General features: G+C 56.4%; 371 protein-coding genes, 4 tRNA genes, 2 other RNA genes and 1 riboswitch (1 of these 378 running past the window's edge). Of the genes, 187 read left to right on the plus strand and 190 right to left on the minus strand.

Features of this window, described 5'->3' with window-relative positions:
• The 4 genes from prfB to xerD all read right to left on the minus strand — a co-directional run.
• Window positions 1-443 (minus strand): peptide chain release factor 2 gene (gene prfB, locus IM294_RS05130; RefSeq protein WP_100170824.1). Its coding sequence is split into 2 segments (ribosomal slippage): window positions 1-367 and window positions 369-443, totalling 1,098 coding nucleotides (it extends 656 nt beyond the left edge of the window); the frame shifts between segments, so codons are not numbered across the junction.
• Window positions 444-533: 90 nt separating this feature from the next.
• On the minus strand, window positions 534-2,267 hold the full coding sequence (gene recJ, locus IM294_RS05135) for a single-stranded-DNA-specific exonuclease RecJ (protein ID WP_048998789.1): 1,734 nt from the start codon (window positions 2,265-2,267) through the stop codon (window positions 534-536).
• A gap of 5 nt (window positions 2,268-2,272) precedes the next feature.
• The gene (dsbC, locus tag IM294_RS05140) at window positions 2,273-2,986 is read right to left on the minus strand and encodes a bifunctional protein-disulfide isomerase/oxidoreductase DsbC (RefSeq protein WP_028014319.1); all 714 of its coding nucleotides are present in this window, start codon (window positions 2,984-2,986) and stop codon (window positions 2,273-2,275) included.
• A gap of 28 nt (window positions 2,987-3,014) precedes the next feature.
• Complete coding sequence (gene xerD / locus IM294_RS05145) at window positions 3,015-3,911, minus strand: site-specific tyrosine recombinase XerD (RefSeq protein ID WP_028014320.1); 897 nt, start codon at window positions 3,909-3,911, stop codon at window positions 3,015-3,017.
• A 101-nt stretch (window positions 3,912-4,012) separates the two neighbouring features.
• Between xerD and fldB the strand changes: the two genes are divergently transcribed.
• On the plus strand, window positions 4,013-4,534 hold the full coding sequence (gene fldB / locus IM294_RS05150) for a flavodoxin FldB (protein WP_041908355.1): 522 nt from the start codon (window positions 4,013-4,015) through the stop codon (window positions 4,532-4,534).
• A 6-nt stretch (window positions 4,535-4,540) separates the two neighbouring features.
• Here the strand turns inward: fldB and IM294_RS05155 are convergent, their stop codons facing one another.
• On the minus strand, window positions 4,541-4,951 hold the full coding sequence (locus IM294_RS05155) for a protein YgfX (protein WP_028014322.1): 411 nt from the start codon (window positions 4,949-4,951) through the stop codon (window positions 4,541-4,543).
• The gene (sdhE, locus tag IM294_RS05160) at window positions 4,932-5,198 is read right to left on the minus strand and encodes an FAD assembly factor SdhE (protein ID WP_010435322.1); all 267 of its coding nucleotides are present in this window, start codon (window positions 5,196-5,198) and stop codon (window positions 4,932-4,934) included. The genes IM294_RS05155 and sdhE overlap by 20 nt, the downstream gene beginning before the upstream one ends.
• Window positions 5,199-5,492: 294 nt before the next feature.
• On the opposite strand from sdhE, the gene ygfZ reads away from it, so the two are divergent.
• Window positions 5,493-6,473, plus strand: a complete 981-nt coding sequence (gene ygfZ / locus IM294_RS05165) for a tRNA-modifying protein YgfZ (protein ID WP_126817217.1) — start codon at window positions 5,493-5,495, stop codon at window positions 6,471-6,473.
• A gap of 87 nt (window positions 6,474-6,560) precedes the next feature.
• Here ygfZ and IM294_RS05170 read toward each other — a convergent pair whose 3' ends face one another.
• Window positions 6,561-7,220: a hemolysin III family protein gene (locus IM294_RS05170; RefSeq protein ID WP_126817215.1), complete on the minus strand. Its 660-nt coding sequence runs from the start codon at window positions 7,218-7,220 to the stop codon at window positions 6,561-6,563.
• A gap of 265 nt (window positions 7,221-7,485) precedes the next feature.
• On the opposite strand from IM294_RS05170, the gene IM294_RS05175 reads away from it, so the two are divergent.
• Together IM294_RS05175 and bglA are read left to right on the plus strand one after the other, a co-directional pair.
• Window positions 7,486-8,217 (plus strand): MurR/RpiR family transcriptional regulator, encoded by a 732-nt coding sequence (locus IM294_RS05175; RefSeq protein WP_126817388.1) that lies wholly within the window; start codon window positions 7,486-7,488, stop codon window positions 8,215-8,217.
• A 116-nt stretch (window positions 8,218-8,333) separates the two neighbouring features.
• Window positions 8,334-9,767, plus strand: a complete 1,434-nt coding sequence (bglA, locus tag IM294_RS05180) for a 6-phospho-beta-glucosidase BglA (protein WP_126817213.1) — start codon at window positions 8,334-8,336, stop codon at window positions 9,765-9,767.
• Between the two features lie 51 nt (window positions 9,768-9,818).
• On the opposite strand, the gene IM294_RS05185 is transcribed toward bglA, so the two are convergent.
• The 8 genes from IM294_RS05185 to IM294_RS05220 all read right to left on the minus strand — a co-directional run bounded on the left by IM294_RS05185 (window position 9,819) and on the right by IM294_RS05220 (window position 19,841).
• Window positions 9,819-10,562 carry an SDR family oxidoreductase gene (locus IM294_RS05185; protein ID WP_028014327.1) on the minus strand — a complete coding sequence of 248 codons (744 nt, stop codon included), beginning with the start codon at window positions 10,560-10,562 and terminating at the stop codon, window positions 9,819-9,821.
• 68 nt (window positions 10,563-10,630) lie between these two features.
• Window positions 10,631-13,504, minus strand: a complete 2,874-nt coding sequence (gene gcvP / locus IM294_RS05190; RefSeq protein WP_193360308.1) for an aminomethyl-transferring glycine dehydrogenase — start codon at window positions 13,502-13,504, stop codon at window positions 10,631-10,633.
• Window positions 13,505-13,622: 118 nt separating this feature from the next.
• On the minus strand, window positions 13,623-14,012 hold the full coding sequence (gcvH, locus tag IM294_RS05195) for a glycine cleavage system protein GcvH (protein ID WP_008499718.1): 390 nt from the start codon (window positions 14,010-14,012) through the stop codon (window positions 13,623-13,625).
• 23 nt (window positions 14,013-14,035) lie between these two features.
• Entirely contained in the window at window positions 14,036-15,130 is a 1,095-nt protein-coding gene (gene gcvT / locus IM294_RS05200; RefSeq protein WP_126817209.1) for a glycine cleavage system aminomethyltransferase GcvT, read from the minus strand.
• A 397-nt stretch (window positions 15,131-15,527) separates the two neighbouring features.
• Window positions 15,528-16,730, minus strand: a complete 1,203-nt coding sequence (gene ubiI, locus IM294_RS05205; protein WP_126817207.1) for an FAD-dependent 2-octaprenylphenol hydroxylase — start codon at window positions 16,728-16,730, stop codon at window positions 15,528-15,530.
• Between the two features lie 12 nt (window positions 16,731-16,742).
• Entirely contained in the window at window positions 16,743-17,921 is a 1,179-nt protein-coding gene (ubiH, locus tag IM294_RS05210; RefSeq protein ID WP_041908350.1) for a 2-octaprenyl-6-methoxyphenyl hydroxylase, read from the minus strand.
• A complete protein-coding gene (gene pepP, locus IM294_RS05215; RefSeq protein ID WP_126817386.1) occupies window positions 17,918-19,231 on the minus strand; it encodes a Xaa-Pro aminopeptidase in 1,314 nt (437 codons plus the stop codon). Before pepP ends, ubiH begins: the two co-directional genes overlap by 4 nt.
• 31 nt (window positions 19,232-19,262) lie before the next feature.
• Window positions 19,263-19,841, minus strand: a complete 579-nt coding sequence (locus IM294_RS05220) for a YecA family protein (protein ID WP_028014333.1) — start codon at window positions 19,839-19,841, stop codon at window positions 19,263-19,265.
• 167 nt (window positions 19,842-20,008) lie between these two features.
• Here IM294_RS05220 and zapA point away from each other — a divergent pair, with 167 nt between their 5' ends.
• The 3 genes from zapA to IM294_RS05235 all read left to right on the plus strand — a co-directional run bounded on the left by zapA (window position 20,009) and on the right by IM294_RS05235 (window position 21,184).
• On the plus strand, window positions 20,009-20,338 hold the full coding sequence (gene zapA / locus IM294_RS05225; protein WP_006811891.1) for a cell division protein ZapA: 330 nt from the start codon (window positions 20,009-20,011) through the stop codon (window positions 20,336-20,338).
• Window positions 20,339-20,379: 41 nt separating this feature from the next.
• Window positions 20,380-20,563, plus strand: a non-coding RNA gene (gene ssrS, locus IM294_RS05230) — 6S RNA.
• 24 nt (window positions 20,564-20,587) lie between these two features.
• Entirely contained in the window at window positions 20,588-21,184 is a 597-nt protein-coding gene (locus IM294_RS05235; RefSeq protein ID WP_063155132.1) for a 5-formyltetrahydrofolate cyclo-ligase, read from the plus strand.
• 96 nt (window positions 21,185-21,280) lie between these two features.
• Here IM294_RS05235 and serA read toward each other — a convergent pair whose 3' ends face one another.
• Window positions 21,281-22,513: a phosphoglycerate dehydrogenase gene (gene serA / locus IM294_RS05240; RefSeq protein ID WP_041908347.1), complete on the minus strand. Its 1,233-nt coding sequence runs from the start codon at window positions 22,511-22,513 to the stop codon at window positions 21,281-21,283.
• A gap of 266 nt (window positions 22,514-22,779) precedes the next feature.
• Window positions 22,780-23,439 carry a ribose-5-phosphate isomerase RpiA gene (gene rpiA / locus IM294_RS05245; RefSeq protein WP_003860091.1) on the minus strand — a complete coding sequence of 220 codons (660 nt, stop codon included), beginning with the start codon at window positions 23,437-23,439 and terminating at the stop codon, window positions 22,780-22,782.
• Window positions 23,440-23,566: 127 nt separating this feature from the next.
• On the opposite strand from rpiA, the gene argP reads away from it, so the two are divergent.
• On the plus strand, window positions 23,567-24,460 hold the full coding sequence (gene argP, locus IM294_RS05250; RefSeq protein ID WP_003860089.1) for a DNA-binding transcriptional regulator ArgP: 894 nt from the start codon (window positions 23,567-23,569) through the stop codon (window positions 24,458-24,460).
• 43 nt (window positions 24,461-24,503) lie between these two features.
• Here argP and IM294_RS05255 read toward each other — a convergent pair whose 3' ends face one another.
• The 7 genes from IM294_RS05255 to tkt all read right to left on the minus strand — a co-directional run bounded on the left by IM294_RS05255 (window position 24,504) and on the right by tkt (window position 32,872).
• Complete coding sequence (locus IM294_RS05255) at window positions 24,504-25,235, minus strand: oxidative stress defense protein (RefSeq protein ID WP_028014336.1); 732 nt, start codon at window positions 25,233-25,235, stop codon at window positions 24,504-24,506.
• 92 nt (window positions 25,236-25,327) lie between these two features.
• Window positions 25,328-25,963 (minus strand): arginine exporter ArgO, encoded by a 636-nt coding sequence (gene argO, locus IM294_RS05260; protein WP_126817205.1) that lies wholly within the window; start codon window positions 25,961-25,963, stop codon window positions 25,328-25,330.
• A gap of 146 nt (window positions 25,964-26,109) precedes the next feature.
• On the minus strand, window positions 26,110-26,964 hold the full coding sequence (gene mscS / locus IM294_RS05265) for a small-conductance mechanosensitive channel MscS (RefSeq protein WP_003860082.1): 855 nt from the start codon (window positions 26,962-26,964) through the stop codon (window positions 26,110-26,112).
• A gap of 186 nt (window positions 26,965-27,150) precedes the next feature.
• On the minus strand, window positions 27,151-28,230 hold the full coding sequence (gene fbaA, locus IM294_RS05270) for a class II fructose-bisphosphate aldolase (RefSeq protein ID WP_008499731.1): 1,080 nt from the start codon (window positions 28,228-28,230) through the stop codon (window positions 27,151-27,153).
• A 92-nt stretch (window positions 28,231-28,322) separates the two neighbouring features.
• The gene (pgk, locus tag IM294_RS05275) at window positions 28,323-29,486 is read right to left on the minus strand and encodes a phosphoglycerate kinase (protein ID WP_028014337.1); all 1,164 of its coding nucleotides are present in this window, start codon (window positions 29,484-29,486) and stop codon (window positions 28,323-28,325) included.
• Between the two features lie 49 nt (window positions 29,487-29,535).
• Window positions 29,536-30,555 carry an erythrose-4-phosphate dehydrogenase gene (gene epd / locus IM294_RS05280; protein ID WP_047364520.1) on the minus strand — a complete coding sequence of 340 codons (1,020 nt, stop codon included), beginning with the start codon at window positions 30,553-30,555 and terminating at the stop codon, window positions 29,536-29,538.
• A 325-nt stretch (window positions 30,556-30,880) separates the two neighbouring features.
• On the minus strand, window positions 30,881-32,872 hold the full coding sequence (gene tkt, locus IM294_RS05285) for a transketolase (protein ID WP_126817203.1): 1,992 nt from the start codon (window positions 32,870-32,872) through the stop codon (window positions 30,881-30,883).
• A 271-nt stretch (window positions 32,873-33,143) separates the two neighbouring features.
• Between tkt and IM294_RS05290 the strand changes: the two genes are divergently transcribed.
• Together IM294_RS05290 and IM294_RS05295 are read left to right on the plus strand one after the other, a co-directional pair.
• On the plus strand, window positions 33,144-33,902 hold the full coding sequence (locus IM294_RS05290) for a M48 family metallopeptidase (RefSeq protein WP_028014340.1): 759 nt from the start codon (window positions 33,144-33,146) through the stop codon (window positions 33,900-33,902).
• 210 nt (window positions 33,903-34,112) lie between these two features.
• Entirely contained in the window at window positions 34,113-35,381 is a 1,269-nt protein-coding gene (locus IM294_RS05295) for an OprD family outer membrane porin (RefSeq protein ID WP_126817201.1), read from the plus strand.
• Window positions 35,382-35,459: 78 nt separating this feature from the next.
• Here the strand turns inward: IM294_RS05295 and IM294_RS05300 are convergent, their stop codons facing one another.
• The 14 genes from IM294_RS05300 to IM294_RS05365 all read right to left on the minus strand — a co-directional run bounded on the left by IM294_RS05300 (window position 35,460) and on the right by IM294_RS05365 (window position 48,154).
• Window positions 35,460-37,100: a thiamine pyrophosphate-binding protein gene (locus IM294_RS05300; protein ID WP_126817199.1), complete on the minus strand. Its 1,641-nt coding sequence runs from the start codon at window positions 37,098-37,100 to the stop codon at window positions 35,460-35,462.
• Window positions 37,101-37,113: 13 nt separating this feature from the next.
• Complete coding sequence (locus IM294_RS05305; RefSeq protein WP_126817197.1) at window positions 37,114-38,583, minus strand: aldehyde dehydrogenase; 1,470 nt, start codon at window positions 38,581-38,583, stop codon at window positions 37,114-37,116.
• A gap of 9 nt (window positions 38,584-38,592) precedes the next feature.
• The gene (locus IM294_RS05310; RefSeq protein ID WP_126817195.1) at window positions 38,593-39,363 is read right to left on the minus strand and encodes an aspartate dehydrogenase; all 771 of its coding nucleotides are present in this window, start codon (window positions 39,361-39,363) and stop codon (window positions 38,593-38,595) included.
• A gap of 9 nt (window positions 39,364-39,372) precedes the next feature.
• On the minus strand, window positions 39,373-40,167 hold the full coding sequence (locus IM294_RS05315; protein WP_126817193.1) for an SDR family oxidoreductase: 795 nt from the start codon (window positions 40,165-40,167) through the stop codon (window positions 39,373-39,375).
• Complete coding sequence (locus IM294_RS05320) at window positions 40,151-40,921, minus strand: alpha/beta fold hydrolase (protein WP_126817191.1); 771 nt, start codon at window positions 40,919-40,921, stop codon at window positions 40,151-40,153. Before IM294_RS05320 ends, IM294_RS05315 begins: the two co-directional genes overlap by 17 nt.
• A 9-nt stretch (window positions 40,922-40,930) precedes the next feature.
• Window positions 40,931-41,461 (minus strand): cupin domain-containing protein, encoded by a 531-nt coding sequence (locus IM294_RS05325; protein ID WP_017382915.1) that lies wholly within the window; start codon window positions 41,459-41,461, stop codon window positions 40,931-40,933.
• A 10-nt stretch (window positions 41,462-41,471) separates the two neighbouring features.
• Complete coding sequence (locus tag IM294_RS05330; RefSeq protein ID WP_126817189.1) at window positions 41,472-42,728, minus strand: MFS transporter; 1,257 nt, start codon at window positions 42,726-42,728, stop codon at window positions 41,472-41,474.
• 25 nt (window positions 42,729-42,753) lie between these two features.
• Window positions 42,754-43,941 carry an NAD(P)/FAD-dependent oxidoreductase gene (locus IM294_RS05335; RefSeq protein ID WP_126817187.1) on the minus strand — a complete coding sequence of 396 codons (1,188 nt, stop codon included), beginning with the start codon at window positions 43,939-43,941 and terminating at the stop codon, window positions 42,754-42,756.
• Window positions 43,938-44,864, minus strand: coding sequence for a VOC family protein (locus IM294_RS05340; RefSeq protein ID WP_126817185.1), 927 nt, complete (start codon window positions 44,862-44,864; stop codon window positions 43,938-43,940). The genes IM294_RS05335 and IM294_RS05340 overlap by 4 nt, the downstream gene beginning before the upstream one ends.
• Before the next feature lie 78 nt (window positions 44,865-44,942).
• Window positions 44,943-45,731, minus strand: coding sequence for an IclR family transcriptional regulator (locus IM294_RS05345; protein WP_028014350.1), 789 nt, complete (start codon window positions 45,729-45,731; stop codon window positions 44,943-44,945).
• A gap of 12 nt (window positions 45,732-45,743) precedes the next feature.
• The gene (locus tag IM294_RS05350) at window positions 45,744-46,493 is read right to left on the minus strand and encodes an SDR family oxidoreductase (protein WP_003860050.1); all 750 of its coding nucleotides are present in this window, start codon (window positions 46,491-46,493) and stop codon (window positions 45,744-45,746) included.
• Window positions 46,493-47,515, minus strand: a complete 1,023-nt coding sequence (locus tag IM294_RS05355) for an aromatic ring-hydroxylating dioxygenase subunit alpha (RefSeq protein ID WP_028014352.1) — start codon at window positions 47,513-47,515, stop codon at window positions 46,493-46,495. The genes IM294_RS05350 and IM294_RS05355 overlap by 1 nt, the downstream gene beginning before the upstream one ends.
• Before the next feature lie 10 nt (window positions 47,516-47,525).
• Window positions 47,526-47,834, minus strand: a complete 309-nt coding sequence (locus IM294_RS05360; RefSeq protein WP_028014353.1) for a recombinase-like helix-turn-helix domain-containing protein — start codon at window positions 47,832-47,834, stop codon at window positions 47,526-47,528.
• On the minus strand, window positions 47,831-48,154 hold the full coding sequence (locus tag IM294_RS05365; RefSeq protein ID WP_003860044.1) for a non-heme iron oxygenase ferredoxin subunit: 324 nt from the start codon (window positions 48,152-48,154) through the stop codon (window positions 47,831-47,833). The genes IM294_RS05360 and IM294_RS05365 overlap by 4 nt, the downstream gene beginning before the upstream one ends.
• 414 nt (window positions 48,155-48,568) lie before the next feature.
• On the opposite strand from IM294_RS05365, the gene IM294_RS05370 reads away from it, so the two are divergent.
• The gene (locus IM294_RS05370) at window positions 48,569-49,780 is read left to right on the plus strand and encodes an MFS transporter (RefSeq protein WP_126817183.1); all 1,212 of its coding nucleotides are present in this window, start codon (window positions 48,569-48,571) and stop codon (window positions 49,778-49,780) included.
• 3 nt (window positions 49,781-49,783) lie between these two features.
• Here IM294_RS05370 and speB read toward each other — a convergent pair whose 3' ends face one another.
• From speB to yqgB, 3 genes are all read right to left on the minus strand, one after another.
• Window positions 49,784-50,704, minus strand: a complete 921-nt coding sequence (speB, locus tag IM294_RS05375) for an agmatinase (protein WP_017382921.1) — start codon at window positions 50,702-50,704, stop codon at window positions 49,784-49,786.
• A gap of 210 nt (window positions 50,705-50,914) precedes the next feature.
• On the minus strand, window positions 50,915-52,891 hold the full coding sequence (gene speA, locus IM294_RS05380; RefSeq protein ID WP_028014361.1) for a biosynthetic arginine decarboxylase: 1,977 nt from the start codon (window positions 52,889-52,891) through the stop codon (window positions 50,915-50,917).
• Window positions 52,892-52,899: 8 nt separating this feature from the next.
• On the minus strand, window positions 52,900-53,031 hold the full coding sequence (gene yqgB, locus IM294_RS05385) for an acid stress response protein YqgB (protein ID WP_127312443.1): 132 nt from the start codon (window positions 53,029-53,031) through the stop codon (window positions 52,900-52,902).
• 189 nt (window positions 53,032-53,220) lie between these two features.
• Here yqgB and IM294_RS22165 point away from each other — a divergent pair, with 189 nt between their 5' ends.
• The 9 genes from IM294_RS22165 to ruvX all read left to right on the plus strand — a co-directional run bounded on the left by IM294_RS22165 (window position 53,221) and on the right by ruvX (window position 60,765).
• Window positions 53,221-53,508: a hypothetical protein gene (locus IM294_RS22165; RefSeq protein WP_045260764.1), complete on the plus strand. Its 288-nt coding sequence runs from the start codon at window positions 53,221-53,223 to the stop codon at window positions 53,506-53,508.
• A 186-nt stretch (window positions 53,509-53,694) separates the two neighbouring features.
• Window positions 53,695-54,849, plus strand: a complete 1,155-nt coding sequence (gene metK, locus IM294_RS05400; protein WP_041908329.1) for a methionine adenosyltransferase — start codon at window positions 53,695-53,697, stop codon at window positions 54,847-54,849.
• 359 nt (window positions 54,850-55,208) lie between these two features.
• Window positions 55,209-56,606: a galactose/proton symporter gene (gene galP, locus IM294_RS05405; protein WP_041908328.1), complete on the plus strand. Its 1,398-nt coding sequence runs from the start codon at window positions 55,209-55,211 to the stop codon at window positions 56,604-56,606.
• Window positions 56,607-56,664: 58 nt separating this feature from the next.
• Window positions 56,665-57,162 carry a SprT family zinc-dependent metalloprotease gene (locus IM294_RS05410; protein WP_028014364.1) on the plus strand — a complete coding sequence of 166 codons (498 nt, stop codon included), beginning with the start codon at window positions 56,665-56,667 and terminating at the stop codon, window positions 57,160-57,162.
• Window positions 57,163-57,256: 94 nt separating this feature from the next.
• A complete protein-coding gene (gene endA, locus IM294_RS05415; protein WP_028014365.1) occupies window positions 57,257-57,964 on the plus strand; it encodes a deoxyribonuclease I in 708 nt (235 codons plus the stop codon).
• Between the two features lie 51 nt (window positions 57,965-58,015).
• Window positions 58,016-58,747 carry a 16S rRNA (uracil(1498)-N(3))-methyltransferase gene (gene rsmE / locus IM294_RS05420; RefSeq protein ID WP_014833222.1) on the plus strand — a complete coding sequence of 244 codons (732 nt, stop codon included), beginning with the start codon at window positions 58,016-58,018 and terminating at the stop codon, window positions 58,745-58,747.
• Window positions 58,748-58,766: 19 nt separating this feature from the next.
• Window positions 58,767-59,714 (plus strand): glutathione synthase, encoded by a 948-nt coding sequence (gshB, locus tag IM294_RS05425; RefSeq protein WP_041908326.1) that lies wholly within the window; start codon window positions 58,767-58,769, stop codon window positions 59,712-59,714.
• A gap of 74 nt (window positions 59,715-59,788) precedes the next feature.
• On the plus strand, window positions 59,789-60,349 hold the full coding sequence (locus IM294_RS05430) for a YqgE/AlgH family protein (protein WP_028014368.1): 561 nt from the start codon (window positions 59,789-59,791) through the stop codon (window positions 60,347-60,349).
• A complete protein-coding gene (ruvX, locus tag IM294_RS05435) occupies window positions 60,349-60,765 on the plus strand; it encodes a Holliday junction resolvase RuvX (RefSeq protein ID WP_008499753.1) in 417 nt (138 codons plus the stop codon). The genes IM294_RS05430 and ruvX overlap by 1 nt, the downstream gene beginning before the upstream one ends.
• A 9-nt stretch (window positions 60,766-60,774) precedes the next feature.
• On the opposite strand, the gene IM294_RS05440 is transcribed toward ruvX, so the two are convergent.
• Window positions 60,775-61,755: a type IV pilus twitching motility protein PilT gene (locus IM294_RS05440; protein WP_126817180.1), complete on the minus strand. Its 981-nt coding sequence runs from the start codon at window positions 61,753-61,755 to the stop codon at window positions 60,775-60,777.
• Between the two features lie 17 nt (window positions 61,756-61,772).
• Here IM294_RS05440 and IM294_RS05445 point away from each other — a divergent pair, with 17 nt between their 5' ends.
• Genes IM294_RS05445 through hemW form a run of 5 tightly spaced genes read left to right on the plus strand, consistent with a single transcriptional unit; the run spans window position 61,773 to window position 65,087 of the window.
• Window positions 61,773-62,474: a YggS family pyridoxal phosphate-dependent enzyme gene (locus IM294_RS05445; protein WP_047367421.1), complete on the plus strand. Its 702-nt coding sequence runs from the start codon at window positions 61,773-61,775 to the stop codon at window positions 62,472-62,474.
• 21 nt (window positions 62,475-62,495) lie between these two features.
• A complete protein-coding gene (locus IM294_RS05450; RefSeq protein WP_045260768.1) occupies window positions 62,496-63,062 on the plus strand; it encodes a YggT family protein in 567 nt (188 codons plus the stop codon).
• Window positions 63,059-63,355: a DUF167 family protein YggU gene (gene yggU, locus IM294_RS05455; protein WP_014885193.1), complete on the plus strand. Its 297-nt coding sequence runs from the start codon at window positions 63,059-63,061 to the stop codon at window positions 63,353-63,355. Before IM294_RS05450 ends, yggU begins: the two co-directional genes overlap by 4 nt.
• A 3-nt stretch (window positions 63,356-63,358) precedes the next feature.
• Window positions 63,359-63,952 carry an XTP/dITP diphosphatase gene (locus tag IM294_RS05460; protein WP_010435473.1) on the plus strand — a complete coding sequence of 198 codons (594 nt, stop codon included), beginning with the start codon at window positions 63,359-63,361 and terminating at the stop codon, window positions 63,950-63,952.
• Window positions 63,945-65,087: a radical SAM family heme chaperone HemW gene (gene hemW, locus IM294_RS05465; RefSeq protein ID WP_059358294.1), complete on the plus strand. Its 1,143-nt coding sequence runs from the start codon at window positions 63,945-63,947 to the stop codon at window positions 65,085-65,087. The genes IM294_RS05460 and hemW overlap by 8 nt, the downstream gene beginning before the upstream one ends.
• Window positions 65,088-65,291: 204 nt before the next feature.
• Here the strand turns inward: hemW and IM294_RS05470 are convergent, their stop codons facing one another.
• The 3 genes from IM294_RS05470 to trmB are packed head-to-tail and all read right to left on the minus strand — an operon-like array spanning window position 65,292 to window position 67,111.
• Window positions 65,292-66,008 (minus strand): DUF2884 domain-containing protein, encoded by a 717-nt coding sequence (locus tag IM294_RS05470; protein ID WP_041908321.1) that lies wholly within the window; start codon window positions 66,006-66,008, stop codon window positions 65,292-65,294.
• 57 nt (window positions 66,009-66,065) lie between these two features.
• Window positions 66,066-66,392, minus strand: coding sequence for a YggL family protein (locus tag IM294_RS05475; protein ID WP_028014375.1), 327 nt, complete (start codon window positions 66,390-66,392; stop codon window positions 66,066-66,068).
• Complete coding sequence (gene trmB / locus IM294_RS05480; RefSeq protein ID WP_028014376.1) at window positions 66,392-67,111, minus strand: tRNA (guanosine(46)-N7)-methyltransferase TrmB; 720 nt, start codon at window positions 67,109-67,111, stop codon at window positions 66,392-66,394. Before trmB ends, IM294_RS05475 begins: the two co-directional genes overlap by 1 nt.
• Window positions 67,112-67,255: 144 nt before the next feature.
• Between trmB and mutY the strand changes: the two genes are divergently transcribed.
• The 4 genes from mutY to IM294_RS05500 all read left to right on the plus strand — a co-directional run bounded on the left by mutY (window position 67,256) and on the right by IM294_RS05500 (window position 71,265).
• Window positions 67,256-68,308 carry an A/G-specific adenine glycosylase gene (gene mutY, locus IM294_RS05485; RefSeq protein ID WP_185860332.1) on the plus strand — a complete coding sequence of 351 codons (1,053 nt, stop codon included), beginning with the start codon at window positions 67,256-67,258 and terminating at the stop codon, window positions 68,306-68,308.
• A 26-nt stretch (window positions 68,309-68,334) separates the two neighbouring features.
• Window positions 68,335-68,607 (plus strand): oxidative damage protection protein, encoded by a 273-nt coding sequence (locus tag IM294_RS05490; protein ID WP_023309138.1) that lies wholly within the window; start codon window positions 68,335-68,337, stop codon window positions 68,605-68,607.
• A gap of 56 nt (window positions 68,608-68,663) precedes the next feature.
• Entirely contained in the window at window positions 68,664-69,740 is a 1,077-nt protein-coding gene (gene mltC / locus IM294_RS05495; RefSeq protein WP_045260773.1) for a membrane-bound lytic murein transglycosylase MltC, read from the plus strand.
• Between the two features lie 268 nt (window positions 69,741-70,008).
• Window positions 70,009-71,265, plus strand: a complete 1,257-nt coding sequence (locus tag IM294_RS05500) for a nucleoside permease (RefSeq protein ID WP_041908317.1) — start codon at window positions 70,009-70,011, stop codon at window positions 71,263-71,265.
• 80 nt (window positions 71,266-71,345) lie between these two features.
• Here the strand turns inward: IM294_RS05500 and citG are convergent, their stop codons facing one another.
• From citG to IM294_RS05540, 8 genes are read right to left on the minus strand one after another with little or no spacing between them, the layout of a single operon-like run.
• On the minus strand, window positions 71,346-72,149 hold the full coding sequence (gene citG, locus IM294_RS05505; RefSeq protein WP_126817176.1) for a triphosphoribosyl-dephospho-CoA synthase CitG: 804 nt from the start codon (window positions 72,147-72,149) through the stop codon (window positions 71,346-71,348).
• A complete protein-coding gene (citX, locus tag IM294_RS05510; RefSeq protein WP_126817174.1) occupies window positions 72,127-72,666 on the minus strand; it encodes a citrate lyase holo-[acyl-carrier protein] synthase in 540 nt (179 codons plus the stop codon). Before citX ends, citG begins: the two co-directional genes overlap by 23 nt.
• The gene (gene citF, locus IM294_RS05515; RefSeq protein ID WP_126817172.1) at window positions 72,663-74,186 is read right to left on the minus strand and encodes a citrate lyase subunit alpha; all 1,524 of its coding nucleotides are present in this window, start codon (window positions 74,184-74,186) and stop codon (window positions 72,663-72,665) included. Before citF ends, citX begins: the two co-directional genes overlap by 4 nt.
• 10 nt (window positions 74,187-74,196) lie before the next feature.
• Window positions 74,197-75,072, minus strand: a complete 876-nt coding sequence (gene citE / locus IM294_RS05520; protein WP_126817170.1) for a citrate (pro-3S)-lyase subunit beta — start codon at window positions 75,070-75,072, stop codon at window positions 74,197-74,199.
• Window positions 75,069-75,362, minus strand: coding sequence for a citrate lyase acyl carrier protein (gene citD / locus IM294_RS05525; protein ID WP_028014384.1), 294 nt, complete (start codon window positions 75,360-75,362; stop codon window positions 75,069-75,071). Before citD ends, citE begins: the two co-directional genes overlap by 4 nt.
• A gap of 16 nt (window positions 75,363-75,378) precedes the next feature.
• The gene (gene citC, locus IM294_RS05530) at window positions 75,379-76,401 is read right to left on the minus strand and encodes a [citrate (pro-3S)-lyase] ligase (protein WP_126817168.1); all 1,023 of its coding nucleotides are present in this window, start codon (window positions 76,399-76,401) and stop codon (window positions 75,379-75,381) included.
• Between the two features lie 10 nt (window positions 76,402-76,411).
• Complete coding sequence (locus IM294_RS05535) at window positions 76,412-77,275, minus strand: fumarylacetoacetate hydrolase family protein (RefSeq protein ID WP_126817166.1); 864 nt, start codon at window positions 77,273-77,275, stop codon at window positions 76,412-76,414.
• Window positions 77,276-77,292: 17 nt separating this feature from the next.
• Complete coding sequence (locus IM294_RS05540) at window positions 77,293-78,654, minus strand: 2-hydroxycarboxylate transporter family protein (RefSeq protein WP_045630637.1); 1,362 nt, start codon at window positions 78,652-78,654, stop codon at window positions 77,293-77,295.
• A gap of 345 nt (window positions 78,655-78,999) precedes the next feature.
• On the opposite strand from IM294_RS05540, the gene IM294_RS05545 reads away from it, so the two are divergent.
• Both IM294_RS05545 and IM294_RS05550 read left to right on the plus strand, forming a co-directional pair.
• Window positions 79,000-80,625, plus strand: coding sequence for a sensor histidine kinase (locus IM294_RS05545; protein WP_041908310.1), 1,626 nt, complete (start codon window positions 79,000-79,002; stop codon window positions 80,623-80,625).
• Window positions 80,615-81,307, plus strand: coding sequence for a response regulator (locus IM294_RS05550; protein ID WP_047367414.1), 693 nt, complete (start codon window positions 80,615-80,617; stop codon window positions 81,305-81,307). The genes IM294_RS05545 and IM294_RS05550 overlap by 11 nt, the downstream gene beginning before the upstream one ends.
• Window positions 81,308-81,351: 44 nt before the next feature.
• On the opposite strand, the gene IM294_RS05555 is transcribed toward IM294_RS05550, so the two are convergent.
• Entirely contained in the window at window positions 81,352-83,490 is a 2,139-nt protein-coding gene (locus IM294_RS05555; protein WP_126817164.1) for an ornithine decarboxylase, read from the minus strand.
• Window positions 83,491-83,671: 181 nt separating this feature from the next.
• Between IM294_RS05555 and IM294_RS05560 the strand changes: the two genes are divergently transcribed.
• The 3 genes from IM294_RS05560 (at window position 83,672) to IM294_RS05570 (ending at window position 85,895) form a co-directional block, all read left to right on the plus strand.
• Window positions 83,672-84,385, plus strand: a complete 714-nt coding sequence (locus tag IM294_RS05560; protein ID WP_126817162.1) for a DUF554 domain-containing protein — start codon at window positions 83,672-83,674, stop codon at window positions 84,383-84,385.
• A gap of 95 nt (window positions 84,386-84,480) precedes the next feature.
• A tRNA-Phe gene (locus IM294_RS05565) sits at window positions 84,481-84,556 on the plus strand.
• Between the two features lie 520 nt (window positions 84,557-85,076).
• The gene (locus IM294_RS05570; protein ID WP_047364562.1) at window positions 85,077-85,895 is read left to right on the plus strand and encodes a DUF4225 domain-containing protein; all 819 of its coding nucleotides are present in this window, start codon (window positions 85,077-85,079) and stop codon (window positions 85,893-85,895) included.
• Here IM294_RS05570 and IM294_RS05575 read toward each other — a convergent pair.
• The 3 genes from IM294_RS05575 to IM294_RS05585 all read right to left on the minus strand — a co-directional run bounded on the left by IM294_RS05575 (window position 85,873) and on the right by IM294_RS05585 (window position 89,017).
• On the minus strand, window positions 85,873-86,199 hold the full coding sequence (locus IM294_RS05575; RefSeq protein ID WP_023298582.1) for a hypothetical protein: 327 nt from the start codon (window positions 86,197-86,199) through the stop codon (window positions 85,873-85,875). The genes IM294_RS05570 and IM294_RS05575 overlap by 23 nt on opposite strands.
• A 401-nt stretch (window positions 86,200-86,600) precedes the next feature.
• Window positions 86,601-88,388, minus strand: a complete 1,788-nt coding sequence (locus IM294_RS05580; RefSeq protein ID WP_047367408.1) for a hybrid sensor histidine kinase/response regulator — start codon at window positions 88,386-88,388, stop codon at window positions 86,601-86,603.
• On the minus strand, window positions 88,385-89,017 hold the full coding sequence (locus tag IM294_RS05585; protein ID WP_126817160.1) for a response regulator transcription factor: 633 nt from the start codon (window positions 89,015-89,017) through the stop codon (window positions 88,385-88,387). Before IM294_RS05585 ends, IM294_RS05580 begins: the two co-directional genes overlap by 4 nt.
• Window positions 89,018-89,192: 175 nt before the next feature.
• Between IM294_RS05585 and IM294_RS05590 the strand changes: the two genes are divergently transcribed.
• Complete coding sequence (locus tag IM294_RS05590) at window positions 89,193-89,507, plus strand: lipoprotein (protein ID WP_028014394.1); 315 nt, start codon at window positions 89,193-89,195, stop codon at window positions 89,505-89,507.
• 114 nt (window positions 89,508-89,621) lie between these two features.
• Complete coding sequence (locus IM294_RS05595) at window positions 89,622-92,654, plus strand: autotransporter domain-containing protein (protein ID WP_126817159.1); 3,033 nt, start codon at window positions 89,622-89,624, stop codon at window positions 92,652-92,654.
• 61 nt (window positions 92,655-92,715) lie between these two features.
• Here the strand turns inward: IM294_RS05595 and IM294_RS05600 are convergent, their stop codons facing one another.
• The gene (locus IM294_RS05600) at window positions 92,716-93,243 is read right to left on the minus strand and encodes a helix-turn-helix domain-containing protein (protein WP_048959537.1); all 528 of its coding nucleotides are present in this window, start codon (window positions 93,241-93,243) and stop codon (window positions 92,716-92,718) included.
• Window positions 93,244-93,916: 673 nt separating this feature from the next.
• Here IM294_RS05600 and pgaA point away from each other — a divergent pair.
• The 4 genes from pgaA to pgaD are packed head-to-tail and all read left to right on the plus strand — an operon-like array spanning window position 93,917 to window position 100,056.
• Complete coding sequence (pgaA, locus tag IM294_RS05605) at window positions 93,917-96,355, plus strand: poly-beta-1,6 N-acetyl-D-glucosamine export porin PgaA (protein WP_126817157.1); 2,439 nt, start codon at window positions 93,917-93,919, stop codon at window positions 96,353-96,355.
• Window positions 96,356-96,363: 8 nt separating this feature from the next.
• Window positions 96,364-98,301: a poly-beta-1,6-N-acetyl-D-glucosamine N-deacetylase PgaB gene (gene pgaB / locus IM294_RS05610; protein WP_193360309.1), complete on the plus strand. Its 1,938-nt coding sequence runs from the start codon at window positions 96,364-96,366 to the stop codon at window positions 98,299-98,301.
• A complete protein-coding gene (gene pgaC / locus IM294_RS05615; RefSeq protein ID WP_049000669.1) occupies window positions 98,294-99,625 on the plus strand; it encodes a poly-beta-1,6-N-acetyl-D-glucosamine synthase in 1,332 nt (443 codons plus the stop codon). The genes pgaB and pgaC overlap by 8 nt, the downstream gene beginning before the upstream one ends.
• Window positions 99,622-100,056 (plus strand): poly-beta-1,6-N-acetyl-D-glucosamine biosynthesis protein PgaD, encoded by a 435-nt coding sequence (gene pgaD, locus IM294_RS05620; RefSeq protein ID WP_126817152.1) that lies wholly within the window; start codon window positions 99,622-99,624, stop codon window positions 100,054-100,056. The genes pgaC and pgaD overlap by 4 nt, the downstream gene beginning before the upstream one ends.
• Window positions 100,057-100,110: 54 nt before the next feature.
• Here pgaD and gss read toward each other — a convergent pair whose 3' ends face one another.
• The 6 genes from gss to IM294_RS05650 all read right to left on the minus strand — a co-directional run bounded on the left by gss (window position 100,111) and on the right by IM294_RS05650 (window position 107,463).
• Window positions 100,111-101,973 carry a bifunctional glutathionylspermidine amidase/synthase gene (gene gss, locus IM294_RS05625; protein WP_048959534.1) on the minus strand — a complete coding sequence of 621 codons (1,863 nt, stop codon included), beginning with the start codon at window positions 101,971-101,973 and terminating at the stop codon, window positions 100,111-100,113.
• A 117-nt stretch (window positions 101,974-102,090) separates the two neighbouring features.
• Window positions 102,091-103,062: an ABC transporter ATP-binding protein gene (locus tag IM294_RS05630; RefSeq protein WP_100170861.1), complete on the minus strand. Its 972-nt coding sequence runs from the start codon at window positions 103,060-103,062 to the stop codon at window positions 102,091-102,093.
• A complete protein-coding gene (locus tag IM294_RS05635) occupies window positions 103,059-104,033 on the minus strand; it encodes an ABC transporter ATP-binding protein (protein WP_126817147.1) in 975 nt (324 codons plus the stop codon). Before IM294_RS05635 ends, IM294_RS05630 begins: the two co-directional genes overlap by 4 nt.
• Window positions 104,026-104,871 carry an ABC transporter permease gene (locus IM294_RS05640; RefSeq protein WP_126817145.1) on the minus strand — a complete coding sequence of 282 codons (846 nt, stop codon included), beginning with the start codon at window positions 104,869-104,871 and terminating at the stop codon, window positions 104,026-104,028. Before IM294_RS05640 ends, IM294_RS05635 begins: the two co-directional genes overlap by 8 nt.
• Window positions 104,872-104,875: 4 nt before the next feature.
• Window positions 104,876-105,829 carry an ABC transporter permease gene (locus IM294_RS05645; protein ID WP_126817143.1) on the minus strand — a complete coding sequence of 318 codons (954 nt, stop codon included), beginning with the start codon at window positions 105,827-105,829 and terminating at the stop codon, window positions 104,876-104,878.
• 44 nt (window positions 105,830-105,873) lie between these two features.
• The gene (locus IM294_RS05650; RefSeq protein WP_126817141.1) at window positions 105,874-107,463 is read right to left on the minus strand and encodes an ABC transporter substrate-binding protein; all 1,590 of its coding nucleotides are present in this window, start codon (window positions 107,461-107,463) and stop codon (window positions 105,874-105,876) included.
• Window positions 107,464-107,708: 245 nt separating this feature from the next.
• Here IM294_RS05650 and yghU point away from each other — a divergent pair, with 245 nt between their 5' ends.
• Complete coding sequence (gene yghU / locus IM294_RS05655; protein ID WP_028014407.1) at window positions 107,709-108,575, plus strand: glutathione-dependent disulfide-bond oxidoreductase; 867 nt, start codon at window positions 107,709-107,711, stop codon at window positions 108,573-108,575.
• Between the two features lie 158 nt (window positions 108,576-108,733).
• Window positions 108,734-109,066 (plus strand): glycine zipper domain-containing protein, encoded by a 333-nt coding sequence (locus IM294_RS05660; RefSeq protein WP_028014408.1) that lies wholly within the window; start codon window positions 108,734-108,736, stop codon window positions 109,064-109,066.
• Window positions 109,067-109,115: 49 nt separating this feature from the next.
• Here the strand turns inward: IM294_RS05660 and IM294_RS05665 are convergent, their stop codons facing one another.
• Window positions 109,116-110,663, minus strand: a complete 1,548-nt coding sequence (locus tag IM294_RS05665; protein WP_048957265.1) for a methyl-accepting chemotaxis protein — start codon at window positions 110,661-110,663, stop codon at window positions 109,116-109,118.
• A 219-nt stretch (window positions 110,664-110,882) separates the two neighbouring features.
• Between IM294_RS05665 and IM294_RS05670 the strand changes: the two genes are divergently transcribed.
• Entirely contained in the window at window positions 110,883-111,923 is a 1,041-nt protein-coding gene (locus IM294_RS05670) for an aldo/keto reductase (RefSeq protein WP_028014410.1), read from the plus strand.
• A 64-nt stretch (window positions 111,924-111,987) separates the two neighbouring features.
• Here the strand turns inward: IM294_RS05670 and IM294_RS05675 are convergent, their stop codons facing one another.
• Together IM294_RS05675 and IM294_RS05680 are read right to left on the minus strand one after the other, a co-directional pair.
• Window positions 111,988-112,476, minus strand: coding sequence for a TIGR00645 family protein (locus IM294_RS05675; RefSeq protein ID WP_003862473.1), 489 nt, complete (start codon window positions 112,474-112,476; stop codon window positions 111,988-111,990).
• 81 nt (window positions 112,477-112,557) lie between these two features.
• Entirely contained in the window at window positions 112,558-113,061 is a 504-nt protein-coding gene (locus tag IM294_RS05680; RefSeq protein ID WP_041908140.1) for an ESA_00282 family adhesion-associated protein, read from the minus strand.
• A gap of 103 nt (window positions 113,062-113,164) precedes the next feature.
• Here IM294_RS05680 and IM294_RS05685 point away from each other — a divergent pair, with 103 nt between their 5' ends.
• Together IM294_RS05685 and IM294_RS05690 are read left to right on the plus strand one after the other, a co-directional pair.
• Complete coding sequence (locus IM294_RS05685) at window positions 113,165-113,569, plus strand: hypothetical protein (protein WP_126817139.1); 405 nt, start codon at window positions 113,165-113,167, stop codon at window positions 113,567-113,569.
• 1 nt (window position 113,570) lies between these two features.
• A complete protein-coding gene (locus tag IM294_RS05690) occupies window positions 113,571-114,023 on the plus strand; it encodes a hypothetical protein (protein ID WP_048959530.1) in 453 nt (150 codons plus the stop codon).
• 42 nt (window positions 114,024-114,065) lie between these two features.
• Here the strand turns inward: IM294_RS05690 and exbD are convergent, their stop codons facing one another.
• Both exbD and exbB read right to left on the minus strand, forming a co-directional pair.
• Window positions 114,066-114,491, minus strand: a complete 426-nt coding sequence (gene exbD, locus IM294_RS05695) for a TonB system transport protein ExbD (protein WP_032643392.1) — start codon at window positions 114,489-114,491, stop codon at window positions 114,066-114,068.
• A gap of 4 nt (window positions 114,492-114,495) precedes the next feature.
• On the minus strand, window positions 114,496-115,227 hold the full coding sequence (exbB, locus tag IM294_RS05700; RefSeq protein ID WP_028014417.1) for a tol-pal system-associated acyl-CoA thioesterase: 732 nt from the start codon (window positions 115,225-115,227) through the stop codon (window positions 114,496-114,498).
• A 251-nt stretch (window positions 115,228-115,478) separates the two neighbouring features.
• Between exbB and metC the strand changes: the two genes are divergently transcribed.
• Both metC and yghB read left to right on the plus strand, forming a co-directional pair.
• Window positions 115,479-116,666: a cystathionine beta-lyase gene (metC, locus tag IM294_RS05705; RefSeq protein ID WP_126817137.1), complete on the plus strand. Its 1,188-nt coding sequence runs from the start codon at window positions 115,479-115,481 to the stop codon at window positions 116,664-116,666.
• A gap of 143 nt (window positions 116,667-116,809) precedes the next feature.
• Window positions 116,810-117,469 (plus strand): DedA family general envelope maintenance protein YghB, encoded by a 660-nt coding sequence (yghB, locus tag IM294_RS05710; protein ID WP_028014419.1) that lies wholly within the window; start codon window positions 116,810-116,812, stop codon window positions 117,467-117,469.
• 45 nt (window positions 117,470-117,514) lie between these two features.
• Here the strand turns inward: yghB and IM294_RS05715 are convergent, their stop codons facing one another.
• Window positions 117,515-118,414: an AraC family transcriptional regulator gene (locus IM294_RS05715; protein ID WP_126817136.1), complete on the minus strand. Its 900-nt coding sequence runs from the start codon at window positions 118,412-118,414 to the stop codon at window positions 117,515-117,517.
• Between the two features lie 195 nt (window positions 118,415-118,609).
• Between IM294_RS05715 and yqhD the strand changes: the two genes are divergently transcribed.
• Together yqhD and dkgA are read left to right on the plus strand one after the other, a co-directional pair.
• Window positions 118,610-119,773 (plus strand): alcohol dehydrogenase, encoded by a 1,164-nt coding sequence (gene yqhD, locus IM294_RS05720; RefSeq protein ID WP_041908132.1) that lies wholly within the window; start codon window positions 118,610-118,612, stop codon window positions 119,771-119,773.
• A 105-nt stretch (window positions 119,774-119,878) separates the two neighbouring features.
• Window positions 119,879-120,706 carry a 2,5-didehydrogluconate reductase DkgA gene (gene dkgA, locus IM294_RS05725; protein ID WP_021242117.1) on the plus strand — a complete coding sequence of 276 codons (828 nt, stop codon included), beginning with the start codon at window positions 119,879-119,881 and terminating at the stop codon, window positions 120,704-120,706.
• 73 nt (window positions 120,707-120,779) lie between these two features.
• Here the strand turns inward: dkgA and IM294_RS05730 are convergent, their stop codons facing one another.
• From IM294_RS05730 to IM294_RS05750, 5 genes are all read right to left on the minus strand, one after another.
• Window positions 120,780-122,951 (minus strand): YgiQ family radical SAM protein, encoded by a 2,172-nt coding sequence (locus tag IM294_RS05730; protein ID WP_048959528.1) that lies wholly within the window; start codon window positions 122,949-122,951, stop codon window positions 120,780-120,782.
• A gap of 131 nt (window positions 122,952-123,082) precedes the next feature.
• Window positions 123,083-124,495: a cell division protein FtsP gene (ftsP, locus tag IM294_RS05735; protein ID WP_028014423.1), complete on the minus strand. Its 1,413-nt coding sequence runs from the start codon at window positions 124,493-124,495 to the stop codon at window positions 123,083-123,085.
• A gap of 58 nt (window positions 124,496-124,553) precedes the next feature.
• Window positions 124,554-125,291 (minus strand): 1-acylglycerol-3-phosphate O-acyltransferase, encoded by a 738-nt coding sequence (gene plsC, locus IM294_RS05740; RefSeq protein WP_028014424.1) that lies wholly within the window; start codon window positions 125,289-125,291, stop codon window positions 124,554-124,556.
• 162 nt (window positions 125,292-125,453) lie between these two features.
• Entirely contained in the window at window positions 125,454-127,712 is a 2,259-nt protein-coding gene (gene parC, locus IM294_RS05745; protein ID WP_126817134.1) for a DNA topoisomerase IV subunit A, read from the minus strand.
• Window positions 127,713-127,830: 118 nt separating this feature from the next.
• A complete protein-coding gene (locus IM294_RS05750) occupies window positions 127,831-128,232 on the minus strand; it encodes a YgiW/YdeI family stress tolerance OB fold protein (protein ID WP_126817133.1) in 402 nt (133 codons plus the stop codon).
• A 139-nt stretch (window positions 128,233-128,371) separates the two neighbouring features.
• Here IM294_RS05750 and qseB point away from each other — a divergent pair, with 139 nt between their 5' ends.
• From qseB to lysM, 5 genes are all read left to right on the plus strand, one after another.
• Entirely contained in the window at window positions 128,372-129,031 is a 660-nt protein-coding gene (qseB, locus tag IM294_RS05755) for a quorum sensing response regulator transcription factor QseB (RefSeq protein ID WP_047364588.1), read from the plus strand.
• Complete coding sequence (gene qseC / locus IM294_RS05760; protein ID WP_126817132.1) at window positions 129,028-130,365, plus strand: quorum sensing histidine kinase QseC; 1,338 nt, start codon at window positions 129,028-129,030, stop codon at window positions 130,363-130,365. Before qseB ends, qseC begins: the two co-directional genes overlap by 4 nt.
• 105 nt (window positions 130,366-130,470) lie before the next feature.
• Window positions 130,471-131,052, plus strand: coding sequence for an NAD(P)H-dependent oxidoreductase (locus tag IM294_RS05765; RefSeq protein ID WP_041908121.1), 582 nt, complete (start codon window positions 130,471-130,473; stop codon window positions 131,050-131,052).
• A gap of 31 nt (window positions 131,053-131,083) precedes the next feature.
• A complete protein-coding gene (locus IM294_RS05770) occupies window positions 131,084-131,398 on the plus strand; it encodes a putative quinol monooxygenase (RefSeq protein ID WP_008502984.1) in 315 nt (104 codons plus the stop codon).
• Between the two features lie 85 nt (window positions 131,399-131,483).
• Window positions 131,484-131,924 (plus strand): peptidoglycan-binding protein LysM, encoded by a 441-nt coding sequence (gene lysM, locus IM294_RS05775; protein ID WP_028014428.1) that lies wholly within the window; start codon window positions 131,484-131,486, stop codon window positions 131,922-131,924.
• A gap of 32 nt (window positions 131,925-131,956) precedes the next feature.
• Here lysM and IM294_RS05780 read toward each other — a convergent pair whose 3' ends face one another.
• The 3 genes from IM294_RS05780 to IM294_RS05790 are packed head-to-tail and all read right to left on the minus strand — an operon-like array spanning window position 131,957 to window position 136,274.
• Window positions 131,957-133,144 carry a glycoside hydrolase family 88 protein gene (locus IM294_RS05780; protein WP_045261339.1) on the minus strand — a complete coding sequence of 396 codons (1,188 nt, stop codon included), beginning with the start codon at window positions 133,142-133,144 and terminating at the stop codon, window positions 131,957-131,959.
• A gap of 17 nt (window positions 133,145-133,161) precedes the next feature.
• Window positions 133,162-134,427 (minus strand): oligosaccharide MFS transporter, encoded by a 1,266-nt coding sequence (locus tag IM294_RS05785; RefSeq protein WP_126817131.1) that lies wholly within the window; start codon window positions 134,425-134,427, stop codon window positions 133,162-133,164.
• 32 nt (window positions 134,428-134,459) lie between these two features.
• Entirely contained in the window at window positions 134,460-136,274 is a 1,815-nt protein-coding gene (locus IM294_RS05790) for a DUF2264 domain-containing protein (RefSeq protein ID WP_126817129.1), read from the minus strand.
• A gap of 166 nt (window positions 136,275-136,440) precedes the next feature.
• On the opposite strand from IM294_RS05790, the gene IM294_RS05795 reads away from it, so the two are divergent.
• Window positions 136,441-137,280: an AraC family transcriptional regulator gene (locus IM294_RS05795; protein ID WP_126817127.1), complete on the plus strand. Its 840-nt coding sequence runs from the start codon at window positions 136,441-136,443 to the stop codon at window positions 137,278-137,280.
• Between the two features lie 42 nt (window positions 137,281-137,322).
• Here IM294_RS05795 and IM294_RS05800 read toward each other — a convergent pair whose 3' ends face one another.
• From IM294_RS05800 to IM294_RS05820, 5 genes are read right to left on the minus strand one after another with little or no spacing between them, the layout of a single operon-like run.
• On the minus strand, window positions 137,323-138,198 hold the full coding sequence (locus IM294_RS05800; protein ID WP_126817125.1) for a MurR/RpiR family transcriptional regulator: 876 nt from the start codon (window positions 138,196-138,198) through the stop codon (window positions 137,323-137,325).
• The gene (locus IM294_RS05805) at window positions 138,195-139,145 is read right to left on the minus strand and encodes an iron-siderophore ABC transporter substrate-binding protein (RefSeq protein WP_048959954.1); all 951 of its coding nucleotides are present in this window, start codon (window positions 139,143-139,145) and stop codon (window positions 138,195-138,197) included. The genes IM294_RS05800 and IM294_RS05805 overlap by 4 nt, the downstream gene beginning before the upstream one ends.
• A gap of 9 nt (window positions 139,146-139,154) precedes the next feature.
• On the minus strand, window positions 139,155-140,195 hold the full coding sequence (locus tag IM294_RS05810; protein ID WP_100170875.1) for an iron ABC transporter permease: 1,041 nt from the start codon (window positions 140,193-140,195) through the stop codon (window positions 139,155-139,157).
• Window positions 140,192-141,175 carry an iron ABC transporter permease gene (locus IM294_RS05815; RefSeq protein ID WP_126817123.1) on the minus strand — a complete coding sequence of 328 codons (984 nt, stop codon included), beginning with the start codon at window positions 141,173-141,175 and terminating at the stop codon, window positions 140,192-140,194. Before IM294_RS05815 ends, IM294_RS05810 begins: the two co-directional genes overlap by 4 nt.
• Window positions 141,172-141,984, minus strand: a complete 813-nt coding sequence (locus tag IM294_RS05820; protein WP_126817121.1) for an ABC transporter ATP-binding protein — start codon at window positions 141,982-141,984, stop codon at window positions 141,172-141,174. The genes IM294_RS05815 and IM294_RS05820 overlap by 4 nt, the downstream gene beginning before the upstream one ends.
• Window positions 141,985-142,368: 384 nt before the next feature.
• Between IM294_RS05820 and IM294_RS05825 the strand changes: the two genes are divergently transcribed.
• On the plus strand, window positions 142,369-144,507 hold the full coding sequence (locus tag IM294_RS05825; protein ID WP_047367385.1) for a TonB-dependent siderophore receptor: 2,139 nt from the start codon (window positions 142,369-142,371) through the stop codon (window positions 144,505-144,507).
• 83 nt (window positions 144,508-144,590) lie between these two features.
• Here the strand turns inward: IM294_RS05825 and parE are convergent, their stop codons facing one another.
• The 5 genes from parE to nudF are packed head-to-tail and all read right to left on the minus strand — an operon-like array spanning window position 144,591 to window position 148,999.
• The gene (gene parE / locus IM294_RS05830; protein WP_028014439.1) at window positions 144,591-146,483 is read right to left on the minus strand and encodes a DNA topoisomerase IV subunit B; all 1,893 of its coding nucleotides are present in this window, start codon (window positions 146,481-146,483) and stop codon (window positions 144,591-144,593) included.
• A gap of 28 nt (window positions 146,484-146,511) precedes the next feature.
• Window positions 146,512-147,093: an esterase YqiA gene (gene yqiA, locus IM294_RS05835; RefSeq protein ID WP_041908103.1), complete on the minus strand. Its 582-nt coding sequence runs from the start codon at window positions 147,091-147,093 to the stop codon at window positions 146,512-146,514.
• Window positions 147,093-147,920, minus strand: a complete 828-nt coding sequence (gene cpdA, locus IM294_RS05840; RefSeq protein WP_028014441.1) for a 3',5'-cyclic-AMP phosphodiesterase — start codon at window positions 147,918-147,920, stop codon at window positions 147,093-147,095. Before cpdA ends, yqiA begins: the two co-directional genes overlap by 1 nt.
• Window positions 147,921-147,947: 27 nt before the next feature.
• A complete protein-coding gene (locus IM294_RS05845) occupies window positions 147,948-148,370 on the minus strand; it encodes a DUF1249 family protein (RefSeq protein WP_003862516.1) in 423 nt (140 codons plus the stop codon).
• Entirely contained in the window at window positions 148,367-148,999 is a 633-nt protein-coding gene (nudF, locus tag IM294_RS05850) for an ADP-ribose diphosphatase (protein ID WP_028014443.1), read from the minus strand. The genes IM294_RS05845 and nudF overlap by 4 nt, the downstream gene beginning before the upstream one ends.
• Before the next feature lie 204 nt (window positions 149,000-149,203).
• Between nudF and tolC the strand changes: the two genes are divergently transcribed.
• From tolC to IM294_RS05865, 3 genes are all read left to right on the plus strand, one after another.
• Window positions 149,204-150,682 (plus strand): outer membrane channel protein TolC, encoded by a 1,479-nt coding sequence (gene tolC, locus IM294_RS05855; RefSeq protein ID WP_028014444.1) that lies wholly within the window; start codon window positions 149,204-149,206, stop codon window positions 150,680-150,682.
• A 161-nt stretch (window positions 150,683-150,843) separates the two neighbouring features.
• The gene (locus IM294_RS05860) at window positions 150,844-151,509 is read left to right on the plus strand and encodes a DUF1190 family protein (RefSeq protein ID WP_028014445.1); all 666 of its coding nucleotides are present in this window, start codon (window positions 150,844-150,846) and stop codon (window positions 151,507-151,509) included.
• Window positions 151,510-151,511: 2 nt separating this feature from the next.
• On the plus strand, window positions 151,512-152,672 hold the full coding sequence (locus tag IM294_RS05865; RefSeq protein WP_047364600.1) for a glutathionylspermidine synthase family protein: 1,161 nt from the start codon (window positions 151,512-151,514) through the stop codon (window positions 152,670-152,672).
• A 37-nt stretch (window positions 152,673-152,709) separates the two neighbouring features.
• On the opposite strand, the gene ygiD is transcribed toward IM294_RS05865, so the two are convergent.
• Window positions 152,710-153,498: a 4,5-DOPA dioxygenase extradiol gene (gene ygiD / locus IM294_RS05870; protein ID WP_126817119.1), complete on the minus strand. Its 789-nt coding sequence runs from the start codon at window positions 153,496-153,498 to the stop codon at window positions 152,710-152,712.
• Between the two features lie 130 nt (window positions 153,499-153,628).
• Between ygiD and zupT the strand changes: the two genes are divergently transcribed.
• From zupT to IM294_RS05895, 5 genes are all read left to right on the plus strand, one after another.
• The gene (zupT, locus tag IM294_RS05875; RefSeq protein ID WP_028014448.1) at window positions 153,629-154,402 is read left to right on the plus strand and encodes a zinc transporter ZupT; all 774 of its coding nucleotides are present in this window, start codon (window positions 153,629-153,631) and stop codon (window positions 154,400-154,402) included.
• Window positions 154,403-154,735: 333 nt separating this feature from the next.
• The gene (locus IM294_RS05880; RefSeq protein WP_045261131.1) at window positions 154,736-155,296 is read left to right on the plus strand and encodes a fimbrial protein; all 561 of its coding nucleotides are present in this window, start codon (window positions 154,736-154,738) and stop codon (window positions 155,294-155,296) included.
• 73 nt (window positions 155,297-155,369) lie between these two features.
• The gene (locus IM294_RS05885; protein WP_126817384.1) at window positions 155,370-157,808 is read left to right on the plus strand and encodes a fimbria/pilus outer membrane usher protein; all 2,439 of its coding nucleotides are present in this window, start codon (window positions 155,370-155,372) and stop codon (window positions 157,806-157,808) included.
• Between the two features lie 9 nt (window positions 157,809-157,817).
• Complete coding sequence (locus IM294_RS05890) at window positions 157,818-158,579, plus strand: molecular chaperone (RefSeq protein WP_126817382.1); 762 nt, start codon at window positions 157,818-157,820, stop codon at window positions 158,577-158,579.
• Entirely contained in the window at window positions 158,563-159,624 is a 1,062-nt protein-coding gene (locus IM294_RS05895) for a fimbrial protein (RefSeq protein ID WP_063438598.1), read from the plus strand. The genes IM294_RS05890 and IM294_RS05895 overlap by 17 nt, the downstream gene beginning before the upstream one ends.
• Before the next feature lie 46 nt (window positions 159,625-159,670).
• Here IM294_RS05895 and ribB read toward each other — a convergent pair whose 3' ends face one another.
• Window positions 159,671-160,324 (minus strand): 3,4-dihydroxy-2-butanone-4-phosphate synthase, encoded by a 654-nt coding sequence (ribB, locus tag IM294_RS05900; protein ID WP_126817117.1) that lies wholly within the window; start codon window positions 160,322-160,324, stop codon window positions 159,671-159,673.
• Window positions 160,325-160,430: 106 nt separating this feature from the next.
• Window positions 160,431-160,581, minus strand: a riboswitch (FMN riboswitch).
• A 121-nt stretch (window positions 160,582-160,702) separates the two neighbouring features.
• On the opposite strand from ribB, the gene ubiK reads away from it, so the two are divergent.
• Window positions 160,703-160,999, plus strand: a complete 297-nt coding sequence (ubiK, locus tag IM294_RS05905) for a ubiquinone biosynthesis accessory factor UbiK (protein WP_126817115.1) — start codon at window positions 160,703-160,705, stop codon at window positions 160,997-160,999.
• A 63-nt stretch (window positions 161,000-161,062) separates the two neighbouring features.
• Here the strand turns inward: ubiK and hldE are convergent, their stop codons facing one another.
• Genes hldE through IM294_RS05920 form a run of 3 tightly spaced genes read right to left on the minus strand, consistent with a single transcriptional unit; the run spans window position 161,063 to window position 166,712 of the window.
• Window positions 161,063-162,493, minus strand: a complete 1,431-nt coding sequence (hldE, locus tag IM294_RS05910; RefSeq protein ID WP_003862540.1) for a bifunctional D-glycero-beta-D-manno-heptose-7-phosphate kinase/D-glycero-beta-D-manno-heptose 1-phosphate adenylyltransferase HldE — start codon at window positions 162,491-162,493, stop codon at window positions 161,063-161,065.
• Window positions 162,494-162,533: 40 nt separating this feature from the next.
• Complete coding sequence (gene glnE / locus IM294_RS05915; protein WP_063943067.1) at window positions 162,534-165,389, minus strand: bifunctional [glutamate--ammonia ligase]-adenylyl-L-tyrosine phosphorylase/[glutamate--ammonia-ligase] adenylyltransferase; 2,856 nt, start codon at window positions 165,387-165,389, stop codon at window positions 162,534-162,536.
• Window positions 165,390-165,410: 21 nt separating this feature from the next.
• Window positions 165,411-166,712, minus strand: coding sequence for an inorganic triphosphatase (locus IM294_RS05920; protein ID WP_028014456.1), 1,302 nt, complete (start codon window positions 166,710-166,712; stop codon window positions 165,411-165,413).
• Window positions 166,713-166,941: 229 nt separating this feature from the next.
• Here IM294_RS05920 and IM294_RS05925 point away from each other — a divergent pair, with 229 nt between their 5' ends.
• Complete coding sequence (locus IM294_RS05925) at window positions 166,942-167,562, plus strand: TIGR04211 family SH3 domain-containing protein (RefSeq protein ID WP_028014457.1); 621 nt, start codon at window positions 166,942-166,944, stop codon at window positions 167,560-167,562.
• Window positions 167,563-167,622: 60 nt separating this feature from the next.
• Window positions 167,623-168,864 carry a multifunctional CCA addition/repair protein gene (locus tag IM294_RS05930; RefSeq protein WP_028014458.1) on the plus strand — a complete coding sequence of 414 codons (1,242 nt, stop codon included), beginning with the start codon at window positions 167,623-167,625 and terminating at the stop codon, window positions 168,862-168,864.
• 13 nt (window positions 168,865-168,877) lie between these two features.
• On the opposite strand, the gene bacA is transcribed toward IM294_RS05930, so the two are convergent.
• Together bacA and folB are read right to left on the minus strand one after the other, a co-directional pair.
• The gene (gene bacA, locus IM294_RS05935; RefSeq protein ID WP_028014459.1) at window positions 168,878-169,699 is read right to left on the minus strand and encodes an undecaprenyl-diphosphate phosphatase; all 822 of its coding nucleotides are present in this window, start codon (window positions 169,697-169,699) and stop codon (window positions 168,878-168,880) included.
• 108 nt (window positions 169,700-169,807) lie between these two features.
• Window positions 169,808-170,176 (minus strand): bifunctional dihydroneopterin aldolase/7,8-dihydroneopterin epimerase, encoded by a 369-nt coding sequence (gene folB / locus IM294_RS05940; protein ID WP_126817114.1) that lies wholly within the window; start codon window positions 170,174-170,176, stop codon window positions 169,808-169,810.
• Window positions 170,177-170,283: 107 nt separating this feature from the next.
• Between folB and plsY the strand changes: the two genes are divergently transcribed.
• The gene (plsY, locus tag IM294_RS05945) at window positions 170,284-170,898 is read left to right on the plus strand and encodes a glycerol-3-phosphate 1-O-acyltransferase PlsY (RefSeq protein ID WP_014833311.1); all 615 of its coding nucleotides are present in this window, start codon (window positions 170,284-170,286) and stop codon (window positions 170,896-170,898) included.
• A 92-nt stretch (window positions 170,899-170,990) separates the two neighbouring features.
• Window positions 170,991-172,457 (plus strand): MFS transporter, encoded by a 1,467-nt coding sequence (locus IM294_RS05950; RefSeq protein WP_126817113.1) that lies wholly within the window; start codon window positions 170,991-170,993, stop codon window positions 172,455-172,457.
• Window positions 172,458-172,498: 41 nt separating this feature from the next.
• Here the strand turns inward: IM294_RS05950 and IM294_RS05955 are convergent, their stop codons facing one another.
• Window positions 172,499-172,921, minus strand: a complete 423-nt coding sequence (locus IM294_RS05955; protein WP_126817111.1) for a MarR family winged helix-turn-helix transcriptional regulator — start codon at window positions 172,919-172,921, stop codon at window positions 172,499-172,501.
• A gap of 143 nt (window positions 172,922-173,064) precedes the next feature.
• Between IM294_RS05955 and IM294_RS05960 the strand changes: the two genes are divergently transcribed.
• From IM294_RS05960 to ureG, 9 genes are all read left to right on the plus strand, one after another.
• The gene (locus IM294_RS05960; protein WP_028014463.1) at window positions 173,065-174,078 is read left to right on the plus strand and encodes an alpha/beta hydrolase; all 1,014 of its coding nucleotides are present in this window, start codon (window positions 173,065-173,067) and stop codon (window positions 174,076-174,078) included.
• 137 nt (window positions 174,079-174,215) lie between these two features.
• Window positions 174,216-175,043, plus strand: a complete 828-nt coding sequence (locus IM294_RS05965) for an urease accessory protein UreD (RefSeq protein WP_126817109.1) — start codon at window positions 174,216-174,218, stop codon at window positions 175,041-175,043.
• Window positions 175,044-175,053: 10 nt separating this feature from the next.
• Window positions 175,054-175,356: an urease subunit gamma gene (locus IM294_RS05970; RefSeq protein WP_041908071.1), complete on the plus strand. Its 303-nt coding sequence runs from the start codon at window positions 175,054-175,056 to the stop codon at window positions 175,354-175,356.
• Window positions 175,357-175,366: 10 nt separating this feature from the next.
• Entirely contained in the window at window positions 175,367-175,681 is a 315-nt protein-coding gene (locus tag IM294_RS05975; protein WP_028014465.1) for an urease subunit beta, read from the plus strand.
• Window positions 175,674-177,377: an urease subunit alpha gene (ureC, locus tag IM294_RS05980; RefSeq protein WP_028014466.1), complete on the plus strand. Its 1,704-nt coding sequence runs from the start codon at window positions 175,674-175,676 to the stop codon at window positions 177,375-177,377. The genes IM294_RS05975 and ureC overlap by 8 nt, the downstream gene beginning before the upstream one ends.
• A gap of 9 nt (window positions 177,378-177,386) precedes the next feature.
• Complete coding sequence (gene ureE, locus IM294_RS05985; RefSeq protein ID WP_126817107.1) at window positions 177,387-177,845, plus strand: urease accessory protein UreE; 459 nt, start codon at window positions 177,387-177,389, stop codon at window positions 177,843-177,845.
• A 9-nt stretch (window positions 177,846-177,854) separates the two neighbouring features.
• Window positions 177,855-178,394 (plus strand): HupE/UreJ family protein, encoded by a 540-nt coding sequence (locus tag IM294_RS05990; RefSeq protein WP_049138365.1) that lies wholly within the window; start codon window positions 177,855-177,857, stop codon window positions 178,392-178,394.
• Window positions 178,394-179,068, plus strand: a complete 675-nt coding sequence (locus tag IM294_RS05995) for an urease accessory protein UreF (RefSeq protein ID WP_126817106.1) — start codon at window positions 178,394-178,396, stop codon at window positions 179,066-179,068. Before IM294_RS05990 ends, IM294_RS05995 begins: the two co-directional genes overlap by 1 nt.
• Window positions 179,069-179,077: 9 nt before the next feature.
• A complete protein-coding gene (ureG, locus tag IM294_RS06000) occupies window positions 179,078-179,695 on the plus strand; it encodes an urease accessory protein UreG (RefSeq protein ID WP_126817105.1) in 618 nt (205 codons plus the stop codon).
• Between the two features lie 46 nt (window positions 179,696-179,741).
• Here the strand turns inward: ureG and tsaD are convergent, their stop codons facing one another.
• Entirely contained in the window at window positions 179,742-180,755 is a 1,014-nt protein-coding gene (gene tsaD / locus IM294_RS06005) for a tRNA (adenosine(37)-N6)-threonylcarbamoyltransferase complex transferase subunit TsaD (RefSeq protein WP_047364618.1), read from the minus strand.
• 236 nt (window positions 180,756-180,991) lie between these two features.
• Between tsaD and rpsU the strand changes: the two genes are divergently transcribed.
• The 3 genes from rpsU to rpoD all read left to right on the plus strand — a co-directional run bounded on the left by rpsU (window position 180,992) and on the right by rpoD (window position 185,066).
• Window positions 180,992-181,207 (plus strand): 30S ribosomal protein S21, encoded by a 216-nt coding sequence (rpsU, locus tag IM294_RS06010; RefSeq protein WP_001144069.1) that lies wholly within the window; start codon window positions 180,992-180,994, stop codon window positions 181,205-181,207.
• 115 nt (window positions 181,208-181,322) lie between these two features.
• On the plus strand, window positions 181,323-183,068 hold the full coding sequence (gene dnaG, locus IM294_RS06015) for a DNA primase (RefSeq protein ID WP_028014472.1): 1,746 nt from the start codon (window positions 181,323-181,325) through the stop codon (window positions 183,066-183,068).
• 153 nt (window positions 183,069-183,221) lie between these two features.
• Window positions 183,222-185,066, plus strand: a complete 1,845-nt coding sequence (rpoD, locus tag IM294_RS06020; protein WP_028014473.1) for an RNA polymerase sigma factor RpoD — start codon at window positions 183,222-183,224, stop codon at window positions 185,064-185,066.
• Window positions 185,067-185,168: 102 nt separating this feature from the next.
• Here rpoD and mug read toward each other — a convergent pair whose 3' ends face one another.
• Window positions 185,169-185,675: a G/U mismatch-specific DNA glycosylase gene (gene mug, locus IM294_RS06025; RefSeq protein ID WP_008503183.1), complete on the minus strand. Its 507-nt coding sequence runs from the start codon at window positions 185,673-185,675 to the stop codon at window positions 185,169-185,171.
• Window positions 185,676-185,799: 124 nt separating this feature from the next.
• On the opposite strand from mug, the gene IM294_RS06030 reads away from it, so the two are divergent.
• Window positions 185,800-185,875, plus strand: a tRNA-Ile gene (locus IM294_RS06030).
• A 193-nt stretch (window positions 185,876-186,068) separates the two neighbouring features.
• On the opposite strand, the gene IM294_RS06035 is transcribed toward IM294_RS06030, so the two are convergent.
• Window positions 186,069-186,323, minus strand: a complete 255-nt coding sequence (locus IM294_RS06035; protein ID WP_047367099.1) for a hypothetical protein — start codon at window positions 186,321-186,323, stop codon at window positions 186,069-186,071.
• A gap of 855 nt (window positions 186,324-187,178) precedes the next feature.
• Here IM294_RS06035 and IM294_RS06040 point away from each other — a divergent pair.
• Complete coding sequence (locus tag IM294_RS06040) at window positions 187,179-188,348, plus strand: hypothetical protein (protein ID WP_063438515.1); 1,170 nt, start codon at window positions 187,179-187,181, stop codon at window positions 188,346-188,348.
• On the opposite strand, the gene IM294_RS06045 is transcribed toward IM294_RS06040, so the two are convergent.
• Window positions 188,349-189,113: a siderophore-interacting protein gene (locus IM294_RS06045; protein WP_126817061.1), complete on the minus strand. Its 765-nt coding sequence runs from the start codon at window positions 189,111-189,113 to the stop codon at window positions 188,349-188,351.
• Between the two features lie 147 nt (window positions 189,114-189,260).
• Between IM294_RS06045 and IM294_RS06050 the strand changes: the two genes are divergently transcribed.
• Window positions 189,261-189,755: a PadR family transcriptional regulator gene (locus tag IM294_RS06050; protein ID WP_041908013.1), complete on the plus strand. Its 495-nt coding sequence runs from the start codon at window positions 189,261-189,263 to the stop codon at window positions 189,753-189,755.
• On the opposite strand, the gene IM294_RS06055 is transcribed toward IM294_RS06050, so the two are convergent.
• Entirely contained in the window at window positions 189,752-191,311 is a 1,560-nt protein-coding gene (locus tag IM294_RS06055) for a methyl-accepting chemotaxis protein (RefSeq protein ID WP_126817059.1), read from the minus strand. The genes IM294_RS06050 and IM294_RS06055 overlap by 4 nt on opposite strands.
• Before the next feature lie 336 nt (window positions 191,312-191,647).
• On the minus strand, window positions 191,648-193,168 hold the full coding sequence (locus tag IM294_RS06060; RefSeq protein ID WP_126817057.1) for a PAS domain-containing methyl-accepting chemotaxis protein: 1,521 nt from the start codon (window positions 193,166-193,168) through the stop codon (window positions 191,648-191,650).
• A 435-nt stretch (window positions 193,169-193,603) separates the two neighbouring features.
• On the opposite strand from IM294_RS06060, the gene ygjG reads away from it, so the two are divergent.
• The 9 genes from ygjG to IM294_RS06105 all read left to right on the plus strand — a co-directional run bounded on the left by ygjG (window position 193,604) and on the right by IM294_RS06105 (window position 203,009).
• Window positions 193,604-194,983, plus strand: a complete 1,380-nt coding sequence (gene ygjG / locus IM294_RS06065; RefSeq protein ID WP_185860329.1) for a putrescine aminotransferase — start codon at window positions 193,604-193,606, stop codon at window positions 194,981-194,983.
• A gap of 484 nt (window positions 194,984-195,467) precedes the next feature.
• On the plus strand, window positions 195,468-196,010 hold the full coding sequence (locus IM294_RS06070; RefSeq protein ID WP_193360310.1) for a fimbrial protein BcfA: 543 nt from the start codon (window positions 195,468-195,470) through the stop codon (window positions 196,008-196,010).
• 153 nt (window positions 196,011-196,163) lie between these two features.
• Window positions 196,164-196,871 carry a fimbria/pilus periplasmic chaperone gene (locus IM294_RS06075; RefSeq protein WP_028014483.1) on the plus strand — a complete coding sequence of 236 codons (708 nt, stop codon included), beginning with the start codon at window positions 196,164-196,166 and terminating at the stop codon, window positions 196,869-196,871.
• A 49-nt stretch (window positions 196,872-196,920) separates the two neighbouring features.
• Window positions 196,921-199,539, plus strand: a complete 2,619-nt coding sequence (locus tag IM294_RS06080) for a fimbrial biogenesis usher protein (protein ID WP_126345820.1) — start codon at window positions 196,921-196,923, stop codon at window positions 199,537-199,539.
• Window positions 199,540-200,556, plus strand: coding sequence for a fimbrial protein (locus tag IM294_RS06085; RefSeq protein WP_193360311.1), 1,017 nt, complete (start codon window positions 199,540-199,542; stop codon window positions 200,554-200,556).
• Between the two features lie 9 nt (window positions 200,557-200,565).
• A complete protein-coding gene (locus IM294_RS06090) occupies window positions 200,566-201,108 on the plus strand; it encodes a fimbrial protein (protein WP_049137051.1) in 543 nt (180 codons plus the stop codon).
• Between the two features lie 9 nt (window positions 201,109-201,117).
• Window positions 201,118-201,648 (plus strand): fimbrial protein, encoded by a 531-nt coding sequence (locus IM294_RS06095; protein WP_028014487.1) that lies wholly within the window; start codon window positions 201,118-201,120, stop codon window positions 201,646-201,648.
• Entirely contained in the window at window positions 201,614-202,351 is a 738-nt protein-coding gene (locus IM294_RS06100) for a molecular chaperone (RefSeq protein WP_074171846.1), read from the plus strand. The genes IM294_RS06095 and IM294_RS06100 overlap by 35 nt, the downstream gene beginning before the upstream one ends.
• A 31-nt stretch (window positions 202,352-202,382) precedes the next feature.
• Entirely contained in the window at window positions 202,383-203,009 is a 627-nt protein-coding gene (locus IM294_RS06105) for a hypothetical protein (protein ID WP_126817055.1), read from the plus strand.
• Window positions 203,010-203,055: 46 nt separating this feature from the next.
• Here the strand turns inward: IM294_RS06105 and lsrG are convergent, their stop codons facing one another.
• From lsrG to lsrA, 6 genes are read right to left on the minus strand one after another with little or no spacing between them, the layout of a single operon-like run.
• Window positions 203,056-203,349: a (4S)-4-hydroxy-5-phosphonooxypentane-2,3-dione isomerase gene (gene lsrG / locus IM294_RS06110; protein ID WP_003862606.1), complete on the minus strand. Its 294-nt coding sequence runs from the start codon at window positions 203,347-203,349 to the stop codon at window positions 203,056-203,058.
• Window positions 203,346-204,233: a 3-hydroxy-5-phosphonooxypentane-2,4-dione thiolase gene (gene lsrF / locus IM294_RS06115; protein WP_126817053.1), complete on the minus strand. Its 888-nt coding sequence runs from the start codon at window positions 204,231-204,233 to the stop codon at window positions 203,346-203,348. Before lsrF ends, lsrG begins: the two co-directional genes overlap by 4 nt.
• Before the next feature lie 11 nt (window positions 204,234-204,244).
• Window positions 204,245-205,246 (minus strand): autoinducer 2 ABC transporter substrate-binding protein LsrB, encoded by a 1,002-nt coding sequence (gene lsrB / locus IM294_RS06120; RefSeq protein WP_126817051.1) that lies wholly within the window; start codon window positions 205,244-205,246, stop codon window positions 204,245-204,247.
• Window position 205,247: 1 nt separating this feature from the next.
• Window positions 205,248-206,225: an autoinducer 2 ABC transporter permease LsrD gene (lsrD, locus tag IM294_RS06125; RefSeq protein WP_126327101.1), complete on the minus strand. Its 978-nt coding sequence runs from the start codon at window positions 206,223-206,225 to the stop codon at window positions 205,248-205,250.
• Window positions 206,226-207,257, minus strand: coding sequence for an autoinducer 2 ABC transporter permease LsrC (gene lsrC, locus IM294_RS06130; protein WP_048958740.1), 1,032 nt, complete (start codon window positions 207,255-207,257; stop codon window positions 206,226-206,228). It lies immediately after the preceding gene.
• The gene (gene lsrA, locus IM294_RS06135) at window positions 207,254-208,741 is read right to left on the minus strand and encodes an autoinducer 2 ABC transporter ATP-binding protein LsrA (protein ID WP_047367086.1); all 1,488 of its coding nucleotides are present in this window, start codon (window positions 208,739-208,741) and stop codon (window positions 207,254-207,256) included. The genes lsrC and lsrA overlap by 4 nt, the downstream gene beginning before the upstream one ends.
• Before the next feature lie 215 nt (window positions 208,742-208,956).
• On the opposite strand from lsrA, the gene lsrR reads away from it, so the two are divergent.
• From lsrR to IM294_RS06150, 3 genes are all read left to right on the plus strand, one after another.
• Window positions 208,957-209,928, plus strand: coding sequence for a transcriptional regulator LsrR (lsrR, locus tag IM294_RS06140; protein WP_045260116.1), 972 nt, complete (start codon window positions 208,957-208,959; stop codon window positions 209,926-209,928).
• Window positions 209,929-209,960: 32 nt separating this feature from the next.
• A complete protein-coding gene (lsrK, locus tag IM294_RS06145) occupies window positions 209,961-211,541 on the plus strand; it encodes an autoinducer-2 kinase (protein ID WP_126817049.1) in 1,581 nt (526 codons plus the stop codon).
• Between the two features lie 185 nt (window positions 211,542-211,726).
• A complete protein-coding gene (locus tag IM294_RS06150; protein ID WP_126817047.1) occupies window positions 211,727-213,748 on the plus strand; it encodes an NADPH-dependent 2,4-dienoyl-CoA reductase in 2,022 nt (673 codons plus the stop codon).
• Here IM294_RS06150 and rlmG read toward each other — a convergent pair.
• The gene (rlmG, locus tag IM294_RS06155) at window positions 213,745-214,881 is read right to left on the minus strand and encodes a 23S rRNA (guanine(1835)-N(2))-methyltransferase RlmG (protein WP_028014499.1); all 1,137 of its coding nucleotides are present in this window, start codon (window positions 214,879-214,881) and stop codon (window positions 213,745-213,747) included. The genes IM294_RS06150 and rlmG overlap by 4 nt on opposite strands.
• An 83-nt stretch (window positions 214,882-214,964) precedes the next feature.
• On the opposite strand from rlmG, the gene IM294_RS06160 reads away from it, so the two are divergent.
• The 4 genes from IM294_RS06160 (at window position 214,965) to sstT (ending at window position 219,219) form a co-directional block, all read left to right on the plus strand.
• Window positions 214,965-215,468, plus strand: a complete 504-nt coding sequence (locus IM294_RS06160) for a YgjP-like metallopeptidase domain-containing protein (protein WP_126817045.1) — start codon at window positions 214,965-214,967, stop codon at window positions 215,466-215,468.
• Between the two features lie 70 nt (window positions 215,469-215,538).
• A complete protein-coding gene (locus tag IM294_RS06165; RefSeq protein ID WP_028014500.1) occupies window positions 215,539-216,537 on the plus strand; it encodes a Gfo/Idh/MocA family protein in 999 nt (332 codons plus the stop codon).
• Window positions 216,538-216,787: 250 nt separating this feature from the next.
• Window positions 216,788-217,756 carry a TerC family protein gene (locus IM294_RS06170; protein WP_047364670.1) on the plus strand — a complete coding sequence of 323 codons (969 nt, stop codon included), beginning with the start codon at window positions 216,788-216,790 and terminating at the stop codon, window positions 217,754-217,756.
• Window positions 217,757-217,977: 221 nt separating this feature from the next.
• Window positions 217,978-219,219, plus strand: a complete 1,242-nt coding sequence (gene sstT / locus IM294_RS06175; RefSeq protein ID WP_041907970.1) for a serine/threonine transporter SstT — start codon at window positions 217,978-217,980, stop codon at window positions 219,217-219,219.
• A gap of 140 nt (window positions 219,220-219,359) precedes the next feature.
• Here the strand turns inward: sstT and IM294_RS06180 are convergent, their stop codons facing one another.
• Together IM294_RS06180 and uxaC are read right to left on the minus strand one after the other, a co-directional pair.
• Window positions 219,360-220,847 (minus strand): UxaA family hydrolase, encoded by a 1,488-nt coding sequence (locus IM294_RS06180; RefSeq protein WP_126817043.1) that lies wholly within the window; start codon window positions 220,845-220,847, stop codon window positions 219,360-219,362.
• 17 nt (window positions 220,848-220,864) lie between these two features.
• A complete protein-coding gene (uxaC, locus tag IM294_RS06185) occupies window positions 220,865-222,277 on the minus strand; it encodes a glucuronate isomerase (RefSeq protein ID WP_028014504.1) in 1,413 nt (470 codons plus the stop codon).
• 476 nt (window positions 222,278-222,753) lie between these two features.
• On the opposite strand from uxaC, the gene IM294_RS06190 reads away from it, so the two are divergent.
• The 11 genes from IM294_RS06190 to IM294_RS06240 all read left to right on the plus strand — a co-directional run bounded on the left by IM294_RS06190 (window position 222,754) and on the right by IM294_RS06240 (window position 230,040).
• Complete coding sequence (locus IM294_RS06190; protein ID WP_126817041.1) at window positions 222,754-224,052, plus strand: MFS transporter; 1,299 nt, start codon at window positions 222,754-222,756, stop codon at window positions 224,050-224,052.
• Window positions 224,053-224,167: 115 nt separating this feature from the next.
• The gene (gene exuR / locus IM294_RS06195) at window positions 224,168-224,944 is read left to right on the plus strand and encodes a transcriptional regulator ExuR (RefSeq protein ID WP_028014506.1); all 777 of its coding nucleotides are present in this window, start codon (window positions 224,168-224,170) and stop codon (window positions 224,942-224,944) included.
• A 343-nt stretch (window positions 224,945-225,287) separates the two neighbouring features.
• Window positions 225,288-225,950, plus strand: a complete 663-nt coding sequence (gene yqjA / locus IM294_RS06200) for a DedA family general envelope maintenance protein YqjA (RefSeq protein WP_008503144.1) — start codon at window positions 225,288-225,290, stop codon at window positions 225,948-225,950.
• 2 nt (window positions 225,951-225,952) lie between these two features.
• Window positions 225,953-226,336, plus strand: a complete 384-nt coding sequence (gene mzrA / locus IM294_RS06205; RefSeq protein WP_028014507.1) for an EnvZ/OmpR regulon moderator MzrA — start codon at window positions 225,953-225,955, stop codon at window positions 226,334-226,336.
• Window positions 226,337-226,479: 143 nt separating this feature from the next.
• Window positions 226,480-226,848, plus strand: coding sequence for a DUF1090 domain-containing protein (locus IM294_RS06210; protein ID WP_028014508.1), 369 nt, complete (start codon window positions 226,480-226,482; stop codon window positions 226,846-226,848).
• Window positions 226,849-226,877: 29 nt separating this feature from the next.
• Window positions 226,878-227,183, plus strand: a complete 306-nt coding sequence (locus tag IM294_RS06215) for a YqjD family protein (RefSeq protein WP_008503141.1) — start codon at window positions 226,878-226,880, stop codon at window positions 227,181-227,183.
• A gap of 1 nt (window position 227,184) precedes the next feature.
• Window positions 227,185-227,583, plus strand: coding sequence for a phage holin family protein (locus IM294_RS06220; protein WP_041907961.1), 399 nt, complete (start codon window positions 227,185-227,187; stop codon window positions 227,581-227,583).
• Window positions 227,580-227,876: a YqjK-like family protein gene (locus IM294_RS06225; RefSeq protein ID WP_014885330.1), complete on the plus strand. Its 297-nt coding sequence runs from the start codon at window positions 227,580-227,582 to the stop codon at window positions 227,874-227,876. The genes IM294_RS06220 and IM294_RS06225 overlap by 4 nt, the downstream gene beginning before the upstream one ends.
• 241 nt (window positions 227,877-228,117) lie before the next feature.
• Entirely contained in the window at window positions 228,118-228,510 is a 393-nt protein-coding gene (locus IM294_RS06230) for a DoxX family protein (protein ID WP_042716298.1), read from the plus strand.
• Window positions 228,511-228,582: 72 nt separating this feature from the next.
• Window positions 228,583-229,569, plus strand: a complete 987-nt coding sequence (locus tag IM294_RS06235; RefSeq protein ID WP_126817039.1) for a glutathione S-transferase family protein — start codon at window positions 228,583-228,585, stop codon at window positions 229,567-229,569.
• A 105-nt stretch (window positions 229,570-229,674) separates the two neighbouring features.
• Window positions 229,675-230,040, plus strand: coding sequence for a DUF805 domain-containing protein (locus IM294_RS06240; protein ID WP_028014511.1), 366 nt, complete (start codon window positions 229,675-229,677; stop codon window positions 230,038-230,040).
• A 41-nt stretch (window positions 230,041-230,081) separates the two neighbouring features.
• Here IM294_RS06240 and yhaJ read toward each other — a convergent pair whose 3' ends face one another.
• Complete coding sequence (gene yhaJ, locus IM294_RS06245) at window positions 230,082-230,984, minus strand: DNA-binding transcriptional regulator YhaJ (RefSeq protein WP_041907956.1); 903 nt, start codon at window positions 230,982-230,984, stop codon at window positions 230,082-230,084.
• A gap of 104 nt (window positions 230,985-231,088) precedes the next feature.
• Here yhaJ and IM294_RS06250 point away from each other — a divergent pair, with 104 nt between their 5' ends.
• Window positions 231,089-231,790 carry a pirin family protein gene (locus IM294_RS06250; protein ID WP_028014512.1) on the plus strand — a complete coding sequence of 234 codons (702 nt, stop codon included), beginning with the start codon at window positions 231,089-231,091 and terminating at the stop codon, window positions 231,788-231,790.
• A 53-nt stretch (window positions 231,791-231,843) separates the two neighbouring features.
• Here the strand turns inward: IM294_RS06250 and IM294_RS06255 are convergent, their stop codons facing one another.
• The 10 genes from IM294_RS06255 to garL form a co-directional block, all read right to left on the minus strand.
• Window positions 231,844-233,145: a serine dehydratase subunit alpha family protein gene (locus IM294_RS06255; RefSeq protein ID WP_126817038.1), complete on the minus strand. Its 1,302-nt coding sequence runs from the start codon at window positions 233,143-233,145 to the stop codon at window positions 231,844-231,846.
• Window positions 233,146-233,165: 20 nt separating this feature from the next.
• Window positions 233,166-234,497 (minus strand): amino acid permease, encoded by a 1,332-nt coding sequence (locus tag IM294_RS06260; protein ID WP_063451085.1) that lies wholly within the window; start codon window positions 234,495-234,497, stop codon window positions 233,166-233,168.
• A 273-nt stretch (window positions 234,498-234,770) separates the two neighbouring features.
• Window positions 234,771-237,065 carry a formate C-acetyltransferase gene (gene pflB, locus IM294_RS06265; protein ID WP_126817036.1) on the minus strand — a complete coding sequence of 765 codons (2,295 nt, stop codon included), beginning with the start codon at window positions 237,063-237,065 and terminating at the stop codon, window positions 234,771-234,773.
• Window positions 237,066-237,080: 15 nt separating this feature from the next.
• On the minus strand, window positions 237,081-238,289 hold the full coding sequence (gene tdcD, locus IM294_RS06270; protein ID WP_126817034.1) for a propionate kinase: 1,209 nt from the start codon (window positions 238,287-238,289) through the stop codon (window positions 237,081-237,083).
• Window positions 238,290-238,318: 29 nt separating this feature from the next.
• Window positions 238,319-239,650 (minus strand): threonine/serine transporter TdcC, encoded by a 1,332-nt coding sequence (gene tdcC, locus IM294_RS06275; RefSeq protein WP_126817032.1) that lies wholly within the window; start codon window positions 239,648-239,650, stop codon window positions 238,319-238,321.
• Between the two features lie 9 nt (window positions 239,651-239,659).
• Window positions 239,660-240,649, minus strand: coding sequence for a bifunctional threonine ammonia-lyase/L-serine ammonia-lyase TdcB (tdcB, locus tag IM294_RS06280; RefSeq protein ID WP_047367120.1), 990 nt, complete (start codon window positions 240,647-240,649; stop codon window positions 239,660-239,662).
• 96 nt (window positions 240,650-240,745) lie between these two features.
• A complete protein-coding gene (gene tdcA, locus IM294_RS06285) occupies window positions 240,746-241,666 on the minus strand; it encodes a transcriptional regulator TdcA (protein ID WP_045260099.1) in 921 nt (306 codons plus the stop codon).
• A gap of 688 nt (window positions 241,667-242,354) precedes the next feature.
• Window positions 242,355-242,731: RNase P RNA component class A (rnpB, locus tag IM294_RS06290), an RNA gene on the minus strand.
• Between the two features lie 59 nt (window positions 242,732-242,790).
• Window positions 242,791-243,681: a 2-hydroxy-3-oxopropionate reductase gene (gene garR / locus IM294_RS06295; protein ID WP_126817030.1), complete on the minus strand. Its 891-nt coding sequence runs from the start codon at window positions 243,679-243,681 to the stop codon at window positions 242,791-242,793.
• Window positions 243,682-243,702: 21 nt separating this feature from the next.
• Window positions 243,703-244,473: a 2-dehydro-3-deoxyglucarate aldolase gene (gene garL, locus IM294_RS06300; protein ID WP_028014520.1), complete on the minus strand. Its 771-nt coding sequence runs from the start codon at window positions 244,471-244,473 to the stop codon at window positions 243,703-243,705.
• 358 nt (window positions 244,474-244,831) lie between these two features.
• Here garL and garD point away from each other — a divergent pair, with 358 nt between their 5' ends.
• The gene (garD, locus tag IM294_RS06305; protein WP_126817028.1) at window positions 244,832-246,403 is read left to right on the plus strand and encodes a galactarate dehydratase; all 1,572 of its coding nucleotides are present in this window, start codon (window positions 244,832-244,834) and stop codon (window positions 246,401-246,403) included.
• Between the two features lie 47 nt (window positions 246,404-246,450).
• On the opposite strand, the gene IM294_RS06310 is transcribed toward garD, so the two are convergent.
• Window positions 246,451-247,254, minus strand: coding sequence for a DeoR family transcriptional regulator (locus IM294_RS06310; protein ID WP_126817026.1), 804 nt, complete (start codon window positions 247,252-247,254; stop codon window positions 246,451-246,453).
• Window positions 247,255-247,493: 239 nt separating this feature from the next.
• On the opposite strand from IM294_RS06310, the gene kbaZ reads away from it, so the two are divergent.
• From kbaZ to IM294_RS06350, 8 genes are all read left to right on the plus strand, one after another.
• Window positions 247,494-248,801: a tagatose-bisphosphate aldolase subunit KbaZ gene (gene kbaZ, locus IM294_RS06315; RefSeq protein WP_126817024.1), complete on the plus strand. Its 1,308-nt coding sequence runs from the start codon at window positions 247,494-247,496 to the stop codon at window positions 248,799-248,801.
• A gap of 19 nt (window positions 248,802-248,820) precedes the next feature.
• Window positions 248,821-249,294 carry a PTS N-acetylgalactosamine transporter subunit IIB gene (agaV, locus tag IM294_RS06320; RefSeq protein ID WP_126817022.1) on the plus strand — a complete coding sequence of 158 codons (474 nt, stop codon included), beginning with the start codon at window positions 248,821-248,823 and terminating at the stop codon, window positions 249,292-249,294.
• Between the two features lie 10 nt (window positions 249,295-249,304).
• The gene (gene agaW / locus IM294_RS06325) at window positions 249,305-250,084 is read left to right on the plus strand and encodes a PTS N-acetylgalactosamine transporter subunit IIC (protein WP_028014525.1); all 780 of its coding nucleotides are present in this window, start codon (window positions 249,305-249,307) and stop codon (window positions 250,082-250,084) included.
• On the plus strand, window positions 250,074-250,952 hold the full coding sequence (gene agaE, locus IM294_RS06330) for a PTS N-acetylgalactosamine transporter subunit IID (RefSeq protein WP_047367066.1): 879 nt from the start codon (window positions 250,074-250,076) through the stop codon (window positions 250,950-250,952). Before agaW ends, agaE begins: the two co-directional genes overlap by 11 nt.
• A 16-nt stretch (window positions 250,953-250,968) precedes the next feature.
• The gene (gene agaF / locus IM294_RS06335) at window positions 250,969-251,403 is read left to right on the plus strand and encodes a PTS galactosamine/N-acetylgalactosamine transporter subunit IIA (RefSeq protein ID WP_126817020.1); all 435 of its coding nucleotides are present in this window, start codon (window positions 250,969-250,971) and stop codon (window positions 251,401-251,403) included.
• Window positions 251,404-251,679: 276 nt separating this feature from the next.
• On the plus strand, window positions 251,680-252,825 hold the full coding sequence (locus IM294_RS06340; protein WP_193360312.1) for an SIS domain-containing protein: 1,146 nt from the start codon (window positions 251,680-251,682) through the stop codon (window positions 252,823-252,825).
• 12 nt (window positions 252,826-252,837) lie between these two features.
• Window positions 252,838-253,710 (plus strand): tagatose-bisphosphate aldolase subunit KbaY, encoded by an 873-nt coding sequence (kbaY, locus tag IM294_RS06345; RefSeq protein WP_126817017.1) that lies wholly within the window; start codon window positions 252,838-252,840, stop codon window positions 253,708-253,710.
• 19 nt (window positions 253,711-253,729) lie between these two features.
• Window positions 253,730-255,619: an enterotoxin gene (locus IM294_RS06350; protein WP_126817016.1), complete on the plus strand. Its 1,890-nt coding sequence runs from the start codon at window positions 253,730-253,732 to the stop codon at window positions 255,617-255,619.
• A gap of 64 nt (window positions 255,620-255,683) precedes the next feature.
• Here IM294_RS06350 and rsmI read toward each other — a convergent pair whose 3' ends face one another.
• Window positions 255,684-256,547, minus strand: coding sequence for a 16S rRNA (cytidine(1402)-2'-O)-methyltransferase (gene rsmI, locus IM294_RS06355; protein ID WP_047364705.1), 864 nt, complete (start codon window positions 256,545-256,547; stop codon window positions 255,684-255,686).
• A gap of 62 nt (window positions 256,548-256,609) precedes the next feature.
• On the opposite strand from rsmI, the gene IM294_RS06360 reads away from it, so the two are divergent.
• From IM294_RS06360 to dolP, 4 genes are read left to right on the plus strand one after another with little or no spacing between them, the layout of a single operon-like run.
• Complete coding sequence (locus IM294_RS06360) at window positions 256,610-258,757, plus strand: penicillin-binding protein activator (protein WP_126817014.1); 2,148 nt, start codon at window positions 256,610-256,612, stop codon at window positions 258,755-258,757.
• Window positions 258,715-259,110 carry a YraN family protein gene (locus IM294_RS06365; RefSeq protein WP_028014533.1) on the plus strand — a complete coding sequence of 132 codons (396 nt, stop codon included), beginning with the start codon at window positions 258,715-258,717 and terminating at the stop codon, window positions 259,108-259,110. Before IM294_RS06360 ends, IM294_RS06365 begins: the two co-directional genes overlap by 43 nt.
• Before the next feature lie 21 nt (window positions 259,111-259,131).
• Window positions 259,132-259,722, plus strand: a complete 591-nt coding sequence (gene diaA, locus IM294_RS06370; RefSeq protein ID WP_003861754.1) for a DnaA initiator-associating protein DiaA — start codon at window positions 259,132-259,134, stop codon at window positions 259,720-259,722.
• Window positions 259,723-259,731: 9 nt separating this feature from the next.
• Window positions 259,732-260,307 carry a division/outer membrane stress-associated lipid-binding lipoprotein gene (dolP, locus tag IM294_RS06375; RefSeq protein ID WP_028014534.1) on the plus strand — a complete coding sequence of 192 codons (576 nt, stop codon included), beginning with the start codon at window positions 259,732-259,734 and terminating at the stop codon, window positions 260,305-260,307.
• 49 nt (window positions 260,308-260,356) lie between these two features.
• On the opposite strand, the gene IM294_RS06380 is transcribed toward dolP, so the two are convergent.
• Together IM294_RS06380 and IM294_RS06385 are read right to left on the minus strand one after the other, a co-directional pair.
• Window positions 260,357-261,394, minus strand: a complete 1,038-nt coding sequence (locus IM294_RS06380; RefSeq protein ID WP_028014535.1) for a permease — start codon at window positions 261,392-261,394, stop codon at window positions 260,357-260,359.
• Window positions 261,395-261,434: 40 nt separating this feature from the next.
• On the minus strand, window positions 261,435-262,079 hold the full coding sequence (locus tag IM294_RS06385) for an NAD(P)H-binding protein (RefSeq protein WP_032644919.1): 645 nt from the start codon (window positions 262,077-262,079) through the stop codon (window positions 261,435-261,437).
• A gap of 128 nt (window positions 262,080-262,207) precedes the next feature.
• On the opposite strand from IM294_RS06385, the gene IM294_RS06390 reads away from it, so the two are divergent.
• On the plus strand, window positions 262,208-262,726 hold the full coding sequence (locus IM294_RS06390; protein WP_028014537.1) for a type 1 glutamine amidotransferase domain-containing protein: 519 nt from the start codon (window positions 262,208-262,210) through the stop codon (window positions 262,724-262,726).
• Here IM294_RS06390 and IM294_RS06395 read toward each other — a convergent pair.
• Window positions 262,706-263,140 carry a YhbP family protein gene (locus tag IM294_RS06395; protein ID WP_063155276.1) on the minus strand — a complete coding sequence of 145 codons (435 nt, stop codon included), beginning with the start codon at window positions 263,138-263,140 and terminating at the stop codon, window positions 262,706-262,708. The two genes, IM294_RS06390 and IM294_RS06395, sit on opposite strands and share 21 nt — an antisense overlap.
• Before the next feature lie 14 nt (window positions 263,141-263,154).
• Here IM294_RS06395 and IM294_RS06400 point away from each other — a divergent pair, with 14 nt between their 5' ends.
• Window positions 263,155-263,484, plus strand: a complete 330-nt coding sequence (locus tag IM294_RS06400; protein WP_045260079.1) for a GIY-YIG nuclease family protein — start codon at window positions 263,155-263,157, stop codon at window positions 263,482-263,484.
• Here the strand turns inward: IM294_RS06400 and IM294_RS06405 are convergent.
• Both IM294_RS06405 and IM294_RS06410 read right to left on the minus strand, forming a co-directional pair.
• On the minus strand, window positions 263,471-263,974 hold the full coding sequence (locus IM294_RS06405; protein WP_028014540.1) for a GNAT family N-acetyltransferase: 504 nt from the start codon (window positions 263,972-263,974) through the stop codon (window positions 263,471-263,473). The two genes, IM294_RS06400 and IM294_RS06405, sit on opposite strands and share 14 nt — an antisense overlap.
• Window positions 263,968-264,492 carry an SCP2 domain-containing protein gene (locus tag IM294_RS06410; RefSeq protein ID WP_028014541.1) on the minus strand — a complete coding sequence of 175 codons (525 nt, stop codon included), beginning with the start codon at window positions 264,490-264,492 and terminating at the stop codon, window positions 263,968-263,970. Before IM294_RS06410 ends, IM294_RS06405 begins: the two co-directional genes overlap by 7 nt.
• A gap of 211 nt (window positions 264,493-264,703) precedes the next feature.
• On the opposite strand from IM294_RS06410, the gene IM294_RS06415 reads away from it, so the two are divergent.
• The 3 genes from IM294_RS06415 (at window position 264,704) to IM294_RS06425 (ending at window position 267,671) form a co-directional block, all read left to right on the plus strand.
• Window positions 264,704-265,699, plus strand: a complete 996-nt coding sequence (locus IM294_RS06415; protein WP_193360313.1) for a peptidase U32 family protein — start codon at window positions 264,704-264,706, stop codon at window positions 265,697-265,699.
• Between the two features lie 7 nt (window positions 265,700-265,706).
• Complete coding sequence (locus tag IM294_RS06420; RefSeq protein ID WP_041907896.1) at window positions 265,707-266,585, plus strand: U32 family peptidase; 879 nt, start codon at window positions 265,707-265,709, stop codon at window positions 266,583-266,585.
• A gap of 78 nt (window positions 266,586-266,663) precedes the next feature.
• A complete protein-coding gene (locus IM294_RS06425) occupies window positions 266,664-267,671 on the plus strand; it encodes an LLM class flavin-dependent oxidoreductase (RefSeq protein WP_047367057.1) in 1,008 nt (335 codons plus the stop codon).
• 84 nt (window positions 267,672-267,755) lie between these two features.
• Here the strand turns inward: IM294_RS06425 and mtr are convergent, their stop codons facing one another.
• From mtr to IM294_RS06485, 12 genes are all read right to left on the minus strand, one after another.
• Window positions 267,756-269,000, minus strand: coding sequence for a tryptophan permease (gene mtr / locus IM294_RS06430; protein ID WP_028014544.1), 1,245 nt, complete (start codon window positions 268,998-269,000; stop codon window positions 267,756-267,758).
• Between the two features lie 142 nt (window positions 269,001-269,142).
• On the minus strand, window positions 269,143-271,038 hold the full coding sequence (locus IM294_RS06435; RefSeq protein WP_041907893.1) for a DEAD/DEAH family ATP-dependent RNA helicase: 1,896 nt from the start codon (window positions 271,036-271,038) through the stop codon (window positions 269,143-269,145).
• On the minus strand, window positions 271,031-271,111 hold the full coding sequence (gene yrbN, locus IM294_RS22230; protein WP_100122156.1) for a protein YrbN: 81 nt from the start codon (window positions 271,109-271,111) through the stop codon (window positions 271,031-271,033). The genes IM294_RS06435 and yrbN overlap by 8 nt, the downstream gene beginning before the upstream one ends.
• Before the next feature lie 107 nt (window positions 271,112-271,218).
• Window positions 271,219-272,103, minus strand: a complete 885-nt coding sequence (gene nlpI, locus IM294_RS06445) for a lipoprotein NlpI (protein ID WP_028014546.1) — start codon at window positions 272,101-272,103, stop codon at window positions 271,219-271,221.
• Between the two features lie 108 nt (window positions 272,104-272,211).
• Window positions 272,212-274,350, minus strand: coding sequence for a polyribonucleotide nucleotidyltransferase (gene pnp, locus IM294_RS06450; RefSeq protein ID WP_028014547.1), 2,139 nt, complete (start codon window positions 274,348-274,350; stop codon window positions 272,212-272,214).
• A gap of 242 nt (window positions 274,351-274,592) precedes the next feature.
• On the minus strand, window positions 274,593-274,862 hold the full coding sequence (rpsO, locus tag IM294_RS06455; RefSeq protein WP_003861789.1) for a 30S ribosomal protein S15: 270 nt from the start codon (window positions 274,860-274,862) through the stop codon (window positions 274,593-274,595).
• Between the two features lie 154 nt (window positions 274,863-275,016).
• Complete coding sequence (gene truB, locus IM294_RS06460) at window positions 275,017-275,967, minus strand: tRNA pseudouridine(55) synthase TruB (protein ID WP_045260076.1); 951 nt, start codon at window positions 275,965-275,967, stop codon at window positions 275,017-275,019.
• Window positions 275,967-276,371, minus strand: coding sequence for a 30S ribosome-binding factor RbfA (rbfA, locus tag IM294_RS06465; RefSeq protein WP_041907887.1), 405 nt, complete (start codon window positions 276,369-276,371; stop codon window positions 275,967-275,969). Before rbfA ends, truB begins: the two co-directional genes overlap by 1 nt.
• 101 nt (window positions 276,372-276,472) lie before the next feature.
• Window positions 276,473-279,160 (minus strand): translation initiation factor IF-2, encoded by a 2,688-nt coding sequence (gene infB / locus IM294_RS06470; RefSeq protein WP_041907885.1) that lies wholly within the window; start codon window positions 279,158-279,160, stop codon window positions 276,473-276,475.
• 24 nt (window positions 279,161-279,184) lie between these two features.
• Window positions 279,185-280,687 (minus strand): transcription termination factor NusA, encoded by a 1,503-nt coding sequence (nusA, locus tag IM294_RS06475; RefSeq protein WP_014885374.1) that lies wholly within the window; start codon window positions 280,685-280,687, stop codon window positions 279,185-279,187.
• A gap of 28 nt (window positions 280,688-280,715) precedes the next feature.
• Complete coding sequence (gene rimP / locus IM294_RS06480) at window positions 280,716-281,168, minus strand: ribosome maturation factor RimP (RefSeq protein WP_014833432.1); 453 nt, start codon at window positions 281,166-281,168, stop codon at window positions 280,716-280,718.
• 207 nt (window positions 281,169-281,375) lie between these two features.
• A tRNA-Met gene (locus tag IM294_RS06485) sits at window positions 281,376-281,452 on the minus strand.
• Window positions 281,453-281,739: 287 nt separating this feature from the next.
• On the opposite strand from IM294_RS06485, the gene argG reads away from it, so the two are divergent.
• Window positions 281,740-283,086, plus strand: a complete 1,347-nt coding sequence (gene argG / locus IM294_RS06490; protein WP_193360314.1) for an argininosuccinate synthase — start codon at window positions 281,740-281,742, stop codon at window positions 283,084-283,086.
• Window positions 283,087-283,265: 179 nt separating this feature from the next.
• On the opposite strand, the gene IM294_RS06495 is transcribed toward argG, so the two are convergent.
• From IM294_RS06495 to rlmE, 6 genes are all read right to left on the minus strand, one after another.
• Window positions 283,266-283,352: transfer RNA gene (locus tag IM294_RS06495), tRNA-Leu, on the minus strand.
• A 9-nt stretch (window positions 283,353-283,361) separates the two neighbouring features.
• The gene (gene secG, locus IM294_RS06500; RefSeq protein WP_003861803.1) at window positions 283,362-283,694 is read right to left on the minus strand and encodes a preprotein translocase subunit SecG; all 333 of its coding nucleotides are present in this window, start codon (window positions 283,692-283,694) and stop codon (window positions 283,362-283,364) included.
• Window positions 283,695-283,917: 223 nt separating this feature from the next.
• A complete protein-coding gene (gene glmM / locus IM294_RS06505; RefSeq protein ID WP_028014552.1) occupies window positions 283,918-285,255 on the minus strand; it encodes a phosphoglucosamine mutase in 1,338 nt (445 codons plus the stop codon).
• Window positions 285,248-286,096 (minus strand): dihydropteroate synthase, encoded by an 849-nt coding sequence (gene folP, locus IM294_RS06510; protein WP_047367054.1) that lies wholly within the window; start codon window positions 286,094-286,096, stop codon window positions 285,248-285,250. The genes glmM and folP overlap by 8 nt, the downstream gene beginning before the upstream one ends.
• A 97-nt stretch (window positions 286,097-286,193) precedes the next feature.
• Window positions 286,194-288,128 (minus strand): ATP-dependent zinc metalloprotease FtsH, encoded by a 1,935-nt coding sequence (gene ftsH / locus IM294_RS06515; protein ID WP_013098921.1) that lies wholly within the window; start codon window positions 288,126-288,128, stop codon window positions 286,194-286,196.
• 102 nt (window positions 288,129-288,230) lie between these two features.
• The gene (gene rlmE / locus IM294_RS06520; RefSeq protein WP_003861812.1) at window positions 288,231-288,857 is read right to left on the minus strand and encodes a 23S rRNA (uridine(2552)-2'-O)-methyltransferase RlmE; all 627 of its coding nucleotides are present in this window, start codon (window positions 288,855-288,857) and stop codon (window positions 288,231-288,233) included.
• A gap of 127 nt (window positions 288,858-288,984) precedes the next feature.
• Between rlmE and yhbY the strand changes: the two genes are divergently transcribed.
• Window positions 288,985-289,278 carry a ribosome assembly RNA-binding protein YhbY gene (gene yhbY, locus IM294_RS06525; RefSeq protein WP_003861814.1) on the plus strand — a complete coding sequence of 98 codons (294 nt, stop codon included), beginning with the start codon at window positions 288,985-288,987 and terminating at the stop codon, window positions 289,276-289,278.
• Window positions 289,279-289,430: 152 nt separating this feature from the next.
• On the opposite strand, the gene greA is transcribed toward yhbY, so the two are convergent.
• A complete protein-coding gene (gene greA / locus IM294_RS06530; protein ID WP_006812122.1) occupies window positions 289,431-289,907 on the minus strand; it encodes a transcription elongation factor GreA in 477 nt (158 codons plus the stop codon).
• 228 nt (window positions 289,908-290,135) lie between these two features.
• On the opposite strand from greA, the gene dacB reads away from it, so the two are divergent.
• The 3 genes from dacB to pmrB are packed head-to-tail and all read left to right on the plus strand — an operon-like array spanning window position 290,136 to window position 293,274.
• Window positions 290,136-291,569, plus strand: a complete 1,434-nt coding sequence (dacB, locus tag IM294_RS06535; RefSeq protein ID WP_028014554.1) for a serine-type D-Ala-D-Ala carboxypeptidase — start codon at window positions 290,136-290,138, stop codon at window positions 291,567-291,569.
• 2 nt (window positions 291,570-291,571) lie between these two features.
• On the plus strand, window positions 291,572-292,234 hold the full coding sequence (pmrA, locus tag IM294_RS06540) for a two-component system response regulator PmrA (protein WP_028014555.1): 663 nt from the start codon (window positions 291,572-291,574) through the stop codon (window positions 292,232-292,234).
• The gene (gene pmrB / locus IM294_RS06545; protein ID WP_041907874.1) at window positions 292,231-293,274 is read left to right on the plus strand and encodes a two-component system sensor histidine kinase PmrB; all 1,044 of its coding nucleotides are present in this window, start codon (window positions 292,231-292,233) and stop codon (window positions 293,272-293,274) included. Before pmrA ends, pmrB begins: the two co-directional genes overlap by 4 nt.
• A 33-nt stretch (window positions 293,275-293,307) precedes the next feature.
• On the opposite strand, the gene cgtA is transcribed toward pmrB, so the two are convergent.
• From cgtA to rplU, 4 genes are all read right to left on the minus strand, one after another.
• A complete protein-coding gene (cgtA, locus tag IM294_RS06550) occupies window positions 293,308-294,480 on the minus strand; it encodes an Obg family GTPase CgtA (protein WP_014885381.1) in 1,173 nt (390 codons plus the stop codon).
• Window positions 294,481-294,495: 15 nt separating this feature from the next.
• Entirely contained in the window at window positions 294,496-295,461 is a 966-nt protein-coding gene (locus tag IM294_RS06555; protein WP_028014557.1) for a DMT family transporter, read from the minus strand.
• A gap of 95 nt (window positions 295,462-295,556) precedes the next feature.
• Window positions 295,557-295,814, minus strand: a complete 258-nt coding sequence (rpmA, locus tag IM294_RS06560) for a 50S ribosomal protein L27 (protein ID WP_004385076.1) — start codon at window positions 295,812-295,814, stop codon at window positions 295,557-295,559.
• 19 nt (window positions 295,815-295,833) lie between these two features.
• Window positions 295,834-296,145, minus strand: a complete 312-nt coding sequence (gene rplU / locus IM294_RS06565; RefSeq protein ID WP_003025032.1) for a 50S ribosomal protein L21 — start codon at window positions 296,143-296,145, stop codon at window positions 295,834-295,836.
• Window positions 296,146-296,402: 257 nt separating this feature from the next.
• On the opposite strand from rplU, the gene ispB reads away from it, so the two are divergent.
• Both ispB and sfsB read left to right on the plus strand, forming a co-directional pair.
• A complete protein-coding gene (gene ispB / locus IM294_RS06570; RefSeq protein WP_028014558.1) occupies window positions 296,403-297,374 on the plus strand; it encodes an octaprenyl diphosphate synthase in 972 nt (323 codons plus the stop codon).
• Window positions 297,375-297,604: 230 nt separating this feature from the next.
• Window positions 297,605-297,892, plus strand: coding sequence for a DNA-binding transcriptional regulator SfsB (sfsB, locus tag IM294_RS06575; RefSeq protein WP_028014559.1), 288 nt, complete (start codon window positions 297,605-297,607; stop codon window positions 297,890-297,892).
• 61 nt (window positions 297,893-297,953) lie between these two features.
• Here sfsB and murA read toward each other — a convergent pair whose 3' ends face one another.
• From murA to mlaF, 7 genes are all read right to left on the minus strand, one after another.
• The gene (gene murA, locus IM294_RS06580) at window positions 297,954-299,213 is read right to left on the minus strand and encodes a UDP-N-acetylglucosamine 1-carboxyvinyltransferase (protein WP_028014560.1); all 1,260 of its coding nucleotides are present in this window, start codon (window positions 299,211-299,213) and stop codon (window positions 297,954-297,956) included.
• Window positions 299,214-299,263: 50 nt separating this feature from the next.
• Entirely contained in the window at window positions 299,264-299,518 is a 255-nt protein-coding gene (gene ibaG, locus IM294_RS06585) for a BolA family iron metabolism protein IbaG (RefSeq protein WP_008501458.1), read from the minus strand.
• 126 nt (window positions 299,519-299,644) lie between these two features.
• A complete protein-coding gene (gene mlaB / locus IM294_RS06590) occupies window positions 299,645-299,938 on the minus strand; it encodes a lipid asymmetry maintenance protein MlaB (protein WP_126817010.1) in 294 nt (97 codons plus the stop codon).
• Window positions 299,938-300,573 (minus strand): phospholipid-binding protein MlaC, encoded by a 636-nt coding sequence (gene mlaC / locus IM294_RS06595; protein WP_028014562.1) that lies wholly within the window; start codon window positions 300,571-300,573, stop codon window positions 299,938-299,940. The genes mlaB and mlaC overlap by 1 nt, the downstream gene beginning before the upstream one ends.
• 17 nt (window positions 300,574-300,590) lie before the next feature.
• Window positions 300,591-301,139: an outer membrane lipid asymmetry maintenance protein MlaD gene (gene mlaD / locus IM294_RS06600; protein ID WP_041911946.1), complete on the minus strand. Its 549-nt coding sequence runs from the start codon at window positions 301,137-301,139 to the stop codon at window positions 300,591-300,593.
• A gap of 4 nt (window positions 301,140-301,143) precedes the next feature.
• Window positions 301,144-301,926 (minus strand): lipid asymmetry maintenance ABC transporter permease subunit MlaE, encoded by a 783-nt coding sequence (gene mlaE, locus IM294_RS06605; RefSeq protein ID WP_028014564.1) that lies wholly within the window; start codon window positions 301,924-301,926, stop codon window positions 301,144-301,146.
• A gap of 7 nt (window positions 301,927-301,933) precedes the next feature.
• Window positions 301,934-302,746, minus strand: coding sequence for a phospholipid ABC transporter ATP-binding protein MlaF (gene mlaF / locus IM294_RS06610; RefSeq protein WP_028014565.1), 813 nt, complete (start codon window positions 302,744-302,746; stop codon window positions 301,934-301,936).
• A gap of 227 nt (window positions 302,747-302,973) precedes the next feature.
• Between mlaF and IM294_RS06615 the strand changes: the two genes are divergently transcribed.
• The 11 genes from IM294_RS06615 (at window position 302,974) to npr (ending at window position 310,893) form a co-directional block, all read left to right on the plus strand.
• Window positions 302,974-303,951 carry a calcium/sodium antiporter gene (locus tag IM294_RS06615; RefSeq protein WP_028014566.1) on the plus strand — a complete coding sequence of 326 codons (978 nt, stop codon included), beginning with the start codon at window positions 302,974-302,976 and terminating at the stop codon, window positions 303,949-303,951.
• 13 nt (window positions 303,952-303,964) lie between these two features.
• Window positions 303,965-304,951, plus strand: a complete 987-nt coding sequence (gene kdsD / locus IM294_RS06620) for an arabinose-5-phosphate isomerase KdsD (protein WP_028014567.1) — start codon at window positions 303,965-303,967, stop codon at window positions 304,949-304,951.
• Between the two features lie 14 nt (window positions 304,952-304,965).
• Window positions 304,966-305,532 (plus strand): 3-deoxy-manno-octulosonate-8-phosphatase KdsC, encoded by a 567-nt coding sequence (kdsC, locus tag IM294_RS06625; RefSeq protein ID WP_025756695.1) that lies wholly within the window; start codon window positions 304,966-304,968, stop codon window positions 305,530-305,532.
• Window positions 305,529-306,104 carry an LPS export ABC transporter periplasmic protein LptC gene (lptC, locus tag IM294_RS06630; RefSeq protein WP_028014568.1) on the plus strand — a complete coding sequence of 192 codons (576 nt, stop codon included), beginning with the start codon at window positions 305,529-305,531 and terminating at the stop codon, window positions 306,102-306,104. The genes kdsC and lptC overlap by 4 nt, the downstream gene beginning before the upstream one ends.
• Window positions 306,073-306,627 (plus strand): lipopolysaccharide ABC transporter substrate-binding protein LptA, encoded by a 555-nt coding sequence (gene lptA / locus IM294_RS06635; RefSeq protein ID WP_028014569.1) that lies wholly within the window; start codon window positions 306,073-306,075, stop codon window positions 306,625-306,627. The genes lptC and lptA overlap by 32 nt, the downstream gene beginning before the upstream one ends.
• A gap of 6 nt (window positions 306,628-306,633) precedes the next feature.
• Window positions 306,634-307,359, plus strand: coding sequence for an LPS export ABC transporter ATP-binding protein (gene lptB / locus IM294_RS06640; RefSeq protein WP_028014570.1), 726 nt, complete (start codon window positions 306,634-306,636; stop codon window positions 307,357-307,359).
• Between the two features lie 47 nt (window positions 307,360-307,406).
• Window positions 307,407-308,840 (plus strand): RNA polymerase factor sigma-54, encoded by a 1,434-nt coding sequence (rpoN, locus tag IM294_RS06645; protein ID WP_028014571.1) that lies wholly within the window; start codon window positions 307,407-307,409, stop codon window positions 308,838-308,840.
• 22 nt (window positions 308,841-308,862) lie between these two features.
• On the plus strand, window positions 308,863-309,150 hold the full coding sequence (hpf, locus tag IM294_RS06650; protein WP_014171818.1) for a ribosome hibernation promoting factor: 288 nt from the start codon (window positions 308,863-308,865) through the stop codon (window positions 309,148-309,150).
• 82 nt (window positions 309,151-309,232) lie between these two features.
• Window positions 309,233-309,724 (plus strand): PTS IIA-like nitrogen regulatory protein PtsN, encoded by a 492-nt coding sequence (ptsN, locus tag IM294_RS06655; RefSeq protein WP_008501443.1) that lies wholly within the window; start codon window positions 309,233-309,235, stop codon window positions 309,722-309,724.
• A 45-nt stretch (window positions 309,725-309,769) separates the two neighbouring features.
• Window positions 309,770-310,624, plus strand: coding sequence for an RNase adapter RapZ (gene rapZ, locus IM294_RS06660; protein ID WP_014885397.1), 855 nt, complete (start codon window positions 309,770-309,772; stop codon window positions 310,622-310,624).
• On the plus strand, window positions 310,621-310,893 hold the full coding sequence (gene npr / locus IM294_RS06665; RefSeq protein WP_025756690.1) for a PTS phosphocarrier protein NPr: 273 nt from the start codon (window positions 310,621-310,623) through the stop codon (window positions 310,891-310,893). The genes rapZ and npr overlap by 4 nt, the downstream gene beginning before the upstream one ends.
• 38 nt (window positions 310,894-310,931) lie before the next feature.
• Here the strand turns inward: npr and mtgA are convergent, their stop codons facing one another.
• The 6 genes from mtgA to IM294_RS22235 all read right to left on the minus strand — a co-directional run bounded on the left by mtgA (window position 310,932) and on the right by IM294_RS22235 (window position 317,314).
• A complete protein-coding gene (gene mtgA, locus IM294_RS06670) occupies window positions 310,932-311,657 on the minus strand; it encodes a monofunctional biosynthetic peptidoglycan transglycosylase (RefSeq protein ID WP_126817009.1) in 726 nt (241 codons plus the stop codon).
• The gene (gene elbB / locus IM294_RS06675; RefSeq protein ID WP_048960849.1) at window positions 311,654-312,307 is read right to left on the minus strand and encodes an isoprenoid biosynthesis glyoxalase ElbB; all 654 of its coding nucleotides are present in this window, start codon (window positions 312,305-312,307) and stop codon (window positions 311,654-311,656) included. Before elbB ends, mtgA begins: the two co-directional genes overlap by 4 nt.
• 232 nt (window positions 312,308-312,539) lie before the next feature.
• Complete coding sequence (gene arcB / locus IM294_RS06680; RefSeq protein WP_126817008.1) at window positions 312,540-314,873, minus strand: aerobic respiration two-component sensor histidine kinase ArcB; 2,334 nt, start codon at window positions 314,871-314,873, stop codon at window positions 312,540-312,542.
• A gap of 135 nt (window positions 314,874-315,008) precedes the next feature.
• On the minus strand, window positions 315,009-316,091 hold the full coding sequence (gene lptG / locus IM294_RS06685; RefSeq protein WP_047367047.1) for an LPS export ABC transporter permease LptG: 1,083 nt from the start codon (window positions 316,089-316,091) through the stop codon (window positions 315,009-315,011).
• Window positions 316,091-317,191: an LPS export ABC transporter permease LptF gene (gene lptF / locus IM294_RS06690; RefSeq protein WP_028014576.1), complete on the minus strand. Its 1,101-nt coding sequence runs from the start codon at window positions 317,189-317,191 to the stop codon at window positions 316,091-316,093. The genes lptG and lptF overlap by 1 nt, the downstream gene beginning before the upstream one ends.
• Before the next feature lie 63 nt (window positions 317,192-317,254).
• Window positions 317,255-317,314 carry a hypothetical protein gene (locus tag IM294_RS22235; protein WP_213743486.1) on the minus strand — a complete coding sequence of 20 codons (60 nt, stop codon included), beginning with the start codon at window positions 317,312-317,314 and terminating at the stop codon, window positions 317,255-317,257.
• A 143-nt stretch (window positions 317,315-317,457) separates the two neighbouring features.
• On the opposite strand from IM294_RS22235, the gene pepA reads away from it, so the two are divergent.
• The 5 genes from pepA (at window position 317,458) to IM294_RS06715 (ending at window position 324,115) form a co-directional block, all read left to right on the plus strand.
• Window positions 317,458-318,969, plus strand: a complete 1,512-nt coding sequence (pepA, locus tag IM294_RS06695; protein ID WP_028014577.1) for a leucyl aminopeptidase — start codon at window positions 317,458-317,460, stop codon at window positions 318,967-318,969.
• Between the two features lie 117 nt (window positions 318,970-319,086).
• Window positions 319,087-319,530: a DNA polymerase III subunit chi gene (gene holC / locus IM294_RS06700; RefSeq protein ID WP_003861884.1), complete on the plus strand. Its 444-nt coding sequence runs from the start codon at window positions 319,087-319,089 to the stop codon at window positions 319,528-319,530.
• Window positions 319,530-322,385 (plus strand): valine--tRNA ligase, encoded by a 2,856-nt coding sequence (locus IM294_RS06705; protein ID WP_045630735.1) that lies wholly within the window; start codon window positions 319,530-319,532, stop codon window positions 322,383-322,385. Before holC ends, IM294_RS06705 begins: the two co-directional genes overlap by 1 nt.
• Window positions 322,386-322,508: 123 nt before the next feature.
• On the plus strand, window positions 322,509-323,012 hold the full coding sequence (locus IM294_RS06710) for a GNAT family N-acetyltransferase (RefSeq protein ID WP_045630736.1): 504 nt from the start codon (window positions 322,509-322,511) through the stop codon (window positions 323,010-323,012).
• A gap of 83 nt (window positions 323,013-323,095) precedes the next feature.
• Window positions 323,096-324,115, plus strand: a complete 1,020-nt coding sequence (locus IM294_RS06715; RefSeq protein ID WP_193360315.1) for an NAD(P)-dependent alcohol dehydrogenase — start codon at window positions 323,096-323,098, stop codon at window positions 324,113-324,115.
• A 46-nt stretch (window positions 324,116-324,161) separates the two neighbouring features.
• Here IM294_RS06715 and IM294_RS06720 read toward each other — a convergent pair whose 3' ends face one another.
• The gene (locus IM294_RS06720; protein ID WP_193360316.1) at window positions 324,162-325,799 is read right to left on the minus strand and encodes a dihydroxyacetone kinase subunit DhaK; all 1,638 of its coding nucleotides are present in this window, start codon (window positions 325,797-325,799) and stop codon (window positions 324,162-324,164) included.
• A 137-nt stretch (window positions 325,800-325,936) separates the two neighbouring features.
• On the opposite strand from IM294_RS06720, the gene IM294_RS06725 reads away from it, so the two are divergent.
• Window positions 325,937-327,439, plus strand: coding sequence for a helicase HerA-like C-terminal domain-containing protein (locus IM294_RS06725; RefSeq protein ID WP_126817003.1), 1,503 nt, complete (start codon window positions 325,937-325,939; stop codon window positions 327,437-327,439).
• Here the strand turns inward: IM294_RS06725 and IM294_RS06730 are convergent.
• Window positions 327,419-328,360 carry a TIGR01212 family radical SAM protein gene (locus IM294_RS06730; protein ID WP_126817377.1) on the minus strand — a complete coding sequence of 314 codons (942 nt, stop codon included), beginning with the start codon at window positions 328,358-328,360 and terminating at the stop codon, window positions 327,419-327,421. The two genes, IM294_RS06725 and IM294_RS06730, sit on opposite strands and share 21 nt — an antisense overlap.
• Window positions 328,361-329,047: 687 nt before the next feature.
• On the opposite strand from IM294_RS06730, the gene gltB reads away from it, so the two are divergent.
• The 4 genes from gltB to IM294_RS06750 all read left to right on the plus strand — a co-directional run bounded on the left by gltB (window position 329,048) and on the right by IM294_RS06750 (window position 337,645).
• Window positions 329,048-333,508 carry a glutamate synthase large subunit gene (gltB, locus tag IM294_RS06735; protein WP_047367043.1) on the plus strand — a complete coding sequence of 1,487 codons (4,461 nt, stop codon included), beginning with the start codon at window positions 329,048-329,050 and terminating at the stop codon, window positions 333,506-333,508.
• Between the two features lie 9 nt (window positions 333,509-333,517).
• Window positions 333,518-334,936, plus strand: a complete 1,419-nt coding sequence (gltD, locus tag IM294_RS06740; protein ID WP_041907852.1) for a glutamate synthase subunit GltD — start codon at window positions 333,518-333,520, stop codon at window positions 334,934-334,936.
• A 188-nt stretch (window positions 334,937-335,124) separates the two neighbouring features.
• Window positions 335,125-336,375, plus strand: a complete 1,251-nt coding sequence (codB, locus tag IM294_RS06745; protein ID WP_112791866.1) for a cytosine permease — start codon at window positions 335,125-335,127, stop codon at window positions 336,373-336,375.
• A complete protein-coding gene (locus IM294_RS06750) occupies window positions 336,365-337,645 on the plus strand; it encodes a cytosine deaminase (protein WP_126817001.1) in 1,281 nt (426 codons plus the stop codon). The genes codB and IM294_RS06750 overlap by 11 nt, the downstream gene beginning before the upstream one ends.
• 90 nt (window positions 337,646-337,735) lie before the next feature.
• On the opposite strand, the gene IM294_RS06755 is transcribed toward IM294_RS06750, so the two are convergent.
• From IM294_RS06755 to zapE, 8 genes are all read right to left on the minus strand, one after another.
• Complete coding sequence (locus IM294_RS06755) at window positions 337,736-339,226, minus strand: MFS transporter (RefSeq protein ID WP_126816999.1); 1,491 nt, start codon at window positions 339,224-339,226, stop codon at window positions 337,736-337,738.
• Window positions 339,227-339,291: 65 nt separating this feature from the next.
• On the minus strand, window positions 339,292-340,185 hold the full coding sequence (nanA, locus tag IM294_RS06760; RefSeq protein ID WP_126816997.1) for an N-acetylneuraminate lyase: 894 nt from the start codon (window positions 340,183-340,185) through the stop codon (window positions 339,292-339,294).
• A gap of 122 nt (window positions 340,186-340,307) precedes the next feature.
• Window positions 340,308-341,090: a transcriptional regulator NanR gene (gene nanR, locus IM294_RS06765; protein WP_126816995.1), complete on the minus strand. Its 783-nt coding sequence runs from the start codon at window positions 341,088-341,090 to the stop codon at window positions 340,308-340,310.
• Between the two features lie 102 nt (window positions 341,091-341,192).
• Complete coding sequence (gene sspB, locus IM294_RS06770) at window positions 341,193-341,693, minus strand: ClpXP protease specificity-enhancing factor (RefSeq protein WP_028014588.1); 501 nt, start codon at window positions 341,691-341,693, stop codon at window positions 341,193-341,195.
• Between the two features lie 5 nt (window positions 341,694-341,698).
• Window positions 341,699-342,337, minus strand: a complete 639-nt coding sequence (gene sspA / locus IM294_RS06775) for a stringent starvation protein SspA (RefSeq protein ID WP_028014589.1) — start codon at window positions 342,335-342,337, stop codon at window positions 341,699-341,701.
• 307 nt (window positions 342,338-342,644) lie between these two features.
• Window positions 342,645-343,037 (minus strand): 30S ribosomal protein S9, encoded by a 393-nt coding sequence (gene rpsI / locus IM294_RS06780; protein WP_003860436.1) that lies wholly within the window; start codon window positions 343,035-343,037, stop codon window positions 342,645-342,647.
• 15 nt (window positions 343,038-343,052) lie between these two features.
• A complete protein-coding gene (gene rplM, locus IM294_RS06785; protein ID WP_006178824.1) occupies window positions 343,053-343,481 on the minus strand; it encodes a 50S ribosomal protein L13 in 429 nt (142 codons plus the stop codon).
• Between the two features lie 292 nt (window positions 343,482-343,773).
• On the minus strand, window positions 343,774-344,898 hold the full coding sequence (gene zapE, locus IM294_RS06790; RefSeq protein ID WP_041907841.1) for a cell division protein ZapE: 1,125 nt from the start codon (window positions 344,896-344,898) through the stop codon (window positions 343,774-343,776).
• Between the two features lie 189 nt (window positions 344,899-345,087).
• On the opposite strand from zapE, the gene zapG reads away from it, so the two are divergent.
• The 3 genes from zapG (at window position 345,088) to degS (ending at window position 348,184) form a co-directional block, all read left to right on the plus strand.
• The gene (zapG, locus tag IM294_RS06795) at window positions 345,088-345,486 is read left to right on the plus strand and encodes a Z-ring associated protein ZapG (protein ID WP_010436126.1); all 399 of its coding nucleotides are present in this window, start codon (window positions 345,088-345,090) and stop codon (window positions 345,484-345,486) included.
• Between the two features lie 170 nt (window positions 345,487-345,656).
• Window positions 345,657-347,024: a serine endoprotease DegQ gene (degQ, locus tag IM294_RS06800; protein ID WP_041907839.1), complete on the plus strand. Its 1,368-nt coding sequence runs from the start codon at window positions 345,657-345,659 to the stop codon at window positions 347,022-347,024.
• Window positions 347,025-347,116: 92 nt separating this feature from the next.
• A complete protein-coding gene (gene degS, locus IM294_RS06805) occupies window positions 347,117-348,184 on the plus strand; it encodes an outer membrane-stress sensor serine endopeptidase DegS (RefSeq protein WP_028014593.1) in 1,068 nt (355 codons plus the stop codon).
• Window positions 348,185-348,271: 87 nt separating this feature from the next.
• Here the strand turns inward: degS and mdh are convergent, their stop codons facing one another.
• Complete coding sequence (mdh, locus tag IM294_RS06810; RefSeq protein ID WP_028014594.1) at window positions 348,272-349,210, minus strand: malate dehydrogenase; 939 nt, start codon at window positions 349,208-349,210, stop codon at window positions 348,272-348,274.
• A gap of 397 nt (window positions 349,211-349,607) precedes the next feature.
• Here mdh and argR point away from each other — a divergent pair, with 397 nt between their 5' ends.
• From argR to yhcN (IM294_RS06825), 3 genes are all read left to right on the plus strand, one after another.
• Window positions 349,608-350,078 carry a transcriptional regulator ArgR gene (gene argR, locus IM294_RS06815; RefSeq protein ID WP_008502836.1) on the plus strand — a complete coding sequence of 157 codons (471 nt, stop codon included), beginning with the start codon at window positions 349,608-349,610 and terminating at the stop codon, window positions 350,076-350,078.
• 374 nt (window positions 350,079-350,452) lie between these two features.
• The gene (gene yhcN, locus IM294_RS06820; RefSeq protein ID WP_014885423.1) at window positions 350,453-350,716 is read left to right on the plus strand and encodes a peroxide/acid stress response protein YhcN; all 264 of its coding nucleotides are present in this window, start codon (window positions 350,453-350,455) and stop codon (window positions 350,714-350,716) included.
• Between the two features lie 109 nt (window positions 350,717-350,825).
• A complete protein-coding gene (gene yhcN, locus IM294_RS06825; RefSeq protein WP_028014595.1) occupies window positions 350,826-351,092 on the plus strand; it encodes a peroxide/acid stress response protein YhcN in 267 nt (88 codons plus the stop codon).
• 61 nt (window positions 351,093-351,153) lie between these two features.
• Here yhcN (IM294_RS06825) and IM294_RS06830 read toward each other — a convergent pair whose 3' ends face one another.
• From IM294_RS06830 to aaeX, 5 genes are all read right to left on the minus strand, one after another.
• Complete coding sequence (locus IM294_RS06830) at window positions 351,154-351,426, minus strand: barstar family protein (protein ID WP_028014596.1); 273 nt, start codon at window positions 351,424-351,426, stop codon at window positions 351,154-351,156.
• Between the two features lie 45 nt (window positions 351,427-351,471).
• The gene (locus IM294_RS06835; protein WP_126816991.1) at window positions 351,472-352,926 is read right to left on the minus strand and encodes an NAD-dependent succinate-semialdehyde dehydrogenase; all 1,455 of its coding nucleotides are present in this window, start codon (window positions 352,924-352,926) and stop codon (window positions 351,472-351,474) included.
• 89 nt (window positions 352,927-353,015) lie between these two features.
• Window positions 353,016-354,983, minus strand: a complete 1,968-nt coding sequence (aaeB, locus tag IM294_RS06840; protein WP_047364742.1) for a p-hydroxybenzoic acid efflux pump subunit AaeB — start codon at window positions 354,981-354,983, stop codon at window positions 353,016-353,018.
• Window positions 354,984-354,988: 5 nt separating this feature from the next.
• Complete coding sequence (aaeA, locus tag IM294_RS06845; RefSeq protein WP_028014599.1) at window positions 354,989-355,921, minus strand: p-hydroxybenzoic acid efflux pump subunit AaeA; 933 nt, start codon at window positions 355,919-355,921, stop codon at window positions 354,989-354,991.
• Window positions 355,922-355,928: 7 nt separating this feature from the next.
• Window positions 355,929-356,132: a p-hydroxybenzoic acid efflux pump operon protein AaeX gene (gene aaeX, locus IM294_RS06850; protein ID WP_003860416.1), complete on the minus strand. Its 204-nt coding sequence runs from the start codon at window positions 356,130-356,132 to the stop codon at window positions 355,929-355,931.
• 179 nt (window positions 356,133-356,311) lie between these two features.
• Between aaeX and aaeR the strand changes: the two genes are divergently transcribed.
• Window positions 356,312-357,238, plus strand: a complete 927-nt coding sequence (gene aaeR / locus IM294_RS06855; protein WP_028014600.1) for an HTH-type transcriptional activator AaeR — start codon at window positions 356,312-356,314, stop codon at window positions 357,236-357,238.
• Between the two features lie 217 nt (window positions 357,239-357,455).
• The gene (locus IM294_RS06860) at window positions 357,456-358,070 is read left to right on the plus strand and encodes a YagU family protein (RefSeq protein ID WP_126816989.1); all 615 of its coding nucleotides are present in this window, start codon (window positions 357,456-357,458) and stop codon (window positions 358,068-358,070) included.
• A gap of 46 nt (window positions 358,071-358,116) precedes the next feature.
• On the opposite strand, the gene tldD is transcribed toward IM294_RS06860, so the two are convergent.
• The 8 genes from tldD to csrD form a co-directional block, all read right to left on the minus strand.
• On the minus strand, window positions 358,117-359,562 hold the full coding sequence (gene tldD, locus IM294_RS06865; protein WP_028014602.1) for a metalloprotease TldD: 1,446 nt from the start codon (window positions 359,560-359,562) through the stop codon (window positions 358,117-358,119).
• 84 nt (window positions 359,563-359,646) lie between these two features.
• Window positions 359,647-363,444: an AsmA2 domain-containing protein YhdP gene (yhdP, locus tag IM294_RS06870; RefSeq protein WP_126816987.1), complete on the minus strand. Its 3,798-nt coding sequence runs from the start codon at window positions 363,442-363,444 to the stop codon at window positions 359,647-359,649.
• 42 nt (window positions 363,445-363,486) lie between these two features.
• Window positions 363,487-364,956, minus strand: a complete 1,470-nt coding sequence (gene rng / locus IM294_RS06875; protein WP_008502847.1) for a ribonuclease G — start codon at window positions 364,954-364,956, stop codon at window positions 363,487-363,489.
• On the minus strand, window positions 364,946-365,539 hold the full coding sequence (locus tag IM294_RS06880; RefSeq protein ID WP_028014604.1) for a nucleoside triphosphate pyrophosphatase: 594 nt from the start codon (window positions 365,537-365,539) through the stop codon (window positions 364,946-364,948). The genes rng and IM294_RS06880 overlap by 11 nt, the downstream gene beginning before the upstream one ends.
• Window positions 365,540-365,548: 9 nt before the next feature.
• Window positions 365,549-366,037, minus strand: a complete 489-nt coding sequence (gene mreD, locus IM294_RS06885) for a rod shape-determining protein MreD (RefSeq protein ID WP_008502849.1) — start codon at window positions 366,035-366,037, stop codon at window positions 365,549-365,551.
• Window positions 366,037-367,053: a rod shape-determining protein MreC gene (gene mreC, locus IM294_RS06890; RefSeq protein ID WP_028014605.1), complete on the minus strand. Its 1,017-nt coding sequence runs from the start codon at window positions 367,051-367,053 to the stop codon at window positions 366,037-366,039. The genes mreD and mreC overlap by 1 nt, the downstream gene beginning before the upstream one ends.
• Before the next feature lie 61 nt (window positions 367,054-367,114).
• A complete protein-coding gene (gene mreB / locus IM294_RS06895; protein ID WP_000913396.1) occupies window positions 367,115-368,158 on the minus strand; it encodes a rod shape-determining protein MreB in 1,044 nt (347 codons plus the stop codon).
• A 282-nt stretch (window positions 368,159-368,440) separates the two neighbouring features.
• Complete coding sequence (csrD, locus tag IM294_RS06900; RefSeq protein ID WP_045630747.1) at window positions 368,441-370,381, minus strand: RNase E specificity factor CsrD; 1,941 nt, start codon at window positions 370,379-370,381, stop codon at window positions 368,441-368,443.
• Window positions 370,382-370,563: 182 nt separating this feature from the next.
• Between csrD and IM294_RS06905 the strand changes: the two genes are divergently transcribed.
• From IM294_RS06905 to IM294_RS06970, 14 genes are all read left to right on the plus strand, one after another.
• Window positions 370,564-371,538 (plus strand): MDR family oxidoreductase, encoded by a 975-nt coding sequence (locus IM294_RS06905; protein WP_126816985.1) that lies wholly within the window; start codon window positions 370,564-370,566, stop codon window positions 371,536-371,538.
• A 77-nt stretch (window positions 371,539-371,615) separates the two neighbouring features.
• On the plus strand, window positions 371,616-372,617 hold the full coding sequence (gene msrP, locus IM294_RS06910; protein ID WP_028014608.1) for a protein-methionine-sulfoxide reductase catalytic subunit MsrP: 1,002 nt from the start codon (window positions 371,616-371,618) through the stop codon (window positions 372,615-372,617).
• Entirely contained in the window at window positions 372,618-373,217 is a 600-nt protein-coding gene (gene msrQ / locus IM294_RS06915; protein WP_126816983.1) for a protein-methionine-sulfoxide reductase heme-binding subunit MsrQ, read from the plus strand. It begins immediately after the preceding gene.
• Window positions 373,218-373,451: 234 nt separating this feature from the next.
• Entirely contained in the window at window positions 373,452-373,904 is a 453-nt protein-coding gene (aroQ, locus tag IM294_RS06920) for a type II 3-dehydroquinate dehydratase (RefSeq protein ID WP_028014610.1), read from the plus strand.
• A 21-nt stretch (window positions 373,905-373,925) separates the two neighbouring features.
• Entirely contained in the window at window positions 373,926-374,390 is a 465-nt protein-coding gene (accB, locus tag IM294_RS06925) for an acetyl-CoA carboxylase biotin carboxyl carrier protein (protein WP_008502856.1), read from the plus strand.
• Window positions 374,391-374,400: 10 nt separating this feature from the next.
• Window positions 374,401-375,750: an acetyl-CoA carboxylase biotin carboxylase subunit gene (accC, locus tag IM294_RS06930; protein ID WP_003860388.1), complete on the plus strand. Its 1,350-nt coding sequence runs from the start codon at window positions 374,401-374,403 to the stop codon at window positions 375,748-375,750.
• A 109-nt stretch (window positions 375,751-375,859) separates the two neighbouring features.
• Entirely contained in the window at window positions 375,860-376,102 is a 243-nt protein-coding gene (locus IM294_RS06935) for a YhdT family protein (RefSeq protein WP_126816981.1), read from the plus strand.
• A complete protein-coding gene (gene panF, locus IM294_RS06940) occupies window positions 376,092-377,543 on the plus strand; it encodes a sodium/pantothenate symporter (RefSeq protein WP_126817375.1) in 1,452 nt (483 codons plus the stop codon). Before IM294_RS06935 ends, panF begins: the two co-directional genes overlap by 11 nt.
• Window positions 377,544-377,554: 11 nt before the next feature.
• Complete coding sequence (gene prmA / locus IM294_RS06945; protein ID WP_028014613.1) at window positions 377,555-378,436, plus strand: 50S ribosomal protein L11 methyltransferase; 882 nt, start codon at window positions 377,555-377,557, stop codon at window positions 378,434-378,436.
• 137 nt (window positions 378,437-378,573) lie between these two features.
• Window positions 378,574-379,314, plus strand: a complete 741-nt coding sequence (locus IM294_RS06950; protein ID WP_041907814.1) for a carbonic anhydrase — start codon at window positions 378,574-378,576, stop codon at window positions 379,312-379,314.
• 330 nt (window positions 379,315-379,644) lie between these two features.
• Window positions 379,645-380,610: a tRNA dihydrouridine synthase DusB gene (gene dusB / locus IM294_RS06955; protein ID WP_008502861.1), complete on the plus strand. Its 966-nt coding sequence runs from the start codon at window positions 379,645-379,647 to the stop codon at window positions 380,608-380,610.
• A 23-nt stretch (window positions 380,611-380,633) separates the two neighbouring features.
• Window positions 380,634-380,930 (plus strand): DNA-binding transcriptional regulator Fis, encoded by a 297-nt coding sequence (gene fis / locus IM294_RS06960; RefSeq protein ID WP_000462905.1) that lies wholly within the window; start codon window positions 380,634-380,636, stop codon window positions 380,928-380,930.
• A gap of 179 nt (window positions 380,931-381,109) precedes the next feature.
• The gene (locus tag IM294_RS06965; RefSeq protein ID WP_014885446.1) at window positions 381,110-381,274 is read left to right on the plus strand and encodes a DUF2556 family protein; all 165 of its coding nucleotides are present in this window, start codon (window positions 381,110-381,112) and stop codon (window positions 381,272-381,274) included.
• 138 nt (window positions 381,275-381,412) lie between these two features.
• A complete protein-coding gene (locus tag IM294_RS06970) occupies window positions 381,413-383,494 on the plus strand; it encodes a bifunctional diguanylate cyclase/phosphodiesterase (RefSeq protein WP_193360317.1) in 2,082 nt (693 codons plus the stop codon).
• Here the strand turns inward: IM294_RS06970 and envR are convergent.
• The gene (gene envR, locus IM294_RS06975) at window positions 383,410-384,126 is read right to left on the minus strand and encodes an acrEF/envCD operon transcriptional regulator (protein WP_063155260.1); all 717 of its coding nucleotides are present in this window, start codon (window positions 384,124-384,126) and stop codon (window positions 383,410-383,412) included. The two genes, IM294_RS06970 and envR, sit on opposite strands and share 85 nt — an antisense overlap.
• Before the next feature lie 384 nt (window positions 384,127-384,510).
• On the opposite strand from envR, the gene IM294_RS06980 reads away from it, so the two are divergent.
• The 7 genes from IM294_RS06980 (at window position 384,511) to IM294_RS07010 (ending at window position 393,900) form a co-directional block, all read left to right on the plus strand.
• The gene (locus IM294_RS06980) at window positions 384,511-385,650 is read left to right on the plus strand and encodes an efflux RND transporter periplasmic adaptor subunit (protein WP_126816977.1); all 1,140 of its coding nucleotides are present in this window, start codon (window positions 384,511-384,513) and stop codon (window positions 385,648-385,650) included.
• Between the two features lie 11 nt (window positions 385,651-385,661).
• Entirely contained in the window at window positions 385,662-388,775 is a 3,114-nt protein-coding gene (locus tag IM294_RS06985) for an efflux RND transporter permease subunit (protein WP_126816975.1), read from the plus strand.
• A 301-nt stretch (window positions 388,776-389,076) separates the two neighbouring features.
• A complete protein-coding gene (locus tag IM294_RS06990) occupies window positions 389,077-389,298 on the plus strand; it encodes a lipoprotein (protein WP_008502867.1) in 222 nt (73 codons plus the stop codon).
• 448 nt (window positions 389,299-389,746) lie between these two features.
• Window positions 389,747-390,772: an amino acid ABC transporter substrate-binding protein gene (locus IM294_RS06995; RefSeq protein ID WP_028014619.1), complete on the plus strand. Its 1,026-nt coding sequence runs from the start codon at window positions 389,747-389,749 to the stop codon at window positions 390,770-390,772.
• A gap of 67 nt (window positions 390,773-390,839) precedes the next feature.
• Window positions 390,840-392,021: an amino acid ABC transporter permease gene (locus tag IM294_RS07000; RefSeq protein ID WP_047367024.1), complete on the plus strand. Its 1,182-nt coding sequence runs from the start codon at window positions 390,840-390,842 to the stop codon at window positions 392,019-392,021.
• Between the two features lie 9 nt (window positions 392,022-392,030).
• Window positions 392,031-393,134 (plus strand): amino acid ABC transporter permease, encoded by a 1,104-nt coding sequence (locus tag IM294_RS07005; RefSeq protein WP_126817373.1) that lies wholly within the window; start codon window positions 392,031-392,033, stop codon window positions 393,132-393,134.
• A 7-nt stretch (window positions 393,135-393,141) separates the two neighbouring features.
• Window positions 393,142-393,900, plus strand: a complete 759-nt coding sequence (locus tag IM294_RS07010; protein WP_041907797.1) for an amino acid ABC transporter ATP-binding protein — start codon at window positions 393,142-393,144, stop codon at window positions 393,898-393,900.
• Window positions 393,901-394,083: the final 183 nt, after the last annotated feature.

The following is a 394,083-nucleotide window of genomic DNA, read 5'->3' on the forward strand; positions in this document are numbered from 1 at the left end:
GCATGCTGGCCCAGTCCTGCGCTTCGGTACCGCCAGAACCTGCCTGAATATCGAGATAGCAGTCAGCGCTGTCGTATTCGCCGGAGAACATGCGACGGAATTCCAGCTGTGCCAGCTTCTCTTCCAGCCCGTCGAGTTCTGCCACGGCTTCGTTAAAGGTTTCTTCGTCGTCGGCTTCGACGGCCAGCTCCAGCAAACCGGAAACATCTTCCAGCCCCTGGGCCATTTGATCCAACGTATCTACGATAGCTTCGAGAGAGGAACGCTCTTTACCCAGCGCCTGTGCGCGTTCAGGTTCGTTCCAGACGTCCGGCTGTTCCAGCTCGGCATTTACTTCTTCAAGACGCTCTTTCTTGGCATCGTAGTCAAAGATACCCCCTAAGAACGTCAGAGCGCTCCGTGAGGTCCTGAATACGGTTTTTTACCGGATTAATTTCAAACATGGTCTGTTTTCTTTTATGGACTTGTCAAAATGCGGTGATAAGAGCGGGATTGTACCGAATCCACGCCCTTTTTTATAGAGATTACTGCCGCTAAATTGGCCAGATATTGTCGATGATGATCTGAAGGGTGCGGTTACCGCGAAACTCGTTGATATCCAGTTTGTACGCCAGCTCGACCTCGCGCACGCCGTTGTCCGGCCAGATGGAGGTGTCAACGTTGAAGGCGATGCCGTCCAGCAGCGGTCCGCCGCCCACGGGCTCGACCATCACTTTCAGGTGGCGTTCGCCAACGATACGCTGCTGCAGCAGGCGGAATCGCCCGTCGAACAGCGGTTCCGGGAACATCTGCCCCCATGGACCGGCATCGCGCAGCATCTGCGCGACCTCCATCGTCATTTCGGAGACAGACAGCTCACCGTCAGAGACCACTTCGCCCTGCAGCAGCGCCGGGTCAATCCACTCGGTGACCAGCTCGCCAAACAGGCGCTGGAACTCGTCGAACTTTGCCTCTTCCAGCGACAAGCCTGCCGCCATCGCGTGGCCGCCGAACTTGATCATCAGACCCGGGTAAAGCGTATCCAGACGCTCCAGCGCATCGCGCATGTGCAGCCCCTGAATCGAACGGCCAGAGCCTTTCAGCGTGCCGTCACCCGCAGGCGCAAACGCGATCACCGGGCGGTGGAAGCGCTCTTTAATGCGCGACGCCAGAATGCCGACCACGCCCTGATGCCACTCGGGGTGGTACATTGCCAGCCCGCCCGGCAGCGTATCGCCGCTGCGCTCAAGTTTTTCGCACAGGGTCAGCGCTTCGGCCTGCATCCCCTGCTCAATCTCTTTACGGGTCTGGTTCAGGGCGTCCAGCTCGTTGGCCAGCACGCGCGCTTCACCGATGTTGTCGCACAGCAGCAGCGCCACGCCGACGGACATATCGTCCAGCCTTCCGGCAGCGTTCAGACGCGGCCCGAGGGCAAAGCCCAGGTCGCTTGCCGCCAGCTTAAGCGGATCGCGGTTGGCAATCTCCAGCAGCGCCTTAATTCCGGGACGGCACTTGCCCGCGCGAATACGGCTTAAGCCCTGCCAGGTCAAAATGCGGTTATTGGCATCAAGAGGTACCACGTCCGCCACGGTGCCCAGCGCCACCAGGTCGAGGTATTCGGCCAGGTTTGGAACGGCAATGCCGCGGGATTCGAACCAGCCCTTATCGCGTAAGAGAGTACGCAACGCCAGCATCAGATAAAACGCCACGCCCACGCCGGCGAGGGATTTCGACGGGAAATCGCAGTCGCGCAGGTTGGGGTTAATAATCGCTTCTGCTGCGGGGAGCGTATCGCCGGGCAGGTGATGATCGGTGACCAGCACCGGGATCCCCAAAGCGTGAGCATGCTCGACGCCCGCATGGGAGGAGATCCCGTTGTCTACTGTCATGATCATCTGCGCACCGCGGGCATGGGCCTGATCGACCACCTCCGGGCTGAGGCCATAGCCGTCTTCAAAGCGGTTCGGCACCAGATAGGTGACATTATCGCAGCCCAGCGCGCGCAGGCTGAGCACGCTCAGGGCGGTGCTGGTTGCGCCGTCGGCGTCGAAATCCCCTACCACCACAATGCGCGTTCCCTCACGCAGCGCGTTGTAGAGCATTTCGGTAGCTTTCTCGATACCGTTCAGCTGCTGCCAGGGCAGCATCCCTTTCACGCTGCGCTCAAGATCCTCTGCGCGGCGCACGCCGCGGCTGGCGTAGAGGCGCTTTAGCAGCGGCGGGAGATCGTCCGGTAAATCAACGTGTTCAACCGCCTCGCGGCGGCGCAATTTGATGGGGGCTTTCACGCGAATTATTTACCACCAAACTGTTTCTGGTGCGCGTCGAGAAACTCTTTCATCTCTTTCGGTCCCTGATAGCCCGGAACAACATAGCCGTTACTCAGGACAATCGCTGGCGTACCGCTCACGCCAAACTGCACGCCCAGCGCGTAGTGGTTAGCAATGTCGATGTCGCAGGAGGCAGGCTTAACGTCTTTACCGTTCATCGCGTCATCAAACGCTTTGTTGCGGTCTTTGGCACACCAGATCGCTTTCATGTCCTGCTCTGGCTTGCTCTGTACGCCTGCGCGCGGGAAGGCCAGGTAACGCACGGTAATGCCCAGCGCGTTATAGTCTTTCATCTGTTCATGCAGCTTGTGGCAGTAGCCACAGGTGATGTCGGTGAAGACGGTAATCACATGTTTTTCCTGCGCCGCTTTATAGACGATCATCTCTTTTTCGAGCGCGTTCAGGTTTTTCATCAGCAGCTGGTTGGTGACGTTCACCGGCTGCGCGCCGCTGACGTCGTACAGCGGTCCCTGAATAAAGTGTTTGCCATCTTCGGTGACGTACAGCACGCCGCTGTTGGTCAGTACGGTTTTCATACCGGCAACCGGCGCAGGCTGGATGTCGCTGCTGGTGACGCCAAGCTTAGCCAGAGACTGTTTGATGGCGGCGTCATCCGCATGGGCGAAGCCGGTAAATGAGGCTGCCAGCAGGGTGAACAGCACGAAAGACTTTTTCATAATTGATCCTGTTACAATTTGTCGGCACTCACGCACGAGGGTGGTGCTGTTGGTGTAGCTGCCGCAGGCGTTCCGTCGCGACATGGGTGTAAATTTGCGTCGTTGAAAGATCGCTGTGTCCCAGCAGCATCTGCACCACGCGTAAATCTGCGCCGTGGTTTAACAGATGCGTCGCGAAGGCGTGACGCAATACGTGCGGCGAAAGCTTTTCACTGTCGATACCCGCCAGTGTGGCGTAATGCTTGATGCGATGCCAGAACGTTTGTCGCGTCATCTGCTGCGCGCGCTGGCTCGGAAACAGGACGTCGATAGACGCGCCATTGAGCAGCCAGGGGCGGCCATGCTCAAGATACGTCTCCAGCCAGTAAACCGCCTCTTCTCCCAGCGGAACCAGCCTTTCCTTGTTTCCTTTACCGATGACGCGCACCACGCCCTGACGCAGGCTGATGTCGCTCATCGTCAGGCCAACCAGTTCCGAAACGCGCAAGCCGGTTGCATACAATAGCTCAAGCATGGCTTTATCGCGTAACTCCAGCGGCAGGTCAACAGCCGGTGACTGTAATAATCTCTCAACTTGTGCTTCGCTGAGATCTTTCGGTAGCCGCTGCGGGAGTTTCGGGGACGCCAGCAGCGCGCTGGGATCGTCTTCGCGAATCTTCTCCCGATAAAGATGCTGGAAAAGCCGACGCATTGCGCTAAGCAAGCGTGCAGAGCTGGTGGCTTTGTACCCCCCTTCTACGCGTTCAGCGAGCAGCGCCTGCAGGTCGTCGCTTTGCGCGCTCGCAAGCGATAGCTCCCGACGCGCCAGCCACTCCACCAGCATGGTGAGATCGCGCCGGTAGGCACTGAGGGTATTCTCGGCCAGATTTTTCTCCAGCCACAGCGCGTCGAGAAACTGTTCAACGAGTGCGAGATCCTTTTCCACATCAGCCCCTTTGATTTTGCAGTCAGGCCATTATGCCTGATTGCGACCGGTTTCTGGTACACTACGCGCAAAGTCATAGCAAGAATTGAGATAGTTACGCGATGAATATTGGTCTGTTCTATGGTTCCAGCACCTGCTACACCGAAATGGCGGCGGAGAAAATTCGCGACATCATTGGCCCGGAACTGGTGACGTTGCATAACCTGAAAGATGACTCGGTCGCCTTGATGGAGCAATACGATGTGCTGATTCTGGGCATCCCAACCTGGGACTTTGGTGAGATACAGGAAGACTGGGAAGCCATCTGGGATCAGCTCGATTCAGTCAATTTCGACGGTAAAATTATTGCGATGTACGGCATGGGTGACCAGTTAGGCTACGGCGAATGGTTCCTGGACGCACTCGGCATGCTGCACGATAAGCTGGCACCAAAAGGGGCGGCGTTTATCGGCTACTGGCCAACCGAAGGGTATGAATTCACCAGTAAAAAGCCGATTATTGCCGACGGCGAGCTGTTTGTCGGGCTCGCGCTGGATGAAACCAATCAGTACGATCTCAGCGACGAGCGCCTGCAGGCCTGGTGCGAGCAGATCCTCGGCGAAATGGCAGAAAAATTCAGCTAACGCGCGTTACTCCTGCGTCGGCTGTTGCAGCAACATCCGGCGCAGATCCCGCCATTCTGATGCGTCCATACTGTCCGCCGCCAGCCACAGGTGCTGGCAACGTCCGCCCCCCACTTTGCGTAACCGTAACATCATCCCGGCGTTAAGCATCCAGGGCACACCGAGAATATCCCACTCTTTTCCCTGCCAGCGCAGGCGGGAATCCATCAGCAGCTTAATCTCGCCCTGACGCGCGTTAATCCGACGCTGGCTGCGTACGCTGTCAAAAACAACAAACGAAAGTAATAGCAGCCACAGCGGCGTATAGCTGAGCGGCCACGGCATGAGTAAAACGATGGCCGCAACCAGGCCGTGGAGCAATAAAGACATCCACTGCGAGCGCCACGAGACGCGAAGATCAGATTGCCACAGGACCACGTTCCCGATTCCGTGTTTGAATTAATTGCACCATCCGTTGCAACTCGGTGTCGGCGGGTTTGCCGTGATTCATCAGCCAGTTGAATAAATCCGGATCGTCAGACTCAAGCAGGCGAACAAACAGACGCTTATCATCATCGCTTAAGCTGTCGTACTCATATTCGAAGAAAGGCATGATGGAAATATCAAGTTCACGCATTCCGCGACGGCATGCCCAGTGAATACGGGCCTTGTTGTTAATATCCATGTTCAGTTTCCTGCATTACGTTTGGCACAGTCGGTACCCCGTTTTCTGTTCTTAATTTCTCTACGGGGACACCAGCTAGTGTAACGTGTTTTTGACCGTTTCATTACTGGAATATTGCGTTTGACGAGCTGGCTTCCAGAATAATCCCTACATAGACAGCGGATTACACTATTTTGCGTAGCGCTACGCATAACCCGTTTATGGCACAAATGGTCTGCTGAAAGCGCTTGCAATGCCTGCAGGCTCTTTTACCATTAGGCATTATCAAAGCGTTAAGCAATTCAGGATACCGTTATGGCCTTTACACCATTTTCTCCTCGCCAGCCCGCCGCCTCTGCGCGTCTGCCGCTGACGCTTATTTCTCTTGATGACTGGGCGCTGGCAACCCTCTCCGGCGCCGACGCCGAAAAATACTTGCAGGGTCAGGTGACTGCGGATGTTGCGCAGTTGACTGAACACCAGCATCTGCTGGCTGCGCACTGCGATCCTAAGGGCAAAATGTGGAGCAACCTGCGTCTCTTCCGCCGTCAGGACGGTTTTGCCTTTATTGAGCGCCGCAGCCTGCGCGATGCGCAGCTCAAAGAACTGAAAAAATACGCGGTCTTTTCCAAAGTCACCATCGCCCCGGACGATGAACATGTTCTGCTGGGCGTGGCGGGCTTCCAGGCGGGTGCGGCGCTGAAAAACCTGTTTGCTGAACTGCCGGATGCAGAAAAACAGGTGGTCAGCGAGGGCGCGACTTCCATCCTGTGGTTTGAACACCCGGCAGAGCGCTTCCTGTTAGTCACGGATGCCGCAACAGCCGAACGCGTGACCGAGGCGCTGTGCGGCGAAGCGCAGCTCAACAACAGCCAGCAGTGGCTGGCGCTGAACATCGAAGCGGGTCTGCCGGTAATTGACGCAGCCAACAGCGCGCAGTTTATTCCTCAGGCAACTAACCTGCAGGCGCTGGGGGGCATCAGCTTTAAAAAAGGCTGCTACACCGGTCAGGAAATGGTCGCGCGTGCAAAATTCCGTGGGGCAAACAAACGCGCGTTGTGGACACTGGCAGGCCATGCCAGCCGCGTACCGGAAGCAGGTGAAGACTTAGAACTGAAGATGGGCGACAACTGGCGCCGCACCGGTACCGTGTTAGCCGCAGTCCAGCTGGACGATGGCCGTCTTTTGGTACAGGCTGTAATGAACAACGACATGGAAGCGGACAGCGTGTTCCGCGTGCGCGACGACGCGAATACGTTGAGTATTGAGCCGCTACCGTATTCACTGGAAGAGTGATGCTCTATCGCCCGGTGGCGCTGCGCTTACCGGGCCTACGGGTGCAAATCCAGGTCGGGTAAGGCGAAGCCGCCACCCGACAACAAACTAAACCTGCCCCACGTACAAATAAATCGCCAAAAAGTGGCACACGCTGCCGCCCAGCACAAAGCCGTGCCAGATGGCATGGTTGTATGGGATGCGCTTGCAGACGTAGAAAATAACGCCCAGCGAGTAGACCACACCGCCCACCGCCAGCAGCGTTACCCCGCCGACCGCCAGCTTAATCGCCAGCTGATACACCACAATCAGCGACAGCCAGCCCATCGTCAGATAGGTGACCAGCGACAACACTTTAAACCGGTGCGCAATGGTCAGCTTAAACAGGATCCCCAGCAGCGCCAGGCTCCAGATAACAATCATCAGGCCGCGCGACAGCGGTGAGTTTAGCCCCACCAGCAGGAAAGGCGTATAGGTACCCGCAATCAGCAGATAGATAGCGCAGTGGTCAAATTTCTTAAGCCATATTTTGGCCCGCTGATGCGGAATCGCGTGATAGAGCGTCGAGGCCAGGAACAGCAGGATCATACTTCCGCCATACAGGCTATAGCTGGTAATAGCCATCGCGCTGGCATTGGTTTCCACCGCCTGTACCAGCAATAACACTAAACCGACAATCCCAAACACCAGGCCAATGCCATGGCTGATGCTGTTGGCTACTTCCTCAGCCAGCGAATATCCCTGTGCGATTAATGGTCTGCTCGCCATACTAAACTCCGGGAAAACTAAAGATGATTATTCATCGCATGACTATGCTAACTGAGAATGATTCCAGTGAACACCTGTTAGCTAAAATAATTTTAAAGTAAATTTTTATAATAAAAATCAAAAACATAAATGAACAATTCACCTGACATTTGTTCACATAAAAATTTAAGCGTTACTAATCAATGGCATAAAATTGGCTCCTGCCGTCTGGCTGCATGATATGATGGATAAATGAGGTCTGAATGAGAGTTTTGCCACTGTGAGTATGTTCACCCACTCCGCCATTGCCAGTCTCAATAACCTGGAAATGATGGTCTACAACTATGTCATCAAAAACCGGGACAAAGTGATGTACATGACCATCCGCGAGCTGGCGGATGCGGCCGGCGTCTCAACCACCACTATCCTGCGCTTTTGCCGCAAGCTCAACTGCGAAGGGTATTCTGAATTTCGCGTGCGCTTTAAGCTCTATCTTGAGCAGAACGAGCCCCAGCAGGCGAATTTCGGCGTCAGCGAAATTATCAGCTTCTTTAAAAGCGTGAATAATGAAGAGTTCGACGCGCTATTAAATGACGCGGTAAATATCATTTTGTCTTCCGAGCGAATTATATTTGTCGGGGCGGGCACGTCAGGCTCACTGGCGAAATATGGCGCGCGTTTCTTTTCAAATATTGGTAAATTCAGTAATCATATTGATGACCCTTATTTCCCGGTTACCAATGATATGGCGAAAAATGCGCTGGCGATTGTGCTCTCCGTCTCGGGCGAAACCGAGGAGATCCTGCGCTTCGCCAGCCAGTTCAGCCTGCATCACTGCAAGGTGCTCTCTATCACCAGCCACGAGCACTCGCGCCTGGCAAAACTGGCGGACTTTAATCTCTCCTGGCACGTTCCCCAGACGCGAATTGGCGGCGTCTACGATATCACCACGCAAATTCCCGTCATTTATATTCTGGAATCTCTCGGACGCAAGCTGGCGAAAAAACTGACGGAATAAAACACCCTGTTTTTTCGATGTGACAAATCACAATTTTCGCAAATTGTTATATCGTGACATTCAATTTCGCTTTGCTAGACTCAATGCCAATAAGCCATTTATTGAGAATAGCAGCGATGAAAAAAATAACCTTACCGAAAGATTTTTTATGGGGCGGCGCGGTTGCCGCTCATCAGGTTGAAGGCGGCTGGAACAAAGGCGGCAAAGGGCCAAGCATTTGCGACGTGCTGACCGGCGGCGCACACGGCGTGCCGCGCGAAATCACGCAGGAGGTGGTGCCGGGTAAATACTACCCAAACCACGAAGCCATCGACTTCCACGGCCACTATAAAGAAGACATCAAGCTATTTGCCGAGATGGGCTTCAAGTGTTTCCGTACCTCTATCGCCTGGACGCGCATCTTCCCGAAAGGTGACGAAACGCAGCCAAACGAAGAAGGGCTGAAGTTTTACGACGACATGTTCGATGAGCTGCTGAAGTACAACATCGAACCGGTGATCACCCTCTCCCACTTCGAAATGCCGCTGCACCTGGTGCAGGAGTACGGTAGCTGGACCAACCGCAAAGTGGTCGATTTCTTCGTGCGCTTCGCGGAAGTGGTGTTTGAGCGCTACAAGCACAAGGTCAAATACTGGATGACCTTCAACGAAATCAACAACCAGCGCAACTGGCGCGCCCCGCTGTTCGGCTACTGCTGCTCGGGCGTGGTCTACACCGAACATGACAACCCGGAAGAGACCATGTACCAGGTGCTGCACCACCAGTTTATGGCCAGCGCCCTGGCGGTGAAAGCCGCGCGCCGCATCAACCCGGAGATGAAAGTCGGCTGCATGCTGGCGATGGTGGCGCTCTATCCGTTCTCCTGCAAGCCGGAAGACGTGATGTTCGCCCAGGAATCCATGCGCGAGCGCTATGTCTTTACCGACGTCCAACTGCGTGGTTACTACCCGTCCTACGTGCTGAACGAGTGGGAGCGCCGCGGCTTTTCCATCAAAATGGAGGCGGGCGACGAGCAGATCCTGCGTGAAGGTACCTGCGACTACTTAGGCTTCAGCTACTACATGACCAACGCGGTGAAGGCGGAAGGCGGTACAGGTGACGCCATTTCCGGCTTCGAAGGCAGCGTGCCGAACCCGCACGTGAAGGCGTCCGACTGGGGCTGGCAGATTGACCCGGTGGGCCTGCGCTATTCCCTGTGCGAACTTTACGAGCGTTACCAGAAGCCGCTGTTTATCGTTGAGAACGGGTTCGGTGCCTTCGACAAGGTGGAAGAAGACGGCAGCATCAACGATGACTATCGCATCGACTACCTGCGTGCCCACGTGGAAGAGATGATCAAAGCCGTCACGCATGATGGCGTGGATCTGATGGGCTATACGCCGTGGGGCTGCATCGACTGCGTGTCGTTCACCACCGGTCAGTACAGCAAGCGCTACGGCTTTATCTACGTCAACAAGCACGACGACGGCACGGGCGACATGTCGCGCTCCCGTAAGAAGAGCTTCGAGTGGTATAAAGGCGTGATTGCCAGCAACGGCGAGAAACTTTAACGCCGGGCGCCGTTCCCTCTCCCCTTTGGGGAGAGGGTTAGCATGAGGGGTTTACTTCCCGCCAGCCAGCTCGATAAAACTGCCCGTCACGTAAGACGCCTTCTCGCTCAGCAGCCAGACAATCGCCTGCGCCACCTCTTCCGGCTGGCCGCCGCGCTGCATCGGCAGTAACGATTTCACACGATCCACTCGCCCCGGCTCTCCGCCGGAAGCATGGATATCGGTATAAATCAGCCCAGGCCGCACGCAGTTCACGCGAATGCCCTGCGCCGCCACCTCCAGCGATAGCCCGGTTGTCAGCGAATCTACCGCGCCTTTGGAAGCAGCGTAATCGACATACTCACCCGGCGCGCCCAGACGAGACGCGGCGGAAGAGACATTCACAATCGCCCCGCCCTTGCCGCCATGCTTGATGGACATGCGTTTCACCGCTTCACGACAGCAGAGGAAGTAACCCGTGACGTTGGTCGCCAGCACGCGGTTAATGCGCTCTGCGGACAGATTCTCGATGGTGGATTGCTCAAACAGAATGCCTGCATTATTGACCAGCGCGCGAAGCGGCTCACCTTCACGATCGATGCTGTCAAACATCGCCAGCACCTGAGCTTCATCGCTGATGTCCGCACGCACGGCAAACGCTTTACCGCCGGCCTCAACGATCTGATTGATAACGTCCGTCGCGGCTTTAATGTTGTGGTGATAGTTCACCGCCACGGTGTAGCCTTCACGTGCCAGCTGCAGCGCGGTGGCTTTCCCAATGCCCCGGCTCGCGCCGGTGACCAGTGCAATTGCCATTCACAACCTCCAGATAAAAAAAAGCCGGGTGGCGCTTACGCTTACCCGGCCTACAGTATGGCAAATAATTACTGGTATTCGCTCATCGGCACGCAGGAGCAGAACAGATTACGGTCGCCGTAAACGTCATCAAGACGCTTCACGGTCGGCCAGTATTTGTTTGCCACGCCAGCCGGGAAGACGGCCAGCTCGCGGGAGTAACCGTGGTTCCACTCTGCCACCATCTCGTGCTGGGTATGCGGGGCGTTGACCAGCGGGTTATCTTCCAGCGTCCATTCGCCGTCCTGCACGCGGTCGATCTCCATGCGGATGGCCAGCATCGCGTCGATAAAGCGGTCCAGCTCGGCTTTGCTTTCAGACTCGGTCGGCTCCACCATCAGCGTCCCCGCAACCGGGAACGACATGGTTGGTGCGTGGAAGCCGTAGTCGATCAGACGCTTGGCGATATCCAGCTCGCTGATGCCGGTCTGCTCTTTCAGCGGACGAATATCCAGAATGCACTCATGCGCCACGCGACCGTCGCGGCCGGTATAGAGCACCGGGAAGGCGGACTTCAGGCGAGTCGCAATGTAGTTGGCGTTCAGAATAGCCACCTGGCTCGCCTGCTTCAGCCCTTCCGCGCCCATCATGCGGATGTACATCCAGCTGATTGGCAGGATTGATGCGCTACCGAACGGTGCCGCAGAGACCGCGCCCTGACGGGTCAGCATGCCTTCAATCTGCACCACGCTGTGGCCCGGCACAAACGGCGCCAGGTGCGCTTTCACGCCGATTGGTCCCATGCCCGGGCCGCCACCGCCGTGCGGAATGCAGAAGGTTTTATGCAGGTTCAGGTGCGACACGTCCGCGCCGATAAAGCCCGGAGAGGTAATGCCCACCTGAGCGTTCATGTTCGCGCCGTCGAGGTATACCTGACCGCCAAACTGGTGCACCACTTCGCACACTTCACGGATGGTCTCTTCGTACACGCCGTGGGTGGACGGGTAGGTCACCATGATGCAGGAGAGCTTGTCGCCCGCCTGCTCGGCTTTCGCACGCAGGTCGGCCAAATCGATGTTGCCGTTCTTATCGCACGCGACCACCACCACTTCCATGCCCGCCATCTGGGCTGAGGCCGGGTTGGTGCCGTGGGCGGAGCTTGGGATCAGGCAGATATCGCGGTGACCTTCGTTACGGCTTTCGTGATAGTGACGGATCGCCAGCAGGCCCGCGTATTCACCCTGTGCGCCGGAGTTCGGCTGCATGCAGAGCGCGTCGTAACCGGTCAGCTTCACCAGCCAGTCTGAAAGCTGGTTGATCATCATGTGATAGCCTTCCGCCTGTTCTGGCGGGCAGAACGGGTGCAGTTCGGAGAATTCAGGCCAGGTAATCGGGATCATCTCTGCCGCAGCGTTCAGCTTCATGGTGCAGGAGCCCAGCGGGATCATCGCCTGGTTCAGCGCCAGATCCTTGCGCTCCAGAGAGTGCATATAGCGCATCATCTCGGTTTCGCTGTGATAGCGATTGAACACCGGGTGAGTCAGGATCGCGTCATTGCGCAGCATGCTTTCCTGAATGGAGCGGCTGTCGAGCGCGACCTCTTTGTCGAGCGTATCAACGTCCAGACCGTGTGCGTCGCCCAGCAACACGCTGAACAGGCTCAGGATATCGTCGCGAGTGGTGCTTTCATCCAGCGTAATGCCGACCGCGTTGTGGATGTCGCTGCGCAGGTTGATTTCTGCTGCATTCGCGCGCGCCAGCACGGCGGCTTTGTCTGCCACTTCCACGCACAGGGTGTCGAAGTAGTGCGCGTGGCGCAGCTTGAGGCCCTTCTGCTGTAGGCCGCAGGCCAGAATATCGGCCAGGCGGTGAATGCGGCTGGCAATGCGCTTCAGGCCAGCCGGACCGTGGAATACCGCATACAGGCTGGCGATGTTTGCCAGCAGTACCTGGGAAGTACAGATGTTGGAGTTCGCTTTCTCGCGGCGGATATGCTGCTCGCGGGTCTGCATCGCCATGCGCAACGCGGTATTACCGGCAGCATCTTTTGACACGCCAATGATACGGCCTGGCATGGAGCGTTTGAATTCATCTTTCGCGCCGAAGAACGCCGCGTGCGGGCCGCCGTAGCCCATCGGCACGCCGAAGCGCTGCGCGGAGCCGAATACAATATCCGCGCCCTGTTTGCCCGGCGCCGTCAGCAGCACCAGCGCCATAAAATCGGCGGCAACGCTGACAACCACTTTGCGGGATTTCAGCTCGGCAATCAGCGCGCCGTAGTCGTGAACTTCGCCGGTGGTACCCACCTGCTGCAGCAGCACGCCGAAGACGTCCTGGTGATCCAGCACTTTGTCGGCGTCGTCGACGATCACCTCAAAACCGAAGGTTTCTGCACGGGTGCGCACCACGTCCAGCGTCTGGGGATGCACGTCCGCCGCCACGAAGAAGCGGTTAGCATTTTTCAGCTTGCTTACGCGTTTTGCCATCGCCATCGCTTCGGCAGCGGCGGTCGCTTCATCCAGCAGAGAGGCGGAAGCGATATCCATACCGGTCAGATCCAGCGTCACCTGCTGGAAGTTCAGCAGCGCTTCCAGACGCCCCTGGGAGACTTCTGGCTGATAAGGGGTGTAAGCGGTGTACCAGCCCGGGTTTTCCAGCATGTTGCGCAGGATAACCGGCGGTAACTGCACGTTGGTGTAGCCCATGCCAATGTAAGACTTATAGCGCTTGTTGAGGCCTGCAATAGCCTTCAGCTCCGCCAGCGCGGCGAACTCCGTGGTGGCATCCCCTATCTGAGGCGGCGTGGCAAGCTGGATGTCTTTTGGCACAATCTGGCCGATCAGTGCGTCTAATGAATCCGCGCCAACCGTCTTCAGCATCTCCTGCTGTTGCTGAGCATCCGGCCCAATGTGACGTTCAATGAAGGCGCCACGGTTTTCAAGCTGGCTTAAAGTCTGTGTCATGAGCGATGGTTCCTGATACGTGCAGTGAATCGTAGTTATCTGTAACGCTGTTGCCCGGTGGCGCTACCGCTTACCGGGCCCGGTAAGCCGGATAAGCGCAGCGCCATCCGGCACAACGTTATTCGTCTTCCAGTAGTGCTTCGTACGCGGTTGCATCCAGCAGCGCGGCAACTTGCGATTCGTCGCTGGCTTTGATCTTGAAGATCCAGCCGCCTTCATAAGGCTCGCTGTTGACCAGCTCTGGCGAATCGCTCAGCGCGTCGTTGACCGCAACAATCTCACCGCTTACCGGTGCGTAGATGTCAGACGCCGCTTTTACGGACTCCGCCACGGCGCAGTCGTCGCCCGCGCTAACGGTCGTGCCCACGTCAGGCAGGTCAACAAACACCATGTCGCCCAGCAGCTCCTGCGCGTGCTCGGTGATCCCGACGGTGTAAGTGCCGTCCGCCTCTTTGCGCAGCCACTCGTGTTCTTTGCTGTATTTCAGTTCTGCTGGCACATTGCTCATTGAAGTTCTCCTGATAAAAATAGTTAGGCGACCGGCTTACCGGCGCGAACAAAAATCGGTTTGGTCACGTTGACCGGCATTTCGCGGTTGCGGATTTGCACTACCGCCGTGTCGCCAATGCCTGCCGGCACGCGTGCCAGTGCAATACTGTAGCCCAGCGTCGGAGAGAAGGTTCCGCTGGTGATCACGCCTTCGCGATGATTGCCGTCAGCATCGGTAAAGCGCACCGGCAGCTCGCCGCGCAGCACGCCTTTTTCCTTCATCACCAGTCCCACCAGCTGTTCGGTGCCCTTCTCGCGCTGCATCTCCAGCGCTTCACGGCCAATAAAATCACGGTCAGCCGGTTCCCACGCGATGGTCCAGCCCATGTTGGCCGCCAGCGGAGAGACGCCTTCATCCATTTCCTGACCGTAGAGGTTCATGCCCGCTTCCAGACGCAGCGTATCGCGCGCGCCCAGGCCCGCAGGCTTCACGCCCGCTTCTACCAGCGCACGCCAGAAATCGGCAGCTTTCTCGTTCGGCATCGCAATTTCGTAGCCCGCTTCACCGGTATAGCCGGTGGTGGCGATAAACAGATCCCCCGCCTGCACGCCGAAGAACGGCTTCATGCCTTCGGTGGCGGTGCGCTGCTCGTCGTTAAAGAGAGAGGCGGCTTTTGCCTGCGCGTTTGGTCCCTGCACGGCGATCAGCGACAGATCGTCACGGACGGTGATGTCGATGGCATAAGGTTCGGCGTGTTGGGTGATCCAGGAGAGGTCTTTTTCGCGGGTGGCGGAGTTTACAACGAGGCGGAAGAAATCTTCGGTGAAGTAGTAGACGATAAGGTCATCAATCACGCCGCCCGAGGCATTCAGCATGCCGGTATAGAGCGCTTTACCCGGCGTCTTCAGTTTGGCGACGTCGTTTGCCAGCAGATAACGCAAAAACTCCCGGGTGCGGCTACCGCGCAGGTCGACAATCGTCATGTGGGACACGTCGAACATACCGGCATCGGTGCGCACCGCGTGGTGCTCATCAATCTGCGAGCCGTAGTGCAGCGGCATCATCCAGCCATGGAAGTCCACCATGCGGGCGCCGCATAACACGTGTTGTTCGTACAAAGGAGTCTGTTGAGCCATCTTGTCCTCGTTGAAAAATTCACCGTGAAACCCGGTATCGGCCTCGTTCCCGAATGCCGACGCAAACGTTCTCTTTTACCTGAACTTACCACCGAAACCGGCGGTTAACCATAAGGTAAAACGGGTCATCACATTAGCTTATGACCAAAAAACGCTGAAAAGCCTACAGAGTTATTCACTGGAAAAATGCGATTAACCCCGCACAAAATTAACAATGATCTAACAGGATTTAGCACATGGTGATATTTCGTGCGGAAAAACGGGCCGAATTTCCGTCACGTAAAAATCACGACATGAGAATAACTAATGCGAAAAATGGCGTGGAATTAGAATATTTCAAACGAGGGGATTTCCCCGGCGCAGAGGCCGGGAAAATAAAGTGTGACGGGGATCGAGATTAGCGTAACCAGTCGGGAAGATCGTTAAGACCCATTGCCTGACGAAGAAGTTGAGGTTTGACGCCGGGAAGGGTGTCGGCCAGCTTGAGGCCGATATCGCGCAGCAGTTTTTTCGCCGGATTTGCCCCGGCAAACAGCTCGCGGAAGCCCTGCATTCCTGCCAGCATCATCGCCGCACTGTGCTTGCGGCTGCGCTCGTAGCGACGCAGATACAGATGCTGGCCGATATCTTTACCTTCACGGTGCAGGCGACGCAGTTCTTCCACCAGTTCCGCCGCGTCCATAAAGCCGAGGTTAACGCCCTGCCCGGCCAGCGGATGAATGGTATGGGCCGCATCCCCCACCAGCGCCAGACGGTGCGCGGCGAACTGACGCGCGTACCGGCCGGTTAACGGGAAAACCAGCCGCTCGCTTTCAAGCGTGCACAGGCCAAGGCGGTTATCAAACGCCACGCACAGCGCCTGGTTAAAGGCCTCCGGCGTCGCATCCTGCATCTGCTGCGCTTTCTCCGGCACCAGGGACCAGACAATCGAGCACAGGTGCGGATCGGCAAGCGGCAGAAACGCCAGTATGCCGTCGTTGTGGAAAATCTGCCGCGCAACGCCGCCGTGCGGCTCTTCAGTACGGATCGTTGCCACCATCGCATGATGGCGGTAATCCCAGTACGTCAGCGGGATATCGGCCTTGTTGCGCAGCCAGGAGTTAGCGCCGTCGGCACCGACCACCAGACGCGCGGTCAGCATGTCGCCGCTTTGCAGGGTGATAAACGCCTCGTTTTCGCCCCATGCCACCTGCTGGATCTGCGCAGGCGCAACCAGCGTCACGTCGCTGCACTGCTCTGCTTTCTGCCACAGCGCGTGGTGGATCACCGCGTTTTCAACGATGTGCCCCAGATGGCTATAGCCCATGCTTTCATCATCAAAGGCAATATGGCCAAAGCTGTCTTTGTCCCACACTTCCATGCCGTGATAGCAGCTGGCGCGCTGGGCGACGATATCTGACCAGACGCCGAGACGCGTCAAAAGCTTTTCGCTGGCCGCGTTAATCGCCGACACGCGGAGTTCCGGCGGGGCATCTGATGCGACAGGCTGGGGCTGCTTTTGCTCCAGCACGGCCACGCGCAGGCCGCTGCCCTTTAATCCACAGGCCAGCGCCAGCCCAACCATTCCGCCGCCAACGATGGCAACATCAACATTTTGCACAGTGATAACTCCTTAACGCGCGACCCAACCCAGGGTCCGCTGCGCCAGCACGTCACGTGCCGGAATGAACAGTTCCATCGCCATCAGCCCGAGGTTGCGACCAACAACCAGCGGCGCCCAGCGATTGGCAAAGAGATGGACTAAACCATCGGTGACGCCAATTGTCGCCTCTTTATCGGCCTGACGTCGCGTCTGGTAATGGCTTAGCACCGGATAAGCGCCACAGTCTTTTTGTTCGCTCCACGCCTGCGAAAGCGTTTCGGCCAGGCTCATCACATCCCGCAGGCCAAGGTTAAAGCCCTGACCGGCGATGGGGTGGAGGGTTTGCGCCGCGTTGCCGACCAGCGCCACGCGGTGAGAAACAGACTGTGATGCCGTGGTTAACGACAGTGGATAGACCGCACGTTTCCCGGCATGGGTAATACGCCCCAGCCGCCAGCCAAAGGCTTTCTGCAGCTCGGTACAAAAACGTTCGTCGGACCAGGATTTAACCTCTTCGGCCTTTTCCTGCGGGTGGCACCAGACCAGCGAGCAGCGCCCGCCCGTCATCGGCAGCATCGCCAGCGGGCCGTGCTGGGTGAAGCGCTCAAACGCCCGGCCGTTGTGTTCTGCTGCGGTCGAGACGTTCGCGATGACCGCGACCTGCCCGTAAGGCTGCTGCCGCCACTCTACGCCGCACTGGGTGCCGAGCGCCGAGCGCGACCCGTCAGCCGCCACCAGAAGCTGTCCGTCAAGCACGGTGCCATTGTCCAGCGTTACGCTGACCGCGTCTTCACTGCGGGTGAAGCTGGCAACGCGTGCCGGGCAGTGCAACGTGACGCCCGGCGCGTCCTGTAACAGGCGGAACAGGCGCAGGCCAATATCGTGCAGTTCAACGACCTGACCCAGCGCGTCAATACGGTAATCATGGGCATCCAGCGTCACAAACCCGGCATGACCGCGATCGCTTACGTGCACGGTATTAATGGCGGTAGCGCAGTCGGCGATGGCCTGCCAGATGCCAATGCGGGATAGCTGCTGGCAGGTGCCCTGCGCCAGGGCAATGGCGCGGGAATCAAACCCAGGGTGATTCTTCGCCTGCGGCGCGACGGCTTCAACCAGATGCACCGGAAGCTGCCCCTTCGTCAAATGCGAGATGGCTAACGCCAGCGTGGCGCCAGTCATGCCGCCGCCAACGATAATCACGCTCATACGCGCGCCGCTGCCATCAGCGCCTCGATATCGTCCGCTTTTTTCACCACGCTCGCGGTCAGGTTTTCGTTGCCGGTTTCGGTGATGACGATGTCGTCTTCAATACGAATGCCAATTCCGCGGTATTCCTCTGGCACGTCGGCATCCGGCGCGATGTACAGGCCCGGCTCGACGGTCAGCACCATGCCCGGTTCAAGCACGCGCGAACGTTCAGGGCCGTACACGCCCACGTCGTGCACGTCTAGCCCCAGCCAGTGGCTCAGGCCGTGCATAAAGTACGGGCGGTGAGCATTCTCGGTAATCAGGGTGTCGACATCCCCTTTGAGGATCCCAAGCTTAACCAGCCCGGTAATCATGATGCGCACCACCTCGCCGGTCACTTCCTGAATGGAGGTGCCCGGGCGATACAGCGTCAGCGCCGTCTCGAGAGATTCGAGAACGATGTCATAAATCGCCCGCTGCGCTGGCGAAAACTTGCCGTTCACCGGGAAGGTACGCGTGATGTCGCCCGCGTAGCCCTGATATTCGCAACCGGCGTCAATCAGCACCAGATCGCCGTCGCGCAGCGCGCTTTCGTTTTCGGTGTAGTGCAGAATGCAGCCGTTTTCCCCGCCGCCAACGATGGTGTTGTAGGAGGGATAACGCGCGCCGTGGCGGTTAAATTCGTGGTGAATTTCGCCTTCCAGCTGGTATTCAAACATTCCGGGACGACATTTCTCCATCGCGCGGGCGTGCGCCAGGGCGCTGATTTCGCCCGCACGGCGCAGCACGTTCAGCTCTTCTTCAGATTTGAACAGACGCATCTCGTGCACCACCGGACGCCAGTCCGTGAGGGTGGCGGGCGCGGACAGGTTCTGCCGCGAGCCTTTACGCAGTTTTTCCAGCGCGTTGAAAACAATCTCATCGGCGTAGGCGTATTCGCCCTGCGCGTGGTAGAGCACGTCGAGGCCATTAAGCAGCTGATAGAGCTGCTGGTTGATTTCGCTAAACGCCAGCGCGCGGTCAACGCCCAGCTTTTCCGGGGCGGCCTCTTGCCCTAAGCGGCGGCCAAACCAGATCTCAGCGGTTAAGTCTCGTACGCGGTTGAAAATCACGCTGTGGTTGTGGGTGTCATTGCTCTTAATCAGCACCAGCACCGCTTCCGGCTCGTTGAAGCCGGTGAAGTACCAGAAATCGCTGCTCTGGCGATAGGGGTATTCGCTGTCGGCGCTGCGCGTCACTTCCGGCGCGGCAAAAATCAGCGCCGCGCTTCCCGGCTGCATATTTGCCAGCAGCGCCTGACGACGGCGCAAATACTCTTGTTGCGAGATAACCATGACACCCTCCTGTGCGTTATTTTTCTTAATGTAAGGTTGGCTTGCGAACTTCCGGCGCGGTCGGCTGCGAGCGCGTAAAGTTGTCGTGGCACAGCAGCGCCGCCACGCGCACGTACTCGATGATCTCTTCGAGAGACATTTCCAGCTCTTCCTGATCTTCCTCTTCATCGTAGCCAAGCTGGGCGATGTTGCGCAGATCGTCAATCGCTTCACCCGCTTCGCCGGTGACTTTATCAAGCTTAGGCTGGGTGACGCCCAGGCCAAGCAGATAGTGGTTTACCCACCCCGCGAGCGCATCGGCGCGATCGAAGACGCTGACATCGTCGCCTTCAGGCAGATAAAGCTGAAAAAGGAAGCCATCGTCTTCCAGCGAATCGCTGGTTGCCGCGTGCATTTTTCGCAGCGCTTCCGCCAGTTCGTGGCCAAACGCCAGCCCTTCGTTGGTGAGGTCGTGGATCAGCGGCTGCCATGAGCTGTCGCTGTTTCCGCCGCACAGTATGCCGCTGATCAGACCGTGCATTTCGGCAGGGGTAAGACCGACTCCCTGCTGGTTCAGTAACTGGTTTAAATCCTTGTAACCAGGCATTTCGTTCTGTATAGACATACGCATTCGTCATCAAAGGGAGGATATTCATGATATGCTACCACTTTGGACCCTGGTGATACCAGAAAAGGGCTTGTATCTTCACATCAGGGTAGCTATAGTGTCGCCCCTTCGCAGCCCCCGGGGCAGTAAGCGAAGGCAGCGCAGTCAATCAGCAGGAAGGTGGCATGTCTGCACAACCCGTCGATCTCCAGATTTTTGGCCGTTCACTGCGAGTGAATTGTCCGCCTGAACAAAGGGATGCTTTGAATCAGGCTGCGGACGATTTGAATCAGCGGTTGCAAGATCTAAAAGAACGCACTAGAGTCACAAATACTGAGCAGCTGGTTTTCATCGCCGCGTTGAACATCAGCTATGAACTGACTCAGGAAAAAGCGAAGACCCGCGATTACGCGGCCAGCATGGAGCAACGCATTAAAATGCTCCAGCAGACCATTGAACAGGCGTTGCTTGATCAAGGTCGCAATCCCGAAAGACCGGGACCAAAGTTTGAATAACACTTCGCAGTTGACTATGGTAGAGTAACTGTGAAGACAAAATTTCTCTGAGATGTTTGCAAGCGGGCCAGTCCCCTGAGCCGATATTTCATACCACAAGAATGTGGCGCTCCATGGTTGGTGAGCATGCTCGGTTCGTCCGAGAAGCCTTAAAACTATGACGACACATTCACCTTGAACCAAGGGTTCAAGGGTTACAGCCTGCGGCGGCATCTCGGAGATTCCCTCTCTCTTCTTCTACCGACTACCATGACTCAATTCCCTGAAGTTTCTGCTTCACGCCAGGACATCCGTCAGCTCATTCGCCAGCGTCGTCGCGCCCTGACGTCTGAACAACAAGCACACTTTGCGCAGCAGGCCGCTGCCCGCATGATGGCCTATCCGCCCGTGGTGATGGCAAACACCGTCGCGCTGTTTCTCTCGTTTGACGGCGAACTGGACACCCAGCCGCTGATCGACCAGCTCTGGCGCGCCGGGAAAAAAGTTTACCTGCCGGTACTGCATCCGTTCAGCCGGGGCAATCTGCTGTTTCTGCACTACCATCCGCACAGCGAGCTGGTGGTGAATCGTCTGAAAATCACCGAACCGAAACTCGACGTGCGCGACGTACTCCCGCTGTCACAGCTGGACGTGCTGATTACGCCGCTGGTGGCGTTTGATGAACAAGGACAGCGCTTAGGTATGGGCGGCGGTTTTTACGACAGGACGCTGCAAAACTGGCAGCAGTACGGGTTGCAGCCGGTGGGGTATGCGCATGATTGCCAGGCTGTAGAAGCCTTGCCGGTGGAGAAATGGGATATTCCGCTGCCTGCGGTGGTAACGCCAGGTAAAACGTGGCTTTGGTAGCATAAAGCCGGGTGGCGCTTACGCTTACCCGGCCTACAAAAGCTCAACGTAGGTCGGGTAAGGCGTAGCCGCCACCCGACACCACAGACCGCACCATCAATACAACAGACGCGCGCGAATCGTCCCCGGTATGGCCTTCATGCTCTGCAGCGCTTTCTCAGCAACATCTTCATCGGCTTCAATATCGATAACCACATAACCCATCTGCGAGTTGGTTTGCAGATACTGGGCGGCAATGTTAACGCTCTGCTCGGCAAAAATCTGGTTGATGGCGGTCAGCACGCCAGGACGGTTTTCGTGGATGTGCAGCAGACGACGACCGCCGTGCAGCGGCAGAGACACTTCCGGGAAGTTCACCGCAGAAAGCGTTGAACCGTTGTCGGAATATTTGCTCAGCTTACCCGCCACTTCCAGACCAATATTCTCCTGCGCTTCCTGAGTAGAACCGCCGATGTGCGGCGTCAGGATCACGTTGTCGAATTCGCACAGCGGAGAGTTAAACGGATCGCTGTTGGTGGCCGGTTCCGTCGGGAACACGTCGATGGCCGCCCCCGCCAGATGCTTACGCTTCAGCGCATCGCACAGCGCAGGGATATCGACCACCGTACCACGCGCGGCGTTGATCAACAGAGATCCCGGCTTCATCAGCGCCAGCTCTTCCGCGCCCATCATGTTTTTGGTGGAGGCGTTTTCCGGCACGTGCAGGCTGACCACGTCGCTCATGTTCAGCAGGTCAGACAGATGCTGTACCTGCGTCGCGTTACCCAGCGGCAGCTTGCTTTCGATATCGTAGAAGTAGACGTGCATCCCCAGCGATTCCGCCAGGATCCCCAGTTGGGTACCGATGTGGCCGTAGCCGATGATACCCAGCTTTTTACCACGGGCTTCGTATGAGCCCGCGGCCAGTTTGTTCCACACGCCACGGTGCGCTTTGGCGTTAGCTTCCGGGATACCGCGCAGCAGCAGCAGCAGCTCGCCAATTACCAGCTCCGCCACGGAACGGGTGTTAGAGAACGGGGCGTTAAAGACTGGGATACCGCGTTTTGCGGCAGCGTTCAGGTCGACCTGGTTGGTGCCGATGCAGAAACAGCCAATAGCAACCAGCTTTTCTGCCGCGGCAATCACGTCTTCAGTCAGGTGGGTACGGGATCGCAGGCCAATGAAGTGGGCATCACGGATGGCGGCTTTCAGCTCTTCCGTGTCCAGCGCGCCTTTGTGAAATTCGATGTTGGTGTAACCCGCCGCACGAAGGCTATCAAGCGCTTTCTGGTGCACGCCCTCGACCAGCAGGAATTTAATCTTGTCTTTCTCCAGTGATACCTTTGCCATTTCCCCGACCCTGTTTTTATCTGAACTGATGTTGTGCTGGATTGAAATCCGCTGTAGCCAACATATCAAAAAAAACTATTGCAGCAATATGAACGTTTGCGTCGGCACTCTGAAGAAAAGTCATACAGGGCAAAATGACAGAGTAAAATGCTGAGGAAATTTACAAACGTGGCAGGATCGGCAAAAGAGGCGGAAAAGCGTGACACAAGTCACCAAATTTAGCTTTTCAAAAATTTTTTAGCGGGGGGAGCACTCCCCCCGTCAGATCATTTTACGATGGTTTTCACACCGTCAGCCGTACCGATCAGCGCCACATCCGCGCCGCGGTTGGCAAATAACCCTACGGTGACGACGCCTGGAATGCCGTTGATGGCGTTTTCCAGCGCAATTGCGTCGAGAATCTCCAGACCGTGAACATCGAGGATGACGTTACCGTTGTCGGTGACCACGCCCTGACGGTATTCCGGACGGCCGCCCAGCTTAACCAGTTGACGGGCAACCGCACTGCGCGCCATCGGGATCACTTCAACCGGCAGCGGGAAATTACCCAGAATGTCGACCTGCTTGGAGGCATCCGCGATACAGATGAACTTGTCCGCCACGGAGGCGATGATCTTTTCACGGGTCAGCGCCGCGCCGCCGCCTTTGATCATCTGCATATGGCCGTTGATTTCATCCGCGCCATCAACGTAAATGCCCAGACGATCCACTTCGTTGAGATCGAAAACGGTAATGCCGAGGCTTTTCAGCTTTTCCGTGGACGCATCGGAGCTGGAAACCGCGCCCTCGATCTGCCCCTTCATCGTGCCCAGTGCATCGATAAAGTGCGCCGCCGTTGACCCCGTACCAACACCGACAATGGTCCCTGGCTGTACGTACTGGAGAGCGGCCCATCCTACTGCTTTTTTCAGTTCATCCTGCGTCATGATCGTTTTGCCTGTGGTGTGAAAACTCAGGGCGCATTATAGAACACGTCGAATGGATTTCGTCTGTCAGGAAGGGAAAATTGTGTCATAGTGCAGATTAAGCAAAATTTAGGAGCCAGCCAGAGCAATGAAACGTCCGGACTACAGAACACTACAGGCACTTGATGCAGTTATTCGTGAACGCGGCTTTGAGCGCGCAGCGCAAAAGCTGTGCATCACCCAGTCCGCCGTATCACAGCGTATCAAACAGCTTGAAAACATGTTCGGGCAGCCGCTGCTGGTGCGTACCGTACCGCCGCGCCCAACGGAGCAAGGGCAAAAGCTTCTCGCCCTGCTGCGCCAGGTTGAACTGCTGGAAGACGAGTGGCTGGGTGACGAACAAACGGGTTCCACGCCGCTGCTGCTCTCGCTGGCGGTGAACGCCGACAGTCTGGCGACCTGGCTGCTGCCGGCCCTTGCGCCGGTGCTGGCCGACTCCCCTATCCGCCTGAATCTTCAGGTCGAAGATGAAACCCGCACCCAGGAGCGCCTGCGTCGCGGCGAAGTGGTTGGGGCGGTCAGTATCCAGCCTCAGGCCCTGCCAAGCTGTCTTGTCGATCAGCTGGGCGCGCTCGACTACCTGTTTGTCGGTTCAAAAGCCTTTGCGGAGCGCTACTTCCCGAATGGCGTCACCCGCGCTGCGCTGCTGAAGGCGCCTGCCGTGGCGTTCGACCATCTGGACGATATGCACCAGGCGTTTTTGCAGCAAAACTTCGATCTGCCGCCGGGCAGCGTGCCGTGTCATATCGTTAACTCGTCCGAAGCTTTCGTGCAGCTGGCGCGTCAGGGCACCACCTGCTGCATGATCCCGCATTTACAGATTGAGAAAGAGTTGAAAAGCGGTGAGCTGATTGACCTGACGCCGGGGCTGTATCAGCGCCGGATGCTGTACTGGCACCGTTTTGCGCCAGAAAGCCGCATGATGCGCAACGTGACTGATGCGCTGCTGGCGTTTGGACATAAGGTGTTGAGACAGGATTAAAATGAAAAGCCGGGTGGCGGCTACGCCTTACCCGGCCTATTGATTATTGTGCAGGTTTCGGCTGTGCTGCAACGGGTTCCAGCTGGAACACCACATCAACCTGATCGTCGAACTGAATCGTTGGCTGCTCGTAGGTTTCCTGAGCAGAAACCGGCGCGGCGTCCGCCTTCATCATCCGAACCATCGGGCTTGGCTGGTAGTTTGAGACGTGGTAACGCACGCTGTATACCGGGCCAAGCTTGCTCTTGAAGCCAGACGCCAGCTGTTCCGCCTGATGAATGGCATCATCAATTGCAGCTTTACGCGCTTCGTCTTTGTATTTCTCCGGTTGCGCAACGCCCAGCGACACGGAACGGATTTCATTCAGGCCGGCCTTCAGCGCACCGTCCAGCAGAGAGTTCAGCTTGTCCAGCTGACGCACGGTCACTTCCACAGTGCGCACGGCGCGATAGCCTTTCAGGATACTTTTGCCGTTCTGGTAGTCGTAATCGGGCTGGGTACGCAGGTTCGCAGAGCTGATGTCTTTTTTAGCAACACCGTTCTGTTCCAGGAAAGAGAGATATTGCGCAACACGATCGTCTGCCTGTTTTTTGGCGGAAGCGGCATCTTTTGCCGCCACATTCACTTCAATTGCCAGGGTTGCAACATCCGGTACCGCGTCCACGCTTGCGGTGCCTGACGTGACGATGTGCGGGCCATCCGGCAGTTCACTTGCCTGCGCCGACACCGCACCGAAACTTACTAATGCCGCGAGGGCCATCACTTTAAACTTCACTGTCATTCCTCCATGTTGCGAAGAGTGCCCTAACAACAGGGCTCATGCCAGCAAGCTTAGCGGGTCTTGCTCAGTTGTCCATAAGACAAGGATTAGTTGAACAATTCCTGGACGTGGTGAATGCCCTCTTTTGCCAGCTGAAAAGCAATAAACCACATCACCAGCCCCACCAGGGTATTAATAATGCGCTGGGCTTTGGCAGTCCGCAGACGAGGCGCCAGCCATGCCGCCAGAATGGCGAGACCGAAGAACCAGAGGAAAGAGGCGCTGACCGTGCCGAGCGCAAACCAGCGTTTCGGCTCAACGTCCAGCTGTCCGCCCAGGCTGCCCAGCACTACGAAGGTATCGAGATAAACGTGCGGGTTAAGCCAGGTGACCGCCAGCATGGTGACGATAATCTTCCAGCGGCCCTGCTTCATCACTTCGGCACTTGCCAGCTCAATGTTGCTGGTCATCGCCGTTTTCAGGGCACCGAATCCGTACCAAAGCAGAAACGCCACGCCGCCCCAGGTCACCAGCGCCAGCAGCCAGGGCGACTGCATCAGCAGCGCGCTGCCGCCAAAAATGCCGGCGCAAATCAGCAGCAGATCGCTCACCGCGCACAGGAGGGCAATCATCAGATGATACTGGCGACGAATGCCCTGATTCATCACGAAGGCGTTTTGCGGGCCGAGGGGTAAAATCATGGCCGCACCTAAGGCAAGCCCTTGAAAATAATAAGATAGCATGACGATTTTTCTCGCAGTGTTGTTCTGGAGGCTGACTATACTGCGCGAATCACATTAGAGGAAATGGATAATATTAATTGGGTATTAGCGGAGCTTATGAAAGTAAAGCCCGGTGGCGCGAGCGCTTACCGGGCCTACGGGTGACGTTATTCTGCTTCTTTGACTTTTTTGACGTTTACGTCCATCTGCGGGTAAGGGAAGCTGATGCCGTTGGCGTCGAAATCGCGCTTGATGCGCTCCAGCACATCCCAGTAAACGTTTTGCAGATCGCTGCTTTTGCTCCAGATACGCACCACGAAGTTAATAGAGGAAGCACCCAGTTCGTTCAGGCGAACCGTCTGCTCGCGGTCCTTCAGAATGCGGTCGTCAGAGGCGATGATATTTGCGATCAGCGACTTCACCTGATCGATATCGGAATCGTACGCCACGCTGATGATGAGCTCGTTACGACGCACCGGCTCGCGGGAGAAGTTAATGATATTGCCCGCAATGATTTTCCCGTTCGGTACCACCACAATACGACCATCGACGGTTCGCAGGGTGGTAGAGAAAATCTGTACCTGCAACACGGTACCGGCGATGCCGCCAAGGTCAACATATTCACCGGAACGGAACGGACGGAAAGTCACCAGCAGTACGCCCGCCGCCAGGTTTGAAAGCGAGCCCTGCAGTGCCAGACCAATGGCCAGACCGGCGGCACCAAGAACGGCAATCACGGAGGCGGTTTGCACCCCAACACGGCCCAGCGCGGCAATCAGCGTGAAGGCGATAATGCCGTAGCGCACCAGTGCGGAGAGGAAGTCAGCCACCGTGGCGTCAATGTGTCGTGCGACCATCACACGGTTGACGGCGTTCGACACGATACGCGCCACGATCATCCCGACGATGATGATGGCAATCGCCGCGACAATGTTCACGGCATAGCTCAGCAGCAGGGCCTGGTTGCGCACCAGCCAGTTACCGGCGTTATTGATGCTGTCTACAACATCGAGTTGTTCCATTTATTCTTCCTTTTGTTAAACCAAAACACAAAATCCATCCCCCATGGAGACAGGCAGGTCAGTAAAGGGTAAACAAAAAGCACCGGCTTTGCCAAACAGATCACAAAAACAGGTATTGCAGGATATTGAAAAAGCATAAAAAAAGGCCCGCATTTGCGGGCCTTCTGATGCTGTCAGCAGCTCAAATTACAGAACGTCGATTGCGTTCAGTTCTTTGAAAGCCTGCTCCAGACGGGTCACCATGGACGTCTGAGCAGCGCGCAGCCATACGCGTGGATCGTAGTATTTCTTGTTCGGCTGGTCTTCGCCTTTCGGGTTGCCCAGCTGGCCCTGCAGGTAAGCTTCGTTCGCTTTGTAGTACTGCAGGATACCGTCCCAGGTTGCCCACTGGGTGTCGGTATCGATGTTCATTTTCACTACGCCGTAGCTTACGGAGTCTTTGATTTCCTGAGCAGAAGAACCGGAACCGCCGTGGAAGACGAAGTTCAGGCTGTTGTGCGGCAGGTTGTGTTTCTTAGACACGTATTCCTGAGAATCACGCAGGATGGTCGGGGTCAGAACCACGTTACCTGGCTTATAAACGCCGTGCACGTTACCGAAGGACGCTGCAATGGTGAAGCGTGGGCTGATTTTGCTCAGCTCGGTGTAAGCGTAATCAACGTCTTCTGGCTGGGTGTACAGGGCAGAAGCGTCCATGTGGCTGTTGTCCACGCCGTCTTCTTCACCACCGGTGCAACCCAGTTCGATTTCCAGGGTCATGTCCATTTTGGCCATGCGCGCCAGGTACTTAGAGCAGATTTCGATGTTTTCGTGCAGTGACTCTTCAGACAGGTCGATCATGTGAGAAGAGAACAGTGGCTTACCGGTTGCCGCGAAGTGTTTTTCACCCGCGTCCAGCAGACCGTCGATCCACGGCAGCAGTTTCTTCGCGCAGTGGTCAGTGTGCAGGATAACTGGAACACCGTAGTGTTCAGCCATCTGGTGAACGTGGTGCGCACCAGAGATAGCGCCCAGGATAGCAGCACCCTGAGGAATGTCAGTTTTCACGCCTTTACCTGCGATGAACGCAGCGCCGCCGTTAGAGAACTGAACGATAACCGGTGCTTTAACTTTTGCAGCGGTTTCCAGTACGGCGTTGATGGAGTCGGTACCTACGCAGTTAACTGCTGGCAGAGCGAAGTTGTTTTCTTTAGCTACCTGGAACACTTTCTGTACGTCATCACCAGTGATAACGCCAGGTTTTACGAAATCAAAAATTTTAGACATGTTGCTTAGTCCTGTATCTTCGGCCGTTAGAAAAGGTGCGAGCTCTTAAAAGCGCGCTGAAAATTGGGCAGGTTTCCCTGCCCTTGAATGGCTTACTTCTTAGCGCGCTCTTCGAGCATTGCTACTGCTGGCAGTACTTTGCCTTCCACGAATTCGAGGAATGCGCCGCCACCAGTGGAGATGTAGGAGATCTTGTCAGCGATACCGAACAGGTCGATTGCTGCCAGGGTGTCACCACCGCCTGCGATAGAGAACGCTTCGCTGTCTGCGATTGCGTTAGCCACGATTTCAGTCCCTTTGCGGAAGTTCGGGAATTCGAACACGCCAACAGGACCGTTCCACAGGATAGTTTTTGCGTTTTTCAGGATTTCAGCCAGTTTCTGTGCAGAAACGTCGCCCAGGTCCAGAATCTGCTCTTCGTCTTTGATGTCGTTTACTGATTTCAGGGTCGCGGTTGCGGTTTCGGAGAACTCGGTCGCCACGCGAACGTCAGTTGGAACCGGGATATCACAGGTACCCAGCAGACGTTTGGCTTCGTCAACCAGGTCTGCTTCGTACAGGGATTTACCGACATTGTGGCCCTGAGCGGCAACGAAGGTGTTCGCGATACCACCGCCCACGATCAGCTGGTCAGCGATTTTAGACAGGGAATCCAGAACGGTCAGTTTGGTAGACACTTTAGAACCACCAACGATAGCGACCATTGGGCGAGCAGGTTCTTTCAGTGCTTTACCCAGTGCTTCCAGTTCGTCAGCCAGCAGAGGACCCGCACACGCGACGTCTGCGAATTTACCGATACCGTGGGTAGATGCCTGCGCACGGTGCGCAGTACCGAATGCATCCATCACGAATACGTCGCACAGTGCAGCGTATTTTTTGGACAGGGTTTCGTCGTCTTTCTTCTCGCCTTTGTTGAAGCGAACGTTTTCCAGAACAACCAGCTCACCTTCGGCAACGTCTACGCCGTCCAGGTAATCTTTCACCAGGCGAACCGGGTTGGACAGTTTGTCTTTCAGGTAATTAACAACCGGCAGCAGAGAGAACTCTTCGTTGTACTCGCCTTCAGTTGGACGGCCCAGGTGGGAGGTGACCATCACTTTAGCGCCCTGCTTCAGAGCCAGTTCAATGGTTGGCAGAGATGCACGGATACGCGCGTCGCTGGTCACTTTGCCATCTTTAACCGGTACGTTCAGATCGGCACGGATGAAAACGCGTTTACCTGCCAGATCCAGATCGGTCATCTTAATTACAGACATGGTGAATCCTCTCGTTGATTCTTAAAGTTTTGCAAGCGCAAGGTGCGCTCTACCTGAAACCTTTTGCGGCCATGGCTAACGTGGTGTCGAGCATTCGGTTAGCAAAGCCCCATTCGTTATCACACCAGACCAGCGTCTTGATAAGGTGCGCACCACTGACTCGCGTCTGCGTGCCATCCACGATGGCGCTGTGCGGGTCGTGGTTAAAATCTACTGAGACCAACGGTAATTCCGTATAGTCAACTATACCATGAAATGCTCCCTGTGCCGCTTTTTGCAGCAACAGGTTGACTTCACAGGCTTTTACCGGTTTTTTCACCGTCACGCTGAGGTCGATTGCGGTGACGTTTATCGTCGGAACACGCACGGCAATCGCTTCGAAACGGTCATTAAACTGCGGGAAAATTCGGGTGATCCCTGCAGCCAGTTTCGTGTCCACCGGGATGATTGACTGGCTCGCCGCGCGAGTGCGTCGTAAATCCGGGTGATAGGCGTCGATAACCTGCTGATCGTGCATGGCGGAGTGAATCGTAGTTACGGTGCCGGATTCAATGCCATACGCATCGTCTAACAGTTTGATGACCGGAATAATGCAGTTGGTGGTGCAGGAGGCGTTGGAAACAATGCGGTGTTCGGCTTGCAGCTCATGCTGGTTGACGCCAAACACGACGGTCGCGTCGAGGTCGTTACTTCCGGGATGAGAAAACAGGACTTTTTTCGCGCCTGCTGCCAGATGCGCTTCGCCGTGTTCGCGGTTGCCATACACACCGGTACAGTCAAGCACGATATCCACACCCAGTTCACGCCAGGGTAGCCCGGAAATGCTGTTCTCATGCAGCACACGAATAGCGTCATCACCCACAAAAAGCTGATCTCTTTCCTGGCGCACATCCCAGGCGAAGCGTCCGTGGCTGGTGTCATACTTCAATAAATGCGCCATGCCAGCAGCATCTGCCAGTTCATTGATTGCCACCACGGTGATTTCCGCCCGACGTCCGGATTCATACAAAGCACGAACCACATTACGCCCGATGCGACCGAAGCCATTAATCGCTACGCGTACGGTCATAGATCTCCTGCAAAGCAATCCCTGAGTTTGAGGTGGCTGAAAGAGTAATCCAGCGACGCCCGAAGGGGAATCTTTGCTATCACAAACTGCGATTGATTGGTCAATTGTCGAACATTTAATCGACTGAAACGCTTCAGCAAGAATAAGCGAATCGGGGAATAAAAGGAATGTCTGTCCAGATGAATAAGCGAGCTATATGACTTGCGTCACATTTTCGTTGGAATAATGACGCAAAAAAAGCCGGGTAAGCGCTAGCGCTTACCCGGCCTACTTTTGAGCCATTTGTAGGCCCGGTCAGCGTAAGCGCCACCGGGCAAAACGGCGATTACAGCAATTCTTTCGCCTTCGCGACAACGTTCTCAACGGTGAAGCCGAACTCTTCGAACAGCTGTTCTGCCGGAGCAGACTCACCGAAGGTGGTCATACCGACGATAGCGCCATTCAGACCCACGTATTTGAACCAGTAGTCAGCAATACCCGCTTCCACCGCCACGCGAGCGGAAACCGCTTTAGGCAGTACGGATTCACGGTAAGCCGCATCCTGCTTGTCGAACGCATCGGTAGACGGCATGGAAACCACGCGCGCCTTCACGCCTTCGGCAGTCAGTTTTTCCCATGCAGCTACAGCCAGTTCAACTTCAGAACCGGTCGCGATGAAGATCAGCTCAGGCTGGCCCGCGCAATCTTTCAGCACGTAGCCACCGCGGGCGATGTTTGCCAGCTGCTCAGGGGTACGCTCCTGCTGCGCCAGGTTCTGACGGGAGAGGATCAGCGCGGTCGGGCCGTCCTGACGCTCAACGCCGTATTTCCAAGCCACCGCAGATTCAACCTGGTCACATGGACGCCATGTGCTCATGTTCGGGGTTACGCGCAGGGAAGCTACCTGCTCTACCGGCTGGTGAGTTGGACCGTCTTCGCCCAGACCGATGGAGTCATGGGTGTAGACCATCACCTGACGCTGTTTCATCAGCGCAGCCATACGCACAGCATTACGTGCATATTCCACGAACATCAGGAAGGTAGAGGTGTATGGCAGGAAACCACCGTGCAGAGCGATACCGTTCGCGATAGCGGTCATACCGAACTCACGTACACCGTAATGGATGTAGTTACCGGCAGTGTCTTCGTTGATTGACTTAGAACCAGACCACAGGGTCAGGTTAGAAGGCGCGAGGTCAGCGGAGCCGCCCAGGAATTCTGGAAGCAGCGGACCGAACGCTTCAATCGCATTCTGAGATGCTTTACGGCTGGCGATTTTAGACGGGTTCGCCTGCAGCTTCGCGATGAATTCGTTGGCTTTCGCGTCGAAGTCAGACGGCATATCGCCTTTCATACGACGGGTGAATTCAGCCGCTTCCTGTGGGAACGCCTTCGCATAGGCAGCGAATTTCTCGTTCCAGGCCGCTTCTTTCGCCTGGCCCACTTCTTTAGCATCCCACTGAGCATAGATCTCAGACGGGATTTCGAAGGCAGGGTGTTTCCAGCCCAGTGCTTCACGGGTCAGTGCGATTTCCGCGTCGCCCAGCGGTGCGCCGTGGGAGTCATGGGTGCCCGCTTTGTTCGGAGAACCGAAGCCGATGATGGTTTTGCACATCAGCAGGGACGGTTTGTCGGTGACTGCGCGAGCTTCTTCTACTGCACGTTTAATCGAGTCAGCATCGTGGCCATCAACACCACGCACAACGTGCCAGCCGTAGGCTTCGAAACGTGCGGCGGTGTCGTCGGTGAACCAGCCTTCAACGTGACCGTCGATGGAGATACCGTTGTCGTCGTAGAACGCCACCAGTTTGCCCAGCTTCAGGGTACCAGCCAGGGAGCACACTTCGTGAGAAATGCCTTCCATCATGCAGCCGTCGCCCAGGAAAGCGTAGGTGAAGTGGTCAACGATGTCATGGCCAGGACGGTTGAACTGCGCCGCCAGGGTCTTCTCGGCAATCGCCATACCCACAGCGTTAGCAATGCCCTGACCCAGCGGGCCGGTGGTGGTTTCTACGCCAGCGGTGTAGCCCACTTCCGGGTGACCTGGAGTTTTGGAGTGCAGCTGACGGAAGTTTTTCAGCTCTTCGATTGGCAAATCGTAGCCGGTGAGGTGCAGCAGGCTGTAGATCAGCATAGAGCCGTGGCCGTTAGACAGCACGAAACGGTCGCGGTCAGCCCATGCCGGGTTCTGCGGGTTGTGGTTAAGGAAATCACGCCACAGGACTTCGGCGATATCAGCCATACCCATAGGGGCACCCGGGTGGCCGGATTTGGCTTTCTGTACTGCGTCCATGCTCAGCGCACGAATAGCATTAGCAAGCTCTTTACGTGAGGACATTTTAACTCCAGATCGGACTGTTAAAGGCCATGCCCTTGACGACAGCGCGTTTTGGGCTACGCCGGAAAAAAGTGCCAACAATGTAACCCAAGCCGCAGGGCATGTACATGGACCATTCTTTTGCAGCTTAAGAAATCTCTGGATCATGCTCGCATGTTGCGCAATCTGCTCGCCCGCGCCTGTAGATATTCCTTATACTTATCCCGCCCCGGCTTCGTTGCGGGGGCACTTTTCGGATTTTATTCAGTTTAACGAGTACGGAAGCAACCTCATGAAAATGCGTGCAATAGTGCTGGCCCTGGGTACAACGCTCGTGCTGAGCGGCTGTCAGAATATGGACTCTAACGGTCTGATGACCTCAGGTGCAGAAGCCTTTCAGGCCTACTCCCTGAGCGACGCGCAGGTTAAAGCGCTGAGCGATCAGGCCTGTAAAGATATGGACGGAAAAGCCACGCTTGCGCCGGCTGACAGTACCTACACACAGCGTCTGAATAAGATTGCTTCCGCGCTCGGCGATAACATCAACGGCCAGCCGGTGAACTACAAGGTTTACATGGCGAAAGACGTCAACGCCTTCGCGATGGCTAACGGCTGTATCCGCGTCTACAGCGGGCTGATGGATATGATGACCGACAACGAAGTGGAAGCGGTTATCGGCCATGAAATGGGTCACGTTGCGCTCGGCCACGTGAAGAAAGGGATGCAGGTTGCCTTAGGCACCAACGCCATTCGCGCGGCGGCGGCCTCTGCGGGCGGCATCGTTGGCAGCCTGTCCCAGTCGCAGCTTGGTGACGTAGGTGAAAAACTGGTTAACTCCCAGTTCTCGCAGCGTCAGGAGTCCGAAGCGGACGACTACTCCTACGACCTGTTGCGCAAACGCGGTATTAATCCATCCGGTTTAGCCACCAGCTTCGAAAAGTTGGCAAAACTGGAAGCGGGTCGCCAGAGCTCCATGTTTGACGATCACCCGGCCTCAGAAGCGCGCGCGCAGCATATTCGCGACCGAATGGCCGCTGACGGAATTAAATAATTTTGGAAGGAGGCAATTTTGCCTCCTTTTTATTTCGCATGAATTGCTAACTAAATCGCACGTATCGGTAACACCTCTGAAAGCCCCGTCAAATCTACCCTTTCCGGCTGAAACGTCTGGTCACATATTTATTGCAATCGTTAATCTTTCCGGTAATTATCAAACGCGCAGTAATTCAATTTAATATATTAAGACAGAGACGTTCCCTCCGTGAAAAAAGAATTATCGTTAATTGCTTTAAATTTATTCGCCGCATTACCCGCCGCTGCAAGCCAGCAATCTGACAGCAAGGGTTTTATCGACGACAGCCATTTAGACCTGTTTTTACGCAATGCGTATATCAGCCGTGACTACCATCAGGGCCAGCAGGATAAAGCCGAATGGGGTCAGGGCATCATCGCCTCCTTTGAATCCGGCTATACCGAAGGGCTGGTGGGCTTTGGCGTGGACGGCATCGCGCAGTACGGCGTGCGCCTGGACGGCGGTCGCGGCAAGAGCGGCGCGGGCGGTATCGACTTCTTTAAACAGGAAGACGATGGCCGGGCCAAATCCGATTTAGCGAAATTTGGCGCTACCGCCAAAATGCGGATCTCGAATACCGTGCTGAGCTACGGTAACCAGCGTCCTGAACTGCCTATCGTTAATGCCGACAGCTCCCGCCTGCTGTTTGAAAGCTACACCGGTGCCATGCTGACCTCGAAAGAGATCGACGGCCTGGAAGTGAACGCCGGTTATTTCACCGACGAGCAGCGTAAAAGCGACGACCGCCACGACAGCGGCCTGAAAAGCCTGACTTTCGGTGGCGCAAGCTACCAGTTCAACGACCAGTTCAGCGGCGCGCTATACGCCTCTCATAACGAAGAGGTGATGAACAAACAGTACCTGGGGATGAATTTCAAACAACCGTTCAGCACCGGACAGCAGCTGGTGCTCGACTTTAACGGCTATAACTCGCGTCTGGATCAGGGCTACGCTGACAGCCTCGACACCGGCCGCAGCAACACCATCTGGAGCCTGGCGGCGAGCTACATCTGGGATATTCACACGTTCAAAGTGGCGTACCAGCAGAGCAGCGGCAGCACCGGCTACAACTACGGCGGATATCGCGACAAGGGCGGCGTGGGTGACGGCGGCAACACCATCTGGCTGGCGAACTCCTACTGGTCTGATTTTAACGGTGAAGACGAACGCTCATGGCAGGCCTCTTACGGCCTGGACTTCGGCGGACTCGGCCTGCCGGGCCTGAGCTGGACCACCGCCTACGTGCGCGGCGACAACATTAAGACCTCTGAAACCAGCAACGGCAAAGAGCACGAGTGGTTTAACCAGATCCAGTACCAGGTGCAGGATGGTCCGGCAAAAGATCTGAAGCTGAAACTGCGCTACTCCGTGCTGCGCGTCTCCAGCAACGCCAGCGACTATAACGTGGGCGGGGACGAGATCCGCGCCTACGTGGAATACCCGTTTAACGTGTTCTGATAAAACAAGCCGGGTGGCGGCTTCGCCTTACCCGAACTACTGTTTTCTCCCTCTCCCCGTGGGAGAGGGAGAAAACAGCTAGTAAAGCGTTTTCTGCGGCGGCCCGGCAAACTTCAGCGCGCCAATCTGACCCATCCGCACTTCCACTACCGACGGTCCCGGCATCGCCAGCGCCTCCGTCATCACGGCTTCAAAATCCTCTGCCCGCTCAACGCTCCACGCCTGCAGGCCAATTGCCTGTGCCAGCAGGGTAAAGTCCGGCGTATGCAGTTCGTTATAATACTGTCGCCCGCCGAAGTACTTATCCTGAATGCCGCGCATCACGCCGTAGCCCCCGTCGTTCATGATCAGCAGCGTCACGTTAGCTTTCTCCTGCGCCAGCGTCGCCAGCTCGCCTAAATTCAAGCTCAGGCCACCGTCGCCCACCAGCCCCACCACCTTACGCTGCGGGTTGGCAATCGCGGTACCAATCGCCATTGGCAGCCCCATGCCAATCGCCCCGGCAAGAGAGTGAATGTTCATCAGCGGACCGTTAGCGCGGAACAGACGACTGCCCCACAGGCTGCCGGAAACGGTGATATCGCGCACCAGCAGGCCGTCCTGCGGCAGGGCTTTTTCAATGGCGTCGTTGAGCTTCGCATAGGCGCCGCACTGCTCGCGCAGGCCCTGTTCAGCCTGCGAGACCACCTGCTGCACCTGCGCGTCCCACTGGGCGTTGCCCCACTCGCGGCCCTGCGCTTTTTCAGCCAGCGCGCCAAGCAGCGCTGAACAGTCGGCTATCAGCGTGTTGTCCATCAGATAGTTACGGCTCGCCGCCGCCGGGTCGATATCTATCTGCACGCGTGGAGACGGCAACTCCAGCGACCAGGAGCGGGTTTCGTTGCTGCGCAGGCGTGAACCGGCGACCAGCGTAAAATCACACTGCGCAATCAGCGCCTCTACCGACGGCGAGTTGTGGAACGCGCGCAGGCTGGCACGATGGCCGTCCGGCAGCACGCCGCGCGCGTGGGTGCTGGAGATCACCGTCACGCCCGCATCCGCCAGTTTTTTCACCGCGTCCGCGCTTCCCAGCGCCCCGCCGCCCAGCCACAGCAGCGGCTGTTTAGCCTGCCTGAGCTGCGCCCATAAAGCATCCACCATCGCGGGATCCACAGCTGCAACCGAAGCCGGTTTCACCGGTGCGGTCACCAGAGACAGCGGAATTTTAGCCCCCTGAATATCAATCGGGATTTCCACGGAGACCGGCCCGCACGGCGGCGTCTGCGCCTCCTGAATCGCTTTATGCAGGATGGCCATCGCCTGGCTGGCATTGCTGATGCGGTACGCCCGTTTTGAACTGGCCTTCAGGAAGGTCAGCTGGTCGCGGGTCTCGTGGATAAACCCGGTGTCGGCATCCAGCCAGGCCTTTTCAACCTGTCCGGTTAAATGCAGCAGCGGCGTGCAGGCGTTCATCGCCTCCACCAGCGCGCCTACCGCGTTCCCCGCCCCCGCGCCGGTGCTGGTCAGCGCCACGCCGAGGCCGGAAAACCGCCCGTGGGCGTCGGCCATGGTGACGGAACCCGCCTCGCCGCGCGCGGGCACGAAGCGGATTTTGCCCCGCTGCCCTACCGCGTCCGCGATCGGCAGGTTGTGAATGGAGATGACGCCGTAGAGGGCCTCAACCTGATACTGCTCCAGCGTTCTGGCGATGGCGTCGCCGACGGTTATCATTTCGCTCATTGCTCACCCTTTCTCAGTCGCACCAGTGGTTGACGCTGTTACCCGTCGCCAGATAAATGCTCTTTTGCTGCATCCAGGCTTTCAGCCCCTGAATGCCCTTTTCGCGGCCCAGACCGCTCTCTTTAAAGCCCCCGAACGGGGTCGAAATCGCAAAAACTTTGTAGGTGTTGATCCACACCGTACCGGCCTCCAGCTGCTCGCTCAGGCGCAGCGCCCGCCCGGTGTCGCGGGTCCAGATCCCTGCCGCCAGGCCGTAAACCGAGTCGTTCGCCTCGCGGATCAACGCCGCTTCATCGCGAAACGGCATCGCCACCAGCACCGGGCCGAAGATCTCCTCCTGGCAGGCGCGGGCGCCGTTCGTCAGCCCTTCGATAATGGTCGGCTGGAAGAAGCTGCCGTTTGCGAGGTCAGGATCCGCCGGGCTCTCCCCGCCGCACAGCACCCGGCCCCCCTCGCGCTTCGCCAGCTCGACGTATTCCTGCACGCTCTGGCGATGTTTCTCATTGATCAGCGGCCCAACGTGAACGCCGTCGGTGAAGGGGTGCCCTACGCGCAGCCCGCGAGTTAATTCCAGCAGCCGCGCCATCAGCGGCGCGTACAGGCTTTCGTGGATAAACAGCCGGGACCCGGCGATGCACGCCTGCCCTGCTGAGCTGAAAATGCCGTAGCAGATCCCGCGCGCGGCCTGCTCAACGTCGGCATCCTCCAGCACAATGGTCGGGGATTTTCCGCCCAGCTCCAGCGACGCCGGAATAAGCTTTTCCGCGGCCACGTGCGCCAGATGGCGGCCCGTGGCGGTGCCGCCGGTAAAGGAAATTTTTCGCACGCGGGGATGGCGCGCCAGCGCGTCGCCAATCACCGAGCCTTTGCCCGGCAGCACGCTCAGCAGCCCGGCGGGCAGCCCGGCCTGTTCAAAAATGCGCGCCAGCTCCAGCGCCATCAGCGGCGTGGCTTCGGCAGGCTTGAGGATCACCGCGTTCCCGGCGGCGATGGCCGGGGCGACCTTCTGCATCTCGCTGGCAATGGGCGAGTTCCACGGCGTGATGGCCGCCACCACGCCGAGCGGCTCATAGCGGCTTAGCGTCAGCAGATCCGGCTGGCGCGGCGTGGGCAGTTCCCCTTCCAGCAGCTCGCAGGCGGCGGCGAAGTAGCGGGCCGTTCCCGCCGCGCTCATCACCAGCCCGCGCGCCTCCGCCAGCGGCTTGCCGTTATCCCGGCTCTGCATCTGCGCCAGCTCGTCAGCGCGGGACTCAATCAGATCCGCCACCTTGTGCAGGATCTTCGCCCGCACGTGCGGCAGGCTGTTGCGCCAGACGGGATCGCGCCACGCGCACTCGCCGGCCTCGATCGCGTCGTGCAGATCGTCAAGGTTTGCCGCGTTCAGCGTCGCATTGAGCGACCCGTCAGCCGGGAAGTGGCTCTGCATCGGGTTGCCACCGCCGCGTCGCCACTGGCCGCCGATAAAAATCTTCAGATCGTCCATCGTCACTCCTCAGCTCAGGGCCAGCTCGCGGCAGGCGCGCACCGCGCTGAGTGCCGCCAGGGTGGAGGTTTTAGGGTTAGACGCCAGCGGCAGCCCGCTCAGCTCCAGATGGAATTCGCCAAACAGCCCTTCTACGTGCAGCGTGTGGGTGTTACGTTTCGTTGCCGGGTCAACCATCAGTTGCACGCGGGTTTCATCCATCCCGACGCCGCCGAGCGCCACGGTCGCCGCCACGTTGGCATTCGCCGGAAACAGCCTCGCCGCCTCGCGGGCGCTGCCTTCAAAAAAGACCTTCGCCTCTGAGACCGCGTTAAGATCGATAAGCTGCTCGGCGTAGCTGCCGCGCCAGCTGGCCGGGCTTTTACGCGACTGATAGGTGACGCGTTCAAGCCCGCCCTCCTTCGCCGCCGCCAGCCCGTCGATGCCGGCGACCGCCCCGGAAAGCAGGGTAAGTTTTCCGCCCGCCGCGAGCAGACGCTGCTCCAGCGCGCTGTCCGCCAGCGCGCCGGTGGAAATGACCGCCAGATGCCAGCCGCGACGCAGAATGCCTTCGCCGTACTGCGCAACCGCCTGCTGGCTGGCGCACTCCAGCACCAGATCGGGCGTTTGTGCGCACGCCATCGGCGAGGTCAGCGCCTCGACCGCATCGCCAAACTGGTCGCGAATGGCGGCATGGTGAGACGCGCGCGCCACGATCCAGCCGATAGCCACGCCGGCGGGCAGACGCTCAATCACCGCCTGCGCCATGGCGCCATAACCAATTAACATTACCTTTTTCATGATGTGTCCTTACAGATGGCGGCAAAAGCCGCCGGAAACGTCCAGCGCCGCGCCGGTGGTAAACGAGGCCAGCGGCGAGGCGAGAAACAGCAGCGCCTGCGCGGGCTCCTGCGGCTTGCCGAGACGCGCCATCGGAATGCCACGCTTGCGCGCGATCTCCGCCGTCCACTCCGGCCAGCTCTGGCTTTTATCCGCCCGGCTTTCAAAGCGGCGCTGCCACTGGCCGGACTCGACCATACCGAGCAGTATGGAATTGACGCGAATGCCTTTGCCTACCAGCTCTTTCGAGAGCGTCAGCGTCATGTTCAGCAGCGCGGCGCGAGCTGCCGACGTGGCGATCATGTGCTCTTCCGGCTGAAGCGCCAGCAGGGAGTTCACGCAGGTGATGGAGGCGATGTCGGACCGTTCCAGCAGCGGCTGAAACGCCTGCACCGGATTAATGACGCCAAACAGTTTAAGTTCGGCTTCGTGCAGCCACGCCTCGCGCGGCGTGTCGCTGAAGTGCGCCACGTAGCCCTGACCGGCGTTGTTGATCAGCATATCCGCCGCGCCAAAGCGCGCCTGCACCGCATCCGCGAAGGCCTGCACCTCGTCGGCGCTCAGCACGTCGCAGCGGTATGAGAAAATCTCCCCGTCGGGATAGTCGTTTTGCAGCGTCGCATGGGCGCTGGCGAGCCGGTCCGGGTCGCGCCCACAGAAGGCGACTTTCGCCCCTTCGCCCAGCAGCAGGCGCAGCGTTTCAAAGCCAATGCCGGACGAACCGCCGGTAACGACCGCTACGCGGCCGTCAATGTGTGCATTCATCGCGCACCTCTTCGTTAATGCGTAAAAGCTGTTGATTAAAAAACGCGTCGTTATCGAGATAGCTCGCGTGTCCGGCCTGCGGAATCGCGGTAAACGGCATGCCGTAGCGCAGCGCCAGCCCCTGTACCAGCTCGGGCTGCGTGATCGCGTCCTGCTCGCCGCACCAGACTTCAAATTGACCGGCGTAACGCTTAAGCCAGCCGTGAATGTCGTCATGCGCCAGCATCCACGCGGCAGCGAGGTAGCCTTCGGGGCGCAGCCTGCGCATGCCCGCCGCGACGGTGGCGATATCTTCTGCGCGCGCGCCGGGGCGCAGCAGCTTCGCGGCGCGGGTCTGCGCGAGGATGTCGCCGCCGAGCGCCATCTGCTGCTCGCGATTACGCCAGACCTGCTCTCGCTGCGCCGGCGCGGCATTGCCGTAACCCTGCGCGGCGTCCGCCAGCACCAGATGAATGACGCGTTCAGGGAACTTCGCCGCAAACGCGCTGGCCACCAGCGCCCCCAGGGAATGGCCCACCAGTACCGCCTGCCAGACGCCTGCGCGGTCGAGCATCGCCGCCAGCGCGTCGGCGTAATCTCCGGCGTTCGCCCGCTCAACCGCCAGCATCGGGCTTTCGCCGTAACCGGGCATGTCCCACGCCAGCACGCGAAAACCGTTCAGCGCCATCTGCTTGTGCCAGGACGCAGCGCCAGAGCTGATCCCGTGCAGCAGCATCAGCGGGATGCCGCTTCCCTGTTCACGAAAACCCGTCATGGCGCCCCCTTAGTTCCGCTTCACTTTTGAGAGCGGATGATCGGAGGGGTAGGTCGGGATTTCCGGCTTGTTGGTTCCCAGCATGACGCACATCAGCGCCTCTTCTTCCCCGTGGTTAAACAGGCCGCGATAGATGCCCGGCGGGACGGAGATCAGGTCACGCTCGCGCAGCACGGTTTCGGTGTAGTTGTCGCCGTCCTGGATCATCAGCGTGATCTGCCCTTTGAGCATGAAGAACACCTCCTCCACGTCGTCGTGCAGGTGCAGCGGCCCTTCGCACTTCGACGGCAGCACCATGGTGGAGAAGGTAAAATGGTCCGCCTGCACGGTATTGGTGTCGTTCGCCACGCCAGTTGCGCCGGTGCCGATGTAGCGCATCTGCGCCCGGCGGTATTTCGGGTCAAAATCGGCCTGGAACTTCAGCGCGTTCCAGTCGTATTTACGGCCTTCGAAGCGCGCGATGCGCGACTCGACCCACTCTTCCATCGTAAGGTGGTCAGGTTTGATGCCTGTTTTGTTGGTTACGGTTGAATCAGTCATGACACTCTCCTCAGTAACGTCTCAGCAGCGGCAGTAACAGGACGCAGCCCACCGCCGCCATCACCGCCAGAAAAATCAGCCCGGAATCCATGCTGTGGGTGAAGGCAATAAGCGCGCCCATCACCGCCGGCGACAGCGCGCCCGCAAAGTTTCCCAGCCCGTTGAAGATGCCGCCCGCCGTGGCGCTCACCCGGGGATGGGTGGCTTTCGCCAGCAGGGCGAAAATGTTGGGTGCGCCGGTGCCCCACATAAAGGTGCTGAAGCTCATCGCCGCGATGATGGCAAGCGGGGTATCAAGGTGCATCACCGCCGCCAGCCCGACGGCTGCCCCTGCCATCGAGATAAAGCAGGCCGCCGCGCGCTTATCGACCCGGTCAGAGAGCCACGCGCCAATCACCTCTCCCGCCAGCATGGCGATGAACGGCATCGACGACAGCCAGCCCGCGTGCTCCAGATGAATGCCTTTGCCCTTGATGAGATAGCCCGGCAGCCAGCCGTTGATGCCCCACAGGTAGGTCAGAAAAGCGATGTTAAAGATGCAGATGATCCAGAAGTGCGGGCTGACAAACAGCTCGCGCCGCGCCGCGCGCCGCTCGTCCTGAGACGCCTGCGAGGTGCAGGGTTTTGCTTCCAGACGGATCCCGCGCAGGCCAACGCGCACAAAAATAAACACCGGCACGGTCAGCATTGCCATGACAAAGAAGGTGCTCTGCCAGCCGAAGGTGTTCAGCAGCCAGAGGGAGAGCGGGAAGCCAATCGCCGCGCCAACCGGCGTGCCCAGCAGCCAGAGCATGGTGGCGCGCGCCTGTAAATGCTGCGGGAAGTTGTGGCGCACGATGGCGAAAGCCAGCGGGAACAGCGGTCCTTCCGCCACGCCCAGCAGGATGCGCAGGACGATCATTAGCGTGTAGTTATGGGTAAAGCCCATCGCCACCATCAGCGCGCACCACACCACCATCATCCCGGTGAGCAGGCGCAGCGGCGCGATTTTGTCGCCTAAACCGCTCAAAAATACCGACGAAAAGCCATAGCTCAGCAGGAAGGCGCTCATCAGAATGCCGAGGCGCGTGGTGTCAAAATCGATGCCCATCGCCTGTTGGAAATGGGTGTCGGAAAAGAGCGCCGCGATGCTGATTTTGTCGAAAAAGGCCAGCAGCACGCAGGCCAGCAGCGACAGCGGGATGGCCCAGCGCACCGCTTTTTCAGGCGTGCGGGCTCCCTCACCGCTCGCCTCGACGGGCGCGGTGTTGGTCTCTAATGTGGTCATGTCTCCCCCTACGGGTGCGGGTTAGCTATCGCAATGACATCAGTGAAAAAGCCGGGTCGGCGAGCGGTACGTCCGACAGGTCCCGCCCCGCCGCCATCCAGCGCTTCGCCAGCTTGACGGTGCGCGCATCGTTGAACGCCACCAGCTGCGTTAGCCGACCGTTGTCGTCCAGCGAGAAGTACAGCGCCTCTTCACGCACTATCGTTCGGCTGCCCGGCTGCGGAATGCCGAGGATCTGGATGTTGTGCTGATATTGATCCGACCACAGCCACGGCGCGTCGTCGTAGCCTGGCGCATCGGGGTTAAGCATGGCTTTCGCCGTCGCCACCGCCTGATTCTGGGCGAAGGCCCAGGACTGGATGCACAGGCCGTAGTGATGGTGCTGCGCCACGTCGCCTGCGGCAAAGATGAACGGATCGGACGTGCGTCCCTGGGCGTCCACCACGATCCCCCGCTCGGTGCGAAGTCCCGCATCGCGCGCCAGCTCCAGATTGAGATCGACGCCGATCCCCACCACCACCGCGTCAAAGGTTTCGCGCTGGCCGTCGCAGTGGATGACCGGCAGGCCGTTATCGTCCTCCAGCTCCAGCGCGCCGCAGCCGGTACGGATATCCACCCCCTGCTCGCGATGGATAGCTTCTAAGCGCTGCGACACCTCGCCGCTCACCGAGCGCATGCACAGCGCGGGCTGCTGCTCGAACAGCGTGACCGCTACGCCGCTTTTGCGTGCGGAAGCGGCAATCTCAAGGCCGATCCAGCCGCCGCCGACAATCGCCAGTTTTTTACTTTCCGCCAGACGCGCCTTCAGGCGCTGCGCGTCCTGCCAGTGGCGCAGAGTGTAGACCTGCGGATGCGCCGCCCACGCCTGTGAAGGCAGGCGCGCCCGCCCGCCGGTGGCCATTAAAAGAATGTTGTAACTAAGACGTTCGCCGTTGCTTAAACGCACGGTTTTCGCTTCACGATCGACTGATTCAGCACGCAGCGGGCGGTACCAGGTCAGGTTCAGCGCCTGCTGTGCTTCTTCGCTAAACAGCCGCGGGAGCGCCGCGTCCGGCTCCAGCAGAGACGCTTTCGACAGCGGCGGACGTTCGTAGAAATCCCACTCCTCTTCCGCCACCACGCAGATCTCGCCGTCGAAGCCCTCGTCGCGCAGGGTTTTCGCCGCCCAGCCGCCCGCCTGACCGCCGCCGATAATGACAATGCGCGACGTCATACCGCCTCCGGCTTTTTCTGCTGACGGCGGGTGTCGTGGTCAATCCCACCCTCCACCGCCCATTCGGTAAAGGAGACCAGGGAGTGCTCCAGCTCGCGCGGCTGCCAGTTTTCCGTCAGATAGTCGTCGTTGGTGTAATACTCAAACGCGCCGCCGGTCGGGCTATTGACGTACCAAAAATAGGCCGACGACACCGGATGGCGGCCCGGCCCGATAAAGGTGCTCCATTCATTTTTATTCATCGCGATACCGCCGCCGATCACCTCGTGGATGTCGCGCACGGTGAAGGCCACGTGGTTGAGGCCGCGCCTGCGGTTCGGCAGTTGCAGCAGGAACAGGTTGTGATGGCCGCCGCGCGCACCGCAGCGCAGGAACACGGCGCGGTTGATGTAGCGGTCCGAAACCTGGAAGCCGAGCACCTCGCGGTAGAATTTCTCCACCGCCGCCAACTCCTCCACGAAGAACACCACGTGCCCGACGTTGATCGGCTGCGCGCGATCGTAAACCGGGCTGGGCGTGTCGATACGGCGGGCGTCGCCCCACTGGTTGATCGGCTCAACGTTCAGCTCCACGTCGGTCTGCTGGCTGACCTGCACACGCAGGGTCATGCCGTTCGGATCGAGACATTCCAGCGCGTCGCCCACTTCGCGAAAGCCGGGCTGCTGCGCCAGCTTCGGGCGCAGCGCGTCGAGATCGGACTGTGCGGCAACCGCCCAGGTCATGCGGCGCAGGGTGTTGCCCGCTTCAAACGCCGGCGGCAGGTCGGGGCTGTCGATGGGGTTCAGCTCCACGCGCGCGCCGCTCAGGGTGGTAAAACGCTGGCCGCTGGCATCGCCCGTCAGGCCAAAATCACGCATAAATTTGGCGCAGTGCGTCAGGTCTTCCACGCCAAATTCCAGCTTTTCAATTCCGGTTACACTCATCGTTCGTTGCCTCATCTGGCCCAAATTGGGCGTAAAACATGCCCGACGCAGTCAAGCGCCTGACGTTAACTCACTGATTTAGCTGGCCTGTGACAAATAGCCTAAGAAGCCAGAAATTTTATCCGCCGCGAGGCGAACCTCGTTTTGCAGCCGCTCGCGGTCGGTCTGCGGGATCTCCTCCGACGGCACCAGAATGCTGACCACCGCCGCCACGCGTCCGCTTCGGTCATACACCGGGTAGACGATGGAGGAGATGCCGTGGCGGAAGAAGGATTCGCCGATGACAAACCCGCGGGCTTTGTCCTGCTGCACCATCTGCCACAGGGCCTCGCGGTCGTGAAGCTGCCCCGGCGTGTTGCCCGGCAGGCGCTCGTGCGGGAACAACTGTTCGAAATCGGCGCGGGAAATATCGGTCAGCAACATGCGGCCCAGCGAGGTGCAGTGCACCGGCAGGCGGGTGCCAATGCTGACCTGGTTGATGCGCGACCCGGCGGCGCTGACGCGGGCGATGTAGATAATGTCGCGCCCGTCGCGGATCGCCAGATGGCTGCTGCACTGGCTCACGTCGCGCAGCTGCTCGATCACCGGCTGGCCGACCTGCGCCACATCCAGCGAGGCGATGTACTCAAAGCCGAGACGCAGCACGTTCATGCCCAGCGAAAAGGTATTGGTGCGCGCGTTGCGCTCCAGAAAGCCCATGTACTCCAGCGTCTGCACCACGCGATAGGCGGTCGCCTTCGGCATATCCACCAGCCGGTGCAGCTCGGCAAAGGTCAGATCGCGATGCTGCTCGCCAAAGGCCAACAGCAGCTGTAAACCGCGCTCCAGCCCCGGCACCAGATACTTCACTTCCTGATCGTTTGCCATAATCGCCACACCTTAGTTAAAGACAAAACCGCCGTTGACCGGGATCAGCTGCCCGGTGATAAACCGCGACAGATCGCTTAACAGCCAGACCACGCTGCCGGTGACGTCTTCCGGCTGCTGCGCGCCGGTTAACGCGCGGCCATTCTCGTAGAGCTGATGGCGCTCGGCCGGAACATATTCGGTCGCCTCGACGCGGGTTAACCCCGGCGCGATGGCATTAATGCGTATACGCTTTTCACCCAGTTCGCGTGCCATTGAGCGGGTCATGGCAATCACGGCGCCCTTACTGGCGACGTAGGCCATCAGGCGCGGCGCGCCCCACAGCGCGGTGTCGGACGCAACGTTCACGATACCCGCGCCCTCGCGCAGCAGCGGCACCGCGGCGCGCGTCACCAGCCAGGTGCCTTTGACGTTGACGCTCATCACCCGATCCCAGAGATCCGGATCGTAATCGAGCATATTTTTGCCGCCGACGCCCGTCGCCATCGCCGCGTTGTTCACCAGGCCATCAATCTGACCCTGCTCGCCAATCGCGCTGAACACCTGCTCAATGGACTGTGGATCGGCCAGATCGATAACGTGCGGTTCGATCGCATAGCCCCGCTCGCTCAGGGCGTGGGCGCTTTCGGCCAGCTCACCCTTGAGGATGTCGCACATCACCACCGCTGCGCCCTGCTCCGCGCAGGCTTTGGCAAAGTGAAAGCCCAGCCCGCGCGCGGCGCCGGTTATGACGATGCGTTTGCCGCTCAGCAGCCCGTTCATCAGGCGGCTCCCTGCTGTTCTTCGCGCATCGCCAGCTGCTCTTTGGCGGCCTTTTGCATCATGCGGCGCAGGCGCGAGAGGCCGACGTCGTGCTGATACAGGTATTCATGGTCGCGGGCGTTTGGCGCCAGGCTTTCCAGCACCACGCGGTCCTGCTCCAGCACTTCCCAGTGCAGTTTTTCCAGACGGTTGCGGTACATGAAGCGCCACATGTCGCGCTGCCAGCCCTGCACCCGGCGAATGCGCCAGAAGAAGACGCGGCAGTTGTCGTTATCTTCCGGCACCACCATGCCGACGATAAAGAAGTGGCCGCCCGGCCCGAAGCGCTTCTTGTACGGAATGGAGAGGCGCATCCAGCAGGTGCCGCTGTTGCCCAGCTCCACCCAGTCAAAGTTGACGCCGCTCTGCCCTTTCTTCTCAAAAATAAAACCGGTTTTGGTCGGCTGGAGCACCATGTCGGCCTTGCGATCCCCTTCCGCCATTGAGTGCGACGAGGAGTGCAGATAGGTGCCGTGCATCGGGTCCATCACGTTTTCCAGCGCGTACTGGTAATTGCATTTCCACGCGGCGGTGCAGAGGAAATTGCTGAAGCTGTCCGTATCGGCGAGCTCGTCCGGGAAGGTCAGCTCGTCCGGCTGCTGGTCCGCGGTGACGCCAAACCACAGGAAGATTGCGCCGTGCGCCTCCTGCACGTTGTAGCTGCGCACGCACTGCTGGCCGACCAGCGGACATTTGTCCACGGCGGGCACGTCTTTCACCTCGCCGTTGCCCGCGACCTCCACGCCGTGATACCAGCAGGCAATGCGGTCCCCCAGGTTCCAGCCCATCGACAGGCGCGCGCCGCGGTGTGGACAGCGGTCCTCCAGCGCCTGCACCTGGCCGTCTTTGTTGCGCCAGACCACAATCTGTTCGCCCAGGCGGGTAATGCCCACCGGTGCAGACTGCACCTCCCAGCTCGCCAGCACCGGATACCAGAGGCCGCGCAGACCTTTATCGAGATAGTGTTGTACGGTCGTCGTCATCGCGTTGCCCTCAGTAGCCGTTAACCTGTAAGAATGCCTGGAAGCTGGCCTCGCTCCACGGCTCGCCCTGCTGATCGTGCATGCGCACCGCGTTCAGCCCGTTCACCAGCTCCGGTAAGGTTTCAACCCCCTGCTCGAAGAGATCTTCCAGCGTGGCGATGAGGTTCACTTCCCAGCTTTCCGGCTCGCGGCTGCGGGTCTGCCAGATCAGGTTCTGGTAATCACCCGGCTTATGGATCGCACCGTTACCGCCCTCAGCCGGTGGGGCAAACTGACGGCTTTCCGGCAGCGCCGGGTTGTAGTTCAGGGTGTCGCTCATGCCACGGTCTCCTCGACGAAGGTAATCTGAATCTGGTTTTCAAAAACCCGAACCGGGTAGCGGTTGAGGTTGCGCCCGCCGGGGCCGTGCAGGCACTGGCCGGTTTTGACGTCGAATACCGCCTCGTGCAGCGGGCATTCCACCTTGCCGTCCTCCACGAAGCCCTGGCTCAGCAGGGCATAGGCGTGGGGGCATACGTCTTCCAGCGCGTAATATTCACCGTCAATCAAATACACACCGATCTCTTTACCGTCGACGTTGCCGCTAAAAGGGAAATCTTCCTGTACTTGTTCTGCGTCACATACGCCTATCCAGCTCATCACGATCCTCCAGGCTTTTGTTTCATATATGAAACTCTGTTTCTTATTTAATACGGTCAATATAAAAGCGATGAATGTTTCGTCAAGCCGCAATGTGACGAATTTGTTAATCAAACGGCAATTAATTAACTAAGTGTGCAAAGGATCACGAAAAAATGCAGCGATATGAAATTTTCATTATTTCGGTGTGAAAGAATACGATTTATCGATGGCGTTAAATTTTAATAAACAGTGATTGACTTCTTTTCTTTTTGTTCCTTAAAAATAAAAGAAGTGAAAAACATGGTGTTTCACCGGTGAAACTTAATTTTATTTTTTCTTTAATAAACAATGAGTTTCACAGGTGAACCATTTTACCCACGTGACAATCACGCGCATAAAAATAGAAATAAGCGAAAACATAAGGCAGGCGTTATGACGGCAAGATGGCAAGGCACAGTGGCATTGTTATTACTGATTATTATTTCCTACGTTGACCGGGTGAATATTTCTGTAATGATTTTAAACCCGGAATTTGCTCAGCATTTTCAGCTAAATGAAAACAGAATGTTACAGGGAATGCTTATGACCTGTTTTCTGCTGGGTTATGGATTTTCAGCTTTATTATTAACTCCGGTTATTGAAAGCAAACTCCATTATCGACAGGGATTATTGAGCAGCATAGCGATGTGGGCAGCGGTATGCGCCATTTCCCCGCTGCTCGGATCGCTGATGGGCATGCTCGTCGCGCGCACGATCCTGGGGATCGCTGAGGGGCCGCTCTTTTCGCTGAAAACGCGCTTCATCAGCGATCACTTTAGCGCGCAGGAGATCGGCAAACCCAACGCCGTGACCGCGCTGGGCGTCTCGCTCGGGCTGGCCGTGGGCTTTCCGCTGGTAACGTGGCTGATGGCGCATCTCGGCTGGGCCGGATCGTTTTATGCCCTGGCGGCACTGAATCTGGTGCTGGGTGGCGGCCTTGTCTGGCGCTTCCTGCCCGCGCCGCGGGGTGCGGAGAAAATCAAAAAACCGGGCTTCGCAGAGACGTTTTCGCTTGCCTGGCAGACGCCGCTGCTCGGGTGGATCCTGCTGGTGGAGATTGCCACCCTGAGCTATCTCTGGGGGAGCAGCGCCTGGCTGCCCGCGTGGCTGCGCGACGAGCATCATTTCTCGCTGCACGCCACGGGCATGCTTGCGGCCATTCCCTTCCTGCTGAGTCTGGGCTCGAAGTTCCTCGGCGGGGTGCTGCTCGACAAAATGCGTCCGGAACAGGCGCCAATGCTGTTTGTGGTGGGCGGCGCGCTGACGGCGCTGTCCGTGGTCGCGCTGATGCTCAGCCATCAGCCTGCCTGGCTGGCGCTGTTTATGCTCTCGGCGAATATCTTCTGGGGGCTACAGGGGGCGGCTATTCCGGCGGTGATCCAGCATCACGCCGCGCGGGAAGCGGTGGGCAGCGCTTACGGCATTATCAACGGGATCGGCAATATCTGCGCGGCGTTTATTCCGCTGCTGATGGGGATGGTGATGAGGTCGGTAGGGTCGGTCAGCTCAGGCTTTTCGGTGCTGGTCGTCTCGCAGGTAATCACCCTGCTTGCCGGGGGAATGTTGCTGCTGCGCATGCGTCGCGCAGCAGCAATCAGCGCGTAAGGCTTATTCGCCTTTTTTCGCGGCCTGGATGTAGAGCATTTCCAGCGCCAGGGTCGCCGCGGCAAGCGCGGTGATCTCGGACTGGTCATAGGCTGGCGCCACTTCCACCACGTCCATTCCAACGATGTTCAGATCCTTCAGGCCACGCACCAGCTTGATGGCGCGGTCTGACGTCAGGCCGCCAATAACCGGCGTACCGGTACCCGGTGCAAACGCCGGATCCAGGCAGTCGATATCGAAGGTCAGGTATACAGGCATATCGCCGACGATCTGCTTAACCTGAGCCAGAATATCGTCCACGCCGCGATCGTTCACCTGGCCAGCGTCCAGCACGGTGAAACCGTTGTCTTTGTCGAACTCGGTACGGATGCCGATCTGCACGGAGTGGTTCGGATCGATCAGGCCTTCTTTCGGCGCGGTGTAGAACATGGTGCCGTGGTCGAACTCGCAGCCGTTCGCGTAGGTGTCGGTATGCGCATCGAAGTGCACCAGCGCCATTTTACCGAAGTGCTTCGCGTGGGCGCGCAGCAGCGGCAGAGTGACAAAGTGGTCACCGCCGAAGGAGAGCATGCGTTTGCCGGCCGCCAGCAGTTTCTCTGCGTGCGCCTGCAATTTTTCGCTCATTTCGCGCGCGTCGCCGAAGGCGTACACCAGGTCACCGCAGTCCACCACGTTCAGGCGCTCGCGCATGTCGAAGTTCCACGGGAAGCGGTTGTGCTCCCAGGCCAGGTTGGTGGAAACCTGACGGATTGCCGCCGGGCCGTGACGACCACCCGCACGACCGGAGGTTGCCATGTCGAACGGTACGCCGGTGATCACCCAGTCAGCGTCGCTGTCGTACGGCTGGAAGTTCATTGGAAGGCGTAAAAAACCAAACGCGTTAGATACCAGAGAGTTATCGTACTGATGACCTAAAGTGCTCATGTCCTGACCTCTTTTGACGTCGATACATTAAAAACAGATGAAAAAAAATCCCCTCCGCGTCGTTAAACCCGACGAGGAAGGGATTGATTCGTAAATCGCATATTGGGGCGAATTATCGCCGTTAATTCATACGGGTTCAAGTGAGTATAGGGCATTGTGCGGTCTGATGCCCTCACCTCAACCCTCTCCCACCGGGAGAGGGAGGTTTTACTACTCGTCTTCCAGGTAGGTGTACCCGTACAGACCCGCTTCAAACTCTTCCAGGAACTGCTGCTGCAAGGCATCGTCCAGACCGGTGTTTTTCACCTGGTCACGGAACTGGGTGAGCAGTTTTTTCGGATCCAGCTGCACGTATTCCAGCATATCCGCCACGGTGTCCCCTTCATCGGACAGCTCAACCTCGACGCTGCCGTCAGGGAAGACAAACACGTCAACCGCTTCGGTATCGCCGAACAGGTTGTGCATGTTGCCGAGGATCTCCTGATACGCACCCACCATAAAGAAGCCCAGCATTGGCGGGTTCTCCGGATCGTACTCCGGCATTGGCATCGTCGTTGCGATACCGTCACCGTCAACGTAGTGGTCAATCGCGCCGTCAGAGTCACAGGTGATGTCCAGCAGCACCGCGCGACGTTCCGGAGCGTGGTTCAGCCCTTCCAGCGGCAGAACCGGGAACAGCTGGTCGATACCCCAGGCATCCGGCATCGACTGGAACAGGGAGAAGTTGACGTACATTTTGTCCGCCATACGCTCCTGCAACTCGTCGATAATCGGACGATGCGCGCGGTTGCTCGGGTCGAGCTGTTTCTGCACTTCATGGCACATGTTCAGATAGAGCTGCTCCGCCCACGCGCGCTCCTGCAGGCTGAAGGTGCCTGACGAGTAGCCGACGTGGATATCGTGCAGGTCCATCTGGCTGTCGTGCAGCCATTCGCGCAGGGAACGGCGCGTGCCCGGCTCGTGCATCTCCTGCCAGGTTTCCCACATGCTTTGCAGGGAACGCGGGGCATCATCTTGCGGAGGCGTCGCTTCGGTGATTTCGCTGCGCTCGACGCCAATGATATTAGACACCAGCACCGTATGGTGCGCGGTAACCGCGCGGCCGGACTCGGTGATCACCGTCGGGTGCGGCAGGCCGTGCTCTTCACAGGCATCGCCAATCGCCCAGATGATGTTGTTGGCGTATTCGTTCAGGCCGTAGTTCACCGAGCAGTCGGACTGCGAGCGGGTCCCTTCGTAGTCCACGCCCAGGCCACCGCCCACGTCGAAGCACTGAATATTCACGCCAAGCTTGTGCAGCTCAACGTAGAAACGCGCGGACTCACGCACGCCGGTGGCGATGTCGCGAATATTGGCCATCTGCGAGCCGAGGTGGAAGTGCAGCAGCTGAATGCTGTCCAGACGACCGCGCTCGCGCAGGATCTCCACCAGCTGCAGCACCTGGTTCGCCGCGAGGCCGAACTTGGATTTTTCACCGCCGGAGGACTGCCATTTACCGGAACCCTGCGACGCCAGACGCGCACGCACGCCGAGGCGTGGGATCACATTCAGACGCTCGGCCTCTTCCAGCACGATCGCAATTTCGGTCATTTTCTCGATAACCAGATAGACCTTGTGGCCCATCTTCTCGCCAATCAGCGCCAGACGAATGTATTCGCGGTCTTTATAGCCGTTACAGACGATCACCGACCGGGTCATGCCCGCGTGCGCCAGAACCGCCATCAGCTCCGCTTTGGAGCCTGCTTCCAGTCCCAGCGGTTCGCCGGAGTGGATCAGGGATTCGATTACGCGGCGGTGCTGGTTCACCTTGATCGGGTAAACCAGGAAGTAGTCGCCGTTATAGCCGTAGGATTCACGCGCGCGCTTGAACGCGGCGTTAATGGAACGCAGGCGATGTTGCAGGATCTGCGGGAAGCAGAACAGTGCAGGCAAACGCTGGCCCTGCGCTTCACGGGCTTTCACCAGCTTAGCGAGATCCACGCGCGCTTCAGGGACGTCCGGATCCGGGCAGACGCTGATGTGGCCCAGCTCGTTGACGTCGTAGTAGTTATTGCCCCACCAGGCAATATTGTAAGTGCGCAGCATCTTGCTGGCTTCCTGGGAGCTCATCGCAACCTCCTGCATAGAACGTAGTACACCCTGTTCGCCCGCTGACGAAGGCGAAAAAGAAGACATGTCGTCAGACATAGCGAACCTCAACTCTTTGTATTAAGTGTAAAACAGTTGACTACTATCGCAGCGTTATACGGCGATAACAACCCATAAACGGCTCCGTTTCCCAGCAGAGTATGCTGAAATCCAGACCGTGCGACCGGTTTCTTATTCATATCATTGTAAAACACGTATCCGAACTCTGTATGACAAGGTTCGGCGAAACCACGAGAAAACTCTTGTATTAACAAGAGCGCCCTTGTTCAGTTTTCACAGAGCGTAACCGGCCCTTGAATCCTGAGAAGCGCCGAGATGGGTATAACATCGGCAGGTTTGCAGACTAGAAATGCGGGTTGCGGGAATCAATGGCGCGCCAGAACGGCAGCGCTGAATTAGCGGAAAACGATGGTTCATTATCTCGTATCACCTCCACGGCCGCCTCTGATGAAACGGACCCCAAGCCAAAGCTAAAAGTTCACTGCTTAACCCGGCTGGAAGTGGCGACACGATGTATTCATCGAGCGCTGATTTTATATGAGCCGCGCGCCGCGTTTTATACCGAGAAGGGGGCTAAAAAGCAAAACAAAAATACGCGTGTTGCCAGCAGCGTCAGGAAAAATTTCCAGCAACCATTTCAACGCAGTGAGAGATGAATCAAAAAAAACTGGAAATCGGGCGAAGAAGTGACCTAAAATAGCCATCCAGATGTTAATCCATCTATACTGATTAACACTCATACTGCCAGTGTCAAAAACCTGCAGGCCTTGGTAGAATTATCTCCTTTGGCTATTCCACACAGCAGCTTGAGCTAACCAAATTCCTCTTAGGTGAAATAAAACATGGCAAAACACCTGTTTACGTCCGAGTCCGTATCAGAAGGACATCCTGATAAAATTGCTGACCAAATCTCCGATGCGGTGCTGGATGCGATCCTGGCGCAGGATCCTAAAGCGCGCGTAGCGTGTGAAACCTATGTCAAAACCGGCATGGTTCTGGTTGGCGGTGAGATCACCACCAGCGCATGGGTTGATATCGAAGAGATCACCCGTAACACGGTGCGTGAGATCGGCTATGTACATTCTGATATGGGCTTTGATGCCAATTCCTGCGCGGTGCTGAGCGCGATTGGCAAACAGTCTCCGGACATCAACCAGGGCGTTGACCGTGCCGATCCGCTGGAACAAGGCGCGGGCGACCAGGGCCTGATGTTCGGTTATGCAACCAACGAAACCGACGTGCTGATGCCAGCGCCTGTGACCTACGCACACCGTCTGGTGCAGCGTCAGGCTGAAGTGCGTAAAAACGGCACCCTGCCGTGGCTGCGCCCGGATGCGAAAAGCCAGGTCACCTTCCAGTACGACGACGGCAAAATCGTCGGTATTGACGCGGTGGTGCTGTCTACCCAGCATGCCGAAGAGATCGATCAGAAATCCCTGCAGGAAGCAGTGATGGAAGAGATCATCAAGCCAGTTCTGCCAACCGAATGGCTGAGCTCAGCAACCAAATTCTTCATCAACCCAACCGGACGCTTTGTTATCGGCGGCCCAATGGGCGACTGCGGCCTGACCGGTCGTAAAATCATCGTTGATACCTACGGCGGCATGGCGCGTCACGGTGGCGGCGCGTTCTCCGGTAAAGATCCGTCTAAAGTTGACCGTTCTGCCGCGTACGCTGCGCGCTATGTAGCGAAAAACATCGTTGCTGCCGGCCTGGCCGACCGCTGTGAGATTCAGGTTTCCTACGCAATCGGCGTGGCTGAGCCAACCTCCATCATGGTGGAAACCTTCGGTACGGAGAAAGTGCCTTCAGAACAGCTGACCCTGCTGGTGCGCGAGTTCTTCGACCTGCGTCCATACGGCCTGATTCAGATGCTGGATCTGCTGCACCCAATCTACCAGGAAACCGCTGCATACGGTCACTTTGGTCGTGAACATTTCCCATGGGAAAAAACCGACAAAGCCGCTCTGCTGCGTGAGGCTGCCGGTCTGAAGTAATCGACAGCCGAGAGTATTAAACAGGCCAGCCTTTGTGCTGGCTTTTTTTATGTCGGGTGGCGGCTAAAGCCGCACAACTGAAAGCGATTACACCGCACCGGCACCACTCCGCTTTCAGAATAATCTCTTTGCATGTTCGCCTTTCTTCTGCTGTTACATTTCCTTTCAGTTAAGTCTGAAATTCAAACAAACGCGATGCGCATCACCTCGTTTACCTCTATATTTTCAAAGCTTTAATAATTTTTACGGTTGCACGTTAGTGTAACCGATTACACCATTGTGATTAATCTCACATATTTTTACGGGTCGCTCACCTACCCTTATCATCAATAAAACTGATAACCCAACTGGAGGGCATAATGCCTGACAATAAAAAACAGGGGCGTACGTCCAACAAGGCGATGACTTTCTTCGTCTGCTTCCTCGCCGCCCTGGCAGGATTACTCTTTGGCCTGGATATCGGCGTCATTGCCGGCGCTCTTCCCTTCATCGCAGACGAATTCCAGATTAACGCGCATACCCAGGAATGGGTGGTTAGCTCCATGATGTTCGGTGCGGCCGTTGGGGCCGTCGGCAGCGGCTGGCTCTCCTTCAAGCTCGGACGCAAAAAGAGCCTGATGATCGGTGCGATTCTCTTCGTCGCCGGTTCGCTCTTCTCCGCTGCCGCCCCTAACGTTGAAGTGCTTATTCTTTCCCGCGTGCTGCTGGGCCTTGCGGTGGGCGTGGCGTCTTACACCGCCCCGCTTTACCTCTCCGAAATTGCGCCGGAGAAAATCCGCGGCAGTATGATTTCCATGTACCAGCTGATGATCACCATCGGTATTCTCGGCGCTTACCTGTCCGATACCGCGTTCAGCTACAGCGGCGCATGGCGCTGGATGCTCGGCGTGATCATCATCCCGGCCATTCTGCTGCTGATTGGCGTCTTCTTCCTGCCGGACAGCCCGCGCTGGTTTGCCGCCAAACGCCGCTTCGTTGATGCCGAACGCGTGCTGCTCCGCCTGCGCGATACCAGCGCGGAAGCGAAAAACGAGCTGGAAGAGATCCGCGAAAGCCTGAAGGTAAAACAGTCCGGCTGGGCGCTGTTTAAAGAGAACAGCAACTTCCGTCGGGCGGTGTTCCTCGGCGTGCTGCTGCAGGTGATGCAGCAGTTCACCGGGATGAACGTCATCATGTACTACGCGCCAAAAATCTTTGAACTGGCGGGTTACACCAACACCACCGAGCAGATGTGGGGCACCGTTATTGTGGGCCTGACCAACGTGCTGGCGACCTTTATCGCCATCGGCCTGGTGGACCGCTGGGGTCGTAAGCCAACCCTGACCCTGGGCTTCCTGGTGATGGCGACGGGTATGGGCGTTCTCGGTACGATGATGCATGTGGGCATTCACTCCCCAACCGCCCAGTACTTCGCGGTGGGCATGCTGCTGATGTTTATCGTCGGGTTTGCGATGAGCGCCGGTCCGCTGATTTGGGTACTGTGCTCTGAAATCCAGCCGCTGAAAGGGCGTGATTTTGGTATCACCTGCTCTACCGCAACCAACTGGATTGCCAACATGATCGTCGGCGCAACGTTCCTGACCATGCTCAACACCCTGGGCAATGCCAACACCTTCTGGGTCTACGCCGGTCTGAATATCTTCTTTATTGTGCTGACCGTCTGGCTGGTTCCAGAAACCAAACATGTTTCTCTGGAACATATTGAACGTAACCTGATGAAAGGTCGTCCGCTGCGCGAAATCGGCGCCCACGACTAATCCTCTTGCGGGAGGCGCCTCTTGCGCCTCCCCGCTTCCCGCTTTATGCTCTGCCCCTATGAAAGCTCCCCGTCTCCCCATCGCCATTCAGCAAGCCGTTATGCGCAGCCTGCGGGAAAAACTTGCCCAGGCGAATCTGAAACTCGGCCGCAATTACCCTGAACCGAAGCTGGTCTATCAGCAGCGCGGCACCGCAGCCGGCACCGCCTGGCTGGAATCGTACGAGATCCGCCTGAACCCGGTGCTGATGATGGAAAACCAGCAGGCGTTTATTGAAGAAGTGGTGCCGCACGAGCTGGCGCACCTTCTGGTATGGAAGCATTTTGGCCGCGTCGCGCCGCATGGAAAAGAGTGGAAATGGATGATGGAGGCGGTGCTCGGCGTTCCGGCGCGCCGTACCCATCAGTTCGAGCTGGAATCGGTACGCCGCAATACCTTCCCCTATCGCTGCCAGTGTCAGCAGCACCAGCTTACCGTCCGCCGCCATAACCGCGTGGTGCGCGGCGAGGCGACCTACCGCTGCGTCAAATGCGGCGAACCGCTGATTGCGGAGTAATCACCTGAACTTTCAGGAACTTTCCTGATCTGACTGATTGCATACAGGAACAACATTCGTTACGTTGCGGGCTCGTTTTGACACGGAGTGTAAGATGTCCCGTAATGTTTCTCTCGCGGTCGCTTTTCTGGCGACGGCGCTTTCCGGTCAGGCCCTGGCCGACGGTATCAACAGTTTTTCCCAGGCCAAGGCAGCAGGCGTGAAGGTGAACGCCGATGTGCCGGGCGATTTCTACTGCGGCTGCAAAATTAACTGGCAGGGCAAAAAAGGGGTCGTTGACCTCGAATCCTGCGGCTATAAGGTGCGTAAAAACGAAAACCGCGCCAGCCGCATCGAGTGGGAGCATGTCGTTCCGGCCTGGCAGTTTGGTCACCAGCGCCAGTGCTGGCAGGACGGCGGACGTAAAAACTGCGCCAAAGATCCGGTTTATCGCCAGATGGAAAGCGACATGCATAACCTGCAGCCTGCGGTTGGTGAAGTGAACGGCGACCGCGGCAATTTCATGTACAGCCAGTGGAACGGTGGCGAAGGCCAGTACGGCCAGTGCGGTATGAAGGTAGATTTCAAAGAGAAAGTCGCCGAGCCCCCTGCCCGCGCGCGCGGCAGCATCGCCCGCACCTACTTCTACATGCGTGACCGTTATGACCTCAACCTTTCACGCCAGCAGACGCAGCTGTTCAATGCCTGGGATAAGCAGTATCCGGTGACGGAATGGGAATGCCAGCGCGACGAACGTATCGCCAGAGTCCAGGGGAATCATAACCCGTACGTCCAGCGGGCTTGCCAGGCGCAAAAGAGCTAACCTACACTACGGCAATTCGCTTATACCGCATGACATATGGAATTTTTGACTATGCGCATTCCCCGCATTTACCACCCTGAACTGATTACCGCAGGCCGCGAAATCGCCCTGTCTGACGACGCCGCCAACCACGTTGGCCGCGTGCTGCGCATGGGGGCTGGCCAGGCAATACAGCTGTTCGACGGCTCTAATCAGGTTTTCGACGCGGAAATCACGCGGGCGGATAAAAAAAGCGTGCATGTGAATGTCTTGCGCGGCGAAGTGGACGACCGTGAATCGCCGCTGCACATCCACCTTGGGCAGGTGATGTCGCGCGGAGAAAAGATGGAGTTCACCATTCAAAAATCCATTGAGCTGGGTGTAAGCCTCATTACGCCACTTTTTTCCGAGCGCTGTGGCGTTAAACTGGATGCGGAACGTCTGAACAAAAAGATCCAGCAGTGGCAGAAAATCGCCATTGCGGCCTGCGAACAGAGTGGTCGCAACCGTATTCCGGAGATCCGCCCGGCGATGGATCTGGAGGACTGGTGTGCAGAAGAGGAAAGCGGGCTGAAGCTCAATCTTCATCCGCGCGCCAGCGCCAGCATCAATACGCTGCCGCTGCCCGTTGAGCGCGTACGCCTGCTGATTGGCCCCGAAGGCGGCCTGTCGGCGGACGAAATTGCGATGACGGCGCGCTACCAGTTTACTGATATTCTGTTGGGACCTCGCGTTCTGCGCACTGAGACAACGGCACTCACGGCCATAACCGCGCTACAGGTACGGTTTGGCGATCTGGGTTGAAGTATTAACGGAGAAGAACATGATAAAGCTCGGCATCGTGATGGATCCCATCGCAAACATTAACATCAAGAAAGATTCCAGCTTCGCCATGCTGCTGGAAGCGCAGCGTCGTGGCTATGAGCTCCACTATATGGAGATGAACGATCTTTATCTGATCAACGGTGAAGCCCGCGCACGCACCCGCATCGTTAACGTCGAGCAGAACTACGACAAATGGTACGAATTCGGCACCGAGCAGGACATTGCCCTGGCCGACCTCAACGTCATCCTGATGCGTAAAGATCCGCCGTTTGACACCGAATACATCTATAGCACCTACATCCTTGAGCGTGCCGAAGAGAAAGGGACGCTGATCGTCAACAAGCCGCAGAGCCTGCGCGACTGCAACGAGAAGCTTTACACCGCCTGGTTCTCTGACCTGACGCCGGAAACGCTGGTCACCCGCAGCAAAACGCAGCTGAAAGAATTCTGGCAGAAGCACGGCGACATCATCATGAAGCCGCTGGACGGCATGGGCGGCGCGTCTATTTTCCGCGTGAAGGAAGGCGACCCGAACATTGGCGTGATTGCCGAAACGCTGACCGAGCTGGGCACGCGTTACTGCATGGCGCAAAACTATATTCCAGCGATCAAAGATGGCGATAAGCGCGTGCTGGTCGTGGACGGTGAGCCGGTGCCTTACTGCCTGGCGCGTATCCCACAGGGTGGCGAAACCCGCGGTAACCTGGCGGCAGGTGGCCGCGGCGAGCCGCGCCCGCTAACCGAAAGCGACTGGGAAATTGCCCGCCGCGTTGGCCCAACGCTGAAAGCCAAAGGCCTGATCTTCGTTGGCCTGGATATCATCGGCGATCGCCTGACTGAAGTTAACGTCACCAGCCCAACCTGCATTCGCGAAATCGAAGCGGAGTTCCCGATCTCGATCACCGGAATGCTGATGGACGCTATCGAAAAACGTTTACAGAAATAAACTGTGACAGCGCCTGGGTTTATCCCCATACTGGGCGCTGTCGCTTTTTAAACCAGGAAACAGTACCTCTGACAATGAATTTACAGCATCACTTTCTTATTGCCATGCCTGCTCTCCAGGATCCGATTTTTCGCCGCGCCGTGGTTTATATTTGTGAATACAATGAAGACGGCGCGATGGGTATTATCATCAACAAACCGCTGGAAAACCTGCAGGTTGAAGGGATTCTGGACAAGCTGAAAATCTCGGCTGAAGCGCGCCTGCCGGAAATCCGGCTTGATAAACCGGTGATGCTGGGTGGACCTCTTGCCGAAGATCGCGGCTTTATCCTGCATACCCCGCCGGTATTCTCTTCCAGCATTCGCATCTCCGATAACACCGTGATCACCACCTCGCGCGACGTGCTTGAAACGCTGGGCACCGCTGAGCAGCCTTCCGAAGTGCTGGTGGCGCTGGGCTATTCGTCGTGGGAGAAAGGCCAGCTTGAGCAAGAGATCCTCGATAACGCCTGGCTTACTGCACCTGCGGACATGAATATTCTGTTTAAAACCCCTATTGCCGATCGCTGGCGTGATGCGGCAAAGCTGATTGGCATTGATATTCTGACCATGCCTGGCGTAGCGGGGCACGCGTAATGAGCGGCACCCTTCTCGCCTTCGACTTCGGCACCAAAAGCATCGGCGTCGCCGTGGGTCAACGGATCACCGGCACCGCCCGCCCGCTCGCGGCGCTGAAAGCTAACGACGGCACGCCGGACTGGAACCTGATTGAGCGCCTGCTCAAAGAGTGGCAGCCGGACGACGTGATTGTCGGCCTGCCGCTGAACATGGACGGCACCGAGCAACCGCTTACCGCCCGCGCGCGTAAATTCGCCAATAAAATCCATGGCCGCTTTGGCGTCTCCGTGAAGCTTCACGACGAGCGTCTCAGCACCGTCGAAGCGCGTGCAGGCCTGTTTGAACACGGTGGCTTCCGGGCGCTCAACAAAGGCAGCGTAGACTCCGCTTCAGCCGTTATCATCCTCGAAAGCTACTTCGAACAGGGCTTTTAACGCAGGGGCCTACAGCCGCCCCTGTGCCCGTCTCTCCGCCAGGCTCTGGTCAAAGTTCTGCATTCCCGCCTGCTGGCCGGTTTGAATGATGCCGGGCAGCTGCCACGTCTTCCCCTCACGAATCAGATTCGCCGCCGCCGCGGTGTTTACCAGCAGCTCGTACAGCGCGACGCGCCCGCCCTGAAGATCGGGAAGCAGCTTTTGCGCCAGCACTGCCCGCAGGCTGCCAGCCAGCTGGTTACGCACCGGATCTTTCTCCTGCGCCGGGAACGTATCGACCAGCCGTTCAATCGCCTGTGCTCCCCCGCGCGTGTGCAGCGTCGCCAGCACCAGATGCCCGGTCTCCGCCGCCGTCAGCGCCAGGCGGATCGTTTCGCTGTCGCGCAGCTCCCCCAGCAAAATAACGTCCGGGTCCTCGCGTAACGCACTGCGCAGCGCCTCTGCAAATGACGGGCTGTGCTGGCCTATCTCCCGCTGCTGAATCAGGCAACGTTCACTCTGGTACATAAACTCCACCGGATCTTCAAGCGTGAGGATATGGCCGTCAGTATGGCGGTTGAGGAAGTCGACCATTGCGGCCAGCGTGGTGGATTTACCGCTGCCGGTCGCTCCCGTTACCAGAATCAACCCGTTGTCGCTGGACAACAGTTCGGGAATAGCGCGCGGCACCCCAAGCGAAGGGAGCTGCGGACAGGAACGCGGCAACAGCCGCAGGGTAACGGAGATGCCCTTCATCTGCTTAAACGCACTGCCGCGCAGACGCTGGTCTCCTGCGACCGTCACGGCAAAATCGACCTGCCCGTTTGCCCACCATGCGCCCTGCTGTTCGTCGTTGAGCCACGCCTTTAGCAACGCCCCGACATCGGGCGGCGGAAACGGGGCCGGCTCAAGGCGGCCCAATCTGCGCCAGCGCGGTGGTGAATCACTGCACAGGTGTAGATCGGAGACGTTATGCTTTACACTAAGGGCCACAATTTCTTCCACATCCATAGACTACTCCTCGGAAAATGAACGACATTGCGCATAACCTGGCACAGGTCCGGGACAAAATCTCAGCCGCTGCAACGCGTTGCGGCCGTGCTTCAGAAGAAATTACGCTACTTGCAGTCAGCAAAACCAAGCCTGCGAGCGCCATCGCAGAAGCGATTGCTGCAGGTCACCGGGCGTTTGGCGAAAACTACGTGCAGGAAGGTGTGGATAAAATTCGCTACTTCCAGGAGCAGGAGACGTCCGATCTGCAATGGCACTTTATTGGTCCCCTGCAGTCGAACAAAAGCCGTCTGGTGGCAGAGCACTTTGACTGGTGCCATACCATCGACCGTCTGCGTATTGCTTCCCGTCTGAACGACCAGCGCCCGGCGGAGATGCCTGCGCTTAACGTGCTGATTCAAATCAACATCAGTGATGAAAACAGCAAGTCCGGCATTGCGCTGAGCGAGCTGGATGCGCTGGCCGCAGAGGTGGCCGCCCTGCCGCGCTTAACCCTGCGCGGGCTGATGGCCATTCCGGCACCTGAGTCAAGTTATGAAAGGCAGTTTGCCGTGGCACAGCAAATGGCTGTAGCATTTGAGGCGCTTAAAGCGCGCTATGAAACGGTAGACACGCTTTCACTGGGCATGTCGGATGATATGGAAGCCGCCATCGCGGCAGGCAGCACTATGGTGCGCATCGGCACAGCCATTTTCGGTGCGCGCGACTACACCAAATAATAAGGAAACCTGAGGAACGCCATGAAGACGTTGACTTTCCTGCTCTCAACGGTCATTGAGCTGTACACGATGGCGCTTTTGCTGCGCGTCTGGATGCAGTGGGCCCGCTGTGACTTTTACAATCCGTTCTCCCAGTTTGTCGTGAAAATCACGCAACCTGTTGTCGGACCGCTGCGCCGTATTATCCCGGCCATGGGCCCCATCGACAGCGCTTCGCTGCTGGTGGCGTTTATTCTGAGCGTGCTCAAAGCCATCGTGCTGTTTATGGTCATCACCTTCCAGCCGATTATCTGGATTGCCGCCGTTCTGATTCTGATCAAAACCGTCGGTTTGCTGATCTTCTGGGTACTGCTGGTGATGGCGATCATGAGCTGGGTAAGCCAGGGACGTAGCCCGGTAGAGTACGCCTTGATTCAGCTGGCCGAGCCGCTGCTGCGTCCAATCCGTAACCTGCTTCCGTCCATGGGCGGCATCGACTTCTCCCCGATGATCCTGGTGCTGCTGCTCTATGTGATCAACATGGGGATCGCCGAACTGCTCCAGTCTACGGGCGATATGCTGCTGCCGGGGCTGTGGATGGCGCTATGAGTGCAGTAAGCACCTGCGCCGACGGGCTGGTTTTACGGCTGTATATTCAGCCGAAAGCCAGCCGTGACAGTATTGTTGGGCTGCATGGCGACGAGCTAAAGGTCGCCATCACCGCCCCACCGGTCGATGGCCAGGCGAACGCGCATCTGACCAAATATCTGGCAAAACAGTTTCGCGTCGCCAAAAGCCAGGTCATCATTGAAAAAGGTGAACTTGGGCGGCATAAACAGGTAAAAATCCTTAATCCGCAATCTATCCCGACGGAAGTCGCGGCTCTGACAGAACAGGACTAAACCATGCAGAAAGTTGTTCTCGCGACCGGTAACGCCGGTAAAGTGCGCGAGCTGGCCTCGCTATTAAATGATTTTGGGTTGGACGTGGTGGCTCAGACCGAGCTGGGCGTGGAGTCCGCCGAAGAGACGGGCCTGACGTTTATCGAAAACGCCATTCTGAAAGCACGCCATGCGGCGCAGGTAACCGGCCTGCCCGCGATTGCCGACGACTCCGGTCTGGCCGTGGATTTCCTCGGCGGCGCGCCGGGAATTTACTCCGCGCGCTATTCCGGGGTGGACGCCACCGACCAGCAGAATCTGGAAAAGCTGCTCGTGGCCCTGAAGGACGTTCCCGACGAACAGCGTACCGCGCAGTTCCACTGCGTGCTGGTCTACATGCGTCATGCGGAAGACCCGACGCCGATTGTCTGTCACGGCAGCTGGCCGGGCGTGATTACCCGTGAAGCGGCGGGCAACGGCGGCTTTGGCTACGACCCGATTTTCTTTGTCCCGACCGAGGGCAAAACCGCTGCGGAACTGACCCGCGAAGAGAAAAGCGCGATTTCCCACCGTGGACGCGCGCTGAAACTGTTACTGGAAGCACTGCGTAATGGCTAATTTGCCGCCTCTGAGTCTTTATATTCATATCCCGTGGTGCGTGCAGAAATGCCCGTACTGCGATTTCAATTCGCACGCGCTGAAGGGCGAAGTGCCGCACGATGACTACGTCGCGCATCTGCTGGCCGACCTGGACGCCGATGTGCCGTACGCACAGGGACGTGAAGTTAAGACCATTTTCATTGGTGGCGGTACGCCGAGCCTGCTGTCAGGCCCGGCAATGCAGACGCTGCTGGACGGCGTGCGTGCGCGCCTGAACCTGGCGGCGGATGCGGAAATTACGATGGAAGCCAACCCCGGCACCGTTGAGGCCGACCGTTTTGTCGAGTATCAGCGCGCGGGCGTGAACCGTATCTCCATCGGCGTGCAGAGCTTTAGCGAGCCGAAGCTGAAGCGTCTGGGTCGCATTCACGGCCCGGAAGAGGCGAAGCGCGCGGCGAACCTGGCAACGGGGCTTGGGCTGCGCAGCTTTAACCTCGATTTGATGCATGGCCTGCCGGATCAGTCGCTGGAGGAGGCGCTGGACGATCTGCGCCAGGCAATTGAACTGAACCCGCCGCATTTGTCGTGGTATCAGCTCACCATCGAGCCAAACACGCTGTTCGGCTCCCGCCCGCCGGTGCTGCCGGATGACGACGCGCTGTGGGATATCTTCGAGCAGGGCCACAAGCTTTTGACCGCTGCCGGGTATCAGCAGTATGAAACGTCCGCCTACGCGAAGCCGGGCTTCCAGTGTCAGCACAACCTGAACTACTGGCGTTTTGGTGATTATCTGGGGATTGGCTGCGGCGCCCACGGCAAGGTGACCTTCCCGGATGGTCGCATCCTTCGCACCGCCAAAACCCGCCACCCGCGCGGGTATATGGAAGGCCGCTACCTGGAGCGTCAGCACGACGTTGAGGCGGCGGATAAGCCGTTTGAGTTCTTTATGAACCGTTTCCGCCTGCTGGAAGCCGCGCCGCGCGCGGAGTTTTCGCTGTACACTGGCCTGGCGGAATCGGTGATTCGTCCGCAGATTGACGAAGCGCTGGCAAAGGGGTATCTCACCGAGAGTGAGGAATGCTGGCAGATCACCGAGCACGGCAAGCTGTTCTTAAACTCCCTTCTTGAGCTGTTCCTCGCCGAAGATTCCTGAAGGCTGATTCAGGATTTCGCATCCCGTTCTGCCGGCTAAGGGAAAGGCTGGCAGAGTATGGGGATGGAAATTATTCGTTTTCTGGAACAACGAACTCTGGGATACGAAGAGGTGGTGTTAGAGAGGATCTTTGAGACGCTGCAAATGCTGCAACTCTCACTCCTGCCCTCTCCCTGAAAGGGAGAGGGATAGGGTGAGGGGAACTTACTTCAGCGTCCCCACCAGCGCCTTCCGGCTGTCTTCCAGCGACACCACGCGTTTACACACGTCTTTGCCGAACTGCTGGAAATCATCTTCCTGGTTCTTCCACTCGTTCTGAATGGAAGTCTGCAAGCCGCCCAGACTGCCCAGCACGCCCTGCAGCGGGTTACCGCCGCCTTTCAGCACGGCTTTGGCGCCCATCTCGTTGATGCTGTCCTGCAGGATGCCGCCCATCGCCTGGTTCACCAGCTGCTGGCCGTCAGCGCGGACCTGATCGATCGCCTTATAGTGGAACGTCAGGCCATCAGAGCGCGTCTCGATAATGCGGTTCATCTGCTCTTTGAGCTGCTTGTCGAGCTTCGTAAGGCGGGAGCGCATATTACTGCTCTCCCCCACCTCTTTAGTGATGATTTTGTCCAGCGCGACGCGGCTCTTTTCGACGCGCGTCAGGGCGCCTTCATTAATCCATGGCAGCGCGGTACGCAAATCGGCCTGATAATCTTTCGCCTGCTCACGCTGTGCGGCAGTCAGGTTGTACTGTTTGCCGTTAAAGGTGACGTTCCCTTCCGGCGTAATCACCAGATTGCCGTTCTCGCCTTTGACCTGCACGGTTTGCGGGCTTAACACCACGTCATCACGCGGGGTGACGCTACATTGATAATCCGCATGGGCGGTGAATCCGGTTGCCATCAAAGCAACAGCCAGCAACGTTTTGCGCATCTTAAACACTCCCTCAGACAAAATGGGCCAGCTAATGCTGGCCCGCTTACTGCTTTATTAGTCCCACCAAACGTCGAAAAGTTCGCTCACGCGGACATCTTCCAGCTTGTGCTCTTCGAGCCATTTGCGAACCAGGGCCTGATGTTCTTCGGTGCATTTGCCCACTTCCTGGGTGCAGATCAGACCTTCCCATGCCAGGTAGCCGCTACCGTCGAAGGCCAGCTTGTTAGGCTCGATTACCTCGTTGATGAACGCATCAACGTCCTGGTCGATCTGCTCAACGCTGGTGCCTTCCGGGAAACGCCAGGCAACGGAGAAGCCCACTTCCTGAAATTCTTCGATGTGCATCTTTTTACGCAGACGACGGCTACGATTCTTTGCCATTATTTCACCCTCTCGAACATTAAGTCCCATACGCCGTGACCAAGACGATGGCCACGCTGTTCAAATTTTGTCACCGGACGCGATTCCGGACGCGGTACGTAGTCGTTGCTCTCGGACTGATTTTTGTACCCGTCCAGAGACGACATCACTTCCAGCATGTGTTCCGCATAAGGTTCCCAGTCGGTCGCCATGTGGAAAACGCCGCCCAGCTTGAGCTTGCTTTTCACCAGCTCGGCAAACGGTGCCTGAACGATACGGCGTTTATTATGACGCGCTTTGTGCCATGGGTCAGGGAAAAAGAGCTGAACCATGTTCAAAGAATTGTCAGGAATCATTTTGTGCAGCACTTCCACCGCGTCGTGACACATCACGCGCAGGTTCTCAACGCCCTCTTCGTGGGCCGTTGCCAGGCACGCGCCGACGCCCGGCGAGTGTACTTCAATGCCGAGGAAGTTCTGCTCCGGGCGCGCTTTCGCCATAGTGACCAGCGAGGTGCCCATACCAAACCCGATCTCCAGCGTGACGGGCGCGTCGCGGCCAAACAGCTCGGTAAAGTCGAGTGGCTGCTCGCTGAACTCAACGCCCATCACCGGCCAGTAGTTGTCCAGCGCGTGTTGCTGCCCTTTGGTCAGGCGGCCCTGACGGCGGACAAAGCTGCGAATACGGCGCAGCGGGCGACCGTTTTCATCAAATTCCGGTGAAATGACGTCGTTTTTCATAAAAGAGTTGTCTGCTTGTGAGAATGTTCGGGAAACGGGCATTATCCAAAGTTAAGGCTTCTATGCAAGCATGGGAAAGATCCGGTTTACAGCAGATTGACGCTGTGCTGCAATCTGCGTCCCTGATTATGCGAATCGATGACCATGCAAGCCTCTCAATTTTCAGCCCAGGTGCTGGACTGGTACGACAAATACGGGCGTAAAACCCTGCCCTGGCAAATTGAAAAAACGCCCTACAAAGTATGGCTCTCCGAGGTGATGTTGCAACAAACGCAGGTCGCCACCGTGATCCCTTACTTCGAGCGTTTTATGGCACGCTTCCCGACGGTCACCGACCTGGCAAACGCGCCGTTGGACGAAGTGCTGCACCTGTGGACCGGGCTGGGCTATTACGCCCGCGCGCGCAACCTGCACAAGGCCGCGCAGCAGGTCGCCACCCGCCACAACGGTAAATTCCCGGAAACCTTCGACGAGGTGGCCGATTTGCCCGGCGTCGGACGTTCAACCGCAGGCGCGATCCTCTCCCTTTCATTAGGCAAGCATTTCCCGATCCTCGACGGCAACGTGAAGCGCGTGCTCGCACGCTGCTACGCCGTTGACGGCTGGCCGGGTAAGAAAGACGTTGAAAAACGCCTGTGGGAGATCGCTGAAGCGGTCACCCCGGCGAAGGGCGTAGAGCGTTTTAACCAGGCGATGATGGATCTTGGCGCGATGGTCTGCACGCGCTCAAAACCGAAGTGCGAACTCTGCCCGGTGAACAACCTCTGCGTGGCGTATGCCAACCAGTCATGGGCGCAGTATCCGGGTAAGAAACCCAAACAGACGCTGCCGGAGCGCACCGGCTATATGCTGCTGATGCAGCACGGTGACGACGTCTTCCTCGCCCAGCGTCCGCCGAGCGGTCTGTGGGGTGGTCTATACTGCTTCCCACAGTTTGAAGATGAAAACTTGCTGCGTGAATGGCTTAAACAGCGCGGCATTGCGGCAGATACCCTGACGCAGCTGACCGCGTTTCGCCACACCTTCAGCCATTTCCATCTGGATATAGTACCGATGTGGCTTCCCGTGTCCTCATTCACCTCCTGCATGGATGAAGGCACCGCTCTCTGGTATAACTTAGCGCAACCGCCATCAGTCGGGCTGGCGGCTCCCGTGGAGCGCCTGTTACAGCAATTACGTGCCGGTGCAATGGTTTAGCATCGGCAACACAAAGAGGAATACGTATGGCCAGAACCATTTTTTGTACTTTCCTGCAGCGCGACGCTGAAGGCCAGGATTTCCAGCTCTACCCGGGCGACCTGGGCAAGCGCATCTATAACGAGATCTCCAAAGAAGCCTGGGGACAGTGGCAGAAAAAACAGACCATGCTGATCAACGAGAAAAAGCTCAGCATGATGAACCCGGAGCACCGCAAGCTGCTGGAGCAGGAGATGGTGAGCTTCCTGTTCGAGGGCAAAGACGTCCACATCGAAGGCTATACGCCGCCGGAAAAATAACAGCGTGCGGGTGAAACCCCGCCGTTAAAGCAAACACAACACGCACTCCCGGAATGATGAAAAAACTTTTAGCGCTAGCCCTTGTTGCGCCGTTGCTGGTCTCGTGCTCGTCCAAAAAAGGCGATGATTACAACGAAGCCTGGGTCAAGGACACCAACGGTTTTGACATTTTGATGGGGCAGTTTGCCCATAACATCGAGAACATATGGGGATTTAACGAAGTTCTTATTGCCGGACCGAAGGACTACGTTAAGTACACCGACGCCTATCTGACCCGTAGCCACATCAACTTTGATGAGGGTACGATCACCATTGAGACCATCGCAGGCACCGACCCTGCGGCACGGCTGCGTCAGGCGATCGTCAAAACCCTGCTGATGGGTGACGATCCGGGATCTATCGATCTCTACTCCGATGCGGACGACATCACCATTTCGAAAGAGCCGTTCCTGTACGGTCAGGTTGTCGACCAGACCGGACAGCCGATCCGCTGGGAAGGTCGCGCCACGAAGTTTGCCGACTACCTGCTGCAGACGCGCCTGAAGAGCCGCTCTAACGGCCTGAAGATTATCTACAGCGTTACCATTAACCTTGTCCCGAACCACCTCGACAAGCGTGCGCATAAGTATCTGGGCATGGTGCGTCAGGCGTCGCGTAAGTATGGCGTGGACGAGTCGCTGATCCTGGCGATTATGCAGACCGAATCCTCGTTCAACCCGTACGCGGTGAGCCGTTCCGACGCGCTGGGGCTGATGCAGGTTGTCCAGCACAGCGCCGGTAAAGACGTCTTCCGCTCGCAGGGGAAATCCGGCACGCCGAGCCGCAGCTACCTGTTCGATCCGCAAAGCAATATTGATACCGGCACGGCCTATCTGGCGATGCTGAACAATGTCTATCTCGGCGGAATTGATAACCCGACGTCGCGTCGCTACGCGGTAATCACCGCCTATAACGGCGGCGCGGGCAGCGTGCTGCGCGTCTTCTCGAATGACAAAGTGCAGGCTGCGAACATCATCAACAGCATGGCGCCGGGGGATGTTTACTCCACCCTCACCACCCGCCACCCGTCTGCGGAATCCCGCCGGTACCTGTATAAGGTGAATACGGCGCAGAAAAACTATCGTCGTCGATAATCAACACACCTTCTCCAGCAAGGAGAAGGTGTTCTGCTTCCCCTCTCCCTGTGGGAGAGGGTCAGGGTGAGGGCATCAGGCCGCACCTATCCTCCACCCATACGAAAATGTTATTTGCATCACAATCCAAACTGCAAATTAATGTGGATTGCATTTTTTTGCGGGAGGTAACAAAACATATCGTTGCCAACTGATAGAATTGCATCAAATAACAACCCTGAATGTTCCTATAACAACATATCTCCCGCTCACTTGTGAGGAAAGTAACATGAACCTTAAGCTGCAGCTTAAAATCTTGTCGTTTCTGCAGTTCTGCCTGTGGGGTAGCTGGCTGACTACACTCGGCTCCTATATGTTTGTGACGCTCAAGTTTGATGGTGCGTCAATCGGTGCCGTCTACAGCTCGCTGGGTATTGCGGCTGTTTTCATGCCAACGCTGCTCGGTATCGTGGCGGATAAATGGTTAAGTGCGAAATGGCTGTATATGCTTTGCCATCTGGTGGGTGCGGGGACGCTGTTTATGGCGGCCGAAGTGACCACGCCGGGGGCGATGTTTATGGTGATCCTGCTTAACTCGCTGGCGTATATGCCAACGCTTGGGCTGATCAACTCCATCTCCTACTACCGCCTGAAATCTGCCGGCCTGGATATCGTCACCGACTTCCCGCCAATCCGTATCTGGGGCACCATCGGCTTTATCATGGCGATGTGGGGCGTGAGCTTCGCGGGCTTCGAGCTGAGCCACATGCAGCTGTATATTGGTGCTGCGCTCTCCGTACTGCTGGCGCTGTTCACCCTGACGCTGCCAACCATTCCGGTATCTAACCAGCAGAAAAACCAGAGCTGGAGCACCATGCTTGGCCTGGACGCCTTCGCGCTGTTCAAAAACAAGCGCATGGCGATCTTCTTTATCTTCTCCATGCTGCTGGGCGCGGAGCTGCAAATCACCAACATGTTCGGCAACACCTTCCTGCACAGCTTCGATAACGATCCGCTGTTTGCCGGGAGCTTTATCGTTGAGCACGCGTCGGTGATGATGTCCATCTCGCAGATCTCCGAGACGCTGTTCATCCTGACCATCCCGTTCTTCCTGAGCCGCTACGGCATCAAAAACGTCATGCTGATCAGTATCGCCGCGTGGATGCTGCGCTTCGGCCTGTTCGCCTACGGCGACCCGAGCGCGTTCGGCACCGTGCTGCTGGTGCTGTCGATGATTGTTTACGGCTGCGCCTTCGACTTCTTCAACATTTCCGGTTCGGTGTTTGTGGAAAAAGAGGTGAAGCCTGAAATCCGCGCCAGCGCGCAGGGCATGTTCCTGATGATGACTAACGGCTTCGGCTGTATTCTGGGCGGCGTGGTGAGCGGTAAAGTGGTTGAGATGTACACCACCAACGGTATCACCGACTGGCAGCCCGTGTGGCTGATCTTCGCGGCGTATTCGCTGGTGCTGTTCTTCGCGTTCCTCGCGCTGTTCAAGTACAAGCACGTTCGCACAGCGCACGGTACGCAGCCGATTGCGCATTAATTGTTGTGCCCGGTGGCGCTTCGCTTACCGGGCCTACAAAAGCACGGAGAGTAGGCCGGGTAAGCGTTAGCGCCACCCGGCTATTTTATTGCAGAGAGCACCCACCCCACCGACAGCAAATCCGCGCTGCCGCCCGGACTCAGGTTTCGTTCAATCAGTGCCTTATCCATCTTAAGCAACGCGTCGCGATCCCAGCCGTTAGCCAGCAGTTTCCGCGCATAGCCCTGAACGTAGCGCAGCCCCTGAATGCCGCCGCGTGACACGAGATTACTGTCCTGATTGACCGCCATCAGGTGCAACAGCAGGCCGTGAAGCGACTGTCCATTCCACTGCCCCAGCGCCTTACGCACCGTCGCAAAGCCGCTCTCCGCCTCGCCTCGCGCCCCGGTTAAGCCGTACTGCTGAAACTGCCGCTCGCCCGCCGTCGCCTGCCCGCTACGCGCTGCCAGTTCCCGCGACACCAGCCCGCGGCAGATGTTACTCACCTCACAACAGAGGCTCTCTGCGGAGAGCTTTTTCACACGCCCGGCGGCAAAGCACAGTAAACCCAGGGCAAAAATCCCACCCTTGTGGGTGTTCACCCCGTTCGTCGCGGCGTACATCGCCTGCTCGCAGGCCAGCCCCATCGGGCGGAGAAGCCGTAGCTGTTCGCCAGCCGGTTTATCCGCATGCGCGCTGCCCAGCTCGGCAAAGCGCGAAAACCACGGCGTAATTGCCGTGATGCTGCGGACAAACAGCGCGTGGTCCATATCGCGATGGGAACCGTTGTTGAGCTTGTCCACAAGCCCCGGCTTGGGCGTCAGCTCCAGCTCCTGCCACAGCGCCGCTTCGGCAAGCGCGGGCACATCAATCGGGCGCGGTTTAGTCGCGAGCAAACCAGTCATCGATCGTCTTCTCCACGCGGGAAACAACCTGCTCAACGGGGTGATTGCGCGAACGGGAGCAGGCATGCGCGGGCTCGTCGCAGATCAGACAGCGCCTGAGGTTTGCCCCCAGCGACTGACGCCCGACGTGGCCGTGCCGAGGGCAGATCACGTCCAGATCCCACAGCCTGCCGAGCGGGTGCGTCTGCTCCAGTTCCGCGCAGTGCGCTTTGATTTCCGCCGCCGCATGGGCGACGCACCACAAGGCTTCCGGTCCGGTGGGCAACCACAGCACCTGGCGGTCCAGCACCTGCCAGCGGTTCTCCCACAGCAGCTGGTCGCACATCTGGAGCGCCACGCCCATGGTGTTGCGATAGCGCAGGCTGTCCTTAATTTCCCCTGGCGTAACCAGCGTGAGGGAGATCACCGGCTGTTTATAGTGCTCAAGCATGTCAGCCTGACGGGCTGCGCGACGCTCTTTCGCCGCCAGCAGTTCCTCCAGGCTGACTCCCGCCCGCACGGGTGTCGCTAAAATCATACTGACTCCTTCACCTGTCGTACGGTGTCGATCACGGTGCCGTCGCGGTAACGGATCACCCCGACGATTTTGTCGGTAAATTCAATCGGTTTCGGTACGCCGGTCAGGGAAATCGCCCGCTCATAGAGCGCGCTGATGTCCACTACATTCAGCCCGGCCTCCAGCAGCCGCTCGCGGATCTCCGGACGCGCCGGGTTGACTGCAATACCGTGGTCGGTGACCAGCACGTCGATGCTCTCCCCCGGCGTGAGGCGCGTGGTGACGCGCTTGACCACCGTCGGAATGCGGCTGCGCAGCAGCGGCGCGACGACGATGGTCAGGTTGGCTGCCGCCGCCACGTCGCAGTGCCCGCCGGATGCGCCACGCATCACGCCGTCGGAGCCGGTGATGACGTTGACGTTGAAATCAACGTCAATTTCCAGGGCGCTGAGGATCACCACGTCGAGCTGGTCGCAGCTTGCCGCCTTGCTGCCGGGGTTGGCGTAGACGTTGGTGGAGATCTCTACGTGGTTCGGGTTGCGCGCCAGCGAAGCCGCCGCCTGGCCGTCAAAGCACTGGGTGTCGAGCAGCTTTTCGATAAGCCCCTTCTCGTGCAGATCTACCAGGCTGCCGGTGATACCGCCGAGCGCAAAGCGCGCCTTTACGCCGCTGCGCTCCATCTTCTCTTCCATAAAGCGGGTGCAGGCGGTGGCCGCCGCGCCGGAGCCGGTCTGCATCGAGAAGCCCGGCTTGAAGTAGCCGGAATGCTCGATCACGTCCGCCGCATAGCGGGCGATCATCAGCTCGCGCGGGTTGCTGGTGACGCGCGCCGCGCCGACGCTGATTTTCGCCGGATCGCCCACGCTCTCCACCTGCACGATGTAGTCCACCTGGTCCTGCACCAGGCTGGCGGGCATATTCGGGAACGGCACTAGCTCTTCGGTCAGCAGCACCACCTTACGGGCAAAGTGCGCGTCCACCATCGCGTAGCCGAGCGAGCCGCAGCACGATTTACCGTGCGTGCCGTTAGCGTTGCCAAACGCATCGCTGCACGGCACGCCGAGAAACGCCACGTCGATATTCAGCTCGCCGTCCTGGAGCAGCTTCACGCGCCCGCCGTGGGAGTGAATGTGTACCGGCTCGTCCATCAGCCCGTGGGAGATGGCGTCCGCCAGCCTGCCGCGCATGCCCGAGGTGTAAATCCGGGTGATGACGCCGCTTTCAATATGCTCGATCAGAGCGTCGTTGCAGGTCATCAGCGAGCTTGAGGCCAGAGTCAAATTTTTAAATCCCATCCGCGCCAGCAGCGCCACAACGGTGTTGATCACCCGGTCGCCTTCGCGAAAGGCATGGTGGAAGGAGATGGTCATCCCGTCCTGCAGGCCGCTGCGCGCTACGGCTTCTTCAAGGGAGGCACAGAGCTTGCGGTTGTGCTTCGCGTCACTATCCGCCAGCCAGGGCGTCGCGCTGTGGGCAGTATCAAAGGGTTTCAGGTCCCGCAGATGGGGGAAGTTTACGTGGAGAAGTTCTGTTTGATTCATTTTGTCATCCTTACCGACGCACGCCGGAGGCCGCCGCGCGCTCCAGCACCACCTGCGCGTGGTTAATAATCGGTGCATCCACCATTTTGCCGTTGAGCGACACCACGCCCAGGCCGTTACGCTCGCCCTCTTCTGCCGCCTCAATCACCCTTTTGGCGTGATCCACCTCTTCCTGCGTCGGGGCGTAGGCGTTGTGCAGCAGGTCAATCTGGCGCGGGTTAATCAGCGATTTGCCGTTAAAGCCCATCTTGCGGATCAGATCGACCTCGCGAAGGAACCCGGCCTCGTCGTTAACGTCTGACCACACCACATCGAAGGCGTCGATGCCCGCGGCGCGAGCGGCGTGCAGCACGGCGCAGCGGGCATAGAACAGCTCGGTGCCGTCGCCGCGCTCGGTCTGCATGTCCATCACGTAGTCAAAGGCGGCCAGCGCGATGCCGATGAGGCGCGGGGAGCTGCGGGCAATCGCCACGGCATTGATGACGCCAATGGCCGACTCAATCGCCGCCATCACGCGGGTGGAGCCGACCTCGCGGCCGCACTCGCGTTCAATGCGCTCAAGATGGCCTTCCAGCTCGTAGACGTCGTCCGGGGTGTCGGTTTTTGGCAGGCGGATCACGTCCACACCCGCGCGCACGGCGGCTTCCAGATCCAGCAGGCCAAACGGCGTGCTGAGCGGGTTAATGCGCACCACGGTTTCGATATCCCGATACATCGGGTGCTGTAGCGCGTGGAATACCAGCAGGCGCGCGGTGTCCTTCTCACGCAGGGCGACGGCGTCCTCAAGGTCAAACATGATGGAGTCGGGGCGGTAGATAAACGCGGTGGAAAGCATGGCGGCGTTGGCGCCCGGCAGGAACAGCATGCTGCGGCGGAGTTTGCTCATTTCAGCGCCTCCCAGTTGATGGCCTGTTCATCGGCGGCACGCATCAGCGCGCTTTGCAGGCGGGCGCGAATAACACAGTCCAGCGCCCCTTTGTCTTCAATAATGATGAGCCCCTGGCGCACGTTCATGGCGCGCAGCGTGTCGTTGACCACCTGGCGAATTTGCTCGCCAAACTGCTTAATCACTTCACTGTGGATGACAATCTCCAGCTCGCCGTGAGCGGGGGCGATTTTCACCATCAGGTCGCTGGACTCCTGCGTTCCGGCCAGCGCCTCCCTTACAATATTCATGATAAATTCCTGATAGTTATGCGACTTCCGCACTCGCACGATAGTGTGTTTCGAGATGCGCGAAGGTGGAGTCCGGGACGATCTCCCGGATCCGGGAAAACTGCTGTGTCTTGAGTAAACGGCGTACTTCGGACGCCGAAATGGCGTTGCCGGTGGCCTTGATGCGCGGCATTTCCACCACCTCGATATGCGAAGCCAGCAGATCGTGCAGCGTCTGGTTGTACTGGCGGGTGATGTCGCAAAACGGCTCCGAGCCGATGAAGCGGTGCGTGATGCCGAGCGCCGGGGCGATGAAGTCCCGGAAGATCAGCACGTCGATCTCGCTCCACGCCTGCTGCACTTTGCCGGTCTCCTTCAGGAAGTAGGCCGGGAAGGTGGCGCGGGAGATGATGTACTGCGAGCCTTCATGCACCACCACGTTTGGCAGATAGGCTACGCCCGCGCGCACCATCTCGAGACGCGCGCTGAACGGGAAGAACGACGCGTCTTCACGCACCACGAACAGATGCAGGGCATCGCACCGCTGCGCCGCCTGCTCCACCAGATGGCGGTGGCCGAGGGTGAACGGATTGGCGTTCATCACTATCGCGCCAGTTTTCTCCCCGCCCTTTCGCATCCGGCTTAAGGTACGGCAGTAGCGCGCGATCCCCTGCGGGGTGTTCTCCATCAGCACCGCGTTGTTCCCGCTCTGGGCAATCGGCCAGAAGCCGCTGCGGGCAAAGCGCTCCCGGTTGCACGGACGGGTGCAGAGGAAGAGGTGAAAATGGCCGCGCTCCAGCGCCGCATTTTCCACCTCTGCCAGCAGCCGCGCGCTGAGGTTTTCCCCACGAAGCTGCTCGTTGACCGCCACGCATTTGATGACGTTGCCGGCAAGTCCTGCGCAACCCACCAGCTGCGCGCCGGACCAGGCTTCGACAAACAGCGTGATGTCGTTGTCCAGGCCAAGGCCGCTGTCTGCCAGCAGGTAGCGGATCTGGCTTAAGCGTTCCGGGTGTTTCGCCACCAGCGTCTGGCGAAAATCGATGGGTTGACTGTTCATGCCGCCTTTCTCAGTGTGCCGCCGCAAGCCCGACGGCTGGCGCTTCAACAATCACGTTGCTCAGATGACCGATATGCTCGATCTCCACCTCAATGCGATCCCCCTCTTTCATAAACAGCGGCGGGTTACGCTTTTTACCCACGCCGCCCGGGGAGCCGGTGATGATCACGTCGCCCGGGCTTAAGCGGGTAAAGGTGCTGATGTACTCGATGAGCTCCGCGACCTTGTGGATCATGCTGCTGGTGTTGTCCTCCTGCACCATGCGGCCGTTAAGCCAGGTGCGGATCGCCAGGCTGTGCGGGTCCGGGATCTCATCCGCCGTCGCCATCCAGGGGCCAAACGCCCCGGTCTGACGCCAGTTTTTACCGGCGGTGAACCAGGTGTGCTGCCAGTCGCGGGCGGAGCCGTCCATGTAGCAGCTGTAGCCCGCCACGTGGCGCAGGGCGTCATCGCGGCTGATGTTCTCCCCAACCTTACCGATGATCACCGCCAGCTCGCCTTCGTAGTCGAATTCGCTGGAGTGGCGCGGCTTCAGTACCGGCTCGTTGTGGCCGGTCTGTGAGTCCGGGAAGCGGACAAACAGCGTCGGGGCCGGGTTGTGCTGGTCAAACTCCTTGCGCTTGTCGGCGTAGTTCATGCCCACGCAGAGGATTTTTTCCGGCTGCACGATCACCGGTAAGAAGGTGATGGCGCTCAGCGGTACATCCACCGCGTCGTTCAGGTAACGGGTGGCCAACGCCAGCCCGTTGCCCTGCAGCAGCGCTTTAAGGTCGCCGTAGCGGTCGCCGAGACGGCGGCCTAAATCAATCACGCCCTCGGCCTGAACGATGCCGTAGCTGCGTTTTCCCTGGTATAAAAAGCTTGCGAGTTTCATTGTTTTTTCCTGAATACTTAGACGAGGAAGTTGCCCAGAATCAGCAGTGAGACAGAGACGTTAATCGCCCCGCCGATACGGGTAGCAATCTGGGCGAACGGCATCAGGCTCATGCGGTTGCCTGCGGTCAGTATCGCCACGTCGCCGGTACCGCCCTGTCCGCTCTGACAGCAGGAGACGATGGCGACATCAATCGGGTGCATACCAATCTTTTTACCGACGAAGAACCCGGTCGCCACCAGCGCAGAAACGGTGCTGATAATCACCAGCAGGTTGGTCAGCGTGAAGGCGGCCACCAGTTCATGCCACGGGGTGATGGCCACGCCGACGGCGAAGAGGATCGGGTAGGTCACGGAAGTCTGGAAGAATTTGTACACCACCTGCGAGCCCTCCAGCAGGCGCGGAGAAGCGCCGTTGCAGAGCTTCACCAGCACCGCCATAAACAGCATGCCAACGGGCGCAGGCAGGCCAATCAGCTTGTGGCCGAGCATGCCCAGCATATAGAGCAGCACCGCCAGCAGCGCGCCGGAGGCGATAGTCGTCACGTCCGCTTTACCGGAGAACGCAGGCTGAGAGACGGTGGCATCGGCATTCGCGCGGTTAGGCATCAGCTGGCCTTCACCGGTCAGGTGCGGGTAGCGTTTACCGAGCTGGTTCAGGCAGCCGGAGATGATGATTGCCGTCAGCCCGCCGAGCATGACCATCGGCAGCACGCGGCCGAGCGCTACGCCCTGGTCCATATGCAGCAGGGTGGCATAGCCGATGGAAAGCGGAATCGCCCCTTCCCCGACGCCGCCCGCCATGATCGGCAGAATGATAAAGAAGAAGATCTGGAACGGCTCCAGGCCCAGCGCCAGCCCCACGCCCATGCCAACAATCATGCCGACGATTTCACCGCACAGCATCGGGAAGAAGATGCGCAGGAAGCCCTGAATCAGCACCGTGCGGTTCATGCTCATGATGCTGCCGACGATAATGCAGCAGATATAGAGGTAGAGAATGTTGGTGGATTTGTAGAATTTGGTCGTGGATTCCACCACCACGTCCGGCAGCAAACCGTAGTAGACCAGCGCGGAAGGGATAAAGGTGGCGCAAATCGCCGCCGCACCAAGCTTGCCGACAATCGGCAGGCGTTTGCCGAACTCACCGCAGGCAAAGCCGAAGAAGGCCAGCGTCGCCACCATCACCACGATATCGCTCGGCAGCTTTCCGCCCAGGCAATCAATCGCGATCAGCGCACCCGCCAGAACGAACAGCGGCAGAGGAATAATTCCGATTTTCCAGGTATCCATAATATGCCACCACCGCTCCTTGAGGGATGGCCGCTGAATTTCAATCGGGTCGTGGGTAACAGAGAAAGAATCGTCAGTTGTGCTCATAATAAGCCCCTTAGTTATTTTGTGCGTTCAGCTTAGAGTCACAAAGGCCTACTTTATGTGAGGAATGGCATATTAAAAGCGAAGTTTTAATGGCAGCTATGGTTTTTATGGTTTCTTTTATTTAATGTGATTTATGCCTTATTTATTATCGTGGTTTTTATGGTTTCTTTTCTGAATTGAACGACCAAATAACATTTAACTTAGCAGCATGAAGATCTTAAGCCTTCTGGATAAATCATTTACAGCCCTTGCTGTGCAAGGGATCACAAGTTTCCCGCAAAGCGGACATCCGCATGAAAAAAGATGATATATTGACGATCTTTGCCGCTACTTTGCGTGATAGTTATGAAAGTGTCTTTCCAGATTAAGCTGTTTATTTCGCTCGTTGCCTTTTTCTCAGTGCTTTTTGTGCTGCTGGGCGGATATTATTATGCCGATGTCGGAAAACAGCTTTATCAGGAAATGAGTGCGCGCGCTAAAATACAGGCGGAAGAGATTGCGCTTATTCCGTCATTGCGTACTGAAGTTGAACAAAAAGATATCAACGCCATTCATGATTTCATGCAGAAAATGGCCGCGCACAGCGACGCCAGCTTTATTGTCATTGGCGATAATACGGGACGGCATCTTTTTCACTCCGTCTTTGCCGACAGGGTGGGCACGACGCTGGTCGGCGGCGACAATGAAGCCGTATTGCAGGGGAAAAGCACGACAACCATACGTAAAGGCGGGTTGGGCATTTCACTGCGCAGTAAAGCGCCCATTTTCAACGACGCCGGGCAGGTGGTCGGCATTGTTTCAGTTGGCTATCTCACCAGCTACCTGGACACCATTACCGTCAGTAAAGTGGTCAATATCCTGATTGCCGCCGTGCTGCTGCTGATCGCCCTCTTTGTCTTCTCCTGGTTCTTTACCCGTAGTATTAAGAAGCAGATCTTCTCCCTGGAGCCACGAGAGATCGGCCTGCTGGTGCGCCAGCAAAAGGCGATGATGGAGTCCATCTACGAAGGCGTGATCGCCATTGATAACGAACGGCGCATAGAGGTGATCAACCAGGCGGCGCGCAAGCTGCTGGGCCTGAGCCAGCCGGCCCGGGAACTGCGCGGGCAGCTGATAAGCCAGGTGATCGATCCGGTCCCGTTCTTCGACACGCAGACGATGCTGGCGAAAGATACCCATGACGAGATTTGCCGCTTTAACGATCTCACGGTGATTGCCAGCCGGGTACACATCATGCTTGAGGGGTCGCTGCAGGGCTGGGTGATCACCTTCCGCGATCGCAACGAGATCGACTCTCTCAGCAGCCAGCTCAGCCAGGTTAAACGCTACGTCGATAACCTGCGCATTATGCGTCATGAGCAGCTGAACCGGATGACCACCCTCTCCGGCCTGCTGCATATGGGCCGCTATGAAGAGGCCATTCGCTACATTCAGGCGCAGTCGGAGCATGCTCAGGAGCTGCTGGATTTTATCTCCTCCCGCTTTAGTTCCCCGACACTTTGCGGGCTGCTGCTGGGAAAAGCCGCCCGCGCGCGTGAGAAAGGCGTGGAGCTGAGTTTCGACCCGGCCTGTCGGCTGGACAAACCGTTCCTGCCGCTGGGAGAGCAAGAGCTGATTTCGATTATTGGCAACCTGCTGGATAACGCCATCGAAGCGACGCAGCGATCGCCGCTCCCGCATGCGCCGGTGGAAGTGCTGATAAAACTCAGCGAGCAGGAGCTGATTATTGAAGTGGCCGACCAGGGCGTTGGCATTACCCCGGCGATCCGTGACCGGATATTTGAACGCGGCATCACCACCAAAACGCGGGGCGATCACGGGATTGGCCTGTATCTGATCGAAAGCTACGTCACGCAGGCTGGCGGCACAATAGAAGTTGCCGATAACATGCCGCACGGGACCATTTTCTCACTGTTTATCCCGGCCTCGGGAACCGTCCGGCAACTGGAAGATACCGACTATGCAACATGAACTTATCGACGTACTGATTGTTGAAGACGAGAACGAACTGGCACAGCTGCACGCGGAGCTTATCGGTAAACATCCGCGCCTGAGGCTGGTGGGGATAGCCGCGTCGTTGGCCGACGCGCAGCGACAGCTGGAGAGCAAACAGCCGAAGCTGATGCTGCTGGATAACTACCTGCCGGACGGCAAAGGCATCACCCTTATCAGCAACCCGATGCTGGCCCGCGCCAACTGCTCGGTGATTTTCATCACCGCCGCCAGCGATATGGACACCTGTAGCCAGGCCATTCGAAACGGCGCGTTTGACTATATCCTTAAGCCAGTCTCCTGGAAGCGGCTCAGCCAGTCGCTGGAGCGTTTTGTGCAGTTTGCCGAACAGCAGCGGGTCTGGAAGATTGTCGACCAGCAGAACGTGGATTCACTCTATCAGTTACAGGCGAAAAACTATCGTCTGGACAACGGCAGCAAGGGAATAGAGGAGAACACGCTGGCGCGGGTGCAAACGCTGTTTAACAGCAAGGCGGCGCACTGCTTTACGGTGGATGAGGTGGTGAGCGAGACGGGACTGAGTAAAACCACCACCCGACGCTATCTGGAACACTGCGTGGAGGTGGGTTTTCTGACGGTGGAGATGCTGTACGGGAAAATTGGGCATCCGAGGAGGATGTACCGCCGCGCAGAAGCCTGACGAAGTATTCCAGGCCCGGTAAGCTTGTGCCACCGGGCCTACGTTCAGACATTCAATACGTACCCATACAGCCGCTTAATCCCGTCCGCATCCTTCTCGCTGTAAACGCCCTGCAACTCCGGTGAGAAGCCCGGCAGCATATTAATGCCCTCTTCCAGCGCCAGGAAGTAACGCTGTACCGCCCCGCCCCAGACTTCTCCCGGCACCACGCACAGCACGCCTGGCGGGTACGGCAGCGCGCCTTCGGCGGCAATGCGCCCTTCAGCGTCACGAATACGCACCAGCTCCACGTTCCCGCGAATGTACTCCTGGTTGGCATCCTGCGGGTTCATCACTACGGCGGGCAGGCTCTCCCGGCGGAACATCGCCTTCTGTAGATCCTTCACGTTAAAGCTGACGTAGAGATCGTGCATCTCCTGGCACAGTTGACGGATCGTGTAGTCGCGGTAACGCACCGGGTATTTTTGGTAGATGGTCGGCAGCACGTCGGCGAGCGGCGTGTCGTCTTCAATATGCTGCTCAAACTGCCCCAGCATCGCCACCAGCTGCGCCAGCTTCTCGCTGCTTTCGGCAGGCGTCAGCAGGAACAGGATCGAGTTAAGGTCGCACTTCTCCGGCACGATGCCGTTTTCGCGCAGGTAGTGGGCGAGAATGGTCGCCGGAATGCCGAAATCGGTATAGTGACCTGTTTCTGCATCAATGCCCGGCGTGGTCAGCAGCAGCTTGCACGGGTCGACGAAATACTGCTCGCTCGCATAGCCCTCAAATCCGTGCCATTTGGCCCCCGGCTCGAAGCTGAAGAAGCGACGCTCGCTCGCGATGACCTGCGTGGGGTGATCCTGCCATGGCCGCCCCGCCACTACCGGCGGGATAAACGGTTTGATCATATGGCAGTTGGCGATGATGGCCTTGCGCGCCTCAATGCCCAGCTCGACGCACTCCGCCCACAGCCTGCGCCCGCTCTCGCCCTCGTGAATTTTGGCGTTCACGTCCAGCGCCGCAAACAGCGGATAAAACGGGCTGGTGGAGGCGTGCAGCATAAACGCGTTGTTCAGCCGCTTGTGCGGACAGAAGCGCGCCTGACCGCGGATGTGGTTATCCTTTTTATGGATCTGCGACGTTTGCGAGAACCCGGCCTGCTGCTTGTGCACCGACTGGGTCACGAAAATACCCGGATCGTTCTCGTTAAGCTCCAGCAAGAGCGGAGACGTTTCCGTCATCATCGGAATAAACTGCTCGTAGCCCACCCACGCGGAGTCAAAAAGGATGTAGTCACACAGATGGCCGATCTTGTCGATCACCTGGCGGGCGTTGTAGATCGTCCCGTCGTAGGTGCCAAGCTGAATGATCGCCAGGCGGAACGGGCGAGCCTCGTCGGCCTTTTCCGGCGCCGCTTCGCGGATCAGATCCCGCAGATACGCGTCATCAAAGCAGTGCTCGTCGATCCCGCCGATAAAGCCAAACGGATTGCGCGCCGCCTCAAGATACACCGGCGTGGCGCCCGCCTGGATCAGTGCGCCGTGGTGATTAGATTTATGGTTGTTGCGGTCGAACAGCACCAGGTCGCCGCGGGTCAGCAGCGCGTTGGTCACCACCTTGTTGGCCGCCGACGTGCCGTTCAGCACAAAGTAGGTTTTGTCCGCGTTGAATACTTTCGCCGCGAACTTTTGCGCGTGCTTGGCGGAGCCTTCGTGGATCAGCAGATCGCCCAGCTTAACGTCGGCGTTGCACATGTCGGCACGAAACACGTTCTCACCGAAGAAATCATAGAACTGTCGCCCTGCCGGGTGTTTTTTGAAAAAAGCCCCGTGCTGGTGGCCCGGACAGGCGAAGGTGCTGTTGCCCATCTCTACATACTGGCTCAGGGTATCGAAAAAAGGCGGCAGCAATTCCTCTTCGTAACGGCAGGCGGCGCTCTCCAGTTCCAGGAACTCCTGAGCTTTACCCGAGATAATCGCCGTGACGCCATCAGGCACCTCTCCAGGCTCTTGCGAGAACATAAACACCGGTAGCTGAAAGCCCGTACGCTTCAGCAACGCGAGAATGCCGCTGTAGCTTTCAACAACGCTAATGACGACTGCCGCCACATCGGTGAAATCGGTGTTATCCAGCGTCACCTTTTCACGGTGCGTAGAAACTTTGGATACCAGCTCATGGCTGACGGCAATTTTCATGGTTTTCATAAGCGCAAATACCCTCACCGAGCGGTGAGACAGGGAGGAGAAAATTCGCGCAATCATGTCACTTTTTATTTTCACGCGCAAGAAGGAATCAGTATGCACGAAACCACCCAAAGCTAAGGCTCGCGCAGCCCTGACGTGCCATAATAATGCAATATCAATGAGTAAATAACAGGAGTTAACTGTGGTTATCGGGCCATTTATTAACGCCGGAGCCGTATTGCTGGGCGGCGTACTGGGCGCAGTGTTGAGTCAGCGGCTGCCGGAGCGTATCCGTTCATCCATGCCCTCTATATTCGGCCTGGCATCCTTAGGCATCGGCATCCTTTTAGTGATCAAATGCGCCAACCTGCCCGTCATGGTGCTGGCTACACTGCTCGGCGCACTGATTGGCGAGTTTTGCTATCTGGAAAAAGGCATCAATAGCGCGGTGGGCAAAGCCAAAAACCTGATTGCCCGACCGGGCAAGGCGAAGCACGGCACGCACGAGACGTTTATTCAGAACTACGTCGCCATCATTATTCTGTTTTGCGCAAGCGGCACCGGGATTTTCGGCTCGATGCAGGAAGGGATGACGGGCGACCCAAGCATATTGATTGCAAAAGCGTTTCTCGATTTCTTCACCGCCACCATTTTCGCCACCACGCTCGGCGTTGCCGTTGCGGCGATTTGCGTCCCGATGCTGCTAATCCAGCTGGCGCTTGCCACCTGCGCCACCTTGATTCTCCCGCTGACCACGCCAGCGATGATGGCGGACTTCACCGCCGTCGGCGGCCTGCTGCTGCTGGCGACGGGCCTACGTATTTGCGGGATCAAAATGTTTGCCGTGGTGAATATGCTGCCCGCATTACTGCTCGCCATGCCGCTCTCTGCGCTCTGGACTCACTTTTTCGCTTAAGATTGCGGCGAAATGGCGAGAGATTGCGCAGTCTGTAACGAAAACAACATTTTTCGTTGACGGCAACGGGCAGATCGGGTTTAATGCGCCCCGTTGCCCGGATAGCTCAGTCGGTAGAGCAGGGGATTGAAAATCCCCGTGTCCTTGGTTCGATTCCGAGTCCGGGCACCACTTATTTATAACCCTCGCTTCGGCGGGGGTTTTTGCTTTCTGAGTCAGCAACTCGTTGTTTGAACAGTAGTTACCGTCCTTATCTCTCCTCCGGCCCCGCTTCCCGGTGGTACAACTGGCGTGTTTATCGCCTTTACCGCCACACAGAAGCAGAAAAACCTGACCTTCACCGATCTATTTGAGCATTACAAATGCATATTTCAATTGGACAGAGCCCGACAGAGCGGCATCACATATCCGTGATTACACCCCATCGGCTAACTGTTTTATTAGATTGATTGGTGGTAAATCCATCCGGGACATCCTGAAAAGTGACCTGTTGGCGTTTCGTACACTGCTGGAACAGGCCCTGGCTAACCGCAGTAAAGTAGGCCGAGGAACGAAGCTGTAAAAAGCGACTTCTACTTCAGACACCGTAACCACATTGCTACTATATTGTGTGTGCGTTGGCACGCATGGCTGTCAGGGGGGCGTTTATCAGTCTAAGCAGAGGCCGGTAAAGCAATTGAGAGGAACTACAATGGATGCAGCATTACTTAACATGATGCGCTCAGGTGGAAGAAATAAAGCCTGGGCGGAAACGATGGTGAATATGGAAGCCAGGAAACTGGTAAATACAGCCAACACTCTGTCGGCTTTTCATCTCAGCGATAGTTTGACTCGAATGAAGTTTGTTCAGGAAATTCGGGACCTCATAGAACATCAGTTTACGTTAGCTCGTCGGGCTAAATCAGATGAAGAATGCATGGAATGCGTTAAAATTCTCAGAGAAGAAAACAGTAACCTGCTGGAACAAGCGCGTTTATTAAGAACGAAGGCAGCGAAGCTTTACGCTAAAGTCGAGTTTATCCGAGAGAATAACAAAATTGTTGGGTATGTGATCTCGGCTGTTAGTGTTGTCCTGGCCGGTGCTGAAATAGCCGCAGGATTTACCCTCATAGGCACTATGACCCCTCTCGGGGTTCTTGCTGGTGCGATTCTGGTTACTGACGGGGCAAACAGCATCAGTAAAGAAGTGGCTCGCTACGCAACTAACAACACTACCAGTGAAGGGCTGGTAGCGAATGCCGCGATGTCTACAGCTGAGTTTATGGGCTTTAGTCGTGAGAATGGGTTAGGTGTCTACAAATCAATTTCACTGGCCGCTAATGCGTACACCATTTTTGGCTTGTTACGGCGACCTGGTACCTGGCGACTGTTTCGTTATCTCCCTGCTGACTATTACCGAAAGGTGAGCACACTGAGCCGCCCGCAGCTTACAATGAAAATAGCGGGTTATGGCGTGAAAGCTAAGATTATTTTTGATCTGTTGTCCGTCAGCGACCCGTCCCAGAATTAGTCAGCATTTTACGATAACGCCAGGATTTGTAGCCAAGTTTTGCTGGCGTTATATACCAGATGAAAGGTAGTACAATCAATAACGTGAGTGCAAGTGTCAAGCTTGTATCCTTGGATGCAAGTAAAAGAGTTAAAGCCAGTATGATGAAGGCAATAATAGTTATCCACTTCATAGCCTTAAAACGATTGGCCAGATCATGAGTTACGCTATCAAACGAACCACCGTAATTTTCAATATTGTTTTTTAGCTTTTGAAGATCTCGTTTGCTAAAACCTGATTTTAAAAGTGCCTCTTCGCTGGTCATTCTGTTATCCGTCCCATAACTCACTGAAACCTGTGACGAAGTTTAACTTAATTTGGCGGATAAATCGCTACCTGACGATATTCGTCAAATTTATATATATCAACGAGTTGAAGATATCTTAGAGTATACGCTCGAAAACTGACATTATTGCCCACTGCGGAACTTCGCTGGTAGCAACTCTAATGACTCCTTCGGGGCCGTTTCCAACATCTCCCGCCCTGCCCTGTAGAAGCAACATGCAGATCACCACAGGAGGCTGAATCATGCACGATGAAATCATTAATCAGGCCCGCGAAATCCTCCCTCAGCGGCTCAACCATACCGACACATTGGCATCACAGCAGGACACCGCGAACTATCTGGCCCTACAGTGAAGCGCAATGCTGCTATTATCTATTCCCCTATCCACGACACCCTGACCACTGCGTCAGCAGCGCATGCAGTTTAGCCGGCTCCAGAGGCTTGCGCAGCACCAGATACCCTTCCTGCTCCGCCTCCAGCAGAACAGGCGAATTAAATTCGCCGCTGACCATCGCGCCGCTCATGTCCGGCAGACGTTCAAAAAGCGCTTTCAGGATGTCGAAGCCGCTTTCGCCGGATCGCAGGCGCTGGTCGCACAGCACGGCGAACGGGGTGAAGCCGTCGTCGATGATGGCGAACGCTTCTTCAGCGGAGGCCGCGCAGCGCACGTTGATTCCCCAAACGCTCATCAGGCTCTCCCAGGCTGACGTCACCAGCGGGTCGTCATCGACGACCAGGCAAGAACCGCGCAGCGGCGCATAGCGTACCGGCGCAGAGGCGTTGTTATCGGCGGGCGGGATGTCCGTCGCGATCTCTTCGCCAGCATATTGAGTGAAGCGCATCCAGAAGCGTGAGCCTTTACCTTCTATGGATTGCATCCCGTACTTCACCTTCATCAGCCTGGCACAGCGGGCAACCACGGCGAGGCCCAGCCCGTGTCCGGCGCTGTCGATCTTCCAGGCCAGTTCGGGGCGGTAATAAGGGGAGAAGATTTTACCTTTCTCGTCATCAGCGATACCGACACCCGTGTCCCACACCTCCACCAGGCACTCGTCACCGCGCGGTCGGATGGCAACCAGCACGCCGCCCTGCTGCGTGTAGCGAAGGGCGTTTTGAATCAGGTTAATCAGCGATTGTCGCACCAGCAGCGGGTCGCCCATCACGTGGATGCGGCGTTTGGGTCGACGGGTGGACAGCCTAAGTGCACGGCTGTTGGCCTCTTCGCGAAACAGCGTGATCACAGAGTCGAGCAGAGCGCCGATGTCCACTTTGGTAGGGGCAGTGAGCACTTTCCCGGATTCAATCTTGCTGAGGTCGAGCAGAGAATTGAACATCAAATGCACCGAGCGAACGCTCTGCTGCAGGTCAAGCAGCTGGGGCGTCAGGCTGTCGTCCCGGTTTCGGTGGATAATCGCTTCAATCAGAAAGCCCATGGCGTGTACCGGCTGACGCAGGTCGTGGCTGGCTGTCGTCAGGAACTGATTTTTATCCAGCAGCGCCTGCTCCGCTTCCTCTTTGGCCTGGCGAAACTGTTCTGCCAGGCGTGAGCTTTTTTCCTCAAGCAGCGCTTGCTGAATAAAGTACGCGTGCGACGTTAACGCATGGCGGTAAATGGCGAAGCCGTACAGCAGGTTCAGCATCAGCACAATGAATATCAGCTCGTCCAGCCGCCAGATGATGCCGATATTCAATACTCCCCAGGAGGCGAAGAAAAAGCACGTAAAAGTGCTGATGACCGGCGTCAGATGCGTTGCATTGGCGGCGACGATGGCGGCAATACTGATATTAAGGAGCAGGAAAAAGTCAAAGTTCTGCGTCTGCGGAGTAATTAAATAGAGAGATGAAATCCCCAGCCCGTGAATAAAAGCGATCTTATTTATGCGCGGAAGCCAGCGGCGCAGGACGTCCTCTTCATCATGCTCTTTCACTTCGCGCTGGTAGCGTCGGTGCAATATGCGGATTGCCACGGCACATAGCAGGTAAATAATTATCCAGATAATAGTTGGGCCAAGTTCATCGCCCAGCAAATAGATCCAGATGGCAAAAGGAATACCGACAAATGGCACCGCGCTAAAGCTGAACACCAGCCGCAAAAAAGTGTTGTTTAGCAAACGGATCTGCGCGGGAGATGAGATACCATCTTTCTGTAAACTCTGGAAAAACCTCATTCTGATGATTCCCGCTTGCCATGCAGAAGCGTGATGGCTTCGACCCGGCTGTTAACGCCTATCTTTTTCAATATATTGCTGATGTGTTCTTTGACCGTGGGCTCAGAAATTGAAAGCTGCGCGGCGATTCGTTTATTTGGCAGGCCGCGCATAATCATATTTAAAACGTCTAATTGTCGCGGCGTTAAGTTAAATTTACTTAACTTCTCATTATTCGATTCAACGGGAAAATCGTTTCTCTCAGGAAACCAGGTCAGATTATCAAGGAGTGCACAAACGGCCCGTGAGAACATTTCAGGCGGTTCGCTTTTCAATACAAATCCGTGTCCCCCGGCGGCGTGAACTTTCTGCCAGATGTCATTATTGTCGTCCCCGCTGACCACCAGGAACCGTACCTGTGGGTAATGTTGTTTTACTTCTTTGAGTAATTTCAGTGCCGTTCCGGACGAAAGCCAAAAATCGATGACCAGCAAACGCGGCGGGCCATTATCCCTAATTTGACGGTAGCAATCTTCCTCATTCGTCACCACGCTCGCCTGTTTAAACTGGCAATGTGAAATCAGAAAATTAGCGATGCCGCTTGCTACCAATGGATGGTCATCAACGACCAACGCATAATTCTGCCCCAAAGGATCCTCCTTTTACCTTCGCATATCTGAGTGTACAGATGAATTATTATCTACCCACCCTACTTTAGGAGGGTTTTTTCGATTAGGAAAGGGAAATATATTATTCGCTGATTTGGGTAATTGAAAACATAAATACAATCAGTGAAATTAACTGATTGGATATCAAGGATAATTTATGAAAAAACCACTCATCTTTTTAAGCGTTACGTTGATGCTCGCCGGTTGTTCCACGCTAAAAACCGATCAGGCTATTCCACTCCTGCAGGCAGAGACCGCTAAAATGCTGGGGTTGGGCTCATCGGATGAAATAACCGTGACCAATGTTAATGGCGCCCAGCCGGACGCACTGGGAGGGCAAAAACTGTCTTATCGCGCTACGACGGAAAAAGGGCGTATTTTCGATTGCTCATCAATGATGATGCCGGGGATTTTAGGATCCGCCCCGACGCTCAGCGCACCAACCTGTACCCCTGTTGTCACGCATAAATAATTAACGGCAAATGAAAAGGCGTACATAAATAACGCCTTTTATATTTTCTGACATATCTGAGTTTTCATAAAAACGATTTTCCAGACATCACGCTAATGAGTACGGAGATAGCCCGTGAATAACTCTACATCGCATGCTTTAGCGGTTAAGACGCCGCTTTCCAGACTTTACCTCGCTCTATTTTCCGCGCCGCTGTTACTGCTTTCACCTGCCGATTTCGCGCGTGCAGCCGATGCCATCTTTGATGGCGACGCGCGTATAACCGAAACGCTGGGTTACACCGGCGATGTTTACGTTGGACGTAATCAACCCGGAAACCTGCTGATTGATAATGGCAAAATCACCGCCTATAACATCAACATCGGTCGGTTGTTCGACGGCCAAATTTATGAAAGCGTGGTCACGGTCCGTGGGCCAAACGCTGAGCTTAACGCAGTGAACGATCAGTACGTCCTGCGCGGCGACCTGAATCTTGGCCTCGGCACCCTGCGAGTCGAAGAAGGCGCGCTGGCCAGCGCAAAAGAAATTGTTGTCGGCACCACCCGCGGCTACGACAGCCACCTTATCGCCACTGGCGCCGGCTCTCGCGTGACCAGTAATTTTCTCAGCGTAGGTACCGATCTGGGGGCACGCTCCACGCTGGCGATTGAAGACGGCGCGGCGCTCAGCACCGCCTACGATGCGCGCATCGGCAACGGTACCGGGCCGGGTGAAACCGACACGCTAAGCCCGAAAGCCACCGTCACGGGGAGCGGCTCACAGTGGAACGTTGGCCGTACGTTGACGCTTTATGGCGACCTGGACGTGCTGAACGGCGGTGCGGTTAACGTTGGCGGCGTGCAGGTGGCGGGCGTCTCCGGGGCAGGTAAAACCGCCGAGCTGGTTATTGCGGGCAAAGACTCGCGCTTTACCAGCGGCAGCAGCGTGAGCGTGGGCGATTATGGCAATGGCGTGCTGTCGGTGATTGACGGCGGTTCATTTTCCGCTGGCAGCAATACGCTGATCGTGGGGACCTCGGGTTCCGGCTCGAACCGGGGTGCGCTCATTGTCGGCAGCCGCGGCAATATGGACACCGGCACGGGTTTAACTGAGCCAACGCTTGGCACAGCGGGCGGCGCGGGTACTCTCGATGCGAATACGGCAATCAGCCTGCGCGGCGGGCTGTTCGGCAGCTATGTCTACTTCAACCATACCGATGAAAATTACGTCTTCAGCAACAAGATGAGCGGCGAAGGTGAGGTGATCAATACTTCCGGGCAGACAACGCTGAATGGCGATCTTTCAGACCTGCAGGCGAACGTGACCGCGCGCGGTGGCAAAGTCATTATCGCCAGCAACATCAACACCCAGCCAGAAGACGATATTTTTGATATTCAGACGCTTAGCGCCGAGAACGGCGGGACGCTGATCCTCAACGCGACGGCTGGATCCGACGTTAGCAACGGGCTGGGCTACAGCAGCGCCGCCTCAATCAAGGCCGGCGGAACGCTGGGAGGGAACGGCACGCTGGGCCAGACCGAGATCCTTTCCGGCGGGCATATCTCGCCAGGGGATGGCGATATCGGCACGCTGACGCTGAAACGTTATCTGAATTTTGTGGGTGACTCTTTCTATGATGTCGATATCGCCGGTGATGGCCGCAGCGACCAGCTGCTGGTCGCAGGCAAAACGACCATCAGCGATCGGGCTCAGGTACAGGTCACTGCGCTGGATCCGCAAACCAGCTACAAAACGGGCCAAAGCTACCGCATTTTAACCTCCGACGGGGGAATTGACGGTCAGTTCGCGGGGGCGGTGTCTAAATCCGCCTTCCTGGACGTGGCGCTCAACCAGAGCACCAACGCCGTCGATCTGACTATCGCGCAGAAAGAGACCGGCGGCGAGAATCCGGGAGGCGAAAACCCGGGAGGTGAAAATCCAGGAGGAGGAAACCCAGGCGGTGAGAACCCGGGCGGAGAAAACCCGGGCGGAGAAAACCCGGGCGGAGAAAACCCTGGCAGTGAGAATCCGGGCAGCGGCAAGCCGGGGATTTTCCAGACCGTCGCCAAAAGCAGCAACCAGTGGAATACCGCCGGCGCGCTCTCCACCCTGACACAAAGCGGCCCGTCACTGGCGCTGTATAACTCGCTGCTGGTACTCAGCGCGCCGGAAGCGCGCGAGGCGTTCAACCAGCTGTCCGGTGAAGTTTATCCGTCAATGCAGTCCAACCTGATCGCTGGCAGCACGCAGGTGTTTAACGTCTTAAACCAGCGTATGCAGCGCGCGTTTGATAACGACAGCCTGCCGATACCACCGTTAGCGATGTCGCTGGTGCAGCAGCCGGAGCCACAAAACAATGGCGTCTGGGGCCAGACCTTCAGCTCCTGGAGCCGAAACGACGGCGACGGTAACGTGGGCAAGCTGGACGGCAACACCACCGGCTTCCTGCTGGGAGCAGATCGCAAGCTGGCGGATCATAACGTGCGTGTCGGTGGCTACTTCGGCTACAGCCGCGGTGATTACGACGTCGACAGCCGTCGTTCCTCAACGGATACCGATAACTACCACCTTGGCCTGTATGCGGCGGGTCAACAGGATGCGTTCTCCCTTCGCGGCGCGCTGGGTTACACCTGGCACAAGATCGAAGGCGAGCGCAGCGTTGATTTCAGCGGCTTCTCGGATCGGCTGAAGTCGGATTACGACGCCAACTCGCTGCTGGCATTCACCGAAGCGGGCTACCGCTTCGGCCAGCCTGATATGAATATCGAGCCGTTCGTCAATTTATCGTACATTCGACTGCATACCGACAGCTTCAGGGAAGACGGCGGTGCCGCCGCGCTGAGCGTAAGTAACGAAACGATGAACACCTTCTACTCCACCCTCGGGGTGCGCGGTGTGACCGAGCTGCCAAAGAACGTGAACCTCTACGGTTCGTTGGGCTGGCAGCACGCCTATGGCGATAAGAATACCTCTTCGCGCATGGCGTTTGCGGGCAGCGACGCGTTCATTACTCAGGGGCAGGCCGTGGATGAGGACGTTATGGTGGGTGATATCGGCGTGAGCGTACAGCTGTCGCGTGCTGCGACGCTGGATGTGGGTTATCAGGGGCAATATGGTGCGGATACCCGCGTCAACTCGGTTAACGCTAATCTGCGCTGGTCGTTCTGAATTATTTCCAGTAAAAGAACCCGCCCTTGTGGCGGGTTTTTGCTTTTAGGCTCTGAGGAATTCAGGGATCGTTCCCAACCACATCCAGCAGTTTGTTTTTAAAGATAAACAAACACGCCTCGTTGAAGTTCTCCGCCCCCAGGCGTTCCGACAGCGCTGTCCGTTTGCGATAGAGGCTCTTCACCGACGTGTTCAGTTCATCGGCAATCGCTTCCATCGACATCCCTGCCCTCAACAACCGCAGCATGATCGCTTCGTGCGTGCCAAGCCGTAAGTTAAGCAGCCACTTGGTGGTCAGACGCCTGCCCTTCATATTGAGCACCAGGTTAAATAACGATGCCATATCCGGCGCCGTAAGCGACGTGTTCATAAACAACTTCATACTGAGTAGATTCTCCTCGCGATGTCGCATATCCAGCATAACGCAGCAGATCGTTTTTTTTGTTCTGGCCGGATGGCGTATCAGGTAATCATATAAACGGAGCGGAGAACGGCTATCAATCAACACAGAATATTCATCTGCACCGTTATCAAATATGTTTCTGTCAATCGAGTCGAGCAGGATAATATCCGGGAAAAATAGCCTCATCCCCCTGACAAGATAGCGATCCTGGGTCACTAACACTATTGAAGTTGCCACTAACCATCCCTTTTAGATTAAAGCAAGAACGCACCTTCAGAAAGAAGGCCGCCTTCGTTTTATAGCGCTGTAATATTAACGACAATATGTATTCTGGCGTTGAACATCCCTCAATACAGACATTGATGAGTAAGACTTCCTGTAGACTTTCATTCAATGGCTGGCGTTAATTATAAATAAAAAACAATCGCAGAAAAGTCACTTCGCTGAACATTAAGACTTTTTGTCATGAAACTTCCCAAACATGCACCAGAAAGTACTTTAATTGCTACAATAAAACCTCGCCGGGAATATAAGCAAACTCAAAAAGACATAAATAAAACACATTAATATCAAATAGTTACAAATACATATTCAATTCAAAATAATCACAAAAGACATCTCATTCCAGAATTATCCCAAAACTACCCCTCTGCTTTTCACCATATTTATCCGGCAACATATCAGGTGTACATTACCTTCCACCCAGTTCCCAAAGAGGAGGTTCCATAATTACCTTAAAGTAAGTACCCCATAACGTTACTGCATTCAGATTTAATGTTCTCATTTATGGCCTTTAACGCAGAGTTAAAAGGCGGCCGTGTTATGCAATGGATTCATGATAAACAAATGGCAAATAGATATGGAAAGATCGCTTCGCTTCAATACGTTATTCTTTTATCGCGCCCCAGGATTATTGTTTCTGCTATTTCTGTTTCCTGTTCTCGTTCAGGCAACGGAATCCGTTTATGAGCAACAGATTCAACAGGCACGTAACGGTAATTACACGCCGTTTCTCAATTATCTTCAGCGGTATCAGCAACAGCATGCTCTGACGCCCGAGCAAGTGGCGGACTGGTTACAGGTGGCTGCATGGGCAGGTCGTCATGACGAGGTGATTCAGCTCTGGCAGCGCTATGGCATTTATATGCCGCTGCCCGCTCGCGGCGTTGCGGCTGTCGCGCAGGCCAGGAGAGATCAAAAAGCGTGGCAGCCTGCCTTATCACTGTGGAAAGAGGCGCTTAGCCTTGCGCCACATAATGACGATTATCGTATCGGCTATATCAAAACCCTGGCCGATGCCCGCATGGATACGCTCGCTCTGCAGGAAGCCCGCCAGCTGGTGACGGAGGATCCCTCTCCGGCGCATCTTCAGACGCTTTCGTACGTCTGGTTACGCCAGGGAAAAAGCTGGGATCGGCTTTTAGCGGACACGCGCGCGCTGACCCTTGCGCCGGAGAATAACGCGCTCCTTAGCGAGTTGATTGACGCGCTAACGGATAACCGGGTGAGTACTCCCGCGCTGATGCTGTCACAAAGGGTAACGCTGACCCCCGCGCAGCGCCGCCGTCTGGAGCTTAATGCCGCCGCAGAATGGGTTCGCCTTGCCGACGTGCCTGGCAGAACGGAAAAGGAGCGCCTGCAGCTGGCGCAAACGGCACTGAATCGTTACGACGCCCTGCTCTCACGCTGGCAACACGAACCGCAGGCAGCGGAAGACATCATCCTCGCCCGTATCGACAGGCTGGGTGCGCTGTACGCGCATGGCGATTACCCGCAGGTCATCCGTGAATATCAGGCGCTGACGGAGGCGCAGCATCCGGTGCCGGGCTGGGCCATCGGCTGGGCGATCTCCGCGTATCTGCAGGAGAAAAACGCCACTGCCGCCTTCTCGCTGCTGCAACGCTATCCGCAATACGCCGCCGATCCGCAGGACGAGGAGCATGCGCTTTTCTACGCCTGGCTGGACACGGGGCAGTATCAGGCCGCTCGCCAGTACGTAGAGCGCCAGACCCGCAGCGTTCCGTGGATCCGCTACGATTTCGGCTCGCCCACTCCGCAGCCCAACGATCGGTGGCTTACCGGGCAGTCGCTCAAATTTAACTATTTGCTCTCAACCAACGCCCTGCCGGATGCGGATAAGCTGGCGCACCGTCTGGCCACAACGGCGCCGGGCAATCAGGGGCTGCAGATTGACTATGCCACCCTGCTTCAGGCGCGGGGCCAGCCGCGCGCGGCCGAGCAAACGTTAAAAAGGGCGGAGGCGCTGGAGCCATCTAATCTGGAGCTGGAACAGCAGCAGGCTTACGTCGCCATGGATCTGCAGGAGTGGCGCCAGATGGATTTACTGGCCGACGACGTGCTTGCCCGCGCGCCCGTTGCTCGCAGCGCCAGGCGTCTGAACAGGCTCAGAACGGTGCATCACATGTCCGAGCTGCGCCTTAACGCGAGCAAGGGCTTGCACTCCGATAACCCCATCAGCGGGACGCACGACCTGAACGGGGATGCCACGCTCTATGGTCCACCGGTAGCGGATAGCTGGCGGCTGTTTGCGGGTACCCGCTATGCGCAGGGTAATTTCGATGAAGGCAAAGGCACCAGCCGTCACCTCCTGGGCGGCATCGAGTGGCGTCCTCGCGACCTTCAGCTCGAAGCCGAGGTATCCAGCAACCGCTATCACGGTGAAAACAAGCCGGGTGCTCGCCTCTCAACCACGTACTTTCTCAATGATAACTGGCAGTTCAGCGGCAGCCTTGAACGCTTATCCCGCACCGCGCCGCTACGGGCATTACGCAACGGGATTAGCGCCAACCGGGGTGAAGGCGGGATCCGCTGGTATCAAAACGAGCGCCGTGAGTACCAGTTCAGCGCCGCCGTCAGCCGCTTCTCAGACCATAATCGCCGACAGGAATACACCCTTACGGGTAAGGAGCGTCTCTGGCAGACCCCGACCCTGACGCTGGATCTTGAACCGGGGATCGCCGCCAGTAAAAACAGCCTGCGGGACACGCTCTATTACAACCCGGCGCGGGATCTGTCCGTGACGGCCGCCCTGTCCGTGGACCATGAGATGTACCGCCATTACGACACCCTCTGGAGCCAGCAGTTGGTGGCGGGAGGCGGCAGCTACTGGCAGAAAAACCAGTCCGTTGGCGCCATCGCCCTGCTGGGCTACGGGCAACGCGTCCAGTGGAATAACGTCATTGATACCGGCGTGATGCTGAACTGGGATAAACGCCCTTACGACGGCAAACGCGAGAGCAACCTCTCCGTCACGCTTGACGCGACTTTACGCTTTTAAGGATGAATATGCTGAACACACGTTTTTCCGTGAGCCTGATCCTCATCGGCTGGCTCTGCCTCAGCGCGAGCGTCTGGGCGCAGGCGATCTCGTTCGTTGCGCCCAGCGAGCGGCCGCAGCCGGAGGCGAGCAAACCCTGGCCGCAGAACCAGTTTCTGGTGCTGGCCTACCACGACGTCGAAGACGATGCCGCCGATCAGCGCTACCTCTCCGTGCGCACCAGCGCGCTAAACGAGCAGATTAGCTGGCTTCTGCACAACGGCTATCACGCCATCAGCGTGCAGGACATTCTGGACGCGCATGACGGCAAAAAATCGCTGCCGCCGAAAGCCGTTCTGCTCAGCTTTGACGACGGCTACAGCAGCTTCTACACCCGCGTCTGGCCGCTGCTTAAGGCCTGGAACGTGCCTGCGCTCTGGGCGCCGGTGGGCAGCTGGGTGGATACGCCAGCAAACCAGAAGGTGAACTTTGGCGGCCTGATGACGCCCCGGGATCGCTTCGCGACCTGGGACATGGTGCGCGAGCTCAGCCAGTCTCCGCTGGTTGAGATCGGATCGCATACCTGGGCCTCGCATTACGGCATCGTCGCCAACCCGCAGGGCAGCCGCGAACCGGCCATCGCCAACCGCTTTTATGATAAAGCGACAGGGCGCTATGAAACTGACCAGCAGTTCAGCCAGCGGATCGGCGATGACGTCCGCAAGGTGACGGAGAAAATCGCGCAGGTGACGGGCAAAGCGCCGCGCGCCTGGGTCTGGCCTTACGGTGCCGCCAGCGGTACGTCGCTCGCCATCGCCAGGCAGCAGGGCTACCGGCTCGCCTTTACTCTGGAGGACGGGCTGGGTGACGTGCGCAATCTCGGTAGCATTCCCCGTTTGCTGATCGCCGGCAACCCCTCGCTCAAAGCGTTTGCCAGTTCGGTCAGCCGGGTTCAGGAGCACGATCCCGTGCGCGTGATGCACGTCGATCTCGACTACGTCTACGATCCCGATCCGGCTCAGCAGACCCAAAACATCAACAGGCTGATCCAGCGGGTCTACGACATGAAAATCAGCCACGTCTTCCTGCAGGCGTTTGCCGACCCGCAGGGCGATGGCAGGATCAGGGCGCTCTATTTCCCCAACCGCCGGCTTCCGGTCCGGGCCGATCTCTTTAACTTCGTATCCTGGCAGCTGCAAACCCGCGCGGGGGTGAAGGTCTACGCGTGGATGCCGGTGCTCTCGTTCGATCTCGATCCTGCCCTGCCGCGCGTGCAGCGCCGGGACGATCGAACCGGCCAGCTGCGCGAGGCCAATGAGCCCTACATCAGGCTTTCACCGTGGGACCCGCAGGTTCGCCTGCAGGTGACGGAAATCTATGAAGATCTGGCCCGCCATGCCAGCTTCAACGGGATCCTGTTCCATGACGATGCGGTACTGACGGACGTTGACGCTGCCGGGCAGGACACGACGCGCCAGAAAAGCCGGAGGCTTATCGATTTTACCCTCGCTCTGAGCCAGGCGGTGAAGCACATCCGCGGCCCGCAGATAAAAACCGCGCGCAATATGTTCGTCCTTCCCATTCTGCAGCCCGAAAGCGAAGCGTGGTTTGCGCAAAAACTCGATGATTTTCTGGCGGCCTATGACTGGACGGTGCCCATGGCAATGCCGCTGATGGAGTCCGTTCCGGCGAACGAGAGCAATGCCTGGCTGACGCGTTTGATCAAGGCCGTCGCCGCGCGGCCCGGCGCGCTGGATAAAACCATTTTCGAGCTGCAGGCCAGAGACTGGGAGCAGAAGCCGCAGCGCGCCGTCTCCGACAGTCAGCTTGCGGCGTGGATGCGCGTCCTCCAGCTGAACGGCATCAAAAACTACGGCTACTACCCTGACGATTTCATCAATAACCAGCCTGATATCTCGCGCATCAGGCCCGTCTTTTCTTCCTACTGGTACCCTGACAATGACTGATCGCATAATCGCCTTTTCAATTTTGTGTCTGGTATTCGGGCTGCCGTTAGGTGTGGCCGCCCTCTTTACCGGCGAGCTGATTCTGGATTTTGTCTTTTTCTGGCCGCTGTTTATGTCCGTGCTCTGGGTCACCGGCGGCCTCTATTTCTGGTTTCAGCTTGAACGCCGCTGGTCGTGGGATAAAGACACGCCCGCCCCGACGCTCGCCGGCGAGCCGCTCATCTCAATTCTAATCCCCTGCTTCAATGAGGAAAGAAACGCCAGAGAGACCATCAGCGCCGCGCTGGCTCAGCGATACGAGAATATTGAAGTGATCGCCATCAACGACGGCTCGTCTGATAACACCGCGCAGGTGCTGCAGCAGCTGGCGCTGGAGCAGCCGCGTCTGCGGGTGATTAACCTCGCGGAGAACCAGGGAAAAGCGGTGGCGCTCAAAGCCGGGGCGGCGGCGGCCCGGGGCGATCTGCTGGTCTGCATTGACGGCGACGCCCTGCTCGACCGCGACACCGCGGCCTATCTGGTCGCGCCGCTGATTCAGTATCCCCACGTCGGGGCGGTTACCGGGAACCCGCGCATTCGCACGCGCTCCACGCTGATTGGCCGCATTCAGGTTGGCGAGTTTTCGTCCATCATTGGGCTCATCAAGCGGACGCAGCGGATCTATGGCCGGGTCTTTACCGTCTCCGGCGTCATCGCCGCCTTTCGTCGGCAGGCGCTGGCGGACGTCGGGTACTGGAGCCCGGACATGATCACCGAAGACATCGACATCAGCTGGAAGCTCCAGCTGCGCCACTGGGATATCTTTTTCGAGCCGCGGGCGCTGTGCTGGATCCTGATGCCGGAGACGCTGAAGGGCCTGTGGAAGCAGCGTCTGCGCTGGGCACAGGGCGGCGCGGAGGTATTTCTGGTCAACCTGCGCAAGATGGCGCGCTGGGAGCATCACCGCATGTGGCCCCTGTTTCTGGAGTACGCGCTGTCAACGCTGTGGGCCTTCGCGTATGCGATAACGGTGCTGCTGTACATCATCAGCCACGTCGCGCCCATTCCCGCCAGGCTGACCGTTGAAACCCTGTTTCCCCCGGCGTTTACCGGGCTGCTGCTGGGCGTGATGTGCCTGCTGCAGTTCCTGGTCAGCTTGTACATCGAGCGGCGCTATGAGCGCAAGGTGGCAAGCTCGCTTTTCTGGGTGATTTGGTTCCCAATGGTCTACTGGATGATTGGTCTGTTCACCACCCTCGTCGCATTTCCAAAAGTCATGCTTAAACGTCAGCGCGCCCGCGCGCGCTGGATCAGTCCGGACCGGGGAAAAGGAAGCCTTCAATGAACGAAAATACCTTAATTTTGACTGAACATCGGTTGCTGCCACGACTTTTTGATGCCGCGTTAACCGTGGTGGCGTGGGGCGGGTTTCTGTTTTTCCTGTATGCCAGGCTGTGGATGCAGTTAACCGAGGAGAGCGACCACCGGTGGAGCGTGATTATTGCCTCCTTTAATACGGTGTTGATCTATTTGCTGTTCGCCGCGCTCAACGGCTGGCTGCTGATTTTGTGGTATCAGTACAACCGCTGCCGCGCGAACGTAAGACGACGTCAGCCGGGCTTGTTGCATCATGACGAACTTGCCCGCAGCTTTAACGTCTCACCGCAGCTCATCTCGGAGATGAGCCAGCACAACCTGCTGACGGTTTATCATGACCAGATTGGACGCATCATCGAATTGAAAACCAGCGCGCAGCAGGACGAGGAAGCGCAGTAACTAAAAGCCCCCACAGAGAATACCCTGCGGGGGCTTTTTTAGCGCAGATGCTCGTTACTTATCCTTGAGTACAATCAGCGGCTCGATATCGCTCTCTTTTTTCACCACCAGCGAGTCATCACCGCGCAGGCAGGTCCCGCCGTAATTTCCGCCCACGGTAAAGGTACAGACCTGAATGTACTTGCCGTCCACGTTTGGCAGGCACCACAGCTGCTGGTAGATATTTTTGCGGTCAACAAACTTGCCGCTGGATTTATCCAGCAGCTCGTCCTGGGCGCTGATGAGATCGATATTGCTGCCGCAGCGTCCGGCAATCGGCTTGACGGCGTATCCGGTCTGCTTCAGTAGGTCGTTCACTTCAAAATCGGTGTCGAGCAGGTAACGGTGGTTCGGGAACAGCTGCCACAGGACCGGAAGAATCGCCTTGTTGCCGGGAATAACGGTCCACAGCGGTTCAAAGACCAGCACTTCCGGGCGCAGCAGAACATCAATCAGGCGTACCTCGCCCGCAGGATGCCCGGTGCGGATCGGCACGGCGGCGTATTCGGTTTCGCTGACCTCGCGGATCTGCTCTATCGCCGTCTCCCACGCCCAGGTTTTCCACACGCAGTTGACGTGGCGACCTTCGTCGTCAATCAGCTGCCCGGCAGCATCCCAGCTCAGGGCGCCAAGCCCGTGCAGAATTTTGGTTTCAAACCCGGCCTGCATCAGCGAGCGCTGGATAAAGAGCGCGTGATAGTCCTCTTCGACATCGTTGTCCTGCATGATGTGAACGAACGGCCGCGCGTGGCTGTGCTTCCATGCGCCGGTCAGCTCTTCCAGCAGCCCTTCCGCCGGGTTGTGCCCGTTGCCGCGATAGCCGTTTTTGACCCACTCTTCGAGGATCAACCCGCCTTCTGTGTGACAAGACGCGGAGTCGGCATTGTACTCGTAGACCTTAATCCCGCGCTCATCCATGCAGAAATCCATACGACCGGTGATCATATGGTGGCGGCGCCACTGCCAGGAGAGGCGCAGGCGCGGCCAGAGGATTTTCGGGATGTCGAAAAGCGCCAGCAGATTGTCGTCTTTCAGCACCTTGTCCGTCGCGTGCAGGTACATCAGGTGCAGTTCGTTGGTGGCCTTGATCAGCTCCTGCTCGGCGCTTTCGGTGATGGTGAAATACTGGCAGGGATCTTTGTTGATCACATGGCCGTTGGCGCGGATATATGCCTGCTGCAGCGCGTCATTTTCGTTCAGCCATTTTCCGTCGAACTGACGTTTGTTTTTCAGCCGCGCACCGCGGATTTTCAGCAGTTCACCGTCCGGTTCAGGCTGGGGAATGCTGTGCTCCGTGTCGTCCGTCTGGATCATCCAGCCGAGAATTTCGGTATCGCTGAAGGTGTCATGAAGGGTATAGCAGCCATTCTCCACGGTCATGCGCAGCTCGCGCGTCCACTGCTGCCCGAGCGGCAGCGGGGAGTGAATCACGTTCTGCTCCGCAATACGCACCTTATCGTCGAGAAGCTGGGTGATCACCGCCACGTGGCCGGTCTCGTGAAACTCGCCGCCTTTTTGCCAGATCAGCAACGCCCCGGCGCGCGGTGCGCGCTTCGAGCCGTTGGCAAAAGCCTGAAGGGGCAGAATGTTATCGTTCACCACCTGGCGCAAAAAGCGCAGGGAGAAGATTTCCCACGCCATGCCGACGTCGGTAAACACGAAGCCATAGTTGAGGAACAGGAAACGGCGGGCAAACTCAACGCACTGCCACTTGTGGCCCATGTATTCGTTGCCAATATAGCTGCGAAAGTCCGCGTCTTCCGGGTAGTTACGCGGGTCCAGACTGCCGTAATTTGAAGAGTAAATCGCCACGCCACCGGGCGCATAGCCTAACAACGTCCCGAATGGCGCATCACTGCTTAACTTTCCTTTACGCATGTATCCAACCTAAAACAGGCAGGCGGCAATTTTTTGAAGGGTTGTCGTCGTCTGCACGTTGTAATTAACCTGACAGAGGAGCGTTTATCATACACCTGCGCGACGCGTGAATAACATTTAAAACAGCCAGCATGCCGCGAAATGCCCTGGCGCAATCTCCTGCATCGCAGGCTCCTGCGTCTGGCAAACCGGCATGGCGTGCGGGCAGCGGCTGCAGAACTTACAGCCCGGCAGCGCGGACGTGGGGCCTGGAATGTCGCCGCGCAGGGTGGCGTCTTCGAGATTGCGGATGCGCGGATCGGGCTGGGGAACCGCCGCCAGCAGCGCGCGGGTGTAAGGGTGTGCCGGGCGCTGATACAGTTCATTCGCCGGGGCCACCTCTACCAGTTTGCCGAGATACATCACCCCAATGCGGCTGGAGATATGGCGCACCATGGAGAGATCGTGGGCGATAAACAGATAGGTTAGCCCCAACTCCTGCTGCAGGTCCTGCAAAATATTCACCACCTGCGCCTGCACCGATACGTCCAGCGCCGAGAGCGGCTCATCGCACAGCACAAATTCAGGATGCACGGACAACGCGCGGGCAATACTGATGCGCTGACGCTGCCCGCCGCTGAACTCATGCGGGAACCGTTCAAGGTGTTCGTGCTTCAGCCCCACTTTGTAGAGCAGCGTTTCCGTACGTTCTCGCTGTTCTTCGCGGCTGTAGCCGTGGATCTGCATCGGTTCGGCCACCAGCTGTCGCACCGTCATACCGGGGTTGAGCGAGGAGTAAGGATCCTGAAAAATTGCCTGCATCCGCTTACGCAGCGGCTTGAGCTCTCTTTCGCGGGCGTGGGCGATTGCCTGTCCGGCAAAGTGGATCTCGCCCGCGGTGATATCGAAAAGGCGCAGTATGGCGCGCCCGAGGGTGGATTTTCCGCAGCCGGACTCCCCCACCAGGCCAAACGTCTCGCCGGACTGGATATCAAAGCTCACGCCATCAACCGCCTTCACGGCCACGCCTTTACGCAGCAAACCGCCGTTGAGCGGATAGTGCTTGCGCAGATCGCGCACGCTCACTAATGGCGCCTGTTGTTCACTCATGCCTGAATCTCCTCGGCCCATAGCCAGCAGGCGGCGCGATGGCCCTCTCCGGCGGTGTAAAATGCGGGTTGCCGTTCACACTGGGGCATGCGCTTCGGGCAGCGTTCCGCAAATGGACAGCCCGGCGGCGGGTTAAGCAGGCCAGGCGGCGAACCTTCAATGGGCGATAAACGTTGATTCACCTCATCCGGGCGCGGCAGCGAGGCCAGCAGACCCTGGGTGTAAGGATGCGCAGGGTGATAAAAAATGTCCTCCACGCTCCCCTCCTCCATCACCAGCCCGCCGTACATCACCACCACGCGGCTGCAGACCTGCGCCACCACGCCGAGATCGTGGGTGATCAGCAAAATCGCGGTCCGGGTCTGCTGTTGCAGACTTTTCAGCAGGCGCAGGATCTGCGCCTGAATGGTCACGTCCAGCGCGGTGGTCGGCTCATCGGCAATAAGAAGCTTCGGATTGCAGGAGAGCGCAATAGCGATCATCACGCGCTGGCGCATTCCACCGCTGAACTCGTGGGGATACTGGTCGTATCGGCGTTCCGCTTCAGCAATGCCCACCTGATCCAGCATGGCTATTGCTGCCGCTTTGGCCGCTTTTTTCGACAGTTTTTTATTTCGCACCAGGATCTCAGACATCTGCTTGCCGATAGTGAGCACCGGGTTCAGGGCGGTCATCGGATCCTGAAAAATCATCGCGATCTCGTTGCCGCGAATGGCACGCATCTGCGCGGGCGTTTTCTGCGCCAGGTCCTCATTCTGGAAGCGAATGCTGCCGCCGGTTATCCGTCCGTTGCTCCCCAGAAGCTGGATAATCGACTTACAGGTGACGCTTTTCCCGCAGCCCGACTCGCCGACGATACCGACGAGTTCCCCCGGCTGAACCTGAAAGCTCACGCCACGCACCGCCTGAACCTCGCCCTCGCGGGTGCGGAACGTGGTTTGCAGGTTCTCAAGCGCTAATAAGTTACTCATCGCGATTTGCTCCCGGCTCAAAGGCGGTACGGAACACATCGCCCAGCACGTTAAAGCTGAACACCGTCAGCAGGATCAGAATGCCGGGGAACATCGCCAGCCACGACGCTTCGCCAATATAAGACTGGGCGTTGTTAAGCATGCTTCCCCATGATGCCGCCGGTGCCTGCACGCCCAGCCCTAAGAAGCTGAGCGTTGACTCCATCAGAATGGCCGAGGCGATATTCAGCGTGGCCGCCACGATAATGGTCGGCAGCACGCCGGGAATGATGTGGCGCCCGATAATACGCAGCGGATGCGCTCCCGACGCGCGGGCATAAAGCACGTACTCGCGCTCTTTCACCGATAGGGTTTCAGCACGCACCAGACGCGACATGTTCATCCACGTCAGCAGGCTGATAATCAGAATGATGTTATCCACGCCCGGCTTGAGGTAAGCATTCACCACCAGCAGCAGGAAGAAGGCCGGAATGGCCATCAGGATATCCACGGCGCGCATCATCAGGTTATCCAGCCAGCCGCCAAAATAGCCGCTCACCGTTCCTACCACCGTGCCGATAAGCGTGGAAAAGAGCATGGCAAGAAAACCGACCATCAGGGAGATCTGGCCGCCATACAGCGCTCGGGTAAAGTAGTCGCGCCCGTACTCGTCGGTGCCGAACCAGTGCGCGGCATCCGGCGGCAACGTGCGCGCGCCGAGCGCCATCCGATCTGGATCGTACGGACTTAACCCCGCACAGAGCGCGGCGACAACGAAAATAAAAAGCACAAACAGGGAGAACTGCGCCGGACGGTTGCGGCGCAGCTGGTGACGAACCTGCTGCCAGCGTCTGCTCATCCGGTTACCTCAGCGTACGAATGCGGGGATCGGCGAAGCGATAAAGCACGTCGGCGATCAGGTTACCGACGATCAGCATTATCGACGAGAGCATGATGATCGCCATAATCAGCGGGTAGTCCAGCGAGGCGATCGACTGGATCCCGAGCAGCCCCATCCCCGGCCAGGAGAAGACGCTCTCGGTCACATAAGCTCCTACAATCAGCTCACCGAACGACAGGCCGAACAGGGTAATCACCGGCAGCAAGACGTTTTTCAGCACGTGGCGTAACAGAATACTGAAACGCGTGGCGCCGTAGGCAAGCTGGGTCTGTACGTAGTCGGCGGAGAGCTGCGAGATGGTGTTAGAGCGGATGTAGCGCACGTAGCTGGAGAGGTTATAGAACGTGAGCGCAATACACGGCAGCACGCCGTGGCGCAGCAGATCCAGCCCGTTATCCTCCATGCCGATGGTGCGCATCCCCATGCTGGGGAACCAGTTAAGCTGCACGGCAAAAACGGTGATGAGCAAAATGCCGAACCAGAAAATCGGTACCGAGATGCCGATATAGGCAAACAGGTTCAGCAGGTGATCCAGCCAGCGGTGCTTAAATGCCCCCGCCAGCAGCCCCAGCGGGATCGCCAGCACGATAGCCATCAGCAGCGACGCCCCCATCAGCCCCAGCGTGGCCGGAATGCGTTCGCCGATCATCTCCAGCACCGGGCGGTGGTAAATCAACGAATAGCCGAGATCGCCCTGCAGGACGCTTTTCAGCCACAGGACGTACTGCGTGACCAGCGGCTTATCCAGCCCCAGGCTCTGGCGAATGCGCTCAATATCTTCCGGCGCCATACGCGGCGTGATGTACGCGGCCACGGGGTCGCCGGGCGCGAGCTTGACCAGCAAAAACGCCACCAGCGAAATAAAGAAAAGCATCGGCAGCAGCTGCAGCAGCCGACGCGTGAGGAGTGTGTTCACGACGTGCCCTTAAAAGGCCCCGATCTTACGACCGGGGCAACAGCCTATTTTTGATAAATTTTTGACAGATCCTGGAACAGATAAACCGGCTTCGGCTCCGCTTCCTTCGTGCCGCCGAAGCGTTTATCCACGGCGACGGTCGCATTGGTGTAGGCGATCGGGTAGTAGGTCATCTCGTTCGCCACGGTCTGCTGAATTTGCTTGTAGATATCGGCACGTTTCGCGGCGTCGGTTTCCACCGCACCTTTATCCCACAGGGCATCAAACTGCGGATTTTTGTAGTGCGCGTAGTTATAGGCTTCGTTGCTCAAGAACAGCGATTTGTAACCGTCCGGCTCTGATCCCATAATGTAGCCGCCCAGGTTCAGTTCCCACGCGGTGTTGTTCATATCAAGACTGCGCTGAGACATGGCGTTGGAGTCCAGCGGCATCAGCTCCACGTTCACCCCAATGCCCTTCAGCGCCTGCTGAATGTAGAGCGCCATGCTCTCCTGGGTTTTGTTGGTGTTCACATACGCCAGGCGCAGCTTGAGGTTGTCCGGCGCGCCGGACGTCTTGAGCAGGTCTTTGGCTTTTTGCAGATCGAATTTGTACTGTTCAACGTCATCCGTCTTATAAAGCGTATCTGGCGTCAGAAACGACGTCGCCGGTTTAGCGTAGTCCAGCGAGGTAAACGCGGTCTGGGTTAGCTCGTCTTTGTTGATGGCGTACGCGATGGCCTGACGCAGCGCTTTGCTCTTCATCACCGCCACGTTCTGGTTGAACGTCATATAGGCCAGACGGCCTTCCGGATAGACCACGAAGTCAAATTTCCCGGTATTTTTCAGGCGGTTCACATCCTGCGGGTCAACCATCTTGAGGTTGATTTCACCGTTTTGCAGCGCCAGGTTGGCGGCGTTGCTGTCTTTGGCGAAACGGTAGGTGACGGAATCGAGCTTCGGTTTGCCGTTCCAGTAATCGTCGAAGCGCGTAAGGGCGTAATACTGACCGGCGCGATACTCTTTAAATTTGAACGGCCCGGAACCGACCGGCGCATCGTTTTTGGTGCTCTTTTCCAGGTCGCCTTCACCGGCGAACACGTGCTGCGGGATCGGGTAGATCTGCACCAGGGTGCCGGTAAAGGCCGCGCTGACCTGCGGTAAGGTGAACTTAACGGTGCGCTCATCAACCTTGCTCACTTCAACAGGCTTGCCGCCGTAGGTAAACATGCTGCGGAAGAAGCTGTGCTGTTTGGCATCCAGCAGCTTATTGAAGGTGAAGACCACGTCGTCCGCCGTCAGCGGCTGGCCGTCCTGCCATTTCAGGTTCGGTTTTAACGTCAGAGTGTAGCTCAGGTTGTCGGCAGAAGGCGTCAAGCTTTCCGCCAGGCCCCACTCAATGTTGCCGTTATTAAAGCTGTACAGCGGGGCATAAAGCGCCTGCATGATGGTTAACGTTGTGCGGTCGCTGGCGTAGAGCGGATTAACGGCTAACGGGTCGCCGGAGGTAATCCCGATAATGAGCGAACCGCCCTCTTTTGGCGCGTCGCTTTTTGCCGCCGCGGCCGAATTTGTCTCTTTATTTTTCGCATCATCACAGCCCGCCAGGCCTAACGCGAGCGAAACGACCACTGCAGATAACAGAAGCTTGCGCATCTCACTAACTCCTTGCCTTATAAAGTGTTTATTACTGCATCTTTTATTTATGTTGAAGCATCATATTCAGCTTTAGTGGTTTACGCATTAATTATGAAAATGCGATTTTCGATTAAGCTTATGCCGGATTTGATATATATAAGCAGCAGAAGGAATAGCGGTTAATTGCTTGCGCTCACAACGTTAAACGCTTCACAAATCTCCTGCTACACTGCCTCAACACATCACTAAAAAGGCAGGCCAACATGTCAGACAACACGTATCAGCCACCAAAAGTATGGGAATGGAAAAAGAACGGCGGCGGCGCGTTCGCCAACATCAACCGTCCAATTTCCGGCGCAACGCATGAGAAAGATCTTCCTGTCGGCTCTCACCCGCTGCAGCTCTACTCGCTGGGCACACCGAACGGCCAGAAGGTGACGATCATGCTCGAAGAGCTGCTGGCGCTGGGCGTGACGGGCGCGGAATACGATGCGTGGTTGATCCGCATCGGCGAGGGCGACCAGTTCTCCAGCGGGTTTGTCGACGTGAACCCGAACTCGAAAATACCGGCGCTGCGTGACCACTCCACGAACCCGCCAACGCGCGTATTTGAATCCGGCAATATCCTGCTCTATCTGGCGGAGAAATTCGGCCACTTCCTGCCGAAAGATCCGGCGGGACGCACCGAGACGCTGAACTGGCTGTTTTGGCTCCAGGGCGCGGCACCGTTCCTCGGCGGCGGCTTTGGCCACTTCTACAACTATGCGCCGGTAAAAATCGAGTACGCGATTGACCGCTTCACCATGGAAGCTAAGCGCCTGTTCGACGTGCTGGATAAACAGCTGGCGCGCGGGCGCTACGTGGCGGGTGAGGAGTACACCATCGCGGATATGGCGATCTGGCCGTGGTTCGGCTGCGTGGCACTGGGCAGCGTCTATAACGCCGCCGAGTTCCTGGACGCGGAGAAGTACACCAACGTCCAGCGCTGGGCGAAGGACGTGGCGAACCGCCATGCGGTTAAGCGCGGTCGCATCGTTAACCGCACCAGCGGCGAGCTGAACGAGCAGCTCCACGAACGCCACGCGGCGAGCGACTTCGATACCAATACGGAAGACAAGCGTCAGGCGTAACGTTCCGCCGGGCGGCTCCCCGCCCGGCAGCCGCGATCCTTGCCCAGGGCATGATTAACCTAAAGGTTGAGTGGCTATTGCTGGCACTATCTGGACGTTTTTCTCACCTCAGAATGAGAAACGCCGTATCAACTGACAGCAGTCACAAAGGATCTGTTATGAGACTTATTAAAACAACGCTGGTTATCAGCGCCCTCATTTTTTCCACCTCGGGAATGGCCATCGACAAAACCGCCGCCGGCGCGGTAGCAGGTGCTGCTATTGGCGCAGCCACGGGCAAAGATCTGAAATCAACCGTGGGTGGTGCCGTGGTTGGCGCAGGCACGGGTGCAATGTTCAAAAACGGCGAAAAAGGCAAAGACGCACGTAAGGGCGGTGCCGTGGGTGCCGTCGTTGGCGCGGGCGCGGCTGCGGTGACGGGCAATAGCGTGCTGAAAGGCGCGGCCGTGGGTGCCGGCACGGGCGCGCTGATTGGTGAAGCGACGCACTAACAGCATCGGGAAAAGAAAGAAGTAAGGCCGCATCAGGCGGCCTGTTGTGTTATGCCGTCAGGCGGAACTTCTGCACCGAGCGTTGAAGCTCTTCGGTCTGGCGTTCCAGCGCCGCGGCTGCCGCGGAAACCTCTTCGACCAGCGAGGCGTTCTGCTGGGTGACGCCGTCCATCTGCGTAATGGCAATCCCGACCTGCGAAATGCCCTTACTTTGCTCCTCAGAAGCCGACGCGATTTGCTTCATAATGGTCGTCACCTCCGTCACGTCGCGCAAAATCGCATCCATGGTGGTGCCGGTGTCACTCACCAGCTGCGCACCCTGCTCGACGCGGGTCACGGAATCGGTAATCAGACCCTCAATTTCTTTTGCCGCATTGGCGCTGCGGCTTGCCAGGTTGCGGACTTCACCCGCGACCACGGCGAACCCACGCCCCTGCTCGCCCGCGCGCGCCGCTTCTACGGCCGCATTGAGCGCCAGAATATTGGTCTGGAAGGCAATGCTGTTGATGACGTTGGTGATTTCAGCAATTTTCTTCGAGCTTTCCGAAATACCGCTCATGGTGGTGACCACCTCTTCCACCAGCGAGCCGCCGCGGCTGGCGGTGGTTGAGGCCACATCGGCAAGCTGGCTGGCCTGACGCGCGCTTTCGGCGTTCAGCTTCACGGTAGCGGTCAGCTGTTCCATGCTGGCCGCCGTCTCTTCCAGCGCGGCAGCCTGCTCTTCGGTACGGGAAGAGAGATCGTTGTTGCCGCTGGAGATCTCCGTCGCGCCGCGCCAGATATTCTCACTGCCGGAGCGAATGGTACTGACCGCTTCACGCAGGCTGTCCTGCATGGCGCTCAGCAGCGGCACCAGCTGTCCCACGCAGTTGCGGCCGAAAGGCGCAATGGGCTGGCTGAGATCGCCCTGGGCAATCTGGCGGAACTGCTGGCGAATGCGCTCCAGCGGTTTGACCAGCATCGCCACCAGGTAGCGGTCGGTAAAGAGCAGGATCAGCAGGCCGATAATGGTGGCGACGATAATAACCGTGCGGGTCATGCTGGTCAGGCCGTCGACCACCATGCGGGTGCTGTCGAGCGTCTTCGCGGCGGCATTATTGAACTTCTCGGCGGCGGCACCAAACGCACGACTCAGCGGCGGCGTAACGTTGTTGGCCTGCTGGCGGTAGCCGTCCAGGGTCGCCTGCTTCGCCTGCTCCATTTGCGGCGTCACGCCCTGTTCAAGCAGCGCCTGCCAGGTACCGATCACCTGCGCAGAGACCTGCTCATCCATTGGGCCAGGCGAGATCGCCTTCATTTCGGCCAGTTTCTTACCCATGTTGTCCAGCGCCTGTTGGGCAGAGGACAAATCCGGCGTGCCGCCAGCGGCTTTGACCTCCATGGCGCGGCTCAGACGGGTCACAAAGCGGAAATACTGATCGTTGCCCTGGCTGAGCACCATCATCTGTTTAACCAGTTGGCGATCGACTTCATTGCCGTCTGATACCCGTGACAGGGACCAGGTGCTGTACAGCCCGACGCCCGCCCACATTAAACAAAAAATCCCGAGGATCGTCAGCATGACGAAACGGATCGTGAAATTACGAAGCATATTCATAAGTCTTCCTTGCCGTGAGGGTGAATTCGCCCAGAGGCGAGTGCTACTCTCGTTATCGGCAGGGTGCAGGGAAATTATAACCTTTTGTGATTATTTTTAGTTAGCGTGGCTTCACAGGTCGCACAGCCACCGTTAACCCTTATCTTCGCACGACATGATGTGATAAGTTCAGAATGAAAACGACGTTTCAAAAAATCATCTATAAGAAAAGGAGACATCATGTCCTGGTACCCTGACGCTACCCGCTACGAGAATATGCAGTACCGCTACTGTGGCAAGAGCGGCCTGCGCCTGCCCGCGCTGTCGCTGGGCCTGTGGCATAGCTTCGGCCACGTTCAGCCCCTTGATTCCCAGCGCGCGCTGCTGCGTAAAGCCTTCGATCTCGGTATTACCCATTTCGATCTTGCCAACAACTACGGCCCGCCTGCGGGAAGCGCGGAAGAGAACTTTGGCCGCCTGCTGCGTGAGGACTTTGCCCGGTATCGCGACGAGCTGATTATCTCCACTAAAGCCGGTTACGACATGTGGCCAGGCCCGTACGGTTCAGGCGGCTCACGCAAGTATCTGCTCGCCAGTCTCGACCAGAGCCTGAAACGTATGGGCGTCGAATACGTGGATATTTTCTATTCCCACCGCGTGGATGAAAATACGCCAATGGAAGAGACGGCCTCCGCGCTGGCTCATGCTGTTCAGAGTGGGAAAGCGCTGTACGTGGGGATTTCCTCCTACTCTACCGAGCGCACACAAAAAATGGCCGCGCTGCTGCACGAGTGGAAGATCCCGCTGCTGATCCACCAGCCGTCCTATAACCTGCTTAACCGCTGGGTCGATAAGACCGGCTTGCTGGATACGCTGGAAGCAAACGGCACGGGGTGTATTGCCTTTACCCCGCTGGCGCAGGGTCTGCTGACCGGAAAATACCTGAACGGTATTCCGGAAGGTTCTCGTATGCAGCGCGAGGGGAACAAAGTGCGCGGCCTGACGCAGAAAATGCTGACGGAAGCTAACCTGAACAGTCTTCGTCTGCTTAATGAGATGGCGCAGGCGCGCGGGCAGACAATGGCGCAGATGGCGCTGAGCTGGCTGCTGAAAGATGCTCGCGTGACGTCAGTACTGATTGGCGCGAGCCGCCCGGAACAGCTGGAGGAGAACGTTCAGGCGCTGGGTAATCTGCGCTTTACGGAAGATGAACTGACGCGGATTGACCAGCACGTGGCGGACGGGGAACTGAATTTGTGGCAGGCGTCGTCGGATAAATAGTGTGGTTCGATGCTTTCTCCCCTCACCCTCTCCCGGGGGAAGGGTGAGGGGAGAAATGTGTACCTTATTTCTTACTGATCTTATCCAGATACCCCATCACAAACGCCGACAGCACAAACGTCAGGTGGATAATCACATACCACATCAGCTTATTATCCGGGACGTTTTTCGCGTCCATAAACACGCGTAACAGGTGGATAGAGGAGATTGCCACTATTGATGCCGCAACTTTGTTCTTCAGCGACGAGGCGTCCATTTTCCCCAGCCAGCTGAGCTTTTCTTTATGCTCGGCGATATCAAGCTGAGAGACGAAGTTCTCATAACCGGAGAACATCACCATCACCAGTAAGCCGCCCACCAGCGTCATATCCACCAGCGACAGCAGAACCAGAATTAAATCGGCTTCCGCCACGGAGAAAATGTTAGGCAATACGTGGAAAATCTCCTGGAAGAACTTGATCGTCAGGGCGACCAGCGCCAGGGAAAGACCGAAATAGACGGGTGCGAGCAGCCAGCGAGAGGCATACATTGCGTTTTCAAAGAAGCGTTCCATAAAATCCTGTCTGCAAACGAAACCAGCGCTCAGTATATCTCAACGGCGCTGACTGTTTGCAAGAACTAACCAGTACGCCACTCAGACGTCGTCCGGGTTAACCTCAGGACGCGCATACTCCGGCCAGACCAGCACCACCAGCTCCGGGTAGGCTTCCAGGCTAAACTCGCGAAAACACTGGCGAAGGTTTAATACGTCCAGGTCGGAATACGAGACCTTCTCACCGTTAAGACAGCGCTTTTTGATGTTGTCGTAATATTTATAAACCGCTGAATTCAGATCGCTACAGCGACGCTGCGCCTCAAACAGACCGGGCGTGTCATTAATTTCCGACATTTTCATGCGCTTAATTGTCGCGTGTAAGAAGTCGATATATTCATGATTCACCCGCCAGTACCAGACAGGCGTAACGGAGTTCATCAAAACAGAGAAATGATCTTCTCCTTCCTCTTTTGTCATCAGTTCAGGTTGTGGCGGTTCACTGGTGTCTTTCGACACTTTCGTTTTATTGAACTCCTGCATCAATAAAAGCACACCAGCGGTCAGTAATAGTAATGTGATGACCGTAAAAAAGATGCTGTTCATGGGTTGGCTCCATTTTTTTTGATTTTAAAATTGCCTCATGATATTGTCAACGAATCTCACGCCTTTACCAACCCCACCCTGTTGAAATTAAAGGAAATTAAAAATGCTGCCCGACTATCTCGTCCCGGCTAAGTACCACATTACGCCTGTGGAACAGCAACCGACGGAAGAAGAAAAAAAGGCCAGTTTCACTCAGGGGAAAAGAAAGCTCTCTGATTTCGAGCCTGATATATTAATTGGCGTCTCTCACACTGGCAAATCCCGTAATATGCTGCTGGAAGAGCACGATCGCCATATAAAAGACCGCTTATTTCGCGCTATAAAAATTGAAGCCTTCGTCCACCTGCTGAATGACCTGCAGGCAGAAGGCGAAATAGATGCCCAGAAACTAAGTCAAATAATGGCTGAAAAAACGAAAGAAATAAATGAGGCCGGCAATGAAATTTGGCTTAATCTAATTACGCGACAAAAAAACAACCCTATTTTTTATACCCTGGGGGAAGATTAACGTGAAAGAAGTTAAAGACAATAACGTTTATTTGACTTTAGATGATAAAAAAAGTGATGAATTTATCTTAAAGCAAAATATCGAGGCGCTAAGAAATGCAAAAAATGCCGAGATGACGCGTATTACACAAGACCTGGTATCGATCCCGGCAACGCTGGTGCGTCTGAAATGGCAGAATCGCCGCGAGATTTATCCGTTACAGGTCAAAGAAGAAATTTACGGCGCCGTGATGAACGCCATCATCGAACAGTTTCCAGAACTGAAAGAGAAACTGCTGGGACGTCTTGAGGCCAACTATCAGTATCTGCTTGCCAGAGAAGTCGCCACCCTGCGCCTGACGCGCAAACTGTCAGCCGGTGAGTACCGTACGTCAAACGTCACCTGCGTTGCGCTCGATGAGGACGCGCTGACCACCACCTCCTCTACCGCACCGACGGACAACAAAAACGCATAAACCAACAGGCATAAAAAAAGCCGGCTTTCGCCAGCTTCTTTATCACTTCGAGGCCGCTTTCTCTTCCCCGACCAGCCCAATCTTCAGATAACCCGCCTGATGCAGCGTGTCCATTACCTTCATCATGGTTTCGTAGTCGACGGTTTTGTCCGCCCGGAAGAAGACGGTGGTGTCCTTCTTGCCGCCGGTCAGCTGGTCCAGCGCCGGAATAACGGAGGCATCCGTCACAGGGTCGTTCCCCAGGAACATGGATTTATCCGCTTTCACCGACAAATAAATTGGCTTTTCCGGACGCGGCTGCGGCTGGCTGGAGGAGGCAGGCAGATTCACCTTCACGTCGACCGTCGCCAGGGGTGCTGCCACCATGAAGATAATCAGCAGCACCAGCATGACGTCGATAAACGGCGTCACGTTGATTTCGTGCATTTCGCCGTTATCGTCCAGATTTTCGTTTAGACGCATTGCCATACAATCAACCTACGCGCAGTTTAGACGCCGCATGCACCGGCTTCACGGCGCTGGCATTCAGGTCGAGATCGCGGCTTTGCAGCAGCAGAACCTGAGCGGCAACGTCGCCGAGCGTGGCTTTGTAGTTGCCGATCATACGCGCGAAAATGTTGTAGATAACCACCGCCGGAATTGCCGCGACCAGACCGATTGCCGTCGCCAGCAGCGCTTCCGCGATACCCGGGGCCACTACCGCCAGGTTGGTGGTTTGGGTCTGGGCAATGCCGATAAAGCTGTTCATGATGCCCCAGACCGTACCGAAAAGACCGATGAACGGTGAAATCGCGCCGATGGTCGCCAGATACCCATTGCCGCGTCCCATGTGTCGGCCAACGGCCGCAACGCGACGCTCCAGACGGAAACCGGTACGCTCTTTAATACCTTCGTTATCTTCACTGCCGGCGGAGAGTTCCAGCTCGTTCTGAGCTTCATTCACTAACAGGGTGGTCAGGCTTTTCGGGTGGAAGGATGAGGTCATCTCAGAAGCCTGATCCAGAGAGCGGGCTTCTGCCAGCTGCTGCTGTTCCCGCTTGAGGCGACGCTTCTGCGAAAGCAGCTCGGCGCTTTTGCTGAAGAAGATAGCCCAGGTGACAACGGACGCCAGAATCAGGCCGATCATCACAATCTTAACCACGATGTCAGCATGATGATACATGCCCCAAACGGAGAGATCCGTCTGCATCAAATTATTACCCACTCTGTATCTCCAGGACGCAAATCACAAAATCTGAACGTAATAATATCAAAAAGCCGTCGAATTGATAGTCGTTCTCATTAGTATTTACATGGTGCCGTAATTTTCGCTCAGTTTCCTTGCGCTTACGCAGTAAAAATTTCTTATGCGCTTTTTTGCTACTATTTTCTGCTTATTCGATAAGCATGCGGGTGCAGTTTTTTACAATCGTGGTAGTCTGGACGTCCAGACGTATAAAAACAGGGTTAGCGAACATGACGAAGAAGCATCTTGATACCACGCTGGTGCAGGCGGGACGCAGCAAAAAATACACTCAGGGATCGGTTAACAGCGTGATTCAACGCGCCTCCTCGCTGGTGTTTGATACCGTTGAGGAGAAAAAAATCGCCACGCGTAACCGCGCGAAAGGTGGGCTGTTCTACGGTCGCCGCGGCACGCTAACCCATTTTTCGCTGCAGGAAGCGATGTGCGAGCTGGAGGGGGGCGCGGGCTGCGCGTTGTTCCCGTGCGGTGCGGCGGCGGTCGCCAACACCATTCTGGCGTTTGTGGAACAGGGCGACCATATCCTGATGACCAACACCGCCTATGAACCCAGCCAGGATTTCTGCACCAAAATTCTCAGCAAGCTCGGCGTGACCACCAGCTGGTTTGACCCGCTGATTGGTGAAGGCATTGCTGAACTTATCCAGCCAAACACGCGCATTGTGTTCCTGGAATCTCCTGGCTCCATCACCATGGAAGTGCACGACGTTCCGGCTATCGTGAAGGCCGTGCGCAGCAAAGCGCCAGAGGCGATTATCATGATCGACAACACCTGGGCGGCAGGTGTGCTGTTTAAGGCGCTGGAATTCGATATTGATATCTCGATTCAGGCGGCAACGAAATACCTGATTGGACACTCTGACGGGATGATTGGCACCGCGGTTTCCAACGCGCGCTGCTGGGACCAGCTGCGGGAAAATGCCTACCTGATGGGCCAGATGGTGGATGCAGACACGGCATACATGACCAGCCGGGGCATTCGTACGCTCGGCGTGCGTATGCGTCAGCATCATGAAAGTAGCCTGAAAATCGCTGAATGGCTGGCGCAGCATCCGCAGGTTGAGAGCGTGAACCATCCGGCGCTGCCGGGTAGTAAAGGCCATGAGTTCTGGCAACGTGACTTTACGGGCAGCAGCGGGCTGTTCTCGTTTGTGCTTAAAAAACGGCTAAGTAATGACGAGCTGGCAAGCTATCTGGATAATTTTACCCTCTTCAGCATGGCCTACTCCTGGGGCGGTTTTGAATCTCTGATCCTGCCGAATCAGCCGGAGCAGATCGCGGCCCTGCGCCCCGGCGGAGAAGTGGACTTCAGCGGCACCCTCATTAGATTGCATATCGGTTTAGAAAATGTGGACGATTTAATTGCGGATTTATCTGCAGGCTTTGAACGTATCGTGTAGAGTGCGGGCTGAAAATGTACTCCCCGGACGCTTTTGTGAACACTGCATGCAGAAAAGTCTGCATGAGTTGCGCCTGCGATCAATCCCGACAGGTGAAATTGGGAGTACAATAGCGTTATCTCTGCTGTTCCACAGGAAAGTCCATGGCTGTTATTCAAGATATTATCGCGGCGCTCTGGCAACATGATTTTGCCGCCCTGGCGGATCCCCACGTTGTAGGCGTCGTCTATTTCGTGATGTTCGCGACGCTGTTTCTGGAAAATGGATTACTGCCAGCCTCGTTTTTACCCGGTGACAGTTTGCTTTTGCTTGCCGGGGCGTTGATCGGCAAAGGCGTCATGGACTTTACGCCAACGATGGTTATCCTTACCTCCGCCGCGAGCCTGGGCTGCTGGCTGAGCTATCTGCAGGGCCGCTGGCTGGGGAACACGCGCGTGGTGAAGGGCTGGCTGGCGCAGTTACCGCATAAATACCATCAGCGTGCGACCTGCATGTTTGACCGCCACGGCCTGCTGGCGCTGCTCGCCGGGCGTTTCCTGGCGTTTGTGCGCACCCTTCTGCCCACCATGGCGGGTATTTCCGGGCTGTCTAACCGCCGCTTCCAGTTCTTCAACTGGCTGAGCGCCCTGCTGTGGGTTGGCGTGGTCACCACCCTCGGCTACGCGCTGAACATGATCCCCTTTGTGAAGCACCATGAAGATCAGGTGATGACCTTCCTGATGATCCTGCCGATATTCCTGCTGGTTGCTGGGCTGGTGGGTACCATTGCGGTGGTTATTAAGAAAAAGTATTGCAGTGCATAAACAAAAGCCGGGTGGAGCTACTGCTTTCCCGGCCTACGTTTCCCCTCAGGCGCCCTGCATCGTTCTTATACGTGACGCATCCTCTCCCGGCGTGACGCCGAAATAGCGCTTAAACTCCCGACTGAACTGCGAGGCACTTTCATAGCCGACGCGCATGGCCGCCGCGCTGGCCTTCATGCCGTCGTGGATCATCAACATCCGTGCCTTATGCAAACGGTAGGTTTTGAGGTACTGCAGCGGCGAGGTACTGGTCACCGACTTAAAGTTGTGGTGAAACGCCGAAACGCTCATGTTCGCTTCCGCCGCCAGTTGGTCAACGCTGAGGTTCTCCGTGTACTGGCTTTCAATACGCTTGAGCACGCGGCTGATCAGGCTGAAGTGGGTCTGTCGGCTCACCAGCGCGAGTAACGCCCCGCCGCCCGGCCCCAGCAGCACGTGATAAAGAATTTCGCGGATAATCTGCTTGCCGAGAATACGCGCGTCCAGCGGCCTTTCCATGACGTCCAGCAGGCGCTCAATGGCGCAGAGGATCTCTTCCGACAGCGTCGCCGAGTTAATCCCGCTGGAGGCCATCGACGGCTGGAAAAGCTCGTCTTCGCCAATCTCCATCAGCAGCTCCTGCAGCTGAAGAATATCGACGTTGACGCGAATACCCGCCAGCGGGACCGCCTCCGTCGCGAAGGTTTCACATTCGAAGGGTAAAGGTACCGTCAGGAGCAGATATTCATTGGTGTCGTAGCGGAACACCCGCTCGTTGATATAGCCAATCTTATGGCCTGAAAAGAGAAAAACGATGCCCGGCAGGTACATCACCGGCGTGCGCGTCCCGGGCTGCGTGCCGTAGAGCAGGCGAATGTCCGGCAGCAGGTCGCCAACATTATTTTCTTTATCTATCAGCCTTTTAATCTGCGAGGTAAGCTGAAGGCAGATCGCATCACGGTTCATTTTACGTTACTCCGGGTACGGTTTCCGACCCTCACAGTCTGCGCATTTTTACGAAGTTTCTCCAGCGCTCTGTAGAAATGGGCAAGACATCGGCAGGAATGTGCATTGAGAGCCTGGCCCCGGACGGCCACAATGAGCAGCATCAGGTAGCCGTCAGCGCCACCACGGTTTTTCACCCACTAAAGGGAACGAGCAATGAACAACTTTAATCTTCACACCCCAACCCGCATTCTGTTTGGTAAAGACGCTATCGCCGACCTGCGCGCGCAGATCCCTGCTGACGCCCGCGTGCTGATCACCTACGGTGGCGGCAGCGTGAAAAAAACCGGCGTGCTGGATCAAGTTTACAGCGCTCTGGACGGACTGGACGTGCGTGAGTTCGGCGGCATTGAGCCAAACCCGTCTTACGAAACGCTGATGAACGCGGTGAAAATCGCCCGCGAAGAAAACATCACCTTCCTGCTGGCGGTCGGCGGCGGCTCCGTGCTGGACGGCACTAAATTCATCGCGGCGGCAGCGCACTACGCTGATGGCATCGATCCGTGGCACATCCTGGAAACCCGCGGCAGCGACATTAAAAGCGCGATCCCGATGGGATCCGTATTGACCCTGCCAGCGACGGGTTCTGAATCCAACAAGGGCGCGGTGATCTCCCGTAAAACTACCGGTGATAAGCAGGCCTTCATGAACGAACACGTTCAGCCTGTCTTCGCCATTCTGGATCCGGTTTACACCTACACCCTGCCCGCACGTCAGGTGGCGAACGGCGTGGTCGATGCCTTTGTACACACCGTCGAGCAGTACGTGACCTACCCTGTTAATGCCAAAATTCAGGATCGCTTCGCGGAAGGCATTCTGCTGACGCTGATTGAAGACGGCCCGAAAGCGCTGAAAGAGCCGGAAAACTACGACGTGCGTGCCAACGTCATGTGGGCCGCGACGCAGGCGCTGAACGGCCTGATCGGCGCTGGCGTGCCACAGGACTGGGCAACCCATATGCTGGGCCACGAGCTGACGGCGATGCACGGCCTGGACCACGCCCAGACGCTGGCCGTTGTGCTGCCTGCGCTGTGGAACGAAAAACGGGATACCAAGCGTGCCAAGCTGCTGCAGTACGCCGAGCGCGTGTGGAACATCACCGAGGGTTCTGACGATGCGCGTATTGATGCCGCCATTGCAGCGACCCGTAACTTCTTTGAAAGCCTGGGCGTGCCAACGCGTCTGTCCGGCTACGGCCTGGACGGCAGCTCCATCCCTGCCCTGCTGGCAAAACTTGAAGAGCACGGCATGACCCAGTTGGGCGAGCACGGTGACATTACGCTGGACGTCAGCCGTCGAATCTACGAAGCGGCACGCTAAGCGTTTTTGGCATCCTGACTTTCGTTTTTTGACATTTCGTCCAGACTTAATGCACACCCCATCGCCGTAGTCCCCCTCCGGCGATGCGCACCTGAAGGAGGAAAAATGGCAAACCAAACCGTAATCAAGCTGCAGGACGGCAACGTGATGCCCCAGTTGGGGCTAGGTGTATGGAAAGCCGGTAACGACGAGGTCGTCTCCGCCATTCATAAAGCACTCGAAGTCGGCTATCGGTCGATTGATACCGCCGCCGCGTACAAAAACGAGGACGGCGTGGGGACCGCGCTGGCCAGCGCCGGCGTCCCCCGCGATGAGCTGTTCATCACCACTAAACTGTGGAACGACGATCAAAAGCGCCCCCGCGAAGCGTTGCAGGAGAGCCTGGAGAAACTCCAGCTTGATTTCGTCGATCTGTACCTGATGCACTGGCCGGTTCCGGCCATCGACCATTACGTTGACGCCTGGAAAGGGATGATTGAACTGCAGAAAGAGGGGCTGGTGAAAAGCATCGGCGTCTGTAACTTCCAGGTGCATCACCTGCAGCGCCTGATTGACGAAACGGGCGTCGCTCCGGTGATTAACCAGATCGAGCTGCACCCGCTGCTGCAGCAGCGCCAGCTTCACGCCTGGAACGCCACCCACAAGATCCAGACCGAGTCCTGGAGCCCGCTGGCGCAGGGCGGTGAAGGCGTGTTCGATCAGAAAATCATCCGCGACCTGGCGGATAAATACGGCAAAACCCCGGCGCAGATCGTCATTCGCTGGCATCTGGACAACGGCCTGGTGGTGATCCCGAAATCGGTCACGCCGTCGCGCATTGCCGAGAACTTCGACGTCTGGGATTTCCGACTGGACAAAGACGAGCTGGGTGAAATTGCGAAGCTGGATAAAGGTAAGCGGCTTGGGCCGGACCCGGATCAGTTTGGCGGGTAATCGCGTTAAAACGCCGGGTGGCGGCTTCGCCTTACCCGACCTACAAAAAACCCCGGCAAGCCGGGGTTTTCTTTTACGCTTTACGCTTCACAGGTTTCTTCACACTGGAATTACCGTTCGAACGCTGATGCACAATCGGCGTATGTTTGGTCAGCGCCGGGCGCGTATTACGGTTCTGGCGACGCGCTTCGCGCATCTCATCCAGCGTAGGAGCCGGAACCAGGCAGTCGCGGCGCGAGCCAATAAGGTGTTTTTTACCCATCTCTTCCAGCGCCTGGCGGATCAGCGGCCAGTTTTTCGGATCGTGGTAACGCAGCAGCGCCTTATGCAGACGACGCTGTTTATCCCCTTTCGGCACCACCACCTCTTCACTCTTGTAGCCAATCTTACTCAGCGGGTTTTTGCCGGTGTAATACATGGTCGTCGAGTTGGCGAGCGGTGAGGGATAGAAGTTCTGCACCTGATCCAGACGGAAGCGACGCTGCTTCAGCCACAGCGCCAGGTTCACCATGTCTTCATCGCGCGTGCCAGGATGCGCGGAGATGAAGTACGGGATCAGATACTGCTCTTTGCCCGCCTGCTTCGAGTAGGTGTCGAACAGCTGCTTAAAGCGATCGTAGCTGCCCATGCCCGGCTTCATCATCTTCGACAGCGGGCCTTCTTCGGTGTGCTCCGGCGCAATCTTCAGATAACCGCCGACGTGGTGCGTCGCCAGCTCTTTGATATAGCGAGGATCTTCCACGGCGATGTCGTAACGCACCCCGGAGGCGATGAGGATCTTTTTGATGCCCTTCAGGTCGCGCGCGCGGCGGTAGAGGTTGATCGTCGGCTCGTGGTTAGTATCCATGTGCTCGCAAATGCTTGGGTAGACGCAGGAGAGACGACGGCAGGTCTGCTCCGCGCGCGGCGACTTGCAGCGCAGCATATACATGTTCGCGGTTGGGCCGCCGAGATCGGAGATCACGCCGGTAAAGCCCGGCACCGTGTCGCGAATGGCTTCGATCTCATTGATGATCGAATCCTCAGAGCGGCTCTGGATAATACGGCCTTCGTGTTCGGTAATGGAGCAGAAGGAGCAGCCGCCGAAGCAGCCGCGCATGATGTTGATCGAGAAGCGGATCATCTCATACGCCGGGATACGGGCGTTGCCGTACGCCGGGTGTGGCACGCGCTTGTACGGCAGCGCAAAGACGCTATCCATCTCTTCGGTGGAGAGCGGGATCGCCGGCGGGTTGATCCAGATGAAGCGCTCGCCGTGCTTCTGCATTAGCGCGCGGGCGCAGCCCGGGTTGGTTTCATGGTGCAGAATACGGGACGCGTGCGCGTAGAGCACCTTGTCGGCTTTCACCTTCTCGTAGGACGGCAGCAGCACGTAGGTCTTTTCCCACGGCTTCGGGCGCGGCGGCTGCACAACGATAGCCTTCGCTTCCGCTTTCTTCGGCTCAACCGGCTTGTTATCGGCACACGGCAGATCTTCACCGTACGGGTGCGGGATCGGGTCGATTTTGCCCGGCATATCAATAATGCGGGAATCCACCCCGCTCCAGCCCGGAAGCGCTTCTTTCACCATGATCGCAGTATTGCGCACGTCGCGGATGCTGCTCACCGGCTCGCCCTGCGACAGACGGTGCGCCACTTCCACCAGCGGACGCTCGCCGTTACCGTAAATCAGCATGTCGGCCTTGGAGTCCACCAGCACCGAGCGGCGCACGGTATCTGACCAGTAGTCGTAGTGCGCGGTGCGGCGCAGGCTCGCCTCGATGCCGCCGAGGATCACAGGCACGTCTTTCCAGGCTTCTTTGCAGCGCTGGGTATAAACCAGGGTCGCGCGGTCCGGACGTTTGCCCGCCACGTTATCCGGCGTGTAGGCATCGTCATGGCGCAGCTTACGGTCGGCGGTATAGCGGTTGATCATCGAGTCCATGTTGCCGGCGGTCACGCCGAAGAACAGGTTTGGTTTTCCCAGACGCATGAAGTCGTCTTTGCTGTTCCAGTCAGGCTGGGAGATGATCCCCACGCGGAAGCCCTGCGCTTCGAGCATACGGCCACAGATGGCCATGCCGAAGCTCGGGTGGTCAACGTAGGCATCGCCCGTGACCAGAATGATATCGCAGCTGTCCCAGCCCAGTTGGTCCATCTCTTCCCGGGACATCGGCAGGAACGGCGCCGGTCCAAAGCAGGCCGCCCAGTACTGGGGCCAGGAGAAGAGGTCACGATCCGGCTGGATCAGGGAAATTGCGCTCATAGTGCTTCCGAAGAAAAAATAGACAAAAGGGCGGGGATTATACGCTGGAACATTGTGGGAAATGAAGGGGTATTATGCGGGCTGTTGCCCTCACCCCAACCCTCTCCCACAGGGAGAGGGAGAAAAGCACGTTACGGCGCCGGATTCACCAGCATCTGCCCCACGGAACCCCTGTCCATCATCTCCAGCGTCTGGCTGTGGAACAGGAACGGGAAGTGCGGCCACGAAGGCTGACCGTAGTAGACGAGCAGTTCAACCTGGCCGTCCACCCACACGGTATCTTTCCAGCCGCGATCTTCCGGGAACGGCATCGCGCCATTAACGTTGCGGATCAGGAATGACACACCTTCAATATGGAACGACTGCGGCATGTCTGACCGGACCGTCCAGCGCTCCCAGGTGCCCTGCTGAGCAGTGATATCAATGCGATTTACATCCCACAGCGCGCCGTTAATGCCCGGATCGTCGCCCAGGCTGATATCACGGCTGCGCACCGGCGAGCCGCTCATGATCTCCTGCGGCAGCAGGCGCATCGGCAGGCTATCGGTGACCAACGGCAGCAGGCCGGTTGGACGCAGAGTAAGCACCAGCGTGGAGACCAGAATGCTCGACGGCTCAAAGAACCCGCGAATACGGTCAACGATGCTCGCGGCTTCACCACAGGTGACGGAGACTTCGTCCCCGTTGGTCATATCCACCAGAATTTCACGACGTTCACCCGGCGCCAGCGCCAGCTGTTTAACGGAGACCGGCGCGGGTAAAAAGCCCTGGTCGCCGGAGATTACGTGCAGCGGGCGGCCATCGCTCATCTGCAGCTGATAGCGACGCGAGTTAGAGGCGTTGAGCAGGCGCAGGCGCACCCAGCCGCGGGACACTTCCACGTACGGGCTCTGCGCGCCGTTAACCAGCAAGGTATCGCCGACAAAGCCACCGCTGCCCGGCTCGCTGTACTCCGGCGTACCGAAGTTATCCAGACGTTTGTCCTGAATAATGACCGGGAAATCGTCCACGCCGTAGTGGTTCGGGATCGGCAGAGATTTACTGACCTCATCTTCCACCAGCCACATGCCGGCCAGACCGTTATAGACCTGCTGCGCCGTACGGTTAGGGGTATTGGCGTGATACCACAGGGTTGCCGCGCTCTGGCGAATCGGCAGGACGGGCGCCCAGTCGGCGTTGGGGGACATCATTCGCGCCGCGCCGCCAATCAAAGGGCCAGGAACCTGTAAGCCGCTGATGGTCATGGCGACATTTTCAGCCGTACGGTTGCTGTAAATGAGCTTAACGTCATCGCCGTTCCAAACGCGGATGGTCGGCCCGAGGTAGCGCCCGTTAATGCCCCACACCGGCGCGCGCGTGCCTTGGGTAAAGGACCAGTGGCTGCGCTGAAGCGTGAGGAAAAGCGGCTGCCCGCGACGGGATTCAATCAACGGCGGAATGGGCAGCGGCTGCTGCTGCCCGGCGGCGCTGGCTGTCAGCGGCATCGCACCCGCACAAAGGGCAATCCCCGAAGCCTGAATAAACTGACGCCGACTGAGTGACATATAAGCTCCATCTGAAACGACTAACAACGCGGGAATTCTTTTTCCCTTTAACGCCGAATTAAACCTTACCGGCGGCTTCTCTTTCTGCGACTTCTTTATCCAGCAGCGCAATATGCTGAGCCATTAGCTCGCGGCAGTGTGCTGCCAGTTCGCGCACCTGGTCTTTACCGTATTTGCTGGTATCGACGGGTGGCAGCATTTCGACAATCACCAGACCATTATTCAGGCGGTTAAGATTAATCTTATTAGAAGTATTGGAAACGCACACGGGAATAATTGGAACACCTGCCGCAATTGCGGCATGAAACGCGCCGGTTTTAAACGGCAGCAGGCCGCGGCCGCGGCTACGCGTCCCTTCCGGGAACATCCAGATTGAGATCCGGCGCTTTTTAAAATGATTCACCACTTCTGCAATCGTGCCGTGCGCTTTTGCACGGTTGTTACGGTCGATCAGCAGGTTACCGGTCAGCCAGTACAGCTGGCCAAAAAACGGGATCCACAGCAGGCTTTTTTTCCCCACCGTCACAGTCGGAGGCAGAACAATATTGGAGGCCGTCACCATATCGTAGTTGTTCTGATGATTGGCGATATAGATTGCGTTACCGAAGTTCTCCGCTCCTTCAGGCAGGCGTTTTTCAACCTTCAGACCAAACAGCGGCGCAAGGCGACCGAACATATGGCCAAAGGTGGCAACATGCTTCGGATTACGCGGGCTGAACAGGCAGTAAATAGAGCCGAAAATACAGACCAGAATGCAGTAAATAACGGTAAGAATAAGACGAACAATGTATAGCATAGCGACCTCTGAAGCCCTGACAGCTGACAATTATACTTCACCTGTGGCCAGGTAAGGACTTTATTACGAGCGCGTATTGTTAATCGCAACGCACGAATTAACAACGATTTTACGGGAAATTTTATTGAAATACCCCCTCCGGACAGAGGGGGTGTCATGACATTACTCTTCGCTGTCGCCCGCGGTGCTGCGCGCAGGCGAATCAATCTCCACGCGGTCGATACGCTGCAGGCCGCGCATCAGCGAACCGCGGCGACCGCGCTCGCCCACCACTTTCTGCAGCTCTTCCGGGCGAAGCTTGATTTTACGCTTGCCAACGTGGATGGTCAGCGTGCTCTGCGGCGGCAGCAGGAAGAGGTGCGCCAGGCCATCTTCACCTTTCGCGGCTTCCGCCGACGGGATGTTGATGATCTTGTTGCCCTTACCTTTAGACAGCTCCGGCAGGTCGCTGACCGGGAACATCAGCATGCGTCCGGCAGAGGTGATCGCCAGCAGCATGTCGCTCTCGTTCTCAATCACCAGCGGCGTCATCACGCGGGCATTGTCCGGCAGGCTGATCAGCGCTTTACCGGCACGGTTACGCGACACGAGGTCGTTAAAGGTACAGATAAAGCCGTAGCCCGCATCGGACGCCATCAGCAGCTTCTGGTCGTCGGCCTCCATCAGCATGTGGTCAACCGTTGCGCCCGGCGGCAGCGTCAGCTTACCGGTGAGCGGTTCGCCCTGGCCGCGCGCGGAAGGCAACGTGATCGGGTCGATAGCGTAGCTGCGGCCCGTGGAGTCGATAAACGCCACCGGCTGGTTGCTCTTGCCTTTCACCGCCGCTTTAAAGCTGTCGCCCGCTTTGTAGCTCAGACCCGGCGCGTCGATATCGTGGCCTTTGGCGCTGCGCACCCAGCCGCTCTGCGACAGTACAATGGTCACCGGCTCGGACGGCTGCATGTCGTGCTCGTTCATCGCCTTCGCTTCTTCGCGCTCGTGCAGCGGAGAACGACGGTCGTCGCCGAAGGCATCGGCATCCGCCTGCAGCTCTTTCTTCAGCAGGGTGTTCATCTTGCGTTCGGAGGCGAGGATCGCCTGCAGCTGATCGCGCTCTTTTTCCAGCTCGCTTTGCTCGCCGCGGATCTTCATCTCTTCCAGCTTAGCGAGATGACGCAGCTTCAGTTCGAGGATCGCTTCGGCCTGGGTTTCGCTGATGCCAAAGCGTGACATCAGCGCAGGCTTCGGCTCGTCCTCGGTACGGATGATCTCAATCACTTCGTCGATATTGAGGAACGCCACCAGCAAACCTTCAAGGATATGCAGGCGCTTAAGCACTTTCTCCAGACGATGGTTCAGACGACGGCGCACCGTATCGCGGCGGAACGTCAGCCACTCGCTGAGGATCTCCAGCAGGTTTTTCACCGCCGGACGACCGTCCAGACCAATCATGTTCAGGTTGATGCGGTAGCTTTTTTCCAGATCGGTAGTGGCGAACAGGTGGTTCATCACCTGCTCCATGTCCACGCGGTTAGAGCGCGGCACGATCACCAGACGAGTCGGGTTCTCGTGGTCGGATTCGTCGCGCAGATCGTCCACCATCGGCAGCTTTTTATTGCGCATCTGGGCGGCGATCTGCTCCAGCACCTTCGCACCGGAAACCTGGTGCGGCAGCGCGGTGATCACCACGGCGCCGTCCTCTTTATTCCACACCGCGCGCATGCGCACGGAGCCGCGACCGTTCTGGTAGATCTTGCGGATTTCTGCACGCGAGGTGATGATCTCGGCTTCGGTCGGGTAATCCGGCCCCTGCACGATATCCAGCAGGTCGTCCAGCGAGGTTTTTGGCTGCTCGATCAGAGTGATGGCGGCTTTCGCCACTTCACGCAGGTTGTGCGGCGGAATGTCCGTCGCCATGCCGACCGCAATACCGGTGGTGCCGTTCAGCAGGATGTTCGGCAGACGCGCAGGCAGCATCTTCGGCTCCTGCAGCGTACCGTCGAAGTTTGGCACCCAGTCAACGGTTCCCTGACCCAGCTCGCCCAGCAGCACTTCGGCGTATTTGGACAGGCGGGATTCGGTATAACGCATCGCCGCGAAGGATTTCGGATCGTCCGGCGCACCCCAGTTCCCCTGCCCGTCCACCAGCGGATATCGGTAAGAGAACGGCTGGGCCATCAGCACCATCGCTTCATAGCAGGCGCTGTCGCCGTGCGGATGGTATTTACCCAGTACGTCACCGACGGTACGGGCGGATTTCTTGAACTTAGCGGTGGCGTTCAGCCCCAGTTCGGACATCGCATAGACGATGCGGCGCTGAACGGGCTTCAGGCCATCCCCGATAAACGGCAACGCCCTGTCCATGATGACGTACATGGAGTAGTTCAGGTAGGCGTTTTCCGTGAATTCATGTAGCGCGAGGCGCTCTGCCATATCGCTCATTACGTGTGATTCCTCAACTCAGAAACCGAAGGGTTTCAGGCAATATTGCCGCAGATACTACCTCATCTGACGAATTGAGTCACAAAGAAAAAGGGCCGCATAAGCGGCCCTTTTCGGGTTATTTGTTCAGCTTGATAACCTGCTTCACGTCGATTTCAAACTCGTTCCAGTCTTTGTCGACTTTACCCTGCAGCTCTACTTTATCCTGCGGGGTGACGGTCACGCCGTTCCAGCGCTTGTGGTCAATCTCAACCACCACCGTGCCGGACTCGTCGCGGAAGGTGTAGCGGTCATCGGACAGGCGCTCGGTAATGTTCCCGCGCAGCTTCACCCAGGCATCGTCCTTCAGATCTTTCACTTTAGCCGCGGTGGTGAGGTTGGCGTTGTTATCGACAAAACCGCCCTGCTGGGTTTGCGTCTGGGTCTGTGTCGCGGATGGGCCAGTAAAGCCGCCCTGTGTAGCAAAGACCGGCGCGGTGGTCATCATCATGATGGCAGCAATTGCAGCGAATTTTTTCATCTTCATCTCTCCCTTTAATGTCGTTTCGCAATCCATTAAACAGGGTAAACCTTAACAACTTCTTAAGGGGAAAATTTATTTATTTTTACTGTACAGCAGGCGCTTGCAGAGGGTTTACTGACGGCATCAAGGAGGGAACATGCGCATTTTACTGGTAGAAGACGACAGGTTAATCGGCGATGGCATCAAAGCAGGCTTAAGCAAACTGGGCTTTAGCGTGGACTGGTTTACCGACGGGAAAACCGGGCAGGCCGCGCTCGCCTCTGCGCCCTATGATGCCGTGGTGCTTGACCTGACCCTACCGGGAATTGACGGTCTGGAGATCCTGCGCGCCTGGCGCGAAAGCGGCCGCAGCGAGCCGGTACTGATCCTGACCGCGCGGGATGCGCTGAACCAGCGCGTTGAAGGGCTGCGCCTCGGTGCGGACGATTATCTCTGTAAGCCGTTCGCGCTGATAGAAGTGGCCGCCCGTCTGGAAGCGCTGGTGCGCCGCAGCCACGGTCAGACCCGCAGCGAGCTGCGTCACGGCAAGGTGACGCTCGATCCGGCAAGCCTCGTCGCCACGCTGGAGGGCGAAACGCTGACGCTTAAACCCAAAGAGTTCGCCCTGCTGGAGCTGCTGATGCGTAACGCGGGCCGGGTGCTGCCGCGCAAGCTGATCGAGGAAAAGCTTTATACCTGGGACGATGACGTCTCCAGCAACGCCGTCGAAGTCCATGTCCATCATTTACGCCGCAAGCTCGGGAGCGAGTTTATCCGCACCGTGCACGGCATCGGCTACACCTTGGGTGACGCATGAAGCTGAGCCTGAAGCTGCGCCTGACGCTCCTCTTTTTAGCGCTGTCTCTGACGGCCTGGTTTGCCGCCAGCCTGGTGGCGTGGCAGCAGACCACCCACAAGCTCGATAAGCTGTTCGACACCCAGCAGATGCTGTTTGCCAAACGGCTGCTGACGATGGATCTGGACGAGATCCGCGCGCCGGAGCGCATGCGCGAGGTGCCGAAAAAGGCCAAACACGGGCATCTGGACGATGACGCGCTGGCCTTCGCTATTTACGCTGCAGACGGCACGATGATCCTTAACGACGGCGAAAACGGGCGCGATATCCCGTATCACTATCGTCGTGACGGCTTTGATGACGGACGGCTTCAGGATGACAACGATGAATGGCGCTTTTTATGGCTGACGTCGCCAGACGGAAAATACCGCGTGGTGGTCGGCCAGGAGTGGGAGTACCGGCAGGATATGGCGCTGGACGTGGTCAGCTCGCAGCTGACGCCGTGGCTGGTGGCGCTGCCGGTGATGCTGCTATTGCTTATTGTCCTGCTGAGCCGGGAGCTGAAGCCCCTGAAAAAGCTGGCCCAGACCCTGCGCTCCCGCTCGCCGGACGCCACCGACGCCCTGCCCACTCAGGGCGTGCCGGCGGAAGTGCGCCCCCTGCTCGACTCGCTGAACCATCTTTTTACCCGTACCCAGGAGATGATGACCCGCGAGCGCCGCTTCACCTCCGACGCCGCCCACGAGCTGCGCAGCCCGCTGGCGGCGCTGAAGGTGCAAACCGACGTGGCGCAGCTTTCTCAGGACGATCCGCAAGCGCAGGAAAAAGCGCTGGCGCAACTGCACGCGGGTATCGACCGCGCCTCCCGGCTGGTGGATCAGCTTCTCACCCTGTCGCGCCTGGACTCGCTGGACAGCCTGGACGGCGTAGAACAGATAGCGATGGCCGACCTGCTGCAGTCTGCGGTAATGGATATTTATCCTTCTGCACAGCAGGCGGGTATTGATATACGCCTGCACATCAACGCGCCGGAGGTGACCCGCACGGGTCAGCAGCTGCTTCTGAGCCTGCTGGCGCGTAACCTGCTGGATAACGCCACCCGCTACAGCCCACGCGGCAGCGTGGTAGACGTGACGCTGAACACCCGTAGCGTTACCGTGCGCGACAATGGCCCGGGCATTTCGCCCGATACGCTGGCGCGTCTCGGCGAGCGCTTTTATCGTCCACCGGGTCAGGACGCCACGGGCAGCGGGCTGGGGCTATCCATTGTGAAACGCATTGCCGCGCTACACGGCATGCGCGTCTCGCTGGGCAATGCGCCAGAAGGCGGCTTTGAAGTGAAGGTTAACTGGTAAGGGATTATTGCGTTTAGCGCAAAAGACTTTGCACATTTTGCTTATTTTTCCGCTCCGTCCTCGCGCGTAGAATACCCGGCATACTCTCATCACCGAGGACAAATAATGAGCAATATTCTGATTATCAACGGCGCGAAAGAGTTCGCGCACTCTAAAGGCCAGCTGAATGACACCCTGACCGAGGTCGCGGACGGTTTCCTGCGCGACGCCGGGCATGATGTTAAGGTCGTGCGCGCGGACAGCAACTATGACGTGAAGGCCGAAGTGCAGAACTTCCTGTGGGCCGATGTGGTTGTCTGGCAGATGCCGGGCTGGTGGATGGGCGCGCCGTGGACTGTGAAAAAATACATGGACGACGTCTTCACTGAAGGTCATGGTTCGCTGTATGCCAGCGACGGACGCACCCGCTCAGACGCCTCTAAAAAATACGGCTCCGGCGGCCTGATTCAGGGCAAAAAATATATGCTCTCCCTGACCTGGAACGCCCCTCTGGAAGCCTTCACCGAAAAAGATCAGTTCTTCGAAGGCGTGGGCGTAGACGGCGCGTATCTGCCGTTCCACAAGGCGAACCAGTTCCTGGGGATGGATCCGTTGCCGACCTTTATCGTCAACGACGTGATTAAAATGCCTGACGTCCCGAGCTATATCGCAGAATATCGCAAGCATCTCGCGAAAATTTTTGCTTAACTGGTAGCCTGGAATTAAAGGAGTAGTAACCATGCTTACAGTAATCGCAGAAATCCGTACTCGTCCAGGTCAACATCACCGCCAGGCGGTGCTGGATCAGTTCGCGAAAATCATCCCAACCGTACTGAAAGAAGAAGGCTGCCACGGCTACGCGCCGATGGTGGACGCCGCTACCGACGCAAGCTTCCAGGCCACTGCGCCAGACTCCATTATCATGGTTGAGCAGTGGGAAACCGTCGCGCACCTTGAAGCACACCTGCAGACCGCGCACATGAAAGCGTGGAGCGATGCGGTGAAGGGTGACGTGCTGGAGACCCACATCCGTATTCTGGAGCAAGGGGTTTAAAACCTGCCTTCCCTCTCCTTCCGGGGAGGGAATTCTCTCTGACCTGCTATGCTTATTCTGACTTCATGATTAACAGGAGGATGGAATGGGTCTTTTTAACTTCGTGAAAGAAGCAGGCGAAAAGCTATGGGATAACCTGACCGACCACAAAGGTCAGAGCGACAAAATCACCGAGCACCTCAAGAAACTCAACATTCCCGGTTCAGACAAAGTTCAGGTTAACGTTACCGACGGCAAGGCCAGCGTGACGGGTGACGGGCTGACCCAGGAGCAGAAAGAAAAAATCCAGGTCGCCGTCGGCAACATCGCGGGCGTCAGCGAGGTGGAGAACAACATCACCACGACCGATGCCAAAGATGAAGCCACCTACTACACGGTAAAATCCGGCGACACCCTGAGCGCTATCTCCAAAACCGTGTACGGCGATGCCAACCAGTACAACAAGATTTTTGAGGCTAACCGCCCGATGCTCTCAAGCCCGGATAAAATCTACCCCGGCCAGACGCTGCGTATTCCTAAAGCGTGATCCGCGAGTCGGGGGATGCCCCCCGACCGTTTTTACCAGTACAGTTTCCAGCTCTGCGTAAAGCGCACCAGCGCCTCCACGTAGAAGTAATCTCCCCAGCTCGCACACTCGTCCACCCCTTTGTTGCTCGCCAGGTGATAGACCGAGTGCTTCAGCAGCCCGGTGCCCTTCTCCTCTTTGCCCATCAGGTAGTGCTTCGTCAGTGACGACATAATGCCTTTGGCCCACTCCAGATACCGCTCCCGGTCCGGATCCGTCACGGGCAGGTGCTTCACCAGCTCCAGCAGCCCGCACACCGCAATCGCCGCCGAGGACGAATCGCGCAGCGCGTCGGTCCCCACCAGCGCCAGATCCCAGTGGCAGACGTAGTCTTCCGGGAGGCGGTTGAGGAAGTAGTTCGCCAGCCGCTTCGACAGGGCGACCATCGTCTCGTCGCCGGTATAGATATAGCTCAGCAGGAAGCCGTAAATCCCCCACGCCTGCCCGCGCGACCAGCAGGAGTCATCGGCATAGCCCTGCTGGGTGTTGCCGTAGCGCGGCGCGCCGGTTTGTACGTCCATATAATAGGTGTGGAACGTCGAGGCATCGTCGCGGATGAGATACCTCGCCGCCTGCATGACGTGCGCTTTTGCGGCGTCAGCAAAGCGCGGATCCCCCGTCTGCTCCGTCGCCCAGTAGAGCAGCGGCAGGTTCATGTTGCAGTCGATGATCATCCGTCCGGCCTGCTCCGGGTCTGAAAGATCGCCCCACGCCTGAATGATTTTCGCCTTCTCATGAAAGCGCTCCAGCAGGGCTTCAGCCGCCAGCAGGGAGAAACCGCGCGCCTCGCGGCTGCCGGTAAGTCTCCAGGCCGCCACGCAGGAGAGCGTGTACAGGAAGCCCAGATCGTGAGTGTTGGTGTCGCTGCGCCCGGCGATGCGCAGGCCGAAGGAGCGCACGTGTTTTTCCGCCATCGAGCGGAATTTCTCCTCGCCGCTCATCTCCCACGCCAGCCACAGCTGGCCGGTCCAGAAGCTGGTTGTCCACTCTACGTTGTCGGTCAGCGGGTAATAACCGTTCCGGCAGGTTTCCGCCGGGAACTGCTCTCCGAATGCCGTTAAATGACGGCTAATCAACTCGAGGACGTGGCTACGCGCAGAAATCAGTTCATCGCTAAACAGGCGCGAGTCTACGGGAGCAGGAATGGCAGACAGGCGTTCCTCTCTGATACGACTTAACATATTTCGGTTCCTTGTGGTCAGCGTGATGAAGGTTCTGCTACGTTCAGCGGGCGGGGGCCGCGCCATTTACTCTGGCAGGCGGATAACGTAAAAGCAGAAATAAGGGTAAAGATCAGCGCGGTCGCCCCCATGATGATATAGGTCTGTTCAAAGCCGATGCGGTCATACATATATCCGGCAGGCGAGGAAACCACCACGTTCCCCACGTACAGCATCGCCTGATAGCCCAGTAAATACATGGTGGCGTTCACGCGCTTGTCGAAATGCTCCGCAATATATTTAAAGACCGACACCAGCAGCAGGCAAATTTCTATACCGTATAGCGGCTTGAGCACGGAAATTAACAGATGCGAGTCGCACATCCCGGAAATAATCAAACGCGCCCCGACGATCAGCCCGACAATTAATAGCCCGCGTCTGGCGCCAATAAAGTTAACGAACAGCGGGACAACCATATACATGACGAATTCTATGCCCGACTGCACGGTGCCGAGATAGCCAAACACCGCGTTGCCCTCATGAATATCGTCAAAGAAGGTGACGAAATAGCGCGAGAACTGCTGCTCGGCGATAAACATCATCCACGCCACGCCCGCCACGTACAGGCAAAAAGCCCAGAATTTACGGTTACGCAGCAGGGCGTACACATCTGCCGGGGCGATTTTCTCTTTGGTCAGTACCGCATCGGCATGAACGGAGTCAGTGTTCACTTTCAGGCTGAGCAGGACAACCAGCATCACGATCGACGCCACGCTGCCCATAATGAAGTTATAGGTCGGTGAGAGGTTGAACAGCAGGCCGGAGAAGGACGATGCCACCGCCCAGCCGAGCGAGCCCCACATACGAATTTGCCCGAACTCCATGCCGTTTAAGCGGCTGAAGCGGTCGGAATAGGATTCACACGCCGCCACGCCTGCATACCAGGCAAAGCTTAAATAGAGCGCGCCGATAATAATCCCCGGCAAGGTACTGGACATTAACAGCGGCTGATAGACGTAAATAAAAAACGGCGCCATCAGGGCCGACATGGCGACCACAAAATAGAGCAGATATTTGCTCATGCCGATTTTATCGAGAATATAGCCGTAGATGGGTTTGAGGATAACGGAAAATATTCCGTTCACCGCGAACACGGTTCCAATTACCGTCCCGCTGAGATTCGCTTTTTGACCCAGCCAGATCGCCAGCAGGCCAATACTCGCGGACCAGGTAAAGAAATAGAGAAAAATAAAGCTGCTGATTTTGTAATATTCGGTTCTGTTGGTTGTCGATGTATTTTTCATACCATCCTCGCCGAGGTGTAGGGTCAGAATTTTTATAACGTGAACGACAGCAGACGTTCGCCTCCAGGGTCGCGGATTACGACCCGGTTATGGTTCATATCCAGCTGCGGCGCGGCCGCAACGTTCTGTTTTTCACTGGCAATGACGGCGCAGCAGAGCCAGCGCTCTCCCGGATGGAGATCGGTTTTTAACAGCGGAATGGAGGCGCACTCCGGGAACATGATGCTGCTGTTCGGCGGCGTGACGATGCTGTCCGGGGTGCGTTCAATGAAAGGCGACAGATCGACAATCGCACTGCTGCCGTTCTCTGCCGCCAGATAGCTGCCGCGCGCGCGGATCTGGTGCTCCGTTTTCATCACGGCGAAACCGCCCTCCGCCGTTTGCAGCGTGCGCGCGCTGTTGATGCGGTGCAGGCGCAAATGCCACTCGCCAAACGGGATTTGCCAGGTCTCGATGTGCACGTCGTGCCACGGCGACCAGCGTGAATAGATGTAGTTTTCATCCACCCGCACCGCGTCGCACTCGCGACGGCCGCGGAAATAGTTATCCCCGTCCGCCAGCAGCAGCATGGAATCACAGGCCGCATGCTTCAGGCCAAAGCGCCCGCGCTCAATGGTGAAGCCAAAGCGGCTGGAGTAGGCAAATTTGGTGTATTTCGCTTCGGTGTTGACGTAGTTGTTCAGCTCCAGCTGACCGGCGGTGAGCATGGTGACGTGCTGAGAGTTCGTCGAATGCATCAGGATCTGCTGCGCGTGCGGGATGACGTGCTTCTCCGCCAGCGTGGGCAGCGGCTGTTCTTCTGCCTGCCAGAACGGATGCGTCTCCGGCAGCGCCAGAATCAGGTAGCTTTTTAGCGCCCAGTAGGGCGAGCCGGGAGAGTTATAGTCCTCACACATGGCGAGGTTCGGGCAGGCAAAACCGAGGGTCAGAATGCCGTCCCGGTCGGTAATTGTCCGCTGCTGCCACCAGCGGAGATGGCGCAGAATAATGCCTTTCACAATACCCGGCGTGAACACGTCAAGTTCAGAGAAGGCAACCGCGCTCCAGAAGGCGACCATCGCAAAGCGGTAGGTCAGGCTGCGGCCAAACGGTACCGACGCGCCGTCCGCGGCGGACCAGTAGATAAAGTCCTCCGCAAACAGACGCGAGCGCTCGCGCAGCACTTCTGCCCTCGCCTCATCGCCGCTTAAAGTGGCGTAAATCAGGCCGTAGAAGTGGAACGCCATGGAGATGTAATAATCTTTCGGGCGACCCGCGCCGTCGGAATACCAGCCGTCACCCAGGTAATAGGCCTCCATCAGCGCAAACCGATGGTCGATGGCGGCCTGGTCGTACGGCAGCCCGGCGCGTTTGAAGCCCAGTTGGACCATAATGGCAAAGTAGTTCCAGTTGCTGTCGGGCATCTGCGCGTCGGCAATCTGATTCAGCCACGCGTGCAGGTTCATCACCTCGCGCTCGCTGAAGCAATCGGTGAGTTTATTCCCCAGCAGGGAAAGCCCCAGACCGTAGGATGCCATCTCGACCAGACGCTGATCGTACGGACCGGTTTCGCCCCAGTAGCCCGGGCTTTGCGGATCGGTGCCGATCCTGATGGCCTGCATGTACTTCTCGCTAAACGGCGAAGCATCGCCCGAAGCCAACAGCGGAAACAGCCCCCATAGCGCGCGGGAGAGCCCCTCCATCTGCGCGATATCCGTCGCGTAGTGCGCGCAGGTATCACCCAGCGAGAACCGCGAATGATTTACCGGAAACTGCTTATCCAGCGCGCCAAGTAAGGTATTCAGAGACGCCACGACGTCCTGGCGTGAAGACAACAGATTTGATTTTTCTTCGCTTTCCGCCCGCATAGTTCCACCCTCGTCATCAACTGCGGCCAAGCATAGTGAATGCGTAAGGTGGAGAAATGTTAGCCACGTCACAGGTGAGAACGTTCGATAAACCTGCGGTTGATAAAATTTAAAAAGGTGGTTTATAAATCTCTTCTGACGGGGAAAAGTTGAGTTTTATTGCACTATGCATGACGCGCCCATAACCGATCGTCTTGAGCTTATTACCTTAAACGACACCGTAGCGTCGTTCAGCCGCCTGTTTGCTAACACGGTGCGTTACCACCACTGGCATCAGTGTCTTGAAATTCTCTATGTGGAAGAAGGGTTTGGCGTCGCGATTGTCGATAACCGTCACTACACCATGCGCCCCGGACGCCTGTTTTTCTTTCCGCCGTTCACCCTGCATAAAGTCAGGGTAGACGAACAGGCGGAAGCGATTTACCGGCGCACGATTATTCACCTCGACCACCATGCGGTGCTGAAGTGCCTGCGTGATTTTCCGCACACGCAGCAGCGGCTGGAGAAACTCTCGCGTCGCGGCTCAGAGGCGTGGGTGGTTGACCTGGCACACTGCCACAGCCATGTCGATCATCTGTTCAGCTGTTATCCGCCGCCGATGAGCAGCGAAAGCATCGCCGGGCTGCTGATTAGCCTGTTTGCTATGTTGCCTGACGATCGTACCGGCGCACCGGGCAGCAGCACGGGGATCGCCAGCCAGGTGATGTTCTGGCTGGACGAGCATTATCAGGAGAAATTCCGCCTCGACGCGCTGGCGACGGAGCTGGGCAGATCGCGCAGCTACGTGTCGCGAAAATTTCATGTGGAGACGGGGGAGAAAATCCACCACTACCTGAACACGCTCCGCCTGCGTAAGGCGTGCGAATGCCTGCTGCACAGTGACGCGAGCGTGCGGGAGATTGCCGTGCGGGTGGGATTTTCTGACGTGACCTGGTTTATCAGCGCGTTTAAGAAGGGGATTGGGGAGACGCCGCTGCAGTACCGGAAGAACCATCGTGCGGTATGACAACCCTCACCCGCCCCTCTCCTTCAAAGGAGAGGGAGACAATCAACTGCTTTTCTTGCCCGGCTTTAGCCCACGGTGAAGCTCGTTGATGCGCTTCATCGACTTGATGGTGCGCTGCGGCTCGGTGGAGGCGACGGATAAAACAATCATCTCCAGGCACAGCAGCACCGTGCTGTGGAGCGGGATTTTGCCCTTCTCGCCGCCGCGCGGAACGTGGATCACCACGCTGGCCTCTTTGCTGAATCGTGAGTCGGTGGCATTGGTGAGCAAAATGGTGGGAATACCCAGCCGTTTCGCTTCGCGCAGCGTGGTCTGCCCTTCCCGATGCGCGGATTTTTGCGCCATCATGATCAGCACATCCCCGCGCTGGAGACCTATCAGCTGCTCGGCCAGCCCTATTCCGGTGCGGTTAAGCGGCGTGGCGGGTAGCCCCATCCGGCTGAACAGCCTGGCGGTGTAGTCGGCCAAAATCCCGGACGCGCCAATCCCAAATATGGCAACCTGCCTCGCCTGCGCCAGCAGCGAGACCGCCTGCGCCATCGCGAAGCGGTTGTGGGGTTCAGACAACACCTCACAGGTGTGCTGATGCCCCTCCAGCACGAAATCAATGCTCGCATTGACGTCGCTGGTCAGCGTATTCACCGTGGTGGAGATCTTTTCGCTGGAGGTCACGACCGGGCCAAACCACTGCTCCAGCGTCTGCTTGAGATCGCGCAGCCCGGCGAAACCCAGCGCCTGGATGGCGCGAACGACGGTAGCGTCCGACGTTTTCAGCAGCGTCGCGATCTCCATTGCCGTCTGTTCCATCACCGCTTCACGATTTTCATTGATATAGCGCGCCACCTGCAGCAGGCGCGGCGTGAGCTGGTGCGACCGGGAGCGGAGGCGGTCGCCGAAGAGATCAACTTTACGGCTCATCGTGACGCCTCCGGCAGCGGACGTCCGGCAATCTGCGACTGGACCTGCGCGGCCATCAGCCCTAACGAGGCGAACGAGTTCGAGATGGCCTCTTCACGCGAGATCAGCACGTAATGTCCGGTCCGACAGGCATTCAGGAACTGACACCAGCCCGGCATCACCGCATCCATCGCCGCCAGCTCATCCTGCGGTTTGCCGCCCGTATCCCCGCGCCAGGTGGCGAAAACGAAATCCGCATCCAGCTCCGGCAGCCGCTCGGCGCTGACGTCAATGCGTCCCCCTTCCGGGATGGACTCAATCAGCGGCGGGAAGGTGAACCCGGCATCACGCAGCACGCGGCCCAGCGAGTGATAGCTGTGCATGGCGTTGATTTTCCCCTGATTGGCCTGAATCACCGACACGCTCACTTTGCGGGTATCAATAGTCGCTTTCAGCGCCTTAATTTGCTCCTGATAGCGCCGCTCCAGAACCTTGAGCCGCGCCTGCGTGCCCGTCAGCTGCGCCAGCTTGCGGTAGATCTCCGGCGCGCCGCCGTCGAGATGATCGATACTCACCGTCGGGGCAATTTTCTCCAGCTGTTCCACCGGGGTATTTCGCGTCGGCTCGGTAATGATCAGGTCAGGCTTTGCGGCGGCGATGGCTTCAATGTCGATATCCGCAGTGCCGATAAATTTGATGTCGGAATTATCGAAGTCGACGCCGGTCAACATGCCGCTGGAGCGCAGAAAATGGCTGCCGTCCGGCCGGGTGCGGCCATGGCTCGCCACCGGCGGCACGCCAAGCTCAATCAGCGGAATAGTAATGTCCAGGTCGTGTAGCGAGACGATCCGTTTCGGATGCACCGGCACCACCACCTTACGGTTCAGATCGTCAGTAAACGTCTGCGTCGGCTCGGTCGCGCTCGCCGCAAACCCCACCAGCAACAGCAATGAAAACAGTATGCGCATGTTAATCCCCTAAAATCTGTCCCGACGCTGCCAGAGCAGCAGCAGGAAAAACGGTCCGCCAATCAGTGAAATCACAATTCCCGCCGGCAGCTGCAGAGGGAGGAATGCCAGCCGCCCGACGTTATCCGCCAGTAGCACCAGCAGCGCCCCCAGCACGGCGCTACCCGTCAGGAGCGCCGTTTGCCCGCCGCGGAGCAGCAGGCGCGCCATGTGCGGCGCAATCAGCCCGACAAAACCAATGCTGCCCACGCAGGAGACGCAGGCCGCCGTCAGCACTACCGGGGCGAGAACCCTTAGAAGCGCCAGCCGGTTTGTGCGCACGCCAAGGCCCGCTGCGGTGTGGTTACCAAGCAGCGCCACGTCCGCAGCGCGGGCGGTAAACAGCAGCAGCGCAAACGCCGGAAGCGCCCAGGCAGCGGCAATGCAGACCAGCGTCCAGTTTGCCGCGTGGAGGCTGCCCGCCAGCCACAGCATCGCCGTCTGCACGTCGCGCACGTCCGCCGTGGTCATAAAGACGCCCATTGCGGCGGCAAAGACCCACGACACGCCGATGCCGATCAGGATGAATCGCGGACGTGAGATATCGCGCGCCAGGGCCACCACCAGCAGCGCGGTGAGCAGCCCCCCGGCCATACCAACCAGCGGCCGCCAGGCCAGGCCCAGCGCCGGGAACTGAAATATCAGCAGCAGTACCGCCGCGCTACAGCCCTCTTTCACCCCGATAAGCCCCGGATCGGCCAGGCCATTGCGGGTAATGGACTGCATTGCCGCCCCCGCCATGCCGAGCATCCCACCGCACAGCGCCGCCATCAGCAGGCGCGGCAGGCGGATATCCATCACGATGTAGCGCGTCTCTGACGTCAGGCTTTCTGGATAAAACAGCGCGCGCCCGATGGCGGAAGTGGGGATGGGCAGAGAGCCGTGCGTCAGGCCAAACCCCGTCAGCAGGCAGGCGGCCAGCGTCAGGATGACCAGACATACCAGCGCCTTTGGGCGGACCAGCGCCGAGAAGGTGCCAACGCGTAGCGCACGCAGTCCGGCGCGGTTCATTTAAACATCCTCGAGGCCATGAAGATAAAGACCGGGGCGCCAACCAGCGCGGTCATGATGCCGGTTGCCAGCTCCCAGGGCGAAAACAGCGTGCGGGCAGCGATATCCGCCAGCAGCAGAACCAGCGCCCCGCACAGGGCGGACATCGGCACCATCACGCGCAGATCGACCGACACCAGACGGCGAACGAGCTGAGGCACCACGAGGCCGATAAAGCCGATCGGCCCGGCGAGGGAGACCGCCGCACCGCAGAGCAGCGCGATAGCCATCAGGGCGAGCAGCCGGGTTTTCAGCAGCGATACGCCAAGCCCCTGCGCCATTCTGTCGCCCAGCGCCAGCATGTTGAGCGAGGGCGACAGCCAGAGCGCCAGCGCAAAGCCCACGCCAGCCACCCACAGGGCAGCGGCAATCGTTTCACCGCTGACCCCCGCTAAATCCCCCGCCAGCCAGGTGCGCATGGCGAGCAGCGTCTGTTCATCGAGGATGAGCACCGTGGCGGTAATCGACGAGGCAAACGCCGACATCGCCACGCCGCACAGCGTGACCTTCATCGGTGTAAGCCCGGTGCGTCCGGACGAGGAGAACGTGAGCACCAGCAGAAACAGCGCCGCGGCTCCGGCGGCGGCAATCAGCGGGCGCCCAAACGGCAGCGTCATCCCCAGCGCGCTCGTCAGCACCACCGCGAGCGCCGCCCCGGCGTTGAGCCCCAGAATATGCGGTTCGCCGAGCGGGTTGCGGATCGTGGATTGCAGCAGCACGCCCGCCACACCGAGCGCGGCCCCCGCCACCATCGCGGCGCAGAGGCGCAGCAGTCTGAGCTTGATGATGATGTTATGGTCGAAATTGCGCGGATCGAAGTGGAGGATGGCCTCCACCACCGTTTGCGGGGCGATAAAGCGGGCGCCGATCCCCAGATGGGCAATCGCGCCGGTTGCAAGCAGCAGGGCGAACATCAGGAAAGCCAGAGAGGTGCGCATCATGGCTGTTTTGCGACCTGGCGAAACGGCATAAAGAACGGTTTACCGGTCAGCGGATTGATGGACATATGCACGTCGACATCAAACACCGCTTTAATCAGCTCCGGCGTGCAGGCGTCCCCTTCATGCAGTACGCCCTCGACTTTTCCCTGGCGTAAAAAGACCAGCGAATCGCCGTAGCTCACGGCGAAGTTGAGATCGTGCAGCACCACCACCACGGTACGTCCGTGCTCGCGCGTCAGCGTATGCAGCAGTTCGAGGATCTCCACCTGATACCGGAGATCGAGGAACGTGGTGGGTTCATCCAGCAGGATATAGGGCGTTTGCTGCGCCAGCGCCATGGCGATCCAGCAGCGCTGACGCTGGCCGCCGGACAGGCTTTCGACGGGCATGTGGGCAAACTCGGCCGTGCCGGTCAGGCGCAGGGCCTCCTCCACCGCCTGCTCGTCCTCGTCGCTCCACTGGCGCATAACGTTCTGCCAGGGAAAACGCCCGCGCGAGACCAGCTCAAAGACGGTTAACCCTTCCGGCAGCAGCGGAGACTGCGGCAGGATGCCAAGCTGGCGGGCGACGGCTTTCGTCGGCTGCGCGTGGATCGCCTTGCCGTCGAGAACCGCCGCGCCGCCAAGCGGCTGAAGCAAACGCGCGATGGTACTCAGCAGCGTGGATTTTCCGCAGCCGTTCGCCCCCACCAGAACGGTGATTTTCTGCTGGGGGACCGCAAGGGAAATATCATCAACGATGATTTTTTTCTGATAACCGGCAGAAAGATTCTCCAGAACCAGACCCGGTTTTGTCGTGTTGTGAGCCACGTGCATGCCAACGTAATAAAAAAGGGAAACAAATATAAATAAAAATCATTCTCTTTTGAGAGTTTGAGGCCGCGCCATGTAGTAGTCAAGGGAAGAAACACCCTGAAAAAACCAAGGGTAACGGTGTGCTACCACACTGGTCGATGAAACAATAAATACTTAATTTTCAATTAATTAAGTGATTAACCCTGTGCTTTTCCGTTACGTTTCAGAGATGTAGCCGATTTTTAGCTTTTTTCATTTACTACTACATTTCCTCATGATTGAATGATTCTCAATTACATGTTCGATGCCAGTTCTGGCTAACGGGCAGACCATAAAGGGCAATGACTCACAGGTTCTTCCGTGAAGCACCTTCACGGATATTTTGGGATAACAGTTGTAATGGCTACGTTCACACCTTCACTCTCTGGGATAAAAGGGCGCGCGCTCTTTTCACTGCTGTTTATGGCGCCGCTGTCGCAGGCAGCAGACACCACGGCTAAAGACGGCGAAACGCTTACCGTCACCGCCGATCCAAATGCTACGGCGGAGGCCACCAACGGCTACCAGCCGCTGAATACCTCCACCGCCACGTTGACCAACATGCCGATGCTGGATATCCCGCAGGTGGTGAATACCGTCAGCGATAAGGTGCTGGCGGATCAGCACGCCACCACGCTCGATGAAGCGCTCTATAACGTCAGCAACGTGGTGCAGACCAACACCCTGGGCGGTACGCAGGATGCCTTCGTACGCCGCGGGTTTGGCGCAAACCGCGACGGCTCGATCATGACCAACGGCCTGCGCACCGTGCTGCCGCGCAGCTTTAACGCCGCAACCGAACGCGTGGAGGTGCTGAAAGGCCCGGCCTCAACGCTGTACGGCATTCTCGATCCGGGCGGCCTGATTAACGTCGTCACGAAGCGCCCGGAGAAAATCTTCGGTGGCTCGATTTCTGCCACCTCTTCCAGCTTTGGCGGCGGCACCGGACAGGTCGATGTCACCGGTCCGATTGAGGGCACGCGCCTGGCGTATCGCCTCACGGGCGAGTATCAGGACGAGGATTACTGGCGTAATTTTGGCAACGAACGCAGCACCTTTATCGCCCCGTCGCTCACCTGGTTCGGCGACGATGCCACCGTGACCGTGCTCTATTCGCATCGCGACTATAAGACGCCGTTCGATCGCGGAACGATCTTCGATCTCAACACTAAAAAGGCCGTCGACGTCGATCGCAAAACCCGCTTTGACGAGCCCTTCAACGTGACCGACGGGCAGTCCGATCTCGCTCAGCTTAACGCGGAATACCGCCTCAACAGCCAGTGGACCGCGAAGTTCGACTACAGCTACAGCCAGGATAAATACAGCGACAACCAGGCCCGCGTCATGGCCTACGATTCAAAAACCGGCACCCTGACCCGCCGGGTGGATGCAACCCAGGGCTCGACCCAGCGCATGCACAGCACCCGTGCGGATCTGCAGGGCAACGTGGATATCGCGGGCTTTTATAATGAGATCCTCACCGGCGTGTCGTATGAAAATTACGATCTGCTGCGCACGGACATGATGCGCTGTAAGAACGTCAAAGGTTTCAATATCTATAATCCGGTTTACGGCAAACTCGACGAGTGTACAACCGTCTCCGCCGCTGACAGCGACCAGACGCTCAAGCAGGAGAGCTACTCGGCCTACGCCCAGGATGCCCTATACCTGACGGATAAATGGATCGCCGTCGCCGGGCTGCGCTACCAGTATTACACCCAGTACGCGGGCAAAGGTCGTCCGTTTAACGTCAATACCGACAGCCGCGACGAGCAGTGGACGCCGAAGCTGGGGCTGGTTTACAAACTGACGCCCGCGGTCTCGCTGTTTGCCAACTATTCGCAGACGTTTATGCCGCAGTCATCCATTGCGAGCTATATTGGCGACCTGCCGCCGGAAACCTCAAACGCGTACGAAGTAGGCGCAAAGTTCGATCTGTTTGACGGCATTACCGCCAATATCGCGCTGTTTGATATTCACAAGCGCAACGTGCTGTACACCGAAAGCATTGGGGGCGAAACCATCGCCAAAACCGCGGGCCGCGTGCGCTCCCAGGGCGTGGAGGTGGATCTTGCCGGGTCACTGACCGAGAACACTAACATTATCGCCAGCTACGGCTATACCGACGCGAAGGTGCTGGAGGACCCGGATTACGCGGGTAAACCGCTGCCGAACGTGCCGCGCCACACCGGCTCACTCTTCCTCACCTACGATATTCACAATGCGTTTGCCGGGAATACCCTGACGCTCGGCGGCGGCGGGCACGGCGTAAGCCGCCGCTCGGCGACCAACGGTGCGGATTATTATCTGCCGGGCTATTTCGTGGCGGATGCGTTTGCGGCGTATAAGATGAAGCTGCAGTATCCGGTGACGCTGCAGGTGAACGTGAAGAACCTGTTTGATAAGACCTACTACACGTCGTCGATTGCGACCAACAACCTGGGCAACCAGATTGGCGACCCGCGCGAAGTGCAGTTTACGGTGAAGATGGAGTTTTGATGTAAAAAAGCCCGGTGACGCTAATGCTTACCGGGCCTACGATCCATTCCCTCTCCCTGTGGGAGAGGGTTAGGGTGAGGGCATCAGGCCTCAATATCTGCCATATCCCCTTTCTCCTGCAGCCAGTTACGTCGGTCTTCCGAACGTTTCTTGGCGAGGAGCATATCCATCACGGCGTTGGTTTGCTGTTCGTCTTCGTCGCTGATCGTCAGCTGCACCAGGCGGCGCGTGTTCGGATCCAGCGTCGTTTCGCGCAGCTGCATCGGGTTCATTTCGCCCAGCCCTTTAAAGCGCTGTACATTTGGTTTGCCCTTCTTACGCTTAAGCTGCTCCAGCACGCCCGCCTTCTCTTCTTCCGTCAGCGCGTAGTACACCTCTTTGCCGAGGTCGATACGGTAGAGCGGCGGCAGCGCCACGTGGACGTGACCGTTTTTCACCAGCGTGCGGAAGTGCTTCACAAACAGCGCGCACAGCAGCGTGGCGATGTGCAGACCATCGGAGTCCGCATCCGCGAGAATGCAGATCTTGCCGTAGCGCAGCTGGCTCAGATCCTCGCTGTCCGGATCGATGCCGATCGCAACGGAGATGTCGTGCACTTCCTGCGAGGCCAGCACTTCGTCTGAAGAGACTTCCCAGGTGTTCAGGATCTTACCCTTGAGTGGCATGATCGCCTGATATTCACGATCGCGCGCCTGTTTGGCCGACCCACCCGCCGAATCCCCTTCCACGAGGAACAGCTCGGTGCGGTTGAGATCCTGCGCGGTGCAGTCTGCCAGCTTGCCCGGCAGCGCAGGGCCGCTGGTCAGCTTTTTACGCACCACTTTCTTCGCGGCACGCAGACGACGCTGGGCGCTGGAGATGGCCATTTCAGCCAGCATCTCAGCCGCCTGAACGTTCTGGTTCAGCCACAGGGTAAACGCATCTTTAACCACGCCGGAGACGAACGCCGCGCACTGGCGCGATGACAGACGTTCTTTAGTCTGACCGGCAAACTGCGGATCCTGCATCTTCACGGAGAGCACGTAGGCGCAGCGGTCCCAGATATCTTCCGCCGAGAGCTTCACGCCGCGCGGCAGAATGTTGCGGTATTCGCAGAACTCACGCATCGCGTCCAGCAGTCCCTGACGCAGGCCGTTGACGTGGGTACCGCCGAGCATGGTTGGGATCAGGTTAACGTAGCTTTCGGTCAGCAGCTCGCCGCCTTCCGGCAGCCACAGCAGCGCCCAGTCCACCGCTTCGGTATCACCGCTAAAGTTACCGACAAACGGTTTTTCCGGCAGCGTCGGCAGGCCGTTTACCGCTTCGCACAGGTAGTCGTTCAGACCATCGGCGTAGCACCAGGTCTGCTCGGTGTTGTTAACGTGATCTTTAAAGGTAATTTCCACGCCCGGGCACAATACCGCTTTGGCTTTCAGCAGGTGCGTCAGGCGAGAAACGGAAAAGCGCGGGCTGTCGAAGAAGCTTTCGTCAGGCCAGAAGTGGACGCTTGTGCCGGTGTTGCGTTTAGCGCACGTGCCGACAACCTGCAGATCCTGCACCTTCTCGCCGTTTTCAAACGCGATGTTGTAGACCTGGCCGTCGCGACGGACGTTCACTTCCACGCGTTTGGACAGGGCGTTCACCACGGAAATCCCCACGCCATGCAGACCACCGGAGAACTGATAGTTCTTGTTGGAGAACTTACCGCCCGCGTGCAGTCGGCAGAGAATCAGCTCAACGGCAGGCACGCCCTCTTCCGGGTGGATGTCCACCGGCATGCCGCGACCGTCGTCGATGACCTCCAGCGACTGATCGGCGTGCAGGATGACGTCAACGCGTTTGGCATGGCCCGCCAGCGCTTCGTCCACACTGTTATCAATAACTTCCTGGCCCAGATGGTTCGGGCGCGTCGTATCGGTATACATCCCCGGGCGGCGGCGAACCGGCTCAAGCCCGGTGAGTACCTCAATGGCATCAGCGTTATAGGTTTGCGTCATGATTTAAACTAGCAATTCGCATTGATTGTCAGTGGCTGTGCAGTCCAAGAAAATCGACAATCTGGGTGAAATGATCCTCAAAGCCCGTGAAAGCATGGTTTCCGCCCTCTTCTATAGTCTGGCGGCAGGAGGCGTAATACGCCACTGCCTGGCGGTAATCCAGCACTTCATCACCCGTCTGCTGCAGCAGCCAGATGAGATCCGGCGCTTCAAGCGGGTCGACCTGCATAACTTTGAGATCGTAAATATGGCGTGACTCTAGCACATATTGCTGCCCGGTGTAGGGGTTCTCGTTTTCGCCAAGAAAGTCCCTCAGCAGCTCAAATGGCCGTACCGCCGGATTAACCACAACGGCGGGCAGCATAAAGCATTGTGAGAGCCAGGTGGCATAGTACCCGCCCAGCGATGAGCCGACTACGCCAAAGGATTCACCGCCGTGTTCAAGCACGATCGATTCGAGCATTTCCGCCGCCTCCGCCGGGTACGGCGGCAGCTGCGGGATAATCATCTCAACGTGGGGGTGATGCTCGCTCAGCCACTGGCGAAACTGCGTCGCTTTTGCGGAGCGCGGCGAGCTGTTGAATCCGTGCAGATAAAGGAGCGTAGACATCAGTAGCCTTCTGAAGCGGTATCCGGGCGGAACTCTGCGCCTGCCAGACGGCAGACTTCCGTGGTCAGCGTGCCGTCGGCATGCAGTTCCAGCCAGCGCCAACCTGGCGCGATGGTATCCAGCGTAAAGTTGGCGCAGTGCGGCTTAAACTGCACACAGGTTGACGGCGTCGCCAGCATGCGACGTCCGTTCCAGTCGAGATCCTGTTCCTGATGGATGTGTCCGCACAGCAGGTGTTTCACGCGCGGGTATTTCGCCAGCACGCTATCCAGCGCCGCGGAGTTACGCAGGCTGTGCTGATCCAGCCAGCTGCAGCCCGCCGGCAGCGGATGATGATGGAGCAACAGCAGCGTATGACGTTCAGGTTCGGCAGCCAGTTTGGTCTCCAGCCAGTCGAGTTGAAACTCGCTTAATTCACCGTGCGGGACGCCAAATACCTGGCTGTCCAGCAGCAGGATCTGCCACTGTTCACCCGCAAATACGCACTTCGCCGGAGAAATCCCCGCATCCTGAAGGGAGCTGTACATTGCGGGCTGGAAATCGTGGTTTCCGGGCAGCCAGACGCAAGGCACGCTAAAGCTCGCGATGCCTTCAGCAAAATGCTGGTAGGCCGCGGAGGACTGGTCCTGCGCCAGATCGCCCGTTGCGACAATCAGGTCGCAGTCGCGATGTTCAGCGTGAATGGCGCTCAGTACCGCCTGATAACTCTCCCAGGTATTAACCCCCAGCAAAGTTTCATGCTTTTCGGCAAAAAGGTGGGTATCGGTGATTTGTAATATCCTGACTGGCGCCCCACCAGCAACAGTCAGGTTCAACAGGCTTTCCAAATGGTGTCCTTAGGTAGGTTTATGACGCTAACAAACCGGAATCGCCATTGCTCCATGTGCTAAACAATATCTTAGCCAGTCGGCTAAAAACTGGTTAATTTGATGCTTTTCGTCGCGTTGATGCAACTTTTTATTCGGATAATCATACCGCGCCTTGAAGCGAAAGATCTGCTGACTTGAACACACTTCAGCGACCATCGCGTCATGATAGAGACGCACCGTCATCGACGGCAGGCTCCAGTAGCTGATGCTGGGCGCTGTTTGTTCTATTTCCACCAGCGTAGTGTAGCGCGTTGATTCTGTTATCGTTAACCGATACTGCGCGTTGCTCACCTGATAGCTTACCGTTTCGCCGGGTGCGTCGTTTCTCGGCAGCAGGCGGCGCAGCTGTGCGAAATTGGTTTCGCACAGGCGCATCATTTCTGGGAAGTCAGGCGTATAGCGCTTCATTTTTTCCACTCGTTTCGTAATGTCTGATAATGCAGCTGCAGCCATTGCAGGGCGATGACAGACGCTGCGTTGTCGATTTTCCCCTCTTCTACCCACTGATAAGCCTGTTCCCGGCTCACCACATGAACCCGAATATCTTCGTTTTCATCAGCCAGACCGTGAATACCTTCTGCGGTCGTGGCGTCCACTTCGCCCACCATAATGGATAAGCGTTCGCTGGTGCCACCCGGACTCGCCAGATAGCTCAACACCGGTTTTGTGCGGCCTACCACCAGCCCGGCCTCTTCCAGCGCCTCGCGACGGGCGACGTCTTCAACCGACTCGCCCTCTTCGATCATCCCTGCCACCATCTCCAGCAGCCACGGGCTTTCACTGGTGTCATACGCGGCAATGCGGATCTGCTCCACCAGCACGACTTCGTCACGCACTGGGTCAAAGGGTAGCAAGACAGCCGCATGCCCGCGCTCAAAAATTTCACGTCTGATTTCGCCGCTCATTTCACCGTTGAACAGGCGATGCCTGAAACGGTAAAGATCCATCGAAAAAAAACCGCTATAAAGCGTTTCTCGTGCAATAATTTCTACATCGTTTTTGGCGAATGTCACGGGCAACTTTTCTGGTTTTTGCATGAGTCGAGTCCTGGTAGCAATGGTGATGAAATTGTGAATTTCAAGGCTGTTTGGCTGCCGTTTGTAAGGCTATATGGTAGATTGGTGCAAATTACCGCCAGATGGCACGTAACGCCAACCTTTTGGTGTGGATGATTCTGTTAGAATCGGCAATTATTTTTTAATTAGATCAGCGCTAATACTGCTTCACAACAAGGAATGCAAATGAAGAAATTGCTCCCCATCCTTATCGGCCTGAGCCTGACGGGCTTCAGTGCAATGAGCCAGGCGGAAAACCTGTTACAGGTCTACCAGCAGGCACGTCTGGGCAACCCTGATTTACGTAAATCAGCGGCCGATCGTGATGCTGCGTTTGAAAAGATTAACGAAGCGCGTAGCCCACTGCTGCCGCAGTTAGGTTTAGGTGCAGATTATACCTACAGCAACGGTTTCCGCGACGCTAACGGCGTTAACTCCAATGCTACCAGCGCCTCACTGCAATTAACACAGACGTTGTTTGATATGTCCAAATGGCGCGCCCTGACCCTGCAGGAAAAGAGCGCGGGCATCCAGGATGTGACCTATCAGACCGACCAGCAAACGCTGATCCTGAATACTGCCACCGCGTACTTCAACGTGCTGAGCGCCATTGACGCGCTCTCCTACACCGAAGCGCAGAAACAGGCGATCTACCGCCAGTTGGATCAAACCACCCAGCGCTTCAACGTGGGTCTGGTGGCGATCACCGACGTGCAGAACGCCCGTTCACAGTACGACACCGTGCTGGCCAACGAAGTGACTGCGCGTAACAACCTCGACAACGCGCTGGAATCCCTGCGCCAGGTGACCGGGAATTACTATCCTGAGCTGGCTTCCCTGAACGTCGACAGCTTCAAAACGGATAAGCCGCAGGCCGTTAACGCCCTGCTGAAAGAGGCGGAAAACCGCAACCTGACGTTGCTGCAGGCGCGTCTGAGCCAGGACCTGGCCCGCGAGCAAATTCGTCAGGCGCAGGACGGCCATCTGCCAACCCTGAGCCTGAGCGCGTCCACCGGCGTTTCTGACACGACCTACAGCGGCTCTAAAACCAATTCTGCCCAGTATGACGACAGCAATATGGGTCAGAACAAAGTGGGCCTGAGCTTCTCTCTGCCACTGTACCAGGGCGGTCAGGTCAACTCTCAGGTGAAACAGGCGCAGTACAACTTTGTTGGCGCGAGCGAGCAGCTGGAAAGCGCGCACCGCAACGTGGTGCAGACCGTGCGTTCGTCCTTCAACAACGTGAACGCGTCTATCAGTAGCATCAACGCCTATAAACAGGCCGTTGTGTCTGCACAGAGCTCCCTGGACGCGATGGAAGCGGGTTACTCGGTCGGTACACGTACTATCGTTGACGTGCTCGACGCGACCACCACGCTGTACAACGCGAAACAGCAGCTCTCCAGCGCGCGTTATCAGTACCTGATTAACCAGCTGAACATTAAGCAGGCTCTGGGTACGCTGAACGAGCAAGACCTGCAGATGCTGAACAGCGCACTGGGCAAGCCGGTCTCCACCTCTCCGGACAGCGTTGCACCGGAGAACCCGGAGCAGGTTGCCGCCGTTGATAACTTCAACGCTAACGGCAGCGCCCCTGCCGCACAGCCAGCGGCCGCGCGTAGCACGGCACCTGCAAGCAGCGGTTCTAACCCGTTCCGTAACTAAGAGTGTTATCACGCCCTCTCTCACCGGGAGAGGGCGCAGCTGAATCACACCCGAACGTAAGCCAACGTAAAGATCCCCCTGATTCCGCCCCTCTTCGCTTCATTTTCAACCACTCATCCACTATCCTGAGCGTTATTACCACTGGGTCCTGGAAGACAAACATGAAACGGACAAAAACGATCAATCACGCGTCGTTCCGCAAAAGCTGGAACGCACGTCATCTCACCCCTGTTGCGCTGGCAGTAACCGCGGTCTTTATGCTGGCAGGCTGTGAGAAAAACGACGAAACGGTTTCGCTGTATCAAAACGCGGACGACTGCTCCGCCGCAACCGGCCAGGCAGCAGAATGTAAAACCGCCTACACCAACGCCCTGAAAGAAGCGGAACGCACCGCGCCGAAATACGCCTCGCGCGAAGACTGCGTGGCGGAATTTGGTGAAGGACAGTGTCAGCAGACGCCAGCTCAGGCAGGTACTGCGCCGGAGAATCAGGCGCAGGCGCAGTCCAGCGGCAGCTTCTGGATGCCATTAATGGCAGGCTACATGATGGGCCGCCTGATGGGCGGCGGTGCGGGCTATCAGCAGCAACCGCTGTTTAGCTCGAAAAACCCGGCCAGCCCGGCTTATGGTCAATATACCGATGCCAGCGGCAAAGGTTATGGCGCAGCGACCCCGGGCCGCACCGTGACCGTCCCGAAAACCGCGATGGCGCCGAAGCCTGCGACCACCAGCACCATCACCCGCGGTGGGTTCGGTGAGTCTGTGGCGAAACAGACCAGCATGCAGCGTAGTGCAACAGGCACTTCCACTCGCTCAATGGGCGGCTGATCATGGAACGAGTCGGTATTACCGAGCGCCCGGACTGGCGCGAAAAAGCCACTGAATACGGTTTTAACTTCCACACCATGTACGGCGAGCCGTACTGGTGTGAAGATGCTTACTACAAACTGACGCTCGACCAGGTGGAAAAACTGGAAGAGGTGACGGCCGAGCTGCACCAGATGTGCCTGAAGGTGGTGGATAAAGTCATCGACAGCGACGAGCTGATGACTAAATTCCGTATTCCGAAGCACACCTGGAGTTTCGTTCGTCAGTCGTGGAAAACGAATCAGCCTTCGCTTTACTCTCGCCTCGATCTGGCGTGGGATGGCGTGGGTGAGCCGAAGCTTCTAGAAAACAACGCGGATACGCCGACCTCTCTTTACGAAGCGGCATTCTTCCAGTGGATTTGGCTGGAAGATCAGATGAACGCCGGAAACCTGCCGGAAGGTAGCGACCAGTTCAACAGCCTGCAGGAAAAGCTGATTGAGCGTTTCGCCGAACTGCGGGAGCAGTTTGGCTTCAATCTGCTGCATCTTGCCTGCTGTCGCGACACGGAAGAAGACAGGGGCACGGTTCAGTATCTGCAGGACTGCGCGGCCGAAGCGGAAGTGGCGACTGAATTCCTCTATATCGAGGATATCGGCCTGGGTGAAAAAGGTCAGTTTACGGATATGCAGGATCAGGTGATCAGCAACCTGTTCAAGCTCTATCCGTGGGAATACATGCTGCGTGAAATGTTCTCCACCAAGCTGGAAGACGCGGGCGTGCGCTGGCTGGAACCGGCGTGGAAGAGCATTATCTCCAACAAAGCCCTGCTGCCGATGCTGTGGGAGATGTTCCCGAACCACCCGAACCTGTTGCCAGCTTACTTTGCCGAAGATGAGTTCCCGCCGATGGAGAAATACGTCGTTAAGCCTATCTTTTCCCGCGAAGGCGCGAACGTCTCCATTATCGAAAACGGTAAAACGCTGGAAGCGGTTGAAGGGCCATACGGTGAAGAAGGGATGATCGTCCAGGAGTTTTATCAACTGCCGAAATTTGGCGACAGTTATACGCTGATCGGCAGCTGGCTTATTAACGATCAACCTGCCGGGATTGGTATTCGCGAAGATCGCGCGTTGATTACGCAGGATCTGTCACGGTTCTATCCGCATATTTTTGTTGAATAAAACTTGCCCGGTGGCGCTACGCTTACCGGGCATGTTTTTACCCCACCTGCACCGACAGCATACTCAAACTGCCCATCTCAATGCCGTCAACCGGAATGGTAACCGGCTCCTGACCGTCCCATGCACCTAACACATACAGCAGCGGCAGGAAGTGTTCCGACGTCGGGTTAGAGAGCGAACCGCCTTCGTGATCCAGATAGTTCACTAACGGATGCTTCTCAACCGGGCCTTGCCAGGTCAGGTTCGCTTTGACGTAGGCGTTAAAAGCGCTCGCCCACGGGTATGGCGTGTTCTCACCGTGCCAGCGCGCCGTACGCAGGTTATGCACCACGTTGCCGCTTGCCACCAGCATGATGCCCTCATCACGCAGGGTCGCCAGTTTGCGGCCCATTTCCAGATGCCAGGCCGCCGGTTTAGTGCTGTCGATGCTTAACTGCACCATCGGAATATCTGCATCAGGGTACATCTTAATCAGTACGCCCCACGAGCCGTGGTCAAAGCCCCAGGCTTCTTTATCCAGCGTCACTGGAACAGGTGCGAGCAACTCTACCAGCCGCTGTGCCAGCGCAGGCGAGCCGGGAGCCGGATAATGCGTATCATACAGCGCCTGCGGGAAGCCGCCGAAATCATGAATGGTTTTAGGCGTTTCCATGGCCGTCACGCCGGTACCACGGGTAAACCAGTGCGCAGACACCACCACAATCGCCTTCGGACGCGGCAATGTCTCCCCCAGATGACGCCAGGCGCGGGTATAAACGTTGTCTTCCAGAACGTTCATTGGGCTGCCGTGGCCTAAAAACAGTGCAGGCATACGAGAAGAAGACATGGTGGTATCCTTAGAGAAGGTGTCAATTTGATGGTTCTACATTACGCGCATTCAGGTGAAGATAAACGCAGATAACCGTGAAGATCATCATCAGGAAATTTGAACGTAAGATATCGCTTAAGGAGAGTGCATGTCAGTACCCTTAATTTTGACCGTGCTTGCGGGTGCCGCTACCTTTATCGGTGCGTTCCTCGGCGTGCTCGGGCAAAAACCGTCTAATCGTCTTCTGGCGTTCTCGCTGGGCTTCGCCGCTGGGATCATGCTGCTTATCTCGCTGATGGAGATGCTGCCAGCAGCGCTTCACACCGAGGGAATGTCTCCGGTTCTGGGCTACGGCATGTTCATCGTTGGTCTGCTGGGCTATTTTGCGCTCGACCGTATGCTGCCCCACGCCCACCCTCAGGATTTGATGCAAAAAAGCGTTACTCCAATCCCCGGCAACATCAAGCGCACGGCGATCCTGCTGACGCTGGGTATCAGCCTGCACAACTTCCCGGAAGGTGTCGCCACGTATGTCACGGCCAGCAGCAATCTGGAAATGGGATTTGGTGTCGCGCTGGCGGTAGCCTTACACAATATTCCTGAAGGACTTGCCGTGGCCGGGCCGGTTTATGCCGCAACGGGTTCAAAACGTACTGCCGTCTTCTGGGCGGGGATTTCCGGGATGGCCGAAATTCTCGGCGGCGTGCTGGCGTGGCTGATCCTTGGAAGCCTCGTCTCCCCTGTCGTGATGGCGGCGATTATGGCTGCCGTGGCCGGGATTATGGTTGCGCTCTCCGTAGATGAGCTGATGCCGCTGGCGAAAGAGATTGATCCTAACAATAATCCCAGCTATGGCGTGCTGTGCGGCATGTCGGTGATGGGGTTAAGCCTGGTGCTGCTGCAAACGGCAGGTATAGGCTGACACGGATGCCCTCATCGATGAGGGCAATTCTTTGATGCGCCCCAGCGCAGCCGTTGCATTTTACACTGTCTGCGGCTCTGTATTTACAATTGGAAAATCAAGAGTTTTTATGGATATTTTTAAGCGCAATATTTCCCAATAAAATTGCGCTTAAAAAAACGCTGCCGCATGAAATATTAACCGGTTACGATAGTAATAAATTATATATTAACCTCCTCTAAAAATATCTTTAAGCCTCATTAATCGTAAAAGCCTCCCTCAACCCGTTATACTTTACGAGTATTCTGAAAATTAATATTCAGATTATGAATTCAATTGAAAAAGGATATTTTCATGTATATGGGTAAAAAAGTATTGTTAGCGGTTGCGATGGCTGCCATCGTTTCGGGTTCTGCTTTTGCTGATGACCAGGGTTCCGGCAAAATCAAATTCAAAGGCGTGGTCATTGATGCACCGTGCAGCATTGCACCAGACAGCGTTGATAAAGAAGTGGACCTGGGTGAAGTTACCACTGCCGTGATCAACGCTAACAAAAAGTCTACCGCTGTTCCGGTTGATATCAATCTGGAGAACTGCCAGCTTGACGATCCGGCGGACGAAACGGATACGCCAGTGACCAAAGTTGACGTGACCTTCACCAGCGCAGCAACTGACGCTACTGACACCAGCCTGATGAGCAACACCTATGCTAGCGGTGCTCAGAACGTCGGTGTTCGTCTGCTGGATAACAACGAAGCCAACATCACCCTGGGTTCGGCTCAAACGGTCGATCTGCTGGCGGGTTCCACCACTCAGACTCTGCACTTCAAAGCATTAATGGAAGTTGCTCAGGGTAAAACTGCCACAGCGGGTCAGGTTGAAGCGACTGCCAACTATGTGCTGATGTACAAATAAGGCAATGCATCACGATAAAACCGGCTGGCATTATTTGCCAGCCGGTATGTGATATTATTTTGGTAACAGGATGATGACATATAAATTACAATCTAAAATCATCATTGCGTCCCTGTTAATGACGAAGATTGCCTCTGCCACCGAGTTTAATATCAATGCCATTGATAAAGACCAGCGGGGCAGCGTTGACCTCTCCCTTTTTAAAAATGAAATAGCGGTTACCCCTGGCAGCTATTTTGTTACCGTATCCATTAACGACACACCGCTGGCTAACGGCTGGCAGCTTAGCTGGAAAGAGGTAAATAACACGGTACAGGTGTGTATTCCTCCTGAACTGGCGGATACGTTTGCCCTGAAAGAGGAAGTCCGCGACGCCTTACCTGAAAAAGAGGGATGCGTCGACTTTTCCTCCAGACCGGATATTACCTTTAATTTTGAACAAGCGACCCAGACGCTGAAGGTCACCGTACCCCAGGCATGGTTGCAGTACCGCGCCGCCGACTGGATGCCACCCGCAACGTGGGACAATGGCGTACCGGGCGTGATTCTGGATTACAACCTGTTCGCCAGCCACTATCAGCCCAGCGACGGCAGCAGCACCAACAACGCCAACACCTATGGCACGGCAGGCGCGAATATGGGCGCATGGCGCCTGCGCAGTGATTATCAGTACAGCCAAACGCATACCGATGCAGGTTCGGATCATGACGGACGCTTTTCGCGCGTCTACATGTTCCGCCCTCTTCCTTCACTTGGTGCTAAGCTGACGCTGGGTGAAACGGACTTCCAGTCCTCAATCTTTGACGCTTTTACCTATACCGGCGCCTCCCTGATCAGCGATGAGCGCATGCTCCCCTGGTCGCTGCGTGGCTATGCGCCACAAATTACCGGTATCGCGCAAACCAACGCGACCGTCACCGTCAGCCTGTCCGATCGCGTAATTTATCAAAGCAAAGTCCCGCCTGGCCCCTTTGTTATTCAGGATCTTAACCAGTCCGTTCAGGGAACGCTGGACGTAAAAGTGACGGAGGAAGACGGGCGCGTCAGCACCTTCCAGGTCTCGGCGGAATCGGTGCCTTTTTTAACGCGTAAAGGGCAGGTTCGCTACAAGCTGGCGGCGGGTAAAGCGCGTAAAGACGCCTCTCATGACGTCGAAGACACCGGTTTTATGAGCGGTGAATTCTCATGGGGAATGCTGTCAAACACCTCGCTCTATGGCGGGACGCTTGCCGACGGGGATCATTACCGTTCCATTGCCGCCGGGGTCGGGCAAAATATGGCGCATCTGGGTGCCCTCTCTTTTGACGTCACGCAGGCCACCAGCCAGCTCCCCTTCCAGGATAGCCAGACGGGTTACAGCTACCGTTTTAACTACAGTAAGCGTTTCGATACCACCGGCAGCCAGCTTACGCTTGCCAGCTACCGCTACTCCGATCGGAAATTCCTGAGCTATGCCCGCTTCCTTGATTATGACGACAACGATCGTCAGACAGAAAAGCAGACGCTGAGCGTAACCGCCAGCCAGTACATCAGCTCGTTATCGCTCAACCTCTACGTCAACGTACTGCGTCAGACCTGGTGGAACGAAGCCCCGTCCACGACCGGAAGCATTACCGCAGGCTATAACTTTGATCTGGGGCGCTGGAAAAACCTCGGCGTCACCCTCTCCTGGAGCAAGACGCATTACGAAGATGAAGACGACGATACGCAGTTTTATCTTTCCCTGAGCGTACCGATCGATCCGGATCATCGCCTCAGTTACGATCTGCACAACAGCGATAGCCTGAGCCAAAATGTCTCCTGGTACGACACGTCCGATCGCAATAATACCTGGGGCGTCTCCGCGGGGACGGAGAGTGAACACGCGGACGCGGGCGCACAGATGAGCGGCAACTATCAGCACTATTCACCGTTTGGCGATCTGAATATCTCCGGAAGTTATAAAGCTGATGAATATAACTCCCTGAGCGCCAGCTGGAATGGCTCGTTTACCTCAACGGCCAAAGGCGCGGCGCTGCACCGTCGCAGCTACGGAAACGAACCGCGCGTGATGGTCAGCACCGACGGCGTCGGCAACATTCCGCTGAACATGTCGCGGGATGAAACCAACCGCTTTGGTATCGGCGTTTTACCGTCGGTTTCCAGTTACTCTCCCGCCAGCGTACAGGTCAATCTGGATAACCTGCCTGACGGCGTCGATGTGGACAACCGCATCACGACCACCACCTGGACCGAGGGGGCGATTGGCTACCGCCAGATTGCCACGCGCGCTGGCAACGATATTGCCGGCATTATCCGTACGCCAGCCGGCACTCCGCCGCTGGGCGCGATTGTTCACCTGCTGGAAAGTGACCAGCAAATCGGCATGGTCGCCGACGAAGGCCACGTCTGGCTGGGAGCAGTCGAGCCTGAACAACAATTCCGGGTAACGTGGGGTGACAATCAGCAGTGTCGCTTCTCGCTGCCTTCACACCTTGAAAACAGTATGCAGTTGATACTGCCATGCCAGTAAGAAACCATGATGAAACTGACCTCATTCACTAGCCTGTGCCTGATGTTAATCGGCACCGCATTTACCACCCACGCCGCCGTTAACCTGGACCGCACCCGCATTGTGTTTCCGGAAAGCGATAAGGCCAGCAGCCTCAAGATTGATAACCAGAGCAAAACGTTGCCTTATCTGGCGCTCTCCTGGATGGAAGATGAAAACGGACGCAAGGAGGACAGCCATTTTATGGCGCTTCCGCCGATTCAACGTCTTGAAGCGGGCGCCTCGTCTCAGGTCCGGATTGTGAAGCAAGCCGCGACCGCCCGGTTGCCGAAAGACCGGGAATCGCTGTTTTATTTCAACCTGCGCGAGGTGCCGCCGAAAAGTTCCAGCGCTAGCGAGGAACGCAGCGTCATGCAGGTCGCGATGCAGAGCAGGATCAAACTGTTCTGGCGTCCCAAAGCGATCGCCAAAAAGGCAGGCGATCAGGCAGAAATGCGTATGGAAGTCACCGCAAACGCGAAAGGGCTCACCGTGCATAACCCTACGCCTTATTACATTACGCTGGCGTGGCTGAGCAAAAATGCGAAAACCATGCTGCCCGGTTTTGACAGCCTGATGATCGCCCCGTTTGCGACGGCGACAACCTCTACCGGTGACTATCACGGCAACTACTACAGCATTGGCTACATCGATGATTACGGTGCGCTGAAAAAGGTCGACGCGCAATGTTCAGGTACGGCGAAATGTACGCTCAGCGAGCATAAGGTCGATAAAGATGCGCAAGCTCGCTAATCTGCTGTTCCTGCTGCTGATATCCGCTCTGCCCGTAAGAGAAGCGCTGGCGCTGGACTGCTATCTTGGTGCTTCAGGCGGGCCGGTTGAAGAGACAAAAACCATCTCGCCCTTTGCTATCCCCAGCAACGCGCAGGTGGGGCAGAAAATCTGGGAATCAGATGACATTAAAATCCCGGTCACCTGCGATCACAACGTCAACGGCGGCTTTGAGCCGGAAGACGTATTCGCCTGGGTTAACCCTTATCCTGCCGCAACGGACCCTTACTATGAGCTTGGCGTAACCTACGAAGGGGTGGATTACGATGCCACGGGCCAGCCGAATGGCGTGGACACCCGCCAGTGTCTTGATAACAAGAATATCCTCATCTATACCCCGGATCAGATACGGCAGATGGGCTGGGAAAACCTGATTTGCTCCGGAAACCCGGATGACATTCATCCAACACGCACGTTTATTGCCCGCTTTCGCCTGTTTGTTAAAATTAAGGCGATTCCGCCTCACGGCTACGTGAGTTCCCTCGGCGATTACATCGTGGTGCAGTTTGACGGTAAAGGCGGGGTCAACCAGATGGCCGACGCGAAAAACCTGAAGTATCACATCAACGGCTTGCAAAACATTACCGTTCTGGACTGCGGGGCAACCTTCAGCATCTACCCTGAAAACCAGGAGATCGATTTTGGCACCTTCAGCGCTCGCGACATCGTGAACCAGAAAACGCGCGTTCGCGAATTTACGGTCAAAACCACCAAGGTGCAGGATGCGCAGTGCTCTGATGGATTCAAAATGGACTCGTCATTCTACACGAACGAAAAACTCAGCGCTGACGATACGGCGCTATTGATTGGGAATGGGCTAAAACTGCGTATTCTGAACGGAACGGATCCGTTTACCTTCAACCACTACCAGGAGTATGCCGACTTCACCGGGAGTACGTTGCAGTATGAGCAAAAGTACACGGCAGAGCTGTCGTGGGATGAGGGAAAAGCGATCCAGTCCGGACCGTTTGAAACCGTGGTGCTGTTTAAAATCAACTACCACTAAAAAACAAAAAAAGCCGGGTTTCCCCGGCTTTTTCACATCAGCTGTCTCAGCTGGCTTTGCGCTCGTGCGCCTGGCGGTACTCAACCAGATCTTCAATTGTGACAACCGGCATGTTGTGCAGGCGCGCAAAGGTGATGCACTCTGGCGCGCGGGCCATGGTGCCGTCATCGTTGGTCAGCTCGCACAGCACGCCCGCAGGCTTAAAGCCCGCCAGTGTCACCAGGTCGATCGTTGCTTCGGTGTGACCACCGCGGGTCAGCACGCCGCCCGCCTGCGCGCGCAGCGGGAAGACGTGGCCTGGACGATGCAGATCGGAGGGTTTCGCATCATCAGCAATGGCGGCACGCACGGTGGTCAGGCGGTCAGCCGCCGATACACCGGTAGTCACGCCATGCGCCGCTTCAATGGTCACGGTAAAGCCGGTACCAAAGGCGCTGGTGTTGTTCTCAACCATCATCGGCAGCTCGAGCTGCTTACGACGTTCTTCGGTAATACACAGGCATACGATGCCGCTGCCGTGACGGATGGTCAGCGCCATCTGTTCAACGGTCATGTTTTCGGCGGCAAAAATCATGTCGCCTTCGTTTTCACGGTTTTCATCGTCAAGCACCATCACACCGCGGCCTTCGCGCAGTGCATCCAGTGCATGTTCAACACGTTGAGTTGAAGTGCCAAAAGAGGAAAGTAGCGTCTGATTCATGGTAAAAAAACCTCATTAACAATATGGTTACCAGAATCAGGGCAGTCTTAGGAGCGCCGTATAAGCGGCAAAAAGATAACGTGAGCGGGCCCATGCCCGACTGGATCGTTACTCTCTCCCATCCGGACTCTAACCGTCGGCCCCGGAATTACACCGGATCTGCTGACCTTTGAGAATTCACCCAAAGCGCTCGCGGGCTTTCAGCGCTAAGCTGATTTACCGCCGGTGGGGAATTTCGCCCCGCCCTGAGAATAAGCGAGATAACTATAACGCTATTGATTAACCTGGGCAATGCATAAGCTTCAAACAAATCTGCTTTATCCTGGGTCATGACGCGCTACAATGTTCATCAACACCGACTTATCAAGGGAAGCCATTATGATTGACCCGAAAAAAATTGAGCAGATCGCGCGTCAGGTTCATGAGTCCATGCCAAAGGGCATTCGTGAATTTGGTGATGACATTGAGAAGAAAATCCGCCAGACGCTGCAGGCGCAGTTGGTTCGCCTTGATTTAGTCAGCCGCGAAGAGTTTGACGTGCAGACCCAGGTTCTGCTGCGCACCCGCGAGAAGCTGGCGCTGCTGGAACAGCGTCTGAGCGAGCTGGAAAACAGGAATGCGCCGGAAGAAGTGAAGCCGGCACCGGCCATTCCGCCGGTGGACGATCAGGAGTAAGTGCGGCCTGATGCCCTCTCCCACGGGGAGAGGGTGAAAAAAACGGGCCAACTGGCCCGTTTTTTACTGACTGTCTTTCTGGATCTTCTTGATGATGTTGGTGGTTGAACACCCATCCTCAAAATTGAGCACCATCACCTCACCGCCGTTGGCCCAGACCTCTTCACTACCTGCGATTTGCTCTGGCTTGTAATCGCCGCCCTTCACCAGCAGGTCTGGCAGGATCCCGGCAATCAGGCGCTGCGGGGTATCTTCTTCAAACGACACCACCCAGTCCACCGCCTCCAGAGCGCCAAGCACAATCATACGTTGCTCGAGCGGGTTCACCGGGCGCGTTTCGCCCTTCAGGCGTTTGGTCGACGCATCGCTGTTCACTGCCACAATCAGGCGATCGCCCAGCTTGCGCGCGTTCGCCAGATACGACACATGGCCCGCATGCAGGATGTCGAACACGCCGTTGGTCATCACCACTTTTTCACCGCGCTTGCGCGCGGCGGCAACGGCCACCTTCAGCTCGTCTTCGGTCATGACGCCAAAGCCTGTATCCGCACGCCCGCGCACCGCGTTTTCCAGCTCGATGGGCGAAACGGTTGAAGTACCCAATTTACCGACAACCACGCCCGCCGCGGCGTTCGCGAAGTAGCACGCCTCTTCCAGGGAGTTACCCGCCGCCAGCGTTGCCGCCAGCACGCCGATCACCGTATCACCGGCACCGGTCACGTCGTACACTTCCTGCGCCTGGGTTGGCATATGCAGCGGCGCCTTGCCCGGCTGCAGCAGCGTCATCCCCTGTTCGGAACGGGTGACCAGCAGCGCGGACAGCTCGAAGTCAGCAATGATCTTCATGCCGCGCTCAACCAGTTCTTCCTCGGTTTTGCACTTGCCCGCCACCGCTTCGAACTCAGAAAGGTTTGGCGTCAGCAGGGTTGCGCCGCGATAGCGCTCAAAATCGGTGCCTTTCGGATCGATCAGCACCGGTACGCTGGCTTTACGCGCCAGCTGGATCATCGTTTGCACGCTCGCCAGCGCGCCTTTGGCGTAGTCAGACAGCACCAGCGCGCCGATGTTGCCCAGCGCCTGGTTAATGCGCTCGTGCAGCGGCTCGGGATCAACGCCTTCGAACCCTTCTTCAAAATCGAGGCGGATCAGCTGCTGGTTACGCGACAGCACGCGCAGCTTGGTGATGGTTGGGTGTGTCGGAACAGAAACGAAGTCGCACTTCACGTTCACGTCCGCCAGCGACTTGCTCAGCGCACGCGCCGCATCGTCGATACCGGTCAGGCCCACCAGACGCGAGTGCGCGCCCAGCGAGGCTATGTTCATCGCCACGTTTGCCGCGCCGCCGGGACGCTCTTCAATGGTGTCGACCTTAACCACCGGTACCGGCGCTTCAGGAGAGATGCGGCTGGTCGGCCCATACCAGTAGCGATCCAGCATCACATCCCCGACAACCATTACTCCAGCACGTTCAAACTCTGGCAGTGTTACTTTCATTCCTGACTCCAGAAAGATTCACAATTTGCGCGCGATAATATCACACTTGTTTTGTTACGCACGGCTCCACCAGCCATTTCTGCCAGCTTGCCGTCACCTGGGCGCGCTCTGCGGTAAAACAGTCCAGCGCCACATGGCCCGGCTGTTCCTGCAATGCCAGGTGATGAAGCTCATCGCGCAGCGTGGTGTAGGCGCGGGTTAAGGCCTGCGCCTCCTGCTCGTCCATGATGTCGTTTTGCGCAAGCAGTTCCAGAATGCGCACGTTATCGGACCAGCGGGTCAGCTTCGGCTTGTCGTGGGCATGCAGTAGCACCAGATACTGGGTGATAAACTCAATATCGGTAATCCCGCCCTCATCGGCTTTGATATCAAAGCGATCGCGATGTTTATTACCCAAATGCGCGCGCATTTTCTCACGCATTTCGCGCACTTCAGTTTGCAGGGTGCTGCCCTCGCGCGGGGTCGTCATGACTGACTTGCGGATCGCATCGAACTGCGTTTTGAGCTGCGGATCGCCGTACACCACGCGTGCGCGCACTAACGCCTGATGTTCCCACGTCCAGGCTTCGTTCTTCTGATAGTCAGCAAAAGCGTCCGTCGAGGTGACCAGCATGCCTGCCGCGCCGGACGGGCGCAGACGCGCGTCCACCTCGTACAGAATGCCCGACGAAGTGCGGGTGCTGAACAGGTGCATGATGCGCTGGGCCAGGCGCAGGTAGAACTGCCGCCCGTCAATCTCGCGCTCGCCGTCGGTCATGACGTCCGCCGGACAGTCGTGTAGGAAAATCAGATCCAGATCGGAGCTGTAGCCCAGCTCCCAGCCACCCAGCTTGCCGTAACCGACCACGGCAAACCCTCGCCCCTCGCGGTCAGCAAGATGCTTAGGCTGGCCGTAGCGGGCCACCATTTGCACCCACGCCTGGTGGACTACCGCGTCGATGATCGCCTCCGCCAGCCATGTTAAGTGATCGCTCACTTTCATTACCGGCAGCGTACCGGCGATATCCGCTGCCGCTACGCGCAGCATCTGGGCCTGCTTAAACTGACGCAGCGCCTCCAGCTGCTGCTCTTCGTCTTCTTCCGGCACGCGCAGCAGATACTGGCGCAGTTCGTCGCGGTAGGCGTCCATCGCCGTCGGCTGATAGAGCGTGTTCGGGTCGAGCAGTTCGTCCAGCAGCAGCGGGTATCGCGCCAGCTTGTTGGCCACCATCGGCGAGGCGGCGCAGAGGGAAATCAGGTGCTTCAGCGCGCCGGGAAACTCGCTCAGCAGTTCAAGATAGGTGGTACGCGTGATAATCCCGCTCAGCAGCGGCATCATGCGCGACAGCGGCACCGGCGCATCCTCGCGGGAGCAGACCTCGCTCAGCAGGTGCGGCATCAGATGATCCAGCACCTGCCGACCGCGCGGGCCAATGGCGCGCTTGTTCAGCTCAAGGCGGAAATCGGCAATCAAGGCCACCACGCGATGGCGGGCGTCGTCGCTTAAGTGCGCCAGCACCGGTGTGGTGTCATCTTCCTGGAGCGCGTCCTGCCACAGTTCGCGCCAGTGCTCGGAGAGCGCATCGTCCGGCGATTCACTTTCGTCGTCACCGATCAGATCATTAAAGATGCGGCGCACGCCTGCCATATGGGCATCCAGCCGTTCGGTCAACGTTGACCAGTCATCCACCCGCATGCCCCAGGCCAGACGCGCCCGGTTAAGGTCATCCCCCGGCAGGGTCTGGGTCTGTTCGTCGTTAATGCTTTGCAGCAGGTTTTCCAGACGGCGCAGGAACAGATAGGCCTCGCGCAGGGTTTGCGCGTCGCCGTCCGGCAGCAAATGCAGTTGCTCAATGGCGCTCAGCGTCGGCAGCAGCGAGCGGGACTGCAGCGACGGCTCGCGCCCGCCGCGGATCAGCTGGAAGACCTGAACGATAAATTCGATTTCGCGGATGCCGCCCGCGCCAAGCTTGATGTTGTCCTTCAGGCCGCGACGACGCACCTCGCGGGCGATCATCCCTTTCATATTGCGCAGGGACTGGATCACGCTGAAGTCAATGTAACGGCGGAACACGAACGGGCGCAGCATGGCGCGCAGCTCATTGGCGTAAGCGTCGTCGCTGTCGCCCATGATCCGCGCTTTGACCATCGCGTAACGCTCCCAGTCGCGCCCCTGCTCCTGGTAATAATCTTCCAGCGCGGCGAAGCTCAGCACCAGCGGGCCGCTGTCGCCAAACGGGCGCAGGCGCATGTCCACGCGGTAAACAAAGCCGTCCTGCGTAGGCTGGTCCAGCGCCTTAATCAGACGCTGCCCGAGTCGGGTAAAGAACTGGGCGTTATCCAGCTCGCGACGACCGCCTCGCGTGGCGCCATTCTCCGGCCAGGCAAAGATCAGGTCGATATCCGAGGAGAAGTTCAGCTCGCAGCCGCCCAGCTTGCCCATCCCCAGAATCAACAGCGGCTGCGGAACCCCTTCTTCGCTGCACGGCGTGCCCCACTCTTTACAGCAGGCGGCGTAGAGCCAGTCCCGCGCGGCGACAATCAGCGTCTGCGCCAGCTCGCTCAGCTGCTGCAAGGTGCTCTCTTCACTCACCAGCTCCAGCGCCTGCGCCCAGGCAATGCGCACCATCACCCGGCGGCGGAACTGACGCAGAACGCGCATCAGCGTGGCTTCATCCGCCACCTCTGCCAGCGCGGTTTGCAGCCAGCCAGCATAGTGCCGCCACTCATCAGCCTGCGGCGGCGCGCTTTCCAGCTCTGCCAGCCAGTCAGGATTGGCGCTGACGCTCTCCTGCACAAAATCACTGAACGTGAGCACGCTTTTCGCCTGCTCGCTTAACGATGACGCGGGTAACGACTCGGGCAGACGTTCGCAAACGGTTTGCCAGTGCTGCTGTAACTGCGAAGAAAGCGGCATATCAGGGGTTCCTTGCCAGAATTAACGTTTTCCGCTGTGCAGCCAGTATGGATCCTGCGAAATGGCTTCGTTGCGGAAATGCTCGATCTCAATCTGCTGACGGGTCTCAATGGCATGCTTAAGCCCCTGCCAGTTCTCCAGCCAGGCCTGCGCCTTCACGCCCTCGTACGCTCCCGACAGAAGCAACATGCTGTCGATATTACGCGCCAGGCGGGGAAGCTGGTCGCCATACTGGTCGCCCAGCGGATGCGCGAAGGTGGTTCTCAGCTCGGCGGCGTGGCGGGAAAGATGGATATCCGCGAAGCGTTTAAAGTTGTCCGCGATTTTGGTCTGCGCTTTTGCATCGAGGAAGACGCGCCAGCCGCGCGTCACCAGAAACTCGGTCAGCGCCAGTTTTGCCGCGGCATTTTGCGGGCTATAAAGCGCGGTTTGCGCCGACACGTCGGAAAGCAGCAGCGTTTCGGTCTGGGTCAGCAGATCGCGTAAGTGAGCGCTAGCTTTACGCGGTACGATACCGCCAAACAGCGTCAGGGTATGACGCACCAGTCCAATCGCGGCCAGCACCTGTTTTTTGGCATTTTTGACGTTACGCGCCCACAGTTCTTCATGGTACTGCCATTGGGAGAGCGCCAGCTCCAGCGCCGCTTCCATGCCCTGCTCAATGCTGGCTTTCGGGACGACGCGCAAAATCGGAGTCTCTCTCAGCACGCGTGGCGCATTTCCGGCAGCCAGGTGGTAGCCGCGCGCCGCTTTGCTCAAGCTGCCCTGACGTAAACCCGGCTGGCTTACCAGCTTGCGCGCCAGCTTCAGCACGTCGCTCGCATCCCCTTCCAGAAGTTCCAGCTCCAGCTCGCAGATCGGTTCCTGGAACTCACCCGCCTTCACCTCGCCTAAATCCAGCGCGATTTCAATGCGGCTCTTGCCTTCCGTCACCAGCCATTTCTCGCGAGCGAAATCGGTGCTGAACAGCGGCTGCACCTGCCCAGCCAGCGTGGCGGGCAGTTCGCCTTCCGGCCAGACTTCCGCCGGGAAACGTTCCAGCTCAAGTTCTGGCTTACTGATGTCGATATTGTATTCCGGGCGCTGATGCAAACCGCCGACCACGCGGCCGGCGATTTTCATCGTCATCTCGTAGCGTCCGTTCGCGCCGCGGATACGCAGCCCCATATCGTGGTTGCGCAGCCAGTTGTCCGGCGTTTCATAGTAGATGTTGAGCAACGGTACGGGTTCATGGTGCTCGCCGGAGAGCGTATTCAGATGCTGACGGAGCGCGTCAACGCTGTCTTTTTCGACGATAAATTTTAATTCGATTTCCTGAGCCATAGCCTTGTACTTTTGCGGGCGTCACAGACGCGTCAATGAGGGCGAACTTCCTCGCCATTTATTTGTCAGTACATAGTATTTTGCGCCAAATTGCCATGCAATGAGCAATTTGTCGGGCGTAAATGTGTAGAGTCGTGACACAGATGATTCTGATTGCTGATGAATGCTTTGCGTAGAGACACTGTTGCCACTACTATCGTTCCACTTTTTATGAAAATAACGACTAATGATGCTTAAATTACGCCTGATTGGACTTACTTTACTCGCTTTTAGCGCCGCAACCGCAGTGCACGCTGAAGAGAAGCGTTACGTTTCTGACGAACTTAACACCTGGGTGCGCAGTGGCCCCGGAGATAATTATCGCCTCGTGGGCACGGTGAATGCCGGCGAGGAAGTCACCCTGTTGCAGACCAACGCGGAGACCAATTACGGTCAGGTTCGCGACAGTTCCGGCCGTACCTCCTGGATCCCAATGAAAGAGCTGAGCACCGTGCCAAGCCTGCGCACCCGCGTGCCGGATCTGGAAAATCAGGTGAAGACCCTGACCGACAAGCTGAACAATATTGACGGGACCTGGAACCAGCGCACCGCTGAAATGCAGCAGAAAGTGGCGCAGAGCGACGGCGTGATCAACGGTCTGAAAGAAGAGAATCAAAAGCTCAAAAACGAGCTGATCGTCGCGCAGAAAAAAGTGAACGCCGCGAACCTGCAGCTTGATGACAAACAGCGCACCATTATCATGCAGTGGTTTATGTATGGTGGCGGCGTGCTGGGCGTTGGTCTGGTGCTGGGTCTGGTTCTGCCACATCTGATCCCAAGCCGTAAGCGTAAAGATCGCTGGATGAACTAATTCGTCTTCTCTGCCAGACTTACGTATCATTCTGGAAAAGAGAAAACGGGAGAGTTGGGCGTGAAGAGTTATCTGGTCGGTGGTGCGGTACGTGATGCGTTATTAGGTCTGCCGGTCAAAGATAAAGACTGGGTGGTGGTGGGCGCCACCCCGGAAGAGATGCTCGACGCGGGCTACCAGCAGGTAGGCCGCGATTTTCCCGTGTTCCTGCATCCGAAAAGCCGGGAAGAGTACGCCCTGGCGCGTACCGAACGGAAATCCGGTTCCGGTTATACCGGCTTCACCTGTTACGCCGCGCCGGATGTGACGCTGGAGCAGGATCTGCTGCGCCGCGATCTCACCATTAACGCCCTGGCCCAGGACGAAAACGGCCATATCATCGACGCCTACGGCGGGCAGGACGACCTGCGCGATCGTCTTTTGCGTCACGTCTCCCCGGCATTTTCTGAAGATCCGCTCCGCGTGCTGCGCGTGGCGCGTTTTGCCGCGCGTTACGCGCATCTGAGCTTCCGTATTGCGGATGAGACGATGGCGTTGATGACGGCCATGACCGAGGCGGGCGAGCTGGAACACCTGACGCCGGAGCGCGTCTGGAAAGAGACGGAAAATGCCCTCACCACCCGCAACCCGCAGGTCTTTTTCCAGGTTCTTCGCGACTGCGGCGCGCTGAAGGTGCTGTTCCCGGAAATCGACGCGCTGTTTGGCGTGCCCGCACCGGCGAAATGGCATCCCGAAATTGATACCGGCGTGCACACGCTGATGACGCTGAGCATGGCCGCCATGCTCAGCCCTGAGGTGGACGTACGTTTTTCCACCCTGTGCCACGATCTCGGCAAAGGCTTAACGCCGAAAGAGTTCTGGCCGCGCCATCACGGGCACGGTCCGGCGGGGGTAAAGCTGGTTGACGGGCTCTGCCAGCGTCTGCGCGTGCCGAATGACATCCGCGATCTGGCAAAGCTGGTCGCCGAGTTCCACGACCTGATCCATACCTTCCCGATCCTGAAGCCCGCCACCATCGTGAAGCTGTTCGATAATATCGACGCCTGGCGCAAGCCGCAGCGCGTGGAGCAGATTGCGCTCACCAGCGAAGCGGACGTGCGCGGCCGCACCGGGTTTGAAGCGTCCGATTATCCCCAGGGGCGTTTGCTGCGCGAAGCGTGGGAAGTCGCAAAAGCGGTGCCAACGAAAGACGTGGTTGAGGCAGGATTTAAAGGCCCGGAGATTCGCGAGGAGCTAACCAAACGGCGGATTGACGCGGTTACCGCGTGGAAGGAAAAGCGTTGCCCTCAGCCGAAAGAGTGAGGGCAATCGGTTATCAGAAGAAGACCACGTACACCGCAGCCGCGACGATAAAGCGGTAGATCGCGAACGGAATAAACGAGATACGCTTAATCAGCTGCAGGAAGGTTTTGATGGCAATCAGCGCCACGATAAAGGCGGTGATAAAGCCCACGGCAAACATCGGAATATCGCCTGTGGTCAGGAAGCCAATGCTTTTGTAAAGGTCCAGCGCGGTGGCGCCCATCATCATCGGCACCGCCAGCAGGAACGAGAACTCGGACGCCGCATAGCGGCTCACGCCCATCAGCATCCCGCCTGAAATGGTCGCACCTGAACGGGAGAAGCCCGGCCACAGCGCCAGACACTGGAAGCAGCCAATGATAAACGCCTGACGATAGGTCATATCGTCCAGGCCTTCCGCACGCGGGACTTTTGGCTTCAGCACTTCCGCGGCAATCAGCAGGAAACCGCCCACCACCAGCGCGTACATGACGTTAATCGGGTTAAACAGCGATTTAATGGTGTCGTGGAATACCAGCCCCAATACCACCGCCGGGATCATCCCGAGCAGGATGTGAATCAGCGTCAGGCGGCCTTTGCCCTCTCCTTCACGCTGCGGCAGACGGCCAAAATGGATGCCGATCAGGCCAAACAGGCGACGCCAGAACATCACCACCACCGCCAGAATCGAGCCCAGCTGAATTACCACCTCAAACGTCTTTGCGGTATCGCCTTCGAAGCCCAGCAGATGGCCAACGATAATCATATGGCCCGTACTGGAAACCGGTAAAAACTCCGTCAATCCTTCGACCACACCCAGAATTGCCGCCACCAGCAGCGAGTGCATATCGCTCATCTATAAACCCCTAAAAAAAGATATAAAAAAACGGTCGCCCCTAACGGCTACCGTGAAAGATACAGCCTTAAGACCGATATAACCTAAAATGGTTTAGCAATTATGACGTTAATTGTTTCCTTTCAGATTTGTGCCACGCTCGATAATCACGCCTACGCTGGCGGCGCGCGCCACTGCCCCCGGCTTGCTCAGCTTAATGCGTACCCACGGTGAGTTGAATTTGGTCAGCAGCAGATCCGCCACCTCTTCCGCCACCCGTTCCACCAACGCAAAACGCTGTCCTTCCACGTGGCCGATCACCGCTTCGCTGATGTCGGCATAGCTCAGACAGTCATTCACGTCATCGCTTTTTGCCGATTTGCGGTTATCCCATCCCATTTCGATATCGAACACCAGTTTCTGCTCGATGGTCTGTTCCCAGTCGTAAACACCAATTGTGGTGATTACCGAAAGTTGCTCTATAAATACAATATCCATCACGACCTGCCTGCTTTTTGGCTAAACCGGATACCACTTCCGGCGAATTATGCGTATTATCCACAGATGCTGAGAATACAGATACATTTTCAAAACGGAACAGCGTTATGAGTGCAATCGCGCCTGGAATGATCCTCCTCGCCTATCTTTGCGGCTCAATCTCCAGCGCCATTCTGGTCTGCCGCATTGCCGGGTTACCTGACCCGCGTGAAAGTGGTTCCGGGAATCCGGGAGCGACCAACGTGCTTCGAATTGGCGGCAAGGGAGCAGCCGTAGCGGTTTTGATTTTTGATGTTCTGAAGGGGATGCTACCCGTCTGGGGCGCGTATGCGCTGGGCGTCACGCCATTCTGGCTGGGGCTCATCGCCATCGCCGCCTGCGTCGGCCATATCTGGCCCGTATTCTTCGGCTTTAAAGGGGGCAAAGGGGTGGCGACCGCCTTTGGTGCCATCGCGCCCATCGGATGGGACTTAACCGGCGTCATGGCCGGGACCTGGCTGCTGACCATTCTGCTGAGCGGCTATTCGTCGCTGGGTGCCATCGTCAGCGCGCTGATTGCCCCGTTTTACGTCTGGTGGTTTAAACCCCAATTCACCTTCCCGGTATCGATGCTCTCCTGCCTGATCCTGCTGCGTCATCACGACAATATCCAGCGCTTGTGGCGACGCCAGGAAACGAAGATCTGGACGAAGCTCAAGCGAAAGAAAAAAGATCCCGAGTAGGCGGTTAGTTATGCCTTATAACCAAATGTGATTTTTGTCACCTTCTGCCTGTGGTAACTGTTAGAGACACAACACAACCACACAAAAAGAAAATGGCAGAAATCACAGACACCACTCCCCTTTCAACGGCAGGAATTCCCCCTGATGGCGACATTCAGTGGGTGCGCAGTGCATCGGACGTTTCACGTCTCGTTAATGACGGCTCACAGGGCCGGGCTAACGCCCGGATCGTGGTGGGTATCGCTCTGGGCGGGATTTTCCTCGATGCCTACGATCTGGGCGCGCTGGCGTTCGGCATTAAAGACATCACACGCGAATTTAACCTGACGCCCGCCGGTACCGGCATGGTGGCCTCGGCGATTACCTTTGGTGCGATTGTCGGGGCGCTGCTTGGCGGTTACCTCACGGATAAAATCGGGCGCTACCGCGTCTTTATGGCCGACATGGTATTCTTTGTCGTCGCCGCTATCGCCTGCGCGCTGGCCCCGAATGAATATGTGCTGGCGGGCGCGCGCTTTGTGATGGGCCTTGGCGTGGGGATCGATCTTCCCGTGGCGATGGCGTTCCTGAGCGAGTTTGCCCGGCTGAAAGGGCCGGGCAATAAGGCCTCCAGCGTCGCGATGTGGTGCCCTACCTGGTATGCGGCGATCAGCATCTCTTACCTTCTGGTTCTCTTTTTCTACGCCGTGCTGCCGGAAAGCCACAGCGACTGGCTGTGGCGTTTGATTCTAGGCTTTGGTGCAGTACCCGCGCTGGTGATTATCGCCATCCGCAGCCGCTATATGAGCGAATCGCCGGTCTGGGCGGCGAATCAGGGCAACCTGAATGAGGCGGCGTCCATTTTGCGGCAGTCGTACAATATTAACGCCCACGTCCCGCAGGATGCGCTCACCCAGCCTGCGCCTGTCGTGAATAAAGCCAAATGGTCGAACTATCTGAACCTGTTCCGCGGCATCTATCTGCGGCGTACCACGCTCGCCACGCTGCTGTCCGTCGTCTCCTCGTTCGCCTATAACGCCGTGGCCTTTGGCCTGCCGGTGATTATTTCAAGCTTCTTCGTGCAGTCTATGCTGACCACTATTGTGATCTCGCTGGCGCTGAACCTGCTGTTTGCGTTTATCGGCGGATTACTGGCGGTGCGCTACGTGCCGCGCTTCGGCGCGTGGCGGATGTCGCTGGCGGGTTACGCCTGTCAGCTTGTGGCGTTGCTGGGGCTGGCGCTGATTGGTCGACCGGACGGTGCTTCTGAAGGGGTGCTTGCCGTGGCGATGCTGGCGCTTTTCCTGTTCGGTCAGGGATTTGGCCCGGGCGCGCATACCATGACGTTCGCCTCGCTGAGCTACCCGACCTCGCTGCGCGGCGTGGGCGTCGGCTTAAACCAGACGCTGATGCGCAGCAGTTCCACGCTGTCGCTGTTCCTGTTCCCGCTGCTGGTCGCGTCTCTCGACACCGCCGTGTTCTGGGTGATTGCGCTGGCGCCGTTTATCGGTCTGGCGTCATTGCTGGCGATCCGCTGGGAGCCGTCCGGGTATGATGTGGATGCGGAGGACTACCGGTAACGACACATCGCTTCGGTGGGTTCACCCCCACCGAAGTGCGCTTACAAATCTTCCAGCAGCGTTCGGGAGAGTTTTTTTAGCATTTCCAGTTCATCATCATTCATCCGCATGCTGCAACGAATCTGGTCCGGCAGCGCCATCACCTGCCTTTTCAGTTCTTTCGCTTTATCGGTCAATACGACATTTTTCATCCTTTCATCCCCCACAACCGCCATACGGTTGAGAAAACCTTTTGCCTCAAGCTTCTGGACCAGCGGGGTCAATGTGCCTGAATCAAAATAGGTTTTATCGCTGAGATCGCGAAGCGGGATGTTGTCTTTCTCATAAAGCGCCATCAAAACAACAAATTGCGGATAGGTCAGATCCATCTCCTGCAGCAGGGGGCGATACTGGCGCACGAACGCATTGGTGACCGAGTACAGCGAGAAGCACAATAAATCATCTAGTGTTTTGTTTTCTTTCATTTTTCTATCAACCCTGAATCTGTTGTCTAAAAAAAATTATAAATAATGTTTGACTAAAAGTATCTTGCGCGCAAGTATTATACCAACAACTAAGTAGCGCACTATTTAGTTATCCAATCAAATACGTTAAAAGGGGTACCACCATGAAAACATTAACCGCCATCCTGATTTCTTCCGTCTTCGCGTCAGCCGCGGCATCCGCTCAAACCACCAATACTCCAGCCCCGACCGCAGGCGTACAGGCATTTCTTGATGTCCTGAATGCTGGCAAAGGGAAACCGATGGAACAGATGACCCCGCAGGAGGCCCGCCAGGTACTGATCGGCGCACAGCAAGGAGCAAAATTGCCGCCCGCTCAGGTGACTGAAAAAACGATCCAGGTCAATGGCCAGACGATCGCCCTTAAAATTGTGAAGCCTGAACATGCTGCCGGTACGCTCCCGGTATTTATGTTCTTCCACGGTGGCGGTTGGGTGCTGGGTGATTTTCCAACCCACGAACGTTTAATCCGCGATCTGGTTCGCGCATCAGGCGCCGCAGCGGTTTACGTTGATTACACACCGTCACCTGAAGCCCATTTCCCGGTGGCAATCAATCAGGCCTATGAAGCGACAAAATGGGTAGCCGAGCACGGCCAGGAAATTGGCGTGGACGGCAGCCGTCTGGGCCTGGTAGGTAACAGCGTGGGCGGCAACATGGTGGCTTCAGTGGCGTTGCAGGCCAAACAGTTTAATGGGCCAAAAATTCGCTACAACGTGATGCTCTGGCCAGTGACGGACGCCAGCTTTGATACGGCTTCCTATCACCAGTTCGAAAATGGCTACTTCCTGTCAAAAAACATGATGAAATGGTTCTGGGATAACTACACCACCAGCGCTGCCGATCGTAACAATATCCTTGCCTCTCCGCTTCGCGCCAGCACTGCACAGTTGAAAGGCTTCCCGGAGACGCTGATTCAGACAGCTGAGCTGGACGTTCTGCGGGATGAAGGTGAAGCATTCGGGCGTAAACTGGATGCGGCTGGCGTCCCGGTGACCGTCACGCGCTATAACGGCATGATCCACGATTACGGCCTGCTTAACCCGCTGAGCCAGGAGCCAACGGTTAAAGTCGCCCTTGAGCAGGCAGGTGCAGCATTGCATGACCACCTGAAATAGGATCGTCATGCTTCACACAGAGCACGGCCCCGGGCCGTGCTTTTTAATTTCCTCTATCCATAAGCGACTCATATGACAGCCTTCATTTCCGCCAGGGCATACTGAAACGACCCCGATGATGCGCAGATGGAAGCAGCATGTTAGCAGCTCAGGTCACTGATAATACGTATAAAGGCTGGCAGGCGTCGCTTGCCCTGCAGTTTTGTCACGCCCCTGAGAAAACCCTCCTGCGTTCCGCGCGCCACGTCGGGCCGCTCACCGTACAACGTCCGTTTTACCCCGAAGGAAAAACCTGCCACCTCTATCTGCTGCACCCGCCCGGCGGCGTTGTGGGCGGCGATTCGCTGGATATTTCCGTTCGGCTCGATGCCAAAAGCCACGCGCTTATCACCATGCCCGGCGCCAGCAAGTTCTACCGCAGCAGCGGCCCGCAGGCGCGTCTGAGCCAGCACTTTTATCTTGATGAAAACGCCACGCTGGAGTGGCTGCCGCAGGACACCATTATCTTTCCCGGCGCGAGCGCCGCGCTGCGTTCCGTCTTCCACCTTAAGGCTTCCAGCACGCTGCTGGCGTGGGAGCTGTACTGCCTGGGCCGCCCGGTAATCGGTGAGACCTTCAGCCACGGCACGCTGGAGAGCCGCCTTGAGGTGTGGGTGGATGACGAACCGCGCCTGATAGAGCGCCAGCACCTCGGCGACGGCGATCTCACGCCCGTTGCCGGACACCCGTGGATCGGCACCCTGCTGTTCTATCCGGCCCGGGAAGAACATCTCGACACGGTGCGCGCGCTGCTCGCGCCTCTGGGCCATTTTGCGGGGGCAACGCTCACCGACGATCTGCTGTCGGTGCGTTTTCTCTCCCACGACAACCTGATTTGCCAGCGGGCGATGCGCGACATCTGGCAGTCGCTTCGCCCGCTTCTTACTACCAAAACCGCCTGTTCGCCGCGCATCTGGCAGACATAAGAGAAACGTTATGGAACTGACCCCCAGAGAAAAAGACAAGCTGTTGCTGTTTACCGCCGCGCTGGTTGCCGAACGCCGCCTTGCGCGCGGGGTAAAGCTCAACTACCCGGAATCGGTCGCGTTGATCAGCGCCTTCATCATGGAAGGCGCGCGCGATGGCGAAACCGTCGCCGCGCTGATGGAGGCGGGCCGCCACGTCCTGACGCGCGATCAGGTGATGGAGGGCGTGCCGGAGATGATCCCGGATATTCAGGTGGAAGCCACCTTCCCGGACGGCTCCAAGCTCGTCACCGTCCACAACCCGATCGTGTAAGGAGCACGTGATGATCCCAGGTGAATACCAGATCCAGCCCGGCACTATTGCGATCAACGTAGGGCGTGAAGCCCAAAGTGTTGTTGTTGAAAATCACGGCGACAGGCCGATCCAAGTCGGATCGCACTACCACTTTTACGAGGTCAACCCGGCGCTGAAGTTTGATCGCGAAGCCACCAGGGGCTACCGGCTGAACATTCCGGCGGGTACCGCCGTGCGCTTCGAGCCAGGCCAGAAGCGAGAGGTGACGCTGGTGCAGGTGACGGGCGCGCAGCGCATTTTTGGCTTTCGCGGCGAGGTCATGGGCGAGGTGAAACATGGCTGAAATTTCACGTCAGGCGTATGCCGACATGTTCGGCCCCACTACCGGGGATAAGGTGCGGCTGGCGGACAGCGAGCTGTGGATCGAAGTGGAAGACGATCTCACGGTCTACGGCGAAGAGGTCAAGTTCGGCGGCGGGAAGGTGATCCGCGACGGCATGGGTCAGGGGCAGATGACAGCTGACGGCTGCGTGGATCTGGTTCTCACCAACGCGCTGATCGTCGACCACTGGGGGATCGTGAAGGCCGATATCGGCGTGAAGAACGGGCGGATCTTCGCCGTCGGCAAAGCCGGGAACCCGGACATTCAGCCCGGCGTGACGATCCCGATCGGCGCCGCGACGGAAGTGATTGCCGCCGAGGGGAAGATCGTCACCGCTGGCGGGATCGACACCCACATCCACTGGATCTGCCCGCAGCAGGCGGAAGAGGCGCTGGTCTCCGGCGTCACCACCATGATCGGCGGCGGCACCGGACCGGCGGCGGGCACCAACGCCACCACCTGCACGCCGGGGCCGTGGTATATCGCCCGCATGCTGCAGGCCGCCGATACGCTGCCGGTGAATATTGGCCTGCTCGGCAAAGGTAACGGCTCCAACCCGGACGCCCTGCGCGAGCAGATCGCCGCCGGCGCCATCGGGCTGAAGATCCACGAAGACTGGGGCGCGACGCCCGCGGCGATCAACTGCTCGCTGGAGGTGGCCGAAGAGATGGATATTCAGGTGGCGCTGCACAGCGACACGCTGAACGAGTCCGGGTTTGTTGAAGACACGCTGGCGGCCATCGGCGGGCGCACGATCCACACCTTCCACACCGAAGGCGCGGGCGGCGGCCACGCGCCGGATATCATCACCGCCTGCGCGCACCCGAATATTCTGCCCTCTTCCACCAACCCGACCTTGCCCTACACGGTGAACACCATCGACGAGCACCTCGACATGCTGATGGTTTGCCATCACCTCGACCCGGATATCGCCGAGGACGTGGCGTTTGCCGAATCCCGCATTCGCCGGGAGACCATCGCCGCGGAAGACGTGCTGCACGATATCGGCGCGTTCTCGCTCACCTCGTCAGATTCGCAGGCCATGGGTCGCGTCGGGGAAGTGATTATCCGCACCTGGCAGGTGGCGCACCGTATGAAGGTCCAGCGCGGCGCGCTGCCGGAAGAGACCGGCGATAACGATAACTTCCGCGTGAAGCGCTATGTCGCCAAATACACCATCAACCCGGCACTGACCCACGGCATCGCCCATGAAGTCGGTTCGATTGAGGCGGGTAAGCTGGCGGATCTGGTGGTCTGGTCCCCCGCCTTCTTTGGCGTAAAACCGGCCACCATCGTCAAAGGCGGGATGATCGCCTGCGCGCCGATGGGCGACATCAACGCCTCGATCCCCACGCCGCAGCCGGTGCATTACCGCCCGATGTTTGGCGCGCTGGGCGCAGCACGTCACGCCACGCGGCTGACGTTTGTTTCTCAGGCGGCCCACGCGAACGGCATCCCGCAGCAGCTCAGCCTGCAGAGCGCCACGGCGGTGGTAAAAGGCTGCCGGACGGTGAAAAAGGCGGACATGATCCATAACGCTCTGCAACCGAACATCACCGTCGATTCGCAAACCTACGAGGTACGCGTCGACGGCGAACTGATTACCAGCGAACCGGCTGACGTTCTGCCGATGGCGCAACGCTATTTCCTGTTTTGAGGAGTGAAGATGATCTATTTGACCCAACGCCTGGACCACGCGCATCCGACTACCGCCAGCGTCACGCTGCCGATTGACGTGCGGGTGAAAAGCCGCGCCCGCGTGGCGCTTAACGACGGGCGCGAAGCCGGACTGATGCTGCCGCGCGGCCTGCTGCTGCGTGGGGGCGACCTGTTGACCACCGACGACGGCAGCGAAGTGATCGAAGTGATCGCTGCCCCGGAGTCGGTTTCCGTGGTGCGCTGCGCCGATCCGTTCCTGCTCGCCCGCGCCTGTTACCACCTGGGCAACCGCCACGTGCCGCTGCAGGTCATGCCCGGCGAGCTGCGCTATCACCACGATCACGTTCTCGACGACATGCTGCGCCAGTTCGGGCTGGACGTGACCTACGCCAGCCTGCCGTTTGAACCGGAAGCGGGCGCGTATGCCAGCGATGCCTACAGTCACTCTCACGCTCATTCACATTAAGGATCAATCATGCGCAAGTATTTACCGCTATTACTGCTGGCTTTTTCCGTTCCCGCGCTCGCGCATCCCGGCCACGGCGCCGACAGCTTTCAGGCCGGGTTTTTCCATCCGCTGACCGGGCTGGATCACCTGCTGATGCTGACCGGGGCTGGCGTGCTATCTGCCCTGAGCGGCCGCAAGCTCCTGCTGCCGTTTGCCACCCTCGGCATGATGCTTGTCGGCGCCGTTGCGGGCAGCCTGCTCGGCGGCTTTAGCGGCATGGAGATGCTGATTATCGCCTCGCTGGCGGTCTGCGGGGTGATGATGTTTAAAACTGAAAACCGCCTGCTGCTGGCGGTGCCTGCCCTGGCGATGTTCCACGGCTGGGCGCACGGGGTGGAGATGTCTGGCCACAGCTTCTGGCTGTTCACCAGCGGGTTTATGTTCGCCAGCGCGACGGTGCTGTGCGCCAGTTTCGCCGCAGGCTTGCTGCTGCGCCGTCACGACGGGCTGCGTAAAACCTTCGGCGGCGGGCTGATTGTCTCCGCCCTGCTGGCGCTGATGAGCTGATGGAGCACGCCCGCCAGTGGCTGCGCCTGATGCAGCTCTCCAGCAGCAGCCTGCCGGTCGGGTCGTTTACCTGGTCGCAGGGGCTGGAGTGGGCCGTAGAGGCGGGCTGGGTTACGAGCACCGACGCCTTCAGACGCTGGCAGATCCAGCAGATGGAGCAGAGCTTTTTCTGCGTCGATCTGCCGATATTTATCCGGCTGTTCCGGGCCTGCGAACAGCAGGACGTCGCGGCAGCAAAACGCTGGACGGCATATTTGCTCGCCTGCCGGGAAACGCGCGAGCTGCGCGAAGAGGAGCGCAACCGTGGGGCGGCCTTTACGCGCCTGATTAAAAGCTGGGAGCCGAACTGCCCGGCAGAGTGGCTGCCGCTGTTTGCGCAGAGCCAGCTCTGCGGCATGGCGTGGCTCGGCGTGCGCTGGGGCATTGGCGCGCGCGAGCTGGCGCTGAGCCTCGGCTACAGCTGGATAGAGAGCGCAGTGATGGCGGGCGTCAAGCTCGTCCCCTTCGGACAGCAGGCGGCGCAGCAGCTGATTATCGAGCTGAGCGACCATTTTGCCGCCGGGTTTGAACAGGCATTTTTACGTGGCGACGACGCGCTGGGGGCAGCTACGCCACTGTCGGCCATCGCCTCCGCGCGCCACGAAACACAATATTCACGACTATTCCGTTCCTGAGGAGTCAACATGGCTGATTACAAACATCCCCTGCGCGTGGGCGTGGGCGGTCCGGTAGGATCGGGCAAAACCGCGCTGCTGGAAGCGCTCTGCAAGGCGATGCGCGACACGTACCATCTGGCGGTGGTCACTAACGATATCTACACCAAAGAGGATCAGCGCATCCTCACCGAGGCGGGCGCGCTTGAGCCGGAGCGCATCGTGGGCGTGGAGACGGGCGGCTGCCCGCATACCGCCATCCGTGAAGATGCCTCAATGAACCTCGCGGCGGTAGAAGCACTCAGCGAGAAGTTCGGTAATCTGGATCTGATCTTCGTTGAAAGCGGCGGCGACAACCTGAGCGCGACCTTCAGCCCGGAGCTGGCGGACCTGACTATTTACGTGATCGACGTGGCCGAAGGGGAAAAAATCCCGCGCAAGGGCGGACCGGGGATCACCAAATCCGATTTTCTGGTGATCAACAAAACCGACCTCGCGCCGTACGTCGGTGCGTCGCTGGAGGTGATGAAGCGTGATACCAATCGCATGCGCGGCGAGCGCCCGTGGACCTTTACCAACCTGAAGGCGGGTGACGGTCTGGGGACGATTATTGCGTTTCTGGAAGAGAAAGGGATGCTGCGGGTGTAGTCGTAAATTTCCCTCTCCCTGTGGGGAGAGGGTTAGGGTGAGGGGGTTACGCCTCAGGCAGTTCCGCCAGCGGCCAGCGCGGACGCACGGACACGCTCAGGTCGGACGTTGCCCCCGCATTCAGGCGCACCATACCGGCGTAGGCGATCATCGCCCCGTTATCGGTACAGAATTCCGGACGCGCGTAGAACACTTCCCCGCGACGCTTTTGCATCATCTCCGCAAGCTTCGCGCGCAGCGTGCGGTTGGCGCTGACGCCGCCCGCCATCACCAGACGCTTGAAGCCGGTCTGATCCAGCGCACGCTTGCACTTGATCATCAGCGTATCCACTACCGCATCTTCGAACGCGCGGGCGATGTCGGCGCGGGTCTGCTCGTCGTTGTCGTTATTGCGGATAGTATTCGCCGCGAAGGTTTTCAGCCCGGAGAAGCTGAAGTCCAGCCCCGGACGGTCGGTCATCGGGCGCGGGAAAACAAAGCGCCCTTCCGTTCCCTGCGACGCCATTTTAGAGAGCATCGGGCCGCCTGGGTAATCCAGACCCAGCAGCTTGGCGGTTTTATCGAACGCTTCGCCGGCGGCGTCGTCGATCGACTCGCCCAGCAGCTCGTACTTGCCAATACCCGTTACGCTAATCAGCTGGGTATGCCCACCGGAGACCAGCAGCGCCACGAACGGGAATTCGGGCGGATTCTCTTCCAGCATCGGTGCCAGAAGATGCCCTTCCATGTGGTGAACCGGAATGGCGGGAACGTCCCACGCGAAGGCCAGCGAACGCCCTACCGTCGCGCCGACCAGCAGCGCACCGACCAGACCCGGCCCTGCGGTATAGGCTACGGCGTCAATATCGGTTGAGCTTAATCCGGCCTCTTTCAGCGCCGCCTGAATCAGGGGAACCGTTTTACGCACGTGGTCACGAGAGGCCAGTTCAGGTACGACGCCGCCGTAGTCAGCGTGCAATTTCACCTGACTATACAGCTGGTTGGCCAGAAGCCCTTTTTCGTCGTCGTAAATGGCGATGCCGGTTTCATCGCAGGATGTTTCAATACCCAGTACACGCATGACTTGTTTTACCTCGTTTCAATACCGCGCAGTGTAGAGCCTGGGCGGGTTGATGTAAAACTTTGTTCGCCCCAGGAAGAAGGCTCGTGTATACTCCCCACCCTTATTAAAGTCCCTTTCAAAATCGCATCGGTGCTTTACAAAGCAGCAGCATTTGCAGTAAAATTCCGCACCATTTTGAAATAAGCTGGCGTTGATGCCAGCGGCAAACCGAATTTATTAAAGGTGAGAGTTACATGCCGGTAATTAAAGTACGTGAAAACGAGCCGTTCGACGTAGCACTGCGTCGCTTCAAACGTTCATGCGAGAAAGCAGGTGTTCTGGCTGAAGTTCGTCGTCGTGAGTTTTATGAAAAACCAACGACCGAACGTAAGCGCGCTAAAGCTTCCGCTGTGAAACGTCACGCGAAGAAACTGGCTCGCGAAAACGCACGCCGTACTCGTCTGTACTAATCTGTTGAGGGCCAACGCCCTCAATTGACAGACAGAGTTGTAGTCGTAAGGCCGTGCTTCCGGAAGGAATGCGCGGCTTGTTTTCGTTTATAAGTCGCTTAAATTTTTGGGGCATATGGCCGGAAGAATCCCACGCGTTTTCATCAATGACCTGCTCGCCAGAACCGACATCGTCGATCTCATCGACGCGCGGGTAAAGCTGAAAAAGCAGGGCAAGAACTACCATGCGTGCTGTCCGTTCCATAACGAAAAAACCCCCTCCTTCACCGTAAACGGTGAAAAGCAGTTTTACCATTGCTTCGGCTGTGGCGCACACGGTAATGCCGTCGATTTTTTAATGAACTACGACAAGCTCGAGTTCGTTGAAACCGTCGAAGAACTGGCGGCGATGCATAATCTTGAAGTGCCGTATGAAGCAGGCAGTGGGCCAAGTCAGATCGAGCGCCATCAGCGGCAAACGCTGTATCAACTGATGGATGGCCTGAATTCGTTTTACCAACAGTCTCTTAAGCACTCTGCGGCTGAGCCTGCGCGTCAGTATCTGAACAAGCGCGGACTGAGCGACGATGTGATTGCGCGTTTCGCTATTGGTTACGCCCCGCCCGGCTGGGACAACGTGTTAAAGCGTTTTGGCGGCAATAGCGAAGATCGTAAATCCCTCATCGACGCAGGCATGCTGGTCACTAACGACCAGGGACGAAGCTACGACCGCTTCCGTGAACGGGTGATGTTCCCGATCCGCGACAAGCGTGGCCGGGTAATTGGTTTTGGTGGTCGCGTGCTGGGTGATGCCCTGCCGAAATACCTCAACTCTCCGGAAACCGATATTTTCCATAAGGGCCGCCAGTTGTACGGTCTTTATGAGGCGCAGCAGGACAATGCGGAACCTCCGCGTCTGCTGGTCGTCGAAGGCTATATGGACGTCGTTGCGCTGGCGCAGTACGACATTAACTACGCGGTTGCGTCGTTAGGTACGTCCACCACTGCCGATCATATTCAACTGCTGTTCAGGGTGACCAACAACGTCATCTGCTGTTACGACGGTGACCGAGCCGGACGCGACGCCGCCTGGCGAGCGCTGGAAACCGCGCTGCCGTATATGACCGACGGACGTCAGCTACGCTTTATGTTCCTGCCCGACGGTGAAGACCCGGATACGCTGGTGCGTAAAGAGGGCAAAGCGGCATTCGAAGCGCGGATGGAGCAGGCACAGCCGCTCTCCACGTTTCTGTTTAACAGCCTGATGCCGCAGGTGGATTTGAGTACCCCTGACGGGCGCGCGCAGCTCAGTACTCTGGCGCTGCCGTTAATCAGCCAGGTGCCCGGCGAAACGCTGCGCATCTACCTGCGTCAGGAGTTAGGCAACAAGCTCGGTATCCTGGATGACAGCCAGCTTGAACGTTTAATGCCTAAACAGGCTGAAAACGGCACGGTTCGCCCCGCGCCTCAGCTAAAACGCACAACCATGCGTATACTGATAGGGTTACTGGTGCAAAACCCCGAACTTGCTCCGCAAGTGCCGTCGCTGGCGGGTTTGAACCACGAAAAGTTGCCCGGACTTGGCTTATTTTCAGAACTGGTCAACACTTGTTTGTCTCAGCCAGGTCTGACCACCGGACAACTTTTAGAGCATTATCGCGGCACAAAAGAGGCCGCTACCCTTGAAAAACTGTCGATGTGGGACGATATAGCAGATAAGGAAATTGCAGAAAAAACGTTCACCGACTCGCTCAACCATATGTTTGATTCGATGCTTGAGTTGCGCCAGGAAGAGTTGATAGCTCGCGAGCGCACCCATGGCTTAAGCAGCGAAGAACGCCGGGAGCTCTGGATGATTAACCAGGAACTGGCGAAGAAATAAAAAATTTAACGGCTTAAGTGCCGAATATCGATCGGGAAGCCCCCGGCAGCCGCACTGAGAGGCAGCGGCAAAAATATAAGTACGCCCTCGCTTTAAAGGTTGGCAGCACCATCGCCGACACCAATCAAACGAATTAAGTGTGGATACCGTCTTATGGAGCAAAACCCGCAGTCACAGCTGAAACTTCTTGTCCAACGCGGTAAGGAGCAAGGCTATCTGACCTATGCCGAGGTCAATGACCATCTGCCGGAAGATATCGTCGATTCAGACCAGATCGAAGACATCATCCAAATGATCAATGACATGGGCATTCAGGTGATGGAAGAAGCACCGGATGCCGATGATCTGTTGCTGGCTGAAACCTCCAACAACACTGACGAAGATGCGGAAGAAGCTGCTGCACAGGTCCTGTCCAGCGTGGAATCTGAAATCGGGCGTACCACTGACCCGGTCCGCATGTACATGCGCGAAATGGGTACCGTTGAACTGTTGACCCGCGAAGGCGAAATTGACATCGCAAAACGCATCGAAGACGGGATCAACCAGGTTCAGTGCTCTGTTGCCGAATACCCGGAAGCGATTACCTATCTGCTGGAGCAGTACGATCGCGTTGAAGCGGAAGAAGCGCGCCTGTCTGACCTGATCACCGGTTTTGTCGACCCGAACGCTGAAGAAGATATGGCGCCTACCGCCACTCACGTCGGTTCTGAGCTGTCTCAGGAAGAGATGGATGACGACGAAGATGAAGATGAGGAAGAAGACGACGACAGCGCGGACGATGACAACAGCATCGACCCGGAACTGGCGCGCGAGAAGTTTGCCGAGCTGCGTACCCAGTACGAAGTAACGCGTGACACCATCAAAGCGAAAGGCCGCAGCCATGCCGCCGCTCAGGAAGAGATCCTGAAGCTGTCTGAAGTATTCAAACAGTTCCGCCTGGTGCCAAAACAGTTCGACTACCTGGTAAACAGCATGCGCGTGATGATGGATCGCGTACGCACCCAGGAACGCATCATCATGAAGCTGTGCGTTGAGCAGTGCAAAATGCCGAAGAAGAACTTCATCACCCTCTTCACCGGCAACGAAACCAGCGAAACCTGGTTCAACGCGGCTATCGCGATGAACAAGCCGTGGTCTGAAAAACTGCACGACGTGAAGGACGATGTCTATCGCGGTCTGCAGAAGCTGCAGCAAATTGAAGAAGAGACCGGCCTGACCATCGAGCAGGTCAAAGACATCAACCGTCGCATGTCCATTGGTGAAGCGAAAGCCCGCCGTGCGAAGAAAGAGATGGTTGAGGCGAACTTGCGTCTGGTTATCTCTATCGCCAAGAAATACACCAACCGCGGTCTGCAGTTCCTGGATCTGATTCAGGAAGGCAACATCGGTCTGATGAAAGCGGTAGATAAGTTTGAATACCGTCGTGGTTACAAGTTCTCTACTTACGCGACATGGTGGATCCGTCAGGCGATCACCCGCTCTATCGCGGACCAGGCACGCACCATCCGTATTCCGGTTCATATGATTGAGACCATCAACAAGCTCAACCGTATCTCCCGCCAGATGCTGCAGGAGATGGGCCGCGAGCCGACGCCGGAAGAGCTGGCCGAGCGCATGCTGATGCCGGAAGACAAGATCCGTAAAGTGCTGAAGATTGCCAAAGAGCCAATCTCCATGGAAACACCGATCGGTGATGATGAAGATTCGCATCTGGGGGATTTCATCGAGGATACCACCCTCGAGCTGCCGCTGGACTCGGCTACAACCGAGAGCCTGCGTGCCGCCACGCACGACGTCCTGGCTGGCCTGACCGCCCGTGAAGCGAAAGTGCTGCGTATGCGTTTCGGTATCGACATGAATACCGACCACACGCTGGAAGAAGTGGGTAAACAGTTCGACGTGACCCGCGAACGTATCCGTCAGATCGAAGCGAAGGCGCTGCGTAAGCTTCGTCATCCTAGCCGCTCTGAAGTGCTGCGTAGCTTCCTGGACGACTAATCCTGGTAAACAGCGAAAAGCTCCCAATCGGGAGCTTTTTTTTTGTTTATTCCCTCTCCCCGTGGGAGAGGGCCAGGGTAAGGGCATCAGGCCGCAAAGGAGCTAAAGCCCCCGCACCATCAGCGCCTCATCCAGCTCCCTGTAGGCCTCCACCAGCTTATCCAGCGTCGCTCTGTTGAGCCCGCTGGGATTCGGCAACACCCACACCTGTGTAACGCCAATCATGATGCTCTGCTTGCCCCACTTAGCCCCGCGCTGGCTGAACGCCTGCTCGTAGGCCTGCTTTCCGAGGATCGCCAGCGCGGCGGGCTGATAGTCTTCAATCTTCTTCACCAGTTCCCGCCCGCCGCTGCGCAGTTCATGCAGGTTGACCTCGCTTGCCTGTACCGTCGGCCGCTCGACCAGCATGGTAATTCCGCAGCGCGTGTCCAGAAGGTGCTGCTCCTCTTCCGGCTTGAGTAACCTGTCGGTAAACCCGGCCTGGTAGATCACTTTCCAGAAGCGATTGCCCGGATGGGCGAAGTGAAAGCCGGTGTGCGCCGAGGACTTTCCCGGGTTGATTCCGCAAAACACCACCCGCAGGCCAGGGGCCAGAATGTCGTTGATCATCTTTACTCCCGCTGATACGTCGTTATGGAAGTATAAAGGATTGATAATGCGTTGTTTATAAAAACAGCAGGCAGGTGTGAATGGCTGGATTGCTGCGGGGAGTTACTTTATAATTCACCGCCACGGCCCCTTAGCTCAGTGGTTAGAGCAGGCGACTCATAATCGCTTGGTCGCTGGTTCAAGTCCAGCAGGGGCCACCAAATTTTAGCTTTATAATCATATAATTAAGCCACTCCAGCGAGTGGCTTTTTTTTCTATGTTACTGATAGCGAACCTTTATCGTTACCCTGCTTCTTAACTGAACCCGATTTCAATCCAGACCCCACTGTATGACGCAGAGCAGAACAGGCTTAACTTCGCCTCGACGACCACCTTGTGGATCAGTTTTCATGATTAGCTTTTGTATCGAGCGAAATGCCGGTAGATTTTTTTCGTAACAAAAATGGCAAGTACGCCCAGCAGAATTGACGCTAAGCCCAGGAAAATCAATAAAGAAAGGATATGACTGAACAAGCCTCCAAAGCTTGTAAAATCACTCAATCGAGCAAACTGCTCCGGAGTGAGTACTCGAACGACGACCTCTGGAATAGATAGAAAGAAAATAATCACCACCAGAACATAAATTGCCACTCTACCGCTTTTTTTCATTTTCTTCCTTGCCCCTTATGACAATGATGATCAATTATTGACATGAGTTATTAAAAAGATGAAACGAGCAATCTTATGGTTTCTGCAGTCCTATATTTATTACATCCCTATAGCACTCATTGTTGCTGGCGCTTATCTCTTCGCGCGTTTCCTGCCTGACTATTTTGGTATACTTACCTTTGCATGGATCATCATCGTTTCCTATTTTTATGTAAAACATAATCGTTGGTTCTGATGGGTTCCGGAAAATCAACAGCCCACGCGCGCGCAACAAAAAAGCCAACCCTGTACTCCAAGGGTGTTGGCTCTATCTTAAAGCAGCGACAATCTCACCGGGTTAAAACACGTACGTATGTCCAGCGTAAATTCGTTAGAAACAATATGTGCCTTCAATTGATATACAGATGCTCAACTGCCGTGTAGTTTACGCCTACACCTGACGCGTAAGTCAGATAATTTTACGTTATCGAGCCGTATTCACGGCCAGGATTGTCCTGCCAGCTGCCTGAGTGCTCCTTATCTTTACCCCCACACTGCCCCCCGGACGGGAAAGGGTGTTCATTTCTTTGGCTCACCGTCCAATCTGCAGATTTTTTATCGAATCGTAATACCTTTCTTCCGTATTTTGCGCAGTGACCTGTCTTTATTTAGATATTATTTCTATATATTTCAATGAATTAAATTTAACCTCAAAAAGCAGCACTCTTATTCTTTTGTTAAGCGCTCATCTTCACACTCTGTAAAATCTAAAGAAATCCCCCATCGCGCCGATCATCATCCGTGTGTATTATTTCCTGTAGCTTTTACAACAACTACCCTTAACTCAAATACTTAAGCGCCAAAGCGAAAGGCATCATGAGCACACCGATCAAACGGCTAGAAATCATTAAAAATGCCATTGAACTGGAAGATGACGACATCATCCAGAGCCAGCTGACACGCCTGAAAAATGAAGCGTTTGACGATGAGCTACAGGCAATCGTCGTGGCGCTTGAGGAGAAGAACTACACCGCGGCCATGGCGGCTATTACCGCCTGGCTGCAGGGCCAGCGCGCCGTGACCCCGTGGCGTGACCCACAGGTAGCCGCCAGCAAGCTGGAGCTGAAGGCGCTGGAAGAGCGTCTGCGCGATCTGATTGACCGCCGCAACGCGCGCGTGCAGCAGCTTGATGAGTTCAACGATCTCTATTTCTCCCGCCTCGGACCGCTGATGCAGCAGATCCTCGCCCTGCGTAAAACGCTGGCGGAGCTGAACCTGCGTCGTCAGCAGGCGGAGGCACGTCGTCGCGAGGAGGATTACCGCCGCTGTCAGCGCTATATGGCGCAGGCGGTGGAGGTGCTGGCGACGCTTACCCAGCGCTGGCGCGATCTCCCGGCTGACTCCGTCCAGGCCGCTCAGGCGCGTAAGCATCTGGAGCAGCAAAGCAATCTGATTGCCAACCTGCTGGCCGAAGCGCTCGAACTGGAAAGCGGCTTAACGCGCGAAGAAGAGCCCGCGCGTCAGGCGCGCGACGAGGCCAACGAAGAGTACGAGAAGTATCGCGAACAGCATCACGATGCCGAAGTGCGGCTGCGCAAGGGCAAGCATCTCTCGGAAGAAGATCAGAACGAACTCAAGCGCCTCTGGCGGCAGGCGAGCAAGCTCTGCCATCCGGATTTAGTCGCAGACGATCTGAAAGAGGAAGCCAACGCGATGATGGTGCAGCTCAACCAGGCCAAACAGCGCGGCGACGTCAAAACCATTCGCTCGCTGGTGGCCCGCCTGCAGCAGGGGTTCGAGCCATTGATGGCGAGCGACAGGCTGAACGATCTGGAGCGTATCCGCAAAAAAATGGCGCAGGTCCGCGAGCAAATCGACACCTTAGTGAACGAGCTGGCGGAGCTGGAAAAAGAGGAGTCCTGGCTGCTGGTCTCGTCGCTGAGCAATATGGAAGCGTACTTTGCTCAGCAAGAGAAAGCGCTAAAAGAGGTATGCGCCTCGCTCGAACACCAGGTTAACGAAGCGCAAATGGATTCGGCAGCCTGATTATTTAGCGTGCCAGTATGCGCTGGCACGCACCAGATGCTGGTCAATCGCGTTGGTTTCAAACTGGCGGCTCAGGCTTTTTACCACCTTCCCTTCTCCGGTCAGCCAGATAAAGTAATCCTCCGCCGGAACGGTCAGCGCCGCCAGACGGTCAGCCACCGCCTGCTCGCTGTGGCCCACTACCCAGGTGATGTTGAAATCACCCAGGTGCGCCAGATAGTTCTTATAAGATTCGTCACCTACGGTCACCACCGCGTGAATCTCCGGACAAACCGGCAGTTTAGCAATGCTATCTAAACGTCGACGCAGCGCGGGCATGCCGGACTCGTCGCACACGTACAGCTGCCAGGCGTAATCCTCCGGCACTACCAGCGAACCGCGCGGGCCGCCGATCGTCAACCTGTCGCCCACCTTCGCCTCGACTGCCCAGCCGCTGGCAATCCCGCCGTCATGAATGAAGAAATCGAGCGCCAGCTCATGATTTGCCTCATCGTACAGCGGCGTATAGTCGCGCGCCTGTGGACGTACGCCGTCGCCCCAGTCGATACCTTCATCGGTGACCTTCGGCGGGACAAACGTGGTGCCAGGTGCAGGGAAAAAGACTTTGGTGTGGTCGTCGAAGCCGCGGGAGCTAAAGCCCTCCAGCGCCTCGCCGCCTAAAACAATGCGCTGAAAGCCTGCGCTAATGCGCTCAACGCGGCGCACCGTCAGCTCGCGAAAGCGCAGGTCATTACGCACGCGCTGTGGGTAACGGGTAGATGCCATTTTTAGCCTCTTCTCTGGTGAATACGATATATCGGAATTGATTTTCAAATGATAATGATTACTAATCAGTAAAAAAGCAAGATTTTTTAGATTGCATCTGAATATATCTTAGATATAGTTTAGATATATCAAATTAAGAGACATAACATGCGACATGAACACGACGGCGGCGGACGCCGACCGCGCTTTTTCGGCCACGGCGACCTGCGACTGGTGATTCTGGATATCCTGACCCGCAGCGCCAGCCACGGCTATGAGCTGATCAAAGAGATCGAGAACCTGACCCAGGGGAACTACACGCCGAGCCCCGGCGTGATCTACCCGACGCTGGATTATCTGCAGGATCAAACCTTTATCACCATTACGGAAGAAGAGAGCGGTCGTAAGAAAATTGCGATTACCGCTGAAGGACAACGCTGGCTGGACGAAAACCGGGAACAGCTGGAACAGATCCAGGTGCGTATTAAGGCGCGCAGCGTCGGCTTTGAGCTGCGCAAAAACCCGCAGATGAAGCGGGCGCTGGATAACTTTAAAGCGGTGTTAGACCTGAAGGTAAATCAGGGAGAGCTCAGCGACGCGCAGCTCAAGCAGATTATCGGCATAATCGACCGCGCGGCGCTGGAGATCTCCCAGTTGGATTAAGCCGGCGCGTGCTCGCTCACTCGGAATACACGTACCAGCTCTTTCAGGTGCATCGCCTGCTCGTTAAGGGATGCCGCCGCCGCGACGGACTCCTCCACCAGCGCAGAGTTCTGCTGGGTGGTGGCATCAATCAGGCCAATCGCGCTGTTGATCTGCGAGATCCCCTCCGTCTGCTCGTGGCTGGCCTGGCGGATCTCGCGCAGGATCGTGTCCATCTCCTCCACGTTGTCGACCATGCCGTTGATCAACGCGCTCGCTTTTTCCACCAGATTCATCCCGTCCTGGGTCTGGCTGGTGGAGCTCTCGATCAGCTCGCGAATTTCACTGGCAGACGACGCGCTCTTCTGGGCAAGCTGGCGAACTTCACCGGCAACCACCGCGAAGCCGCGGCCGTGCTCGCCCGCACGCGCCGCTTCCACCGCCGCGTTCAGCGCCAGAATGTTGGTCTGGAACGCAATAGCGTCGATCAGGTCGATAATGTCGGACATCCGGTTCGACGTCTCGTTAATCAGGCGCATTTTGCTGGTCACCTGCTTCATCATCTCCCCGTTGTTTTTGACCACCGTGGCGGCATCTGCCGAGAGATTAGTCGCTTCCCCGGTGTGCGAGGCGGTGTTTTTCACCGTCGCGGTGATCTGCTCCATCGAGGCGGCGGTCTGTTCAACGGAACTTGCCTGCTCCTCGGTGCGCGCGGCAAGGTCCTGGTTACCAGCGACAATCTGCGCGGCTGCGCTGGAGATATTCTCCGAGCCCGTTTGCACCTGCTGCACAATATCCAGCAGGCGGTTTTTCATCTCCATCAGCGCGTGCAGCAATAGGCCCGTTTCGTCTTTGCCGTGCGGCGTGATGCTGCCCGTCAGGTCGCCCTCTGAAATGGCATTGGCAAAATTCACCGCCTCGCCGAGTGGGCGGGTAATAGCGCGCACGATAAACCAGCCAATCAGGCTGCCAGCGGCGACGCTAAAGAGGGTGATCAGGATCAGCAGCAGTCGGCTAGACCTGAAGTCTCCTTCCACCTGCGCCCCCGCGCTCTGCATCTCATGGTTCTGAATCGCAATCAGCTCCTGCACTTTAGCTTTATAGGCCTGCTGCACGGTGAGGGTATGGGTCATCATCTCCTGGATAGCACCCGCACGGTCATTATTCTGCACCGCCTGCAAAATGCGATAGCGCGAGTCCAGATACTGCTGACGAACGTCGCGGATCTCGGCAAGGACCTGCTGCGATTTCGGGTCCTGCAACACCGTATTCAGCTCGCCCAAAATCACCGTGATATGCTCGCTGATCTCTTTAAGATGCTGCTGCGACTGTGCCGTGTACGTTCCCTGTTCATCCAGCAGCATGAGCTGCTGGGTGCTAATAAATTCCTGGAAGTTGTCGATTAACTGGTTCGCTTTTACCGTGGTGGGATAATCATGGGTAATGATGGATTGCATCCCGTTGTTAGCCCGGTTCAGGCTCAGTAAGGACATACTGGCGCTGATCACCATCAGGACAATAAAGAACCCAAACGCCAGAAATAATTTCGTGCCGATCTTTACGTCATGTAAGAACATATTTACTCCATCGATGTGATTATTTCTCAGACGATCGCTGTTATCGGTAACGAATCCGCTAACTTTATGACTTTGATCGTTTTTTTATTTCATAACCATCACAATGGATAGGTAGAGTCTATTAATTCCGCCCCATCGATCGTTACCAGACCACCAGAACAGGGTTTTGCAAAATAGCATCGGGAAAAACTGACTTAGGCAGGGATAAATAACTGAGACATTTTCTTTAGTTATTTAATATCTCATTAACAATAAAAAACATTAATAGTCACAACCACAAATAAAAAAGCCGTTTATTCCTTACGGTATAAACGACTTTTCCGGAACATTACTGGCTCAATGGAGCACCGTCACCGCATCCTTAAGACGCCCGGCGCGGTGTTTCACCATGGCAGAGATATGCGCGCTCTCCTCGACCAGGTCGGCATTTTTTTGCGTAATGCTGTCCAGTTCCGCCACCGCGCGGGTTAGCTCTGACAGCCCGGTCGCCTGTTCGGACGTCGAGTGGCTGATCTGCGCGATGAGCTGCGTGACGTTTTTCACCTGCTCGACAATGTCATCCATCGTGCGGCCTGCGGCGTGCACCTGCTCCGAGCCGGACTGTACCCTGCTGGCGCTGGCATCAATCAGCTTGCGGATATCGTTAGCCGCATTCGCGCTGCGGCTGGCAAGGTGGCGAACTTCCCCCGCGACCACGGCAAAGCCTTTCCCCTGCTCGCCGGCTCTTGCCGCTTCAACGGCCGCATTCAGCGCCAGGATATTGGTCTGGAAAGCGATGTCGTTAATCAGGGAGGTAATCGAGCCGATGCGCTGCGTGCTATCGGCGATGTCATCCATCGTTTTAACCACGGTCTGCATCGCGTTGCCGCCTTTCGTCGCCGCGCTGCTCGCGGCGACGGAGAGTTTGTCCACTTCGGCGGCGGTTTCTGAGTTGCTCTGAACGGAAGCGGCCATCTGGTTCATCGTTGCGACGGTCTGCTGCACGTTCGCCACGGTCTGACGCGTACGATCGTTCAGCGCTTCGTTCCCCTGCGCCAGCCTGTCGCTGCCGTCACGGACGCTCATCACCTGGCTTGAGACGTCATTGATGAGCCAGCGGCACATCAGCCCCAACTGTCCTACCGCGCGCAGGGTCAACCCCAGCTCGTCGCTGCGGTTCAGATGCTGCACGCTGTTGCGCTCGCCGGTCGCCACCTTCAGCGCCTGATGCGCGACGTTTTCGATCGGGCGGACAATTTGCTGCTCAAACAGCAGCGTTCCCAGCAGCGTTATCACGGCGGCCGCTGCGAGCGGCACCCAGCCTGCGGAGGTGGTCATCAGGGTAGCGGCAAGCGCGGCAAAGAGCGCCGCCATCACGCTGCGTACGCGCCAGCGTAGCGGCATGGAAGGAAGTTTACCCAACCAGCCCTTACGCACCACCAGTCCTTTTTGGATGCGTTTTTTACAGCTCCCGTTATTCAGCGCCCGGTAGAGCGGCTCTACGGCAGCGATCTCTTCCTCCGTGGCTTTGGTGCGGATCGACATATACCCCGTCACCTGCCCATTCCGCACCATCGGTACCGCATTCGCGCGCACCCAGTAATGATCGCCATTTTTACGCCGGTTTTTGACAATGCCGCTCCACGGCTCACCCTGCTGCAGGGTGTACCACATATCGGCAAACGCCGCTTTTGGCATGTCGGGATGGCGCACCAGATTGTGCGGCTGGCCCATCAGCTCATCAAGCTGATAGCCGCTCACCTGCACAAAGGTGTCGTTTGCATGGGTCATATAGCTGTGGACGTCGGTGGTCGACATTAAGGTGGTGTCATCGTCCAGAGGATAATTATTCTGGGTGACACAGGAAGGAGAAGACATGACGGGCATTCCTTGCAGGTTATTCGAATGTTAATTTTGTGGTTTATTGTTTTTTCGGCGGTAAACAATTTATCTTTAGTTGTTAAACTTGATGGAGATCGCAGATTTCACTTAAACCGCACTTTTTGTGAGATTTTATAATTCATTGATTCCAAATACTTTCGCAAAGAAATTACCTATAAAGCATGACCTGTTAACGCCCACTTAAGCCGCAAGCGATGCACTCCTTTAGTGCAATTGCCTTTTTGTGCACCTGAGAATGCGGGTTGCCCTGTCCCCCTAAATCCCGTTTCGATTGCTCCGGCATGATTAAATATTGCGCAACATAATTTTAACCTGGCGTTTATCCCGATTTTCGTTAAGTCATCTGAAGTGGCGTAATCCCTGCAATACTTAACTCAGTATCATGTGATACGCGATCCCCGGGAGCATATTTTGAACAGGTTACCTTCCAGCGCCTCGGCTCTTGCCTGTACCGCGCACGCACTGAATCTCATTGAGAAGCGAACGCTCGATCATGAGGAGATGAAACAACTTAACCGAGAGGTCATTGATTACTTTAAAGAGCATGTGAATCCTGGTTTTCTGGAGTATCGCAAATCTGTTACCGCCGGCGGGGATTACGGAGCCGTAGAGTGGCAAGCGGGAAGTCTTAACACGCTTGTCGACACCCAGGGACAGGAGTTTATAGATTGCCTGGGTGGTTTCGGTATCTTTAACGTGGGGCACCGTAATCCAGTAGTGGTTTCCGCCGTACAGAATCAACTTGCGAAACAACCTCTCCATAGTCAGGAACTGCTCGACCCGCTTCGCGCCATGCTTGCGAAAACGCTGGCGGCCTTAACGCCCGGCAAGCTGAAATACAGCTTCTTCAGCAACAGCGGCACCGAGTCGGTCGAGGCGGCGATCAAGCTCGCCAAGGCGTACCAGTCGCCACGCGGGAAATTCACCTTTATCGCCACCAGCGGCGCGTTCCACGGGAAATCCCTGGGGGCACTGTCTGCGACCGCCAAATCCACCTTCCGTAAACCGTTTATGCCGCTGCTGCCGGGCTTCCGCCACGTGCCGTTTGGCGACATTAACGCCATGCGCACCGTGCTGAGCGAATGCCGTAAAACCGGCGATGACGTGGCGGCGGTGATCCTCGAGCCGATTCAGGGTGAAGGCGGCGTGATTTTGCCTCCACAGGGCTACCTGCCCGCCGTGCGTCAGCTGTGCGATGAGTTTGGCGCGCTGCTGATCCTCGACGAAGTGCAGACCGGGATGGGGCGCACCGGCAGGATGTTTGCCTGCGAGCACGAGAACGTTCAGCCGGACATACTGTGTCTTGCGAAGGCGCTCGGCGGCGGCGTGATGCCGATTGGTGCAACGGTTGCCACCGAGGAGGTGTTCTCGGTGCTGTTCGACAATCCGTTCCTGCACACCACTACCTTTGGCGGTAACCCGCTGGCCTGTGCGGCGGCGCTGGCCACCATCAACGTGCTGCTGGAGCAAAACCTGCCTGCGCAGGCGGAGCAGAAAGGCGACATGCTGCTGGATGGCTTCCGCCAGCTGGGGCGTGAGTACCCGGATCTGGTGCAGGAGGCGCGCGGCAAAGGGATGCTGATGGCAATCGAGTTTGTCGACAATGAAATCGGCTACAGCTTCGCGAGCGAGATGTTCCGCCAGCGGGTGCTGGTAGCCGGCACGCTCAACAACTCGAAAACCATCCGCATTGAGCCACCGCTGACGCTGACCATTGAGCAGTGTGAGCAGGTGCTGAAGGCGGCGCGCAAGGCGCTGGCAGCGCTGCGGGTAAGAGTAGAAGAAGTATGATTTAATCCCTCCTCTTATGGAGGAGGGAGTTATATCCCCTCTAATTTTATTTCAATTTGTAATTAAACATGGCATATTGAAAATCACTCTTACATTGACCTAAAGAACAATTCCCGTTTTAAATTAATATTTAATTTTAATAAAAGGATGGCGTTCAATAACAATGCAGAAATATCACTCTCGGCGATTACACCTTACTGAATCAGGCTAAATAGCGCATCAAACATACCCTCCCATTCTAAAAACTAATAAATTTTTAATTAAAACCCATTTAAGAATTTCTAAGCAAAAATCAACCAGCAATAGATTGATATAATATGTCTCGCCTCATAAAATACGCTTTCGGAACATCACGAGAATGTGCAAAACACAGCGTACTGTATGATTCTGTATATTCATGATTTTTAATCTGAATAGTCTTGTATTAAGTCACCTTTAATTTTGTTTCAACTTGACAGAAAACTGTTTATTTAAAAGGATTTGTATGAAAAAGCATGTTTTAGCAATGGTTGTTGCTGCATCTATGGCAAGCGGCGTGATGATGAACGCACAGGCAGACACCACCACAGTAAGCGGCGGTACCGTTAATTTCGTCGGTCAGGTTGTTAACGCTGCCTGTTCAGTTGCTGCCGATTCTGTTGACCAGACCGTTATCCTGAGCCAGGTTCGTACCGTGAAGCTGACTCAAAGCGGAATGCTGGCGAATCAGAAAGAAGATTTCAACATTAAACTGGAAGATTGCGACACCACTGTCAGCCAGAACGCAGCGGTTATTTTCAACGCGCAGCAGGATGCAACTCAGCCGGGCGCTATGGCGAATACCGCAGGTGCAGGTTCCACACAGAACGTGGCTCTGCAGCTGTTTGGACCGGACGGTAAAAACCTGGATCTGGGTACCACCTCTTCTGCAATCGGCCTGATCAATGGTGAAAACATTATCCCACTGAGCGTTGACTACATCGCTACAGGCGCAGCAACACCAGGTAACGTAGCATCCACCGCTACCTTCCAGATGGTTTATTCCTAATCGAATTAGGATGCTGTCATCCCTCCTTCGTACGCCTGTACGAAGGAGGGATTTTTAATATAACCGACCGTTTTATATAGATTAAATACATAGGCTTAAACGGCATGTTTTATTCTATGTATTTGATTATGTATTCAATGAAGTGATATATAAATGAAACGAATTAATACTGTATCTTTGATAACGAAGCTGATTACGCATTCTTTTTTATTCGCAGCTACGGTGCTGACTACGGCTCACGCTGGGGGGATAGGCCTGGGCGCAACGCGTATTATTTACCCTCAGGGTGATAAACAGATTTCGTTACCGATTACGAACTCGTCTCAAAGCAATGCTTTTCTGGTGCAATCGTGGGTTGCGAACGCCGATCAATCGAAGTCCACGGACTTTATTGTTACGCCTCCACTTTTTGTTATGCATCCTAAAAAAGAAAACACCATCAGGATTATGTACGCTGGCCCAGATTTGCCGAAAGACAGAGAAAGCGTTTTTTATTTCAACAGCAAAGCTATCCCGGCCGTGGACAAAAGTAAGTTGCAGGGAAATACATTGCAGATTGCGACGCAGAGCGTCATTAAGCTTTTTATTCGCCCAAAAAAATTGCCTACCCCGTCAATTGACGCGCCAAAGGCGCTGCGCTGCACGGTCAGTAACGGCAAGTTGACCATCAAAAACGCGTCGCCTTATTACGTGTCGCTGGTGCAATTCAAAGCGGGAAACGCAAAGTTAACCAATAACATGGTTCCGCCAATGAACAGCCTGGTCGTTGATCTACCTGCCGGTAGCGGGAGCCAGGTGACGTTCCAGACCGTTAACGATTTCGGTGCCACCACCCCTGTTCAGACATGCCCTGGAGCATAATTTTCCCGGAAAAATACCGAACATAGCGCGTTGAAGCAGGCAGAGAAAAATGAAGTTTCGCAAGTATCAGACAAGGATAGTCAATCATCGTTTGGCCCCTCTCACGCTGGCCATGCTCGGCGCATTCGCATCCGTTAATGCGGATGCGGGCTATTATTTCAACCCTGCCTTTCTTTCAAGCGATCCTGCGGCGGTTGCTGATTTATCACGTTTTAGTAATGCTGGTCAGGCGCCAGGGGTCTATCGCGTGGACGTATGGCTGAATGACAATTTTTTAGCCACGCGCGACGTCACGTTTAACGTGCGCAAAAATTCAACACCTACGGATGACGATACGGGGCTGACGCCCTGCCTCTCGCGTAAGTCACTTGATGCGATGGGGGTAAATGTCGATGTCTTACCCGGTCTTAAGGACGAAAAAGCGGGCAACTGTGTCGATTTGCCGGCAGCCATTCCCGCTGCCACCACATTTTTTGATTTTGAACACCAGCGCCTGAATATCAGTATTCCGCAAGCGGCGCTGCGTAATAACGCGCGCGGGTACATTCCCCCTGAGCAATGGGACGAAGGCATTAACGCCCTGATGCTGAATTATGACTTTTCGGGTTCGCATAGTCACAATAGCGGTGATTACGGTTCGACGACAGACAACTATTTTCTGGGACTTAACAGTGGATTAAACCTGGGGCCGTGGCGGCTGCGGGATTTCTCTACATGGAGCTACAACAGCAGCGGCTCAGAGACCTACACCAACTGGGAACACATTAAAACCTATGTTGAACGTGCCGTTATCCCGCTAAAAAGCAAGCTAACAATCGGCGAGAACTATACCACTTCGGATGTCTTCGACAGCCTGCCATTCCGCGGGGTACAGATCAATTCTGATGACAACATGCTGCCTGATAGTATGAAAGGTTTTGCGCCAACCATTCATGGGATCGCTAAATCCAACGCCCAGGTCACCATCAAACAAAACGGTTACACCATTTATCAAAGCTATGTGCCGCCCGGGGCGTTTGCCATTAACGATCTGTACCCCACCTCCTCCAGCGGTGACCTGAATGTAGAGGTCAAAGAATCTGACGGAACGATCAGCAGCTACTCTGTGCCCTATTCCGCGGTTCCGGTTTTGCAGCGTGAAGGCACCGTAAAATATGCCGCCACCGCGGCCCGCTATCGCAGTAACAGCGATCAGCAGGAGGACACAAACTTTGTCCAGGGAACGCTTATCTGGGGGTTACCAAAAGGATTTACCGTCTACGGTGGTACGCAGCTGACGGAAAAATACTCTGCCTTTGCGTTGGGTACCGGGGTGAACCTGGGGAATTTTGGCGCCGTATCGGCCGATCTCACCTCCGCACAAAGCGAACTGAGCGACGGTAGCTCACATAACGGGCAGTCAATACGTTTCTTATATGCAAAATCGTTGAACGGCATGGGCACCAATTTCCAGCTGTTAGGCTATCGCTATTCCACATCCGGTTTTTATACCCTGGATGAAACCACCTATAAGCAAATGAAGGGTTATGTGGGCCAGGACGATCCCAACGACCACACCGACGACAATCAGCCCGTGTGGACCGATTATTACAATCTGTACTACACCAAACGCGGCAAGCTGCAGGCCAATATTTCCCAACAGCTGGGCACTGCCGGGTCGATTTTCCTCAACGGCAGCCAGCAAACGTACTGGCATACCGACGAAAAAAATACGCTTATTCAGCTGGGTTATAGCGGAACGGTTGCGGGCGTAACCTATAACCTGACCTACAACTACAATAAATCCCCTGGCATGAGTGAAAGCGATCGTATTTATTCTTTAACGCTCTCCTTCCCGCTCAATCTGTGGCTTCATCCAGGTGGAGATGTGACCAAACGTTTAAACAGCATTTACGCCACATACGGCATGAGCACCGATAACGACGGCAGGGTCAATAATACTGCCGGCATCAACGGAACGCTGCTTGAAGACAATAACCTCAGCTACAGCGTTCAGCAGGGATACCAGAACCAACATACCGGTGCCAGTGGAAGCATCAGCACGGAATATGATAGCGCCTACGGTAATGCGAGCTTGGGGTACAACTACAGTAACAATGGCGATTATCAACAGATCAACTACGGCCTCAGCGGCGGTATCGTCGCGCATCGCAACGGCATCACCTTAAGCCAGCCGTTGGGGGATACCAATGTCCTGATCGCCGCGCCGGGCGCAAGCAACGTGAAGGTCGAAGACGGCCCAGGGATCCATACCGACTGGCGTGGTTATGCGATTGTGCCGTATGCCAGCGCATACCACCGTAACCGCATGGCGCTGAACACCAACTCGCTCAGCGACGATCTGGACATTGACGAGGCTGTAACCCACGTTGTTCCAACCCAGGGCGCCCTGGTTCGCGCCACCTTTAAGGCGCGCTCCGGAACGCGCGCGATGATTGCACTCATGCATAACGGGCGCCCTGTGCCCTTTGGCGCGGTTGTTACGCGCAGCGATGAAGGTGGGGACACCATCGTAGGCGATAACGGCGAAGCGTATCTGTCTGGGCTGGGCGAGACAGGGAGTCTGACAGCGCAATGGGGCGACACAGATGATAAAAAATGTGTTGCCGTTTACAAGCTAAGTGAAACAAAGCAGTCCCTCGTGCGTTTAAAAGCGGAGTGCCGATAAGTGAAAGTACGCATTATTTTTTTATTACTCAGCCTTACGGCTTCTACGCAAAGTCTGGCAGCGGTCTGCCATAACTTTGATCACAGCATTACGAATGTGAATTACGATCTGACGGCCACGCTGACAAAAGAACAAAACCAGCTGGGGCAGGCAGTTGAACTGGTTAAATCACAGGATGTGGGCGTAAACGCCATATGTGACTATCATCCAGATGGCGATTCTCGTACCTATCGCTCATACAGGAATACCTACCCGGTGATTTTCACGGAAGACCAGTGGCAGTATATGAATCTTGACCCGATCTATATTGCAGGGGCAATGCGGATAACCGATTCCGAAATTGGTGAATATTTTCCGCCTGGAGACTATATCCATATGGGTAAAGATTACAGGGTGGATAAAGAGGATATGAACATACCTTTCCCGGTATATGACTCCAACCTGGTATTCCGGTTAAAAATTATCAAACCTTTTATCGGCACGGTCATTATCCCCAGTAAAGTGATGTTTAATGTTTATATCACCACCGAAAATACCGACCCGTTGAATGATATTGTTTATCAAATAACATACAGCGGCGCGGTCACGGTGCCGCAAAACTGCATCATTAATGCGGGACAAATCATTACGGTTGACCTGGGAAAACTCAACAGTTCTTCATTCACGAAAGCGGGTGAGAAACCTTCTAACGCGCCGGTAAAAACCTTTAATGTTCCCATCGAGTGTAATGCGGACGTGATTTCGCCTGCGCATCTTACGCTTCGACTGGTCGCCAACGCAGACAGCAACGTCGGCCAGGCGATCGCTACGGATAATAAAAATGTCGGCGTGGTGGTAACCAACGAAAATGGCACCGTCATGATACCTAACGACGCCTCCAGCACCGCTGATTTTATTACTGATAGTTCAGGCCATGCTGATGTCACGTTAAAAACCTACCCCATCAGCACGACAGGGAAGGCCCCGGCAGAAGGTCTGTTTACTGCGTTGGCCTGTTTACGTATCGATTTTGCGTAAGGGTGAAAAATGAGAGTCTTGTATTTTGTCGCCCTGGCGACGCTGTTCTCTGGCATAGCAACAACGTACGCTGATGAGGGTTTTACAGTTAACCTCCAGATATACGGCACAATTATCGGCGAATCGTGTGAAGTTGATGTGAACAGTAAAGAACAAACGGTTGATTTAGGCGCATTCGATATATCTGAATTTCCCGCAACCGGAACAACGACGCCGGAAAAAGCGTTCACGATCGATCTTAAAAATTGTTCACGCGCCATTCAGGGTACAAAAATCTGGTTTAGCGGTATGCCGGATACCAATAACTCGGACCTGCTGGCGCTCAGCGACACGGGTAAAGGAACGGCTGGCGAAATGGCGACGGGCATTGGCGTAGAGCTTCTCAATGCCGGAATGAATCCGATTAAAATAAATAATACGGAATCCGAAATTTATCCCTTAAAGCAGGGAGATAATAGCCTGACGTTTAATTTACGGTACAAATCGACCCTACCCGAGGTTACGACAGGGAATGCTACGGCCATCATGTATTTTGATCTGCTCTATCAGTAGGATGCGGAAATGAAAAAGTTTTTCACAATAATATTCACCGCGCTTTTTCTGGTGCCATTTTTTTCAGCGCGTACACTGGCGCACGACGGTACAATTTATATCACTGGCGTGATCCATAAAAAGACGTGCAGTATCGCGCCTGATTCTCAGAACCTGACCGTCACAATGGACAGCGTGCAAAGTAAATATTTCACCCAGTCAGGTATGGGCGCTGATTATCATCCGTTTGCTATTAATGTGGAAAACTGTGCCGGAACAGAAGGCTCAGTCAGTATTACCTTTGACGGCACACCCGATACAGCAAACCCGGATTTACTGACGCTCATCGGCGGTGAAGGCTACGCAACCGGTATCGGCGTAGGAATTTACAACCAGGACAAGTCGCTTATCTCTATGGGAAGTAAAAGCCAGAAGACGATGATTATTCCTAATCAAAGCGACGCGACTCTCCAGTTTTACGCCCGCTATGTTGCCACCGCAAACAAGGTCACCACGGGAACGGCAAATGCGACGACAACCTTTATTCTCAATTATGCGTAAGTGTGTTTATCCGGCGAAGATCCTGCTTCTCTTTTTTCTCTCCACCATCATGCTTCAGGCGCAAGCTGGCGTGGTGATCGGCGGAACGCGGTTTGTCTATCCGGAACGTGAGAAATCGATCAGCTTTTCCGTGCGTAACCCTTCTGACGAATCGTATCTGATCTACACCAAAGTCGAGCCGGGTGGCCTGTGGACTGGGGCGGATGCCCCACACGGGGTTCAATCCGCATTTGTGGCCACGCCGCAGTTGTTCTCATTGCGTCCGCAACGCGAAAACACGATTCGGCTGATATTTACGGGAGGAAAGTTACCCGAGAACCGGGAAACGCTGTTCACGTTAAACGTTGCGGCGATCCCTTCCGCTAATCCGCACACCACGGGTGTGCAAACGGCGGTACGTTCACGCTTTAAACTTTTTTATCGGCCCACCGGGCTCACCGGCAATCCTGATGATGCTTATCAGGCCTTACGCTGGTCACGAAACAAAAATAACGTCGTTGTGAATAATCCGACGCCTTACTACATCACGCTTTATCAGCTCAGCCTCGGCGGTAAGCGCATCGCTGATGGCGGCCTTGTCGCCCCTTTTAGCGAGCGAGCGCTCGAGGGTTGTCCAGACCCAGGGGTATGCCAGGTGCGCTGGCAAGCAATTAATGACTATGGACGCATTATGCCTGTTCGTACACAGGCACTGGCATCCTAGTCCCGTCTCTCTCTTTTACGGAATAACATCAATGGAAGTTTCAACCTCCCTTCGTCACCTTTCGCTTCTGCTGGCCGCGACCCTGACTTTCTCAGCCGCAGCGCAGGCAGAGCAAGCGACGCCACAGCAGATTGAACAAACAGGAAAAGCCGCCGAAGCGTATTTCGCCGCCCATCCTGAAAAAATGGGTGAAATTGTCTCTACCTATCTCGCTGAACATCCTGAATTTTTAGTTGCGGCAGGGGAAAGCCTTCGCCAGCGTCAGGAGATAGCGCAGCAACAGGCCATGGTGCAAAATGTCATCCTCCATCGCGAGCAGCTGCTTGCTGGCGGCGATCCTGTTGTCGGGCCCGCCAACGCAAAAGTCGCCGTGGTGTCTTTTGTGGATGAGCAATGCGTGAACTGCAACGTCACAGAAACGCTTATCCATGCCAACCCGGATATCCGTTTTATCTTTAAAAAATTGCCTTCGGCCGGGTCGGCAAACAAAGTGTTACAGGACAATGTGAAGCTCGTGAAGCAGATCGGTTTTGCCAACGCGCCGGCGTTTGTGGTTTTACCTCAGGAAAAAGATCCGGTCATTCAGCGCATTAGCGTCATGTCAGGAAACGTCTCTTCCGATGCATTAATCATGGCGATCCAGAAAGCCAAAGGATAAGCCAGGATGCCCGATGACGCGCATGAGTGCGTCATCGGGCATCGAATTACTCCGGCAACAGCCCCACAAAACTGCGTTTCTTACGCGGCTCCGACATCAACTCCTCAAGCTTATCCACGCACGCCAGATAGTGCGGGGTTTGCTTATGCGCCAGCACCGCCTCTTCGTCTTTGTAGGCCTCGTAGATAAAGAACCGGGTTTTCACCCTCGGGTCCTGCAACACGTCAAAGCGCAGGTTTCCCGGCTCCTTGATTGCTCCCTCGTGGTTGGCGCGAAACACCTCCAGGAACTCGTCCACCCGCTCGGGCTTGATGTTAATCTCAACCAGAGTCACGTTCATTTTGCTTCTCCCTGTTTCTCGTCCTGCCAGAACTGGAACGCATCACGGGCTTTCCAGTTCTCGTGTACCACTTTCTTCACCGCCTTCAGCATGGCGAGCGGCGCGCTGGACTGGAAGATGTTGCGCCCCATGTCCACACCGGACGCCCCCTGATCAATCGCCCGCCAGCACATCTCCAGCGCCTCGAGCTCCGGCAGCTTTTTGCCACCGGCGATAACGATCGGCACCGGGCAGCTGGCGGTCACTTTTTCAAAGCCCTCGTCCACGTAGTAGGTTTTGACGAACTGCGCCCCCATCTCGGCGGCGATGCGGCTGGCGAGCGAGAAGTAGCGCGCGTCGCGGGCCATCTCCTTGCCGACGCCCGTTACCGCCAGCGTTGGCATGCCGTAGCGTGCGCCCGCGTCCACCAGCTTAATGATGTTGTTAATCGACTGATGCTCAAACTCGCTTCCGATGTACACCTGCGCCGCCACCGCGCAGACGTTCAGGCGCAGGGCATCCTCCATCGCCACCGCCACGCACTCGTTCGAGAGTTCCCCCAGAATCGAGTTACCGCCGGAGGCGCGCAGCACCACCGATTTGTTTGTCGCGGCGGGCACCTGGCTTCGCAGAATGCCACGGGTACACATCAGCACGTCGGTTTCGCCAAACAGCGGGGCGATGGAGAGATCAATACGCTCAAGGCCGGTGGTCGGCCCCTGAAAGTAGCCGTGGTCAAAGGCCAGCATTACCGTGCGGTTGCTCTGCGGGTTAAAGATGCGCGCCAGGCGGGACTGCATGCCCCAGTCCAGCGAGCCGCAGCCCTTCAGCGTGAACGGCACATTCTGCTGCGGCGTGCCGATGCCAAAATCCTTGCCGTCTTTGATGTCGTCTAAATCAGCCATTTGCTCCCCCGTCAGAAATCGTATTTGCTGATGTTCTCTTTGGTGAACACCACCCGCTCCGGCAGCAGCACGATGCCGTTGCCCTTCGCCTCATACTGATAGCCCTGCACGCTGTTCGGCTCCACCTTCAGCGCGCCGATACCTTTTACGTCCACGCTGTCGCCAGGGTTAAGATCGCCTTTTTTCAGCAGACGATCGGCGACATTGACCGCAATTTTGCCCTGTTGTACGACATCCCACAGGCCGAAGGCTTTCACCGTCCCGCGCTCAACGTATGGACGCATGACGTTCGGCGTGCTGAAGCCGACAATCGCCACCCCTTCCCGCTTCAGGTTTTCCGCCGCCTGCGCCGCCGCCGGCAGGGCGTTGGCGTCCGGCGCGATGATCGCGTCCAGATCCGGATACGCTTTTAAGATCCCCTCGGCGGTTTGCAGAGATTTGGTGGCGTCGTTATAGCCAAACTGGGTGGTCACGACCTGCCACTGGGGGTAATCTTTCTCGATTTTGGCCTTCGCCTCTTTCACCCACTGGTTCTGGTCGGTGACGGTTGGGCTGGAGTAGAAGAACGCCACTTTGGCATTCGGCTTGGTGACCTGTTTGCCCGCCATCTCCACCAGCAGGCCGCCGAGCTGTTCCGGCGTCCCCTGGTTGATATAAATGCTGCGGCACTCCGGTTTGGTGTCGGAATCCCAGGTCAGGACCTTCACGCCGCGCTGCATCGCGCGCTTCAGCGCCGGGCAGAGACCGTCCGGCGACACGGCGGAGACGATAATGGCGTTATAGCCCTGGTTGACGAAGTTGTTGATGAGCTGCACCTGGCCGGAAACGCTCGGCTCTGTCGGGCCGTCGTAGGTCACGTCCACGCCAAGATCTTTCCCCGCCTCTTTCGCGCCGTTGCCGCCGCTGGTGAAGAAGCCGACGCCCACCAGCTTGGGGATAAAGGCAATGCGGTCCGCCGCTTGCGCCGAAGCGAAGCTGAGGGCCATTGCCAGGACGAGCAGTTTTGTTTTCATCTTACGCTCCGGATAGTTTTCTGAAGAGAGATCGCACCCATTCGCGGTGCAGACTTAGCGAACGTCCCATCACCACCACAACCAGCAGCGCCCCCGACAGCGCGCTCGACACCTGGTTGGGGATGCCGACCATCTGTAATCCCTGCTGGAGATAACCCACCAGCAGCGCCGCCAGCGCCGTACCCAGCACCGACCCTGAACCGCCGTAAATATTTGCCCCGCCGAGTACGGCGGCGGTGAGTGCGGGCATCAGCAAATCGCGCCCCAGATCCGAACGCGCAGAGCCGAAATAGGAGACCATCACCAGCGCGGCCACCGCCGACGCCACGCCGACCAGACCGTACAGCGCGTAGGGCATGCCGTTCACCGACAGCGCCGCATAGCGCGCCGCGCGCGGATTCTGGCCGATTAAAAACAGATGGCGGCCAAAGCGCCCGCGATGGGTAATCAGCCAGAAGAAGGCGGTAATCACCGCGAACAGCACCAGCGGGATCGGCAGCCCCAGCACCGTGAGGTTAGCGAACGCGGTAAAGCTGTCCGGGAAGCCGCCGATGCCCTCGTAGCCCGTCGCCCCCGCCATGCCGGAGAGCAGCAGCGCGCCGCCGCCGTAGAGGTAGAGCGTGCCGAGGGTAATGACTAAAGGGCTAATGCCGGTGTAGTGGATCAGCGCCGCATTCACCAGCCCACACAGCAGGCCAAGCAGCAGCGTCAGCGGAACGGCGATCGTCATGGGCCACCCCGCCTGCATCATCACCCCCAGCGCGATGGCGCACAGGCCGATGGTGGAGCCCAGCGAAATGTCGATCCCGCCGCTGATAATCACCAGCGTCAGCGGCAGCGCCACGATGCCGATGCAGATGAAATCGCTGGTGCTGAACAGCAGCATGTTAACGTCGAGCATGCGCGGGTTAATGGCGCCGAAGAGCAGGATCTCCAGCACCAGCAATATCAGCAGCGCGCTTTCCCAGTTGAGCCTCATTTACGCCACCTCTTTGTTGCGTTTGGGAAACGGGGTGACGTGCTTTCCCCCTCTGTTTCCAGGCTGGAACCGGCCGTACTTCAGCGCCCGCTGATGGCGTGACAGCGCCTGGCGCAGCCGCCCGTCGAGCACCAGCACGCCCAGCAGCACCAGCCCGGCGATGAAGTCGTTCCACCACGCCGGTAGCCTGAACAGCACCAGCACGGTGTCGATTTGGGTCAGGAAGAACGCGCCGAGGAACGCACCGACCAGCGTGCCGGTGCCGCCCAGCAGCGAAATGCCGCCGAGCACGCAGGCGGCAATGGCTTTCATTTCCAGCCCGCTGCCGGTCTGGTTGGGCACAAAGCCGATCTGCGCGGCAAAAACAATCCCGGCGCAGGCCGCCAGCATGCCGTTGAGGGTGAAGGCGATCATGCGCGTGCGGTTCACCGCCACGCCCAGCTGGCGCGCGGCGGCGAGGTTATCCCCCACCGCGTAAAAATCACGCCCGAACGCGGTGCGCGATAGCCCCCACGCGCCAACGACAACGAGAATCAACACTCCCACGCCGAGCGGTGAAATGCCGATGGCGGCAGGCTCGGAGAGAGATTTCAGCCCCGGCGGCAGCCCCTCAATCCACTTTCCGCCCGTCCAGAGCAGCATCGCTCCGCGGTACAGCCCCAGCGTACCGAGGGTGGCGACAATCGCCGGAATGCGCAGCCCCACCACCAGAAAACCGTTGAACGCCCCCGCCAGCGCGCCAATCGACAGCGCAAAAAGTATCGATACCGGCAGGCTGTAGCCACCGTTGAGCGCCACGCCGACGGCAATCGCGGACAGCCCGACGGTCGAGCCCACGGAGACGTCGATATTGCGGGTCAGCATCACCAGCGCCGCACCGATGGCCAGCAGGATCAGGATCTGCGCGCTGGCGAAGATCATCCCCAGCGTTTGCAGGCTGAAGTAGGACGGATTCAGCGCCACCAGCACGGCGAACAGCGCCAGAATGGCAAGAAACGCGCTCAGCTCGCGGTTTTTGAGTAAGATCTTCATGATTGTCCTCCAAACGCCAGCGCCATCATCCGATCGAGACTGACGGCGTGGCGCGGCAGCTCGCCGCTGAGTACGCCCTGATGCATCACCAGCACACGGTCCGCAAGGCCGGGAAATTCATCGAGATCGCTTGAGATCATCAGCACCGCAACATTCTGCGCCGCCACGCTTTTAATGAGCTGGTAGATATCGGCACGCGCCGACACGTCCACGCCGCGCGTCGGCTCATCGACGATCAGCAATAAAGGATTGGCCTCCAGACAGCGCGCCAGCAGCACCTTCTGCTGGTTGCCGCCGGAGAGCGTGCGCACGGTTTGATCCGCATGATTGAGCTTGATCCCCAGCGCCCGGTGATAGCGCTCCACCACCGCAGACTCCCGCTTTCGCTGCTGCCAGAGCGACGGCTCGTTCAGCGCCACCGTGTTCCAGCGGACAGGCGCGTCGAGAAACAGGCCGGACACCTGCCTGTCTTCCGGCAGATAAACCAGCCCTTTTTCCAGACGTAAACCCACCGGATCGGAGGTGATCTCCCGGCTCTCCAGCCACACCCGCCCGCCGCGTACGGGACGCAGGCCGTAGAGCGTTTCGGCAAACTCGGTGCGCCCGGATCCGACCAGTCCGGCAAGGCCAACGATCTCCCCGGCGTAAATTTCCAGGCTGAGATCGATAAAGCCCTCTCCGGTGAGATCTTCCACGCGCAGCACCGGAAAATCCTGCGGCTGGGTGCGGCGATTGCCCGGCAGCGCCAGCCACAGCTTTTGCGCATCGCTTAAGCCTTTCTCGCGGCTGACCGGCGTCATAGCGGCGATCAGGGCGCTGTCGTCAAACTGGGCGGTTTCGCCGCTGAGCACCACCGCGCCGTCGCGCATCACCGAAACGTGGCTCGACAGCGTGCGGATTTCCGGCAGCTTATGCGAGATAAAGACGATCCCGACGCCGAACGCCTGTAAGGCGCGGATCTGGCGAAACAGCCGTTCGGTTTCACCGGGCGTCAGCGAGGCCGTGGGCTCGTCCAGGATCAAAATTCTGGCGTTGCGCATCAGCCCGCGCAGGATCTCCACCATCTGCTGGTCCGCCACTTCCAGGGTGCTGGCCGTTGCATCAAGGTTAAGCTGACATTGCAGCTGCTGGAGTTTCTCCGCCAGCCGCTTTTCCCGATCGCGCTCGCGCGGCAGGCGGAACAGGATGTTTTCCCTCACGGTCAGGTTGGGGAAAAGCAGAGGCTCCTGCGGCACCAGATAAATGCCTAACCGATGCGCCTGCGCCGGGGTAAGCCGTGCAAAAGACTCGCCCGCAACCGAAAGTTCACCGCTATCCGGCGTTTCCACCCCAGCGATGATCTTCATCAGCGTCGATTTTCCCGCGCCGTTACCGCCCATCAGCGCATGCACCTGCCCCGCAAGCAGCGTGAAATCAATGCCTTTTAAGACCGGCACGCCTGAGAACTGCTTGCTGATATTTCGCGCGTTGAGAAGTGGTGTCATCATCGCTCCGCTATTGAACAAATGATTTTTAGATTTAATAATGTTCAAAAGCGTAGACGGTGAACTATATTTACAACCGTGCAGGGATCACAGTTTTATCGATTGAGATTCAGATTAACCAGAAACGATCTAAAAGATCCGTTTTGCCGCGTGGCTCACATTTTCACGCCGCGCCATTACGAACATATGATCTAAATTTTTATAAGAGTTCAATTATGAGCGATAAACGCACTGCGGAAGAAGGACGGTTTGCCGGTCTGGCGCTGGCGGAAGAAGAGCTGGTGGCGCGCGTGGCCTGGTGCTACTACCACGACGGGCTGACCCAGAACGATATCGGCGAACGCCTCGGGCTGCCGCGCCTGAAAATCTCCCGCCTGCTGGAGAAAGGCCGCCAGTCGGGGGTGATCCGCGTGCAGATCAACTCCCGCTACGAGGGCTGCCTGTCGCTGGAAACCGAGCTACAGCAGCGCTTTGGCCTGAAGCTGGTGCGCGTGATGCCTGCCCTAAATACCCCGCCGATGAACGTGCGGCTGGGCATTGGCGCGGCGCAGTCGCTGATGGGCGTGCTGGAGCCCGGCCAGCTGCTGGCGGTGGGGTTCGGTGAAACCACCATGAGCAGCCTGCAACACTTAAGCGGCTTTATCAGCTCGCAGCAGATCCGCCTCGTGACGCTTTCCGGCGGCGTGGGGCCGTATATGACCGGTATCGGCCAGCTGGACGCTGCCTGCAGCGTCAGCATGATCCCCGCCCCGCTTCGCGTTTCATCTGCGGAAGTCGCCGGGATCTTAAAGCGCGAAACCAGCGTTCGGGACGTGATCCTCGCCGCGACCGCCGCTGACGTGGCGGTGGTCGGCATTGGTTCCGTGAACCAGCGCCGTGACGCGACGATACTGCGCTCCGGCTATATCAGCGAAGGTGAACAGCTGATGTACGCCCGTAAAGGGGCGGTAGGCGATATCCTCGGCTATTTCCTTAACGCCGAAGGGGAATGCGTCGAGGAGCTGGAGATCCATAAAGAATTACTCGGCGTCACGCTCGATGAACTGGCGCAGCTGCCCACCATCGTCGGCGTGGCCGGAGGGGAAGAGAAAGCCGATGCGATTTATGCCGCACTGAAAGGTCGCCGTATTAATGGCCTGGTGACGGAAGAGACGACAGCCCGCGCGGTGCTGGCTCTGGCCGAATAAGAGTCGCCCTGCGCTAATAGCGAGGCAAGCTCATGAGTTACCTTTTAGCGTTAGATGCAGGGACAGGCAGCGTTCGCGCAGTGATTTTCGATTTACAGGGCAACCAGATTGCCGTCGGCCAGGCCGAATGGAAGCACCTGAGCGTGGAGAACGTGCCGGGGTCGATGGAGTTCGATCTCGACACCAACTGGCAGCTGGCCTGCCGGTGCATTCAGCAGGCGCTGGAGCGCGCGCGCCTGAGCGCGGCGGATATTCAGTCCGTCGCCTGCTGTTCGATGCGCGAAGGGATCGTGTTGTACGACCGCAGCGGCGAGGCCATCTGGGCCTGCGCCAACGTCGACGCCCGCGCCAGCCGCGAGGTGGCTGAACTCAAAGAGATCCACGACTACCGTTTTGAATCCGAAGTGTATGACGTTTCCGGCCAGACGCTTGCCCTTAGCGCCATGCCGCGCCTGCTCTGGCTGGCGCATCATCGCCCGGATATTTATCGTAAGGCCGCGACTATCACCATGATCAGCGACTGGCTGGCGGCAAAGCTCTCCGGCGAGCTGGCGGTCGATCCGTCTAACGCGGGCACCACCGGCATGCTGGATCTCTTTTCACGCGACTGGCGTCCAGCGCTGCTCGACATGGCCGGGCTGCGCGCCGATATTCTCTCGCCGGTAAAAGAGACCGGCACCGTGCTGGGGGCCATCACGAAAGAAGCCGCACAGCAGAGCGGTTTACGCGAGGGCACGCCGGTAGTGATGGGCGGCGGCGACGTGCAGCTGGGCTGCCTGGGGCTGGGCGTTGTCCGCGCCGGACAAACGGCGGTGCTGGGCGGCACCTTCTGGCAGCAGGTGGTTAACCTGCCGCAGGTGCGCACCGACCCTGAGATGAACATCCGCGTAAACCCGCACGTTATCCCCGGCATGGCACAGGCGGAGTCGATCAGCTTCTTTACCGGGCTGACCATGCGCTGGTTCCGCGACGCCTTTTGTGCCGAAGAGAAGCTGATTGCCGAGCGGATGGGGATGGACACCTATTCCCTGCTGGAAGAGATGGCGGGCCGCGTACCCGCTGGCTCCCACGGCGTAATGCCAATCTTCTCCGACGCGATGCATTTTAAGCAGTGGTACCACGCCGCGCCGTCGTTTATTAACCTCTCTATCGACCCGGAAAAGTGCAACAAAGCGACGCTGTTCCGCGCCCTGGAGGAGAACGCGGCAATCGTCTCGGCCTGTAACCTGACGCAGATTTCGCGCTTCTCCGGCGTGACGTTTGATAGCCTGGTGTTTGCGGGCGGCGGCGCAAAGGGCGCCCTATGGAGCCAGATTTTAAGCGACGTCACCGGCCTGCCGGTGCGCGTGCCGGAAGTCAAAGAGGCAACGGCGCTCGGCTGCGCCATTGCCGCCGGAACGGGCGCGGGGGTGTTTGCGGATATGGCCTCGACGGGCGAGCGGCTGGTGAAGTGGAGCCGCGAGTTTACGCCAAACCCGCAGCACCGGGAGCTGTACGACGGCATGATGGAGAAGTGGCAGGCGGTGTACGCGGATCAGCTCGGGCTGGTGGACAGCGGGCTGACCACGTCGATGTGGCAGGCGCCGGGGTTAGCGCGGGCAGCGACGCCGTAAATAACGCCGGATGGCGCTGCGCTTATCCGTCCGGGGGTTTTGTAGCCCCGGTAAGCGTAGCGCCACCGGGGAAGTTCTTTGAGATCTATCACAATCATTCGATCCCGCTTTTACCTTTCTGCTGCCGCTGGCTAAATTAGTAACTCATCCGACCACATAACAATAATTTTACACTGGAAGAGACTATGAGCCGCTACCCGTCGCTATTCGCCCCCCTCGATCTGGGGTTTACCACCCTTAAAAACCGCGTGTTAATGGGCTCGATGCACACCGGGCTGGAGGAGCGTCCGGACGGGGCCGAGCGCCTGGCGGCCTTCTACGCCGAGCGCGCGCGCCACGGGGTGGCGCTGATTGTCACCGGCGGCGTAGCCCCTGCCCCTTCAGGCGTGACGATGGAGGGCGGCGCAGTCCTGAATGATGCGACACAGCTGCCGCATCACCGAATTGTCACGGACGCGGTGCATAACGAAGGCGGCAAAATCGCCCTGCAAATTCTGCATACCGGGCGCTACAGCTATCAGCCAAAGCTGGTTGCGCCATCGGCTATTCAGGCGCCGATTAACCGCTTTACCCCTCAGGCCCTCAGCCACGACGAGATCCTGGCGCTGATCGACGATTTTGCCCGCTGCGCCGCGCTGGCGCGTGAGGCGGGCTACGACGGCGTGGAGGTGATGGGCTCTGAAGGCTATCTGATTAACGAATTCCTCGCCGCCCGCACCAACCAGCGCGACGACGAATGGGGCGGCGACTATGCCCGTCGGATGCGCTTTGCCGTGGAGGTGGTGCGCGCGGTGCGCGAACGTGCGGGCGCGGACTTTATTATTATCTTCCGCCTGTCGATGCTCGACCTGGTGGAGGGCGGCGGCACCTTCGACGAAACCGTGCAGCTGGCGCAGGCGATTGAAGCCGCAGGTGCCACCATCATCAACACCGGGATTGGCTGGCACGAAGCGCGCATCCCGACCATCGCCACGCCGGTGCCGCGCGCGGCGTTCAGTTGGGTAACGCGCAAGCTGAAAGGCAAAGTCTCCGTTCCGCTGGTCACCACTAACCGCATTAACGACCCGCAGGTGGCGGACGATGTGATCTCCCGCGGCGACGCCGATATGGTCTCGATGGCGCGTCCGTTCCTCGCGGATGCCGAACTGCTCTCCAAAGCGCAAAGCGGCCGTGCGGATGAGATCAACACCTGCATCGGCTGTAACCAGGCCTGTCTGGATCAGATCTTCGCCGGCAAAGTCACCTCATGCCTGGTGAACCCCCGCGCCTGCCATGAAACGAAAATGCCGGTCGTCCCCGCGGTCAGTCAAAAACGCCTGGCCGTCGTGGGAGCCGGCCCCGCTGGGCTGGCGTTTGCGGTGAATGCCGCCTCACGCGGGCACAGCGTGACGCTGTTTGATGCCGCCGGTGAAATTGGCGGGCAGTTTAATATCGCCAAACAGATCCCCGGCAAAGAGGAGTTCTATGAAACCCTGCGCTACTACCGCCGGATGATCGATCTGACGGGTGTTGATCTGCGGCTTAACCAGCTTGTCAGCGCGGCGGATCTGATCGGTTTCGACGAGGTGATCCTCGCGAGCGGGATCGCACCGCGCACGCCTGCAATCGAGGGTATCGATCATCCGAAGGTGTTGAGCTATCTGGACGTATTGCGTGACAAAGCGCCCGTTGGCGAGAAGGTGGCGATTATCGGCTGCGGCGGGATCGGCTTTGATACCGCGATGTATTTAAGCCAGCCGGGCGAGGCCACCAGCCAGAACATCGCCGAGTTTTGCGTAGAATGGGGCATTGATACCAGTCTGAGCCAGTCCGGCGGATTACGGCCGGAAGGGCCGCAGCTGCCGAAAAGCCCGCGCCAGATCGTGATGCTCCAGCGTAAGGCCAGCAAGCCGGGTGAAGGGCTGGGCAAAACCACGGGCTGGATCCACCGCGCCACCCTGCTCTCGCGCGGAGTGAAGATGATCCCGGCGGTGAGCTACCAGAAGATCGACGACGACGGGCTGCATGTGCTGATCGGTGGTGAACCGCAGCTGCTGCGCGTGGATCATGTGATTTTGTGCGCCGGACAGGAGCCAAAGCGCGATCTGGCCGATCCGCTGCGCGAAGCGGGTAAAACGGTGCATTTGATCGGCGGGTGCGACGTGGCGATGGAGCTGGATGCGCGGCGGGCGATTGCGCAGGGCACCCAGCTTGCACTGGTTATTTAGCGACGACGCCCCAGCTTCACCGCTTTCAGCACCACAAACTTGTTATTGGTCGCAATGGTGACGCAGTTGCCGAAAATCTTCTTCAGCTTGTGGAAGTAGTCCAGGTGGCGGTTCGCCACGATATACAGCTCGCCGTTGATTTTCAGGCAGCGGCGAGCGTGGTGGAACATCTCCCACGCGACGTTATCCGTCAGGGCGTGCTTCTGGTGGAACGGCGGGTTGCAGAACACGGCGTTGAAGCGGAAAGGCTCAACGCCGGAGAGCGCGTTGTTGATCATAAATTCGCAGCGATCCACCGCTTCCGGCATGTTGGTTTCTACGTTCAGACGGCTGGAGGCCACCGCCATCGGCGACTCGTCGCTGAACACCACGCTGGCTTCCGGATTCTTCGCCAGCAGCGTCAGGCCAATCACGCCGTTGCCGCAGCCCAGATCGACAATCTCCCCTTCCAGGTTTTCCGGCAGATGCTCCATAAAGAAACGCGCCCCAATATCCAGCCCGGTGCGGGAGAAAACGTTCGCATGGTTATGGATGGTCCAGTCGGTGCCTTCCAGTTTCCAGCTCAGCGTCTCCGGCGCGTCGGCCAGCTCCGGTGCGCTGAAGGTGCAGTTGATCAGGCGCGCTTTTTTCCAGGCAAGCGTGGTGGTGGTCGGGCCGAGTACTTTCTCGAACAGCTCCAGCGTTGAGGTGTGAATATCGCGCGCTTTGGCACCCGCAATGATGCGGGTTTCCGGCGTGACGACTTTACGCAGCGCACGCAGCTGCTGCTCCAGCAGCGCCATGGTTTTGGGCACCTTGATCAATACCACGCCCGGCGCCTGCGGGTAGTCCGCGGTGCTGTCGAGGAACTTCACGCTGGACTCGTCGATGTCGTTATGGCGCAGGTTTTCACGCGTCGCCAGCTCGCTTAAGTAGGAATCGCCAATGCTGTAAGGCGTGTGCTCTGCCAGGGCGCAGCCCAGGGCACCAAACGCGTCATTCAGGATCAGAACCGGGCCGCGGATTTCAGTCTCATCCAACTGCTGCAGCAGATATTCATCCGCCGCTTCCCACGCCTGAAGCGGGTTTACGTCGTCCGTTTCCGGGAAACGTTTAAGGTTGAGTGAACGGAAACCGTTGTCTAAGTGGCTCATCGGCCCTCCTGAATGGTAAAATTTGGCGTATCCCTGAAAAGGGTGCGTGAGTATACCCGTTTTCGCATTAATTTGGGCTTTTGATGAACCAACTTACTTATCTCCAGGGCTACCCGGAGCATTTACTGACTCAGGTTCGCAGCCTGATTGCCGAGCAGAAGCTCGGCGCGGTGCTGGAAAAACGCTACCCCGGCACGCACGATTTCGCGACCGATAAGGCCCTCTGGCAGTATACGCAGGATCTGAAAAGCCGATATCTGAAGAGCGCGCCGCCGATCAACAAGGTGATGTACGACAACAAGATCCACGTGCTGAAAAACGCGCTCGGCCTGCACACCGCCATCTCCCGCGTGCAGGGCGGCAAGCTGAAGGCTAAGGCGGAGATCCGCGTGGCGACCGTATTTCGTAACGCGCCGGAAGCCTTTCTGCGGATGATCGTGGTGCATGAGCTGGCGCACCTGAAAGAGAAAGAGCACGACAAAGCGTTCTATTCCCTGTGCTGCCACATGGAGCCGCAGTATCACCAGCTGGAGTTTGATACCCGCCTGTGGCTTACGCATTTATCGTTAGATGGTAATGCGGAATAGCGCACTGGTTTTGCAATAATCCCGTGCTACAGTGGCTAAAGGTTCCCCGCTACGGAGTACGTAAACGTTTATGATACGTTTCGCAGTCATTGGAACGAACTGGATCACGCGCCAGTTCGTCGACGCCGCCCACGAAACCGGCAAACTTAAACTCACCGCAGTCTATTCCCGCAGCCTTGAGCAGGCGCAGAGCTTTGCTAACGACTACCTCGTCGAGCATCTCTTCACCTCCCTGGATGAAATGGCGCAAAGCGACGCCATTGACGCGGTTTATATCGCCAGCCCGAACTCCCTGCACTTCCCGCAAACAGCGCTGTTTCTCGGCCATAAAAAGCACGTGATTTGCGAGAAGCCGCTGGCGTCGAATATCGAAGAAGTGGAAGCGGCCATTGCGCTTGCCCGCGAAAACCAGGTGGTGCTGTTCGAAGCGTTCAAAACCGCCAGCCTGCCGAATTTCCTTCTTCTGCAGCAGTCCCTGCCGAAAATTGGCAAAGTGCGCAAAGCCTTTATCAACTACTGCCAGTATTCGTCGCGCTATCAGCGCTATCTGGACGGCGAGAATCCGAATACCTTTAACCCGGCCTTCTCAAACGGCTCGATTATGGATATCGGTTTTTACTGCCTGGCCTCTGCCGTAGCGCTATGGGGCGAGCCGCACGGCGTTACGGCCACCGCCAGCCTGCTGGAGAGCGGCGTGGATGCACACGGTTTGGTGGTGCTGGACTACGGTGATTTCAGCGTCACGCTGCAACACTCCAAGGTGAGCGATTCCGTGTTGCCGAGCGAAATTCAGGGCGAAGCTGGGTCGCTGGTCATCGAGAAGATCTCCGAATGCCAGAAGGTGAGCTTCGTGCCGCGCGGCGGCAAAGCGCAGGAACTGACGCAGCCTCAGCATATTAACACTATGCTCTATGAGGCAGAGGTCTTCGCCCGTCTGGTGGAAGACAACGAAGTGAATCACCCAGGCCTTGCGGTAAGCCGCACCACGGCGAAGCTGCAAACCGAGATCCGCCGCCAGACCGGCGTGGTGTTCCCGGCAGACGGCATAGGCGCAGAAGCGATCGCGTAAAGCTGTGTAATGAAACGGCGCAGACCATTGACGAAACCGATGGTCTGACATATTTTGTTACCTGCAAAGGGGAGTAACTTCTTCGCCGGTGGATCGTCATTACGATGCGTAAAATATGCATCCGGTCGCCGGGCAACCTTCGTGGTTGTAAGTGAGACCTTGCCGGAAGGCGAGGTCTATGCATAAAAAGCTAACGGCTATCGTCTTCTGACCATGGCCGTTTTTGTTTTTTATGTGTAAGGAAAATAGTATGCATTCTGTCGGCACTCCAATGCTGTGGGGCGGATTCGCGGTTGTCGTGCTCATCATGCTGGCGATCGACCTCTTTTTGCAGGGTCGTCGCGGCGAGCACGGCATGAGCGTTAAGCAGGCCGCCGTCTGGTCGCTGGTCTGGGTTACCCTCTCGCTCCTCTTTTGCGCCGCCTTCTGGTGGTATCTGGCCTCGACTGAAGGCCGTGCGGTGGCCGATCCTCAGGCGCTCGCCTTCCTCACCGGTTATCTGATTGAAAAAGCCCTGGCGGTTGATAACGTCTTCGTCTGGCTGATGCTGTTCAGCTACTTTGCTGTGCCTGCAGCATTGCAGCGCCGCGTGCTGGTCTACGGCGTGCTGGGTGCCATTGTCCTGCGTACCATCATGATCTTCGCCGGCAGCTGGCTGATTACCCAGTTCGAATGGCTGCTGTACGTGTTCGGCGCGTTCCTGCTGTTCACCGGGGTCAAAATGGCGCTGGCGAAAGAAGACGATACCGGTATCGGTGATAAGCCGCTGGTGAAGTGGATCCGCGGTCATCTGCGCATGACGGACAAGATCGAGAGCGAGCACTTCTTCGTGCGTAAGAACGGCCTGCTGTTTGCTACCCCGCTGCTGCTGGTGCTGATTCTGGTCGAGCTGAGCGACGTGATTTTCGCGGTAGACAGCATCCCGGCAATCTTCGCGGTGACGACTGATCCGTTCATCGTGCTGACCTCTAACCTGTTTGCGATCCTCGGTCTGCGCGCCATGTATTTCCTGCTGGCGGGTGCGGCAGAGCGCTTCTCGATGCTGAAGTACGGTCTGTCGGTGATTCTGGTGTTTATCGGTATCAAGATGCTGATTGTCGATTTCTATCATATCCCGATCGCCATTTCGCTTGGCGTGGTGTTCGGCATTCTGCTGGTGACGCTGGTTATCAATACCTGGGTTAACCGCCAGCACGATAAGAAGCAGCAGGTGGAGTAATCCCCTCACCCTAACCCTCTCCTCAAAGGGGAGAGGGTTAACACACTTTTGTGACTCAATAGTTAAAAAATATGATGTGACACGTAAAATCCAGCATTTTACTCTTCCGCCTTTCCCCGCTTTCCTTGATACTCAACCAGGCAAACAAATATTTACATCCTGAAATAAATGTGACTTAGAGCACATCCAGGATGGAACACAATTTCACTTAGGAATTTAGTATGAGCACACAATCTAAGGGCCTGCTTGCGCGTCTGACGCAGGGTAGCCTGGTTAAACAAATCCTGGTAGGTCTGGTTCTGGGTATTCTGCTGGCGCTGGTGTCAAAACCCGCCGCGGAAGCGACGGGGCTTCTCGGAACGCTTTTCGTGGGCGCGCTGAAGGCCGTTGCGCCGGTGCTGGTACTGATGCTGGTCATGGCTTCTATCGCCAATCACCAACACGGACAAAAAACCAACATTCGCCCGATTCTCTTTTTATATCTGCTGGGCACGTTTTCTGCTGCGCTGACCGCAGTGGTCTTTAGCTTCCTCTTCCCTTCCACGCTACATCTGACCTCTGCGGCGGGCGACGTCACGCCGCCTTCAGGCATTGTGGAAGTGCTGCGCGGCCTGCTGATGAGCATGGTTACGAACCCCATTGATGCTCTGCTGAATGCCAACTACATTGGCATTCTGGTGTGGGCGATCGGCCTGGGCTTCGCCCTGCGTCACGGCAACGAAACGACGAAAAACCTGGTCAACGACATGTCCAACGCCGTGACCTTTATCGTTAAGGTCGTGATTCGCTTTGCGCCCATCGGTATCTTCGGTCTGGTGTCGTCTACCCTGGCCACAACCGGCTTTGACGCGCTGTGGGGCTACGCGCAGCTGCTAATGGTGCTGGTCGGCTGTATGCTGCTGGTGGCGCTGGTGATCAACCCGCTGCTGGTGTTCTGGCAGATCCGCCGTAACCCGTATCCGCTGGTGCTCACCTGCCTGCGCGAGAGCGGCGTATACGCCTTCTTCACCCGCAGCTCGGCGGCAAACATTCCGGTTAACATGGCGCTGGCGGAGAAGCTGAACCTGGACCGCGATACCTATTCCGTGTCGATCCCGCTGGGTGCGACAGTGAACATGGCAGGTGCGGCGATCACCATCACCGTGCTGACCCTGGCGGCCGTGCAAACGCTGGGTATTCCTGTGGATCTGCCAACGGCGCTGCTGCTGAGCGTGGTGGCGTCGCTGTGTGCCTGTGGCGCATCCGGCGTGGCGGGCGGTTCGCTGCTGCTGATCCCGCTGGCGTGCAATATGTTCGGCATCCCGAACGAGATCGCCATGCAGGTTGTGGCCGTCGGCTTCATCATCGGCGTGCTGCAGGACTCCTGCGAAACCGCGCTGAACTCCTCTACCGACGTGCTGTTCACCGCAGCGGCCTGTCAGGCGGAAGACGCGCGTTTAGCGAAGAATGCCCTGCGAGGTTAACAGCAAAACGGCAACCCTGAGGTTGCCGTTTTTAGTGTTTGTACCCTCTCCCCGTGGGAGAGGGTCAGGGTGAGGGCATCAGGCCGCACCGATTAAAGTTCAGTAGGTCGGGTAAGCGCTAGCGTCACCCGACAAAACATTTAAAGCGTCACACCACTCTTAAAGATTGCCAGCTCGCGGAAGTCGTTCTTCTCGTTACAGGTCTGCCTGCCGTTAGCAAACTCCACGATAGTGTCCACGAACTCCGTCAGCAGCTGCGGCATCGCTTTGCCGTGGATCAGCTGGCCTGCGTCGAAATCGATCCAGTGCTTTTTCTTCGCCGCCAGCTCGCTGTTGGTGGCGATTTTGACCGTCGGCACAAAACCGCCGTACGGCGTACCGCGACCGGTGCTGAATAACACCATGTGACAGCCCGCCCCCGCCAGCGCGCTGGTGGCGACCGCATCGTTACCCGGTGCGCTCAGCAGGTTCAGGCCGTGGGTTTTCAGGCGTTCGCCGTAGCGCAGAACGTCCACCACCTGGCTGGCCCCCGCTTTCTGGGTGCAGCCGAGGGATTTCTCCTCCAGCGTGGTGATTCCGCCCGCCTTGTTCCCCGGCGACGGGTTCTCGTAAATCGGCTGATTGTGGGCAATGAAGTACTGTTTGAAGTCGTTCACCATGGTGACGGTCTTCTCAAACGTCTCTTCGTCGCGGCAGTGGCTCATCAGAATGCGCTCCGCGCCAAACATTTCCGGCACTTCGGTCAGCACCGTGGTGCCACCGTTGGCAATCACGTAATCCGAGAAGCGGCCCAGCATTGGGTTAGCGGTAATGCCGGAAAGACCGTCAGACCCGCCGCACTCCAGGCCAAACTTCAGCTCACTCAGCCTGCCCGGCTCGCGCCTGTCGTGGCGCATCACCTCATACAGCTGATGCAGCTGCTCAACGCCCGCTTCCACTTCGTCGTCCTGATGCTGGCACACCATGAAGTGAACGCGCTCAGGGTCGAATTCTCCCAGCGTCTCGCGGAAGGCGTCGACCTGGTTGTTCTCGCAGCCGAGGCCGATCACCAGCACCGCGCCCGCATTCGGGTGGCGCACCATGTTTTGCAGCATGGTGCGGGTGTTAATGTGGTCATCACCCAGCTGGGAGCAGCCGTAGGTGTGGCTGAACAGATGTACCCCGTCGATGCCCTCGGCATCGTGGGTCTCCTTCAGAAAGCGGGTCTGGATCTGACGCGCAATGCCGTTCACGCAGCCGACGGTCGGCAGGATCCACAGCTCGTTGCGGATCCCCACATCACCGTTTGCGCGACGGTAGATTTGCACCTCACGATCCCCCACCTGCACGCCTGCCTTCGGTAGTTCAGGCTGATAGCTGTACTCGTCCAGATCGCTGAGATTGGTGCGGGTATTGTGGGAATGAATATATTCACCCGGCGCAATATCCGCCAGCGCATGGCCGATGGGCAAACCGTACTTCACCACGTTCTCCCCTTTTGCAATGGGGATCAGGGCAAACTTGTGTCCACGTCCAATGGCCTGGCGCAACGTGACCGACTGGTTATCGAAGGCCACTTCCGTGCCTTCGGTTAAATCTGCCAGCGCGACGGCCACGTTATCCAGCGAATGGATTTTGATGTATTGCATATCAACCTCAGACGGCCTTAGTTCAGTTCAATGGCGAAGTAGTCACGCGCATTGTTAAAGCAGATGTTTTTCACCATGTCGCCCAGCAGCTGGAGATCCGCTGGCGCTTCACCCGCGTGCACCCAGCGGCCAATCATCTGGCACAGAATGCGGCGGAAATATTCGTGGCGAGTGTAGGAGAGGAAGCTGCGGCTGTCGGTCAGCATACCCACGAAGCGGCTTAACAGACCGAGCTGCGCCAGCTGCGTCATCTGACGCTCCATGCCGTCTTTCTGATCGTTGAACCACCAGCCGGATCCGAACTGCATCTTGCCCGGCATACCTTCGCCCTGGAAGTTGCCGACCATGGTGCCCAGCACTTCGTTATCGCGGGGGTTCAGGCAGTAGAGAATGGTTTTCGGCAGCAGGTTTTGCTCGTTCTGTTTGCTCAGCAGTTTTGACAGCTCTTCCGCCAGCGGGCGGTCGTTGATGGAGTCAAAGCCCACGTCCGCACCCAGCAGTTTGAACTGGCGCTGGTTGTTATTGCGCAGCGCACCGATGTGGTACTGCTGTACCCAGCCGCGACGGGCGTATTCCGCGCCGAGGAACACCAGCACCGCCGTTTTGAACTGCGCTACTTCATGCTGGCTAAGCGATTCACCGGAGAGGCGACGCGCCAGGATGCTGTCCAGTTCGGCTTCGTTGGATTCCGCGAACAGCACCACGTCCAGCGCGTGGTCAGAGACTTTACAGCCGTGCGCCGCGAAGTGGTCCAGACGTTTGGTCAGCGCGGTTTGCAGATCGGCGAAACGACGGATGTCGGTATCGGACACTTCCGCCAACTTCGCCATATAGTCGTTGAACGTGGCCTGCTCAATATTGAAGGCTTTGTCCGGGCGCCAGCTTGGCAGCACTTTAATGTCAAAAGAGGCGTCTTTGGCGACAACGGCATGATGCTCCAGGGAGTCAATCGGATCGTCGGTGGTGCCCACCATCTTCACGTTCATCTGCTTCATGATGCCGCGCGCGGAGAAGTTATCCTGCGCCAGCAGTTCGTTGCACTGGTCCCAGATTTCATCCGCCGTAGCGGGAGAAAGCAGCTTGCCGGTGATACCAAACGGACGGCGTAGTTCGAGGTGCGTCCAGTGGTAAAGCGGGTTGCCGATAGTGTGCGGAACGGTCGCCGCCCAGGCGTCAAACTTCTCGCGATCGGTCGCGTCGCCGGTACACAGGCGCTCGGCCACGCCGTTGGTGCGCATTGCGCGCCATTTATAGTGGTCACCCTTCAGCCAGATATCATACAGGTTTTTGAAACGATAATTTTCGGCAACCTGCTGCGGCGGTAAGTGGCAGTGGTAGTCGAAAATCGGCTGGTCTTTAGCGTAGTCGTGGTACAGGCGGCGGGCAAATTCGGTATCTAACAGAAAATCGTCGGTCATAAACGGCGTCATTATCGTCTTCCTCATTACGGGAGCGTCAGAAAGCGTATGTTCATATGCTGCAAAGTTATCACACCAATTTCCACCCGCCGAAGCTTTTTTCGTGAGTGAGATCAATAAACGCTAACAAATAAATTACCCTCAATGGGGTAAACCCTTCTACAGGCCGCGCCGTTGCTGGCTTTGCGCGCAGCGATTAATGTCCCTACAAAGAATCATACATTTGTGATGTCACTCACCTTTTAAAGTTGTATGACAAGTTATCGTTTCGCCGTCGCAAACACTAAGCCGACGGAATGCGTTACCGGTGTGAGACACATCGGATTTAACGGTACGGATACCGACTTATGCACGCTTACTTATGGCAAGGTTCGGGCCGTTCCGGGACATGCTTCCGGCTACGCCCCTCCCGTTACCCAACGGCTCCCGGAAACGGTTGAGAAGTTGCCGTGCTCTGGCGCGGACATAACATAACGATGAGGTTTTAGATGCGTAAAATTAAAGGGTTACGTTGGTATATGATCGCACTGGTGACGTTAGGCACCGTGCTGGGCTACCTGACGCGTAACACCGTGGCAGCCGCAGCGCCGACGTTAATGGAAGAGCTGCATATCTCCACGCAGCAATACTCCTACATTATTGCCGCCTATTCCGCGGCGTATACCATCATGCAGCCTGTCGCAGGCTACGTGCTGGATATTCTCGGTACCAAAATCGGCTATGCCTTCTTCGCCATCGCCTGGGCGGTATTCTGCGGTGCAACCGCACTGGCAGGCAGCTGGGGCGGCCTGGCGCTGGCCCGTGGCGCGGTCGGTGCGGCAGAAGCCGCAATGATCCCGGCGGGGCTGAAAGCCAGCTCTGAGTGGTTCCCGGCAAAAGAGCGTTCCATTGCGGTGGGTTACTTCAACGTGGGCTCGTCCATCGGCGCAATGATTGCGCCGCCGCTGGTGGTGTGGGCCATCGTGATGCACAGCTGGCAGATGGCATTCATTATCTCTGGCGTGCTGAGCTTCGCCTGGGCAATGGCGTGGCTGGTTTTCTATAAACACCCGCGCGATCAGAAAAAACTCTCCGAGGAAGAACGCGAATACATTATTGGTGGTCAGGAAGCGCAGCATCAGACCAACAATGGCAAGAAGATGTCCGTCTGGCAGATCCTGGGCACCCGTCAGTTCTGGGGTATCGCACTGCCGCGCTTCTTGGCTGAACCGGCCTGGGGCACCTTCAACGCGTGGATCCCACTGTTTATGTTTAAAGTCTACGGCTTTAACCTGAAAGAGATCGCGATGTTCGCCTGGATGCCGATGCTGTTCGCTGACCTGGGCTGTATCGTAGGCGGCTACCTGCCACCGCTGTTCCAACGCTGGTTTGGGGTGAACCTGATTGTTTCCCGTAAGATGGTGGTAACCATGGGCGCCCTGCTGATGATTGGCCCGGGCATGATTGGTCTGTTCACCAGCCCCTACGTCGCTATCGCGCTGCTGTGCATCGGTGGTTTTGCGCACCAGTCGCTCTCCGGCGCGCTGATTACGCTCTCGTCTGACGTCTTCGGTCGCAACGAAGTGGCCACCGCCAACGGCCTGACCGGGATGGCCGCGTGGACCGCGAGTACGATGTTCGCGCTGGTCGTCGGCGCGCTGGCGGATACCATCGGCTTCAGCCCGCTGTTCGCGGTGCTGGCAATCTTCGACCTGATGGGCGCGGTGGTTATCTGGACGGTGCTGAAAAGCAAATCCGCAGAGGAGCTGGCGAAAGAGTCTCTCGGGCGACCGGCTACGCAGAGTTAGCGAAAATGCGTTTCACCGAAGCCGCCCCCGGGCGGCTTTTTTAATGGCAAAATCTGGAGAGTATTCCGTGAAAGTGGTATAACAAATCATCTGCCGTACCCTGCCTGGAGCGCATATGGAAATCACCGAACCACGTCGTTTATATCAACAACTTGCTGCCGAGCTGAAAGATCGCATCGAGCAAGGGGTCTATCTTGTCGGTGATAAACTTCCCGCCGAGCGCTTTATCGCGGATGAAAAAAGCGTAAGCCGAACCGTGGTGCGCGAAGCGATTATCATGCTGGAAGTGGAAGGCTACGTTGAGGTACGCAAAGGTTCCGGCATTCACGTTATTTCTAATCAGCCTAAACACTCTCCGGTGGCGGATGAAAGTCTAGAATTCGCCAGCTACGGTCCGTTTGAGCTGCTCCAGGCTCGCCAGCTGATCGAAAGCAATATTGCCGAATTTGCCGCCACGCAGGTGACCAAGCAGGACATCATGAAGCTGATGGAGATCCAGGAGAACGCTCGCAAGGAAAAATGTTTCCGTGATTCCGAGTGGGACCTGCAGTTTCACGTTCAGGTCGCCCTGGCAACCCAGAATACGGCGCTGGCGGCAATCGTTGAGAAAATGTGGACTCAACGCGTTCACAACCCGTACTGGAAAAAACTGCACGATCATATTGATTCCCGTACCGTGGACAACTGGTGTGACGACCACGATCAAATTCTTAAGGCGCTGATTCGTAAAGATCCCCACGCCGCGAAGCTCGCCATGTGGCAGCACCTGGAAAACACCAAGCAGATGCTCTTCAATGAAACCAGCGACGACTTCGAATTTAACGCTGACCGCTATCTTTTTGCCGATAATCCTGTCGTTCATCTCGATACGGCCCCGAGCGGCGCAAAATAGGCGACCTTTCTACCGGCAGGCGCTTCGCTGCGCCTCCCCGGCTGAATGGGTAAGCAAAACATATATAGTGTCAGCCTTTGTAAAATCCCTCGCTCACTTTCAGGGCTTACGCCAAAATCACCTCACCCTGCAAATTCTGTGACGCAGAACGTTGGGCTTTGTTACAATTGGATTCACTTCGTTATTTTGAAAGTTAGTGCTTGCTAACCAGCCAATTAACAGGGAACAGTGTTGGCCACACCGCAATGTGTCCGCGAGCGACCATAATGAAATCACAACAATGTCGCCGTGCTGTTTGTCCCGGATAACAGGCGAGACGTTAACCGATTTCCAGGAACACTGAATGGAACTTTTGACCCAACTGCTGCATGCCCTTTGGGCGCAGGATTTTGAAACGCTGGCCAACCCTTCCATGATTGGCATGCTCTATTTTGTCTTGTTTATGATTCTGTTCCTTGAGAATGGTTTGCTGCCTGCAGCCTTCTTGCCGGGTGACAGTTTGCTGGTGCTTGTCGGCGTGCTGTGTGCTAAAGGCGCAATGGCGTTCCCGCAAACCATTTTATTACTGACCGTCGCGGCCAGCCTTGGCTGCTGGGTGAGCTATATCCAGGGAAGATGGCTGGGCAATACCCGAATAGTACAGAACTGGCTTTCCCATCTGCCTGCGCACTATCACCAGCGGGCACACCACCTGTTCCATAAGCATGGGCTTTCCGCGCTGCTGATTGGCCGCTTTATCGCCTTTGTGCGCACCCTGCTGCCCACCATTGCCGGGCTGTCCGGGTTGAGCAGCGCACGCTTCCAGTTCTTCAACTGGATGAGCGGCCTGTTATGGGTTCTGATCCTGACGACGCTGGGCTATGCGCTGGGTAAGACGCCGGTCTTCATGAAATATGAAGATCAGCTGATGTCCTGCCTGATGCTGCTACCTGTTGTTCTGCTGGTCTTCGGCCTGATCGGCTCGCTGGTTGTCCTGTGGAAGAAAAAATACGGAGCGCGAGGTTAACGATGGTTATCTCACCGCTCGCCATGCGCCGCTTTGCCTGTGCCTTTATTGCACTGGTGATGCTCAGCGCCGTACTGCTGGCCTGGAACACGCTTTCACATCAGGACGCTACGCTGGCCATTCGCCCGGTAAACCAGGGGGGCGGTGTGCCTGACGGTTTTTCTGTCTGGCATCATCTGGATGCAAACGGCATCCGCTTTAAAAGCATCACCCCGCAGGACGATGTTTTACTGATTAAGTTTGATTCCCGTGCGCAGAGCGCTGCCGCGAAAGCGGTTCTTGACCGTACTCTGCCGCACGGCTATATCATTGCCCAGCAGGAAGATGACAACCCGCCAGCCGCGTGGTTATCATTGATTCGCGATACGTCGCATCGGTTTGGATAACTTCCTGGATTCCGAATCTTTTCACTCACTTTGGTGAATCCCCCGTTTACTTACTATGCTTAAGTACGCGGAGCACCCCTCGAATGTACTCCGCATCATTTTGGATAGCGGCTAACCCCGCAGCACAATGGAAGGTTTCGATAATGAAATTCCGCATGACCCTGGCTCTGGCCCTTTTTTCTTTAAGCACAACGACCTTCGCAAACTCTCTCTGTCAGGAGAAAGAACAGGATATTCAGCGTGAGATCGGTTATGCCGAAAAGCATAACAATCAGCACCGTGTTGATGGTCTCAAAAAAGCGCTGAGCGAAGTGAAAGCGAACTGTTCAGACAGCAAGCTGCGTGCCGATCACCAAAAGAAAATCGCTGAACAGAAGGACGAGATAGCCGAGCGCCGTCAAGACCTGCAGGAAGCGAAAGAGAAAGGGGATGCGGAAAAAATTGCTAAGCGCGAGAAGAAGTTGAAAGAGGCGCAGGACGACCTGAAAGCGCTGGAAGCTCGCGATTATTGAGTTAACGGAAATCTCAACAGGAGAGAATCATGTCAAAAGATACGACGTCTGAACATCTGCGCGCTGAACTGAAATCCCTGGCCGATACCCTTGAAGAGGTGCTGAACTCCTCTGCCGATAAGTCGAAAGAAGAAGTAAGCAAGCTGCGCAGCAAAGCGGAGCAGGCGCTGAAAGAGAGCCGCTACCGCCTGGGTGAAACCGGTGATGCACTGGCGAAACAGACCCGTGAAGCGGCTGCGCGTGCAGATGAATATGTGCGCGACAATCCATGGACGGGAGTTGGTATTGGTGCCGCAGTGGGTGTGGTACTGGGTGTCCTGCTGACGCGTCGTTGATATGGAAGATCCTCGTCACGCACAAGGGCCTGCTAATAACGTCCTCGGCATCGGCCAGCGTATTTTAACGACGCTGGTTGGGATTGCCGAAACGCGCGTCCGGCTGGCAGTGGTCGAACTGGAAGAGGAGAAAGCGAACCTCTTCCAGATGCTGCTGATGCTCGGGCTGACCATGCTCTTCGCCGCGTTTGGTCTGATGAGCCTGATGGTGTTAATCATCTGGGCCATTGACCCGCAGTATCGACTTAACGCGATGATTGCCACGACCGTCGTTCTGCTGGTCGCGGCGCTGATTGGCGGCATATGGACGATGCGTAAAGCGCGCAGGTCCACTTTCCTGCGCCACACGCGCCAGGAACTGGCTAACGATCGCGCCCTGCTGGAGGATGACAAGCCGTGAGCGATAAAGCGGAACGTCAGAAGCGAAAAGCGTACCTGTTAAGTCAGATCCAGCAGCAGCGGCTGGATCTGTCTGCCAGCCGCCGTGACTGGATCGACGCGACGCGACGGTTTGACCGTGGCTGGAATACCTTCCTGAGCCTGCGTTCGTGGGCGCTGGTCGGCAGCAGCGTGATGGCTATCTGGACGGTTCGTCATCCGAATATGCTCATCCGCTGGGCCCGACGCGGTTTTGGTGCCTGGAGCGCCTGGCGTCTGGTCAAAGCAACGCTGCGGCAACAACAGCTGCGGTGATAAACGCAAAACGGTAACTCAGGTTACCGTTTTTTGTTTTTGCCCTTCTCCCCGTGGGCTGAGGGCACCAGCGCGCACCTGCCCTTACTCAATATCTTTGAAGAAGATTGACAGTTTTCCTTGCTAACAATTGCTACCCGCCCCGTTTACACTCCTCTCCATCGACAGCAGAACCGCGGTATCTACCCGGAATTGCAGACAAATAATGTTCAGCCGCTTATGTGGTTTCCTGGAGAGTAAAATGAAAAAATTAGAAGATGTTGGTGTACTGGTCGCGCGTATTCTGATGCCAATTCTGTTTATCGTGGCAGGCTGGGGCAAAATCACCGGATATGCGGGTACCCAGCAGTATATGGAAGCCATGGGCGTTCCGGGGTTCCTGCTGCCGCTGACCATTCTGCTTGAGTTTGGCGGCGGCCTGGCGGTTCTGTTCGGCTTCCTGACCCGCACCACCGCGCTGTTTACCGCAGGCTTCACCCTGCTGACCGCGTTCCTGTTCCACAGCAACTTTGCTGAAGGCGTGAACTCACTGATGTTTATGAAAAACCTGACTATCGCGGGTGGCTTCCTGCTGCTGGCGATTACCGGCCCAGGCGCATACAGCATCGACCGCGTTCTGAATAAGAAATGGTAAGCACGCTATACTGAATAAACACAAAGCGAGGAGACATCTCCTCGCTTTTGCTATCTGACGGAGGAGTAAAAAATGGGACAACTCGTAGACGGCGTCTGGCAGGATGTCTGGTATGACACCAAATCCACCGGTGGACGCTTTAAGCGCTCTGTTTCGGCCTTCCGTAACTGGCTGACCGCCGACGGCGCAACCGGCCCGAGTGGCGAAGGGGGCTTCGCGGCGGAGAAAGATCGTTATCATCTTTATGTTTCCCTCGCCTGCCCGTGGGCGCACCGCACGCTGATCGTGCGCAAGCTAAAAGGCCTCGAATCCTTCATTCCGGTTTCAGTCGTCAACCCGTTGATGCTGGAAAACGGCTGGACGTTTGACAGTGATTTCCCTGCGGCAACCGGCGACGATCTTTATCACCACGATTTCCTGTACCAGCTCTATCTGCGCGCCGATCCGCACTACACCGGACGCGTGACCGTGCCGGTGCTGTGGGACAAGAAAAACCAGACGATCGTCAGCAATGAGTCCGCGGAAATCATCCGCATGTTCAATACCGCGTTTGATGCGCACGGCGCCCGCGCCGGGGATTACTACCCGGTCGAGCTACGCGAGAAAATTGACGAGCTGAACAGCTGGATTTACGACAACGTCAACAACGGCGTCTATAAGGCCGGTTTCGCCACCAGCCAGGAAGCCTATGACGAAGCGGTCGGAAAGGTGTTTGAATCGCTGGAGCGCCTGGAGCAGATCCTGGGCCAGCATCGCTACCTGACGGGCGATCGCCTTACGGAAGCGGACATCCGCCTGTGGACCACGCTGGTTCGCTTTGACCCGGTCTATGTCACCCACTTTAAGTGCGATAAACACCGCATCAGCGACTACCTGAACCTGTATGGTTTCCTGCGAGACATCTACCAGATGCCGGGGATCGCGGAGACGGTCGATTTTGACCATATTCGCACCCACTATTTCCGCAGCCACAAGACCATCAACCCGACGGGCATCATCTCCATTGGCCCGTGGCAGGATCTGGATGAACCGCACGGGCGCGACGTGCGTTTCGGATAATTATTTAGGGAATCAATTGATTCCCTTTTTTAATTCACAGCATACATCTATCCTTACCTCGATCGCTTAGAAAACAAGTGATTGACTGATTAAGAGGCAAGGAAAATGGACTGGTATTTAAAAGTACTGCGCAACTACGTTGGATTTGGTGGCCGCGCCCGCCGCAAAGAGTACTGGATGTTCGTTCTGGTGAACTTCGTCCTGATTATGGTGCTGGGCATCGTGGATAAAATCCTCGGCTGGGAGCGCGCCGGCGGTGAAGGTGTACTCACTACGATTTATGGCTTGCTGGTTTTGCTGCCTTCATGGGCCGTGCTGTTTCGTCGTCTCCACGACACCGATCGTTCGGCGTGGTGGCTGCTGTTGCTGTTAATCCCGCTTGTCGGCTGGATCGTGATTTTAATTTTCAACTGTCAGAGCGGGACGCCGGGCGAAAACCGCTTTGGTCCGGACCCTAAGATCGGCGCGTAAATTACTGCCCGGTGGCGCTTACGCTTACCGGGCCTGCTCGCTTATTTGTTGTGATGCGCAAAGAGCTTTGGAATTTCGCGCAGGCACCACGATTTGGCTTCGCCCATGCTGTCGCGGCGCCACGCCATAATAATGTCCACTTCGCTGGTGTACTCCGGGCTCACCACCCTTAGTCGCCCTTCCGCAATATCTTTTTCCACAAACGGGTAGGGCATCGTCGCCACGCCCAAACCGGCCAGCAGCGCCTGCCGCTTGTTTTCCAGTGACGTGACCGTCAGACGAGGCTGTTTATCCAGCAGCTGAACCGTCAGCACCGGACGCTCGCGCGCGGTATCCGCCACCGCCACGCCGCGGTACTTCACGCGCGTCACTTCAGAGAGCGGCTCCGGCTCCTGGTGAATCGGGTGATCCGGCGCGGCGACGTAGACGTTCATGACGCTGTAGAGCTTGCGCGAGTTGATTTCTGACGATGAGCGGAAATGCATGTCAGGCGCAATGACGATATCCGCCCTGCCCGTCTCCAGACGCTCCCACGCCCCGGCCAGCACCTCGGTGATGATCGACAGCTGCGTATTGGCCTTCGCCGCCAGGCGGTCTACCAGAGGGAACAGCGCTTCGGTCGGCACCAGCGCTTCGGTGACTAACGTCAGGTGGGTTTCCCAGCCTCGCGCCAGCGCTTCGGCGTCCGTGGTGAGCTTGTCCGCCGCTTCCAGCAGCACGCGACCTCGCTCCAGCAGCATCCGCCCCACGTTGGTGAATTTTGTTCGATGACCGGAGCGATCGAAGAGCACGACGTCCAGCTCTTCCTCCAGTTTTTGCATGGTGTAGCTTAGCGCAGACGGAACGCGCCCCAGTTCATCTGCCGCCGCGGCAAAGCTGCCGCGCCGGTCAATCGCGTCCATGACGCGAAGCGCCTCAAGCGTCAATGCTCTCTCTTTAGCCATCTCGTTCTCATTCAGGAAATTTGAACATACCAGGCAGAATATCTGGCTAACAATGCAGCGTCCATACCTTTACCATTGTTTTAGTGTAAAGAGAGGTCAAGTTTATGATTACGACAAGAACAGCGAAACAGTGCGGACAAGCCGATTTCGGTTGGCTGCAGGCCCGCTACACCTTTTCCTTTGGACACTACTTTGACCCTAAACTCCTCGGTTACGCTTCACTGCGCGTGTTGAACCAGGAAGTGCTCGCCCCGGGCGCCTCCTTCCAGCCGCGTACGTATCCGAAAGTCGATATCCTGAACCTGATCCTGGAAGGCGAGGCAGAATACCGCGATAGCGAGGGCAATCATGTCCAGGCAAAGGCTGGCGAAGCGTTGTTAATTTCCACGCAGCCGGGCATCAGCTACAGCGAGCATAACCTCAGCAAAGACAAAACGCTGACGCGCATGCAGCTGTGGCTCGACGCCTGCCCTGAGCGAGAAAACCCGCTGGTGCAGAAAATAGATCTGAAGGGCGATAAACAGCAGCTGATTGCCTCGCCTGACGGCAGCAAGGACAGCTTGCAGCTGCGACAGCAGGTATGGCTGCACCATATCGAACTGAAAAAAGGTGAACAGGCAAGCTTCCAGCTGCACGGCCCGCGCGCCTATTTGCAGTCCATTCACGGTACGGTGCATGCGGTAACGCACGCGGAAGAGAAAGAAGCGCTCACCTGCGGCGACGGGGCGTTTATTCGTGACGAAGCGAATATCACCCTGGTGGCGGATACGCCGCTGCGCGCGCTGCTGATTGATTTGCCGGTGTAAGAGTTGCTCGATCGGTCCCTCTCCCCTTTGGGAAGAGGGACGAATGCCAATCGCTACACCTTACTCGCCATAATCTCAATAATCTGCCGGTCCGTTGCCTGCATTGAGCGGCACGCCAGGGCGCACAGGTTAGAGATAGACTGTTCCACGTCGTGGGCCACAATTCCTTCGTTACCCGTCACGGCTGTATCATCCAGCGCCATCATCACGGCTTTCCAGGCGCTGGTGACGCTGGTCGAGACTTTCATGGCGCAACTGTTAGACGCCCCGTCGCAGATCATCCCGCTGACGTCACCGATCATACTGCCGATGGCCATTGCAATCGTCTGATAGCTTCCGCCCAACAGCCACGCCATCCCTGCGGCGGCCCCCATACCGGCCGTTGTCGCCGCACACAGCGCGGACAAACGCGGAAGCTGGTAATGGATGTAGATAGCCGACAGATGCGAGAGCATCAGCGCCCGCGCCAGCCGTTCGTCATCGGCCTGAACATGTTCAGCGACCACGACAACCGGCATGGTGGCTGTAATTCCCTGATTCCCGGAGCCCGAGTTGCTCATCGCCGGCAGCGTCGCGCCGCCCATGCGGGCATCCGAGGCCGCGCTGGTGCGGATAACGATGTCTGAACTCAGATCCTGCGCCATCCATCCGCGTGCGCGCTGCTTATTGAGGGTGGCGCCAATGTGTAGCCCCCACTTCCCGCTAAGCCCTTCACGAGAGAGCGCGTCGTTCAGTTGCCCTGCTTCCAGGATAAAGCGGATCGCCTCGAACGGTACCTGTTCGACAAACTCCAGGATCTGCGAGAGCGTGGTGTTTGACAGTACCGCCAGCGGATCGTTACTTACCTCGGCCTGCCGCTCGTCAAGACTGAAGCGCGTTTCGCCGTGACAAACCACCTCCACCACGCGGGTATGTCCGCCCGCAATGGTCACCATGGCCGAGGCCTCACCGGCGTAAACGCAGGCACGTGAATAGAGGATCTCATCGCACGGCTCCTGCAATTTCACCTGCACCAGACCGGCGTTAAGCATTGCTTTGGCCCGCGCCAGCGCATCGGCGGTGACATCTTTCAGCACCTCCAGCCCCGCCTGCGCATTGCCACCGATGGCACCCAGCGCCGCCGCAATGGGCAGCCCGACCATGCCGGTGCCCGGCACCGTTACGCCAAGCCCGTTCTTCATCAGATTCGGCGATACCCACGCCTCAATCTTCGTGACGTCGCCAGGCAGTTGCTCTGCGGCAATCGCACAGGCAAGGGCCAGAGAAACGGGCTCGGTGCACCCCAGCGCAGGCTTAACTTCTTCCTGCACTACGCGAATAAATTGATTCCATAAAGGATGAGTTTGCTCAGACATCGTTACGACCTTATTTGCCCTCAGGAAAATGCGAGGAAAGGAGAAACACAAAGCAGCAGCCCGGTGATGACAATAATCACCAGCGATACGCCCTTATATTTATGCAGCGCCGGTACCTTGTAGACCAGCCATGCAGGGATCAGGCAGCCCACCATGCCGAAGATGGGGCTACAGATAGAGGTGAAGCTCAGTACCGGCGCGTTTAACACGATCGCGCTCCAGGCCAGCAGGATAGCGAACAGCATGATCCCGCGCTGGACGGTGCTTTCATTAATACGTTCAGCCGGCATTTTACGGCGCAGGATATTCATCACGATCCCCTGCGTGGCTTCGCGGAAGCCGAGATAGACGCCGAAGAAGGCGGTCATCACGGCAAAAATATTGAGGATCACGCTGACGATTTTGACCCAGCCCGCACCGTCGCCGCTGATAAACTGCGCCGCAATCGCCAGGGCGGAAATGTTCTGCTCGTAGGCTTTCACCGCTTCGTCGTGTCCCATCGCCAGGGTGAAAGAGACGGCGTAGAAGAAGACCGTGACAAACAGTATGCCAAAGGCGATATTCATCGCCCGCAGCGCCTTATGACGCGCCACCTCAACGGATTTTTCCCGTGAACGATAGGAAATCACCATCGGGCTTAATGTCTGGATAAACAGAATGGAGGTTAAGGTAAACGGCAGCGTAATAATGGCATTTTTTATCAGCAACCCCATCGGCGGCAGCATACCGACGTTGGCTAAATGCCAGAGGCCGATCATCGAAAGCCCCAGCGCCGCCACCACAAATAATTTGGTCAGCACCATCAGGCTGGAGACTTTAAACAGCAGCTTTTCACCGCGCGAAGAGATGGCGACCAGAATACAGATCAGGAATAAGCCGTAGAAGGGATTTTCCGACAGCAACCCCTCGGTGACACCGAAAGTGTGCAAATAGGATGCGCTGTCGTTGGTGATAGCCGTGGAATAGACAAACATCCAGATGACCAGCATCACGAAATAGAGCGCACCTAATAAGATGCCCCAGTTTTTACCTAAATAACCGCTAATCACGCTCGGGTAGTCTTTACATTCCGGGGATTCCGCCAGCGTATTAATAAATAATCGCTGGAAGAGGTACATGGCCGGATAGCCAATAATCGAGGAGAGCAAAAAGACCCACAGCCCCATTAATCCAACCTGCACCGGAAGAAAAACGATTCCCGCGCCGATGGCCATCCCGATACTCATGATGACCCAGCCCGTGTCGGTGCTGTCGAATTTGATCGCCTCTCGCCATTCGCTTTCGCTCATTCCCGCCCGCCTTGCCGCAGGGGAATCACTCACAATCACACTGCTGTTTGTTGCCATATTCATTGGGCACTCGCTTATTTTGTAGGGTAAACAATTGTTTTTATTAGGTTCCGATCGCCAGCGATTGCGATTCAGAGAGCAGCAGGTGTTTGTTATTGGTGTGAGAAAATCATAGCCGGAGCAAGGGAGAAAAAAGTCACAAGTTTTATAGGGACTTCCTGACACTGGAGGAAAAATTGCTACTGGAGGTGTAAACGAGGAGGGTATTTTCTAAATGTGACAGCATTCACGAAATTAAAAGCCTCCTCTAAGGAGGAGGCACAATGGCAATTGGAATTACATCGCCTGCGTAAACGTCCTCGAAATCACGTCCTGCTGCTGCTCGCGCGTCAGGGCGTTAAACCGTACCGCATAGCCGGATACGCGAATTGTCAGGTTCGGGTAGCTCTCCGGATGGGCAATGGCATCCAGCAGCATCTCCCGGTTCATGACGTTGACGTTCAGGTGCTGCCCGCCCTCAATAGACGCTTCGTGATGGAAGTACCCATCCAGCAGCCCCACCAGGTTGGTTTTGCGCACCAGTTCATCCTTGCCCAGCGCCTGCGGCACAATGGAGAAGGTATAGGAGATCCCGTCTTTGGCGTAGGTAAACGGCAGCTTGGCGACCGACGTTAGCGAAGCCACCGCCCCTTTCCTGTCGCGACCGTGCATCGGGTTGGCGCCAGGCGCAAACGGCGTGCCGCCGCGGCGTCCGTCCGGCGTGTTGCCCGTTTTCTGGCCGTAGACCACGTTGGAGGTGATAGTCAGGATCGACTGAGTCGGCACCGCGTTGCGATACGTCGGCAGCGCCTGGATCTTCTTCATAAATCGCTCCACCAGGTCGCAGGCGATGCTGTCCACGCGATCGTCATTATTGCCGTACTGCGGATAGTCCCCTTCGATGACGAAGTCCACCGCCAGGCCGGTGTGGTCGCGCACTGGTTTCACCGTGGCGTACTTAATCGCCGACAGGGAATCCGCCGCCACCGACAGCCCGGCAATGCCGCAGGCCATGGTGCGATAGACGTCACGATCGTGCAGCGCCATCAGCGACGCTTCGTAGCTGTACTTATCATGCATGTAGTGAATGAGATTCAGCGCGCTGATGTACTGCACCGCCAGCCAGTCCATAAAGTGATCCAGGCTCGCCATCACGGTGTCGTAATCCAGCACCTCATCCAGCAACGGCTCGGTTTTCGGGCCGACCTGGATCTTCAGCTTCTCGTCCACCCCGCCGTTGATCGCGTACAGCAGCGTTTTGGCGAGGTTGGCGCGAGCGCCAAAGAACTGCATCTGCTTGCCGATCACCATCGGGCTGACGCAGCAGGCAATGGCGTAGTCGTCGCTGTTGAAGTCGGCGCGCATAAGATCGTCGTTCTCATACTGCAGCGACGAGGTGACGATCGACACCTGCGCGGCGTATTTCTTAAACGCGATCGGCAGCTGTTCAGACCAGAGGATCGTCAGGTTCGGCTCCGGCGCGGGCCCCATGGTATGAAGGGTATGCAGGTAGCGGAAGCTGTTTTTTGTCACCAGCGTACGGCCATCCAGCCCCATGCCGCCGATCACTTCCGTGGCCCAGATCGGATCGCCGGAGAAGAGCGTGTCGAACTCCGGCGTGCGCAGGAAGCGCACCATGCGGATCTTCATGATGAAGTGGTCGATCAGCTCCTGGGCCTGCACCTCGTTCAGCAGCCCCGCCTGCATGTCGCGTTCAATGTAGATATCAAGGAACGAGGCCGTACGCCCCAGCGACATCGCCCCGCCGTTCTGGGATTTCACTGCGGCAAGGTAGGCAAAATAGACCCACTGCACCGCTTCCTGCGCGTTCATCGCCGGACGTGAAATATCAAAGCCATAGTTTGCCGCCATCTGCTGGATCTGCAGCAACGCACGCCTGTGCTCCGCCAGCTCCTCGCGCAGGCGGATTGTCGCCTCCAGATCTTCGCCGCGCTCCAGCCTCCCCTGCAGATCGGCAAACTGCAGTTCACGCTCGCGCACCAGATAGCTGATGCCGTACAGCGCCACGCGGCGGTAATCGCCGATAATGCGCCCGCGCCCGTAGCCGTCCGGCAGACCGGTCAGCACGCCAGATTTACGGCAGCGCATCATCTCCGGGGAGTAAACGTCAAACACGCCCTGGTTGTGGGTTTTACGCAGGTCGGTAAACAGGTATTCGAACTGCGGATCCATTTCCCGCCCGTAGGCTTCGAACGAGCTGCGGATCATGTTGATCCCGCCGTACGGATGCAGGGCGCGCTTGAGCGGCTTGTCGGTTTGCAGGCCGACGATCGTCTCAAGATCCTGGTCGATATAGCCCGGTCCGTGGGCGGTAATGGTGGTGGCAATGTTGGTGTCGAAATCCACCGGGGCGTGGGTGGCATTCTCCTGGCGAATGCCGACCATCACCTTCTGCCACAGCGCCGTCGTTGCTGGCGTCGCCTGCGCGAGGAAAGCTTCATCGCCTTCATAAGGGGTGTAGTTATGCTGAATAAAATCGCGGACGTTAACGGCATTTTTCCATTCTTCACCGCGAAACCCGGCCCATGCGTCGCTGTAAGGCGCGACGCCCGTATCGATTGTTACTTTCATGTGATTCTCGCTTTATCAGGCGTAAGCCGCAGCCGGGGTGACCTTCCCAAGACGGAGGGCGTCCAGCGCGATCATTTTTTCTTCGTTGGTAGGGATAACCGCGCAGGTCACGCGGGACGACTCGGTGGAGATGACGCGCGCACCCGCGCTGCCCGGCAGAGCGTTTTTCGCCTCGTCGAGCGCGATGCCTAACACCTTCAGATGTTCCGCCACCAGCGCGCGGATCAGCGTGGAGTTTTCACCGATGCCGCCAGTGAAGATCACGCCATCCAGACGGTGCAGAGACGCGGCGTGACCGGCGATATGCCGCGCTATGCGGTGGACAAAGGTCTTTATCGCCAGCTGCGCCCGGTCATTGCCGTCATGCCAGGCTTTCTCCAGCGCGCGTAAATCGGAGGAGATACCGGAGATGCCAAGCAACCCGGACTCTTTGTTGACCACGCGCTCCAGATCCTCGAACGATTGACCGGTCTGCTGGGCAATCCACGCCATTGCGCCGAAGTCCACGTCGCCGCAGCGCGTGCCCATCACCAGCCCTTCCAGCGGCGTCATCCCCATTGAGGTATCGACGCTTTTACCGTTGCGCACCGCGCAGATGGACGCCCCGTTGCCGAGATGGGCAATCACCAGGCCGCTGTCATCGGGGGACAGCCCGAGGAGCGCGTGCGCCTGACCGGACACGTAGCGGTGAGAGGTGCCGTGGAAACCGTAGCGGCGCACGCCCAGCTCTTCAAAATAGCGGTACGGCAGACCGTACAGATACGCCTGCGGCGCCATGGTCTGATGGAAACTGGTGTCAAATACCGCCACCTGCTGCACGCCGGGGAACAGGCGCTCTGCGGCTTCCACGCCGCTCAGGTTGGCGTAGTTATGCAGCGGCGCCAGCGGGGAAACCAGGCGGATCTGCTCAATGACCTCTTCCGTGATGAGGATCGACTCGCTGAAGAGATCGCCGCCGTGAGCGATGCGGTGGCCAATCAAGGCCACGCTGCTCATCAAGTCGCGTTTCTCCAGCTCGAGGGCGATGGCGGCCAGCGCCCCTTCGTAGTCCTGGTGAGCCAGTCTGACCGGCTCACCCCCGCTCACGGAAATAAAGGCTTTTTCAGTGTTGATGCCATCCGCAATGCCCGTCAGCAGGGCATCGCAGCCTGCTGCGTCCAGCACCGAAAACTTAACGGAGGACGATCCGCAGTTAATAACCAGTACTACCGGAAATTCAGTCATGTGTTACTCCGCTCTTCCTGAGCTTTGGCTTAAAACAGTTTGTAGACGATGTTCAGAATGGTCAGCAGGCCGACCACGGTCACGAAGATGTTCTCGGTCCGGCCTTTGTATTTCGCCAGCGCTGGCGCCTTGCGGATAGCGTACATCGGCAGCAGACACAGCAGAGAGGCGATAATTGGCGCACCCATGGCTTCAATAAGGTCGAGGATGTTCGGGTTGGCGTAGGCCACAATCCAGGTGGAGCCCATGATGAAAATCATGCTGATGGTGTTCAGTTTGCCGACGGAGACGCTCTTCTTATCGCCCTTGTAGCCGAACTTGAGGATCAGGCCATTCAGCCCCTCCAGCGTGCCCAGGTAGTGGCCGAAGAAGGATTTAAAGATAGCGACCAGCGCGATGATGGAGGCGCCGTATTCCAGCACCGTGGCGAACGTGGATTTACTGCCCGACATCGAGGCAAAGTGGTTCGCCAGGTAAGAGAGCACCGGAATGTTCTGCGCTTTGGCATCCGCCATGTTCTGCGGAGAGAGCGTAAACAGGCAGCTAAAGGCGAAGAACATCACCACCGCCACCATCAGCAGGCTGGCGCGACCGATGATTTTGGAACATTTCTGCTCGGTGAATGCTTTCCCGAACTCCGGCTCGTACTCTTCGCGCTTGGAGACCACGAACGAGGAGACGATGGGCGAGAAGTTAAAGGAGAAGACCATGATGGAGATCCCCAGCCACACCGTGACCAGAATGCCGTCATGACCGGTAAAAGCGATATCGCTCAGGTTGACCTGGTCGATCACCGCCGAGTTCCAGTACGGGATCAGCGACAGGGAAATCAGCACCAGGCTGGCAATGAACGGGAACACCAGGTAGCTCATCACCTTCACCATCAGGTCTTTCCCGAACCAGATCACAAAGGCCATCAGCAGCAGCAGGAACAGCGCCACCACGCCGCGGTTCAGGGCTGGCAACTGGAGCTGGTTTTCCCAGAAAGTCATAAAGGTGTTGGTAATGGTTACACCGTAGATCCACAGCAGCGGGCAAATGGCGAAGAAGTAGAGGAAGGTGATCACCACCCCGCCGGTTTTGCCGAAATGCTCTTCCACCGTTTCGGTGATGTTGCCGGAGACGTTGCTGCCGGACAAACAGAGGCGCGCCAGCGCGCGGTGGCAGTAAAACGCAATCGGGAAGGCGAGTACCAGCATCAGCAGGATGGGGATCAGTCCGCCAAAGCCTGCGCGAATGGGGAAGAACAGCACGCCTGCGCCAATGGCGGTACCAAACAGGCCGAGCGTCCATGTGGTGTCAGACTTACGCCAGGAGGACGTTTTCGTCTGGCCAACGATAATGCTTTCTGTGTTGCTCATAGGTCACCTTTATGCGTCAACGAAGCCGGTAATTTGGGAAACACGGGAGAGATCGATATTGCCGCCGGAAATAATGCAGACGGTTTTACGGCCCTGAATATAGGGGTCAAGCTTGCCGCTTAATAACGCCGCGCAGGCCAGCGCGCCCGCACCTTCCGTCACCACTTTATTTCGCTGAATAAGGGCAATCATGCTGTTGCGAATATCGTCTTCGCTCACCAGCACAATGTCATCGACCAGTTCACGAACAATTTCGAAGGTTAATTTACCCGGACGAGACACGTCGCAGCCATCGGCTAATGTGCCGGTAACGCGATGGTTGGTTATTTCTCCGGCCTGCCAGGAAGCCGCCATGCCGTGAACGTTTTCAGACTGTACGCCGATAATATTGATTGTTGGGTTGATGGATTTAATTGCTGTCGCAATACCGGCAATTAAGCCGCCGCCGCCGATAGGGACAATCACATTATCCACGTCGTAAAGATCTTCAAGAATTTCGAGGCCGATGGTGCCCTGCCCGGCAATGACTTTCGCATCGTCATAAGGCGGAATAAATATGCGCCCCTCCATCTCGACGATTTCGCTCACCTTAGCGATGGTGTCGTTGAAGTTCTCGCCGTGCAGCACCACTTCGGCGGAGTAGTCGCGGGTAGCGGCGACCTTGGATTTTGGCGCGCCCATCGGCATCACCACTTTGCCGTCGATACCGAGCATGGCGCAGGAGAGCGACACCCCCTGAGCGTGGTTTCCTGCGGAGCAGGCCACTACCCCTTTGCGTTTTTCTGCGTCCGTCAATGAACTTAACTTATTAAACGCCCCGCGTATTTTAAACGAACCGGTACGCTGCATATTTTCAAATTTCAGGAATATCTCACCCTTACAGCGTTCGCTGAGATAATTTGAGCGCGGCATGCCGGTTTTATAAATTTTTCCCGCCAGGCGTTTTCTGGCGTCCTGAATATCTTCAATGGTCACCGGGAGATCGTAAGTAATGTGCATAATATCCTCGTTATAATAATTCATTCTTTTCAGGCAAAGTCTGGGTATCAGAGCGTTAAAAAGCGTCGCTCCGGGTGCTTTAAAACTTAATTATTTCTATCGTCGTTTATCGATATCCATCGACGAATATTGTTTTGCCAGTTCAACTAATACTGACGCCGATTTTTTAATACTGTAATTTTTCGACCACACGGCGGCATAGCGCGCCACGGGTAATTCATCTTCCACGGGCAGCACAATAAACTGGTCTGAGCCGAACGGCGCAATCATGTCGCGGGGGATCACCGTCAGGTAATCAGCATTCAGGACAAGGTTATAGATAGTGACGACGGAATCGGTCTGGACGATGTTTTCAATGCTGATGCGGTTGTCTTGCAGGGTGGTCAGGAGTTCGTTGTAGTAGCCCATATCGGTTTGCGGCATCACCCACTGCTCATGCGTAAGTGATGCCAGTCTGGTCGGGCCGGTGCACGTTCGTGATTTACTCGCCACCAGCACAAACTCGGATTCAAACAGTGGCTCAACGTGAAGGTCCTGAAGCAACATTCCGTCGCTCAGCGTGCCGATGGCAAAATCCAGCCGACCGTCGCGAATGGCGGGCAGGAATGAAGAGAGCTGCGCTTCATACATGGAGACGCGCGCTTTCGGGAACACTTCCCTGAATTTTTTGATCATCTCAGACAGGAAGGTGAAGCCAATCAGCGACGGATAGCCAAAGGAGACGTCCATGACGGTACTAAAACTGAGGCTGTTGATTTCGCTCACCATGTTTTTCATTTCGCGGGTGATCGACTCAGCGTATGACAGCAGCACCTGACCAGCGGCAGTGAGTTTTACGCCGGTGTTTTTACGCACCATCACTTCCACCCCGAAGTAGGATTCGATGTCGCTGATGATTTTGCTGACGGCGGGTTGCGTCAGGCCTAGTTGTCTTGCGGCAGAACCTATGGAGCCACTTTTAATGACTTCCTGAAATACCACGAGGTGCTGAGTTTTCGGTAGAATAATAGTATTCATAATATTCTGCGCTTATTTCCCTATGACGCAGCGGATTCTACCCAATAATGTTTCAGGGGGTATGTGCTGTTACTCACAATTTGCTTCCCCGCGCATTTCACGGGCACAACAAGAACCTAAAAAATACTTTATAATCAATGCCATATAAAATTAAAAGCACACCATTACGCTGATATCGATCAATAAAATCAGCAGTAATAAATTTATTTTATGGCGATAACCTTGATAAATTTCTCTACGTTAAATAAATCAATAAAGATGAACTTTCAGACAATTAAAGGCCAATAAATAACCGTTATTCCTTTTAAACATTCTTTCAAATTATCAAATTTTGCAGAGGATTTTTGGACAGCTTTTTATAAACAGTGGAATACGTCACACATTCATAGCCTGAATGTTTTTAATTTCAATATGTTTATATCAAATAAGAAAATATTTGCGATCGTTCAGTTAACATTCGCAACAAATTAACAATACTGTAAATTCACCATTTTTTAGGGTGAAATTTTGTGATAACGATCGTTTGCGGTAGGCATGGCGATGCCCGAAAGGGTCATGCAGTGAAATGTGCTTAATGTCGCAAATATGAGAATTGATGTCGTTTGTGCGAGTTGCCGGGTGGCGATGCGCATACCTGGGCTACGAAACCCTAAAAGCAAAAACCCCGCCGAAGCGGGGTTCTGGAAGAAGTTGAAGCTGACCGATAAGCCGGGTTCTGTCGTGGACAGTCATTCATCTAGGCCAGCAATCGCTCACTGGCTCAAGCAGCCTACCCGGGTTCAGTACGGGCCGTACCATGTGAACCCCTATTTGGCCTTGCTCCGGGTGGAGTTTACCGTGCCACGGACTGTTACCAGCCGCGCGGTGCGCTCTTACCGCACCCTTTCACCCTTACCTGATCCCGCTTGCGCGGGCCATCGGCGGTTTGCTCTCTGTTGCACTGGTCGTGGGTTTCCCCCCCAGGCGTTACCTGGCACCCTGCCCTATGGAGCCCGGACTTTCCTCCCCTCCGCCCGTCTCCCCCGAAAGGGACGACGACGAAGCGGCGACTGTCTGGTCAGCTTCGGCGCGCAGTATAGAGGGTTTGCGCGCCGCTGTCACCCTCAGGTGCGGGCAAGATGCTATTAACGCGCCACTTCCACCTTCGCCAGTTTTTCGTAGTAGCACGCAATCGCGCTGTGATCGGCCGTACCCAGGCCATCCGCACGCAGCGCTTGCATCATCTCCATAACCGCAGCGGTCAGCGGCAGTTGTGCACCCACGCCGTGAGACGTATCCAGCGCGTTCGCCAGATCTTTGATGTGCAGATCAATGCGGAAACCGGGTTTGAAATTACGATCCATCACCATCGGCGCTTTGGCATCCAGCACCGTACTGCCCGCCAGACCGCCACGGATTGCCTGATAGACCAGGTCCGGATTGACGCCCGCCTTCGTTGCCAGCGTCAGCGCTTCAGACATGGCGGCAATGTTCAGCGCCACAATCACCTGGTTCGCGAGCTTGGTAACGTTGCCCGCGCCAATGTCTCCGGTATGCACTACGGAGCCTGCCATCGCTTTCATCAGGTCATAGTATTTGTCGAACACGGCCTTATCGCCGCCCACCATCACCGACAGGGTACAGTCGATGGCTTTCGGCTCGCCGCCGCTGACGGGCGCATCCAGCATCTCTACGCCCTTCGCTTTTAACGCCTCGCTGATTTCACGGCTCGCGAGCGGGGCAATAGAGCTCATATCAATCAGCACCAGGCCCGGCTTCGCACCCTCGATGATGCCGTTCTCCCCAAGCGCGACCTCTTTGACGTGAGGGGAATTTGGCAGCATGGTGATGATGACATCGCACTGCTCAGCAATGGCTTTAGGGGTAGTAGCTGTTTCCGCGCCCGCCGCCATCACCTCAGCCACAGACTGTGGATTGTGATCGGATACCACCAGTGAGTAACCCGCTTTAATCAGGTTCTTACTCATTGGTTTACCCATGATCCCAAGACCAATAAAACCCACTTTCAGCGTCATAATCTGTTTCCTCAATGATGGTTATTTTTTAAAAGCGTCCGCTAATTTCTGCGTCGCTGAGCGGAACACGCCGAGGTCGCTGCCGACGGCAACGAACGTGGCTCCCCACTCCAGGTAGCGGCGGGCATCGGCTTCAACCGGCGCCAGAATGCCGCACGGTTTGCCGTGCGCTTTGGCGCGGGCAAAGATGTGCTGGATTGCGCGCTGTACGTCCGGGTGGCTGGCGTTGCCCAGATGCCCAAACGCCGCAGCCAGATCGCTTGGACCGACGAAGATACCGTCCACGCCGTCTGTGGCTGCAATCGCATCGACGTTATCAACGCCCTGCTGGCTTTCAATCTGAACCAGAATAGTGATGTTGCTATTGGACTGGGCGAAGTAGTCCGGCACGGTGCCAAACATGTTGGCGCGGTGCGATACCGAGACGCCGCGGATCCCTTCCGGCGGATAGCGCGTTGAAGCCACGGCCAGCGCCGCCTGTTCTTCCGTTTCCACAAACGGGATCAGGAAATTGTAGAAACCGATATCCAGCAGACGCTTGATAATCACCGGCTCGTTAGTTGGCACGCGCACTACCGGAGTGCTGGGGCTACCTTTCAGCGCCATCAGCTGCGGAATAAAGGTGCTGATATCGTTCGGCGCGTGTTCGCCGTCCAGCACCAGCCAGTCGAATCCGGCCAGGCCTAACACTTCGGTGCTGATAGGGTTTGCCAGCGCGGACCAACAGCCAATCTGAATCTGGTGCGCCGCGAGGGCAGCTTTAAACTTATTCGGGAAGATATCGTTATTCATCACTTAACCCTTTTTTAATTCCGCAGTTATAGCCAGTAATATTTATTCCAGAAAAGATTCTTTATATTTATTTCTCTGACTGAATGGTGGCGTTATAAAATCGTCATTCAGTATAATCGGCTCTACACGTCAGCACATTGTTTTGATGCTCAAGTATTGCGTTACATCTCAATGCTATTTTGAGCATATGCACAAAGCAGTGGGCGCTAATGCACAGAATCAAGGATTAGTCCGCCTGAAACGATCGCGATCACATTTTCACTTTTCTTCTCCTGACATGCTTTATTTCTACGTTAAGAAAACGATTATCCAAAGAGTTATTTTTCATAGCTGAAACTTTGCCGGAGAAGAGTGAATAATGACCGATATTGCAATTAGAGAGGCACCCCCGACGGCGTTTTATATTAAGGTTCACGATACGGATAACGTGGCGATTATTGTCAACGACAATGGCTTAAAAGCAGGCACCCGCTTCCCGGACGGGCTGGAGCTGATTGAGCATATTCCGCAGGGGCACAAGGTCGCGTTGGTCGATATTCCTGCCCACGGTGAAATCGTACGCTACGGCGAAGTCATCGGCTATGCGGTAAGCGCTATCCCGCAGGGTAGCTGGATTGAGGAGTCGCTGGTGGCGCTGCCAGAAGCACCGCCGCTGAATACGCTTCCGCTGGCGACCCGCGTTCCTGAAGCTTTGCCGCCGCTGGAGGGCTATACCTTTGAAGGCTACCGCAATGCGGACGGTAGCGTCGGCACCAAAAACCTGCTCGGCATTACCACCAGCGTGCACTGCGTGGCGGGCGTGGTGGATTACGTGGTGAAAATCATAGAACGCGATCTGCTGCCAAAGTACCCGAACGTCGACGGCGTGGTGGGTCTTAACCACCTGTACGGCTGCGGCGTAGCGATCAATGCGCCCGCGGCGGTCGTGCCGATCCGTACTATCCACAATATCGCCCTGAATCCGAACTTTGGCGGCGAGGTGATGGTCATTGGCCTCGGCTGTGAAAAATTGCAGCCAGAACGCCTGCTGCAGGGTACCGAGGATGTCAAAGCCATCCCGGCAGACGGGGCCAGCATCGTGCGCCTGCAGGACGAGCGCCACGTTGGTTTTCGTTCAATGGTCGACGATATTCTTCAGGTGGCAGAGCGACATCTGGACAAGCTCAACCGCCGCCAGCGCGAAACGTGCCCGGCATCGGAGCTGGTGGTCGGAACCCAGTGCGGCGGCAGCGATGCCTTCTCCGGCGTAACGGCCAACCCGGCGGTGGGCTATGCGTCCGATCTGCTCGTTCGCTGCGGCGCCACGGTGATGTTCTCCGAGGTGACCGAAGTGCGTGACGCCATCCATCTGCTGACGCCGCGCGCAGTCAACGAAGAGGTGGGCAAACGCCTGCTGGAGGAGATGGCCTGGTACGATAACTATCTCGATATGGGCAAAACCGACCGCAGCGCCAACCCTTCGCCGGGCAACAAGAAAGGCGGCCTGGCGAACGTGGTGGAAAAAGCCCTCGGTTCGATTGCCAAATCCGGTCAGAGCGCGATTGTGGAAGTGCTCTCTGCGGGCCAGCGGCCAACCAGGCGCGGCCTTATTTATGCGGCAACACCTGCCAGCGATTTTGTGTGCGGCACCCAGCAGGTGGCCTCCGGTATTACAGTGCAGGTCTTTACCACCGGGCGCGGCACGCCGTACGGGCTGATGGCGGTCCCGGTGATCAAAATGGCGACCCGCACCGAGCTGGCAAACCGTTGGTATGACTTAATGGATATCAACGCGGGCACCATCGCCACCGGGGAAGAGAGTATTGAGGACGTGGGCTGGAAGCTGTTCCATTTTATTCTGGACGTAGCGAGCGGGAGGAAGAAAACTTTCTCGGACCAGTGGGGATTGCATAACCAGCTGGCGGTGTTTAACCCGGCGCCGGTGACGTGATGGCCCCTCAGCCTTCCCTCTCCCCATAGGGGAGAGGGTAAAAAATCTTAAACCAACACCACCTCAATCCCGCTTTTCCGTAATCCTTCCAGACTCTCCGCCGGAACACCTTCATCAACAATAATCATATCAATCCGTTGCGTATCAATGATTTTATGCAGGCTTGAGCGGTTAAACTTGCTGGAGTCGGTCACGACAATAATACGCTCTGCCACCTCGCACATTTTGCGGTTCAGGCGTGCTTCATCCTCGTTGTGCGTGCTCACACCGCGATCGAGATCGATAGCGTCGACGCCCAGGAACAGCAGATCAAAGTGATAATTCTGTAAGGACTGTTCCGCCTGGTCGCCGTAGAAGGACTGCGACTGACGCCGCAAGTGCCCGCCGGTCATCAGCAGCTCTACCCCTTCAGCTTCCAGCAACGCATTCGCCACGTTCATCCCGTTAGTCATCGCAATGACATCCGTGTGCTGGCGCAGCATACGAGCGATCTCAAAAGTCGTGGTGCCGGAATCCAGAATAATGCGGTGCCCCGGCTTCACCAGCGCGGCGGCGGCCTGAGCGATGCTGCGCTTCACCGCCGTATTGAGCGAGCTTTTATCCTCAACGGAAGGCTCGATGCCAGGCGCATTCCCTTCGCAGATCAGCGCCCCGCCGTAGGCACGAACGGCGATGCCCTGCTTTTCCAGAAACGCCAGATCGTTACGGATCGTCACCGTCGATACGCCGTACAGATGAGACAGCTCGTTAACCTGCACGCTTCCCTGCGCCCGCAACCGCTGAATGATCTGCTCCCGCCTTTCACTGGTGCCGGTGATGCGCTTCTCTGCGGATGAATCGCTGCTGCTCATACGAGATCCTTAATCAATAAACTTTCATTTCATTTCGTTTTGTCTATTAACGCCTTTCTTTTTAGCGAATGCAAGCGCTGTCTGGAGGACATAAGCAAGCCTGTGAACAGCTGAAACCTTTCATTATGTTTCTTTTGTGAAACAGATCGGAAAACCATTATCTTTCGTTTTATTTTTACACCGCCATAATGCAGGATTAAATGAAACAAAACGAAAGATAAAAATCATTACCATCCGAAATGGAGAGGAAAGTGAAACATCTGACAGAAATGGTGGAACAACATAAACGGGGGAATGCAAACGGGATTTATGCCGTCTGTTCCGCACATCCACTGGTACTTGAAGCTGCCATTCGTTACGCCCATTCACGACAAACGCCACTGCTGATTGAAGCCACCTCAAACCAGGTGGATCAGTTTGGTGGCTATACCGGCATGACGCCCGCTGATTTTCACGGGTTTGTCTGTAAGATGACGCAATCGCTTGGTTTCCCAACTTCGCAGCTGATCCTTGGCGGCGATCATTTAGGGCCCAACCGCTGGCAAAACCTGCCGGCTTTGCAGGCAATGGCGAACGCCGACGATCTGATCAGGCACTACGTGGCAGCCGGGTTTAAAAAAATTCACCTCGATTGCAGCATGTCCTGTGAAGACGATCCGGTTCCTTTAACCGATGCGATCGTTGCCGGGCGCGCCGCGCGTCTGGCAAAAATTGCCGAAACAACCTGTCTCGAGCAATTTGGTGTAGCCGATCTGGTCTACGTTATCGGCACGGAAGTTCCGGTTCCCGGCGGCGCGCACGAAACGCTGACCGAGCTTGAGGTCACGACGCCAGAGGCGGCGCGCGCCACGCTTGAGGCACACCGCCACGCATTCGAGAAGGAAGGGTTAAGCGACATCTGGCCGCGCATTATTGGCCTGGTGGTTCAGCCCGGCGTTGAGTTCGACCATGCGCACGTTTGTGACTATCAGCCACATAAAGCCGTCGCCCTGAGCAAAATGGTTGAAGCCTACGACACGCTGGTATTTGAAGCACACTCTACCGATTACCAGACGCAACAGGCGCTGCGCCAGCTGGTGAACGATCACTTCGCTATTTTAAAAGTCGGCCCTGCCCTGACCTTTGCCCTGCGTGAAGCGCTGTTCTCACTGGCCGCCATTGAAGAAGAACTGCTCCCGGCGAAAGCCAGCTCGGGCCTGCGTCACGTTCTGGAAAACGTAATGCTCGATCGCCCGGAATACTGGCAAAGCCACTATCACGGTGACGGCAACGCCCGACGCCTGGCCCGCGGCTACAGCTACTCCGACCGCGTGCGCTATTACTGGCCGGACAGCCAGATTGACGATGCCTTTGAACGACTGGTGCGCAATCTGGCAGACGAACCCATTCCGCTGCCGCTTATCAGCCAGTATTTGCCGTTGCAGTACAGCAAAGTTCGCGAGGGCGCTCTCAAGTCAACGCCGCGGGAACTCATCATTGACCACATTCAGGACATACTCCAGCAGTACCATGCCGCCTGCGAAGGCGTAACGACTCCACACGCATAATTAAAAAGAGGAAAACGCTATGCCAAACATTGTCTTATGCCGCATTGATGAACGCCTGATCCACGGACAGGTGGGCGTGCAGTGGGTGGGGTTTGCGGGGGCAAACCTGGTGCTGGTGGCAAATGACGAGGTTGCAGACGATCCGGTTCAACAAAACCTGATGGAAATGGTGCTCGCGGAAGGCATCGCCGTGCGTTTCTGGTCGCTGCAAAAAGTGATCGACAACATTCACCGCGCCGCAGACCGCCAGAAAATTCTGCTGGTCTGCAAATCACCCGCCGATCTTCTGAAGCTGGTTGAAGGCGGCGTCCCCATCACCCGTATCAATGTCGGAAACATGCACTACGCCAGTGGCAAACAGCAAATTGCCAAAACGGTCTCTGTCGACGCGAACGATATCGCTGCGTTCAACGGCCTGAAAGCAGCCGGGGTGGAATGCTTTGTTCAGGGCGTCCCAACAGAGACCGCTTTGGATCTCTTTAAACTGCTTTGAGGGATTCACAATGGAAATCAGTCTGTTGCAGGCATTCGCGCTGGGGCTTCTTGCCTTTATCGCGGGCCTGGATATGTTTAACGGCTTAACACACATGCACCGCCCGGTGGTGCTTGGTCCTCTGGTCGGCCTGATACTGGGCGATCTGCATACCGGGATCCTGACCGGCGGTACCTTAGAGCTGGTCTGGATGGGTCTGGCGCCGCTGGCGGGCGCGCAGCCGCCAAACGTGATTATCGGCACCATCGTCGGCACCACGTTTGCCATCACCACGGGCGTGAAGCCGGATGTCGCCGTTGGGGTCGCGGTGCCGTTTGCCGTGGCGGTGCAGATGGGGATCACCTTCCTCTTCTCGGTCATGTCCGGCGTGATGTCCCGCTGCGATCGCATGGCAGCCAACGCGGACACCGACGGCATAGAGCGAGTCAACTATCTGGCGCTGCTGGCGCTCGGCATTTTTTATTTCCTGTGCGCGTTTCTGCCTATCTACTTTGGCGCTGAACACGCGAAAACCGCCATTGCTATCCTGCCGGAGCGTCTGATTGACGGTCTCGGCGTCGCGGGCGGCATCATGCCAGCGATCGGCTTCGCCGTGCTGCTGAAGATCATGATGAAAAACGTTTACATCCCTTATTTCATTATCGGTTTTGTCGCCGCGGCCTGGCTGAAGCTTCCGGTACTGGCGATTGCCGCAGCGGCGCTGGCGATGGCGCTGATCGACCTGCTGCGTAAATCGCCTGAACCGACGGCGCCCGCGGCCCAGAAAGAGGAATTTGAAGATGGCATCTAATCAAACCACCCTGCCGGGCGCGTCTGTCAGTGAAGAGACGCTGCTGAGCGGCGTGAATGAGAACGTCTATGAAGACCAGACCATTGGCGCGGAGCTGACCAAAAAAGACATTAACCGCGTGGCCTGGCGCTCCATGCTGCTGCAGGCCTCGTTCAACTATGAGCGTATGCAGGCCTCCGGCTGGCTGTACGGGCTGCTGCCCGCGCTGAAAAAGATCCACACCAATAAGCGGGACCTGGCGCGGGCGATGAAAGGTCATATGGGCTTCTTTAACACCCATCCGTTTCTGGTGACCTTCGTTATCGGCATTATTCTGGCAATGGAGCGTTCCAAGCAGGATGTAAACAGCATTCAGAGCACCAAAATTGCGGTCGGAGCCCCGCTCGGAGGCATTGGTGACGCCATGTTCTGGCTGACCCTGTTACCCATCTGCGGCGGTATTGGTGCCAGCCTGGCGCTGCAAGGCTCCATTCTTGGCGCGGTAGTTTTTATCGTGCTGTTCAACGTGGTGCATCTCGGCCTGCGCTTTGGCCTGGCGCACTACGCATACCGAATGGGCGTTGCCGCCATTCCGCTGATCAAAGCCAACACCAAAAAGGTGGGCCACGCGGCCTCTATTGTCGGGATGACGGTGATCGGCGCGCTGGTGGCGACCTACGTCCGACTCAATACGACGCTTGAAATCAAGGCGGGTGATGCGGTCGTTAAACTGCAAACCGACGTGATCGACAAGCTGATGCCCGCGTTCCTGCCGCTGGTCTACACCCTGACCATGTTCTGGCTGGTGCGCCGCGGCTGGAGCCCGCTGCGGCTGATCGGTATCACCGTGGTGCTGGGCGTTGTCGGTAAATTCTGTCACTTCCTGTAAAAGCAAAGAGGTTGCGATGTTAGGCATAATTTTGACGGGTCACGGCGGCTTTGCCAGCGGGCTTGAACAGGCGATGAGGCAGATCCTTGGCGAGCAGCCGCAGTTTATCGCCATCGATTTTCCGGAAAACTCCACCACTGCCAGGCTGACCGCTCAGCTTGAGCAGGCGGTGAATGAGCTGGACCCAGAGCAGGATATTATTTTCCTCACCGACCTTCTCGGCGGCACGCCGTTTCGCGTGGCCTCGACGCTCGCGATGCAAAGACCGGGTAGCGAAGTGATTACCGGCACCAACCTGCAGCTTTTGCTGGAAATGGTGCTGGAACGTGACGGATTAAGTAGCGAAGCGTTTCGTCTGCAGGCGCTGGAGTGCGGCCACCGCGGCCTGACCAGCCTGGTGGATGAGCTTGGTCGCTGTCGCGAGGAAGCCCCCGTAGAGGAAGGAATATGATCCGGTTACTTTCACAGCGTTCACCTTCGTAGTTTACATTGCGTGTCACGGCGGCCTTACGGCATCAAATCGTAAGGCCGTTCTTTTCCTTTCCTTGGTTTTACCCTTTCCTTTCACGATCACACTTTTCGTTTTATTCCTTTTCCATTATTGAACTTTCGATTTCTTTCCTATAGATTTTGTTTAACTGCTAATGTGAATAAGTGAAACGAAACGAAAGATAGCGACACGTTTGCCAGCGTCTGATGTGGAATTCACACGACTAAGGACTGAGTTATGCAACAAACCACCGCCGCCACAACCGGCACCTGGACCGAAAAAGAGATCCGCCAGCAGCCTGCCTGCTGGATCCGCTCACTCAACAACATCGATAATCTGCGCACCTCGATTGACGGTTTCCTGACGCCGCTGCTGCGTAAGCGAGACCTGCAGATCGTCCTCACCGGCGCGGGCACCTCCGCGTTTATTGGCGAGATAATTGCCCCCTGGCTTGCGAGCCACACCGGTAAAAACGTCTCCGCCATACCGACAACCGATCTGGTCACCAACCCGATGGATTACTTCAGCCCGGCACACCCTCTGCTGCTGGTCTCTTTTGCCCGCTCCGGCAACAGTCCAGAGAGCGTCGCCGCCGTTGAGCTGGCGAACCGGTTCGTGCCCGAGTGCTACCACCTGTCGATCACCTGCAACGAGGCGGGAAGCCTGTACCAGAACGCCGTCGAGAGCGATAACGCCTTTGCCCTGCTGATGCCAGCCGAAACGCACGATCGCGGGTTCGCGATGACCAGCAGCATTACCACCATGATGGCGAGCTGTCTGGCCGTATTCGCACCAGAGACGATCGGCAGCCAAAGCTTCCGTGACGTAGCCGATCGCTGCCAGGCGATCCTCACCTCGCTCGGGGATTTCAGCCAGGGCGTCTTTGGCAACGAACCGTGGAAACGCGTTGTGTATCTGGGAAGCGGCGGTCTGCAGGGCGCGGCGCGCGAGTCTGCGCTGAAGGTGCTGGAGCTGACCGCGGGCAAGCTGGCGGCGTTCTACGATTCACCAACGGGCTTTCGTCATGGGCCTAAGTCACTGGTGGATAACGAAACGCTGGTGGTGGTGTTTATCTCAAGCCATCCGTATACACGTCAGTACGATCTGGATCTGCTGGCCGAACTGCGCCGCGATCGTCAGGCCATGCGCGTGGTCGCCATCGCCGCCGAAAACGATCCAGCCATTGAAGCGGGGCCGCATATCCTGCTGCCGCCTTCCCGTCCGTTTAGCGATATAGAACAGGCGTTCTGCTTCCTGATCTATGCCCAGGTCTTTGCGCTAACCCAGTCTCTGCATGTTGGCAACACGCCGGACACACCATCCGCCAGCGGAACGGTCAACCGTGTGGTACAGGGCGTGGTTATTCATCCGTGGCAGGCTTAAGAGGATCGTATTATGAGTATTATTTCGACCAAATATCTTCTGCAGGACGCGCAGACAAAGGGCTATGCCGTTCCGGCCTTTAACATCCATAACGCCGAGACGATCCAGGCGATCCTCGAAGTGTGCAGCGAAATGCGATCGCCGGTGATCCTCGCCGGGACGCCGGGTACTTTTAAACACATTGCGCTGGAGGAGATCTACGCTCTGTGCAGCGCGTACTCCCTCAGCTACGACATGCCGCTGGCGCTGCATCTCGATCATCACGAATCGCTGGATGACATTCGTCGCAAGGTACATGCCGGCGTACGCAGCGCAATGATCGACGGTAGCCACTATCCCTTTGAAGAAAACGTGAAGCTGGTGAAATCGGTGGTCGATTTTTGCCACCTCAACGACTGTAGCGTTGAGGCGGAACTGGGCCGTCTGGGGGGTGTTGAAGATGACATGAGCGTCGACGCCGAAAGCGCATTCCTGACCGACCCGCAGGAGGCGAAACGCTTCGTTGAGCTGACCGGCGTGGACAGCCTCGCCGTCGCCATCGGCACCGCGCACGGCCTCTATACCAAACGCCCCAAAATTGACTTCCAGCGCCTGGCTGAGATCCGCGAGGTGGTAGCGGTTCCGCTGGTGCTGCACGGTGCGAGCGATGTTCCGGATAATGATGTGCGCCGCACTATTGAACTGGGCGTGTGCAAAGTTAATGTCGCAACCGAGTTGAAAATCGCCTTCTCTGATGCGGTCAAAGCCTGGTTTGCCGAGAACCCGCAGGGCAACGATCCGCGCTTCTACATGCGCGTCGGGATGGACGCCATGAAAGAGGTGGTCCGAAGCAAGATCGCCGTTTGCGGTTCGGCTAACCGTCTGCGTCTTCCGGCAGAAGCATAACAAAGAGGATCTTACTTTAATGAAAAAAGTGCTCACCCTCTCAATGCTTGCCCTGTGCGTTTCCCATGGCGCGATGGCTGCGAACTACACGCTCACTAACGACAAGATTGCCCTGTCCTTTGATGACGCCAATTCAACGGTGGTGGTAACTGACAAAAAAGCCGACCACCCCATCACCCCGCAGGAATTGTTCTTTCTGACGCTGCCGGACGAAACCAAAATCCACACCGCTGATTTCAAAATCAAGCACGTCGAAAAGCAGGACAGCGCCATTGTCATCGACTTTTCGCGTCCGGATTTTAACGTGACGGTAAAGCTCAACCTGGTGAAAGATAAATACGCCAGCATCTATTACACCCTCGCGGCGGTAGGCCAGCCGCGTGACGTGGCAAAAATCACCTTCTTCCCGACGAAAAAACAGACGCAGGCACCTTACGTTGACGGGGCGATCAACAGCTCGCCGATTGTCGCGGACTCGTTCTTTATTCTCCCGGACAAGCCCATCGTTAACACCTACGCCTATGAAGCGACGACCAACCTCAACGTAGAGTTAAAAACGCCGATTCAGCCCGCAACGCCGGTCAGCTATACCACGTATTTCGGCACTTTCCCGGAAACCAGCCAGCTGCGCCGCAGCGTAAACCAGTTTATTAATGCCGTGCGCCCGCGTCCGTATAAGCCTTACCTGCACTACAACAGCTGGATGGATATTGGCTTCTTTACCCCCTATTCCGAACAGGACGTGCTGGGGCGGATGGATGAATGGAATAAGGAATTTATCGCCGGACGTGGCGTGGCGCTGGACGCCTTCCTGCTGGACGATGGCTGGGACGACCTGACTGGGCGCTGGCTGTTTGGCCCGGCATTCGGCAACGGTTTTGGCAAGGTACGGGAAAAAGCCGACAGCCTGCACAGCTCGGTCGGACTATGGCTCTCACCGTGGGGAGGGTATAACAAACCGCGTGACGTTCGCGTCTCGCATGCAAAAGAGTATGGGTTCGAAACCGTCGACGGGAAGCTGGCCCTGTCAGGGCCTAACTACTTTAAAAACTTCAATGAGCAGATCGTTAAGCTTATCAAAAACGAGCACATTACCTCATTCAAGCTGGACGGGATGGGTAATGCCAACGCGCATATCCCGGGTAGCCCGTTCGCCTCGGATTTTGACGCCTCCATCGCTCTGCTGCATCACATGCGCAGCGCCAACCCGAATCTGTTTATCAACCTGACGACCGGCACCAACGCCAGTCCGTCCTGGCTGTTCTATGCGGATTCCATCTGGCGTCAGGGTGATGACATCAACCTGTACGGTCCCGGCACACCGGTGCAGCAGTGGATGACCTACCGCGATGCCGAAACGTACCGCTCCATTGTGCGCAAAGGCCCGCTGTTTCCGCTGAACTCGCTGATGTATCACGGCATCGTCAGCGCTGAGAATGCCTATTACGGGCTGGAGAAGGTGCAAACGGACAGTGATTTTGCCGATCAGGTCTGGAGCTACTTCGCCACCGGCACCCAGTTGCAGGAACTGTATATCACCCCTTCAATGCTGAACAAGGCGAAGTGGGATACGCTGGCGCAGGCCGCAAAATGGTCGCGTGACAATGCCAGCGTGCTGGTGGATACGCACTGGATTGGCGGAGACCCGACGGCGCTGCAGGTTTACGGCTGGGCTTCGTGGAGTAAAGAGAAAGCCATACTCGGCTTGCGTAACCCCTCGGACAAGCCGCAAAGCTACTATCTTGATTTAGCGAAAGAGTTCGAAATACCCACGGGAGACGCGGCGAAGTTTAGTCTCAAAGCGGTGTACGGCAGTAATTCAACCGTACCTGAGGAGTACAAAAACGCGGTGGTGATTACGCTGCAGCCGCTGGAAACGCTGGTATTTGAGGCGATGCCTGGGAAATAGAAGAGTAAATAAATCTGTAGGCCGGGTAAGGCGCTGCCGCCACCCGGCAAAACAGTATCAGAAATTACTCCCCCTGCTGCTCCAGCGCATACTTATACAGCGCATTTTTCTTCACGCCGTGAATCTCTGCTGCTAATGCCGCCGCTTTCTTCAGCGGCAGTTCGGCCTGCAGCAAGGCCAGCGTGCGCAGCGCATCAGCAGGCAGAGCATCCTCTTCCGCCCTATGCCCTTCGACAATCAGCACCATTTCACCTTTGCGGCGGTTTTCGTCTTCCTTCACCCACGCCAGCAGTTCACCGACTGGCGCGCCGTGAATGGTTTCCCAGGTTTTGGTCAGCTCGCGCGCCAGCACCACGTAGCGGGATTCGCCCCAGACGGTGACCATATCTTCCAGGCTTTCCAGCAGGCGGTGAGTGGATTCGTAGAAGATCAGGGTACGCGGCTCGGCTTCCAGTTCCTTTAATACATCGCGACGGCCTTTGGATTTGGCAGGGAGGAAGCCTTCATAGCAGAAACGGTCAGACGGCAAACCTGCGGCGCTCAATGCAGCAATCGCGGCGCACGGCCCCGGCAGTGGCACAACGCGAATCCCGGCTTCGCGACAGGTGCGCACCAGATGGTAGCCAGGATCGTTAATCAGCGGCGTCCCGGCGTCAGAGACCAGCGCGATGTTCTGCCCCTCTTTGAGCTTCGCCACCAGCGTTTCGGCTTTTTGTTGCTCATTGTGATCGTGCAGGGCAAACAAACGGGCGTTAATCGCGAAATGTTGCAGCAGTAAACCGGTGTGGCGGGTGTCTTCAGCGGCAATTAAATCAACAGCTTGCAATACGTTCAGCGCACGTTGGGTAATATCAGACAAATTCCCGATAGGAGTAGGTACAATATAAAGCTGGCCTTGAGAATTATCTGCCGTTTCGTGTTGTTTCATTGTTTCGTCCGTATTGCCGATTTAATATTGAGCATTGCGTAAAAAAAATCACTGGATACAGTATGGTACCGTTAACGTTTCTTCGAAAAAAAGCCACGCGCAGCGTGCCGCTGCTGCTCGCAGCCCTGATTTTTGCAGGCTGTGGCACCCAGGCACCTGACCAGAGCACCGCCCATCTTCAGGGCTCCGCTCAGGCTGATTCTGGCTTTTATCTGCAACAAATGTCGCAGAGTACAAATGATACCAGGATCAACTGGCAATTACTCGCCATTCGTGCACTGCTGAAAGAGGGCAAAACCCAGCAGGCTGCCGAGCTGTTCGGCCAACTGCCGAAAGAGCTTAACGATACTCAGCAACTTGAGCAGAGCCTGCTCTCTGCCGAGCTGAAGGTCGCGCAGAAAGATTTTGATGGCGCGAAAAAGATCCTGGGGAGCATCGACCTGAGCGCGCTGGATAAAAACCAGCAGGCGCGCTTCTGGCAGGCGGGCATTACCGCTGAGCAGGGGCGCCCTTCCCTGACGCTCCTGCGTGCCTTGATTGCCCAGGAGCCGCTGCTCGCCGGTGCCGACAAGCAGAAAAACATTGATGCCACCTGGCAGGCGCTTGCCTCAATGACCCAGGATCAGGCAAAGGCGCTGGTCATTAACGCGGACGAAAACGTGCTTCAGGGCTGGCTTGATCTGCAGCAGATGTGGTTTAACAACCGCAGCGATCCAAAAATGCTGAAAGCCGGTATTACCGACTGGCAGACCCGTTACCCGCAGAACCCGGGCGCAAAAATGCTGCCAACCCAGCTGGTGAATGTGCAGAACTTTAAGCCTGCGTCGACAAGCAAAATTGCGCTGCTTCTGCCGCTAAATGGCCAGGCGGCAGTGTTTGGCCGTACGATTCAACAGGGCTTTGAAGCAGCGAAAAACGGCACCACGCCGGTAACGGGCAGTGCGGTTCCGGTGCAGGCAGCGCAGGCGGCCAACGTGAACGACGTTGTCAGCCCCTCAGCCGCCGAGACCAGTGACCTGACCACCGCACAAACCCCGCCGCAGGGTACAATGCAAAACCCGGTTACCGCACCGACTACCCCTCCAGCGACTGCCGCACCGGCAGCGCAGGCTCCGGCTGAGGCACAAGCGACGCCTGCACCAGAGGCAACGGCAGAACAGCCTCAACAGCAGCCAGCACAACCAGCATCACAACCTGCCGCTCAGCCGCAGGCCGTGGCGACCGCCAGCGCGAATCCTGGCGCTGAGCTGAAAATCTACGACACCAGTTCGAAGCCGCTTGACCAGGTGCTGGCACAGGTTCAGCAGGACGGGGCAAGCATCGTTGTCGGCCCGCTGCTGAAAAACAACGTGGAAGAGCTGATGAAGAGCAATACCACGCTGAACGTACTGGCGCTCAACCAGCCGGAACAGGTTCAGAACCGGGCCAATATTTGCTACTTCGCACTCTCTCCGGAAGATGAAGCCCGCGATGCGGCACGTCATATCCACGAGCAGGGTAAACAGGCCCCGCTGCTGCTGATCCCGCGCAGTACTCTGGGCGATCGCGTGGCTAATGCTTTTGCCGACGAGTGGCAGAAGCTGGGCGGCGGCATCGTGCTGCAGCAGAAATTCGGTTCCGTCTCTGAACTGCGTGCGGGCGTTAACGGTGGAGCGGGTATCGCGCTTAACGGCAGTCCGGTTTCCGCCAGCCTGCCGCAGCAGCAGAGCGTGACCATTGGCGGCCTGACCATCCCTGCCCCGCCAACCGACGCGCAGATAAGCGGTGGTGGTAAAGTGGATGCGGCCTATATCGTTGCCACGCCGCAGGAGATCGCCTTTATCAAGCCGATGATCGCGATGCGTAACGGCAGCCAGAGCGGCGCAACGCTCTACGCCAGCTCCCGCAGCGCACAGGGCACCGCAGGCCCGGATTTCCGTCTGGAAATGGACGGCCTGCAGTACAGCGAAATCCCGATGCTGGCGGGCAGCAACCCGGCGCTGATGCAGCAGGCGCTAAGCTCCGTACGTAACGACTACTCTCTGGCGCGTCTGTATGCGATGGGTGTTGATGCGTGGGCGCTGGCAAACCACTTTACCCAGATGCGTCAGGTACCGGGCTTTGAGCTTAACGGCAACACCGGCGATCTGACCGCCACTCAGGACTGTGTGATTAACAGGAAGTTATCATGGCTCAAATACCAGCAGGGGCAAATCGTCCCGGCCAGTTAAGCCGTAAAGAGACCGGCGATGCGTGGGAGTTAAAAGCGCGTCGCTGGCTCGAAGGCAAAGGACTGCGCTTTATCGCCGCCAACGTCCGCGGGCGCGGCGGCGAAATTGATCTGATCATGAAAGACGGTCAGGTGATTGTGTTTGTAGAAGTCCGCTTTCGACAGTCTTCCCGTTTTGGCGGTGCTGCCGCCAGCGTGACGCTCGCCAAACAACATAAATTATTACAGACTGCCCACTTGTGGCTTGCCCGCCATAATGGGAGCTTTGATACTGTGGATTGCCGTTTCGATGTGATAGCCTTCACCGGAAATGAGATCGAATGGCTTAAAAACGCTTTTGGCGAAGACGCATAATTAAGATTTAAAAGGGATAACGTGCTCGAAAGAATTAAAGTGTGCTTCACAGAAAGCATCCAGACTCAGATTGCCGCGGCGGAAGCCCTTCCGGACGCGATCTCTCGCGCTGCAATGACGCTGGTGCAATCCCTGCTTAACGGCAACAAAATCCTCTGTTGTGGCAACGGAACCTCAGCCGCCAACGCACAGCATTTTGCTGCCAGCATGATTAACCGTTTTGAAACCGAACGCCCGAGTTTACCTGCCATTGCACTTAATACCGATAATGTGGTCTTAACAGCGATTGCTAACGATCGTCTGCATGACGAAATTTACGCAAAGCAGGTGCGCGCCCTGGGGCATGCCGGCGATGTGCTGCTGGCGATCTCCACGCGCGGCAACAGCCGGGACATCGTCAAAGCCGTTGAAGCCGCCGTTACCCGCGACATGACCATCGTCGCCTTAACCGGCTATGACGGCGGTGAGCTGGCGGGTCTGCTCGGGCCGCAGGATGTGGAAATCCGCATTCCGTCTCACCGTAGCGCACGTATCCAGGAGATGCATATGCTCACGGTGAACTGCTTATGCGATTTGATCGATAACACGCTTTTCCCTCACCAGGATGATTAAGGAGTTTTTATGAAGGCTTTATCGACCCTCGCAGTCCTTATGTCTGCATTACTGCTTCAGGGATGTATCGCTGCGGCCGTTGTGGGTACTGCCGCAGTAGGCACCAAAGCGGCGACCGATCCGCGCTCTGTGGGAACGCAGGTGGATGACGGTACGCTGGAGCTGCGGGTCAACAGTGCGCTGTCGAAAGACGAACAAATCAAGAAAGAAGCGCGTATCAACGTGACGGCCTATCAGGGCAAAGTCCTGCTGACGGGTCAGGCACCGAATACCGAACTCTCCAGCCGCGCGAAGCAGATCGCAATGGGCGTTGAGGGCACCACGGAAGTCTTCAATGAAATCCGCCAGGGTCAGCCAATCAGCCTGGGCACCGCGTCGTCTGACACCTGGATCACCACCAAAGTCCGCTCCCAGCTGCTGGGTTCAGACCAGGTGAAATCCTCAAACGTAAAAGTAACGACCGAAAACGGTGAAGTGTTCCTGCTGGGTCTGGTGACCGATCGTGAAGGGAAAGCGGCGGCGGATATCGCCAGCCGGGTGAGCGGCGTGAAGCACGTCACCACCGCGTTTACCTACATTAAGTAATCCACGTCTGACTAAAGGCCCGGTAGGCGCGAGCGCCACCGGGCTTTTTTTACATCAACGCAATACTCCCCACCATCACTCCGCTCAACGCCACCAGCCCCGCCGTCAGCCACAGCGCTTTCGCCGGGAAAGACTTACGCAGCATGATGAGCGACGGCAGGCTGATTGCCGGCAAGGTGATAAGCAGCGCCAGCGCCGGTGCGGTACCCATACCGGCCAGCATCATGGTCTGGACAATCGGAATTTCTGCCGCCGTGGGGATCACAAACAGGCAGCCTGCAACGGCCATCGCAATCACCCACATCAGCGTGTTGTCGATCGCGCCATCCGCATGCGGGAAGAGCCAGACGCGCGCCGCGCCCAGAACCAGTACCGCCAGGATATAGACCGGAATGGTGCTCCAGAAAAGCTGCCACAGCGCCTTACCCCAGCGAGTGAAGAAACCGCCCTGCGGTTCGCTGACGTCCAGTTCAACGGCTGCGGGTTCGACGGCAGTATCCTTCACCAGTTTTTGTACCAGCGTCGCCACCACCAGCACCGTCAGCAGCCCGGCAACCAGACGGATAGCGGCAAAATGCCAGCCGAGCACAAAGCCCATAAACACCAGCGTCGCCGGGTTGAGCAGCGGGTTCCCCATCCAGAATGCCAGCGCACCGCCCATGGATACGCGCTGGCGGCGCATACCCGCCGCTACCGGTGCGGCACAGCAGGAGCACATCATGCCCGGCAGAGAAAAAATCGTCCCCAGCAGCGTGCCCTGAAAGCGCGGCTGCCCGAGTGTTTTCACCAGCCAGTTTCGCGGAATAAGTACCTGAATCAGCGATCCCAGAATTACCCCTAAGACAGCAGCTTTCCACACCGCCAGGAAGTAGACCATGGCGTAATCCCATGCCGCCTTCAGCGGGCTGGCATCAGCCTGAGCGAGTATAGATTTACCGATGCTGTGCGTTTCGGCGGCGGTGAAGGCTTTGCCGTAGTACGGCTGCCATTTCACATACCAGAGGCCAATGATGACCACGAGAAAGAAGAGTGCGGGCTTCCACCATTGGACAGGTGTTGCCGCCTGAGATGAAGACTGACCAGTCATACCATTCCCCGGAGAGTGTTATTTAATAAGCCGGAGAAGTTTACGCCTCGCCCTGCGCGATTTCACGCAGTTTTGCCGAAGGGATGATATTGACGCCCTCCTGCGACGGTGCCAGCGCCTCTTTCAGCATCGCCTGCGCGACGTCCCGCGCCTCGATGGACTTCCAGTTACCCGGCAGGATACGAAACAGCGGGGCGAAGAAGGATTCGTTAAAACGCCGTTCGTCGCGGTGGCCCATCAGCATGGAAGGCCGCACGATTGTCAGGCGCTCCCACTTCTGCGCAATCAGCGCCTCTTCCATTTTGCCCTTCACCTGATTGTAAAAAAACGGTGAGCCGGTGCTGGCGCCGTGCGAGCTCACCACCAGGAAATGTTTTGCCCCCAGCTTTTTCGCCGTCAGGGCGGTATCCACCACCAGCGTGTAGTCCGCATGGACGAACGCTTCTTTACTGCCCGCCTCACGCCGCGTCGTGCCCAGGCAGCAAAAGGCGATATCTATAGGATCCTGCACCTGCGCCAGCGCGTCGGTGAGCTGGGGATCGTGCGGGTTATAGACGCCGGTGATATCCAACAGCGGGCGGCGCGTCGGGGCGGCAATATAGTTGATATGCCGGTCCTGGATCAGCAGCCGCAGCAGATGTCCCCCCACCAGCCCGGTTGCGCCGGTAATCAGTACCTGACTCATCTTATCCCCTTTACAGAATTGTCCGTTTGCGATCTGGACCTGCTCTACCACACTTAAAAGTCTGTTACCGGTAAGTATTTACCACAAACGGGAAAAAAACAGTCTGAAGCGAAAACAACGGAGGAAGCATGGGTAAAAAAATCGCAGTCTTGATTACCGACGAGTTTGAAGATTCAGAATTTACGTCGCCAGCTGAGGCATTCCGCAAGGCAGGCCACGAGGTCATCACCATTGAGAAAGAAGCGGGTAAAACCGTGAAGGGCCACAAGGGCGAAGCCAGCGTGACCATCGATGAGTCCATCGATAACGTCAGCCCGTCAGATTTCGACGCCCTGCTGTTACCGGGCGGCCATTCACCGGATTCCCTGCGCGGGGACGAGCGTTTCGTCACCTTTACCCGTGACTTCGTCGGCACCGGCAAGCCGGTCTTTGCCATCTGCCACGGCCCGCAGCTGCTGATCAGCGCTGAAGTGGTCCGCGGGCGTAAGCTTACGGCGGTGAAACCGATCGTTATCGATCTGAAAAACGCAGGCGCCGAGTTTTACGATCAGGAGGTGGTCAACGATAACGACCAGCTGATCACCAGCCGGACCCCGGACGATCTCCCGGCGTTTAACCGCGAAGCGCTACGCCTGCTCGGCGCGTAGCCAGTGAAGCTTCTTGCCAAAGCCCAGGGTGTTGTCGGTAAATTTCAGCTCATCGAGGCGGATTTCCCACACCGGGGCTTTTAGCGCAGCAGCAACCGGGAAGCGGCGCGTGTAGCGTTTACGCTGTGCGTCGCTTTCTTCACCTTCCAGACGACGAATTTCGCCTTTGAACTGCACGCCGCGGATCAGCGCGACGGTTTTCGGCTGGCCGTTGACCGTGCCCGCCACTTTTGCCTGCTGGCCGGTCATCTGGGCATGCCGCGTTTTGTCCTCACTCATGACGTAAAAAGCGACGCGTTCAGGATCGTAGTAGTAAAAGGCGTTGGCGCACCACATTTCGCCCTCGCTATATACGCACCAGGTCACGACGTGCTGCTTTGCCAGCCAGCGGTTAATGGCGGCCAGTGTTTCCATTTTCGTTCTCTCTCATGCTATGGTGCGTTCACCTTAACATACTGAATCTGTTTACCGTGTGCTGGTTTCTCTATCTTGTCCGAACCGCTGATAACGCACTCTACACCGGGATCACCACCGATGTGGCGCGGCGTTTTTTACAACATCAAACGGGGAAAGGGGCAAAAGCGCTGCGGGGGAAAGGCGAACTGCAGCTGGCTTTTTCTGCCGCCGTGGGGGACAGATCGCTGGCACTCAGGCTGGAGTACCGTATTAAGCAGCTAACGAAGCGCCAGAAGGAGCGCCTCGTGACCGGAGACGGCTCCTTTGAGGCGCTACGCGAAAGCCTGATTAAAAGCGATTAAAATGGTCGTGGTAGTCCACCAGACCATTTACGCCGTTCAGGGCATCATCCGCCAGGCGATGCACCTGGAAGGCGGATTCGGTACCCGGCCAGCGGCAGCGAAGATCGTAATGCGCAGCCTGCTCGAAGCCTAAACGGCCATAGAACGCCGGATCGCCCAGCGTGACCACGGCGGCATAACCAAACTCATTCAGCGAGTCCAGCCCTTCATAGACCAGCTGGCGCGCCAGGCCCTGCCCGCGGTAGTTTTCATCTACCGCCAGCGGTGCCATGCCCACCCACTGAAGATCTTCACCCTGAACGATCACCGGGCTGAAGGCAACATAGCCGACAACCTGACCTTCGTCATCGGTGGCAACCAGCCCCAGCGTGATCAGGCCGTCTTCACGGAGATCGTGGACCAGTTGGGCTTCCGCATCGCTCTCAAAAGCGCGGCGTAATAACGCATCGATACCCGGTGCATCAATCCCTATTTCGACTCGAATCAGCATGGCTCACCTACTGAAGTGTGTTTACTGTCCGGCGGGGATTTCAGCCCCGCCTCAACGAAATCTGCCATTTGCATCAACATCACGCGCAGCGCTTTCGGCATCTGCTCTAGCTCAATGGCATCCATTAAATTCTTAACGTACAGGCCAAGCTCCGTGTCGCCCTCAATCACCAGACGGCGCTGGAAGAAGAGTGTGTCCGGGTCCTGCTTACGCGCGGCAATCATCAGCAGGTCGCTGGCGTTGGCGCTAAAGCTCACGTCCGCCTCGGCAGACTCACGAACGATCAGCTGGTCGTTCTCTACTGAGGTAAACCAGCGCAGCCCGATGTCACGCACCTCAATGCTTAACCAGCGCCCTTCCAGAAACTCCAGCTCGCCATCCTGCAGCGCCTGACGGAACTGCCAGCTCAGAACCTGCTCCAGCACCTGGCGTTTAAGCGCGAACGGCGCCAGCCTGACCGGCACGCTCAGCATTGATGGACCGAATTGTACGAGACGTGAACGCAGTTTATCCAGCACGAGCTTTACTCCCTGATAGCTATAGTCCCGCTATTTTGCCACATCCGTTCCAGAACATAGCGGCGTAAATCAACAAACCATCGTCGGACGTACCCCATTATTGGTGCCATCAATACGCCATTAGCTGCCTTAAATCAAAAATTGTCGCGTATGGGTTAATTAAAATCCCAGCTCGTTAACAATTTTGCTATCGACTACATCAGGATAATTTATGGAGCTGCTCTGCCCTGCCGGAAACCTTCCGGCGCTTAAGGCGGCCATCGAGAATGGGGCCGATGCGGTCTATATCGGGCTGAAGGATGACACCAACGCCCGCCATTTTGCTGGCCTTAACTTTACGGAGAAAAAGCTTCAGGAAGCCGTTAACTTCGTTCATCAGCACCGCCGCAAGCTGCATATTGCCATCAACACGTTCGCCCATCCTGACGGTTACGCCCGCTGGCAGCGCGCGGTGGACATGGCAGCACAGCTGGGCGCCGATGCGTTAATCCTGGCCGACCTCGCCATGCTTGAGTATGCGGCAGAACGCTATCCGCATATTGAGCGCCACGTCTCTGTTCAGGCATCTGCCACCAACGAAGAGGCGGTGCGTTTTTACCATCAACACTTTGACGTCGCCCGCGTGGTGCTGCCGCGCGTGCTCTCTATTCATCAGGTTAAGCAACTCGCGCGCGTCACGCCAGTGCCGCTGGAGGTTTTTGCCTTTGGTAGTCTGTGCATCATGGCCGAAGGCCGTTGCTATCTTTCTTCTTACTTAACCGGTGAATCGCCGAATACCGTCGGGGCCTGCTCCCCTGCCCGCTTCGTCCGCTGGCAGCAGACCCCACAGGGGCTGGAGTCGCGTCTGAATGAAGTTCTGATCGACCGCTATCAGGACGGTGAAAACGCGGGTTATCCGACGCTGTGCAAAGGCCGCTACCTGGTCGACGGCGAGCGCTACCACGCGCTGGAAGAGCCCACCAGCCTTAACACGCTGGAGCTGCTGCCGGAGCTGCTGGCCGCCAATGTTGCCTCGGTGAAAATTGAAGGTCGCCAGCGCAGTCCGGCATATGTGAGCCAGGTGGCGAAAGTGTGGCGTCAGGCCATCGACCGCTGCATGGCGGACCCGCAGAACTACGCCCCACAGGCGGCGTGGATGGAGACGCTCGGCTCGATGTCCGAAGGCACGCAAACCACGCTGGGCGCGTATCACCGTAAATGGCAGTGAGATAACCATGAAATATTCATTAGGGCCGGTGCTCTACTACTGGCCAAAAGAGACGCTGGAAGATTTTTACCAACAGGCCGCCACCAGCAGCGCCGATGTGATTTACCTCGGTGAAGCAGTATGCAGCAAACGCCGCGCCACCAAAGTGGGCGACTGGCTGGAGATGGCGAAAAGCCTGGCCGGGAGCGGCAAGCAGGTGGTGCTGTCAACGCTCGCGCTGGTGCAGGCTTCGTCCGAACTGGGCGAGCTGAAGCGCTACGTCGAAAACGGTGAGTTTCTGCTGGAGGCGAGCGACCTGGGCGTGGTGAACATGTGCGCCGAACGCAGGCTGCCGTTTGTCGCAGGCCATGCGCTGAACTGCTATAACGCCGTCACCCTGCGCCTGCTGCTCAAACAGGGAATGACCCGCTGGTGCATGCCGGTGGAGCTCTCCCGTGACTGGCTGGCAAACCTGCTGAATCAGTGCGACGAGCTGGGCATTCGCCATCAGTTCGAAGTGGAAGTGCTGAGCTACGGTCATCTGCCGCTGGCCTACTCTGCCCGCTGCTTCACCGCGCGCTCGGAAGATCGCCCGAAAGATGAATGTGAAACCTGCTGCATCAAGTACCCGAACGGGCGCAGCATGCTGTCGCAGGAGAACCAGCAGGTATTCGTCCTGAACGGCATTCAGACCATGAGCGGTTACGTCTATAACCTCGGCAACGAACTGGCGTCGATGGACGGGCTGGTGGACATGGTGCGTCTGTCGCCGCTGGATACCAGCGTTTTCGCGATGCTGGACGCCTTCCGCGCTAACGAAAACGGCGCGTCGCCGCTGCCGCTGGCGGCAAACAGCGACTGCAACGGTTACTGGAAACGTCTGGCCGGGCTGGAACTTCAGGCCTAAAAAAGGCTCACTTTGTTAACAACGGTTATCATTTTTTAATGCAGTATTAAAGATTGACCGTCGACAAAGTGAGCTGTTATGACTGACAAAACCATTCCGTTTTCGGTGCTGGATCTGGCGCCGATCCCACAAGGCTCCTCGGCAAGAGAAGCCTTCACGCACTCTCTCGATCTGGCTCAGCTGGCCGAAAAGCGTGGCTATCACCGCTACTGGCTGGCAGAACATCACAACATGGTCGGCATTGCCAGCGCCGCTACATCGGTGCTGATTGGCTACCTGGCAGCGAATACCACCACTTTGCACCTTGGCTCCGGTGGCGTGATGCTGCCGAACCACGCCCCGCTGGTGATAGCCGAGCAGTTCGGGACGCTTAATACCCTCTATCCGGGCCGTATTGACCTGGGGCTTGGCCGCGCGCCGGGCAGCGACCAGCCGACCATGCGCGCCCTGCGCCGCCATATGAGCGGCGATATCGATAACTTCCCGCGCGACGTGGCGGAACTGGTGGACTGGTTCGACGCGCGCGATCCGAACCCGCACGTGCGCCCGGTGCCGGGCTATGGCGAGAAGATCCCGGTATGGCTGTTAGGCTCGAGCCTGTATAGCGCACAGCTCGCCGCGCAGCTGGGGCTGCCGTTCGCGTTCGCCTCCCACTTCGCGCCGGATATGCTCCATCAGGCGCTGCACCTCTACCGTACGAACTTCAAACCGTCCGAGCGTCTGGAGAAGCCGTACGCGATGGTGTGTATTAACATCATTGCCGCTGACAGCAATCGCGACGCGGAATTCCTGTTTACCTCTATGCAGCAGGCGTTTGTGAAGCTGCGCCGCGGCGAGACGGGCCAGTTGCCGCCTCCGGTGGAAAATATGCATCAGCTGTGGTCGGCCTCCGAGCAGTATGGCGTGCAGCAGGCGTTGAGCATGTCGCTGGTGGGTGATAAGGCAAAAGTGCGTCACGGGCTGGAAGCAGTGCTGCGTGAAACGCAGGCGGATGAAATTATGGTCAACGGCCAGATTTTCGATCACCAGGCGCGTTTACATTCATTTGACCTGGCGATGCAGGTGAAAGAAGAATTGGTGGGGTAGTTTTTTGCCGGATGGCGGCTTCGCCTTATCCGGCCTACGCGGTCCCTGTAGGCCCGGTGAGCGTAGCGCCACCGGGCAATGTGTTTACTGGTACACAGGCAACAGGTTAAAGCTCGACAGCACGTGAACCAGCGCGTTACCCACCCCAAATACCAGGATCAGCGCAATCATCGGTTTACCGCCCCAGACGCGGAATTTCGGACTGCCGAAGCGTTTACGTGATTTACGTGCCAGCAGCGCTGGCACAATCGCCGCCCAGATGGTGGCCGCCAGCCCTGCATAGCCGATGGCATAGAGGAACCCGTTCGGCCACAGCAGACCGCCGACAATCGGCGGCAGGAAGGTCAGCAGCGCCGTCTTGAAACGCCCCATCGCAGAATCGTCAAAGCCAAACAGATCCGCCAGGTAGTCAAACAGGCCCAGCGTCACACCGAGGAATGAACTCGCCACCGCAAAGTTGGAGAAGACCACCAGCAGCAGATCCAGACTGCGGCTGTTCAGTACGCCGCTCAGCGCCTGCACCAGCACGTCAATGTTACCGCCCTTTTGCGCAATGCCGATAAACTCCGGGCGCGGGATGTTGCCCATTGTCCCCAGCAGCCAAATCACATACAGCCCAAGCGCCAGCAGCGTGCCGTAGACCAGGCACTTCACGATGGTGCGCGGATCCTTGCCGTAGTACTTCATCAGGCTCGGCACGTTGCCGTGGTAGCCGAACGACGCCAGACAGAACGGCAGAGTCATTAGCAGATACGGCGTGTAGGAGGTATTAACTTCCGCAACGTTAAACAGCGTGGCGGGCGTAACGTGCCCCAGCAGGCTGCCGAAGGTCAGGAAGAAGGTGATGACCTTAGCGCCCAGCACAATCGCCGTCATGCGGCTCACCGCTTTGGTGCTCATCCAGACGATAAACGCCACGCCCAGCGCAAAGCAAAGCCCGGCCAGACGCGCCGGAACGTTCAGCGACATCTCCGAAAAGGTGTGATGCAGAATCGAGCCGCTTGCTGAGATGTACGCGTAGGTCAGGATGTAGAGCACAAATGCGATGGAAAGGCCGTTCACCAGGTTCCAGCCTTTGCCCAGCAGATCTTTGGTGATGGTGTCGAAGCTGGAGCCAATGCGGTAGTTCAGGTTCGCTTCAAGGATCATCAGGCCGGAATGCAGCATGCAGAACCAGGTGAACACCAGCGCGGCCAGCGACCAGAAGAACCACGCACCGGACATGACCACGGGCAGGGAAAACATCCCGGCACCTATAATGGTTCCGCCGATGATCACCACGCCGCCAAGCAGCGAAGGTGACGTTTGGGTGGTGGTTAGTGTCGCCATACAGCCTTTTCTCCAGTTAATCATGCGGTTCTGCATTTTAGTGTGATGCACTGTACCAGTACAGGAGTACAAAGGGAATAAAAAAAGCCCCGATAGCGTGTATCGGGGCTGTATATTTTACTTTACGTCAGAAGCGAAAGGCTTACGCGTCACCGAAACGACGACGGCTGGTGCCTTCTTCACGACGTGGGCCACGGCTTTCGCGGCGCTCGCCGGAGAAACGACGACCTTCACCACCGCGACCTTCACTGCGACCGCCTTCACGACGCTCGCCGCCGAAACCGCGACCACCGCCACGACGTTCGCCACCGCGGTCAGGACGTGGCTGTGCATCGCCCAGCAGCTGCATGTTCATCGGCTTGTTCAGGATGCGGGTGCGAGTAAAGTGCTGCAGTACTTCGCCCGGCATGCCTTTTGGCAGTTCGATGGTGGAGTGGGATGCAAACAGCTTGATGTTACCAATGTAACGGCTGCTGATGTCGCCTTCGTTAGCAATCGCGCCAACGATGTGACGAACTTCAACACCATCATCACGGCCCACTTCAATGCGGTACAGTTCCATATCGCCTGCGTCACGACGTTCACGACGTGGACGGTCTTCACCACCACGCTCTGGACGGTCGCCGCGTGGACCACGGTCGTTACGGTCGCCACGACGTTCGAAACGATCGTCACGGTCACGGAACTCACGCTTAGGACGCATCGGTGCATCTGGTGGCACGATCAGGCTACGTTCGCCCTGAGCCATTTTCAGCAGTGCTGCAGCCAGAGTTTCCATGTCCAGCTCTTCGCCTTCAGCGACAGGCTGGATCTGCGACAGCAGTGCGCGGTACTGATCCAGATCGCTGCTTTCCAGCTGCTGCTGTACTTTCGCGGCGAATTTTTCCAGACGGCGTTTGCCCAGCAGATCTGCGTTTGGCAGGTCGGCTTCTGGAATGGTCAGCTTCATGGTGCGTTCAATGTTGCGCAGCAGACGACGCTCGCGGTTCTCAACGAACAGCAGCGCACGGCCAGCACGACCCGCACGACCGGTACGACCGATACGGTGAACGTAAGACTCGGAGTCCATCGGGATGTCGTAGTTTACAACAAGGCTGATACGCTCAACGTCCAGACCACGTGCTGCCACGTCGGTTGCAATCAGGATATCCAGACGACCGTCTTTCAGACGTTCCAGCGTCTGCTCACGCAGGGCCTGGTTCATGTCGCCGTTCAGCGCTGCGCTGTTGTAGCCGTTACGCTCCAGCGCTTCAGCCACTTCCAGGGTCGCATTTTTGGTACGCACGAAGATAATCGCCGCATCAAAATCTTCCGCTTCCAGGAAACGGACCAGCGCTTCGTTTTTGCGCATGCCGTACACGGACCAGTAGCTCTGGCTGATGTCCGGGCGAGTGGTCACGCTGGACTGAATACGCACTTCCTGCGGCTCTTTCATGAAGCGGCGGGTAATGCGACGGATCGCTTCTGGCATGGTTGCAGAGAACAGAGCGGTCTGGTGACCTTCCGGGATCTGCGCCATGATGGTTTCTACGTCTTCGATGAAGCCCATACGCAGCATTTCATCTGCTTCATCCAGTACCAGGCCGCTCAGTTTAGAGAGGTCCAGAGTACCGCGCTTCAGGTGATCCAGCAGACGGCCCGGCGTACCGACGACAATCTGTGGGCCCTGGCGCAGGGCGCGTAACTGCACGTCATAACGCTGGCCGCCGTACAGGGCTACTACGTTTACGCCGCGCATATGTTTAGAGAATTCCGTCATTGCTTCAGCAACCTGAACAGCCAGTTCACGAGTTGGAGCCAGGACGAGGATCTGCGGTGCACGCAGGTCCGGATCGATGTTGTTCAGCAGCGGCAGCGAGAACGCTGCAGTTTTACCGCTACCAGTCTGGGCCATGCCCAGCACGTCACGACCAGAAAGCAGATGCGGGATACATTCTGCCTGGATCGGAGATGGTTTTTCGTAACCCAGATCGTTAAGGGCTTCAAGGATAGGAGCCTTCAGGCCCAGATCTGCAAAAGTGGTTTCGAATTCAGCCATGTAGTACGAGTGCCTCAATGTCAATGGCGGCCAGTCTACTTAGCTCATCGTGAAAATGATTAGCAATTTTCATTGAAAAGTGTGAACCGGCTCAAAGTAGGTGTATTGACGAACAACAACGCCCTCACCAGTGAAGGTGATGGCAATCAAAAGATTACGGGCTGATGTTTATGTCGTCAGCTATTGCTGGTCCGATTCTGCCAGGTCGTCTTGCTCCTGGCCCAAGAGCGATAATTCCAACAATGCATAACGGTGCTCAACGAAGTTATGTACGTTGTTAGCAACCGCTAATTTGAACAGTGCCGTAGCGCTGTCCATATCCCCCAGACTTAGGTAGTACTTACCTAAATAGAAGTTGGTTTCACTGAGATGCTCAGCGAGCGAGGTGTTATCCGTTGCGTCCGCCTTGAGGCGTTCCATCAGCGTTGCTTCGCTAATGTTGCCCAGGTAGAACTCGACAATGTTCCATCCCCACTGTTCCTTATCCGATTTCTCGAAGCGCTGTTGTAGTGCTTCTTTTGCCTGCTTCTCATCGAGCTTCCGCTCAACGATGTAAAGCCACAGGCTACGGAAAGGATCATTAGGATCGTCTTGATAAAACGCCAGCAGATCATCTTGCGCTAACTTATCACGACCGCCGTAATACAATGCGATACCGCGATTCAAGTGCGCGTAGTTGTAAGTTGGATCAAGCTCAAGTACAGAATCAAACGCTTCATAGGCAGCATCAAAATTGCCTGCCTGCGTTAAATAAATGCCTAAGTAATTGAATACTTCAGGCATATCAGGTCGGATAGCCAGCGCTTGTGAAAAATCATTTCGCGCTAATGCCCTCAGACCGAGACTATCATACAACACTCCGCGCTCATATAAAAGCTGTGCGCGTTCGTCATCGGTTAAAGCCCGACTGGCAAGTATTTGTTCCATGCGTGCCAGAATCACTTCCTGCTGCAAAGTCGGTTGCAATGGCACTGCGAGGACTTCGCTCTTACGCCAGGCAGAGTTGCTGCATCCTGCCAGCGTTAAAGCTGTCGCAACGAAACACCAGCGCAAAAAAGGCTTCATTTCCCACTCCCGAAGACAACTATTGGATGAACGTCCTGTCCCCCGGCGGCTTAACAAGGCGTCCTGCCTGATAACAGGCCCTCCGCAAAGCGGAGGGCAAATGGCAACTTACTCGCCTTGCTGTTCAGCAGCCGGAGCTTCCGGTGCCGCAGCAGGTTGAGACTGCTCGGTTGCTTCTTTAATGCTCAGACGGATACGGCCCTGACGGTCAACTTCCAGAACCTTAACCGGCACTTCCTGACCCATCTGCAGGTAATCGGTCACTTTCTCAACGCGCTTGTCAGCGATCTGAGAGATGTGAACCAGACCTTCTTTACCGCCACCGATGGCAACGAACGCACCAAAGTCAACGATACGGGTCACTTTACCCGCGTAGACGCGGCCCACTTCGATTTCAGCAGTGATCTCTTCGATGCGACGGATAGCGAATTTCGCTTTCTCGCCGTCGGTTGCTGCGATCTTCACAGTACCGTCATCTTCGATTTCGATGGTGGTGCCGGTCTCTTCGGTCAGCGCGCGGATAACAGAACCGCCCTTACCGATAACATCTTTGATCTTGTCTGGATTGATCTTGATGGTGTGAATACGCGGAGCGAATTCAGAGATATCACCGCGTGGCGCGTTGATAGCCTGTTCCATCACGCCCAGGATGTGCAGACGTGCACCTTTAGCCTGGTTCAGAGCAACCTGCATGATCTCCTTGGTGATACCTTCAATTTTGATATCCATCTGCAGGGCAGAGATACCGTCGCGGGAACCCGCTACTTTGAAGTCCATATCACCCAGGTGGTCTTCGTCACCCAGAATGTCAGACAGAACAACGAAGTTGTCGCCTTCTTTCACCAGACCCATTGCGATACCCGCAACGGCGGCTTTGATCGGCACGCCTGCATCCATCAGCGCCAGAGAAGCACCACACACGGAAGCCATGGAAGAAGAACCGTTGGATTCGGTGATTTCAGAAACCACGCGAACGGTGTACGGGAATTTATCAGCTTCCGGCATCACTGCCAGCACGCCGCGCTTCGCCAGACGACCGTGACCAATTTCACGACGCTTCGGTGAGCCAACCATACCGGTTTCGCCCACAGAGTACGGAGGGAAGTTGTAGTGGAACAGGAAGTTGTCAGTACGCTCGCCCATCAGTTCATCGATGATCTGCGCGTCACGTGCGGTACCCAGGGTTGCGGTAACCAGCGCCTGCGTTTCACCACGGGTGAACAGCGCAGAACCGTGAGTACGCGGCAGTACGCCAGTGCGTACGTCCAGACCACGAATCATGTCTTTTTCACGGCCATCGATACGCGGTTCGCCTGCCAGCACGCGGCTACGAACAACGTTTTTCTCGATAGCGTGCAGAATTTCGCCAATTTCGTTAGCGTCCAGCGTTTCGTCTTCGGCAACCAGGGTCGCGGTTACTTCAGATTTGATCGCGTCAACCTGAGCGTAACGCTCCTGTTTGTCGGTGATGCGGTACGCGTCGCTCAGACGAGATTCTGCCAGTGCCGCAACGCGTGCGTTCAGCGCGTCGTTTGCTGCTTCTGGCTGCCAGTCCCAACGTGGCTTACCGGCTTCTTTCACCAGGTCGTTGATGTTCTGGATAACAATCTGCTGCTGCTCGTGACCGAACACCACTGCGCCCAGCATCTGGTCTTCGCTCAGCAGTTCAGCTTCGGATTCAACCATCAGCACAGCCGCTTCAGTACCGGCAACAACCAGGTCCAGCTTACTTTCTTTCAGCTCTTCCTGAGTTGGGTTCAGCACGTACTGGTCATTAATGTAACCGACGCGCGCGGCACCGATTGGGCCATTGAATGGAATACCAGACAGTGACAGGGCAGCAGACGCACCGATCATCGCCACGATGTCCGGGTTAACCTGTGGGTTAACGGAAACAACGGTCGCGATAACCTGCACTTCGTTAACGAAGCCTTCCGGGAACAGCGGGCGAACCGGGCGGTCAATCAGACGCGCGATCAGGGTTTCGCCTTCGCTTGGACGGCCTTCACGACGGAAGAAGCCACCCGGGATTTTACCGGCAGCGTAGGTACGCTCCTGGTAGTTAACGGTCAGCGGGAAGAAGTCCTGACCTGGTTTAGCTTTTTTCTGGCCCACAACGGTCACGAATACCGCGGTGTCATCCATGCTTACCATAACGGCAGCAGTCGCCTGACGTGCCATCATGCCGGTTTCCAGCGTGACGGTATGTTGACCATACTGGAATTTACGAACGATCGGATTCAGCAAAATTCTATCCTTTCTTAAATGTATGACAGCACACCGCCGGCGTGCTGTCGATTTAACCCGACCTTCTTCGCATCCTCGCGACTAATGACAACCGACACCCCCATGGGTGAAGCCTCTCATTAGCCGCGCGAACCTCTGCAATGAAGATCATTTATAGCAACAATACAATAGTTTCCATTGAATTGCTGCCGTCTGGTTGAAAAAAGGGGCCATCAGGCCCCCTTTTCTGAAACTCGCAAGACTTAGCGACGCAGACCCAGACGCTCGATCAGCGCGGTGTAGCGTGCAACATCTTTACGCTTCAGGTAGTCGAGCAGTTTACGACGCTGAGAAACCATGCGCAGCAGACCACGACGGCTGTGGTGATCTTTTTTGTGCTCTGCAAAGTGACCCTGCAGGTGGTTAATCTGTGCAGTCAGCAGTGCAACCTGAACTTCGGTAGAACCGCTGTCGTTAGTACCACGACCAAACTCAGAAACGATTTTAGCTTTAGCTTCAACGCTTAGAGACATTTTCAAACTCCAAAGTATAAAAAATGTAAGGGTGCCGATCTCTAATTCAGCGACCCCATGTACGCCCCGCAGATTGTTAAACAATTTACCGGGCGTTAAGCGGCGATATTCTACTCGTCTCCCCTGCTTATCGCAAGGTGAGGCGTAATCACCGTCACGCGTCGACCGGATATTCGACGACCAGACGACGCGGCGCAACGCGCCCTTCACCGTCCATTTCGCCCATACCGATGAATTTCCCTTCGTCACCTTCCGTCACGCGTACCAGTCCATCCAGCGGCGCATCCGCCGTACGAACCGGGTTTCCGTTCTTAAAGTAAACGGACGATGTTAAAGGAAGATTAACGATCGGGAAGTCCGCTGCCGGACTGTCCATTGGCATCAGCAGTGGATCCAGCAAATCTGCTGGTTCCACTCCCTGCGCTTGTGCCTGCTCAGCCAGCGCGCGCAGCTGCTCAAGCGTCACCATGCGTTCCACCGGATATTTACTGACCGCCAGACGACGCAGGTAGATCACATGCGCGCCGCAGCCCAGCTTTTCACCGAGATCGTCAATGATGGTGCGAATATAGGTCCCTTTCGAACAGTGGACTTCCAGCTCCAGCTCGTCACCTTCGTGGCGAATGAACAGCAGCTCATACACGGTTATCGGACGCGCTTCGCGCGGGACGTCAATTCCCTGGCGCGCATATTCGTAGAGCTTCTTGCCCTGATATTTCAGCGCCGAATACATCGACGGCACCTGCATCGTGTCTCCGCGGAAGCTCTCCAGGGCCGCATCAAGCTGTTCGGCGCTGAAGGTCACCGGGCGCTCTTCCACCACCTGACCATCCGCGTCGGAAGTATCCGTACGCTGGCCCAGTTTAGCGATAACGCGGTAGCGTTTATCGGAATCGAGCAGGTACTGGGAAAACTTTGTTGCTTCACCCAGGCAAATCGGCAGCATGCCGGTCGCCAGCGGATCCAGCGCGCCGGTGTGGCCCGCACGGTTAGCGTTATAAATACGCTTCACTTTTTGCAGCACGTCGTTACTGGATGCACCTTGCGGTTTATCCAGCAGCAGCACGCCATGCACGTCGCGACCGCGACGACGAGGACGACTCATCAGTCCTCCTTGCTGTCGTCCGTCGGGTTAACACGACGTTCGTCGTCATGTTTCACCACGCTGGTCACCAGGTTGGACATGCGCATACCTTCGACCAGCGAGTTGTCGTAGAAGAAGGTCAGCTCGGGAACAATACGCAGGCGCATCGCTTTGCCGAGCAGAGAGCGGATGAAACCAGAGGCTTCCTGCAGTGCTTTAATGCCGTTTTTAACCGCCGCTTCGTCCTGATCGTTCAGGAAGGTCACGAACACTTTGGCATAGGCCAGGTCACGAGACATTTCCACGCCAGAGACGGTGGTCATCATACCGATACGCGGGTCTTTGATTTCGCGTTGCAGGATAAGCGCAATCTCTTTCTGCATCTCCTGCGCCACGCGCTGTGGGCGACCAAATTCTTTCGCCATAATAAATTCTCCAGACAAAAAAGGGGCTAACAGCCCCTTTTAAAATTATTGCCGGGTGGCACGAGGCGATCCCGGCCTACATATGGACTTATCCCTAAGGATTAGTCGATGCTGCGTTGGATCTCGATGATTTCGAACACTTCGATCATATCGCCAACGCGAACGTCGTTGTAGTTCTTAACGCCGATACCACATTCCATGCCGTTACGGACTTCGTTAACGTCATCTTTGAAGCGGCGCAGGGATTCCAGCTCGCCTTCGTAGATAACCACGTTGTCACGCAGTACGCGGATTGGGTTGTGACGCTTGATGGTACCTTCGGTAACCATACAGCCCGCGATCGCACCGAATTTCGGTGATTTGAACACGTCACGCACTTCAGCCAGACCGATGATCTGCTGTTTCAGCTCAGGAGACAGCATACCGCTCATCGCGGCTTTCACTTCGTCGATCAGGTTATAGATGACGGAGTAGTAGCGCAGATCCAGGCTTTCCGCTTCGATCACGCGGCGAGCAGATGCATCAGCACGCACGTTGAAGCCAACCAGGATAGCGTTGGACGCCGCAGCCAGGGTTGCGTCGGTTTCGGTGATACCACCTACGCCAGAACCGATGATCTTCACTTTCACTTCGTCGGTAGACAGTTTCAGCAAGGAGTCGGAGATCGCTTCCACAGAACCCTGAACGTCCGCTTTCAGAACGACGTTCACTTCGTGAACTTCGCCTTCAGCCATGTTCGCAAACATGTTCTCAAGTTTAGATTTCTGCTGACGCGCCAGCTTAACTTCACGGAATTTGCCCTGACGATACAGTGCCACTTCACGCGCTTTCTTCTCGTCACGCACAACGGTCACTTCATCACCGGCAGCCGGAACACCGGACAGCCCCAGGATTTCCACTGGAATGGACGGACCTGCTTCCAGCACTTCCTGACCCAGTTCGTTACGCATCGCACGAACACGACCGTATTCGAAGCCACACAGAACGATGTCGCCCTTGTTCAGCGTACCTTCGCGAACCAGAACCGTTGCAACCGGACCACGACCTTTATCCAGGAAGGATTCGATTACCGCACCGCTCGCCATACCTTTACGAACGGCTTTCAGCTCCAGAACTTCGGCCTGAAGCAGGATAGCGTTCAGCAGGTCGTCGATACCAGTACCCGCTTTTGCAGATACAGGGATGAACTGCGCTTCGCCGCCCCACTCTTCCGGCATAACGCCGTACTGAGACAGTTCGTTCTTCACGCGGTCCAGATCGGCTTCTGGCTTATCGATTTTGTTGACCGCAACAACCAGAGGCACCTGCGCCGCTTTCGCGTGCTGGATAGCTTCAATGGTCTGTGGCATAACGCCATCGTCTGCTGCAACAACCAGTACAACGATATCCGTAGCCTGAGCACCACGAGCACGCATTGAGGTGAACGCTGCGTGGCCTGGGGTATCCAGGAAGGTGATCATGCCGTTTTCGGTTTCTACGTGGTAAGCACCGATGTGCTGGGTAATACCACCCGCTTCGCCGGAGGCAACTTTCGTAGAACGAATGTAGTCGAGCAGAGAGGTTTTACCGTGGTCAACGTGACCCATGATGGTCACAACCGGTGCACGCGGTTCAGCCGCAGCGCCAGTGTCACGGTCGCTCATTACTGCTTCTTCCAGCTCGTTTTCACGACGCAGGATAACTTTGTGGCCCATCTCTTCGGCAACCAGCTGTGCGGTTTCCTGGTCGATAACCTGGTTGATGGTCGCCATTGCGCCCAGCTTCATCATCGCTTTGATGACCTGAGAGCCTTTAACCGCCATCTTGTTTGCCAGATCGCCAACGGTGATGGTTTCGCCAATCACGACGTCACGGTTAACCGCCTGAGCTGGCTTCTGGAAGCCCTGCTGCAGAGAAGAACCTTTACGCTTGCCGCCTTTACCACCGCGAACCGCTGCACGAGCTTCTTCGCGGTCAGCTTTAGATTCAGCGTGTTTGTTACCTTTCTTAGCCGGACGCGCGGCTTTTGCATTACGACCACGGCCACGGCCGCCTTCTACTTCACGGTCGTTATCATCTTCAGCCTGACGCGCATGCTGAGAAGTGGTCACGTGATAGTCGCTGGTGTCTTCAGTCGGTTCAGCGGTATTCACGCCATTCTTCTCGTTTTCTTCTGCCATACGGCGCGCTTCTTCAGCGACGCGGCGAGCTTCTTCTTCCAGCTTACGGCGGGCTTCTTCTTCCGCTTTACGCTTCAGCTCGGCAGCTTCATTTTCACGGCGGGCTTTTTCAGCCTGGGCGGTTTTGGTCATTTCGTCTGTCTGTTGATTGCTCACTTTGTCTTTTTCCGCAGCGTCACGCTTCACTTTATCACTGGCGTCGCGTTTCGCTTTTTCTGCGGCCTCACGTTCAGCTTTTAATTCTGCTTCACGTTTGGCGGCTGCTTCCGCCTCACGCTGAGCTTGTTCTTCCGCTTCACGCTGTGCCTGCTCTTCCGCGGCAAGGCGTTCTGCCTCTTGCGGATCACGTTTTACAAAGGTGCGCGTCTTGCGGACTTCAATTTGTACCGATTTGCTTTTGCCACCGGTACCAGGAATGTTTAACGTGCTGCGCGTTTTGCGCTGCAGCGTTAACTTGTCAGGCGTAGAACCGTGTTCGCGGTTCAGGTGCGTTAACAAGGTTTGTTTTTCTTGCGCGGTCACCGAGTCATCAGCGGACTTCGGGATCCCTGCATCAGCAAATTGCTGTACCAGGCGGTCCACGGAGGTCTGAATCTCAGCAGCCAGCGATTTTACAGTTACATCAGTCATGCTGTTCCTTCCTGCTACAGTTTATTACGCTTCGTCGCCGAACCAGCAAATATTACGTGCGGCCATGATGAGTTCGCCGGCTTTCTCGTCGGTTAAACCTTCGATATCGGCCAGGTCATCAACGCCTTGCTCAGCGAGATCTTCCAGCGTACAAACACCACGGGCAGCCAGCTTGAACGCAATCGCACGATCAAGACCTTCCAGATTCAGCAGGTCATCAGCCGGCTTCTTATCGCCAAGGCTTTCTTCCTGAGCCAGTGCCAGGGTGGTCAGTGCGTTTTTAGCGCGTTCACGCAGGGCTTCAACGGTTGGCTCATCCAGACCGTCAATTTCCAGCAGCTCTTTCATTGGCACATAGGCCAGTTCTTCCAGCGTAGAGAAACCTTCTTCTACCAGAACAGTGGCGAAGTCTTCGTCAATGTCGAGGTATTTGGTGAAGGTATCGATCGCCGCATGGGCTTCAGCCTGATGCTTAGCCTGCAGGTCATCAACGGTCATGACGTTGAGTTCCCAGCCGCTCAGCTGTGACGCCAGGCGTACGTTCTGACCGTTACGGCCAATCGCCTGCGCCAGGTTGCCCGCTTCAACAGCGATATCCATGGTGTGTTTGTCTTCGTCAACAACGATAGACGCGACATCAGCCGGAGCCATTGCGTTGATCACGAACTGCGCCGGGTTGTCGTCCCACAGAACGATATCAATACGCTCGCCGCCCAGTTCGGTAGAAACCGCCTGAACGCGCGCACCGCGCATACCGACGCAAGCACCGACCGGGTCGATACGCTTGTCGTTGGTTTTCACCGCAATTTTCGCACGAGAGCCTGGATCGCGAGCTGCTGCTTTGATCTCAATAACTTCTTCGCCGATTTCCGGCACTTCGATGCGGAACAGTTCAACCAGCATTTCTGGTTTAGAACGGGTCACGAACAGCTGTGCACCACGCGCTTCAGGGCGCACGGCGTACAGAACACCACGAATACGGTCGCCCGGGCGGAAGTTTTCACGCGGCAGCATGTCTTCACGCAGGATCACGGCTTCAGCGTTGCCCGGCATCCCTTCGGATTTAATTTCCAGAGAGATGTTGTCACGGTTCACTTTCTTCACCACGCCGGTGATGATCTCGCCTTCCTGATCGCGGAACTGATCGACAACCAGCGCGCGCTCGGCTTCGCGCACTTTCTGCACGATAACCTGCTTAGCGGTCTGGGTGGTGATACGGTCGAAGGTCACAGATTCAATCTGATCTTCAACGTAGTCACCCACGTTCAGACTTTCGTCTTCAAAACGTGCCGCTTCCAGGGTGATCTCTTTGGTCGGCTGGGTCACTTCTTCAACGATTACCCAACGACGGAATGTATCGAAGTCACCGCTTTTACGATCGATTTCTACGCGAACATCGATCTCTTGTTCGTATTTTTTCTTGGTTGCTGTAGCCAGTGCACTTTCCAGCGCTTCGAAAATTTTCTCACGCGGCAGTGATTTCTCGTTGGAGACGGCTTCAACAACAGCCAAAATTTCTTTGTTCATCGCGGGCTTTTCACCTCAATCCAGACTGTTAAAAGTGGGGAACCAGGTTCGCCTTCTGGATATTACTCAGCGCGAACACTTCATCTTTGCCTTCGACTGTTACCGTGATCATTTCACCATCAACGGCTTTGATAATTCCCTGCCATTTACGGCGGTTCTGTACGGCCATACGCAGAACGAGAGCCACTTCTTCACCGGTAAAGCGCACATAGTGCTCGGCCGTGAACATCGGGCGATCCAGGCCAGGTGAGGAAACTTCCAGGTTGTACGCAACGGTAATCGGGTCTTCAACATCAAGAACCGCACTCACCTGGTGGCTGACATCAGCACAATCATCAACATTGATGCCATCTTCACTATCAATATAGATGCGCAGCGTCGATGTACGGCCGCGAACGAATTCGATGCCGACCAGTTCGTAGCCCAGTGCTTCGACCGGTGCAGTAATCATCTCTGTTAATTTTTGCTCTAATGTGGACAAGCCCACCCCCAAGACATAAAAAAAGGGCGTAAAGCCCAGTTATTCTGTAGTCAGATAACAAAAAACCCCGATAAATCGGGGCTTTAGATAACTGAACCCTATAGCCACAACTGTGGCCTGGAGCACTCTCCGAAAGAATTTTTTCAAATCCAGCTACGAAGGCTCTAAGTCTTCACAGTATATTTGAAAAAGAACTTTATGGGAAAGTGGTTGCGGGGGCCGGATTTGAACCGACGACCTTCGGGTTATGAGCCCGACGAGCTACCAGGCTGCTCCACCCCGCGCCTGAAACGTGGCAAATTCTACGCGTTTTGGACAGAATTTGCAAATAATGCTGGGATTTGGTACCGAAGACGGGACGTAAAATCGGCGTTTAGTATATTGATAGTTGACCCCACCTGTCAACCCAGCTTCCGCCAGAGAGAACAGACCAAATTTTTTACAAAAAACGCATGAGTCTCTTCCGGTATTCGATAAAAGATGATTAAATGAATACTCACTTATTTTGCATAAAAATGCACAAGAGAACGAAAGCGGTCTCTAATCAGTCAATCAAGCAGGGTTTTATTCTATGACGACGATTCTCAAGCATCTTCCGGTAGGACAACGTATTGGCATCGCTTTCTCAGGCGGCCTGGATACCAGCGCTGCACTGCTGTGGATGCGCCAGAAGGGAGCGGTTCCGTATGCATATACTGCGAACCTGGGTCAGCCGGATGAGGACGATTACGATGCTGTTCCTCGTCGCGCTAAAGAGTATGGCGCAGAAAACGCGCGACTGATTGACTGCCGTAAGCAACTGGTTGCTGAAGGTATCGCCGCTATTCAGTGCGGTGCGTTCCATAACACCACGGGCGGCCTGACCTATTTCAACACCACCCCGCTGGGTCGTGCCGTCACCGGCACCATGCTGGTTGCCGCCATGAAAGAAGATGGCGTGAACATCTGGGGTGACGGCAGCACCTATAAAGGCAACGATATCGAACGTTTCTATCGTTATGGCCTGCTGACCAACGCGGAGCTGCAGATCTACAAGCCGTGGCTGGACACCGACTTCATCGACGAGCTGGGTGGTCGTCATGAGATGTCTGAGTTTATGATTGCCTGCGGCTTTGACTACAAAATGTCCGTTGAGAAAGCCTACTCTACCGACTCCAACATGCTGGGCGCGACGCACGAAGCGAAGGACCTGGAGTTCCTGAACTCCAGCGTGAAGATCGTTAACCCGATCATGGGCGTGAAGTTCTGGGACGAGAGCGTGAAGATCCCGGCAGAAGAGGTGACCGTGCGTTTCGAACGTGGTCATCCGGTTGCCCTGAACGGTAAGACCTTCTCTGACGACGTTGAACTGATGCTGGAAGCAAACCGCATCGGCGGTCGTCACGGTCTGGGCATGAGCGATCAGATTGAAAACCGTATCATCGAAGCGAAAAGCCGCGGTATCTATGAAGCTCCGGGGATGGCGCTGCTGCACATCGCTTACGAGCGTCTGCTGACCGGTATTCACAACGAAGACACCATCGAGCAGTATCACTCTCATGGTCGTCAACTGGGCAAACTGCTGTATCAGGGTCGCTGGTTCGATCCGCAGGCGCTGATGCTGCGTGACGCGCTGCAGCGTTGGGTAGCGAGCGCGATCACTGGTGAAGTGACGCTGGAACTGCGTCGTGGTAACGACTACTCCATTCTTAACACCGTGTCGGACAACCTGACCTATAAAGCCGAGCGTCTGACCATGGAAAAAGGTGAGTCTGTGTTTTCTCCGGACGATCGTATTGGTCAGTTGACCATGCGTAACCTGGACATCACCGATACCCGTGAGAAGCTGTTCAACTACGTTGAGAATGGTCTGCTCTCCGCGAATTCCGGTAACGGCCTGCCGCAGGTTGAAAACCTGGAGAATAGCGATAAGAAGTAATCGCTGATGTAACATGCAAAAGGCGCCCAATGGGCGCCTTTTTGTTTGGCTTTTGTAGGGCGTGTAAGCGCAGCGCCACCCGCCATTTTGCCCAGAGGCGCTGCGCTTACCGGGCCTACGAACGGCAAAAGCTACAGACGAAAAAAAAGACGTCTTGCGACGTCTTTCTTCTGGAATATTGGTACCGAGGATGGGACTCGAACCCACAAGCCCGTTAGGGCACTACCACCTCAAGGTAGCGTGTCTACCAATTCCACCACCTCGGTACGGAATACTTACTGCGGGATATCGCTGGTTGGCTTAGCCGGTGCAGCTGGCTGAGTCTGCTCAGTTTTGGCTGGCGCGCTCAGATTTTCCCACTCGCTTCCTTTGCTGGTCTTGTTGCTGTTGATATTGCCCAGCACCAGACTGATGATGAAGAACAGCGTAGCCAGAATCGCCGTCGTGCGGGTCATGAAGTTCGCAGAACCACTTGAACCGAACAGCGTACCGGAAGCGCCTGCTCCGAAGGAGGCTCCCATATCAGCGCCTTTACCTTGCTGCAGCATAATCAGCGCTACGAGAGCGATGGCTACAATAAGGAAAATAACTAAAAGAGCTTCGTACATAATCAACCTGTTCCTTGCGGATTTGCCGCATACCAATGCTTCGACCAATTAGCAGGATTTTTGTTTCCCACTGAAGCGGGTGTGAATACTAACCAAAGCGAATCACCTTCGCAAGGGCATTTTCGACGCATTGTATCAACTGCGGAAAAAAACAGCAAAAAGCCATTAATTGCTTAAAACAAAGGCGGCAAACGCCGCCTTTTTAAACATTTAGCGTGCAAGATTATGCAGCTTTTACGGCATCCGCAATACGGTGCGCAAATTCGGTGACCTGCGCTTCGTCTTCGCCTTCCACCATCACGCGGATCAGTGGTTCGGTACCGGACTTACGCAGCAGCACGCGTCCACGGCTGCCCAGCGCCGCTTCAACGTCAGCCATTACCGCTTTCACGTTGTCATTTTCCAGCGGATCGCCTTTACCCGCAGTGAAACGCACGTTCACCAGGATCTGCGGGAACATTTTCATCCCGCTGCACAGATCGTGCAGGCTCATATGGTTGCGCGCCATCGCGGCAACCACCTGAAGCGCGGCAACAATGCCGTCACCGGTAGTGGTTTTGTCGAGCAGGATCACGTGACCTGAGTTCTCAGCGCCAATACGCCAGCCCTTCTCCTGCAATTTTTCCAGCACGTAGCGGTCGCCCACTTTCGCGCGAACAAACGGAATACCGAGCTGTTTCAGCGCCAGCTCCAGACCCATGTTGCTCATCAGGGTCCCTACCGCGCCGCCGCGCAGCTGACCCTGGCGCAGGCCTTCACGGGCAATGATGTAGAGGATCTGATCGCCGTCGACTTTATTACCTTCGTGGTCAACCATGATCACGCGGTCACCGTCGCCGTCCAGAGCAATACCCAGATCGGCTTTTTCCGCCAGCACGCGCGCCTGCAGGGCGCGCACGTCCGTCGCCCCGACTTCTTCGTTAATGTTCAGACCATCCGGCTCGCAGCCGATGGCGATCACTTTCGCACCCAGCTCGCGGAAGACATTCGGCGCAATGTGATAGGTCGCACCGTTCGCACAGTCCACCACAATTTTAAGATGCGCCAGGCTCAGCTCGTTCGGGAAGGTGCCTTTGCAGAATTCGATATAACGACCCGCCGCATCGACGATACGGTTCGCTTTACCCAGCTCGGCGGAATCAACACAGGTGATCTCTTTTTCCATTTCGGCTTCAATGGCCTCTTCCACTTCGTCCGGCAGCTTGGTGCCGTCAATGGAGAAGAACTTGATGCCGTTGTCGTAGAACGGGTTATGAGACGCCGAAATCACAATTCCCGCTTCCGCGCGGAAGGTGCGTGTAAGATAGGCAACAGCAGGCGTTGGCATTGGGCCAGTAAAAGAGGCTGAAAGCCCTGCCGCTGCCAGACCCGCTTCCAACGCAGATTCCAGCATATAGCCCGAAATACGGGTATCTTTACCAATAATGATCTTACGTGAGCCATGACGCGCCAGCACCTTGCCGGCAGCCCAGCCGAGCTTCAGAACAAAATCAGGGGTAATTGGAGCATCGCCTACGCGCCCACGGATACCATCGGTACCAAAATACTTACGATTACTCATAGCGTTTGTTTTCCTTCGCTGCCAGTGTGGCTTCCACCACACGCATGGCTTCTACTGTTTCTTTGACGTCATGGACACGGATAATGTGCGCGCCTTGCATCGCCGCAATTACCGCGCAGGCCAGGCTGCCACTCAGGCGCTCGCTCGGTCCTACATTCAGCAATTGACCAATCATCGACTTTCTCGACATACCCACCAGCAGCGGCAGACCAAAGTGATGAAATTCCGATAAGCGCGCAAGCAACGCATAATTGTGTGAGAGATTTTTACCGAAACCGAACCCCGGGTCGAGCAGCAATTTCTCTTTTGCGATACCTGCACGCTCACAGCGTTCAATATGCTCAATAAAGAAGCGATTCACGTCGGCAAAGACGTCATCATACTTCGGCGCTTCCTGCATGGTTTTCGGTTGCCCCTGCATGTGCATCAGGCATACCGGCAGGCCGGTTTCTGCAGCGGCCTCGATCGCACCCGGTTCGGTCAGCGAGCGGATATCATTAATAATGTGAGCACCCACTCTCGCCACTTCACGGATCACTTCTGGTTTGGACGTGTCGACGGAGATCCACACCTCGAAACGTTGCGCGATTGCCTCAACCACCGGCACCACGCGCGCCAGCTCTTCTTCCACCGAAACATCTGCCGCGCCGGGACGCGTCGATTCACCGCCCACGTCAATGATGGTGGCACCCGCGTTGATCATTAGATTTGCGTGCTTAACCGCGTCGATAAGCGTGTTATGCGTGCCGCCGTCAGAGAAGGAGTCAGGGGTAACATTCAGGATCCCCATCACGTGCGGATGTGAAAGATCGAGATGCGAGTCCTGGGCGAAGAGTTTCATGGTCAAATCCCTGGTTTAATATGGTTTAACGGAAAAGAAAAACCCCGGAGCAAGCTCCAGGGTTTGGGGTACAGACAAACGCTTCAACAGCAGTGACTTACTTGTCGCCCAACTGCTCTGACATGGTGTTGCCCGGGTTTGGCGTACGCGGTTCATCGACCGGACGCGGCGCGCGCGGGGTACCATTGTTGTCAGAATTGTTGGAAGCGCCTGGGTCTTCCCAGCCTGCTGGCGGACGCACTTCGCGGCGAGCCATCAGGTCGTCAATCTGCGGTGCATCGATGGTCTCATATTTCATGAGCGCATCTTTCATCGAATGCAGAATGTCCATATTGTCGTTCAGGATCTGACGCGCGCGACCGTAGTTACGTTCAATCAGCGCTTTCACTTCCTGGTCGATGATACGTGCCGTCTCATCGGACATATGTTTTGCTTTCGCCACGGAGCGGCCCAGGAATACTTCACCCTCTTCCTCTGCATACAGCAGCGGACCGAGTTTGTCGGAGAAGCCCCATTGAGTCACCATGTTACGCGCCAGGTTTGTCGCCACTTTAATGTCGTTCGACGCACCGGTAGAAACATGTTCCGGACCGTAGATGATCTCTTCTGCCAGACGACCGCCGTACAGGGTCGAAATCTGGCTTTCCAGCTTCTGACGGCTGGCGCTGATCGCGTCGCCCTCAGGCAGGAAGAAGGTCACACCCAGCGCACGGCCGCGCGGAATAATCGTTACCTTGTGTACCGGATCGTGTTCCGGCACCAGGCGACCGATAATCGCGTGACCCGCTTCGTGGTAAGCCGTGGACTCTTTCTGCGCTTCCGTCATCACCATGGAGCGACGTTCCGCACCCATCATGATTTTGTCTTTCGCTTTCTCGAACTCCACCATGGAGACCACGCGCTTGTTACCGCGAGCGGCAAACAGTGCAGCTTCGTTGACCAGGTTAGCCAGGTCCGCACCGGAGAAGCCCGGGGTACCGCGCGCAATGATTGCCGCGTCGATATCTGGCGCCAGCGGTACGCGACGCATGTGCACTTTCAGAATCTGTTCACGACCACGAACATCCGGCAGACCGACAACAACCTGACGGTCGAAACGGCCTGGACGCAGCAGCGCAGGGTCAAGTACGTCCGGACGGTTAGTCGCCGCGATAACGATAATACCTTCGTTACCTTCGAAGCCGTCCATCTCAACCAGCATCTGGTTCAGGGTCTGCTCACGCTCATCGTGACCACCGCCCAGGCCCGCGCCACGCTGGCGGCCTACGGCGTCGATTTCATCGATAAAGATGATGCACGGTGCTGCCTTCTTGGCCTGCTCGAACATGTCACGCACACGAGATGCACCGACACCCACGAACATTTCAACGAAGTCAGAACCTGAAATAGTAAAGAACGGCACCTTCGCTTCACCCGCGATGGCTTTCGCCAGCAGGGTTTTACCGGTACCCGGAGGGCCTACCATCAGGACGCCTTTCGGGATCTTACCGCCCAGTTTCTGGAAACGGCTCGGCTCGCGCAGGTATTCAACCAGTTCACCCACTTCTTCTTTTGCTTCGTCACAACCGGCGACGTCAGCAAACGTGGTCTTGATCTGGTCTTCCGTCAGCATACGCGCCTTGCTCTTACCGAACGACATGGCACCTTTGCCACCGCCGCCCTGCATCTGGCGCATAAAGAAAATCCAGACGCCGATAAGAAGCAGCATCGGGAACCAGGAAATGAAGATAGAAGCCAGCAGGCTTGGTTCTTCTGGCGGCTCGCCTACCACTTTGACGTTTTTGGTCAGAAGGTTATCAAGCAGCTTAGGATCGTTCACCGGGATGTAAGTCGTGTAACGGTTACTATCTTTCTTGGTAACGTTGATCTCACGTCCGTTGATACGCGCTTCGCGAACCTGGTCCTGATTGACCTCTTGCAGGAAGGTAGAATAATCCACCTTGCGGCCATTCGACTCGCTGGGCCCAAAGCTCTGGAATACTGACATCAGCACAACGGCAATGACCAGCCAGAGTATTAGGTTTTTCGCCATGTCACTCAAGGGATTAACCTCATATTACAACTGTGTTAAAAACAGCGTCAGGATACTCTATATCCAGTTTCATTCAAACTTTCGTCTGAAATCTCCCGGTTATCATTTTCGCCCGGTCGCTACAATATACACTTCACGGGAACGGGCCCGGGAAGAGTCCGGCTTACGAACTTTGACCTTCGCAAACAGGGAGCGAATTTCCTTAAGATACTCCTCGAAACCTTCGCCCTGAAACACCTTCACAACAAAACTACCACCAGGCGCTAGTACATCACGACACATTTCTAACGCTAGCTCCACCAGATACATGGCGCGGGGGATATCCACCGCCGGTGTTCCGCACATATTTGGTGCCATATCTGACATGACAACCTGGACCTTACTGTCACCAACACGATCAAGTAACGCTTTCAGCACTAATTCATCACGAAAGTCGCCCTGAAGGAAGTCGACACCAACGATGGGATCCATTGGTAAAAGATCGCACGCGATGATTCGGCCCGTTCCGCCGATCTGCGTTACCGCATACTGGGACCATCCGCCAGGTGCCGCACCGAGGTCGACAACCGTCATCCCCGGCTTAAAAAGTTTGTCACTTTGCTGTATTTCATCAAGTTTAAACCAGGCACGGGAACGTAACCCCTTTTTCTGTGCCTGTTGAACATATTTATCGCTAAAGTGTTCCTGAAGCCAGCGGCTGGAACTGGCAGAACGCTTTTTACCTGTCATTTAACATTTCCGTCCTGGTTCATCGTTGCTTGCCTGTGACGTAAATTTCTACGCAGCTATTTGGCGATATAAGGGAGATGGCGGTAGAATGAACCGTTTTCAATCCCAACGTAAGCAAAAATATACGATGAATCTGAGTACTAAACAAAAACAGCACCTTAAAGGTCTGGCACATCCGCTCAAGCCTGTAGTCATGCTTGGCAACAATGGTTTGACCGAAGGGGTGCTTGCCGAGATTGAACAAGCGCTGGAACACCACGAGCTGATCAAGGTGAAAATCGCCTCTGAAGACAGAGACACTAAAAACCTGATCGTGGAAGCCATCGTGCGCGAAACCGGCGCCTGTAATGTACAGGTCATCGGTAAAACGCTGGTGCTCTATCGCCCATCTAAAGAGCGTAAAATCTCGCTGCCACGCTAAGGATATCCTGAATCAATCACATTTTCTGTGTGAAACGAGGGATTTCTTTCAGCAGGCTCAGCAAAATGCCATGCTCCTTGAGTTGATAAAAGGCCGCTATGCGGCCTTTTTCTTTTCTTTACAATGTATCAACATCTTAGTAGAGAAGCGAATTACAGGTATTCAACCTTGATAATTTCGTATTCCACTTCACCGCCAGGGGTGCGGATGGTGACAACATCGTCCTGCTCTTTGCCAATCAGGCCGCGAGCAATGGGTGAGTTCACCGAAATCAGGTTCTGTTTAAAGTCTGCTTCATCATCGCCCACGATGCGATAGGTTTGCTCTTCATCGTTGTCGAGGTTCAGAACGCTGACGGTAGAACCAAAGATCACGCGACCATTGTTAGGCATTTTGGTGATATCGATAACCTGCGCATTAGACAGTTTCGCTTCGATATCTTTAATGCGCCCTTCACAGAAACCCTGCTGCTCGCGCGCCGCATGGTATTCAGCATTCTCTTTCAGGTCGCCATGCTCACGGGCTTCCGCGATAGCGGCGATGATTTCAGGGCGACGCACGGATTTCAGGAAATCCAGCTCTTCGCGCAGTTTTTCGGCACCACGTAAGGTCATCGGAATAGCTTGCATTTGTTATACCTCTTAAACATTCCTGTTGGGAGCAGTGTTCCCTGCTCCTGCCCCCCGAAGCGGGCAAGAAGCAAAAAGAAAACCGACCCGGGAGCGACGCCCCAGGTCAGCAGCAATTTTTCAATTTGATACGCATTTTACCGCGAAGTTCACTATGGGTCATCGTTTACTTTGCAGTGCCATGCACCGTAGTATGACGGTTTGTTTTCGGGTTGTTAGCGCGAGATTATGCGATTTTCCAGTTTTATCATCGGATTGACTACCAGTATAACGTTCACCGCCCAGGCCGCGAATGTTGATGAGTACATTAATCAGCTCCCCGCAGGCGCGAACCTCGCCCTGATGGTGCAGAAGGTTGGCGCACAGGCTCCCGAGATTGACTATCACAGTCAACAGATGGCGCTGCCTGCCAGTACCCAGAAGGTGATCACTGCCCTCGCCGCCCTGCTCCAACTCGGGCCTGACTTCCGTTTTACCACCACGCTTGAAACCAAAGGTAACGTCGACGGTGGCGAACTGAAAGGCGATCTTATCGCCCGTTTCGGTGGCGATCCCACCTTTAAGCGCCAGGATATCCGCAACATGGTAGCGGTGTTGAAAAAATCCGGCGTGACAAAAATCGATGGCAACGTGCTGATCGATACCTCCATTTTTGCCAGCCACGATAAAGCACCAGGCTGGCCGTGGAACGACATGACGCAGTGCTTTAGCGCCCCGCCAGCCGCCGCGATTGTTGACCGCAACTGCTTCTCGATTTCCCTTTACAGCGCGCCCAAGCCAGATGATTTAGCGTTCATTCGCGTGGCATCTTACTATCCGGTGACCATGTTTAGCCAGGTGCGAACGCTGGCTAAAGGCTCCCCGGATGCCCAGTACTGCGAACTGGACGTGGTGCCTGGCGATCTTAACCGTTACACCCTCACCGGCTGCCTGACGCAGCGCGCCGATCCCCTGCCGCTGGCCTTCGCGATTCAGGATGGCGCAAGCTATGCGGGTGCGATTCTCAAGGATGAGCTGAAGCAGGCGGGAATAACCTACTCCGGCACGCTGCTACGCCAGACGCAGGTCAACCAGCCCGGAACGGTCATTGCCAGCAAACAGTCGCCACCGCTGCACGATTTGCTGCGAATTATGCTGAAAAAGTCTGACAACATGATTGCCGACACCGTGTTCCGCATGATTGGCCACGCGCGTTTCGGCGTGCCGGGAACCTGGCGCGCGGGCTCAGACGCTGTTCGTCAGATCCTGCGCCAGCAGGCGGGAATCGATCTGGGTAACACTATCGCCGTTGATGGTTCAGGATTATCGCGTCATAACCTGATTGCCCCGGCCACCATGATGCAGGTGCTTCAGTACATTGCACAACATGACACTGAGCTAAACTTTATCTCAATGCTGCCGCTTGCCGGACACGACGGTTCGCTGCAGTACCGCGCTGGGCTTCACGCTGCAGGTGTGGATGGCAAAGTCTCCGCGAAAACAGGTTCACTGCAGGGGGTGTATAACCTGGCAGGGTTCATCACGACCGCCAGCGGACAGCGCATGGCATTCGTGCAGTATCTTTCCGGCTATGCCGTCGAACCGACCGACCAGCGCAACCGCCGTATTCCACTGGTTCGCTTCGAAAGCAGGCTTTATAAAGACATCTACCAGAATAACTAGCGATGAAACTACTTATAGTTGAAGACGATCTGTTATTACAGGAAGGACTGGCTCTGGGACTCGCCAATGAAGGCTATGCCCTGGACTGTGCCGGCACCGCGGCAGAAGCAGATGCCCTGATCCAGAGCGGCGAATACAGCCTGGTGATCCTTGACCTGGGCTTGCCGGACAAAGACGGCGCGACGCTGCTTACCCAGTGGCGTCGTCGGGGCATCGCCAATCCGGTGTTAATCCTGACGGCACGCGACGCCATTGAAGATCGTATTACCGGCCTTGATGCTGGCGCCGATGATTATCTGGTGAAGCCCTTTGCGCTTGCAGAACTTCAGGCTCGGGTGCGAGCGTTAATACGCCGTTATCAGGGCCATAGTGATAACTTACTAACCGACGGGGACATTACCCTGAATCTGCAAACCCAGCAGGTATTGCGCCAGTCCCAGCCCGTTGAAGTCACACCAAAAGAGTTCGCCTTGCTGACGCGTCTGATCATGCGAAGCGGACAAACGGTACACAGAGAAACCCTTCAGCAGGATATCTATTCCTGGCAGGACGATCCGGGGTCAAATACCCTGGAAGTCCACATCCACAACCTGCGTCGTAAGCTCGGCAAAGACCGGATTAAAACCGTCCGCGGCGTTGGCTACCGCCTGGAGAGCCAGAAATGAACAGCATGCGTCGGCGATTAATGGTGTTGCTGGCGGTCATTCTGTTATTTTTCCAGCTGATAAGCGTCATTTGGTTGTGGCACGAAAGCCGCGAGCAGATTGGCTTTCTGGTGAACGAAACGCTGTCGGCAAAATCGCGTAACAACCACGTCGAGAAAGAGATCCGCGAAGCGATTGCCTCGCTGCTGGTTCCTTCTCTGGTGATGGTTGGGTTTACGTTGTTTTTCTCGTTCTGGGCGGTCACCTGGATAACCCGACCGCTGAACAAACTGCGCGTGAGCCTGGCTAACCGTTCGGCGGATAACCTAACCCCACTTCCTATGTATTCCGACATGGAAGAAATCGGCGCCGTTACCACCTCGCTCAATCAGCTACTCGCCAGGCTGGACAGTACCATTCAGCAGGAGCGTCTCTTCACGGCTGACGCCGCCCATGAACTGCGAACGCCTCTTGCCGGAATCAGGCTCCATCTGGAGCTCATGGCCCAGTCAGGCTCTACGCAGGCCACGACGCTCATCAGCCGTATTGACCAGCTAATGCACACCGTAGAGCAACTGCTGATGCTGGCCCGTGCAGGACAGGCAATGGCGAGCGGCCACTATGAAACCATCAACTGGACGGACACCATTATCACGCCTCTTGGTCTTGAGCATGAAGCCAAAGAGCATACGGTGATTTGGCCTGCTAAAAGCGCGCTCACTGTTCAGGGAGACGCGGTACTGCTGCGGCTGATGCTGCGCAACCTGCTGGAGAATGCCGGGCGCTACAGCCCGACAGGCACCACGATTACCGTGACGCTTACCGAGGTCGAAGGCGGTACGCAGCTCAGCGTTATCGATCAGGGGCCTGGTATTGACGAAGCGCATCGACAGTCGATCACGGAGCCGTTCCGTCGCCTCGATCAGCGTTACGGCGGCAGCGGCCTTGGCCTGAGTATCGTACAGCGCATCCTGCAGCTTCATCACGGTAAGCTGATGCTGGAGAATGGTGCTGAAGGCGGCCTGATAGCAAGCTGCTGGCTGCCCTCAACGCTGGAATGAAAAAAGCCCCCTGATGGGGGCTTTGGACAGACATTAGTGCTTGTAGATGAACTCGACGCCTTCTTCGTCGTCTTCATCCCAGTCATCGTCCCAGTCGTCTTCCTCTTCCGCTTCCAGCTCTTCGAGCTGCTGGCGGTGGTAGTCATCCCACATGAATTCGACTTTTTCTGGCTGTTTCGCTTCTTCAGCCTGAACGACAGGGTTCTCGATGATGAAGGTCATCACATCCCAGCAGAGATCTTTCACGCCAACCTGACTTGCCGCGGAGATAAGGTAGTATTTATCTTCCCAGCCCATTGCTTCGGCAATCGCTTTGGCTTTCGCTTCGGCTTCCGCTTTATCCATCAGGTCGATCTTGTTGAAGACCAGCCAGCGTGGCTTACTCGCCAGTTTTTCGCTGTATTTTTCCAGCTCACCGATAATGATACGGGCGTTTTCAACCGGATCGGAACCGTCGATCGGATCGATGTCGATGAGGTGCAGCAGAACGCGGCAACGCTCAAGGTGCTTCAGGAAGCGAATACCCAGGCCAGCCCCTTCCGCAGCGCCTTCAATCAGGCCTGGGATATCAGCCACGACGAAGCTCTTTTCGTTATCCATACGGACAACGCCGAGGCTTGGTACCAGCGTGGTAAACGGATAGTCCGCTACTTTTGGCTTGGCCGCAGAGACGGCGCGAATAAAGGTCGATTTACCTGCGTTTGGCATACCCAGCATGCCCACGTCAGCCAGCAGCATCAGTTCAAGCTGCAGGTCACGCTTATCGCCTGGCGTACCCATCGTTTTCTGACGCGGGGTACGGTTAACGGAAGATTTGAAACGGCTGTTACCCAGACCGTGCCAGCCGCCTTTTGCGACCATCAGGCGCTGACCGTGTTTGGTCATATCGCCCATGGTTTCACCGGTGCCCTGATCGATAACGCGCGTACCAACCGGAACCTTAATGGTCACGTCTTTACCGCGTTTACCGGTACAGTCACGGCTCTGGCCGTTCTGTCCGCGTTCTGCGCGGAAGGATTTTTCAAAGCGGTAGTCGATCAGCGTGTTGAGGTTTTCATCCGCCTCCAGCCACACGTCACCACCATCGCCACCGTCACCGCCGTCAGGGCCGCCACGAGGAATATATTTTTCACGGCGGAAGCTTACACAACCGTTACCGCCATCACCTGCCACGACCAGAATCGTCGCTTCATCAACAAACTTCATTTTACTCTCCGTAACTCATTCGCCTGAGCGGGGGACTACTACGACCGCTTCATTTTTGCGCCAACGTCCCCAAAGACGATGACCAATGGCGGAATACATCGCGCCCGCAACCACGACAAACGCACCGAGATAGCCCAACAGGTTGAGCATCGGTCTGACGAAGACATCGGGCCAGGCCATTGATAACAAATCTGAAAATAACAGCGTAAACAGCGGGGTAAGCGTGATCAATGCGCTCACCTGTGCTGCCTGCCAGCGCGCCATCGCTTCCGCCAGCGCGCCATAACCGACCAGCGTGTTAAGCCCACAAAAAATGAGGCACGCCAGTTGCCAGTCGCTCAGCTGGGTAATGACGCCCGGCTTCGCTAACGGCAATAATGCCACTGTACACAAAGTGTACAGCAAAAAAAGGATCTGCTGTGAGGCCAGGCGACGCAATAACACCTTTTGCGCGACGCCATAGCTCACCCAGACCGTTGCTGCACCCACGCCGAAGATCACGCCCCAGGTGTAGTCCGTAAGCCGGGTAAAAATCTCGATCAGGCTGGTGTTGAAGAACATCACCAGGCCGCATAGCAGCATGCTTGCCCCAATAATCTGCGTCCCGCGCATCTTCTCTTTGAGGATGAACACGCTCGCGACCATCATGCCGACAGGCGAAAGCTGACCAATCACCTGAGACGCCGTAGGGCTCAAATACTGCAGGGAAGAGCTGAACAGGATAAAGTTACCGAACAGACCGCCCGTCGCAATGGCCAGCAACACCAGCCATCGAGGTTTGCGGAAGAGCCGTAGCGGTGGAAGCTTGCCTTTAACTGCAAGGATGGTCCCGAGACCAATGCTTGCCATCAGAAAGCGATAAAAGACCACCGTAGGCGGCTCCATCACTTCCAGTACCTGCTTCATTGCAATTGGCAGCGCACCCCAGCACATTGCGGTCGTGAGCGCCAAAAGAATACCAATGCCGGCCTGCTGCTTCATGCCCGTTTTCCCTACAGAAAATTTTCCGGGTTTCCAATGTAAAAAGCCCCGCAACACGTTGCGGGGCTTTAATCCGTTACCGGACCGAGAAAACCTTACTCAGCAACGATGCTGATGTATTTACGGTTGTTCGGGCCTTTAACTTCAAATTTCACTTTACCGTCTGCTTTAGCAAACAGAGTGTGGTCACGACCGCAACCTACGTTGTTGCCAGCGTGGAATTTGGTACCACGTTGACGAACGATGATGCTACCCGCCAGAACGGATTCGCCACCGAAACGCTTAACGCCCAGGCGTTTAGCTTCTGAATCGCGACCGTTACGTGTGGAGCCGCCAGCCTTTTTATGTGCCATTTAAATCTCTCCTCAGGTCTTAGGCGCTGATGCCAGTAATTTTCACATCAGTGAACCACTGACGGTGGCCCTGCTGCTTACGGTAGTGTTTACGACGACGAAACTTAACGATTTTAACTTTCTCGCCACGACCGTGTGCAACAACTTCAGCTTTGATAACGCCGCCATCAACGAAAGGAACGCCGATTTTGACTTCTTCACCGTTTGCGATCATCAGAACTTCTGCGAACTCAACAGATTCGCCAGTTGCGATGTCCAGCTTTTCCAGGCGAACGGTCTGACCTTCGCTTACTCGGTGTTGTTTACCACCACTTTGGAAAACCGCGTACATATAAACTCCGCTTCCGCGCACGTCCTCGTATGAATCAGAGTGCGCTATAAATATTCACAATAGGGCGCGAATATTACGCAAAACGCGAGCCTTTGACAAGTGCTACCGTCAATACATGAAGAAAAAAAACACAACACGTACGGTAACGTTTATCTGAGCCGTTTTTTCAGTACAATCAGCACTACTATTGATAAACCGAAACCCTTCGTTACCCCATTGAAGATGGGATCAACAGGATAAAAAGCCCGGCTTTTGCGATGAATTTAGAAAAAATCAACGAGTTAACCGCGCAAGATATGGCGGGTGTAAATGCAGCAATCCTGGAGCAACTCAACTCTGACGTTCAGCTGATCAATCAGTTGGGCTATTACATTGTCAGCGGCGGCGGTAAACGCATTCGCCCGATGATTGCCATTCTGGCTGCCAGAGCCGTTGGCTATCAGGGAAATGCCCACGTGACGATCGCCGCGCTGATCGAATTTATTCACACCGCGACGCTTCTGCATGACGATGTTGTGGATGAATCCGATATGCGTCGTGGCAAGGCCACGGCAAACGCTGCCTTCGGGAACGCCGCCAGCGTTCTGGTCGGGGACTTTATCTATACCCGCGCCTTCCAGATGATGACCAGCCTGGGCTCTCTGAAAGTGCTCGAGGTGATGTCCGAAGCCGTCAACGTCATCGCTGAAGGCGAAGTGCTGCAGCTGATGAACGTCAATGACCCCGATATCACCGAAGAAAACTACATGCGCGTTATCTACAGCAAAACAGCGCGCCTGTTTGAAGCGGCCGCCCAGTGTTCCGGCATCCTGGCTGGCTGTTCCGAGGCGCAGGAAAAAGGATTGCAGGATTATGGGCGCTATCTGGGTACTGCCTTCCAGCTGATTGATGATTTGCTGGACTACAGCGCGGACGGCGAAACGCTCGGCAAAAACGTTGGCGATGACCTGAACGAAGGCAAACCGACCCTGCCGCTGCTTCACGCGATGCGTAACGGAACGGCCGACCAGGCGAAAATGATCCGTGAGGCGATCGAACAGGGAAATGGCCGCCATCTTCTGGAACCTGTACTGGAAACGATGGCCATCTGCGGCTCGCTGGAATGGACGCGTCAGCGTGCTGAAGAAGAGGCTGACAAAGCCATCGAAGCTCTCCAGGTTATTCCAGACAGCCCATGGCGCGATGCCCTGATTGGTCTTGCCCACATCGCTGTTCAACGCGACCGTTAATCTTGCCCCCACCTCCCCGTATCCATCGCGGGGAGGTTCAAAAACGCACCAGTAAATTCCACATTCATGTAAATGAATCGGGTTAAAGCCCGCATGAATAAAGCCATGTCTTATTCTGAATATCCCTTCAAGTAACGCGAACTTTTTAGAACAAGAAGTCGAAATGAGTATAGTAAGCCAGTCGTTTCAGAAGAAACGGCGTAGGTGAATCCGAACTTAAGGACAGCGTTATGGATACGAAATTTATCGACTGGCATACGGCAGATATCATTGCGGCACTGCGCAAAAGAGGTACGTCACTTGCAGCAGAGTCCCGCCGCCATGGTCTGAGTTCTTCCACCCTGGCCAACGCCCTGACCCGCCCCTGGCCAAAGGGAGAATTGATTATCGCGACGGCGCTGGAGACGCACCCGTGGGTGATCTGGCCTTCACGTTATCACGATCCTGTTACTCATGAATTTATCGACAGAACGCGCATGATGCGCCAGAGAAAAGCAAAAACAGAACCGCAGGGATAACGGTTTTTTTGACAGGAATAGCAACCCCCCGGTCATTTCTGGCAGGGGGCTGCCGGAACGATTACTCGCCCTTCACACGCTCGATATTGGCACCCAGCGCGCGCAGTTTGTCTTCAATACGTTCATAGCCACGATCGATGTGATAAATACGATCCACCACCGTTGTGCCTTCCGCGATACAGCCCGCCAGCACCAGGCTTGCAGACGCACGCAGATCCGTTGCCATTACCTGAGCACCGGACAGTTTCTCAACGCCATGGCAAATCACGGTGTTACTTTCGATCTCAGCATGTGCACCCATACGGATCAGTTCAGGTACGTGCATAAAACGGTTTTCGAAAATCGTCTCGGTAATCACACCGGTTCCTTCGGCAACCAGGTTCAGCAGAGTGAACTGTGCCTGCATATCGGTCGGGAATGCCGGATGCGGAGCCGTACGCACGGTCACCGCTTTAGGACGCTTGCCGTGCATGTCGAGGCTGATCCAGTCTTCACCGGTTTCAACATCGGCACCCGCTTCACGCAGCTTCGCCAGAACGGCATCCAGAGTGTCTGGCTGTGCATTACGGCAGACAATCTTACCGCCAGAGATCGCCGCAGCCACCAGGAAGGTGCCGGTTTCGATACGGTCCGGCAGAACGCGATACACACCACCGCCCAGACGCTCAACGCCTTCAATGGTGATGCGGTCAGTACCCTGGCCGGAAATCTTCGCGCCCAGCGCCACGAGGAAATTGGCGGTATCCACGATCTCCGGTTCGCGCGCGGCGTTTTCGATGATGGTGGTACCTTCTGCCAGCGTTGCAGCAGACATGATGGTGACGGTAGCGCCTACGCTCACTTTGTCCATGACAATGTGCGCGCCTTTCAGACGACCGTTGACGGAGGCCTTAACGTAACCCTCTTCCAGCTTGATCTCTGCGCCCAGTTTCTCCAGGCCAAAGATATGCAGGTCAACCGGACGCGCGCCGATGGCGCAACCACCCGGCAGCGAAACCTGACCCTGACCGAAACGTGCCACCAGCGGGCCAAGCGCCCAGATAGATGCACGCATGGTTTTCACCAGATCGTAAGGCGCAGAGAAGTTGTTCACGTTGCTGGCGTCGATCCAGACGGAACCGTTGCGCTCAACTTTAGTGCCCAACTGGGTGAGCAACTTCATGGTCGTGTCGATATCTTTCAGCTTCGGTACGTTCTGAATTTCTACCGGCTCTTCCGCGAGCAGCGCAGCAAAGAGGATTGGCAGCGCGGCGTTCTTCGCGCCAGAAATTGTGACTTCGCCCTGGAGACGCGTTGGCCCCTGTACACGAAATTTATCCATTGTGTGCTCTCTTATAAATTCAACCGTGCTGCGGGCCTGTCGCCCTCAGCTCAAAAACCGTTTAGTTTGCGATCGCGTGCCCACTCTTGCGGGGTGAACGCTTTAATCGACAGGGCGTGGATGCGGTTATCCGCAATATATTCCATCAGCGGCGCGTACACAGCCTGCTGCTTCTTCACACGGCTCATACCGTCGAACATCTCACCCACAGCAATAACCTGGAAGTGACTGCCATCGCCAGTGACGTGGGCTTCCTGAAGGGAGAGTGCATTCATCAGCACTGTCTGGATTTCATGATTTTCCATGGGCTCTTAATCATCTGATAGTGAAAACAAGCCCAACATCTTAGAGCAAAGTGGCGTCGTCTTAAACAAGCAAAAAGCCCCGACGATGAAACTGTCAGGGCTTTCGGAAGTAACGCACTGAAAATATTAACGAGGCAGTATGTCCTGAGGCAGATTGTAGAGTTGCGCAAGGGTAACGACATTGTCACTCGCGCCATGAAGCATGACGCTTGTTCCCTGCTTTTTGCCCACGGCAACCAGATGGGCGAGCAGCGCAACGCCTGCCGTATCCACCCGCGTGACGTCGGTTAAGTCGATAAGCGTCACGCCCTGCATCGCTTCCTGGCGTTTATCCCACAGTGGGTTCAGCAGATCCTGGTCCAGCTCACCGGACAGCCTTAACGTCTTACCTTCACGCGACCAGCGGAGTTGCTGCGACATTACTTCTTCTCGTCCAGGGTAATTTTCTGACGAGCAATGGACTGCAGCTGTGCGGTCAGGCCATCAATGCCCTTGGTGCGCAGCAGGTCGCTCCACTCGTTCTGCTTGGTGGTGATCATGCTCACCCCTTCGGCGATCATGTCATACGCCTGCCAGTGGCCGGTCTGGCTATTTTTACGCCACTGGAAATCCAGGCGCACCGGCGGACGGCCGTTAGGATCGATGATCGTTACGCGAATAGGCACGATGGTCGCATCACCCAGCGGCTGCTCCGGGGCGATCTGATAGGTCTGACCGTGGTACATCGCCAGCGCCTGACCATACGCCTGCTTCAGGTATTCACGGAATGCGGCAAAATAGGCCTCACGCTGCGCCGGGGTGGCGTCTTTGTAATAGCGGCCCAGCACCAGCGCTCCCGCATATTTGATCTGCACATACGGCAGCAGTTCCTGGTCAACCACGTCACGCAGATAGTCAGGATTCGCGCGAATTTTTGGCTGTTCGTTTTTGAGACGGTCGAAGGTTTTCTTCGCAGCTTCGTCCATCAGTTTGTACGGGTTGCTCTGATCCGCAGCATGTGCCGCAGTGAGAGGGGCAATGACCAGCATGGCAACCATTAACAGTCGTTTAAACATGAATGACTTCTCCTGAATTAATTCGCAGCACCAGGGGTCGGCGCAACGTTGGTATGGTCTTCACTCTGCGCAGGGGCATCGTCAGACTTTTTATCATCCCCTTTACTGTTGTAAAGGAACTGACCAATCATGTCCTCCAGCACCATCGCGGACTTCGTATCCTGGATAACGCTACCGTCTTTAAGGATAGTCGTTCCCAGCTCAGGATCTTCAAAGCCGACGTTAAGTGCCAGATATTGTTCACCCAGCAGGCCGGAAGTACGGATAGAAAGGGAGCTGGTGTCCGGAATGTGGTTGTAACGTTCTTCGATATCCATCGCGACGCGCGGCAGATACGTTTTCTCATCGAGCGTAATGTCAGATACGCGGCCGATCACCACACCGCCAATGCGGACCGGTGAACGCGCCTTCAGCCCGCCGATGTTATCGAACGTGGCATAGATGCGATACGTCGGCTCGGTGCGCACAGACGTAATATCAGCCGCTCTCAGGCAGATAAACAGCGCCGCCAGCAGCGCCAGCAGTAGGAAAACGCCGACCCAAATTTCATTTTTTCTCGTTTGCATGAACTCAATTCCCAAACATCAGTGCGGTGAGCACAAAATCCAGGCCCAGTACGGCCAGCGACGAATGTACGACAGTACGTGTAGTTGCACGGCTAATGCCCGCCGACGTCGGGATAGCATCGTAACCATTGAACAATGCAATCCAGGTGACCGTAATGGCAAACACCACGCTTTTAATCAGGCAGTTAACCAGATCCATTCGCAGGTCGATGGCGTCCTGCATCGCGGACCAGAAGAAGCCGGCATCGATGCCTTTCCAGTGGACCCCAACCAGCGAACCGCCCCAGATCCCCACGGCGACAAACAGAATAGTCAGTAGCGGGAGCGAGATCACCCCCGCCCAGAAACGCGGCGAGATCACGCGACGCAGCGGATCGACCGCCATCATTTCCATGCTGGATAGCTGCTCGGTCGCACGCATCAGGCCAATCTCAGCCGTTAATGCCGACCCAGCGCGTCCGGCAAACAGCAGTGCCGCCACAACCGGACCCAATTCGCGCAGCAGCGAAAGCGCCACCAGCATTCCGAGGCTGGTTTCCGCACTGTAGGTTGTCAGAACAAGGTAGCCCTGCAGCCCAAGCACCATGCCGATAAACAGACCGGAAACAATAATGATGAGCATCGACAGTACGCCGACATTATAAAGCTGACGCACCAGCAGAGGGGCGTGCTTGCTAAACTCCGGCTTGCCGACCAGCGCGTTGAATAACATCAATCCGGCACGCCCGAACGTCCTGATGGTTTTTATGCCACGGTGTCCGAGAGCGGCCAACGCATTTAACAGCATGAGTGGCTTAACTCCCTATTCCCAGTAAATCGTCACGATAATCGCCCGCCGGGTAGCGGAACGGTACGGGTCCGTCAGCAATACCGTCGAGGAACTGCCGCACGCGTGGATCGCAATTTTCCTGCAGCGCCTGGGCGCTGCCGTGTGCAACGATCTTTTTGTCCGCCACGATATAGGCGTAATCGGCAATGCTCAACACTTCCGGTACATCGTGAGACACCACGATACAGGTGACGCCGAGCGCGCTGTTCAGTTCAGAGATGAGCTTTACCAGCACGCCCATCGTGATGGGATCCTGCCCGACGAACGGTTCGTCGAACATGATTAAATCGGGCTCTAATGCAATGGCTCGCGCCAGCGCGGCGCGGCGCGCCATCCCGCCGGACAGTTCCGAAGGCATTAGCTTCGCGGCTCCCCGCAACCCCACAGCTTCAAGCTTCATCATCACCGTGCTTTTCAGCAGCTCAGGCGGCAGGCTGGTATGCTCGCGCAGCGGATAGGCCACGTTATCAAAGACGTTCATGTCGGTGAACAACGCCCCCGACTGAAAGAGCATACTCATACGTTTGCGGACAGTATACAGGCGCGAGCGCGACATCTCCGGGACGTTTTCGCCATCGAAGAGGATTTCACCGCTATCCGGTGGGATCTGACCACCAATAAGGCGCAGGAGGGTCGTTTTACCGATCCCGGACGGCCCCATGATGGCGGTGATTTTGCCACGCGGTACGGTCAACGAAATATCATCGAATATCAGTCGATTGCCGCGAGAAAAACTCACACCGCGGACATCGACGATATTCGCCATCGTTTGGCTCATTTATAGTTCCTTTCTTACCCTGCTCACGTTAAGACGTGCAGCCTGAATCAGCCCTTAACCCCGCATTTTTACAGAATATTAGCCGTTGAGGTTAGCGAAAGCTGGCATTTGTTTTACTTTTCCGGCGCATAAAGTCAAAATTAGGAATTCGTTACGCCTCAGACCGTATGCAGTCCAGCCATTCCCGCGCGATGGACCGACAAGTATACCTGAAGAAAGGACTTTTGATGCTTTTAGCAACAGCACTGTTAATCATTGGTTTACTGTTAGTGGTCTACAGTGCTGACCGTTTAGTCTTTGCTGCATCTATCCTGTGTCGCCTGACGGGTGTACCGCCTGTAGTCATCGGGATGACCGTGGTCAGCGTTGGCACGTCACTTCCTGAAATCATCGTCTCCGTCTCGGCGTCGCTGCATGGTCAGTTAGACCTGGCAATTGGCACCGCGATTGGCTCTAACATCGTCAATATATTACTGATTTTGGGCCTTGCGGCACTGCTCCATCCATTTCGCGTGCATTCTGATGTTCTGCGCCGTGAATTGCCGCTAATGTTAGTCGTAAGCCTGCTGGCAGGGTGCGTATTTTATGATGGCGTATTGAGCTATAGCGACGGCATTTTCCTGCTGGCGCTGGCCGTCATCTGGTTACTGTATAGTGTTAAAATTGCCCGCCAGGCGGAAAAACAGGGTCAGGATAGCCTGACGCGTGAACAGGTTGCCGAACTCCCGCGGGAAGGCACGCTGCCGGTCGCCCTCCTCTGGCTTGGCGTTGCGCTGATCATTATGCCGATGGCAACGCGCATGGTCGTGGATAACGCGACGGTACTGGCGAACTATTTCGCCATGAGCGAACTGACGATTGGCCTGACGGTTATTGCTATCGGCACCAGCCTGCCGGAGCTGGCCACCGCCATTGCGGGGGCGCGTAAAGGGGAAGATGACATCGCCATTGGTAATATCATCGGCTCCAACATATTTAATATCGCGATTGTCATGGGCCTGCCGGCTCTGATTACGCCGGGGCCGTTTAATCCTCTGGCGTTTTCACGCGATTACGGGGTGATGTTGCTGGTCAGCGTGATATTTGCCCTGCTCTGCTGGCGGCGGCAACGCCAGATCGGCAAAGGCGCAGGCGCACTGCTGACGGGTGGATTTATCGTATGGATGGCGATGCTGTACTGGCTCTCGCCTCTTCTCTCTGGGTAAACGGAAACGCATTATGTCGCAAATAGAATTGCAGCCGGGTTTTGACTTTCAGAAAGCAGGCAAAGAGGTTCTGGAGATTGAACGTGAAGGTCTGGCGCAGTTAGATCAGTACATTAATCAGGATTTTAGTCTGGCATGTGAGAAGATATTCTACTGTGCCGGGAAAGTCGTGGTGATGGGGATGGGCAAGTCCGGCCACATTGGGCGCAAAATGGCGGCAACGTTTGCCAGCACCGGAACCTCGTCCTTCTTTGTACACCCGGGGGAAGCCGCGCACGGCGACCTGGGGATGGTCACGCCGCAAGATGTCGTTATCGCGCTGTCCAACTCCGGTGAGTCCAATGAAATTCTGGCATTGATCCCCGTACTGAAGCGTCTGCAGGTGCCGCTGATTTGCATGACCAGCCGTCCGGAAAGTAGCATGGCGCGTGCAGCCGATATTCATCTGTGCGTTAAAGTACCGAAAGAGGCCTGCCCGCTCGGCCTGGCGCCAACATCCAGCACCACCGCCGCGCTGGTCATGGGCGATGCGCTTGCCGTCGCGCTGCTTGAAGCCCGCGGTTTTACGCCGGAAGATTTCGCGCTCTCCCATCCGGGCGGCGCGCTGGGGCGCAAGCTGCTGCTGCGGGTAAACGATATTATGCACACCGGGGATGAGATCCCTCACGTCAGCAAAGAAGCCTCCCTGCGTGATGCGCTGCTGGAAATCACCCGTAAGAATTTGGGTATGACGGTCGTGTGCGACGATCTGATGAAAATTCAGGGGATCTTCACCGATGGCGACCTGCGTCGCGTGTTCGACATGGGTGTAGATGTCCGCACGCTCGGCATTGCCGATGTGATGACGCCCGGCGGCATTCGCGTGCGTCCGGGAACGCTGGCCGTGGATGTGCTGAACCTGATGCAGTCCCGCCATATCACCTCCGTTATGGTTGCCGATGGCGACCAGTTGCTGGGTGTGGTACATATGCATGATCTGCTGCGCGCTGGCGTAGTGTAATAAAGGATAAGACAATGAGTAATGCGGGTGCATCCCTTGCAACCTGTTATGGTCCGGTCAGTACCCAGATGATGGCAAAGGCTGAAAATATTCGTCTGCTCATTCTGGATGTGGATGGCGTACTTTCCGATGGCCTGATTTACATGGGCAATAATGGTGAAGAGCTGAAAGCGTTTAACGTTCGCGACGGCTACGGTATCCGCTGTGCGCTCACCTCGGGTATCGAGGTTGCTATCATCACCGGACGAAAAGCTAAACTGGTAGAAGACCGCTGTGAAACCTTAGGCATTACCCATCTTTACCAGGGTCAATCCGATAAGATGGCAGCGTTCAATGATTTACTGGGTAAACTGGCTATCGCACCGGAAAACGTGGCCTACGTCGGGGACGACCTGATTGACTGGCCGGTGATGGCTGAAGTCGGTCTCAGCATCGCGGTTGCTGATGCTCATCCGCTGTTGATCCCGCGCGCTGACTACGTTACCCACATCAACGGTGGCCGGGGTGCCGTCCGTGAAGTCTGCGATCTGCTTCTGCTGGCGCAGGGCAAGCTTGATGAAGCCAAAGGGCAATCGATATGAGTAAAACCAGACGTTGGGTTATCATTCTGCTTTCGCTTGTCGCACTGGTATTGATTGGCGTGAACCTTGCCGATCGCGACGATACGCAAACGGAAGTCGTCAACAATAACGATCCAACCTATAAAAGCGATCACAGTGACACCGTGGTCTATAGCCCGGAAGGTGCGCTGAATTATCGCCTGATTGCCCAGCACGTTGAATACTTTTCCGATGACGGCGTTTCGTGGTTTACCCAACCTGTCATGACCACTTTCGATAAAGACAAAGTGCCGACGTGGTCAATTAAGTCAGATCGGGCCAAACTGACAAATGATCGTATGCTTTATCTGTATGGCCACGTTGAAGTCAACGCCCTGACCGCTGACTCGCAACTGCGAAAAATTACGACGGATAATGCCCAGATCAACCTGGTAACCCAGGACGTGACGTCGCAGGATCTGGTCACACTGTATGGCACAACATTTAATTCCAGCGGTTTAAGAATGCGCGGGAACTTACGCAGCAAGAACGCCGAGCTGATTGAAAAGGTTAGAACCTCCTATGAAATTCAAAACAAACAAACTCAGCCTTAAAGTAATTATCGCCAGCGCGATGCTGGCGGCCAGTCTCCCTGCGCTTGCTGTAACGGGCGATACCGACCAGCCGATCCATATCGAGTCCGACACTCAGTCTCTCGATATGCAGGGTAACGTCGTCACCTTCACGGGTAACGTCGTCATGACTCAGGGGACTATCAAAATTAACGCCGATAAAGTGGTCGTTACCCGTCCGGGCGGCGAGCAGGGCAAAGAGATCATTGATGGTTACGGCAACCCGGCCACCTTCTACCAGATGCAGGACAACGGCAAGCCGGTGAAGGGCCACGCCTCGCATATGCACTATGAGCTGGCGAAGGACCTGGTCATCCTGACCGGAAACGCGTATCTGGAACAGCTGGACAGCAATATTACCGGTGACCAGATTACCTATCTGGTGAAAGAGCAAAAAATGCAGGCCTCCAGCGAGAAAGGCAAACGCGTAACCACCGTGCTGGTTCCGTCGCAGCTGCAGGACAAAGGCAAGGGCCAGGCCCCGGCACAAAAGAAGAGTAACTAATTCGCTATGGCAACATTAACTGCAAAAAATCTCGCGAAGGCCTATAAGGGACGCCGTGTCGTAGAAGATGTCAGTCTGACCGTCAACTCCGGCGAAATTGTGGGCCTGCTTGGCCCGAACGGTGCGGGTAAAACCACCACCTTCTACATGGTGGTTGGCATTGTGCCGCGCGATGCCGGCAACATTATTATTGACGATGAAGATATCAGCCTGCTGCCGCTGCACGCTCGCGCGCGCCGTGGCATCGGCTATCTGCCGCAGGAAGCCTCTATTTTCCGTCGTCTGAGCGTCTTTGATAACCTGATGGCGGTCCTGCAAATTCGCGACGACCTGACCAACGAACAGCGTCAGGATCGCGCCAACGAGCTGATGGAAGAGTTTCATATCGAACACCTGCGCGACAGCCTGGGCCAGGCCTTGTCCGGGGGGGAACGCCGTCGTGTTGAGATTGCGCGCGCGCTGGCCGCCAATCCGAAGTTTATCCTTCTGGATGAACCGTTTGCGGGCGTTGACCCGATCTCCGTTATCGACATTAAACGCATTATCGAGCATCTGCGTGACAGCGGACTTGGCGTGCTGATCACCGACCACAACGTTCGTGAAACGCTGGCGGTATGTGAACGCGCGTATATCGTGAGCCAGGGCAATCTGATCGCTCACGGTACGCCGCAGCAGATCCTCGAAGACGATCATGTTAAGCGCGTCTATCTTGGGGAAGACTTCAGACTCTGATAGGGTAGAGGTAACGTAACGCCGAACCGGAGAAAAATGCTCTGAACATGAAGCAAGGTTTGCAATTAAGGCTCAGCCAACAGCTGGCGATGACGCCGCAGTTACAGCAGGCAATTCGTCTGTTGCAACTGTCCACCTTAGAACTCCAGCAGGAGCTCCAGCAGGCGCTGGACAGCAATCCCCTGCTGGAGCAAGCCGATCTTCATGATGAGGTAGATACCCAGCAGTCACAGGACACAGAAGCGCTCGACACCGCGGATGCACTCGAACAAAAAGAGATGCCGGACGAGCTTCCGCTGGATGCCAGCTGGGATGAAATCTATACCGCCGGGACCCCTTCCGGCACGCGTGCAGACTACCAGGACGACGAGCTACCGGTCTACCAGGGCGAAACCACCCAGTCGCTGCAGGATTACCTGATGTGGCAGGTAGAGCTTACCCCCTTCTCCGATACCGACCGCGCTATTGCCACGTCGATTGTCGACGCCGTTGATGACACCGGTTATTTGACCGTCACGCTGGACGACATTCTGGAAAGCATGGGCGATGAAGAGATTGAGATTGAGGAGATTGAAGCGGTACTGAAACGCATTCAGCGCTTCGATCCGGTCGGGGTGGCCGCTAAAGACCTGCGCGACTGTCTGCTGATCCAGCTTTCTCAGTTCAGCAAAGAGACGCCGTGGCTCGACGAGGCACGCTTAATCATCAGCGATCATCTGGATCTTCTGGCTAACCACGATTTCCGCACCCTGATGCGCGTGACGCGCCTGAAGGAAGAGGTGCTGAAAGAGGCGGTAAATCTGATCCAGTCCCTCGATCCGCGTCCCGGTCAGTCGATCCAGACCAGCGAACCCGAGTACGTTATCCCGGACGTGCTGGTCAGAAAACACAATGACCGCTGGGTCGTTGAACTGAACTCTGACAGCATCCCTCGCCTGCAAATCAACCAGCAGTACGCCTCCATGTGTACCAGCGCGCGCAACGACTCCGACAATCAATATATTCGCAGCAATCTTCAGGAAGCGCGATGGTTGATCAAGAGCCTGGAGAGCCGGAATGATACCCTGCTTCGCGTGAGCCGCTGCATCGTCGAACAGCAGCAGGCCTTCTTTGAGCAGGGCGAAGAGTATATGAAGCCGATGGTGCTGGCGGATATCGCCCAGGCCGTCGAGATGCATGAATCCACTATTTCCCGCGTTACTACGCAGAAGTATCTGCACAGTCCGCGCGGTATTTTTGAGCTTAAGTATTTCTTCTCCAGCCACGTGAACACCGAGGGTGGCGGCGAAGCCTCCTCAACGGCGATTCGCGCCCTGGTGAAGAAGTTGATCGCCGCGGAGAATCCCGCGAAGCCACTAAGTGACAGTAAGTTGACCACCATGCTGTCCGATCAGGGTATTATGGTGGCACGTCGTACTGTTGCGAAGTATCGAGAGTCTTTATCCATTCCGCCGTCTAACCAGCGTAAACAGCTGGTCTGACACAACCGATAAGGAAGACACTATGCAGCTCAATATCACAGGACATAACGTCGAGATTACTGAGGCTTTACGTGACTTCGTGAACGCTAAGTTCGCGAAACTCGAGCAGTATTTCGAAAGGATCAATCAGGTCTACGTTGTGTTAAAAGTGGAGAAAGTGACTCATATCTCGGATGCAACCCTGCATGTTAACGGGGGTGAACTCCATGCCAGTGCGGAAGGGCAAGACATGTACGCGGCTATCGACGGCTTGATTGACAAGCTTGCGCGACAGCTCAATAAACATAAAGATAAACTGAAACAACACTAATTGTCCGGGCAGTTAACGGGTGCAGGACGGCCTGTTGTGAAACACAACGGGCCATTTGTACAGTTAGCGCTTAGGTGAAATTATGATGAACAACGATTCCGCTCTTCAACTGAGCAATGTCCTTAACCAGGAATGTACCCGCAGTGCCGTTCACTGCCAGAGCAAAAAACGTGCGCTGGAGATCATCAGTGAATTAGCTGCAAAACAGCTGGGCCTGCCGCCGCAGGTGGTGTTCGAAGCCATTCTGACCCGTGAAAAGATGGGCAGTACCGGTATCGGCAACGGCATCGCGATCCCGCACGGCAAGCTGGAAGAGGACACCCTGCGTGCCGTCGGTGTGTTTGTGCAGCTGGAAACCCCAATCGCTTTTGACGCCATTGATAACCAGCCCGTCGATCTCCTCTTCGCGCTGTTGGTGCCTGCCGACCAGACCAAGACCCACCTGCATACGCTTTCGCTGGTTGCTAAACGTCTGGCGGATAAAACCATCTGCCGTCGACTGCGCTCAGCCCAAAGTGATGAAGAGCTTTATCAAATTATCACTGAAGCAGAAGGCAATCAGGATGACGCATAACCAGGTGATGGCCTTCACATCTGTTGTCCTGAGGAGAAACGGAACATGGTGCTGATGATTGTCAGCGGTCGTTCAGGGTCGGGGAAATCCGTTGCCCTGCGCGCGCTGGAAGACATGGGTTTTTACTGCGTCGATAACCTGCCGGTCGTGTTATTGCCCGATCTGGCACGCACGTTAGCGGAGAGACAAACCTCCGCCGCCGTCAGTATCGACGTTCGTAACATGCCGGAATCGCCAGAGATCTTCGAACAGGCAATGAGTAACCTGCCTGACGCGTTCTCGCCTCAGCTGCTGTTCCTTGATGCCGACCGCAATACCCTGATCCGCCGCTACAGCGACACCCGTCGTCTGCACCCGCTTTCCAGCAAGAATCTCTCGCTGGAGAGCGCCATCGACGAAGAGAGCGATCTGCTTGAGCCGCTGCGCTCACGTGCCGATCTGATTGTCGACACCTCAGAGATGTCCGTTCACGAGCTGGCGGAAATGCTGCGAACCCGGCTGCTGGGTAAACGCGAGCGCGAGCTGACGATGGTGTTCGAATCCTTCGGCTTTAAGCACGGTATTCCGATTGATGCGGACTATGTTTTCGACGTGCGCTTCCTGCCGAACCCGCACTGGGATCCCAAACTGCGTCCAATGACCGGTCTGGATAAGCCCGTGGCGGCGTTCCTCGACCGACACACTGAAGTTCACAATTTTATCTACCAGACGCGAAGCTACCTTGAGCTATGGTTACCTATGCTGGAGACAAACAATCGTAGCTACCTGACGGTGGCGATTGGCTGTACCGGCGGTAAACATCGTTCGGTCTACATCGCCGAACAGCTGGCCGACTATTTCCGCTCGCGCGGTAAGAACGTTCAGTCCCGTCATCGCACGCTGGAAAAACGTAAAACATGACAGTAAAACAAACCGTTGAGATCACCAATAAGCTGGGCATGCATGCACGCCCGGCGATGAAGCTGTTTGAGCTGATGCAGGGTTTCGATGCAGAAGTGCTGCTGCGTAATGACGAAGGCACCGAAGCGGAAGCCAACAGCGTGATTGCGCTGCTGATGCTGGACTCCGCCAAAGGGCGTCAGATTGAGGTTGAAGCCACCGGTCCTCAGGAAGAGGAAGCTCTGGCAGCGGTAGTTGCGCTGTTTAACGCCGGGTTCGACGAAGATTAGGCCTGCTATTCTGGCGGGTGGCGCTGCGCTTACCCGCCCTACATTAACGCATTTCTCTCCATAAATCCTTCCCCACCCAGCTGGCGCATCTGGCGCATGATCCACGCCTGACGGCTTCGCACGTACCCTGACGGGGCGCTGGCCTTGAAGCGGACAGGATTAGGCAGAACAGCCGCGAGCAGCGCCGCCTCCGACATGCTCAGCCTGCTGGCAGGTTTATTAAAATAGCGTTGTGATGCAGCTTCGACACCAAATACCCCGTCGCCGAACTCGGCGATATTAAGGTAAACGGTCAGAATACGCTTTTTGCTCCAGACCGTTTCCATTCCCAGGGTCAGGCCCGCTTCCAGCCCTTTTCGCACCCAGCTTCGGCCATCCCACAGGAACAGGTTTTTAGCCGTCTGCTGCGACAGCGTTGACGCACCGCGCACGCGGTTTTCGTGACGTTCGTTATGGGCCAGCGCCTTTTCAATCGCAGCCACATCGAACCCCCAGTGCTCCGGGAATTTCTGGTCTTCCGCCGCGATAACCGCCAGCCCCATGAACGGAGAAATTTCATCCATGCTCACCCAGTCAGAATGGGCAACATAGCCGAAATCACCGGAGAACCACGCGCTAAGCTGGCGCTCAACCATGACCGCTGAAAACGGTACCGGCAAAATGCTGAACACGGCCAGGCCGCCCCCCCAGAACACCGCCAGGACGAGAACGATGCGTAAAAGAAGGCGTTTCACCCATGCGCCTGCGGAAGACTGACGCCTCATTCCGTCAGCACCAGCACTCGGGCGACCAGCTTTTCAATGCCCACGGCGGCTTCCGCAATATTCTTCGCCAGCATATACGCGGGCGTGGTGACAACTTTGTTGTCTTCATCCACCACAATGTCATCGACCGGGCACGGAACGTGTTCGCCCCCCATATCCTCGACGACCTCTGCGGTATCAATATCGGTTCCGATCGTCAGCCGTAACGGAAAATCGAAAATATTTGGCAGCATGGCCGGTGCAATACAGATAAAGCCCAGCGGCTTGCCCGCGGCATGCATCGCCAGCGTCAGCGCTTTGAGATCAGGGTCCACCGTGCATGCGGCACCCTCAGCAGCAAAGGTGCTGAGATTTTTCGCGGCGCCGAAGCCGCCCGGCACAATGAGCGCATCCAGTTCAGCGGCATCTGCCTGCGCCAGCGGATGAATCTCTCCCCGGGCAATACGCGCGGCTTCAATCAGCACGTTACGCGTTTCGGCCATCGGCTCGCCGGTCAGATGGTTAATCACATCCGACTGATTTTTGTCGGGCGCAAAACAGATAACCTCTGCTCCCTGTTTTGTCAGGGCCAGCAGCGTGATTACGGCTTCATGTATTTCTGAACCATCAAAAACACCGCATCCGCTCAGGACAACACCAATTTTTTTCATCTTGACGATCCTTCTTTGCAACTCGCTGAAGCACATTAATAATTTTGATTAAAACGCTATGCTTCACACATTTCACTGATTCATGTAACAAACCATTTAAGATTTGCTATCTTATCTGCGTGCGGCCTAAATTTTTACGGCGGCGCCCATTAGAAAATTACTTTAAAAAACAGGCGCAGCCACGATTTCCCTGGTGTTGGCGCAGTATTCGCGCACCCCGGTCTAGCCGGGGTCATTTTTTTCTGGCATCCACCCAGGCTTTAAGCACCGCAACATCGTTCTGCCACTCTTGTTTCATCTCTTCAACCCAATCACCAACGTTATCTTCCCAAGCTGGTAAATCAGGCGACTGAATCTGTTGACCCAGCTGCTGCAGGTGGCGTAACCCGACCGAGCCGGCTGCGCCTTTGATTTTATGCCCTTCTTCCACGATGCCCTTCTGGTCACGCGCCGTCAGGTTTGACTCCAGCACGCTCAGATAACCCGGCATCATTTTTTCAAACACCGCGAGGCCGTCGGTAATCAGTTTCGGGCCGACCAGATCGATATACTGCTCCAGCATCGCGGTATCGAGTATCGTTTGGGCTTTTGCGCTATCAACAGACGTCATGGTGCTCTCCTCATCATCGTGGGTATCCCAGAACTTCTTGATCATGGCGGTCAGAGCAGGCACCGCCAGAGGCTTGCTGAGTACATCGTCCATACCGGCGTCGAGGTACTCTTTTTTATCTTTCAGCACGTTCGCCGTCAGCGCCACCAGCGGCGGCAGTTCATCAGCCGCGTACTGACGCGTCAGTTCACGCGAGATATCCAGCCCGGTCATATCCGGCAACTGGATATCCAGCAGAACGAGGTCATATTCACCCGGTGTAAACATTTCCAGCGCGGCTTTACCGGTCATCGCGACATCCACGCTGTTGCCCAGTTTTTCCAGCACCGAGCGCGCTACAATCACGTTAAGCTCAATATCCTCCACCAGCAGGACGTGCAGCGCAGGCAGCGGCATATCGTCGTTTTCAAAGGTATCCTCTACCTCTTCCGCCACCGCCGGCGCATGCACCGTCAGCGTGAAGGTTGACCCTTTGCCCGCCTGGCTGGCAACGGTGATGTCACCGCCCATGCTCTTCGCCAGCCGCTTAGACACCGCCAGGCCGATTCCGGTACCAGTGGCCGGTTTTCCGCCGTTGCTGTCCTTCACCTGGTAGTACATCGCGAAAATCTTGTCCTGCTCCTCCTGCGGAATACCAATCCCGGAGTCCTCCACCTCGAAGTGCAGCATGTCGCCGTCGTCATAGCGAATACGCACCGCCACCTGCCCCTTCTGGGTAAATTTCACCGCGTTGCTGATGAGGTTCCACAGGATCTGACGCAGGCGCGTGCCGTCGGTAATCACTTTATGCGGCAGCGGCAGGGTGGGATCCATGACAAAATTCAGCCCCTTCTGCTGGGCCTGCAGACCAGACAAGTTTTCCAGATCGGCAAGGAAGCTGGTGAAATCAACCGGCTGATTATCAAGCTGAACCTTTCGGCGTTCCATCTTATCCATGTCAATAATATCGTTGAAGATATTACCCAGCGTGACCGCCGAGACGTGAATCGTTTTGAGGTATTTTTCCTGCTCTGCGGTCAGGTCGGTGTCCAGCAGAATGCGGCTCAGCCCCACAATGCCGTTAAGCGGCGTACGAAGCTCATGGCTGATGGTGGAGATGAAGGTGGTCTTGTCGCGGCTGGCGCGCTCCAGTGCATCCTGATAGCGCTTACGCTCGGTAATATCACGGCCGAAGCCCATCAGGCCGTGGCGCTTCCCGACGCGGTCATAGTACGGCACCTTACGGATCTCAAAGCAGGCTTTGCGCCCGTCCGGGTAATCCAGCCACTGTTCGTAGGTCAGCGAGACGTTATGGCGGAACACTTTTTCGTCCGTCTCCATGACCTTGGCGGCCGCCTCTTCGGAGTAAACGTCCTGCGGCTTGAGGTGAATCAGCTGCTTCTCGCTTTTCCCGGTCAGGAGCTCCATCGCGCGGTTACAGCCTGAAAATTCTTTATCTTCGTTACGGTAGAATACCAGATCCGGCGAAGCATCCAGGAACGAACGCAGGAAGGAGGATTGCTGCTCAAGCTGGATCTGCGTCACCTCGCGCTCTTTCATTTCGATTTTCAGCTGTTCCAGCGTGGCCTGACGCTCTGCCTCCGCCTTCTCACGATCTGAAATTTCCTGATTCAACTGAGCAATGTTGTCTTTAAGCTGAACGTTGAGCTTCAGGTCGCGCTCGCGCATCTCCTCCAGCTTATCGACCAGTTTTGATAAGCGCTGACGGGACTCCTCCAGCTGTTCGACCACCACGGAAAGGAAATAGACCGCCCAGGGGGTAATGAGCAGGCCGAAGAAGATAGAGCGGATAACGTCGATACTCTCGACCTGACCATGCAGAACCATCGTAACGGCCATCTGCACGACAATCGCCAGAACGACCAGCGCCAGCGCCAGCAGCATGGAGAAACGCACCAGCCCAAGCTTCATCATCAGGTCGACGTAGTACTGGGCTAGCATTCGAATTTGCTTCATAGAGGATCCCTTCACGACTTTATCGCTCAATAATACTCAAATTCGAGGCGGGACGTTGAAGGTTGTGAGAAAAAGTGCGGGGTGAAACAGGAGATTAGCCTCGCCTCCGGTTCACCGGAAGCGAGGAGAGGTCAATCAGGAGCGTTTCAGCAGCAGCCAGAGGCTGATCAGGAAGAAGCTGGCGCTCGGCAGCAGCGCACCGATAATCGGCGGGATGCCATAAACCAGCGTCAGCGGACCGAAGATCTGATCGAGTACATAGAAGACAAAGCCGAAGCTAATACCGGTCACGACGCGCACGCCCATCGGCACGCTACGCAGCGGGCCGAAGATAAACGACAGCGCCATCAGCATCATCACCGCCACGGACATCGGCTGGAAGATTTTGCTCCACATGTTGAGCTGATAGCGTCCGGCATCCTGCCCGCTCGACTTCAGGTACTTCACATAGTTGTGCAAGCCGCTGATAGAGAGCGCGTCAGGATCCAGCGCAACAACCCCGAGCTTATCCGGCGTGAGGTTGGTCTTCCAGGTGCCGGTCACCGTCTGTGACCCGGTAATCTGTTTTGGATCGGTCAGGTCAGATTCATCAACCTGCGACAAACGCCACTGCTTATGTTCAGCGTCAAACTTCGCGGAAGAGGCGTGTCGGACAGACTCCAGACGGCGCTGGTCGTTGAACGCGTAGATGCTCACCCCGCCCAGTTCATCATCACCCTTTACCCGTTCGATGTAGACGAAGTTTTTCCCGTCTTTCGCCCATAAACCTTGCTGAGTCGAGAGCAGTGAACCACCGTACATTGCCTGAGCACGATAGTTACGCGCCATCTGCTCGCCCTGCGGTGCCACCCACTCGCCAATCGCCATGGTCAACAACACCAGCGGGATTGCGGTTTTCATTACCGACAGCGCAACCTGCATACGGGTAAAGCCTGAGGCCTGCATCACCACCAGCTCGCTGCGCTGAGCCAGCATCCCCAGCCCCAGCAGCGCGCCCAGCAGGGCCGCCATCGGGAAGAAGATCTGCACATCTTTTGGCACGCTGAGCAGGGTGTACATCCCCGCCCCCATCGCGTCATAGCTGCCCTGCCCGGCTTTTTTCAGCTGATCGACAAATTTGATAATGCCGGAGAGCGACACCAGCATGAACAACGTCATCATGATGGTGGTGAAAATGGTTTTACCGATATAGCGATCAAGAACGCCAAACGCCTGCATTAGATGGCTCCTTTACGCGAGAATCGGGCACGTATGCGGCGCACAGGCACCGTATCCCACAGGTTTAATCCCAGCGCCAGTAAGATGTACAGGCTGTTAACGAACCACGTCCAGACCATCGGATCCAGCTTACCCTTCGCGCCGTTAGAGCGAATCGAGGTTTGCAGCAGGAAGTAGATCAGGTAAAGCAGCATCGCTGGCAGCATAGAGAGCACGCGGCCCTGGCGCGGGTTCACCACGCTCAGCGGCACGACAATCAGTGCCATCATAAACACGGTGAATACGAGCGTAATACGCCAGTGGAACTCAGCCCGCGCTCTGTCGGTATCGGTATTCCACAGCGTGCGCATATCCATTTGCTCGGTATCCGTCGGATCGAGCGCCACCGCCTGATGACCAATAATGGCCTGATAGTTCTGGAAATCCGTAATACGGAAGTCACGCAGCATCGCGGTGCCTTCGAATCGGGTGCCTTTATTCAGCGTGACGACCTGAGAACCGTCTTTGCGCTGAGAAAGCTGTCCAGAATCGGCAACCACCACTGACGGACGCGCGTTACCTTTAGGACGCAGCTGCGCCAGGAATACATCGTTGAATTTACTGCCGTCAACGCTCTCAATAAACAGCACGGAGTTTCCGTCAGTTGCCTGCTGGAACTGCCCCTGCGCGAGCGCCGCCATGCCGGGGTTTGCTTTCGCCTCGGCCAGCACTTCGTCCTGATGACGGGAAGACATAGGGCCCGCCCACATCACATTCACCGCCGCAACAATGCCCGTGAACAGCGCCAGTATCATCGCCGCTTTCACCAGTACGGCTTTACTCAGGCCGCAGGCATGCATCACCGTAATTTCACTCTCGGTGTACAGCTTACCGAGGGTCATGAGCAGGCCGAGGAATAGACTCAGCGGCAGAATAAGCTGCGCCATTTCCGGGATCCCCAGCCCAAGCAGGGAAAGCACCAGATTCGTTGGAATTTCGCCGTCAACGGCCGCACCGAGGATCTTAACCAGCTTCTGACAGAAAAAAATCAGCAGCAGGATGAAGAGGATCGCCAGTTGGCTTTTGAGCGTCTCCCGCACCAGATATCTTATGATTATCACTTTAAATACGCCCGTAAAAACCCGTCTCTTTGCTGGAAAATCGCTTGTTTCATGGCTTAAACGTCATTTATTCTCTTGAGTCGTCGAAATCGTCGCTAAGATTAAAACATCCGGCGGATTCACGCTTCAGGACTTTTTCTGACGTGTCGAAACCGTAGTAACGTAAGATTAACACGAAGTCACCACAACAGCGGACATGAGTTACGAAAGGTTTCAATTCTATCCGTAGCAGCCGCCGTTGTCTTTAAGATTCAGGAGCGTAGTGCATGGAGTTCAGTGTAAAAAGCGGTAGCCCGGAGAAACAGCGGAGTGCCTGCATCGTTGTGGGCGTCTTTGAACCGCGCCGACTCTCCCCGATCGCCGAGCAACTCGATAAAATCAGTGACGGCTATATCAGCGCCCTGCTGCGCCGTGGCGAACTGGAAGGCAAACCTGGGCAGACGCTGTTACTGCACCATGTTCCGAACGTCCTGTCAGAGCGTATTCTGCTGATTGGCTGCGGCAAAGAGCGCGAGCTGGATGAACGTCAGTATAAGCAGGTTATTCAGAAAACCATTAATACGCTGAATGACACCGGTTCAATGGAAGCCGTCTGCTTCCTGACCGAGTTGCACGTCAAAGGCCGTAACACCTACTGGAAAGTGCGTCAGGCCGTCGAAACGGCAAAAGAGAGCCTTTACAGCTTCGATCAGCTTAAGACCAACAAAAGCGAGCCGCGTCGCCCGCTGCGCAAAATGGTCTTTAACGTGCCAACCCGTCGCGAACTGACCAGCGGCGAGCGCGCCATCCAGCATGGTCTGGCGATTGCCGCCGGTATCAAAGCGGCAAAAGATCTCGGCAACATGCCGCCAAACATCTGTAACGCCGCCTACCTCGCCTCTCAGGCGCGCCAGCTGGCTGACTCCTACAGCAAAAACGTCATCACCCGCGTCATCGGCGAACAGCAGATGAAAGAGCTGGGGATGCACTCTTATCTGGCGGTGGGTAACGGCTCGCAGAACGAATCCCTGATGTCGGTCATCGAATACAAAGGCAACCCGTCTGAAGACGCGCGTCCGATCGTGCTCGTCGGTAAAGGGCTGACCTTTGACTCCGGCGGTATCTCCATCAAGCCTTCAGAAGGCATGGACGAGATGAAGTACGACATGTGCGGCGCGGCGGCGGTTTACGGCGTCATGCGCATGGTTGCGGAGCTTCAGCTGCCCATCAACGTAATCGGCGTGCTGGCAGGCTGCGAAAACATGCCTGGCGGTCGCGCGTATCGTCCGGGCGACGTCCTGACCACCATGTCCGGCCAGACCGTTGAAGTGCTGAATACCGACGCCGAAGGCCGTCTGGTACTCTGTGACGTGTTGACCTACGTTGAGCGCTTCGAGCCAGAAGCGGTTATCGACGTGGCCACCCTGACCGGTGCCTGCGTGATTGCCCTGGGCCATCACATCACCGGCCTGATGTCGAACCACAACCCGCTGGCGCACGAGCTTATCGGCGCGTCCGAGCAGGCCGGTGACCGCGCATGGCGTCTGCCGCTGGGTGACGAGTATCAGGAACAGCTGGAGTCTAACTTTGCGGACATGGCTAACATTGGTGGTCGTCCTGGCGGCGCAATTACCGCAGGCTGCTTCCTGGCGCGCTTCACCCGTAAATATAACTGGGCGCACCTGGATATCGCGGGTACCGCATGGCGCTCCGGTAAAGCCAAAGGCGCTACCGGACGTCCGGTGGCCCTGCTGTCGCAGTTCCTGCTTAATCGTGCGGGTTTTAACGGCGACGAGTGATGTAATGTGCCGGGTGGCGGCTTCGCCTTACCCGGCCTACACGCCACTCAACCGTAGGCCGGGTAAGCGAAGCGCCACCCGGCTTTGCATTTAAATCCACGACAAGAAGCCCCATATATGAAGAATGCAACGTTCTACCTTCTGGACAACGACACCCATCAGGATGGCCTCAGCGCCGTTGAACAGCTGGTGTGTGAAATTGCCGCAGAACGTTGGCGCGCAGGTAAACGCGTACTGATTGCCTGTGAAGATGAGCAGCAGGCGATTCGCCTGGATGAAGCGCTATGGGCGCGCCCGCCGGAAAGTTTTGTTCCGCATAACCTGTCGGGCGAAGGTCCACGCGGCGGGGCACCGGTCGAAATTGCCTGGCCGCAAAAGCGCAACAGCAGCGCGCGCGATATTCTCATTAGCCTGCGGACAGACTTTGCAGATTTTGCCACCGCTTTCACAGAAGTGGTAGACTTTGTCCCTTACGAAGAATCCTTGAAACAACTGGCGCGCGAACGCTATAAAGCGTACCGCCTGGCCGGTTTTAACCTGAATACGGCAACCTGGAAATAATGGAAAAGACATATAACCCACGCGATATCGAACAGCCGCTTTACGAGCACTGGGAACAGCAGGGCTATTTCAAGCCTAACGGCGACGAAAGCAAAGAGTCCTTCTGCATCATGATCCCGCCGCCGAACGTCACCGGCAGTTTGCATATGGGGCATGCTTTCCAGCAGACCATCATGGACACCATGATCCGCTACCAGCGCATGCAGGGCAAAAACACCCTGTGGCAGGCAGGGACTGACCACGCGGGTATCGCGACCCAGATGGTGGTTGAGCGTAAAATTGCCGCTGAAGAAGGTAAAACTCGTCACGACTACGGTCGCGATGCGTTCATCGACAAAATCTGGCAGTGGAAGGCAGAATCCGGCGGCACCATTACCCGTCAGATGCGCCGTCTCGGAAACTCCGTGGACTGGGAGCGCGAGCGCTTCACCATGGACGAAGGCCTGTCCAACGCCGTAAAAGAAGTGTTCGTCCGTCTGTACAAAGAAGACCTGATTTACCGCGGCAAACGCCTGGTAAACTGGGACCCGAAACTGCGCACCGCAATTTCTGACCTGGAAGTGGAAAACCGCGAGTCTAAAGGCTCCATGTGGCACATCCGCTATCCGCTGGCCGACGGCGCAAAAACCGCAGACGGTAAAGATTACCTGGTGGTGGCGACCACCCGTCCGGAAACCCTGCTGGGCGATACCGGCGTGGCCGTTAACCCGGAAGATCCGCGTTATAAAGATCTGATCGGCAAATTTGTGGTGCTGCCGCTGGTGAACCGCCGCATTCCGATTGTGGGCGACGAACACGCCGACATGGAAAAAGGCACCGGCTGCGTGAAAATCACCCCGGCGCACGACTTCAACGACTATGAAGTGGGTCGTCGTCACGCCCTGCCGATGATCAACATTCTGACCTTCGACGGCGATATCCGCGAAAGCGCAGAGGTGTACGATACCAAAGGCAACGAATCCGACGTTTACTCCAGCGAGATCCCGGCTGAGTTCCAGAAGCTGGAGCGCTTTGCCGCACGTAAAGCCATCGTAGCCGCCGTTGATGCCCTCGGCCTGCTGGAAGAGATTAAGCCTCACGATCTGACCGTGCCGTACGGCGACCGTGGCGGCGTGGTTATTGAGCCAATGCTGACCGACCAGTGGTACGTCCGCGCCGACGTGCTGGCAAAACCGGCTGTGGAAGCGGTTGAGAACGGCAGCATTCAGTTCGTGCCGAAGCAGTACGAAAACATGTACTTCTCCTGGATGCGCGACATTCAGGACTGGTGTATCTCCCGTCAGCTGTGGTGGGGTCACCGCATCCCGGCATGGTACGACAACGAAGGCAACGTCTACGTTGGCCGTAGCGAAGACGAAGTGCGTCAGGAAAATAACCTGAGCGCTGACGTGGCCCTGCGCCAGGATGAAGACGTTCTGGATACCTGGTTCTCCTCCGCGCTGTGGACCTTCTCTACCCTCGGCTGGCCGGAAAACACCGACGCGCTGCGTCAGTTCCACCCTACCAGCGTAATGGTGTCCGGCTTCGACATTATCTTCTTCTGGATTGCCCGCATGATCATGATGACCATGCACTTCATCAAAGACGAAGACGGCAAGCCGCAGGTTCCGTTCCATACCGTCTACATGACCGGCCTTATCCGCGACGACGAAGGGCAGAAAATGTCCAAGTCCAAGGGTAACGTGATTGACCCGCTGGACATGGTTGACGGGATCTCCCTGGAAGACCTGCTGGAAAAACGTACCGGCAACATGATGCAGCCGCAGCTGGCTGAGAAAATCCGCAAGCGTACCGAGAAGCAGTTCCCGAACGGGATCGAATCTCACGGTACCGACGCCCTGCGCTTCACCCTGGCGGCGCTGGCCTCTACCGGCCGCGACATCAACTGGGACATGAAGCGTCTTGAAGGTTACCGTAACTTCTGTAACAAGCTGTGGAACGCCAGCCGCTTCGTGCTGATGAACACCGAAGATCAGGACTGCGGCTTCAACGGCGGCGAGATGACCCTGTCTCTGGCGGACCGCTGGATCCTGGCGGAATTTAACCAGACGGTGAAAGCCTTCCGCGAGGCGCTGGACAGCTACCGCTTCGATATCGCAGCGGGCATTCTGTATGAATTCACCTGGAACCAGTTCTGTGACTGGTATCTGGAGCTGGCGAAGCCAGTCATGAACGGCGGTTCTGAAGCAGAGCTGCGCGGCACGCGCAACACGCTGATTACCGTTCTGGAAGGCCTGCTGCGCCTGGCGCATCCGGTCATTCCATTCATCACCGAAACCATCTGGCAGCGCGTGAAGGTCATTGCGGGCATCAACGCCGATACCATCATGCTGCAGCCGTTCCCGGAATTCGATGCGGCTAAGGTTGATGAAGCCGCGTCTGCGGATACCGAGTGGCTGAAGCAGGCGATCGTTGCGGTACGTAACATCCGTGCCGAAATGAACATCGCCCCGGGTAAACCACTGGAGCTGCTGCTGCGTGGCTGCAGCGACGCTGCCGTTCGTCGCGTCACCGAGAACAACACCTTCCTGAAAACCATGGCGCGTCTGGAAAGCATCACCGTGCTGCCTGCCGATGACAAAGGTCCGGTTTCCGTGACTAAAATCATCGACGGTGCGGAGCTGCTGATCCCGATGGCAGGCCTGGTCGACAAAGATGCAGAGCTGGCGCGTCTGGCGAAAGAAGTGGCGAAAGTCGACGTGGAAATTGGCAAAATCGAAAGCAAGCTGGCGAACGAAGGCTTTGTGGCCCGCGCGCCGGAAGCGGTCATTGCCAAAGAGCGTGAGCGTCTGGTTGCCTTCGCCGATGCGAAGACCAAACTGATCGAGCAGCAGGCCGTTATCGCGGCCCTGTAATGCTTTTACCCCTTACGCTTCAGGGCGTAAGGGGTAACCTTCCTGAAAACTCCTCGCTTGCACTCCCTTTTCTGCGGTGCTATTAACAGCAACTGTGTGTCAATTTTTGTAATGAGTAATGCTATGAGCGTGATTACCCCCGTCGCGACGACGATGCGTCGGATCACTGAGCAGGACAATCCGGCTATCGCCGCCGTTATCCGCACCGTTTCTGCAGAGTTTGGGCTGACGGCGGATAAAGGTTATACCGTTGCCGACCCGAATCTTGACGAACTGTTTAAGCTGTACAGCCAGCCGGGCCACGCCTACTGGGTCATTGAGCAGGACGGCCAGGTTGTGGGCGGCGGCGGCGTTGCACCGCTGAGCTGCAGCGAGCCGGATATCTGTGAGCTGCAGAAAATGTATTTCCTGCCGTCGGTTCGTGGACAGGGTCTGGCGAAGAAGCTGGCGCTGGTCGCCATGGAGCACGCGCGCAATCAGGGTTTTAAACGCTGCTACCTCGAAACCACCGCCTTCCTCAAAGAGGCCATCGGCCTGTATGAACATCTGGGCTTTGAGCATATCGATGCGCCGCTGGGCTGCACGGGCCACGTTGACTGCGAAGTCAGAATGCTGAAAAGTCTGTAAGTTTCGTTCCTGCCCCCTTCTGTTAAGCGGCTGTAAACTGAATGCTCTACACTCTCAGTTCACACCACAACGGGGGAAACACGATGTCGAAGATAAAAAGCTACGCCGCACCGCAGGCGGGTGCAGAACTTGAGCTGTACGAGTACGATGCGGGCGAACTAAAAGCAGAAGACGTCGAAGTACAGGTTGATTACTGCGGGGTCTGCCACTCAGATCTCTCGATGATCGACAACGAATGGGGCTTCTCCAGCTATCCGCTGGTTGCCGGGCACGAAGTGATTGGCCGCGTCGTCGCGCTCGGCAGCGCCGCGCAGGACAAAGGGCTGAAGGTTGGCCAGCGCGTGGGCATTGGCTGGACAGCACGCAGCTGCGGCCACTGCGACGCCTGTATCAGCGGCAACCAGATCAACTGCCTTGAAGGCGCAGTGCCCGCCATCCTGAACAAGGGCGGTTTTGCCGATAAGCTGCGCGCCGACTGGCAATGGGTCATCCCGCTGCCGGACAGCATTGATATTGAATCTGCTGGTCCACTGCTGTGCGGCGGGATCACCGTCTTTAAACCGCTGCTGATGCACCACGTCACCGCCACCAGCCGCGTGGGCGTGATCGGTATCGGCGGTCTGGGCCACATCGCCATCAAGCTGCTGCACGCGATGGGCTGTGAAGTGACGGCGTTTAGCTCGAACCCGGCGAAGGAGAAAGAAGTGCTGGCAATGGGCGCGGACAAAGTCGTGAACAGCCGCGATCCGGACGCGCTGAACGCGCTGGCTGGGCAGTTTGACCTGATCATCAACACCGTGAACGTCGATCTCAACTGGCAGCCGTACTTTGAAGCGCTGGCCTACGGCGGTAACTTCCACACCGTGGGTGCGGTGATGAAGCCGCTGCCGGTTCCGGCCTTTACCCTGATCGGCGGGGATCGCAGCGTGTCAGGCTCCGCGACCGGTACGCCATACGAGCTGCGCAAGCTGATGAAGTTTGCCGGCCGCACCAAAGTGATGCCGACCACCGAGCTGTATCCAATGTCGAAAATTAACGAAGCCATCCAGCACGTGCGCGACGGCAAAGCCCGTTATCGCGTGGTGTTGAAAGCGGATTTCTGATATGAGTTTGCCGGGTGACGGCTTCGCCTGACCCGGCCTACTTTTGCTACTGCGCCAATATATTAAACACTTCCGCCACCGCGACCGCCCCCGGGTCCATTACCCCATCCAGATTCTCTTTATTCACATACGATGAGCGCCCTGCTCCGGCTTTCGCCATTTTCGCCGTTGCCTCCGCTCCCTGCTGCGCAGCCTGCGCTGCCGCCTGAAGATCTTTTTTCTTCAAGGCTTCCAGCGCCGGTTGCAGCGCATCGATCAGCGTACGATCGCCGAGATCTGCCCCGCCATACTGCTTCATCTGCGCCAGTCCGCTCAGCAATGCTTCAGGTAGCGGCTGTCCATCGTGAAGCTTTTGCCCCGCCGCCGTGAAGAAGATCGACATGAGTACACCGCTCGATCCGCCCATCACCGTGGCCAGTCGTTCCCCCACCAGCAACAGCAGCTTAGGTACGTCATTCAGCGGGAGAGTGTTTTCTTCCATGCGCTGCGCAATATCCCGTGCACCTTGCGCAAACGTAGAGCCGGTATCGCCATCGCCCACTTTGGCATCCAGCGCATTCAGGCAGTTTTCAAGCTGTATGAGCGTCTTCGTCACCTGTGAAACAGACTCCTTCACCTGCGGATTGTCGGACGCGGCATATTCCACGCTATCGTGAATAGCGCTTTGCGGAACGGTACGCAGAGGGGCAAACGCCACAGGCTTCTGCCAGCCCAGCGTCTCGACCTCGGCGTGAATCGCCTTTTCAAAGTAATCGTTGAGCTTTAGCAGCGTCAGAGAAAAGCCCTTCATATCCAGCGCGCTCACCAGCGGCGCAGGGCCAATCAGGTACGCAATATTCTCTTTCAGCGCTGAATGTGCCAGCTCTTTGGTGAGCAAAGCCATCTCCAGCGCGGACACGCCGCCGAGGTTGTTGATCAGCACCGCGAAACGCCCCTCGCCCGCCTGCGCTTTGAGCGGCGACACCAGCGTGTCGATAATCGCTTTGCTGTTTTGCGTATCAACCACCGAGGCACCCGGCTCCCCGTGGATCCCCAGCCCCAGCTCGACATGGCCCTGCTTGATGCGCCCCTCTTCATCGTCGCTGCCCGGCAGGTTGCAGGTTTGCATCGCAACGCCCAGGCTCCAGAGGTTATCGCAGGCCTGCTGCGCAATATCCCGCACCTCGCTCAGCGATTTTCCTTGCTCCGCTGCATAGCCCGCAATCTTGTGCACCAGCGCCGTGCCGGCAATGCCGCGCGGCTGCTTGTTGTCGGGCAGCGCGATATCGTCCGCCACAATCACCATCTCGACCTTCAGGCCGTAGCGTTTGGCCTTTTCTGCCGCCAGGCCAAAGTTAAGCCGGTCACCGGTATAGTTTTTGACGATCAGCAGGCAGCCGCGATCGCCCGTCACCGCCACAATAGCGTTCAGCACCGCATCCACGCTCGGGGAGGCGAACAGATCGCCACACACTGCCGCAGTCAGCATGCCTTTACCGACAAATCCGGCGTGCGCCGGTTCGTGCCCGGAGCCACCGCCGGAGATCACCGCCACGCGGCTTTTATCCCAGTCGCCGCGGGCGACAACCCTGATAGCTGGATCGATATCAAGTTTGACGAGATTCGCATGTGGCGCAGAAAGCAGTATGCCTTCAATGGCGTCATTGACCAGCTGTTTGCGATCGTTAAAGAAGAATCTGGACATTGTTTTCCACTATTTTATGAACCGTATGCAAAAGCATAGTCCGCGCTGGACAATGCGCCGCAAAGTCAGCAATTTACTCAACCATTTTGCCGTCAGGTTGCCTATACTCCACCCAGGACTAAGAGAGGAAGCGCATCATGAGTACACCATTGTTAATTGCCCGGACGCTGGAAAAAGAGCTGTATCTACTGCCCGCGATGGCGAACCGCCACGGTCTGATTACCGGCGCCACCGGCACAGGGAAAACAGTCACTCTCCAGAAGCTGGCGGAGTCACTTTCAGAGATTGGCGTGCCGGTCTTTATGGCTGACGTAAAAGGCGATTTAACCGGTGTGGCTCAGGAGGGTACCGCTTCTGAAAAACTGCTCGAACGACTGAAGAATATTGGCATTACGGACTGGACGCCGCACGGCAACCCGGTGGTGGTCTGGGACATCTTCGGTGAGAAAGGCCACCCGGTACGCGCCACCGTTTCCGATCTCGGCCCGCTGCTGCTGGCCCGCCTGCTCAACCTCAACGACGTGCAGTCCGGCGTGCTGAACATCATCTTCCGTATCGCCGACGATCAGGGGCTGCTGCTGCTCGATTTCAAAGATCTGCGCGCCATTACCCAGTACATCGGCGATAACGCCAAATCTTTCCAGAACCAGTACGGCAATATCAGCAGCGCCTCTGTCGGTGCCATTCAGCGTGGGCTACTGACGCTGGAGCAGCAGGGCGCCGAACACTTCTTCGGCGAGCCGATGCTGGATATTAAAGACTGGATGCGCGCCGACAGCAGCGGCAAAGGCATCATCAACATTCTGAGTTCAGAGAAGCTCTACCAGATGCCAAAGCTTTACGCCGCCAGCCTGCTGTGGATGCTCTCTGAGCTGTACGAGCAGTTACCGGAAGCGGGCGATCTGGAAAAACCCAAACTGGTCTTCTTCTTTGACGAAGCACACCTGCTGTTTAACGACGCGCCGCAGGTGCTGCTGGATAAAATTGAACAGGTTATACGCCTGATCCGCTCCAAAGGGGTCGGCGTCTGGTTTGTGTCGCAAAACCCGTCGGATATTCCTGACAATGTGCTGGGCCAGCTGGGTAACCGCGTGCAGCACGCCCTGCGCGCCTTTACGCCGAAGGATCAGAAAGCGGTGAAAGCCGCCGCGCAAACCATGCGTGCCAATCCGGCCTTTGATACCGAAGCCGCGATTCAGGCGCTGGGCACCGGTGAAGCACTGATCTCGTTCCTGGATGCCAAGGGCAGCCCGTCCGTGGTGGAACGCGCAATGGTTATCGCGCCCTGCTCGCGCATGGGGCCGGTTACCGACGATGAACGTAACAGCCTGATTAATCACTCCCCGGTGTACGGCAAGTATGAAGACGAAGTGGATCGGGAGTCTGCGTTCGAGATGCTGCAAAAAGGGGTACAGGCAACCACCGAATCGCAGGATGCTCCACCCGCTAAGGGCCAGTCAGTCGCAGTGGATGACGGCATTCTCGGCGGGCTAAAAGACATTTTGTTTGGCACAACCGGACCGCGCGGCGGCAAGCGCGACGGCGTGGTACAGACTATGGCGAAAAGCGCCGCGCGGCAGGTCACCAATCAGATTGTGCGCGGCATGCTGGGGAGTCTGCTAGGCGGCCGCCGTCGGTAGACGGGGAACCCACGGGCGGCCCAGCGCCGAACCCTGTACGCCGTTTTCCTGAAGATAGCGGTCGATTTCCACCATCCCCGTCCACCGGTTCTCGCACCAGAGCGGTGCCAGAAGCGTTGGACGGCGGGCGCTGGCGGAGATGCGGTGGTAGACAATCTCCGGAGGCGTGTGGCGAATCATCTCTCCCGCCGTCACCGTATAGTCGTCGAGTTCGATACTGCTTAACCGACCGGCTTCCCAGGCTTTCGCCATTATGCTTCCCTTCACGATATGCAGCGGGTGCAGCTTAATGCCGTCTACGCCGGTTTCAACGACTTTTTCCAGCGTCTCCAGGCTGTGCTGCTGCCCTTCTCCGGGCAAGCCGACAATCAAATGCGAACAGACTTTCAGGCCACGCTCGCGGGCGAGACGCGTGGTGCGCTGGTAGCAGGCGAAATCATGCCCGCGATTGATACGGTGCAGGGTTTTGTCGTGCGCGGTCTGCAGGCCCAGCTCCAGCCAGATCTCATAGCCCTTCTCTCTGTACTCGCTAAGTAAATCCAGCACCGTATCCGGTACGCAGTCCGGGCGCGTCCCCACGCACAGCCCGACAATGTTCGCCTGAGCAACCGCCTGCTGATACATGGAACGCAGCACCTGCACCTCCGCCCACGTGCTGGTGTAGGCCTGGAAATAGGCCAGATACTGCTTCGCGCGGTTCACCAGGCTGGCCTGATGGGCGAGCTGTTCCGCGATGGATTTATGCTGCTGGGCTTCGTCAGCAAACGACGCAACGTTACAGAAGGTGCAGCCGCCGCGCCCGATGGTGCCGTCGCGATTCGGGCAGCTAAAGCCGCCGTGCAGCGTCAGCTTATGCACCTTTTGACCGTACCGCTGCAAAAGATCCCCACCAAACATATTGACTAATTTCTGTAACTGCATAATCTGATAGACCGTCCCGAAGAAAGGGGACAAGCCTGCCATTTTTAGCCTCTGTCGGCGATGACCTGGATCAATCGCCCTGGACGGCCTTTATCTATTTGAATAAATAATCACGATTACCGAGATTTCATTCACCCGCCACGTAATTACTTTTCCTTATGTCCTGATGGTTTTTTTCATTTATAGCGCCAGGACTGAAAAACAGTGATTTTATGCGGGTTCGAAGACTGCGCCAGATTATTATTCTGCCATAAATCCGCATTTCAGCACGCTGCATCAATAATACCGCTTTCATATAGTGAGTCAGATCACACTCCCCTGCACCTTCCTGGCGCTTTCAGCGGTTGTAAAATTAGTAAAATAACCAATAAAAACAAAATGATAATTACGCTTTAGCACATTTTTGTATAAATAAGATTGCCATTTGACCTGTGTACCAATTCCCGATAAGTTGGAAATCCGCTGGAAGCTTTCTGGATGAGCGGCCTGCTCATCATATTTATGCAGTAATTGAGATTCCCTCTGAAGCAAGTCCTCAAACTTGTTTACCTGCGCGAAAGGATGAAAAAGAGGGCGAATGCGAGGTCCGCGTATGAAACGCTAACCCCGTCGCCATGCTCTTTCTGCGCCTGTGCGCCACGGTAAAGTTCAGTGGGAAGCCCGACGAGCCTGGGGAGGTTCACTGATATGTTGTACGATAAATCCCTTGAGAAGGATAACTGTGGTTTCGGCCTGATCGCCCACATAGAAGGCGAACCTAGCCACAAGGTAGTGCGTACCGCTATTCACGCACTGGCCCGTATGCAGCACCGTGGCGCCATCCTGGCCGATGGTAAAACCGGCGACGGTTGCGGCCTGCTGCTGCAAAAACCGGATCGTTTCTTCCGCATCGTGGCGGAAGAGCGCGGCTGGCGTTTAGCCAAAAACTACGCTGTCGGCATGCTGTTCCTGAATCAGGATCCTGAAAAGGCTGCCGCCTCACGCCGCATCGTTGAAGAAGAACTTCAGCGCGAAACCCTGTCGATTGTCGGCTGGCGCGATGTGCCAACCAACGAAGGGGTACTCGGTGAAATCGCCCTCTCCTCGCTGCCTCGTATTGAGCAGATTTTCGTTAACGCGCCCGCGGGCTGGCGTCCGCGCGATATGGAACGCCGTCTGTTTATCGCCCGTCGCCGCATTGAAAAACGTCTCCAGGACGATAAAGAGTTCTACGTCTGTAGCCTCTCTAACCTGGTGAACATCTATAAAGGTCTGTGTATGCCGGCTGACCTGCCGCGCTTCTACCTGGACCTGGCGGACCTGCGTCTGGAATCGGCCATTTGCCTGTTCCACCAGCGCTTCTCCACCAACACCGTGCCGCGCTGGCCGCTGGCGCAGCCGTTCCGCTACCTGGCGCACAACGGCGAAATCAACACCATCACCGGTAACCGCCAGTGGGCGCGTGCTCGTACCTATAAGTTCCAGACCCCGCTGATCCCTGACCTGCACGATGCCGCACCGTTCGTGAACGAAACCGGCTCTGACTCCAGCTCCATGGATAACATGCTGGAACTGCTGCTGGCAGGCGGGATGGATATCGTGCGCGCCATGCGTCTGCTCGTGCCGCCGGCCTGGCAGAACAACCCGGATATGGATCCGGAGCTGCGCGCGTTCTTCGACTTTAACTCCATGCACATGGAGCCGTGGGACGGCCCGGCGGGCATCGTGATGTCCGACGGTCGCTTCGCTGCCTGTAACCTGGACCGTAACGGTCTGCGTCCGGCGCGCTACGTCATCACCAAAGACAAGCTCATCACCTGCGCCTCTGAAGTGGGGATCTGGGATTACCAGCCTGACGAAGTGGTCGAGAAAGGCCGCGTCGGTCCGGGCGAGCTGATGGTGATCGATACCCGCGGCGGCCGTATTCTGCACTCTGCGGAAACCGATAACGATCTGAAAAGCCGCCATCCGTATAAAGAGTGGATGGCGAAAAACGTCCGTCGCCTGGTGCCGTTCGAAGATCTGTCTGACGACGAAGTGGGCAGCCGCGAGATGGACGACGATACCCTCGCAAGCTTCCAGAAGCAGTTTAACTACAGCGCGGAAGAGCTGGACTCGGTTATTCGCGTGCTCGGCGAAAACGGCCAGGAAGCGGTCGGCTCGATGGGTGACGATACCCCGTTCGCCGTGCTCTCCAGCCAGCCGCGCATTATTTACGACTATTTCCGTCAGCAGTTTGCGCAGGTGACCAACCCGCCAATCGATCCGCTGCGTGAAGCCCACGTGATGTCGCTGGCCACCAGCATCGGCCGTGAGATGAACGTCTTTTGTGAAGCCGAAGGCCAGGCGCACCGTCTGACCTTTAAATCGCCGATCCTGCTGTACTCCGATTTCAAACAGCTCACCACCATGACCGAGGAGCACTACCGCGCCGACACGCTCGATATCACCTTCGACGTGACCGAAACGAGCCTCGAAGAGACGGTGAATGCGCTGTGTGACAAAGCCGAGCAGATGGTGCGTAACGGCACCGTTCTGCTGGTGCTGTCTGACCGTAACATTGCGAAAAACCGTCTGCCGGTGCCTGCGCCAATGGCGGTGGGGGCTATCCAGACGCGTCTGGTCGACAAGAGCCTGCGCTGCGATGCCAACATCATTGTGGAAACCGCCAGCGCCCGCGATCCGCACCACTTTGCCGTGCTGTTAGGCTTTGGTGCGACGGCGATCTATCCATACCTGGCCTACGAAACGCTGGCCCGCCTGGTAGACACCCGCGCCATCGACAAAGACTACCGCACGGTGATGCTGAACTACCGTAACGGCATCAACAAAGGTCTGTACAAGATCATGTCCAAAATGGGCATCTCGACTATTGCCTCTTACCGCTGCTCGAAGCTGTTTGAAGCGGTCGGCCTGCACGACGACGTCGCCAACCTCTGCTTCCAGGGCGTGGTCAGCCGCATCGGCGGGGCCGGTTTTGCTGACTTCCAGCAGGATCTGGTGAACCTGTCGAAGCGCGCCTGGCTTGCACGTAAGCCGCTGGAACAGGGCGGCCTGCTGAAATACGTTCACGGCGGCGAATATCACGCCTACAACCCGGACGTGGTGCGCACGCTGCAACAGGCGGTACAGAGCGGCGAATACAGCGATTATCAGCAGTATGCCGAGCTGGTGAACAACCGTCCGGCAGCGACGCTGCGCGACCTTATTGCCCTCAATCCGGGCGATGAAGCGGTCAGCGTTGACGAAGTTGAGCCAGCGTCCGAGCTGTTCAAACGCTTCGATACCGCGGCGATGTCCATCGGCGCGCTGAGCCCGGAAGCGCATGAAGCGCTGGCGGAAGCCATGAACAGCATCGGCGGCAACTCCAACTCCGGCGAGGGCGGTGAAGATCCGGCCCGTTACGGCACCAACAAAGTGTCGCGCATCAAGCAGGTGGCGTCCGGCCGCTTTGGCGTAACCCCTGCCTACCTGGTTAACGCCGATGTGATCCAGATTAAGGTCGCTCAGGGTGCAAAACCGGGCGAAGGCGGTCAGCTGCCGGGTGATAAAGTCACCCCGTACATCGCCAAACTGCGCTACTCGGTGCCGGGCGTAACGCTGATTTCCCCGCCGCCGCACCACGATATCTACTCTATCGAGGATCTGGCGCAGCTCATTTTCGACCTGAAGCAGGTCAACCCGAAAGCGATGATCTCCGTGAAGCTGGTTTCCGAGCCGGGCGTCGGCACCATCGCCACCGGCGTGGCGAAAGCCTATGCGGATCTGATCACCATTGCCGGCTATGACGGCGGCACCGGCGCAAGCCCGCTCTCCTCCGTGAAATACGCGGGCTGCCCGTGGGAGCTTGGTCTGGTGGAAACCCAGCAGGCGCTGGTGGCTAACGGCCTGCGTCACAAGATCCGTTTGCAGGTGGACGGCGGTCTGAAAACCGGCCTCGACATCATCAAAGCGGCGATTCTGGGTGCGGAAAGCTTCGGCTTCGGTACCGGCCCGATGGTTGCGCTCGGCTGTAAATACCTGCGTATTTGCCACCTGAACAACTGCGCAACCGGCGTTGCAACCCAGGACGAGAAGCTGCGTAAGAATCACTATCACGGCCTGCCGTTCAAAGTGACCAACTACTTTGACTTCATCGCCCGTGAAACCCGCGAGCTGATGGCGCAGCTGGGCGTGAAACGTCTGGTGGATCTGATTGGCCGTACCGACCTGCTGAAAGAGCTGGAAGGCTTCACCGCCAAGCAGCAGAAGCTGGAGCTGTCTAAGCTGCTGGAAACGGCTGAGCCGCATCCTGGCAAAGCGGTTTACTGCACCGAGAACAACCCGCCGTTCGACAACGGCGTGCTGAACGCGCAGCTGCTGCAACAGGCGAAGCCGTACGTGGACGAGAAGCAGAGCAAAACGTTCTGGTTTGATATCCGCAACACCGACCGTTCTGTCGGCGCGTCCCTCTCCGGCTACATCGCGCAAACGCACGGTGACCAGGGGCTGGCGTCGGATCCGATTACCGCGCACTTCAGCGGTACCGCGGGCCAGAGCTTCGGCGTGTGGAATGCCGGCGGCGTTGAGTTATACCTGACCGGCGATGCCAACGACTACGTCGGCAAAGGCATGGCGGGCGGTCTGCTGGCGGTGCGTCCTCCGGTCGGTTCAGCCTTCCGCAGCCATGAAGCCAGCATCATCGGCAACACCTGTCTGTACGGTGCGACCGGCGGTCGTCTGTTTGCCGCGGGCCGTGCGGGCGAGCGTTTTGCGGTGCGTAACTCCGGTGCCATCACCGTGGTGGAAGGCATCGGCGATAACGGCTGCGAATACATGACGGGCGGAATTGTGTGCGTCCTGGGTAAAACCGGCGTGAACTTTGGCGCCGGTATGACGGGCGGTTTTGCCTACGTGCTGGATGAAGACGGTGAGTTCCGCAAGCGCGTGAACCCGGAACTGGTGGAAGTGCTGGACGTTGATTCGCTGGCCATTCATGAAGAACACCTGCGCGGTTTGATTACCGAACACGTGCAGCATACCGGTTCTTCGCGCGGCGAAGAGATCCTGGCGAACTGGCCAGCGTTCTCTGCGAAATTCGCGCTGGTTAAGCCGAAGTCCAGCGATGTTAAAGCCCTGTTGGGTCACCGTAGTCGTAGCGCAGCAGAGCTGCGCGTGCAGGCGCAGTAAGGAATTCAGATGAGCCAGAACGTTTACCAGTTTATCGACCTTCAGCGTGTTGATCCGCCAAAGAAACCGCTGAAGATCCGTAAAATTGAATTTGTTGAAATCTATGAGCCGTTTTCAGAAGGCCAGGCCAAAGCACAGGCAGACCGCTGCCTGTCCTGCGGTAACCCTTACTGCGAATGGAAATGTCCGGTCCATAACTACATTCCGAACTGGCTGAAGCTGGCCAACGAAGGGCGTATTTTTGAAGCCGCCGAGCTGTCTCACCAGACCAACACCCTGCCGGAAGTGTGCGGGCGCGTGTGTCCTCAGGATCGCCTGTGCGAAGGCTCCTGTACGCTGAACGACGAGTTTGGCGCGGTGACCATCGGCAACATCGAACGCTATATCAACGATAAAGCGTTCGAGATGGGCTGGCGTCCGGATATGACCGGCGTGAAGCAAACCGACAAGCGCGTGGCGATCGTCGGCGCGGGTCCGGCAGGCCTGGCCTGTGCGGACGTGCTGACACGCAACGGCGTGAAGGCGGTAGTTTTTGACCGTCACCCGGAAATCGGCGGTCTGCTGACCTTCGGTATCCCGGCCTTCAAGCTTGAAAAAGAGGTGATGACCCGCCGCCGTGAAATCTTCACCGGCATGGGCATTGAGTTCAAACTCAACACCGAAGTGGGCCGCGACGTGCAGCTCGACGATCTGCTCAAGGATTACGACGCCGTGTTCCTGGGCGTGGGTACCTATCAGTCCATGCGCGGTGGTCTGGAAAACGAAGACGCGCCGGGCGTTTACGACGCGCTGCCGTTCCTGATTGCTAACACCAAACAGCTGATGGGCTACGGCGAAACTGCCGACGAGCCGTTTGTCAGCATGGAAGGTAAACGCGTTGTCGTGCTGGGCGGTGGTGATACCGCGATGGACTGCGTGCGTACGTCCATTCGTCAGAACGCGGCGCACGTCATCTGCGCCTATCGTCGTGACGAAGAGAACATGCCGGGCTCTAAGCGCGAAGTGAAAAACGCGCGTGAAGAGGGCGTGGAGTTCCAGTTCAACATCCAGCCTCTGGGCATTGAAGTGAACGCCAACGGTAAGGTAAGCGGCGTGAAGATGGCGCGCACGGAGATGGGTGCGCCGGATGCGAAAGGCCGTCGTCGTGCGGAGATCGTGGCAGGCTCTGAGCACGTGATCCCGGCCGACGCCGTGGTGATGGCGTTTGGTTTCCGCCCTCACAGCATGGAGTGGCTGGCGAAGCACAGCGTAGAGCTGGACTCACAGGGCCGCGTGATTGCGCCGGAAGGCAGCGACAACGCCTTCCAGACCAGCAACCCGAAAATTTTCGCCGGTGGCGATATCGTTCGCGGTTCAGACCTGGTGGTTACCGCGATTGCCGAAGGACGTAAAGCGGCTGACGGGATCATGAACTTCCTGGAAGTGTAAGCCCCTCTGACTCCCCGGCAGAAGCATAAAGCGGAACGCCGGGGAGCCTGTTTTCAGTAACCTCCCCTTCAGTTAACGATACCCATTTCCCCACAAATGCAGTGTAAACCCCGGACGTAAACGTTTGCATTGATGAAAAAAATGGATATTATGCGGCGGATTTTTTGGCCAAAATTCAAGGAGGCGTTGTGTCGCAAGATAACAATTATAGCCAGGGCCCCGTTCCTCTGGCGGCGCGGAAAGGCGTGGTTCCACTCACTTTTGTGATGTTAGGGTTAACGTTTTTTTCCGCCAGTATGTGGACCGGAGGCACGCTCGGTACCGGTCTTTCCTATAATGATTTCTTCCTCGCAGTTCTCTTCGGCAATCTCCTCCTCGGTATTTACACTGCTTTTCTTGGCTACATTGGCGCAAAAACCGGCCTCTCAACCCATCTTCTTGCGCGTTACTCGTTCGGTATAAAAGGTTCCTGGCTTCCCTCCATGCTTTTAGGCGGTACGCAGGTAGGATGGTTTGGCGTCGGCGTAGCGATGTTTGCCATCCCGGTGAGTAAAGCCACGGGCATCGACGTGAACATCCTGATTGCGGTTTCCGGCCTGCTGATGACGTTGACCATTTTTTTTGGCATCTCGGCACTGACGATTTTATCCATCATCGCCGTACCCGCTATCGTCATCCTGGGTAGCTACTCCGTCTGGCTGGCGGTGGACGGCGTGGGAGGGTTGGACCACCTCAAATCCATTGTGCCGCAGACGCCGCTCAACTTTTCCAGCGCGCTGGCGCTGGTTGTAGGTTCGTTTATCAGCGCAGGCACGCTGACCGCCGACTTCGTCCGCTTTGGCCGCAATGCTAAAGGTGCCGTTCTGGTAGCGATGGTGGCATTTTTCCTTGGCAACTCGCTGATGTTTATCTTCGGTGCGGCAGGCGCTGCCGCCGTAGGACAGGCCGATATTTCTGACGTGATGATCGCCCAGGGACTGCTGCTGCCGGCGATTGTCGTTCTCGGCCTGAATATCTGGACCACCAATGACAACGCGCTGTACGCCTCTGGTCTGGGTTTCGCCAATATTACTGGCCTTTCCAGCCGTACGCTGTCGGTGATGAATGGCATTATCGGTACGCTGTGCGCGCTGTGGTTATACAACAACTTCGTTGGCTGGCTGACCTTTCTGTCGGCAGCGATTCCGCCGATTGGCGGGGTGATTATCGCCGACTACCTGATTAATCGCCGCCGCTATGCCAGCTTCGACCACGCAAAATTTGTGTCCGTTAACTGGATTGCCATTTTCTCGGTCGCCCTGGGCGTTGCTGCCGGGCACTACATTCCGGGAATTGTCCCCGTTAACGCAGTATTGGGTGGCGTCTTCAGCTATTTGGTGTTAAACCCATTCGCCAAACGTACCCTTGCTAATCCTTCGGAGGCTTCCCATGCAGAATAATTCCCTCACTATCCGTCAGGCCCGTTTGCAGGGGCAGGAGGGTTTATGGCAAATCACGATTGAGAACGGACGCTTCAGCCGTATCGATCCTCAGGAAACCGCCCCTGCGCCAGTCGGTCAGGTGCTGGACGCCGAATGCGGGCTGGTTATCCCTCCGTTCATCGAACCGCATATCCATCTGGATACAACGCAAACGGCGGGTGAACCGAACTGGAACCAGTCAGGCACCCTTTTCGAGGGAATCGAGCGCTGGGCCGAACGTAAGGCGATGCTCACCCACGAAGACGTTAAAGCTCGCGCGATGCAAACCCTGAAGTGGCAGATCGCCAACGGCATTCAGTACGTACGTACACACGTTGACGTCTCGGACCCTACCCTTACTGCACTGAAAGCCATGCTGGAGGTGAAGCAGGAAGTCGCCCCGTGGGTCGATATGCAAATTGTGGCATTCCCGCAGGAAGGCATTCTTTCTTATCCGAACGGTGAAGCATTGCTTGAGGAAGCCGTGCGTTTAGGGGCGGATGTCATCGGTGCAATCCCGCACTTTGAATTTACGCGTGAATATGGCGTGGAGTCGCTGCATAAAACGTTTTCCCTGGCCAGAAAGTACGACCGGCTGATCGATGTCCACTGTGACGAAATTGATGATGAGCAATCGCGCTTCGTTGAAACCGTTGCAGCCCTGGCACATCGTGACGGAATGGGTTCGCGCGTGACCGCCAGCCATACCACGGCGATGCACTCCTATAATGGCGCGTATACGTCCCGGCTGTTCCGCCTGTTAAAAATGTCAGGCATTAACTTCGTGGCAAACCCGCTGGTTAACACGCATTTGCAGGGCCGTTTCGATACCTATCCCAAACGCCGCGGCATTACACGCGTCAAAGAAATGCTGGAAGCGGAGATCAACGTCTGCTTTGGTCATGACGACGTTTTCGATCCGTGGTATCCGCTGGGAACCGCGAATATGCTTCAGGTTCTGCATATGGGACTGCACGTTTGCCAACTGATGGGTTACGGGCAAATAAACGATGGGCTTAACCTGATCACTACCCACAGCGCGAAAACGCTCAATTTGCAGGACTATGGCGTGCGCGTTGGGAATTCAGCAAACATGGTGATTCTCCCGGCAGAGAATGGGTTTGATGCCGTTCGTCGCCAGACGCCGGCACGATACTCTGTTCGCCACGGCAAGGTGATTGCCGAGACGGTGCCCAGCCAGACAACCTTGCACCTGACGCAGCCGGAAGCGGTGACGTTTAAGCGCTAATTCTGGGTTGGAAACCGCGTGGCAAACGTCATCATGTACATACAGATATCCTCACGGCGGAGCTAACGCCCTGCCGCTTTTTCCAGCGGATTAACTTTTGCTTTTGGCTAAAGCGCTTTTATCGCCGCCAAACGGGACGGCTCCGCTGAGAGGTTTACCGTCGATGGCGTCGTGAGTTCGAATCGCCTCCGGCCGCAGCCAGCGCTGAACGCGGGACGGCATATCCAGCCCAATCAGCAGGATCACCACAAAGGTCAGGCCGAAGGAGAGCGATCCCAGGGCTGTGCCCAGCGCCATATTCTGCGACAGCAGCGCGCCAATCACCGGGGCGATCGCCCCGCCCAGCGCCCCGACGTTATAGGTAAAGCCCAGACCCGCCGCACGCTGGTCGGTGTCGAAATAACCGCCGATAAGTTTCGGTAAGATCCCCGAGATCCCCTGCCCCAGCATCTGCTGGAAAAAGAGCAGCAGGCCCAGCACCCAGACATTTGCGCCACCGATCGCAAAGACGGGAACGATCAGCAGCTGTGAGGCCAGCAGGCTACAGACGTAGGCCTTCCGGGTGCCCAACCAGTCGCCGAGAAAACCACCCACGCAGCAGCCTACAGCCGCGCCGAAGCCGCTAAAAAACAGCACCTTCGCCACCGTTGACGGATCATAGGCCAGGTCGGTTTTCAGATACGTGGGTAATAGCGCCTGAATCGGCCAGGAGTAGAGGAACGCGAAGAGCACGACAACCATCAGCGTGACGCCCGTAGGCCAGCGTTTACCGCTGCTTTGCACCATAAAGCTGATAAACACAATGGCGCACAGCAGGCCGAGAATAACCACCAGCCCGGCGTTGTTGAGTTCGCCGGCAAAGCAGAACCACAGCGTCGTGCCGGCAAACAGCGTCATCGCCATATTGATCAGGCGGTATTTGCCGCGATAAAGAATATCAACCATTGTACGTACCGGCGCCTGACCTTCGTGCTTCGCTTTCCAGTCTTCAGCCTCCGGAATATTTTTCCGCAGCCACAGGGCAAAGACGATGGGCAGGATGCCGATAAAGAACAGCGCTCGCCAGCCCCAGACGGGCACGACAAGGCTGTAGACCTGGGCCGCAACCACGGCACCGATGGAGAAGCCAGAAATCAGAAAACCACTCGCCTTATTGCGCAGGTGTTTCGGCCAGCTTTCGATTACGTAGGTTGCGCTGGAGCCGTATTCCCCTGCCATCCCCATACCAATCACCATGCGGGCGATAAACAGGGTGACGTAACCCGGCGCAAAACCGCAGGCCAGCGTACCGCAGGAGAAGAGTACGATGCTGGTTATCATTGCCAGCTTGCGGCCATAGCGGTCGCCCATGGCACCCAGCAGCAGGCCGCCGAACCAGCGCGAAATAAAGGCCGCCGAAATGAGGCTCGCCGCTTCCACGGTCGTCAGGCCAAATTCACTTTTAATTTCTGTCAGGACTAAGGCAATCAGGACAAAATCGAAGCCATCAAGCAGATATCCCAGCCAGGCGGCAGAGAAGGCGCGCCACTGAGGGCGGCTTAGATGGCGGTACCACGGGATGCTTTGGGTAGACTTACTCATTTCACTCTCCCGACGATTTCTCTGTCATTTTACCGGATGGCGGCTGCGCCTTATCCGGCAGTGCGTTAGCGTTTTTCCGCCATTAACTGCTCCGCCAGCGCCTTCAGCGCCGGCACGAATTTCTCGTCTACAGGGGCAAACGGTTTACGGCACAGCGGCACGGACACCACGTCCATGTAGTGCAGAACCGTTTTCAGACCACGGAAGACCCCGGCTTTAATCAGCAGGTCGATGACCTTGTTGCATTCGCTTTGCAGGCGCTGTGCAGTGGCGTTATCCCCCTCACGAACCGCGTTGGCGATAGCCCGGTAGCGCCAGCCCATAATGTTGTAGGTGCTGCCGATCCCCCCGTCCGCGCCGGCCAGCAGGCCGGAGGCAAAGATTTCGTCATAGCCGTTGTAGAGCACCAGATCCGGATGCTCACGACGGATCTGCTCCATCTGGAAGAGATCGCCGGAGGTTTGTTTTAACGCGCCGACGCCGGGCAGCGTCACCAGAGTGTTGATCTGATCCAGGCTTAGCTTCACGCCGCTTAACGCCGGGATGTTGTAGACCACCATCGGCAGACCATCCGCCGAATCAATAATTGCACGGTAGTGATCGCAATGTTCTTCAAAGCTAAAGGGGTAATAAAACGGCGTGACGGCTGACACCGCGTCAAAGCCCAGGCGGGCAGCGGCGGTGGCAAGCTGCTGGCTTTCCGCGGTGCTCACGCAGCCAACGTGGGCAATGAGCGTGATTTTTCCTTTCGCCTCCTCCGCCACGATCTCCATCACCTGCTCGCGTTCAGAAAGGCTTTGGACAAAGGCTTCCCCCGTTGAACCGCCGACATAAAGCCCGTCGATGCCCTGCGCAATATTGAACTGCACCAGACGGCGCAGGCTCTCCTTATCCAGCGCCTGCTGTTGGGTAAACGGAGTCAGAAGTGCGGCCATTACGCCGCGGAGTTGCGTTGCCATAGATACCTCATTCATTCGTGTATTTGTTATAACGATATACCTTTATACCTGTTATACCAGATCGATTAAGCAGCAGTGGAATACAGAACGCTTATATTGCGATCTGCTTCACTAAAGGATCGTTACTTTTTAGCTTTTGAATGCTGGCCGAAGGCGTGCCAGGTAGCGGAAACGCTGTTGAGGTGAGTTTGCAACGCCCGATCGGCTTCATCGGGATCGCGGCGGCGGATCGCGTCAACGATCGAGATATGCTGGCGATAGCTGGCTGCATTATGTTGATAAAGCTCAGCGTCCGGCACTTTAGGACGCGCCGCGATTAGCCAGTCGAGCAGCGCAACGTGGATCGCGTTGAAGATTGGGTTGCCGGGGATCTCCGCCAGCACGCGGTGAAAATCGACGTCGGATCGAATGAACAGCGCGTTGTCATCCAGGGACTGGCTGTTGATCTCCAGCGCTTTCGTCAGCCGCGCAATCTGATCGTCCGTGGCGTACTCTGCGGCATAACGCACGAGGCTGGATTCAAAGAACAGACGGAGCTGCTCAAAATGGGCAATACCACCGGGCTGGGTCAGAAAATCTTTCGCCATCCCCGACAGCTCGCTGATGATGGTATCGGCAGACGGCAGGGTGACGCGGGCGCGTTCACCGTTGTTAATCTGTACCAGACCTTTACGCTTCAGCGCCGCCAGCGCTTCGCGCACCGAGGGGCGGCCCACATTGAAGAACGCCATCAGCTCGCGCTCGGAGGGCAGTTGCTCTCCCTGGGCAAATTCCTTCCGGCGGATCATCTGCTCCAGCTCTTCTTCCACCATATCCGACAGCTTTTTGCGCATCAGCGGTCGGCGACGCAGGCTGCGGCCAAGGGTTTCATCTGAGTTTTCAGCGTTACGATCGGTCGGTTTCATTGCAGTCCGGTGCCATTGAAGGAAAACGCTGCATCATAACACAGGAAATTAGAGGGGGCGAAAAGGGGCAGAAAGCAAAACAGGCCCGTCGGGCCTGTTTGTTTATTTCACAACGCGCAGTGCGGGACGACCACCGCGCGGTGGCGGTTCATCATCGGGACCCTCGTCGTCGTCCTGACGATCGGGCTTGTCGCCATCAATCACAGACATTACCGGGTCGCTTTCGCGTTCATCGGATGCCTCATCGTCATTCAGGCTGGCAACCTCTTCATCATACGCCGCTTCCGGCTCGAACATGGTGCCTGCACCGTTTTCACGGGCGTAGATAGCCAGAACCGCAGCCAGCGGAACGGAAACCTGACGCGGCACACCGCCGAAACGCGCATTAAAGCGCACTTCGTCGTTTGCCAGCTCCAGGTTACCCACTGCACGTGGCGCAATATTCAGTACAATCTGTCCGTCGCGTGCGTATTCCATTGGAACCTGCACGCCCGGCAACGTCACATCCACAACCAGGTGCGGCGTGAGCTGGTTATCCAGCAGCCATTCATAGAAGGCGCGCAGCAGATACGGACGGCGTGGGGTAAGTTGTGACATTTCCACAGTCATTAGCCTCGGCCGAGACGCATTTCACGTTCCGGTTCAGTTAAAGATGCCAGGAAAGAGTCGCGCTCAAATACGCGAGTCATATAGCCTTTCAGCTCTTTTGCGCCAGGGCCGCTGAACTCAACGCCCAGAATTGGCAGACGCCACAGCAGCGGAGCCAGATAGCAATCCACCAGGCTGAACTCGTCGCTCAGGAAGAACGGTTTCTGACCAAACACAGGGGCAATTGCCAGCAGTTCTTCACGCAGTTGCTTACGCGCAGCGTCGGCTTCAGAAGCGGAGCCGCTGGTAATGACGTTCATCAGCGAGTACCAGTCTTTTTCGATACGCTGCATGTACAGGCGGCTTTCACCACGTGCAACAGGGTAAACAGGCATCAGCGGCGGATGCGGGAAACGCTCATCCAGATATTCCATAATGATACGGGATTCCCACAGGGTCAGCTCGCGATCCACCAGCGTCGGTACGCTTTGGCTCGGGTTGAGATCGATCAGATCCTGAGGCGGGTTATCCTTTTCCACATGCTCGATCTCAAAACTGACACCCTTCTCGGCCAGCACGATACGAACCTGATGGCTATAAATGTCAGTAGGACCAGAAAACAGCGTCATTACCGAACGTTTGTTGGCAGCGACAGCCATGAAAACCTCCAGGTATATTCAGAATTTTTACTGCTACCAGCCCAACGGGGCCAGCCAGATGAAGTATCGCCCATCCCAGAGAAGACACATTGTTCAAGAATCGAACAAAAATCGAGTATTCACCGATATTTGGGCAGAAAATTGGATGATAGTTTACCAGATTTTGATGGCTTTGTGGTGAGGGGATGCCGGAAATGTGGAAAAAGAGAAGATATATGAAATGTTACTGTGGATAACCTGCGCATTATCCATAAAAAAACCCGCCGAAGCGGGTTTTTCGCCAATCGTTCTGCGTAAGCAGAATGGATTAACGTTTGGAGAACTGTGGACGACGACGTGCTTTACGCAGACCCACTTTCTTACGTTCAACCTGACGAGCGTCACGAGTAACGAAGCCAGCTTTACGCAGTTCAGAACGCAGGGATTCGTCGTACTCCATCAGAGCGCGGGTGATACCGTGACGGATCGCACCTGCCTGACCGGAGATACCACCACCTTTAACGGTGATGTACAGATCCAGTTTTTCTACCATATCAACCAGTTCCAGCGGCTGGCGAACTACCATGCGGGCAGTTTCGCGACCGAAGTATTGTTCCAGAGAACGCTGGTTGATTACGATTTTACCACTGCCCGGTTTGATGAAAACGCGAGCTGCGGAACTTTTGCGGCGACCAGTGCCGTAGTATTGATTTTCAGCCATTGCCTATAATCCCGATTAGATGTCAAGAACTTGCGGTTGCTGTGCCGCGTGGTTGTGCTCGTTGCCTGCGTAAACTTTCAGTTTACGGAACATAGCACGACCCAGCGGGCCTTTTGGCAGCATGCCTTTAACCGCGATTTCAATCACACGCTCAGGACGGCGGGCAATCATCTCTTCAAAGGTCGCTTCTTTGATACCACCGATGTGGCCGGTGTGGTGGTAGTACACTTTGTCAGTACGCTTGTTGCCGGTAACAGCAACTTTGTCAGCGTTCAGAACGATGATGTAATCACCGGTATCAACGTGCGGAGTGTATTCCGCTTTATGCTTACCGCGCAGGCGACGAGCCAGTTCAGTAGCCAGACGGCCCAGAGTTTTACCGGTCGCGTCAACAACATACCAGTCGCGCTGTACGGTTTCTGGTTTAGCTGTAAAAGTTTTCATTAAAAGCTTACCCAAATAATAAGTTACACGTTGGTGAACACCCAAACGTTTAGTCAGTTGAGGTTCACACGACAAAGTCCGGCAAACCTACCCCTTCGAATAGCACATGCCGACACATAGAAAGTTTCGGGAAAAAAACCTTCTCGTAACGTGGGGTCGCAAGATTATAGAGAAGTTGAGGTCAAAGATCGACCCTTAAATGTGATTTGGAATGGGTTTTTCGGGGGGCGCGTTTGTGCGGTCTGGTGCCCTCACCCTCAGCCCCTCTCCCCGCGGGAGAGGGGCGCATTTATTAGGGCATATGCTCACGCTTGAGATACTCTTCGCTCTGCATCTCTTGCAGGCGCGAGAGGCAGCGCTGGAACTCAAACTTCAGCCGCTCGCCCTGGTAGATCTCATATAAAGGCACCTCGGCGCTGACGACAAGCTTGACGTGGCGCTCGTAAAACTCGTCCACCAGCGCAATGAAGCGCCGCGCTTCGCTCTCCATCAGCCGCGTCATCACCGGCACATCCAGCATCATCACGGTGTGGAAGAGGCGCGAAAGCGCAATATAGTCATGCTGGCTGCGGGCATCCACGCAGAGCGTCGCAAAAGAGACCGCCAGCGTCTGGTTTTCTACGCCAAGGGTGGGTAACGGGCGATGGTTAATCTCCAGCGTCGGTGCGTTTTCGCGTTTTGCGCCCGCCAGCGCCAGCCAGAGTTTATCCATCTCGCGAGCGGTATCGGCGTTTAACGGCGAAAGCCACAGGTGCGCCTGCGTTAACGTGCGCAGACGATAATCGACACCGGCATCGACATTCATGATGTCGCAATGCTGTTTGATAGCATCAATGGCCGGCAGGAAACGCGCCCGCTGCAGGCCATTGCGATAGAGTTCATCCGGCGGGATATTCGACGTGGCAACGAGCGTGATCCCGCGGGCAAACAGCGCTTTCATCAGCCCGCCTAACAGCATGGCGTCGGTAATGTCAGAAACAAAAAACTCATCGAAGCAGAGCACGTCCGTTTCCGCCTTGAACCTGTCAGCCACAATCTCCAGCGGATCGCTTTTGCCCTGCAGCGCTGTCAGTTCTTCATGCACCCGCAGCATAAAGCGATGGAAGTGGAGGCGCTGTTTACGCTCCCCCGGCAGGCTGAGATAAAACAGATCCATCAGCCAGGTTTTTCCGCGACCGACGCCGCCCCACATATATAAACCGCGCACCGGAGCCTGAGCCTGCGGCGCTTTTTTGCCGAGCAGTCGGCCAAACGCCGCTTTGAGCCCACCACTCTGTTCTACTTCAGCAGGTTTTGCCGTGAGCGCCTGATAAATCATCTCCAGACGGTTTACCGCCTCACGTTGAACGTCATCAGGCTGATGAGTACCCTCATTCAGGGCCAGTTGATATCGCGATGCAGGGGACAGGATTTGCATAATCTTATTGTTATTCCTTCAATTAATGCTCATCAGCAGGCGTGACTGATGAAAAAAAGGCCGTTCTACACTACGCGATGATACGTCAGGATTCCACTTCTGCGGAAATAGCGGTTATAGTGGCATTATCAGGCACAGGCAGGAGCCGAGCCAACACCCTACGGAACAACAAGACAACGGGAGAAGTTCATGACCTGGGAATATGCGCTAATCGGTTTAGTCGTCGGCATCGTGATCGGTGCTGTGGCCATGCGTTTCGGCAACCGCAAATTGCGTCAGCAGCAGTCACTGCAGTACGAACTGGAAAAGAATAAAGCAGAGCTGGAAGAGTATCGCGAAGAGCTGGTCAGCCACTTTGCCCGTAGCGCCGAGCTGCTGGACAACATGGCGACCGACTACCGTCAGCTGTATCAGCATATGGCGAAAAGCTCCAGCAGCCTGCTGCCGGAAATGACCGCGGAGACTAACCCGTTCCGCAACCGTCTGGCCGACTCAGAAGCGGGTAACGATCAGGCTCCGGTTCAGATGCCACGCGACTACTCTGACGGCGCGTCCGGCCTGCTGCGCGGTGGCGCAAAACGCGATTAATCGCACAACATAAATATATTTTACGGGCGCATCTCTTGCGCCCGTCCTTTCTTCCCGTCCCCAGCTATTATTTAGTCAAACACCTCATTGTTCAGCGGTATAAAATTCAATAACATCATCATGATTTTGGGCCGTTCTTCTTTCATTCCAGGATACGAGAGTCAGCATCAATGAAGAAAAAAAACCAGCTGTTGAGCGCTATAGCGTTAAGTGTCGGGTTATCTCTCTCGGCGTCCTTCCCTGCCGGTGCGGCGCTGCCTTCGCAGGTGCCGGGACAGGCAGCCACTCCCAGCCTCGCGCCAATGCTGGAAAAAGTGTTGCCCGCGGTCGTGAGCGTTCAGGTAGAAGGCACGGCGGTTCAAAGCCAGCGCGTACCGGAAGAACTGAAAAAATATTTTGGCGATGAGTCCCCCAACCAGCAGGCTCAGCCTTTTGAAGGCCTGGGCTCTGGCGTCATCATTGATGCGGCTAAAGGCTATATCCTGACCAACAATCATGTCATCAGCCAGGCCGATAAAATCAGCGTCCAGCTGAACGATGGTCGTGAATTCGATGCCAAACTGATTGGCGGCGATGATCAGAGCGACATCGCGCTATTGCAGGTGCAGAACCCGAGCAACCTGACCCAGATTGCCATTGCGGATTCCGACAAGCTGCGCGTCGGTGATTTTGCCGTCGCCGTGGGCAATCCCTTTGGTTTAGGTCAAACCGCCACCTCCGGCATAGTATCGGCGCTGGGACGCAGTGGCCTGAATCTGGAAGGTCTGGAAAACTTCATCCAGACCGATGCCTCAATCAACCGGGGCAACTCCGGCGGGGCTTTACTCAACCTTAACGGCGAGCTGATTGGCATTAACACGGCAATTCTGGCTCCGGGCGGCGGCAGCATTGGGATTGGCTTTGCGATCCCGAGCAATATGGCTAAAACGCTGGCGCAGCAGCTAATCCAGTTCGGCGAAGTCAAACGTGGACTGCTGGGTATTAAAGGCATGGAGATGAGCGCGGATATCGCGAAAGCGTTCAATATCAACGTGCAGCGCGGTGCGTTTGTCAGTGAAGTGCTGCCAAACTCCGGCTCGGCAAAAGCAGGCATCAAATCGGGCGATGTGATCGTCAGCCTTAACGACAAGCCGCTGAGCAGCTTTGCTGAACTGCGTTCGCGTATTGCCACTACCGAACCGGGGGCCAAAGTGAAGCTGGGCCTGATCCGTGACGGTAAGCCGCTGAACGTCGAAGTGACGCTGGATAAAAGCACCTCGTCCTCTGCCAGCGCGGAGCTTATCGCCCCGGCGCTGCAGGGAGCAACGTTAAGCGATGGGCAGTTGAAAGACGGTACGAAAGGCATTCGCCTGGACACCGTCGAGAAGAGCAGCCCTGCCGCGCAGGCCGGATTGCATCAGGAAGATGTCATCATTGGCGTGAACCGCAATCGCGTGCAGTCCATTGCCGAACTGCGCAAGGTGCTGGAGAGCAAACCGGCGGTCATTGCCCTGCAGGTCATGCGTGGCAATGAGTCTATCTACATTCTGTTGCGCTAAGCATTTGCGATCCCGGACATCACCGCTGCGTGTGATGTCCGGATAACTCATGTTATGCTGCAAATCGTTCCTTTTTTCACGACACGCGCATCATGCTTTTAAAGCTCTTACGTTCCATTGTCATCGGTTTGATTGTCGCAGGCCTGCTGCTGCTGGCGATGCCGTCTTTGCGTCAGTTTAATAAGCTGTCTGCCCCCCAGTTCGACAGCACGGATGAAACGCCGGCGACCTATAACCAGGCCGTTCGCCGTGCCGCCCCTGCCGTGGTTAACGTTTATAACCGCGGCCTCAACAGCTCAGCACATAACCAGCTTGAGATCCGCACCCTTGGCTCCGGGGTGATTATGGACGAGCGCGGCTACATTATTACGAACAAACACGTGATCAACGATGCCGACCAGATCATCGTCGCCCTGCAGGATGGCCGCGTGTTTGAGGCGTTGCTTGTGGGTTCAGACAGCCTGACCGATCTGGCCGTGCTGAAGATTAACGCCACGGGCGGATTGCCGGTCATTCCGATCAACCGTAAACGTACGCCGCACATCGGCGATGTGGTGCTGGCGATCGGTAACCCGTACAACCTGGGCCAGACCATCACGCAGGGAATTATCAGCGCGACCGGTCGAATCGGCCTCAACCCGTCAGGACGGCAGAACTTCCTGCAGACGGATGCATCAATCAACCACGGCAACTCCGGCGGCGCGCTGGTCAACTCGCTGGGCGAACTGATGGGCATCAACACCCTCTCGTTCGATAAAAGCAACGACGGCGAGACGCCGGAAGGGATCGGCTTTGCTATTCCGTTCCAGCTGGCGACCAAGATTATGGATAAGCTGATCCGCGACGGACGCGTGATCCGCGGCTATATCGGTATCGGCGGGCGCGAAATTGCGCCAATGCATACTCAGGGCGGCGGTATCGACCAGATTCAGGGCATCGTCGTCAACGAGGTGGCACCGGGTGGCCCGGCGGCTAACGCGGGGATTCAGGTTAATGATGTCATCGTGTCGGTCAACGGCACGCCGGCAGTCTCTGCCCTGGAGACAATGGACCAGGTGGCCGAAATTCGCCCTGGCTCGATCATCCCTGTGGAAATCATGCGCAACGATAAGAAAATGACGCTGCACGTGACGATTCAGGAATACCCGGCAACAAATTAGCCCCATAAAAAAACCGAAGCACTTACTGGCTTCGGTTTTTTGCCGGGTGGCGCTAACGCTTACCCGGCCTACGGGAGACACTTCGTTTTACTTGTTAACGAACTCTTCACCCAGAGTGATATCTTTCTTCAGCGTGTCCAGCATGCCTTCCATCGCGTTTTGCTCAAACGCGCTCAGCGTACCGATAGGCTTACGCTCTTCAATACCGTTTTTGCCCAGCAGCAGCGGCTGAGAGAAGAAGCGGGCATGTTCGCCGTCGCCTTCAACGTAAGCGCATTCAACAACGCCTTTCTCGCCCTGCAGGGCGCGAACCAGTGACAGACCGAAACGTGCAGCCGCCTGGCCCATAGACAGGGTTGCAGAACCGCCACCCGCCTTCGCTTCCACCACTTCGGTGCCCGCGTTCTGGATTCGTTTGGTCAGGTCAGCCACTTCCTGCTCGGTGAAGCTCACGCCCGGGATCTGCGACAGCAGAGGCAGAATAGTCACGCCAGAGTGGCCGCCGATAACCGGCACTTCCACTTCTGTTGGCTGTTTGCCTTTCAGCTCAGCAACGAAGGTGTTGGAACGGATGATATCCAGCGTGGTCACGCCGAACAGTTTGTTTTTGTCGTACACACCCGCTTTCTTCAGCACTTCGGCTGCGATAGCAACGGTGGTGTTCACCGGGTTAGTGATGATACCGATGCATGCTTTCGGGCACACTTCAGCGATCTGCTGCACCAGGTTTTTCACGATGCCCGCGTTGACGTTGAACAGGTCTGAACGATCCATGCCTGGCTTACGCGCCACGCCTGCAGAAATCAGGACCACGTCAGCACCCTGCAGCGCAGGACGCGCATCTTCACCGGAGAAGCCTTTGATTTTTACAGCGGTCGGGATGTGGCTCAGGTCAACCGCCACGCCTGGGGTTACCGGAGCAATATCGTACAGGGAGAGTTCTGAGCCTGAAGGCAGTTGGGTTTTCAGTAGTAGGGCAAGCGCCTGGCCGATACCACCAGCAGCGCCGAGGACTGCGACTTTCATCCTAAACTCCTTATTATGGTTAACTTAAGTATCTGTAAATCCGTTGCCGCGACCTTAAATCAGCATGTCTTTAATTACAATTTTCGAAGCTAAAGAATTTGAGGTCACACGACTTTATCTCTCACCAGAAAGCTATCTGACGACAGATGGCAACGAATTAAGAGGTGGTTACAATACACCCTGCCACGCCACCAAAACAACATCATTTTGATAACATTTAATTTACTTTTAAGCTTATTTGCGCGGCGTGACCCAGGCATGTTTTCTGATAACGAAATCTGATAAAATCACTCCCTTTCATAACATTATTTCAGCCTGCCGTTGAGCAGATAATTTGCATAAAAATTCATCCACATGCATAATAATGTTGTTTCTTTCGTCATATTCCGGGTGACTTATGCGAAGCTCGTCTAAGCAAGAAGAATTGGTAAAAGCGTTTAAGGCGCTACTTAAAGAAGAGAAATTCAGTTCTCAGGGAGAAATTGTTCAGGCGCTGCAGGAACAAGGCTTCGATAATATCAACCAGTCGAAAGTCTCCCGCATGTTAACCAAGTTTGGCGCGGTGCGTACCCGCAACGCCAAGATGGAGATGGTCTATTGCCTGCCGGCTGAACTTGGCGTGCCGACCACCTCCAGCCCGCTCAAGAATTTGGTTCTGGATATCGACTATAACGACGCCGTTGTGGTCATCCACACAAGCCCGGGTGCCGCGCAGCTGATTGCCCGCATGCTGGACTCGTTAGGTAAAACAGAGGGTATCCTTGGCACCATTGCCGGTGATGACACTATCTTTACCACCCCGGCTAGCGGTTTCTCCGTGAAGGATCTCCACGAAGCGATTCTGGTTCTGTTCGAACAGGAACTGTAATGCGCTCTCCCCGTAGCGCCGCTGCGGGGATCATTCTGCTCTCGCATCATTTCCCCCTTTATTTCACTGCCCTTGCTTTGACGATTAGTGCTTTTTACCACTCATTAACATTCATCCAGTGAATAGCAATCCCGCAAATCGCACAAAAAATCAAAAAGCATTATCCCTATGATTTTCTTATAAACACCAACACAAATTGCTCATAAAACACCCAACATTATGCAATTAGGTTATAAAAAAAAGCGTGTTTAACACGTAATAACAAGAGAAACCATTAGCCTGGTATTAATTTTTTACGTTATTAGTGTATACTTGATTTTGTGATGAGGGTCACGAAACAAGACCCCACTAAAAAATTCGACGAGGTAAGAATCATGAAAATCAAAACTACTGTAGCGGCGCTGAGCGTCCTGTCTGTCCTGTCCTTCGGTGCTTTCGCGGCTGACGCTATTAATGCTGACCAGGCGCAATCCCGTGAGGCAATCGGTACGGTTTCTGTCGGCGCTGTTGGCACGTCTCCAATGGACATGCATGAGATGCTGAACAAAAAAGCGGAAGAAAAAGGTGCGTCATCCTATCGCATTATCGAAGCGCGTTCCGGTGACCACTGGCACGCCACCGCCGAGCTGTACAAATAAGTTTAAGTAATCACTGAAGACATAACTCTCCACTCAACGGCACCAGGCATAAAAATAGCAGTTCAACCCTTCTCGCCGTTGAGCAAAAACCTGTTCAGGAGTAAAGACTATGAAAACCAAATTGATCATCGCAACCCTGGGTCTGGCATCCGCTCTCTCTTTCGGCGCAAGCGCAGCCGTACAGCAAGTGAATGCCGATCAGGCACAAAATCTGCAGCCAATGGGCAGCGTCTCCGTGACGTCAGTCACCGGCTCCCCGATGGACATTCGTCAGGAACTTGCCGCCAAAGCTGAAAAAGCAGGCGCCAGCAGCTATCGCGTCACCGAACTGAATCAGGGTGACCACTGGCACGCCACGGCTGAACTGTATAAATAAACCCTCGTCGTATCTCATCATACGACTTGCCCCTGGCCTCGTGGTCAGGGGCTTTTTTCATTTAATGCCGCGCGTTAAAGCGAAGCTGTCCTTCAAGCTCTTCCTCCGCTTCATCGAAGAGTAATATCAGCGCGCCGAAACGTCTGCGCAGCTTATCGGGCAGATGGATAAACTCAATCTCCAGCGGTAGCGGCAGCATGCTGCCGGTGACCACGTCCCACAGCGTATCCAGATTGGTCACGCTTTCCCGTTCAAGATCAAACGCCCGGATAAATTCCCGATAAAAGTCTTCCTGACTGTCGATTTCGTCAAAATCAAAAGTATAGGTTTTCATTGCCAGCCACCCAGTCCAGGCGGGCGGCAGATGCCGCCCAGTCTATTATAATCCCCCGATATGCAGGGTTTTAACTTCCAGATACTCTTCCAGCCCCAGCACGGATCCCTCACGTCCAAGACCGGACTCTTTTACGCCGCCGAAAGGCCCCAGCTCGGTGGAAACGGCGCACTCGTTAATGCCAATCATCCCGCTCTCGATGGCCTGTGAAACGCGGAAAACCCGGGAAAGGTTCTGGGTGTAGAAGTAAGCTGCCAGCCCGTAAGGCGTGTTATTCGCACGCTGGATGACTTCATCTTCCGAGGTGAAGCGGAAACACGCCGCAACCGGACCAAACGTCTCTTCTTCTGCCAGCTTCATGCCTTCGTGACAGTCGCCCAGCACGGTTGGCATCCAGAAATTACCGCCCAGCGGATGGGGTTTGCCGCCCGCCAGCACGGTCGCCCCTCGTGTGACAGCATCTTCAACATGCTCACGGACCTTGTCGACCGCTGCGGATTCAATCAGCGGCCCGACGACGACGCCGTCCTCAAGGCCATTCCCCACCTTAAGGGCATTAACCGCATCTGCGAGCTTATTCACAAACTTGTCGTAGACGGTTTCCTGAATGTAGAAGCGGTTCACGCTGACGCAGACCTGCCCTGCATTGCGGAATTTATTGGCTACCGCGCCTTTTACCGCAGCCTCGATGTCGGCATCCTCAAAGACGATATACGGAGCATTTCCCCCCAGCTCCATCGAGACTTTTTTCATGGTTTCTGCGGCGTTGCGCACCAGCGTTTTGCCGACGGAGGTCGAACCGGTAAAGGAGATTTTACGCACGTCGTGGCTGGCCATGATCGCATCGCTGATTTCATGGGTATTTCCGGCCACCGCGTTGAGCACACCGTCGGGCACGCCCGCCTGTTTTGCCAGCGTCAGCAGCGCAAAGGCGCTGAGCGGCGTGTTATTGGCCGGTTTGATGACACCGGTACACCCGGCTGCCAGCGCCGGGCCTAGCTTGCGGGTGAGCATCGCCATCGGGAAGTTCCACGGCGTGATGGCCGCGACCACGCCGATGGGTTCACGGGTCGCCAGAATGCGCGAGCCGGGCTTGATTGGCGGAATAATCTCACCGTTCGCGCGCTTGGCCTCTTCGGCAAACCACTGGATAAAGCTGGCGGCATACTCCACTTCCCCTTCCGCCTCTTTCAGGGGCTTGCCCTGCTCGGTGGTCATTAGCCGCCCGAGCCAGCTTTTATTTTCAATAATCAGTTCGTACCAGCGGTACAGAATCGCCGAACGCTCTTTCGCGGTTTTGGCACGCCATGCCGGGAAGGCTTTGGTGGCCGCTGCGATCGCTTCTTCGGTTTGCGCTTTACCCGCTTTCGCAACTTTAGCGATGACCTCACCGGTCGCGGGGTTCAGCACATCAAACGTTGTGTCCAGCGTTTTCCAGATGCCGTCGACCAGATAGCCGGTCTGAAAAAGGGTGTTGTCCTGAAGCGCCTGAGTCGTCATGTGTCCTCCCTTCCTGAATGTAAGTACGTGCTGGAATAAGTATAGCCACAAAAAAACCGGCGCTTTTGGCGTCGGTTTTTTTACTTCAGTCAGTTATCCGTGAGGGCATTCTGGTAGCGATGCAGCATAAACACCAGCCGCCCTACCGGCTCGGTCACCTGTGGAGGCGCTTGCCAGTGCTTGAGCTTTTCCTGATAAATATCCAGTTCTTCAAGCAGTTGGGTAAAGTAACGACGGCGTTTGTCGTCACTGCTGGCGGAAAGCACATGGTCGGCGGTACGACGCAGCTGACGGTGGAAGGCCGAGAGATCGTCGTTGATCGGCACCGGCGCGTTGCGCAGACGCTGGTGCGCGATGATCATGGTTAACGCCAGGCGGAACTTCGCTATGTCGCCCGGGAACTTGTTCAGCAGTAAAAACAGCTGCTGGTAGAGCGCGGGCAGGTGGTTCTCTTTACGACGCGCGGTATTGGTAGTCATCGACGACACGGCAGCCGATACAAACTGGTTCAGCAATACGCGCCCCGTCCGCGCCTGCGAGTTATCCCGGACCAGCAGAATCACCATCATCGCCAGGAAGCAGCCCACCAGCTGACCCAGCGCGCTGTCGAGGAACTGGCTGAAGTGGAAGGTCATCGGGTTATCCAGCACGATGATGTTAATCGTACTCGCCAGCGCCCCCAGCGATCCCAGGCGGCGCTTTTGCACTTCAATGCCGATAAAGAACGCCATCACCGCCAGGCTAATACAGAGCAGCAGCATGCTCTGCTGCGTCGACGGGATGATGACCAGGAAATAGAGCGCGCCTATCGGCAGCGCGGCGATGGTGCCGTAGAGGAAATCAATGGCGACCATGCGTGGGTTAGGCAGACGCATCGCCAGTGCGGTCACGACGGCAATCATCACCATCGCGCCGCTGCCGGACGTCCAGCCCGTCCACAGCCAGAACAGCGTGCCGAGCATACAGGCAAGCGTGGTACGCCAGAAGTTAACCATCGCGTGATGGCGCTCGGCAGACTCCGCCTTGATCACCACTTCGCCCTGGAGCACCTCTTCTTCCGCCGCGCTGATTTTGGTGTTACCGATCACGCCGCGCTTAAGCAGCAGATAGCGCGTTGCGGCCCCAACCCAGGTGTAGATCGTCACCGGCGTCTCGCGCTCCCCGGTCCAGGCAATCACCCGGCGCATGCGCTTAAGCTGCTTATGCACGTCCTGTACGGTCTCTACCGGCTCGGCAAACAGCTCACGGAACGTGTCGGTGACCGCTTCCGGGCGGGTGTTCTGGATAAGATAGGTTTCGCAGGCCTGGGTAATCAGCGTCAAGGAGACGGTATTCAGGGCTTTAAGGCGACGATTCGCCCGCGCCCAGCGAGACGACTCCATATTGAGGTTGCTGCGCATCCCTTCCAGCGCCTGCGTACGACGAACCAACCCGCTCCAGGCTTTATCCACCTCTTCGCTGTCGCCGTGTTTAATGCACAACTGCATCAGCTGGTACTGGGCAACGATCAGCGCGTCCAGCTCGCGATCCACCTCTTGCTTGATCGAGCGCGGGGAGAAAAGCAGGTCAGCCACGATCGCGCAGACAATACCAATCACAATCTCGCTGCAGCGCTCCACGGCAAACTGCGGCGCGAGCAGCGGTTCGCTTTGGATGGTGATGACAATGATCAGCGCGGTATAGCCCGCCAGCCCCCAGGCGTAGGAGTTCTCCACTTTTACCAGAGACGAGACCCAGGTGCAGAAGCCCGCCCAGATACAGCACACCATTAGCATCAGCAGCGGCGTGCGGATCATCAGAATAATAATGGTCAGCGCCGCGAAACAGCCGATAAACGTCCCGATGATACGTAGCATCCCGCGATAGCGGATCGCACCAGAGTAGGGTTCTCCACCCGCGGCGAAGGCAGGGCCCGCCGCGACAATCGCGGCGGTCAGCACCGCCCAGCGAGGGGTTTCAAGCTGGAAGTGGAAGCCAACGAACAGCGCCAGCACGATGGCGCACGCCAGCTTCACGGCGAAGCGAATGTGCTGACTGGCGATGGAAAAGATACCCATGGCGTTTAACCAAACTCGCGCAGGCGATGGGCAATTTTACGGAAGAGGGAGTCCTGGCTGGCATCCCGATCTTTTTCTCCGGTGATCACCACCGTCGCCGTGGTACCCGCTGGCCACAGGTTGCCCTGCTGCTCATCCAGATGAATACGTACCGGCACGCGTTGCGCCAGACGCACCCACTCCAGGTTAGAATCCACCGTCGCCATCCCTTTGGCATCGTTAGAGCTGCTGGAGTTGGTTACCCCTGCGGCGACGCTATCGACGGTACCTTTAAAGACGCGGTTGCTGCCAAGCGGCGTGACTTCTGCGCGATAACCCGGACGAACACCCTCCAGCTTGGTCTCTTCCATATAGGCGAGCACGTAGAAGGAGTTCTGTTTAACCAGCGCCACGGCGGTTGAGCCACGGGTGATAAACTCCCCGGCATAGACGTTCAGGTTGGTCACCCAGCCATCGGCCGGCGCGCGGATCACGGTACGCTCCAGGTCGAGCTTCGCCAGATCGCGCGTTGCCTGCGCTTTCGCTAACTGGTGCAGCACGGTTTGCAGCACGTTGTTGGACTGGTCAATCTCTTCGCGGGACATGGCCTGAACGCCAAGCTGGTTACGACGGCCTGCCTCACGGCGTTTCTCTGCGGCCAGCGCCTGGTAATAGGCCACGTCTGCTTCTGCTTCCTCCAGCGCCTTCTGGTAACGAGGCTGGTCGATGGTGAACAGGACCTGATCTTTCTTCACCAGCTGGTTATCGTGAACGTTAACCGCCGTGATAAGGCCGGCCACGTCGGGGGCAATTGCCACCACATCGGCGCTAAAGCGCGCGTCACGCGTCCACGGTGATTCGGTGTAATAAACCCAGGCGCGAAAAATAGCGATGAACGCGAGGATAACCAGCGCCATGGTAATGGCGGTGCGGGAGATTTTTCTTGTTAGCGTTTTCACATCAACCTCAGACAAACATGCGCGATATCAGGTAAAACAGGCAGCAATACAGCGCGGTATTGAACAATGCAGGGTGCCAGACGAAATCGTAGATCCCGGTCGGGACCAGCACCTTGCGCACCAGCCAGAAGATCGCCAGTGATAAAAGAAGCTCGAAAAATATCGGTGGGAACGACAGACCGAACACCACGATAACGGGAAACAGACTCATGTTGACCTTGATAAGAGAGAGTGCAGGCTTCAGAATTTTTTAGCGCACGCCATCGCAGGAGAGCTAGAAACGCAGGGCGAGAATGGCGCAGCCGTTATGTAATTAATAATATATTAACGTAACTGTTATGCTGTTATCTATCATATGTGATCTAAATCACTTTTAAGCCAGAGTGAACAATGGAACGTTTAAAACGCATGTCCGTCTTCGCCAAAGTGGTTGAGCTCGGCTCATTTACCGCCGCTGCGCGCCAGCTTCAGATGAGCGTCTCATCCATCAGCCAGACGGTGTCCAAACTGGAAGATGAGCTTCAGGTTAAGCTGCTCAACCGCAGCACCCGCAGCATCGGGTTGACGGAAGCCGGTAAAATTTACTATCAGGGCTGTCGCCGCATGCTGCATGAAGTGCAGGATGTTCACGAACAACTCTATGCCTTTAACAACACGCCCATCGGCACGCTGCGTATAGGGTGTTCTTCAACTATGGCACAAAATGTTCTCGCTGCCATGACGGCGGACATGCTGAAAGAGTACCCTGGGCTTACCGTCAATCTGGTGACGGGCATCCCTGCCCCAGACCTGATCGCCGATGGATTAGACGTGGTGATCCGCGTTGGTGCGTTGCAGGACTCCAGCCTGTTCTCACGTCGCCTCGGAAGCATGCCGATGGTGGTCTGTGCCTCGAAGAGCTATCTGGCGCAGTACGGTGTGCCCGAGAAACCTGCCGATCTCGCTAACCACTCCTGGCTGGAGTACAGCGTCCGCCCCGATAATGAATTTGAGCTAATTGCTCCGGAAGGGATCTCCACCAGGCTGCTGCCGGAAGGCCGGTTCGTCACCAACGATCCGATGACCATTTCACGCTGGCTGGTGGCCGGCGCCGGGATCGCCTACGTGCCGCTGATGTGGGTGATCAATGAGATCAACAGCGGCGTGCTGGAGATCCTCTTCCCGCGCTATCAGTCCGATCCACGCCCGGTCTACGCCCTGTATACCGAGAAGGACAAGCTGCCCCTCAAAGTACAGGTGTGTATTAACTATCTGACCGACTATTTTGTCGACGTAGCAGAGCTGTTTCAGGGAATGCGCGGAAGAAGAAAGGAATAAGTAATTAATTTCTGAAATATCCGCGCCATTAATATTTCAGGATGAAGTCGGCCTTCATCCAGGGATATTCTTTAGCTTCTATCAGGAATAGCGAATTGACACTGCCGCCGCCTGCCCTTTACCTTATAAACAGTCTGGCATTCAGACTGTTATTATTTTGTTGCTGATTTGAATAATAAAATGTATTTCGCAGGATGACGTTAAACAAGGAAACGAAATGAATCTATTTGAACAAACACCGCCGTCACGCAGGCGCTACGGACTCGCCGCGTTCATTGGCTTAATTGCAGGAATTGTCTCCGCGTTTGTCAAATGGGGAGCCGAGGTACCACTCCCGCCACGCAGTCCCACCGATTTATTTACCGGCGCATGCAGCCCTGAGCAATTAATAAGAGCCGCAGGCCAGATAGATTGCTCCCGCAATTTTTTAAATCCACCCTATGTTTTTTTACGCGACTGGCTGGGCGTAGTTGATCCTAACGCAGCAGTTTATACCTTTGCCGGACATATATTTAACTGGGTCGGCGTAACGCATATTATTTTCTCAATCGTCTTCGCGGTTGGGTATTGTGTCGTTGCTGAAGTCTTCCCGAAAATTAAACTCTGGCAGGGTTTGCTGGCGGGTGCATTGGCACAGCTTTTTGTTCACATGCTCTCCTTCCCGCTGATGGGGCTGACGCCACCGCTGTTTGATCTGCCCTGGTATGAACACGTGTCAGAGATCGTGGGTCATCTGGTCTGGTTCTGGTCGATCGAAATCATTCGACGTGACTTGCGTAACCGCATTACTCACGAGCCGGATCCGGAGATCCCGCTGGGTAACTTACGTTAAAAAAATGGCGCTACATCTGTAGCGCCATTTTTTATGTTTGCTCAGGTCAGGCCGTGCCGCCCACCGTCAGATTATCCACTTTCAGCGTTGGCTGACCCACGCCAACCGGCAGGCTCTGGCCTTCTTTACCGCAAACACCCACGCCGTTATCCAGCTTAAGATCGTTACCGACCATGGAAATCTGCTGCATCGCTTCAATGCCGGAGCCAATCAGGGTTGCGCCCTTCACCGCTTTGGTCACTTTGCCCTTCTCAATCAGGTACGCTTCTGAAGTCGAGAAGACAAACTTACCGGAGGTGATATCCACCTGGCCGCCGCCAAAGTTTGGCGCAAAGATACCGTAATCCACGGATTCGATAATCTCCTGCGGCGTGGATTTGCCCGGCAGCATATAGGTGTTGGTCATGCGCGGCATCGGCAGGTGCGCGTAAGATTCACGACGGCCGTTACCCGTTGGCGCTACGCCCATCAGGCGCGCGTTGAGTTTGTCCTGCATGTAGCCTTTCAGCACGCCGTTTTCGATCAGCACGTTGTACTGGCCTGGCGTACCTTCATCGTCAATAGAAATCGAGCCGCGGCGGTCAAGCATGGTGCCATCATCCACTACGGTGCAAAGCTCAGAGGAGACGAGCTGTCCGATCTGGCCGCTGAACACGGACGTCCCACGACGGTTAAAATCGCCTTCCAGACCGTGGCCCACCGCTTCGTGCAGCAGCACGCCCGGCCAGCCTGCGCCCAGCACCACCGGGAATGTCCCGGCCGGCGCCGCAACAGCATTAAGATTCACCAGCGCCATGCGCACGGCTTCTTTAGCCCACGCGTCAGCGCGCGCTTCGCCGTCAACATCACCCAGGAACCAGTCATAGCCGAAACGACCGCCGCCGCCGCTTGAGCCGCGCTCGCGTTTGCCGTTGTCATCGACCTGCACGCTGATTGAGAGACGCACCAGCGGACGCACATCGGCCGCCAGCGTACCGTCCGTTGCCGCCACCAGAATCAGTTCATACACACCGCTCAGGCTGGCGGAAACTTCCTGAACACGTTTGTCGGCGGCGCGCGCCACTTTGTCCACGCGGCGCAGAATGTCCAGCTTCTCTTCGCGGCTCATGCTCTGCAGCGGGTCGATGCTGGTATAAAGCGCGGAGTGCTGAACTTCACCCAGGGTTTTCACGCGACCGTCGCCGGCATCGCGCACAATGGTACGCGCGGCCTGAGCGCTCTGCTCAAGCGCGGCCAGGCTAATCTGGTCGGCATAGGCAAAACCGGTTTTTTCGCCGCTGATGGCGCGCACGCCGACGCCCTGGTCAATGTTATATGAGCCATCTTTGATGATACTGTCTTCTAAAACCCAGGATTCGTGATAGCTCGACTGGAAATAGAGATCGCCGTAGTCGAGACGGCGTTCGGTCAGTTGACCAAGAATGGAGAACAGGTCCTGATGGCTCAGGCCGTTCGCTGCGAGCAAATGTTCACTTACCAGGTTCAGACTCATCGTATTGCTACTCGTTCGTTGCCGCCCGTGGCGGTATAAAGATCGTATTTATTGAGAGTGAGGCAATTACCAGCCCACGTCAAATCATTGCTGTGCATCTTTGCGCGGCTGGCGCAGCACCTCGTTAATCTGCGGTTTATCCACCGGACCGGTAATGCGGTAGCGCAGAATGGAGACCTTGCTCCACAGCGGCCCCAGCACTTTACTGGCGGCAAACACCGCCGCACCGACAATCGGGTTAACCACAAAGGCCGCCGCCACGCCCACGCTGGCGGAAATTTCCGGCGCCACCACGGCTTCCATATCCAGCTCGCGACGCACGAGGTTGACCGAGCCTTTCATGGCGATGTCCGCTTCCAGCCCATCCACCAGCGTGTCGTCCGTGTGCAGAACGCCGTCCTTGATCCACGCCGTACTGCGGATGGAATCGTAATAGAAACCTTCGCTGAAGGTGTCGCTGAAATCGAAGCGCAGCTTGCGAAGCAGCGCATCAAAACTCAGCAGGCGCAGGATCTGCCCGGCACGCCCCGTGCTCACATCGGCGATTTCACCTTTGCCAAAGTGTGTTTTCAGAATACCGTTCAGTGACGCTTCGTCCGGTGTCCACGGCGCGGCACGCCAGTGAAGATCATAATTAACGTTAAACGAGGAGCCGCGCAGCGGCGTGCTGATGCCAAAGAAGTTGGCTGCCGCATCCAGCTTGTTGCCTTTAATGTCGCCCTTCAGAGACGTGCGCTGCTCGCCCGGGTTATTCACCCACTCTCCACCCGCCGTCATGCGGCCAAAGCCGGTGTCGATCAATCCGCCGGAGAGCTTGAGCGTATTCCCCTGAATGGCAAAATCACCGTCGATACGGCCATATTTTTGCCCCCACAGCCAGCACTCCGCGCAGCGCAGCTGCAGATCGGGCCAGCCGCTAAAATCGACGCGGGTAGTATTACTCAGCGGCGACGTATTCGCCGGTTTATCTTTATTCGCGGCAGCCGGGTTGTAGTAGAGATAGCGGATCGCTGCCTGCCACGGCGCGTTATTGCGCATGGTCAGCGTGCCGTTGATCTCCCGGCCCTGCGCCTCCACTTTTGAGCCGTTAGCGGTTGGCTGGGAGACAATGCTCAGATTGTTCCACTGCTGTCCGCCCAGCATCAGCGACGGCGTGCGTACGGTAATGGTCTGCGGGAACTGGGCGGCCTCATCAACGTTTTGCCCAACGCCTTTCTGGAACAGCGCCAGCCACTCCGCGCCGTCCATCGGCGGGAGATTCAGCTCAACGCCCGCATGCTCAGGCAATGGCGGCGTGGTTTTGCTGTCCGTCGTCCAGATGGCTTTGTCGAGGGTAAGCTTGCGGTTAAGCAGCCAGCGGCTGTTAAAGTGGTTTGTTCCGCCCGCGCTTCCGGTCAGCGCGAAGCTGTCCAAATTGCCATCCACGTTAAGCTTCACCGGCAGCGGCTGTCCCGCCTGTTTATCCAGCGGCGCAGGCAGCTGGCTTTGAAGATTCTTCAGGTCACCCGTAATGTCGACCTTATAGTGTGCACCCGCGTGATAAGGCAGGTCGATTGCCACTTTGCCCTGCCAGGCGACCGCGCCCGCTACTGACGCCTCAATCGGCTTCGGCAGGACGTCCATACGCGACGGCTGCCAGTTGCCGTCCAGATTAACGGCCACCTGATAAGCCTTTTGCCCCTCGGCTGTTGAGAAGTCGATATTCACCGGCTGATTAAACCAGCTGGCGGTCAGCGGTTCGCTTTTCAAATTACCGTTCACAAAGCTGAACTGTCCGCTGAGGTCTTTCAGGGTGCTATCAAGCGGTTTAATGTACAGGCTGTTGTTCTTCAGACGGACGTCACCTTTGGCGGTGGTCATTTCACCGTCCAGCGGGATATCAAGATGTAAGCGAGCATTCACATCGCCATCGAGCTGGAGCTGCTGAAGGGTCGCCGCCAGCGACTCTTTGAGTGGCGTCTCCTCAAAGTACGGCCCCACCGCTTTCCCCGGGCCGTTGATGTCGGCATCAATCAGCAGCTTCTCTTTTGAGTAGTCCGGGATGTTGGCCGTCAGGTTGCTGGCCGTTACGCCTCCCAGCGCAACGCTGTCCGCCTTCATCCATAATCCGTCGTTGAGGAAGTTAAGCTCGATATCCAGGTTTTTCAGCGCGGGCCAGCCCGGCTGGAACGCGAAGGTGGCGTCGTGCAGCGGCACCAGCACCTGGAACTGCCCCTCATTATGTTTGTACGGGAAAAGATGCGGGTTACCGCCGTAGACCAGCGTGGCGTTTTCCGCCTGACCGCCCTGAATTGCGCCGCTCAGATAGTCGACCAGCGCTTTACCCATCAGATTTTCCGGGAAATAGCGCCAGGCCTGAGAACCGTCATCGGTACTGATCCCGGCCAGAATGCCCAGCCACGGTTCGTCACCCTGCGGCTGTAAATAGCGGAAGTCACCCCGCGCGTGTACCGCTTTGGCTTTGACGTCGATATGGCGACCATCAAGCTGGAAGCCCTTATCGTTACGGAGCCAGTTAAGCACCGCGCTGCCCTGCTCAATTTCCAGCGGCGCGCGGAAGACCGTCTCGTAAGGCATTTTAGCGTTGTGCATATCGGCCGTCAGCCTGCCGTTCTCCACGCTGCCTTCCAGCTTGCCGCTGAAATGCTCCGCGCCCGGCAGCATCTTCCACTGCTTCCAGGCAAGATCTTTCCATGTTGCCTGGAAACGAGTTTTTTCCGTCGCCTGAAGCGGGATATCCAGCGCCAGAGAATCAATTTTTCCGCTCGGCTGCGTTGCCAGCCAGATCTCGCCCAGGTCCGGAGAGAGCTTTGCCGCCATGGAGCGCAGGCCTTCAATGGCCGCCAGATCCAGGTTACTGGCGCGGATGCGCAGCTCATCGCTGCGTTTACTCGCCGCGCCGCCCACGTCCTGCTCCGGCATCCAGGCCAGCGTCAGCGCACCGCGCGGCCACGGCTTGCCGTCCATCGTGATGCGCGTATCCGGGATGGCGAATTGCCAGCCCTCTTTTTCCTGCGTCACGTGCGCGGTGAGGTTATCGACGGAAAGCTGATGCTGCTGTCTTTCACCCTTCCAGCTCGCGCCCCCTTGCTTCAGCCAGATATCGCCGCTGGCAAATTTCCCTTTCGTCAGGGTCATCCAGCCCTCAAGGCTGAAACGGGCGGTTTCCAGCTGCATGTTTTGCTGCAGCCAGTCGCCGAGCCAGGGCTTTACATCCACATCGTCGGCCTGCAGCCACACTTTGCCGTTGTTTAACAGGCCGTCATCGTCACGCAAGTCCATACGCACCTGCATGACGCCGTGCTGGCCGTTCAGGCTGGAAAGATTGACCTGCCCCTCGGCGCGGTGTCGATCCTTGCCGTTAAGCCAGGTCAGCTGCGGGATCGCCAGTTCGGCGCGCTGGCCAGAAAGGGTAATAAAGCTCACTTCGCTGTCGCGCAGATCGAAATGATCGAACTGGCGGAGGAAGAGATCGCTGAAGCGGTTGGCTTCCAGGCCCTGATTGTTATCACCGCCCGTCAGCGGCGTATTGGTCAGAAACTGGAGTTGATAAAAGGTGAGATCGCGAAACTGCCAGCGCAGATGCAACAGGCTTTGCCAGACGTCCAGCGCCAGGGTTACGCGTTTGATTTTGAGATGACCGCCATCTTTCAGGCTGGCGTTGATGTCACGGACATCCAGCGTCGGGCCAAAATTCTGCCAGCTGGCGCTAACCTGGCTTACGTCGACCGGCACGCCGGTGGTGGATTCGATTTTCGCCAGCAGCTGCGGACGCCAGCTGTCCAGATGCGGTAAAACGAGGCGTAGCCCGCTCACGAGCAACGCGACAAACACGACCAGCGTTGCCCCTGTAAGCACTAAAATCCCCGGCAATCGCCTCACGCATCTCTCCTTGTCAGCTTTCGTCACGCAGCGTACTGCGTTTTACATCATTACGACGTCAAACTGCTCCTGGTTATAGAGCGGTTCAATTTGTACTTTTACCTGTTTGCCGACAAAGATTTCCACTTCCGCCAGCGCGTGCGACTCTTCGCCTTTCAGGGCTTCAGCCACCGCAGGGGAAGCATAGACCAGAAAACGATCGGAGTCGTAGGCATGATGAACACGGACGATTTCACGCATAATTTCATAGCAGACGGTCTCAACCGTCTTTACCGTTCCGCGTCCATGGCAGGTTGGACACTCATTACACAGGACATGTTCCACGCTTTCGCGGGTCCGTTTCCGGGTCATTTCCACCAGCCCCAGCTGAGAGAAGCCGTTGATGCTGGTTTTCACGCGATCTTTACTCAGCGCCTGCTCCAGCGAGTGCAGCACGCGACGACGATGGTCTTCATTACTCATATCGATAAAGTCGATGATGATAATGCCGCCGAGGTTGCGCAGACGAAGCTGACGCGCAATCGCCTGCGTGGCTTCGATGTTGGTGTTGAAGATGGTGTCGTCCAGATTGCGATGACCGACAAACGCGCCGGTGTTGATATCGACGGTGGTCATCGCTTCGGTCTGATCGATGATCAGATAGCCGCCGGACTTCAGTTCGACCTTACGCTCCAGGGCTCGCTGGATCTCGTTTTCGACATCATAGAGATCGAAGATCGGCTGACGCCCGGTGTAATGCTCCAGCAGGCCCGGCATTTCCGGGATGTATTCAGCGGTAAACTCCAGCAGCGCTTCATACGTCAGGCGAGAGTCCACGCGGATGCGGTCGAGCTGCGCGTCGGCAAAATCACGCAGCACGCGCTGCGCAAGCGCCAGCTCACCGTATAGCTGATAGCGAGTCTGGTTGCGTTTTTTACGCTCCATCACTTTGGTCCAGACGCGCTTCAGGTAAGCCGCATCCGACGCCAGGTCTTCTTCGCTGATCCCTTCTGCAGCGGTACGGATAATAAACCCGCCCTGTTCATCGCAGTAGGCGCTGACCACTTTCTTCAGCCGCTCGCGCTCGCTTTCGCTCTCAATACGCTGCGAAACGCCCACGTGCGACGCGCCGGGCATAAAGACCAGATAGCGGGAAGGTAAGGTAATGTCGGTGGTCAGACGGGCACCTTTGGTGCCAAGGGGATCTTTCACCACCTGCACCATTAAGTCCTGGCCCTGACGCACCAGCTCGGAAATGTCGCGCACGGCAAACTGCTTTTGCTCTTCGCCCGCGACGCACTCGGTGTGCGGCATGATGTCGGAGGCATGTAAAAATGCCGCCTTATCCAGTCCAATATCTACAAAAGCCGCCTGCATACCCGGCAGTACACGACTGACACGACCTTTGTAGATATTGCCTACTATTCCGCGCCGCGCTTCACGCTCAATATGAATTTCCTGAAGAATGCCACCGTCAATATAGGCCACACGGGTTTCCGATGGCGTTACGTTTACCAACAATTCAGCCGTCATAATTATCCCTTCCCTCACGCAGTGAGTTAAAATTGCTCAGCAACTCATACGTTTCCACCAGCGGTAAGCCGACTACGGCGTGATAGCTGCCATTAATCTTCCTGACAAAACAGCCACCCAACCCTTGAATACCGTATGCACCTGCTTTATCCATCGGTTCACCGCTGGCAATATAAGCGGCGATCTCGTCGTCGGTAATCACTCTGAACGTGACATCCGTAACCACCAGGCAATCCAGCACGTGCTGGCTGTCCGCCAGCGCGACGGCCGTCATCACCTGGTGCGTTTGCCCGGACATCTTGCGCAGCATGCGCGCCGCATGGTCGGCGTCATGCGGTTTCTCGAGGACTTCACCGTTAAGGATAACGATGGTATCTGCTCCCAGCACGGGCAGATCGCGCGGCACACAGGCCACGCCCGCCTGCGCTTTCTCGCGTGCCAGGCGAGACACGTACTGCTGAGCACTTTCGCCCTCAGCACGTTTTTCTTCAATGCCGGTCACGATGCGTTCAAAAGAGACCCCTAACTGCGTCAGGAGTTCCTGACGGCGCGGGGAGCCGGAAGCAAGATACAGAGACGTCATAGAAACCTTTTATTGCACAGCAAACTGCTGGCGAACCTTACGCATCAGCAGGAATAGCCACGGCCAGAGCACACCGTTTACTACACTACTCCAGAACACTTCCGGTCGGAAAGAGACGTTGATCACTAAAAACTCTGCCCAGAAAACAACGATATCCGCAGCAAGCGACAACAGCATCACGACCAGGGCCTGTTGCCAGAGCGCGAGGTTACGGAAGAGCTGGAATTTCAGTGCGACGAGGTACGCAATAATGCTCATGGACAGGGCACGCACGCCCAGCGTAGAGCCACTAATGAGATCCAGTATGGCACCCATCACAAAACCCGTGCCGACATTTACGCGATGCGGCAGGGCAAGGATCCAGTAAAGTAAAATGAGCAAGACCCAGTTTGGCCGGAAAACGAGAATGTTATCCGGCCAGGGCATAATCTGCAGCAACAGTGCAATGAGGAACGAGAGCCAGATGACCCAGCGTCCCTGGCTACGATAGCTTGCCACTACTGCCCTCCCGAAGAGAGTTTAGGCGGTGGCGGCGCATCAGGCTGCGGCTGCGTTAACCCGGTTGCCGGCGCAGGCACGGGCGCAGGCGGCCCCATAGAATCCGCTGGCGGAAGAACCTGCGGCATCATCTGCATCAGGCGTTCGTTCGCCACGCGATGCACCTCTTCAGGCGTCATCGGGTTAGCACCGTTACGATCGGCACCCCAGAGCAGCAGCAGGTAGCGCAGACGCTGTAAACCGGCGGTTGGACGGGCCTGAATCACGGTGTATGCACGCTGCGTATCCAGCTTAACCGAAGAGACCACCGCAACCGGGTAACCTTCAGGGAAGCGTCCACCGAGACCGGACGTCACCAGCACGTCGCCGACACGGATGTCCGTGTTAGCAGGCAGATGTTCCAGCTGCAGATCGTCCGTGCAGCCGTTACCGGCCGCAATCACGCGGATATCGTTACGCAGGACCTGGATCGGCAGCGCGTGGGTGGCGTCGCAAATCAGCAGCACGCGGCTGGTCAGTTTGGCGACGGCAACGACCTGGCCTACTACGCCCTTATCACTGATGACGGGCTGACCTTCATACACCCCGTTCACGCTCCCTTTGTCGATCACAACCTGATCGCTGTAAGGGTCGTTCACGGTGGAGATCACCTGGGTAACCATCTTCTGCTCGTCCTGACGCAGCGGCGAGCCGAGCAGTTCACGCAGACGCGCGTTTTCCTGCTTGTATTGCCCCAGCATCAGCAGTTCGCTGTTTTTAAGCAGCAGTTCCTGGCGTAATGCCCGGTTTTCAAGTTCGAGCTGGTCTCGTGAAGACAGCGTTTGAGAAACGGAGTCGAGCAGTTCACGGGGACCATTTGATATAAAGTAGAAAGGACTGACGGCGGTATCCATGTACGTTCGGATCTGGCTGAACGTACCGAGGCGGCTATCGGCAATAATGACGCCAAGCGCAACCAGAACCGCCAGAATGAGGCGAAACTGTAGCGATGGGCCACGGCTAAAAATTGGCTTCATAGGCTATGCGTATTCTCGTGTCAGAGAGAAAGGGTAGCGATTCGCTACCCTTTCACCATGACTACTCTTCGCTGAACAAGTCGCCGCCGTGCATGTCGATCATTTCCAGCGCCTTGCCACCACCGCGGGCGACGCAAGTCAGTGGATCTTCTGCAACTACGACAGGAATACCTGTCTCTTCCATCAACAGGCGGTCGAGGTTACGCAGCAGCGCACCACCACCAGTCAGAACCATACCGCGCTCGGAGATGTCGGACGCCAGCTCTGGTGGGCACTGTTCCAGCGCAACCATTACCGCGCTCACGATGCCCGTCAGTGGTTCCTGCAGTGCTTCCAGAATTTCGTTGGAGTTCAGGGTAAAGCCGCGTGGAACACCTTCCGCCAGGTTACGGCCACGCACTTCGATCTCACGCACTTCATCGCCCGGATATGCAGAACCGATTTCGTGTTTGATACGCTCTGCGGTGGCTTCACCGATCAGAGAGCCGTAGTTACGGCGCACGTAATTGATGATGGCTTCATCGAAGCGGTCACCACCGATACGTACGGAGGAAGAGTACACCACGCCGTTCAGTGAGATAACGGCCACTTCAGTGGTACCACCACCGATATCCACCACCATAGAACCGGTGGCTTCAGAAACAGGCAGACCCGCACCGATTGCCGCAGCCATTGGCTCTTCAATCAGGAACACTTCACGTGCGCCTGCACCCTGGGCAGATTCACGGATTGCGCGACGTTCTACCTGGGTTGCGCCAACCGGCACACACACCAGAACACGCGGGCTTGGGCGCATGAAGCTGTTGCTGTGAACCTGCTTGATGAAGTGCTGAAGCATTTTTTCAGTCACGAAGAAATCAGCGATAACGCCGTCTTTCATTGGGCGAATAGCGGCGATGTTGCCAGGGGTACGACCCAGCATCTGCTTCGCGTCATGACCCACTGCGGCCACGCTTTTCGGCGAGCCTGCACGATCCTGACGAATGGCCACAACAGAAGGCTCATTCAATACGATGCCTTGTCCTTTTACATAAATAAGGGTATTCGCGGTACCCAGGTCAATGGACAGGTCATTGGAAAACATGCCACGAAATTTTTTCAACATACTAAGGGATAATCCTGAAAGCTGGGGCGGAAAACAAAATCCGCTTACTTTACCAACCACACGCAGCAGCGACAAGGCGCAAAAATCATCTGCAACGGTGAAAATTTGTGCAGTACGTTTCCTGTTGTTACAAATTCATCCCCTGACTCCCTCAGGGCTGAGTAAACAGTCGTGTTCCTCACTGATATTTGTAACCCATTAAAGGTCGTTCACTGGCTTTTTGCTCGACATACTCAAAGCTACAGGCGCGATATTCTACGTGAAAACAACGTAAACGGCAGGTCAAACAGAGTATCTTTGCAAATATTTTTTCACGTTGGTGTCAAGCGGCTGAGAGGCGGCAAAAAAATCGCCCTGACCGCCCGTCACTCCGCGCTCTGTTAACATCTGCCATTCGCCTCTGGAGCGCACGCCTGCGGCAAATACCTGTGTTCGCGTTCCCTTACACGCTTCAACCAGACTCTGAACCAGCAGCTGGTTTTCCGTGCGCTTCTCAATATTCCTTACCAGCCCCGGATGTAGCTTTAATAGCTCCACATCCAGCTCCTTGATCCAGTTGGTACTGACCAGCGTTAAACCCGCCTGCGTTACCGCGACACGGGCACCGAGCGCGTTGATCAAACGGACCACCGGACGCAACCGGCTGATGTGTTGACCCACATCCGCCTCAGCAAGTTCAAAAATAATGCGTTTGCGTTGCGATTTTTCGCATTGCATTAATGTATCACGCAGCCAGCGCTGAAAACGCGGGCGTATTAATGACTCAACGGTAACCTGTAACGCCAGATTCTCTTCAGGCCAGAATGATAAAAATGGAATCAAGCGTGTAATTTGCTGGCGGTCATACTCTTCGGAGAGCCCAAATTGCAGAACCATCGGCAGATATTCTGCAGAAATAACCTCTTCCGTCCCGTCGAAAATACGGCACATCAATTCCCGGTGGTGGACAAAACCGTTCTTCATGACCGCCGGTTTTTGATAAATACGCGGCCCGCCGCGACTCAGCATTTGCTCAATCAAAGTACGCCAGCGCACGTTTCCACGCCCTTTTTCAGGCAGCGAATCATCATAGACCGCCCATCCGTTCGCCCCTTGCAATACCGCGTTGCGGGTGGCCGCTTCCGCATGCTCCATCACCTGCTCTGTCGACTGTCCGCCGCGCCAGGCGCAAATCCCCATATGGACCATATCGTCTCTGTCGAGCATTTTGCTCTGCGGCAGCGCGTCGACGGCCTTAAGTAGCTGGCTGGCAATACTTTCTGATTCCTTCAACGTGCGATGCGGCAGCAATACGGCAAAGTCGCTGCGGTGGTAGCGGGCCAGCAGCGCCCCCGGATAGCGCATAATAAAGGTGGAGAGCAGGTTGATCAGCGTAAAGAGATTTTCTTCCGCCGCCCGCTGCCCCCATGTGTCGCGCAGCAGATCGAAATCGGGCAGGCGAATCATCATCACCACCCCGTGCGTGCCCACTTTTTCCGGGTCGTCGAGCAGCGTGGCGAGTTGATTGTCAAAGAAAAGGCGGTTGTTCAGGCCGGTTTTATTATCCTGCGCGGCATAAGAGCGGATCAGCGTATCCATTCGGCTGCGCTGGTCGCTGGCAAACTGGATCTCTGAGAGCAGCGTATCCAGCGCGCTGCTGGCGCGTGAGGGCCATTCATGGACCGAGCCGCGAACCTGCGGGCCGCGTTCACCGTTCAGGATACGCACGGAGCGGATCTCCAGCAGTTCCTGGCCTGAAAGCTGGCGGCGCAGCCAGCGGACCGCGAGAAAAATCAGCAAAATAATGAAGGCGACGGCAACAGTGAGCGGCGCGGTGGTCATCATAGAACGGAAATAGCTGGCCATCGGATCGAGGTAGACCATGTGTATGGTCATCCCCGGATTTTTGAGGGAGTGTACCGTTACTTCCCGATACTGGCTCACCACGCCCGCAGGTCGATAGCTGTCCTGTCGTTCATGGCTTAAAACCGGATGCTTTCCCTGCTGGATGTCGACCTGAATAATATCAACCGGCACCATCAACTCATCCAGCTCCCGGGATAGCTCAGGAAGTGGAGTGGTCAGCAGACGCGTATCAATGACCGACGCAACGGACTGCACCCGGTTGACCAGTTTGTCCTGAATGGCGTTATAAAAGCTCAGAGAGCAACCAAGAAGCGTGACAAAGATGGTAAGCCCCGTCAGCAGGGTGATAAAAGCCGAGAACTTCGTCGTTAATCGCATCCTTGAGATTACTCCGTGGGTTGATGGGGTAGCGAGTAAGCGCTAACTTGCATTTCAAATGCGGCATACTACCAAACCTGGCGTATCTGGCAATTTATTGCGTTAAATCGGCATTGCTTTACCCTGAGCGAGTATAGTCTTCAGGAACTCTTTTCCAATCATCTGAGCCGTGAGGACCCCGTATGCAGGCTTTAATCTTAGAACAGCAGGACGGCAAAACGCTTGCCTCAGTACAGGCCGTAGAAGAGACTCGCCTGCCGGAAGGCGACGTCACCGTCGACATCGACTGGTCCAGTTTAAATTATAAAGATGCGCTGGCGATCACCGGCAAGGGTAAAATCATCCGAAATTTCCCTATGGTGCCGGGTATTGATTTTGCTGGCCGGGTTCATAGCAGCGAAGATCCCCGTTTTCATGCGGGCCAGCAGGTGCTGCTCACCGGCTGGGGCGTGGGCGAAAATCACTGGGGCGGGCTGGCAACGCAGGCGCGCGTGAAGGGCGACTGGCTGGTGCCTATGCCGAAAGGCATAGATGGCCGCAAAGCGATGATCGTTGGTACCGCAGGCTTTACCGCCATGCTGTGCGTGATGGCGCTGGAAGAGGCGGGTGTTCGCCCCGAGTCGGGTGAAATTGTTGTGACCGGGGCCAGCGGTGGCGTGGGCAGCACGGCGGTCACGCTGCTGCACAAGCTGGGTTATCAGGTTGCGGCGGTTTCCGGCCGTGAAAGCACGCATGATTATCTGCGCCAGCTCGGCGCCAGCCGCATTCTTGGCCGCGATGAGTTTGCCGAGACCCGCCCGCTGGAAAAACAGGTCTGGGCAGGTGCAGTGGATACCGTCGGTGACAAGGTGCTGGCAAAAGTCCTGGCGCAGATGAACTACGGCGGCTGCGTGGCAGCCTGCGGCCTGGCGGGCGGATTTGCCCTGCCAACGACCGTCATGCCATTTATTCTGCGAAACGTCCGCCTGCAGGGCGTGGATTCCGTGATGACGCCTGCGGCTCGCCGTGCAGAGGCATGGGAGCGTCTGGTGCGCGATTTGCCGGAATCGTTCTATACCCAGAGCGCTACCGAAATTACGCTCAGCCAGGCACCTGAATATGCCCGTAAGATCATGGATAACCAGTTCCACGGCCGCGCGCTGGTGAAAATCGCCTAATCTTCAAATTTTCGTGACATATTCGCGCTAACGCTTCTCCTCCGTCATGCTTAGAAAAACGCATGACGGAGGATGCCATGAAAAACCGAAAACTGACGGAAGCCGACGTAACGTCTGAGTCTGTCTTTATGTTACAGCGCCGCCAGATCCTGAAAATGCTTGGCATCAGCGCCACGGCACTGACGCTCTCTCCAGCGGCACACGCCGACCTGCTCGACTGGTTTAAAGGCAACGATCGCCCTAAGGCGCCTTCCGGTGCCCCGCTTACCTTTACCAAACCCGCCGAATGGCAAAACACGCTGGCGCTCACGCCGGAAGATAAAGTCACCGGCTACAACAACTTCTACGAATTTGGTCTGGATAAAGCCGATCCTGCCGCCAATGCCGGCAGCATGAAAACCGATCCGTGGACGCTGAAAATCGACGGTGAAGTGGCAAAACCTCTGACGCTGGACCATCACGATCTGACCACCCGCTTCCCGCTTGAAGAGCGTATCTATCGCATGCGCTGCGTAGAGGCCTGGTCGATGGTGGTGCCCTGGGTAGGCTTCCCGCTGCATAAGCTACTGGCGATGGTTGAACCCACCAGCAACGCAAAATACGTCGCCTTCCAGACGCGCTACGCCCCGGACGAGATGCCGGGCCAGAAAGACCGGTTCATCGGCGGCGGGCTGGAGTATCCCTACGTTGAAGGGTTACGTCTTGACGAAGCCATGCATCCCCTTACCCTCCTGACCGTCGGCGTTTACGGCAAGGCGCTTCCGCCGCAGAACGGTGCCCCCATCCGTTTAACCGTGCCGTGGAAATACGGTTTCAAAGGGATTAAATCGATCGTCAGCATTAAGTTGACCCGCGAACGTCCGCCGACGACATGGAACCTGGCGGCGCCGGGTGAATACGGCTTCTTCGCCAACGTGAACCCGCATGTGGATCATCCCCGCTGGTCGCAGGCGACGGAACGCTTTATTGGCTCCGGCGGCGCGCTGGACGTGAAGCGCCAGCCCACGCTGCTGTTTAACGGGTATGCGGATGAAGTGGCGTCCCTTTACCGTGGCCTCAATTTACGGGAGAACTTCTGAGTGCGTTTAACGGCAAAGCAGATTACCTGGCTGAAAGTGCTGCTGCATTTAGCCGGGATACTTCCTTTTATCTGGCTGTTCTGGGCGGCCAGCCAGGGCCTCTTTAGCGCCGATCCGGCAAAGGATATCCAGCATTTTACCGGTCGGATGGCTCTGAAATTTTTGCTGGCCACCTTGCTCGTCTCGCCGCTGGCGCGCTACGCTAAACAGCCATTATTGATACGCACCCGTCGGCTTTTGGGGCTATGGTGTTTTGCCTGGGCGACCCTGCACCTCACCAGTTACGCCCTACTGGAACTGGGAATTAACAATCTGACACTGCTTGGCCGCGAGCTGGTAACACGCCCTTACCTGATGCTGGGCATTGTTAGCTGGCTGATCCTGCTGGCGTTAGCGCTGACATCCACGCAATATGCGCAGCGAAAGCTGGGCTGTCGCTGGCAGTTGCTGCACAACTTCGTCTATCTTGTCGCGATCCTCGCCCCCATTCATTATCTGTGGTCGGTGAAGATCCTCTCTCCGCAGCCGGTCCTTTACGCGCTGGCAGCCGTGGCGCTTTTAGCATGGCGTTACAAGAAGTTCCGCCAGTGGTTGCGATAGTTCGCGAAACTGTGCGTTTTCCCGCAGATTACCTCTCAACCGCAAATCTTTTTTGGATTGCGGTTGATAATCTTCCCTGATAAGACCAGTATTTAGCTGCCAAATGCTACGAAATCGTTATAATGTGCGACCTTGGTTCGCCTGACAGCGGTTTTGGGCCTCTGAAAAGGTGACATTTGCGCTTCGACGGTATATTTTGTTTTTTACCCGAAAATCGCAGGAGATAGCGGCATAATGACTGATAAGTTCCACATCTTAGTTTTAAACGGACCGAACCTGAACATGCTCGGCACCCGTGAGCCAGAGAAGTACGGCACGCTGACATTGAGCGAAATTGTTAACCGTCTGAGCACGGAAGCAGCCTCGCTGAATGTGGATTTGGATCATTTTCAGTCAAACGCGGAGTACGCAATCATCGACCGTATTCATCAGGCTAAAGACACTGTGGACTATATCCTGATCAATCCGGCCGCGTTTACGCACACCAGTGTTGCTATCCGCGACGCACTGCTCGCGGTGAGTATCCCGTTTATCGAGATCCACCTGAGTAACGTGCACGCCCGAGAGCCGTTCCGCCACCATTCGTATCTGTCGGATATCGCTGCTGGCGTTATCTGCGGACTGGGCGCAGACGGCTATTCATACGCTTTACAGACAGCGGTAAAACGCTTGTCACAATCACACTAAACAAGAGTACGGAACCCACTCATGGATATTCGTAAGATTAAAAAACTGATCGAGCTGGTTGAAGAATCAGGCATCTCCGAACTGGAAATTTCTGAAGGCGAAGAGTCTGTACGCATCAGCCGTGCAGCCCCAGCCGCTAGCTTCCCGGTAATGCAGCAAGCTTACGCTGCGCCAGTGCAGCAGCCTGCGCTTTCCGCAGCCGTTGCGCCAGCAGCAGCTGAAGCCGCACCTGCCGCTGCAGCAGAAATCAGTGGTCACATCGTACGTTCCCCAATGGTTGGTACTTTCTACCGCACCCCGAGCCCGGACGCGAAGGCGTTCATCGAAGTGGGTCAGAAAGTCAACGTAGGCGATACCCTGTGCATCGTTGAAGCGATGAAAATGATGAACCAGATCGAAGCTGACAAGTCAGGTACTGTGAAAGCGATTCTGGTCGAAAGTGGTCAGCCGGTTGAATTTGACGAGCCGCTGGTCGTCATCGAGTAACGAGGCGAACATGCTGGATAAAATTGTTATCGCCAACCGTGGCGAGATTGCACTGCGTATTCTTCGTGCCTGTAAAGAACTGGGCATCAAGACCGTGGCCGTGCACTCAAGCGCGGATCGCGATTTAAAACACGTATTGCTGGCGGATGAGACGGTCTGTATTGGCCCGGCTCCGTCCGTAAAAAGCTATCTGAACATCCCGGCTATCATCAGCGCCGCTGAAATCACCGGCGCGGTGGCAATTCATCCGGGTTACGGCTTCCTCTCTGAGAACGCCAACTTTGCTGAGCAGGTTGAACGCTCTGGCTTTATCTTCATCGGTCCGAAAGCCGACACCATTCGCCTGATGGGCGACAAAGTGTCTGCAATCACCGCAATGAAAAAAGCCGGTGTTCCAACCGTGCCAGGCTCTGACGGCCCTCTGACCGACGACATGGATGCTAACCGTGCTCATGCTAAACGCATTGGCTACCCGGTTATTATCAAGGCGTCCGGCGGCGGCGGCGGTCGCGGTATGCGCGTTGTGCGCAGCGATGCTGAACTGGCGCAGTCCATCTCCATGACCAAAGCGGAAGCGAAAGCGGCTTTCAGCAATGACATGGTGTACATGGAAAAATACCTGGAAAACCCACGCCACATCGAAATTCAGGTGCTGGCTGACGGTCAGGGTAACGCGATCTATCTGGCAGAACGTGACTGCTCCATGCAGCGTCGTCACCAGAAAGTGGTCGAAGAAGCGCCAGCGCCGGGCATTACCCCGGAACTGCGTCGCTACATCGGCGAGCGTTGCGCCAAAGCGTGCGTCGATATCGGCTATCGCGGGGCGGGTACCTTTGAGTTCCTGTTCGAAAACGGCGAGTTCTACTTCATTGAAATGAACACCCGTATTCAGGTTGAACACCCGGTTACCGAAATGATCACCGGCGTTGACCTGATCAAAGAGCAGCTGCGTATCGCAGCCGGTCAGCCTCTGTCCATCAAGCAGGAAGAAGTTGTGGTGAAAGGCCATGCGGTAGAGTGCCGTATCAACGCCGAAGACCCGAACACCTTCCTGCCAAGCCCGGGTAAAATCACGCGTTTCCACGCGCCGGGTGGTTTTGGCGTGCGCTGGGAGTCTCATATCTACGCCGGCTACACCGTACCGCCGTACTATGACTCAATGATCGGCAAGCTCATCTGCTACGGCGAAAACCGTGACGTGGCGATTGCCCGCATGAAGAACGCCCTGCAGGAGCTGATCATCGACGGTATTAAAACCAACGTTGATCTGCAGATGCGTATCATGAGCGACGAGCACTTCCAGAATGGTGGGACGAATATCCACTACCTGGAGAAAAAACTCGGCCTGAACGAGAAGTAAGAGAGCTGTGTTGCTAAAAGGCCGGATAATCCGGCCTTTTTTTATTTCTGGGGATCGCAAAGCCCCATCATGTACAATCCCCGCTTTCTGCATCCACAAGGGACAAAAAATGGACAAACGTTTTGTTCAGGCCCATAAAGAAGCGCGCTGGGCGCTGTGGCTGACCCTTCTCTATCTTGCTGCATGGTTAGTAACTGCTTACTTACCTGACTCCGCTATTGGCATCACCGGCCTGCCGCACTGGTTCGAAATGGCCTGCCTGCTGGTACCGCTGGTGTTTATCCTGCTGTGCTGGGCAATGGTGAAATTTATCTACCGGGATATTCCGCTGGAGGACGATGATGCAGTTTGAAGTCATTCTGCCGCTTGTCGCATACCTGCTGGTCGTGTTTGGTTTATCCATTTACGCCATGCGCAAAAGAACGACCGGTGCTTTTCTGAACGAGTATTTCCTCGGCAGCCGTTCGATGGGCGGCGTTGTGCTGGCAATGACGCTGACCGCGACCTATATCAGCGCCAGCTCGTTTATTGGCGGCCCCGGTGCGGCCTACAAGTACGGGTTAGGCTGGGTACTGCTGGCTATGATCCAGCTGCCTGCCGTCTGGCTCTCCCTCGGTATTCTTGGTAAGAAATTTGCCATTCTGGCGCGCCGCTATAATGCCGTCACGCTCAACGACATGCTGTTTGCCCGTTACCAGAGCCGCTTACTGGTGTGGCTGGCGAGCTTAAGCCTGCTGGTCGCCTTTATTGGCGCGATGACGGTACAGTTTATCGGCGGGGCACGCCTGCTGGAAACGGCGGCCGGGATCCCTTACGAGACAGGCCTGCTTATCTTCGGGGTAAGCATCGCGCTCTATACCGCGTTTGGCGGGTTCCGCGCCAGCGTGCTGAACGATACGCTGCAGGGAATGGTCATGCTCATCGGCACGATTGTTCTGCTGGTGGGGATTGTTCATGCCGCGGGTGGACTCACTCATGCGGTGGAAACCCTGGAAGCGATTGACCCGAAACTGATTTCACCGCAGGGCGCGGATGATATCCTCTCGCCGACCTTTATGACCTCGTTCTGGGTGTTAGTCTGCTTCGGGGTGATTGGTCTGCCGCATACCGCCGTGCGCTGTATCTCCTATAAAGACAGTAAAGCCGTTCACAAGGGCATCATCATCGGGACGATTGTGGTCGCGGTCCTGATGTTTGGTATGCACCTGGCAGGTGCGTTAGGGCGCGCGGTGATCCCCGACCTTACCGTGCCGGATCTGGTGATCCCGACGCTGATGGTTAAAGTGCTGCCGCCCTTCGCCGCCGGAATTTTCCTCGCAGCGCCAATGGCCGCCATTATGTCGACCATTAACGCCCAGTTACTGCAAAGTTCCGCTACGATCATTAAAGATCTCTATCTGAACCTGCGCCCTGAGCAGGTTGAAAATGAACGTCGCCTGAAGCGGATGTCTGCCGTCATTACGCTGGTGTTAGGAGCTTTGCTGATGCTAGCTGCATGGCGTCCGCCGGAGATGATCATCTGGCTGAACCTGCTGGCGTTTGGCGGTCTTGAAGCCGTTTTCCTGTGGCCGCTGGTATTAGGTCTTTACTGGGAACGCGCGAACGCTGCAGGCGCGCTGAGCGCGATGATTGTTGGCGGTGTGCTGTATGCCATCCTTGCGACATTTAAGATTCAGTATCTGGGCTTCCATCCGATTGTGCCTTCGTTACTGCTAAGTTTACTGGCGTTTGTGGTGGGGAACCGTTTCGGTCAGCCCGCCCCACAACCCGCTATGATTTCTACTGATAAATAAAGAGTTTTGCCATGCCGTGGATCCAACTAAAACTGAACACAACCGGCGCGAACGCCGAAGAGCTAAGCGATGCGCTGATGGAAGCCGGCTCTGTCTCCATCACCTTTCAGGACACGCACGACACGCCGGTCTTTGAACCGCTGCCGGGCGAAACGCGCCTGTGGGGTGATACCGACGTGATCGGCCTGTTCGATGCCGAAACCGACATGAAAGAGGTGGTGGCGATTCTGGAAAACCATCCGCTGCTGGGCGCAGGCTTCGCGCATAAAATCGAACAGCTGGAAGACAAAGACTGGGAACGCGAGTGGATGGACAACTTCCATCCGATGCAGTTCGGCAAACGTCTGTGGATCTGCCCAAGCTGGCGCGAGGTTCCCGATGAAAACGCGGTGAACGTGATGCTTGACCCAGGCCTGGCGTTTGGCACCGGCACCCATCCAACCACGTCTCTGTGCCTGCAGTGGCTGGATGGTCTGGATCTGGAAGGTAAGACGGTGATCGACTTCGGCTGCGGTTCCGGGATCCTCGCGATTGCCGCTCTGAAACTGGGCGCGGCGAAAGCCATCGGGATCGATATCGATCCGCAGGCCATTCAGGCCAGCCGCGATAATGCTGAGCGTAACGGCGTGTCCGATCGTCTGGAGCTCTACCTGCCGGAAGCGCAGCCAGAAGCCATGAAAGCCGATGTGGTGGTCGCAAACATTCTCGCGGGCCCACTGCGTGAACTGGCGCCATTAATCAGCGTGCTGCCGGTTGAGGGCGGTCTGCTGGGTCTGTCCGGCATCCTGGCAAGCCAGGCGGAGAGCGTTTGCGAAGCCTACGCCGATCTCTTTGCGCTCGACCCGGTCGTCGAGAAAGAAGAGTGGTGCCGCATTACCGGTCGTAAAAAATAAGCATTTGGCGTGGTCCTCTGACCACGCCTTTTCTCCTCAATATTCCTCCCGCCCCTGACCTGCCTCCGGTAAAATAACCCCACAAATCATATTGATAACTTTTGATTTGGATAATAAAAATTCACGGGAAGAATATTATGAAACACGTTTATAGCAAGGCAGCGCTGTTAGCGCTGAGCATGATCTCGGCTTCAGCATGCGCATCACACTGGAGCTACAAAGGAGAAAGCTCACCGGAGCACTGGGGTGAACTGGATGAAGCGTACAAGACCTGTAACAGTGGAATGAACCAGTCTCCCATTGATATTGATTCAACCGCTAACGCCCATCTCTCCCCGCTGCAAACGCACTACGTTGACGGCCCTGTGACGCTGACAAACAATGGCCATACTATTCAGGCAAGCGAGCAGGCCGACACTCGCGACACTATCACGCTGGATAAGCAAACCTGGACATTACAGCAGTTCCACTTCCACGCGCCGAGCGAAAACACCGTACACGGCAAGCATTACGCGATGGAAATGCACCTTGTGCATAAAAATGCGAAGGGGGAACTGGCGGTGGTCGCGGTCATGTTCGACAAAGGGGCAGAGAACCGTGAACTTGATAAACTGTGGGACGTTATGCCTCAGCAGGCTGAGCTGAACGTCTCCATCAAGCAGGAGCTCAACCTGAATAAGCTGCTGCCGGAAGATAAAACGTACTGGCGCTTTAGCGGCTCGCTGACAACGCCACCGTGTTCAGAAGGCGTCACCTGGATCGTGCTTAAGCATCCTCTGACGGTCTCCGCCGGGCAGCTCGAGAAATTCACCCACACAATGCATCACGATAATAACCGGCCGGTACAGTCCCTCCATGGTCGTGTTATCCTCGAATAACGTCTATTTTTTGCCCTGAGATCATGTTCTAAAATGCGACGCAGATCGCAAAGAAGTGGGGAAATCTGCTGTTAAAAACAGCAGATTATCCCGCTCATCTGTCGCATTTATTCAGAAATGATGAGAAGTTACGGGAAATTGTAAGCGCACATAAAATAGCCATCAGCGCATAACTTAATGATTTCAATAATGAATAATTTTAAACGAAAAGATTGCGCGGCGATTCCTTGATCTACAACAGTGGATTGTTCAAAGTTTGGCCTTTCATCTCGTGCAAAAAATGCGTAATATACGCCGCCTTGCAGTCACAGTATGGTCATTTCTTAACTCATGCGCATCGGACACCACCAGCTTAGAAATCGCCTGATCGCAGCCCCAATGGCAGGTATTACCGACCGGCCGTTCAGGACGCTGTGCTATGAGATGGGAGCCGGTTTAACCGTATCCGAGATGATGTCGTCTAACCCGCAGGTTTGGGAAAGCGATAAATCCCGCCTTCGGATGGTGCACATTGATGAACCAGGTATTCGCACCGTGCAAATTGCCGGAAGCGTGCCTGAAGAGATGGCAGATGCCGCGCGTATTAACGTGGAAAGTGGTGCCCAGATTATTGATATCAATATGGGTTGCCCGGCCAAAAAGGTGAATCGCAAGCTTGCAGGTTCAGCCCTTCTGCAATACCCCGACCAGGTGAAAGCTATCCTGACGGCGGTTGTCAGCGCAGTGGACGTTCCTGTTACGTTGAAGATTCGCACGGGTTGGTCGCCGGAACACCGTAACTGTGTAGAGATTGCCCAACTGGCCGAAGATTGTGGTATTCAGGCCCTGACCATCCACGGACGCACTCGCGCCTGTTTGTTCAATGGTGAAGCTGAATACGACAGCATTCGGGCAGTTAAGCAGAAGGTTTCCATTCCGATTATCGCGAATGGCGACATAACTGACCCGCTTAAAGCCAGGGCTGTACTCGACTATACGGGAGCTGATGCTCTGATGATAGGACGTGCAGCTCAGGGAAGACCCTGGATCTTCCGGGAAATCCAGCATTATCTGGACACTGGGGAGCTGCTTGCCCCACTGCCTCTGGCAGAGGTAAAGCGCTTGCTTTGTTCGCATGTTCGGGAACTGCATGACCACTACGGTCAGGCAAAAGGGTACCGAATTGCGCGTAAACACGTCTCCTGGTATCTCCAGGAGCACGCTCCAGATGACCAGTTTCGGCGCACATTCAACGCCATTGAGGATGCCAGCGAACAGCTGGAGGCGTTGGAGGCATACTTCGAAAATCTTGCGTAATGAAATAAAGAGCTGACAGAACTATGTTCGAACAACGCGTAAATTCTGACGTACTGACCGTTTCTACCGTTAACTCTCAGGATCAGGTAACTCAAAAGCCCCTGCGTGACTCGGTTAAACAGGCACTGAAGAACTATTTTGCTCAACTGAATGGTCAGGATGTTAATGACCTGTATGAGCTGGTACTGGCTGAAGTTGAACAGCCACTGTTGGACATGGTGATGCAATACACCCGCGGTAACCAGACCCGCGCTGCGCTGATGATGGGTATCAACCGTGGTACTCTGCGTAAGAAACTGAAAAAATACGGCATGAACTGATACTAATCAGTTAAATGCTTGTTTAAAAAGGCGCTACCTGGCATGGGGATGCGCCTTTTTTATTGTCTTATTCTTTCACCGTCAACGCTTTGTAAACCTTTGCTTATCCCGCTTTTAAACCGCTTCTTTTCGTGTATATTTCCACCACTTCAGTGGCTCTCTTCTCGCGGAATGACACAATGATTCGTAAATACTGGTGGCTGGTCGTCTTTGCAATCTCCGTTTTTCTATTCGATGCCCTCCTGATGCAGTGGATTGAACTGATGAGCACCGAAACCGACAAGTGCCGCAATATGAACTCCGTCAATCCGCTGAAATTAGTGAACTGTTCAGAACTCGATTAACACCCTGCCGTCATCGGCCTCCCCGTATTGCCCACTAAAAACGGGGATTTAAATCCCTTTGAGCCGTTACCTGACGGTGATAATGTCTCGCCCTTCTCAACCTCTCCTGCGTAACGTCATACTCGAGTAGAACCGACCATGCTGGTTAGCCAATACAACCCTATCCTTGTAGCCCTCTCCTTTGCTGTTGCCATCCTTGCTGCTTACACCGCGCTGAATATGGCTGCACGCGTCGCCGGGAGTCAGGGCGTCGCAGCCCGCATCTGGCTGGCGGGAGGCGGTGTTGCGATGGGCATTGGCGTATGGGCCATGCACTTTATCGGCATGCTGGCGATGGATCTCTCCATGAGCATGAGCTACAACGCGACCCTGACGATTTTATCTATGGTCATCGCCGTGGGGTCGTCACTGTTTGCGCTATGGCTCGTCAGCTGTGAACAGCTGCGCATGCGCCGCCTGCTCCCCGGCGCTCTGGTAATGGGAATCGGTATTGTTGCCATGCATTACACCGGTATGGCGGCGCTGGAGGTGAGGCCGGGGATCGTTTGGGACACGCTGTGGGTGGCCATTTCGGTCGTGATTGCGCTTGTCGCTTCGCTTGCAGCATTGTGGCTGACCTTCCGCCTGCGCCACGAAGCCGCTCAGGTGGTGCTGATGCGCCTGGGTGCCGCCATCACGATGGGAATTGCTATCGCCGGTATGCACTACGCCGGGATGAAGGCCGCGCAGTTTCCAATGTCCACCATGGTTCACCATCAGGGTATTAACGGCAGCTGGCTGGCCGTGCTGGTCAGCGTCGTCGCGCTCTCTATTCTTGGGATCACCCTGCTGGTGTCGATGCTGGATGCCCGCCTGCAGGCACGAACCGCCCTTCTGGCCTCGTCGCTGGCAGAAGCGAACCGGGAACTTGCGCAGCTGGCGCTGCACGATACGCTAACGCGTCTGCCCAACCGTATCCTGCTGGAGGACCGGCTCGATCAGGCCATCAGCAAAGCTGACCGTGAAGGTACCCATTTCGCCCTGATGTTCATGGATCTCGACGGTTTTAAAGCCATCAATGACGCCTACGGCCATGATGTCGGTGACAGGCTGCTGGTCGCCGTTACGCAGCGTCTGCTGCATCTCCTGAAGGGCCAGTTTACCCTTGCACGCATTGGCGGCGATGAGTTTGTTCTGCTGGCTGAGGGAGAAGGTCCGGACGATGCGGCCTCGCTGGCAAATTCGCTGGTGCGGGCGATCGATAGCCCGTTCACTCTCGACCCCTACGAACTGGTGGTAACGCTTAGCATTGGTATCGCCCTGTACCCTCACGACGGCAAAACCGAACGTGAGTTGATGTTTAACGCCGACGCGGCGATGTATCACACCAAGCATATGGGCCGAAACGGCTATCACTTTTTCCAGCCCTCCATGAACACTCTGGCGCAGACCCATCTTCAGTTAATGAACGATCTGTGGATGGCCGTCGATCGTAATGAACTGCGCCTGCTTTATCAGCCAAAGTTTCACGCGCCCGCGGGCCCTCTCCTCGGGTTTGAAGCACTGCTGCGCTGGCAGCATCCGAAGCAGGGTTTACTGACGCCGGATCTTTTCCTGCCGCTGGCGGAAAAAACCGGGCTTATCATCCCTATTGGTAACTGGGTGCTCAATGAAGCCTGTCGCCAGCTGAGAGAATGGCATCTGCAGGGGCATCGAAACTGGTCAATAGCAGTAAACCTGTCGACGCTGCAGTTCGAACAGCCCTCGCTGGTTAAAACAGTGCTCGACTGCCTGGAGCGTCATCACGTCCCGCCGGAAATGTTGATCCTGGAAGTCACGGAAACTACGGCGATGAGCAACCCCGATGAGAGTGTGCGGGTGCTGACAGAGCTGACGGATGCTGGGGTGAAAGCCTCGATTGATGATTTTGGGACCGGATATTCGAGCCTGCTGTATCTCAAGCGTTTACCGGCCTGTGAACTGAAGATAGACAGAGCATTTGTGAAAGAGTTAAGCGGTGAAAGCGAGGATGCCACCATTGTCTCTGCGATTGTGGCCCTCGCGAAAACGCTCAACCTGAAAGTCGTGGCCGAAGGTGTAGAAACCGAAGCGCAGCAAGCCTTTTTGACGGAGCTGGGCTGTAATACCTTACAGGGTTATCTGTTAGGTAAACCCGCCAGCGTGCAGACCATCGAGGCGCTTTGTGCACGGGGTGAAATGTTGCCAGGCGCTGAGCCGTAATCATTATGAGGCGACACGCGCAAGAGAGGGAGTGTCGCCAGAATACTGTCGACCAGGGCTGGCGCCTGCTGATAAAGATTAAAACTGTCGGTATTCATTAACCAGTTTTTAATGATGCCGCTAAAAAAACCGTGGAATACGATCATGGTCAGCTCAACGTTCACCTGCGACGAAATGATGTTTCGAGAAATACATTTTTCCAGCGTAACGCGCAAAGAATCATAATTGAACCCAATACGTTTCCGAATTTCATCCTCTGAAATCATATCGCTAGTAAATTCACATTTATGATACAAAATTTGTAATAGCGCACATTGACGGGGTTCGCGTGCGATATACTGAAGCGCAGTAATGAATTGCTCACGAAGTATTAACAACGGATCATCATTTTCGGAGAGAGAAAGCCTGTCGCGAATGATGTCACGTAGCGGTAATTGCTGTTCCCAGATGGCATTAAATATCTCTGCTTTACTGGTAAAGTGCCAGTAGATAGCACCACGCGTAACCTTTGCGGCATCGGCGATATCCGTCAGCGTCGTGCTGGCTACGCCTCGCGTTGCAAACTGCCCGATAGCCGCCTCAATCAACTGCTGTCGGGTTTGCTGAGCCTCTTCTTTCTTTTTACGCGCCATTGACAGCTACTCTTTACTCGCAGGGTATATACATAACATCAGGTTCGGATGGCTGGAAGTATTCACTAAAAGCCGTTTTAATTTTGCACAAAAAAAGTCAATTTACTTAATCTATAAACAATCTAAATACATGCCCGGAATTAAATTCACGAAATGAATAAATTTACCGGTTAAGCTCTATTAGCCTGATTTAGCGGGCAGAAGTATAGCCGTATTTTCTACGGGACTGATTCTGATTTTCCTCTCAGGCCTCGTCATTCGCACTTATAAATTAAAAAACATTAAATACCCTCATTATTATACGCAGCTACATTTTATTTTTTCCCTCTGCCCCACTACCGATCTACGGCAAACATCGGTTAATGGGTATTTAAAGGAACAGTCATGACGAATCATTTCAGACGTTTACCCTTAGCCGGTTTCATTGTCTGCGCTGTACTGCTCACTGGATGCGATGGCCAGGAAAATCAACAACAACATGCACAGGCGCCTCAGGTCAGCGTCCATATCGTGAAAAGTGCGCCGCTGGCCGTCACAACTGAACTCCCGGGCAGAACAGATGCGTTCCGCGTTGCGGAGGTTCGTCCACAGGTTAGCGGTATCATTCTGCGTCGCAACTTCACGGAAGGTAGCGATGTAAAAGCTGGGGACTCACTTTATCAAATTGATCCTGCGACCTATCAGGCGGCTTACGACAGCGCGAAAGGCGAGCTGGCAAAGGCGCAGGCGGCGGCCAATATTGCACACCTGACGGTGAAACGTTATCTCCCACTGGTGGGAACACAGTATGTCAGTAAACAAGAGTATGACCAGGCCGTGGCCACGGCCCAGCAGGCAGATGCCAGCGTTGTCGCCGCAAAAGCGGGCGTTGAAAGCGCACGTATCAACCTTGCGTATACCAAAGTAACGTCCCCTGTCGATGGCCGCATCGGCAAATCCAGCGTGACGGAAGGGGCGCTCGTGACGAACGGGCAGGCCGCAGCGCTGGCGACGGTCCAGCAGCTTGATCCGATTTATGTCGATGTGACCCAGTCGAGCAATGAATTTATGCGCCTGAAGCAGACGAGCCTGCAAAAAGGCGACACGGCCAGCAGAGTTGAGCTGCTGATGGAGAATGGTCAGCCCTATCCGCTGAAAGGCACCCTGCAGTTCTCCGACGTTACGGTGGATGAAAGCACCGGCTCAATCACGCTGCGCGCCATTTTCCCGAATCCTCAACACCTGCTGTTACCGGGGATGTTCGTTCGCGCCCGCATTGATGAAGGCACACAGCCAGATGCCATTCTGGTTCCGCAGCAGGGCGTGACCCGAACGCCGCGAGGCGACGCAACCGTGCTGGTGGTTAATGATAAAAACCAGGTTGAATCACGTACCGTCGTTGCGCCTCAGGCCATTGGCGACCGCTGGCTGGTGACGGAAGGGCTGAAAAACGGTGACCGCGTGATTGTCAGCGGATTACAAAAAGTCAGACCAGGGGCTACCGTCGTCGCCACGCCAGATACCACCACGACTCCCGCCAGTTAAGGAACGACGACATGGCTAATTTCTTTATTCAAAGGCCGGTTTTCGCCTGGGTACTTGCCATCATTTTGATGATTGCAGGCGGGCTGGCCATTCTCAAACTGCCCGTCGCCCAGTATCCGACGATTGCTCCGCCAGCCGTGGCGATTTCTGCGACCTACCCCGGCGCTGATGCCCAGACGGTGCAGGATACCGTGACCCAGGTTATCGAACAGAACATGAACGGTATCGACAACCTGATGTACATGTCTTCCACCAGCGATTCAGCAGGTAATGTCACCATCACACTGACCTTCGAGTCAGGAACGGATCCGGACATCGCCCAGGTGCAGGTGCAGAACAAACTGCAGCTCGCCATGCCGCTGCTGCCGCAAGAGGTACAGCAGCAAGGGATTGGCGTTGAGAAATCCAGCAGCAGCTTCCTGCTGGTCGCCGGTTTTGTTTCGGACAACAAAAACCTCACTCAGGATGATATCTCCGACTATGTCGCCTCGAACGTCAAAGATGCTATCAGCCGAACGACGGGTGTCGGCGACGTTCAGCTGTTTGGCGCCCAGTATGCGATGCGCATCTGGCTAGACAGCAACGCGATGAATAAATACCAGCTGACGCCGCTGGATATTATCAACCAGCTGAAAACGCAGAACGACCAGATAGCGGCAGGTCAGCTGGGCGGTACGCCATCGGTTCCTGGACAGCAGTTGAATGCCTCCATCATCGCGCAAACTCGCCTGAAATCACCGGAAGAGTTTGGCCGCGTGACGCTCAAGGTGAACCAGGACGGCTCGATGGTTCACCTGAAGGATGTCGCTCGCATTGAGCTCGGCGGCGAAAACTACAATATGGTGACCAAAATCAACGGGCAGGCCGCAACCGGCCTGGGGATTAAGCTGGCAACCGGGGCAAACGCGCTGGATACCGCGGCAGCCATCAAGAGCAAACTGGCGCAACTGCAACAGTTCTTCCCGCAGGGGTTGAAGGTCGTCTATCCCTATGACACCACGCCTTTTGTGAAAATTTCTATTCATGAAGTGGTGAAGACCCTGTTTGAAGCGATCGTTCTGGTCTTCCTGGTCATGTATCTGTTCCTGCAAAACCTGCGCGCGACGCTCATTCCGACTATCGCGGTGCCGGTGGTTCTGCTGGGTACCTTCGCGGTTCTTGCGGCGTTCGGTTTCTCCATCAACACCCTGACGATGTTCGGGATGGTACTGGCGATAGGGCTACTCGTTGATGACGCCATCGTGGTGGTCGAGAACGTTGAGCGCGTGATGGTAGAGGACAAGCTGCCGCCGAAAGAGGCCACGCAGAAGTCGATGGAGCAGATCCAGGGCGCGCTGGTGGGGATCGCGATGGTTCTCTCGGCGGTCTTTGTTCCGATGGCCTTTTTTGGTGGCTCGACGGGCGCCATCTATCGCCAGTTCTCGCTGACTATCGTTTCCGCCATGGCGCTCTCCGTGCTGGTTGCGCTGATCCTGACGCCCGCACTCTGCGCAACGCTGCTTAAGCCCGTTTCTGGCGATCATCATGAGAAGAAAGGGGGGTTCTTTGGCTGGTTCAATGCGCTCTTTGATAAGAGCGTGGAGCACTACAGCAACAGCGTAAGCGGTATTTTGCGTAAGACCGGCCGCTATCTGGTGGTGTACGTCCTTATTGTCGGTGGGATGGCGGTGCTGTTCCTGCGCTTACCTACCTCCTTCCTGCCTGAAGAGGATCAGGGGGTATTTATGACGATGGTTCAACTCCCGGCGGGTGCGACCCAGACGCGTACTCAGCAGGTTCTCGACCAGGTTCAGGACTACTATCTGACCAAAGAGAAAGCGAACGTTGAGTCCGTCTTTACCGTTAACGGCTTTAGCTTTAGCGGTCAGGGCCAGAACTCCGGTATCGCCTTCGTCAGCCTGAAGCCCTGGGAAGAACGTTCTGGGGAGAAAAATAGCGTTGAGGCCATCGTGGGCCGAGCGACAAAAGCGTTCAGCCAGATTAAAGACGGCCTTGTATTTCCGTTTAACCTGCCTGCCATTATCGAACTGGGAACCGCAACGGGCTTCGACTTTGAACTTATCGATCAGGCAAACCTGGGGCATACCCAGCTGACGCAGGCGCGTAATCAGCTGCTCGGCATGGTGAAAGAGCACCCTGACCTGCTGGTTCGCGTGCGTCCTAACGGCCTGGAGGATACACCGCAGTTCAAACTGGATGTCGATCAGGAGAAAGCGCAGGCGCTGGGGATTAGCATTTCTGACGTCAACCAGACGATATCGACGGCGTTGGGTGGTACCTATGTGAATGACTTTATCGATCATGGCCGCGTGAAAAAAGTTTACGTCCAGGCGGATGCGAAATTCCGAATGTTGCCGGGGGACATCAACAATCTCTACGTGCGCAGCGCGAATGGGGAAATGGTGCCGTTCTCATCCTTTAGCAGCGCTCACTGGGTTTACGGTTCTCCTCGTCTGGAACGCTATAACGGCATGCCGTCCATGGAGATCCTCGGTGAGTCAGCCCCAGGGAAAAGTACCGGTGAGGCCATGGTGATGATGGAAAGCCTGGCGGCAAAACTGCCTTCCGGCATCGGCTATGACTGGACGGGAATGTCTTATCAGGAACGCCTTTCCGGTAACCAGGCGCCTGCACTGTACGCCATTTCACTGATCGTGGTGTTCCTGTGCCTGGCTGCACTGTATGAAAGCTGGTCCATACCCTTCTCTGTCATGCTGGTTGTGCCGTTAGGCGTCATCGGGGCTCTTTTCGCAGCGTCGCTGCGCGGGTTAAACAATGACGTCTATTTCCAGGTCGGCCTGCTGACAACGATTGGGTTATCGGCGAAAAACGCCATCCTGATCGTCGAATTTGCTAAGGACCTGATGGATAAAGAAGGTAAAGGTATCATTGAGGCCACGCTGGAAGCCTCAAGAATGCGCCTTCGCCCGATCCTGATGACCTCCCTGGCCTTCATTCTTGGCGTCATGCCGCTGGTAATTAGCACCGGAGCCGGGAGCGGCGCGCAAAACGCTGTCGGTACGGGTGTGATGGGAGGCATGCTTTCCGCAACGCTTCTGGCTATTTTCTTTGTGCCCGTTTTCTTTGTGGTTGTCCGAAGACGGTTTACCAACCATAAGGATTAACGTATCCCTGAAGGCACCGTTTGGTGCCTTTTTTATTTTAATATAAACAATGGATTAGTCATTATTGAATCGCATATTAAAAAATCATGAGTTTGCATTAAGTAAAAGCGCCCTCTTGCGACTCCATAATTTCTCCATGAATTTATCCAGAAAACGCTTTTTCTCCATGATTTTTACAAACTACATAATTTGAGATTATTCCACGTGTAACGGGAACTTACCCTGGTGGTAAAATAATCTCCAGTTCGTTAATAGCCCTCCTGGCTTTGTAGCGAATAAGAAATAATACTGAGGTAACATCATGAAAAGATTCATTTCCGTTGCACTTCTCGCTGCGCTGCTTGCTGGTTGCGCGCACGACTCTCCTTGTGTACCGGTTTACGATGATCAGGGCCGACTGGTTCATACCAATACCTGTATGAAAGGCACCACCCAGGACAACTGGGAAACAGCGGGTGCCATCGCCGGCGGCGCTGCCGCAGTAGCGGGTTTAACGTTAGGTATTGTTGCCCTGACGAAGTAACATCTGTTCAGAAAGCGCGGCTCCGGCCGCGCTTTTGCTTTTAATGAGTGCACCATTTTCTAATAAATAAAAAAGTTCCGCATTTATTCTTATATTTCATTTCAACCAACCGCTAACAACACCTTTTTCTTATCTCTGATGATTTTCATACATTAATACTATTGAATACTCTGCCAATATTCACCTGAGAAACTATCTCTTCTTTTTATCTCATCCCGGTTAAAACTTTTGCTCCAATTTGTGGCACAGGTTGTAATTTCGCACTGTTTCGGGGCGCTCATTTTATTTAAGCCTGTCTACACTCTGCATTAAGCGTTCAGTTTTCTCTTATCTCGCTGAACTCAAAACTGGCATTACGTTTGCTTTATAAACGTTGGCCAATGCCACAGACAGGTTAAGCGCTTAAAAACGCTTCTATAACAATAAATTTCGCCACACAGGATCCATTATGAAAAAGACGATGATAGCCAGCCTGACCGCTGCAGGCATGTTGTTTGCCATAGCCGGTCAAGCCCATGCGGGAACGACGCTGGATGCCGTTAAAAAGAAAGGTTTTGTTCAATGCGGTATCAGCGACGGTCTGCCTGGCTTCTCTTATGCCGATGCGAACGGCAAATTTACCGGTATTGATGTGGATGTCTGCCGTGGCGTCGCAGCAGCGGTTTTTGGTGATGACAGCAAAGTAAAATACACCCCGCTGACGGCGAAAGAGCGCTTTACGGCGCTGCAGTCCGGCGAGGTTGACATGCTCTCGCGTAACACCACCTGGACCTCCTCCCGCGATGCAGGTATGGGGATGTCATTTACGGGCGTGACCTATTATGACGGCATCGGCTTCCTGACCCACAATAAAGCGGGCCTGAAAAGCGCCAAAGAACTGGATGGCGCCACCGTATGTATCCAGGCGGGTACCGATACCGAGCTGAACGTCGCGGATTATTTCAAAGCAAATAAGATGAAATACACCCCTGTGACTTTCGACCGCTCGGATGAATCAGCCAAAGCGCTGGAATCTGGTCGCTGCGACACCCTGGCCTCTGACCAGTCACAGCTGTATGCCTTACGCATTAAGCTGAGCAATCCGGCGGAATGGATTGTCCTGCCTGAAGTGATCTCCAAAGAACCTCTCGGACCGGTTGTGCGTCGTGGCGATGAAGACTGGTTCTCTATCGTTCGCTGGACGCTGTTTGCCATGCTGAATGCAGAAGAGATGGGCATCAACTCGAAAAATGTTGATGAGAAAGCGGCGAATCCTTCCACCCCGGATATGGCGCACCTGCTCGGTAAAGAAGGTGATTTCGGCAAGGATCTGAAGCTGGATAACAAGTGGGCTTACAACATCATCAAACAGGTGGGTAACTACGCAGAGATCTTCGAGCGTAACGTGGGATCGGAAAGCCCGCTGAAGATCAAACGCGGCCAGAACAATCTCTGGAATAACGGCGGTATTCAGTACGCGCCACCAGTACGTTAAGTCATAGCTGTAACGGGCACTGCTCGGGCAGTGCCCACTCCAGAGTCATGGTTACTGAGGTTTCTTTATGTCCCATCGCCGCTCAGCCGTAAAAGGATCGCTATCCTTTTCTCATCCCGCGGTCCGCGCCTGGCTATTCCAGATTATTGCTATTGTTGCGGTTGTTCTTATCGCCGTGTATCTCATCCATAACACCATCACTAACCTGAATAATCGCGGTATCACCTCCGGTTTTGCGTTTCTGGATCGCAGCGCGGGTTTTGGGATTGTTCAGCACCTTATCGACTATCAGGAGGGTGACACGTACGGACGCGTGTTTGTGGTCGGTTTACTGAATACGCTGTTGGTATCGGCACTTTGTATTGTCTTCGCGTCCATCCTGGGCTTCTTTATTGGGCTGGCGCGTCTTTCTGAAAACTGGCTGCTGCGAAAGCTTTCCACCATCTATATTGAGACGTTTCGCAACATCCCGCCGCTGCTGCAGATCTTCTTCTGGTATTTCGCGGTGCTGCGTAATCTTCCCGGTCCCCGCCAGGCCGTCGATGCGTTTGAGTTGTTTTTCCTGAGTAATCGTGGGTTATATATTCCCTCTCCGCAGGTGGCCGAAGGGATTTACGCCTTTGTCGTCGCCATTATTGTTGCGCTCGCGATTTCCGTCGGCCTGTTCCGCTATAACCGTAAGCATCAGATTAAAACCGGACAGCTTCGTAAAACATGGCCAGTTGCCGCTGCGCTGATTGTTGGCTTACCGTTAGTTGCTCACTGGCTTTTTGGTGCAGCCTTGCACTGGGATATTCCTCACCTACGCGGATTCAACTTCCAGGGTGGTATGGTGTTAATTCCTGAACTGGCAGCACTCACGCTGGCGCTTTCAATTTATACCTCCGCGTTTATTGCGGAAATCATCCGCTCCGGGATCCAGGCCGTGCCTTACGGGCAGCACGAGGCGGCACGTTCACTCGGTTTGCCGAATACCGTGACGCTTCGCCAGGTTATTATTCCGCAGGCTTTACGGGTGATCATTCCGCCCCTGACCAGCCAGTATCTCAACATTGTCAAAAACTCATCGCTGGCAGCTGCCATTGGTTATCCGGATATGGTGTCTCTCTTCGCCGGAACCGTGCTTAACCAGACCGGACAGGCCATAGAAACCATTGCCATCACCATGTCCGTCTATCTAATCATCAGTCTGGCCATTTCGTTGCTGATGAACCTTTATAACCGTCGTATAGCACTGGTCGAGCGCTAAGGATCTATGATGACAAAAGCGATACTGTCGCACTCCTCGCGCCCTGCCAGCTCGACGGGTGGACGTTTTATTCTCTGGGCACGCAAGAATCTCTTCTCCAGCTGGAGTAATAGCCTGCTGACGATTGTCTGCCTGTGGCTCATGTGGGAATTGCTCCCTCCCCTGCTGAACTGGGCGGTTATACAGGCCAACTGGGTCGGTACAACCCGGGCAGATTGCACAAAAGCCGGCGCTTGCTGGGTATTTATTCATGAGCGCTTCGGCCAGTTCATGTATGGGTTGTATCCCCACGAACAGCGTTGGCGGATTAATCTGGCGCTGGTTATCGGCCTGCTCTCTGTTGCAGTCATGTTCTGGAAAAAGCTGCCTCACCGTGGACGCTATATTGCCGTCTGGGCGGTGGTTTATCCGATTATTGTCTGGGTGCTGCTGTATGGCGGTTTTCTGGGGCTGGAACGCGTTGAAACACGCCAGTGGGGTGGCCTGACGCTGACATTGATTATCGCTTCAGTAGGGATCGCCGGCGCGCTACCGCTGGGCATTTTACTCGCCCTGGGTCGCCGTTCAAAAATGCCAGTCGTACGCGTGCTCTCCGTTATCTTTATTGAGTTCTGGCGCGGCGTACCGCTTATCACCGTACTGTTTATGTCGTCGGTCATGCTGCCACTGTTTATGGCGGAAGGTACAACGATCGACAAGCTGATCCGTGCCCTGGTCGGGGTGATTCTCTTCCAGTCCGCCTATGTCGCTGAAGTTGTACGCGGTGGCCTGCAGGCATTGCCTAAAGGCCAGTACGAAGCGGCGGAATCGCTGGCGCTCGGTTACTGGAAAACGCAGGGGCTGGTGATCCTTCCGCAAGCGCTCAAGCTGGTTATCCCTGGGCTGGTCAATACGATCATTGCTCTCTTTAAAGATACCAGCCTGGTGATCATCATCGGATTGTTCGATCTCTTTAGCAGCGTGCAGCAGGCAACCGTTGACCCTGTCTGGCTGGGTATGTCCACCGAGGGATATGTCTTTGCCGCTCTGATCTACTGGATCTTTTGTTTTAGCATGTCGCGCTATAGCCAGCATCTGGAAAAACGCTTTAACACCGGGCGTACACCGCACTGAGGAAATTATGAGCCAAATGACTATGACAACCGCCAACGCGATGATTACGCTGGAAAACGTCAATAAATGGTATGGACAGTTTCATGTCCTGAAGGACATCAATCTTAAGGTAAAGCAGGGCGAACGCATCGTCCTTTGCGGCCCTTCCGGTTCAGGTAAATCCACAACCATTCGCTGTATTAACCATCTTGAAGAGCATCAGCAAGGACGCATTGTGGTTGATGGTATTGAACTGAATGAAGATATCCGCAATATCGAACGCGTGCGGCAGGAAGTGGGAATGGTATTTCAGCACTTTAATCTGTTTCCACACCTGACCGTTCTGCAGAACTGTACGCTTGCGCCAATTTGGGTCCGAAAGATGCCGAAACAGGAAGCGGAGGCGCTGGCGATGCACTACCTTGAACGCGTACGCATCGCGGAGCATGCCAATAAGTTTCCAGGTCAGATCTCGGGCGGGCAACAGCAGCGCGTGGCTATCGCCCGTTCGCTGTGCATGAAACCCAAAATCATGCTGTTTGACGAACCAACATCTGCGCTGGATCCGGAAATGGTGAAGGAGGTTCTGGATACCATGATTGGGCTGGCACAATCCGGCATGACCATGCTGTGCGTCACGCATGAGATGGGATTCGCGAGAACCGTGGCCGACCGGGTGATCTTTATGGACCGCGGCGAGATTGTTGAGCAGGCACCGCCGGATGAGTTCTTTGCGCATCCGAAGTCAGAACGTACGCGAGCATTTTTATCGCAGGTAATTCATTAGTCGTTTGCTCTGCCGGGTGGCGGCTTCGCCTTACCCGGCCTACGATTTGTGCAGCGCAGAAACGCAAAAAGGCCATCCTTTCGGATGGCCTTTTCACTTATTTGATGTCTGGCAGTTCCCTACTCTCACATGGGGAGACCCCACACTACCATCGGCGCTACGGCGTTTCACTTCTGAGTTCGG

The sequence above is a fragment of the Enterobacter cloacae complex sp. P43RS genome (genome assembly GCF_014930585.1).
Lineage (GTDB): Bacteria > Pseudomonadota > Gammaproteobacteria > Enterobacterales > Enterobacteriaceae > Enterobacter > Enterobacter bugandensis.

Coding starts and splice junctions, on each gene's coding strand:
- dsbC (WP_028014319.1), bottom strand. CDS start 2,986: ATGAAAAAGTCTTTCGTGCTGTTCACCCTGCTGGCAGCCTCATTTACC.
- fldB (WP_041908355.1), top strand. CDS start 4,013: ATGAATATTGGTCTGTTCTATGGTTCCAGCACCTGCTACACCGAAATG.
- sdhE (WP_010435322.1), bottom strand. CDS start 5,198: ATGGATATTAACAACAAGGCCCGTATTCACTGGGCATGCCGTCGCGGA.
- ygfZ (WP_126817217.1), top strand. CDS start 5,493: ATGGCCTTTACACCATTTTCTCCTCGCCAGCCCGCCGCCTCTGCGCGT.
- IM294_RS05170 (WP_126817215.1), bottom strand. CDS start 7,220: ATGGCGAGCAGACCATTAATCGCACAGGGATATTCGCTGGCTGAGGAA.
- IM294_RS05175 (WP_126817388.1), top strand. CDS start 7,486: ATGTTCACCCACTCCGCCATTGCCAGTCTCAATAACCTGGAAATGATG.
- bglA (WP_126817213.1), top strand. CDS start 8,334: ATGAAAAAAATAACCTTACCGAAAGATTTTTTATGGGGCGGCGCGGTT.
- IM294_RS05185 (WP_028014327.1), bottom strand. CDS start 10,562: ATGGCAATTGCACTGGTCACCGGCGCGAGCCGGGGCATTGGGAAAGCC.
- gcvP (WP_193360308.1), bottom strand. CDS start 13,504: ATGACACAGACTTTAAGCCAGCTTGAAAACCGTGGCGCCTTCATTGAA.
- gcvH (WP_008499718.1), bottom strand. CDS start 14,012: ATGAGCAATGTGCCAGCAGAACTGAAATACAGCAAAGAACACGAGTGG.
- gcvT (WP_126817209.1), bottom strand. CDS start 15,130: ATGGCTCAACAGACTCCTTTGTACGAACAACACGTGTTATGCGGCGCC.
- ubiH (WP_041908350.1), bottom strand. CDS start 17,921: ATGAGCGTGATTATCGTTGGCGGCGGCATGACTGGCGCCACGCTGGCG.
- IM294_RS05220 (WP_028014333.1), bottom strand. CDS start 19,841: ATGTCTATACAGAACGAAATGCCTGGTTACAAGGATTTAAACCAGTTA.
- zapA (WP_006811891.1), top strand. CDS start 20,009: ATGTCTGCACAACCCGTCGATCTCCAGATTTTTGGCCGTTCACTGCGA.
- IM294_RS05235 (WP_063155132.1), top strand. CDS start 20,588: ATGACTCAATTCCCTGAAGTTTCTGCTTCACGCCAGGACATCCGTCAG.
- serA (WP_041908347.1), bottom strand. CDS start 22,513: ATGGCAAAGGTATCACTGGAGAAAGACAAGATTAAATTCCTGCTGGTC.
- rpiA (WP_003860091.1), bottom strand. CDS start 23,439: ATGACGCAGGATGAACTGAAAAAAGCAGTAGGATGGGCCGCTCTCCAG.
- argP (WP_003860089.1), top strand. CDS start 23,567: ATGAAACGTCCGGACTACAGAACACTACAGGCACTTGATGCAGTTATT.
- argO (WP_126817205.1), bottom strand. CDS start 25,963: ATGCTATCTTATTATTTTCAAGGGCTTGCCTTAGGTGCGGCCATGATT.
- mscS (WP_003860082.1), bottom strand. CDS start 26,964: ATGGAACAACTCGATGTTGTAGACAGCATCAATAACGCCGGTAACTGG.
- fbaA (WP_008499731.1), bottom strand. CDS start 28,230: ATGTCTAAAATTTTTGATTTCGTAAAACCTGGCGTTATCACTGGTGAT.
- pgk (WP_028014337.1), bottom strand. CDS start 29,486: ATGTCTGTAATTAAGATGACCGATCTGGATCTGGCAGGTAAACGCGTT.
- epd (WP_047364520.1), bottom strand. CDS start 30,555: ATGACCGTACGCGTAGCGATTAATGGCTTCGGTCGCATCGGGCGTAAT.
- tkt (WP_126817203.1), bottom strand. CDS start 32,872: ATGTCCTCACGTAAAGAGCTTGCTAATGCTATTCGTGCGCTGAGCATG.
- IM294_RS05290 (WP_028014340.1), top strand. CDS start 33,144: ATGAAAATGCGTGCAATAGTGCTGGCCCTGGGTACAACGCTCGTGCTG.
- IM294_RS05300 (WP_126817199.1), bottom strand. CDS start 37,100: ATGAGCGAAATGATAACCGTCGGCGACGCCATCGCCAGAACGCTGGAG.
- IM294_RS05305 (WP_126817197.1), bottom strand. CDS start 38,583: ATGGACGATCTGAAGATTTTTATCGGCGGCCAGTGGCGACGCGGCGGT.
- IM294_RS05310 (WP_126817195.1), bottom strand. CDS start 39,363: ATGAAAAAGGTAATGTTAATTGGTTATGGCGCCATGGCGCAGGCGGTG.
- IM294_RS05315 (WP_126817193.1), bottom strand. CDS start 40,167: ATGAATGCACACATTGACGGCCGCGTAGCGGTCGTTACCGGCGGTTCG.
- IM294_RS05320 (WP_126817191.1), bottom strand. CDS start 40,921: ATGACGGGTTTTCGTGAACAGGGAAGCGGCATCCCGCTGATGCTGCTG.
- IM294_RS05325 (WP_017382915.1), bottom strand. CDS start 41,461: ATGACTGATTCAACCGTAACCAACAAAACAGGCATCAAACCTGACCAC.
- IM294_RS05330 (WP_126817189.1), bottom strand. CDS start 42,728: ATGACCACATTAGAGACCAACACCGCGCCCGTCGAGGCGAGCGGTGAG.
- IM294_RS05335 (WP_126817187.1), bottom strand. CDS start 43,941: ATGACGTCGCGCATTGTCATTATCGGCGGCGGTCAGGCGGGCGGCTGG.
- IM294_RS05340 (WP_126817185.1), bottom strand. CDS start 44,864: ATGAGTGTAACCGGAATTGAAAAGCTGGAATTTGGCGTGGAAGACCTG.
- IM294_RS05345 (WP_028014350.1), bottom strand. CDS start 45,731: ATGGCAAACGATCAGGAAGTGAAGTATCTGGTGCCGGGGCTGGAGCGC.
- IM294_RS05350 (WP_003860050.1), bottom strand. CDS start 46,493: ATGAACGGGCTGCTGAGCGGCAAACGCATCGTCATAACCGGCGCCGCG.
- IM294_RS05355 (WP_028014352.1), bottom strand. CDS start 47,515: ATGACGACGACCGTACAACACTATCTCGATAAAGGTCTGCGCGGCCTC.
- IM294_RS05360 (WP_028014353.1), bottom strand. CDS start 47,834: ATGAGCGACACCCTGAACTACAACCCGGCGCTGCCGGAAAGCCGTCAG.
- IM294_RS05365 (WP_003860044.1), bottom strand. CDS start 48,154: ATGAGCTGGATAGGCGTATGTGACGCAGAACAAGTACAGGAAGATTTC.
- IM294_RS05370 (WP_126817183.1), top strand. CDS start 48,569: ATGACGGCAAGATGGCAAGGCACAGTGGCATTGTTATTACTGATTATT.
- speB (WP_017382921.1), bottom strand. CDS start 50,704: ATGAGCACTTTAGGTCATCAGTACGATAACTCTCTGGTATCTAACGCG.
- speA (WP_028014361.1), bottom strand. CDS start 52,891: ATGTCTGACGACATGTCTTCTTTTTCGCCTTCGTCAGCGGGCGAACAG.
- yqgB (WP_127312443.1), bottom strand. CDS start 53,031: ATGAATAAGAAACCGGTCGCACGGTCTGGATTTCAGCATACTCTGCTG.
- IM294_RS22165 (WP_045260764.1), top strand. CDS start 53,221: ATGGCGCGCCAGAACGGCAGCGCTGAATTAGCGGAAAACGATGGTTCA.
- metK (WP_041908329.1), top strand. CDS start 53,695: ATGGCAAAACACCTGTTTACGTCCGAGTCCGTATCAGAAGGACATCCT.
- galP (WP_041908328.1), top strand. CDS start 55,209: ATGCCTGACAATAAAAAACAGGGGCGTACGTCCAACAAGGCGATGACT.
- IM294_RS05410 (WP_028014364.1), top strand. CDS start 56,665: ATGAAAGCTCCCCGTCTCCCCATCGCCATTCAGCAAGCCGTTATGCGC.
- endA (WP_028014365.1), top strand. CDS start 57,257: ATGTCCCGTAATGTTTCTCTCGCGGTCGCTTTTCTGGCGACGGCGCTT.
- rsmE (WP_014833222.1), top strand. CDS start 58,016: ATGCGCATTCCCCGCATTTACCACCCTGAACTGATTACCGCAGGCCGC.
- gshB (WP_041908326.1), top strand. CDS start 58,767: ATGATAAAGCTCGGCATCGTGATGGATCCCATCGCAAACATTAACATC.
- IM294_RS05430 (WP_028014368.1), top strand. CDS start 59,789: ATGAATTTACAGCATCACTTTCTTATTGCCATGCCTGCTCTCCAGGAT.
- ruvX (WP_008499753.1), top strand. CDS start 60,349: ATGAGCGGCACCCTTCTCGCCTTCGACTTCGGCACCAAAAGCATCGGC.
- IM294_RS05440 (WP_126817180.1), bottom strand. CDS start 61,755: ATGGATGTGGAAGAAATTGTGGCCCTTAGTGTAAAGCATAACGTCTCC.
- IM294_RS05445 (WP_047367421.1), top strand. CDS start 61,773: ATGAACGACATTGCGCATAACCTGGCACAGGTCCGGGACAAAATCTCA.
- IM294_RS05450 (WP_045260768.1), top strand. CDS start 62,496: ATGAAGACGTTGACTTTCCTGCTCTCAACGGTCATTGAGCTGTACACG.
- yggU (WP_014885193.1), top strand. CDS start 63,059: ATGAGTGCAGTAAGCACCTGCGCCGACGGGCTGGTTTTACGGCTGTAT.
- IM294_RS05460 (WP_010435473.1), top strand. CDS start 63,359: ATGCAGAAAGTTGTTCTCGCGACCGGTAACGCCGGTAAAGTGCGCGAG.
- hemW (WP_059358294.1), top strand. CDS start 63,945: ATGGCTAATTTGCCGCCTCTGAGTCTTTATATTCATATCCCGTGGTGC.
- IM294_RS05470 (WP_041908321.1), bottom strand. CDS start 66,008: ATGCGCAAAACGTTGCTGGCTGTTGCTTTGATGGCAACCGGATTCACC.
- IM294_RS05475 (WP_028014375.1), bottom strand. CDS start 66,392: ATGGCAAAGAATCGTAGCCGTCGTCTGCGTAAAAAGATGCACATCGAA.
- trmB (WP_028014376.1), bottom strand. CDS start 67,111: ATGAAAAACGACGTCATTTCACCGGAATTTGATGAAAACGGTCGCCCG.
- mutY (WP_185860332.1), top strand. CDS start 67,256: ATGCAAGCCTCTCAATTTTCAGCCCAGGTGCTGGACTGGTACGACAAA.
- IM294_RS05490 (WP_023309138.1), top strand. CDS start 68,335: ATGGCCAGAACCATTTTTTGTACTTTCCTGCAGCGCGACGCTGAAGGC.
- mltC (WP_045260773.1), top strand. CDS start 68,664: ATGAAAAAACTTTTAGCGCTAGCCCTTGTTGCGCCGTTGCTGGTCTCG.
- IM294_RS05500 (WP_041908317.1), top strand. CDS start 70,009: ATGAACCTTAAGCTGCAGCTTAAAATCTTGTCGTTTCTGCAGTTCTGC.
- citG (WP_126817176.1), bottom strand. CDS start 72,149: ATGACTGGTTTGCTCGCGACTAAACCGCGCCCGATTGATGTGCCCGCG.
- citX (WP_126817174.1), bottom strand. CDS start 72,666: ATGATTTTAGCGACACCCGTGCGGGCGGGAGTCAGCCTGGAGGAACTG.
- citF (WP_126817172.1), bottom strand. CDS start 74,186: ATGAATCAAACAGAACTTCTCCACGTAAACTTCCCCCATCTGCGGGAC.
- citE (WP_126817170.1), bottom strand. CDS start 75,072: ATGAGCAAACTCCGCCGCAGCATGCTGTTCCTGCCGGGCGCCAACGCC.
- citD (WP_028014384.1), bottom strand. CDS start 75,362: ATGAATATTGTAAGGGAGGCGCTGGCCGGAACGCAGGAGTCCAGCGAC.
- citC (WP_126817168.1), bottom strand. CDS start 76,401: ATGAACAGTCAACCCATCGATTTTCGCCAGACGCTGGTGGCGAAACAC.
- IM294_RS05535 (WP_126817166.1), bottom strand. CDS start 77,275: ATGAAACTCGCAAGCTTTTTATACCAGGGAAAACGCAGCTACGGCATC.
- IM294_RS05540 (WP_045630637.1), bottom strand. CDS start 78,654: ATGAGCACAACTGACGATTCTTTCTCTGTTACCCACGACCCGATTGAA.
- IM294_RS05545 (WP_041908310.1), top strand. CDS start 79,000: ATGAAAGTGTCTTTCCAGATTAAGCTGTTTATTTCGCTCGTTGCCTTT.
- IM294_RS05550 (WP_047367414.1), top strand. CDS start 80,615: ATGCAACATGAACTTATCGACGTACTGATTGTTGAAGACGAGAACGAA.
- IM294_RS05555 (WP_126817164.1), bottom strand. CDS start 83,490: ATGAAAACCATGAAAATTGCCGTCAGCCATGAGCTGGTATCCAAAGTT.
- IM294_RS05570 (WP_047364562.1), top strand. CDS start 85,077: ATGGATGCAGCATTACTTAACATGATGCGCTCAGGTGGAAGAAATAAA.
- IM294_RS05575 (WP_023298582.1), bottom strand. CDS start 86,199: ATGACCAGCGAAGAGGCACTTTTAAAATCAGGTTTTAGCAAACGAGAT.
- IM294_RS05580 (WP_047367408.1), bottom strand. CDS start 88,388: ATGAGGTTTTTCCAGAGTTTACAGAAAGATGGTATCTCATCTCCCGCG.
- IM294_RS05590 (WP_028014394.1), top strand. CDS start 89,193: ATGAAAAAACCACTCATCTTTTTAAGCGTTACGTTGATGCTCGCCGGT.
- IM294_RS05600 (WP_048959537.1), bottom strand. CDS start 93,243: ATGAGGCTATTTTTCCCGGATATTATCCTGCTCGACTCGATTGACAGA.
- pgaA (WP_126817157.1), top strand. CDS start 93,917: ATGGAAAGATCGCTTCGCTTCAATACGTTATTCTTTTATCGCGCCCCA.
- pgaB (WP_193360309.1), top strand. CDS start 96,364: ATGCTGAACACACGTTTTTCCGTGAGCCTGATCCTCATCGGCTGGCTC.
- pgaC (WP_049000669.1), top strand. CDS start 98,294: ATGACTGATCGCATAATCGCCTTTTCAATTTTGTGTCTGGTATTCGGG.
- pgaD (WP_126817152.1), top strand. CDS start 99,622: ATGAACGAAAATACCTTAATTTTGACTGAACATCGGTTGCTGCCACGA.
- gss (WP_048959534.1), bottom strand. CDS start 101,973: ATGCGTAAAGGAAAGTTAAGCAGTGATGCGCCATTCGGGACGTTGTTA.
- IM294_RS05630 (WP_100170861.1), bottom strand. CDS start 103,062: ATGAGTGAACAACAGGCGCCATTAGTGAGCGTGCGCGATCTGCGCAAG.
- IM294_RS05635 (WP_126817147.1), bottom strand. CDS start 104,033: ATGAGTAACTTATTAGCGCTTGAGAACCTGCAAACCACGTTCCGCACC.
- IM294_RS05640 (WP_126817145.1), bottom strand. CDS start 104,871: ATGAGCAGACGCTGGCAGCAGGTTCGTCACCAGCTGCGCCGCAACCGT.
- IM294_RS05650 (WP_126817141.1), bottom strand. CDS start 107,463: ATGCGCAAGCTTCTGTTATCTGCAGTGGTCGTTTCGCTCGCGTTAGGC.
- yghU (WP_028014407.1), top strand. CDS start 107,709: ATGTCAGACAACACGTATCAGCCACCAAAAGTATGGGAATGGAAAAAG.
- IM294_RS05660 (WP_028014408.1), top strand. CDS start 108,734: ATGAGACTTATTAAAACAACGCTGGTTATCAGCGCCCTCATTTTTTCC.
- IM294_RS05665 (WP_048957265.1), bottom strand. CDS start 110,663: ATGAATATGCTTCGTAATTTCACGATCCGTTTCGTCATGCTGACGATC.
- IM294_RS05670 (WP_028014410.1), top strand. CDS start 110,883: ATGTCCTGGTACCCTGACGCTACCCGCTACGAGAATATGCAGTACCGC.
- IM294_RS05675 (WP_003862473.1), bottom strand. CDS start 112,476: ATGGAACGCTTCTTTGAAAACGCAATGTATGCCTCTCGCTGGCTGCTC.
- IM294_RS05680 (WP_041908140.1), bottom strand. CDS start 113,061: ATGAACAGCATCTTTTTTACGGTCATCACATTACTATTACTGACCGCT.
- IM294_RS05685 (WP_126817139.1), top strand. CDS start 113,165: ATGCTGCCCGACTATCTCGTCCCGGCTAAGTACCACATTACGCCTGTG.
- exbD (WP_032643392.1), bottom strand. CDS start 114,491: ATGGCAATGCGTCTAAACGAAAATCTGGACGATAACGGCGAAATGCAC.
- metC (WP_126817137.1), top strand. CDS start 115,479: ATGACGAAGAAGCATCTTGATACCACGCTGGTGCAGGCGGGACGCAGC.
- yghB (WP_028014419.1), top strand. CDS start 116,810: ATGGCTGTTATTCAAGATATTATCGCGGCGCTCTGGCAACATGATTTT.
- IM294_RS05715 (WP_126817136.1), bottom strand. CDS start 118,414: ATGAACCGTGATGCGATCTGCCTTCAGCTTACCTCGCAGATTAAAAGG.
- yqhD (WP_041908132.1), top strand. CDS start 118,610: ATGAACAACTTTAATCTTCACACCCCAACCCGCATTCTGTTTGGTAAA.
- dkgA (WP_021242117.1), top strand. CDS start 119,879: ATGGCAAACCAAACCGTAATCAAGCTGCAGGACGGCAACGTGATGCCC.
- IM294_RS05730 (WP_048959528.1), bottom strand. CDS start 122,951: ATGAGCGCAATTTCCCTGATCCAGCCGGATCGTGACCTCTTCTCCTGG.
- ftsP (WP_028014423.1), bottom strand. CDS start 124,495: ATGTCACTCAGTCGGCGTCAGTTTATTCAGGCTTCGGGGATTGCCCTT.
- plsC (WP_028014424.1), bottom strand. CDS start 125,291: ATGCTATACATTGTTCGTCTTATTCTTACCGTTATTTACTGCATTCTG.
- parC (WP_126817134.1), bottom strand. CDS start 127,712: ATGAGCGATATGGCAGAGCGCCTCGCGCTACATGAATTCACGGAAAAC.
- IM294_RS05750 (WP_126817133.1), bottom strand. CDS start 128,232: ATGAAAAAATTCGCTGCAATTGCTGCCATCATGATGATGACCACCGCG.
- qseB (WP_047364588.1), top strand. CDS start 128,372: ATGCGCATTTTACTGGTAGAAGACGACAGGTTAATCGGCGATGGCATC.
- qseC (WP_126817132.1), top strand. CDS start 129,028: ATGAAGCTGAGCCTGAAGCTGCGCCTGACGCTCCTCTTTTTAGCGCTG.
- IM294_RS05765 (WP_041908121.1), top strand. CDS start 130,471: ATGAGCAATATTCTGATTATCAACGGCGCGAAAGAGTTCGCGCACTCT.
- IM294_RS05770 (WP_008502984.1), top strand. CDS start 131,084: ATGCTTACAGTAATCGCAGAAATCCGTACTCGTCCAGGTCAACATCAC.
- lysM (WP_028014428.1), top strand. CDS start 131,484: ATGGGTCTTTTTAACTTCGTGAAAGAAGCAGGCGAAAAGCTATGGGAT.
- IM294_RS05780 (WP_045261339.1), bottom strand. CDS start 133,144: ATGTTAAGTCGTATCAGAGAGGAACGCCTGTCTGCCATTCCTGCTCCC.
- IM294_RS05785 (WP_126817131.1), bottom strand. CDS start 134,427: ATGAAAAATACATCGACAACCAACAGAACCGAATATTACAAAATCAGC.
- IM294_RS05790 (WP_126817129.1), bottom strand. CDS start 136,274: ATGCGGGCGGAAAGCGAAGAAAAATCAAATCTGTTGTCTTCACGCCAG.
- IM294_RS05795 (WP_126817127.1), top strand. CDS start 136,441: ATGCATGACGCGCCCATAACCGATCGTCTTGAGCTTATTACCTTAAAC.
- IM294_RS05800 (WP_126817125.1), bottom strand. CDS start 138,198: ATGAGCCGTAAAGTTGATCTCTTCGGCGACCGCCTCCGCTCCCGGTCG.
- IM294_RS05805 (WP_048959954.1), bottom strand. CDS start 139,145: ATGCGCATACTGTTTTCATTGCTGTTGCTGGTGGGGTTTGCGGCGAGC.
- IM294_RS05810 (WP_100170875.1), bottom strand. CDS start 140,195: ATGAACCGCGCCGGACTGCGTGCGCTACGCGTTGGCACCTTCTCGGCG.
- IM294_RS05815 (WP_126817123.1), bottom strand. CDS start 141,175: ATGATGCGCACCTCTCTGGCTTTCCTGATGTTCGCCCTGCTGCTTGCA.
- IM294_RS05825 (WP_047367385.1), top strand. CDS start 142,369: ATGGCTACGTTCACACCTTCACTCTCTGGGATAAAAGGGCGCGCGCTC.
- parE (WP_028014439.1), bottom strand. CDS start 146,483: ATGACGCAAACCTATAACGCTGATGCCATTGAGGTACTCACCGGGCTT.
- yqiA (WP_041908103.1), bottom strand. CDS start 147,093: ATGTCTACGCTCCTTTATCTGCACGGATTCAACAGCTCGCCGCGCTCC.
- IM294_RS05845 (WP_003862516.1), bottom strand. CDS start 148,370: ATGAAGCGCTATACGCCTGACTTCCCAGAAATGATGCGCCTGTGCGAA.
- nudF (WP_028014443.1), bottom strand. CDS start 148,999: ATGCAAAAACCAGAAAAGTTGCCCGTGACATTCGCCAAAAACGATGTA.
- tolC (WP_028014444.1), top strand. CDS start 149,204: ATGAAGAAATTGCTCCCCATCCTTATCGGCCTGAGCCTGACGGGCTTC.
- IM294_RS05860 (WP_028014445.1), top strand. CDS start 150,844: ATGAAACGGACAAAAACGATCAATCACGCGTCGTTCCGCAAAAGCTGG.
- IM294_RS05865 (WP_047364600.1), top strand. CDS start 151,512: ATGGAACGAGTCGGTATTACCGAGCGCCCGGACTGGCGCGAAAAAGCC.
- ygiD (WP_126817119.1), bottom strand. CDS start 153,498: ATGTCTTCTTCTCGTATGCCTGCACTGTTTTTAGGCCACGGCAGCCCA.
- zupT (WP_028014448.1), top strand. CDS start 153,629: ATGTCAGTACCCTTAATTTTGACCGTGCTTGCGGGTGCCGCTACCTTT.
- IM294_RS05880 (WP_045261131.1), top strand. CDS start 154,736: ATGTATATGGGTAAAAAAGTATTGTTAGCGGTTGCGATGGCTGCCATC.
- IM294_RS05885 (WP_126817384.1), top strand. CDS start 155,370: ATGACATATAAATTACAATCTAAAATCATCATTGCGTCCCTGTTAATG.
- IM294_RS05890 (WP_126817382.1), top strand. CDS start 157,818: ATGAAACTGACCTCATTCACTAGCCTGTGCCTGATGTTAATCGGCACC.
- IM294_RS05895 (WP_063438598.1), top strand. CDS start 158,563: ATGCGCAAGCTCGCTAATCTGCTGTTCCTGCTGCTGATATCCGCTCTG.
- ribB (WP_126817117.1), bottom strand. CDS start 160,324: ATGAATCAGACGCTACTTTCCTCTTTTGGCACTTCAACTCAACGTGTT.
- ubiK (WP_126817115.1), top strand. CDS start 160,703: ATGATTGACCCGAAAAAAATTGAGCAGATCGCGCGTCAGGTTCATGAG.
- hldE (WP_003862540.1), bottom strand. CDS start 162,493: ATGAAAGTAACACTGCCAGAGTTTGAACGTGCTGGAGTAATGGTTGTC.
- glnE (WP_063943067.1), bottom strand. CDS start 165,389: ATGCCGCTTTCTTCGCAGTTACAGCAGCACTGGCAAACCGTTTGCGAA.
- IM294_RS05920 (WP_028014456.1), bottom strand. CDS start 166,712: ATGGCTCAGGAAATCGAATTAAAATTTATCGTCGAAAAAGACAGCGTT.
- IM294_RS05925 (WP_028014457.1), top strand. CDS start 166,942: ATGCTTAAATTACGCCTGATTGGACTTACTTTACTCGCTTTTAGCGCC.
- bacA (WP_028014459.1), bottom strand. CDS start 169,699: ATGAGCGATATGCACTCGCTGCTGGTGGCGGCAATTCTGGGTGTGGTC.
- folB (WP_126817114.1), bottom strand. CDS start 170,176: ATGGATATTGTATTTATAGAGCAACTTTCGGTAATCACCACAATTGGT.
- plsY (WP_014833311.1), top strand. CDS start 170,284: ATGAGTGCAATCGCGCCTGGAATGATCCTCCTCGCCTATCTTTGCGGC.
- IM294_RS05950 (WP_126817113.1), top strand. CDS start 170,991: ATGGCAGAAATCACAGACACCACTCCCCTTTCAACGGCAGGAATTCCC.
- IM294_RS05955 (WP_126817111.1), bottom strand. CDS start 172,921: ATGAAAGAAAACAAAACACTAGATGATTTATTGTGCTTCTCGCTGTAC.
- IM294_RS05960 (WP_028014463.1), top strand. CDS start 173,065: ATGAAAACATTAACCGCCATCCTGATTTCTTCCGTCTTCGCGTCAGCC.
- IM294_RS05965 (WP_126817109.1), top strand. CDS start 174,216: ATGTTAGCAGCTCAGGTCACTGATAATACGTATAAAGGCTGGCAGGCG.
- IM294_RS05970 (WP_041908071.1), top strand. CDS start 175,054: ATGGAACTGACCCCCAGAGAAAAAGACAAGCTGTTGCTGTTTACCGCC.
- IM294_RS05975 (WP_028014465.1), top strand. CDS start 175,367: ATGATCCCAGGTGAATACCAGATCCAGCCCGGCACTATTGCGATCAAC.
- ureC (WP_028014466.1), top strand. CDS start 175,674: ATGGCTGAAATTTCACGTCAGGCGTATGCCGACATGTTCGGCCCCACT.
- ureE (WP_126817107.1), top strand. CDS start 177,387: ATGATCTATTTGACCCAACGCCTGGACCACGCGCATCCGACTACCGCC.
- IM294_RS05990 (WP_049138365.1), top strand. CDS start 177,855: ATGCGCAAGTATTTACCGCTATTACTGCTGGCTTTTTCCGTTCCCGCG.
- IM294_RS05995 (WP_126817106.1), top strand. CDS start 178,394: ATGGAGCACGCCCGCCAGTGGCTGCGCCTGATGCAGCTCTCCAGCAGC.
- ureG (WP_126817105.1), top strand. CDS start 179,078: ATGGCTGATTACAAACATCCCCTGCGCGTGGGCGTGGGCGGTCCGGTA.
- tsaD (WP_047364618.1), bottom strand. CDS start 180,755: ATGCGTGTACTGGGTATTGAAACATCCTGCGATGAAACCGGCATCGCC.
- rpsU (WP_001144069.1), top strand. CDS start 180,992: ATGCCGGTAATTAAAGTACGTGAAAACGAGCCGTTCGACGTAGCACTG.
- dnaG (WP_028014472.1), top strand. CDS start 181,323: ATGGCCGGAAGAATCCCACGCGTTTTCATCAATGACCTGCTCGCCAGA.
- rpoD (WP_028014473.1), top strand. CDS start 183,222: ATGGAGCAAAACCCGCAGTCACAGCTGAAACTTCTTGTCCAACGCGGT.
- mug (WP_008503183.1), bottom strand. CDS start 185,675: ATGATCAACGACATTCTGGCCCCTGGCCTGCGGGTGGTGTTTTGCGGA.
- IM294_RS06035 (WP_047367099.1), bottom strand. CDS start 186,323: ATGAAAAAAAGCGGTAGAGTGGCAATTTATGTTCTGGTGGTGATTATT.
- IM294_RS06040 (WP_063438515.1), top strand. CDS start 187,179: ATGAGCACACCGATCAAACGGCTAGAAATCATTAAAAATGCCATTGAA.
- IM294_RS06045 (WP_126817061.1), bottom strand. CDS start 189,113: ATGGCATCTACCCGTTACCCACAGCGCGTGCGTAATGACCTGCGCTTT.
- IM294_RS06050 (WP_041908013.1), top strand. CDS start 189,261: ATGCGACATGAACACGACGGCGGCGGACGCCGACCGCGCTTTTTCGGC.
- IM294_RS06055 (WP_126817059.1), bottom strand. CDS start 191,311: ATGTTCTTACATGACGTAAAGATCGGCACGAAATTATTTCTGGCGTTT.
- IM294_RS06060 (WP_126817057.1), bottom strand. CDS start 193,168: ATGTCTTCTCCTTCCTGTGTCACCCAGAATAATTATCCTCTGGACGAT.
- IM294_RS06070 (WP_193360310.1), top strand. CDS start 195,468: ATGAAAAAGCATGTTTTAGCAATGGTTGTTGCTGCATCTATGGCAAGC.
- IM294_RS06075 (WP_028014483.1), top strand. CDS start 196,164: ATGAAACGAATTAATACTGTATCTTTGATAACGAAGCTGATTACGCAT.
- IM294_RS06080 (WP_126345820.1), top strand. CDS start 196,921: ATGAAGTTTCGCAAGTATCAGACAAGGATAGTCAATCATCGTTTGGCC.
- IM294_RS06090 (WP_049137051.1), top strand. CDS start 200,566: ATGAGAGTCTTGTATTTTGTCGCCCTGGCGACGCTGTTCTCTGGCATA.
- IM294_RS06095 (WP_028014487.1), top strand. CDS start 201,118: ATGAAAAAGTTTTTCACAATAATATTCACCGCGCTTTTTCTGGTGCCA.
- IM294_RS06100 (WP_074171846.1), top strand. CDS start 201,614: ATGCGACGACAACCTTTATTCTCAATTATGCGTAAGTGTGTTTATCCG.
- IM294_RS06105 (WP_126817055.1), top strand. CDS start 202,383: ATGGAAGTTTCAACCTCCCTTCGTCACCTTTCGCTTCTGCTGGCCGCG.
- lsrG (WP_003862606.1), bottom strand. CDS start 203,349: ATGAACGTGACTCTGGTTGAGATTAACATCAAGCCCGAGCGGGTGGAC.
- lsrF (WP_126817053.1), bottom strand. CDS start 204,233: ATGGCTGATTTAGACGACATCAAAGACGGCAAGGATTTTGGCATCGGC.
- lsrB (WP_126817051.1), bottom strand. CDS start 205,246: ATGAAAACAAAACTGCTCGTCCTGGCAATGGCCCTCAGCTTCGCTTCG.
- lsrD (WP_126327101.1), bottom strand. CDS start 206,225: ATGAGGCTCAACTGGGAAAGCGCGCTGCTGATATTGCTGGTGCTGGAG.
- lsrC (WP_048958740.1), bottom strand. CDS start 207,257: ATGAAGATCTTACTCAAAAACCGCGAGCTGAGCGCGTTTCTTGCCATT.
- lsrA (WP_047367086.1), bottom strand. CDS start 208,741: ATGACACCACTTCTCAACGCGCGAAATATCAGCAAGCAGTTCTCAGGC.
- lsrR (WP_045260116.1), top strand. CDS start 208,957: ATGAGCGATAAACGCACTGCGGAAGAAGGACGGTTTGCCGGTCTGGCG.
- lsrK (WP_126817049.1), top strand. CDS start 209,961: ATGAGTTACCTTTTAGCGTTAGATGCAGGGACAGGCAGCGTTCGCGCA.
- IM294_RS06150 (WP_126817047.1), top strand. CDS start 211,727: ATGAGCCGCTACCCGTCGCTATTCGCCCCCCTCGATCTGGGGTTTACC.
- rlmG (WP_028014499.1), bottom strand. CDS start 214,881: ATGAGCCACTTAGACAACGGTTTCCGTTCACTCAACCTTAAACGTTTC.
- IM294_RS06160 (WP_126817045.1), top strand. CDS start 214,965: ATGAACCAACTTACTTATCTCCAGGGCTACCCGGAGCATTTACTGACT.
- IM294_RS06165 (WP_028014500.1), top strand. CDS start 215,539: ATGATACGTTTCGCAGTCATTGGAACGAACTGGATCACGCGCCAGTTC.
- IM294_RS06170 (WP_047364670.1), top strand. CDS start 216,788: ATGCATTCTGTCGGCACTCCAATGCTGTGGGGCGGATTCGCGGTTGTC.
- sstT (WP_041907970.1), top strand. CDS start 217,978: ATGAGCACACAATCTAAGGGCCTGCTTGCGCGTCTGACGCAGGGTAGC.
- IM294_RS06180 (WP_126817043.1), bottom strand. CDS start 220,847: ATGCAATACATCAAAATCCATTCGCTGGATAACGTGGCCGTCGCGCTG.
- uxaC (WP_028014504.1), bottom strand. CDS start 222,277: ATGACGCCGTTTATGACCGACGATTTTCTGTTAGATACCGAATTTGCC.
- IM294_RS06190 (WP_126817041.1), top strand. CDS start 222,754: ATGCGTAAAATTAAAGGGTTACGTTGGTATATGATCGCACTGGTGACG.
- exuR (WP_028014506.1), top strand. CDS start 224,168: ATGGAAATCACCGAACCACGTCGTTTATATCAACAACTTGCTGCCGAG.
- yqjA (WP_008503144.1), top strand. CDS start 225,288: ATGGAACTTTTGACCCAACTGCTGCATGCCCTTTGGGCGCAGGATTTT.
- mzrA (WP_028014507.1), top strand. CDS start 225,953: ATGGTTATCTCACCGCTCGCCATGCGCCGCTTTGCCTGTGCCTTTATT.
- IM294_RS06210 (WP_028014508.1), top strand. CDS start 226,480: ATGAAATTCCGCATGACCCTGGCTCTGGCCCTTTTTTCTTTAAGCACA.
- IM294_RS06215 (WP_008503141.1), top strand. CDS start 226,878: ATGTCAAAAGATACGACGTCTGAACATCTGCGCGCTGAACTGAAATCC.
- IM294_RS06220 (WP_041907961.1), top strand. CDS start 227,185: ATGGAAGATCCTCGTCACGCACAAGGGCCTGCTAATAACGTCCTCGGC.
- IM294_RS06230 (WP_042716298.1), top strand. CDS start 228,118: ATGAAAAAATTAGAAGATGTTGGTGTACTGGTCGCGCGTATTCTGATG.
- IM294_RS06235 (WP_126817039.1), top strand. CDS start 228,583: ATGGGACAACTCGTAGACGGCGTCTGGCAGGATGTCTGGTATGACACC.
- IM294_RS06240 (WP_028014511.1), top strand. CDS start 229,675: ATGGACTGGTATTTAAAAGTACTGCGCAACTACGTTGGATTTGGTGGC.
- yhaJ (WP_041907956.1), bottom strand. CDS start 230,984: ATGGCTAAAGAGAGAGCATTGACGCTTGAGGCGCTTCGCGTCATGGAC.
- IM294_RS06250 (WP_028014512.1), top strand. CDS start 231,089: ATGATTACGACAAGAACAGCGAAACAGTGCGGACAAGCCGATTTCGGT.
- IM294_RS06255 (WP_126817038.1), bottom strand. CDS start 233,145: ATGTCTGAGCAAACTCATCCTTTATGGAATCAATTTATTCGCGTAGTG.
- IM294_RS06260 (WP_063451085.1), bottom strand. CDS start 234,497: ATGAATATGGCAACAAACAGCAGTGTGATTGTGAGTGATTCCCCTGCG.
- pflB (WP_126817036.1), bottom strand. CDS start 237,065: ATGAAAGTAACAATCGATACGGGCGTCGCGCCTTACAGCGACGCATGG.
- tdcD (WP_126817034.1), bottom strand. CDS start 238,289: ATGACTGAATTTCCGGTAGTACTGGTTATTAACTGCGGATCGTCCTCC.
- tdcC (WP_126817032.1), bottom strand. CDS start 239,650: ATGAGCAACACAGAAAGCATTATCGTTGGCCAGACGAAAACGTCCTCC.
- tdcB (WP_047367120.1), bottom strand. CDS start 240,649: ATGCACATTACTTACGATCTCCCGGTGACCATTGAAGATATTCAGGAC.
- tdcA (WP_045260099.1), bottom strand. CDS start 241,666: ATGAATACTATTATTCTACCGAAAACTCAGCACCTCGTGGTATTTCAG.
- garR (WP_126817030.1), bottom strand. CDS start 243,681: ATGACGCTGAAAGTGGGTTTTATTGGTCTTGGGATCATGGGTAAACCA.
- garL (WP_028014520.1), bottom strand. CDS start 244,473: ATGAATAACGATATCTTCCCGAATAAGTTTAAAGCTGCCCTCGCGGCG.
- garD (WP_126817028.1), top strand. CDS start 244,832: ATGACCGATATTGCAATTAGAGAGGCACCCCCGACGGCGTTTTATATT.
- IM294_RS06310 (WP_126817026.1), bottom strand. CDS start 247,254: ATGAGCAGCAGCGATTCATCCGCAGAGAAGCGCATCACCGGCACCAGT.
- kbaZ (WP_126817024.1), top strand. CDS start 247,494: ATGGAGAGGAAAGTGAAACATCTGACAGAAATGGTGGAACAACATAAA.
- agaV (WP_126817022.1), top strand. CDS start 248,821: ATGCCAAACATTGTCTTATGCCGCATTGATGAACGCCTGATCCACGGA.
- agaW (WP_028014525.1), top strand. CDS start 249,305: ATGGAAATCAGTCTGTTGCAGGCATTCGCGCTGGGGCTTCTTGCCTTT.
- agaE (WP_047367066.1), top strand. CDS start 250,074: ATGGCATCTAATCAAACCACCCTGCCGGGCGCGTCTGTCAGTGAAGAG.
- agaF (WP_126817020.1), top strand. CDS start 250,969: ATGTTAGGCATAATTTTGACGGGTCACGGCGGCTTTGCCAGCGGGCTT.
- IM294_RS06340 (WP_193360312.1), top strand. CDS start 251,680: ATGCAACAAACCACCGCCGCCACAACCGGCACCTGGACCGAAAAAGAG.
- kbaY (WP_126817017.1), top strand. CDS start 252,838: ATGAGTATTATTTCGACCAAATATCTTCTGCAGGACGCGCAGACAAAG.
- IM294_RS06350 (WP_126817016.1), top strand. CDS start 253,730: ATGAAAAAAGTGCTCACCCTCTCAATGCTTGCCCTGTGCGTTTCCCAT.
- rsmI (WP_047364705.1), bottom strand. CDS start 256,547: ATGAAACAACACGAAACGGCAGATAATTCTCAAGGCCAGCTTTATATT.
- IM294_RS06360 (WP_126817014.1), top strand. CDS start 256,610: ATGGTACCGTTAACGTTTCTTCGAAAAAAAGCCACGCGCAGCGTGCCG.
- IM294_RS06365 (WP_028014533.1), top strand. CDS start 258,715: ATGGCTCAAATACCAGCAGGGGCAAATCGTCCCGGCCAGTTAAGCCGT.
- dolP (WP_028014534.1), top strand. CDS start 259,732: ATGAAGGCTTTATCGACCCTCGCAGTCCTTATGTCTGCATTACTGCTT.
- IM294_RS06380 (WP_028014535.1), bottom strand. CDS start 261,394: ATGACTGGTCAGTCTTCATCTCAGGCGGCAACACCTGTCCAATGGTGG.
- IM294_RS06385 (WP_032644919.1), bottom strand. CDS start 262,079: ATGAGTCAGGTACTGATTACCGGCGCAACCGGGCTGGTGGGGGGACAT.
- IM294_RS06390 (WP_028014537.1), top strand. CDS start 262,208: ATGGGTAAAAAAATCGCAGTCTTGATTACCGACGAGTTTGAAGATTCA.
- IM294_RS06395 (WP_063155276.1), bottom strand. CDS start 263,140: ATGGAAACACTGGCCGCCATTAACCGCTGGCTGGCAAAGCAGCACGTC.
- IM294_RS06400 (WP_045260079.1), top strand. CDS start 263,155: ATGCTATGGTGCGTTCACCTTAACATACTGAATCTGTTTACCGTGTGC.
- IM294_RS06405 (WP_028014540.1), bottom strand. CDS start 263,974: ATGCTGATTCGAGTCGAAATAGGGATTGATGCACCGGGTATCGATGCG.
- IM294_RS06415 (WP_193360313.1), top strand. CDS start 264,704: ATGGAGCTGCTCTGCCCTGCCGGAAACCTTCCGGCGCTTAAGGCGGCC.
- IM294_RS06420 (WP_041907896.1), top strand. CDS start 265,707: ATGAAATATTCATTAGGGCCGGTGCTCTACTACTGGCCAAAAGAGACG.
- IM294_RS06425 (WP_047367057.1), top strand. CDS start 266,664: ATGACTGACAAAACCATTCCGTTTTCGGTGCTGGATCTGGCGCCGATC.
- mtr (WP_028014544.1), bottom strand. CDS start 269,000: ATGGCGACACTAACCACCACCCAAACGTCACCTTCGCTGCTTGGCGGC.
- IM294_RS06435 (WP_041907893.1), bottom strand. CDS start 271,038: ATGGCTGAATTCGAAACCACTTTTGCAGATCTGGGCCTGAAGGCTCCT.
- yrbN (WP_100122156.1), bottom strand. CDS start 271,111: ATGAAAATTGCTAATCATTTTCACGATGAGCTAAGTAGACTGGCCGCC.
- nlpI (WP_028014546.1), bottom strand. CDS start 272,103: ATGAAGCCTTTTTTGCGCTGGTGTTTCGTTGCGACAGCTTTAACGCTG.
- rpsO (WP_003861789.1), bottom strand. CDS start 274,862: ATGTCTCTAAGCGTTGAAGCTAAAGCTAAAATCGTTTCTGAGTTTGGT.
- truB (WP_045260076.1), bottom strand. CDS start 275,967: ATGAGTCGTCCTCGTCGTCGCGGTCGCGACGTGCATGGCGTGCTGCTG.
- rbfA (WP_041907887.1), bottom strand. CDS start 276,371: ATGGCGAAAGAATTTGGTCGCCCACAGCGCGTGGCGCAGGAGATGCAG.
- infB (WP_041907885.1), bottom strand. CDS start 279,160: ATGACTGATGTAACTGTAAAATCGCTGGCTGCTGAGATTCAGACCTCC.
- nusA (WP_014885374.1), bottom strand. CDS start 280,687: ATGAACAAAGAAATTTTGGCTGTTGTTGAAGCCGTCTCCAACGAGAAA.
- argG (WP_193360314.1), top strand. CDS start 281,740: ATGACGACGATTCTCAAGCATCTTCCGGTAGGACAACGTATTGGCATC.
- secG (WP_003861803.1), bottom strand. CDS start 283,694: ATGTACGAAGCTCTTTTAGTTATTTTCCTTATTGTAGCCATCGCTCTC.
- glmM (WP_028014552.1), bottom strand. CDS start 285,255: ATGAGTAATCGTAAGTATTTTGGTACCGATGGTATCCGTGGGCGCGTA.
- folP (WP_047367054.1), bottom strand. CDS start 286,096: ATGAAACTCTTCGCCCAGGACTCGCATCTCGATCTTTCACATCCGCAC.
- ftsH (WP_013098921.1), bottom strand. CDS start 288,128: ATGGCGAAAAACCTAATACTCTGGCTGGTCATTGCCGTTGTGCTGATG.
- rlmE (WP_003861812.1), bottom strand. CDS start 288,857: ATGACAGGTAAAAAGCGTTCTGCCAGTTCCAGCCGCTGGCTTCAGGAA.
- yhbY (WP_003861814.1), top strand. CDS start 288,985: ATGAATCTGAGTACTAAACAAAAACAGCACCTTAAAGGTCTGGCACAT.
- greA (WP_006812122.1), bottom strand. CDS start 289,907: ATGCAAGCTATTCCGATGACCTTACGTGGTGCCGAAAAACTGCGCGAA.
- dacB (WP_028014554.1), top strand. CDS start 290,136: ATGCGATTTTCCAGTTTTATCATCGGATTGACTACCAGTATAACGTTC.
- pmrA (WP_028014555.1), top strand. CDS start 291,572: ATGAAACTACTTATAGTTGAAGACGATCTGTTATTACAGGAAGGACTG.
- pmrB (WP_041907874.1), top strand. CDS start 292,231: ATGAACAGCATGCGTCGGCGATTAATGGTGTTGCTGGCGGTCATTCTG.
- cgtA (WP_014885381.1), bottom strand. CDS start 294,480: ATGAAGTTTGTTGATGAAGCGACGATTCTGGTCGTGGCAGGTGATGGC.
- IM294_RS06555 (WP_028014557.1), bottom strand. CDS start 295,461: ATGAAGCAGCAGGCCGGCATTGGTATTCTTTTGGCGCTCACGACCGCA.
- rpmA (WP_004385076.1), bottom strand. CDS start 295,814: ATGGCACATAAAAAGGCTGGCGGCTCCACACGTAACGGTCGCGATTCA.
- rplU (WP_003025032.1), bottom strand. CDS start 296,145: ATGTACGCGGTTTTCCAAAGTGGTGGTAAACAACACCGAGTAAGCGAA.
- ispB (WP_028014558.1), top strand. CDS start 296,403: ATGAATTTAGAAAAAATCAACGAGTTAACCGCGCAAGATATGGCGGGT.
- sfsB (WP_028014559.1), top strand. CDS start 297,605: ATGGATACGAAATTTATCGACTGGCATACGGCAGATATCATTGCGGCA.
- murA (WP_028014560.1), bottom strand. CDS start 299,213: ATGGATAAATTTCGTGTACAGGGGCCAACGCGTCTCCAGGGCGAAGTC.
- ibaG (WP_008501458.1), bottom strand. CDS start 299,518: ATGGAAAATCATGAAATCCAGACAGTGCTGATGAATGCACTCTCCCTT.
- mlaB (WP_126817010.1), bottom strand. CDS start 299,938: ATGTCGCAGCAACTCCGCTGGTCGCGTGAAGGTAAGACGTTAAGGCTG.
- mlaC (WP_028014562.1), bottom strand. CDS start 300,573: ATGTTTAAACGACTGTTAATGGTTGCCATGCTGGTCATTGCCCCTCTC.
- mlaD (WP_041911946.1), bottom strand. CDS start 301,139: ATGCAAACGAGAAAAAATGAAATTTGGGTCGGCGTTTTCCTACTGCTG.
- mlaE (WP_028014564.1), bottom strand. CDS start 301,926: ATGCTGTTAAATGCGTTGGCCGCTCTCGGACACCGTGGCATAAAAACC.
- mlaF (WP_028014565.1), bottom strand. CDS start 302,746: ATGAGCCAAACGATGGCGAATATCGTCGATGTCCGCGGTGTGAGTTTT.
- IM294_RS06615 (WP_028014566.1), top strand. CDS start 302,974: ATGCTTTTAGCAACAGCACTGTTAATCATTGGTTTACTGTTAGTGGTC.
- kdsD (WP_028014567.1), top strand. CDS start 303,965: ATGTCGCAAATAGAATTGCAGCCGGGTTTTGACTTTCAGAAAGCAGGC.
- kdsC (WP_025756695.1), top strand. CDS start 304,966: ATGAGTAATGCGGGTGCATCCCTTGCAACCTGTTATGGTCCGGTCAGT.
- lptC (WP_028014568.1), top strand. CDS start 305,529: ATGAGTAAAACCAGACGTTGGGTTATCATTCTGCTTTCGCTTGTCGCA.
- lptA (WP_028014569.1), top strand. CDS start 306,073: ATGAAATTCAAAACAAACAAACTCAGCCTTAAAGTAATTATCGCCAGC.
- lptB (WP_028014570.1), top strand. CDS start 306,634: ATGGCAACATTAACTGCAAAAAATCTCGCGAAGGCCTATAAGGGACGC.
- rpoN (WP_028014571.1), top strand. CDS start 307,407: ATGAAGCAAGGTTTGCAATTAAGGCTCAGCCAACAGCTGGCGATGACG.
- hpf (WP_014171818.1), top strand. CDS start 308,863: ATGCAGCTCAATATCACAGGACATAACGTCGAGATTACTGAGGCTTTA.
- ptsN (WP_008501443.1), top strand. CDS start 309,233: ATGATGAACAACGATTCCGCTCTTCAACTGAGCAATGTCCTTAACCAG.
- rapZ (WP_014885397.1), top strand. CDS start 309,770: ATGGTGCTGATGATTGTCAGCGGTCGTTCAGGGTCGGGGAAATCCGTT.
- npr (WP_025756690.1), top strand. CDS start 310,621: ATGACAGTAAAACAAACCGTTGAGATCACCAATAAGCTGGGCATGCAT.
- mtgA (WP_126817009.1), bottom strand. CDS start 311,657: ATGAGGCGTCAGTCTTCCGCAGGCGCATGGGTGAAACGCCTTCTTTTA.
- elbB (WP_048960849.1), bottom strand. CDS start 312,307: ATGAAAAAAATTGGTGTTGTCCTGAGCGGATGCGGTGTTTTTGATGGT.
- arcB (WP_126817008.1), bottom strand. CDS start 314,873: ATGAAGCAAATTCGAATGCTAGCCCAGTACTACGTCGACCTGATGATG.
- lptG (WP_047367047.1), bottom strand. CDS start 316,091: ATGCAGGCGTTTGGCGTTCTTGATCGCTATATCGGTAAAACCATTTTC.
- pepA (WP_028014577.1), top strand. CDS start 317,458: ATGGAGTTCAGTGTAAAAAGCGGTAGCCCGGAGAAACAGCGGAGTGCC.
- holC (WP_003861884.1), top strand. CDS start 319,087: ATGAAGAATGCAACGTTCTACCTTCTGGACAACGACACCCATCAGGAT.
- IM294_RS06705 (WP_045630735.1), top strand. CDS start 319,530: ATGGAAAAGACATATAACCCACGCGATATCGAACAGCCGCTTTACGAG.
- IM294_RS06710 (WP_045630736.1), top strand. CDS start 322,509: ATGAGCGTGATTACCCCCGTCGCGACGACGATGCGTCGGATCACTGAG.
- IM294_RS06715 (WP_193360315.1), top strand. CDS start 323,096: ATGTCGAAGATAAAAAGCTACGCCGCACCGCAGGCGGGTGCAGAACTT.
- IM294_RS06720 (WP_193360316.1), bottom strand. CDS start 325,799: ATGTCCAGATTCTTCTTTAACGATCGCAAACAGCTGGTCAATGACGCC.
- IM294_RS06725 (WP_126817003.1), top strand. CDS start 325,937: ATGAGTACACCATTGTTAATTGCCCGGACGCTGGAAAAAGAGCTGTAT.
- IM294_RS06730 (WP_126817377.1), bottom strand. CDS start 328,360: ATGCAGTTACAGAAATTAGTCAATATGTTTGGTGGGGATCTTTTGCAG.
- gltB (WP_047367043.1), top strand. CDS start 329,048: ATGTTGTACGATAAATCCCTTGAGAAGGATAACTGTGGTTTCGGCCTG.
- gltD (WP_041907852.1), top strand. CDS start 333,518: ATGAGCCAGAACGTTTACCAGTTTATCGACCTTCAGCGTGTTGATCCG.
- IM294_RS06750 (WP_126817001.1), top strand. CDS start 336,365: ATGCAGAATAATTCCCTCACTATCCGTCAGGCCCGTTTGCAGGGGCAG.
- IM294_RS06755 (WP_126816999.1), bottom strand. CDS start 339,226: ATGAGTAAGTCTACCCAAAGCATCCCGTGGTACCGCCATCTAAGCCGC.
- nanA (WP_126816997.1), bottom strand. CDS start 340,185: ATGGCAACGCAACTCCGCGGCGTAATGGCCGCACTTCTGACTCCGTTT.
- nanR (WP_126816995.1), bottom strand. CDS start 341,090: ATGAAACCGACCGATCGTAACGCTGAAAACTCAGATGAAACCCTTGGC.
- sspA (WP_028014589.1), bottom strand. CDS start 342,337: ATGGCTGTCGCTGCCAACAAACGTTCGGTAATGACGCTGTTTTCTGGT.
- rpsI (WP_003860436.1), bottom strand. CDS start 343,037: ATGGCTGAAAATCAATACTACGGCACTGGTCGCCGCAAAAGTTCCGCA.
- rplM (WP_006178824.1), bottom strand. CDS start 343,481: ATGAAAACTTTTACAGCTAAACCAGAAACCGTACAGCGCGACTGGTAT.
- zapE (WP_041907841.1), bottom strand. CDS start 344,898: ATGCAAATCCTGTCCCCTGCATCGCGATATCAACTGGCCCTGAATGAG.
- zapG (WP_010436126.1), top strand. CDS start 345,088: ATGACCTGGGAATATGCGCTAATCGGTTTAGTCGTCGGCATCGTGATC.
- degQ (WP_041907839.1), top strand. CDS start 345,657: ATGAAGAAAAAAAACCAGCTGTTGAGCGCTATAGCGTTAAGTGTCGGG.
- degS (WP_028014593.1), top strand. CDS start 347,117: ATGCTTTTAAAGCTCTTACGTTCCATTGTCATCGGTTTGATTGTCGCA.
- mdh (WP_028014594.1), bottom strand. CDS start 349,210: ATGAAAGTCGCAGTCCTCGGCGCTGCTGGTGGTATCGGCCAGGCGCTT.
- argR (WP_008502836.1), top strand. CDS start 349,608: ATGCGAAGCTCGTCTAAGCAAGAAGAATTGGTAAAAGCGTTTAAGGCG.
- yhcN (WP_014885423.1), top strand. CDS start 350,453: ATGAAAATCAAAACTACTGTAGCGGCGCTGAGCGTCCTGTCTGTCCTG.
- yhcN (WP_028014595.1), top strand. CDS start 350,826: ATGAAAACCAAATTGATCATCGCAACCCTGGGTCTGGCATCCGCTCTC.
- IM294_RS06830 (WP_028014596.1), bottom strand. CDS start 351,426: ATGAAAACCTATACTTTTGATTTTGACGAAATCGACAGTCAGGAAGAC.
- IM294_RS06835 (WP_126816991.1), bottom strand. CDS start 352,926: ATGACGACTCAGGCGCTTCAGGACAACACCCTTTTTCAGACCGGCTAT.
- aaeB (WP_047364742.1), bottom strand. CDS start 354,983: ATGGGTATCTTTTCCATCGCCAGTCAGCACATTCGCTTCGCCGTGAAG.
- aaeX (WP_003860416.1), bottom strand. CDS start 356,132: ATGAGTCTGTTTCCCGTTATCGTGGTGTTCGGTCTGTCGTTCCCACCG.
- aaeR (WP_028014600.1), top strand. CDS start 356,312: ATGGAACGTTTAAAACGCATGTCCGTCTTCGCCAAAGTGGTTGAGCTC.
- IM294_RS06860 (WP_126816989.1), top strand. CDS start 357,456: ATGAATCTATTTGAACAAACACCGCCGTCACGCAGGCGCTACGGACTC.
- tldD (WP_028014602.1), bottom strand. CDS start 359,562: ATGAGTCTGAACCTGGTAAGTGAACATTTGCTCGCAGCGAACGGCCTG.
- rng (WP_008502847.1), bottom strand. CDS start 364,956: ATGACGGCTGAATTGTTGGTAAACGTAACGCCATCGGAAACCCGTGTG.
- IM294_RS06880 (WP_028014604.1), bottom strand. CDS start 365,539: ATGACGTCTCTGTATCTTGCTTCCGGCTCCCCGCGCCGTCAGGAACTC.
- mreC (WP_028014605.1), bottom strand. CDS start 367,053: ATGAAGCCAATTTTTAGCCGTGGCCCATCGCTACAGTTTCGCCTCATT.
- mreB (WP_000913396.1), bottom strand. CDS start 368,158: ATGTTGAAAAAATTTCGTGGCATGTTTTCCAATGACCTGTCCATTGAC.
- csrD (WP_045630747.1), bottom strand. CDS start 370,381: ATGCGATTAACGACGAAGTTCTCGGCTTTTATCACCCTGCTGACGGGG.
- IM294_RS06905 (WP_126816985.1), top strand. CDS start 370,564: ATGCAGGCTTTAATCTTAGAACAGCAGGACGGCAAAACGCTTGCCTCA.
- msrP (WP_028014608.1), top strand. CDS start 371,616: ATGAAAAACCGAAAACTGACGGAAGCCGACGTAACGTCTGAGTCTGTC.
- aroQ (WP_028014610.1), top strand. CDS start 373,452: ATGACTGATAAGTTCCACATCTTAGTTTTAAACGGACCGAACCTGAAC.
- accB (WP_008502856.1), top strand. CDS start 373,926: ATGGATATTCGTAAGATTAAAAAACTGATCGAGCTGGTTGAAGAATCA.
- accC (WP_003860388.1), top strand. CDS start 374,401: ATGCTGGATAAAATTGTTATCGCCAACCGTGGCGAGATTGCACTGCGT.
- IM294_RS06935 (WP_126816981.1), top strand. CDS start 375,860: ATGGACAAACGTTTTGTTCAGGCCCATAAAGAAGCGCGCTGGGCGCTG.
- panF (WP_126817375.1), top strand. CDS start 376,092: ATGCAGTTTGAAGTCATTCTGCCGCTTGTCGCATACCTGCTGGTCGTG.
- prmA (WP_028014613.1), top strand. CDS start 377,555: ATGCCGTGGATCCAACTAAAACTGAACACAACCGGCGCGAACGCCGAA.
- IM294_RS06950 (WP_041907814.1), top strand. CDS start 378,574: ATGAAACACGTTTATAGCAAGGCAGCGCTGTTAGCGCTGAGCATGATC.
- dusB (WP_008502861.1), top strand. CDS start 379,645: ATGCGCATCGGACACCACCAGCTTAGAAATCGCCTGATCGCAGCCCCA.
- fis (WP_000462905.1), top strand. CDS start 380,634: ATGTTCGAACAACGCGTAAATTCTGACGTACTGACCGTTTCTACCGTT.
- IM294_RS06965 (WP_014885446.1), top strand. CDS start 381,110: ATGATTCGTAAATACTGGTGGCTGGTCGTCTTTGCAATCTCCGTTTTT.
- IM294_RS06970 (WP_193360317.1), top strand. CDS start 381,413: ATGCTGGTTAGCCAATACAACCCTATCCTTGTAGCCCTCTCCTTTGCT.
- envR (WP_063155260.1), bottom strand. CDS start 384,126: ATGGCGCGTAAAAAGAAAGAAGAGGCTCAGCAAACCCGACAGCAGTTG.
- IM294_RS06980 (WP_126816977.1), top strand. CDS start 384,511: ATGACGAATCATTTCAGACGTTTACCCTTAGCCGGTTTCATTGTCTGC.
- IM294_RS06985 (WP_126816975.1), top strand. CDS start 385,662: ATGGCTAATTTCTTTATTCAAAGGCCGGTTTTCGCCTGGGTACTTGCC.
- IM294_RS06990 (WP_008502867.1), top strand. CDS start 389,077: ATGAAAAGATTCATTTCCGTTGCACTTCTCGCTGCGCTGCTTGCTGGT.
- IM294_RS06995 (WP_028014619.1), top strand. CDS start 389,747: ATGAAAAAGACGATGATAGCCAGCCTGACCGCTGCAGGCATGTTGTTT.
- IM294_RS07000 (WP_047367024.1), top strand. CDS start 390,840: ATGTCCCATCGCCGCTCAGCCGTAAAAGGATCGCTATCCTTTTCTCAT.
- IM294_RS07005 (WP_126817373.1), top strand. CDS start 392,031: ATGACAAAAGCGATACTGTCGCACTCCTCGCGCCCTGCCAGCTCGACG.
- IM294_RS07010 (WP_041907797.1), top strand. CDS start 393,142: ATGAGCCAAATGACTATGACAACCGCCAACGCGATGATTACGCTGGAA.